The organism is uncultured Aquimarina sp., from assembly GCF_947492405.1.
Classification (GTDB): Bacteria; Bacteroidota; Bacteroidia; order Flavobacteriales; family Flavobacteriaceae; genus Aquimarina.
Genome location: NZ_CANLMP010000002.1, coordinates 865,074 through 1,218,221 on the forward strand (window position 1 = coordinate 865,074; position 353,148 = coordinate 1,218,221).

306 protein-coding genes and 1 tRNA gene (1 of these 307 cut by a window edge) are annotated in these 353,148 nt (G+C 32.9%); 93 read left to right on the forward strand and 214 right to left on the reverse strand.

The annotated features are described in order from the left end of the window. On the reverse strand, positions 1–3,083 hold the 5' portion of the coding sequence (locus tag Q0829_RS10020; RefSeq protein WP_298542034.1) for an MG2 domain-containing protein. It extends 2,446 nt beyond the left edge of the window; 3,083 of the gene's 5,529 nt are visible here — the first part of the coding sequence; the start codon lies at positions 3,081–3,083; the stop codon falls past the left edge of the window. Positions 3,084–3,315: 232 nt separating this feature from the next. On the opposite strand from Q0829_RS10020, the gene Q0829_RS10025 reads away from it, so the two are divergent. Continuing rightward, on the forward strand, positions 3,316–4,284 hold the full coding sequence (locus Q0829_RS10025) for an MBL fold metallo-hydrolase (RefSeq protein ID WP_298542036.1): 969 nt from the start codon (positions 3,316–3,318) through the stop codon (positions 4,282–4,284). A 60-nt stretch (positions 4,285–4,344) separates the two neighbouring features. Here Q0829_RS10025 and Q0829_RS10030 read toward each other — a convergent pair whose 3' ends face one another. Beyond that, entirely contained in the window at positions 4,345–5,334 is a 990-nt protein-coding gene (locus tag Q0829_RS10030; protein WP_298542037.1) for a TIR domain-containing protein, read from the reverse strand. A 127-nt stretch (positions 5,335–5,461) separates the two neighbouring features. Between Q0829_RS10030 and Q0829_RS10035 the strand changes: the two genes are divergently transcribed. Continuing rightward, positions 5,462–6,535 carry a PA0069 family radical SAM protein gene (locus tag Q0829_RS10035; RefSeq protein ID WP_298542039.1) on the forward strand — a complete coding sequence of 358 codons (1,074 nt, stop codon included), beginning with the start codon at positions 5,462–5,464 and terminating at the stop codon, positions 6,533–6,535. Between the two features lie 315 nt (positions 6,536–6,850). Here Q0829_RS10035 and Q0829_RS10040 read toward each other — a convergent pair whose 3' ends face one another. Next, positions 6,851–7,021: a hypothetical protein gene (locus Q0829_RS10040; protein ID WP_298542041.1), complete on the reverse strand. Its 171-nt coding sequence runs from the start codon at positions 7,019–7,021 to the stop codon at positions 6,851–6,853. A gap of 127 nt (positions 7,022–7,148) precedes the next feature. Then, positions 7,149–7,853 carry a hypothetical protein gene (locus tag Q0829_RS10045; RefSeq protein WP_298542043.1) on the reverse strand — a complete coding sequence of 235 codons (705 nt, stop codon included), beginning with the start codon at positions 7,851–7,853 and terminating at the stop codon, positions 7,149–7,151. Positions 7,854–8,368: 515 nt separating this feature from the next. On the opposite strand from Q0829_RS10045, the gene Q0829_RS10050 reads away from it, so the two are divergent. From Q0829_RS10050 to Q0829_RS10060, 3 genes are all read left to right on the forward strand, one after another. Continuing rightward, on the forward strand, positions 8,369–10,120 hold the full coding sequence (locus tag Q0829_RS10050; protein ID WP_298542044.1) for an AraC family transcriptional regulator: 1,752 nt from the start codon (positions 8,369–8,371) through the stop codon (positions 10,118–10,120). Between the two features lie 207 nt (positions 10,121–10,327). After that, positions 10,328–10,744 carry a hypothetical protein gene (locus Q0829_RS10055; RefSeq protein ID WP_298542045.1) on the forward strand — a complete coding sequence of 139 codons (417 nt, stop codon included), beginning with the start codon at positions 10,328–10,330 and terminating at the stop codon, positions 10,742–10,744. An 806-nt stretch (positions 10,745–11,550) separates the two neighbouring features. Continuing rightward, entirely contained in the window at positions 11,551–14,835 is a 3,285-nt protein-coding gene (locus tag Q0829_RS10060; protein ID WP_298542048.1) for a discoidin domain-containing protein, read from the forward strand. A gap of 113 nt (positions 14,836–14,948) precedes the next feature. Here the strand turns inward: Q0829_RS10060 and Q0829_RS10065 are convergent, their stop codons facing one another. The 4 genes from Q0829_RS10065 to Q0829_RS10080 all read right to left on the reverse strand — a co-directional run bounded on the left by Q0829_RS10065 (position 14,949) and on the right by Q0829_RS10080 (position 17,985). After that, a complete protein-coding gene (locus Q0829_RS10065; RefSeq protein ID WP_298542049.1) occupies positions 14,949–15,599 on the reverse strand; it encodes an HD domain-containing protein in 651 nt (216 codons plus the stop codon). A gap of 13 nt (positions 15,600–15,612) precedes the next feature. Beyond that, a complete protein-coding gene (locus tag Q0829_RS10070; RefSeq protein WP_298542050.1) occupies positions 15,613–16,614 on the reverse strand; it encodes an acyl-ACP desaturase in 1,002 nt (333 codons plus the stop codon). 10 nt (positions 16,615–16,624) lie between these two features. After that, positions 16,625–17,383 carry a lysophospholipid acyltransferase family protein gene (locus tag Q0829_RS10075; RefSeq protein ID WP_298542052.1) on the reverse strand — a complete coding sequence of 253 codons (759 nt, stop codon included), beginning with the start codon at positions 17,381–17,383 and terminating at the stop codon, positions 16,625–16,627. Between the two features lie 191 nt (positions 17,384–17,574). Beyond that, complete coding sequence (locus tag Q0829_RS10080; protein WP_298542054.1) at positions 17,575–17,985, reverse strand: BrxA/BrxB family bacilliredoxin; 411 nt, start codon at positions 17,983–17,985, stop codon at positions 17,575–17,577. A gap of 210 nt (positions 17,986–18,195) precedes the next feature. On the opposite strand from Q0829_RS10080, the gene Q0829_RS10085 reads away from it, so the two are divergent. Together Q0829_RS10085 and Q0829_RS10090 are read left to right on the forward strand one after the other, a co-directional pair. Then, positions 18,196–18,930, forward strand: a complete 735-nt coding sequence (locus Q0829_RS10085; protein WP_298542056.1) for a TerB family tellurite resistance protein — start codon at positions 18,196–18,198, stop codon at positions 18,928–18,930. 73 nt (positions 18,931–19,003) lie between these two features. Further along, positions 19,004–20,047, forward strand: a complete 1,044-nt coding sequence (locus tag Q0829_RS10090; protein ID WP_298542057.1) for a transglutaminase-like domain-containing protein — start codon at positions 19,004–19,006, stop codon at positions 20,045–20,047. 1 nt (position 20,048) lies between these two features. On the opposite strand, the gene Q0829_RS10095 is transcribed toward Q0829_RS10090, so the two are convergent. The 3 genes from Q0829_RS10095 to crtD are packed head-to-tail and all read right to left on the reverse strand — an operon-like array spanning position 20,049 to position 23,309. Continuing rightward, the gene (locus tag Q0829_RS10095; RefSeq protein ID WP_298542059.1) at positions 20,049–21,197 is read right to left on the reverse strand and encodes a lycopene cyclase family protein; all 1,149 of its coding nucleotides are present in this window, start codon (positions 21,195–21,197) and stop codon (positions 20,049–20,051) included. Further along, entirely contained in the window at positions 21,198–21,824 is a 627-nt protein-coding gene (locus Q0829_RS10100; protein ID WP_298542061.1) for a carotenoid biosynthesis protein, read from the reverse strand. A 3-nt stretch (positions 21,825–21,827) separates the two neighbouring features. Continuing rightward, positions 21,828–23,309: a 1-hydroxycarotenoid 3,4-desaturase CrtD gene (gene crtD / locus Q0829_RS10105; protein WP_298542062.1), complete on the reverse strand. Its 1,482-nt coding sequence runs from the start codon at positions 23,307–23,309 to the stop codon at positions 21,828–21,830. A 125-nt stretch (positions 23,310–23,434) separates the two neighbouring features. Between crtD and Q0829_RS10110 the strand changes: the two genes are divergently transcribed. The 3 genes from Q0829_RS10110 (at position 23,435) to Q0829_RS10120 (ending at position 25,520) form a co-directional block, all read left to right on the forward strand. Next, the gene (locus Q0829_RS10110) at positions 23,435–23,953 is read left to right on the forward strand and encodes a GNAT family protein (RefSeq protein ID WP_298542064.1); all 519 of its coding nucleotides are present in this window, start codon (positions 23,435–23,437) and stop codon (positions 23,951–23,953) included. 18 nt (positions 23,954–23,971) lie between these two features. Next, the gene (locus Q0829_RS10115; protein ID WP_298542065.1) at positions 23,972–24,388 is read left to right on the forward strand and encodes a hypothetical protein; all 417 of its coding nucleotides are present in this window, start codon (positions 23,972–23,974) and stop codon (positions 24,386–24,388) included. Positions 24,389–24,596: 208 nt separating this feature from the next. Next, complete coding sequence (locus Q0829_RS10120; protein ID WP_298542067.1) at positions 24,597–25,520, forward strand: DMT family transporter; 924 nt, start codon at positions 24,597–24,599, stop codon at positions 25,518–25,520. Between the two features lie 230 nt (positions 25,521–25,750). On the opposite strand, the gene Q0829_RS10125 is transcribed toward Q0829_RS10120, so the two are convergent. Genes Q0829_RS10125 through Q0829_RS10135 form a run of 3 tightly spaced genes read right to left on the reverse strand, consistent with a single transcriptional unit; the run spans position 25,751 to position 28,282 of the window. Continuing rightward, positions 25,751–25,903, reverse strand: a complete 153-nt coding sequence (locus Q0829_RS10125) for a hypothetical protein (protein WP_298542068.1) — start codon at positions 25,901–25,903, stop codon at positions 25,751–25,753. 40 nt (positions 25,904–25,943) lie between these two features. Next, on the reverse strand, positions 25,944–28,040 hold the full coding sequence (gene feoB, locus Q0829_RS10130) for a ferrous iron transport protein B (RefSeq protein ID WP_298542070.1): 2,097 nt from the start codon (positions 28,038–28,040) through the stop codon (positions 25,944–25,946). 14 nt (positions 28,041–28,054) lie between these two features. Then, entirely contained in the window at positions 28,055–28,282 is a 228-nt protein-coding gene (locus Q0829_RS10135; protein WP_298542072.1) for a FeoA family protein, read from the reverse strand. A gap of 331 nt (positions 28,283–28,613) precedes the next feature. On the opposite strand from Q0829_RS10135, the gene Q0829_RS10140 reads away from it, so the two are divergent. Then, positions 28,614–30,095, forward strand: coding sequence for a hypothetical protein (locus Q0829_RS10140; RefSeq protein ID WP_298542075.1), 1,482 nt, complete (start codon positions 28,614–28,616; stop codon positions 30,093–30,095). Between the two features lie 49 nt (positions 30,096–30,144). Here Q0829_RS10140 and Q0829_RS10145 read toward each other — a convergent pair whose 3' ends face one another. Beyond that, positions 30,145–30,813, reverse strand: a complete 669-nt coding sequence (locus tag Q0829_RS10145) for an SCO family protein (protein ID WP_298542077.1) — start codon at positions 30,811–30,813, stop codon at positions 30,145–30,147. Between the two features lie 156 nt (positions 30,814–30,969). Here Q0829_RS10145 and rseP point away from each other — a divergent pair, with 156 nt between their 5' ends. Together rseP and Q0829_RS10155 are read left to right on the forward strand one after the other, a co-directional pair. Further along, complete coding sequence (gene rseP, locus Q0829_RS10150) at positions 30,970–32,286, forward strand: RIP metalloprotease RseP (RefSeq protein ID WP_298542079.1); 1,317 nt, start codon at positions 30,970–30,972, stop codon at positions 32,284–32,286. Between the two features lie 92 nt (positions 32,287–32,378). Then, positions 32,379–32,452, forward strand: a tRNA-Asn gene (locus Q0829_RS10155). Between the two features lie 229 nt (positions 32,453–32,681). Here the strand turns inward: Q0829_RS10155 and Q0829_RS10160 are convergent. The 5 genes from Q0829_RS10160 to Q0829_RS10180 all read right to left on the reverse strand — a co-directional run bounded on the left by Q0829_RS10160 (position 32,682) and on the right by Q0829_RS10180 (position 46,242). Next, positions 32,682–36,266, reverse strand: a complete 3,585-nt coding sequence (locus tag Q0829_RS10160; protein ID WP_298542082.1) for a cellulase family glycosylhydrolase — start codon at positions 36,264–36,266, stop codon at positions 32,682–32,684. A 179-nt stretch (positions 36,267–36,445) separates the two neighbouring features. Then, positions 36,446–42,247 carry a glycosyl hydrolase family 18 protein gene (locus tag Q0829_RS10165; protein WP_298542084.1) on the reverse strand — a complete coding sequence of 1,934 codons (5,802 nt, stop codon included), beginning with the start codon at positions 42,245–42,247 and terminating at the stop codon, positions 36,446–36,448. A gap of 302 nt (positions 42,248–42,549) precedes the next feature. Then, positions 42,550–44,358, reverse strand: a complete 1,809-nt coding sequence (locus Q0829_RS10170) for a sodium:solute symporter family protein (RefSeq protein ID WP_298542086.1) — start codon at positions 44,356–44,358, stop codon at positions 42,550–42,552. A 97-nt stretch (positions 44,359–44,455) separates the two neighbouring features. Then, a complete protein-coding gene (locus Q0829_RS10175; RefSeq protein WP_298542089.1) occupies positions 44,456–45,184 on the reverse strand; it encodes a LytTR family DNA-binding domain-containing protein in 729 nt (242 codons plus the stop codon). Beyond that, on the reverse strand, positions 45,181–46,242 hold the full coding sequence (locus Q0829_RS10180; protein ID WP_298542091.1) for a histidine kinase: 1,062 nt from the start codon (positions 46,240–46,242) through the stop codon (positions 45,181–45,183). Before Q0829_RS10180 ends, Q0829_RS10175 begins: the two co-directional genes overlap by 4 nt. A gap of 212 nt (positions 46,243–46,454) precedes the next feature. Between Q0829_RS10180 and Q0829_RS10185 the strand changes: the two genes are divergently transcribed. The 7 genes from Q0829_RS10185 to Q0829_RS10215 all read left to right on the forward strand — a co-directional run bounded on the left by Q0829_RS10185 (position 46,455) and on the right by Q0829_RS10215 (position 58,496). Beyond that, positions 46,455–49,577 (forward strand): SusC/RagA family TonB-linked outer membrane protein, encoded by a 3,123-nt coding sequence (locus Q0829_RS10185; RefSeq protein ID WP_298542092.1) that lies wholly within the window; start codon positions 46,455–46,457, stop codon positions 49,575–49,577. Positions 49,578–49,609: 32 nt separating this feature from the next. Beyond that, complete coding sequence (locus Q0829_RS10190; RefSeq protein ID WP_298542095.1) at positions 49,610–51,145, forward strand: SusD/RagB family nutrient-binding outer membrane lipoprotein; 1,536 nt, start codon at positions 49,610–49,612, stop codon at positions 51,143–51,145. 97 nt (positions 51,146–51,242) lie between these two features. Beyond that, complete coding sequence (gene nagB / locus Q0829_RS10195; protein ID WP_298542097.1) at positions 51,243–53,153, forward strand: glucosamine-6-phosphate deaminase; 1,911 nt, start codon at positions 51,243–51,245, stop codon at positions 53,151–53,153. A 124-nt stretch (positions 53,154–53,277) separates the two neighbouring features. After that, positions 53,278–54,150, forward strand: coding sequence for a BadF/BadG/BcrA/BcrD ATPase family protein (locus Q0829_RS10200; protein WP_298542100.1), 873 nt, complete (start codon positions 53,278–53,280; stop codon positions 54,148–54,150). A 3-nt stretch (positions 54,151–54,153) separates the two neighbouring features. Beyond that, the gene (locus Q0829_RS10205) at positions 54,154–56,493 is read left to right on the forward strand and encodes a family 20 glycosylhydrolase (protein WP_298542102.1); all 2,340 of its coding nucleotides are present in this window, start codon (positions 54,154–54,156) and stop codon (positions 56,491–56,493) included. Positions 56,494–56,537: 44 nt separating this feature from the next. After that, on the forward strand, positions 56,538–58,112 hold the full coding sequence (locus Q0829_RS10210; RefSeq protein ID WP_298542105.1) for a carbohydrate-binding protein: 1,575 nt from the start codon (positions 56,538–56,540) through the stop codon (positions 58,110–58,112). Between the two features lie 225 nt (positions 58,113–58,337). After that, positions 58,338–58,496, forward strand: coding sequence for a hypothetical protein (locus Q0829_RS10215; protein WP_298542108.1), 159 nt, complete (start codon positions 58,338–58,340; stop codon positions 58,494–58,496). A 24-nt stretch (positions 58,497–58,520) separates the two neighbouring features. On the opposite strand, the gene Q0829_RS10220 is transcribed toward Q0829_RS10215, so the two are convergent. The 17 genes from Q0829_RS10220 to Q0829_RS10300 form a co-directional block, all read right to left on the reverse strand. Beyond that, positions 58,521–59,408 carry a thiopeptide-type bacteriocin biosynthesis protein gene (locus Q0829_RS10220; RefSeq protein ID WP_298542110.1) on the reverse strand — a complete coding sequence of 296 codons (888 nt, stop codon included), beginning with the start codon at positions 59,406–59,408 and terminating at the stop codon, positions 58,521–58,523. After that, on the reverse strand, positions 59,408–61,642 hold the full coding sequence (locus Q0829_RS10225; protein WP_298542112.1) for a lantibiotic dehydratase family protein: 2,235 nt from the start codon (positions 61,640–61,642) through the stop codon (positions 59,408–59,410). The genes Q0829_RS10220 and Q0829_RS10225 overlap by 1 nt, the downstream gene beginning before the upstream one ends. A gap of 20 nt (positions 61,643–61,662) precedes the next feature. Then, positions 61,663–62,877, reverse strand: a complete 1,215-nt coding sequence (locus Q0829_RS10230; RefSeq protein WP_298542115.1) for a lanthionine synthetase C family protein — start codon at positions 62,875–62,877, stop codon at positions 61,663–61,665. 372 nt (positions 62,878–63,249) lie between these two features. Further along, positions 63,250–63,435, reverse strand: a complete 186-nt coding sequence (locus Q0829_RS10235; RefSeq protein WP_118459490.1) for a hypothetical protein — start codon at positions 63,433–63,435, stop codon at positions 63,250–63,252. A 191-nt stretch (positions 63,436–63,626) separates the two neighbouring features. Then, positions 63,627–63,782 (reverse strand): hypothetical protein, encoded by a 156-nt coding sequence (locus Q0829_RS10240; RefSeq protein WP_298542117.1) that lies wholly within the window; start codon positions 63,780–63,782, stop codon positions 63,627–63,629. A gap of 151 nt (positions 63,783–63,933) precedes the next feature. Next, entirely contained in the window at positions 63,934–65,667 is a 1,734-nt protein-coding gene (locus tag Q0829_RS10245; protein WP_298542120.1) for a tetratricopeptide repeat protein, read from the reverse strand. Positions 65,668–65,844: 177 nt separating this feature from the next. Continuing rightward, positions 65,845–65,982 (reverse strand): hypothetical protein, encoded by a 138-nt coding sequence (locus tag Q0829_RS10250; RefSeq protein ID WP_298542122.1) that lies wholly within the window; start codon positions 65,980–65,982, stop codon positions 65,845–65,847. Between the two features lie 98 nt (positions 65,983–66,080). Further along, positions 66,081–66,263 carry a hypothetical protein gene (locus tag Q0829_RS10255; RefSeq protein WP_298542124.1) on the reverse strand — a complete coding sequence of 61 codons (183 nt, stop codon included), beginning with the start codon at positions 66,261–66,263 and terminating at the stop codon, positions 66,081–66,083. A gap of 180 nt (positions 66,264–66,443) precedes the next feature. After that, on the reverse strand, positions 66,444–66,626 hold the full coding sequence (locus tag Q0829_RS10260; protein WP_298542127.1) for a hypothetical protein: 183 nt from the start codon (positions 66,624–66,626) through the stop codon (positions 66,444–66,446). A 206-nt stretch (positions 66,627–66,832) separates the two neighbouring features. Then, positions 66,833–66,982 (reverse strand): class I lanthipeptide, encoded by a 150-nt coding sequence (locus Q0829_RS10265; protein WP_298542129.1) that lies wholly within the window; start codon positions 66,980–66,982, stop codon positions 66,833–66,835. A gap of 113 nt (positions 66,983–67,095) precedes the next feature. Beyond that, positions 67,096–68,811 carry an AraC family transcriptional regulator gene (locus Q0829_RS10270; protein WP_298542131.1) on the reverse strand — a complete coding sequence of 572 codons (1,716 nt, stop codon included), beginning with the start codon at positions 68,809–68,811 and terminating at the stop codon, positions 67,096–67,098. Between the two features lie 90 nt (positions 68,812–68,901). Further along, on the reverse strand, positions 68,902–69,285 hold the full coding sequence (locus tag Q0829_RS10275; RefSeq protein WP_298542133.1) for a DCC1-like thiol-disulfide oxidoreductase family protein: 384 nt from the start codon (positions 69,283–69,285) through the stop codon (positions 68,902–68,904). A gap of 27 nt (positions 69,286–69,312) precedes the next feature. Next, entirely contained in the window at positions 69,313–69,981 is a 669-nt protein-coding gene (locus Q0829_RS10280; protein ID WP_298542135.1) for an ABC transporter ATP-binding protein, read from the reverse strand. Then, on the reverse strand, positions 69,978–71,192 hold the full coding sequence (locus Q0829_RS10285) for an FtsX-like permease family protein (RefSeq protein WP_298542137.1): 1,215 nt from the start codon (positions 71,190–71,192) through the stop codon (positions 69,978–69,980). The genes Q0829_RS10280 and Q0829_RS10285 overlap by 4 nt, the downstream gene beginning before the upstream one ends. Before the next feature lie 93 nt (positions 71,193–71,285). Next, on the reverse strand, positions 71,286–71,648 hold the full coding sequence (locus Q0829_RS10290) for a TfoX/Sxy family protein (protein ID WP_298542140.1): 363 nt from the start codon (positions 71,646–71,648) through the stop codon (positions 71,286–71,288). After that, positions 71,648–72,313: a DUF2461 domain-containing protein gene (locus Q0829_RS10295; protein WP_298542143.1), complete on the reverse strand. Its 666-nt coding sequence runs from the start codon at positions 72,311–72,313 to the stop codon at positions 71,648–71,650. The genes Q0829_RS10290 and Q0829_RS10295 overlap by 1 nt, the downstream gene beginning before the upstream one ends. Positions 72,314–72,450: 137 nt before the next feature. Then, positions 72,451–72,813, reverse strand: coding sequence for a VOC family protein (locus Q0829_RS10300; protein ID WP_298542146.1), 363 nt, complete (start codon positions 72,811–72,813; stop codon positions 72,451–72,453). Positions 72,814–72,907: 94 nt separating this feature from the next. Here Q0829_RS10300 and Q0829_RS10305 point away from each other — a divergent pair, with 94 nt between their 5' ends. Next, positions 72,908–74,299 (forward strand): hypothetical protein, encoded by a 1,392-nt coding sequence (locus Q0829_RS10305; protein WP_298542148.1) that lies wholly within the window; start codon positions 72,908–72,910, stop codon positions 74,297–74,299. Here Q0829_RS10305 and Q0829_RS10310 read toward each other — a convergent pair. Next, on the reverse strand, positions 74,296–75,009 hold the full coding sequence (locus Q0829_RS10310; protein WP_298542151.1) for a LytTR family DNA-binding domain-containing protein: 714 nt from the start codon (positions 75,007–75,009) through the stop codon (positions 74,296–74,298). The genes Q0829_RS10305 and Q0829_RS10310 overlap by 4 nt on opposite strands. After that, positions 74,999–76,045, reverse strand: coding sequence for a histidine kinase (locus tag Q0829_RS10315; RefSeq protein ID WP_298542153.1), 1,047 nt, complete (start codon positions 76,043–76,045; stop codon positions 74,999–75,001). Before Q0829_RS10315 ends, Q0829_RS10310 begins: the two co-directional genes overlap by 11 nt. 258 nt (positions 76,046–76,303) lie before the next feature. Here Q0829_RS10315 and Q0829_RS10320 point away from each other — a divergent pair, with 258 nt between their 5' ends. From Q0829_RS10320 to Q0829_RS10330, 3 genes are all read left to right on the forward strand, one after another. Beyond that, positions 76,304–76,807, forward strand: coding sequence for an ankyrin repeat domain-containing protein (locus tag Q0829_RS10320; RefSeq protein ID WP_298542156.1), 504 nt, complete (start codon positions 76,304–76,306; stop codon positions 76,805–76,807). A 63-nt stretch (positions 76,808–76,870) separates the two neighbouring features. Then, entirely contained in the window at positions 76,871–77,449 is a 579-nt protein-coding gene (locus Q0829_RS10325; RefSeq protein WP_298542159.1) for a Crp/Fnr family transcriptional regulator, read from the forward strand. Positions 77,450–77,612: 163 nt separating this feature from the next. Further along, positions 77,613–77,978 carry a nuclear transport factor 2 family protein gene (locus Q0829_RS10330; RefSeq protein WP_298542161.1) on the forward strand — a complete coding sequence of 122 codons (366 nt, stop codon included), beginning with the start codon at positions 77,613–77,615 and terminating at the stop codon, positions 77,976–77,978. Positions 77,979–78,043: 65 nt separating this feature from the next. Here Q0829_RS10330 and Q0829_RS10335 read toward each other — a convergent pair whose 3' ends face one another. Genes Q0829_RS10335 through Q0829_RS10345 form a run of 3 tightly spaced genes read right to left on the reverse strand, consistent with a single transcriptional unit; the run spans position 78,044 to position 80,057 of the window. Then, positions 78,044–78,940: a hypothetical protein gene (locus Q0829_RS10335; RefSeq protein ID WP_298542164.1), complete on the reverse strand. Its 897-nt coding sequence runs from the start codon at positions 78,938–78,940 to the stop codon at positions 78,044–78,046. Between the two features lie 14 nt (positions 78,941–78,954). Next, the gene (locus Q0829_RS10340) at positions 78,955–79,425 is read right to left on the reverse strand and encodes an SRPBCC family protein (RefSeq protein WP_298542167.1); all 471 of its coding nucleotides are present in this window, start codon (positions 79,423–79,425) and stop codon (positions 78,955–78,957) included. Positions 79,426–79,475: 50 nt separating this feature from the next. Continuing rightward, the gene (locus Q0829_RS10345; protein WP_298542170.1) at positions 79,476–80,057 is read right to left on the reverse strand and encodes a TetR/AcrR family transcriptional regulator; all 582 of its coding nucleotides are present in this window, start codon (positions 80,055–80,057) and stop codon (positions 79,476–79,478) included. A 291-nt stretch (positions 80,058–80,348) separates the two neighbouring features. Here Q0829_RS10345 and Q0829_RS10350 point away from each other — a divergent pair, with 291 nt between their 5' ends. The 7 genes from Q0829_RS10350 to Q0829_RS10380 all read left to right on the forward strand — a co-directional run bounded on the left by Q0829_RS10350 (position 80,349) and on the right by Q0829_RS10380 (position 87,974). Then, a complete protein-coding gene (locus Q0829_RS10350) occupies positions 80,349–80,945 on the forward strand; it encodes a TetR/AcrR family transcriptional regulator (protein ID WP_298542173.1) in 597 nt (198 codons plus the stop codon). A 171-nt stretch (positions 80,946–81,116) separates the two neighbouring features. Then, entirely contained in the window at positions 81,117–83,498 is a 2,382-nt protein-coding gene (locus Q0829_RS10355) for an efflux RND transporter permease subunit (RefSeq protein ID WP_298542176.1), read from the forward strand. Positions 83,499–83,517: 19 nt separating this feature from the next. Continuing rightward, positions 83,518–84,291: an outer membrane lipoprotein-sorting protein gene (locus Q0829_RS10360; protein ID WP_298542177.1), complete on the forward strand. Its 774-nt coding sequence runs from the start codon at positions 83,518–83,520 to the stop codon at positions 84,289–84,291. A gap of 111 nt (positions 84,292–84,402) precedes the next feature. After that, complete coding sequence (locus Q0829_RS10365; RefSeq protein WP_298542180.1) at positions 84,403–85,605, forward strand: hypothetical protein; 1,203 nt, start codon at positions 84,403–84,405, stop codon at positions 85,603–85,605. A gap of 117 nt (positions 85,606–85,722) precedes the next feature. Next, positions 85,723–86,757, forward strand: coding sequence for a M12 family metallopeptidase (locus Q0829_RS10370; RefSeq protein WP_298542183.1), 1,035 nt, complete (start codon positions 85,723–85,725; stop codon positions 86,755–86,757). 116 nt (positions 86,758–86,873) lie between these two features. After that, positions 86,874–87,455: a hypothetical protein gene (locus Q0829_RS10375; RefSeq protein ID WP_298542185.1), complete on the forward strand. Its 582-nt coding sequence runs from the start codon at positions 86,874–86,876 to the stop codon at positions 87,453–87,455. A 6-nt stretch (positions 87,456–87,461) separates the two neighbouring features. After that, positions 87,462–87,974 carry a nuclear transport factor 2 family protein gene (locus Q0829_RS10380; RefSeq protein WP_298542187.1) on the forward strand — a complete coding sequence of 171 codons (513 nt, stop codon included), beginning with the start codon at positions 87,462–87,464 and terminating at the stop codon, positions 87,972–87,974. A gap of 2 nt (positions 87,975–87,976) precedes the next feature. Here the strand turns inward: Q0829_RS10380 and Q0829_RS10385 are convergent, their stop codons facing one another. The 6 genes from Q0829_RS10385 to Q0829_RS10410 all read right to left on the reverse strand — a co-directional run bounded on the left by Q0829_RS10385 (position 87,977) and on the right by Q0829_RS10410 (position 96,766). After that, positions 87,977–88,630: an HAD family hydrolase gene (locus tag Q0829_RS10385; RefSeq protein WP_366893111.1), complete on the reverse strand. Its 654-nt coding sequence runs from the start codon at positions 88,628–88,630 to the stop codon at positions 87,977–87,979. A 15-nt stretch (positions 88,631–88,645) separates the two neighbouring features. Then, positions 88,646–91,066: a TonB-dependent receptor gene (locus tag Q0829_RS10390; RefSeq protein ID WP_298542190.1), complete on the reverse strand. Its 2,421-nt coding sequence runs from the start codon at positions 91,064–91,066 to the stop codon at positions 88,646–88,648. Positions 91,067–91,069: 3 nt separating this feature from the next. After that, on the reverse strand, positions 91,070–91,789 hold the full coding sequence (recO, locus tag Q0829_RS10395; RefSeq protein ID WP_298542193.1) for a DNA repair protein RecO: 720 nt from the start codon (positions 91,787–91,789) through the stop codon (positions 91,070–91,072). Continuing rightward, positions 91,789–94,056 (reverse strand): two-component regulator propeller domain-containing protein, encoded by a 2,268-nt coding sequence (locus Q0829_RS10400; protein WP_298542200.1) that lies wholly within the window; start codon positions 94,054–94,056, stop codon positions 91,789–91,791. Before Q0829_RS10400 ends, recO begins: the two co-directional genes overlap by 1 nt. Positions 94,057–94,179: 123 nt before the next feature. Then, complete coding sequence (gene gdhA / locus Q0829_RS10405; RefSeq protein ID WP_298542203.1) at positions 94,180–95,523, reverse strand: NADP-specific glutamate dehydrogenase; 1,344 nt, start codon at positions 95,521–95,523, stop codon at positions 94,180–94,182. 103 nt (positions 95,524–95,626) lie between these two features. Next, the gene (locus Q0829_RS10410) at positions 95,627–96,766 is read right to left on the reverse strand and encodes a cystathionine gamma-synthase (protein ID WP_298542205.1); all 1,140 of its coding nucleotides are present in this window, start codon (positions 96,764–96,766) and stop codon (positions 95,627–95,629) included. A gap of 162 nt (positions 96,767–96,928) precedes the next feature. Between Q0829_RS10410 and Q0829_RS10415 the strand changes: the two genes are divergently transcribed. After that, positions 96,929–97,708 (forward strand): DUF3298 and DUF4163 domain-containing protein, encoded by a 780-nt coding sequence (locus Q0829_RS10415; protein WP_298542207.1) that lies wholly within the window; start codon positions 96,929–96,931, stop codon positions 97,706–97,708. Here the strand turns inward: Q0829_RS10415 and Q0829_RS10420 are convergent. Next, entirely contained in the window at positions 97,703–98,158 is a 456-nt protein-coding gene (locus Q0829_RS10420) for a DinB family protein (protein WP_298542209.1), read from the reverse strand. The two genes, Q0829_RS10415 and Q0829_RS10420, sit on opposite strands and share 6 nt — an antisense overlap. 100 nt (positions 98,159–98,258) lie before the next feature. Between Q0829_RS10420 and Q0829_RS10425 the strand changes: the two genes are divergently transcribed. Further along, a complete protein-coding gene (locus Q0829_RS10425; protein ID WP_298542211.1) occupies positions 98,259–98,612 on the forward strand; it encodes an ArsC/Spx/MgsR family protein in 354 nt (117 codons plus the stop codon). Next, positions 98,605–99,501, forward strand: a complete 897-nt coding sequence (locus tag Q0829_RS10430) for a DMT family transporter (protein ID WP_298542213.1) — start codon at positions 98,605–98,607, stop codon at positions 99,499–99,501. Before Q0829_RS10425 ends, Q0829_RS10430 begins: the two co-directional genes overlap by 8 nt. Here Q0829_RS10430 and Q0829_RS10435 read toward each other — a convergent pair. Beyond that, a complete protein-coding gene (locus Q0829_RS10435; protein WP_298542216.1) occupies positions 99,498–99,986 on the reverse strand; it encodes a thioesterase family protein in 489 nt (162 codons plus the stop codon). The genes Q0829_RS10430 and Q0829_RS10435 overlap by 4 nt on opposite strands. Positions 99,987–100,212: 226 nt before the next feature. Between Q0829_RS10435 and Q0829_RS10440 the strand changes: the two genes are divergently transcribed. From Q0829_RS10440 to Q0829_RS10460, 5 genes are all read left to right on the forward strand, one after another. Then, positions 100,213–101,214: a bestrophin family ion channel gene (locus tag Q0829_RS10440; protein WP_298542219.1), complete on the forward strand. Its 1,002-nt coding sequence runs from the start codon at positions 100,213–100,215 to the stop codon at positions 101,212–101,214. After that, positions 101,214–102,173, forward strand: a complete 960-nt coding sequence (locus tag Q0829_RS10445; RefSeq protein ID WP_298542223.1) for an alpha/beta fold hydrolase — start codon at positions 101,214–101,216, stop codon at positions 102,171–102,173. The genes Q0829_RS10440 and Q0829_RS10445 overlap by 1 nt, the downstream gene beginning before the upstream one ends. Before the next feature lie 213 nt (positions 102,174–102,386). Beyond that, the gene (locus Q0829_RS10450) at positions 102,387–106,025 is read left to right on the forward strand and encodes a S8 family serine peptidase (protein ID WP_298542226.1); all 3,639 of its coding nucleotides are present in this window, start codon (positions 102,387–102,389) and stop codon (positions 106,023–106,025) included. 105 nt (positions 106,026–106,130) lie between these two features. Continuing rightward, positions 106,131–106,640, forward strand: coding sequence for a GNAT family N-acetyltransferase (locus Q0829_RS10455; RefSeq protein ID WP_298542229.1), 510 nt, complete (start codon positions 106,131–106,133; stop codon positions 106,638–106,640). Positions 106,641–106,771: 131 nt separating this feature from the next. Further along, the gene (locus Q0829_RS10460) at positions 106,772–106,963 is read left to right on the forward strand and encodes an ATP-binding cassette domain-containing protein (RefSeq protein ID WP_298542231.1); all 192 of its coding nucleotides are present in this window, start codon (positions 106,772–106,774) and stop codon (positions 106,961–106,963) included. A 755-nt stretch (positions 106,964–107,718) separates the two neighbouring features. On the opposite strand, the gene Q0829_RS10465 is transcribed toward Q0829_RS10460, so the two are convergent. The 8 genes from Q0829_RS10465 to Q0829_RS10500 all read right to left on the reverse strand — a co-directional run bounded on the left by Q0829_RS10465 (position 107,719) and on the right by Q0829_RS10500 (position 117,509). Next, complete coding sequence (locus Q0829_RS10465; protein WP_298542233.1) at positions 107,719–108,375, reverse strand: 3-oxoacid CoA-transferase subunit B; 657 nt, start codon at positions 108,373–108,375, stop codon at positions 107,719–107,721. 27 nt (positions 108,376–108,402) lie between these two features. Beyond that, a complete protein-coding gene (locus Q0829_RS10470; protein WP_298542234.1) occupies positions 108,403–109,044 on the reverse strand; it encodes a peroxiredoxin in 642 nt (213 codons plus the stop codon). 43 nt (positions 109,045–109,087) lie between these two features. Then, entirely contained in the window at positions 109,088–109,789 is a 702-nt protein-coding gene (locus tag Q0829_RS10475; protein ID WP_298542236.1) for a CoA transferase subunit A, read from the reverse strand. Between the two features lie 99 nt (positions 109,790–109,888). Continuing rightward, positions 109,889–112,213: a transglycosylase domain-containing protein gene (locus Q0829_RS10480; protein ID WP_298542238.1), complete on the reverse strand. Its 2,325-nt coding sequence runs from the start codon at positions 112,211–112,213 to the stop codon at positions 109,889–109,891. A 21-nt stretch (positions 112,214–112,234) separates the two neighbouring features. Beyond that, positions 112,235–114,565 (reverse strand): transglycosylase domain-containing protein, encoded by a 2,331-nt coding sequence (locus Q0829_RS10485; protein WP_298542240.1) that lies wholly within the window; start codon positions 114,563–114,565, stop codon positions 112,235–112,237. Between the two features lies 1 nt (position 114,566). Continuing rightward, positions 114,567–115,061 (reverse strand): gliding motility lipoprotein GldH, encoded by a 495-nt coding sequence (locus Q0829_RS10490; RefSeq protein ID WP_298542242.1) that lies wholly within the window; start codon positions 115,059–115,061, stop codon positions 114,567–114,569. Further along, positions 115,048–116,331: a regulatory iron-sulfur-containing complex subunit RicT gene (gene ricT, locus Q0829_RS10495; protein WP_298542243.1), complete on the reverse strand. Its 1,284-nt coding sequence runs from the start codon at positions 116,329–116,331 to the stop codon at positions 115,048–115,050. Before ricT ends, Q0829_RS10490 begins: the two co-directional genes overlap by 14 nt. 146 nt (positions 116,332–116,477) lie before the next feature. Continuing rightward, positions 116,478–117,509 carry a rhodanese-related sulfurtransferase gene (locus Q0829_RS10500; protein WP_298542245.1) on the reverse strand — a complete coding sequence of 344 codons (1,032 nt, stop codon included), beginning with the start codon at positions 117,507–117,509 and terminating at the stop codon, positions 116,478–116,480. Between the two features lie 495 nt (positions 117,510–118,004). On the opposite strand from Q0829_RS10500, the gene recA reads away from it, so the two are divergent. From recA to Q0829_RS10520, 4 genes are all read left to right on the forward strand, one after another. Beyond that, positions 118,005–119,018: a recombinase RecA gene (recA, locus tag Q0829_RS10505; RefSeq protein ID WP_298542247.1), complete on the forward strand. Its 1,014-nt coding sequence runs from the start codon at positions 118,005–118,007 to the stop codon at positions 119,016–119,018. Positions 119,019–119,222: 204 nt separating this feature from the next. Next, on the forward strand, positions 119,223–119,642 hold the full coding sequence (locus Q0829_RS10510) for a hypothetical protein (protein ID WP_298542249.1): 420 nt from the start codon (positions 119,223–119,225) through the stop codon (positions 119,640–119,642). Positions 119,643–119,682: 40 nt separating this feature from the next. Then, positions 119,683–120,228, forward strand: a complete 546-nt coding sequence (locus Q0829_RS10515) for an RNA polymerase sigma factor (RefSeq protein ID WP_298542252.1) — start codon at positions 119,683–119,685, stop codon at positions 120,226–120,228. A gap of 2 nt (positions 120,229–120,230) precedes the next feature. Continuing rightward, positions 120,231–121,928 (forward strand): hypothetical protein, encoded by a 1,698-nt coding sequence (locus Q0829_RS10520; protein ID WP_298542255.1) that lies wholly within the window; start codon positions 120,231–120,233, stop codon positions 121,926–121,928. A gap of 136 nt (positions 121,929–122,064) precedes the next feature. On the opposite strand, the gene Q0829_RS10525 is transcribed toward Q0829_RS10520, so the two are convergent. Then, the gene (locus tag Q0829_RS10525; RefSeq protein ID WP_298542256.1) at positions 122,065–122,805 is read right to left on the reverse strand and encodes a lysophospholipid acyltransferase family protein; all 741 of its coding nucleotides are present in this window, start codon (positions 122,803–122,805) and stop codon (positions 122,065–122,067) included. Between the two features lie 74 nt (positions 122,806–122,879). On the opposite strand from Q0829_RS10525, the gene trpS reads away from it, so the two are divergent. After that, positions 122,880–123,848, forward strand: a complete 969-nt coding sequence (trpS, locus tag Q0829_RS10530) for a tryptophan--tRNA ligase (RefSeq protein WP_298542258.1) — start codon at positions 122,880–122,882, stop codon at positions 123,846–123,848. 89 nt (positions 123,849–123,937) lie between these two features. Here the strand turns inward: trpS and Q0829_RS10535 are convergent, their stop codons facing one another. Next, positions 123,938–124,294, reverse strand: coding sequence for a hypothetical protein (locus Q0829_RS10535; protein WP_298542260.1), 357 nt, complete (start codon positions 124,292–124,294; stop codon positions 123,938–123,940). Beyond that, a complete protein-coding gene (locus Q0829_RS10540) occupies positions 124,272–125,411 on the reverse strand; it encodes a hypothetical protein (RefSeq protein ID WP_298542262.1) in 1,140 nt (379 codons plus the stop codon). The genes Q0829_RS10535 and Q0829_RS10540 overlap by 23 nt, the downstream gene beginning before the upstream one ends. Before the next feature lie 229 nt (positions 125,412–125,640). On the opposite strand from Q0829_RS10540, the gene Q0829_RS10545 reads away from it, so the two are divergent. After that, entirely contained in the window at positions 125,641–126,003 is a 363-nt protein-coding gene (locus Q0829_RS10545; protein WP_298542265.1) for a BlaI/MecI/CopY family transcriptional regulator, read from the forward strand. 1 nt (position 126,004) lies between these two features. Further along, positions 126,005–127,435, forward strand: a complete 1,431-nt coding sequence (locus Q0829_RS10550; protein WP_298542266.1) for a M56 family metallopeptidase — start codon at positions 126,005–126,007, stop codon at positions 127,433–127,435. Between the two features lie 114 nt (positions 127,436–127,549). Here the strand turns inward: Q0829_RS10550 and Q0829_RS10555 are convergent, their stop codons facing one another. Beyond that, entirely contained in the window at positions 127,550–128,167 is a 618-nt protein-coding gene (locus tag Q0829_RS10555; RefSeq protein ID WP_298542268.1) for a hypothetical protein, read from the reverse strand. A 406-nt stretch (positions 128,168–128,573) separates the two neighbouring features. Between Q0829_RS10555 and Q0829_RS10560 the strand changes: the two genes are divergently transcribed. Further along, the gene (locus Q0829_RS10560) at positions 128,574–128,729 is read left to right on the forward strand and encodes a hypothetical protein (protein ID WP_298542271.1); all 156 of its coding nucleotides are present in this window, start codon (positions 128,574–128,576) and stop codon (positions 128,727–128,729) included. A 23-nt stretch (positions 128,730–128,752) separates the two neighbouring features. Here the strand turns inward: Q0829_RS10560 and Q0829_RS10565 are convergent, their stop codons facing one another. The 8 genes from Q0829_RS10565 to Q0829_RS10600 all read right to left on the reverse strand — a co-directional run bounded on the left by Q0829_RS10565 (position 128,753) and on the right by Q0829_RS10600 (position 136,180). After that, the gene (locus Q0829_RS10565; protein WP_298542273.1) at positions 128,753–129,226 is read right to left on the reverse strand and encodes a lipocalin family protein; all 474 of its coding nucleotides are present in this window, start codon (positions 129,224–129,226) and stop codon (positions 128,753–128,755) included. Between the two features lie 23 nt (positions 129,227–129,249). Further along, the gene (locus tag Q0829_RS10570) at positions 129,250–129,645 is read right to left on the reverse strand and encodes a hypothetical protein (protein ID WP_298542275.1); all 396 of its coding nucleotides are present in this window, start codon (positions 129,643–129,645) and stop codon (positions 129,250–129,252) included. Beyond that, the gene (gene pheS / locus Q0829_RS10575) at positions 129,646–130,665 is read right to left on the reverse strand and encodes a phenylalanine--tRNA ligase subunit alpha (protein ID WP_298542278.1); all 1,020 of its coding nucleotides are present in this window, start codon (positions 130,663–130,665) and stop codon (positions 129,646–129,648) included. Positions 130,666–130,774: 109 nt separating this feature from the next. Further along, positions 130,775–131,482, reverse strand: a complete 708-nt coding sequence (locus Q0829_RS10580; protein ID WP_298542281.1) for a ceramidase domain-containing protein — start codon at positions 131,480–131,482, stop codon at positions 130,775–130,777. Positions 131,483–132,039: 557 nt separating this feature from the next. Next, positions 132,040–132,396, reverse strand: coding sequence for a hypothetical protein (locus tag Q0829_RS10585; protein WP_298542285.1), 357 nt, complete (start codon positions 132,394–132,396; stop codon positions 132,040–132,042). 98 nt (positions 132,397–132,494) lie between these two features. Continuing rightward, positions 132,495–133,628: a hypothetical protein gene (locus tag Q0829_RS10590; RefSeq protein ID WP_298542288.1), complete on the reverse strand. Its 1,134-nt coding sequence runs from the start codon at positions 133,626–133,628 to the stop codon at positions 132,495–132,497. A 20-nt stretch (positions 133,629–133,648) separates the two neighbouring features. Next, the gene (locus Q0829_RS10595; protein ID WP_298542291.1) at positions 133,649–134,533 is read right to left on the reverse strand and encodes a sugar-transfer associated ATP-grasp domain-containing protein; all 885 of its coding nucleotides are present in this window, start codon (positions 134,531–134,533) and stop codon (positions 133,649–133,651) included. Positions 134,534–134,611: 78 nt separating this feature from the next. Then, the gene (locus Q0829_RS10600) at positions 134,612–136,180 is read right to left on the reverse strand and encodes a 7TM domain-containing protein (protein ID WP_298542293.1); all 1,569 of its coding nucleotides are present in this window, start codon (positions 136,178–136,180) and stop codon (positions 134,612–134,614) included. Positions 136,181–136,254: 74 nt separating this feature from the next. Here Q0829_RS10600 and Q0829_RS10605 point away from each other — a divergent pair, with 74 nt between their 5' ends. The 4 genes from Q0829_RS10605 to Q0829_RS10620 all read left to right on the forward strand — a co-directional run bounded on the left by Q0829_RS10605 (position 136,255) and on the right by Q0829_RS10620 (position 140,974). Continuing rightward, a complete protein-coding gene (locus Q0829_RS10605; protein WP_298542295.1) occupies positions 136,255–136,767 on the forward strand; it encodes a sigma-70 family RNA polymerase sigma factor in 513 nt (170 codons plus the stop codon). Positions 136,768–136,847: 80 nt separating this feature from the next. Next, positions 136,848–137,747 (forward strand): FecR family protein, encoded by a 900-nt coding sequence (locus Q0829_RS10610; RefSeq protein ID WP_298542298.1) that lies wholly within the window; start codon positions 136,848–136,850, stop codon positions 137,745–137,747. Positions 137,748–137,884: 137 nt separating this feature from the next. Further along, entirely contained in the window at positions 137,885–140,380 is a 2,496-nt protein-coding gene (locus Q0829_RS10615) for a TonB-dependent receptor (RefSeq protein WP_298542300.1), read from the forward strand. Positions 140,381–140,467: 87 nt separating this feature from the next. Next, positions 140,468–140,974 carry a CvpA family protein gene (locus Q0829_RS10620; protein ID WP_298542302.1) on the forward strand — a complete coding sequence of 169 codons (507 nt, stop codon included), beginning with the start codon at positions 140,468–140,470 and terminating at the stop codon, positions 140,972–140,974. A 19-nt stretch (positions 140,975–140,993) separates the two neighbouring features. On the opposite strand, the gene Q0829_RS10625 is transcribed toward Q0829_RS10620, so the two are convergent. From Q0829_RS10625 to Q0829_RS10685, 13 genes are all read right to left on the reverse strand, one after another. After that, complete coding sequence (locus tag Q0829_RS10625; RefSeq protein ID WP_298542304.1) at positions 140,994–142,856, reverse strand: SulP family inorganic anion transporter; 1,863 nt, start codon at positions 142,854–142,856, stop codon at positions 140,994–140,996. A 106-nt stretch (positions 142,857–142,962) separates the two neighbouring features. Then, on the reverse strand, positions 142,963–143,595 hold the full coding sequence (locus Q0829_RS10630; protein ID WP_298542307.1) for a carbonic anhydrase family protein: 633 nt from the start codon (positions 143,593–143,595) through the stop codon (positions 142,963–142,965). 111 nt (positions 143,596–143,706) lie between these two features. Continuing rightward, complete coding sequence (locus Q0829_RS10635; protein WP_298542309.1) at positions 143,707–145,266, reverse strand: SulP family inorganic anion transporter; 1,560 nt, start codon at positions 145,264–145,266, stop codon at positions 143,707–143,709. A gap of 119 nt (positions 145,267–145,385) precedes the next feature. Further along, on the reverse strand, positions 145,386–145,712 hold the full coding sequence (locus Q0829_RS10640) for a hypothetical protein (protein WP_298542312.1): 327 nt from the start codon (positions 145,710–145,712) through the stop codon (positions 145,386–145,388). Between the two features lie 281 nt (positions 145,713–145,993). Next, on the reverse strand, positions 145,994–146,743 hold the full coding sequence (locus Q0829_RS10645; RefSeq protein WP_298542315.1) for a tetratricopeptide repeat protein: 750 nt from the start codon (positions 146,741–146,743) through the stop codon (positions 145,994–145,996). A gap of 12 nt (positions 146,744–146,755) precedes the next feature. Further along, entirely contained in the window at positions 146,756–148,522 is a 1,767-nt protein-coding gene (locus Q0829_RS10650; protein ID WP_298542317.1) for a BatD family protein, read from the reverse strand. 149 nt (positions 148,523–148,671) lie between these two features. Continuing rightward, positions 148,672–149,550 carry a tetratricopeptide repeat protein gene (locus Q0829_RS10655; RefSeq protein ID WP_298542319.1) on the reverse strand — a complete coding sequence of 293 codons (879 nt, stop codon included), beginning with the start codon at positions 149,548–149,550 and terminating at the stop codon, positions 148,672–148,674. Positions 149,551–149,650: 100 nt separating this feature from the next. Then, positions 149,651–150,685: a VWA domain-containing protein gene (locus Q0829_RS10660; protein ID WP_298542321.1), complete on the reverse strand. Its 1,035-nt coding sequence runs from the start codon at positions 150,683–150,685 to the stop codon at positions 149,651–149,653. Positions 150,686–150,758: 73 nt separating this feature from the next. After that, entirely contained in the window at positions 150,759–151,265 is a 507-nt protein-coding gene (locus Q0829_RS10665) for an NAD(P)H-dependent oxidoreductase (protein ID WP_298542323.1), read from the reverse strand. A 58-nt stretch (positions 151,266–151,323) separates the two neighbouring features. Further along, a complete protein-coding gene (locus Q0829_RS10670; protein WP_298542326.1) occupies positions 151,324–152,328 on the reverse strand; it encodes a VWA domain-containing protein in 1,005 nt (334 codons plus the stop codon). Positions 152,329–152,330: 2 nt separating this feature from the next. Continuing rightward, a complete protein-coding gene (locus Q0829_RS10675) occupies positions 152,331–153,980 on the reverse strand; it encodes a DUF4381 domain-containing protein (RefSeq protein WP_298542328.1) in 1,650 nt (549 codons plus the stop codon). Positions 153,981–154,020: 40 nt separating this feature from the next. Then, positions 154,021–154,887, reverse strand: a complete 867-nt coding sequence (locus Q0829_RS10680; RefSeq protein ID WP_298542330.1) for a DUF58 domain-containing protein — start codon at positions 154,885–154,887, stop codon at positions 154,021–154,023. A gap of 83 nt (positions 154,888–154,970) precedes the next feature. Then, a complete protein-coding gene (locus tag Q0829_RS10685) occupies positions 154,971–155,972 on the reverse strand; it encodes a MoxR family ATPase (RefSeq protein WP_298542333.1) in 1,002 nt (333 codons plus the stop codon). 271 nt (positions 155,973–156,243) lie between these two features. On the opposite strand from Q0829_RS10685, the gene Q0829_RS10690 reads away from it, so the two are divergent. The 6 genes from Q0829_RS10690 to Q0829_RS10715 all read left to right on the forward strand — a co-directional run bounded on the left by Q0829_RS10690 (position 156,244) and on the right by Q0829_RS10715 (position 161,508). Then, complete coding sequence (locus Q0829_RS10690; RefSeq protein WP_298542810.1) at positions 156,244–156,999, forward strand: SDR family NAD(P)-dependent oxidoreductase; 756 nt, start codon at positions 156,244–156,246, stop codon at positions 156,997–156,999. An 84-nt stretch (positions 157,000–157,083) separates the two neighbouring features. Next, on the forward strand, positions 157,084–158,223 hold the full coding sequence (locus Q0829_RS10695) for an ATP-binding protein (RefSeq protein ID WP_298542335.1): 1,140 nt from the start codon (positions 157,084–157,086) through the stop codon (positions 158,221–158,223). A gap of 42 nt (positions 158,224–158,265) precedes the next feature. Continuing rightward, entirely contained in the window at positions 158,266–158,994 is a 729-nt protein-coding gene (locus Q0829_RS10700) for a metallophosphoesterase (RefSeq protein ID WP_298542336.1), read from the forward strand. Positions 158,995–159,111: 117 nt separating this feature from the next. Then, a complete protein-coding gene (locus Q0829_RS10705; protein WP_298542338.1) occupies positions 159,112–160,092 on the forward strand; it encodes a kelch repeat-containing protein in 981 nt (326 codons plus the stop codon). A gap of 26 nt (positions 160,093–160,118) precedes the next feature. Further along, positions 160,119–160,805, forward strand: a complete 687-nt coding sequence (locus Q0829_RS10710) for a hypothetical protein (RefSeq protein WP_298542340.1) — start codon at positions 160,119–160,121, stop codon at positions 160,803–160,805. 13 nt (positions 160,806–160,818) lie between these two features. Beyond that, positions 160,819–161,508, forward strand: coding sequence for a hypothetical protein (locus tag Q0829_RS10715; protein WP_298542342.1), 690 nt, complete (start codon positions 160,819–160,821; stop codon positions 161,506–161,508). A gap of 5 nt (positions 161,509–161,513) precedes the next feature. Here Q0829_RS10715 and Q0829_RS10720 read toward each other — a convergent pair whose 3' ends face one another. The 14 genes from Q0829_RS10720 to hemB all read right to left on the reverse strand — a co-directional run bounded on the left by Q0829_RS10720 (position 161,514) and on the right by hemB (position 172,644). Further along, entirely contained in the window at positions 161,514–161,720 is a 207-nt protein-coding gene (locus tag Q0829_RS10720; RefSeq protein WP_298542344.1) for a hypothetical protein, read from the reverse strand. 116 nt (positions 161,721–161,836) lie between these two features. Then, a complete protein-coding gene (locus Q0829_RS10725) occupies positions 161,837–162,088 on the reverse strand; it encodes a hypothetical protein (protein WP_298542346.1) in 252 nt (83 codons plus the stop codon). 27 nt (positions 162,089–162,115) lie between these two features. After that, positions 162,116–162,673: a hypothetical protein gene (locus tag Q0829_RS10730; protein WP_298542348.1), complete on the reverse strand. Its 558-nt coding sequence runs from the start codon at positions 162,671–162,673 to the stop codon at positions 162,116–162,118. An 11-nt stretch (positions 162,674–162,684) separates the two neighbouring features. Continuing rightward, positions 162,685–163,872 carry a hypothetical protein gene (locus Q0829_RS10735; protein ID WP_298542349.1) on the reverse strand — a complete coding sequence of 396 codons (1,188 nt, stop codon included), beginning with the start codon at positions 163,870–163,872 and terminating at the stop codon, positions 162,685–162,687. Positions 163,873–163,875: 3 nt separating this feature from the next. Continuing rightward, the gene (gene tssD / locus Q0829_RS10740; protein WP_298542351.1) at positions 163,876–164,574 is read right to left on the reverse strand and encodes a type VI secretion system tube protein TssD; all 699 of its coding nucleotides are present in this window, start codon (positions 164,572–164,574) and stop codon (positions 163,876–163,878) included. Positions 164,575–165,124: 550 nt separating this feature from the next. Then, a complete protein-coding gene (locus Q0829_RS10745; protein WP_298542354.1) occupies positions 165,125–165,838 on the reverse strand; it encodes a 3'-5' exonuclease in 714 nt (237 codons plus the stop codon). Beyond that, positions 165,828–166,982 carry a serine hydrolase gene (locus Q0829_RS10750; RefSeq protein WP_298542357.1) on the reverse strand — a complete coding sequence of 385 codons (1,155 nt, stop codon included), beginning with the start codon at positions 166,980–166,982 and terminating at the stop codon, positions 165,828–165,830. Before Q0829_RS10750 ends, Q0829_RS10745 begins: the two co-directional genes overlap by 11 nt. Before the next feature lie 214 nt (positions 166,983–167,196). Continuing rightward, the gene (locus Q0829_RS10755; RefSeq protein ID WP_298542360.1) at positions 167,197–167,676 is read right to left on the reverse strand and encodes a methylated-DNA--[protein]-cysteine S-methyltransferase; all 480 of its coding nucleotides are present in this window, start codon (positions 167,674–167,676) and stop codon (positions 167,197–167,199) included. Further along, the gene (locus Q0829_RS10760) at positions 167,673–168,791 is read right to left on the reverse strand and encodes a CNNM domain-containing protein (protein ID WP_298542362.1); all 1,119 of its coding nucleotides are present in this window, start codon (positions 168,789–168,791) and stop codon (positions 167,673–167,675) included. The genes Q0829_RS10755 and Q0829_RS10760 overlap by 4 nt, the downstream gene beginning before the upstream one ends. Before the next feature lie 224 nt (positions 168,792–169,015). Further along, on the reverse strand, positions 169,016–170,140 hold the full coding sequence (locus Q0829_RS10765) for a T9SS type A sorting domain-containing protein (RefSeq protein WP_298542365.1): 1,125 nt from the start codon (positions 170,138–170,140) through the stop codon (positions 169,016–169,018). Between the two features lie 211 nt (positions 170,141–170,351). Beyond that, positions 170,352–170,867: a DinB family protein gene (locus Q0829_RS10770; protein WP_298542368.1), complete on the reverse strand. Its 516-nt coding sequence runs from the start codon at positions 170,865–170,867 to the stop codon at positions 170,352–170,354. Further along, a complete protein-coding gene (locus Q0829_RS10775; RefSeq protein ID WP_298542371.1) occupies positions 170,867–171,262 on the reverse strand; it encodes a c-type cytochrome in 396 nt (131 codons plus the stop codon). Before Q0829_RS10775 ends, Q0829_RS10770 begins: the two co-directional genes overlap by 1 nt. A 14-nt stretch (positions 171,263–171,276) precedes the next feature. Next, positions 171,277–171,654: a TerB family tellurite resistance protein gene (locus tag Q0829_RS10780; RefSeq protein WP_298542374.1), complete on the reverse strand. Its 378-nt coding sequence runs from the start codon at positions 171,652–171,654 to the stop codon at positions 171,277–171,279. Positions 171,655–171,669: 15 nt separating this feature from the next. Further along, positions 171,670–172,644: a porphobilinogen synthase gene (hemB, locus tag Q0829_RS10785; protein WP_298542376.1), complete on the reverse strand. Its 975-nt coding sequence runs from the start codon at positions 172,642–172,644 to the stop codon at positions 171,670–171,672. Positions 172,645–172,798: 154 nt separating this feature from the next. On the opposite strand from hemB, the gene Q0829_RS10790 reads away from it, so the two are divergent. Further along, positions 172,799–173,680, forward strand: a complete 882-nt coding sequence (locus Q0829_RS10790; RefSeq protein WP_298542378.1) for an ABC transporter ATP-binding protein — start codon at positions 172,799–172,801, stop codon at positions 173,678–173,680. 2 nt (positions 173,681–173,682) lie between these two features. Next, entirely contained in the window at positions 173,683–177,282 is a 3,600-nt protein-coding gene (locus tag Q0829_RS10795; RefSeq protein ID WP_298542380.1) for a M1 family aminopeptidase, read from the forward strand. 162 nt (positions 177,283–177,444) lie between these two features. Here the strand turns inward: Q0829_RS10795 and Q0829_RS10800 are convergent, their stop codons facing one another. Next, positions 177,445–178,725 carry a T9SS type A sorting domain-containing protein gene (locus Q0829_RS10800; protein ID WP_298542382.1) on the reverse strand — a complete coding sequence of 427 codons (1,281 nt, stop codon included), beginning with the start codon at positions 178,723–178,725 and terminating at the stop codon, positions 177,445–177,447. A 700-nt stretch (positions 178,726–179,425) separates the two neighbouring features. Further along, a complete protein-coding gene (locus Q0829_RS10805) occupies positions 179,426–182,422 on the reverse strand; it encodes a carboxypeptidase-like regulatory domain-containing protein (protein WP_298542385.1) in 2,997 nt (998 codons plus the stop codon). A 429-nt stretch (positions 182,423–182,851) separates the two neighbouring features. Here Q0829_RS10805 and Q0829_RS10810 point away from each other — a divergent pair, with 429 nt between their 5' ends. The 3 genes from Q0829_RS10810 to Q0829_RS10820 all read left to right on the forward strand — a co-directional run bounded on the left by Q0829_RS10810 (position 182,852) and on the right by Q0829_RS10820 (position 186,645). Beyond that, positions 182,852–184,360 carry a carboxypeptidase-like regulatory domain-containing protein gene (locus tag Q0829_RS10810; protein ID WP_298542388.1) on the forward strand — a complete coding sequence of 503 codons (1,509 nt, stop codon included), beginning with the start codon at positions 182,852–182,854 and terminating at the stop codon, positions 184,358–184,360. Positions 184,361–184,594: 234 nt separating this feature from the next. Further along, on the forward strand, positions 184,595–186,103 hold the full coding sequence (locus Q0829_RS10815; protein WP_298542391.1) for a carboxypeptidase-like regulatory domain-containing protein: 1,509 nt from the start codon (positions 184,595–184,597) through the stop codon (positions 186,101–186,103). Positions 186,104–186,129: 26 nt separating this feature from the next. After that, positions 186,130–186,645, forward strand: coding sequence for a GNAT family N-acetyltransferase (locus tag Q0829_RS10820; protein ID WP_298542393.1), 516 nt, complete (start codon positions 186,130–186,132; stop codon positions 186,643–186,645). An 11-nt stretch (positions 186,646–186,656) separates the two neighbouring features. On the opposite strand, the gene Q0829_RS10825 is transcribed toward Q0829_RS10820, so the two are convergent. From Q0829_RS10825 to hemA, 9 genes are all read right to left on the reverse strand, one after another. Beyond that, positions 186,657–187,055, reverse strand: a complete 399-nt coding sequence (locus tag Q0829_RS10825) for a hypothetical protein (protein WP_298542395.1) — start codon at positions 187,053–187,055, stop codon at positions 186,657–186,659. 162 nt (positions 187,056–187,217) lie between these two features. Beyond that, on the reverse strand, positions 187,218–187,832 hold the full coding sequence (locus Q0829_RS10830) for a hypothetical protein (RefSeq protein ID WP_298542396.1): 615 nt from the start codon (positions 187,830–187,832) through the stop codon (positions 187,218–187,220). Between the two features lie 162 nt (positions 187,833–187,994). Beyond that, a complete protein-coding gene (gene hemF, locus Q0829_RS10835) occupies positions 187,995–188,897 on the reverse strand; it encodes an oxygen-dependent coproporphyrinogen oxidase (protein ID WP_298542399.1) in 903 nt (300 codons plus the stop codon). Positions 188,898–188,899: 2 nt separating this feature from the next. After that, entirely contained in the window at positions 188,900–189,691 is a 792-nt protein-coding gene (locus Q0829_RS10840) for an EI24 domain-containing protein (RefSeq protein ID WP_298542402.1), read from the reverse strand. Positions 189,692–189,764: 73 nt separating this feature from the next. Continuing rightward, positions 189,765–190,262: a hypothetical protein gene (locus tag Q0829_RS10845; RefSeq protein ID WP_298542405.1), complete on the reverse strand. Its 498-nt coding sequence runs from the start codon at positions 190,260–190,262 to the stop codon at positions 189,765–189,767. A 2-nt stretch (positions 190,263–190,264) separates the two neighbouring features. Continuing rightward, positions 190,265–191,290 (reverse strand): uroporphyrinogen decarboxylase, encoded by a 1,026-nt coding sequence (gene hemE, locus Q0829_RS10850; RefSeq protein ID WP_298542407.1) that lies wholly within the window; start codon positions 191,288–191,290, stop codon positions 190,265–190,267. After that, on the reverse strand, positions 191,287–191,949 hold the full coding sequence (locus tag Q0829_RS10855) for a uroporphyrinogen-III synthase (RefSeq protein WP_298542410.1): 663 nt from the start codon (positions 191,947–191,949) through the stop codon (positions 191,287–191,289). The genes hemE and Q0829_RS10855 overlap by 4 nt, the downstream gene beginning before the upstream one ends. Beyond that, positions 191,950–192,864, reverse strand: coding sequence for a hydroxymethylbilane synthase (gene hemC / locus Q0829_RS10860; RefSeq protein WP_298542413.1), 915 nt, complete (start codon positions 192,862–192,864; stop codon positions 191,950–191,952). It abuts the gene before it with no gap. Further along, positions 192,864–194,114 (reverse strand): glutamyl-tRNA reductase, encoded by a 1,251-nt coding sequence (gene hemA, locus Q0829_RS10865; RefSeq protein WP_298542416.1) that lies wholly within the window; start codon positions 194,112–194,114, stop codon positions 192,864–192,866. The genes hemC and hemA overlap by 1 nt, the downstream gene beginning before the upstream one ends. Positions 194,115–194,313: 199 nt before the next feature. Here hemA and Q0829_RS10870 point away from each other — a divergent pair, with 199 nt between their 5' ends. Further along, complete coding sequence (locus Q0829_RS10870) at positions 194,314–195,204, forward strand: AraC family transcriptional regulator (protein WP_298542419.1); 891 nt, start codon at positions 194,314–194,316, stop codon at positions 195,202–195,204. Positions 195,205–195,214: 10 nt separating this feature from the next. Here the strand turns inward: Q0829_RS10870 and Q0829_RS10875 are convergent, their stop codons facing one another. Next, entirely contained in the window at positions 195,215–195,388 is a 174-nt protein-coding gene (locus Q0829_RS10875; RefSeq protein ID WP_298542421.1) for a hypothetical protein, read from the reverse strand. Between the two features lie 241 nt (positions 195,389–195,629). Here Q0829_RS10875 and hemH point away from each other — a divergent pair, with 241 nt between their 5' ends. The 11 genes from hemH (at position 195,630) to nadD (ending at position 206,667) form a co-directional block, all read left to right on the forward strand. Next, the gene (gene hemH / locus Q0829_RS10880; RefSeq protein ID WP_298542423.1) at positions 195,630–196,667 is read left to right on the forward strand and encodes a ferrochelatase; all 1,038 of its coding nucleotides are present in this window, start codon (positions 195,630–195,632) and stop codon (positions 196,665–196,667) included. Further along, positions 196,667–198,055, forward strand: a complete 1,389-nt coding sequence (locus Q0829_RS10885; RefSeq protein WP_298542425.1) for an MATE family efflux transporter — start codon at positions 196,667–196,669, stop codon at positions 198,053–198,055. The genes hemH and Q0829_RS10885 overlap by 1 nt, the downstream gene beginning before the upstream one ends. Before the next feature lie 162 nt (positions 198,056–198,217). Continuing rightward, a complete protein-coding gene (locus Q0829_RS10890; protein WP_298542427.1) occupies positions 198,218–201,337 on the forward strand; it encodes a glycosyl hydrolase in 3,120 nt (1,039 codons plus the stop codon). A gap of 28 nt (positions 201,338–201,365) precedes the next feature. Next, positions 201,366–201,641, forward strand: coding sequence for a hypothetical protein (locus Q0829_RS10895; protein WP_298542429.1), 276 nt, complete (start codon positions 201,366–201,368; stop codon positions 201,639–201,641). Further along, complete coding sequence (locus Q0829_RS10900; protein WP_298542432.1) at positions 201,631–201,921, forward strand: type II toxin-antitoxin system RelE/ParE family toxin; 291 nt, start codon at positions 201,631–201,633, stop codon at positions 201,919–201,921. The genes Q0829_RS10895 and Q0829_RS10900 overlap by 11 nt, the downstream gene beginning before the upstream one ends. Then, the gene (locus tag Q0829_RS10905) at positions 201,921–202,472 is read left to right on the forward strand and encodes a CopD family protein (RefSeq protein ID WP_298542433.1); all 552 of its coding nucleotides are present in this window, start codon (positions 201,921–201,923) and stop codon (positions 202,470–202,472) included. Before Q0829_RS10900 ends, Q0829_RS10905 begins: the two co-directional genes overlap by 1 nt. Before the next feature lie 24 nt (positions 202,473–202,496). Beyond that, a complete protein-coding gene (locus Q0829_RS10910; RefSeq protein WP_298542436.1) occupies positions 202,497–203,051 on the forward strand; it encodes a GNAT family N-acetyltransferase in 555 nt (184 codons plus the stop codon). Between the two features lie 120 nt (positions 203,052–203,171). Beyond that, on the forward strand, positions 203,172–204,038 hold the full coding sequence (locus Q0829_RS10915; protein WP_298542438.1) for a YicC/YloC family endoribonuclease: 867 nt from the start codon (positions 203,172–203,174) through the stop codon (positions 204,036–204,038). A gap of 157 nt (positions 204,039–204,195) precedes the next feature. Further along, on the forward strand, positions 204,196–204,768 hold the full coding sequence (gene gmk, locus Q0829_RS10920) for a guanylate kinase (RefSeq protein WP_298542443.1): 573 nt from the start codon (positions 204,196–204,198) through the stop codon (positions 204,766–204,768). A gap of 125 nt (positions 204,769–204,893) precedes the next feature. Continuing rightward, a complete protein-coding gene (locus tag Q0829_RS10925; protein ID WP_298542446.1) occupies positions 204,894–206,081 on the forward strand; it encodes a Fic family protein in 1,188 nt (395 codons plus the stop codon). 4 nt (positions 206,082–206,085) lie between these two features. Next, positions 206,086–206,667 (forward strand): nicotinate (nicotinamide) nucleotide adenylyltransferase, encoded by a 582-nt coding sequence (gene nadD / locus Q0829_RS10930; protein ID WP_298542449.1) that lies wholly within the window; start codon positions 206,086–206,088, stop codon positions 206,665–206,667. Between the two features lie 60 nt (positions 206,668–206,727). Here nadD and Q0829_RS10935 read toward each other — a convergent pair whose 3' ends face one another. The 3 genes from Q0829_RS10935 to Q0829_RS10945 are packed head-to-tail and all read right to left on the reverse strand — an operon-like array spanning position 206,728 to position 209,204. Beyond that, a complete protein-coding gene (locus Q0829_RS10935) occupies positions 206,728–207,507 on the reverse strand; it encodes an enoyl-CoA hydratase-related protein (protein WP_298542452.1) in 780 nt (259 codons plus the stop codon). Between the two features lie 19 nt (positions 207,508–207,526). Beyond that, entirely contained in the window at positions 207,527–207,730 is a 204-nt protein-coding gene (locus tag Q0829_RS10940; RefSeq protein ID WP_298542454.1) for a DUF4177 domain-containing protein, read from the reverse strand. Positions 207,731–207,743: 13 nt separating this feature from the next. Then, on the reverse strand, positions 207,744–209,204 hold the full coding sequence (locus Q0829_RS10945; RefSeq protein ID WP_298542456.1) for a HAMP domain-containing sensor histidine kinase: 1,461 nt from the start codon (positions 209,202–209,204) through the stop codon (positions 207,744–207,746). Positions 209,205–209,331: 127 nt separating this feature from the next. Here Q0829_RS10945 and Q0829_RS10950 point away from each other — a divergent pair, with 127 nt between their 5' ends. From Q0829_RS10950 to Q0829_RS10965, 4 genes are all read left to right on the forward strand, one after another. Beyond that, complete coding sequence (locus Q0829_RS10950; protein WP_298542459.1) at positions 209,332–211,020, forward strand: ABC transporter ATP-binding protein; 1,689 nt, start codon at positions 209,332–209,334, stop codon at positions 211,018–211,020. Between the two features lie 193 nt (positions 211,021–211,213). Beyond that, the gene (locus Q0829_RS10955) at positions 211,214–211,729 is read left to right on the forward strand and encodes a hypothetical protein (protein WP_298542463.1); all 516 of its coding nucleotides are present in this window, start codon (positions 211,214–211,216) and stop codon (positions 211,727–211,729) included. Between the two features lie 187 nt (positions 211,730–211,916). Further along, positions 211,917–213,053 carry an SPFH domain-containing protein gene (locus Q0829_RS10960; protein WP_298542466.1) on the forward strand — a complete coding sequence of 379 codons (1,137 nt, stop codon included), beginning with the start codon at positions 211,917–211,919 and terminating at the stop codon, positions 213,051–213,053. Positions 213,054–213,178: 125 nt separating this feature from the next. Further along, a complete protein-coding gene (locus tag Q0829_RS10965; RefSeq protein ID WP_298542469.1) occupies positions 213,179–214,294 on the forward strand; it encodes a DNA helicase PriA in 1,116 nt (371 codons plus the stop codon). A 6-nt stretch (positions 214,295–214,300) separates the two neighbouring features. Here the strand turns inward: Q0829_RS10965 and Q0829_RS10970 are convergent, their stop codons facing one another. From Q0829_RS10970 to Q0829_RS11010, 9 genes are all read right to left on the reverse strand, one after another. Beyond that, positions 214,301–214,843: a hypothetical protein gene (locus Q0829_RS10970; RefSeq protein ID WP_298542472.1), complete on the reverse strand. Its 543-nt coding sequence runs from the start codon at positions 214,841–214,843 to the stop codon at positions 214,301–214,303. Positions 214,844–214,857: 14 nt separating this feature from the next. Next, a complete protein-coding gene (locus Q0829_RS10975; protein ID WP_298542475.1) occupies positions 214,858–218,568 on the reverse strand; it encodes a T9SS type A sorting domain-containing protein in 3,711 nt (1,236 codons plus the stop codon). A gap of 89 nt (positions 218,569–218,657) precedes the next feature. Then, positions 218,658–219,032: a hypothetical protein gene (locus Q0829_RS10980; protein ID WP_298542478.1), complete on the reverse strand. Its 375-nt coding sequence runs from the start codon at positions 219,030–219,032 to the stop codon at positions 218,658–218,660. A gap of 60 nt (positions 219,033–219,092) precedes the next feature. Next, complete coding sequence (locus Q0829_RS10985; protein ID WP_298542480.1) at positions 219,093–220,481, reverse strand: trehalase family glycosidase; 1,389 nt, start codon at positions 220,479–220,481, stop codon at positions 219,093–219,095. A 104-nt stretch (positions 220,482–220,585) separates the two neighbouring features. Then, a complete protein-coding gene (locus tag Q0829_RS10990) occupies positions 220,586–222,139 on the reverse strand; it encodes an aldehyde dehydrogenase family protein (RefSeq protein ID WP_298542483.1) in 1,554 nt (517 codons plus the stop codon). A gap of 255 nt (positions 222,140–222,394) precedes the next feature. Further along, a complete protein-coding gene (locus Q0829_RS10995) occupies positions 222,395–223,306 on the reverse strand; it encodes a hypothetical protein (RefSeq protein ID WP_298542486.1) in 912 nt (303 codons plus the stop codon). 7 nt (positions 223,307–223,313) lie between these two features. Then, on the reverse strand, positions 223,314–223,853 hold the full coding sequence (locus Q0829_RS11000; RefSeq protein ID WP_298542488.1) for a 3-hydroxyanthranilate 3,4-dioxygenase: 540 nt from the start codon (positions 223,851–223,853) through the stop codon (positions 223,314–223,316). Between the two features lie 208 nt (positions 223,854–224,061). Continuing rightward, the gene (locus Q0829_RS11005; RefSeq protein ID WP_298542491.1) at positions 224,062–224,271 is read right to left on the reverse strand and encodes a hypothetical protein; all 210 of its coding nucleotides are present in this window, start codon (positions 224,269–224,271) and stop codon (positions 224,062–224,064) included. Positions 224,272–224,529: 258 nt separating this feature from the next. Further along, positions 224,530–225,453 (reverse strand): nicotinic acid mononucleotide adenyltransferase, encoded by a 924-nt coding sequence (locus Q0829_RS11010; protein WP_298542493.1) that lies wholly within the window; start codon positions 225,451–225,453, stop codon positions 224,530–224,532. Between the two features lie 214 nt (positions 225,454–225,667). Here Q0829_RS11010 and Q0829_RS11015 point away from each other — a divergent pair, with 214 nt between their 5' ends. From Q0829_RS11015 to Q0829_RS11040, 6 genes are all read left to right on the forward strand, one after another. Further along, complete coding sequence (locus Q0829_RS11015) at positions 225,668–226,663, forward strand: NAD(P)H-dependent glycerol-3-phosphate dehydrogenase (protein ID WP_298542496.1); 996 nt, start codon at positions 225,668–225,670, stop codon at positions 226,661–226,663. Between the two features lie 63 nt (positions 226,664–226,726). Beyond that, positions 226,727–226,972, forward strand: a complete 246-nt coding sequence (locus Q0829_RS11020; protein WP_298542499.1) for a VF530 family protein — start codon at positions 226,727–226,729, stop codon at positions 226,970–226,972. Between the two features lie 105 nt (positions 226,973–227,077). Continuing rightward, positions 227,078–227,533 carry a nuclear transport factor 2 family protein gene (locus tag Q0829_RS11025; protein ID WP_298542502.1) on the forward strand — a complete coding sequence of 152 codons (456 nt, stop codon included), beginning with the start codon at positions 227,078–227,080 and terminating at the stop codon, positions 227,531–227,533. Positions 227,534–227,536: 3 nt separating this feature from the next. Next, positions 227,537–228,385, forward strand: coding sequence for a sulfurtransferase (locus Q0829_RS11030; protein ID WP_298542504.1), 849 nt, complete (start codon positions 227,537–227,539; stop codon positions 228,383–228,385). Positions 228,386–228,414: 29 nt separating this feature from the next. Next, positions 228,415–229,512, forward strand: coding sequence for a glycoside hydrolase family 3 N-terminal domain-containing protein (locus tag Q0829_RS11035; RefSeq protein ID WP_298542506.1), 1,098 nt, complete (start codon positions 228,415–228,417; stop codon positions 229,510–229,512). Between the two features lie 27 nt (positions 229,513–229,539). After that, positions 229,540–230,253, forward strand: a complete 714-nt coding sequence (locus Q0829_RS11040; protein ID WP_298542508.1) for an SGNH/GDSL hydrolase family protein — start codon at positions 229,540–229,542, stop codon at positions 230,251–230,253. Here the strand turns inward: Q0829_RS11040 and dprA are convergent, their stop codons facing one another. Then, on the reverse strand, positions 230,254–231,357 hold the full coding sequence (gene dprA / locus Q0829_RS11045; RefSeq protein ID WP_298542510.1) for a DNA-processing protein DprA: 1,104 nt from the start codon (positions 231,355–231,357) through the stop codon (positions 230,254–230,256). A 210-nt stretch (positions 231,358–231,567) separates the two neighbouring features. On the opposite strand from dprA, the gene Q0829_RS11050 reads away from it, so the two are divergent. Beyond that, positions 231,568–232,602 carry an SPOR domain-containing protein gene (locus Q0829_RS11050; protein ID WP_298542512.1) on the forward strand — a complete coding sequence of 345 codons (1,035 nt, stop codon included), beginning with the start codon at positions 231,568–231,570 and terminating at the stop codon, positions 232,600–232,602. A 216-nt stretch (positions 232,603–232,818) separates the two neighbouring features. Next, positions 232,819–233,328 carry an acyl-CoA thioesterase gene (locus Q0829_RS11055; RefSeq protein ID WP_298542514.1) on the forward strand — a complete coding sequence of 170 codons (510 nt, stop codon included), beginning with the start codon at positions 232,819–232,821 and terminating at the stop codon, positions 233,326–233,328. Between the two features lie 2 nt (positions 233,329–233,330). Here Q0829_RS11055 and Q0829_RS11060 read toward each other — a convergent pair whose 3' ends face one another. The 21 genes from Q0829_RS11060 to Q0829_RS11155 all read right to left on the reverse strand — a co-directional run bounded on the left by Q0829_RS11060 (position 233,331) and on the right by Q0829_RS11155 (position 253,140). Continuing rightward, complete coding sequence (locus Q0829_RS11060; RefSeq protein WP_298542516.1) at positions 233,331–234,104, reverse strand: sulfite exporter TauE/SafE family protein; 774 nt, start codon at positions 234,102–234,104, stop codon at positions 233,331–233,333. 6 nt (positions 234,105–234,110) lie between these two features. Next, the gene (locus tag Q0829_RS11065; protein ID WP_298542519.1) at positions 234,111–235,340 is read right to left on the reverse strand and encodes a peptidoglycan DD-metalloendopeptidase family protein; all 1,230 of its coding nucleotides are present in this window, start codon (positions 235,338–235,340) and stop codon (positions 234,111–234,113) included. Further along, a complete protein-coding gene (locus Q0829_RS11070; protein ID WP_298542522.1) occupies positions 235,337–236,110 on the reverse strand; it encodes a DUF4292 domain-containing protein in 774 nt (257 codons plus the stop codon). The genes Q0829_RS11065 and Q0829_RS11070 overlap by 4 nt, the downstream gene beginning before the upstream one ends. A gap of 6 nt (positions 236,111–236,116) precedes the next feature. Then, positions 236,117–237,493 carry a hypothetical protein gene (locus tag Q0829_RS11075; RefSeq protein ID WP_298542525.1) on the reverse strand — a complete coding sequence of 459 codons (1,377 nt, stop codon included), beginning with the start codon at positions 237,491–237,493 and terminating at the stop codon, positions 236,117–236,119. Between the two features lie 32 nt (positions 237,494–237,525). Next, positions 237,526–238,542 carry a sugar phosphate nucleotidyltransferase gene (locus Q0829_RS11080; protein ID WP_298542527.1) on the reverse strand — a complete coding sequence of 339 codons (1,017 nt, stop codon included), beginning with the start codon at positions 238,540–238,542 and terminating at the stop codon, positions 237,526–237,528. A 28-nt stretch (positions 238,543–238,570) separates the two neighbouring features. Continuing rightward, complete coding sequence (dut, locus tag Q0829_RS11085) at positions 238,571–239,005, reverse strand: dUTP diphosphatase (RefSeq protein WP_298542530.1); 435 nt, start codon at positions 239,003–239,005, stop codon at positions 238,571–238,573. A 49-nt stretch (positions 239,006–239,054) separates the two neighbouring features. After that, positions 239,055–240,509, reverse strand: a complete 1,455-nt coding sequence (locus Q0829_RS11090; RefSeq protein WP_298542533.1) for a polysaccharide biosynthesis C-terminal domain-containing protein — start codon at positions 240,507–240,509, stop codon at positions 239,055–239,057. A 34-nt stretch (positions 240,510–240,543) separates the two neighbouring features. Then, on the reverse strand, positions 240,544–241,059 hold the full coding sequence (locus Q0829_RS11095; protein ID WP_298542535.1) for a hypothetical protein: 516 nt from the start codon (positions 241,057–241,059) through the stop codon (positions 240,544–240,546). Next, positions 241,041–241,697 (reverse strand): hypothetical protein, encoded by a 657-nt coding sequence (locus tag Q0829_RS11100; RefSeq protein WP_298542537.1) that lies wholly within the window; start codon positions 241,695–241,697, stop codon positions 241,041–241,043. Before Q0829_RS11100 ends, Q0829_RS11095 begins: the two co-directional genes overlap by 19 nt. Positions 241,698–241,906: 209 nt before the next feature. Then, positions 241,907–243,865 carry an FG-GAP-like repeat-containing protein gene (locus tag Q0829_RS11105; protein ID WP_298542539.1) on the reverse strand — a complete coding sequence of 653 codons (1,959 nt, stop codon included), beginning with the start codon at positions 243,863–243,865 and terminating at the stop codon, positions 241,907–241,909. A gap of 137 nt (positions 243,866–244,002) precedes the next feature. Beyond that, entirely contained in the window at positions 244,003–244,863 is an 861-nt protein-coding gene (gene atpG, locus Q0829_RS11110; RefSeq protein WP_298542541.1) for an ATP synthase F1 subunit gamma, read from the reverse strand. A gap of 30 nt (positions 244,864–244,893) precedes the next feature. Next, on the reverse strand, positions 244,894–245,235 hold the full coding sequence (locus Q0829_RS11115; protein ID WP_298542544.1) for a four helix bundle protein: 342 nt from the start codon (positions 245,233–245,235) through the stop codon (positions 244,894–244,896). Between the two features lie 23 nt (positions 245,236–245,258). Next, positions 245,259–246,836, reverse strand: coding sequence for a F0F1 ATP synthase subunit alpha (gene atpA / locus Q0829_RS11120; RefSeq protein ID WP_298542547.1), 1,578 nt, complete (start codon positions 246,834–246,836; stop codon positions 245,259–245,261). A 74-nt stretch (positions 246,837–246,910) separates the two neighbouring features. Then, on the reverse strand, positions 246,911–247,438 hold the full coding sequence (atpH, locus tag Q0829_RS11125) for an ATP synthase F1 subunit delta (RefSeq protein ID WP_298542549.1): 528 nt from the start codon (positions 247,436–247,438) through the stop codon (positions 246,911–246,913). A 7-nt stretch (positions 247,439–247,445) separates the two neighbouring features. Further along, positions 247,446–247,946, reverse strand: coding sequence for a F0F1 ATP synthase subunit B (locus Q0829_RS11130; protein ID WP_298542552.1), 501 nt, complete (start codon positions 247,944–247,946; stop codon positions 247,446–247,448). 86 nt (positions 247,947–248,032) lie between these two features. Continuing rightward, on the reverse strand, positions 248,033–248,224 hold the full coding sequence (gene atpE / locus Q0829_RS11135; protein ID WP_027394417.1) for an ATP synthase F0 subunit C: 192 nt from the start codon (positions 248,222–248,224) through the stop codon (positions 248,033–248,035). Positions 248,225–248,257: 33 nt separating this feature from the next. Then, positions 248,258–249,334, reverse strand: a complete 1,077-nt coding sequence (gene atpB, locus Q0829_RS11140; protein WP_298542555.1) for a F0F1 ATP synthase subunit A — start codon at positions 249,332–249,334, stop codon at positions 248,258–248,260. A gap of 122 nt (positions 249,335–249,456) precedes the next feature. Then, entirely contained in the window at positions 249,457–249,834 is a 378-nt protein-coding gene (locus tag Q0829_RS27615) for a DUF6168 family protein (protein WP_366141994.1), read from the reverse strand. A 34-nt stretch (positions 249,835–249,868) separates the two neighbouring features. Then, positions 249,869–250,102: an AtpZ/AtpI family protein gene (locus Q0829_RS11145; RefSeq protein ID WP_298542559.1), complete on the reverse strand. Its 234-nt coding sequence runs from the start codon at positions 250,100–250,102 to the stop codon at positions 249,869–249,871. After that, entirely contained in the window at positions 250,068–250,493 is a 426-nt protein-coding gene (locus Q0829_RS11150; protein WP_298542562.1) for a polymer-forming cytoskeletal protein, read from the reverse strand. The genes Q0829_RS11145 and Q0829_RS11150 overlap by 35 nt, the downstream gene beginning before the upstream one ends. Before the next feature lie 22 nt (positions 250,494–250,515). Beyond that, the gene (locus Q0829_RS11155) at positions 250,516–253,140 is read right to left on the reverse strand and encodes a hypothetical protein (RefSeq protein ID WP_298542564.1); all 2,625 of its coding nucleotides are present in this window, start codon (positions 253,138–253,140) and stop codon (positions 250,516–250,518) included. A gap of 311 nt (positions 253,141–253,451) precedes the next feature. Here Q0829_RS11155 and Q0829_RS11160 point away from each other — a divergent pair, with 311 nt between their 5' ends. Beyond that, positions 253,452–254,114 carry a DUF3592 domain-containing protein gene (locus Q0829_RS11160; protein ID WP_298542566.1) on the forward strand — a complete coding sequence of 221 codons (663 nt, stop codon included), beginning with the start codon at positions 253,452–253,454 and terminating at the stop codon, positions 254,112–254,114. Positions 254,115–254,125: 11 nt separating this feature from the next. Here the strand turns inward: Q0829_RS11160 and Q0829_RS11165 are convergent, their stop codons facing one another. After that, positions 254,126–254,821 (reverse strand): ABC transporter ATP-binding protein, encoded by a 696-nt coding sequence (locus Q0829_RS11165; protein ID WP_298542568.1) that lies wholly within the window; start codon positions 254,819–254,821, stop codon positions 254,126–254,128. Between the two features lie 4 nt (positions 254,822–254,825). Continuing rightward, positions 254,826–256,301: a DUF5687 family protein gene (locus Q0829_RS11170; protein ID WP_298542569.1), complete on the reverse strand. Its 1,476-nt coding sequence runs from the start codon at positions 256,299–256,301 to the stop codon at positions 254,826–254,828. Between the two features lie 240 nt (positions 256,302–256,541). On the opposite strand from Q0829_RS11170, the gene Q0829_RS11175 reads away from it, so the two are divergent. Further along, positions 256,542–257,594 carry a ferredoxin--NADP reductase gene (locus tag Q0829_RS11175; RefSeq protein ID WP_298542571.1) on the forward strand — a complete coding sequence of 351 codons (1,053 nt, stop codon included), beginning with the start codon at positions 256,542–256,544 and terminating at the stop codon, positions 257,592–257,594. A gap of 100 nt (positions 257,595–257,694) precedes the next feature. Here the strand turns inward: Q0829_RS11175 and Q0829_RS11180 are convergent, their stop codons facing one another. The 8 genes from Q0829_RS11180 to Q0829_RS11215 all read right to left on the reverse strand — a co-directional run bounded on the left by Q0829_RS11180 (position 257,695) and on the right by Q0829_RS11215 (position 264,222). Beyond that, positions 257,695–258,552: a CPBP family intramembrane glutamic endopeptidase gene (locus Q0829_RS11180; RefSeq protein ID WP_298542574.1), complete on the reverse strand. Its 858-nt coding sequence runs from the start codon at positions 258,550–258,552 to the stop codon at positions 257,695–257,697. 163 nt (positions 258,553–258,715) lie between these two features. After that, positions 258,716–259,822 carry a helix-turn-helix domain-containing protein gene (locus Q0829_RS11185; RefSeq protein WP_298542577.1) on the reverse strand — a complete coding sequence of 369 codons (1,107 nt, stop codon included), beginning with the start codon at positions 259,820–259,822 and terminating at the stop codon, positions 258,716–258,718. Between the two features lie 181 nt (positions 259,823–260,003). After that, on the reverse strand, positions 260,004–261,080 hold the full coding sequence (locus Q0829_RS11190; protein ID WP_366893083.1) for a glycosyltransferase family 9 protein: 1,077 nt from the start codon (positions 261,078–261,080) through the stop codon (positions 260,004–260,006). A gap of 10 nt (positions 261,081–261,090) precedes the next feature. Further along, positions 261,091–261,699 (reverse strand): DUF4254 domain-containing protein, encoded by a 609-nt coding sequence (locus Q0829_RS11195; RefSeq protein WP_298542580.1) that lies wholly within the window; start codon positions 261,697–261,699, stop codon positions 261,091–261,093. A 5-nt stretch (positions 261,700–261,704) separates the two neighbouring features. Further along, a complete protein-coding gene (locus tag Q0829_RS11200; protein ID WP_298542582.1) occupies positions 261,705–262,700 on the reverse strand; it encodes a DNA adenine methylase in 996 nt (331 codons plus the stop codon). A gap of 21 nt (positions 262,701–262,721) precedes the next feature. Continuing rightward, complete coding sequence (locus tag Q0829_RS11205) at positions 262,722–262,952, reverse strand: hypothetical protein (RefSeq protein WP_298542584.1); 231 nt, start codon at positions 262,950–262,952, stop codon at positions 262,722–262,724. Positions 262,953–263,062: 110 nt separating this feature from the next. Beyond that, entirely contained in the window at positions 263,063–263,410 is a 348-nt protein-coding gene (locus tag Q0829_RS11210) for a hypothetical protein (protein WP_298542586.1), read from the reverse strand. Further along, on the reverse strand, positions 263,368–264,222 hold the full coding sequence (locus Q0829_RS11215; RefSeq protein ID WP_298542588.1) for a DUF6427 family protein: 855 nt from the start codon (positions 264,220–264,222) through the stop codon (positions 263,368–263,370). Before Q0829_RS11215 ends, Q0829_RS11210 begins: the two co-directional genes overlap by 43 nt. 176 nt (positions 264,223–264,398) lie before the next feature. Between Q0829_RS11215 and Q0829_RS11220 the strand changes: the two genes are divergently transcribed. Further along, positions 264,399–264,632, forward strand: a complete 234-nt coding sequence (locus Q0829_RS11220; protein WP_298542590.1) for a uracil phosphoribosyltransferase — start codon at positions 264,399–264,401, stop codon at positions 264,630–264,632. Positions 264,633–264,711: 79 nt separating this feature from the next. Here the strand turns inward: Q0829_RS11220 and purD are convergent, their stop codons facing one another. The 52 genes from purD to Q0829_RS11480 all read right to left on the reverse strand — a co-directional run bounded on the left by purD (position 264,712) and on the right by Q0829_RS11480 (position 324,898). Next, positions 264,712–265,983: a phosphoribosylamine--glycine ligase gene (gene purD / locus Q0829_RS11225; protein WP_298542592.1), complete on the reverse strand. Its 1,272-nt coding sequence runs from the start codon at positions 265,981–265,983 to the stop codon at positions 264,712–264,714. Between the two features lie 105 nt (positions 265,984–266,088). After that, complete coding sequence (locus Q0829_RS11230; RefSeq protein WP_298542594.1) at positions 266,089–267,393, reverse strand: O-antigen ligase family protein; 1,305 nt, start codon at positions 267,391–267,393, stop codon at positions 266,089–266,091. Positions 267,394–267,500: 107 nt separating this feature from the next. Further along, entirely contained in the window at positions 267,501–268,853 is a 1,353-nt protein-coding gene (locus tag Q0829_RS11235) for an exopolysaccharide biosynthesis polyprenyl glycosylphosphotransferase (RefSeq protein ID WP_298542596.1), read from the reverse strand. A 6-nt stretch (positions 268,854–268,859) separates the two neighbouring features. Further along, a complete protein-coding gene (locus tag Q0829_RS11240) occupies positions 268,860–269,840 on the reverse strand; it encodes a UDP-glucuronic acid decarboxylase family protein (protein WP_298542599.1) in 981 nt (326 codons plus the stop codon). 1 nt (position 269,841) lies between these two features. Then, positions 269,842–271,155, reverse strand: coding sequence for a UDP-glucose/GDP-mannose dehydrogenase family protein (locus Q0829_RS11245; RefSeq protein ID WP_298542600.1), 1,314 nt, complete (start codon positions 271,153–271,155; stop codon positions 269,842–269,844). Positions 271,156–271,177: 22 nt separating this feature from the next. Further along, on the reverse strand, positions 271,178–272,521 hold the full coding sequence (locus Q0829_RS11250; protein ID WP_298542602.1) for an undecaprenyl-phosphate glucose phosphotransferase: 1,344 nt from the start codon (positions 272,519–272,521) through the stop codon (positions 271,178–271,180). Further along, positions 272,514–273,707: a glycosyltransferase gene (locus Q0829_RS11255; protein WP_298542604.1), complete on the reverse strand. Its 1,194-nt coding sequence runs from the start codon at positions 273,705–273,707 to the stop codon at positions 272,514–272,516. The genes Q0829_RS11250 and Q0829_RS11255 overlap by 8 nt, the downstream gene beginning before the upstream one ends. A gap of 337 nt (positions 273,708–274,044) precedes the next feature. Further along, positions 274,045–274,947: a GDP-mannose 4,6-dehydratase gene (locus tag Q0829_RS11260; RefSeq protein ID WP_298542606.1), complete on the reverse strand. Its 903-nt coding sequence runs from the start codon at positions 274,945–274,947 to the stop codon at positions 274,045–274,047. Beyond that, the gene (gene gmd, locus Q0829_RS11265; protein WP_298542608.1) at positions 274,931–275,965 is read right to left on the reverse strand and encodes a GDP-mannose 4,6-dehydratase; all 1,035 of its coding nucleotides are present in this window, start codon (positions 275,963–275,965) and stop codon (positions 274,931–274,933) included. The genes Q0829_RS11260 and gmd overlap by 17 nt, the downstream gene beginning before the upstream one ends. 260 nt (positions 275,966–276,225) lie before the next feature. Beyond that, positions 276,226–277,284, reverse strand: a complete 1,059-nt coding sequence (locus tag Q0829_RS11270) for a glycosyltransferase family 1 protein (RefSeq protein WP_298542611.1) — start codon at positions 277,282–277,284, stop codon at positions 276,226–276,228. Positions 277,285–277,288: 4 nt separating this feature from the next. Then, positions 277,289–278,635, reverse strand: coding sequence for an O-antigen ligase family protein (locus tag Q0829_RS11275; protein ID WP_298542613.1), 1,347 nt, complete (start codon positions 278,633–278,635; stop codon positions 277,289–277,291). Next, positions 278,628–279,824 (reverse strand): hypothetical protein, encoded by a 1,197-nt coding sequence (locus tag Q0829_RS11280; protein WP_298542616.1) that lies wholly within the window; start codon positions 279,822–279,824, stop codon positions 278,628–278,630. Before Q0829_RS11280 ends, Q0829_RS11275 begins: the two co-directional genes overlap by 8 nt. 71 nt (positions 279,825–279,895) lie before the next feature. Beyond that, entirely contained in the window at positions 279,896–280,696 is an 801-nt protein-coding gene (locus Q0829_RS11285; protein WP_298542618.1) for an FkbM family methyltransferase, read from the reverse strand. Positions 280,697–280,754: 58 nt separating this feature from the next. After that, positions 280,755–281,933 carry a glycosyltransferase family 4 protein gene (locus Q0829_RS11290; protein ID WP_298542621.1) on the reverse strand — a complete coding sequence of 393 codons (1,179 nt, stop codon included), beginning with the start codon at positions 281,931–281,933 and terminating at the stop codon, positions 280,755–280,757. Further along, complete coding sequence (locus tag Q0829_RS11295) at positions 281,930–283,369, reverse strand: oligosaccharide flippase family protein (RefSeq protein ID WP_298542625.1); 1,440 nt, start codon at positions 283,367–283,369, stop codon at positions 281,930–281,932. The genes Q0829_RS11290 and Q0829_RS11295 overlap by 4 nt, the downstream gene beginning before the upstream one ends. 16 nt (positions 283,370–283,385) lie before the next feature. Beyond that, complete coding sequence (locus Q0829_RS11300; RefSeq protein WP_298542629.1) at positions 283,386–284,411, reverse strand: hypothetical protein; 1,026 nt, start codon at positions 284,409–284,411, stop codon at positions 283,386–283,388. 39 nt (positions 284,412–284,450) lie between these two features. Further along, positions 284,451–285,611: an acylneuraminate cytidylyltransferase gene (locus Q0829_RS11305; protein ID WP_298542632.1), complete on the reverse strand. Its 1,161-nt coding sequence runs from the start codon at positions 285,609–285,611 to the stop codon at positions 284,451–284,453. Continuing rightward, positions 285,608–286,480, reverse strand: a complete 873-nt coding sequence (locus Q0829_RS11310) for an N-acetylneuraminate synthase family protein (protein ID WP_298542634.1) — start codon at positions 286,478–286,480, stop codon at positions 285,608–285,610. Before Q0829_RS11310 ends, Q0829_RS11305 begins: the two co-directional genes overlap by 4 nt. 238 nt (positions 286,481–286,718) lie before the next feature. Next, positions 286,719–287,876 carry an MraY family glycosyltransferase gene (locus tag Q0829_RS11315; RefSeq protein ID WP_298542637.1) on the reverse strand — a complete coding sequence of 386 codons (1,158 nt, stop codon included), beginning with the start codon at positions 287,874–287,876 and terminating at the stop codon, positions 286,719–286,721. Between the two features lie 81 nt (positions 287,877–287,957). Beyond that, on the reverse strand, positions 287,958–289,157 hold the full coding sequence (locus tag Q0829_RS11320) for a glycosyltransferase family 4 protein (RefSeq protein WP_298542640.1): 1,200 nt from the start codon (positions 289,155–289,157) through the stop codon (positions 287,958–287,960). Further along, positions 289,154–290,074: a hypothetical protein gene (locus tag Q0829_RS11325; protein ID WP_298542643.1), complete on the reverse strand. Its 921-nt coding sequence runs from the start codon at positions 290,072–290,074 to the stop codon at positions 289,154–289,156. The genes Q0829_RS11320 and Q0829_RS11325 overlap by 4 nt, the downstream gene beginning before the upstream one ends. Continuing rightward, positions 290,067–291,755: an alginate lyase family protein gene (locus Q0829_RS11330; RefSeq protein ID WP_298542646.1), complete on the reverse strand. Its 1,689-nt coding sequence runs from the start codon at positions 291,753–291,755 to the stop codon at positions 290,067–290,069. The genes Q0829_RS11325 and Q0829_RS11330 overlap by 8 nt, the downstream gene beginning before the upstream one ends. A gap of 3 nt (positions 291,756–291,758) precedes the next feature. Further along, a complete protein-coding gene (locus Q0829_RS11335) occupies positions 291,759–292,541 on the reverse strand; it encodes a formyl transferase (RefSeq protein WP_298542649.1) in 783 nt (260 codons plus the stop codon). Next, entirely contained in the window at positions 292,541–294,664 is a 2,124-nt protein-coding gene (locus Q0829_RS11340; protein WP_298542651.1) for a bi-domain-containing oxidoreductase, read from the reverse strand. Before Q0829_RS11340 ends, Q0829_RS11335 begins: the two co-directional genes overlap by 1 nt. After that, on the reverse strand, positions 294,639–295,688 hold the full coding sequence (locus tag Q0829_RS11345) for a Gfo/Idh/MocA family oxidoreductase (protein WP_298542652.1): 1,050 nt from the start codon (positions 295,686–295,688) through the stop codon (positions 294,639–294,641). The genes Q0829_RS11340 and Q0829_RS11345 overlap by 26 nt, the downstream gene beginning before the upstream one ends. Before the next feature lie 102 nt (positions 295,689–295,790). Then, a complete protein-coding gene (locus Q0829_RS11350) occupies positions 295,791–297,059 on the reverse strand; it encodes a polysaccharide biosynthesis C-terminal domain-containing protein (RefSeq protein WP_298542654.1) in 1,269 nt (422 codons plus the stop codon). Between the two features lie 38 nt (positions 297,060–297,097). Beyond that, positions 297,098–298,204: a hypothetical protein gene (locus Q0829_RS11355; RefSeq protein ID WP_298542657.1), complete on the reverse strand. Its 1,107-nt coding sequence runs from the start codon at positions 298,202–298,204 to the stop codon at positions 297,098–297,100. Between the two features lie 8 nt (positions 298,205–298,212). Further along, positions 298,213–299,550 carry a hypothetical protein gene (locus tag Q0829_RS11360; protein ID WP_298542659.1) on the reverse strand — a complete coding sequence of 446 codons (1,338 nt, stop codon included), beginning with the start codon at positions 299,548–299,550 and terminating at the stop codon, positions 298,213–298,215. After that, on the reverse strand, positions 299,528–300,265 hold the full coding sequence (locus tag Q0829_RS11365; protein ID WP_298542661.1) for an oxidoreductase: 738 nt from the start codon (positions 300,263–300,265) through the stop codon (positions 299,528–299,530). The genes Q0829_RS11360 and Q0829_RS11365 overlap by 23 nt, the downstream gene beginning before the upstream one ends. Next, positions 300,262–301,179, reverse strand: coding sequence for a Gfo/Idh/MocA family oxidoreductase (locus Q0829_RS11370; protein WP_298542663.1), 918 nt, complete (start codon positions 301,177–301,179; stop codon positions 300,262–300,264). Before Q0829_RS11370 ends, Q0829_RS11365 begins: the two co-directional genes overlap by 4 nt. Further along, a complete protein-coding gene (locus Q0829_RS11375; protein WP_298542666.1) occupies positions 301,176–301,892 on the reverse strand; it encodes an acylneuraminate cytidylyltransferase family protein in 717 nt (238 codons plus the stop codon). Before Q0829_RS11375 ends, Q0829_RS11370 begins: the two co-directional genes overlap by 4 nt. Positions 301,893–301,894: 2 nt before the next feature. After that, positions 301,895–302,941, reverse strand: a complete 1,047-nt coding sequence (locus Q0829_RS11380) for a nucleotidyltransferase family protein (RefSeq protein WP_298542668.1) — start codon at positions 302,939–302,941, stop codon at positions 301,895–301,897. Positions 302,942–302,990: 49 nt separating this feature from the next. Further along, positions 302,991–303,662: a PIG-L family deacetylase gene (locus Q0829_RS11385; RefSeq protein ID WP_298542671.1), complete on the reverse strand. Its 672-nt coding sequence runs from the start codon at positions 303,660–303,662 to the stop codon at positions 302,991–302,993. Beyond that, positions 303,663–304,817 (reverse strand): UDP-N-acetylglucosamine 2-epimerase, encoded by a 1,155-nt coding sequence (gene neuC, locus Q0829_RS11390; protein ID WP_298542674.1) that lies wholly within the window; start codon positions 304,815–304,817, stop codon positions 303,663–303,665. Between the two features lies 1 nt (position 304,818). Continuing rightward, a complete protein-coding gene (locus Q0829_RS11395) occupies positions 304,819–305,769 on the reverse strand; it encodes a GNAT family N-acetyltransferase (protein WP_298542677.1) in 951 nt (316 codons plus the stop codon). Continuing rightward, positions 305,770–306,777: an N-acetylneuraminate synthase gene (neuB, locus tag Q0829_RS11400; RefSeq protein WP_298542680.1), complete on the reverse strand. Its 1,008-nt coding sequence runs from the start codon at positions 306,775–306,777 to the stop codon at positions 305,770–305,772. Beyond that, the gene (locus Q0829_RS11405; protein ID WP_298542682.1) at positions 306,777–307,421 is read right to left on the reverse strand and encodes an acetyltransferase; all 645 of its coding nucleotides are present in this window, start codon (positions 307,419–307,421) and stop codon (positions 306,777–306,779) included. The genes neuB and Q0829_RS11405 overlap by 1 nt, the downstream gene beginning before the upstream one ends. Before the next feature lies 1 nt (position 307,422). Beyond that, positions 307,423–308,928 (reverse strand): hypothetical protein, encoded by a 1,506-nt coding sequence (locus tag Q0829_RS11410; RefSeq protein ID WP_298542686.1) that lies wholly within the window; start codon positions 308,926–308,928, stop codon positions 307,423–307,425. A gap of 202 nt (positions 308,929–309,130) precedes the next feature. Beyond that, complete coding sequence (locus Q0829_RS11415) at positions 309,131–310,270, reverse strand: LegC family aminotransferase (RefSeq protein WP_298542688.1); 1,140 nt, start codon at positions 310,268–310,270, stop codon at positions 309,131–309,133. A gap of 4 nt (positions 310,271–310,274) precedes the next feature. Beyond that, positions 310,275–311,462 (reverse strand): UDP-N-acetylglucosamine 4,6-dehydratase, encoded by a 1,188-nt coding sequence (locus Q0829_RS11420; RefSeq protein WP_298542691.1) that lies wholly within the window; start codon positions 311,460–311,462, stop codon positions 310,275–310,277. 12 nt (positions 311,463–311,474) lie between these two features. Beyond that, positions 311,475–312,785 carry an O-antigen ligase family protein gene (locus tag Q0829_RS11425; RefSeq protein ID WP_298542694.1) on the reverse strand — a complete coding sequence of 437 codons (1,311 nt, stop codon included), beginning with the start codon at positions 312,783–312,785 and terminating at the stop codon, positions 311,475–311,477. Positions 312,786–312,862: 77 nt separating this feature from the next. After that, complete coding sequence (gene wecC / locus Q0829_RS11430) at positions 312,863–314,080, reverse strand: UDP-N-acetyl-D-mannosamine dehydrogenase (protein WP_298542697.1); 1,218 nt, start codon at positions 314,078–314,080, stop codon at positions 312,863–312,865. Then, positions 314,070–315,206 carry a UDP-N-acetylglucosamine 2-epimerase (non-hydrolyzing) gene (gene wecB / locus Q0829_RS11435; RefSeq protein ID WP_298542699.1) on the reverse strand — a complete coding sequence of 379 codons (1,137 nt, stop codon included), beginning with the start codon at positions 315,204–315,206 and terminating at the stop codon, positions 314,070–314,072. The genes wecC and wecB overlap by 11 nt, the downstream gene beginning before the upstream one ends. Beyond that, positions 315,203–316,078, reverse strand: a complete 876-nt coding sequence (gene rfbD / locus Q0829_RS11440) for a dTDP-4-dehydrorhamnose reductase (RefSeq protein WP_298542701.1) — start codon at positions 316,076–316,078, stop codon at positions 315,203–315,205. The genes wecB and rfbD overlap by 4 nt, the downstream gene beginning before the upstream one ends. A gap of 50 nt (positions 316,079–316,128) precedes the next feature. After that, entirely contained in the window at positions 316,129–317,184 is a 1,056-nt protein-coding gene (locus Q0829_RS11445) for a hypothetical protein (RefSeq protein ID WP_298542702.1), read from the reverse strand. A 72-nt stretch (positions 317,185–317,256) separates the two neighbouring features. Further along, entirely contained in the window at positions 317,257–317,802 is a 546-nt protein-coding gene (gene rfbC, locus Q0829_RS11450) for a dTDP-4-dehydrorhamnose 3,5-epimerase (protein ID WP_298542705.1), read from the reverse strand. A gap of 60 nt (positions 317,803–317,862) precedes the next feature. Beyond that, positions 317,863–318,720, reverse strand: a complete 858-nt coding sequence (rfbA, locus tag Q0829_RS11455) for a glucose-1-phosphate thymidylyltransferase RfbA (protein WP_298542707.1) — start codon at positions 318,718–318,720, stop codon at positions 317,863–317,865. Positions 318,721–318,780: 60 nt separating this feature from the next. After that, positions 318,781–319,791, reverse strand: coding sequence for a dTDP-glucose 4,6-dehydratase (rfbB, locus tag Q0829_RS11460; RefSeq protein WP_298542709.1), 1,011 nt, complete (start codon positions 319,789–319,791; stop codon positions 318,781–318,783). Between the two features lie 16 nt (positions 319,792–319,807). Then, entirely contained in the window at positions 319,808–320,797 is a 990-nt protein-coding gene (locus Q0829_RS11465; RefSeq protein WP_298542712.1) for a hypothetical protein, read from the reverse strand. A 5-nt stretch (positions 320,798–320,802) separates the two neighbouring features. After that, the gene (locus tag Q0829_RS11470; protein WP_298542714.1) at positions 320,803–322,494 is read right to left on the reverse strand and encodes a hypothetical protein; all 1,692 of its coding nucleotides are present in this window, start codon (positions 322,492–322,494) and stop codon (positions 320,803–320,805) included. Between the two features lie 25 nt (positions 322,495–322,519). Next, a complete protein-coding gene (locus Q0829_RS11475; RefSeq protein WP_298542716.1) occupies positions 322,520–324,019 on the reverse strand; it encodes a GH3 auxin-responsive promoter family protein in 1,500 nt (499 codons plus the stop codon). Between the two features lie 9 nt (positions 324,020–324,028). Beyond that, positions 324,029–324,898, reverse strand: coding sequence for a M23 family metallopeptidase (locus tag Q0829_RS11480; RefSeq protein WP_118459712.1), 870 nt, complete (start codon positions 324,896–324,898; stop codon positions 324,029–324,031). A gap of 265 nt (positions 324,899–325,163) precedes the next feature. Here Q0829_RS11480 and tatA point away from each other — a divergent pair, with 265 nt between their 5' ends. Both tatA and Q0829_RS11490 read left to right on the forward strand, forming a co-directional pair. Then, positions 325,164–325,355 carry a twin-arginine translocase TatA/TatE family subunit gene (gene tatA / locus Q0829_RS11485; RefSeq protein ID WP_027394483.1) on the forward strand — a complete coding sequence of 64 codons (192 nt, stop codon included), beginning with the start codon at positions 325,164–325,166 and terminating at the stop codon, positions 325,353–325,355. Between the two features lie 391 nt (positions 325,356–325,746). After that, positions 325,747–326,076, forward strand: coding sequence for a hypothetical protein (locus Q0829_RS11490; RefSeq protein WP_298542718.1), 330 nt, complete (start codon positions 325,747–325,749; stop codon positions 326,074–326,076). A 65-nt stretch (positions 326,077–326,141) separates the two neighbouring features. Here Q0829_RS11490 and Q0829_RS11495 read toward each other — a convergent pair whose 3' ends face one another. The 6 genes from Q0829_RS11495 to Q0829_RS11520 form a co-directional block, all read right to left on the reverse strand. Next, a complete protein-coding gene (locus Q0829_RS11495; RefSeq protein ID WP_298542721.1) occupies positions 326,142–328,268 on the reverse strand; it encodes a Tex family protein in 2,127 nt (708 codons plus the stop codon). A 268-nt stretch (positions 328,269–328,536) separates the two neighbouring features. Further along, complete coding sequence (locus tag Q0829_RS11500; RefSeq protein WP_298542724.1) at positions 328,537–329,520, reverse strand: DUF4837 family protein; 984 nt, start codon at positions 329,518–329,520, stop codon at positions 328,537–328,539. A 138-nt stretch (positions 329,521–329,658) separates the two neighbouring features. Then, positions 329,659–330,141, reverse strand: coding sequence for a hypothetical protein (locus tag Q0829_RS11505; protein ID WP_298542727.1), 483 nt, complete (start codon positions 330,139–330,141; stop codon positions 329,659–329,661). Positions 330,142–330,183: 42 nt separating this feature from the next. Then, positions 330,184–330,648, reverse strand: coding sequence for a gliding motility-associated C-terminal domain-containing protein (locus Q0829_RS11510; RefSeq protein WP_298542730.1), 465 nt, complete (start codon positions 330,646–330,648; stop codon positions 330,184–330,186). A 31-nt stretch (positions 330,649–330,679) separates the two neighbouring features. Beyond that, positions 330,680–332,308, reverse strand: a complete 1,629-nt coding sequence (locus tag Q0829_RS11515; RefSeq protein WP_298542733.1) for a LysM peptidoglycan-binding domain-containing protein — start codon at positions 332,306–332,308, stop codon at positions 330,680–330,682. Between the two features lie 291 nt (positions 332,309–332,599). Continuing rightward, a complete protein-coding gene (locus Q0829_RS11520) occupies positions 332,600–333,787 on the reverse strand; it encodes a phosphoglycerate kinase (RefSeq protein ID WP_298542816.1) in 1,188 nt (395 codons plus the stop codon). A 328-nt stretch (positions 333,788–334,115) separates the two neighbouring features. On the opposite strand from Q0829_RS11520, the gene Q0829_RS11525 reads away from it, so the two are divergent. Both Q0829_RS11525 and Q0829_RS11530 read left to right on the forward strand, forming a co-directional pair. Then, a complete protein-coding gene (locus tag Q0829_RS11525) occupies positions 334,116–335,270 on the forward strand; it encodes a DNA polymerase III subunit delta' (RefSeq protein ID WP_298542735.1) in 1,155 nt (384 codons plus the stop codon). An 80-nt stretch (positions 335,271–335,350) separates the two neighbouring features. Further along, positions 335,351–335,749 carry a DoxX family protein gene (locus tag Q0829_RS11530; protein ID WP_298542737.1) on the forward strand — a complete coding sequence of 133 codons (399 nt, stop codon included), beginning with the start codon at positions 335,351–335,353 and terminating at the stop codon, positions 335,747–335,749. Positions 335,750–335,798: 49 nt separating this feature from the next. Here Q0829_RS11530 and Q0829_RS11535 read toward each other — a convergent pair whose 3' ends face one another. From Q0829_RS11535 to Q0829_RS11545, 3 genes are all read right to left on the reverse strand, one after another. Further along, complete coding sequence (locus tag Q0829_RS11535) at positions 335,799–336,749, reverse strand: type IX secretion system membrane protein PorP/SprF (RefSeq protein ID WP_298542740.1); 951 nt, start codon at positions 336,747–336,749, stop codon at positions 335,799–335,801. 32 nt (positions 336,750–336,781) lie between these two features. Then, positions 336,782–351,829 carry a T9SS type B sorting domain-containing protein gene (locus Q0829_RS11540; protein WP_298542742.1) on the reverse strand — a complete coding sequence of 5,016 codons (15,048 nt, stop codon included), beginning with the start codon at positions 351,827–351,829 and terminating at the stop codon, positions 336,782–336,784. Positions 351,830–351,886: 57 nt separating this feature from the next. Further along, the coding region (locus Q0829_RS11545; protein ID WP_298542744.1) for a hypothetical protein at positions 351,887–353,148 on the reverse strand (1,262 nt) is incomplete at its 5' end.

Genomic DNA, 353,148 nt, shown 5'->3' on the forward strand with positions numbered 1-353,148 from the left:
GTTACCCATAATGAGGATAATACTTCAGTACCATTTTCTACGGTAACCAAAGCTCTTCCTCCTTCACTGGATGGAAATGTCACTGTTGCCGTTTCTCCAACATTGTACGTGCTTTTATCAGCAGAGAACATTAACATCGTTGCTGCAGATGGATCATTTTTATTAGCTCTACCAGCCCAACCTGGCCAATCTACATAAATTGCTTTACCGGTTGCATGACCATCATTTGGATCTACAACTCTTACCAGATATCGCCCCCATTCTGGATATTTAATTTCGAAATTAAAATTGGCTTTACCACTGTTATCAGTAGTTACTTTAGTTTTAAATACTTCATTACGATATGATCCTCGATTGTAAGAGGATAGATTATCTTCTGATGTATCCCACCACCATCTCCAGTTTACTTTATAAACATAAACTTCTAAGTCCTTAACAGATTTTGGATTCCCTTTTTTGTCCACAGAAACTACTTCAAAATTATGCTGCGTATCTGTAAGTAACATTCCTCTTGCTTTATCTCCTTTGGGAACATTTAATCCAATATAGGTTTCATAAGGTGAAAAGTCCTTCGAAATGACATCAGTACTAAAATCGCCTCCGGTTTCATACACTTTGGTTATAAATGAAGCCCTTAGCATTCCTGCTGCTTTACTTTCTAATGTTGGTTTCATAGAAAAGTTTACTTTTCCTTCTGAAGAAAGTTTACCTCTAAATACTTCTTGTTCATCTGTCCCAAATCTTCTTGATGGATCATCAAAAATATATCCTGGAAACGTTTTAAAACTGGTCCTCTTAGGGCTAAAACGAGCATTAATATCTGTTTGAAGATTTTTAGCTATTGCTCCATGTAACCACAATACCTCTAAATCGCCTGTTATACTTTTATTTGCCCCTAGTACTTCATCATCAAAATTTGCTTTAATTTTAAGACGGTTCGGTTTAATCGTTTCAATTTTTAATGATTTAGAAAAGCTTGCTCCACCAACATTTACTTTGGCCTGCCAGTTTCCGGTAGGTGCTTCATCAGAAGTTTCTACAATAAATTTATAGAAATTACCAATTCCTTCTGTCTTGGTTTCCTGGTGCACTACTTTTCCATAAGGATCCTTTAATTCAAATTTAACCGGATGTCCCTTTGGTAGTTTATTCGCATTATCATTAAGCATAAATGAAAGAAACAATGTATCTCCGGGACGCCAAACACCACGTTCTCCATAGATATATCCTTTAATTCCTTTTTGTAATCGTACTCCAGAAACATCAAATTTACTAACCGACAAAGCATTACCGTCATTCAATTTAACATAAGTTTGTTGCTTACCTGATGTAGCAATAGCAAAGAACGCGGGTTTATCTGCATCAAATCCTGACATACCCTGTGCATCTGTAGTAGCAACTCCTATTTCTTGTTGCTGATAGTTATAAAAGGCAACTTTTACATTAGGAATGGGGTTTGTAGTAAGGATATCATTAACAGTTACTATATATGAATTGTTTAATCCTTTTTTTATGACTACTCCCAGATTAGAGGCTAGTACATTTGCTGCAACCTTTTTATTTCTGTAAAATGAATTGCTACACGGATCATCTCTTTCATTCCAATCATAATCATAATACTCATCATAGTAATACTGAGAACTATCCCAGAAGCTAGATTCTTCTTCTTCCGCATCATAATTCTCCGAAAGTTCATCAATTGATGTTTCATCTGCTGCTACTCCATCACATTTATAAAGAGAATATGCTTTATTATACTTTAGTTCTACTCTATAAATAGCTCCTGGATCGGGCGAAATCAATTCTTTTAGATCTATGGCAAAAGCGTTCCATTTACTTAAATTTAGAGAGGCATTTTCCTGGAGGTTGATCAGTTTTTTAGCAACTGGTCTAGCCACGCTTCTTAAGTTATTCGATCCGTCGAGGTTGTTATTCTGTAAAAATTGCAACACATTATTCTCAAATACTTTAACAACCTGAACCTCCACTGCTCGGAGGTTTATTGCTTCGAAATTAAATTTTAGATTCTCTGAAGTTGGTAAAATCACCCCACTCTGTAATAATTTAACTTCTGGTTTGGGTTGCTGAAACGAAATATTCTCAGAATAGGTATTCTTTAGTTTGTAGTTGTCGATACTTTTAATTCCTTCAAAAACCGTTACCTCTAATGTTCCTTTTAGTTCCTGTTTTGGATATACTTTCAGGTTCTGGCCTTTTACTGTATATTTTAGATCTTTTGCTCCTGCTATGGTTACTAAACCATCAAAGTTTTGATTTTTTTTCAATGGATCCGAAAAATTGATCTCTACATATTGTCCTTGGAAGGTAGAAACAGAAACGCTTATTACAGAAAAGTTATTCTTTCCTGGCACCATCAAAACATCCTCTCCTTCTGTATCTATATCAAATGATTTTCCTGACCATTTTATGGCTACTTCCGAATCTTCTTCAAAACGCTGTATGCTGTCTATTCTAAAACTAAACTGACGGCTTTTATCAAGTGATTCTCCAAAAGTCACTGATACATCTTTACCTTTTTGGGTAGCTGTAATTAATTGTTTTGCTGTATCGAAACTTAATTGATCACTCGAAGAAATTGTTCCATTAACATATTGCCAATCCTTACTGTAGGATTGGAGATTATCTGTAATTATTGAAAATTGTTGCTTTAAGGTCTTAACGCTAAAAACAAATTCATCATCTAGGTCTTCTTTTAGATCTTTGACCAATCCTTCTAAATTCAACGTAAATGTGTATTCCGTGTCTTCTTTAAAACCTCTTTCTGGCTGAAAAGCAATAGTTTGATTATTTACAGCAAATACTCTTCCTTTTACACTAGGTGAAACTGAAAGCACTTTATCAGAAAGCTCTTGGTTATCGTCCCAACCTTCTACCGGTGTCTGCAAAACAACATACACATTATCTAGAACCGAAATTACTCCAGTAGATACATCCGAAATATACTCTTGATATTTATTAAGTTCTGAGGCATTTGCTTCTGCTATAGCTTTGGCATCTTTCTTTTTACAAGAAAAAACAAATACAATACATAAGAGAAGATACAGGATACGTGATAATCGCATATTGAATGATTTTAGTTGATCTTATAAATGTAAGACATTTTTAAACGAGGTTATCCCCTGAAAATAGTGAATTTTGGATTTTAATTAAAAAGAAGAGTTTATCTAGAGATTCATCGTTGGGTGATATGTATAATGATAAAGGAGAAATATATATGCACTTAATGTAAAAGGCGAGGTATTTTTGTTGCATAAATCAAGAATACCAACATTTACACATATAATAAAAAGCATTATGAAAAATTCAATTGCTTTCCTTACCGTTTTGATAGTAAGTTCTCTAGCCATAGCTAAAACAATAGATAGCGACTCCTTATTTAGACCAAAGCAGGGTAAGTTTAATAAAGAATTTATTAAAACCAAAGAAATATCCAATATGAAAACGACAGATCGAAATATCAGGATTCCTAATAATCAAGAAAGTACCGAAAGCATAAGGCTGCTCCGTAATGCAACTCTTGTTATAAACTTTGGTGGAAAAAAACTACTTATAGATCCTATGTTTGCTGAAAAAGGAGCATTTCCTGCATTTGATGGAGCCGGAAATGATTTCAGAAACCCAATGGTTGATTTACCAATCAGTGAAAGAGAAATTAAAAATATTGTAGATGAAACAGATGCTGTTTTTGTTACTCATACTCACCTAGATCACTGGGATCCAAAGGCACAACAATTAATACCTAAGGACAAGTTGATATTTGTTCAGCCGTCCGATGAAGAATTGATTAGGAGCCAAGGTTTTACAAACGTAAAAGTGATTCAAAAAGAAACGATCTGGGAAGAAATTACCTTATCAAGAACTGGAGGACAACACGGTTTTGGTAAAGTAGGTGAACTTATGGGAGAAGTTTCGGGTTTTGTTTTCGCTACATCAAATAAAAAAATATATGTTGCAGGAGACACCAGATGGGCAAAAGAAGTAAAATCCACAATATCGCAATATAATCCTGATATCATTGTATTAAATGCTGGTGGCGCACAATTCATTGAAGGCAATAAAAAGGGAGATCCAATTACAATGACTCCAGAAGACATCATAGAGGTTCATAAAAATGCCACTAATGCCGAGATATTAACTGTACATATGAACACATTAAACCATTGCTTCATTAAAAGAAAAGATCTTAAAAAGCAACTTATCAAAGAAGGGGTTGAGCAATTAATCCAGATACCTGAAGATGGTGAAACGTTTATAATCAATTGACAAACTTTCAATTCTTTATATCCATAGAGGCTATATGTCCTTTATGGGTATTTAATTATATTATGATTTAATCGAGCTATTTTTATAAAAATCAATTAAAGCAATTCTTCCTTGAAAAAACCTAAAGGTTAAATGCACTACATTTCCGCCATTATCTTCTAAAGATATCGCTTTATTAAGTTCAAAATCGTACGGTTGATCCTTTCCTCCTTCGATAGCAATATTATCAGCATATAAACTCAATCCTTTATCAGGTTTCAATACAGGTTCTATTTTACCGGAGATACCGGGAATATGACCTGATTTATTGATAATAACCGACCCTGAATTATTCGACTTTTCAATAGTAACTTTAATATCTTCCTTTGGATTCATACTATGGAAAATTACAGCCGGATATTCTGAATGTGCGATAAGTACAGTATATAGCTTCCTGGTTCTAATTACAAAATGTGCTAATCCATTCTCATCCGTAAACCCTTCTAAATAGGTCGAATTATTTGCTACTAGTACCACTTTAGCATGTTTGACCAATTGGTTTTTTTCATCCACCACTTTAATGGTAAAAATAAAAGGCTTGGGATTAATCATAGTAGAGAGTTTCGACCATCGGTTTCTGAAAAATGTTTGATCCTTCTTTAACTTATTTTCGATAAGAATGGCTAATTCTTCTGGAGTCTTATTTTCCAGATTGATATAACCGATCGTTTTGAGAATTCCGGGAATTTCTGTATTATCGAATCTAGCAGGTAATATATATTCTCTGCTTTCCTGAAATGCTCTTGCTTGCATCGAAACTCTCTCATGATTTGTCCATAATTTTTTATTATAAAAACTGGATACAAAAAGTACCGTATATCTTGCTTTATTTTGATAGATCTCTGACAAATATTCGTATAAGTTTTTTCCCCACAAATTAGCCTCCTCAAACAGATCATAAAACACTTTGATACCTTTTGTTTTCAAGCTATTTGCCACTTCCTCCACATATGCCCTATTCTCTCCTGCAAAAGATAAAGCAACATCATATTCATAACTTTTATTCTTCATCACTGACTATTTTTTTAACCTAAATCTGACCTATTACAAAATTACTTCCTTTATTTGGAATTATTCCATTTTTTATTGGAAATATTCCAACAAAAGTTTTACTTTTAAACCGTAAAAATTACACGTTTTGGAGCCAAAAAAACATTTAAAAGGAAGAGGGGCACAGGAAAAAGTACATAATCGTTTTTCTGTTAACAACTACGAATTAAGGGATGATTTTCTTAATTACCTTCAAAAAGAGGGAGAGTCTATACATGACTATAAAACCACTTTTATCGAGACTTTTCCTAAAACGATCGTGAACAAAGTGAGTAGTCCTGATGTTGGTATGATGTATTCTCTAAATCCATATCAAGGATGTGAACATGGATGTGTATATTGTTATGCTAGAAACTCTCACGAATATTGGGGTTATGGAGCGGGATTGGATTTTGAAAGTAAAATTTTAGTTAAAAAAAATGCTCCTGAGCTATTGGATAAAAAACTAAAAAGTAAAAACTGGAAAGCATATCCCATTGCGCTCTCAGGGAATACCGATTGTTATCAACCAGCAGAAAAAAAACTTAAAATTACTAGACAGCTTCTGGAAATATTTCTAAAGTATCGACATCCTGTCGGAATCATTACCAAAAATGCACTTATATTAAGGGATCTAGATATTCTTTCTAAACTTGCAGAAAATAATCTGGTATCTGTGTTTTTATCTATAACATCACTTAATGAAGAAACAAGAAGAATATTAGAACCCAGAACGGCTAGTATCAAAAAACGATTAGAAACCTTAGAAAAACTAAATGAATCTGGTGTACCGACTAATGTGATGATGGCTCCAATTATTCCATCTATCAATAATCATGAAATACTAAGTCTTTCTAAAGAAGTTTCAAAACGTGGAGCTAAAAGTATAGGATACACGGTTGTAAGATTAAACGGTGCTATAGGACAGATTTTTACTAAATGGCTAGAAAACACACTTCCCGATCGCAAAGACAAAATTTTACACCAAATTATGGAATGTCATCAAGGGAACCTTAATGATAGTGAATTCGGAAGAAGAATGAAAGGATCCGGAAAAATTGCTGATCAGATTCATCAGATGTTCGCTATTGCCAGAAAAAAGTACTTCACAAAAGAAAACAGAACATCCTTAAATTGCAATTTGCATCAATCTTATAAAGATGGTCAATTGAAGTTATTTTAGTAATTTGTATAAAGTCTTTTAAATAGAATTTTTAGCTCCAGATATATTGGATATTATCACCAAGAAATATAAAATAAGTTCAAAAAAATAACTAAAGAAATCAAAATACGAGTAAACTAATTCTATTAAAAAATCATCTACAAAAACTAGACTACGGAAGGATAATCTTGAAATAAACTACTGGTTTTTATTGTTCAAAAACAAGGTTAATCATACTATTGGAAAAGAGTAATTGAATTATATAACAAAACCATCCAGAATAATCATTTATATAGAGATCTGGATGATTTTGCAAAAATTTATTAGCGTTAATAATTAAACAATAAGATCTCCAAGTATCTCATAACATTTATCAATCATCCAATCATTACCATCTCTTTCGGCAGTTGCAACGCAGTCGTCAATAACATCACCGCCATTTACTTTTTTAGTTATACTTTTTGACATTTCATAACATCTAAGTTTATCTAAACTAAAATTCTTCATAAATTAAAATTTAATTTGTGATACCTACTCTTTTATTTTGGTTTTCGGCTTCCCCAAAATTAATTGTAATCGATTAACTTTTATAAATTAAATTACTAAAAGCTATTATCCATGATATGCTTATTCTTTAATTATCTAATAAATATCCGAATCCGGTATTTGAATCATATCCCCCTCTTACAGTTCTCGTTTCACTAATAGTCATATCAATACCTCCTACCTGAATTCCGTATGTTTCCGTATAGGTAATTTCAAAATAATACACGCCATCAGCATAACCTCGCTGAGACCAAGATACTTGTTCCCATTCATGACCCAACGTAAGCCCATTTAATTGACTATTTACGTTAGTTAAATTGTTATTACTATCCCAAGCTAATCCAACTTGTATACTATTATAAGGAAGATAAGATTGATCAAAAGAACCATCTCCAGAATCCGGGAATAGTGGACTGTCAATTGGAAAATTACTTTTTTGCAACAATAGATTATCTTCTAGAGATTTTCTCCTGTCGCTCTGAAAAATTAGCTCTTTCCAATCTTCTTCTTGTATGTTCTTTCCTAAAATACTTTGAATAAAAAGCTTGTCAAAACCAGTTTTGGTTTCGACATTATCAAGAAACAAGCTAGCATCCGCTACAGAAGAAAATTTAATCACGTCCAAGTCATTCTTAGCTTCATCTCTTAAAGTTAGATTATAATCCGCCATAAACTTGGAAAGCTCATCATCAATTATATTTTGGTCTTCCAACGGTTCTTGTTTTTCACAACTGATTGCTAAAGAAAATGAGAGTAATAAAAAAAGAATTCTAACTTCTTTGTTTGATTTCATGATTTTTTAATTTTTAAGTAGGTTTTAATAGTACAGAAGTGGTTTTTATTTCTTCAGAAGGTATTGAACCTAGATTTAAATCTTCTAATAATGTAGATATGTTCTAAAACCTTGGTATTTGTAATTCTCTAAAAAAACAAATAAAAAACTAATTAACAAACACTTATAACTATTAAACCTGTTATTAATATGATATAAAAATAGTTCTTTATCCTTCTTACTAACCCACCCTATTTGGGCAGTTTTGATAGAAAAACCATTTTATTGACTATATCTTATTTATAGACTAAGTATATCAATAATTATTAAGTGCTATAAAAATCATCTTAGTTCTTAACAGAATTCTATACGCTTCTCAATTATAACCCAGAGTTACCAGAAAAAAGTACTTCACAGAAGAAAACAGAACATCCTTAAATTGCAATTTGCATCAATCTTATAAAGATGGTCAATTGAAGTTATTTTGAAGCTTTTTTAGTTATTTTTGGTGCTTCACCCAAGGTTATAGCCATTTTATGAGATTTCATCGTCTACTTATCTTTTCTGCTATATTATTTTTTAACAATGTAATTGCCCAAGTCGATGATATTATAATTGCCAAAAATGTGGAAGATATTCGTCTTCAAATAGAAGCGCTGGATGAAAGTAAAATTGATGAAATTATTTCCTTAAGTAATATCCTATATAAAATAGCTTTTGACAATAAAGACCCTAAAGGTATGATAGATGCCTTAGTCCATTTAAGCGTTGCGAATCTTAATTCAGGTAATAATAGTTTAGCTATAGCGTATCTGGAAAATGGAGCATCTATTGCGGTAGATAATAAAATGGATTTTGAAAGATTGTACGTAACCAACCTGAAAGGAAATCATTATTTTGATATTGAAGAGTATGATAATGCCAGTATAGCCTACTCTAAAGCCTTGAATATAGCTCAGAAATTAGATAACAAAGGCTTCATTTCTGGAGTAAAGAGTAATCTAGCTTTTATAAAACTAAGAACTGGTGATTTTCGTACTGCATTAAAAGAGCTTAAAAACAGCGAAAAAAATCTCCTTAAAAAACCCTATAGCAGATCCGAAAAAAAAATTCAAGAAGGAGTAATGCTTTTCAATGCTCGAATCTCCGAAGCTTACATTCAATTAAATCAATTAGATTCTGCATTGTATGCAAATAATAAAGGACTAGCACTTACAAAAAAAGTAAAAGTTAATAATGTTCATATTGACCTTCTGATGCACCGAGGTATTATTTATCAGAATCAACAAGATTACACCAATGCACTTACCTTTTTAGATCAAGCGAAAAACCTTTGTTATGAAGCTAATGACATTGTATTTTTAGGAAAGATTTTGAATTTAATAGGAGCATGCAAACTAGCACAAAAAGACTATAAAGAAAGTATCAAGGTACTCTCGGAATCCTTAGTAATTCTTACCAAAAAATACAGCAATTCTGATGAAATCAGTAAATGTTATAAATTACTTGGACAAGCTTATAAGATGAATGGTGATATAGAAAAATCCAATGAATATTATGAGAAACACATTCTAAGCCTAAGCAAACTAAATAGTAAAAAATCATCTGCATCTAGAAAAGTTCAAGATATAACGCTAAGCGATTATCAAAATGAGATTTCTAATCTTGAAAGTCAAAAACAGCAACAAAAGAACAAATTAACCTATTCGCAAATTGGGCTAGTTATAGTTATGCTAGGATTAGTTTTGGTCGTCTTCTTTTTTCAAAGAGTAAAAAGGAATAATAAGACTAAGTTTGAAAACTTACTTACCAAAATAGAAAAACAAGAAAGCCAGAGCTCTTCCATTTTAACAACTAATGATACAACCACTCCGGTTATAGACACCAAAGATGCTAAATTAGAAGCACAATCGAACCAATTAGACATCAGTGATGAATTATACGAACAAATCCTACTTGGGTTAAAAAAAGTAGAATCGCAAGAGTATTATTTAAAAACAGAATGTAATCTTTACAATGTCGCAAAAAAGGTGAATACAAATACCTCATATTTATCTAAAGTAATCAATGCACATTTTAGTAAAAACTTCAACACCTACATTAATGATCTAAGAATTAATTATGCAATCCTTAGATTAAAAAACGATTCTAAGTTTAGATCATATTCAATAAAATCGATTGCGGAAGAAGTAGGTTATAAAACTGCAGATTCCTTTTCTAAATACTTCAAAATTCATACAGGTTTGCTTCCCTCTTTTTACATAAAAAAGCTAAAATCTAAAAAATAACGTCTTCTTTTTAAGATTAAAATCGGTTAAAAACACCCTGTATTTATAAATTTAGGGTTCACTTAGTTCTTTCGGAATTGAACCTATCTTTTACACACAAATATCTGTTTATCAGGTTTTTAAATACGTAAAAACAACCCGATTTTCTTTAAAACGGGTTTCACTTCCTTGTTATTACTGTTTTTTTAAAAGTACTTTGATAAGGTAATGATCAAAACAATTATTACACTAAAAGTATTAATAATGAAAAAACAAGTTGTTTTATTTTCTATTGGAATAATAGCTGGAATTTTAGCGTATTCAATATTCTACGATCATAAAGTAGAAGATAAATCCAACGCAATTCTAAAGGTCTTACAATCAAATTGTGAATGCGATCAGGTCAAGCAGTTCTTGTACGTGAAGGGTTTAGCAAATTCCGAAAAAGGAATTTCTACAGAAACCGCTGAGTATGAATTGAAAAACTGCAAGTATGCTGACCTGAATTCTGAGGCTAACAGAATAAATCAATTATTAATAAAAAAAGTTGAGGGGTATCAAGAAATTGACAGATTCACTTTAGAATTCGTACATAGATATTCATCAAAACTAGTAACAATCAATAACGGAACTATAAATCACTAATCATGATAGCACTTACAAAAATTTTAATAGACTTTATCCTTAACTATTTTCTTTTTATAGTAGAATTTACAGTTGGCATTTTTGCATAATCAAAAAACGAACAATCAAATTAAATCAAAAAACGGATCGTTAGAATACTATAATAATAGGTAGACAATTCATCACTGTTTACCTATACTTTGTCTTAGCTTTAGATGTCGGAAAAGATAAATCCATCTTTTCATTATTTAAAGTTTTATTGAGGCTAACAACTTCCCATTGTATAAAAAAAACTCCTATTGCAAAAGGATAAATTATTTTCTAAATTATTCTTTTTCACGTCTACTTCTGTTGTTTATAATAATATAAGAAAACACTAATATTTAGCTCTAATCATTCATAAACAAGCTTGGTAATTATTTAACGTTGTTTTGTTCGATTATCATAATAAAAACGTAAATTTGGTTAACCAATTTAATGATTATTAACATTACACTAACCTCAAAACTCTTACAATGCAAAACCTCACCTATCATTGCCAAAATTTATATGCTAATTTCATTTCAAGTTAGCCTATAATCATTAGGTTCTAATCCTAATTTATTACTTGAATAGGATAAAACCATTTCTAACTACATCTGAAAATCAACTTGAAGGTATGATCTGAAAAATGTTCTTTACCAACTCCTTCATTTTATAAACATTTTGATCGATTACTAGTAATCGGTCGTATTTATTATATCAATCCTTATAAACCTTTAAATACATTTTTGTGAAAAACTAAATCAATTTAAAACTAATAATACCTTAAAACCAAAACAATTATTATGTTACTCACTAAATCAAAACCAGTTCTAAAAAAAAGAAATCTATTATTCTTTATTCTAATAATCATTACAGGCTTCTTACCTATTGCGGCACAAGAATTCTTTCAAGTTATGGAAGAAGAAAGTTTCAAAATATCAAAACTAGAAAAGCTTGGCAAACGATATTTTAAAGATAAAAATACAGGAAAAGGAAGCGGTTATAAGCTTTTTATGCGAAACTTATATTGGGCAAAAAGAAATGCTGACACTAACGGTTATCTAATAAGTGATCGCAAAGTTGTAGATGAAACTGAAAAATTTCTAGAAGACTCACAAAAAAACAAAGAATCCTTAAACAAAAATGCTCAACAAAACGGTGGTTGGACCGAACTTGGACCTTTTAACTGGACACGTACCAGAAGCTGGTCACCTGGATTAGGGAGAATTACAGCAATAGCAGTAGAACCAAACCAACAAAATACTATATATGCGGGATCTCCAGGAGGAGGTATCTGGAAGTCGACTGATGCTGGTCAAAACTGGAAACCCTTAGGAGATCGAATGGCAAATATGTCTATCTGGTCAATTGCTATAGATCCAAATAACAGCAACGTTGTTTATTTAGGAAATTCTGCAGGCCAGATTATGAAATCTACTAATGGTGGGGATTCTTGGTCACAAATTTACAGGGTAAGTGGTACGCCTAGGACTATCCTTATTCACCCAAATAGTGATCTTATATTTATCGGTACTACTAAAGCTCTTTATAGGTCCACCAATGGTGGTGCCGATTTTAGCAATGTTCTAAATACACGTTCTGAAGATGTAGCATTTAAACCAGGAAACACAAATATAGTGTACGCCTGCGGAACAAGTTTTTATCGATCTACTAACAGTGGGCGCTCTTTTAACCGAGTTACCAGCGGTATTGCCAGTAGTGAACGCATGAAGATGGCTGTGACGCCAGCAAATCCAAACGCAGTATATCTTGTACAGAAAAGAGGAAGCGGTTTTGGATATCTATATAGATCCTTAAACGAAGGAACCAGTTTTAGTATTCGTGCAAGTTACACTAATATTTCCTCTGATCAGATTTATTTCACTCAGGCTTCCCGTGATATGGCTATCACCGTATCGGACACCAATGCAAATGAAGTTCATGTAGGAGGAATGAATTATTCCAGATCTTTGGACGGCGGTTCGAGTTTTACCACCTTGGCTACTTGGAGTTCTCCTGGTGATCGTTCCTATGTACATGCCGATATAGAAGTAATGCAGTATATAAAAGGTTCCATATATATAGGCTCTGACGGTGGTATTTTTAGAAGTCGAAATAGAGGAAATAACACAACCGATCTTACCCAAGGCGGATTAGCAGTAAGACAGTATTATCGTATTGGAGGCGCTAAAACGGATGCCAATATGATCGTAGGAGGTGCTCAGGATAATGGAACTAATATTATGAGCGGTTCTAATCGTCAGTTTAAAGAATGGTTAGGAGCTGATGGAATGGAATGCTTCATAGATCATAAAAACAAAAATACTGTTTATGGTACTGTTCAATTCGGATCTCTTTATAAAAGTACTGATGGTGGAAATAGTATTGGAAATATAAGTAAACCAGGGAATTTTAGTGGAGAATGGGTAACTCCCTTTATGATGGATCCAATTGATAATAAAAAAATATATGTTGGTTATGGCAACCTATATAGAAGCAATAATGGAGGAAGTAATGGAAGTTGGAGAAACATTACGGCAAACATCAATATTAGTGGTAAACTAGATGAAATAGCAATTGCAAACTCTAACAATAACTACATTTATATAGCTGAAGAAGGAAGAGTATGGAGAACCAAAAATGGGCAAAGTAACAATCCTTCTTGGACTGAAGTAAGTGATTTTAGAGGAGATGTAAACTTTATCTCGGTAGATCCTAACAATCCTGAAAGAGTAGCTATAGCAGCTACAGGATCCAGAGTATATATTTCTACAAACTCAGGAAATACTTGGACAAACATAAGAGGAAACCTACCTAATATTTCTGTTCAATGTTTAGTTTTTGATGATACCGTAGCCAACGGATTATACGTAGGAATGCAGTCTGGAGTATATTATACCAATGATACACTTGATTCCTGGATACCTTTCTCTACAAACTTACCAAGAGTACAAACCTCAGATTTAGAAATACACTATCCAACTCGAAAAATTCGTGTTGCTACTTATGGCCGTGGAATATGGGAAGCTGATCTTTTTGATGAAGGTACTGACACCGATGAAATCAATCCACCAAGTGATTTAACATCGCAAGTTAATCAAAATGATGTGACCTTAACCTGGAAAGATAATTCTAATAATGAAAATGGTTTTACTATTGAAAGAAGCAGTGGTAACTCGTTCGAAAGAATAGATTATGTAGGGACTGGTGTAACCAACTATATTGATAAAAACGTAGCAGATGGAATTTATTCATATAGGGTTAGAGCTTATGATGTAGATAGTTACTCTAATTACTCAAATTTGATACAGGTAGAAGTAGGAACTATTGTCAATCCTCCAAATATTATTGACAATTGCGAAGGTTGCGTGGTCTACGATACTAATAGTGAGGAAACAGGAAATGCTGATCATGCTAAAGAAAAAGCAGCAGATGGTAACCCAAACACTTATTGGCACTCTAATTGGTACGATGATAATACATCCCACCCTCATTTTATTGCCATTGACCTTGGTATATCAAGGGACCTAGTAGGGTTTTCTTATCAAGGAAGACAAACAGGTACTACAGGAATGGTAAAAGACTATATCCTTTTCGGTTGGGATGGGACTGCCTGGATTCAGTTATCTGCAGGAACTTTTCAGAAATCTACTTTAAAACAGACAGTAGAGTTTAACACCTTCAATTGTCGTTATCTTTATTTCAGAGCACTTTCTGAAGTAGATGACAAACGATGGGCATCTGTAGCAGAATTCACGGTTAGATATAACACATCGGAGCAAATCGTTAGAATGCCTACAGCACAAAACACCGATACTACTCCTCCATTAGTAGATCTTACCGATTTTGATGGAATCAAAGTATTTCCTATCCCTTTTACAGATAAGATAACCATAGATGGAATTACCTCTAAAAAAACAATTCGTTCCATTCAACTTATCGGATCAAATGGTGCTGTCCAGAAAACTAAAGTTTCTATCAATGGAAAACAAGCGACAATTGATACACAGAAATTAGCAAAAGGATTCTACATTTTAAAGATGCAAAAAGATGGAGTAGAGAAAAATATAAAAATTCTAAAACAATAGTAAGTTTTAAGCAATCGTCATATTTATGCTTTTTTAAGGTACAGGGTCAACGCAATTTTGCTTTTGACTCTGTACTTATTTTATAGCAAGTTTGCATGCGGTAAATACTTTTTTTACTGCCCTTCCCACTCTCTATAAAACTGATTTAAAAAGATTTCCATAAAATGATGCCTTTCTTCAGCTATTCTTTTACCAGTTGAAGTATTCATTCTATCTTTAAGCAGTAACAGTTTTTCGTAGAAATGATTAATCGTTGGAGCAGTAGAACTTTTATATTGTTCTTTTGTCATATTTAGCTTAGGTGCTATTTCTGGATTATATATCGCTCTATTTTTAAAGCCTCCGTAATTAAAACACCTAGCAATTCCAATAGCTCCGATAGCATCCAGACGATCTGCATCTTGTATAACATCTAATTCTGGAGAAGTGAAATTTTGAGTAGTATTGCCTCCTTTAAAGGAGATGTTTTCTATAATAAGAACCACATGATCTATGATGCTTTTATCAACTTCTATACTTACTAAAAAATCACTTGCTACTTTAGGTCCAATTGTTTCATCTCCATTATGAAATTTAGAATCAGCTATATCATGAAGTAATGCTCCAAGGGAAACTATCAAAAAATCAACATTCTCTTCTTTGGCTATGGTTTGTGATGTTTTAAACACTCTTTGGATATGAAACCAATCGTGTCCTCCTTCGGCGTCCTGAAGCGTATTTTTTACAAAATCTATAGTCTTACTTATGATCTGATCTTCAATCATATGTATTCACTATTTATTTAATCAATGCAGGTTGCACCCACTTAAATTCAAAAACTTCTTCTGGAATTACCAATCTTTCGCTTATGCGCTGCATTCTAGCTGGTAATTTCATCACAAAATCACGCGCTTTTTCGGCATCATCTGTAAGATCTACTAGTTTATCAATTTCCCATTTATCTATCAGACGTTGCATAATGTCTATATAATCCTGTGAAGTATACACACCTAATCGTTGAGCTGCATTAGAAAACTCTTCAAAAGCGCTACCAATAGTATTACCTGATTCTCTTAAAAACACAGCCGGCATTACGATTTTATGCTTCATCATATCACTAAATGCCACCATCATTTGGCTAGGATCTACCTCAAAAATGTTTTTTACAAATTCACTATAGGCATTAAAATGACGCATTTCATCTCCTGCAATAATCTTACACATTTTAGCAAGCGACTTGTTTGAGTATCCTCTAGCTAACTTAGCCACTCGACTATGAGAAATATTTGTAGCTAATTCCTGAAAACTAGTATATATAAAATTCTTGTATGGATCTCTATCCGTCCCAATATCAAAACCATCATTAATTAAATGTTGTGTAGTTCGCTCTACCTCTATCATATTTACTCTTCCTGATAGATACAAATATTTATTTAGAGTATCTCCATGTCGATTCTCTTCGCTTGTCCAATAACGAACCCATCTAGACCAACCATTTCCACCTTCACCTTCGTGTTGATTGACTCCCTCAACATCCATTAACCAAGATTCATAGGTAGGAAGTGCCTCTTCGGTAATAGTATCTCCTACTAAAACTACCCAAAAATCGTATGGAAGTTCTTTTGCCAGTTCTCTCAACTCTTTAACCTCATCAAAGAAAGTATCTTCGTTTTGTGAATCAGGCAAAAAATCCGTTGGTTGCCATACGCTATCTATTGGAATCAAAAATTTATCGATAAAAGACTCTATCTTCTTTTCCAACAATTGCATTACTTCTAATCTAATATTATCTATAGCCATGACTATTTATTTACGTTTTTATAGTAGAAATTACTCTCTTTTCTGTAATTTCTAGTAATTCTTCTGTGGTTATATCTGCAGTCTCCACTGGTTCTTGTACCTCTAAAGTAAGGTTTATTCCAATTCCCATTGGAAAATTACCAAATCGAACTAACTTCCAACTATTATTGATCGTCACCGGAACCACCAAAGCTTCTGGAGCATTCTTAAGCAATATTTTTAATCCGGTATGAGCAAATTGCTTTGGCTCACCATTTCTACTTCTTGTCCCTTCAGGATAAATTACAGCAGAAAATTTATTTTTAGCGATGAACTTTCCAAATTTAGAAATTTCTGGTATCGATTGTTTTGCATTCTTTCTGTCAATTAATGCGTGTCCTCCGTGTCTTAAATTAAAAGAAATACTTGGAATTCCTTTACCCAGTTCAATTTTTGAAATAAATTTTGGTTTATGGGTATGTAAATACCAAGATATTAAGGGAACATCAAACATGCTTTGATGATTCGAAACAATAATCAATGAACGATCTTTGGGTAACTTATATTGGTTTTTAAAGCTTATCCTTACTCCTAAAACATGTAAGCAGCGCAGTAAACAAAGATTCATTAAGTTTATTACACCTCTATGTCCTTTTGCCCCGCCTAATTTAACTCCTAACCACTGTAATGGATGAAAAACCAACAGTGTTAACCCAAAAAATAAATAGAAAACTATCGAAAGCGGATATGAAATTATCCTTTTTAAAGCCCCCATACCTTCTCTTAGCAATTAATAATTTTGACTTGTGTTACTATAGTGCAAGGTCTGATATTATTTTTAGTTAGCCAATTCTTTAGTCCATAAAATTACGATCACTAAAACATTAGGAAACATTTCTTAACTTATAGATAATATCAAAACAAAAACCACCTACAGTTGTAAGTGGTTTTATCTATATTTTAGAATCGACTTATAGTGGTCTAGCAATGCTCATTATAAGCATCTTTTAAATTTTCCGCTATCATATCTGCAGGTCTTCCTTCGATATGATGACGCTCTAGCATATGTACTAATTCTCCATTCTTAAACAGAGCCATTGATGGCGATGAAGGCGGAAACGGCACCATATATCCACGTGCTTTATCCGTTGCTTCACGATCAACTCCGGCAAATACAGTTACTAAATTGTCTGGTTTTTTGTTATTAGCCAAAGATGCTTTTGCTCCTGGTCTTGCATTAGCTGCGGCACAACCACAAACCGAATTCACAACGACTAAAGTAGTTCCTTCTTTTGTAATTGCAGCTTCTACATCTGCTGCTGTTTGTAATTCATCAAAACCTATATTGGTTAGATCCTCACGCATTGGTTTTACTAAATCTGCTGGATACATATTTCTTAACTATTTTTTTATTTAAAATTTTCATACAAAGATACAAATAATGTACCACATCCATATGACTGCCAAGTAGTCGGAAAAGATTTCTAATACTAACTTGTTATTATTTTTCAGTAACAAAATTCAATAGAACCTTACTAATAATATATAAATGAAATTGTGTAAATAATTGAATTATCTTTACACCTTCAAAATTGACTATGAATGATTAAATGGATTGCAGCCTTATTAGGAGGAGTATTTTTCAGGTTTCCCGGAGCTATATTAGGTTTTATACTCGGTAGCCTATTAGATGCTACAAGAAGCAGTGGAAGTGGCAGTTTTACACAAGTATTCAATCAAGAAAAACAGGTAAGCCCTGGAGATTTTGAACTGAATTTACTTTCTCTTTCATCTATTGTTATCAAAGCAGATGGTCGCGTTAATCAAACGGAACTAGATTATGTACGACAATACTTTGTAAGTGCCTACGGGAAAGAACGTGCCAATGCCACCTTCAGAACATTTAACGAAATTATAAAAAACCGAGAAATCTCTGCCCAACGAATTTGCATGTTTCTTACCCAGCGTACTCGATATGCTGCTAGACTCCAGATTCTTCATTTTCTATTCGGAATTGCCAACGCAGATGGAAGTGTTAGCAAAGCTGAAACTATAGAAATTCAAAAAATGGCCGGTTTCATGCGTGTGAATTTTAGTGATTTTGAAAGCATCAAAGCAATGTTCTTTAAAACAGGTGATCACGCTTATAAAATTCTAGAGATCGAAAAAACTGCGTCTGATTCCGAAGTCAAAAAGGCATATCGAACGATGGTCAAAAAATACCATCCAGATAAAGTACAACATATGGATCCTGTTCATATCAAAGGTGCTGAAGAAAAATTTAAGGAAGTACAAAAAGCTTACGAGCAGATCCAAAAAGAACGTGGCATAATATAACTAATAGTTCTTTTTCAGAATTAAACTATTAATTGTAACTTATTTGGTTTAATAATTGATGCTAAAATAATATATGTATAAGCTGGTATTTCTTATTTTATTTAGTCTACTATCTTTTTACCAATCCAATGGCCAAGACTTTGATAGGATTGATTCTATTGTGGATCTATATCCAAAAAAATTTAAGACTTCAAAAAAGCTTGCAGATCAAATTTCAAAAGATTTTGATTCCGAACTCGATAAAGCAAAAGCGATATTCTCCTGGATAACAAAAAACATATCGTACGACTATAAAGAATCCGGAAAATATTATGCTGATTATGCTAATTCATATAAATCGGTTAGACATAACCCTTTCCCGAGTTTTCGTTCCACTAATTATATGGATTATGACAAAACAAAATCAGGATCCAAAAAGCACTTAAAAACTGAAAAAAAATACAGAGAAAAAATTTCTAAAAGAGTAATATCAAATGGAACTGCCGTTTGCGAAGGATATACGCAGCTTTATAAGGATCTTTGTGACCATCTTGACATTACTTGTTTTTATGTATTAGGAAAAGCTAAAAATCAAATAAATCATATAGGAAAAGAATATCGGATTGATCACGCATGGAACATCATAGAAATCAATTTCAAAAAATATTTAATTGATGCTACTTGGGGAAGTACTGGTTATTATGATATTGACGCTAAAAGATTTGTAGAAAAACCAAATTATTTTTACTTCGGAACAGCTCCTGAAATATTTATAAAAGAGCACTATCCGGATTTTTATGAAAATAGTTTATTAACCGGAAGTATTGATAAAGAAACATTTTCTGAAGCTCCATTATTATATAACCACAAAAAGTCTCAAGATTTTAATTTAATTACTCCTTCTACAGGAATCCTAAGGAAAAAAGACAACACTATTCAGGAATTTATTATTGAATATACACAACCAGTATACTCCATCATATACTTAATTAACAACAAACAGTTCAATTATACTGGAGAAATAGCATACAATGAAGGAAAAATTGGGTTCGATATTGATTTAACTGCTATTCCTAATGCTAAAGAACTCATCATTGTCATAAATGAAATCCCAATGGTTGGTTTTAAAATAGAATAAATCAATTTTGTTTAAGTAATCGATTCCAGATCGTTTTTAAAAACTTTACTATTGGCATCGTCGACATAATCTTTAGATCTTCTAAAAATGATGTTTCTTCATCTAAAAACTTAAGGATCGTGGTTGTTTTATTTCTTCTGAATAACCTTGAAAATAGACTGGCTCCGTTTTGATTTTCTTTTGATAAAAGATCTAGTAACAACAAATCATAATACCAAAATTTAGTTCGCTTTTCAAACCTGGATAAGTCATTATTTCTCTTAAGAAACTTTACAAGTTTTCTTACCCTTTTCTCTGAGTTTTGAAATGTAAAACCGGTACTGGGTTTGGTCCATCCGCCAGCTGTTCCTATATGAATTATATTAGCAGAATTTTGTTTTCTAAATTCATAACAGGTCATTGGAATACAACCTTTTTCTTTTTCTGTAATTTGATATTCTTTGATTCCTTTGGACTCTAAATATGCTTTGATTTCTGTTTCGTATGCTGATTTAGAAAGAAGATCTTTAGAGAATAATGTGTATTCAAAGAGAGCCTCAGTTTCAGAAGTTGGCAAAAAATACATAAACCGTGTATTACCTTTCTGATCCACGGTAAAATCCATAAAAGTAGCTGTTTCTGTATCAAAAACAGGAGTTTCAGTTTTTATGAACCATCCTATAAAATGTTGATTTAATAGTGGATATTGTCGTTGTGTTTTATACGCGGAAGATAATAGAACACTATTGAAAACTTTATCTCCCAAGTATTTTTTTTGATCTGTTTCTACTTCTACTATCCTGCCTTCATCATTAAGACCAATTAACTTTTCTTGCACCAAAGTGACATTAGACTTTTCCTGCAAAAATGTAAAAACAAAATTGTAAAAATCCTTACTTCGAATCTGTTTGTAAGTATAAGGTGAAATATCTATTGTATCCGAAAAATCTGTACTGCCAAAGAAAATATGATTCCACTTTTTAGAAACTACAGTATCCCACACTCCTTCTTTTTTTTCCCAAAAACACCAGGTACGGTCATTTTGATTTTTTATTTCTTTATCAATTAAAAGTATCTGTTTTTGATCAAAAAAATCATCTGTCAACATATGATATACTAACATCAAACCTGATGCTCCTGTACCTGTAATGATGTAATCATATTTTTGCATCTAAAAGAATAAAAACGTGGTGAAAAAGATAAATATAGCTACGAAAGTATGAATGGATATCCCATAATGTAAGATTTTACAAATTTTTTGAAATAAAAGATGTGCTATAAATGCAGTGACCAACCACCCAACATAATTTTGTAAAGGAACTATTCCATTCTTAAACTCCCAAAAATCAAATCTTGGGGCAGAAACTTCAATAATAACATCCAGTGCAACCATTAACACCGCTCCAATAAATGAAGAAAACACTAAATTATGATGTATTTTTTTTGAAATAGCCGAAGTACAATAAACTAATAGAGCCCAATTTACTCCTATAATCCAGGGAACTCCCAAGATTTTAAATCCTAAGTTTTCACCATATTGATAATTACCAAAAATCAATCCGTGATTCACCCCCAAATATTCCGTAATCATTCCAATACTAAAAGGAATTAGTAGACCTAAAATCAAAAATTTGCTGAATTTAGAGTTCCAAATAATAAGCACTAAATACAGTAATAAATTAAGAGGTGTTAACGGTAAAAACCAATCATCATAACCGATAAGAATCCCTATAATTCCGGAAATGTTGAATAACCAAATTAGTATGATAGAAATAACTAACCTTCTTTCTGCACTCATGTTTTAGGGTTTAAAATCTTTCTGTATTAATTCGGAAACTATTTTTCCAGATAACAAGCACAATGGAATTCCCCCACCTGGATGAACACTGCCTCCGCAAAAATAAAGGTTCTTAATACTTTTTGAAAAATTAGGATGTCGTAAAAAAGCAGCATACTTATTATTACTACTAGAACCATACAAGGAACCCTGATATGATTGAGTATTAGCCTCTATACTTCTTGGGTCTAAAATCTGTTCTGTTTCTATTAAATTTTCAATATTAGTGTTCAATAATCTTGACAACTTGTCTAGAATATTTTTTCTAGACTGATTAATAATCTCATCCCAATCTTGACCTTCATTACCAGGAACATTGATCATTACAAACCAATTTTCGCATCCTTTCGGAGCATCATTTGATTCATTTTTGGATGTAATATTAATATAAACTGTCGGATCATTAAACACTTTTTTCTTTTCGAAAATATGCTGGAACTCTTCTTTATAGTTTTTTGAAAAAAAGATATTATGCAAATCCAGTTCAGGAAACTGTTTTTTTATCCCCCAATAAAAAATCAGCGCAGAACTTGATCTAGGTTGTTTCAATGTTTTATCTGGAGGTTTTTGGTCAGGAAGTAGTTTACGATAGGTTGGAACTACATCCATGTTTGATATTATGATATCGGCTTCCAAATATTTATTATTTATTATAACTCCTGTTGCTTTTTTCTTTTTTACAACAATTTGATCTACTTTGGATTCAAAATGAAAGGCGACACCAAGATCCAGTGCTAATTGATAAAGACTTTTGGTAATACTATGCATTCCACCTTTTGGAAAAAAAGTTCCATAGTACTGTTCTAAATGAGGAATCATGGACATAATTCCAGGAGTTAGATAAGGAGAAGATCCATTATATGTAGCAAATCGATCAAAAAACTGAACCAATTTTGGATCTTTAAAACTATTACTATTAAGATGATGTAAATTAGTATTAATTCCTAAACTTCCTATTCTTGTAATAGCCTTTATAGTATCAAAGGATAAGTATGTTGTTAATTTATGCAGTGATTTTTCAAGAAACAGAGAAGAAGTTAAATCATATTTAAGTTTACTATTTTTAAAATATCTAAGTACTTCTGTTTCCTCTACATTGAAAATCTTTCCTGCTTCATTTGCAAATTTTTTGGCATCGGCTAGAGCAGAAAACCTGGTTCCATCTTCATAAAAGTAATTGCAAACCACTTCTTTCTTAGAATATTCAAAATAATCTAAAACTTTTTTCTTAGAATTATCAAATAACTCAGTTACGAATTGCGGCATCGTAAATAATGAAGGACCACAATCGAAACGATAGCCATCTGCATTGATTTCGGTTAATTTACCGCCTGGATAGGTATTGGTTTCATAAACCCGTACATCAAAGTTTTGGTTTCGTAAACGAATTGCTGCCGCAAGCCCCGCAATACCAGATCCTATAATTATTACTTTCTTATTTGACATATTCTGTGCGTAAAGATATTAGTAAAAAACAGAAAGTGATTGTATTTTGAATAATTTGGCATGGTTTTTTATCTATCTTTAATTTTAAATATATCTAAATACAGTTTCTCAATAGATTTAAGAATTTGAAAGATCAACAAATTAAAATAAGAGAATTAGAATTATCTGATAAATTACAGCTTGCAAGACTTGCTAATAATAAAAATATCTGGAATAATTTAAGGGATTATATTCCAAATCCTTATCATGAAAATGATGCAGAATCTTTTATTAAATTTACAAAAACGCAAAATCCAAAACAAAGTTTTGGCATTGAATTTAAAAACGAACTTTGTGGTGTAATAAGTTTAATAATACAAGAGGATGTTTATCGGAAATCTGCCGAAATAGGATATTGGATAGGCGAACCATATTGGGGAAATGGAATTGCAACAAAGGCTGTAGCTTTAATAACCAAATATGGATTTGAAAAATTAAATTTAATTAGAATTTTTTCAGGTATATTCGAGCATAATATCGCATCCATGAGAACATTAGAAAAAAACGGATATAGTAAAGAAGGAATATTCCAAAAAGCTGTTGTTAAGAATGGTAGAATTCTAGACGAACATAGATATTTTATAATAAATAAAAATCAAGAATAAAATAAACACTTAATTATAATGAAACGATTCATCTATTTACTTTTAGTTTTTAGTCCTTTTTTTATAAAAGCTCAAAACACTACAAAAAAGGTAAAACCTCCTAAAATAATTACTAAGTTAAAAATTGGTAAGAAAGCTGATTTTGACACTAAAAGTATACAATTTGTTAAAGTAATCGAAGATTCGCGTTGCCCAACATATGTCACTTGCGTATGGGAAGGACAAGCAAAAGTCTTAATTGGAGTATACGAGAATGATACTCTTCTAGAACAAAGACAAATCATTATTGGAGCCAAAGGAAGCACTCCTGACAACAACAAAGAAATCCTAAAATCAGGAGATAAAACTATTTATGGGTATAACCTAAGTCCACATCCATCTGGTGATCAAAAAACAGATCCTTCAGATTACTATTTGGAGATGGTTGTTAAATAGATAATAATTGTCAAATATTACTTTAAGTAATTATATTTTATCACGACCTTATTAACTAAATCACCTATTCCAATAATTCTAAAAAAATCAAAATAAGATTTTTCGTAATATATAAGTTGGATTCCTTTTTTCAATGGTATTAATTTAACCAATTATTTTAAATGCGTTTTTCAAACTTTTTAAAATAGGGTTTCATTAACTTTACGGGATGATTTCTAATAAAGCCAAAGCTCATATTGCATTACTAAGTGTTAATATGATTTATGGAGCCAATTATCTTATAGCAAAAGGATTAATGCCCGACAAAATAGGGGCTTCTGCTCTGGTTTTCCTTAGAATTAGTGGAGCTGGACTCCTGTTCTTTATACTAAAGCTTTTTATCAAAGAACAAGTCCAAAAAAAAGATATACCCAGGTTACTACTATGTGGTTTATTGGGTGTTGCTACAAATCAATTCTTCTCTATGAATGGATTGAGTTTGACTTCTCCTGTAGATGCGGCAATTATTGTTACCGCGATGCCCATATTTACCGTCATTATTAGTTACTTTCTATTAAAAGAACCGTTAACACTACCACGGATAATCGGTATCTGTATTGGTGGAGGCGGTGCCGTTCTGCTCATTTATCTAGGCAACTCCGGTTTAGGTACAGGATCTTTAAAAGGAAATCTATTTATTGGGATTAATGCATTGGCATTTGCTTTCTACTTGGTTCTTGTAAAACCACTAATGGTAAAATATAAACCTATCACTGTTATTATTTGGACTTTTTTCTTTGGTTTTATCTTCATGTTTCCTTTTTGTATTGGTCAATTACTGGATACAGATTTTGGGTCCTACGAAACTTCTAATTGGATATCCTTATTTTATGTAATTGTCGGCCCTACATTTTTAGCATACTTATTAAATATGTTTGCCCTACAATTTGTAAAACCTACGGTTTCCAGTAGTTATATATATGTTCAACCTGCTGTGGCAATGCTATTAGTGGCTGGTATAGCATATTTCGTAGTTAATAGTGAGTATAAAGGAGACATTACTGTCGCAAAACTATTATGCTGTGTTTTAATTTTTGTTGGCGTATATTTAATTAGTAGTAATGGCTCCTTAAAATGGTTCAAAAGGAAATAGATTACCTTTTAGCAAAATGCTTTACCAATAAAATTATCGGAATTACAATTCCAATCGCCAAAACGGCATATAGAATTCCCATATTTAGAATGAAATATATAAAGATAAATGACAGAAGCAATAATAGTAGAAAAAACAACCCTCCTTTAAGATCAGAAACAAACTGTTTTTTGTTAGCCTTATAATCAAAATAGTATGCTATCAAAATAATTATGGTCGTCATAATTCAATTAGTGACAACCACAACCGCCTTTACCACAAGCACCCGGTGTTTTTTTATTTACAGAAGAGACCTGAGGCTTCCAAAAGAATTTTTTGATCAAAAATCCTATTGCTATTGCAAATACAATAAGTACTAATATGTTTTGGATAAGAATATTCATATTTAATCAGTCGAATAAAGATACAAAAACTAATACACTTTTATTTTAAAACTTGATATGCTACTAGTGCCACGCTATATGCTAAGATACTCATAAATATAAGTTGTACCATCGGCCATTTCCAACTATTTGTTTCTCGTTTCACAATAGCTAAAGTACTCATACACTGCATCGCAAAAGCGTAAAACAACAATAAAGAAATTCCGCTAGCCAGATTAAACAGAGGCATTCCTGTTACTGGATTTACTTCAGCAGCCATTCTGTTTTTTATAGTTTCTTCTTCATCACTACCCACACTGTAAATTGTCGCCAATGTTCCCACAAAAACTTCTCTGGCAGCAAAAGAGCTAATAATTCCGATTCCAATTTTCCAGTCATACCCAAGAGGAGCCACAACTGGTTCTATAGCCTTACCTGCATAGCCAATAAATGAATATTCTAATTTATAAGATGCTGTTTTTTGATCCAATTCTTCTTGTGAAAAATCTGGATACTTTAAGGACATTATTTCTTCTGCATTATTAAAGTTTTCATTGGGACCAAAACTTGCTAAAACCCATAAAACTATGGAGATTGCTAAAATTATTTTTCCTGCTCCAAAAACAAATGCTTTTGTTTTTTCGACCACATTAATAATTACATTTTTAAATAAAGGTATTTTATATCCTGGCATCTCAATAACAAAATAGTTTTTGCTTTTGATCTTAAGCATTTTATTCAATAACCAAGCAGACCCAACGGCTGCTCCAAAACCAATAAAATACAATAACATTAGTGTTAGGCTTTGATAACTAAATATCCAGCCTACTTTCTCATCAGGAATAACTAATGTGATAATTATTAAATATACGGGTAGTCTAGCAGAACAGGTAGTAAATGGAACGACCAAAATCGTGATAAGGCGTTCTTTCCAGTTCTCAATATTTCGGGTAGCCATAACTGCAGGAATTGCACAGGCAGTCCCCGAAACTAAAGGAACCACGCTTTTTCCGCTTAATCCAAATTTTCGCATTACCCTATCCATGAGGAAAACCACGCGACTCATATACCCACTTTCTTCCAAAATGGAGATAAAAAGAAACAAAAATGCTATTTGCGGAATAAAAATTACGATTCCTCCTAATCCTGGTATGATACCTTCTGTGATTAAATCTACAAACGGTCCAGATGGCAATGTTGATTTAGCAGCTTCGCTTAACCAGGCAAATCCTTCATCAATTAAATCCATTGGATACGAAGACCAGTCATAAATAGCCTGAAAGATTAGTAGCAATATGGCAAAGAAGATAAAATACCCCCAGAATTTATGAGTTAACACTCTATCCAACCTAGCACGCATTCCTGTTGCTGCCTTTTCATCAACGACTAGACCTTTTTTAAGAACTCCATTAATAAATTGATACCTTTTAATAGTCTCTTTTTGTTGAAATCGCTTCAGTTCACTCTCTGATTTAATCTCAAAATCCGGCGCTATTGAAGGTTCCTTCTTGTCAACTGTTCTAAAGTTCACATCTTGTGTAATAACCAACCAAAGCTTATAAAGAGATTGATTTGGAAAAGCTTTTTTAAGTCTTTCAAAATATTCTGGTGCAAAGGTTAATGCATCAACACATGGTTTAGTTGGTAGCGATGTATACGAGAGTATCAGTTTTTTAAGCTCATCTATCCCTTGGTTTTTTCTTGCACTCACCAAGGCTATTTTAGTATTTAATTCTTTTTCGAGTAGCGGAATGTCTAATGAAATACCCTTTCTATCCATACGGTCCGCCATATTGATGACTAAAATCGTAGGGATTTCTAAATCTTTTATTTGTGTAAAAAGCAGTAAATTTCTTTTCAGATTTTCTACATCACTTACCACAACAGCTACATCCGGAAAATCTTTGTCTTTTTTGTTGAGAAGGATTTCTATAACTACATTTTCATCTAATGAGGATGCATTTAAACTGTAAGTACCTGGCAAATCTAATATATGAGCTTTTACTCCACGCGGTAGTTTACAGACACCTTCTTTCTTTTCTACTGTAATTCCAGGATAATTGCCGACTTGTTGGTTTAAGCCAGTAAGCAAATTAAAAACGGAGGTTTTACCTGTATTCGGGTTCCCGATTAGAGAAACTTTAATCTGCTTGGCCATAAAAAGTAATACTATTAAATAATTTCAATCTCAATCTGTGAAGCAATTTCTTTACGTATGGCAAGATGACTGCCATTAATGGTAAGGTACATGGGGCATTGAAAAGGTGCAGTCTGTAATAACTGTACTTCATTACCTGGTAGACATCCCATTTCTAACAACTTAAGAGGGATCGAATCCGAAGTAATCTCTTTAATCAATGCACGCTGCCCTCTTTTGAGATTTGCAATAGTTATTTTCAAGTGCTTATTTAGATTAATTTTAAACAAGGCAAAAGTAGTGGAAAAATCTGTATTGAAAAAGCTATCACACGGAAAAACCAGTAACAAAAAGTTAAAAAAGAAAATGTTACTTTCCTCTTTTTCTTATTACATATATTAAAAACTACAGTTTTTAACCCCGTCGATACTAAGTTAAATCCCCCAAAATCCGTCCGAAATCTTTGAATTTCAAAATTTTCGGATATCGACCAATACTTTCACCTGTAATTTCATCATATCTAAATTTAGAGAAAGGCGGAAACTGAAAAGCCATAAACAGAGTAAGTACAGCAACTCATAAAACCTTACAATAATGAGAAATTTAAAAATAAGTATTTGGATATATTCATGTATCTTCCTTCTGGTCTCTTGCGAGAAAACAGATATCACAGAATCAAAAGACAATAATTCAGAACAGCTTTCAGAAGTTTCAAGTACAGAAGCTAAGATTACACTATCTAATGGAAATACTATTCGTTTCCACAATATTGACGACGGACAGCTTAAGGGTACTTTTATCCTAGAAGAAAGCGACTGCAATGAATGCTCTGTATTAAGCAATATTAATAAACTAGCAGGAAGAGAATTATCTGAGCAGGAAGCATTTTGGGCGCTTTCGGATCCTGGAACCAGAGTTCCTTCTTTTCTGGAAATTAATAAAAAAGACGCACTGTCTAAAAATCTTGAGCTACAACAACAGGGTTGGGCAAGAGACGCCGCCTTGGATTTACCTATTGCAGATGAGGGAATTCCTCGTAGAATAATTGCTTGTAAAAACCGTGATTTTACTAGTTCCATCGCCTATGGATTTTTAGGAACCCCGGAATTTGTTGCACTAGATAAAACGCCTAATAATTATAATGGTTTTGTAAATGACTGCGCCAGCGTTCCAGCATCATATTGTAATAAGGGACCTAGATACAGGTTACACGCTGTTATGAATAAAATCAAAAAATGGAAAGGAAAGATCTGTGCCAAATCAGTGCAAAACAGAAATAATGATCATATTGCTTCTAACATCTCTGGAGGTTTTTGTCAAAGTCCACCTTGTGACGCTTATGTGGGTCCAGAATTATACTTTGAATATTATTCAAATGGAAAATGGAGATCTATGAAAAATCCCAATGGTGCATATCCAGAAGGTTTTGAAGTTCCTGCAAACACGACCAAAGTATATTCTTATTCATGGAAAACCACAACGAATACTTCATTTCGCCTACGTGTAAAAAATGCAATGGGTCAGGATCAATTTGATTTTATGATGGATCGAGAAGATGTGGTTATTGAAGATGATGACGATGGTGGAAACGGTGGCGGAAACGGAGGAGGTAACGATGATGATACAGGTCCTATTCCGGATTATATAAGTGTATCAGGTAATAGCCCATACATGATCATTGATTTTACCTCTTTGGTTGATGATCAAATCAACCCTCAAATTAGCATTCCTTCTTCTGCATTAACAGCGTTTGAAAATAATGAAGGTGGTTATGAAATTCCTCAAGAATTTTGTGGAATCAGGATAATTGGAGCAAGTAGTTTTCAATGGATGAACAGCGGTAATGATGTTATAGAAAATGACACCTTTAATCAAGTATCTGATTTATATGATTTTCAGGGTATTAATTATACACTTGGTGGCATTCAATTCAACGGACCACTAAACAATTGTCCAGATAATCCTGTTAATTGGCATTTTCAATACCCCTTAGCCAACGGTAATCCTACCATTTTTGATGAATCATTAAAATTGTTAATTGAAGTTATAGATGGAGAAGTCATCTTTTTAGACTAAAATACACTAAACATGTTTGATTTCTTAAGAACATTAAAGCAATCCCTAGCTATTGGGATTGCTTTAGTACTTTTATATCATCCAATAAACGCTTTATTTCTTCTTCCTTTGTTCCATCATAAAAACCACGGATACGTTTCTTCTTATCAACCAATACAAAGTTTTCTGTATGGATCATATCATAAGGGCCTCCATCACCATCAGTTTTTGCCACTAAATATGATTTTCTTGCTAAATCATAAATATGCTTTTTATCACCAGTTACCATGTTCCATTTTGTATCATCTACTCCTTTCTCTATTGCATATTTTTTTAACTGAGGTACATCATCTGTTTCAGGGATAACTGTATGTGATAATAATAAAACCTCCGAATCATTTTTTAGTTCTTTCTGAATGTTTTTCATATTCCCTGTCATTATTGGACAAATCGTTTGACAGGTTGTAAAGAAAAAATCAGCAACATAAATTTTATTTTCATAGTTTGCCTGGGTTACTTTCTCTCCATTCTGATTTAACAGACTAAAATCCTTTATTTTATGATATTTTCGAACATGTTGTACTGTACTATCAACTAATTCTGTGCTCACCATATCAGGTTCATATACCCTAAGAACTCGCTTTGGTTTTAGAATAGAATAAATAATAGAAATAATAATCGCGGATAGAATAAATAAGACTATGGCAAAGAATTTGTACTTGGCAAAGAATCGAAGCATACCTATAATTTAGTGTTACAAAATTACAAGGATTATCTTTTACAGAATTACAGTTTTCCATAAAAAAATATTAAAACCTCAATCTGTAGACTAGATTTCTTTCATAAACTACTCTAAAAGGTTACTTTTGCGTGATTTAATTTTGAATAAGACCATATGAGTCCCATTATTGTAAAAGCATTACAGCTATTATTAAGTTTGTCCATTCTAATCGTTCTTCATGAATTAGGACACTTTATTCCGGCTAAATTATTTAAGACCCGAGTAGAGAAATTCTATTTGTTTTTTGACGTAAAATATTCGCTATTTAAGAAAAAAATCGGTGAAACTGTTTATGGTATCGGATGGTTACCTCTTGGTGGTTATGTAAAAATTGCCGGGATGATCGATGAGAGTATGGACAAAGAGCAAATGGCTGGCCCACCTCAACCTTGGGAGTTTAGATCTAAGCCTGCTTGGCAACGATTAATTATTATGCTTGGTGGTGTAACTGTGAATATTGTTCTTGGGTTTTTAATATATATGGTAATTATTTTTACCTGGGGAACTTCTTATGTTACGATAGAGGATGTTCCTGATGGATATGAAGTAGCCGAACTTTTTGAAGGGTATGGTTTTCAGGATGGTGATCGAATACTTAAGGTAAATGGAGAAGATTTTAAAGATGCTAGGGATATTAACATGTATCTTTTCTTAAGGGAGGTAAAAAATATTACAATACTATCCGCTGATGGAAATACAAAAACTATAGATATTCCAGAAAATATTGGTCAAACAATGTTCGAGGAAGGTGTTATGAAACCATTTGGTATTAGAACCAAAACTGTATTGGATACAGTAGTGGTTGACAGACCCGCCTATGCTGCTGGACTTAGAAATGGCGATAAAATCTCATCTGTTAACGGAAAGAATATTACTTGGTGGCACGAATTTAAAAAAGAAGTGAGTGCTAATAAAGACAAAGAAATTGATATTACTTACCTAAGAAACGGATCTGAAAATACTATTACTGTAAAAACTGATGAGGAAGGAACAATAGGAGTCTTGCCTGTTTTTTATAAAATTAACCGAGAAGAATACTCTTTTGGTCAGAGTATTAGCAAAGGATTTGATTACAGTTATTGGAAGCTTCATGACTATATAGCACAATTTAAATATGTATTCACTAAAAAAGGAGCTACACAGATTGGTGGTTTTGCCGCTATAGGTAATTTATTTCCACCTGTATGGGATTGGGCTGCTTTTTGGAGTACAACGGCTTTTATATCGATTATTTTAGCCTTTATGAACATTTTACCTATACCTGCACTGGATGGTGGACATGTGATGTTTTTATTATATGAAATAATCGCTGGTAGAAAGCCTAATGATAAGTTTATGGAGTATGCACAACTAGTTGGTTTTGTAATCTTGATTGCTTTATTGCTTTTTGCAAATGGTAATGATATCTACCGTGCAATTTTCGGAAATTGATAAAAAATTAAAAAAATCTTTTTGAGTATCAAAAATTAGTATATATTTGCACTCGCAAAAGAGAAAAACACTTCTCTATTGTAAACCAAAATTCCTCCTTAGCTCAGTTGGTTAGAGCATTTGACTGTTAATCAAAGGGTCCTTGGTTCGAGCCCAAGAGGGGGAGCTGAAAGAAGCCTTAACTTATTCAAGTTGAGGCTTTTTTGTTTTTACTACTTATTATTTTCGTTTAAACGCTGAAAAGTCAAACCAAAATTTCCCATTTGGATTGTTAACATTAAAGAAATAAGGTTTTTATCAAATATTAAAAGATATTCCTTTCGGTTTAACACAAAGAAAATCAATAAATACCCGAAGTGTATTTTCATACACTTCGAGTATGATAGTTCAAAAGCTTATTGCTTTATCAACTTCATTGTTTTTATCTCTTTACCCATCCAGAGTTTTAAAAAGTATATTCCATTTGGAATACCATCCGTATCCCATTGCAAATTGTGTTCCCCAGAGGATAGTTTTTCATTATCCTTTAATACTACTATTTTAACCCCGATCTGATTATATACAACAGCAGTGATTGGTTTGTTTTTATTCAGTTTAAAGGTAATATTCACTTCGGAAGTAACAGGATTAGGGTACATCTTAAAACTTTCTTTTTCTATTAATTCTTGCCCTGAATTTCTCCGCTGTAAACCGTCTAAATAGGCTCGAACAGGGTCGGAAAATGCAAAACTTCCAAATTGATCCCAATTTATAGACCAACTCATTACCCCTCTTAATTGTGGATATATTTGAGATAAAGAATATTGTCCCCCAAAAGAATTGCCTCTAATTATATAGTCCAAAGCATTGATTACTCCTTGTGATCCCGTGAATCCGTTTCCTGCATTAACAGTTGCAGGCACTCCTATTAATATTTGATCTGGTCTTAATCCCGGAAAAAATTTACTATTGTCTCCCGTAACAGGAAATCCTTTTAATAGCATATCAACCAAAGACACATAGAAATCTGCATTGCCCATTGCATAAAAACGATCGTCTAATGCAGTAATAGATCCTGAATTATAGTATTGAACCTGTAAAAAGGTTAGTTTATCTCTTAATGCATGGATCAATGGAAGATAGGCTCCTGCTCTGCGATCTGCTCCTGCAGAAATACCTCCGTAAAATGAATATCCTAATTGAACAAAAAAGGTTTCTGGTGCCATTGTAAGAATGAAATTATCCCCAAAATGATCACAAACACTACGTACCGCATTAATTGTATTAACAATCACTGGTGTTGTAGGATTCTTGAAATCTGTATCTCCTAAATCAAAGGACAAAGATTGTCCTTCAAAATCAATATCCATTCCGTCAAAATTATATTCTTCTATGATCGTAATCATAGAAGTAATAAACTTATCTCTTGCAGAAACAGTATTTAAACGTACTTGTCCTTCGGCTCCACCAATAGAGATAATCACCTTTTTTCCTTGACTCTGCAAAAATTGAATATCTGATTTAAAATTTGCTGTGTTATAGCTAATATCTGCAAATACCGGATCTAATTGAAACTCTATTTCTCCATCTGTAGGAGAAACTTTTGATACTGCAAAAGATACATTAATCACATCCCAATTAGAAGAAACATCTTTCAGAGGAATCAGACCTGAACCGTTCTGAAAATTATGCCAATACCCATTCAAGATTCTAGCAGGAAGTCCTGTGTCTGGTGGTGAAACATTACCTACAGAAATAGTAACGGAATTTGAATCAGTAGCTGCTCCAAGATTATCTGTTGCCTTAGCTATTATTGTCTGATTGCCTTCTTCCGCTATCCAATTAGTAACATACGGAGCTACTGTGTCTTCTCCTATCTTAACTCCATTTATAAAAAATTCTACTTTATTAATATTACCATCTTGATCTTCTGCATCAGCTGTTATAGTAATCGTTTCATCTTCTTGAAAAATAGATCCTGCAAGAGGTTGTGCAATTGAGACTATAGGTTCCTGATTATTCCCTCCCCCATTTGTACAAGTTCCTAATTCTTTCCAAGCAGAAGGCCATGCCCAATCTGCAGTTCCTCCTGGAGTATAAGGCCCACCTATAGAACACCATCCTCCAACTAAACACTCATATTTTTTATCAAAATTTTGTACTATATCTCCTGTCTGATAGTTATTCCCATCAATATATAAAGCTGCATCACAACTTTCATCTCCACCAGAAGTTTTTACAACAATAGTAACTGGAGCTGATTCTTTCGTAGCCTCTTCATTATCAAAAGCCTTAGCCTTTAAAATATATGAAACATCACTTGATATATTGGTTATTGTATATTGATATGGTGTACTTGTATCTTCTCCAAGCTTAGTAGAACCATTATAAAATTCGACTTTGGAGATTGTACCATCACTATCTGAAGCATTGGCATTTATCGTTATAGTAGTTCCTTCTACAAATTCTTGATTGTTTAAGGGAGAAGTCAGTGTACATATTGGAGATTGGTTAGGAGTTCCTGATTGATTGTTAAATATCATATGATTGATATTTAGATCATCACTATCCATAACCACTCGAATCACTTGTTTTCCTTTATTCAAAGAAACTGTAGTGGATACCGTTTGCCAGTTTTGCCATCCTCCCGTATTAGGAACGGTTATAATTCCGCTAATATTTACATTATTCGCTTCTAAATGAAATTGTCTCCCTGATGTAATTGCTGCAACTCTAAATGCAACATCATAATCTCCAGTATCGCCTACATCCACTGTATACTCTAACCATTCATTAGATTTTACCCAACCTACATTAAATCCACCTTCAGAACAGGGTTCAATATCTACTGCATAATCGCGATAGCTTTCTCCTTCATTAGAAATAGAAACATCATTGAATGCTATATTTTGTCCACCAAGATCATAATCTTCCACTTCAATCTTACCTGGAATATTCCAAGCTACGCCTCCATATGGTGACTGCTCATCTCCTTCGTTGTCATCTCCTGGAAAATCATCTGTCGGGAATTTTATTTTATCTCGTATCCAACTTCCTGCTTCTTTTAATCTATCAGTCGTCCAGGGACCTCCAGAGCAAGTTCCTGTTTGCCAGGCTGCTCCTGATCTAAAATCATCAGAATAGTTCCAACTGGTCCAACTAATCTTCTTCTGACGCATTAAATCAATAAATTGTTGTGTCATTGCAAAATCATTTGGTCCATCACCAGTAAACTCCTGACTACCAAATTCTGTTACAAACACAGGTAATCGATCTGAAGCTTGATCTAGTGTATTGAGATAAGTATCTCTATGACTATTTGCATAAAAATGGAAAGTATACATTACATTATCAAATTGTAATGGATTGTCGATAACGTCTTGTAATGTTCCCTCTCCTGATACTCCAAAAGTTGCCCAACCCTGAGTACCTACAAGAATCACTGCATTATTATCTATACTCTTAATTACAGGAATGATTTGGTCCGCGTATGTCTTGATGCGATTCCAGGTGACACCAGAACCATTAGGTTCATTACAAACATCATAGATAATATTGTTTTTATCTTTATGCTGGTTAGCAATATCTGTAAAGAATCGTTTGGCATTTTCCAAGTTTGTATTTGGATCTCCAGGGTTCAATTGGTGCCAATCTACCAGGGCATACATTCCTCTTTCTGTAGCTTCATTAATCAATCTGCTTACCTGATTGGTAAATCCAACCGGATCTGTTTCATACCCGCCTTCCTGAACGTACAATGAAATCCGTAGAATATCGGCTTCCCAATCATATGCTAATGCATCTAAGGAGTTTTCTGTCAGGCAATTTCCCCAGCCATACCATTGAATTCCGTGAGTACTCATTCCACGTAGCTGTATAGGGTTATCATACTGGTTGCATAATTGAGTTCCGCAAACTTTTAGTTGTCCGTTTTTATCTACGGGGTTTTGTGCTTGTATTTTTGCTCCGAAGAAAATAATCCATAAGAAAATATGGATCAAAATTTTATGTTTTGAAATTATAAATTGAGGTTTCATAAGCTTTCATTTAAGAGTATTAGGTGTAAGTTCTTATCTAATAAAGATGTTTGCTAAAGAAGCAGTTGTTAACAGCAAAATTCACCTCTCGTCATTTTAAAAGAAGACGAGAGGTAAATTTCAAAAAAATATTAGAGGAAATATTACTGTTTAATCAGTTTCATTGTTTTTATTTCTTTACCCATCCAGAGTTTTAAGAAATAAATCCCGCTTGGAATACCATCCGTATCCCATTGCATATTGTGATTTCCGGAAGAAAGCTTTTCATTCTCTTTCAAAACAGCGATTTTAACACCAATCTGATTATATACAACCGCAGTGATTGGTTTATTTTTATTTAAATCAAACGAGATATTAACCGTTGATGTAAAAGGATTAGGATACATCTTCAAGCTTTCTTTTTCCAGTATTTCTTCTGGAGCTCTCTGATCTAAAGCGTCTAAATAGGCTCTATGTGGATTAGAAAATCCAAAACCTGCAACGATATCCCAGTTAATAGACCAAGTCATTAATCCTCTAAAGTTAGGATAACCTGAAGGATTACGTAAGGTGTATCTCCCTCCAAAAGATTGTCCTTTTATAATATAATCTAATGCTTTATGCACTTCTGCCGGTGTGGTATATCCACTTCCTGCTGCACTTGTATTAGCTGGCAATCCTATTGCTACCTGATCTTGTCTTAGTGCAGGGAACTGATTCCCTCCGGCAGGAAAGCCTTGTAATAACATATCTACCATGGCTACGTGGAAATCCGCAGTTGCTGATGAATAACAAAGACCATCTAACCCCAGCATACATCCTGTGTTATAATGCTGTACATGGATATAATCCATCTCACTTCGTAATCCATAAATAACTGGTAGATAAGCTCCACTAGCTCCGCCATATGCACTAAATCCTCCTTGTACATACAAGGTTTCTGGAGCCATACTCAACACAAAATTATCTGCACCTACATTATTTCGTATTTGTTTAGTTGCATCGATTAAATTAACAATCTTTGGGGTTGTTGGACTTCTAAAATCGGTATCTCCAGCCGCTAAAGAAAGTGAACTTCCTTCTAAATCAATGTCTAGTCCATTAAACCCATACGTATTAATAATAGAGGTCATAGAATTTATAAACTCATTCTTTTCTGCTGATGTATTTAATTCTACCGTAGCGTTTGCTCCACCAATAGAAATCAATACTTTTTGTCCTCTTGCCTGTACGGTTGCAACATCATTTATAAACTCTGAAGCACTTCCGTAAATTTCATAAGGGTTAAAGGTCATATCAGAGCGACTACCAAATTTTGGTTCTGAAAAAGCAACACAAATAACGTCCCACTTTTCGGATACTTCTCTTAATTTTGGAGTTGAAGAACCGTTATTAAAATTATGCCAGTATCCTACTAAAATTCTTTTAGGGAGATCCCCTCCGGTTGGCGGATTGATTGAGCCTACAGAAATACTTACTTCAGACTCTCCCGCAGCACCTTCATTATCAGTTGCTTTTACCTTCAGTGTATAATTTCCTGTAGAAGCGTTGTTCCAGGTAAAACTATAAGGACTAGTAGTATCCTCTCCTATGAATGTTCCATTTCTAAAGAACTCTACTTTTGTTACATTTCCATCACTATCTGAAGCTGAAGCATTAATTGTTATGGTGCTTCCTTCCGTAAATGTCTGTCCATTTGTTGGTTGTGTAATAGACACCGTTGGAGCTTCATTTCCACCTGTACCGCTCCCGTCACATTCGCCAACTAACGTCCAGGCATCTTGCCAGTATGTACCAGTACCCGGAGCATATGCCCAAGCAGCACCGTTACACCATCCTGAATACGGATATGGCTTACATTCGTATGTATTACCATCATTTTGTACTATACTACCTGCAGCATATCCTCCGCCTTCTACATATTGTGCTTCATCACACTCGCCACCACTATCTGTATTCACAGTTATATTTATTACAGAAGATGTGGTCGATGCTCCATCATTATCCGTCGCTTTAGCAGTGAGGATATGATTACCATTTGTAGCTGTCCAATTTGCTGAATATGGAGCTGAAGTATCTTCGCTAATTATATTTCCATCCAGGTAAAAAGTTACTTTGGTTACGTTACCATCCGTATCATCTGCATTGGCTTCAATAGTGACACTATCCCCAACATTAAAAGAAGCCCCATCAGCCGGACTCGTTATATTTATCGTGGGTGAGATGTTATCATCATCGGTAACTGTAATAGAAACTACTGTAGATATCGTAACAGCGTTATCATTATCTGTTGCACGTGCGGTAATGGTATGACTCCCGTTTGTGGCTGTCCAATCTGCAGTGTATGGAGCGGATGTATCTTCATTAATCATACTTCCATCAACATAAAATGCGACTTTGGTTATAGTCCCGTCGGTATCTGAAGCATTTGCAGATATTCCAATATTGGTACCTTGTGTGAATGATGCACCTGACACAGGTGCAGTTATCGCCACTTGCGGAGCTACATTATCGGGTTCACATGGGTCACCTACCACTTGATTGATTGCTGCTAATAATGAGGTGCTAGCATCTGTAGTATCGTGTGAGAGCTCCCACATCATAATTCCACCTGCACGATCTAGAGCCATTTGTGTTTTAGCTTTGATGGTAAGAATTCCGTTATAGTTGTTTCCTTGAAAAGTATCACTATTCGGATCCGCTCCCAGTGCTAATAGCGAAGCATAGCTTTGCGCCTGAGGGCGGCTATAAAAAGGAACTCCTAATACTGCTTTATTTTTTGGCAATCCTCTTCCTAGCCAATAATCCAAACCACCTTGAGCCTGACCCATAGAACCGTGATCCGGACCATCATACGCCATGATGTTCAAGAAATCTACATCATCAAAAACTCCGTTCAAAACTCCATCAGCATTCCATCCCGAAACTACTACAGCAGCGGTCAACAATTTACCTCTACTGTGCATGGCTTGCCCTAACTCTTGCATCAATAATTCGAAGTTTTGAGGCTCGTTACCTTCACGCGGATATTCCCAATCCATATCTACTCCATCTAGATCGTATTGGTTTACAAAATTGACTAAGTTATTTATAAAAGTAGTCCTTGTTGTCGGATTTGCTGCCAAAGTGGTGAATGGAGAATCATTACCATCCATCCATCCTCCAACTGCTATAAGTACTTTCACTCCCTGCGTATGTCCTAAAGAAACGAGTTGTTGCATTTTTGAAACATTATCTAAAGGGCGTAGACTACCATCACTATTAGGTAATAAGAAAGAATAGTTGATATGCGTTAGTTTATCGTACTGAACAGCGCTGGCAGTTCCTTGCCAACTAGGCATATACCCTACTACTTTAAAATTATTGCTACCGGTACATCCACCATCAGTAGTAACGCTAATACTTATAGTTGTTGAAGTAGTAGATTGATTATCATTATCTGTTGCTTTTGCTGTAATACTATGGCTCCCCAAAGTAGCTGTCCAATTAGTTGTGTATGGTGCAGAAGTATCTTCTGCAATCATATTCCCATCTACATAAAATGCAACCTTAGAAACAGTACCATCAGCATCTGAAGCATTTGCGTTTATAGTAACCGCACTGCCTTCTACAAAAGATTGTCCTGATGTTGGAGAAGTAATAGCTACTTGTGGAGCACTTTGTCCACCACTGCAAGGGCCTATTAATTTCCATACATTCTCGCGATTCGTTACCGGGTCATTGTTTTGTGTCCACCATTTAGCTTCATATTCATTTCCTTGATAAGAAACACGATCACCACCAACATATACTTGACCATCAACATATTCAGGTGCAGTACAAGAATCTCCAGTTGTTATATTTATTGAAACTGAAGAAGATCCTTCTCCATTTTCATTATCATAAGCTTTTACGGTAATGGTATAATTCCCTTCAGATATATTAGACCAATTGTAATTATAAGGTTCACTTATGTCTTCACCAAGCAATACATTACCATTGTAAAACTCAACCCTATCTATAGTTCCATCAGTATCTATAGCATCTGCAGAAATACCAACTGTCGCACCAGCCGTAAAAGTTGCTCCTTCATCAGGCGAGGTAATGGTTACGGTTGGTAATTCATTTCCTCCAATACCTGTAACAGAGATATTTATGGTTGCAGTAGCACTAGCCCCTTTATCATCGTATGCTTTTGCGATAATTTCATGATTTCCTGCTGTACTATTGTTCCAGGTATAATTATACGGAGCAGTTGTATCTTCTCCTAACAAAGTTGTTCCTCTATAAAATTGAACTCTGGCGACGCTCCCATCAGTATCTGGATCACTAGCATCAGCTGAAATTTGAATGTTACTTCCAGCCTCGAAAATAGCACCGTCTTCGGGAGATGTAATGTTTACTGTCGGAGGTGTATTTCCTACTCCTCCACTAGCGAATACTTCGTTCAAAGTATTTACTAAAGGTGATTTTATAGTAGACCATCTTTTTAATTTTGTACCAAAAGATTGTGCTGATCCAGAAAACTCAAGATCTCCGAAAACGGTCCAAATGATGGTTCCGGCAAGGTTATTAGCATTAATAAACTTCGCTTTTTCGGTTATTGATTCTTCATCATCATAACTTAAAAAGAAATTCCCTTTTACCATGTAGGGTACTTTTGCCTGATCATCCCATTTTCTGGTCCAACCACTTCCTGATCCTGTTTTTTGTTTGATAAAAAAGTAATTAGGTGTACCATCATAGACTTCTTGTGGCCAGTTTGTATAATCAGCTGCTGTACTTACTGGACCATCAGGCTGTATCGTTACATTTCTTTTTACAGTTGGAGCATTTAAATCTGCAGTTCCATCTGTAACAACTCCTCTTCCATAAAAAGGAGCGCCAAAGTTAATCTTGTACGCGGGCACTCCCATACCTTTCATTTTATCTAATAAGGTCTGCCAATTAAAATCCGGTGCTTCTGCACCATCATATGGGTATACAGGTGCGTTATGTCCAGCTATATTAGACCACCCTCCATTAAAATCATAGGTCATCATATTAAAATAATCCATGGTATTGGCTAGTCTGGACCAATTGAATCCTTCTAATTTCTTATAATCTGCTGCCATTGCTGCAGTTATCAATTTATCGGGTCCTATAGCCTCTCTAATCTCTTCTACTAAGTTTTCGAAATTAACATAATCTGCATTTGTTCCGGTAAAATTCATTCCCGGAAAAGGCCCTGGATATTCCCAATCTAGATCAATCCCGTCAAAGCCCATATTGATAAGTTTTTTACAGTCTTCAATAAAACGAGCTCTCTTTGCCGGGTCTGCTGCCATTTCAGGAAAATGTTTACACATACTCCATCCTCCAAGAGAAGCCATTACTTTAACACCATTTGCTTTTGCTAATTCCAGTAAACCTTTTGCGTCGCTACCTTCTTTTGGAAGGGGTAATGGTAAAACACCACTAAGTCCCCATTCGGGATGAGTCCAGGTATTACCTCCTACAGTAACTTGAAATCCTAAAGCTTCTGCTCTTTGTTTTACATCTTCATTAATCCATTGTATGGGTTCTATCTCTCCAAAAAGGATATGAAAATCCCAACTACTATAGACATCACCATATAAAAGGTCGCCTGGCTGTTGTATAGCTCCTGGTTGCCAGATATCTTTGTTTCTAAGATCTCCACTATGTAAAGATCCATCCGAAGCGACACCAAAAAAGGAATAGTTAAGAATTGTATATTTTGAGTAGTCTATATTTAATTGTGTTAGTGCTCCTGCAGAAGGAACTCCAGCGCTAGCGGCTTTCCAGGCATCCCAGTTTGTTATGTATCCAATCACTTGTTTTTGATGATTGGCAGTGGTCGCACCACCTCCAGTATTCACTTGTCCCCAAGTTATACTTACGAATAAGCAACACACCAGTAATAATGGCACTTTCCAGGAGTCAAAATAAAAAGAAGACTTCTTTAATTTAGGTTTTAATAGTTTCATGATGATTTGTGTTTAAGTTTTTGAATAGTTTATGTTAAACTGGATCTTAAATTAGAAAGAACTATATAAGCCAAAAAACTAATTAGATAAATGACATCATTTTGTAGATATTATGAGGTGAAAATCCTATAACCGTAATTTTATGATGTTTTTTAAAAATCTAATTCAACTTTGAGTAGTAAACACCTATTTCTATTTTATGTAATTTTCACAGAAATTAGTAATTGTATATGTATAAAAAAATAGCATTGAAAGGTTCCAATGCTATTTATAATCATAGTTAAATATGTTTGATACTGCTGCTACACAATTAGATTTTTACCAATTTTTTTCCATACTCTGATTAATAAAACAGCCGCAATTATGGTTCCTGAACCTAAAATCAATGATTCTTGTAGATTACCATAAATGATGTGTCCTGTAGTAAATAATACTCCATAGACGACGAAACATCCTAATAACAATGCTAAAATACCCGATGGTACACTCCAACCTTCTGTAGTATTTACTATATCCACATTGTCTTGCTTTGCCTCTGTAATAACCTTGTCCCAGCCAGGTCCTCCAGGTTGTATTTTTTTATAAAAACCTTGTAAAACACTTTTGCTTTCGGGCTTTGTTAATAATGTTACGCTTATCCAAACAACGGTTGTTATAAACACAATACTTGGAAGCTTTGCCCAACCTGGCATCAATGCATCTCCACCAAATAAATTATCCCCTATTGGTGAAGCGAATAGTAATGAAACAATTCCCGAAATAAGCATTGCCGAAATCTCACTCCACGAATTGATTCGCCACCAAAACCATCTAAGAATAAAAATAAGTCCGGTACCTGCTCCAAACATGATTATAATATCAAAAAGCTGTTTTGCATTCTTAAGATATAGCGCAAACAAGGCACTTAAAACCATAAGAACAACTGTGGAGATCCTACCAACCATCACTAACTCTTTCTCTGATGCATCTTTTTTTATCTGTTGTTTGTAAAAATCATTAACGATATAAGAAGATCCCCAATTAAGGTGGGTAGAAATAGTACTCATATATGCGGCAACAAGCGAGGCAAACACTAAACCTAAAAGCCCACTTGGCAATTTTGCAAGCATGGCCGAATATGCTAAATCATGTCCTAATTTATCTTCAGATACGTTTGGAAAAGCTTCTTGAATACTAGCTATATCAGGAAATACTATAAGTGAAGCCAGTGCTACTAATATCCAAGGCCAAGGACGTAAGGCATAATGCATAATATTAAAAAAGAACGTTGCTCCTATTGCGTGGTTTTCATTTTTGGCTGCTAACATACGTTGTGCAATGTAGCCTCCTCCTCCAGGTTCTGCTCCTGGGAACCAGGAACTCCACCATTGAACGGCTAAAGGAATGATTAATAGCGTAATGAGTGCTTCTTTATCATTAAAATCAGGTAATAAAGATAGTTTATCTACCACGTTAGGGTGTGTTATTAAACTTTCTAATCCACCAACTTCGGGTATATTCACTAAATAATACGCTGCTCCTATTGCACCAATGATAGCGATAAAAAATAATAAAAAATCTGTATACACTACACCTTTAAAACCTCCTAAAGCACTAAACACTACAGTGATTGCTCCTGCATACACTATAGTCTCCCACGGTTCTAAACCAAGCATAATACTACCAATCTTAATGGCAGCAAGGGTTACACCTGCCATTGCAAAAACATTAAACACAAGACCTAGATATAAAGCTCTAAATGATCTTAAAAAAACGGCCGGAGCTCCTCCATAACGTAATTCATAAAATTCAATATCCGTGTTAACGTTAGATCTTCGCCATAGTTTAGCATAGATAAAAACGGTTAGAAGCCCTGTAATTAAAAATGCCCACCACATCCAGTTTGATGAAACTCCATCTTTTCGTACTATATCGGTTACGAAATTTGGCGTATCAGTAGAAAAGGTTGTCGCTACCATAGAAAAACCTAATAACCACCAAGGCATATTTCTGCCAGATAAAAAATATTCTGAAGTACTTTTTCCAGCTTTTTTTGATACTATCAAACCTATCAAAAGCGTGGTAAGCAGAATAGTTATAATAATTGAGTAATCGAGTGTACTTAGTTTCATGTGAATGTATTTGCGGTATTATTGATTATGCCAGTTTTGTTATAAGAGGCTATTTTATTTTTGTTATAAAAATTTGTGTATATGATCCGGATCTAATTTATTCATTCAATAGGTTCCCTTTATTTTTTAATATCTGTTTTTTAGCATGCATTGAGTAATTACGTCCTATCGGGATTCTCTTATTGTCTATTTCTACAAGATTTCCTTCTACTGATTTTACTTTATCTATGGCGATGGCATATGACTTATGTATTCTAATAAAATTTTCTGATGGTAACTCTTCACTTATACTAGCTAATGATTTATGAGAAATATAGGTTCCTTCTACACTACGCAGCTTTATATAATCTTTTAAACTTTCTATATAAAGAATATCCCTAAGAAAAATTTTGATTAGTTTTTTATCGACCTTCAAAAAAATGTGAGGAGCTTGTTCAAAATCAGCAAAAGGTTTTCCTTTATCCAGACTAATAAGTCTCGCCATTAATTTATTAATTGATTTCAAAAATCTACTAAAAGGTATTGGTTTTACTAAATAGTCGAGAACTTCTAATTCATAGCTTTCGATCGCATATTCTTTATATGCCGTAGTAATAATGATTTGCGGATATTCTTTAAGCGTTTTTAAAAACTCTAAACCATTCATTCTTGGCATATTAATGTCCAAAAAGACAACATCAACACCTCCATCTTCTAATATTGGCAAAGCTTCCAGTGGGTTTTTAAATACACCTATAACTTCAATATTTTTAAATTCTTTCAAGTATGATTCAATTATACTTATCGCCAAATGTTCATCATCAATTATGATACTCTTTATGGTCATATGGTTGGGATTTTAAGGGTAATCTTATATATATCGTTATCATTTGATATTTTCAATTTATAGTTTTTATTATATAAAAGCTGTAGTCTTCTTTCTACATTTTTAATTCCGATTCCATTTTTTGATCTAGAAGAAGCTTCTTTATCATAGCTGTTTTCAGCTATAAAAATTAATGCTTCATTATCAACTTCAAATGAAACCGATAAGCTCATCTCACCTCTATCTTTAAAACCGTGCTTAAAGGCATTTTCTACAAACGGTAAGAATAAAAGTGGGGTTACCAACACATCATCTATACATCCTACAATGTTAATTTCTGTCTTGAGTTGATTTCCATATCTGATATTCTCCAGCTCTATATAATTATCTATATATTGTATTTCCTGTATTAAAGGAACTTTTCTTTTACTGGCATCGTATATTATGTACTGCATAAATTCTGATAATTTAACAACTACCTCTGATGCCTTAGAAGATTTTTGCATGGTTAATGCATACAGATTATTTAACGTATTAAAGAAAAAGTGGGGCTGAATTTGTGCTTTGAGATATTCTAACTCTGTTTTATATTGTAATTCTGTAAGCTGCTGATTTTTATTTCTTTCCATAATAAAATCAACACTAATTTTAATCGAAAAAGTAAGTGCCAGAACGTATAACTCACCTAACACAACTGCAATGATATGATTAAGTCCAAAAGGTTCATTTTCTCCTTGAGCTTCAGGCCAGATATTTTCTGTGATTAACCAATAGTTAAGACCAGATCTTACCACATAATGAATTCCTAAACTAAAAAGTAAAAAAGCGACATAGGATATGTATTTCTTCTTTAGTAAATAATTAGGTATTAAATAATATATATTAAAATAAACGATAACCAAATGTAATGGAAACTCTACCATATTGGATTTAAATGAGTACCAATAGTCATTAAAATAACTACCCCATCTAATTACATTAAAAAGAAAGTATATCAACCAGAAATAGATATGATACCTTCTCTTAATTGTTTTCTCTACCACAGCTTTGTGGATTACATTTTCTTCAGTTTTTGACACAGAATAGTGTTAATTTTATTAAAAAACTGTGAAAAAGTATCATTAAATAAGATAAAAAGCAAGAAAAAAATTATTTCGAAAAACTTCTAATAACGGTTATCTATAGTTATATGTCGTTCATTATCAAAATGCTGTTGTTTGGATAAAAAAAAAAAAAGAAAACCTTCAAACTATTACTTTAGAACATCACAAATAATCAATAAAAGGAAAACATGAGGCAAAAAAAATTCACTTTAATTTCATTTTTATTTTTAGTAATTGGAGTTATAGCTCAGGAGAAAAAAGTATCGGGTACGGTAACAGACGCTGAAAATAATACTCCATTACCTGGAGTTAATGTGATCATAAAAGGAACTGCTACCGGAGCTCAAACCGATTTTGATGGCACATACACAATTAAGGTCTCTACTGGAGATGTTTTGGAGTTTTCATATATTGGGTTTAAGACTAAAGAAATACTTGTCGATTCATCAGACTCTATAAATGTCAGTTTAGAACAAGATGCAGAACAATTAGAAGATGTAGTTGTAACGGCTTTTGGTATACGACAAGAATCCAAAAAATTAGGATACTCAGTACAGCAACTCAAATCTGAAACCATAGTACAGACTGCAGATCCTAATGTAGGATCGGCTATCCGTGGTAAGTTAGCAGGTGTAAATATTAATTCTAATTCAGGTGGGATTGGATCCTCTGTATCTATTAATGTTAGAGGGATTAGTTCTTTAGGAACCAACAACCAACCTTTAATAGTACTAGATGGTGTTATTATAGACGATAATCAGGGAGGTCAGGGAGATTTTGCTTCCGGGCTTGATTATGGTAATACTTTATCTAATCTGAATCCTAATGATATTGAAAACATATCGTTGTTAAAAGGAGGGAATGCTACCGCGCTCTATGGATTTAGAGGTATCAATGGAGTTTTGGTAATCACCACAAAAAAAGGGCGTTCTGACAAACCTACTGTTGAAATAAATTCTGCAGTAACGGCTAGTTCATTACTAGTATCTCCTAAATTCCAAAACGAGTTTGGTCAAGGTCAATTTGACACCTCAACGAATCAATTAGTATATGATATTACGAATGGTAGTAGTTTCGGACCAAGATTAGATGGATCACAACGAGAACGTTTCGATGGGATTGGAACAGCTGCTTATGCTGCAAACGATAATAGCTTTAAAGATTTTTTTAGAACAGGATTTTCTTTCTTGAATTCTGTTGCTGTATCACAAGGAACAGAAAAATTTGATTATCGATTTAGTTATTCCAGGTTAGATGACGAATCTATCGTGCCTGGAAGTAATTTAAAAAGACAAAATTTCAGTATTAAAGCGGGAGCTTCTATCACTAATTGGTTAAAAATCCTGGGGAAAGTAGATTATATCCATCAAGATGCCAGAAACAGACCCGAACTAACAGGAGGACAAACAAATATAACCAGAGCTCTTTCTTTAAGACCCAGAAATATTTCTAACACTTTGTTAAGCAATAATTTTTTAGAGCCAGATGACACACCTAATAATTGGGCTGGAGCTTTTATTACTAATCCATATTATACCACAAACACCTTATTAAATGAGGACGAAACTGATCGCTACATAGGTCTATTAGAATTAAACATTGATATCGTGCCAGGATTAAAAGGCCTCATGAGACTTTCTCAGGATCATATCACAACCAGTCAGCAAATATTTAATCCATTTGGTGCTTTTGATATTGCTGGTAACGGTCGGTTTTCTGACACTAAATCAACGGCAAGAACCAACAATTATGATCTAATTTTTAGGTACAATACGGATATAGGTAACAATTTTAATTTGGGGGCTACACTTGGTTTTAGTCACTCTGATGTTTCTTTTGAATCTTTACAAGCTATCGGGGAAACTTTTTTACTACCTAACTTTTTCTCACTTAATAATTTCGAAAGTATCAGCGTAGTTCCTGGTAATGCTAAAAATTCATCAAATTCGATATTCGGATCTATGACAATTGGTTTCAACAATTACTTGTTTGCAGAATTTACAGCCAGAAATGACTGGAGTTCTACATTACCAATAAATGACGCTTCTTTTTTCTATCCATCTGTTGGTTTAAGTTTTGTAGTTACTGATGCTTTCCCTTCATTGCAAGATAGTCAGATATTATCAAATCTTAAACTAAGAGGTAGTTTTGCGCAAACAGGAAATGCTACAAGTGCTTTTTCCTTAGTAAATACCTACAATGTGTCTTCTAATTTATTCAATGGACAACGTTTTTTCTTTTTCGGGAATGCTGAAGAAGGAGCTGGTACAGGTCCAGAACTTAATAACCCTAACTTAGTTCCTGAAATTTCGAATGCACTGGAGTTTGGTATAGACGCACGTTTTATGGATAGTAGAATCGGATTATCTGCAACGTATTATACCATAAGAACTGAAGATCAAATATTAAGACTCACCCTTCCTCCTGCAAGTGGTGCTGCCAATCAGATCATTAATGCAGGTTTGGTTACCAATAAAGGACTTGAACTCTCTCTAAATGCTGATATTATAAAGACAGATGATTTTAGCTGGTCCACAACGTTAAACTTTACTACGAATAAAAATGAGGTAGAAGAATTAGCCCAAGGAGTAGAAAGGAATATATTGATACGACAATTTAATGACGTTGTACAAGTAGCAGCAGAAGTTGGATCCAGTGCTCAAGGATTATTTGGTACTACTTTTACCAGAGATGATAATGGCAACATAGTGTATGACACGAATGGGTTACCGGTAGTAAATACCGAAATATCCCAGATTGGTGATGTTGCTCCGGATGCCTTTTTAAACTGGGGAAACACTTTTTCTTATAAACAATTCTCCTTAAGCTTTTTATTTGATGCAAGGTTTGGTGGTGATGTATTTTCATTATCAGAAATACAAAGACATACACAAGGTACTGCTGTAGAAACACTACAAGGTAGAGAGTTCTTTTCCGGAGGACAAGGTATTACTGTTCCTCAGAATGCAACTGTAAATGGCACATTAGATCCCGATGTACAACAAAGAGGTGTAAATCCTCAGACATACTGGGGTAGAGTTGGTCAAATAGCAGAAAACTGGGTATATGATGGGAGCTTTATCAAGTTTAGAGAGTTAACATTTGGATATAACTTTCCTGAAAAAACTATTAAAGGACTTCATCTCTCTAATTTATCTATAAGCTATGTAGGAAGAAACTTAGCCATTTTACATAGTAATACGGACAACTTTGATCCAGAAACAGGATTCAACACAAGTTTTGGAGGTGTAGAATTTTTCGGAATTCCTTCAGCTAGCAGCCACGGACTTAGAGTAAATCTTACTTTTTAAAAACGAATAACGATATTAAAATATAAAGAATCATGAAAACTCAAAAACACATTCTGAAACTATTTGTTGGTTTTCTTATACTAATACTTGTGTCCATTTCTTGTACAGAGGATTTTGAAGAAATCAATACGAATCCTATTGATCCACAAACCGCAACTGTAGAAGGGATCATGGCAGGAGTACAATATTTTGAATTTGCAGAACCTCGTTTCCTTACCTGGAGAGGAAATTTAATCTATACAAGCCAATTTGCAAATCAGTTTAGTTACAATGCCGAAGGATCCTGGTTTGCTGGTGATGCTTACCAGAATAATCAAGGCTGGACCAATGCTGTATTTGATGCATCCTATCAAAAAGTCTCCTTAAATATCAGAAACTTATTAGGGACATATAATGATCTGGGAGATAGTAATGGTGCAGCAGTCACAAAAATCATGATGTCCTGGTTTTATCAAAAAATGACCGATATCTATGGAGACATTCCTTACAGTGAAGTAATCGGGGACGAATTGATTCTTGATAACCCACAACCTAAATATGATGCTCAGAAAGAAATCTACACTGGACTTCTAAATGAGTTAAAAGCACAAATGGATGAAATTGGTTCATCATCAGAAATTATTGCAGGTGCAGAAGGGGATTTTATTTATAACGGAGATCCTCAAAAATGGAAAGCATTTGCTAATACACTAAGATTAAGAATAGCGATACGATCCAGAGATGCCTTTATACAAGCTGGTGAACAATCATTTATAGATACCGTTATTAATGATTGCCTGAGCAATACTTTGATTGATAGTTCTAATGAAGCACTTATAAAAAAATCAGAATCCGCATTAATATTATCATTTCTGGATGGAAGTTTTGAAGATGTTTATTGGGGATTTGGAGGACTAGGTTCTAAATGGGTATTCTCAGATCGCTTTATGAATCTATTAAATGACAATAACGATCCAAGGCTAGTACAGATGGCAGATGCCTCTCCTAACGGAACTTACGAAGGTACTGCAATTTCTATGAGAGGGATTATACCAAGAGATAACCTTGCCATTCCTTCTCAAAAAATCATTGGAACCTCGACCACTGATGTTGCTAATATAGCGCCTACTCAAATACTAACCGCAGCTGAATCCTATTTTCTACAGGCAGAAGCAGCACTTTTAGGTTATTCAGGAAGTCCACAGGCACTTTACGAAGAAGGCATAAGAACAAGTATGAATTTCTGGGGCGTAGATGCTGGTGATATTGAAACTTTTATAGCCAATGAATCGATCGCTACTTTATCCGGTGCTACAGAACAACAATTAGAAGCTATCTGGAATCAGCGATGGTTGGCTCTTCTAATGAATGGATACGAAGCCTGGTCTCTGGTAAGAAGAACAGAACTTATTCCAACTTTTACTGATAATACCACATTTTTTGTTTCAGAACCTAATAATGGGACCGTTCCTAAAAGACTTCAATACTCAACCACAGAACTGGTATCCAATGAAGCAAATGTCAAAGAGGCTATAGATAGACAAGGGATGGACATAATGACAACCAATATTTGGTGGGATATTGAATAAATGAATTGCAAAAACTCTCTTTATTCATCTATATATCAACCCAATAACATTTGAAAAAAATAAAACTTAAATCACCTTAAAGCTTAAAAAAAGAAAAATGATTAAAGAAATTAAATTCAGGCAAGTTGGCAAATTTGAGGATACTAAATTCGAAAAAATCCATAACGAAATATTCCAGGATTCTTCTTATGCTTCTAAACTGGCTGCTTTAGAAATTGCAGATTTAATAAAACAAAAACAAAAAGAAGGTAAGCCTTGTATCTTAGGTTTAGCTACAGGATCTTCTCCAATAAAGGTATACGAAGAACTGGTAACATTGTATCGGCTGGGAGAACTCAGTTTTAATAATGTAATCACCTTTAATCTCGATGAATATTATCCGATGGATATCGATAACCAGCAGAGTTATTATCACTTTATGCATCAGCATCTTTTTGATCATGTGGATATAAACCCTGAAAATATTAATATCCCTTCGGGAAATATTAATACAGAAGAAATCGATCAGTATTGTATTGATTATGAGATGAAAATCAAAAAACTTGGAGGACTTGATTTTCAGCTTCTGGGTATCGGAAGAACAGGACATATCGGTTTTAACGAACCCGGATCTCATCGCAATTCAGGAACCAGAATTATTACCTTAGATCATATAACCAGAAGAGATGCTGCTTCAGATTTCAATGGTTTAGAAAATGTCCCTAAAAGAGCAATCACTATGGGAATTAGTACCATTATGAAAGCTAAACGTATACTTCTGCTTGCGTGGGGACATAAAAAAGCATCTGTTGTTAAAAAAACTATTGAAGGAGAAATAACCTCGCAGATTCCAGCCTCTTTCTTGCAAGAGCATAAAAATATCACAGTAGTTTTAGATAACGAAGCAGCTGCAGATCTTACCAGGATTAAAACTCCCTGGTTGGTAGATCAATGTATCTGGACACCAAAACTTAAACTAAAGGCGGTTACGTGGTTAAGTCAGGAAGTACAAAAACCTTTATTAAAATTAACTGACAAAGATTATAACGATCACGGTATGTCTAGCCTATTAACATTAGAAGGGTCAGCATATGAACTAAATATTAAAATGTTTAATCATCTACAAAACACCATTACCGGATGGCCAGGTGGAAAACCAAATGCAGATGATACCAAGCGTCCAGAAAGAGCAAACCCTTCTCAAAAAAGAGTTCTTATTTTTAGTCCCCATCCTGATGATGATGTAATCTCTATGGGAGGCACATTTTCAAGACTTATCGATCAAGGTCATGACGTACACGTTGCATATCAAACTTCTGGCAACATTGCAGTAACAGATCAAGAAGCTTTAAAATTTGGAGAAGTAGCGCAACACTTATCTAAAGATGATACTGTTTTTAAAACAATTATCGACAACATAAAATCTAAAAACACTGGGGATATTGATTCTCCCGAAGTGAGATTGACTAAAGGTCTAATTCGAAGAATGGAATCCTATGGCGCTACAAGATATCTGGGACTTCCTGATCACAAAGTTCATTTCCTGAACCTTCCTTTTTACGAAACCGGAAGGGCTAAGAAAAACCCTATTGGTAATGCCGATATTAATATCATAAAGAGCATCATAACTCATATAAAACCACATCAGATTTATGCCGCTGGAGATCTGGCAGATCCACACGGAACCCATAAACTGTGTCTTGATGCTATTCTGGAAACAGTTTCAATAGTAAAAGAGGAAGATTTTATGAATGATTGCTGGTTATGGTTATACCGAGGAGCTTGGCACGAATGGGATATTCATGACATCGAAATGGCTGTACCCCTAAGCCCTGATGAAGTAAATAGAAAGACAAATGCCATTCTTTTTCATCAATCACAGAAAGACAAAGTCATGTTTCAGGGAGAAGACTCCAGAGAATTTTGGTTAAGAGCAGAGGAACGAAATAAAAATACAGCAAAACTATATGACAATCTCGGATTAGCCGATTATGAAGCAATTGAGGCTTTTAAAAGGCATTATTTCTAAAAACCATCGTATTTCTTACTAATTCGTAAGCTCACTAACATGTTTTTAAAGCAAAATTAACTTTGAAATAAACTCCAAACTTGTAAATCCTTCGTAAAGGACTAAATAATAAAGATTAGAATGTATGATATTAATAGCTGACAGTGGTTCTACAAAGTGTGATTGGATTCTAATCGATCGATTCGGGAATATTCTATGTTCTAAAACGACCATAGGAATCAACCCATTAAATATATCACAAAACAACATTAAAGATATCATATTAGAGATTTCTGAACTATCAGAAAAAAGAAATTTAATTGACGAAATACATTTTTATGGAGCGGGTTGTGGAACAAAAACATCAAATGAAAAAATCAAATCATCCTTATACTCCATTTTTAAAAATGCAAAATTAATAAAAGTCGAAGAAGATATTATTGCTGCTGTACACGCCACTACAGAGATTCCTGGTGTTATTGCAATTCTAGGAACAGGATCGAATTGTTGCTACTTTGATGGTGAAAAAGTAATACAATATGCTCCTTCATTAGGATATTTACTTGCCGATGAAGCAAGCGGTAATTATTTTGGAAAAGAACTTTTGAAGAGCTTTTATTTACAAAACATGCCCGCTAGTCTTGCCAAAGAGTTTAAGACCAGGTTTGGGGCTGATTTAGAACAACTCTTTTATAATTTATATGACCTTAAACAACCTAATGCGTATTTAGCATCATATGCAATCTTTATCTTCCAACATAGAGATCATCCTTTTATAGAGAATTTACTGTATAACGGGATCAAGATATTCATTGATAATTATTTAATGCTTTACGCTAAAGAATTAGAAAATCACCCTATTCACTTTGTGGGTTCTATTGCATATTATTCGCAAGATATAATTAATCGAATAGTAGTAGATAGAGGTTTTACGGTAAAAAGCTTTGTTAAAAAACCCATCAATAATCTTATCAACCATATTATTTCTACCCAACATCCATTACAAAAAATAAGTTAACACATGAAGAGATCCGTTTTCTACATACTATCTATACTCATATTTTCAGTCTCTTGTCATAAAAACGAGAACCATATAGCGGTTGTAAATACAAATCCCAGAATTACACCTATGCCGTTGTCTTTATTAGAAAAAGAAGGAAGTTTCACAATAGATAAAGAAACTTCATTTTTCACAGAAGATCAAGGAGCTAAAAAAATTGCCCTATTTTTTATAGACATTATTAATCATAAAACAGGATTACACCTTAAAACATCTGATCAGAAAAAAAAGAACTCCATTCGTTTATTAATAGACCACTCACTAGAATTAAACGAAGAAGGTTATTTATTAAAAACCTATGAGAATCATGTTTCGATAATTTCGAAAACCACCAAAGGCTTATTTTATGGAGCACAGTCCTTAATACAACTGTTGCCACCTATCCCCAATGATCATTTCAAAGAAGATATACAAGTTATAATTCCTTCTGTAGCTATTAAAGATGAACCAGCTTTTATATGGAGAGGTGTATTACTTGATGTGTCAAGGCATTTTTTTACCGTAGAATTTATCAAAAAGCAATTGGATTTTTTGGCAACATTAAAAATAAACAAATTTCATTGGCACTTAACGGATGATCAGGGTTGGCGTATCGAAATAAAACAATATCCAAAACTAACGGAGATCGGTGCCAAAAGAGGCAACAAAAAAAATGATGTTTACCACGGGTTTTATACACAAGAGGATATAAAAGAAGTCGTTGCATATGCCAAGGAACGATTTATCGATGTAATTCCGGAATTTGATATGCCTGGACATGCTAAGGCAATTCTTGCTTCATATCCTGAGCTTGCCTGTGTCGAAAAGCCTTTCGAAATAAGAGAAATTTGGGGTGTAGATTATAATATTTTGTGCGCTGGAAAAGAAGAGGTATACGTTTTTATAGAGAATGTAATACGAGAAATGGCCACATTATTTCCGTATACGTATTTTCATGTGGGCGGAGACGAAGTACCAAAACGCGCTTGGAAAGAATCTGAATTATGTCAAAAATTAATAAAAAAAGAAGGTCTAAAGGACGAAAAAGAATTACAAAGTTACTTTATGGCACGTGTAGAAAAGATACTCCAGAATCATAATAAAGTAATGATAGGTTGGGATGAAATTCTGGAAGGAGGAATTACAAAAACAACTAATATTATGTCCTGGCAAGGTGAAAAAGGAGGTATAAAAGCTGCTAATGAAGGTCACGACGTAATTATGACCCCACTAGACTATGTATATCTCAACTTTTACCAAGGCAGTAAACAAGTAGAACCCATGGCCTTTGGAGGGCATACTCCACTACAAAAAACATATGATTACAACCCAATCCCCGACGCTATACAAGAAAACAAAAGACATCATATTCTTGGATTACAAGGAAATCTGTGGGCAGAACAAACAGACAATGATAACATTGCAGAATATCAACTGTATCCTAGACTAATAGCAATTGCCGAAACCGGATGGACAGCAGAAAAAAACAAAAACTTCAATAGTTTCTTAAATCGGCTCAATAATTTATATCCTATACTTGAGGATCATCAAATAAATTACCACATTCCTTTACCAGAAGGACCTTCATCTGATCATATCGCATTTCTTGATAGTATAACCTTACCGTTTCACACAACTCATCCTGTAAAAATGGTATACACTACTGATGGATCAGATCCTACTAACCACAGTGATGAATATACAAAAGCGCTTACATTTCATAAAACTACTACGCTAAAAATAGCTTCAGTACTACCTCATGGCAAAATCAGTGCAACAAGAACTATTAATATTGTTAAACAATCTTATCTCCCATCAATATCAAAATCCATGGATTTGTCTCCAGGATTGAAGATAAAAACGATAAAAGGTCACTTTTCGAGTATCGATGAAATCGAAAAAGAAATCCCAACAGAAGTATCAATTATCAAAAGTATTAAAGAAGCAAATAACACCTTCGACTGGGGACATGAGGTTAAAAAGGAAAATTTTAAAGCTGTTTTTTTAGAAGGGTACATTGATATCCCTGAAGATGGAATTTATTATTTCTCTAGTACGCAAGATCAAATATGGATCGGTGATCAACTGGTTATTGATTACAAAAAAACAATAAAAAAACACCCAGAAGAAAGCTCGATAGCTCTTAAAAAAGGGAAACATAAACTTAAAATCGTCTATCTAAACAATATTGTAAAAGGATGGGCATCAGATTGGAATACCGTCGCGTTAAAATATCGAAAAGAACTAGATAAAGAATACCTATTAGTCAATGAGAAGATGATTTTTTATCAAAACTCTCAAAAAGCGCTTTCACTAAAATAAAAGTGATTATCAATTATTTAAAATTAATGTAAACACAAACTCTTATGAACCTATTAAAAAAACTTACCGGATGTATCTTCTTGCTATTCATAGTATTTCAGTCATGCACTAATGAGAGTTTTCTCGACGAGCAAAACCTAAAAGAAACAACTCCTTTAATCAATCGGGCAGCAATTACAGAACCTATTGTTCTAGGATATTTTCCATCCTGGTCAGAAAGCTGGACCACCACAGGACAAGGATCTAAACTGCGGGATATTCCTGAACATGTTACTCATGTATTTCTTGCTTTTGCAAAACCTGACTTACGATATCAAAAAGGATCCTATGATATTACCGGAACTGGAATTCAAACTCCTTATGGCGGTCAAACGCTAAAGGAATCTGTGTCCATTCTTAAAACCAAAGGAATCAAAGTAATTCTTTCTATTGGTGGGGAAACGTATTGGGGTACGGATGCTGCCTATGATATTGACTATAACCAAATTAAAGATTTAGTTGATGATATGGGATTCGAAGGTATTGATTGGGATTTTGAACCAAATGGTGGGTTCCAAACTATAGGAGAACCTATCAATGTGCAGCGATTTATTACCTTTTTTAATGAATCAAGAGCAATCATGCCAAAAGGTCAATATGTGATTGCTTGCGCACCCGCTGGTGCAGGAGCATTAGGAGGTCTAAACAATGATGATCCTTCTTCTCCTTTTGCGCATAGCAATAGAAATACGGTTACCGGAGAATCAGATACGAATCTATTCAATGCCACGTCACCAAATCAGGCTATTAGTTTATTTGGGTTTGCTTCTACCGGACATATGATCCCGGTAATAAAAGCAGTAGGCGATAAAATTGATTTAATTGCTTATCAAGGTTATAATACAGGTGCTGCCAGTAACAGAGCTATTATGTATGACTCCTATAAATATTATGCAAATCAATACGGTTTTTCAATAGCAGCCGGAACTCATTATCCTAATGAACCTTGGGGTCCATATTATACTTATAATTACCAAAATATAGCCGACCTATCCAGTCATATTTCTTCAAAAAGCACAACAGATGGTATCATGATATGGCAAATGTTACTAGAAGAAAGCTCATCTTCTGCCTATGGATATTTATATGCATCCAGTCAGGTATTAAATGGGGTTTCTCAATCTCAGGCAATTGCCAATGCAGAAAACTATCCAGAGTCTCCCTATAATGGTGGCGATGGTGACGGTGACGGTGGCGGAGGAAATGGCTCTGGTTGTTCTGCTAGTCAGTGGAATTCAGCCACCGCTTATACCAATGGAAACGAAGTAGTTTATGAAGCTTCTTTATATAAAGCGAAATGGTGGACACAAGGAGATATCCCTGCTACCAATACTGGAAATGGAAAACCCTGGGAATTTATAGAAAACTGTAATGGTGATGGTGATGGCGGAGATGGAAACGATGGAGGAAATGGCAATTGTACCGGAAATGAATGGAACGCTGCTATTGCATATGTCGGCGGAAACGAAGTTTTCTACGAAAATGTAATATATCGGGCAAAGTGGTGGACTCAAGGCGATGTCCCTGCGACAAATACCGGAAGTGGAAAACCCTGGGAATTTGTACAAAACTGTAATTAGCCAATAATTAAAATTAAAACTATTCTCAACTGAGCACTTATTCCTTATTTAGTAGTAGAAAGACCATCTAAAAAAGTTTTAGATGGTCTTTTACATGAATTGTATCTCCTAGTAAATACTAAACGCAATTAATCACAAGTCATTTATTTTGAGCAAAATACTCAGAATCTCCTATAAATAAGCTAAACTTAATTTCTTAACTTTAAGCTTATAAAACTTATTATTATGAAAAAATTAAAAAACATGAGGGCATTAACTAGAGAAGAGTTAATAAAAATACAAGGTGGGACTCCTCAAAACGCAGGAGATTGTAGTAATTTTATTGATCTATCACCTGCAATGGCAATGCCAGAACCAGGAAGATATTGCCTTAGTGATGCATAGATACAATGAATATAGAATAAAGACCTATGACACCTTATTCTTAAACTTTCTAATTCCCCACGCTACTTTATAAGTTCTATAGAGTAGATCATAAATTACCATTTCGTGTAAGCGATTTTTGGATCTAAATAACCTATTCATAAGCATATGAATATAACTACCCATCATATCATCTAATTCGGGTTTACTCACAACGGATAAAATCTTTCTAATTAAAACTTCACTATGCTTACTCTTTTCTGCTAAAACATCAATAATAGGCGCATAATCAGCATCCGTTTCTCTTTCAAAATTTAAAAAACTCTTAATCTTATCATGCTCATTCCTGAATTTTTTATCTAGTTGCTTTTTTAGGCCTTTATTCATACCAAATTCGGCTCCAAAACCAAGTTTTAATCGTTCCATTAAAGCCATTTTTTCATCTTCTTTATACCCAAAATCCTGTAGCTGTTGATCTATTGCTCTTGTTGCAAACAACCATCTTAGTTCTTCTCCTTCATCTCCATCAATCATATCCAAAAAATCTACGATCATCTTACTGTCCAGAAAAAATAATTCTTCTGACTCGCTCATAGTTTTTACTCCATAACGCTCTATTTCTCTCTGATATGTATCTAGCTGTATTTTCCAGATCAGATCTTCGTCAGAAAACTCTTTAAGCGAAGCATATAAAGCATTAATAACTCCAGCCACATTCTCAGGATTCTCATAATGGAATCTAACTCTAATATGGTGTTTTGGGTCGTTATACCGAATGAAAAACCATTTATCAATGATATCATTTTCTAATAAATTCATTGCAGTAGGTTTAATAATATCTGTCAGAACCAAATCTGAGGTTTTAGGCCCAGTATATATTTTATAATATAACCATTCACTACCCACTATAAAAGATCTTTGTACGTCCATCATTAATTCTGCAAATTTTTTAATTTCTTTTCATTATAAAACGACATAACAATTTGATTTGTATATCCTTTTTCTCCTTCTTTTATCAAACTCTCATTGACATGCAAAAACTCTTTAAGTTTAAATCTACTTCTCTTTTTTACAGTATTCAATAACATTTTTATAGAGGTAGTATTTTTAGAGTTAATTAGCAATTCATTATCGCCATCTACCAGAAGTACAAACTGTGGTAAACTTTTAGTATCCACAAAGTTCTCCAATTCTTTATAAAATTGATTTTCATCATTCAGATTATTTAATAAAGGTTGTATTTCGGATGATGAAATATTCCAAATTGCATTAGAGAATATAATATCTTTATATTCTACTCTTGGTAAAAAATCATACTCTTCGGCAAATGGTCCCCAATCAAAGGCAATACCTCCTCTCTGGTTTTGCGTTTGCATATTCGCTAAAAACTGATAAATCGGCAGTGCGTTACTTGAATAGTTATGTGCATTGGTTAAATGTGGGATCACTTCTTTATCGAACTTTTTAGACCTCAATATCACCTTCCCGTTAGGGCTAGCCGAAATCATTAGATCATCTAATAAAAGTTGTTGTTCATCATTCAGAATAGACTTTGCCAGATATGGGATTTCATATTTTCTAAAACTGGGTCTCATCAAAATATTTCCGACTCGAGACTCTGGCAAATGCACAATTTCTGCAAGAATTTTGTCAGGATTTAACTTTGTTTCTAGATCGATTATTTCTTTTGTATAAATATCTAAATCTTTGTCTCCATGACAAAAGCGTCCTAAAAGGTTTGCGGCACTTGAGCCTCCACAGCTAGACATCGTAATTTTTTCGACTCCATCTACCTCTACCAATTCTATCATAGAAGAAATAGTATCCGGTAAATCTTCCCAATTTTCCTCGAAACCATTAAAATCTTTGTCTGTTAATACCAAAGTACTCTGCTGTTCCTTAATACAGGCTAGCAATCTTTTATTAAGTACTGCATGTATTGGAGACCATCTAACATCTCTTATAGCTGTTTTTTCTCTTTTGAATGGTAGTACAAGATCATCAATTATTTGACTTACATCTCCCGAATCTTTATCCTGCAAGAACCCAATTCCAAGTTCTACATCGAGTGCTTTTGATAAAGAGACTTCTCTACTCTCGTATCGCTCATAAAACGCTGTTTTAAATCTGGAATTAAGTGTTTCTTTTGGTGGTAATGTAAGTTTATTAAGTAATGATAATCCTTTCTTTATCTTCCTTACGGTTTCGTGACTAATTGTATTCGTTTCTAAAGAAAGGTTCATGTCTGTCTGAAACATATACTTCAATTCGAAACCGGTACCTAATTTCTTTAAAGATTCACTAAGATCGATGTATTCCTTTGCTGGGTTTCCTATATTTTTATCTATCCGCTGCAATGTTAATTGTACACTTTCTAGCTCAGAAATGATTTGTTCAGTTCCCGATAGTTTTTTAAGAACCGGTATTATCTGATCTAAAAATTCGGGCCCAGAAACAGATGGTTCTAACTCACTAATCAACAATTGACTTTCTACTAATTGATCTATAAATCCAGATGCTTCTTCATGACTAATTTCATCATCTACCAATAATTCTGCTAACTCATAGAGTTGAGATCCCTTTCTGGCTTCAGAAAGCACTTTTTGTAAATACTCAGAATCTTCTACCGCTACGATATGATGTACTCTTCTACTTTCTACATAGGTATACTCTACATATCTGAGTTGCTTACCAGCTTTATAAATACTGGTATTAGGGTAAAAAAGAAGTTGATCCCGAATCATTTTATCTTTAACAATATCCTGAGATAGCGCTACCAGATAATTCATATCCAATCGGGTATGACGATTGTTTTTTGATTTATCCAAAAGTTCAATGCTCGTAATATCCGAAAAACTTCCAACCGCTGTTCCTGCAAATAGACCAAAAGGCGTACAACGTGAGGACATTCTGCTAATGTATTTTAATACAGAATACATCATACGATCTGACGCTGCCTTTTCTCTGATATCGCCTTTCAACCACTTTTCGAATTCCTGATATAAAGAAGGTGATGCTAAAAAAATAGCTTCTTTGATAATTTTATCAGAACAGACTTGTTTTAGCTCTTCTTCTTTTAGTGTTTTATTTTGAGTAAGCTCTTTATAGAATGAAAAGGAAAATAGAGGAGTACGTAAAACGTATTTCGGGAAATTTTTATAGCCCATAGTTTTTTCGCTAGGTAAGATTAGTTAATCATTAAACATTGGTTCCATTGATTTTCTGATGGTGCTAAATAGGAAATCATGGATAAACCTATTCCAGCTATTCCTTCTAATAAATTAGCTTCATTTTTCCATTCTTCCTGATCACCTCTCCATTGTTTGTATCCTGCGTAACCGTCTTTATATGTATCCATTTTTAGTGCTTCTTCCATCCAAAAATCTGCTGTTTCTTTAAATATTAATTCTTTAGTTTCTTTATACATATAATTAAACATAGTGATGATTCCAAACACGCCATGGCATAAACCTGTATCATTTATTCTTGCCTCTTCAACATCTCTTCTTTTGGTAGAATTTTTTAACGTCTGTATAGCTAATTCTTTATATTCACCATTATCTAATGCCTTGCCTGCCTTCCAAAGTGAAATCCCCATTCCTAAATCTCCATAACACCAAGCCAATCTGCTATTGGTGTATTTTTCCATTTCGGGGTACACCCAACTAGGAAAAAAAGAACTTTGGCTTTCTCCAGGATATTTATAACTGATTATAAAATCTACTGCACCAATTAATAAATCTTTTACATACTCCTGGAAATCCTGATATTGGTACAATCTACTTAAAAAATTAATGACACTTGCCATTCCGTGTGACAAACTTAAATTAGTGCCATGAAGATTATCTTTCTTGTGTAACTCGTACTTCCAGAAAACTCCTCGTTCATTCGTATGCGAGCTCTTCCTGAGTGCTTTGATAAGCTGGAAAAGATATTCTTTATACTGATGTCTTAAGGGCTCTGATGCTGTATTTTGATATCTCTTTAAAAAATAATACCCATACCCTATTGCTCCGTGTAAAAAATCAAAATATTCATTCTTAATATCGGATTCCATGGATTCTAAAAGGTAATTATCTAAGTCGGATAAAAGTTCATCATTGTCAATATCGATAAACTCTTCTTCATTTAACAACTCTAATACCCATCCTGCCCCTGCAATACCTGTACAAAAAGTAGGAAAAGAATATCCATCATTCATACGTTGTATAGTTTCTGATATAACGGCTACCCCTATGTCTGCAATTTGTTCATCCTCTACAAAACGTGCATAATAAAACTGAAAAAGTGAGATACCAGAAATACCAGACAAAACTCCTAGATGTTCTTTATCTGCATAATTTTCTTTTAAAATATGATGTATTTCTTTTAATTTTTCTTTTAAAATTTCGGTCGTATTCATTGAAGATTAATTCATTTTATTTCATTGGTGGTCTAATGTAGCACCTAATTAGAGAAATGAAAAATTATATGACCCTATATTGGACAAAATGAGGAGAAAGCTCTTTAAAAAAGAAGTATATTATGATTATCAGATATCTTTTATTTGCATAAAAACGTTTATCGAAAACTATATCCAGAAAATTCTATATAGAGATAAACAGCATACAAAACGAATAGATGACTAAGCGAGGAATTTTTCTAAGAAATCATTTTTAATCAGATATTATAAGATGTTATTATCATTTTCAGGTTATTGGTTTTAAAATTTCCCTACGAATAGATCGTAGGGAAACAGAAATTATTTTGATTATAATATTACGGTAACTATTTCTTATTTAGCCACACATCCTATTCCTCCTTCCCAAATAGGCACTGAATTACATAATGCATTTGTAGCATTCGGTCCTCCACAACCAAAGGACATAGTACCTGTTACACTTCCTCCTTTAATATTCTTAAGATTCAGATTACTAATCGTTTGTTTGTTAAGCTCTAAATTTTTTAATGATTTTTTCATGATATGAAATTTAAAAATGCACCTACTCTATACTAAGGTTTTCGGCTTCCCCTTATCAAATCCTGATAGGACTAAAGTAGGTGACAACTTAGAAGCTTAAAAACTAAAACTCCGCAGTTTGTTCAAACTGCGGAGCTAAATTTGGTGTGTTAAAAATTTGTATTTATTGTTAGAAAATTACACTCTAATAGTTAATACGTATCACTATCATTACATTTAATATAAGTATTATCGAAATTTACAGTAGAAACACTACTGCCCCCTTGTACTTGAATCATTTCTGATGTTGTTATCCTAGCTATAGTAAGCTTTTTCAGCGTAATTGTGTTTGTTTTTTTGCTTTTCATAAGTTTAAAATTTGCGTGTTTATTATATATCTAAATGGCATGGAAAAATATCCTACCATTCATTAAACGAAATATACTCCTTATGTTTTCTTATTCATAACGAACAAACCTCAAATTGTCTAATTTGCGTCTCTTCGACAGCAAAAAAAAGTCACGTATACTCGGTTGCTAATTTTTCTATATTCTTGATATAATAGGATGGATTAAGCCCGGTTCTTGCTCTAAAATGTTTCGTAAATGAATTGTCACTTTTATAGCCAATCTCAGTGGCTATTGACGTAATCGAAAAAGATCTAAACTTTTTATCTTTTTTTAATCGTTTAAGTACATACTCAATTCTCAGATCATTGATATACTCATTAAAATTTTTCATTTTATAAGTACTAATAATCTTGGATAAATAGGTCGCATTACTTTTCACCTTTTTCGCCATTCCTCTAAGGTTGCAATCTGATTTCAAGAAATATTCCTGTTCCTCTAATCTTTCTAATTTTTGTAGTATACTATTAACTTTTTGATCATCGATATTTAATTCTTTTACCAGCATCTTGCCACTTTTCATTGTTTCTTTAGCTTCTAGCTGTTCTATTTTTTCAACTAATTGGACAAACGTATTTTTACTCTTTTGCTGCTTTTTTAAATATACACCTACCATGCCTATAAGAAGTATACAAATGATAATCAAAACACTACTTGTTACATATTTATTTCTGCTTTCTTTTATCATTTCATCTTGTAAAACACCTATCTGTGACTCTAATTCTCGAGCTTCTTTCTTATAAATTTTATTTACTGTCTTGTCCTTATTTATTTGATAATATTTGTTCAGTCTAACATATTCGTCATTCCAGAATAGTGCTTGTTCGTACTCCTTTTTCGCTCTATAACAATTGGCTAACAATAAGTGCAATTGAATTACTGGCGCTTTGTTTTTATCACTTTCTTTTATAACATCAATACTTTTACGTGCATACGTGATTGCTTGATCATACTTCTTCTGTTGATAATAACAGCTAGCCATAAAATAGTTAGTATTCACTGTTGGGTAAAATTTGCTTTCAACCTCTTCTGTCGATAAAATCTCTTCAGACTTGATTAGATACTCGAGTGCTTTAGGGTAATTCTTTTGATAATAGAAAACCATTCCTTTTTTTATGTATAAATCGAGTAGCCCTATTTTAAAGTCAATACGTTCACTGATCTCAATTCCTTTATCTGCATAATACAAGACTTCATCATACATTTCTTTAGCTAGATATACATCATTAATAGTTGTATATACGCGTACATGATTTTCGCTGTTTACAAATGAAGTACGGTGAATGGTTTTAAGCATATGATCAGATATTTCAATGGCTTTGTCTAGCTGATTCATTCTTGCTAATACTACGATAAGCCCAGATTTAGCGATCATTTCTCGATCAATATCTCCTATCATATTTGCGATATCTATAGCTGCATAATATGAATCCAATGCCTGTTGGTTATCTCCTTCTAGTAGATACATATTCCCTTTTAAACTATATGCTTTTCCTAATTCTTTTAATTGGTTTTTTGCTTTCGCGATTTGTATCGTTTTATCCAAATATTGTAAGCTTTTTGGATGCGCTGCTTTATAATAGAAAAAAAGACCTATGTCATAATATTTTTCTGCAAGATTACCATCTGAATATCGATTGGTCAAAAGTGCTTTTTCATAGATCCCGGTTTCTTCTGGATATGTTTTTTTTATTAATTCTACTAGTTCTTCGGCGGTTTTGTATCGTAAACTATCGGGAATTACTGTTGATTGTTCTTGCCCGTATGTTTTTGTTATTGAAAAAACGGATGCAAATACATAAAGAAGTACATATTTAGGTATGCATCTTTTAACAAAAGAAATCATTTGAATCAATATTATGTGATGATCCAAATGTAATAATTACTTTCTTAAAAAGAGTTTATTAGATCAATTACGGTATTTTTCGTATTGTAATCAAGACCTAACGAGATAATCACTTAAAGAAAAGACTCTCCACTTATTGAAGAATCTTTTCTAAAAAACATAAAATGTATTATGGCATTAATGCATATGTATAGGTTGGCAATCAGGACCTCCCAACCAAATGCAGTGTGGATAATTGTTTCCTCCTTTTACAGATTGTTGCTTTTTCTTATCTATAATTGAGACACTATTCATCTCTAAAATTTTATCTAACATATCTAAGTGTTTTAAGTACCTACTCTATTATAAGGTTTTCGGTTTTCCCTTATCAAAATGGATTGTCGACATTACTTTTCAGAAAATCTGAAACTCAATTAATGTCTTATGCAAACTGGCATTGTACCAGGACCTGTTCGAGCAGTATTACCACAGGCATTCATTTCTGAAGGCGTACAGGTTATTGCAGAAGTAAAACCGGCTCCTCCTCTAACTTTATTAAGATTTAAATTACTAATCGTTTGTTTTTTTAGCTCTAAATTCTTTAATGATTTTTTCATGATTTAATCGTGTGTTTTTAACTATATTATTGGAAATAAAATGGGATTAACTAAAAAGTGAAAAACATATAATCTTTCAGTCTCAATCTATCGAATACCAAATAGGAACTAATAATTAAAAAAAACATAAACTCTATTTAATAACAATAAACTACTTTTTGCGTGACCTGATTTTTCGGATTAATGTAGTATTTGATAGCACGTTCCATTTGCAGAACAAGTCCCAGTACAAGTCAAAAGACATTCAAAAAATTCTTCGCCTGGGCAAGTTGAACATCCATCTGGTCCTGCAGCAATAATAGATTGTTGCTCGCTTCTATTTAGTTTTGACACTCCTTTTAATTCTAAAATGTTATTAAGCATAATTGTATGTTTTAACTACCTACTCTATTATAAGGTTTTCGGTTTACCCTTTGATCAAAATAGACTGTCGACATCGCTTTGATTGTGACACTAAGCTAGATTGAAAAAAAGAGGATCAAAAACAAAACAACCCTGTTTTGGATAAAACAGGGTTGTAAAAAAACTCTGGAATATTGTAGGGTTTTTACTTTATCGTGTATACTTAATCAGGGATCTATCACACAAGGGTCATCATTGCTATGCATTGTGGTTGAAGGCAAACTACTTCCTCCTTTGATTTGATGCATCATATCTGCTTGAATTCTAGCAATAGTTAGCTTTTTGAGACTGATTTTGTTGTTTTGTTGTTTCTTCATAAAAAGGTAATTAAGTTAATATACTGTTTCCTTCTTAAAGATATTTTTTATTAAACAGCCATCACAATACACCTACCCTGTTTTGGACAAAAACGGGTTGCTTTTTGTACACTTTACGTAATGTGATTCTTCTGTGCTAACTTTTCTATATTCCTTATATAATAGGATGGATTCAATCCTGTTTTTGCTTTAAACCTTTTGGCAAAAGCATCGTCACTTTTATACCCTACCTCAGCAGCAATAGACTTCACAGAAAAGGCTCTGAATTTTTTATCATTTTTTAAGCGTTGTAATGCATACTCAATTCTTAAATCTGTGATGTATTCATTAAAATTCTTTCCTTTATGAGTATGGATAATCTTAGTTAAATACGTGGTATTCGTTTTCACCTTTTTGGCTGTGGTACTTAGGTTACATTCCGGTTTTAGAAAGTATTCCTGATGCTCCAACTTCTCCAAACCTTTTAATACTGCAGTAACCTTATCATCATCAATGAAAATAGATGTTTTCTTATTTTTCGTATTTTTTATTTTGTTTTCAACCTCTAAATGATTGATTTTTTCAACTAGCTTTGAAAATACAATTTTGTTAGTCTGCTGCTTTTTATAATATTTATATCCTATAAGTAATAGTCCTAAAAAAACCGCAATCATCACCATAAGCACATACGTGGTAATACTTCCTTTACTTTTAAGTTTTGCTATTTCTTCCTCATACTTTTCGGTTTCTCGCTCATAAATAGTATCTACCGTTTTATCTTTTTCTTCCTGATACCTATTATTTAATTGTACATAGAGATTTTCCCAATAATGAGCTTGTTCGTACGCTTTCTTTTTAAGATAACAATTGGCCAGTAACAAATGTGACTGGATGACAGGTAATTTCCCTAAATCTTCTTCCTTAATAAAATCCATGGTGTTGCATAAATAAGAAATTGCCTTCTCATAGTTTTGCTGTTCACAATAACAAGCTGCCATATAATAATTGACTTTTACTCTTGGAAATAAGTTATTCGCAACCTCATGATGCTCCAAAATATCTTTAGCCTTATGTAGATTATCAAAAGCCTGACTGAAATCTTTTTTGTAATAATAGACAATCCCTTTTTTAATATACAAATCCACCAAACCTTCTTTAAAATCTAGTGATCTGCTAAGTTCAATGCCTTTATTTGAATAATATAATACAGAATCATATTGCTCCTTGTCTAAATATACTTCATTGATATTGGTAAGTATAGAAACATGATCAATCCCATTTTTAAAGGATGTTTTATCAATGGCCCGTAACATTTCTTTAGAAATTTCTAAAGCTTTATCTAACCTATTCATTTTATGTAATACCAATACAAGGCCTGAATTCGCAATAATTATATTTTCAGAATTTTCTTCTTTTTTAGCAATACTTACCGCTTCGTGATAATTGTTAAATGAATTCTGATGTTTTCCTTCTCTAAGAAATGTAGCCCCATTTAGTATATAACTCCAAAATGACAGGTTTTTATCATTTAGTTCATCCCCTATTTTATAGACTTTATTTGCATATTTGATACTTCTTTTAAAATCTTCTTTTCTATAAAAATGAAACCCCAACCGAAGATAAAACTTGGCTGAGACTGAATCGTTCTTATGAAAACTCTTTAATACTTCTTCATAAACTTCTATATAATCAGCATCAGAAGAGGTAATCAAGTCTACCAACGCTTCTGGAGTTTTAGTTTTTAGACTATCAGGAATGATGAATTTAGTATCCTGCGCGTTTGTAAAAACAGGTATTGCAATACATAGTAATAGGAAAATGGGAAATATCCGTGTTTTAAAAAAAGTCATTATCATTATTGAGGAGTGTACCTCCCAAATGTAATCATTCTTTTTTGGACTTTTTTTTTAGGTAATAATCTCAAATAAAAAGGAACTTGTCTAAAAATTAATGGTACAACTCTGTGATTGGCCAAACCATTTTACTCGGTTACGAGAGGCTAATTTATAAATTCCATCCCGAATCATTCTAGGAACAAATGCTAACAAAGCCGCTACACGTTTCCATTTTGGAATTTTAGATACTATTTTTAAGAAACCATCCGAATGGGTATGTGATCCATTTTCGTCGATAAGAATTACGGTATCTAAACGTTCGGTCGGATATCTATGTTTTCTGAGTAACTCCTGTCCTTGAGGAGATTGAAAAGGAATAAAATGAAAAAGATCTTCTGGCGCAAACTTCATTAACCACCCCACAACACCGTTACATAAATTACATTCGCCGTCAAATATGATAATACTTTTGTTAAAAGAAGTTTCCATTTTATTGATTTTTAAGTTTTTACACGGTTATAGTCGTATAGAACCATCAATCATTTCAATACTACAGTGAGAATTATGATAAATTTTAGGATCATGGGTTGCGATGACCACTGCTTTATTTCTAGATCCCGTTATTTTTTTGAGTAACTCAAAAATTAATTCAGAGTTTTTTTGATCTAGATTTCCGGTAGGTTCATCAGCAATAATTAAGGCTGGATCATTAATAAGAGCTCTAGCAATAGCCACTCGCTGTTGTTGACCACCAGAAAGTTGATACGAAGGCCGTTTTGCAAAAGCTTTCATGCCTACTTCATCTAATAAACCTAAAGCGTTTTCTTTAATCTCTTCTTTACTTTTTTGAGATAATTTCATTGCTGGAAGCATTACATTCTGTAGTACACTAAACTCGGGAAGTAAATAATGAAACTGATACACAAATCCAATATGTTTATTTCTAAAATCAGTAAGAGCAGAAGGTGTCAAATTTTTAATATCCTGATTATATATATTTAAGTTTCCTTGGAAATCAGTATCTAAAGTCGATAGGATATACAATAAGGTTGATTTTCCGCTTCCGGATTCTCCAAATACTGAAACCAGTTCTCCTTCGGAAATTGACAAAGAAATATCTCTTAATACCTGATGCTTTTCTGGTTCCAAAAAATACTTATCTATATGTTGTGTTTCTAAAATCATATTCCTCTAATAATCGTTACAGGATCTACCTTGCTTGCTTTTTTTGAAGGAAAATATCCTGCAAAAATAGTTGTTAATATTCCAAAGAAAAACCCTAATATATAATATGACATCTTAAAATTAATCGGATAGGTATCTACAATTATAAAATCTGATGTATCCAATGGTGTGGTAGAAATTAAATAACTAATTATGTATCCAAAAAAACCTCCAAAAAACGCACCCAATACCCCGATAATCAGCGATTGCACAAGAAAAATGAATACAATATCATTGCTAGAATATCCAATGGTTTTTAGCACTGCAATGTCTTTTCTCTTCTGGATCACTGTAATATTAAGAATATTATAAATTCCAAATCCTGCCACTAAAAGCAATGCAAAAGAAACAGACCAGGTAAGTATGTCACGAACCTTATTCCCTATCACAATCGTCTTGTTGCTATCTTTCCAATCTTCTGTTACAATACCATTAATATTTTCTGCTAAATAGCTTTTTAGACGAACGTCATCTCTATCTTTCAGTTTTACATGAATATTCGTAATACTATTTTTTTTGCCTAATAAATTCTGTAATGTAGTTGCAGAGACATACGTTCTTACATTATCTATAGTGGTAATCCCAAAACTAAATACACCTGCAACTTTTAGTGCAGTGTTCTTACCATTAGGAAGTATCATTTTTATTTCATCTCCCGTAGAAATCTGTAATCGTTTGGCCAAACTAACTCCTAAAAGAATCGAATTTTCTTTTAACAAGCTCTGAAAACCTTCTCCTTCTATTAACCGTCTTTCTAGGTCTACCATATTACTTTCCTGAGCGGGAAAAATTCCATTGATACTCCCTGGGAACTGCTTAGATTCGCTAATCAAGATTGCGGGCGAAATAATTTGGTGAGCAAAGGATTGAACATTCTCATCAGCTTTCAGGACATCATCAACCTTATTACTATTTTCTATATAATTGGATAGTATATTAGAAGTTGTAGTAGATTGTTTTTTTGATTTTGCGCTAACTATTATATCTGGGCTTCCATTAAAAACTGCATCATCAAGAAAATCGTTTACACCTGTCATAAAATTGATCATAACAATAAAAGTTGTTACACCCAACAGAACTCCTATTGCAGCTAAAAAGCTTTGCTTCTTTCTTGCAAATAAGTATTGTAACGCTATGAATATGTTTGTTTTATTAAAAACTTGTTTAGACATATCTCATAGGTCGGCAAAATAAGGATAGAATTACAGAAGTATGTTAATAGAAAATAAGTTTTGTAATTAGAAAACCTTTATCAGTTCAAAAAGTTATTTTTTCTTTTTACTGCTTTTTGCCAAAGGATTAAAATCTAAGCATAATTGTAGCCAGTATTCCAGATCTTCATCCAGATCAAACCCATCTGCCGTTACAAAAACATATCCTTTCATTGGTCTGCCTGTAAAATCCATAGGATGACAACCTTCTCTTTTTATTGCTTCTGCATATGCTTCCTCTCCTATACGAGCCATCAAAAGATCTGTTTCCTTCTTTTTATCATAATGGATTCCACAACACATCTTATTATCCACCATAAAACAGAGACCTCCCATCATTTTTTTTGTATAGAAACTCGCTCTTTTTTCTTTTAGCGTTTGATGAATCCGATCAGCTATATATTCGCTGTATGCCATTATTGAATTGCTTTTGTTAAATATTCATTTACAGGATGCATCACTTTCCAATACGTCATAAGTTCATCTATAAGAGATTCACTAGTAATAAGAGATGGAGCTTCTTCTCCGACAAAATAAAATTGTTTGTTGGCAATCAAAGGTTCTTTTTTATAGGTTTCTTTCCATTCTTTAGGAATTCGTTTCAAAGCTCTGCCTTTGATCTCTCCAAACTTTTGAACAAAATCACTATTCTCTATTAATCTTCTAAATTCTGAAGGATCCTGGTTAATTTTGGTCCTTACATTGTATAATTGTTCTTTCGAAATACCAAAACATCCTCCCATAATTCCAACCATTTCTGGAGAAAAACGTAAAAACATCCCTGGAACACTCTTGTCCTTACGACCACCTCTGGATACAAATGCAGTATAATGTAAGTTATATGGTGATTTATCTTTAGAAAAACGAATATCATTATGAATACGAAGTATACAATCCTTAGGCATAATCTCTAACTTAGGATCATATTTTTGTATTTCCTGAATCATTTTGCCTATAAAAATCTCAAAAGGTATCTTGATGCTTGCTTCATATCTCTTTTTATGAGCGTGAAACCATTCTTTATGATTATTCTCTGATAGTTCTTCAAAAAAATCGACAAAATCATTGGTGAAATATTGCATAAACTAAATTACTATTATTTAAATATTAATCAAACTGTTAGTTAGAGTGAAATCAAAAACTGTATGCTATTGATTATGTATTATAATTTCAAAATTACTTCTTTTAGACTTCACTCTAAATAACAACTAACACTATACTAAGACATAGAGTGAAACGCTACTCGATTTCCCTCTGTATCAAGAAAAATAGCCATAAAGCCGTTTTCTCCAATAGAAGTTTTTGGCATTAAAACCTTTCCTCCTGCCTTCTCTACTCGAGCTAATGGAACAGATAAATCTTCTCCTCCATTAAGGTATGCAAATGTTCCTTCTTGAGAAGGAGTGTTTCCATTTCCGTGTGTTACGCAACCTCCTACGCCTCCAGCCTTATATGGGAAAAAGGCCATTTTAAATTCCATATCCATAGGTTGAAGCTCTGTCTCTAAAAGTTCGCTGTAAAACTTTACTGCTCTTTCAAAATTGGTACTTGGTATTTCAAACCAGCTAATTGCATTTGACATATATAATATATTGTATTGATTAAGAATATCTCAAAGGTATACGATAGAAGTCAGTAAGAAAAACATTATTTTTGAAAAAACATAGGTTTCTAAAATGAAAAAAAACGAAGAATTATTCTTTCTGATAAAGTCATTGACTAAAAGCGAAAAACGTTATTTTAAAGTAAACGCAGTAGGAAATGAAACATCAGAATACATACTATTATTTAATGCAATTGATGCTCAAAAAAAATATAACGAAGCCGAAATTAAAGAGTTATTTAAAAACAAAGCATTTACGAATCAATTAACCACAATAAAAAATTACTTAAAGCAACGTATTTTACAATCTTTAAGAAATTATCATGCTCGAATTTCTATACAAGCAGAATTAACAGACATTCTACGTAATATAGAAATTTTATTTCATAAAGGCTTATATACCGTTTGCGAAAGCGAACTAAATCGAGCAGAGAAAAAAGCGATACATTTCCAACAAGATTTATTATTATTTCAACTTCGGGATTGGAAAAGAAAAGTACATCAGGCGTTATATCCGCAGGATTTCGAAACTTTAAAAAACATTGTCTCAAAACAAAAAACTTCACTTAACTCAACCGTAGAGTATATCAATCTTTTATTAGCAAATATTGATCCCATAAATTTCTCTTTATCTCATAAAAAAACACATCGAATTCAGAACAAAACACTAAAAACCCTTCATATATATCGAAAACAGCTTGCAGCAAAAAACTATGAAAAAGCAAAACATACTATAGAAAAACTCATAAAAGAATGGGAACAGAATCCGAAACTACTAAAAGAGTATTTCACCACTTACTTCTCGGTCTACAACAACTATCTTGGGTATCTGGTATTTAAAAACTTACACAAAGAAGCTTTTGTTAGAATTTTACTATTAAAACAAAAAGCAAAAGAAATTACAACTTCTTCTGCTTCCTTAATAAAAGAAACTTTGCGGCTTTATAACATTGAACTCGAGATCCATAGAAACCTTAAAGATCTTCACAATACGCAAGAGATGATTGAGAATATTCAGGAATTCATTAGCAATAACAAAACGATGATCCCTGCTAATTACTGGCTTTCTTTCCGCTTTCAATTTGCCAACATATACTTTCAGAAAAAAGATTATAAAAAGGCATTACATTGGATCAATGATATTCTTAATTGTCAAACCAAAAAAGATCGAAAAGATTTAATTACTTATACATACTGGCTTAATCTATTAGTACATTATGAACTCCAAAATGAATTTACTTTGAGATACTTGATTGATGCTATCAAAAAACATTTAAAAAAGCAAAAAAACATAGAATCCTATGAGAAATTATTATTAAAGTTTTTATCAAAAACTGTTGAATATCCTGAAAAAGAAAAGAAAAAAGCATTTGATCAACTTTCTGAACAATTAAAGGAAGACCCGGTTCCTAAGTATATTATTGGATATCTAGATTTTAATGATTGGATTAATCATAAATATTAGCTCTTCTTTTCGTCTTTTTCTGAAAGTAGTGCGAAGAAATTATTTTTATATGTGTTTCCTATAGATAATTGTCTATCAATAATCTCGATATAGTCAGAACCATAAGCAGTTATTTTATCCAGTGCAACTATATGGGACTTATGAATACGAACAAATTGATCAAAAGGTAAGAGTTTTTCTAAATCTGTTAACTTATGATAAACGACTAATTGTTTATCTAACAAATGGATTTTTACATAATTACTCAATCCTTCAATGTAGAGAATTTCATTATAATTTACTTTAACGTTTTTTCTATCTACTTTAAAATATTCATATGATTTAGAAACAATTTTGGCATCATGATCATCTGTTCTTTTCGAACTTCCCACCTTATTTACAGCTCTTAAAAACCTTTCGAAAGAAAAAGGTTTTAATAAATAATCTAGCACGTTCAATTCATATCCTTCTAAAGCAAACTCCCTGTACGCTGTTGTTATAATTGTAGCAGGAGGATGATCTAAGGTTTTTAAAAAGCTTAGGCCCGTTATTTTAGGCATTTCTATATCCAAAAACAGAATATCTACATGATATTCTTGAAGAACCATTAAAGCTTCCATTGCATTATCACACACTTGAAGCACCTCGAGATTAGGCGTATCCTCCACAAAACCTTTTACAATATTTTGTGCAATTGGCTCATCATCAACAATAAGGCATTTAAGATTCATCTATGGTCAATTTAATTGTTAAGTTAACTATAAAAGAATTATTGGTTCTGCGTATATGCAAGTCTTTGTCTTTTCCATAGATCAGATCCAGACGCCGAGTCACGTTTTGAAGTCCAAGTCCTCCCCCTTCTTTAATATCTTCTTCTTTAAGTTTGGAAATACTGTTCTCTAAGGTAAAAAACAATTCACTTGTAGAAACCTTTATCTGAATAGTAATCCATCCTTTTTTTACTTCATTTTTTAGTCCATGCTTAAAAGCATTTTCTATAAAAGGTACCAGAATCAAGGGAGGAATTTCAACACTTTCTACATTACCTTCTACCCTATAGTTAATATCCACACGTTTTTCGTAGCGTTCTTTTTCTAATGCTATTATATTTTCTATTAAAGTAAGTTCTTTATTCAATGCTACTTTTTCAGTATTGGACTCATACAATGTATAACTCAAAATATCCGAAAGCTTTAAAATAAGAGCTGGAGTTTTTTTAGAATTTTCTAATGCCAATCCATAAATACTATTTAAGGTATTGAACAAAAAATGAGGATTAGTCTGTGATTTTAGAAACTTCAACTCAGCATTAGTTTTTTCTTGTTTTAATACTTCAGTCTCATTACGCTGTTTAAACCAATCGCTGTACAGCTTAAAACCAGTAGTAAAAGCAACTGTAGTAGCTATAAGCATTATACATTGTACTAATCTGAAGAAATTTAATGGATCTATAGGTTTTCCATCTACCCATTGAGGAAAATAGATGGGGTATCCCCAATACAGTACAAAATATCGGTGTATGATTGCGGTAATTATCAAAATTACGACTAGCAAAAAAACATATAATCCAAAGTTGTTTTTATACAAATACTTTGGAATTAAAATAAACCAATTTATGTAAACGGCAATCACTCTCGTTGGCAAATACAAAAGCTCAAAAATAACAGCATCTTTAAAAGATTGACCATGTCCCCATTCTGAAATAGCAAACAACACCATAATTGCTAACCAAAATAATAGATGATATGTAATGTGTTTTATATTCAAGATTTTCAAGATACAATGGTCTACAAAATTAATATTTAAGCCACCTGTTCATTTGCTTTTATGTAAACTAAGGCAAAACTTATGCGAAATTAGGACGCATTGTTTACATAAATCTCACGCAATTTTACGGAAAACGGATAGAGAATCAGATAAAAACTTAAATATCAGATTTTTATATTATTATTTTTAAAAAAGATTCTAATAAAAATTCATCTTAAAATCAATCTAAAAACAACAGTAACCTAAGATAGAAACATCATGAATAGAAAACAATTTTTAAAAAACAGTATGATTACTAGCAGTTTTATTGTGCTATCACCCCATATAGTATTCAGTAAGCAACAAGATGACCCACAATTAGATAAAAAAATAGTTGCAGAATTTGTAGGTGCAGGGCATGGTAAACTCGAAAAAGTAAAAGAACTTTTGGAAGAACATCCTACACTAATTAATGCTGCGCATGATTGGAAATTTGGTGATTTCGAAACAGCATTAGGAGCAGCAAGTCACGTAGGTCATAAAGAATTAGCTAAATACCTTATCGATAGAGGTGCTCAAGCTAATATATTTACCGCAGCACTTTTTGGAAGAATCGACATTATAAAATCTATGTTGGATTATTTTCCTAATACGCTTCATGCCAAAGGTCCACATGGTTTCACTCTCTTACATCATGCTCAGCGTGGTGGAGACGACGCAAAAGAAGTTGAAGAATATCTTATTTCATCGGGAGCAAAAGAAACCAAAATCAAGCTGTATTAAAAATCACTTTTAAAAAAGCTGTATTTTTATTGTGTTAACAATGGAATGTTAATCTAATAAAATATGACTGACACCGAAACTATCCTGAAGAATACTTTAGTCAACTTTCATAAACTTACTGATGCCGAATTCAATGATTTTTTGAAAATTACAAAGTTCAAAAAATTAAAAAAGAAAGAATTCCTTCTGGAAAGTGGTCACTATAACCCTGGTATACTATTCATCACTAAAGGGATTATAGGTTTATATGAAATCATTAATACAAAAGAAGTTTATACTTCTTTTTTTCTATCTTCAGATTTTGCAAGTGAAATTACAAGTCTTGCTTCTCAAAAAACTTCTACAAAAAGTATGATTGCTATTACGGATGCAGAAGGGTTTTATATCAAAAGAAGCGATCTTTTACAACTATATGATAAGTCAGCCTCTTTCGAACGGTTAGGAAGAAAGTTATTAGAGCATCTGTTAAGTGAACAACATAAATTTACTTCGATGCTCACCTCCCTGAAACCAGAAGATCGTTATAAATACATATTAAAAAACAATCCTGAACTAATTAAGCGAATTCCACTTCAATATTTAGCCTCTTATATGGGCGTCGCAAGAGAAACTCTAAGTAGAATCAGAAAAAGATCCTTATAAGTTTCATTTTGTGACGATAGTCACATTATTCCTTTACTCATATTTCTAGTTTCACATCGTATAAAACTTTAAAATTAAAACGATGAAAAACATGATAATTCTTATGGTGTGTACTTTTTGTTTAAGTACAACCAATTGTAAGTCTCAAAACTCAGAAAAGGATATGAAAAAAGAAATCACAGAAGTAATAGAAACATTTATAATTGCTGGAGAAAAAAGAGATATACCGGCCTTTGATACAATATTACATCCAGATTTTAGGGTTATAGTTAATCAATATCCTACTCCAGAAAAAACTTCGATCATTCCGGGAGCAGGATACATTGCATTAATGACACAGAAGAAAATTGGTGGTAAAAAATATGATACAGAATTTCTGCACATTAATGTTGCTAAACATTCTGCAACAGCAATTGTTCTTTTAAAAAATAAAGAAAGTAGTATGCAAGTAACTTTTCTTCTTATTAAAAATAATAATGGAGAATGGAAAATAATGTCTGATTTGGCAATTCAAAACCCAAATTCTTAATAGTAAAGCTAAAGCCCGTATTTCTATAATACGGGCTTATTAATTATTTATTGATAACGTTTTTACTAATGAGCTTCATTAGGTTTAGAATTTCCATACAATGGCAGCCCTTCTAAAGGATACAATAGATCTTTATTAAATTCATCAAATTTGTATTCCGAAAGTGTAAAATAATAAACGTAACTCTCTTCTTTTTTAGGTGAAAGTAACTGAATACTTACTTTGCTAGGTAAATATGTTCCGATACTAGTTTCTCTGCGATCAAATCTAACAGTACCATGCTGTAATCCTTTCGGCATAGTAATGAAAAAATCATTGATTGTAACTTCTGTAAGATCTATGAATCCGGTTTCTTTATTTATATAAATTAACCAACGATCATACTGGTTATTTGGTGCTTCTGACCCCCAGGTAGCATACACCAAATCGTATTGTTTATTCTCAAATTCCTTTTCTCCTGCATATCTTATTACTGTAGCTTCTAGCATCCTAAAAGGAGATTCTAATATATAATGGTATGTAGCCAAACCCCAAATATAACGGTCATGTTGGTGCTTCTTAAATCTATCCTTATCATTACTTGTTTTATACCCTTGCCATGATTGTAACCCTTGTATGATTCCTTTTTTTCTACCTTCTAGATATTCTAACTGACCGTCGAAGGTATTTGTAGCAAAACGAAACTGGAGATCGTTTTTATTATTACCAGGAAAAGCATTCATAGGCATTACAAGCCAACCTTTTTTCCAGTTAAATTGTGCAGTAACTTCATACACATCTGTGTTAGAGAATTTATCATACCCCATCTTTTTCATAGAGGTTTCTAAAAGTTCTCTTCCCTTAGTGTCGGCTTGATCTGGATTGTTTACTAAATAATCACTACGTAGATCAACAGATTTGCAGGATTGTAGAAGTAGGATTGAGATAAAAAAAAGTGATATTTTTATTAATAATTTCATCATTTTTTAGATTAAAATTAGACAGTAGTTTTCTTTTGTAAATTTTTTAAAGCTTTCTTCATCACTGACGGTAACATGATGTTTTTAGCCATCCATTTCTTAATAATATTCCCGTTAGGATCATAGTACTGCGTCCAGATAACTTCTGTCCCCTCAATTTTTTCTGTAAGTTGGAAGTATCCCAAATGGTTTTTAACAATATGCATATCAGCAATCATGTATGCATATCCATATGGTGGATCCCAGTGCACTATCTTTTCTTCTAATAAATCCGGACCGAATTGACAATTACGCTCACACCCTTCTCCCCATTCACCTTGTGAATTGGCTTTTGTAAGATCTACTTCTTTAATCATAGGCATCCAGGAAGTCATTCCTTTATGATCAGAAACCACGTCCCAAACCTTATGAATAGGCGCGTGTATAAATCTCTCTATTCGAAGTTGTTTTGGGGCGACAGTAAATTGTTTTACATCAAGTACTTCCATTTTGTTTCTATAAATTAGACCATTCTACTTATTTTAATATCAAAAAAATATTAAGCTCTTATAAATTCAAAAGTCATTTTCAACCAAGTATCCATATCTTTTCTTGACCTTTCTACTTTCATTTTAAAAAAAGTTCCATAAAAACCTGAATGCAAGTAATTTGCAATTTCCTTAGCACCGAATCTATTAGTAATTTCCTTAGCTTCTTGTCCTTTTTTAACAATCTCTGCGATCAAATCCAGCCAGTGATCAAACTGCTCTTTAGTTTCTTTGGCCAAAGAATCATACAATCTGCCTGTTTCATTTCCCATATTATTTATTAAACATCCACTACAAAAATTGTCATCTTCATTATAACCAATTAACAATTTGTAAAACGATTTTAGAGTATTAATTGGAGTTTCTGTTGATTCCTGAAAAATTCCTTTGAGCCAACTCCTATTTCCTTCTCCATAATATTGGATTACCTGTATGGCAAAATCTTCTTTCGATTCAAAAAAATTGTAAAAAGATCCTTTTGGAATACCAGCTTCTTTTAGGATTTGATTAATCCCAACATGATGGTATCCATTCTTTCGAATCACCTGGTAACCGACTTCTAAAATATCCTCTTTATTATGTTTATATCCCATTTTGAAATGGTAAATATATAAAAAAAAAAATCAAATTAGACCAAATGGTTTAGTTTTGATTCGAACTTAATTACTAGCTATATCCTAAAACTTAGGAAAAGATAAAAATAGTCCATATAGCTATTCTAATTAAAACGTTTTAACCAAAAAGAAATCAAAAATTTAAAACTAGCGAAGTATATAATTAAAGTATTGATTGTTAATTAATTAAAATGATTAAACAAAAATTTAACATAATAAAATTTGTATCCTAGACGAGTGGTCATATTTTTGTGATCCCAAAATTAGAAAATGTCAAAGACACTTAAACACGAAATAAAAGCAGATCACCTTTTAGAAAAGGGATTGGAAATTATATGGTCTAAAGGGTATAATGGCACTAGTGTTAATGATATTGTAAAAGCTGCAGAAGTTCCTAAAGGTTCTTTTTATTTTTATTTTGATAGTAAAGAAGATTTTGCGATAAAAGCATTAGACAAATATTTTACGATGCAATTCACTCCTGCATTAGAAGTTCTAAAGCATAGTGATGGATCACCCAAACAACGGTTATTAAATTTCTATGAGTTCCGAATCACGGTGCTTAAGGAGCAGCTAGAATGTAAAATGGGTTGTTTAGGATGCAATATCAGCAATGAAATGTCCGAACATAACGAAAATATTAGAAATGCCGTACTGGATAGACACAATCTAATTAAAAATGAAATTATTACAGTAGTTAAAGAAGCACAACAATTGGGTGAAATAAGTTCTTCTGTAAATGCTGAAGATCTCGTAGGGTTTATTGAAGATGCCGGAAAAGGTGCAATGACGACCATGAAAGAAATGCAGGACTCATATCCTGTCGATAATCATATACATATCGTGAAGAGTATGTTAATCAAATAATTTTTTTTTAGTTTATAAATAGACGACCGGTCAATTTTTGATTTATAAATAAAAATAAAAAGACCTGTCCTAATATATTAAATCAAAACGTCTTAATAAGTAAATAGTAACAACAAGCACTTAGTCAATCATGTAATTTTCATAATCGACTGGTCAACTAATTTCAAAAAAATGAACGCAATAAAAAAAATGAGTAATGCTACAAATGCATTTGCAAAACGATGGGCAGAGTTTGTTATAAAATTCAAATGGCCTGTTTTAATAGTTACGCTAGTTCTTGCGATGGGGCTAGGTTCTCAAGGAAATATGGAATTTGATGGGGATTATCACGTATTTTTCAGCAAATCAAATCCCGAATTAGAGGCTTTCGATGCTCTACAAGAAAAATATACCAAAGATGACAATGTAGTCATTGTTCTGACTCCATCTAATGGAGATATCTTTACCAAAGAAAACCTTACTGCGATAGAAGAGTTTACCGCAAAAGCCTGGAATACTCCTTACTCCTCTCGTGTAGATGCTGTTACTAATTTTCAGCATACTAGTGCCCAAGGAGATGATCTATATGTGGATGATTTATCCTATGAATCTTCTTCTAAAACCGAGACGGAGATTGCCATCATAAAAGAGAAAGCACTAAAAGAACCATTGCTTGTAAATCGTATCCTTAATGAAACAGGATCTGTAACTGCTATTAATGTTACGGTTCGCCTTCCCGGAGAAGATAGTGCAAAAGAAATACCTGAAGTTACCGCTTTTATTCGCAAAGCAATAGCAGATTTCAAAACAAAATATCCCAATTTCCAAGTACATTCTTCTGGGTTAGTACCCTTAAATACCGCATTCTTCGAATCTTCTATGAATGACTTGATGCTAACTATGATTATGCTAATTATAGTAATAATAACAACACTTGTTCTCACCAGAAGTATATACAGTACCATTGCCACGTTTATCGTAGTAATGTTTTCTATTATGAGCGCTGTAGGTTTTGTTGGGTTAATGGGGATAAAACTTACACCTCCTTCTTCTGTATTCCCCACAATGATATTAACCCTTGCCGTGGCAGACAGTATTCATATTCTGGTCACTATGCTACAGAAAATGCGTAAAGATGGATATACTAAAAAAGAAGCTTTAGTAGAATCCATGAGACTCAATTTTATGCCAGTATTTATAACTAGTTTAACCACAGTAATTGGATTCCTAACTATGAATTTCGGGGATGTTCCTCCATTCTGGGACTTAGGTAACATTACAGCTTTTGGGATGACCATGGCTTTCTTATTTTCCACAACTGCATTACCAGCTCTTATGGCCATTCTTCCTATTAAAGTAAAAGCAAAAACAAAAGTAGCTGCAGAAAAATCAAGTTGGTACACATCTTTAGGACATGCCGTTGCCAAGCAGCCTGTGCGATTGGCAATTATTTCTACCGTTGTAATCGGTATATTAACATTCTTAGCCACTAAAAATAGGTTTAATGATGAATTCATTAACTATTTTGATGAGTCAGTAACTTTTAGAACAGATACAGATTATATCAGTGAAAATCTAACAGGTATTTATAATGTAGAATTCTCTGTAGGCAGTGGAGAAAGCGGAGGAATTAATAGTCCGGAATACTTAAGGAAACTGAATGATTTTGAGGATTGGCTCAACCAACAACCTGAGGTAGTTCATGTAAATGCTTTTAGCGAAGTTGCCAGACGCGTGAATCGTTCAATGCATGGAGATGATGAAAATTATTATAGAATTCCTGATAGCCGAGAAGAAGCAGCACAGTATTTATTATTATACGAACTTTCGCTTCCCTTTGGATTAGATTTGAATAATCAAATCAATGTAGATAAGTCAGAAACACGAGTAACGGTTACTATTGAAAACATAAAGAGTGCTGACATGATTGCTTTTGCGGACAGAGCAGAAACCTGGTTGCAAAATAATACTCCTAAACCTATGCATGCTATTGGTGTAAGTCCTACACTCATGTTTTCCACACTTGGTTTCAGGCAAGCAGATAGTATGTTTAATGGTAATATCATTGCATTGATCCTGATTTCACTGGTACTAATGCTTGCTCTTAGAAATTTTAAATTAGGATTGTTAAGTATTATTCCAAATGTAACACCCGTTTTAGTTGGTTTTGGATTCTGGGCATTATACAAAGCTCAAATCAATACTGGGATGGTAATCGTATTTGGGATGACATTAGGAATCATAGTTGATGACACTGTTCATTTTATGAGCAAGTTTCTACGTGCACGTCGAGAATTGGGTTATGATGCTAAGGAAGCTGTAATTTATGCTTTCGAGACTGTAGGCAAAGCACTGGTTACGACAACAATAGTTCTTCTAGCAGGATTTGCTGTTCTTTCTACATCTTCTTTTGCATTAAACAGTTATATGGCTAGAATCACTCTAATTATTATTTCGTCCGCACTAATTATTGATTTTATATTACTCCCTTCATTATTGATCTTAACAAGCAAGAAGAGTGAATCAAAAGAAGACATCAAAGAGTTAAAACCTCAAATACAACTTGATAAATAATTTTAAAACATATTTTACAATGAAAAAAATAATTTTAGCAGGAGTTGCTTTATTAAGCATTTCTATAGTAACAGCACAAAGTGCAGAAGAAAGAGGATTACAAATCGCTAAAGAAGCTGACAAAGCAGATCAAGGATTTAATAGTTCTATAGTAAACCTAAAAATGACCCTAAAAAACAAAAACGGTCAGACTAGTGAACGCTTATTAGTTACAAGAACCTTGGAGCAATTAGATGATGGTGATAAATCAATGATTGTTTTTAATAGTCCAAAAGATGTAAAGGGAACCTCAACCTTAACTTTTACGCATAAAATCGGATCTGATGATCAATGGCTGTTTTTACCTTCTATAAAAAGAGTAAAAAGAATTTCTTCTAATAATAAATCAGGTCCTTTTGTAGGTAGTGAATTCGCCTATGAAGATCTTTCGTCTCAGGAAGTAGAAAAGTATGCCTATAAATTTCTAGAAGAAAAAGAAAACCTTCTTGTGGTAGAGCAAGATCCAGTTGATCCAAAATCAGGTTATACCAGACGGGTTGTTACTTATAATAAAGACAAGGCGTATCGCTTAGAAAAAGTAGAATTCTATGATCGTAAAAACTCCTTATTAAAAACACTCACATACGATGATTATAAATTGTACAAAGGAAAATTTTGGAGAGCATTGACTTTGAATATGGTAAACCATCAAAGTAATAAAGAAACACAATTAAAATTTAGCGATTATAATTTTGAATCTGAGCTTTCCGAAGACGATTTTACGCAAGTAGCGCTTAAAAGAGCCGGAAAATAATCATATAGCACAAAGCACACATAAGACACGTTTTTAATTGTACTCTTACTCGTTATCAAAAATCCTTCTAGTAATTAAAACTGTCTATGTGTGTTTCTTAAATCGTATTAAATGAGAATTAAAACCACTTTCCTTCTTCTAATTTTATTATTCCAAATAAGTTCTTACGCTCAGGAAAAAGAAAAAAAAGTCACTCACGACTTTGAATTAGAGTTAGAAGGAGAATATCGATATTTTTATGAAGATGCTCTTTTTGAAGATCAGAAGGATCATTTTCCATCACTAGGTATTACTCCCGAATATTCCTTAGAATGGAACAAAGGATATGAAAGTATCAATTTCAAAGGATTTTTTAGATTAGACGTTGATGATGAAAGAACACATTGGGATATCCGAGAACTTTATTATCAAAAAGCTAATAATAATTGGGAATTCAGTTTAGGTTTAAAAAAGGTGTATTGGGGAGTTACCGAAAGCAACCATCTTGTAGATATTATTAATCAAACGGATGCAGTAGAAACTTTTGATGGAGAGGAAAAGCTAGGACAACCAATGGCCCAGTTTACATGGAGTACAGAAAAATATGGATCTTTTGATTTTTTCTATCTTCCATATCACCGAAAACGAACTTTTTCGGGAAGAAAAGGAAGGCTTCGCTTTCCAACAGTAATTGATAAAGATGATCTAACGTATCAAAGTAGTGCAAAAGAATGGCGACAAGATTTTGCTTTCCGATGGAAACATTACTTTAGTATTTTCGATATTGGTCTTTCTCATTTCTATGGAAATGGTAGAGAGCCTCTTTTTGTATTCGACTCCGTCGGAAACATTAATGCTTTTTATCCGGTCATTAATCAGACAGGTTTAGATCTGCAAATTACTCACGATGCTTTTTTATGGAAACTGGAATCCATATATCGACATGCAGATGCGCAAGACTTCTTAGCTTTAGTAGCTGGTTTAGAATATACATTTTCGAATATTGACGGAAACGGTTTAGACATAGGAATTCTAGGAGAATATTTATATGATGAACGAGATGAATTAGCTTTAAATGCTTTGCAAAATGATGTGTTTATTGGTAGTCGTATAGCTTTTAATGATACACAAGATACCTCTATCCTGATCGGTGGAATTGTTGATTTAGAATCTAGTAGTAAAATTTTTAGCTTAGAAGCTTCCAGACGCTTTGGGAGCAGTTGGACAGCAGAAGTAGAAGCTAGAATCTTTAATAACATAGACGCTAACGAATTGATATTATCTAATTTCAGAGAAGATAGTTTTCTTAGAATTTCAATTTCAAAATACTTTTAAACTCAGTTTAACATTTTTAACTGTTTTTTCTAATCAAAAGTTAATTTGTTACAAAAAAATAATATTTAATAATCATTTGGGTTTAACATATTGTTAATAATTTAAACACAAACTCAAATGAAAATCAACAAATCAATCTTACTGTTGGGTACAGCCTTGGCCGTACTCTCGTGTTCAGAAAACGAACCAATTTCAGAATTAGAAAACCTAGAACCGGACAATCAAGTCTTTGATGGTGCAGAAAGAGCTAGTTTCAATAAAATTGGAACGACCGAAGAAGGTTTTTACGCAGGATTACCAATCAGCTATGAATTAGTAGATGGAAAAAGAATTTTTGAAGGTGACATTATCCTTCCAAAAGACGAAGTATATACGGAAGATTCTAATTTTGTATTAGAAGACGGACAAGATCCTTCGTTAAGCAGAAGTGTTGGACGTACCTCTGGCAGGTGGCCTAATAATACAGTTTACTATACCATAGCAAGTGATCTTCCTAATAAATCCAGAGTTACTAATGCAATTGCAAGCTGGGAAAACAATACCAATCTTACTTTTATCGAAAGAACTAATGAATCCAACTACATCTATTTTAGGCCTGGTAGCGGATGTTCATCAAGCGTAGGAATGGTCGGCGGAAGACAAAATATCAATTTGGCAAGTGGTTGCAGTACTGGAAACACTATTCACGAAATTGGTCATGCTGTTGGATTATGGCATGAGCAAAGTAGAGCTGATAGAGATCAATATGTTACTATTAATTTTCAAAACATACAATCTGGTAGAGATTTCAACTTCAAAACTTATGTAGAACAAGGATATGACGGAGACGAATATACTGGTACATTAGATTTTGGATCTATCATGATGTATGGTGCGTATTCATTCTCTAGAAACGGTCAACCAACAATTACCAAAAAAGATGGAAGTACATATTCTGTTCAGAGAAATGCATTATCTACAGCAGATTTAGAAGGAATTGATAAAATGTACCCTGATGGTGGGGATGGTGGTGGCGAACCAACCTACGAAAATGGGCAATACTACACAGTTTATGGACTAAGAGTATACCGATATAATGATAAATGGTACTACTACAGTTCTAGAGGATGGAGAGAGGTAGTTTATATCAATGGCGCTTGGTATTATGCTTAATCTATGATATTATATTTGATTAATTGTTTTAAGCCTTAGGTTCATAATACCTAAGGCTTTTAATTTTTAGTTGCAACGATATTCCCTATTTTTGGTCTGTTATTGAAAATCTTATGATGAGATCATTGTTATCCATATTACTAATATCAACTATCATCTGTCTTGGGTGTAAAAATGAAAATACTGTTAACACTACAGAGGAAACTGAAATTGTTCAACTTGATAGTTTATCAAAAGAAAAAGCTGACATAGACGTATTAAAACTTTCTACACAAACAGCTAAAGATTTAGAAAGCTTTGAAGATTTCCAGAATCTTAAGAATTTAATACTATCCTTAAATAAATCAAACCCTTTTCGTATCAGGAAATATGCAGATAGTGTTGATTTATTAGTACAGAATTTCAAAGAAAATTTATCTGAGGATTTAAAAGTTAACCCCATAAATTCAAGAATTGCCGTTTTAGCTACCGAATCAGGGTTATTACTCCAGCTAACGCAAAAGCAAAAGCAAGACGCTCAGAAATTAATGGATGCTAATATCAGATTACTTACAGCCTATAATAGTTTAATTATTCAGCTAAATGAGTTGTCATTAGCAATACCAGAAGATATTGAAAAGGAACTGCTGAGAGAGCGAGATATTTTAAGGGATTCTATTCTAAATCCGGAAGAAAACAATCTAGAAATTGAAGAGTAAGTTATTATGAAAAACATTATTATTTTTATTTGTCTTGTAGTTGCAATTACCTCTACAGCTCAGACAAAGGATGTTAAACTCAATGGCGAGAAACAAGAAATCAATCAGATTTTAGAGCAATGGCACAAAGCTGCTGCTGATGCTTCGTATGATTCATATTTTGGACTAATGACTGAGGACGCTATATTTATTGGAACTGATGCCACAGAAAATTGGGATTTGGTCTCTTTCAAAGCATTTTCTAAACCATATTTTGATAAAGGAAAAGCATGGAGTTTTAGTACTTTAGAAAGAAATATATTTACACAAACTACGGCGAATCTAGCTTGGTTTGATGAATTATTAGACACACAAATGGGTATCTGTCGAGGTAGCGGTGTATTAGAAAAAACAAAAGAAGGCTGGAAAGTAAAACATTATGTGCTTTCTATTGCCATACCTAATGAAAATGTAAAAGAAATCACTACACTCAAAAAAACCTTTGATAATGATTTAATAAAGAAACTAAGAAGTGAGTAGCACTAAAACAAAGTTTTTCTAAACTCTTCTATATTAGCATAGCACTTAGTTGCTCCGTTCTCTAATAGCTTTTCTTTGTTTTTGTCACCTATTCCAACAAAATCTAAGGATAGATTCTGTGCCGTTTTTAGATCCCAAAGTCCATCTCCTACGGAAACAATATTTGTAAAAAATGGTTTGCTGTAAAAAGCTTTTGCCCTTTCTATCGCATCCATAACAAAACCTTCTCTTGGTTCATGGGTCATAGAAGTAGCCAGTAACGCTTTGTCATACCAAATATCACATTGTTCTAACTTCAGCATAGCTGGTTTAGGTAATGCGCCGGTTGCAAAACAAAACGGTATTGATTTCTCTCTAAAAAGTTGTATTAAAGATTTAGCCCCTTTAATCTCTTTTACGGGATCAAACTCATGCATCTGTTTAACCAGGTCATTCTCAAAATCATCTAACAGACCCTTTGAAAACGTATCTTTAAAATTACGCTCATAATTATAACGTAATGCATAACTATCTGTATGATGCTTGTAATTATTATAATCCGTATCAATATCTTTAATTCCTAAACTCATCATAGCTTTGGTCACAGAAATAAGATACATTGCTACACTATCGGTTAAGGTACCATCAATGTCGAATATATAAAGTGTGTCTTTCAGAAGAAATGATTTTAGCTACAAAGAATATTTAAGTGATAGAATGAAATTTCTCCCAGCACCTGCTATACCAGAAGAATAAGGTCGATAACGCTGATCCGTAATATTCTCCATAGTCAACGTTGCTTGTAAACTTTTAGTAAACTGATATCTTGATCGTATATTAAGTGTATACCAAGAAGGAGAATATGGATTTCCATTTTCGTCGAGCGCATATAAAAAGTCGTTATTTTGCTGTGATGGTGCTAATTCTTCAAAATCAAATTGACCATTATATATTGCCGAGAAATCAATCATCCACTTATCTTTAGTATAGGTAAGATTCGTACTTCCGAATTGAGGAGCTACGTGTCTTGATGGTGCAATGGAACCATCATCTAGCTCTTCTTCTCCACCAGTAAATGTATATTTTGAAGAAAGATTAAAGTTTTTTATAAAATCATAACTAATACCAGCTTCGAAACCATAGACTTGCGCATTTGCCGCATTCTGAATTGCCTGAACACCCAACTCTTCTTGATCCTCTCCCTCACCTACTGTAACAGTAGGACTACCATTAAACAAAAAATCCCTTCGAACTAGTGCATTATCCAATTGCGTATAATACGTAGCTAGATCCATTTTAAAATTTTCACCCAGATTTACAGTTAAACCAATTTCACCATTATATGCGTATTCTGGTTCCAAATCTGGATTAGGCACCACGATAGAGCCTTCTTCAGAATCAAAGATTTTACCCACATCATCAATATTGGGCGCTCTAAATGCTGTTGAAAAATTGAATTTCCATTGTAGAATATCATTTGGCAGCCAACTAATTCCAGCAGTTCCTGTAAAGGCTTCTGTATCTAAATTAGCTTCTGTAAATGGAAAATCAAAAAATGCATCATCAAATTCTGAATATAAAATAATTCTGTTATAACGAATACCTCCTTGAAATCTTAATTTCTCACTTAATTTACTTTTTAAACTAGCATATGCCGCTATAGATTGCCAAGTAGATCCATCAGGGTATCTCGATTGTGCTGCAGTGACATCATTAGTAACAATATTTAATGCTGAACCTTCTGAATACACTTGATTTATAATATATTCTAAACCATAATATACAGATGTCTTATCATCAAACTTTTTTTCAAAATCAATATTCGCCGAATACGCATCTACATCTTCTTTTGTTCTAGACAATATATCACTTCCAAAATCACGATCGTTTCTACTTTCTTGAAAATTTTGATATGCTGCTGTGAATTTCGCTTTATCGTATAATCGATTTTTCCATTTATTGGTTAATTGAAGATTTCCCATTAACCATTTTTGAGGACCATAATACCATTCTGCAGATCTCAAATTTCCGTCTCTACGACGAATCAAACGATCATATCTAGGGTAATCTGATGTTTTTGTATAGATGAAACCCGCATTGATGTCCCATCTTTCATTAGGAATAAAATGTACTTTTTGCAAGAAATTTATTTGATCATATCCTGTGAACACCTGAGTTTCTGGGTCATCATTTTCTATAACAGTGTCTACGCCATCAATAGTCTCTATGTATTCATTTCGCAAATAATCATCTGGACCATGACTTCCCATCTTAAGATCGTCAAAATCCGTATAACTCACACTTGTTAAAAACGCCCATTTTTCTAAACCGATATTAAAATCAATATGACCCGTTTTCTCATTACTTGCACTGGCATATCTCATTATTGCGTTACCACTCAACTTATTTTTACCACGTATCGCTATCTTTGGTTGAGCTGTATAAAAATTCATTACACCTCCTACAGCATCACTTCCATACACTACAGATCCAGGGCCTAGTATTACCTCTGTTCTGTCTATAGTAAAAGGATCCACAGATATTACGTTTTGTACGTTTCCACCTCTAAAAATTGCATTATTCATACGTACTCCATCTACAGTAAGCAATAATCTATTTGTAGAAAATCCACGAATTATTGGACTTCCTCCTCCTAATTGACTTTTTTGTATAAATACTTGACCGCTACTTTGTAAAAGATCTGCAGAAGTTTGTGGTGTAGAAAAAGCAATCTCATCAGAAGTTATGCTAACAATCTTTTGGGTCACATCTTTTTTATCCTGTTCCCATTTTGATACAGAAATAACAACTTCGGATAATTGGTTTTCATCTACTTCAAGATATACTGTATTAGAAGATGCTGTAATTTGAGATTTAGTAGCTGTAGCAGTAATATGAGAAATATGAACAAAATATAGTGTTTCAGTTTCAGAAAAAACTGAAATATCCGCTATTCCATCAAAATCCGTTAGGGCTGTTTTCGATTTCGTTTTATTATGAATTGTAACACTAGGAATCGGCTGATTATTTGATCTACTTAGCACCGTGATACTTTGAGCAGCATTATCTGTGATAAAAAATAAAGTGAATACAACAACTAAAAATAAGCGCATTACTTAACTAAAAATTTCATTCAAAATAGAAAGCGACTTCGGTTTTTTAAAACCGTGCAAATGTAGCTCAAAATATACTAATAACATGCTAAGAATTTCATTTCTTGCCATTCTAGACATTTTAATACTCATACTTTCTTCAAATGTCGTGCCTAAAAACTTCTTCAGGATCAAAACACTATTTCCTTCTATACAATACACATTTGAACTGTTGTATTGAAAACAACCATCCTGCATATTAAAGATAGGCAAAGAGATATCTGATACATCAGGATAAAAACCTAAATACTGCGTAAGTTTTATCAAAAATGAAATATGAAAATTCCCAATATTATCATGAGAATCTAACCACAAAAATGTTGTTTCTAAATAATGAAAAAGTTCTTCGTTTACTTCTTCTTCGTGAATTGTATTTTTTAATATTTCTGAAAGAAAAAACACTAATGAACTTTTAACAAAATCTGTATGCAGCGATTGATATGGAATTAGAATTTTAGCTTCCTTAATTCTTTCTAATGTACCTTTATCTTTATGATTAGCTTCAATCTCTAAGAGTGTCAAAGGTTGAAATAAAGATGATCTTATTTTTCCTCGTTTTGATTTTAATATACCTTTTAATAGATATGAACGTAATCCGCTGGTTTTTGTTAACAAAGAGACTATTAAATCACTTTCTCCATAACGTAAAGAGTGAATTACTATAGCCGAAGTTTGCACAATCATTATCTAACAATCAAAAGCTTAGAAACAGTGGTTTCGCCCTGATCTTCTCCGGTAACTAAAATAAGATAAACTCCAGAAGCGACTTTATGTCTTCCAAAGGCTGTAGTATCCCATTGAATACTTCCTCCTTCGCTAATTTCTTCATACACTAAATTACCTTCGATATCTGTAATCTTAACATTTGCTCTGCTTGTTAATCCCTTTATGGTAACTCGCCCATTAAATCCCGGCCTTACGGGATTAGGAAATGCTGCTACGTTATCTAGATTACTTTCAGGTCCTGTTGCTGTTCCTTTAAATTCAAGCAACCCTAGTTCAGTTGCAAAATAAACGGATCCAGTGGAATCATCTACAGAAATGTCTCTAACATTATTTGTAGGTAAGGGAGAATTATCTTGTGTGAAATGTGCTAGGGTTTCCTGACCATCTGAAGAGAAATAAAACACACCTGATGATGCTGTTGCTACCCACTTGTTATTAGATCCATCTGCTTCAATATCTGTGATTGTTTGATCAAATAAAAGTTCTTGAGGAACACCTTCTTCATCCAATATAATAACCTGACTAGCTCTTGGATTATTTTGTTGGAACGCTCCAGAAGTATTAAATAGTACTCTAATTCCTCTAAAAGTACCTATCCATAGCTGATTATTTCGATCCATTTCTAAAGCCAAAACATAATTACTAGGCAAATTAGAAGCTTCTGCTTCTCCCAACAACTGAATTAGATCTCCAGTACTAGAATTATAACCTATGACTCCAGAATTCCAACCTCCCAAAAACAAATTTCCTTCTCTATCAATTACCGTATCAGAAAAACCAAGATTATCTCCGGGATTCGGTATAAATTCACTTAAATCTACATTTAAAATTTGTGATGAGCTTGGTGAAAATCTTCTTAAACCGTTATCAATTCTGGAATTATTAATCCACAAATTTCCTTCATTATCGAATACCGAACCATTTAACCTTAGAGCATCCCCAAAATCGCTATTAGTCTCATTATACAATTCAGTGACAACGTTGTTATTTACCTCTAATAAACCATCCTCATAACTACTAATAAAAACCTGATCTTCATTATTAGGGTTTATGGTGATATGAGATAAAGATGTCACTCCTAGCACCTCTTCTTTAGGAATATTAAACCATCCCCCTGATGTAAGTTTACTAATACCACACTGCTTAAGCGGTCCTAATCCAAATGGATTAAAATTCACATCATACCGACCAAAAACTACCCATAAATTATCGTTTAAAGCTTCTAAACCAAAAGCAGAATTAAGTAATGGCCCCTCGGGAGTAACCGAAGTTTTTGCATTTAAGTTATTTAAATCAATCTCTAACAACCCTCTAGTTCGAGTTCCAATGTATATATTATTATCAAAGGTTAGTGCAGAATTAAGTAAAAAAGTGTCTTCTGGAGTACTTACAACAGATGCTATCTCTTGAAAATTAGAATCAACTACCAATGCATTATTAGATGTAACTACAGTTAAACCTTCTGAGCCAACAGATACATCTATAATATTTGCAGGAGCCGTAACAACAGTGGTTAACGTAGAGCCATCTAACCTACGAACAAGGTTATTATTTTCCCAAACAAGAATTTGATCGTTAAACAGTGTAATACCATTATATCCTCCAGGAATCAAAGTAGTCCATTGGTTAAAATCTACTAGGTTCGGATTATTAACATCTGCTATCAATATACCGTTATCAGTAGTAGTTGCATATATAGAATTGTCTGATACGGCTGTTCCTGTAATATTTATTTGCGATCCTGCCGGGCCAACAAAAAAAGTATCTCCAAATTCAATTCTTTCTAAATTAAACTCTACAATTCCAAACTCTGTAGAAATTAATAATTTATCCTGATCCTCGAAAAAATGATTAATTCTTTTTTGTACTGGAGGAATTGTTGGTTTTTCTAAAATATCAATAAAGGTTCTCACCTCATCATCTATGATTAATTCCAATAATCCATTTTCATAACCAATAGCCGTAATATCATATATAGAACTGTGATAAATGGTAGAAATAACTTCTCCAGACAAACCATTTACGGTCGTAAAAGTTTCTGAAGTTCTAGTATCTGTATCATAAATAAAAACAGCGTTCTCAGAAGCCACATAAACTTTATTGTCGATAGCATATGTATCTTTAATCTGAAAATAGGAATAATGCCCAGTCCATTGATTACTGAAATCTTGAGCAAAAAGACATAATGGAAAAATTAGGAGTATTAATTGTCTGAAATATTGCATAATTTATGAGTGATATTAACCTGCCTTGATAACACGCTAAAATACTAAATATTGCTTTCAAATAATGAAAAAAGCCGTTCTAATCTAGTAAGAACGGCTTTGATAATAAATACGTATTATTATTTATATAACTCCTTGTGCTAACATAGCATCAGCAACTTTTACAAAACCTGCAATATTTGCTCCTTTTACATAATCAACATATCCATCCTCATTAGTTCCAAACTCAAGACAAGCAGAATGAATTTCTCTCATTATTTGCCTTAATTTTTCATCTACTTCTTCACGAGTCCATTTATACCTCAATGAATTTTGCGTCATTTCTAATCCAGATGTTGCAACACCACCTGCATTAGATGCTTTACCTGGTGCAAAGAAAATTTTTGCTTTATGGAAAACTTCAATTGCCTTATGCGTACTTGGCATATTTGCTCCTTCACTTACACAAATACATCCATTAGCAACTAGTTTTTCAGCATCATCACCGTGTAATTCATTTTGTGTTGCGCACGGTAATGCAATCTCACATTTTACCTCCCAAGGAGTCTTTCCTTTATGAAATTCTGCTGATGGATACTTCTCAACATACTCATTAATACGTCCTCTTTTTACATTTTTAAGTTCCATTACAAACGCTAGCTTTTCTTCATCAATACCGTCTGCATCATAAATATATCCAGATGAATCTGATAAAGTAACCACTTTTCCTCCTAGTTGTGTTGCCTTCTCTGCTGCATATTGTGCAACGTTCCCAGAGCCAGAAACAGTTATTGTTTTTCCTTCAAAAGAATCACCTTTAGTTCCCAGCATATCTTGTGCAAAATACACAGTACCATATCCTGTAGCTTCTGGACGAATCAATGATCCTCCCCAAGTAATTCCTTTTCCGGTAAGTACACCTGTAAACTCATTACGCATCTTACGGTACATACCAAATAAGAACCCTATCTCTCGACCTCCTACACCAATATCTCCTGCAGGAATATCAGTATTAGGTCCAATATGTCTATAAAGCTCACTCATAAAACTATGACAAAAACGCATAATCTCATCATCTGATTTCCCTTTAGGATCGAAATCAGATCCTCCTTTACCACCGCCCATAGGAAGCGTAGTCAAACTATTTTTAAAAACCTGTTCGAAAGCTAAAAACTTTAGAATACTTAAATTCACCGAAGGATGAAAACGAAGTCCTCCTTTATATGGACCGATTGCAGAATTCATCTGAATTCTGTATCCTCTATTTACATGTATTTCTCCTTTATCATCTACCCAAGGTACACGAAACATTATAGCTCTCTCGGGTTCTACCATTCTTAGTAAAATGTTCTTCCCATTATAAATTTCTTTTGTTGCGATATAAGGAATTACCGTTTCCGCAACTTCTTGTACTGCCTGTAGGAACTCTGGCTCATGCGCATTACGAGCTCTTACTTCTTCCATAAATGCATCTATCTTTGCTTGCATATGTTAATAGGATTAAAAGATTCTTGTTTAAAGGTTAATTCAACGTGTCAAATATATGTTATTCTCAAAAAAATACATCTATTTTTTTGAATTTAATAATGTTTTATTCAATCGCTTGTTCTAGATCCGAGATTAAGTCATCTACATCTTCTATCCCAACACTTAATCTGATCAAAGCATCAACTACTCCCGTTTTCTCACGTTCTTCTTTTGGAATTGATGCATGTGTCATACTTGCTGGATGTCCTGCTAAACTTTCTACACCTCCAAGTGATTCTGCCAAAGTAAAAATCTTTAAGTTTTCTACTATTTTAATCGCTTCATCATAATTACTACCTTTAGGAACAAAAGATATCATACCTCCATACCCATCCATTTGTTCTTTAGCAATATTGTGATTAGGATGCTCTTCAAATCCAGGCCAATATACTTTTTCAATTTTAGGATGATTTTTAAGGTATTTAGCAATTGCCTCGCCATTTTCGCAATGACGTTGCATACGGATGTGTAATGTTTTAATTCCCCTAAGTGCTAAAAAACTATCCTGAGGTCCGCAAACGGCTCCACTTGCATTCTGAATAAAATACAAACGTTTCGCAACCTCATCATCTCTAACAATTAAAGCTCCCATTACCAAATCACTATGCCCTCCTATATATTTTGTAGCACTATGCATTACAATATCAGCACCAAGATCTAAAGGCCTTTGTAGGTATGGTGTCGCAAATGTATTATCAACAGCCAATAAAATATTATGTTTTTGTGACACCTTAGCGATTGCTTTGATATCGATAATATTCATCATTGGATTCGTAGGTGTTTCTACCCAGATCAATTTGGTGTTTTTATTTATATACGCTTCAACCTTATTGGCATTGTCCATTCCAATGAATTGAAATTTAATTCCGAAATTTTCAAATATCTTAGTAAACAATCGATAAGTTCCTCCATATAAATCATTAGTAGAAACAACTTCATCTCCAGGTTTTAGCAACTTGATTACTGCATCGATAGCAGCCAATCCAGATCCAAACGCCAAACCATATTTTCCGTTTTCTATACTTGCCAAAGAATTTTCTAATGCTTTTCTAGTTGGATTATGTGTTCTACTGTATTCAAACCCTTTATGACCTCCTGGTGTTGTTTGGGCATAGGTAGAAGTTTGATATATCGGGGGCATTACTGCTCCATAAGCAAGATCAGGCTCTTGTCCTCCGTGTATTGTTTTAGTATTAAACTTCAATACTTTAAATTTTTACAATAATTCTTAATTTTTTGACATTCCTTTAGTCAACTCTAATATTTTCGAACAGAAAAAATTAACTTGTTCATTTTTATGTTAAAAAACTGAACAAATGTATGATTTAATTCGTTCTAATCATATCTCAATGAATACCTTTAGTAGATGATTAACACAAAACCTAACACCATACCTAGGATCCTTTTTTTTCTAGTAATTATAGTATGTTTTAATAGCTGTGACACCAACGAATCTTTGATCTTTAGGAAGAGAACAATAGCCATTGATGATTTTTTTGATTGTCAAACTACCAATTGTGTAATTACAGAAATTCTTCTGGTAGAATCTATTACCGAAAGTAAAGTATCAAAAAGCATCAATCGAGTAATTGAAAAAGCTGCTTGTGGTGTTTTAAATTTTGAAGACGATGCTTCTTTGGACACAATAGAGAAAGCTCTTCAAAATTTTAATACTTCTTATCAAGAAATATTAAAAGAGTTTCCCGAAGAAATCATTCCATATGAAGCTAGTATATATTCTGATGTTAGCTTTCAGAATTCAGATATACTCTCTATAGTTATAGATTCGTACTTATTTACAGGTGGTGCACACGGAAGCGGCAATACTAGATACTTAAACATGGACCTAAAAACCGGTAAACTCATTGAAAACAAAAAATTACTAAATAATTACGATGAATTTTCAAGTTTCGCTGAGAAAGCATTTAGAAAAACTTATGAAATACCTGAAGATGCATCTATAAATAGTACTGGTTTCTTTTTTGAAAACGAGACTTTTATTCTTCCTACTAACATTGGAATAACCGATGATCATCTCATCCTATGGTATAATCAGTATGAGATTGCTTCATACGCTGAAGGACCCATAGAACTAAAATTTAACAAAAAAGAAGTTTCGAATTTTTTCTCCGTAGATATTTTATAATGATTTTTTAAGAGCTAAAATATAACCAAGGTGGATTCCTTCATGAAAATTATTAAAGCTGATAGCGTCTTTCACAGATTTTAATACAAAACCGGTACTTGTTGGATACTCAGTATACTCTTTAAAAATATCAGCACTAATATCTTCTTCCGTTTTATCTAAGGTAGAAAACAATAATTCTCTAATTGTACTTACTTCTTCTTGCGAAACCGTTCGTTCTGTTTTGGTTCCCTTCTTATAAAGATTTACCAGTTCATCGTCAATAATTAGAGGCAACCCACTTAATTTATAAACAAGTAGTTGCTGTGTGACCACTACATGAGCTATATTCCAAATCAAATTATTAGAAAATCCTTCAGGAACTCTATTAAGATCCTCTAACGAATAGTTATCCATAATTTTGAGCAATAATCTCCTATTGGTTCTTGTAATTTCTAATAGATCTTTCATATTCAACTAGTAAATGTTCTTAATTTTTAGCCAAAAATATGAGTTTTCATCGTGAAATGAATTTCCTTTGTGTTGATTTTGACATTTTAAATTACCATCTGTGAAAAAAATATATCATCTATCCACTTGTGATACTTGTAAACGAATTTTAAACGGGTTAAATCCTTCTTCAGATTTTGTTTTACAAGACATTAAAGCTGAATCAATTACATCTTATCAATTAGAAGAAATGAAAGCCATTTCTGGTACTTATGAATCTCTTTTCAGTAAAAGAGCCAGACTCTACAAGGAAAGAGATTTAAAAAACAAGACTCTTGCAGAAAACGATTACAAGAACTTAATACTAGAGCATTATACTTTCTTAAAGCGTCCTGTAATTCTGTATGAAAACCAAATATTTGTTGGAAATAGTAAAAAAGTCGTAGAAGCTGCAAATACAGCTATTAATGGATAAAAGAACGGTAGCATTATTAGCCGCTTTTGGCGCCAGTTTGATTTATGCTATTAATCATACATTGGCAAAAGGAGTAATGCCTACTTATATAAAACCTTTTGGTTTTATTCTTCTTAGAGTTATTGGTGCAGCAGCTCTTTTTTGGCTTGCTTCTATCTGGGCTCCAAAACAAAAAATTGACCGGAGCGATTGGCTCAGAATCTTTGGATGCGCCATTTTTGGTATGGTGATCAATATGTTGATGTTCTTTAAAGGTCTTCAACTCTCTACGCCAATAAATAGTTCTGTAATGATTACCATATCTCCTATTTTGGTATTCGTTTTATCCGCTATTTTTTTAAGCGAAAAAATTACCTGGTTAAGAACCATCGGTATTTTACTTGGTTTTTCTGGCGCATTAGGACTTATTCTTTTTGGAGCAGAAGTGAGGCAAGATGCACCCAATATCCCTTTAGGAAATATACTTTTTATTATTAATGCTGCTTCTTATGCTATTTATCTGGTATTGGTAAAGCCATTAACAGCAAAATATCATTCTTTTACATTGATGAAATGGTTTTTCCTTATCGGTGTTATCATTAATTTCCCTATTACGATTTCAGAATTTAGTGAGGTACAATGGACTATGCTGCCATATGATGTGATATGGAAAATGGTTTTTGTAGTAATAGGAACTACTTTCTTCACCTATTTATTGAATGTATTTGCGCTAAAAACTTTGAAGGCTTCTACTATTGGTGCATTTATCTATCTACAACCCTTACTTGCGATTAGTTTTGCCATGGCAATGGGTGCTGATTCCTTAAACTTGGTTAAAATTATATCTGCTCTACTAGTATTCTTAGGCGTATATCTGGTAACTAAAAAACCGAAAAAAATTACTTCCTAAACATCAGCATCAGATAAATCTACAGAAGTTTTATCGTATTTCTTTGTATCCTTACTAGTTAAGATTCTAAAATCATTTGTCCGATCTATAGCCTCCATAAGTCCAAGCATTTCTTCAGGAAGAGGTATTAGTTTTCTTATCTTTAAATCTAACCAGGCTCCCATCATTTCGTAATGAGCAAAGTTTCTACCTTTATAATCATAAAAATTTTGTCTGAATTCAAAAAACTTTCCATCCTCGCTCATGCCAGATAATTCTAATGAAACCCTAATTGGTTTTCCATAAAAAACTTCTTTAAAATAATAGATATGTTCATAAAACACTACCGGACCAATATTAAACTTCCCCAATGATCTTTGATCAAAACCTTTTTCTGATAAAAAATTTATACGTGTGTGAGCAGCATACTCTACATATGCTTTATTTGCCAAATGACGATTTGCATCAATATCATTCCATCTAATCTCAAATTCTTTTAAATACATATCCATTAATTTTACACCACAAAAATACGAAACACTTATTATGCCCGCATAATAAACTATTACAAAATTCTTCCCTAAAATAAAGTGTATGACATCATTTCTACAAATAAGAATTTGTAGTAGTTTTTTTAAACATATTCTTACAGATTAAATCTTAAAAATAATTATCTCCTAATGAGTTTTGAAAACGTGTGAGGTCTTCTTATTTTAGAACAAAAATTAATAAATGTATATTAAACGTAATATCGGCTGGGGACTTATTCTTCGCTTCGCATGGAAAAACCTCCTTTTCTTTACCATTTATACAGCATGTATTTTTTCTCTATATCATTTTTTTGAGCTACAATTTATTGATATTCCATTCCAACCACTCTCTGTTATTGGTATCGCTGTAGCTTTTTATATTGGTTTTAAAAACAGCCAAAGTTATGATCGTTTTTGGGAAGGAAGGAAAATTTGGGGAGGTATTGTTAACTATAGTAGAACATGGGCTAATCAAGTTTTATGCTTAGTGAACGATGATCCGGAAACAAAAAAAGTACTTATCTATCGACATATTGCTTGGATTAATGCGCTGCGTATACAATTGAGACAACCTACTTCTTTTTCTTTAAAAGAAAATGCAGCTGTAGAACGTTTATTTAATAAACATGGGGAACGTAACCCAGCTTGTGATGCGACTAAAAATTTTGTATCAGAGAGCGAGTATAAGGATTTACTCCAAAGAAAAAATGCTGCGACTCATTTAGTTAAAAATCAAGGTTTGCACATTAAAGAATTATTAAATTCGGGCAAGATCACGGAATTCGACAAACAACTTTTACATGGAGTATTAGAGGAATTATATAACCTTCAGGGAAAATGTGAACGTATTAAAAACACACCATTTCCTCGTCAATATGCATATTTCAGTACTGTTTTTACTTGGATTTTTGTATTGCTATTACCGTTTGGATTGCTTAATGTTTTCGAAAATGAACTTGTAGATATGACCCACCACTTAAAACCATGGTTTATCTTTTTAATGATTCCGTTATCTGTATTGGTTTCTTGGATATTTACCACTATGGAAAAAATTGGTAGTAATAGTGAAGATCCTTTTGAAGGAAGAATTAATGATGTTCCGATGACAGCGTTATGCAGAACTATTGAGATTGATCTTAGAGATATGTTAGACGAGAAAGAGCTTCCTGAAAAAGAAAAACCAAAAGATAATATCTTGTATTAATGCCCATTGTAGAATCACAATACACGCCCCCTTATTTTTTTAGAAATGGTCATTTTTCAACCATATTCCCAAATTTACTAAGAACAGTTAAAGGCGTTAATCAACAACGTGAACGTCTTGAATTAGATGATGGTGATTTTATAGATATAGATTGGAGTTATACACTTAACTCTAAATCCATAAGAAGGGTTGCTGTATTAATTCATGGATTAGAGGGCAATGCTCAACGACAATACATCACAGGATTAGCGAGACATCTAAATGACAATCACTGGGATGTTGCAGCCGTAAATCTTCGCAATTGTAGCGGAGAAGTTAATCGGTTATACCGATCTTATAATGCTGGTGTGAGCGAAGATTTAAGTTCTATTATCACTCATATTATCGAAAAAGACTATGGTAATATTTCTATTTGTGGATTTAGCCTTGGCGGAAATATAACTTTAAAATATTTAGGGGAAAGAGCTACTCCTACACAAGTTAAATCTGCTGTTGCGGTTTCCGTTCCTTGTGATCTTTATGATTCTTTGACAGAAATCAATAAGCCTAAAAACTTTATCTATCAACAACGTTTTATCAGAAGCTTAAAAGAAAAATTAAGGGAAAGGCATGAGGTTTTTCCAGATAGCATTAGCAAATCCGACATTAGTTCGTGTAAATCTCTGATAGATATTGATGACCTATATACTAGCAAAGCACACGGATATATTGATGCTATAGATTATTATACGAAATGTAGTAGTAAGCGGTTTTTGAAAGACATAGAAGTACCTACACTTATTATTAATGCTAAAAATGACACTTTTCTTGGAGATAAATGTTATCCAATTAAAGAAGCAAAAGAAAACTCTAATTTATTTTTAGAAATACCCAATTTTGGAGGGCATGTTGGGTTTTATCTTCGTGGAGAAACGTACTACAACGAGTATAAAACCATAGCATTTTTACAGAAATGGTAAAGAAATCTAACGTTTTTACCATAGTTTGTAATAATATTCCTACAACACTAAATACGTGAAACAAATGTTAAGCCAATGTTAAGGTTTTGTGTGGTAAATTTTGGTCTCTTCATCGAAAATCTTTTTTTAATTAGGAATAATTTAAGAGTTTTGGTCGTTTCCTTGAATAATCGTTAAGGAAATCAAATTATCGCTAACTCAAACTCAATAAAAATGAAAAAAAGTTACAAAAACCTTACCGAGGTTTTTGGCTTTACGCCAAAAAGGTTTGGAAAACTACAAACGCTAGTTTTTTCTACTATGTTTCTTCTTTCGGCTACAATGCTCGCACAGAGCCCAGCTCAGAAGTCACAAATTATGCAAAACAGTAATGTTTCTAAACTTAATCAACTACAAGTTCAGAATGCTGAAAAAGCAGCCACTCAAAAAAAGGCTGCTATACAAGCAGCAAAGAAAAATGGATGGCCTATTAAGACAAGGTTAAAGGACGGAACTTTTTCCGAATTACAAAGACTTGCTTTCGATGGAAGTCCTATTTATTATACAACTTTTAACGTAGATGCCGCGGAATCTACACGAACAAATCATCTTAATATTGGTGGATCTTTAGGACTTAACTTAGATGGTCAAAACATGACAGCGCACGTATGGGATGGTGGTCATGCCAGAGCATCACATCAGGAATATGATGGCGCAGGAGGTAACAATCGTGTTACTATACAAGATGCCGCTTCAGAAGGTGGAACTCAATTAAATTTTCACGCTGCACACGTAACTGGAACCATTACTGCTTCTGGTGTTCAAGCTGCTGCAAAGGGAATGGCTCCTCAATCAAAAGTAAACGGTTATATGTGGAACGATGATATTGCCGAAGCAACTACAGCTGCTGCAAACGGAATGATTGTATCTAACCACTCTTATGGTTTTAGAAGTGATTTAGTTCCAGATCAGTATTTTGGAGCTTATATAGGTGAGTCAGAAGCTTGGGATGAAGTAATGTTTAATGCACCTTATTATCTGATGGTAGTTGCTGCCGGTAACGATGGTAACCAAAATAGTTATAATGGTGCTCCGCTTAATGGAAATTCTTCTTATGATAAACTTACAGGACATTCTACTTCTAAAAACAATTTAGTAGTAGCTAATGCACAAGACGCAAATATTGCTTCTGATGGTAGTTTAATCAGTGTTTCTATTAATAGCTCTAGTAGTGAAGGACCAACTGATGACTTCAGAATCAAGCCAGATATTACTGGTAACGGTACTGGAGTTTATTCTACTTATGAAAGCAGTAATACAGCATATGCAAGTATCACTGGTACCTCTATGGCTTCTCCAAATGTTGCAGGATCATTACTGTTATTACAGCAACATTATAATAATACAAACGGGAATCTTATGAGAGCAGCAACTCTTAAAGGTTTAGCACTTCATACAGCAGATGATGCTGGGCCTTCTGGTCCTGATGCTGTTTATGGATGGGGATTATTAAATGCTAAAAGAGCTGCGGAAACAGTTACAAATGCAGGGAATGAAACCAAAATAGAAGAGTTAACTCTAAATAACGGACAGACTTATACAATTACAGTCGATTCTGATGGAACAAGTCCTTTAATGGCATCTATCTCCTGGACAGATCGTGCAGGAACTGCAACAACTGCTACCAATTCTAATACTGCTGTTTTAGTAAATGACTTAGATATTAGAGTAACTAAAAACTCTACGACCTATAGTCCATACAGATTAACTGGAGTAACAACAAATGGAACGGGTGATAACACTGTAGATCCATATGAAAGAATTGATGTGGCTAATGCTTCAGGTTCTTATACAATTACAGTTACCAACAAAGGATCTCTAGTTGGAGGAAGTCAAAATTTCTCTCTTATCGTAACTGGATTAACAGGAACACCTGTAGTTTGTAATGCTACCGTTCCTGCAGGAGTAGGATCTTCTAGTGTAGGTTCTGATACAGCTACTATTAACTGGACTGCAGTTCCAGGAGCATCTTTTGATGTTAGATATCGTCAAACAGGTACTTCTACATGGACAACTCAAGCTGGAAGTGGAACTTCTTACGTAATTTCTGGATTAGCTGCTACTACCTCATATGAAGCACAAGTAAGAAGCACTTGTTCTGATGGAACAACTTCTTCATACAGCGCATCAACAACTTTTACTACTACTGAAGTTCAATTAAACTATTGCGCATCTAATGGTAATAGTGTGGCTGATGAATACATTGGTAATGTACAATTAGAAACAATTAATAATGCTTCTGGCGCAGGAAGTGGTGGTTACTCAGATTTCACTTCTGTTTCTACAGCTTTAGCAAAAGAAAGTGCCTATACGATTACGGTAACGCCAACCTGGACAGGAACGACTTACAGTGAAGGATATAGCGTATGGATTGACTATAACCAAAATGGTGTGTTTACAGATTCTGGAGAACAAGTATGGACTCAAGCTGCTACCCAAACTACACCTGTTAGTGGAACTTTTACAGTACCAGCGAGTGCTGCAAATGGAGACACAAGAATGCGTGTTTCTATGAAATATAATGGAGTACCTACTTCTTGTGAATCATTTCAATATGGTGAAGTAGAAGATTATACCGTTACTATAGGAGCTTCGCAAGGAGATACACAAGCACCAACAGCACCTGCTGGATTAACGGCATCTAATATTACAGAAACTACTTTGACCTTATCTTGGACTGCTGCTACTGATAATGTAGGTGTAACTGCTTATGATGTATATCAAGGAAGTACAATTTTAGGAGAAGTTACTAGTACAACAGCTAATGTTACTGGATTAACTGCAGATACTGCATATCAGTTTAGTGTAAAAGCAAAAGATGCTGCTGGTAATGAATCAGGATTTAGTAATACTGTTAATGTTACTACAACCGGTGGATCAACTGGTGGCGGATGTACATCTGGTATTTCTTCTTTCCCATATAGTGAAGGATTTGAGAATACTTTAGGAGCTTGGACACAATCTACCGCTGATGATATCAACTGGTCAGTTGATGCTAGTGGAACACCTTCAGGAAGTACAGGACCATCTTCTGCGACACAAGGTACATATTACATTTATGTGGAAGCTTCTGTTAACGGAACTGGATATCCTAACAAACAAGCAATATTAAATTCACCTTGTTTTGATTTATCAGGTCTTTCTGAAGCGAGTTTCTCATTTAGTTATCACATGTACGGAGCAGCAGATATGGGAAGTATTGCTGTAGATGCTAGTACTGATGATGGGGCAACTTGGACAAACCTATGGAGTCAATCGGGTAATCAAGGAAATTCATGGTTAGATGCTAGTATTGATCTTAATGCTTATGCTGGTGGAAGTGTTCAATTACGATTTAACAGAATTACCGGATCTACTTGGCAAGCTGATATCGCAATAGATAATGTATCATTGACCAACACATCTGGTGGTGGTGGATCTACTGATATTTGTGATGGCGTTTCAGAATGGAGTAGTTCTCAATCTTACCAAACAGGTGACAGAGTTACGTATCAAGGTAATCTATACGAAAGAACTGCTACAGGATGGACTAATCTTGGTGCTTGTGGAACTACTACATCATTTGCCGCGACTTCTGATGATCTTTTGGGACCACCAACTGCATTATTATCTGTGTACCCTAATCCATCAAAAGGAGCAATTCTTAATGTAAAAACAGGAAATTCGGGAACACAAGATTATTCAATTTACAATATGTTAGGTCAAACAGTTCTTAAAGGAACCTTTGTCAACACTATAAACGTTCAAGCGTTACAAGCTGGCATATATGTGTTAAAAGTAAACGAAGGAACAACTCGTTTTATAAGAGAATAAAAATTATAGATAGATAACCTTAATTTTTAATAAGGCCCTGAAGCAAAAATGTTTCAGGGCTTTTTGTATACTTGTTATTTATTAACATGCTCATTATCATCCGCAATGAAAAACTTCGAAACTGAAAGACTGTTATTAAATCCTGCAACCATAGAGGACGCAATTTTTTACCTTGAACTACTTAATTCTCCAAAATGGTTACAAAATATTGGAGATCGTAACGTGAAATCTATAGAAGATGCAGAGCGCTACATCACAGAAAAAATGACACCTCAACTTGAACGATTAGGGTACTCCAATTACACAGTAATTCGTAAATCAGACAAAACAAAATTAGGCTGTTGTGGTCTATATGATAGAGAAGGAATCGAGGGTGTTGATATTGGATTTGCTTTCTTGCCAGAATATGAAGGAAAAGGGTATGCCTATGAAAGTGCTTTAAAAATAAAAGAAGTTAGTATTACAGAATTTGGTATCCAAAAGATAAGTGCTATCACCATACCAGAAAATAAATCTTCACAAAAACTATTAGAAAAATTAGATTTTACCTTTATCAAAATCATCAATATCCCGAATGACGATGAAGATCTTATGTTGTATGAGTATAACATTTAGATGAAAACATTCCGGCCATAGATATTTTCCTAAACACTATAAATGCTCATTACCAGTTCATAAACGTTCGCAAAAAATAACTCCTAGCTCCTATCATATATACATTGGTAGTATCAATTAAACCTGATACTATGAATACACTTATAATAGATGGTTTGTTGTCAAAAACATATTCCAACGGAGTAAAAGCATTAAAACAAATTACCTTAACAATACCTAATAGACTATTTGGTTTATTAGATCCCAATGGTGCAGGAAAATCTTCTTTAATTCGCACACTGACTGCATTACAAGAGCCAACTCAGGGAAACGTACTTTTTTAAATAATGTTAGTCTTATTGACAATACTAAGGAAATAAGAAACAATCTAGGATATCTACCACAAGAGTTTGGAGTGTATCCTAAAATATCTGCTTACAATCTATTAGATCATATAGCTATTAAAAGGAGTTGAAAACAAAAGTATCGTCCAAAACATAAAAGAATTGATTTCTTAATTTGAAGTTCACTTTTATTTAAACAAAAAAACCTGTCAAGCTCAATAGACTAACAGGTTTATTCATCGCGACTTGGGGAGGTTGCGATTAATTAACAACAAAAAATCACATAACAAAAATTATCTTTTTTGTTAAAACAAAAATACTTTTTTTGCTAAATACATACAGTTAGAAATCAATTCGATTGTAGGCTTAACTGATTTCTGTAGACGATTTATACGCTTTTTCATAATAGGGCAATGTGTGAGGGTTAAAACTTAATTAATATTTTAAAAAGAGAACAATTAAAAAACCGTACTTCTTTATAGGGACTGCTAATATGCAAAATATTTTTGGAAAATACGTTTAAATGCCATTAAAATCGACAAAATACGCAAAATTTTAACATTTAAAGATGTTTATGCAGTGTTTGTAGGTTGAAGCAAAGGTTTAAGTAAGTAAAAACAGTAGTTAAAAAGTAGTCTTTTTCTTACTTTACGTGTGATTATTACACCTTTTTATCAATAACGTTTCCTTTTCAGATTTATTATTCGTTGTACTCTATTTAATAATCGTTTATCTTGATATAGAATTTGATTAAATCAATCTAAAATCATTTCAGGCACATTTCCATCAATAATAAGCCTTCCTTCCGTAGCATTTTTAATATCATCGATACTTACTCCAGGAGCTCTTTCTAATAACTTAAATCCATCATCGGTAATTTCTAAAACCGCCATATTAGTAACCACTTTCTTAACACATGCTACACCAGTTAATGGCAAAGAACATCTTTTAAGTAGTTTAGATGCTCCTGCCCTATTAGTATGCATCATTGCCACAATAATATTCTCTGCACTAGCAACTAGATCCATAGCACCACCCATTCCTTTTACCATTTTTCCCGGAATTTTCCAATTTGCGATATCACCATTATCTGCAACTTCCATCGCTCCCAGAATGGTTAAATCCACATGTTGTCCTCGTATCATATTAAAACTTGTAGCAGAATCAAAGAAAGAAGCGCCTGGCATAGTAGTGATTGTCTGTTTACCAGCATTAATGATATCAGCATCCTCTTCTCCTTCAAAAGGAAATGGTCCCATACCCAACACACCATTCTCACTCTGGAACTCCACTTCTATTCCTTTAGGGATATAATTTGCTACCAACGTAGGAATACCAATCCCAAGGTTAACAAAATATCCATCCTCCAGTTCTTTAGCAATACGCTTTGCTATTCCGTTTTTATCAAGCATAGTTATTTTCTTCTAATTTTATAAGGATTACTTCCCATTAGGTTGCGGAGTCATTCTTAAATAAGGTTTGATCTCCGTATGCCCTTTAGGGAACAACTCTGGTATTTGTTCATTACTTACCGAAGGAGATATTACACAATCTTCTCCTTGATTCCAATTTGCCGGAGTAGCTACCTTATGATAGGCTGTTAATTGTAACGAATCTACAACTCTTAGCAACTCATCAAAATTTCGTCCTGTGGAAGCAGGATAGGTAATTGTGAGTTTTATTGTCTTATCTGGTCCTATTACAAAAACAGAACGAACCGTCAATTGGCTATCCGCTTTAGGATGAATCATATCATACAGCTCCGACACCTTTCTATCCTCATCCGCAATAATAGGAAAATTGACAGTTGTATCTTGAGTTTCATTAATATCTTTAATCCATCCGTGATGTGATTCCAACCCATCCACACTCAATGCAGCTACCCTTACATTTCTCTTGTTAAATTCGTCCGTATACTTTGCTACAGTTCCTAGTTCTGTTGTACAGACAGGTGTATAATCTGCTGGATGTGAAAACAAAATCCCCCAACTATCTCCTAACCAATTATGAAAATTAATCTCTCCTTCTGTTGTTTGCGCTGTGAAATTTGGTGCTTCATCTCCTAATCGTAATACCGCCATGATTTATGTTTTTTTAAGTTTTAAAAGCTTTTTGTTACTATTGTTATTCTTTCTTCCGAACAGTTCGTTGTTCTATTCTTTTCTCATATCTTTCTCCTTGGAAAATCCTTTGCACAAAAATCCCCGGAATATGTACTTGATCCGGATCCAAGGTTCCTGCAGGAACTAACTCTTCTACTTCTGCAACAGTAATTTTTGCAGCTCCACACATACATGGATTAAAATTTCTGGCTGTGCCCTTAAAAATTAGATTTCCTGCTTCATCTCCTTTCCAAGCCTTTACAAAAGCAAAATCCGCTTTAAAAGCTTTTTCTAGTATATACATTTTACCATTAAACTCTCGGGTTTCTTTTCCTTCTGCTACTTCAGTACCATAACCTGCTGGTGTATAAAATGCAGGAAAGCCTCCCTGAGCTGCTTTACACCGCTCTGCTAATGTACCCTGCGGAATAAGTTCTACATCCAATTCTCCACTTAACATCTGACGTTCGAATTCATCATTCTCACCTACATAAGAAGAAACCATCTTTTTGATCTGTTTTTGCTGAAGTAACAGTCCTAACCCGAAATCATCAACACCTGCATTATTAGAGATACAGGTCAATCCTTTTATATTTTTCTTTACTAATTCTGCAATAGAATTTTCAGGTATTCCACAAAGTCCAAAACCTCCAAGCATAAAAGTCATGTTGTCTTTTACGCCCTCTGTAGCTTCAACAACTCCACCCACTGTTTTACGAATCATAGTGTTCAATTTTAGCAGATTAAAAGTACTAAAAAAATAGTACTAAAACGTTTGAACACCTATAGTTTTAGAAATATTTAATGTTATTTATATAAGAGGCTAAAAACCAAGTTCATCATCTACCTTATTCCTTTTTTCATAGCTATCACAATCTAACTCAATGGAAAGATTTTCAGGTTTTTGAAATTCGGATTTTGAAATGTTTAAATTATCATCTTCATAACACTTTTTCATGTATAATGCCCAAATTGGTAGTGCCATAGTTGCTCCCGCTCCATATGTTGTTGATTTAAAATGTGTTGATCTATTATCAGCTCCTACCCAAACTCCTGTACATAGATTTGGAACAATACCCATAAACCATCCGTCACTCTGATTTTGGGTTGTTCCGGTTTTTCCCGCAATCGGATTCGTAAATCCATATGGATGGCCAGTAACTACATTTTTATAAACATATTGATTAGAAGCTTCTGTTCTTAGTCTTTTACCAGATCCAGTTTGCGTAACTCCTTCCATCAAATTAAGCGTTACATATGCAGACTCCTTACTGATTATATCTTTTCTTTCAGGAAAATTATCATATAATAGTATTCCGTTTTTATCCGTAATATGAGAAATTATAAAAGGTTTGATATATATCCCTTCATTGGCAAAAGTACTATATGCTCCAACCATCTCGGATAATTTAAGATTTTCAGTTCCCAAAGATATGGATGCAACCGTATCTATATCCGATTGTATTCCTAACTTTTTAGCCAAATTGATAACTGGTTCAGGTCCTATCCTATCAATCAATCGTGCCGAAACCGTATTAACTGATTCAGCTAATGCATCTTTAAGAGTTACAGACCCTATATAATTTCCATCGGGATTCGTTGGAGTCCAATCTTTTCCTGACACTCCATGCTTTCCTATGGGTATCGTTATTTTTGCCCTTGGTATTTTATAGCAAGGGGAATACTTTAATTGATCTATAGCAGTGGCATATACAAATGGTTTAAATGTAGATCCTACTTGTCGTGTTCCCTGATTCACATGATCATATTTAAAATATTTGTGATTAATACCTCCTACCCAAGCTTTTACTTCTCCAGTTTGAGGATTCATAGACATCAGTCCAGTATGTAAAAATCTTTTATGATATAAAATAGAATCGCGTGGAGTCATCACTGTATCCCTAAGTCCCTTCCAAGAAAACACTTTCATCTCCGCTTTCTTATCAAAAGAAGCTTGAATTTCTTTCTCACTTTTACCTAAATCGAGCATTTTTTTTCTCCTAGAAGAAGTTACAATTGCTTTTTTTAATATATCATCAATTTGCTGATCCGAAATACCTCTAAACGGCGAAGTACTATTATTCTGTTCTTGCATATCTAATTCTCTCTGCAAATTGGCCATATGTTCTATAACTGCTTCTTCAGCATATTTCTGCATACGAGAATCGATAGTCACGTAAATTTTTAAACCATCTCCATAGATGTCATGATATTCTAATTGATCTTCCTTGTTTTTTCCTTTAGGGTTTGATTTAATCCATTGCTCAACCCAATTTTTTACTTGCTTTCTTAAATAAGTAGCACTACCTTCAGAATATCCTTCTGACCTGTAATCAAGTGTTAAGGGTATTTTTTGTAAGCTATCTTTTTCCTGAATCGTAAGATATCCATATTTAGCCATCTGGCTTATTACCGTATTTCTTCTATCAATGGAATTTTTTAATCTGGTTTTTGGATTATATATAGTTGAGCTTTTTAACATCCCAATAAGCACTGCTGCTTCTTCTATACTTAGATCTTTAGGTTTTTTATTAAAATAGATTCTTGAAGCCGACCCAATACCAATAGCTTGTCTTGCGAAATCATATTTATTTAAATACATAACTATGATTTCATCTTTTGTATATTGCCTTTCTAAACGAGCAGCAATTACCCACTCTCTGATCTTCTGAGTATATTTATCCCAATTTTTCGATCGTAGACCTATAAAAAGTAATCTTGCCAATTGCTGTGTGATTGTACTTGCACCTCCTCTTCTACCTAGTGAAGTGAAAGCTCTAAGCGTACCTCTGGCATCAACGCCTGAATGTTTATAGAAACGGACATCTTCTGTAGCGATTAAAGCGTCAATTAAGTGCGGGGGTAATTCTTTATAAGTTACCGGGGTTCTATTCTCATTAGGCATAAAAATAGTTCCTAACTGCACTCTATCAGAAGATATAATCTGAGAAGCCAAATCATTCTTAGGATTTTCTAATTGCTCGAAGGTTGGCATTTCTCCTAAAGCACCCCAGCTAGCTAAAAGAAATAAAAAGATTACAATGGTTAAAACAGCAATAAAACTAATCCAGAAATATTTAACATATCTATATGTCTTTAATTTGACTGGTTGTCTATTGCTTTTTGCTTTAAAAACCGATTGCTCCATTCTCGTTTAATGAATCATAATCTAAAGACCAAACTCATCTTCTATCGGATCCTCTATCTTTATATTTTTCTTAAACTCTTTACAATCTACTTCTATGGTAAGGTTTTCTGGTTTTTTAAACCCATCCTTTGACACTTTAAGTGTTTTGTCAGCATAACATTTTCTCATATATAGTGCCCATATTGGTAATGCCATCGTTGCTCCCTGTCCATATTTTACTGAACTAAAGTGAGTAGCACGGTCATCTCCCCCAACCCAAACACCAGTACAAAGATTAGGAACAATACCCATAAACCACCCATCACTTTGATTCTGTGTTGTTCCTGTTTTACCAGCAATTGGATTGGTAAATTGGTATGGATATCCAGTAACCACATTTTTGTAATCGTATCTATTAGAAGGTCCAGATCTAAGGCGAGCTCCAGATCCTGATTGGGTTACTCCTTCTAAAAGATTTAGAGTTACATAAGCTGCTTCTTTACTAATCACATCACGTGTTTCTGGTTCAAACTGATATAATGTTGCACCATTTTTATCCTCTACACTAGTTATCATTACCGGTTTATTATAAATTCCTTCATTAGCAAAAGTACTATATGCACCTACCATTTCTGACAACTTAAGATCTACAGATCCTAATGCTATAGAGGCAACTTCTATAACTTCTGACTCCACTCCGGATTTCTTCGCTAATCTTACAATAGGCTCTGGCCCAATCCGATCCATTAAACGTGCAGAAATAGTATTTACAGATTTTGCAAGTGCTTCTTTAAGACTCAGATACCCTGTATATTTAGCATCACTATTTTTCGGAGTCCAATCTTCCATCACACCGTGCGATCCCGCAGGGATTGTAATCTGAGACATTGGTAGTGTATCACAAGGAGATAATTTAAGTTGATCTATTGCTGTTGCATACACAAAAGGTTTAAAAGTAGAACCTACCTGACGAGCTCCTTGATATACATGATCATATTGGAAATGTTTTATATCTACACCACCAACCCAAGCTTTAACCTGGCCTGTTTGTGGCTCCATAGACATCATTCCAGATCTTAAAAATCTTTTATAATATAAAATAGAATCTCTGGGAGTCATAATAGTATCTATATACCCTTTCCAGGAAAATATTTTCATCTCAGTTTTAACATCAAAAGATTTTAGAATATCCTTTTCGCTTTTATTCTGAGATAACATTTTTTTTCTTCTTGCAGAACTTCTAATTGCTCTTTTAACTATTCCTTCAACTTCTTTTTTAGTTAAATCTCTAAAAGGCGCAGTTTTGTTTTTCTGTTCCTGTTTGTCAAACTCTTTTTGCAAGTTAGACATATGTTCTTGAACAGCTTCTTCAGCATATTTCTGCATTCTCGAATCAATTGTAACATTAATTCTTAGACCATCTCTATATATGTTATAGTATTGAGTGTTTCCATCCTCATCTTCTCCTTTCGGGTTTTTTTTCACCCAATTCCCCATCCAACTTCTTACATATTCCCTAAAATAAGTAGCAATTCCATCAGAATGACCTTCTGGTGCATAATCTAAGTTTAATGGTAACTGCTGTAAGCTATCCTTTTCTTGCTCTGTGATATACTCATATTTTGCCATCTGATATAAAACTACATCACGCCTGTTTTTTACCATTTCTGGTCTTCTTAATGGATTAAAAAGTGCAGAATTCTTTAGCATACCAACTAACACTGCCGCTTCTTCTTTCTTAAGGTCTTTTGGTGTTTTATTGAAGTAAATACGACAAGCAGAACTTATACCTATTGCCTGATTAAGGAAATCATATTTATTAAGATACATTGCCATGATCTCATCCTTGGTATATTGCCTTTCTAATCGAGTAGCAATGACCCACTCTTTAATTTTTTGGGTATATCGTTGCCATCCTTTTGATCTTGTTCCGGTAAAAAGAAGTTTTGCCAACTGCTGCGTAATTGTACTTGCACCTCCCTTTTTACCCAAAAAGGCAATAGCACGAATGGTTCCTCTGGCATCTATCCCAGAATGTTCGTAATAACGAGCGTCTTCTGTTGCTACCAAAGCATTCACCAAATCCGGAGCTAAATCTTCAAAATTAACGGGAGTTCTATTTTCTTTAAAAAAAGTTCCAATTTGTTTTCCATCAGAAGAAATGATCTGAGTGGCTAAATCGTTTTGAGGATTTTCTAATTCATCAAAACCCGGCATTTCGCCAAAATATCCCCAACTAGCAAAAAGGAATATTAGTATTACCAAAAATATTCCTGATGCGAAAGTGATCCAAAACCACTTTATGTATTTAATCACATCTAATTGAGGGGTTTTTGATGTTTTTCTTGTTGATTTGGGTGTTGCTTTAGCCATATTATTTAGGGTTTTCTGCAAATTCTATTCTAAAACCTATATCAGTAATTCCTTCTAAAGAATTTATTCCGAGCGTCTCTCCATTTTTTCTCATTGCATGTTGAAGTACCACTTTATATACTCCTTCTTCTGCAAAATTTACGTTTGCTTTATACCAAAGTTTACTTTCTTTTAGATCCGTAAAACCAACGCCTAACCATTCTCCATTTGGTTTTGCCATTTCATATTCTAAAGTATCTGTAACTATTTTGCCGTTTGGAAACTCCATCTCACTAATCAAAAACAAATTACTAAACTTATAGTCATTGGTGTTTCTTACATTGATAAACAGGTTATATACCTGTAACGAATCAAGTTCGGGTAAGGTAAAACTTATCTTTTCATCTTTTTCCCAAGAATCTGATACTGTTTTATATTCGTCAAAAACTCTTGTGTCATCACAAGAAACAATACCTATTAACAGAAAAAGTAATGTAAAAAACTTAAGATTTATCATTATTCTTGCGCTGCTGTGGTTTACGTTTTTTATTACGATTATTGCTCCTTTTCCTATTTGAGTTTTTGCTCTCAGTGTTTCCTTCTTTTGATTTTTGAGTAGTAGGCTTTTGTTTCTCTGCAGAAACTTTCTTTTTGTTTCTGTTTCGGTTTTTATTCCTCCTTCTATTGCTTCTTTTTGGTTGATCAAAGCGTGTTAGACTATCTTGTCCTACAACGTTCTCAAAATCAACTTTAGTATCTTCAATAAGTTCGGAAGCAAATTCTTCAAGACTAGCTACCTTTTCTTTCTTTTTGTTTGCGTCAATAATCTCATTTGCATGATCAGCAGAAATCTTATGCCAATTCATCCATTCTCCTTCATAAGCATACCATAAATACCCTTTGAATATATCGATTTTCTGACAAACAGCCGTACCTTTTTCTGTATGTAATTTAACCTCTGTTTTTGGGAATTCTTTTAAGGCATCAATGTAAGCATCCAGTTCATAATTAAGACAACATTTTAATTTGCCACATTGACCCGCTAATTTCTGAGGATTCAATGATAATTGCTGATATCTAGCAGCACTGGTATTTACCGATCTAAAATCGGTAAGCCAAGTAGAACAGCATAATTCTCTTCCGCAAGAACCTATCCCTCCTAATCGAGCAGCTTCCTGGCGGAAACCAATCTGGCGCATTTCTATTCTAGTACTAAATTCTTGTGCAAATTCTTTAATCAGTTGTCTAAAATCGACACGATCTTCTGCTGTATAATAAAAAGTACATTTAGAACCATCACCCTGAAACTCAATGTCTGATATTTTCATCTGTAGTTTTAGACGAATTGCTATTTCTCTAGAACGAACTTGTATTGCTTGCTCTCGATCTCTAGCTTTTTGCCAAATATCAATATCTTTTTGTGATGCTTTTCGATATACTTTTTTAACATCTTCACTATCTACAGCTACCTTTTTCTTTTTCATTTGGATACGCACCAACTCTCCAGTAAGTGTAACAATACCTACATCATGTCCTGGAGATGCTTCTGTAGCAACAATATCTCCTATACTTAATGAAAGATTTTCTGTGTTCTTGAAAAAGCTTTTACGTCCGTTTTTAAAACGAATTTCTACACAATGAAAAGGTGCTACACCGCTAGGAAGCGACATATTAGATAACCAATCAAAAACAGTTAACTTATTACAACCATCTGTACCGCACGTACCATTATTCTTACATCCTTTTGGTTGTCCGTCTTTCCCGGAGGAACAACTACTACACCCCATATTCTCTTGCTATATTGAAATTTGCCTGTGATGAAACACAGCAAATATGATTCTTATTTAGGTTAGATGTTTTACACATCCAACATCTTAATCGATAAAGATACTATGATTTCTTTTAAAACCATAGTATCTAAAACATTTTAGCATTACTGCTTATATTTTAAAACCTCTGAACGACCTTTCTTAAATATTTTATTACTATTACCCTTACCTCTCCTCAATGCCTTTTGTTCTTCATATGGCAAGCTATTAATCTCTTTACATTCTATAGAACAACAACTATCCATTGCAGTTGCACATTCCTCGCATTGAATAAAAAGGAGATGACAGGCTTCATTTTCGCAATTAACGTGCGTATCACAAGGCTTTCCACACTGGTGACAATTAGAAATTACATCCTCAGAGATTCGTTCTGATCTTCGATGATCAAAAACAAAATTCTTCCCTAGATATTTATTCTCTAATCCTTTTTCTTCTACCTGTCTGGCATATTCTATAATTCCGCCTTCTAACTGAAATACGTTTTTAAAACCTTTATGTTTATAATATGCACTTGCTTTCTCACATCGTATTCCGCCTGTACAATACATCACTAGTTTCTTATCTTCTTTATGCTCTTTTAGATTTTCCTCAATAATATCCAAAGAATCCCTAAAAGTATCTACATCAGGAGTTACCGCTCCCTTAAAATGACCAATCTCACTTTCGTAATGATTACGCATATCTACTAATACAGTATCCGGATCTTCAATCAATAGATTAAATTTTTCTGCATCTACATGAACTCCTTTATTTGTAACATCAAAAGTTTGATCATTTAAACCATCTGCAACAATTTTTTTACGAATCTTTACTTTCAACTTCAGGAAAGACTTGATATCCTGTTCTCTGGCAATATTCAATCGTACATTCTCCAGAAAGGAAATACTATCTAAATGTTTTTTGAATGCTTCAAAGTTTGGTGCCGGAACTGATAATTGACCATTGATGCCTTCATTAGCGACATAGATTCTTCCTAAAACGTCTAGTTCATCCCAATGTATAAAAAGGTGGTTTCTGAAAATTTCGGTATTACCAATGTGTGCGTACTTGTAGAAAGAGAGTGTAAGACGTTCCATACCTGCCTCATCAATAAGAGCAGCTCTCTCCTTTGCACTTAATTTATTGTACAGTTGCATGCTATACTAATTTTTAAGTTAAAAGAAATTATTTAATTGATGCAAAAGTACAAATCATAGTTTAATATGCAAGAACGGTTAAGTTTTGAATAAAAAAAATGCCTTGAAATTACATCAAGGCATTTTTTGGGCTAATTCGTTATTTAATTAATCTATTTAATCGAAACGACTAATAATTAAATAACGAAGCTAACCACCTTCAACTATACAATTACTAATACTAGTAACTGTACAGCCATCAAGATTGTGTCTTACGACTCTTTTAAGAAATTTCATCTACATCCTCCTTCCTCACAGTTTGTTCAAGTTTTGCTTTCTTTTAAGATGCAGTAAAAGAAAAAAGGTTGCGTACACTTTTAAAAAAAATTAAACAATGGCTCTATTAAGCTACAAATCATTGTTAATAAATTAGTCAGATAAGTGTAATTTTTGAAATGGGTTTGCAAAAAACTTGTAGTATTTTAGCCAAAATCAATTACAAAAGAAAGTAAACGCATGAGTACGGATAAAGAAAAAGATGCAAAATTAAAAGCGTTAAAACTAACTTTAGACAAACTGGATAAATCTTACGGAAAAGGTACCGTGATGAGAATGGGTGATTCTGCAGTTCAGGAAGTAGAAGTAATTTCTACTGGATCACTTGGATTAGATTTAGCTCTTGGTGTAGGAGGATATCCAAGAGGTAGAGTGATCGAGATTTTTGGCCCTGAATCGTCAGGTAAAACAACACTTACAATTCACGCGATTGCTCAGGCACAAAAAGCAGGAGGAATTGCTGCCTTTATAGATGCGGAACACGCATTTGATCGTTTTTATGCAGAAAAATTAGGTGTAAATATAGACGATCTTATTATTTCTCAACCTGACAATGGAGAACAAGCATTAGAAATTGCAGATAACTTAATCCGATCGGGAGCAATTGATATTATTGTTATTGACTCTGTAGCTGCATTAACTCCAAAAAGTGAGATTGAAGGCGAAATGGGAGACTCTAAAATGGGGCTTCATGCGCGATTAATGTCTCAAGCTTTAAGGAAACTAACTAGTTCTATTAGCAAAACAAATTGTACTGTTATATTCATCAACCAACTTCGTGAAAAAATCGGAGTGATGTTTGGTAATCCTGAAACTACTACTGGTGGTAATGCTCTTAAGTTTTATGCTTCTGTGCGCTTGGATATTCGAAGATCTACTCAGATTAAAGATAGCAACAGTGAAGTGCAAGGAAATAAAACGCGAGTAAAAGTTGTAAAAAACAAGGTGGCTCCACCGTTTAGAACAGCAGAGTTTGATATCATGTATGGTATGGGAATCTCTAAAACAGGAGAGATTATTGATATTGGAGTAAATTATGAAATTGTTAAAAAGAGTGGTTCTTGGTTTAGTTATCAAGACACAAAACTAGGTCAAGGAAGAGATGCTGTAAAATCATTACTTAATGACAATCCTGAACTTATGGAAGAATTGGAAGAAAAAATCAAGGAAGCTATAAAAATTGTCAACGAATAATGTAACCACATAAATTAATACTAAAATCCCGAGCTTTCGGGATTTTTTTATACCTTATATCCTAGTTCTATATATGAATTCGTATAAAGAATTTTAAAGTTGTACACTGTTGCCTAAAAATTATCTTGTACCAACGCAACCAAATACCTCTTACTACATCTATATAATACAATTTGGTATGTAGAACCCCAAAATTATTTTAGTATGAAAAGGATAGGAATAATTTTACTGATTATTTTTTCAGGTTGTTTGACCGGTTGCTTGAATGATGATGATGGAATCATTTTTTCGTATGAGAGAATTCCCATTGAACAGGTAGATATCCCAGGTCAATTTACAAGAGGTGAAACTTATAAAATCACAGTTTTTTATTTTAGACCTTCGGATTGCCATTCTTTTAGCGGATTTGATTATGACAGATTATCGAACGAACGCACAGTATCTGTACTCAATGTTGTTGTTCAGGATCGTATGTGCGAAGATCTAGAAGAAACGGATTTGATTGACACCTCAATTAACTTTTTTGTTGGGTCAGAAGATTCATACATTTTCAGATTTTGGCAAGGTGTAAATGATCAAGGTGAAAATGAATTTTTAATTATAGAAGTTCCTGTTGTAGAATAAGGCTTTGATAGTGTAGTGTTAACCAAAACAAAAACTGTTCGTGAGTCTAGAGCAACTCATAAAAAAATGTAAGAAACAAGATGCTAAGGCACAAGAACAACTATATAGATTATATGGTAGCAAACTATTCTCTATCTGTCTAAAGTATTCTAACAATTATGCAAGTGCCGAAGACACCTTGCAGGATGCCTTTATTACAATTTTTGACAAAATAGCACAGTACAAAAGTAAAGGTTCTTTTGAGGGTTGGATAAAACGAATCACTATCAATACCGCATTACAAAAATACCGAAAACAAAAAGTTTTTGAAATTATTGGTGAAGATCAAATAGAAGAGGTAGAAGTTGAAATAGATGAGGACAATGTTTCCTTAGATTATCTTCTAGAAATTATTCAGCAATTACCTGATAGATATCGGTTGGTATTTAATCTTTATGTGTTAGATGGTTATTCACATAAAGAAATTGCAGAAATGCTTACTATTTCGACAGGAACCTCCAAATCTAATTTGGCAAGAGCCAGAAATATTTTGAAAGAAAAAATAGAAACTAACCATGAACCACGCGTTCAGTCAATTGAAGGATGAAGATGAGTGATAAAAAAAACATAGATAGATTGTTTCAGGAAAAGTTCAAAAATTTTGAAGTTACACCTGATGATGCTGTCTGGAAAAAAATTCAAGATCGAAAAAATAAAGATCGTAAACGAATACTTATTTTACCATTTTGGTATCGTATTGCTGGAGTTGCTGCATTAGTAGCAGTAATTTTATCTGTTGGACCTTTTTTACTGCCTGAGGACAACACCGAAGACTCCATAGTCGTTACTAAGAACTCGGAAAATACGGATAATTTATCTACCGAAAATCAAGAGAATACTACAGCTATTCCTGATGATGGTCTTGTAAACACTCCAAAAAACAAAAATTCAAACTATAGTGATGGAGCATCCGAAAGTTCCAACGCCAATAATGAAGCTATTACGAATAATTCCTTAAAAAATGATGATCAGAAAGATACTCCATTTGATATAACTTCAGATTCTAAATCTACCATTTCAGATGCTTATAAAAACCCTTCTGCAAACAGTAATACCAATAAAGAGTCTATAACAACCTTCAACGCAACAAACAACAAAGGAATAGTTTCTAATAGAGGTGATCAGAAAAAAGACAACATCATATCGGAACAAAAAGCGGCAACATTTAATACGGTAGCTGAAACAGAAAAAACTAATACTTCTGAAATAAATAAAGAAAAAGTTGCTATTACGGGCACAACTATTACTGCTAAAAATGGGATAGCGGAAAATAATAATGCAACTAATAATCAATTGGAAAATAGTACGAAAGACGAAAATCCATATTTTCAAAACCCAAATGACAAGGAAAATACTATTAAAGAGTATATTGCTAGCAACCCAGAAGAATCTGACAGTTCCAATAAAAAAGAAGTTCCTGACCAAACTTCGGATCCAAATCCGGATAGCGGAAAAAAATCAATTTTTGAGGCTATAAAAGAAAAAGAAGAGAAGGAAAAAATTATAGCAGAAACCAAATCAGGTAAAAGATGGAATGTATCACCAAACGTTGCTCCAGTGTACTATGATTCATTTGGGGGATCGTCTATCGATCCGGAATTCTCCGATAATAATAAACAAGGACAAGTTAACCTTAGCTACGGTATCCAAGTTGCTTATTCAATTAACAAAAAGTTAAGTGTACGATCAGGAGTGAATAAAGTTGACGTAGGGTATAACACAGAAGATGTAGGGTTTGGAATTGCTTCTGTAGCTCGAGGAGACATTAACAATGGCTTTACAAATACCCAAAGTATTGTTGTCTCTGATTTTCAAGCTACACAAAGTAGCTTTACTCCTGCGCCTCCTGATATTAACGGTGAAGTTTTAGTAACATCGCAAAATCCCGGATTACTTAATCATAGTATTGGATATATAGAAGTACCATTAGAACTTAAATATTCGCTCACAAATTCCAAAATCGGAATTCATATGATCGGAGGAGTCAGCACACTGTTCTTAGAGGATGAGGAAGTATCTATCATTGCAGGTAGTTTTAGAAATGAAAACGTAGCGAGAGATGAAACTGTCAATGACATAAGCTTTAGTGGAAATATTGGTATAGGATTTGATTATAAGTTATCAGATCAATTCCAGATTAATATGGAACCTATCTTTAAATATCAATTTAATGGATTTAAAGAAAGTGCGGAAAGCTTTAGACCTTATTATTTCGGTATATATACAGGAGTAAGTTTCAAATTTTAAGACAATGAAAAAGAAAAGTAACTAAATGTGTTTTAGGTTATTTTAGTTGGTTAGGTTGAATTATTGCTCTAGGGAAGCAATGATGACAAAGCTGTTTCTGGGGAGGAACAGCTTTTGTTTTTAAAAAACCTTCTTATCACAATTGATCAGATTGTAACTTATCCAAAATGACTTTGTGTGTGTTTATATTAAGCCCTTTCTTATGCTCTTGAGTCAATCCCTCAGTTGAAATTTCTTTATGCACAAAAGCCCTCATTTTTCCTGGACTCCCACTAAAAAATGTATATGAAAATCTTTTTTTATTATCTAGGAATGTTAAAGGAACTATAGGTATCTGATGATCAATTGCTAACCTAAATGCCCCATCCTTAAAATCATCAAGCATAATAGATTCATCTTCTGGAACGCCGCCTTCTGGAAATATACAGATACTTGTCCCATCGTGTAACCTAGCTTGCGCTCGATCAAAAACTTCTTTCCTACTTTTTTGACTATTTCTATCTACAAGAATACAAGTTCTCTTATAGAAAAAACCAAAAATAGGAATCTTGGCTAGTTCTTTTTTTCCAACAAAAACAAAAGGATTCTTCACACAATACAACATTAACATAATATCTGCCATAGAAGTGTGATTGGCAACAAACATATAGCTCTTATGAGCGTCCACTTTTGCTTCTTTTTTTAGTCTGGGAACAAAACCGCTACCAAACAGCACAATTTTAGCCCAGAATCTGGCAACAACAAAAAACTGTGGGTACCACTGTTCTCTTGATGTTAATATCAGCAAAATTGGAAATAATATAATAATAGGAATTCCCATCATCATATAAAACCAAATTCGCCAAAGAAGAATCAATATGTATCTAATGATAAACATAGCCGCAAAAATACACAATTGGTTTGAGCTATCTGAACAAAAAAATTACCTTTGCCAGAAACTATAAAATTACTATGGCAAGAATTCTAACAGGAGTCCAAAGTACAGGAACACCTCATTTAGGAAACTTATTAGGAGCGATCATTCCAGCTATTCATATGGCAAATCAACCAGAGAATGATTCCTTTTTGTTTATTGCAGATATGCATTCATTAACACAGATTAAGGATGCTAAAATACTAAGAGAAAACACCTACTCTACTGCTGCAACCTGGCTGGCTTTTGGTTTAGATATAGAAAAAACTGTATTTTATCGCCAGAGTGATATTCCACAAGTTACAGAATTATCATGGTATCTTAGTTGTTTCTTTCCGTATCAAAGGTTAACTCTAGCACATTCATTTAAGGATAAAGCGGATCGATTAGAAGATGTAAATGCAGGGTTGTTTACATACCCGATGCTAATGGCCGCTGATATTTTATTGTATGATGCAGAAATTGTTCCTGTAGGAAAGGACCAGGAACAACATATAGAAATGACCAGAAATGTAGCAGAACGTATCCATAATCAGGTTGGAGAACTTTTTGTCTTACCAGAAGCACAATTTCAGAAAGAAACGATGTATGTTCCAGGAACGGATGGTGCTAAAATGAGTAAGTCTAAAGGCAATACCATTAATTTATTTTTACCAGATAAAAAACTACGTAAAAGTATTATGGGAATTCAAACCGATAGTACTCCAATGGAAGAGCCTAAAAATCCTGATACGTGTAATGTATTTGCATTATATCAATTGGTAGCATCAGAAGAGCAATTAGTAGAAATGCGTGCCAATTACTCCGGTGGCAATTACGGATACGGTCATGCCAAACAAGCGCTATATGAAGTCATAATAGACAAGTTCTCTGAAGAACGTGAACGCTATAATTATTACATGGATAATCTAGAAGAAGTGGATAAGGCACTAGCAATTGGTGCTGAAAAAGCTTCAAAAGTGGCAAATAAAGTCCTTTCTAGAGTACGTGAGAAGGTTGGATACTAGTTTACTTAATTTTATTAAAAAGTAATAGTTTCTAGGACAAATCATAAAAATGCAGATTAGTTATAACTAATCTGCATTTTTTTATAACACTACCTTATAGAATCTCCTTTATAGACTTTCATCTCCAGTAGCTCATATTCTTTTGCTAAACTACTTGGATCTTTACGCTCATCATTTTTTACATGTCTATCGAAAAAAGAAGTTACGAGTTGGGTGGTAATTTTCATCCCTAATGTAGCATCTATGGATCCCGTTCCTGCAATTGATTGTAAGGGGATCATAAATGGAATATCCATAAAGTTTGGATGTCCAGATTGAAGTAACTTACTTTCATAAAAATAATCAGTACTCTTATGTCTATAAACATGCGAATTGATATCTTCATGTTCAATAGGCCAATCTGCAGAAATATATAAGAATGGTTTATGGTAAATAGTATCCATCATTTCCCCCCCATTGAATTCCATCTAAGTTAGCTGCTGCTTTTATTCTATGATCTTTTATCATTACTTGTCCTGCAGCTCCACCACCTCTGGAGTGGCCAAATACACCAATTTTATTTAAGTCTAGTCTTTCTTTAAAAAAACCTTTATCATTCCAATTCTCTAAAAGATCAATAATATCAACCATATCATTTGACCACCTTTCTACCATATCACTTACAAAATATCCTTTTGATGCCTTTCTTAAGATTGCATGACGTTCTTCAAAAGAAATGTTAGCGCTAAAAGCATCCTTTATAGGAGTAATATGTTTCATGGATTCTTTACTTTCATTTGATTGATACTCATAATCAAAAAACTTCATTGTACCATCAGGAAAAGTAGCACCTAAACTTTCGTACGTATGAGTCATATTTATAATAACATATCCTTGACTTGCAATTTCTGTTAATAGGGCATAATATCCTGTAGATTTGGATCCATAACCGTGAGAAAAAATCAAAACAGGAAATGTTTCTTTTGCAATAGTTATATCTTCATATACATGGGTTTTCACCCTGTCCAGATAATTAATAGTAAAAGAAGGTAAAAAACCCATACTATATTTATTTATAAAACCTAAGCGATTGGCTTGATCTACGTATGGTTCTCTTTTACCAGAAACAGTAGTTGTTGATGGATACCAGATTTTGACCATTAATTCTCTTTTATCATTTGGGTCTTTTGTAATAACTTCATCTTGATCTGTTTTCACATGAATCCACTTTGTACCTACTTTATACGCTCCTGTAGGTTCTGGTAAAGAAAATACTGGAAGTAGGATTGGTAAGATCCAGCCCACAATCAATAACATTATCAAACCTAAATATCCTAAACCTCTACGAAATGTTAATTTATAAGGTTTATTTATATCTATAACATACATTCTCCATATCAATATTACCATCAATAAGTAAGCAGGAGTCATTTGCCAACGCCAACCTTCGACACTAAAATGTAAAATCATCAAAAGGCATATAGAAAGTATCCAATATTTTTTTGGAATTTTCTTAATAGATTGACGTTTTACAAATGGTAGAATTGTTACAAAAAATAATAAGATGATTTCTAAAGCTCTCATTTTTTAGAGATAAATTGTTATTCTAGTACAAGATTTCTAAAATAACGCCGATCAATATTTTTAATCGATAAACAACTCATTTAGCTTCCTTTTCTACCCTTTTAGTACTTTTCGAGTTGTATGCTCTGATAAAAATTAAAACTAAAAAATTAGTTCAAACTAAATATTTAGTTTATATTAGCATTCTCAAACTAAAATATTAGTTTGAAAACTATAAAGAAATTAACTTATGAAACAGTTGACCAAAGCTGAAGAAGATATTATGAAAATCCTATGGAATCTAGAGGAAGGTAGCGTTATTGCCATTCTGGAACAGTTACCAGAACCAAAACCAGCTTATAATACTGTTTCTACGATTGTAAGAATATTAGAAGACAAAGGTTTTGTAAACTATAGAAAAGAAGGAAGAATCCACATTTATATCCCTCTTGTTAAAAAAACAGAATACAGTAACCAGAGCATTAACAAATTGATTGATGGGTACTTTCAAGGGTCTTTTAAGAGTATGGTTTCTTTTTTTATGAAAAAAAATGACATCAGTATTGCCGAAATGGAAGCAGCAATGAGAGAAATAAATAAAGAAGAAGAATAATATGATACATTATATATTACAAATCATAGCGTTTCAACTACTTTTTTTAATAACATATGATCTATTTCTAAAAAAAGAAACATTTTTTAATTGGAATAGAGCATATCTTCTTATGACTCCTATCCTGAGTTTTTTGCTTCCTCAGGTTCAATTGGATTTTATAAGGCAAAATATTCCAACAGCATATACCATACAATTACCCGAAGTACTTATTACAAGTACTCCGATGCAGGTGCATCTTTTACCCGAAGTTATTATCGGATCTGAGAGTAATCTATCAAATTACATTTCTTTGATACCCATTTTTGGATATTTATGGTATCTGGGAGTGGTAGCAAGCTTATTTTTATTTCTTTACAAAATTTTCAAAATACTAAACCTTAGAAAATCTGGTACTAAAGTAAACACAAAAAATATTACACTTATATCATTACCTGATACAACAACAGCATTTTCTTTTTTCAATACGATCTATATTGGGACTAATCTTTCGGAAATTAAAAAAACCAATGTTTTACTTCATGAAAAAATCCACGTAAAAGAATATCATTCTATAGATCTTGTTTTTTTTGAAATGTTACGGATTTTATTTTGGTTTAATCCGTTGATCTATATATACCAAAATAGAATAGCCATGCTTCAGGAATATATTGCAGATGCTAAGGCTATAGCGGAAACTAGTAAAAAAGAATACTATCAGAATCTATTGTCTCAGGTTTTCCAAACAGAGAAAATTTCATTTATTAATACTTTTTTCAATCATTCATTAATCAAAAATCGACTTATTATGTTACAAAAATCAAAATCAAAGAAAATCTTTCAATTAAAGTATCTATTATTACTACCTGTAGTGTGTATGATGTTAGTGTACACTTCTTGTGCCGAAGATTCCCCCCAAGATGTTCCGGAAATTGCAAAACAAAATTCTATTCTTGAAAAGATTACTGCTTTAAAAAATGAAATTGAATTACAAGGAGGTTTGTCTTCAGAAGAAGAAAAACAATTAAAAGGTTTGGTGGCCAAACTAACAAATGATGTTTCAAAATCGAAATATCAGTATGTACCAGGTTCTAAAGATGTACCTTTTGTCCATTTGGACAAAACCCCCGTTTATCCTGGTTGTTCTGAAGCTTCTTTAACTGAAAGTAAAAAATGTTTTTCTCAGAATATTTCAAGATTTGTTGGATCTGAGTTTAATATTAAACTTGCAGAAGATCTTAATCTAAAAGGAATTCAAAGAATATATGTGCGATTTAAAATAGATACCAATGGTCAACTAACTGACATAAAATCAAGAGGCCCACTACCAGAATTAGAAGAAGAAGCGATTAGAGTGATCAAAAAACTTCCTAAAATGACTCCAGGAGAAAAAGATGGAAAACCTGTAAATGTTTTATATTCATTGCCCATAGTTTTTGAGATAAAGAAATAAGAATCTCATTATGAATTGTCCTGAAATAGGTTGACAGTTTTATATTAAAATGAAAGGGCTGGTTAGAAAGCTTTCTAACCAGCCCTTTTTTATGCCAACATTTGTCAACTGATATTAACGTTCAAAACCTTTCTCTACTGAAAGTATGACATTAAAAGTTCCATTTTCTTTATTAGTAATTACCGGATATTTACCCGCTTTTACCACATTACCTTGTAATCCTAGTTCTTTGGAGATTTCTGCATCAAGAATCAATGAATCTTCTACTGTAAAGACATTATCTTTGAACAAACCTTCTTCCTGATAAAACTGTAATCCTGCAATTTTTTCATTTAAGGCAAATGGTATCGAGGCTTTTCTCGGATCTATATCTACCTCCAATTTATCTCTAAAGGAAAGGAAATCTCTAGGATCTAATTTTTCGTAGATTATCCAAGGATCCCAAATATCAATCCAACAAGGTACAAACCAACATGGATCATAAAAGATAGGGATACATATTTTTTCGAAACCACATATTCCGTTAAGTGAAGAGAAACATCTCCCCTGAAACCTTAGTCCTCTTTCAAAAATATAGTAACATCGATAAGAAATCCATTTACCTTCTGCTTCTATTTGGTTATTACTTTCATTTACCTCCACAATAGAATTTGTTTCTTCTACTGTTTCTTTTTCACAAGCGTAGAATACTCCAATTGCTATTGCTACGGCTAAAAAAAATACTTTTTTCATATTATTTAGGTTTTAAGATTAAAAAAATCCCCATTACGACTGATTGTTGGCATTCCAATCGTTATAGGGATATATGGTGAAACAATTCTTTCTTTTAATAATTTAAAAGAGTTGTTTTATTAGTAAAACTTTTAAAAAGGGAAATATGGCGCTAAAGTACTATCAATTTATCTGTGTGTAATGGGGTATAAACCTGTTTTTGTCTAAGTTGTTTAACTAATAATCATCTAGATTTTAGCAGATGATTTTGTATGAATAGTTCCTGGATAATGAATGAAGAAGTCTTTCTTACTTGCATTTTCAAACCAGAATGAGATAACCTTTCGGCTTTTACTAACCCTAGTTTTATTAAAAAAGTAGTAACTTTAAGTAATCTCTATGTTGAGATTCATCTAAATATCAAAAAATGCTAAAATCAAGAACAAAACAATCAACATTGACCTCTTTTGAAACGTCAATGTCTTCTTCTATTATTTTAAAAAAGTCTCTTAGAAAAATAATGGGTGATTATGATAGAGGTGACAGCTACAAACCAAATAAGCATCTGAATCACGGTGGATAAAGAAATCAAATAGTTTTTTAGATCTAATCTATCCTTGTATAGATCAATTTATCCAATGTAGGACCTGATCCATAAGAAAATGACAAACTTAATTTGTTGTTTTCCAGCAATAAAACAACTCCTTCTGTAGCACCTTCTTCATTAATCACATCTTCAGGCTTATAACTAAAGCTAAAAACCCCACTGCTAATGAACTTCCAGGTACCTTCTCTAGTACTTTCAAGAACACACTGATTATCGGCACTAGAAGTAAAGTAACCTGTATCCACAAAAATCTCTGTATCCAATACTTCGATTATAGATAGTTTTTCACAATCAGAAAGATTGGCTTCTTCAATAGGTAAATCTTCAAAACCATCATTGGTAAAATACTCTTCTAATTGCCATTTACCGGTTATGCTTTGTGCTGTATCGGATGAATCAGAGTCATCATCACTACAAGAAAAAGACACTCCCGAAATGAGTACAACCAGCACTAAACGATACAACAAATTCATAATCTATTAATTTACTTGACAAATTATTTCACCAATACTCCTCGTTGTTCCATTACTGGGAGATCTCGAAAGGCATTTTCATTAATTGTGTTTTTTCTGAAAATATATTTCTTATCGAATAATTTACCTTCAGCAAAAAATGTAACAGAGAATTCATTATTCATTACAAACAATTCTTCTTGAATCATTTCGATTTTAGCTGATGATTTAGCATCAACTGTTCCTATGCCATGTCTTAATAAAGATGTCTTTTTTTCGGTATTATAGCCCTTTGTTACTACAAATACCATTTCGATAGGAATTTCTTGATCATTAATGATATATGAATTCCAATCATGGCCACCGAACTCATCATTCCATTCTTTGACCACGGCTATATAGACGTTTTCTACTATCGGTATTTCTATATCTTTTCTCAATTATAATGCAGACTTAAACTGTTCTAAGAAACGTACATCATTTTCACTTAACATACGGATATCAGAAATCCCATATAACAATAGCGCTATACGATCGATTCCCATACCAAAAGCAAATCCACTATATTCTTCTGGATCAATGTTACAGTTTTTCAATACGTTCGGGTCTACCATTCCACAACCCATAATCTCCAACCAACCTGTTCCTTTGGTCATTTTATAATCAGTTTCTGTTTCTAATCCCCAATATACATCTACCTCTGCACTAGGTTCTGTGAATGGGAAGTATGACGGACGCAACCTGATCTTAGATTTACCGAACATCTCTGTGGTAAAATACTGTAAAGTTTGCTTTAGATCTGCAAACGAAACATCTTTATCTATATACAATCCTTCTACTTGATGAAAGAAACAATGTGATCTAGCAGAGATTGCTTCATTACGATATACTCTACCCGGAGAAATAGTTCTGATCGGAGGTTTGTTTTCTTCCATATATCGCACCTGAACAGAAGATGTATGTGTACGCAATAAAATATCAGGATCTGTCTGGATAAAAAACGTATCCTGCATGTCACGTGCCGGATGATATTCTGGTAAGTTAAGCGCAGTAAAGTTATGCCAGTCATCTTCAATTTCTGGTCCTTCACTAACATTAAAACCAATACGAGAAAATATATCTATGATTTGATTCTTTACTAAAGAAATTGGGTGACGAGATCCTAAAGCAATCGGTTCTGCTGGACGTGTAAGATCTCCATAGGCTCCCTTTTCTTCGTCTTTAGATTCTAGTTCGTCTTTTAAAGTTCTTACTTTTTCTTCAGCAGCTACTTTTAATGCATTGATAGCCTGACCAAACTCTTTTTTCTGATCGTTGGCAATATTTCTGAATTCAGCAAAAAAGTCATTAACCAATCCTTTCTTACCCGAAAACTTTATTCTGAACGCCTCAACTTCTTCTTTGGTCCTAGCAGAGAAATCCTCAACTTCTGATATATATTCTTTAATCTTATCGATCATGATCTTTTTCTTAATAGAGGGCAAATTTAAGATTTGTAACACATAAAACCGTACATACCTTATAAAAAATGTATTATTTAGGTAATAAAATGTATTATTTCAAGAAAAATCAACTTTTAGTAAAAGCTGTGCTTTGTTTTAGATTATCTCGATAGGTATATAACATCAAAAAGAAAACCGACATTCCTCCGAATAGATGCCATAACCAATGTGTTCCCATATACAGAAAATCAGTTTCCCAGAACTTATCGGCGCTTCTAAAGCTTACGGCTATAGCAAAAAACATAAAAGCTAGTATAATCATTTCTTTATGTCTCCCTTTTGTTTTTATAAGATATAAAACAATGGGAAGCAAAACTGTAATTGCTGTAATTACGTATCCTAGTGAAATTCTAACGACCGAAGGCATTGGTAGCATTCTTACACCAAAAGAAACACCAAAAATTAAGATAAACGCCAATACTCTTTTCCACCAAATTTTATATAACTTAAAAATGAAATAAAAAACTGCAGACATACATAGTATCATAATGGGTACCCAATCCATAAACAACCATATCTGATGACTTCTGGTACCATGAAATAAGGTTCCTCCTATAAAGCCAATGGACAGAATTGGTAAACTAAATGCTAAAAACAAATGTTGTTTTGGATTTTTATATACTCTGATGGAGAAATAGATGATTACAAATAAAAATACAAGATTACTAATCGTATTAAAGGGTTCTACTGGTAATCTTCCCATCATTGTCTCCTGATAAATTGGTCCGGTATCATTGGGAACAATATTAAGGTCATTGATAAGATTTAGAAGCATATTTTCTTTTTGTATTAAAGTTAAAAAAATGACACAAACTGAGAAGTATTCGAAGTAATTAATCTCGAAAAAAACAAAAAGATAACATTCTTGTAATCAGATAACTATTGTTTTTTAAGATTCTTTAAGAAAAACAATTATCAGGTACGTTAAAGCACGTTAAAAATCTTGATAAAACTCTAAACATTAACTATATTTAGGTGTATTAAAAATAAAATTCTATTTTTTAAATAGTATAAAGTTTCGCCCTAGATTTTCTCCCAAAATAATATTTCATAACCAATACCTGCAAACAAATGGTATATGACTAAAAGTTAGTCATTATTTAATGTTTAATTTAAAAAATGTCGATATGAAAAAGTTATTTTTTGGAATTCTAATTATAGACATGAAAGGATTAAAAGAATTGATAAGTAATCTTCCTTCGGCTTCTTGGTATGCTATGAGAAGATAACTACATTATGAGTAAACTTCTTTAAGAGAAGGTTTTAATAAATCATCTATACAAAAAGATGCTCAAGTCGAGCATCTTTTTGTATATCTGTTATTTTTTAATCTTAATAAATATACTCACTTGTCAAAAAATAACTGACGATTGCTTCTTTCATTAAGACAGACTGTTCTCCTGCTTTAAGGTTAGGCAATTGCTCTTTTACAATATAATGTGGCCATCCCTGTTCATCAAAATAATCAAATTCATAATAGCCATATGGTTCTAACAATCTGCATATCGCAATGTGCATAAGGTCTAATTTTTCATCCTTCTTAAATTTGCGATGAACCTGACCCAATTCTTGTACTCCTATTAAATAGATAATTGCATCTAAATCCAACTCATCTCCATCAGCAAATTGAGCTGATAATTTCTGGACCAAAATGTCCCATCTTTCTTTTAATTTTTCGTCTCTGGCCATAACGTATCTTTACCTATACTTTCGATTTCTACATAAAAAATTAAGCGCTACAAAAGTAACGCTTAACTAAAAAAACCAACCATCATTTGTGAGAAATATTAAAATTCCCACAATACGCCAATTCCGGCATATTGATTCCGATAATTTCTAAAAGATCTTGCATCTATATCACTATAATTTGTACTGCGGACTTTTGAGAATAAAGTTGTCGTTACTGAAAATCCATTTCCAATTTTATGAGCACCATTTAATTGAAAATTAGCATATTCATATTGTAACTCTTCTCCAATAAGTCCATCAGTATTTCTGGCTTCGATATCTGTATAATTTCTTGTAATAAAAGAAAAAGTTCCTCTAATTTTTGTCTTGTCATTGTCATATTTCAGAGCAATTCCTGGGCCATATTGATTAAACCCTGATCGGTTAGTAGAATTATCAATTCTTACATAATAAATAAAATTTGGTTTTACTTCGAACTGTTTACTGAAAGGTAATCTATAATACAAGGTCCCTTTTAGATAATCCCAATCCCTTTCTCCATCTGGTTCGATATCACTAGCATTAAAAGTGTCATAACGTCGTTTTTTTGCATACGCCGTTATGCCTAATTTATGTTTCAATTTATTTACTCTAAAAGTTTGAACCGAAGAAAATTGAACTCCAAACTCATTGTATTGTAAATCTCTAACACCAAAAGCATCAAAATTTCTAAAATTATAAAATCCTTCTACCGTAAATTCATTATTTATAAGTGGAACTAACTGTAAACCTAGGCTACCTCCATAACTGGTATATCCTAAAGGATTAATTAATACATCCTGATCGCCTCCCAGTCCTTCTCTGTTCATTCTTATAAATCGAACTTCTGTAAGTAATGACGTCTTTCTATTAAATTTATAATCATATTTGACGTTCGTATGCAAGCTCCAATAACTATCATTAGAATTTTCGTAAAATATTCTTGAAAAAGGATTTGCAGAAACTCTTATCCTGTTTTTGCTCCACTTATATTTATATCTATAATTTAATTCTATGTCTTGATAAAAACTACTGGATATCAAATCGTCTTCATTTAATATAGTTCCTCCTGTTCTTATCTCTTTGGGGCTTCTAAAATAATTATATTCATACCCTGCTTGGGTTTCTGCATAGAATGTATTTTTACTCTGTGTATATGATATGATACTTGTTAATGTCAATACAATTGTTATAAAGATTTTCGTGATTTTCATATATCGTTTTTTTCCTTTTCTTACTTGTTTGTTTTTTCTTCTATTGCTTTTTTTAGACCTTGTTTATTTACTAATTGTATTCCCAGTCCTGGCCGCACATTTATTTCCATTATTTGCGGTCCTTTATTTTTATCAATTACGATATCAATTCCTAGATAATCTAAAGGGAAAACTTTTGCTGTTTCAATAGCTATTTTCAGAATTTCTTTCCAGTATGGAATGGGAACATCTTTTATTATAAATTCACTATCCGGATGATGATCAAAATAATTTTTTCCATCATATACTTCGGTCAGTGTTCCTTTATCTAAATCTACTCCAATACCCACTCCATTTTGATGAAGATTTGCTTTGCAATCGGATTTATCTGTGGGCATCCTTAACATCCCCATTAAAGGAATTCGATTAAGTGTTATAATTCTAAAATCAGGCACTCCTTGTGGATATATTTTATGAAAAAAAGGATGTGGTTCTATGCATTCCTCGACCAAAACCCTATCATGTGACCCTAGAGAAAAGAATCCCATTATGGTGGCAGCCATATGCTGAAATATCTGCCGTTCGGTAATTATTTTTCCACTGCTTGTCCAATTACCTTTTAGATCTTTCTTAATAATTTTGATTCCACCACCACCACAACCATTTGCTGGTTTTATAGCCATTGCAGTATACTTCTTACAAGTTTCCCAGGCTTTTTTTATATCACTGTTGTATTCTATTACAGCATATGTTTCTGCACAAGGAATATCATATTGATGCAAAATTTCTTTTGTTAATACTTTATCATCAGCAAGAGGATAATGCTTTTTAGCATTATTAGGATAGATTAACTTAATGTTTCTTTCGTTCAAACCGATTACGTTTGATTTTTTACGATTTCTCATTTTCAGAATTGTTGACAGCATAGTTTTAGATTTTGAAATATTCAATACCACCCCAAAGAGTAAACTAATAGGGTTGGAATACTGTTTCTTATGGATTGATTAACTAAATAATGGTTTGAAACGATAAAATTCTACCCATCTGATACCTATATATCTTCCTAGAAGTATTGCAGAAGAAATAATCAGTAGTATAATCTCAGGAAAGATTATTAGGATAGATGGTAACGCTTTCCAGGATAATAGTCCAAAACAGATTGTAGTAGCTAACAATGTTTGAAACAACTTATCGATTGCCATTTTGTAACCATCTTCAACAGTTGCTCTGGAAAATCGTTCTGCGGCTATTGTAAGAATAATAGTCGGAAAAAAAGTTAATGTCGTGAGCCACGTGATATTATATTTTAAGCCTATTGTTGTAGCGGTAATCATTAATCCGACCATAATTGTAAGAGACACCACTAGTTTAGGTGTATATAACAAGCCTATTTTATCAAAAGGATACGAAATTAATCCTACTAATAAAATCAATCCAACAAATAGTATAATTCCCGATACGAAACCAATATGTAGTAAAGAAAATGCAATCAAAACTGGCAGAAAAATCCCAAATGTCTTTACTCCTACAACGTTTCTCAAAAAAGCTACCAATAAACCTCCTAGTGGTAATAACAGTAAAAGATTTAATGATTTTTTTGGCATGATTCCTCCTTCTACAAGTCCCCAAAGAGAAACCCCGGATAGATTACGTATTTCTTCAGAATTCATCTTTAAGAAAGCAATGTGATTTACTTCTTCTATTTGATAGGTATAATCAAACTGAATTCCAGACGTATGCGTTATTAAAAACTCGTCTCCCTGATAAATCTCTAAGTAATTAGAAGGCAAATATGCAAAGTGATTATTTAAAGTATCAAAAGGTACCCAAGTCTCATTAATAAGGACTTCTGCCCAAACATGGGATGTTCTTTTATTAGAATTTTCTGCAATGATTCCTCCTTTAATTCTAGCAGGATATCCCAGATTTCTGGACAAGGCTACAAATAATCTACTCTTTCCGTTACAGGATGCCTTGTTTTGTCGGATCGTAGTTAATGCATCGGTTAATGTAATAATTGGTGCAGAAGGAATGCCAGATACGTAATCAAAAATATTTTTAATGACCTCTTTATCATCTTTCGTTTCTCGAACAAGCCGTTTAGCTAATTCACTTATTGATTCATCATTAGACTGAATATTTAATGTTGGCTCTAAATATTTTTTATACGTATCAGATGTCCTAATAAACGTTTTAGGAATGATATAGTTTTTATCTTTTCCTTCAAAAATGAATTCGTAGTTTACAGAATGGTATGTATTCTTATTCGTGGTATTCCAAATAGCCCTTATATTTTCATTTTCTTCTTCCTTTTTCTTGAAATGTAAAGTGCTATCTTTCTTGATATTCCCTTCAGAAATTCTTTGTCTGAAGTTGTTTTTAGGAATAAACGTTTTTACAAATGTGTTTTTGTCTCCAGACTTAAAAAAATAAGTATAATTTACTTTATAAACTTCATCAGGATTAAAGTTATCATAGTTATTTATAATTGGTTTCAATTTAAATCCAATTGAAGTAATAGCTATAGCAGCAATCAAGATAACCGTAATTCTAAGATTTGTTTTGGAATTCATAATGAGTTATTTTTGGCTGTATAACCGGACATAAGAAAAATACCCTACCCTGGATTGAAAAAAATATTTCGCCTATGAATATATCTCCCAAATCTGTTTGTGAACAACCAGTGTTTAATGAGTTATTCAAATCACACTCCAGGACTATTAGAAATCATATTTATTATAAATGTGGAGATCCGGATCAGGCAGAGGATATTATGCAGGAGGCTTTTATTCGATTATGGAATAATTGTAAAAAAATAATCTTCGAAAAAGCAAGAGCTTTTTTGTATAAAGCATCTACAAATCTGTTTCTAAATCAAGTAGAACATCAGAAAGTAAAACTAGCATACACTAAATTATCTCATAGAGACAGAAATCATGAATCTCCAGATTTTATTTTAGAAGAAAAAGAGTTTATGGTGAAGCTTCAGAATGCTATTGCCGATCTTTCTGAAGCACAACGAGAAGTATTTTTATTAAATCGTATCGACAAAAAAACATACAATGAAATTGCCGAAATGCTTGGTATTTCTGTAAAAGCAGTAGAAAAAAGAATGCACAATGCTCTTAAGAAATTAAGGAAAATCATAAAAAATATTTAAATAAGGTAGGGTATTTAGCAGGTAGCCGGTTATATGGCTAATAACACACCTAATTATTCGAAAAAACAACTACAAATTAAATGGCTGAGGACAAAGATCCATATTTGGCAAAATGGTTAAACGATGATTTGACTCCTCAAGAACTGGAACAATTTAGAAAGTCTGAAGAATTCGATGACTATGATAAAATTGTAAAAGGTCTTGAATATTTTGACGCACCTTCATTTGATGAAGAAGCCTCTCTTGCTGTGACTTTACAGAAATTACAGCATCAGGAAAAAGGAAAAGTCATTCGTTTAAAACCTTTTATTTATGCTATTTCCGCTGCAGCCTCAATAGTATTAATTATAGGGTTATTCTTTAATAAAGTAACATATACAGCCGATATAGGGTCTCAGATGGCCGTTACATTACCCGATGGAAGTAAAGCAGATCTTAATGCAGGCTCATCCTTATCATATAATCGTTTCTTTTGGTCACAAAACAGAAAAATTCAATTGGATGGAGAAGGTTTATTTAAAGTCAAAACCGGTAACAAATTCTCAGTAACAACGAATTCTGGAAATATTGAAGTATTGGGAACAATTTTTAATGTAAAATCAAGAAAAACAATTTTCGAAGTAGCCTGCTATGAAGGTAAAGTACGAGTCCAAACCAATACAAATCAACAACAAATAATTAAAAAAGGAGAGGCCGTCTTACTTAAAAACAACAAATTAAATAAAACAACTATTTCTGAATCAGAGCCTCTATGGAAAAAAGGAGAAAGTCTTTTTATAAGCACCCCTCTAAAAGAAGTTTTAGACGAGTTACAAAGACAATATAACATCACTTTTATAAGAACCAAGATTGATGAAAACAAGTTGTTTTCTGGAGGTTTCTTATATAACAATTTAGATCTTGCTTTAGAATCCGTACTTGTTCCTATGAATATAGAATACGTTGTTAATGGAACAAGTATAAAACTTTCTAATAAATAGTTTATAATAAGTGCCAGAAGTGACCACTACAAAAACGGAAAGAATATAAAAATTTTAATGTTACTTGTTATTTTATCTTAATGAAAAAAGCTTTTTTTCTACTATTATTTTTAACCTACTCGACGCAAGCTCAGGTAATGAAAAATTACAAAAAAGCACCTTTGCATCAGGTACTTACCGAAATTTCTGAATCCTACGGATTGATTTTTTCCTTTAGTAATGATGTTGTCAAAAACAAAGTAGTAACACTTTCTCTTAACAATACTCCTCTTGATGAAGTGTTGGTAACCTTAAGAGCTTTAACGAATCTTACATATAATAAGATATCCGATAGACAAGTAACCGTAAGTGCTCCGGACACAAAAACTTCTATATGTGGATATATATTTGATGCAAATACAAATGGCCCACTATCATATGCCTCTGTAGTAGTAAAAGAAACAAATGAAGGAGTTATTTCTGACGAAAATGGTTTTTTCCTTTTGGAAAAAATAGATAAAAACACTTCTATTACAATTCAGTATGTAGGATATTCAGAAAAAACTATTTCAGTAGCAACTTTCAAAAAGTCAGTTTGTCAACGTATAAGACTTATAACAGAAAGTACTGCACTAGAAGAAGTACTTATCATAGAGTATATTACTAAAGGGCTCGGAAAAAACATTGATGGATCTCTTGGTATTGCTAATGAAAATTTGGGAATTCTTCCTGGTCAAATTGAACCCGATATTTTTCAAAGTATGCAGCTGATTCCTGGCATTAGTAGCCCTGATGAAACTGCAACAGGCATACAGATTAGGGGCGGTTCTCCTGATCAAAACCTAATTCTTTGGGACAATATAAAAATGTATAATACAGGGCATTTTTTTGGACTCATTTCAGCTTTTAATCCATATGTTGTTTCTGACACAAAAATCTTTAAAGGAGGAGCAGATCCTAAATACGGCGATAGGGTATCTGGAGTAATTGATATTTCTAGTGATGTAAAAGTTCCTTCAACATTTAATGGCGGTATGGGATTCAATGGCACACATGCTGATCTTTTCCTGAAAACACCTATCACAAATAAAGTAGGATTAGTTATCTCTGGCAGAAGAGCATATACGGATTACTTAGAAACTCCAACATACTCTGCATATTTTGACAAAGTATTTCAAAATACTAAAATAACTGATGCGTTAAATCCAATCGATCTTGAGGACGAAGATGAAATAGAAGAAGAAGTATCTGATAATAACTTTTTTTTCTACGATACAAGTGTAAAATTAATTGCTGATATTTCTGAAAACGATAAAATTCTGGTAAGCGGAATTTATACCAAAAACGACCTTGCTTTCGAAATAAATAATGAAGAAGATCTTCTTACAGACGATCTTACTATCCAAAACGAAGGAGTCAGTTTTTCCTGGGTTGGTACCAAACTAGAACGTGTTCGGTATAATATGAAAGGGTATTATTCTAAATATGACTCTGATTATCGATTTACGGAACGACAGGAAACAGTAATCGAAGAACAATCTATTCGAAAAAACACTGTAGAAGATCTTGGTTTTGATATTGATCTAACATACGATATAAGCAAAAAACATTCAGCAACAATTGGTTATCAATTCTCTAACAATAAAGTGTTTTATAATATTACTAGAGATGGTGAATTCGAGACTCCAATTAATGAAACGGATCTTGTAAAAAACAATGCAAACTCAATCTACGCTAATTATAAGTTTTCTTCTAAAAATAAAGGGTTAATCAATCTGGGGATTCGGGCTTCTCATTATTCTGTGGTTGATCAATTCTATGCCGAGCCAAGAATAAACATTGAATATCCAATTACCAAAAACTTACGTGTAAAAGCTACTGGTGAGCTCAGATACCAACCCATCAGTCAGTTAGTAGAATTTGAAGATACTCAACTTCGGTTAGAAAACAGCCTATGGATACACTCCGATAATGAAGAAATTCCTTTATTAAAAAGCACACAATTTTCCGGAGGATTACTGTTCTCTAAAAATGATTGGAATCTTGAAATAGATGGATATTACAAAAATATTAATGGTTTAACCTCTCTTACCAATGGATTTAACAATATCAATAATGAATTTTCTACAGGTGAAAGTGACATCATAGGTTTAGATGTATTACTAAAGAAACGATTCAAAAATTTTAGAACTTGGATTGGATATACTTTTAACGATATTGACTATACGTTTCCTGAACTACATGAGTCATCATTTCCCGGAAATAATGATATTACTCATAATTTTAGATTTTCCAGCACTTTAGAAATTAAAAACTGGGAGTTTTCTTTAGGTTGGATCTGGAGATCCGGTGCTCCTTTTACCGATGCTGATCTTGTTAATGAAGACATAGAATTTAGCAATCCCAATGCTAGAAATTTACCGGAATATCATCGTTTAGATGCTTCATTAATTTATCATTTTGATATTAATAAAAATAATAAATGGAGAGGTCAGATTGGTGTATCTGTACTCAATGTTTATGACCGACAAGTACCAATTTCCATACGTTATCAAGCAGATGAAAGTGCTGATACCGGAAATATAGAACTGGATATAATCCGACAACAATCCTTGGGAATTACACCGAATGTTACTTTTAGAATCTACTTCTAAACCTTTCAATTAGTTGTTTGAGACTATTTTCTATATGCTACACAATTTTGATTTAAAACATTATATTTAGACCAAACAAAATTACCAATGAATTACATTGACATCATTTTAGGCATATTGTTGTTATGGGGGTTAATCAAGGGATTTAGTAAAGGTTTATTCGTTTCGCTAGCTTCTTTAGTTGCTTTAGTTGCCGGAATTTATATCGCTGTACATTTTTCTCACCTGGTCGGAGGGTATTTAGAGCAATATGTTGATTGGGGAGATGGGGCTATGAAACTCACTGCTTTTGCCATCACTTTTATTGTTGTGGTAATTCTGATTTCTATTGCTGGAAAACTATTGACTAAGATTGCAGATTTTGCCTCTTTAGGAATTCTTAATAAACTCCTAGGAGCGGCTTTTGGCGTATTAAAATTTGCATTTATTGCTAGTGTTATTATAATTTTTGTAGATGCCGGAAATAGATCTTTAAATATAATTAAACAAGAAACATTAGATTCGTCCATACTCTATTCTCCTGTAAAAAAGTTGGCTCCAATGGTATTACCTAATATACTAAAACAAACAAATGAAAATGAAAAGACTACCTAAAGCATAAATTCAAAGTACTTTACAAGGTATTCTTTACATTATTTTTGACATATTCCATACAAGAATTGAAATCATTGAATATACAATTCTCAGGAACTAAATCAGGAATAATATCAATATGTTCCATCATATATCTCGGTTGTTTGGGTAAGCCTACAAACAATACTTTAATACCCTTTTCTTGTAGTCCTAAAATGATTTCTTCCATGGTATATAAACCAGATTGATCCATATATTGCATTTTAGCTAACCGAACAATTACCACTTTAGAAGTATCAGGGATTTGTGCAGCTAAATTTTGAAAATCACTAGTAGAACCAAAGAATAATGGACCTTTAAGGTGTTTGATAAACACTTCTTCCTTAAGTTGATCTGGAAAATTTATCTCATCATTCCAAGCCTCTTCTTTCAATGGTTTTACATCAGAACGTGCTGCAGTTAAATCTCCAATTTTTTTCATAAACATTAAACACGCAATAACCAATCCAATACCAACTGCATATACCAAATTCCAGAATGTAGACAATACTAGTACCACTAACATTATTAATACTTCAGAACTAAGTTTAATAGGTCCTAACTTAATGTCTTTAGGCATACTTGGCACTGCTTTTAATCCTTTATAATCCATTACACCTATACCAACTGTAATTAGAATACCTGCAAGGACAGCTGCTGGTATTTTTGATGCGACAGGAGCCAATCCTAACATGACAACAAACAAAATTAATCCTGCAATCATACCAGACAATTTAGTCCTACCTCCAGCATTAATATTTACTACAGTTCTTATTGTTGCTCCTGCTCCTGGTATACCTCCAAATAAAGCCGCTATACTATTACCAATACCTTGACCAACTAATTCTTTGTTTGGTTTATGTCTAGTTTTAGTCATATTATCTGCAATAACACTAGTCAACAAAGAATCAATAGCTCCTAAAAGGGCGAGTGTAAATGCCGTAAAAAGATATGGTGTTATACTATCTAGACTAAATCCAGTGAATATTTCCCATCTTGGTATGGGTAAACCACTTGGGATTTCTTTAATTGGTCTATAATCTAAACCAAAACCATAAGCAATTCCAGACATTACAACCAAAGCAACTAATGTACTAGGAACAGCTTTAGTAATTCGTTTAAAACCATAAATTATAAAAATAGTTCCCAGTGCAATTAACAATTCCAGCCAATTAATATTTTTTAACGCCCGAGGAAGAACTTTAATAGCTCCTAAAGCTCCAGAAGCTTCTTTTCCTGCAAGTGTCTGAGATTCTTTTAAGATATCTGCTTCAGAAATTGTTTCTGCTTTAGTTATTGTTTGTTTAAAATCTTCTAAGACCAAAACACCTTTGCCAGCTTCTTCCTGGAGAATGTTTTTAAGCATTACTTCCTCCGCTTTTGGTTTAAATTGAGAAACAAATGCATCATCTTCTTTAGGATAATATCCTACGGATGGTAATATCTGAGTAAGTAATATGATAACACCAATAGCAGTCATAAAACCTGATACAACAGGATAAGGAATATATTTAATATACTTTCCTAACCCAATAGCTCCTAATAAAACCTGTATCAATCCACATAAAAGAAAAATGGTTAAAATAGCTGGTAATGCTTTTTCTACACTACCATCATTAGCAGCAATAATTCCAGCAATTACAACCATACTTACGGCTGTCATTGGCGCTGTTGGTCCAGAAATCTGAGTATTAGTACCTCCAAATAAAGCTGCAAAAAAGCTTATAAAAATAGCACCATATAATCCTGCAGTTGGTCCTAATCCAGAAGACACTCCAAAAGCTAAGGCTAATGGTAATGCGACAATACCTGAAGTTAATCCACCAAAAGCATCTCCTTTAAAATTGCTAAAAAATCCTTTCATCTTTTTAGTTTTATGAGGAACAATAATAATAAAACTATTAGAATTGAAGTAAAAAAGGCTCAAGTCATTATGACTTAAGCCTTTTTTTAAGAAATTTTTAGCATTTCTAACCTTCGAAAAAGGTTACGCTACCGTCATTAATATCATACATACCACCGATAACAAGTATTTCTTTATTGTCTTCCATTTCTTTTAGCACACTACTCTCCTTTCGAATATTATCGATTGTCATATGCACATTTTTAACAGCTACTTCATTTACAAATTCGATATTCTTAGAATTTCTTAGTGATTCATCAGATGGTTCGCTTACTGCAGCTACAGCAGGCTTTATTTTGCTTAACAAAGCTGTTAGATTACCTAATTTCGCATCATCACACGCTCCTTTCACCGCTCCGCAAGCCGTATGTCCAAGTACCAACACCAATTTAGTTCCTGCAAGTTTACAAGCAAATTCCATACTTCCTAGAATATCCTCGTTTACAAAATTACCCGCTACTCGTGCACTAAAAATATCTCCTATTCCTTGATCGAAAATCAGTTCTGATGAAACTCTGGAATCTATGCAACTAAGAATAGTTGCAAATGGAAATTGACCTGATTTTGTATCATTAACCTGATCCAGAAGATCTCTATCCGCCATATGTTTTTGCTGAAATCTTTGGTTTCCTTCTTTAAGTAATTGTAATGCTATTTGTGGCGTTATTGCTGCTTGTGTGTCTTTAGTATGTGCTTTCATCTGTTCTTTTTTTAAAATTCTTCTTTTATTATCAAATCGAATTCGCTAGTAAATATATCGGGTTGGTATGAACACGACCATTATAGCTCATTTCATAATATTTCTAATTTATTATGTAATTTTTGGTCTCAATTTAAAAAATTCAATGTAGCTCTCAGGGTTTTCTTCGATACCTCTCTGAGATATTAGCTTCACTGAAATATTTCTATTTTTAGCTTTTTCTCTAAAGTCATCTAATATTTCGATAACATCGTGATCCAAATAAGTGGTTTTTCTTACATCCAATTCCAGATAAGAATTTTCTGGTAAGCTATCCAACTCTTTTAATATAGTAGCCTTATTGAAAAAAGTAACTTCTTCTGCTAGTGTCATTTTGATTTTAGAAGTACCTTCACTTTCTTCTTTATGAAGGAAGTGAGAATTTTGATAACTATTAATAAGAGTAATGACGATACCTACCGCAAGTCCAATTCCTATTCCCCATAACAAATCTTTGAACACGATAAGTAACACAGTAATTATAAAAGGAACAAATTGTTTCCATCCAGAATTCCACATATTTTTAAAAGTAGAAGGTTTTGCTAATTTGTAACCTACTAAAAGTAAAATAGCTGCTAATACAGAAAGTGGAATTTTATTTAGCAATGTAGGAATTAACATTACTGAAATCAATAAGAAAAATCCGTGTATAATGGCAGACATTTTCGATTTTCCACCAGATTGAATATTCGCAGAACTACGTACTATTACTTGTGTAATAGGAAGACCTCCAATCAATCCAGATATCACATTTCCTGTTCCCTGCGCAATCAATTCTCTATTTGTAGGAGTTACTCTTTTTTCTGGATCTATCTTATCGGTTGCTTCTACACAAAGTAAGGTTTCTAAACTCGCAACCAACGCAATGGTAAAAGCGGTAACATAAATTTCAGTTTTTGTAATCACTTCCCAGTTTGGCATTGTGAACTGTGCTAAAAAAGAGTCTGCATCTGCAGGAACCGGTACGTTTACTAAATTTTCTGTTTGGATTCCCAAGTCACCTGAATTCCCAAAAATTACATAGTATATAATCCCTAGAACTACTGCTACTAATGGTCCTTGTACTAACTGAAATATTTTTCCTTTTTTTGATAATACATTTTGCCACAATAATAAAATCGCTAAGCCAATTATAGCAATTAGTGTATCACCTAAATTAATGTTTACTATTGAATTGTATATGGGCGTAAATAACCCTTCTCCTTTTTGTGGAATGTATCCAAAGAAATAAGGTATTTCTTTAAGAAAAATGATAATACCTATACCTGTTAACATTCCTCGTATTACTGAAGATGGAAAAAAGTATCCAATAATACCAGCTCTCAGCACACCAAATAAAATTTGAATAACTCCAGCTAATACTACAGCTACTAAAAAATCTTCAAATCCAAGAGATACAATAGCTGCAAAAACAATAGCTGCAAGACCTGCTGCGGGTCCACTTACTCCTATTTGCGAACCACTTATAGCCCCTACTATAATACCTCCTATAATACCGGCTATTAAACCTGAGAATAACGGCGCTCCACTGGCTAAGGCAATACCTAAACATAAAGGCAATGCCACAAAAAAGACAACAATACTTGCAGGTATGTCTGATTTTAAACTTTGAAATAATTTTGAATTACTCATAAAACATAGTAAATAACGAAATTGGTTTTCGTTATATTTTTTTAAAATTGAAAAAATTGATTTTCAGAGTCAAGTAATGGTTTTCTTATCCCCTATTTGATCTCTAAGTGCGGTTCAAATTACCCTAACTCTGGGGGCGGGGTGGTATATTCCAGATAGACCGATGAGTTTTCGTATATCAGATCGGGATAGTATTTTATGCTATAATGAGACACCCCAGCATGCTTGTTATCAGCAAATTGAGAAATCTTATCTTTTTCTTTCTGATCTTCTTTTTCAGATCCATCTTTCTCATTAGATTCAGACTTTTCTTCTGTATCCTCTATTATATGAGCGATTGAATCAATATTACCACTATATAAATCAAATAACTCAATTGCATAGTTTCCAATATGAAACAGAAATCCCGATATAATCAAAAATTTTGCAATCTTTATACTTAGCATAAATATTTTTTATGGAACGTAAAAATAATAGTAATACTCCTAAAATGTGTTAAATCAATCGTAAAATTATTTTAACAATTTTTTTAAAACAATTTTTTTTCACTGTTAACTTCTAAATATTAAGAGCATTTAACTTTTTAGTCATTGTATAAATAACTGCAAAACTCTAATTTTATTAATCTTAGAAAATAGTGCAACGAATAAAATGGTAATCACTGATACACCAAGAGGTTTCTCATTGGCTGATTGATTGTCTAATTCAAGTTTTTAGAAGATAAAATTTACAATTCTTTTAAATCCGTAGCCGGAATCCATCCTATTTTCCCGTCTGCAAGTTTAATTTTTTTCCAGTCATTCACTGTTTCGGTTACTTTGACTTTTGTACCTTCATGGAGTTCAAATACTTCTTCGCTACGTAAATTAGGCTCACTTTTTATCGTAGTTTCTTGAGCAAAAATAATAGCATACTGATTATTTTCTATAAAGTTATACTGCTTAAACGCAAAGAAAACTCCAAACAATCCAATAAGTAATGACACCCAAGATCCAAGAAAAAATAATCTCTTCTTAGAAGATATTCTCGCCGAATAGTATAGTATAAATAACACTACAAAGAAAATCATACAAAACACTGAAATCCAAGCCCATTTATCAAAACTAAACATATTTGTAAAACCATTAATCGTTCTAGCAATTACCCCTTCTGGTATTACATCGATAGCATCTATCGTTGCATTATTAGCAAAAGAGAGATTATTAAGAATGTCTTCATCATTTGGTGCTAATTCTAAAGCTTTTTCATAGTAGTAAATGCTAGAGCCTATATTACTCAGTTTGTAATTAGCATTTCCAAGATTATAATATAACTCTGCAGATTCCTGACCACTATCTATAATTGATTTATAAGCATCAATGGCTTCTTGATACTGCTCTTGATTATAAAAAGTATTTGCTTTTTCGAATACCTGATCATTCTGAGCTATGCTCATCATACTCATTAGAAAAACAACTATTACCACTAAATTCTTCACTACTTTCAATATTTATAATTGTTTATCAATCGCTGCTATCACTCTGGAAGCTTTATCATAATCCTGTTGCATAGCCGTAGTTGATGATGGAGTATACCTAGCGAACTCGCAACTTTCTAACAAAGCTATAAATTCTATAGAAGTGGTATCTTCAACTTCCCTTTCCTTTAGTAATCGCTGAATACGATCTTTACTCATATCACTTGTCTGAATATGAAGTTTAGCTTTAAGATAATTATGTAAAGCACGCTCCATTGCTATATAAAACTCTTTCTGATTACCTAGGTTCTTTTTGGCTTCTGAAAGATATTTCCGAGCTAGCTTGTCTGCTTTTCTAACCCTATTTCCACTCACATCACTTAATCTTTCTTCTCTCTTTTTTCCAAAAAACAAGAATAATGGAATTGCCAATAATGGCGCTGTTAATGCAATCCAATACCCTGTGGATTTAAAGAAATATTTTTTCTCTATTGGTCGAAAATTTGGGTTAAGTTTTAAGAACCTAAATTGATTACCTGTTTGCGTCACTATTTTTTTGGCAGTTCCTGAAGCTTCCGAATTATTTACTACACTCCCACTATCAGGACCGTTCTTTACATTGATTACAATTTCTTCTGATGTAATTCTCTTATATGTTTCGGTTTTTAGGTCGAAATAGGAAAATGAAACCGGTGGGATTGGATATGTTCCTTTAAATTGTGGTACCAGCGTATACGAATCGGAAATATTTCCTGCCATACCAGAGAGATTTGTCCGAACTCGTTCGTTATGTTCTGGTTCATATTGTTCTAATCCGTTTGGTACATTTAGCTTTGGCAAATCAAAAAGTTTTAGATTTCCATTACCAGAAACTGACACTTTTGTTTCTAAAGATTCTGTGGCATCAAGTTCTTTTTTATTTGGAATAACTTTAAAATCGAAAGACCCAACAGCTCCTGTAAAATCATCAGGCTTGCCTTGCTCAGGAAGGGGTTTTACATTGATCGTTCTTGTCCCAGCAGCTACCGTTTTATTTACCGTAGAGTATAATTTTCCGCCAAAAATATCTCGGCGATTCGTGGGAACATCTACTGCAATGGATAATGTAAGAGGTTCGATCTCCAGCTTTCCTGTTTTTTGTGGATATAATACAGTCTTACCACAAACTACAAAATTATAAGGTTCTCCTTTAAACTCTCCTCTTTCTACTTTTAGCTGACCAATTTTAATGGCCTGGCTCCAAAAATCACTGTATTTTGGGTTATCTATCTCCCTTAAATTGCTAATCTGTATTCTTGGGCTAACATAAAGCTTATATATTACTGTAATAGCTTCATTAAGATATGGGTTCGATTTAGAAACTTCGGCTATTAAGTGCAAATTCTCACTAGCTACATAGTCGGCATTGTTTCCATCTTTTGGTTTTTGAACTGCTGCTGTTACCTGAACTTTTACTGGTAATGTCTTATATGTCTGTCCATCAATTTCTATGGTTGCCTGTCCGATTGTAAAATTTCCTCTCTTAGTAGGAGAAAGAAAATAACTAAATGTCTTAGCATATGATCTTTTGCCATTAATCCACGAATTACTTATAGATTGATTAGGTCCTCCAACAACAGTAAATCCTTTAAAACTAGGTTGTGTAAAGTTATCACCGTCTTGATTCATCTCAAAATCGACACGTAATCTTTCATTAATACCTAACTTTTTCTTGCTCACTTTAGCTTCAAACTTAACCTGAGCTATGCTCATATGAGTTATTGCTAAAAATAATGTTAGAAAAATTAACTTTAGTTTCACACGCTTAAATTTTACTAATTATCTAATAATAAATTAATTATAAAATTGAGAACGTGTGTTACCACTTCGTTCTCTCATTAAGAATTTTAAACATTCTCTTTTATGAAGTAATGTTTAAATTTCTTAATGTTCGTTTCATCTGTTCTTTATTACCAGTCCTTCTCGGTTTTTGTTTTTGCTCCTTTTGCTTTTTTAGCATTTATCTTATCCTGCACCTTCTTTTCTTCATTATTCATGGCTTCTAATAAGCTTTTTACTTGCTGTGGAGATAACTGCCCCTGAACTTGCTGTGGCTGTTTCTTTTGTTCTTCAGGTTTTCCATCACCTTCTTTTTTATCTTCCTTCTTATCCTTTCCTTCATCTTTTGGATCTCCTTTTTCATCTTTTTTGTCTTCTCCTTTTTGATCCTCTTTATCTTCTCCTTCATCTCCCTTTTTCTCCTTGTCGTCTTCTCCTTCTTTTTTATCTTCTTTATTCTCGCCCTCTTTATTATCCTTATCCTCTTTATCTTTGTTTTCGTCTTTATTCTGGTCTTTATTATCCTTATCGCCTCCTTTATCCTCGTTTTTCTGTTTTTCTAATAGCTGTTTTGCTAATGCCAGATTATACCGAGTCTCATCATCTTTAGGGTTATTACGCAAAGCATTTTTATAAGCTTCTACAGCTTCTTTATACTTTTTTTGTTCCATATAGGTATTCCCTTGATTATGGAATGCCTTATGTTTTTCGACTTTTGATTCTGCAATTTTTACAGCTTCAGTATAGCGTTGTGTAGCTTCATCATATTTTTCGGTATTGTAATACGCATTCGCTAAATTATATTTTGCTTTAGCATCTACTGGATTCTTAGAAATTGCCTTTCTATACTCTCCTTCAGCCTTTGGAAAATTACCATCATTAACCAATACTTCGTTTCCGGTTGCTACAAATCGGTTTGCTTCAGCTATAATTTCTGCTCTATCTTCTTCTTCCTGCGAAAAACCAATTCCAAATTGGAAACATAACAATATGATTAGTAAATTCTTCATAACGTTTTCATTTTTACTCTTCGATAACACTTCGACACCTGTCCGCCTTAGGAGGAAGCTCAGTGTGACGGCTCTGTTTTACCAAATTCTATTTTTTAAACTACTGCTCATTAAACAGGTTCAGTTTTTTAACCCAAGATGTTTTTCTTTCTAACAGGAAAACGTCTAAAAACAATAATAATAAACCAGCTCCCAAGAACCACTGAAATTGGTCTTTGAAATCTGCAAATTGTTTGGCTTCGAATTCTTTCTTGTCCATGCCTTGCAATAGTTCTGTAACATTCTCTACTACCGCACTGGTACTTGTACCATCAATGTATGTGCCATTTGCTTGATTGGCAATTTCCTGTAAAATTGTCGTATTTAGTTTCGTAATTACAGTTTCGCCCTGACTATTTTTCTTATAAGCCTGTACAATTCCATTACGTTTAATCGGAATTGGGCCTCCTTTTGTTGTCCCAACACCGATAGTAAATATTTTAATACCTTCTTTAGCTGCATCTTCGGCCATAGATGCTACATTTCCTTCGTGATCCTCTCCATCACTTATAATAAACATGACTCGATTGGTTTGCTCTTCATCGTCATAATATGTTTTTGCTAATTCTATAGCTTCATTGATTGCAGTACCTTGAGAGGAAAGCATATCTGTATTCATTGACTGCAAAAACATTTTGGCAGAACCATAATCTGTTGTAATTGGTAACTGCGGAAATGCGCTTGCTGCATATGCAATAATACCAACGCGATCACTTGCTAAATTATTAATGATTTGAGTTACCAATTGCTTAGATTTCTCTAGTCGATTAGGAGCAATATCTTCTGCAAGCATACTTTTAGATACGTCAATGGCAAATACAACATCTACACCTTCTCGTTTTACCGTTTCTAATTTAGTACCAACTTTAGGATTCACCAACGCTACAATAAAACAAGCTAGAGCCAAACTAATAATGACCACTTTAAGTACCGCTTTAAAAATCGACTGGTTTGGACTTAATTTTTTTAATAATTCTTTATCCGCAAACTTTTTCTGAGTCGTTTTTTTCCAAATTAAAACACCTAGAAATAATAGGATCAGTATTGGTATCACCAATAACAACCAAAAATATATTTTTTCTTCTAGTAAGTACATTCCTTTAATTCTTAGTCTACGGTTTTATATTGTAATTAAAAACACACTTTGACAAGCTCAGTGTGACATTCGTTCAATTTTTTATTTTTAATGCTAACGCATCTATTTTCTCTTTTACTTCTAAAGAAAGTTCTTTATTATTTACCCAAGCGTGAATATCGCCAAGATACTCCATCCCTAAATACGTTGCACTCCTAGAAAATGGAAGACTAAATTCATCAACTCTATCATCATCATTACTACAACTTATCATTGCCATCTCTTTTCCTCTCAGCATCCTTCCAAAATCTTTTTCTTTATACAAATAATCAGAAATCCTATCTAAAAACACTTTCATAATCCCACTCATTGTATACCAATACACCGGAGTGGCTAAAACTATCGTTTGATAATTTTGAACCATATTCTTGAAAATTACTTCAAAATCATCTTCATTCTTGAAGTCATAATCAAAGTAGTTTATTTCTCTTTGGTTTAGATCTACTAGATCAAATCCTGTCATATTCTTTAGGTAAGAGACTACAATACTTGTATCTCCATCACTTCTAGAACTCCCCTGAATTATGATTCCTTTTTTCAAATAAATATTCTTTCTCAGACCTCACAGGTTTTAGAGACCTGTGAGGTCTCATTACGTATTATATAAAACTTCTAAATATGGTGAATCTCAATAGAAACTCAATTAACAATAGCAAACCTGCTAACAATACTAATGGTCTAAACTTTTCTTCATAATTATAGAACTTAAATTCTTCCACATCGGTTTTTTCAAGTTTGTCTATTTCTTCATATATCTCTTCTAACTTTTTATTGTTAGTTGCTCTAAAATATTTTCCTTTCGTAACCTTAGCGATTTCTTTTAAAAGCTCCTCATCAATCTCTACTTTTACATTCCCATACTGAAATGATCCATTGGGTCTTATAGCAACCGGAGCTAATGCCATACCATTGGTTCCAAGACCTATTGTATACGTTTTGATACCGTATTCTACAGCCAATTCTGATGCTATTTTAGGATCTATAAAACCTGCATTGTTAGAACCATCAGTTAGTAGAATAATTACTTTACTTTTTGCTTTACTGTCTTTTAATCTGTTGACAGAGGTAGCAAGTCCCATTCCGATAGCAGTTCCGTTTTCTAACAGATTATTATATTCAATTTCTTTCATTGCACTAAGTACAATACCCTTGTCACTTGTAATTGGCGTTTTGGTAAAACTTTCTGCAGCGTACATAACCAAACCAATCCTATCATTGGGTCTTCCTTGAATAAACTCTGCAGCTACATCTTTTAAAGCTTCTAATCGATTAGGTCTTAAATCTCTGGCCAGCATACTAGCAGATACATCTATTGCCATAACAATGTCGATTCCTCGGGTTGTTTTCGTTTTAGTCGAAACATCTACCGTTCTGGGTCTAGCCATAGCAGTAATTATAAGTGCTAAGGCAATTAACCTTACTAAAAGCAATAATGGTTTAAGTTTCGCTAACCAACTTCCGGAAACTTTAAATCCTTTGATACTAGAGATTTTCAGTTCTGCCTGTTGTTTATTTCGTTTCCAGATATAATATGCAATAGCAAATGGTAGTATTAAAAACAACCAAAAAAACTGTGGATTCTCAAATGTGAAATTTTCAAACATAGTTATTTGGCATTTTTAAGTTCTACTGAGTTAATAATGCGCTGGGCAACATCTTTAGCATATCGATCTTCTTTATCATATACTACCAAAATCTGCTGAAAACCTCCATTCTCAGCAAAATTGAGCATTAAATAATCACTTTTTTGCTCTTTCTTAGTTACTGCATTCGTTACTTCTAGGCTTCCGAATACTTTTATCCCTTTGGCTCCTGCTAATGTTTCGTATTCTTCATCCTTAACAGTAATATTCTTAGCTCCTTGTGATTCAAAATTACCTACAACACTTTCTACTACTTTGTTAAGATCTACCTCTGTTTTTTGATTATACTGTATAGTAGAGACGGTGATATAAAAGTTCCCAATCAAACTTCCATAAACAAAAGTTTCGTTTCCTTTAAGAATTTGTTTTTGTTCTTCTGTAAGTTGAAAATTATTTCTAATCAATACCTTGGGAGTAGAAATAGTAACTGGTGGAGAGCCATAAGCACTGCTAATCCATTCTGTTTCGGCCAACTCCTTAGTTGGATGTCCTAAGAGGGAATCCTTTACGACATCGTACCCTTTAACAATAATAAAAACTGTTAATGTAATTGCTATTATTCCAAAACCTGCTAAACTTCCAAATAATATCTTTTTTCTTAATTTTTTCTCGGCTACTGTTTTTCGATATTCTTCATCTGCTAATAATTCTTCCTCTGTTGGTTCGGGAATTGCATTTTTAGTCTCATTAATTACACGTTCAATAACATTCCTATCCGCCTTAGCCGTCCCAATATCTGGCTTAGATTTAGCAAACTTAGCCATGTCTGCTGTTTTTAATACAGACTTAAGCTCTTCAATTGTATGTTTATCAAGATTTAAGGATCCTGTTTTTATCTCTTCGTCAAGACGAGCAATCAATTCATCTGTGGTGCTCTCCATTGCATGATCATATACTTCTTCATCTATATATTTACGAGCAGTATCACTTAATTGAGAATAATACTCTTTATGGGAATCTTGTTCTAATAAGTGTGACTCGTCTATTCTCTGAAGCGCTAAAATTGCTCTTTCGTAAGGTGGCAATTCATTTTCTCTAGCTTCTTTTCGTTTTTTCCTTCTTAAAACTAAGAAAGCAATCAATCCGATTAATACTAAGGGGATCACTATCCACAAAATATATTTTTTCCAATTAAAAAAAGAAGCATCTACATCTACTATTGGCTTGATCTCATACATCTTCTGCTTAGTAGTATCAACCAGTACATCTCGTACTTCTACTTTTAGAGAATCAGTTAGAAAAACCTGATCTCCGATCATTATTTTTTGTCTTGGTATTGTGTAAGATCCCGAATCAAATTGGGTTAATGCATACTCCTTAATTAAACTGAATCTATTACCGCTCTTAGTAGTATCGGTTTTATAGGATTCTATTACTTCGAGTGGTAAAAAAGTTTGTCCTTCAGGAAAAATAACAATCTGAGTAGAATCGGATTCTACTTGCATTTTATACCGAATTTCTTCTCCAATCTGGATTGAGGTAGAATCGATACTTGAGGAAACTTGAGCGGATACATTTCCTGATAAAATTAGTATGAAGGATATAATCAACATCCTCCTAACCCCTTTCGAAGGGGGAATAGCTCCCAATATATTTTTAAATTTTCGTTTCATTATAATAATTTCCGATCTATGTCGGAATGGCAAAAAAGGTTTATCCTCTTCGTTTAAAATATCCTAACAACTTTTTTACATAACTTTCGTCTACACGACTACTCAAAGATCCCGCACCGCTTCTAGTAAAACTATCCCTAAAATAATCTATGCGTTCCTGATAGTATTTAGCATAGTTCATTCTCATTTTCTTAGAACCTGTGTTTACCAATAGTAATTCTCCTGTTTCTTCATCCTCCATCTGTACCATTCCTAAATTGGGAATTTCTTCCTCACGTCGATCATAGACTCTAATACCAGTAACATCGTGTTTTCCACCTACAATCTTAAGTGTTTGCTGATAATCATCAGTAATAAAGTCAGAAAGTATAAAAACGATCGCTTTTTTCTTCATTACATTCGATAAAAACTTTAATGCTTCCGTAATATTTGTCTTTTTACTCTTCGGTTCGTGTTCTAAGAGTTCTCTAATAATTCTAAGTACGTGAGATCTTCCTTTCTTTGGTGGAATAAAAAGTTCGATCTCATCTGTAAACAAGATTAATCCAATCTTATCATTATTCTGAGTAGCAGAAAAAGCCAAGGTTGCCGCAATCTCCGTTATAATTTCTTTTTTAAATTGTTGTTTGGTTCCAAACAATTGTGATCCAGAAACGTCTACCATTAACATCATTGTCAATTCACGTTCCTCTTCAAAAACTTTAATATATGGCTCGTTATAACGAGCAGTTACATTCCAATCTATATTACGAACATCATCTCCAAATTGATATTGACGCACCTCGCTAAAAGTCATACCACGACCTTTAAAGGTAGAATGATATTCTCCTCCAAATATATGATCACTCAAGCGCCGCGTCTTGATTTCAATTTTTCGAACTTTTTTTAGTAACTCTTTAGTATCCATTATTATGATTTACGATTGACGATTTAATAATTGACGATTGAGGATTGTAAGATCCAAAATCGTAATTCGAAAATCCAAAATCTCTATGGTACTTCAATCTCGTTTACAATCTTATTAATGATATCTTCTGAAGTTACATTTTCGGCTTCAGCTTCATATGTAATACCAATACGATGACGTAATACATCATGTACTACAGCACGAACATCTTCTGGAATAACATACCCTCTTCTTTTTATAAAAGCAAAACACTTAGCAGCGGTAGCCATGTTAATACTTCCTCTAGGAGAAGCACCAAAATTAATTAATGGTTTTAACTCTTCCAGACCATATTTCTCAGGAAAACGAGTAGCAAAAATGATATCAAGTATATATTTTTCAATCTTTTCATCCATATATACTTCTCTTACTGCTTTCTGAGCTTTAAGAATCTGTTCTACGGAAACTACCGGATTTACTTTTTCGAAACTACCCTTAAGATTTGCACGAACAATTAGTTGCTCTTCTTCTAATTTAGGATAATCAATCACTGTTTTTAACATAAAACGGTCTACCTGTGCTTCTGGTAAAGGATATGTTCCTTCTTGCTCTACAGGATTCTGAGTTGCCATTACTAAAAATGGTTTATCCAAAATAAAAGTCTCATCGCCAATGGTTACCTGCTTTTCCTGCATCGCTTCTAACAATGCACTCTGAACCTTTGCCGGAGCACGGTTAATCTCATCGGCAAGTACAAAATTGGCAAAAATAGGTCCTTTCTTAATCGAGAAATCATTCTCTTTCATATTAAAGATCAAGGTTCCTACAACATCTGCAGGCAATAGATCCGGTGTAAACTGGATACGACTAAAACTACCGTGAACTGCTTTTGAAAGCGTATTAATTGCTAAAGTTTTTGCTAGCCCAGGAACACCTTCTAACAAAATATGTCCTTGTCCAAGCAATCCAATTAGTAACCGTTCTACCATATGTTTCTGGCCTACGATTACCTTGTTCATTTCTAAAGTAAGTAAATCTACAAATGCAGATTCTCTTTGTATTTTCTCATTGATTGAAGCAATATCAATAGAACTATTTTCTTCCATCTATTCTTTTTTTTAAAGCCGTGAATTTACCATTCATGTTTCAGCATTGCAAATTGTTAAAATATTTTTCTTTTTGTTGTTAATTATAGGTTAAAAGTATCCCCTAGAAATACGCTTACGCCCAAATTTTACAGTATATTTAGATCTTTTTACTGATAAAAACGGACGCAACAATTTTCATCGGCTTTCGCGATGATGTTCATAAAAGACGAAAGTCTTTTTATTATGTTGCAAAAATGTGAATCTAAATCAGAAAAACAATAATTCCAAGATAATGAAAACAGCTTTAATTACCGGAGCTACCAGTGGTATCGGAAAATCTACTGCTTATGAATTCTCCAAACACAACATCAATTTAATTCTTTGCGGAAGAAGACAAGAGCGACTTGACCAATTACAAAGTGAGCTCAATAAAACTGTTAAAGTTCATACACTATGTTTTGATGTGCGCAATAAAGAAAGTGTTTTTAAGAGTATTGATACGCTTCCACAAGAATTTGCATCAATTGATATTTTGGTTAATAATGCTGGGAATGCGCACGGTCTCGATCCTATTCAAACAGGAAGCTTAGATGATTGGGATGCTATGTTAGATATTAATGTAAAAGGGTTGCTATATGTTTCTAAAGCAGTAATCCCAAAAATGATTTCTCAAAAGTCTGGTCATATTATCAATATTGGTTCTATCGCAGGAAAAGAAGTATATCCTAACGGAAATGTGTATTGTGCCAGTAAGCATGCCGTAGATGCTATTAATAAGGGAATGCAAATAGACCTTAATCAATATGGAATCCGCGTTGGGGCAATCCATCCAGGGCTGGTAGCAACAGAATTTAGCAATGTTCGATTTAAAGGCGATGATAAAAGAGCCGATACTGTTTACGATGGTTTTGACCCACTGCGACCAGAAGATATCGCAGATATTATTGCTTTTGTAGTCACTAGACCTTATCACGTAAATATTGCAGATCTGGTAGTTTTTCCGACGGCACAAGCAAATAGCACAATTGTAAATAAAAGTTTATAATTTCTTTATTCCTAACACATTGCATACCCAATAAAAATACCTAAGTTTATATGGGAAAAGAAAATATTGCTATTTGTAAAAGGAATGATTAATAAAAGACTGCTTATAAAAAATCTTTTAGCTCATAATGACGAGAATAGTTTTTATGATAAGAAGCGTAAGCTAAATATTGGCGAAAAAGAAGGAAAAGCTAAGTTTCTAAAACACATCTGCGCGCTTTCTAATTCTAACCCAAAAAACAATTCTTATATCGTGATAGGAGTTGAAGACGAAGACAATCAGATTATAGGTGTTGACTTTTTTGATGATAGTAAGATTCAAAACCTAGTGAATGCTTACCTTTCTAATCCACCGATTGTGGCTTATGAAAATATCCCATTTCCACATTTGCCAAGTGATAAAGTTGTAGGCTTGGTTTCGATACGCTCTCAAGAAGGGAAACTATGCTCTCTTCGTAAAAACATATGGAAATATTATGGAGGCACCGTTTTTTTTAGAGACGGAAGTATCAGTATGCCCAAAGTATTTGATATTGAGATCAAAGATGTGAATTCTGAAATTGTGGAATCTATAGAAAGTCATGCACAGAATAATATCGAATTGACTTTGGATGGTGTTTTCGACTTTATGAATTCTCGCAAAGACTATCATCCTACTTATAAAGTATTTAAAGAATATTTTGTGGTCTGTTGGTCTGCAAAAGAAAAGCGTGTAAAGGATGAAATATATTACTCCAGAGTAGATATAGCATTGATCAACGAGCAGGTTAAACTGTTCTATTCTCAATTTGACGAAGTTAGTATCTCTATTACCGACGAAGAATTTAGAATTGTAGAATATGTACAACTGGGTTTACAAGACACATATGATTATTACCCATTAGAAGAGGTAACTATCAAGTTTAAAAATAATGTAAGCTATGACATTGAAAGCAAAATCTTGTTTGAACCACCTCAATTTGATCGAAAAACTTTGCATCATTTGTATAATAGCAATAATGCATTAATAGATAAGTTAAAAAAGAAAATGTCTCTAACTAAAAATGAGCAAAAAGATATTTTCAACCTTCCTGTAACCTATCTTTTATGCTACTTTAATGATTTTAATGAAGCAAAAGACAAATTGGAAGAGGCCAAACCCTACTTAAAAAATTATACAGATCAAAAAGTCTATACACTGTACAAAGAAAGTATGCGAATACTTAGAAAAATACGATACAGTTAGCCATGAACTTAAAATTATCAATTGATTACCATTAAATAAGATATGAATAGAACTCTTGTAATTGGAGATATGCACGGAGCATTAAAAGCTTTGCAGCAATTAATCAAAAAAGCAAAAATCACAACCGACGACACCCTGATTTTTTTAGGAGATTATGTTGATGGGTGGAGCGACAGCGCTCCACTTGTTTCCTTTTTAATAACATTACAAAAAACTCATAATTGTATCTTTATTAGAGGTAATCACGATGAACTCTGTTATACTTGGTTAACCGAAAAAAAATACAATCCTGAATGGATGAAACATGGCGGTCAAGCAACTATTGACTCTTATGATAAATTATCAAAAGAAGAGATTGATACTCATCTCAGGTTTTATGAAGATCTTACTAATTATCACATAGACCATCATAATCGTCTGTTTTTACATGCAGGCTTTACGAACCTTCATGGACCTCATCGAGAATATTTTAGTAAACTATTTTACTGGGATCGAACATTATGGGAAACTGCACTGGCCATAGATCCAAAGCTTAAAAAAACGGATCTCACTTATCCTAAAAGGCTTTTACTTTTTGATGAAATTTATATTGGACATACTCCGGTAACCAGAATTAATAAAACCACACCTGTGAATGCTACCTGCATTTGGAATATCGATACTGGTGCTGCTTTTAAAGGTCCTCTAACAATTATGGATATCAATACCAAAGAGTTTTGGCAAAGCGACCCTGTTTATAAATTATACCCAACCGAAAAAGGAAGGAATTAACAACCAAAATTCGCTTACTTTTTAATTTTAAAATCGCTCTTTAGGCGATTTTTTTATGTTTCATGTTTACCTAATAAAAGATTATGACACCAATAGGAAACTATAAAACGTAACAAAATGAAAACCTCAAGAATTTTATTAGTCTTCCTATTTATTATCAACATTGCTTGTGATACCGACGATGATGACATTATAATAGATGATGTTTCAGAAAGTTCATTAACATTCGATCTAAAAACTTCTGAAGATCAGATGGGCGGATTTGCAGAAAACACCATGGTTGTATTTGATGGAAAAGTATGGTCCGTGGGTGGAGATAATGCATATACTGCCGATGACACCTATGGAAACGCTGTTTGGTCAAGTGATAATGGAATAAATTGGGTATCGGTTACCAGTGATCTTTTCGAAGCAAGATATCGACATACACTAACTGTATTTAATAATGAAATGTGGTTAATTGGTGGAAAAAATAACACGGGTGATTTTTTATCCGATATTTGGCGTTCCAACGATGGTATTACTTGGTCTAACGTTACTATGATAGCTCCGTTTGGTAACATGTCCGCTCATACCACAACAGTATTCAACAACAAAATGTACGTTATAGGCCCTTCTTCTACAAGAACTAATATGATTGTATGGTCTACAATAGATGGTATTAATTGGGTCGAAGAAAACACTAACGCTTTTCCGGTTAGAGGTAATCATGAAACCGTTGTTTTTAATAACTCTTTATATGTCATAGGAGGTAGAAATGAAACTAGTCGATTGAATGAAATTTGGACAAGTACTAATGGTATTAGCTGGTCATTAGTAGCTACATCCACTCCTATTTTTAGCGCTAGAGATTTATATACTGCTACTGTTTTCAATAACAAAGTGTGGATTATTAATGGTCAGTCAGAAACATCAAGAATTACAAAAGATATATGGTATTCTTCTGATATGACTAGCTGGACAAGATATGAGGAAGCTATCCCTTTTCAAAGTTCACATTCTCATTCTAGCCTTGCATACAATGATCAAATTTGGTTTTTTGGGGGATATATAGCATCAGGAACTTCTGGAGAAATCTGGACAATTGATGAAGATTAGATCAATTAGCTAAAAACAAAGAAATCATGCGAGTCAATTTAAATAATTTTTTTGTCTATACATACCTGATTTTTATCATACAATCCTGTTCATCAGCGTATGTTCCTAATACGGTAAATACACCACTATTTAGTAAAAAGGGAGAGGTTCAGGCTGCAATTCATACAGGTACTTCTGGCATCGATCCGCAAGTTTCTTATGCAATTACTAATCATATGGGCATACAAATAAATGGGAGTTTTTTTAACAATGCATCTCAAGTTTCTGGAAAACTATATGATCATCAATATATTGAACTTGCACCTGGATACTATACTAAAATAAGTGAAATCTTCAGATTTGAAACATATTTAGGTTTTGGCTTAGGAAGATTACAACCAGAGAGAGAAAATGATCTATGGGATGTAAACTCTAATATAAACATGAGTCGTGTTTTTATACAACCCTCTGTTGGATTAACTAATAATATTGTAGATGCTAGTTTTACTACCAGATTTGCAACTGTCATCTTGGATCAAGATGCCATCAATAGAACAGGATTATTTATAGAACCTGTAATCACCAGTAAAGTAGGCTATAAATATGTTAAAGCTATTTTTCAGCTGGGTTTATCTATTCCTTTAAATAATGATGATATCTATTTTATTAATAGTCAACCTTTACTGGTATCAGTAGGATTACAAATAAACGTTCATAAACTATTTAATCTTTAGAACCCATTATACCATGAAAACTCAATTTTTAATTTTTACTTTTTTTTGCATTAGCATTTCGTATGCTCAAAACAATTGTAGTCAATTTTATCCTTCGAAAGAAGGGACGACGATCACTATGCATCATTTTAATCATAAAAACAAGCTAACCTCTAAAACGAGTTACGAGGTTCTGGATATAGATTCTTCGGGATCCGATTCTAAGATTACGATGAGTATGTATTTAAGTGATGCTAAAAAGCAGAAAAAGATTACTGAAGCTCAGTTTACAGTGACCTGTAATGGAGGTATTACGACTTTAGATCCAGAATCTATAATCTCTCCTAGCTTATTTAACCAATACAAGAATATGGAATATAGTATTGAAGGAAAAGGTATTGATATTCCTAACACGCTCTCTGTAGGGCAAGAATTACCAGATGGTCAAGTCGCTATGTCTATTGATGCTGGTGTGATGAGCATAGATATGACTGTAGAACTCAAAAAGCGAAAAGTAGCATCAAAAGAGATTATTACTACTTCTGCGGGATCATTTAATTGCTATCTTATCACATACATTAATGAAACTAATATGAGTATGGGTATGAAACAAACTTCTTATGTAAAACAATGGATTGCAAAAGATGTTGGTTTGGTACAACAAGAGACCACAAAATCGAATGGGAAATTATTAAGCAGATCCGTTTTAGCTAGACTACAATAAAAGGATTATTCTTCGAACAAGAAGGGCACTTTTAATTCTCTTAAAGACTGTAGTTTTTTAGAACCAAAATTGATAGTATCTGATTTGATAATTGGATTTCTTTTTCCTTGTCTTATATTAATACCCATCGTTTTTCCTTGTAACAACTTTGTCTCAACAATAACGTATAATTCTTTCCCTAGATTACCTGTATCAGCTTTTTTAAAGGTCATTTTCTTTTTTTTTAGCGGGAACAGTACTCGGCAATATAATTTCCTGCCCTATACTCATTCATTTGATCTTTTTTAAAACAATCTCAAAAAAGTCTTTTCTTAATCTCTAATCGCTTTTAAGGATCATCAGATTTCAATTTTTTATTTACTGAAATCTTTTGAATTTCTTCCTGAAGGTTTATGGCTTTATCTCTATTATGAAGGTCAACTTTCAATTCCTCAAAAACTGCATAAGATTTATTTATAAGTAAAGAGTCATTAAGGGTAATTATTCTAGTCTCAAAGTATTTGGCTTTGTTTGTTTGGGCATTACAAGAGACAAATAACGAAACCGATACTATAAAAATTAGGTACTTAATCCTTATCAATACTTGTAAATATTTATGATACAATTATTATAAATTTAATTTATAAAAGGGAGAATAGGAATTCCTTGCTTTTACTATATACTCTTCTTTTTCAAAGATTCGAATTACATCTATCATAAAATTTGAATTTTTTATAGCTTCACATTCTTTTAACGTGTCTATTTTTAATAAATCTAAAATTATAACATAATTATCTTGAATATAAAACAAGTGTTTATGATGTAATTTATGTTCATACCATTCTATTGAATCTCTTACTTTAAATTTAGTATTCATTTTTTCTTGATTGAGAAATGGAATACATTTTTCAAAATTCAATCTTATTGGATCATTATTTTTTGAAATACTAAATTTGTGTTTTTTAAATAAGATTAATGAATCTTTTGATTTTGATTCAATAGAAACAGCTCTATCAAAAAGAGTCTTCACAATTTCTAAACCAGAAGAGTCTTTCTTCTGGTTTGAAATAATATTTTCATCGTCTTTAATTACAGCCTGTATTATGGAATCATTATTATTTTCCGTTTTGGTCTTATTGCAATTACTAAATAAAATGAGTAAAAAGAAGAATTTTATAAATTTCATTTGTTTAAATTTTACCAAGCTAAATGAACATGACTTACATTAGGGTTATCGCAAGAAACTTGCGTTGGTCCTATCTCACATATTGCATTAACTCCATTAATTTGTTCTCCTGCATTATGCAAAAAGTTCCATCTTTGTGAAGTTCTTTGACCAACTAAACTTACATCCATAGCGTGTCCAATCGTATGATTACTATTTATTAAAACACTACCTACCGCATTATTCCGTTGAGGGTTTCTATAAGAACTATTTACTGTTAAACCATTATTATTAATCCCAGCTTGTTCGCAAAAATTACCATAATTTATTAATAGTTGATCCCAAATTTCTTGAAACCTGTTCTGGCCTCTAGCAGCAATATAACCAGAATCATAAGGGTAATTGGCAGCGTCTACATTGAAATCGCCATTATTGCTATAATTACCAGTGTTCCAATCTCCATCATCTGCAAAGATTTCACTTCTTGTGGGTTGCCAATTGGTTCCATAATCTATATACTCCTGTCTTAATACACTCTTACCATCCTGTTCTAGCTCAAAAGATCTTTTTAAACCTAAAATAGTACAGTTAACAGTATATTCTATAGGTGTATTAGGTTGTCTTGATCCATTCCCTGTCTGATTAGGTCTGTTTATTGGATTAGGAATAAATTCATAAACATCCTCTTCTCCATTATTTTGTTCCGTTACAGTACCATCATCTTCAGTTACTCCTTCAACCTCCCAAACAATATCACCACAAGTGTTACCATCATTTTGTAAGTCATAATGTTCCAATTGAAAAAAAAGAATTCTAATATTATCTGTAGACACAAAAGTTTCTGCTAAATTTTCCGTAGCTGTATTACTTATTCGATTACCTTCATCATCTACTCGTCTTAATTCAAAATCAAAATCTATTTTATTAAAAATCAAAGTAGTTCTAACATCTTCTATCTCTATATCTTTAATTAAAACGCCATCACTTTGCGTGTTTATTTCAATTTCATAACTTCCTGTTTCAGTAATAAATTCACGGATATCTTTTTCATTATTAGAAACATCCGTACCAAAACCTATATTATTGGATTTGTTTGTTAGACTGAAACTTTGCACATCATCATAGACATCTATTTCTAAAAATATCGGTATTTGCGCTACACTTGGAAACTCAATACTTAAAAACTTATCCGGAAAATTATCAAAAGTTGCTCTACCCATAATTTAATCTTCTTGTTTTATAGCTTTTAATTTTAACCTAGTCTGATCTCCAGTGATACTTACATTTCTAATCACATCATTTTCCAATCGCGTGCCTTGGTACTCATAATCTAAAGATTTATCATCTAAATCTATTGTGATACGTTCTCCTTCGGCATCTTGCGTTTCTATTACTAAATAAATTTCATCATCCACGTTAATCTCATCCTTCTCTAAAACTTCTCCTCCTTTATCTTCAAAATGATATCCTAAAAATTCCGGCTCCTTTTCCTCTCGCTCCGTAATCGGTGTAGCATTCTGAAAAGGATTGCTAGGATTCCAGTTTTTTTCGAAAATCTGACCACGTACTTTTTGTATTCCCGGCGAAAGCGTTAACTGCATTTTTAAGGGATCATTCCCCTCTGCATTAAACTTTTCTTCTAAATAGATACAATGACAATTGGCAAACTCAAAATCAAACAGCTTGCTAAAGCCATCTCTTTTATAAAAACGAACATATCCATTGTACATTGTGTGGGTTGAAAACATCCAATCATAGAATAATTCATCATTCTTACTAGATTCAATCAACAAAGTGATTTTACCATCTTGTGTACTCGTTTTAGGGCGACCATTACTATCAATCAGTTGTCTGTACAAAAATGTGCTATCCAGCACATTTCGTTCCTGGTCATTTATAAATAGTTTTGCCACAAAGGCCATACGCGTGATGATTTAGAATTTAGAAAGGGAAAATATCAAAAATTACGTTCACAAACGTTCCGTCTGCTAAAAATTCGACGTAGGGATATTTTCCCGCGATAAAGAAGCTGATTATCAATATCTCAGATACCATTTCCGGTATGATACTATGTCCGCGCATTCGTTTTATACATCATCTGTAGGGTGTGTCGCTATAAAGTGCGCTGATCGTATGCATACAAATCTGGAAGTCTATCCAACCACTCGGGATTCGTGTTTTTATCCCGCGGATACCCTGATGACTAATAAGGAGCCCATCTACACCATTTGAAATACTCAAAAAAGCAATCGATATACACAAAAATATACAGAGAAAGGTAAAAATCTTCCGCGCACTTCAATCGTATCTACAGGAATATATACTACCCCTCCGCGCGGAAGGACAACTTGTCTTAGCACCTATTCCCTATCCACGGGAGTGGATATTTACTAATGGGGTAGCTGTGTTATATCCCGCGCTGCATCAAAACAGCCCTGGATACAGAAAAAAAGTATTTTAGGATGCTATTTATCATACCGAGACCACCTCATCATCATCTAATAGTTCTTCTTGTCGTAGACGCAGTAGAATCTGGGCAACGGCGACTGTATCTTTTTCGCAATAAATCACAATACGATCGATATCATTTTCTTCGTAATACACTTGTCGCACCTGACTCCCATCGATATCATCTTTTGGGGAAGGGATCCCTAAAATATTAGTTAATAGTTTTAATGATGTATAGTGTTTATAATCGCCAAATTTCCATAAATCCAAAGTGTCCAAATGCGGAACTTCCCAAGGTTTTTTACCAAATAGATTTAGTTTAAAAGGCAAACTAATATTGTGAATAATCATTCTTCTGGCGATATACGGAAAATCAAACTCTTTACCATTATGTGCACAAAGCAAATGATGTGGATTATTAAAATGTATTTCTAGCAAGTTTTTAAAATCTATAAGTAATTGCTTCTCCTCTCCATAGAAAGACGTAGTTCTAAAAGACCTTGTTTCACCTTTAAAAGCAAAATATCCAACTGAGATACAGACGATCTTTCCAAATTCTGCCCAGATACCGGCTCGCTCATAGAATTCCTCTGGAGAGAATTCTTCTTTACGTTGAAATTTAGTTTTATCCGCCCATAGATATTTCATTTCGTCTGTTAGAGCTTCAAAGCTCTCTTGCTCCGGAACTGTTTCTATATCGAGAAACAAAATGTGTTCTAAGTTAATTTTATGAAGCATTTTCTAGCATTTTATAAGCCTCTTCAATATAAATAAAGAAATCTTCACTAAAAGATCCTTGTGGTCCTCCACGATGATGTCCTAAACGGACAATAATCACATTATCCTTAGGAATGCTAATTACATATTGTCCTAAAATCCCTCTCATTACAAAAATATCTTTATCAAGATGATCAGATAACCAAAATCCATAACCGTACATATCATCATTCTCAAAACGTTTTTGAGTAGCTAGTTTTGTAAACTCTTTTGGCAATATTTGTTTCCCTCCAAACTTTCCATCATTTTTAAACAATACTCCAAAACGAGCAAAATCTCTAGCATTACTAGCGATACAGCAATATGATTTCTCCATTCCACTATCTTCACTATCCACTTGCCACAATGCATCTTGTTCCATACCCATGGGTTTCCAGAAACTCTCACTTAGGTACTCTGACAAACTTTTACCTGTTGCTTTTTCGACAACCATGCCTAAGAGCTGTGTATTACCACTTAAATATCTAAATTCTTTTCCTGGTTCATCTACAATTTCTAATCCATTCATCACTTCTCTTAATTCAGGATCATAGTATGCTCTTGCCGTTATGGAAAATGGACTTGTATAATGTTCTGTCCAATTTAATCCAGATGACATTGATGATAAATCTCCTACAGTTACTTTAGCGGCTAATCCTTCTGAGAATTTAGGGAGAAAATCTCCTATTGGTTGATCCAAACTTTTGATATGTCCATCCATAATGGCTTTTCCTAATAAGGCGGTTGTGATACTTTTCGCCATAGAAAAAGAGTTGGTTTTAGACTCAGTACCATAACCTTCAGCATACTTTTCATACCAAATGCTATCATTTTTGATAATCATAAATGCTACTGTTCCCATAGCTTCATTGACAGTATTCAATCTTTCTGTGGGAGTTGCTTTATTATATTTCTCATGTAATTGCCAAGGAATAGTATTGTTACCTTTTTCTATAATATGATTGTCAAAATATGTGTAATCATCTATATATGCAGTTTTATGCCCTGTCATATATACGACACGTACTCCTTTTAAGATATAATCATAATCAAAAATGTACAATAAAACCACACAGAGTAGAATAATACCAACTAGGCCTTTTAGAAGTTTTTTGAGAATTTTCATTTGTATTTAGAAATTTTAACGCTCTAAGGTATGAAAATAAAAGGTATGAAACCTCCGGAAAAGCTTTCGATCCGATAAAAGAAATCGACCCAAGGATAGAGGTATTCAATTACAATCCCGCTGCAAAAGCGGGATTAGTTCAACTTACAATTTTGAGTACGTCTTACAGACTTCACAAAATTGAGTTTACTAATAAATTTTCGGGATTTTATTTCTAAAACAAAGATTGCTGCTTTACTGGGCTTTCATGTTCCAATAACCATTTCTTCCTCCATAAGCCTCCTGCATATCCAGTAAGAGACCCATCACTACCAATAACGCGATGACAAGGAACAACTACCCACAATGGATTTTTACCATTAGCGGATGCAGCAGCTCGTATACATTTTGGATCACCTAGTCGCTTAGCAATATCTAGGTAACTTACCGTTTTACCAAAAGGAATTTTAGAAAGTTCTTGCCACACCTTTTTCTGAAAATCGGTGCCAGATGGATTCATTTTAATACTAAAATCGCTCCTATTTCCCTGAAAATAGTCCTGTAATTGAATTACAGCTTCCTTAAGTGTTTTCGGAATCTCTTTAGATAAATCTTTTCCTACGTCTTCTGTAATAGAAATTTTTGTAATTCCGTCTTCATCTCCTGATACAGAAGCAATACCTAAAGGAGTTTTTATGAAAACAGTTTCGATCATTCTTCTTTTTTATCATCCAGCAGTCCTATACGGCGAGCTCGGTCTTCCCAATTTTTTCGTGCTAACTCCTGCATATTAGAATCTTGATCACTTTCATCCATAATTTCTAATCCAAGTAGTGTTTCGATTACATCTTCCATGCTGACTACACCGCTTACAGAACCATATTCATCTACTACCAAAGCTATATGGTTTTTAGTTTGAACTAACTCATTAAATAAATCCGGAATTGGTAAGTTTCTGGTTGTAAATATGATAGGCCTTTTTATTTCGGCAAGAAGTTTATGACCATTTTGGTTTGCCATTTCCTTAAAAACTTCATCTTTTAATACTTGCCCTGTTATATTATCAGAATTTTCCTTGTACACAGGAATTCGGGAAAAACGTAGGTTTTGGTTTTCATTAAAAAACTCTTCTACGGTTGTATCTTCAGAAGCAGTTTTAATCACCGTTCTTGGGGTCATGATATCTTTTGCAAAAATCGCTTTAAAATTTAATAGATTCCTGATTACTGTAGATTCTGATTCTTCAAAAACACCTTCTTCTTCCGCTATATCTGCCATCGCAGTAAAATCTTCTCTACTTAATACAGATCCATGATGTCCTTTACCACCGATTAATTTAGTAGTTAATTGTAATATCCAGAGAATACCTGTCCATTTTAGTGGCCAGATCAAAACATGTAATGCTTTAGAGGTAAAATTAGCGAGCTGTTTCCAATAGGTTGCTCCGATAGTTTTAGGTATAATTTCTGAAGCTACTAATATCAAAATAGTCATAATAGAAGATACCACCCCTACCATTAGATCTTCGGTCATTTCAACTCCAAGTATTGTACGAGTAGTCGATCCATACATTTCGGCATATGCTACTTTTGCCTGTACACCTACCAATATAGCTCCTACGGTATGTGCAATCGTATTAAGTGTTAAAATAGCGATGAGTGGCCTATCCACATCTTTCTTTAGCTTTTCTAAAGAAGTTGCATATGCTTTTCTCTCTTTTTTCTTAACGTTAAGGAATGTAGGAGTAATACTCAGTAAAACCGCTTCCAGAATTGAACATAAAAACGAAAAGAAAATGGATACAACTCCGTATACAATAAGTAATGCCATGGTATAAAATTAGTTCTGCTAAAGTAATAAATAATTTCAGTAGGAATACGATTAGTAGACGCTAAGAATCAAAAATGAATATATTCTAAAGAAGAATTAATTTAGATATGAACTTTTTATCGAAATAGCACTTTAAAAATGTATTATGTAGCGTTTAATCCCACAAAAACTTAAGAAAAACTCATTATGTTTTGTGGGATTAAATAATATTTAGGCTTCTATATTTATTTTGTTTTCAGTATTTTAAAAATTTGATTGTCAATATTTAGTAAATATATATTTGGTTTTAGGTTAGATAGGTCAATTTGTTCTTTTTTAGTAGTAATATTTCCACTAGCCAAATGTTCTCCTAAGAGAGAAAATATTTCATAACTCTTAGAAATAGCAAAATCACTTTCTACAGTAACATAAGAATTTGTAGGATTTGGGTATATACTTGTGGTTAATCGTGTATTGACGTCTATTTCATCAACTGATAATGTTTGGCAAGAAACGTTTGTTTCAAATGTTGATGCAGTTGCTGGATTATCTAGTAATTGATCATTGATTAAAGAACAATAACAACTATTATTATCAAGCTTGGATTTTAGCCACGAAATAGCTAGTTTCCCTACATTTCCTTGTGCTCCCGTTGGGGAATTAGCTGCGGAATGATTTCCGTTCTTAATTTCATATAAAAGTTTATCAGTTTCATTTGGAGTTTGTTCATAATGGACATTAGCGTGCTGAGATGGTCCTGCAGTACCATCATTCTGTCCACTAAAAATTAGTACTGGAGCCGAATGATCAAGAGATGGTCTATTAAATGTTGGTAGCCAAGGACACAAAGCTACTACTGCTTTTATCTTAGAGTTCATAACTGCCGCTCGCTGTGCTCCACCTCCACCCATGGAGTGACCACTCACTGCAAATTTCTCTGTATCAATTTGTCCATTAAGAGGAGAAGAACTTCGTGTATTCTCTTCCTCTAAAGTATTAAGAGCACTTATGAGGGCATTTGCTCTAGAATCTGGAAATGCGTTTCTATCATTTGTCCCTATAACTATAGATATAATTCCATGAGATGCATAATACGGACCCCAAGGTCTTACTGATGCCGGACCAGCTGTAAATCCAGGTACAATAGCTATACTAGGATATGGTGGAGTTCCATTTGTAGGATAATATATTGTTACTTCTCTGTAATCCGGGCTATTTGGCAAACCATCGGATTCTGTATAGGTATCCACATTATAAGGTCCAGGATTTGTTATAGATTCTAATGTAACATCATTACATTGAGCATAGTTTAGGTTAGAAAGTGTTAGCATTACTACTACACTTAGCAGCAATTGTACATTTTTAATCATGAGTTTGTGTTATTTGGTTACTAATTTTTTGAATATTGGATTTAAGAATAAGCCTAGTTGAGAATTAATACATGCTTTAACTATCAATAATTAATAATAGTATACAAGCACAATAAAATATAATGGTAAATAACGATGATAACTCATCGTACATTAAAGATATAATATAACTAGTGGTTTGGACTGATATGCAATACAATAACAGTATTATTTACCACCCTACATACTTAGGTGGTTTAATCTCGTTAAGATTTAGATATACAATTAACTGTCCTCTATGGTGTGTTACATGATCCTGAAGCAGATTCAGAATCTGAAGTTTGGATTTTGGACCGGCAAAAAAGTCTACTTCGGTTTTTAGTGAATCATCTTTTGTTTTCTGAACTCGTTCATAGACAAGATCGAATGATTTTTCGAGTAACTTAATAACCTCGGTTTTAGAATCAGGAGCATTTTCTGAAAGTTTTTTACGATCAAATACTTCTTCAGAAAAGTGAGTCGTACTAAGCCATAGCATGTTTCCACAGATATGAAGTAATTGATTTTTAAAATCCATTTCACGTTTTGTAGGAGCATATGAGTATTTATTTTCAGGCATGGATTTCGCTATTTCCAGCAAATACTCTTTAGAGTTCTTCCACTTTTCCAGAAAAGCAGATTTAGGGGTTATTTGTTGAGACATTATAGGATACGATATAAAAAAAAGAAGAAATAATAGTTGTTTCATTATTTAGTAATCACTTCATTCATATATAATGCTATTGCCTTCAATTCTTCATCGGTAAATTTTTCTAAACGAGCAAAATTGGTTTTCATAACCGCATAATTTTCAGGGTCCACAATTGGATCTTTTTTCTGTCTCAGAAAGCCTACGATATCACCATTTTTCTCTTTATATATTTTCATAATCTCCGCAACACTTGGGCCTACAGATTTCTTATCCATTCGATGACAAGAATAACAGTTTCCCTTACCTTTAAATAGTTCCTTCCCTAAATCAAATTCAGGAGACGATTTTTTCTTCGAGCCAATCACAATTTTTTCTTTTTCTGGTTTCTTTTCTGATTGGCAACTAGTGGCTATAAACGTGATGCTTAAGAGTAGTAAAAAAATATTTCTCATTGTGTGTGATCTTATCAATTAAATAAATTATCAATGTCTTTTTTGAATCTTTCTAGAAGGTCTTTAGAAAAACTACTAATTACTTTTTCTTCTTTAGAACCCATACCATCCGTTGCTTCAGCTATTTTGGTCAACGCATAAATCATAAAATCATATTCTTCATCCGGACCATTATCAGAAAAAACTTCTATGACCTTTTTATATAAAGTCTCAATATCATTTTGGTTCTCATTTTCATAGTCAAAAGACCATTTAATTTCTTGTCCTTTTGGATGCGCCTTTAGGATTTCTTCTAAAGTTTTTACCTCTTCTTTCTGGATGACTCCATCACTCATGGCGATTACGTACAATAATTCTCCAAAAGTCTGATACAATCGATCTCTACTTACCATAAAAGTTAATTTAAATTATCCCAAAAGTCTAACTACATCTTTAGCAAAATAGCTAGCAATAATATGTGCTCCTGCTCTTTTAAACGCTATTAGTTGTTCCATCATAATTGCATCGTGATCTAACCAACCTTTTTCTGCTGCTGCCTTAAGCATTGCATACTCACCACTTACCTGATATACAGCTACAGGAACGTCAACAGCGTCTCTTATATCACGCAAAATATCCAGATAAGCTAATCCTGGTTTTACCATAACAATATCAGCTCCTTCATCTATATCCATCAGTGTTTCTTTAACTGCCTCATCTCGATTAGCAAAATCCATCTGATAGGTTTTTTTATCTCCAAAACCAGGTGCAGAATCTAGTGCATCTCTAAAAGGCCCATAAAAACCTGATGCATACTTAGCACTATAACTCATAATCCCTGTATTCTTATAATTTTCTGCTTCTAGAAGCTCTCTAATTGACAAAATTCTACCATCCATCATATCACTTGGCGCTACAAAATCTGCTCCCGCTCGAGCATGCGATAGCGACATCTTTGCTAATACCTCACAAGTAGGATCATTGATGATATATCCATCTTCTACAATACCATCATGTCCATAAGAAGAATAGGGATCCAATGCCACATCTGTCATTACTAACATTTCTGGAGCTATATCCTTTACGGTTTTGATAGCGAGCTGCATCAATCCTTCAGGATTTAAAGCTTCGGTTCCTTTGTTGTCTTTTAGATTGTCCGGTACTTTAACGAACAATAACACTGCTTTTAATCCCATTGCCCATAACTCTTTTACTTCATCTTTAAGTAAGTCTAAGCTATATCTGTAATATCCAGGCATCGAAGCTATTTCTTCCTTTACATTCTTACCTTCTACTACAAAGAGCGGCACTAAAAAGTCATTAGGAGTGATTGTATGTTCTCTTACCAAAGATCGAATCGATTCTGTGGTTCGTAATCTTCTATTTCTGCGTAGTTGATGCATTAATTTGCTAGTAATTTATAAGAAACGTAAATATACCAACTTATAACGTAATTACGGGTGGATCATTTTCACAAAATTAAACCAATTATGTAACAAAATCTTGGTATTACGTACTAACTATTCAATAGATAAAAATTGCTAAACCCTATTTCCTATGCTGACAATAAAAAATCTCAATAAAACATATCCTAACGGAACACAGGCGTTAAACCATGTCAATCTTATTTTAGAAAAAGGAATGTTTGGTTTGTTAGGCCCTAACGGCGCTGGCAAATCTACCTTAATGAGAACTATTGCCACGCTACAATTAGCAGACACAGGATCTATTGATTTTGATGGTATTGATGTCTTTAAACAACCTGAAGAACTTAGAAAAGTACTAGGGTATTTACCTCAGGATTTTGGTGTATACCCAAAGGTTTCTGCAGAAATGATGCTCAATCATATCGCTAAAGTAAAAGGAATTACTAATACTGCTGAGCGAAAAGGATATGTTGCCGATTTATTAAACAAGGTGAATTTATACAAGTTTAGAAGTCGCAATCTGGGAGATTTTTCTGGAGGAATGAGACAACGTTTTGGAATTGCGCAGGCACTATTAGGAAATCCAAAACTAATTATCGTAGATGAACCTACTGCTGGTTTGGATCCTTTAGAACGTAATCGCTTTCATAACCTACTAAGTGAATTAGGCGAAAATGCTGTAGTAATTTTATCTACTCATATCGTAGATGATGTAACAAATCTATGCGAACATATGGCAGTTTTTAATGAAGGTAGAATCCTTGCACAAGGAAATCCACAAGAATTATCTAGTACTTTGGATAACAAAATATTCAAAAAACATATTGAAAAGTCAGAACTGGAACATTATCAGAATGAGTACACTGTACTCTCTAATTACCTAAGAGGCGGTCAATTTTTTGTCAACATATATAGTGAAAGTGCTCCTGGAGATGGATTTGAGCAAATGAATAATGGTTTAGAAGAATTCTATTTCTATAGTATTAACCAGAAGCAAGAGCAGGAGGCATAATTATGAAGGAAATATTTTTATTCGAACTACAATATCGTCTTCGTAGACCAGCCACCTGGATATATGCCGGATTAGGACTTTTAATGGCTGGATTGCTTGCTTATTTTCAGCAATCATCTACTGCAGAATTTGTAAATAGCCCTAATAATATTGCCGGTGTTATTGCACCAGTATCCATATTCGCAATTTTCTTTTATGCTGCTATTATGGGTGTACCAATCTTTAGGGATCAGAACCATAAAACAGCACAGACCTATTTTACATTTCCGATTACACAAAAATCCTATGTTATAGGAAGGTTCTTAGGCAGTTTTACTATTGTTTCTATGTTAAATCTTTTTGTGGTAATCGGTGCCATAGCTGGTTTTACTTTGGGAATGTCCCAAGCACGACCAGATTATGGAGAGTATGATGTTTTTAACCTATCCTCTTATTTGCTACCATTTATATTTTTATTACAAGTGAATGCCTTTTTGATAGGTGCATTGTTCTTTTCGCTAATGGCGTTTTTTAGAAAAATGTCCATCATTTACCTGGGTGGAATCTGTCTTTTATTAATGTATGCCTTATCCGGTAATTTACTAGGAGATCTGGATAATCAGTGGTTGAGTATCTACTTTGATCCCTTCGGACAACGAGCATATGCTTTTGTTAAAAAATATTGGTCCATAAGTGAATTAAACACTAATCAATTACCTATATATGGTAAGTTTTTATTAAACAGGATGCTTTGGTTAGGATTAGGAGTACTGTTTTTCTTAATTACTATTTTTAAATTCGATTATAAAAAGTTTCTTGTATCAGGCGGTAAAACCAAAAAGGTAAATAATGATGAGTACGTTCCTTCATTAGTAACCTCTGTTACGCAATTGTTTAACAAAAAAACTGCAAGACAAAACTTATGGTCTTTAAGTAAGATTGAGTTTTTATCAATCATTAAGGATACCATTTTTATTATTCTTTTGATTATTGGATTCATTGTAGCAGTTATCGGTCTTTTCCTTGATAATGAAACCTATGGAACTCCTAACTTACCTCTTACGAGGTTTGTAGTAGAGCTGGTTTTTGAAGGACTTTCTCTATTCTCAATTATTATTTTGGTAATCTACTCTGGAGAAGCTGTACATAGAACACGAAAGAATAAAACCTTCGTGTTTTACGATGCCTTACCCATCAGTAATGGTAACCTATATTTTTCTAAGGTTATATCTCTAATCGGTATAGCATTGGTTTTAACTTTAGTTCAAATAGTAATTGGCGCATTGTTTCAAACATTAAACGGATATTTTGGGTACAACTTAGGGATGTATTTTATTTATAATTTTGGTATTATTTTCCCATCTTATTTAACCACAGTATTACTAGCATTCTTTATTCACGTACTCGTTAATAATAAGTTCTTAGGCTATTTTATTGTCATTCTTGTTTATATTGGGTTACCGCTGCTCATTGGTTTTGCTTTTAAAAGCAGTAATCCGATGATAAATTATGGGGCAACTACTCCTTCTTTCTTAAGTGACCTCAATGGTTTTGGGCATTATCTTGCTGGTATTAACTGGTTAAATCTATATTGGATTTTATTGACCGGAATTTTGATGCTCATTGGTAAATTATTCTGGACAAGAGGATTCTTTTCTACTGCTAAAGAGCGATTAACTTTTGCGAAAAGAAGATTTACTGGTAAAACAATAGCAGGGTTAGCAATTGCAATTCTTGCTTTTGTATCCGTAGCAGGTTATAGTTATTATAATCTCAAAGTATTAAATACTATAGAAGATGGTGATTATTACAACGAAATTGCTGCTGAAGCTGAAAAGAAATATTCTAGGTTGATCGATCAGCCACATCCACAAGTGACAGATCTTAAAGCCTATATCGATGTGTTTCCTGAAGAAAGAGATGTGAAGGCAAAAGGAGAATTTAAACTGATTAATAATTATGACACTCCTATTGACACCTTACTGCTAGAAATACAATATGGTAATGAACATACTTTGTTGAAAAACGTTACTTATAACAGTAAAGAGATCGTACCGGTAACCGTTGATTCAGTCAACCGCATGTACTTTTACAAATTACCGAAGGCAATGCAACCAAATGAAAAAGCAGAACTAACGATTACTGTTACCGCAGAAACAAAAGGGTTCGCCAATAGCAGACAGACCCAGGTACTGAATAACGGATCCTTCTTTAATAGTTCAATTTTTCCGAGGTTTCATTATGATAGAAGTCTTAGTGATAATGGAATTCGTAGAAAATACGACTTAGACAAATTGGATTATCTATTTCCTCCAAGAACGGATTCTACTGCGTTAAAGAAAAATCTATTTAATGAGGATGCTAATTACATTAATTTTGAAGCTGTGGTTAGTACCTCAACCGATCAAATTGCTATTGCACCAGGTAAATTAGTAAAAGATTGGAAAGAAGATGACAGAGCTTATTATCATTATAAGTTAGAATCGCAAACTGATCTGTTCTTTAATGTAGTTTCTGCCAGATATGATGTAGAAACATCCAGTTGGACAGCACCAAGTGGTGAAAAAGTGGATATTGAGATCTATCATTCTCCCAAACATAAGCGAAACCTGCAATATTTTATTGAAGGCACAAAAGTAGCACTGGATTATTGTTCAAAGAATTTCTATGAGTATCCGAATTCTGTTATCAGAATTGTAGAGTTTCCTGCACATTCTACCTTTGCACAATCTTTTGCAACCACCATCCCTTATTCCGAGGATTTTGGTTTTGCAGCAGATTTTGATGAAGCTGAAGATTTTAATTATGCTTTTCGGGTAACCGCTCATGAAGTTGCTCATCAATGGTGGGGACATATTGTTACACCCAGTAAAACATCTGGGGCTAACATCATTTCGGAGACCTTGGCAGAGTATTCATCATTAATGACTATGAAAAAAGAGTATGGAGAAAATGGTATTAAGAATTTCCTTAAATATTCATTGGATGCCTATTTAAGAAGCCGTGCGTTTAGTTTTAAGCCAGAGCGCTCCTTAATTAATGTAGAAACTGGTGGTTATGTTTGGTATCGTAAAGGATCTATGGTGATGTATGAATTACAGGATATTATTGGTGAAGAAAAAATCAATACAGCCTTAAAAGGATTCCTGGATGAATATAAACACTTTGAGAAAGGGGTATATCCTACTTCAGAAAATTTATATGATGCTATTTATAAGGTAGCACCGGATTCTCTTAAGTACTCAGTGGAAGATGGTTTTAAGAAGATTGTGCTCTACGAAAACAGAATCAAAGAAGCCAAAACCAAAAAACTGGATAATGGCACCTATGAAACCACCTTTACTGTAGACTCTAAAAAAATCTATTATGACGATAAAGGAAAAGAAGAACGTACGGACGATAAAACAAATTATATAGAAGTAGGTTTGTTTGGCGAAGATATCATAGATGATCAAGAAGTACCTCTTAAAAACCCATATTATCTGGAACGAAAATGGTTACTACCTGGCGAAAACACATTTACCATTATAACAGACAAAAAACCAGAAAAAGCAGGGATTGATCCCTATAATAAGTTAATAGATAGAAACTCTAATGATAATCTACGAGGAGTAGAAGAGTAAAGGTCAGAGACTCTATTTAATTACAAAAAAGCAAGATGAATAAGTAATCCTCTGTAAAAATTTAGTTAGTTAGTTAAATGCTGAAAACCACTATAGACACAATTGTTTCTATAGTGGTTTTCTTTTGTAGAATGTCAATTTTTCAATCAACCTAAAATAATGCTAATTATTTATCTGCACTTTTTTCATAAGAGAAGAACCATCTTTCATTAGTATTTGTACTATATAAAGACCTGTATTCAGATTTTTAACATCCATACTAGGGCTATTAACATCTACTAATTGTGACCTCACTCTTTTTCCTTGTAAATCAAACAATTCTAAGCTGCTAATTTCTTGATTCTTAGAACCCCTAAAATTAAGAACATCACTTGCTGGATTTGGAAACATTTTTATAATATCGGCATTAGACTTAGTTATTTCTCCATTTCCTTTTTCTAAACCAACATCACCTTCTCCAACTATAAAAATACCTCCACCACCGGGATCTTCAATAGGTCCGCCACCTCTAGAAACCCTCACGTTGATACTCTTGCTAACCGTAACCCCACAGCTAGTTCCTGTTACTCTAATCGTATAAGTACCCTCAGAACCAGGAGATTCTACAACAATTCCGGATTGATTTGTGCCACTCCAAAGATTCCATGAACTAGGTACTGTCCAATTAAAATTAGAAATTCCCAGAGAACTACAATTGTAAGTAATCAGATTATAAGGAGCAGTACTTGTTGGTCCAAAAATGTCGATACTTCTTCTACCATAAGAAATATTTCTTGTTCTAAAATTACTATTTATATCACAACCAGTCCCTGCATTGGCTCTTACACGTATTTGTCCGGATGAAATTCCAGAAGAAGGTGCTCTTAGTGTTATCGTTCTATTCGTTGTTGTTACTGAAGTCGCACTAGAATTATTAATCCTCCATCCAGAAGGTGCTTGTACCGTATAGGATACAGCTCCAGATACTGCAGAAATTGTATATGTAGCACTACTATTATTACATAAAAAATAGGCTCCTGCTAAAGATGGTGTTGATAAACGTACTCCTCCAACAACTACTGAACGAGAAGCCGTTGATGTTTGTCCCATATTTCCACAAGAAGTAGTAGCACTAATACTAGCACTACCAGGTGTAGATCCTAAATTAACCGAAATAGAACTTCTTGCTGAAAAAGTTCTTATCGAACCATTGGGTAATCTTACAGTCCAATTAGCTATTGGATCACAATCAACAGTTTGTATTGGGACGACATCTGGATCCCCAGGACCTGTGAGAACCATTTCTCTAACCGTACCTGGATTAAAGAAAAAGACAGCGTTAGAATTACAAGCTACACCAATAGGTCCTGAAATGTAACTAGGAGTTTGCGCTGTAATATTATCATAAGACAATAAAAACATAGGTAATAATAATGTCAAAAAAAGTATACGTAGTTTTTTCATTTGAATAATAATGATTTAGTGAATAGTTAAGTAAAATTTAAGTATACCGATGTTATGAAGTTACAATCTTAGGGGCCACCAAGCTATGATTGATATCAAACAAAGGATAGAGATTTTCAATGAAAATATTTTAATTCAATTCTTAGCATTCTCATCTTTTAGTTTGTCTACTAAATTTATAAATAGAGATATATGCTATCGGGTCGATTTCCTGATGATAAAACTATACAAAGTATCAAACTATTTCCCTACCCCATTTGGGTGGTTTTCTACTACATTTATAATTATACAAAGAAGTTCTTTTTTACTTTGTCTATTAAATCGCAGTTAAGCATACTTGCAACTAACAAATCTAGAATCTCAGGCAAAGACTAGTCGGATAATAAAAGTGGTGTATACGGATCTTTATTAATAAAGAAAACCTAAATAACTTATTAAATAAACTTCAGTAATTCGAAGAAAAAATTAGTGATTTTATGAATAAAAAAACAACTGTGATAATTTTTGGTAGTATCCAATTATACTTGCACGGATAACAATACTAAAGCATTGTCCTATTTGTGTTTTTCTTTTTAATTGGACAAAATTTGGACTTTAAGACTTATCCGCTTCTAGAGGAAGTTCAGCCTTATACAAAATACTTTCTATAATCTTTACTTTCTCAACTATAGTTATAACACCCTATTTTTTGTCTAAAATGTTATAAAACTATTTTATCTAGTGTTACTTTTTCTTTTTGGTTATCGAGATTAATACATTGTACTTTTTTTGTTTCATTAGGCAGACCATAATTGGTATACATTGTGTATTTCATAAATGAAGGGTTTAATGCTGAAACATCACCGAATGATTGGATATTTATAATCCATTCACCAGGTATTGCATTATCAATTATAAACTCTTTAGATGATACACCAGATTGTACTCTAGATAATAATTCTTCCTTATTTTCTCGAAACACATGTTTCCACTTAGAAAATTTCTTTTTCGGACTTACAAATTGAAGCTCAAATTCTGATTGAGGATCACTCCATTGAAAAACAAGACGCACTGGCACTCCTTTTACAGCTAAAAATTCATCAGGCACATCATTGTAAGTAAGCTCCGATCTATGAAAGTTTAGTAATCTCCTAATTTCGGACTCAGCTTGTTCTGCAATTTCTTTAAAATCCATTGCAGATTCCTTATTCCTTAATATTTTTTTATAAAGTTCAAAGGCTGGTTTATATTTTTCGATTGAAACATAAATTCGCGCCAGATCGAGATGAGATTGTGCCACATCCGGAGCTAAGTCAAAAATGCGCTCATACAAAAATGCTGCGCTATGGAATTCTTCTATTGTTTCTAACTTAAAAGCTAAGACTAATAATGCCTGTGGATTATCGAATCCAATTTCAGAAATATTAGATAAGATCTGATCAGCAAATTCAGTGTTCCATCTTCTAAAATAAGAGGCACTATAACTATAAAAAGGTATGCTTATAGGATATTTCTCTCTAAGACTATAATATATATCTTTTGCCTCTTTATAATTTGTACTATTCCACAATTCATCTAAATAAGAAGGTCTGTTGTTATTAACATCTAGTAAAAAAGTAGAAGTCGTATAATCATTTCCCTTCACTAATAAGTGATCAACTGGTTTCTCTTCTTTATTATTTGATATATCACCATATTTAGTGGTGATAATAAAAACTCCATTTCTTGCGGCTTGACCAAACCTAGCAGATGCTGATAAGCCAGTTAGTACAGATATTGATTTTATCTGTGCAGGGAATAGAAAAGTTGGTGGCTCATTAAATTGTAGACCATCTACTACAAATAAGGGCGGTGTGCTATTATCAGCAGCAAGCGAAAGCTTTGTTCGTATTTCATAAACGGCCTCATCTCCCCAACCAAAAACCTGAACTCCCGGAAACTGACCTCTTATTAAGTCAGAAAGATAAATAGCAGAGTGAAGAAAATCTTCTTCTTCTACGGTATAATAAGCGTGCCCCATTGATTTCTTATTCACATTGTTGCCATATACATCTTTTACTATTTCATCTTGTTCCTTATCTTCTTTAGTCTCTACTATGACTTCGTCTAGAGTTGTGTAATTAGAAACAAGATCTACCTTAATATTTTTTGTTGTGTCCAAAGCAATTTCCTCGGATTCCATCCCAAAAAAATCAAATCTTAACACATCCTCAAGGCTAGCATCTATAGAAAACGATCCATTAGCGTCTGTAGTCGTTTGAATCAAAGTTCCCTTTATAGAAACTTTACACCCTTGCACAGGTTTCTCACCAGAAGTGACTACGCCTTCTATCAATTCCTGAGTTTTATCGATCTGGTATACATTATTATCCTCTAACTCATAAACTATATTAGACAATGCTTGATCAACTGAGGTTTTGGTAAGATTAAGATAATATCCTTCACTTTGTACTGCAGCTTTGTGTAATAACAAATCCTCTGGATTTGGTGTATGATTAATATAAAAAACCGGAACATCATAAACCTGCTCAAAAGAACCAAAAGTGGTTCGACCATCACTAACCACTAGATATTGATCAGGTTTGTTTTCTTCCTTAAAAAGAGCGGAAAAATTAGTCGCTCCATTATAGTCCATCTTACTAAGTGATTCAATAAGTTGATTGCTTTTGCCATTTCTTATGACAAACTTTTGTTGCTCATGAATTGTATTAGAAAAGGGTATAAGCGTTACGGTAGTGTTTTCTATTTTTTTCAAATACGCTTTTAAAAATTGGTGTGTATATGTTGGATCATAATTCGCTGCAGAAAAAGAGGTGTCCCAATAAAGCACAATATCATCAGGGTTTTCTCTTTTTCTTAGTTGTCCTTCTTCGGCAGGGTATGATATATCTACATTAAATGCCATTCCTATATCCCAATGTACATCCCAATGATCCTGACTTATAGAACGCAGATATGATATACCTTCTTTAGATGCTCCAATAGAAAATTCGATGTCTTCTTCATATACTTTTATTAACTCTAAACTAATAATAACATCATCATGCACTGTGATATTATAATCCATTAAATCTATGACCTCTTCGCCTTTTTCTTTGGTAATAGTATGATAAATATTACTCGTAAGTACATTTCTATCTGGAGTCCCACTTTTTGGTTCATATACATTAACCCTTACTAATAGGCTATCTGTAATATTCTCATGTATATTAAACTTAAGTTGCAGCAACTTAGAATTCCTATGACTGATTCTAATTCTGGTGCCTATCTCACCACCTAGCGCCTTGGCATCTTTCCAATAGCCCATAAATCCACTAGAAACACTTGATCTACCCACTGTTTTTTTCATTCTCTTTTCTGCCGTTACTGTAGTTGCCTCCAATTCATAGATCGCAGACTCCATAAAAATGGTATTGTTGTTAGTCAATAGTCGAAACAATTCCTTAACAGATAATTGTATGGTTTTATATCCCAGACTAGATAGCTGAAAAATATTGCTTCTATTTATTTCCTGTTCATCATATTGTAAAAAGATATGACCATTCTGATCACTAACTGTACCAATGCCTTCATCCAAAAAACCAACATTTACAAAAGGAATAGGTTTCTGGGTATCTCGATCCAAGACATAAGCATCAATGGTAATCTCATATTGAGCAGATATGAATCCACTTATAAATAGTGTACTAATGAGTAAGAAAACTATTTTTGATTTCATAGGCATCCAATACTTTAACGTTTAAACCAAAGTTACAAATGATATGTATCTTATATAGTATAACAATCTATAAATTAGTGTTATAAAGGAATAACTTGTTACCAAAAACATTGGGTTTTTATGAAAACTATAACATAACTGTAGAATAAAAGTTTAAAAGACATATTCGGAACCTGAATATTACTTATACATTAATAATGTTTTCTCTTCTTGTAACATTTTACCTTCATATCCGTCTTCTCCGTACAGTATCGCTGTTCTGGTAAAAATTAAATAGGATACCGCTCAGGCAACCATTATAGATCTATTAGCGTCTATATAATTGTCGGCCTGAGTTTGTCGAAGACAATTCAACCCAACCATAGTTTCACTTCGATAAGATCAGTGTGACAATAATAAATACAAATCAAAAAACGAAATCATCAAATAATGAATATCAAAAAACTTACAATAGCATCCATAGCTTTTCTATCAAGTTTATCGATCTATTCACAAACCATTAGTTCTACAGTAGTCGATAAAAAAACAAACGAACCCATCCCATATGCTACCATTCAATACGCAGAAAATGGAGGTGTAATTACAAATGAAGAAGGAATGTTTAGTTTTACATTAGATCAGCGATCTGCAAAAATAGATTCTATCTATATCTCTTCTATGGGGTACGAAAAAGTTGGTATTGCATTAAACTCCATTACCGATAGTATTATTTATATAGAACCCAAAGCTATAGAACTAAGTGGTGTGTTTATCTCTAATAAAAATCTAGGTATTGATGAAATTATTGACAATGTAAAAGAGAATATAGGTCAAAACTATAGCAAGACCTTATCTCATAAAAAGCTTTTTTACAGACAATCAGACTTTAGTGATCTGCATAAAATGAATATAAAATTTAAGAAATCTACCATAAAAGAGTTTAACAAGAAGTTTATAGATAGTGTACTATCCATTATCCCTAGAAAATCTGCTTACTACACAGAAGCATTATGTGACCTTTATGGTAATTTTGACAAACAAAAGCTAAATATTATTAAAGGTGCAGAACTCTATGATAAAAGTAATGATGGCTCGATGGAAGCACTCTCTGATAAACTAGAAGAAATTTTAAAAAAGAACGTAAAGCCAAACTCATATCTAAAGATAAAATCTGGCTGGATTCTAGGGACTAAAGTACAAATGGACTCTATTTTTGATGCCAATGAAGAAGCTGCAGAGGTAAAAAGTGAATTAGAGAAACCTAATAAAAATGAGGAAAACTATTTTCTTAAATACAGAAAATCGTCATTACATGACTTACTATCTAGTATGTTTTTCCAAGAAGATTCTAAACTCAATTTTATTGATAAATCTGGAAGATACAAGTTTGAATTAATAGATTATACTACCATAGATGATAGTAGTGTGTATATCATCAATTTCGAACCTAAAAGAGGAGCAGATTTTAAGGGCACAATCTACGTAAACACACAAGATTTTGCAATAATGAGAGTTGATTATAAGAATGTAAAAAACCTTAAGAATTTTGGTTTACTTGGTGTTAGTTATCACGATACCATGTATAAAGGTAAAACGATATTTGCTAAAGGTGCAGATGGTAAATACAGTGTTCGTTATATAGAAAAGACCACAGGAAATGTTTTTGGGCTTGATCGGCCACTTAAAATTATTGAGAAAAACAAGTTTGTAAAAGGAAAACGTAAACAAAATGAGCTATCCTTAGGACTGGATATTGGTGCAGGTGAAATCAGCAAATACGAAGTTGTTGTTTTTGATTCTAAACCTATTACAGAAAGTCAGTATGAAAGTAGTAAAGAAAATAAAACCATCAAACCGCAATACCTTTCTAAATATGACCCTGACTTCTGGAAGGGATATAATATCATAGAACCCAATACTGCGATTAAACGGTTCACGGCGATTGAAGGAGGATTATAGTTCTCTTTTAGCTTTTATTACTTCTCCTAAACCTTTAGAAATATCATCAAGATGATCATAAGAATCAATTGGTTTTAAGGAAGTTTTATTCAATTTATTTGTTATAAATCAGTAAATATCTCGTCTTATTTTAAGAATATATTACCACAATTGTATTCTTTTTCGTTGTAACTATGTAATAGATATAATGGAATCTATACTTTTATCGTGTAATTTTATGAATCTACTGATGCTATGAAAATGAATAAAATTGTGTTATTAACCCTTAGTGTATGGATGATTTCTTCTTCCATAAAAGCTCAAAAAATAAGCTCTAAGGTTGTTGATAAAAAAACTAATCAACCTATACCCTACGCTACTATACAGATTGGAGAAAATCAAGGAGTAGTAACTAACGAAGAAGGAAGTTTTAGTATTACACTAGACGACATTAAATCCAAAATCGATTCTATCTATATTTCTTCTATGGGTTATTCTACAGTAGGTGTTGCCGTAACAAATATTACCGATAGCATTATATATATCCAGCCTAAAGCTATTGAATTAAAAAGTGTTTTTGTCTCTAACAAAAATCTTGATATAGATGATATCATTGATAATGTAGATGATAACATGGAAGATAATTATAGATCCAATCTTGCTAAAAGCAGGTTGTTTTTTAGAGAAACCAATACCAATTTCATTAAGAAAATGGATATTGAGTTTAAGAAATCAACTATAGAGGAGATTGACAAAAAACTAGTAGATAGCATATCGAATGTGATTCCAAGAAATTCAGTTTTTTATGCGGAGGCTTTATGTGATTTTTATGGAAATACTGATAAGCAGAAATTAAATGTAATCAAAGGAGCTCGTCTGTACGATAAAAACAATAATGGATCTATAGAAGGAGTCTTCAAGAAAATGGAGAAAATCTTTAAAGATAACGTAAAACCCAATTCATATCTAAAAATAAGATCAGGGCTTTTTAGTCAAAAAGTACAGGTAGATTCTATTCTTAATGCGAATCAAGATGCCAAGGATATCGCAGATGGAATTGATAATCCAAAAGAAAATTTCTTCTTTAAGTCCAGAAAAATGAATCTCAAAAATCTGTTTAATGAAATGTTATATCAGTCAGATACTAAATTAAATGTGATCAAAAATTCGGGCCGATATACTTTTGAACGAGTAGATTATACGATACTGGATGATGTGGGGGTATATGTAATCAAATTCACACCCAAAAGAAGAGGTGATTTTAAAGGTACTTTATACGTAAATACAGAGGATTTTGCAGTGATACGTGTAGATTATCAAAATGTAAAACGTTTACGCAGTTTTAACCTATTAGGTGTTAGTTTTGAAGAAAATGGATATAGTGGCACTACTATTTTTCAGAAAGGATCCGATGGTAAATATGGAGTTAAATTTATCGAAAAAATAACTGAAAACAAATTTGGTGTAGATCGCCCGTTAAGTATTATAGAGAAAAATAAATTCGTAAAAGGAAGAAACAAGCAAAATCAGTTATCCCTTAACCTCGATGTCATTAGTTATGCCAAAAACAAGTATGAAGTAATTGTTTTTGATGCTAAAAATATCACTGAAGCAGAATATAATAGTAGTAAAGAAAATAAGAACGTCCAATCCACTTATTTATCAAAATACAACCCGGATTTCTGGAAAGGCTATAACATTATAGAACCTAATACTGCAATCAAACAGTTTAAAGTTATTGAGGAAGATATAGAACAAGAATAAATACTTTATCCCATTTGATTAACATAATGAGTACAGAAATTATATATAGAAAAGCTACATTAAGCGATACATTACAACTTTCAATTCTGTACAAGCAAGTATATATGAAAACATATGCTGTAGATGGAATCACTACTGAATTTGCCAATTTTGTTTCCGATAAATTCTCTGTAAAGGTCATTGAAAAAACTATAAAAGAGCAAGATTCTATTATTGTGGCAACCTATAAAGATAATCCAATAGGAGTTGCAGAAATTGTTTATAAAAGTAGTTGCCCTATAAGAAATAAGATCGCTCCAGAATTAGGAAAACTATATGTGTTGGATTGGTTTTTCGGAAAAGGTATAGGTTCTGGATTACTTAATGCGGTAGAAAAAGAATTACATGATAAAGGATATACCGAACTTTGGCTTTGGGTATATATAAAAAACGAAAGAGCTATTTCCTTTTATGAGAAACAACAATTTAATTGCATCGGTAATGCTTTTTTTCAAATGGAAATGAATAATTACGAAAACAAAGTAATGCTAAAGACTATTTAATGTTAGGACTTCTAATCGAGTAATTTCAACGTTCTTAGTAAAGCTTCAAAATAATATTCTTCTTGCTTTGGAATAATAGTAGTTTTATAAGCAGTATTCTTAACTACGTAAAATGATGAAGATTCCGTATCCTTATTATCCTGATGTAAATTGACAATCTTCTGGATAAAATCATTAATTAACAGTACCTCATCGTAAGTGATTTCACGTCTTATTGTTGGCTGATCACTTTTATACACCAGATAATCATCTCTGAAACTTATAGACTTCTTTGAAGCACCGATCTGATGAAATTCAAAAGTAAAATCCTGAGAAGTAAATATCTTATTAATATTCTCTACTGTTGGCTCTACATTACGAGCACAGCTGCTAAGGAAAACAAGTGTAAAAAGTATTAAAAAAATTCTCATCCCTTTTACTTTTAAAATGTGTATTCGAATAGTAATTGGAGACAGCCAATTTTAATCAAAATATTAATTTAACTATAATAATACAAAAAAAGGTATTGATTAAATAACCAATACCTTTATAGTTTTATATGAAATACCCAATTAACATAATTGGCATCAGTATTATTTCACAGCTAATCTTTTGATAGAATTTTCAAAATCTACATTCTCAAGATTACTAATCAGTAGTCCAATACCACCTGTTCTAGAGGCAACAATATACTCTGCTTGATATTTCTTTTCCATTTTATACCCTTTAAGGTATTTTAACTTCACAATTTTAGAAGTTGGTGTAAAGAAAAATCTTCCGTGGATTCTTTTATAACGTACTTCCTGAGTATTCGCTTCATCTTTTAGTTGTCGGCTTAACGCTTCTACAACTGTAGCTGCTCTATGCTCATCTAATTGATAAAAATCACACGCATAAATAAATACATAATTTTCTACATTCTTCTCATCAACGAACAATTGAAAATCAACATTTTTATTCTCAATTTTTTTCAATTCTTCTAACGCGATCTTCTTAAATTTAGGACTGTCGGTTAATGAATCTAATCGAACCTTAAATTGCTCAGGACTTGTTTTTTCATACCCCTTGGTAAGCATTATCGTATTCTTACGAAATTCGATTGTGTTTTTTTTGGAAAAATTGGTAAACTTAGATTTCTGATTTCCATCTGTGAAATATTGACATCCAGTCAGAAGGATTACAGTTAACAATAGTAAAATTTTTTTCATAGGGTTCTGGGTGTTAATTGGTTAAAAATTTATTCAATAAGCCCCATAAGTGTGCGCAAGGTAATAAAAAAAACCACACAAACAACCTTTTATCCTAATTTTTATGCATTTAATCCGATTAAAATTGAAAGGAAACCGGTTTTTACTCTGTTTTTGGTAGGATTACACCCACTCTTTCGGCTCCTTTAAAACTTTTAGTAATCGTTCTTCTTCAGAACCTGGTATCGGATGATGATCATAGCGCCATTGTACTTGTGGCGGTAAGCTCATTAAAATACTTTCTATTCTTCCGTTTGTTTTTAACCCAAACAATGTTCCTTTATCGTGTACAAGATTAAACTCTACATATCTACCGCGACGAATCTCTTGCCAATCTTTTTGAATATCAGTGTATTTTGTATTTTTCCTTCGTTCTACAATGGGAACGTAGGCCTGTAAAAAACTATCTCCTACTTCTGTTACAAAATCATACCAATTTTGCATAGTCATCGTCTCTGTTTTCTTACAATAGTCAAAAAATAAACCTCCTACACCACGGCCTTCTTCCCGATGTGCGTTATAAAAATATTCATCACATTTCTTTTTATATAAAGGATAAAAATCAACATCATGTCTATCACAAGATGTTTTACAAACCTGATGAAAGTGTGTTGCATCCTCATCAAACAGATAATATGGTGTAAGATCCTGTCCACCACCAAACCAACTATCCACAATAGTACCTTCTTTATCGTACATCTCAAAGTACCTCCAATTAGCGTGTACTGTCGGAACCATTGGGTTTTTAGGGTGCAATACCAGTGATAATCCACAGGCAAAAAAGTCTACATCTACTACATTAAAATAGCTCTGCATCGCTTTTGGCAGTTTGCCGTGCACGCCAGAGATGTTAACACCTCCTTTTTCGAATACCATTCCATTTTCGATAACTCGTGTACGACCTCCTCCACCTTCAGGACGTTTCCAGATATCTTCTTTAAATTTGGCTTGACCATCAATCTCTTCTAGTCCTGCGGTGATCGTGTCTTGTAAATCCTGTATGTATTGGTAGAATTTTTCTTTCATGTTTATGCTTCGATTTTAGAAATCGCATCAGAACTTTTTACTTCAATTAGTCCTTTCTGATTCAAAATTTTAACTGTCTCAGCAGAAGCAGCGACTACAGATATAGGAAGTACTATAATAATTCCAATAATAGGGATTAATAACACTAACATAAATACAATTCCATTACCAATAGCAGTTCCTCTATGTTTTCTTACAAACTGAACACTTTCTTTATACTTAAAATGACGTTCCATCGTATAATCCATATTCCCAAAACCTACATAATACGCTTGTATAGCAAATATTAATATTGTAGCTACGATTCCGATTACCGGAATAAGACTTAGAACTAATAAAGGAATGATAAACAATAATTCTCTAAAGAGATTTCTTACATTGATACGAATACCACGCATCAATTGTTCTCTAAATGAAGTATTACGATGTTGGTGATCTTGATGTTGATCTCCCAAAAGATGTGCTTCTACCTTTTCTGAAACTGGACTCATAAATGGTGCTGACAATGCCATTATAATATGCTTATATAACACCAATCCTATTGCCAATATTAGTAGAATACTAAAATATTTACTAATAACAACAAATGTTTCTGATCCCCAATCCCACACCCAAGCTTTAGCTATAAAATTTCCGAGTGGATCGGATAAAAACCATGCAGAAGTCATAAAGAGGATTCCGGTTAAAAAACTAATCAGAATCGGAATTGCGAAATATTTCCATAATCCTAGTTTAGAAATTAAAGCAAAACCTCCAAAATATGCTTTGATACCATTAACGATGTTCTTGATCATAATCTTATGAAATTGGTTAACTTCTTATAAGTAGTGTTTTTAAGAATTTTGTTTCAAAATTTACCCAAATATATTAGTTATTTCCATCAGAAAGATAAATCAGATCATCGCGAAACTCCTTTATTTCTCTTATGTCTTTTATCAAATTAGCATTTGTTGTTTTTTCTTTTAAGAAAGCAACTGTTTCTTCTTCAGAAGCAGTCTTAAGGGTCTTAAAATACATTCTTCCCAATCTATTATTATGCAAATCCATTGCCTCTGCTATAGCTTTATTAGGTGCTAATTTTTCGTGTAAATCAGTGATTTTCTCAGCCCAGATAATGGATTTTTTTTCATTTTTGGATTGAATATAGGTTTTCTGACAAATCAATACATTCCATAAAGCATGTCTAAATGCATTCGCTTTTCCATTATTATGATGTGTATTGCCATATAAAGAATCACAGATGGTCATTGTCATCTTTGTAGCTCGTAAAGTAGGAATAATATATAATGGATTTTGTAGTAACAACCCAGATAATCTAAATAGCTGTCTAAAACTAAATCGCCTAATAATATTCCTGATTTTCATCGCTATACCCTGTATTCTTTTACAGCATCTACAAAAGCTCTGGCATTCTCAACAGGAATGTTTGGTAGAATTCCGTGTCCTAAATTAGCAATATACCGATCTTTACCAAACTCATCAATCATCTGTTTTACCATCTTTTTAATATCTGATGGAGGTGATAACAATCGAGAAGGGTCAAAATTACCTTGTAATGTGATATTTCCGCCGGTAAGATATCGTGCATTTCTAGCAGAACATGTCCAATCTACTCCTAATGCTGCAGCACCAGAATTTGCCATTTCATTCAATGCAAACCAACAACCTTTACCAAATACGATAACTTCTGTTTCATCTTTCAATGCATCCACAATCTGCTGAATATATTTCCAAGAGAATTCCTGATAATCGACCGGAGAAAGCATGCCTCCCCAACTATCGAATACTTGAACCGCATTTACTCCAGCAGCTACTTTCTTCTTTAAATAAGCGATAGTAGTATCTGTAATTTTCTGTAATAACTGATGTGCGACCTGCGGTTGAGAAAAACACAACGCTTTAGCCTTGTCAAAATTCTTAGAACCTTGTCCTTGTACGGCATAACATAATATCGTCCAGGGTGAACCTGCAAAACCAATTAAAGGAACTCTATTGTCTAGTTTTTCTTTAGTCATCTTGATCGCATCCATCACATATCCTAACTCTTCATCAATATCCGGAACAATAACCTGATCTACATCTGCTTGTGATCGTATAGGATTTGGTAACCAGGGGCCAATGCCATCTTTCATCTCCACTTCTATATTCATCGCCTGTGGAATCACCAAAATATCACTAAATAATATAGCAGCATCTGGACCTATAATGTCGATAGGTTGTACCGTAATTTCGGATGCTAATTCTGGTGTTCTGCATCTGGTAAAGAAGTCATACTTTTTCTTTAATGCCATAAATTCTGGCAAATATCTTCCTGCCTGACGCATCATCCATACTGGTGGACGATCAACAGTTTCTCCTTTTAAAGCTCTTAGGAATAAATCGTTTTTTATCATATCCGTTTATCAAAGTATTTAACTGCCTGAACGATCACATTCTCTACAGTTGGTTTGTTAGCAACAATAATATTATTTGTATATTTTTTAGCTTCAGAAGCGGTAGTATTTCCAATACAAAAAACCATGCTTTTATCTATAAAGTTATTAGAAACATAACTCTGGATTGCAGATGGACTGAAAAATAATATCCCATCAAAAACACGATCAAATTTCTTAGATCTTTTGTGTGTTTTATAAACTATTTCTTCCTCAAGTTCTATATTATCTTCTTTCAAAATTAAAGGCAATTCATCCCTTCTTAAGTTTCCGCAAAAGAAGTAAAATTTTCCATTTTTGTAGTTTTTTGAGATAATTTCACCCAAATCCGAGGCATTTTGAGCAGTTTCTACGACTTTTTGCCCATTTTCCTCCAAAAGTTTTTTAGTATTTTCGCCTACACAAAAACAATTCTGAATGCTAAATTTCGAATTCTGAATTGCTTTCACTGCATTCTTACTGGTAAAAATTGCATGCTTTATATCTCGATTAAAATCAACATCCAGTAATTCGATTTCTATTGCATTATATTCTACAAATCCAATTCCAGAATTTAATAGTAGCCCTTTTTGAGCTGTAGAGAGTTTTTTTGTGGATAATATGGTGGAATTAGAGTTCAATTATTTTAAACTTGCTTTAATCTTCTTCATCAATTCTTTACCTCCATTATTCAAAATTTCTTGCGCACATTCTATCCCAAAGTTTTGTCTATCTTCAAGATTTATTGTTTTGCTAACCTCTATTTTATCTTTTCCATCTAGACTAAATAAAACCCCGGTAAAATAAATTTGACCACTTTTAATTTCCGCTAAAGCTCCAATCGGTGCGGTACAACCACCTTCTAATTTTCTAAGAAATTCTCTTTCTATATGCACACATATTTTAGAGTTTGAGTGATTAAGATGAGAAAGAGCCTCTAAACAATAAGCATCTTTTTCTTTAGCAACGACCAGCATTGCTCCTTGAGCCGGAGCTGGAGTCATCCAACTAAGATCCAAATACTCTTTTGGTTTCAGATTTATTCTTTCTAATCCTGCAGCGGCAAAAATGGCTCCGTTCCAATCACTATCGTTTAGTTTTTGTATTCTGGTATTAACATTACCTCTTAAATCTACTACTTTATGAGTAGGGTATTTATGTAACCATTGTGCTTGTCTTCTTAAACTACCTGTAGCGATAATTCCTTCTCCATCTAAGAAATCTAATCCTTTGTGCAAAAGAATATCCTGTACATTAGCACGTTCTAAAATGGCTGCTTCGACAATACCTTTTGGCAAAGCCGTTGGAACATCCTTCATCGAATGTACTGCAATATCAATATCATTATTGATCATTGCGATATCAAGTGTCTTAGTAAAAATCCCTGTAATCCCCAATTCATACAAAGGTTTATCTAGTACAATATCCCCTGTAGATTTTACAGGAACTAAGGAGGTCTGATAACCGAGATTTTCTAATGAATTTTGTACGGTATGAGCCTGCCAAAGTGCTAATTCACTATCTCGAGTACCAATGCGGATGATCTTATTTTCCACTATTTATTCTGTATTTGGAATACTTTCTGAATCAATTCGATGCTTTCATCACTAGAAGTGTTTTCATCTTTTAGATGACTAGCGAAGTGATTTGTAATTTTTTGGATAATACGATCACTAATGATTGTAGCCTGCTCTTCATTAAAATCAGAAAACTTTTTTCTTTGTAGATTGATTTCTGCTTCTTTAAAAGAAGCCAGCTTATTTTTAAGCGCTTTTATAGTTGGTGCAAATTTTCTGGTTTCCATCCAACTATCAAATTCCGACCTAACCTCATCAATAATAGCTTCTGCCTTTGGTATATGAACTCTTCTACGTTGCAAAGTGTCATCCGTGATTTTGGATAAATGATCCATATGTACTAACGTGACATTTGGTAATTCTGAAACATTAGTATCTACATTCTTCGGTACGGATAAATCCAAAATGAGTAAAGGTTTATCTGTACTGATTAAGTCTTTGTTAATTGTTGGTTTTTGCGCTCCCGTTGCCACAATTAGCACATCAGAATGATTTACTTCCTCTTTAAGCGTTTCAAAATCTTTAACAACAAGGTTAAATTTTCCAGCTACTTTTTCAGCTTTATCTCTTGTCCTGTTAATTAAAACAATATGATCATTCTTAGTATGCTTTACCAAGTTTTCACAAGTATTTCTCCCTATTTTTCCCGTCCCAAAAAGCAATATATTCTTATCCGTTACATAGGGTACTCTTGCAAGAATATACTGTACTGCTGCAAAACTAACAGAGGTAGCACCGCTAGAAATCTCTGTTTCATTTTTAATACGTTTGCTTGCCTGAATAACAGCATTCGTCAATCGTTCTAAAAACGGATTGATCATTTGTATTTTCTTAGAAGCTTTGAAACCAGCTTTTATTTGACCTATGATTTCAAAATCTCCTAAAATCTGACTATCTAATCCCGTTCCGACTCTAAAAAAATGAGCTACCGCTTTACTATTCTTATGAACATATGCCACTTTTTCGAATTCTTCGACAGTACCATATGTATGTTCACACAAAAGTTTTATTAGCTGAAATGGATGTTGTGCAAAACCGTATAATTCTGTACGATTACAAGTAGACATTACTAAAAGACCTTCAATTCCTTCTTTTTTAGCTTGCGTCAAAATAGCCGTTTTTGCCTCTTCATTTATACTAAAATGTCCACGTATCTCGGCATCAGCCTTTTTATAGCTGAGCCCGATTGTATAAAAATTAGCTCCTTTCGTACGTAGATGAGACTCCATTGGGTTATTTCAATTTTTCCGTAGCAAAAATATCCTAGATCAGGTTTAAAAAATAACGCTAGGAGTTTTTTAAGTATCGAAAAGCGTTGTTTACACCTCCAAATATGCAAAATCGGGTAAAAACACCTATTTTTGTAGAAGTCCCAAAGATTGTAGTTTAAATTGTTTAGATCTATTCTAAATAAATGCTTTGATAAACATGGAAATACAACTAAAAAATAACGCTCCAGGAATTCTGGAAGAGACCATTATAGAAGAAGGGTTTTATATCCTTAAATTTCAAAACGAAACAAATGATAATCAGCGTATTATAAGAGATATCAATAGTAGTTATATTCAGTTTCACTTCTGTGTAAAGGGTGTCATGAAGTTTAGTTTTAATAACGGAAGTTATGCGATACCTTTATCAGAAAAAAAATCCCTTTTACTCTACAATCCTCAACGAGATTTACCTATGAATCTAGAAATGGAAAAAGATTCTTGGTTAGTATCCCTTTTGATTTCTATTAAAAAGTTTCACTCTTTATTTTCCAAAGAAGCAGATTATATTCCCTTTCTTGGAGAAGGTAATCGTGATAAAAAATACTATACCGATGCTGACATTTCTCCCTCAATGACAGTGGTTCTGAATCAAATATTAAGTTACAACCTACACAAATCTATTAAGTTATTATATTTTAAAGGCAAAGCCTATGAACTATTAAGTCTCTATTTTAATAAACCAGAAGATGCAGATATTGATCAGTGTCCATTTCTGGTTGATGAAGAAAATGTACTTAAAATTAAACAAGCTAAGGAAATTATCATATCCAGAATGGCAGAACCACCTACTCTTCAGGAATTATCGAAAGAAATTGGGTTGCCCTTAAGTAAACTTAAAGATGGATTTAAACAGATATATGGAGAACCTGTCTATGCTTTTTTATTTGATTATAAAATGGAAGTCGCTCGTCAATTACTTGCCACAGGAAGTCATAATGTTAACGAGGTTGGGTTAAAGGTTGGGTATAGTACAGCGAGCCACTTTATAGCTGCTTTTAAAAAGAAATTCGGCACCACACCAAAAAAATATGTGATGAACTTAAGTTAAATCAACAATCCTAAGATTCTTTAACAGGAATTCCTTCTCCTTTTTGTAGTGAAACTATAGAATCATACATTCCTCTGTCATTTTCTTCTTTATCTACTAATACGGATACAAACTCGAAATTCTCCAATAATTCTAAAATAAAGGGTAATCTGTCCTTTTCGACGTCTACAATAATACGTTTCATTTCATTGCCTTTTTTGATCTTATAAAAATAAGAAAATATTATGTGGGAACTTCTAGTTTATAATATTTTAACTTGGATAGAGAGTTTCTTCATATTTAGCAATATTCACTTGCTTAAAACCCTATTTGATATTTGATTTAACTATTAAATACATGATCCTATTATCATTAAGTCTTATTATAATTTTATGATCTATCCATAGAATAGTTTGTATTTTTACCTTTCGAAAAAGAAAAAATTTATGAGTAAAGGTGTACTTCTTGTCAACTTAGGTTCTCCCGATAGTACTAATCCAAAAGACGTAAAGAAATATCTTGGTGAATTTTTAATGGATCCTAGAGTTATTGATGTTCCATTATGGGCAAGGACGTTATTGGTAAAAGGAATTATTCTGAATACGAGGCCAAAAAAATCCGCAGCTGCCTATAAAAAAATATGGTGGGATGAAGGTTCTCCGTTAATTGTCCTTTCAGAAAGATTGCAGAAAAAAGTTGCAGAAAGAACTCCCATTCCAGTTGGTTTGGCAATGAGATATGGTTCTATGAATATCAAAAAAGGATTGCAAGAACTGAGCGAAAAAGGAGTTGATGAAGTTTTAATTATTCCATTATATCCGCAATTTGCAATGGCAACTACTGAAACCATTTTGGTACTTGCAGAAGAATTACGAAAAGAACATTTTCCTCATATGAAGTTCGCAGATATACCTGCATTTTATAACAAACCGGACTACATAGAAGTATTGTCAAAAAGTATTGCAGAGAAAATTAAAGATCTGGATTACGAACATTTATTATTTTCATATCACGGTGTTCCTGAAAGACATATTCGCAAAAGCGATATTAGCAACGGAAACTGCAAAATGGACGGAAAATGTTGCTTTAAAAAAGGATCCGTACAACACGAGTTCTGTTATCGCCATCAATGTGAGATGACTACAGTACAAGTAGCTAAAAAATTAGGTCTTAAAAACGGTACTTATTCTACCTCGTTTCAATCCAGGTTAGGATTTGATCCTTGGTTACAACCATATACAGATAGAACGATAGAAAGAATGGGGAAAGAAGGCATTAAAAAAATGGCCATTGTCACTCCTGCCTTTGTATCTGATTGTCTAGAAACCTTAGAAGAGATAGCTATGGAGGGAGAGGAAATTTTTCACGAAGTTGGAGGAAAAGAATTTACTACAATTCCTTGTCTAAATGATCGCGACGACTGGGCTGATGTAATAGGAAATTGGGTACATGAATGGGTAGAAGTTAAAACTCCTGTCCTGTAATGGCAAAAGTAAGCTCTGAAGCTTTAGGAACACAGCCTATTGGTAAACTTCTGATTCAGCAGGCAGTTCCTGCATCTATTGGAATATTAGTCATGTCGTTGAACATGATCGTGGATACGGCTTTTTTAGGAAACTGGATAGGAGGACTCGCAATTTCGGCAGTACAAGTAGTAATTCCTTTTACCTTTTTTATAGGAGCCATCGGTTTAGCAATTGGTATTGGTGGTAGTTCAGTATTGTCAAGAGCTTTAGGTTCTGGAGATCAGGATAAGGCTTTACGCGTTTTTGGAAACCAAACAACACTTACTTTTTTAATTTCTGGTTCATTAGCGCTAGTAGGATTAATTTTTCAAGACTTTTTTATTAGTTTTCTTGGGGCTGACGACTCTTTTAAAGAGTACGCTCTTATTTATTATAGAATTGTTTTGTATGGAATTGTTATGCTATCCATGTGTATGATGGGTAATAATGTTATTCGTGCAGAAGGTAAACCTAAATTCGCAATGGTAGCTATGATATTACCGGCTATTGGTAATATTTTTCTAGACTATCTTCTTATCAATGTAATGGGATATGGTATGGAAGGTGCGGCTTGGGCTACTTTTATTAGTTATGCAATTTGTTTTGGCTTTATTCTTTGGTTTTTTATTGCTAAAAGTGAACTAAGACTGAATTTAGAGTGTATTAAATTAAAAAAGAAAATTGTAAATGAAATAAGCGGTTTAAGCTTTGTTACCCTAGCAAGACAAGGTACTATTGCTGTACTTGGAATCCTTTTAAACAATGTCCTTGGTAACTATGGTGATGAACTAGATATCGCATCTTACGGAATTATAAGAACCGTACTTATGTTTGCCCTGTTTCCCGTAATAGGAGTTAATCAAGGATTTATGCCCATTGCCGGATACAATTATGGTGCTGAAAAATTTCAAAGAGTACGAGAATCTATCAATACTTCTATCACTTATGGAGGAATATTAGCAATTTTAATATTTATTATTATCATGGTGTTCCCTCAAGAATTTATTTCAATTTTTGTAAGTACGAAAGAATCACTCGCTCCCGACACGCTAGCAGATAACAAAGAAATTCTAAGACGAACTCCTTCGGCATTAAGATTAGTATTCCTGGCAACCCCAGTGATTATAGTACAACTTATAGGATCTGCTTATTTTCAATCCATAGGAAAAGTAATCCCTGCACTATTACTAAGCCTTACTAAACAGGGGTTCTTCTTAATTCCGCTAATCCTAATATTACCCCCATTTCTTGGAGTCTTAGGAGTTTGGATTGCATTTCCGATAGCAGATGTACTCTCTACAATTCTTACCGGATATTATCTAAATAGAGAAGTTAGAAAAAACTTAGCTGCTCCAAAAATCACTTAATAACTATCCTTAAAAACCAGGTTGAATAGAAAACAGAAATCAACTAAGGTTAAATTTACGTGAAAATCTTTCTCAATAGCCATTTATTCCAGATTTTAGTGGACCATCAAATCTATTTATCATGAATTTTCGTGTTAGAGCGTAAACTATAAACTCAACTAAATGTACTCAAGAATCATTAAACTCACATTACTTGCCTTTCTTTTGATTGGGAATTTTTCATCATTAAATGCACAAACTTATAATGAAGAACTATACGATGCACTCGAATATCGATTAGTTGGGCCTTTTAGAGGAGGACGAAGCGCAGCAGTAACCGGAGTTCCTGGCAAACCAAATCTATTTTATTTTGGTGCTACTGGTGGTGGTGTTTGGAAAACTACAGATGGTGGTCGTAGCTGGTCAAATATATCTGATGGGTTTTTTGGCGGATCTGTGGGTTCTATTTCAGTTTCTAAAAGTGATCCAAATGTTATTTATGTTGGTGGTGGCGAAAAAACACTTCGTGGTAATGTATCTTCTGGTTATGGAGTTTGGAAAAGTGTTGATGCAGGAAAAACATGGATCCAATCAGGTCTTCCTAAAAGTAGACATATACCAAGAATAGCAATACATCCTAGCAATCCTGATATCGTATATGCCGGAGTTCTTGGAAACATATACAAACCAACTCAAGATCGCGGGGTTTATAAAAGTATTGATGGTGGAAAAACGTGGAACAAAGTTTTATTTGCCAATCAGGATGCGGGAGCAGTTGATCTTACATTAGACCCTAATAACCCAAGAATTTTATATGCTTCTACATGGAACGCAAGAAGAACACCCTATAGCTTAAGCTCTGGAGGAGACGGTTCTGCTTTATGGAAAAGTACGGATAGTGGAAAAACATGGAAAGAAATTTCTAAGAATAAAGGATTCGCAAAAGATACCTTAGGGATTATGGGAGTAACCGTTTCTCCTGTCAATAGTGAAAGAGTTTGGGCAATTGTAGAAAATAAAGAAAAAGGCGGTGTCTATAGAAGTGATGATGGTGGTGAAACATGGAGCCAACTTAATAGCGACCGAAGTCTGCGCCAACGTGCTTGGTATTATACCCGTATTTATGCAGATCCAAAAGATAAAGATGTGGTATATGTAGTAAATGTATCCTATCATAAAAGTAAGGATGGCGGTAAAAACTTTAGCAGTTTCAGAGCACCACATGGAGATCATCACGATCTTTGGATTGCCCCGGAAAATCCGAAACGTATGATTATGGGTGATGATGGTGGCGCACAAATAACTTATGATGGTGGAGAAACCTGGAGTACCTACCATAATCAACCTACCTCTCAGTTTTATAGAGTAACAACAGATAATAGTTTCCCATATAGAATTTATGCGGCTCAACAAGATAATTCTACCATTAGAATTAATCACAGAAGTACAGGATGGTCCATTTCTGAAGATGATTGGGAATCTACAGCTGGTGGAGAATCTGCTCATATTGCTATAGATCCAAAAGATAATGATATTGTATACGGAGGTAGTTATGATGGTTTCTTAACCAGAGTAAATCATAAAACAGAAACCGTAAGATCCATTAGTGTATGGCCAGATAATCCAATGGGACACGGTGCTGAGGACATGAAATATCGCTTTCAATGGAATTTCCCGATCATGTTCTCTAAACACAACCCAAATAGACTATACACGTTTTCGAATCAGGTCCATGTAACTGAAAACGAAGGACAAAGTTGGGAAGTAATCAGTCCAGACCTAACCAGAAATGATCCAAGCAAACTAAAATCTTCTGGAGGCCCTATAACTCAAGACAATACTTCAGTTGAATATTACTGTACCATTTTTGCTGCTGCAGAAAGTCCTATTAAGGAAGGTTTATTATGGACAGGAAGTGACGATGGCTTAGTTCATATAAGTCAAGATGGAGGAAAAAACTGGACCAATGTAACCCCTAAAGGGATGCCAGAATGGATGATGATTAACAGTATAGAACCAAGCAGCTTTGATCAAGGCACTTGCTATATAGCTGGAACACGCTATAAATCTGGAGATTTTGCGCCATATCTATACAAAACCACTAATTATGGTCAATCCTGGATAAAAATCACTACAGGAATAGATAGTGAACACTTTACTCGTGTACTTCGTGCCGACCCAAAACGTAAAGGACTACTATACGCAGGTACCGAAACCGGTATGTATATTTCTTTTGATAATGGCTTAAATTGGAAGTCATTTCAATTAAACCTTCCAATCGTACCTATAACTGATCTAGTAATTAAAGACAATAATCTGGTTGTAGCAACACAAGGAAGAAGTCTTTGGATCATTGATGATCTAACGGTATTACATCAACTCAACAATAGTTCTAAAACTCAGGAAAACATCTTGTTTAAACCTAAGAATACGTATAGAATGCGTGGTGCTAGTCGAAAAGGTTCTAAAACTGAAGGAACTAATCATCCAAGTGGTGTTATTACGTATTTTAATCTTAAGAATTTTGACAAAGAAAAAGATACTATTTCACTGACTTATTTTAACACAAAAGGAGATACTATCAAATCCTTTAGCACCAGTGCAAAAGAGAAAAAAGATAAACTAGTTGATCTAAAAAAAGGTGCGAATCAGTTTAACTGGAATATGCGCGGAGATGGTGCCGAAAAACTCACAGGAATGATTTTATGGTGGGCAAACCTTGATGGTCCTAAAGCTGTTCCTGGTAATTATAAGGTGAGTTTAAATGTAAACGGAACAGCAATTTCACAACCATTTACTATTCTAGCAGATCCAAGAGCAGAAGCCACTAAACAACAAATGCAACAACAGTTTGATTTTATTACAAGTGTAAACAAAACGGTGGATAAGGCTCATCAATCCATCAAAAAAATCAGAAAAATCAATACACAACTGAAATCTTTTACAACACAGTATAAGGACGATGAAAAAACAAAGGATTTAGTGACGAAAGCAAAAGATCTACAAAAACAGTTTGGTGAAATTGAAAAAGCACTGTATCAAACTAAAAATCGTAGTGGTCAGGATCCTTTAAATTTCCCAATAAGATTGACGAATAAACTTGGACATTTAAATTCATTGGTCGGAATGGGAGACTTTGGACCTACAGCTCAGGATATTGCTGTGAAAAATGAATTAACCAAACAAATTGATGAGCAACTAATCGCTTTTGACAAATTGATTTCTGAAGAAATAAAAAACTTTAATGCAGAATTCAATACCTTGAAGTTGAATTATCTTTTTGTGGAAGAAGGAAATAAATAAGAAATCATTTATTTCTTATCTTTGATGTATGAATATGGACGCGAGAAAATTAGAGTTAATTCAACTTATTATGGATTGTTATAATCTTGAAATACTTAATAAGATCGAAAACACTTTAAATGAGATTCAGGATAATACGGTTTTGGAACCTAATCAAGTTTACAAAACAGACTCATTGGATTCCGTTTCTGAATCCCACTATATGCTTTTAGAAGAGGATCGCAGAAGACATCTCAATGGTGAAATAAAAGGTTCCACATGGGACGAAGTAGAAAAGCGGCTCAGGAAAAAATATGACCTATAAACTTATTCTAAAACCTAGAGCAGAATTAGAATTAGAAGACGCTTTGGAGTGGTACAACTCTAAGTCCAAAGGATTAGGCTTTCGGTTTTTAAATAGCGTAAGGTCGGAAATCTCATATATTCAGAAATTTCCAAAGCATTTTCAGATTTCAAAATACTCTTTTCGCCAAGCTCCAATCCCGCGATTCCCGTTTATTGTTGTCTTTGGTATTGAAAACGATACAATAATCATATACTCAATTTTTAATACGCATCAAAATCCTACGAAGAAACCTAAATAATGCAAGAATACTATAACTACATAAAAGCCCTGCACCTTATCTTTGTGATTACCTGGTTTGCAGGGCTATTTTATATCCCCAGATTGTTTATTTATCAAATTGAAGCTTCTCAAAAACCCTCTCCTGATAAAGAAATATTAGGTAGTCAACTAAAACTAATGGCTAAACGCCTTTGGTATATTATCACCTGGCCTTCGGCCATTTTAGCAACGACCTTTGCTATTTGCTTATTAGTTTTAAGACCTGTTTTGCTAGAATTACCTTGGATGCATGTGAAATTAGGGTTTATTATTTTACTTTTTATCTATCACCTAAAAAGTCACCAAATTTTCAAACAACTTCAGGTTGGGGTTGTAAAATGGACTTCTAATCAAATGAGATTATGGAATGAAGGAGCCACCATCATTCTCTTTGCTGTTATATTTTTAGTAATCGTTAGAGATGCTGTTAATTGGATTTATGGCGTTATAGGGATTCTTTTACTTGCTGTTTTGTTGATGCTAGGTATTAAATTTTACAAAAGAATTAGAGATAAAAACCCAAATGCATAATACAAACTTAGAATTTTAGAATTATTGAGCTTCTTTCCCAAAACATATACAACTAAAAATGATCAATCTATCACTATCAAACAAGCTGTATCTGATGATGCCGAAGAACTATTAAAGCTCAAACTATCATATCTAAAAAACACCAATAGCTTACCTTTGTTCGCAAGTGAATATCCCAACGATATCGATCAAGAAAAGGATATGATAGAACGGTATCAATTAGAAAAAAACAGTATTATTCTCGTAGCAATTTCCAATGATAGGATTATTGGAAACATAGATCTCACTGGAAGTTGGAGAAAAAAAATGCAACATACTGCAGTTATTGGGATGGGAATTCACACCCAATGGCAAAATCAAGGTATTGGCACTTTATTACTTCAAAATATTATAGATTGGGCAGAAGAAAATCAAATTTTGAAAACCATTTGGTTAGAAGTTTATGCTAACAATGTATCAGGAATTGCTTTATATAAAAAAATGAAGTTTCAAAAATCGGGAATTGTCCCTAATTTTTTTCTTGAAAACGAAGAATTTCTTGATAAAATTATAATGCATAGAAAAGTTTCTAAAAGCTAATACCTCTTGTAAAAACAAGTTTTAAATAAGTTTCATTGGATCCTTCTTTATTCATAATTCTGCATTCGTAATTAGTTTGTATCTTCGTGTAATTTTTTAATCGAGTACTGATACAAGCATATGATCAAATCCATGACAGGTTTTGGGAAGTCAATTCTTCAGCTTCCTACCAAGAAAATCACTATTGAGGTAAAATCCTTAAATAGTAAGAATCTAGACCTCAACGCTAGAATACCTTCTCAATACCGTGAAAAGGAATTAGAAATGCGTAAAACCATCGCCAAAACCTTAGAAAGAGGAAAAGTTGATTTCGGTTTGTACGTAGAGGTAACGGGAGAAGAAAATTCGACAAAAATCAATGAACCTATTGTAAAAGACTATATAAAACAATTAGGGTCTATATCTGCATATGCTAAGCAAGAAGAGTTAGAATTAATAAAAATGGCAGTTCGCATGCCAGATGCATTAAAAACAGAGCGTGCAGAAGTTGACAAAAAAGAATTTGAAGCTATAAAAGGAGGTCTGTCTGATGCTTTGGAGGCTATAGAAAACTATCGGTTAGACGAAGGAAAAGCCTTAGAAAAAGACTTTATTGCCCGCATTAAAAATATCGGTGATTTACTAGAAAAAGTTATTGAAATTGATCCTGAACGTATTGAAGTAGTTCGAGAACGATTACACAAAGCTGTCTCTGAATTAAAAGAGCAGGTAGATGAAAACCGTTTTGAACAAGAATTGGTATACTATCTGGAAAAATTTGACATTACAGAAGAAAAAGTAAGACTAGCGAATCATTTAGAATATTTCACAACTACCCTGAATTCTAAAGATTCTAATGGTAAAAAATTAGGTTTCATAACACAAGAAATTGGTCGCGAAATCAATACTATCGGTAGTAAATCTAATTATGCACCTATGCAACAATTGGTAGTGCAAATGAAAGACGAATTAGAAAAGATCAAAGAACAATTGCTCAATATTTTATAGCAGAAAAACTGTATGAAAAGTTAATTTTTAAATGTCAAACTGAGCCTGCTGAAGTTCTTAAACTTCTGGATGTTAATTGATCTTCAATACGCTCACCCTGACAAGTCATAATTATTTCGACTTTTTGTACAACCTAGTTGTAAAACCAGAAGATATTATGAAACAAGGAAAACTTATAGTACTGTCTGCCCCATCTGGCAGTGGGAAAACTACTTTAGTTAAATATTTATTGCACAATGAGGAATTGAACTTAGATTTCTCAATATCTGCTGCTTCCAGAGAACCACGTGGTGGCGAAATACACGGAAAGGATTATTATTTTCTTTCATTAAGGGAGTTTAAAGATAAAATCAAAGCAGATGAATTTCTGGAGTGGGAAGAAGTATATCGTGATAATTTTTATGGAACGCTAAAAACCGAAGTGCAACGGATCTGGGACAAAGGAAAACATGTAATTTTTGATATTGATGTAGTTGGAGGACTAGATATTAAAAGAATTTATCCGGACAGAACACTTGCTATTTTTGTAAAACCACCAAGTATCGAAGAACTTAAAATTCGATTAAAAAAACGCAAAACTGAGTCTGAAGATAAAATTAATATGCGAGTTGCTAAAGCCTCCACCGAGTTAGCCACTGCTCCACAATTTGATGCTATTGTTACCAATGATGATTTAGAAAAAGCCAAAGCGGAAGTTCTTCAATTAGTAAAGAAATTTATTTTACAATAGGTTAGATAAGGCTCTCTTTAATATGAAAATAATATTTGTCATTCTTCTAAAAAAGCGTAATAAATGAAAACATATTTTTTTATATTTTCAAAAAACCATAGAATTGAAAATATAAATATTTATATTTGAAATATTCAAATACAGATATTATGGATCTTTCTTCTTTTGAACCTGGCATTTTTAAACAACAATTAGAATATAAATCTTTCTCACCGAATTACATCAATCACCCTTGGGTAATCTCTTCAATAGAAATAAATAAATTATTGTCAGAAGCAAATAGATTTGTAGGTGAACTTAATGCTTTTTCTCAAATCGTGCCAAATGTAGACTTCTTTATCTACCTATACATAACAAAAGAAGCAAACAAATCAAGTAAAATTGAGGGAACTCAAACTAATTTAGAGGAAGCCTTAATGAATAAAGAAGACATTAGTCCCGAAAAAAGAGATGACTGGGAAGAAGTAAGAAACTATATTGACGCAATAAATAATTCAATCGAAAAATTAGAGGAACTACCTATTTCTAATAGACTTCTTAAACAAGCTCATAAAATTTTACTTTCAGGTGTTCGTGGTAAGCATAAATTACCTGGAGATTATCGTAAAAGTCAAAACTGGATTGGTGCAACTTTAAGAGATGCATCTTTTATTCCTCCACATCACACAGAAATAAACGAATTAATGTCGGATTTAGAAAAATTTATCCATAATACCGAATTTCAAGTTCCACATTTAATAAAAATAGCAATCATTCATTATCAGTTTGAAACTATTCACCCTTTTTTAGATGGTAATGGTAGGCTAGGTCGACTCCTTATAACACTTTACCTTGTCAGTTCTAAGGTTATAGAAAAACCCGCCTTATATTTATCTGATTTTTTTGAAAAAAACCGACACTATTATTACGACAATTTAATGTCTGTAAGATTAACCGGGAATATGGAACAATGGATAAAATTTTTTTTAGTTGGTGTTATAGAAACCGCAAAAGATGCTATTCAGGTTTTCAAGGATATTCTAAGTTTACAACAAGAAATTGAATCTGCCAGACTTCCTGTATTTGGAACTAGGGCAAAAAAGAATGCAATTAAGCTTTTAGAAAATCTTTATAAATTTCCGGTAGTACCCGATGCAAAATATGTAGATAACTTATTAGGCACATCCTCATCAACTACTAATCGTTTGATTGATAAATTCGTCGAATTAAAAATTCTCTCAGAGATTACTGGATACAAGAGAAATCGTATGTATATATTTAAACCATATTTAGATATTTTTAGTGCAACCGTTGAAAAGAAATCGGATATTTAATAAAATGAAAAAGATAGGTTTATACTTCGGAACATTTAATCCTATTCATATAGGTCATTTGGCAATAGCCAATCACATGGCTGAATATTCAGATTTAGATGAAATCTGGATGGTAGTGACTCCTCATAATCCGTTTAAAAAGAAAAGCTCTTTATTAGATAATATGCATCGTCTAGAAATGGTATATCGTGCTACAGAATCGTATCCGAAACTAAAACCCAGCGATATTGAGTTTAAACTACCGCAACCCAATTACACTGTAAATACATTAATTCATCTAGAAGAAAAACATCCGGATTATCAGTTTAATTTGATTATGGGTGAAGACAATCTAAAAAGCTTCCATAAATGGAAAAATTACGAAACAATTTTAGAAAATCATAACATCTATGTCTATCCCCGAATATCAAAAGGAATAACAGAGCATCAATTTAAGAATCATCCAAAAATTCATAGCATCAACGCTCCTATTATGGAAATATCTTCGACTTTTATTAGAAATGCTATTCCTGAGGGTAAGAATATCAGACCCATACTCCCAAAAGAGGTATGGGAATATATTGATGAAATGAATTTTTATAGATAGAAAAATAGACCTGTCAGGTTTTGGAAACCTGACAGGTCTGAATCTTATCTCAATTTTCAACTATCTTCCAGGGAAATCCGCTTTTCTTTTTTCCAAAAAAGCTGTTGTTCCTTCTTTAAAGTCTTCTGTTCCGAAACAATTACCGAATTCTTTAATTTCAGTTTTAAATCCATTAACACCATCTTCATAAGTTGCATTAATAGCATTAATAGCCGCTCCAATTGCTACCGAAGAATTTCGCATAATCTTACTAGCTAGTTTTTCTGCCAATGGCAACAACTCTTCTTGTGAAACTACGTGATTTACCAAACCGTAATTTAGCGCTTGATTAGCATCAATCATCCCGGCTGTCATAATCATTTCCATAGCTCTACCCTTACCTACTAACTGCGGTAAACGTTGCGTACCACCATAGCCTGGAATTACACCTAGAGACACTTCTGGTAATCCCATTTTAGCATTATCACTGGCTACTCTAAAATGTGCTGCCATAGCCAACTCTAATCCGCCACCTAATGCAAAACCATTAACGGCAGCAATTACTGGGGTGGACAAATTAGCTACAAAATCAAAAAGTAGCTCCTGCCCTTTCGCCGCTAGTTGACCTCCTTGATCAACAGAAAAATTAGCAAATTCACTAATATCAGCTCCAGCGACAAATGCTTTTTCTCCGCTTCCTGTTACAATAATCACCTTAGTTTTAGCATCCTTGTTTGATACATCAAAAGCTTCGTGAAGTTCCTGAATAGTCTCCTTGTTAAGCGCATTTAATTTTGAAGGACGATTTATGGTAATTGTTGTTATACCACCATTATGAGATGTGAGAATATTACTATACATTTTCTATATTGTTTGTTTATTATTTTAAATCTCGTTCGAAGTATAAATAAAAATACATTCCTGCACCAAAATCTTCAACATCCGTAGATACTAATCTCCATCCGTCTTTAGCATAAAAATCTAATTTTTCCTGAATATCTTTAGAAGAAGATTTTAAGATATGTTCTTTATCTAACGTTAGTTTGGAATAATAAATCAACGATTCTAATTTATACTCTTTCATTTTTTTCAAGTGTTTACCGTTCTTTTGGAAATTTCACCTTAAAAACGGTTCCTTTCCCCTCCTGAGATGTAAAGGTAATACTTCCGTTATAGGTTTCCACAATATTTTTTACCATACCTAGCCCTAATCCCATACCACTACTCTTGGTGGTAAATTTTGGCTCGAAAATCATTTTCTTGTTTTCTTCGGTTATCCCCACTCCATTATCTGCTACAGTAATAACAACATCTTCTTTTTCTTCAAAGACATTTACCATAATTTTAGGTGTTTGATCTTCTGATATTGCTTGTATCGCATTCTTGACCAAGTTGGTTACCACTCTTATTAATTGTGTTCTATCAAACTTGGCAATAATCTCTTCCTTTTCTGAAGGAAAAACAATATAATCCTCATTAAAAATGTCTAACGCTAAGCCCACAATTTTCACCACATTTAATGTTTCGCTTTTCTGTGCCGGCATCTGTGCAAAATTAGAAAAAGCCGATGCAATCGAACTCATAGTATCAATCTGCTGGATCAATGTGTCACTGTACTCTTTTACTTTTTGTTCGATATTGGGATCTTTAGGATCAAACTTTCGTTCGAAACTCTGAACCGTTAATCGCATCGGAGTCAGTGGATTTTTAATTTCATGTGCGACCTGTTTTGCCATTTCTCGCCAAGCCGCTTCACGCTCACTTTTAGCCAGCATCGCTGCACTTTCTTCTAACTCATCGATCATACTATTATATGCATTTACCAATGAATAAATCTCATCACTAGAATCTCCTATCCTGATTCTCTTGTTACGTTTATCTAAGCGCGTCTGATCTATAGTGTCTGAGATTGTTTTAAGAGATCGTGTAATATATTTTGATAAAAAATATGCTAATACTATAGCAATTAGCAACATCAATAAATATACTTGACCAAGTCTTTTTAAAGATTCCCACAATTCTCTGGAAAAGAAATTATCATCTTCCAGATATGGTAAGTTAAGTATCGCTAGTGGTTTTGATTTATAATCTTTAATATATGTATATGAGGATAAAAAGTGCTCTCCATTTTTCTCGGAAACTCCCAGGTATCGTTTTTCATATCCGCTACCTAAAGTATCAATAATACGTTGACTTAACTGCTTATCAGTAGTATCATTTACAAAAGTTTCCTCTGATTTAACTAGTAATTTTCCAGATAAATCATAAATATTAACCGGTAGCGTATGCTCTTGAGAAATTTGAGAAATTCTTTTTTTCTCTCTAAAAATCAAAGCAACATTTTCTTCAGTTACAGGATAAGTTGTGCTTCTTAATGCATTATTAATGGCAATTTTAATCCGCTCTTCTTTCCTTTCTAATCGCTCACGATGATAGTCTTCCGCCTCTTCTTTATATTGATACACTGTGATTGCAGCAACCAAGACAGAAGCTAACAAAACTAATACGGTCATGGAAATAAAAATCCTCGTTCTAAGGGAGAGTTTACTGAGCTTCATAGTATTCTTTGAAACGTAAATATAGCAAATATCACACCAAAACAGTCTTTAAAAGAAACCTAGAGTATACATACCCTTCTTCCTTTTATTTAGGTGGAATTGGTTAAATTTACTTAGTTTTGAATCTATGGTCAATGACGCTTTACTTTCTGTTAAAAATATAAATGTCTCTTTTTCTTCTGAGGAAAAGGAAATGCAAGTATTGTATGATATTTCATTTGATATTAATTCTGATGAAATCTTAGGTGTTGTGGGAGAATCCGGAAGTGGTAAATCGGTAACCTCCTTAGCCATTATGGGATTACTTCCATCCAATACAGCAAAAGTATCTGGGCAAATCATATATAATAATCATTCTCTGTTTGATTTGGATACTAAAACATTAAGATCTATTCGAGGTAACGAAATTGCTATGATTTTTCAGGAACCTATGAGTTCTCTTAATCCTTCTATGAAGTGTGGTAAACAGGTTATAGAGATTTTATTACAGCATACGGATTTCTCAAAGTCTGAAGCCAAGGAAGAAGTATTATCATTATTTAAGAAAGTAAAACTTCCTGACAGTATTCGCGCTTATAATTCTTATCCTCATGAACTAAGTGGTGGTCAAAAGCAACGAATCATGATTGCTATGGCAATTGCCTGTAAACCTAAACTACTTATTGCGGATGAACCTACAACAGCATTAGACGTTACCGTTCAAAAAGAAATTATTAGCCTCCTTAAAGATCTACAGAAAGAATATAAAATGAGTATTCTCTTCATTTCTCACGACTTATCCTTAGTATCGGAAATTGCAGATAAGGTTTTAGTAGTTTATCAAGGTAAAATGGTAGAATATGGAACTACATCAGAAATTTTTAATAATCCTCAAAAAGAATATACCAAAGCATTAATTTATGCTAGACCATCATTGGATGTTAGATTCAAAAACCTACCAACTATAGAAGATTATCTCACTGATCAAAAAGCTGAGAGAGCAATTGTCACCAAATCACAAAGAGAACTCCACCACAAAGAATTATACAGCAAATCTCCTTTATTAGAAGTGAGAAATGTAGAAAAAACCTTTTTTTCTAAAGTGGGGTTATTTGGTAAAAAGGAATTTAAAGCTGTAGATGGGGTAAGTTTCAAACTGTATGAAGGGGAAACCTTGGGACTAGTAGGAGAATCCGGATGTGGTAAATCTACTTTAGGAAATACAATTCTACAATTAGATAAAGCTAATAGCGGCGAAATTTTATACAAAGGTCAAGACATAACAAAAATTTCTTCTTCGGAAATTAGAAGTTTAAGAAAAGAGATTCAGTTAATATTTCAAGATCCATTTGCATCTCTTAATCCACGTTTAACAATTGGTAAAGCAATTATGGAACCCATGAAGGCTCATAATCTTTATGATAATAACGCGGAGCGAAAAGAAAGAACCATTAATCTATTAGAAAGAGTTGGATTAGATCCTTCATATTTTAATAGATATCCTCATGAATTTAGTGGAGGACAACGTCAACGAATCGGAATTGCAAGAACCATTGCACTCCAACCAAAACTAATTATCTGCGATGAATCTGTAAGCGCCTTGGACATATCTGTTCAAGCACAAGTTTTGAATTTATTGAATGAGCTAAAAGAAAAGTTCGGATTTACTTATATTTTTATATCTCATGATTTGGCTGTAGTAAAATATATGTCGGATCAGTTATTAGTTATGAATCAAGGTAAAATTGAAGAACAAGGAGATGCGGACAACATCTACGCAAACCCAAAGAAGGAATACACTAAAAAACTAATCAATGCCATCCCCAAAGGTATATAAAGTAAATCAACGTTTTATAAAACCTGTTTCTATTATTAATTCTTTTACATTTAAAGTTTCTGCCTACATAGAATTTTCTATTTAACATCTCTTTTATCAAAACCTATCTGAGCTTCATAGATGAGTTTTTTCGTTTTAATGTTTACCTCTTTCTAAAAGATTACACTAATCATAAACTTTAAAACTTAATATGATGAAAACAACAGTGAAATTTTTAACGTACATAATGATGACTTTTGCATTAGTATTAACAATCTCTTGTGATGGAGAAGATGGAATGAACGGTGCAGAAGGACCACAAGGGCCTGCAGGACAAGATGGTAATGCAAATGTTATTGTAAAAACAATTGATGAAGTAATATGGACTTCTGGAGATTATTTAGGTGCTCCGGCAAATGAATTCGTAATAACCGATACCGATATTGATCAAAACGCGTTGGACAACTCATTGATTTTAGTGTATTTTGAATTGTTCGACGATGGAATATGGCATCCAATGACGCTTAACTTCCCAGTTGCTGATGGATCTGATCAAGTGATTACCTTTTCGTATACTTTGAATGCATTAACAATATATTCTCTTTCATCTGGCGGGGAACTAAATGCCGGAATCACAAAACTGAAGTATTTTATAATTGAAGGTACTGACACCAGTTCAATTAATTTTAGTAGTTATGAAGATCTTCAATCTCACTATGGTCTTGATTAGGGGACTCTTTATATGTGTATTTCAAAAGCGACACCTAGTTAAAACCAAATCAGTTTTATAAACAAAACTCAACAGGCTCTTTGGCATAATACCAAAGAGCCTACTTTTTAGAATTAACTTCAAATTAATTTTTACACAAGCGTCCTATTTTGTAGTTTTAGAACACAAATTATAAATCAACTCACCAATGGGAATTTTTGACGAAATAAAAAAGAAGCTTAGTAATGAATTTATAGATATTGTAGAATGGTTAGACAATACAAAGGATACCATTGTACATAGATTCGAACGCTATCAAAACGAAATAAAAAATGGTGCTCAGTTAATAGTTAGAGAAGGGCAAACAGCTGTTTTTATTAATGAAGGTCAATTAGCGGATGTATTCGAACCTGGAACATATACATTAAACACTCAAAATTTACCAATTTTAACAACATTAAAAGGTTGGAAATATGGATTTAACAGCCCTTTTAAGGCAGAAATTTATTTTGTAAACACCCATTTATTTACCGATGAAAAATGGGGAACTAAAAACCCAATAACGCTTAATGATGATCGCTTTGGATTGGTAGAAATTAGAGCCTTTGGGACCTATGCCTTTAAAGTTAATGATCCCGGGAAATTTATCATTGATATTGTTGGTACAGATGCTAATTTCACAAGTTTTGAAATTAACGAACATCTTAAAAGTTTAATTTCTACTCGTTTTACAGATACTGTAGGAGAAGCTAACTTTCCTATAGAATTATATGCTGCTAATACTACTGAATTATCTGAAACTTGTAAGGAAGTAATGCAGCCAGAATTTAACTCTGTAGGTATTTCTTTAGAAAAATTCTTTATCGAAAATGTTTCAATGCCTGAAGATTTGAAAAAAGAAATTTTCGAATATAGTAGAATTGACAAGCTTGATCTTGATAAATTAACGAAGTTTAAAACAGCTAAAGCTATTGAAGCAGCAGCGGCTAATGAAGGCGGTACTGCTGGTGCAGGAATGGGAATGGGAATGGGTTTTGTACTTGCTCAACAAATGGGCGGTATGATGAATCCTATGGCTACTCAACAACAAGCACAACCTCAGCAAACTTCTCCTGTAGCTCCTCCACCAATGCCAGTTCAGGTTCAGTATTTCTATGCTTCTAATGGTCAGCAAGCTGGTCCTGTATCTTTTGATCAATTAAAAGCATTATTTGCGAATAGAACGGTCAATAAAGATTCTTTAGTCTGGAAACAAGGAATGGCAAATTGGACGGCTATTAAAGATGTAGAAGAGTTAAAATCATTCTTAGGTGGAAGTACGCCTCCTCCGTTACCTAGGGCGTAAAAAATATCGTGCTAATAAAAATAATCTCATCACTGAATTAAAAATTCAGTGCAAGCTCTAACCTTCTTCCATTTTAGATGGGAGAAGGAACTATTTTGTAAAACTTTTAGTATTATAATTCCTACATGGAAGAAGAAAAAAAAGCCTTTTCTGAACAAAAAAAATCTTGTGTTAATTGTGGTGCCGAACTAACCTATAAACCCGGAACTACTCAGATTACCTGTGATTACTGTGGTCATGAGGAAACTATTATACAGCAGGAAGATGGTTTTAAAGAATTAGAATTAAAACCGTATCTAGATGAAATGGGGTCTCTTTCTCATTCTGAAGAGATTATGATGCTCCATTGTAAGAATTGTGGCGCAAACCAGCATGTAGAAGAAAATTATAAATCACTGCACTGTGTATATTGCACAATGCCTCTTATCGTGGAAGATGCTTACAAAGAAGATTGGATTCTTCCTGGAGCTGTTTTGCCATTTCAATTTGATCAAAAAAAATCGCATCAAATATTTTCTAAATGGGTAAAAGGGTTGTGGTTTGCACCTAATAACCTTCAAAAAGCTGCTTTAGATCCGGAGCATACCAAAGGTTTATATCTGCCATATTGGACATTTGATGCACAACTATATGCAACTTATACGGGACAACGAGGAGATTATTATTATGTAAGTGTACCTTATACTACTACTGTAAACGGAAAATCCGTACAGAGGACCAGACAGGAACGAAGAACACGATGGACTCCTGCTAGTGGTAACATTAGCGGTTTTGTAGATGATACCTTAATAAAAGCGTCTCATCAGCGTAAAAATCCAATACCTTCTAAAATTGCTCATTGGAATCTTCAGGTTTTAGAACCATTCAATACTAGTTATTTGGCTGGTTTTGTTACTGAAAAATATACGATACCTTTAAAAGATGGCCATTTATCTTCTACGCAAGAAGCTGAAAGAATTGCACGCTCTTGGGCACGTCATGATATTGGTGGTGATACACAACGAGTACATTCTATTAATATGAGTTTATCAGAAGAAACCTTTAAACATATCTTACTTCCGGTTTATATCAGCGCTTATAAATATAATGGGAAAAAATACAATTTCTTTGTCAATGGGCAAACAGGAAAAATCTCTGGAAAAAGACCCTATTCTTTTTGGAAAATATTTTTCTTTAGCCTCTTTATTATTGCTATAATTGTTCTGATTATCTGGTTATCAAACACCTATGGAAATCAATAATAAAAACTAATTTCTAGATGTAAAACTAATTATTTGGTAAGCTGTCTTACTACTATTTTGACATAAAACCTCTAACACTACAAGATTAATCTCCTGATGTACATTAGTATTTTTTTGTAATGCTTCAAAATCTCTTAGCTGATTTTTAGTAAGTCCAAAAAGAGTTTCTTGTTCGGATGAGATCATATTAACAATACCTGAGCCTGCCCCAATAACTTTTTTGACTTTTACGTTGGCCGCACCCGCGAATGAAACTCCACAAACAGACTTGTTTTTATAAAAACCGACAACAGTACCAGTAAGACGTACTGTATTTGGAGCTATTTGACTATCTGCAATAACATCTAATTTAGTTATTTCATTATCTCCTATATCACCAAACTTCGGCTTCTCTACTTTTGGCTTATTCGTATTACTCTTTTCTTTTTCCTGAGCAATACTATTTGATTTACAAGAAAATAAAATTATAATTAAGCCTATGTACATTAGTTTATTCATAATATCTTTAAAATAAAAAAAGGAGTTAATTAAATCAACTCCCTTTTTCATAATTAATTGTTATTCTATCTCTTTAATAATTTAACAACAGTATTGGTGTTTGTTCCTGAGATTTTTGCGTAATATAATCCAGATGCCAAACTTGATGCATCCCAGGTAATATTAGTATTAGAATTAATATCAGCCATGGTATGTATTAAGTTACCTGTACTATTAAAGATATTGATGGTTACTCTTTTACTTGCTTTCGAAATAGCATCTCCAAGATTAAAGAAAAATTCATTACTCGATGGATTAGGATATACAGCAATATCTTTTGCAAAATCTAGTGTAGTTAATGGAACTTCTACTTCAGGACCAATAGGTTCTATATCAGAGCCAATAATATCACCAAAAATTTGGAACGTTTGATCTAAAGGTGTTCTTTCGAACACTAAAGAAGCTGTTGACCAATCTGTTGCTCCTAATCCAAAAATATTAGCTGCATCTCTGAACTGCGTTTCTTCTCCTATAACATTATCTTGTGAAGCCCAAAACCACTGGTTTGTACCAGGATTAAAAGCAAGATTTACATATATCGATATCCAATAATTACCACTCTGCAGGGTTACAATTTCTGGCAAGAGGATATTTAAATTTGAATTATCAAGCTCTGATATTGGTGTGATACCACCGCTATTATAGATTTCATCTCCTGGTAACCCCTCATCATCCGTAAAAATTACTATGGTTACACTGTCAAAAGAAGGAGTCCCTCGAAGTCCTCCAAATGCCAATACTCTATCAATATTCCAAGTATTTCCTTCGGGCACGGTAAAATCATCCGCTGATTGTGCTAATCCTCCAAAATCCAAGAAATTCTGAGATGGTAATGTTCCTATTTGAGAGTTCGTTTGCTCATAAATTGACGGTTCTGATACGGTCACTGTAAAACCTTCAGAAACTTGTTCTTCTCCAGATGTGGCAATCAACCCAATAGAAGCAGCACCAACCGCATCAGAAGCATAAGATAATGTTAGCGTATTACCAGATAACACTGCAGTTACTAATTCCTCATTAGAATTTGTCAATTCGATTTCAATAGGTAATCCCTGTGATTGAACAAACAAACCTGTAATATCTATTACTGTTTCTTCGCTATTTTCGTCTACTCCAAAATCATCTAACAAAAATGTAGTAGTTAAAGAAGATTCTGGTAATGGGTTAGCGTTTATAGGAAAACGCGCACTAAACAAACCATTTCCGTGAGCTGCAACTGCTATAAATCCATCTTTTCTAGTAACTACCTCATCAGTTACTGCATTACCTATAGCAAAATTCTCTTTTCTCCATACAGTATTTTGTCCATTTAATCTTCTAGTAGAATATAGACCTGTGCTCGTTGCGGCAAATATTCTTTGTAACCTTGAACCTGCAACTCCTACACTTCCTCCTAAGAAAGCTGTACTTCTAACAGAAGGTCCGTTACCGGTTCCATCTGCATTTTCTTCTAAATTACCACTAATATTCGTCCAAGAATCACCACCATCTTCTGTAATAAATAAGCTTGGAATTCCATAATTAGAGTATGTAACTATAACACGATCTGTATTAGACGGATCTATATTAATATCATTAACAAAACCAGTAGGTAATCCTTTTCCTGTTGATATATCTACTACCTGTTGATTATCTATATTAGCATTATCCATTCTAAATATAATTCCTGAATTTGTACCGTAGTATAATCTATTTGCTACGGGAAATCTAGAAGCTTCTAAAGCAGTTATAGTAGATCCATCTGGTGTTATAGTATTTGTAAGATTTACCCAGTTTTCTGTTGCATTTGTATTCGTAAATAAAGGCAATTCATCAAGATCGTTATTTCTCCAAATAGAACTTCCTGCCGGCATATACATAATGTTATCATTATTTGGATCAAGAATAAATGGATTAATAAAAGCAAAACCAGTAGCTCCTGCAGGCTCTACCGCAGAGAATGACTGAAAAACTCCTTCTTCATCAAAATTAAATCTGAAGACGTTTCCTCTTTGAGAAGAAACATAGCGAGTTCTTCCATTATCAGCAATTGCACTATAAGCTCCATCTCCACCAAAATCCGATTGCCAAATAGCATCAGAATCAGTAGAATTCGTAAACCACGTTCCATTATCTTGGAATCCAGCCACTAAATCATCTGTATTTGGTTCTGGATCAAATGCCACATGATAAGGCTGTGTAGTTAAATATCCATTACTTAAAGAAGTCCAAGTTACTGGTTCTCCTGGATTAACAGCTGTAATATCTTCAGTTACAGATACTCCTCCATCATGACCTGTTAACACTTTATTTGGATTAGACGGATAAAATATTAGAGCGTGTTGATCTGGATGATTATTAGTATACAAATTAAATGCTTCTGGTGTAGAAGAACTGTATCCAGCTATCCAATCTCCTGCTCCTGCTGGAGTTGTATACCCTGTTGTAGATCTATATAAGTTTGTTCCAGCTACAAAAACTAAATTAGAATCTGAAGGACTTACTTTAACCACCATATCATATCCACCTTGAATATTAAAAGTTCCACCTCTTGAACCAATATCTCCAGGAAGGTTCGCTGTAAGATCGGTCCAAGGTTCTTCTTCAGATGCATTATATCTATGTAAAAACGCTGGCGAAGCTATACCTTGAGTTTGATTTGCGGTGAAAAAATATACAATATCTTCATTTGATGGGTCTATCCCCATAACAGATCTACCATATGCCTCAGGCAAAAAATCTGGAGTAATTTCTGTCCAGGTATCTCCATCTGCAGAGGTAAAATAACCATTATTTGGGGCGCTACCGGAATCCATAGTTGCATACAACTGTCCTGTAGAAGAAATGGTCACTTCCGCAAAAGTATCAAACCCACCTGATAGTACCTCTGTAAATGTATTTCCTCCATCTTGAGATCTCTGAATACCAGTTATTGTTCCTGCATAAATATCCCCATTGGTAGGATCTACGACAATAGAACTAATCAAATCAAAAGGAGCATCCACAGAAAAAATACCAACATCTTCATTCACGGTAGCTCTAAGGAGTTCCCAGGTACGACCACCATCTCGTGATTTATATATCCCCGTTCCTTGATAAAAAGCACCACCTGCTCCTGCAGAATTACCTGAACGCTCACCTGATGCATAATACCAAGTAAAACTATGTCTAGGTCTTGGGTCTTGTACAATTGCTGTAATACTAGGACTCTGAAAAGACCTTGTCACTTTCCTCCAAGACTGTCCTCCGTTTTCAGATCTCCAAAGACCTCCAGAAACACCTCCTGCAAGAATTACATTTTCATTTGTACGATCAATAGCTAAAGCACGAGTTCTACCACCTACGTTAAATGGCCCTCTGTTTTTCCAGGAAGAAAATCCACCAATCTTTCCAGATTTTGGAACTGCTGCCAGTGATTTTTGTGAATCATCACCAACACTGATTTTATCAGAGAATTGAAGTTCTGCTTTTCTAATACCATCAGGAATTTTTCCAGTGTAAGGGTTTTTTAAACGAGCAAACTCAAACTCTGATCGTTCAATAGCATTGTCTCCTTTCTGCTCAAGGGGTGTTTTTGCATCTGTAGAACCTGTCTTACTATCAAACATTTTTGTTTGTTTGTACAAATGATGTCCTTTAACAGGTTTTGGATCAGCGCTCGTGTTTAATTGTTGTGTTTGAGAAGTCACAGAATAGGTTGTAAAAACCAATGTGCAAACACAAAAACCTCTTTGGAGGCATCGTAGAATTGTATACATATTATGAGTTGGTTTTGTGTGAACACCAAATCTAACTCATTAAATACAAAGTAGTTGTTAAAATATTATCAAAATATTATACTATTTTATTAATTAGGTTGAAGCATAATTTCTCTACTTTCAGTGATCACATGACAGATATCTTTATCTACAATGATCGGAATAGTGGAAGTAAATGTTTCATAACCGCTACCACTAACCGTTATAATATAGGTTCCTGTTCGCTCATAAGCTCCCACAAATGTATTAGAATCAGGTAGAAGCTGAAGTGTTTCTGTATAGTTATTATCTTTCGCTACGACAGTAATCCCGGTAACTAAAAACATATCGCTAGTACTATCTGTTAAAGTAATTTCTAGTCCAGGTATCGCCTCTGTCGTGCAAAAAACAGGGTCTGATGTATCTTGTTCATCTATGTTACAGGCTGAACAAATTACTAAAAGAATTAAAATTAATTTCTTCATATCTCTTTTACATATTTATAGTAAAGATGCAATTATAAGGTTGTGGTTGCGTCTTTATTTTTACGAAGATATATATTCATTAAAAATTGCTATTGGAACAAGAGCTGTCCAGCCACAAAAATCTTTTTTTGCAGGCATTCCATAAGAAACTAGATCCGGAGAATAGTTTTCCCAAAAAGTCTCGGTAGCAGCAAATACTTCTGCTACAGAACTATATGTTTTTTTTGCTAATCGTTTGGCTAATTTATGTTGTCCACATACCGTTAAACCCTTTAGAACCATATACGATGTTGGCGCCCAAACACCTCCACGCCAGTAATCGCCCCAACCTCTATAATCGGGATCATCTGCAGATAGTGCTGGTAATGGAGTTTTTCTTCCGAATTCTTTTACGTTCTCTAAATGCGATAAAAACTTTTCCATTCTACTATCTGGAACAATTTTCCCTAATAATGCCCAATACATACCTATATGTTTACGCCTTATTTGTTGTCCAAATCCCAAATCATAATAAATACCATCTTTCTCATTCCAGCAAAGTTCATTAATTGCTTTTTTAATTGCATTATGAATAGTATTATATTCTTGTATATCTCCTAATTCTCCTATTAGTTCTGCAATAGTCTTTAGTTGATCAGCTACCATAGCCATCTGACAAGAGAAATCTACTAGTCTACCTTGCTTATTCCATACTCCTTGTAACGTATTAGGATATTCCGCTATAAAAGTATTGAGTCTTTCTTCACTGGTCGCATCCATTTTTCCGAGCTTATCGCCCAATTCATGATGAGTCAGTCCATTGCCATTATTATCCCAATGCTCAGGATATCGCTGGATATTATCCATCCCCATTCCTAAAGTATCAGCATAGAATAAATGATCTTCCGTTTGGTACGTTTTTACTAAAAACTCAAAGTTTTTCTTTAGAATAGGATATACTTTTTTTAAACGTTCCTTATTTTTCGAAATTGAATAAATCTCTAGTTCAGCAAATGCCAATAAAGGTGGGTTTATCGATACGGGATGATCTTTTGACCAAAGTGGTGTACCATCATTTCGATATTCTCTGCAAATATATCCATCGTCCTCAACCCTGTTATAAAAATTATCCAAAGCCTGATATACTGGAAGCTCGTCTAAATGATATTTTGCGAAGCAAACCATAAAACAAGTATCCCAGAGAAAGATATTCTGAGAAAACGCCGCATCAATAAATGGTTTTTTGAAGAATATTTCTGTATTCCCCCCACGCACTTTAGATTTTGTAATTTCTAAAGCCTTATCATACATCCTTTTTGATAACTCCTTAGTAACCTTAAATTCAGAAGGGTAATCGGATTCTTTAACAGGATCTGGAATGATTGTTTCATCGTTACACGAATATACTCCAGCTAAGCCTATTGCTCCTGCGCTTGCTCCGAGTTTTTTTGCAAAATCCCTTCTTTTCATGGGTTCCTAATTTTCCGGAATTTACACAATTATTTTATTATTAAAAAAAGCATTCTTTTTTTGATAAAAAGAATGCTTTTCATTTTTATTTATAATATTGTAATCTATAAATCAAACTTAATCCCTTGAGCTAAAGGCAATTCAGTTGTATAGTTTATTGTATTAGTTTGTCTACGCATATATACTTTCCAAGCATCAGAACCAGATTCTCTTCCTCCACCGGTTTCTTTTTCTCCTCCAAAAGCTCCTCCGATTTCAGCACCAGAAGTTCCTATATTTACATTAGCAATTCCACAATCTGATCCAGCATGAGATAAGAATCTTTCTGCTTCCCGAAGATTATTAGTCATAATAGCAGAAGATAACCCTTGCGCTACACCATTCTGAACATCAATCGCATTTTCTACATCACCATTGTATTTTAGTAAATATAATACTGGTGCAAATGTTTCGTGTTGAACAATTTCGAATGAATTATCAGCTTCTGCTATTGCTGGTTTCACATAACATCCACTTTCATATCCTTCTCCAGATAGCACACCTCCTTCTACAACAATATTTCCGCCTTCTCCAACTACTTTTTCTAAAGCATTTTGATATCCTTTTACAGCATCTTTATCGATCAAAGGACCTACATGATTATTTTCATCTAATGGATTTCCTATACGTAATTGCTTATAGGCGTCTACCACTGCGTTCTTTACTTTATCATAAATTGATTCGTGAATAATCAATCTTCTTGTGGATGTACATCGTTGTCCTGCAGTTCCTACTGCACCAAACACAGCACCAATAACTGTCATTTTAATATCTGCATCAGGCGTTACAATGATTGCATTATTACCACCTAACTCCAGTAATGATTTACCTAATCGTTGTCCAACAGTTGCTCCAACTATTTTACCCATTCTGGTAGATCCTGTTGCAGAAATTAAGGGAATACGTTTATCAGTAGTCATCATCTCTCCTACTTTGTAATCTCCATTGATAAGACAAGAAATTCCTTCTGGAAGATCATTATCTTTTAAAACTTTAGCAATAATATTTTGACAAGCAACTCCACAAAGCGGTGTTTTTTCACTTGGCTTCCAAACACAAACATCTCCACAGATCCAGGCTAAAGCAGTATTCCATGCCCAAACTGCTACTGGAAAGTTAAATGCAGAAATGATTCCCACAATTCCAAGTGGATGATATTGTTCATACATTCTGTGTCCTGGTCTTTCAGAATGCATCGTTAATCCATGCAACTGTCTTGATAGTCCTACGGCAAAATCACAGATATCAATCATTTCCTGTACTTCTCCTAATCCTTCTTGATACGATTTACCCATTTCATAAGAAACAAGTTTACCAAGTGGCTCTTTTAAAACCCTCAATTCTTCTCCAAACTGTCTTACGATTTCTCCTCTAAGAGGTGCTGGCATTAATTTCCATGATTTAAAAGCTGATTGTGCTTTTGATATCACTTTTTCGTAATCATCTTTTGTTGTGGTAGTAACTTTTCCAATCAATTCACCATCAACAGGAGAAAAAGATGAGATTTCTTCTCCATTAGAAAACCAATCAGAACCTGTAGAAGTTCCTTTATTAAGGTTAGAAACACCTAATTGCTTTAATGCTTCCTCTATTCCAAAATCTGTTGCTATAGCTGCCATGTTTTTTAGTTATTTTTTAAGATCGTAAAGATACTGTCTTTTACAGATATATTAAATTTTGATCTATTATAAAGTTTATTTTGAATGATTTTTCAAAAAATCCCTCCTAAAAAAATCAATCTTCTAACAAAATAAGACTCTTTAGATTAAATTGATTTTTATTTATTGACGAGAAAACTACGTATTCATCAAAGTAATCTTACGTTTATATTTTTGATTATATCTATACTCATTTATTAAATAGTTTAATGAGCTTTATTTTTCGATATAATGCTTTTCGAGTTCTGCAAAAATATCTTCTAATATATGAACGTATTTTTTGTTTTCTACAAGATCTTCTTTCAACAATCCACAAATACCAGTTTCAATATTAATTACAAAAAATTGCTTAAGTGTGTCCGGAGGCAAACTTTGTTCAACTACTATGTATGAATCAAAAAGTGTTACATTTTTTATTGATTCCCATCTTAGCTTTTCTGGTCCTCCTGTAAGAGGATAGTCACTAATAAATAACCACTTATACGAATTATCTTTTTCTGCAATTACTCCGTGAGAAGTACGAGATATTGTATACAATTCGTTTTTATCTATTAAGGTTATGCTATCTCCAGATTGATTACGATAATGATTATGGGCATAGTACACTAAAAAACCTTTTGTATTTTCTTCTAACTGGTCTGACTTATTATAGAAAGGAACAAGCTTCTTTAGGGTATCTCCTTTAATTTCGATATAATAACTATCAATATTCTTATAGTTCCCAGTATTCCAAGAGACCTGGGGATCGTAAACCTGAGTAAAAAAGAGATTATCTTCTAATTTAGTATTTAAAAATGCGCCTTTAATCATCCATTCTAATGAGGGATCTGACTCATTTCTTTGTTTAGGAAGTAGTTCTTCTTTCATTACTTCCAAAAAAAGTCTATTCTCTATTTTATTTAATTCAGATGGTATAGAAACTACTTGTTTGATGTCGCAAATACATCCATAATCAGAAAGCTCATGTTTGTCCTTGGTTTTTCCGTTTATTATTTGAACATATCCTCTTCCTATTTTCAATGTGTCACTAACAGTGTCTTTATTAAAATCTTCTACTTTGATTTTTTCATCACTCAATTGACCATATGTTGAAAAAGAAAATACAATTAGAAATATTCTATATATCATATATGTACTACTCTTCTATTACAAATCGTTTATCTACTGGCATCTCTGTTCCGCACTTATTACACGTTCTTAAAGTTTTGCTGCCATAAAAGTCTTTAAAGTGTTTTAAAAAATCTTTCTCAATATCATGTAATTTAAAATATACCTCATGTAATTTATTATTACAGTTGTCACAAAACCACAATAATCCATCTTCTGCATCTAAATCAGCTCGTTTTCTTTCAATTACAAGTCCAATTGAGTCTTTGTGGCGAACTGGAGAATGAGGTACTTTTGCAGGATGCAGATACATATCTCCAGGGCCCAATTTCATAGTCTTTTTTTCACCATCTTCCTGAATGTGAACTTCGATTTCTCCTTCTAATTGATAAAATAACTCTTCGGTTTCGTTGTAGTGATAATCTTTTCTGGCGTTCGGGCCAGCGACAATCATAACTATATAATCTCCTGCTTCTTTATATAAATTTTTATTACCAACTGGTGGTTTTAATGTATCTCTATTTTCCTCAATCCATTTGTTAAGGTTGAAGGGTTTCTGGATTGCCATATCTTTTTATCTTTTGAAATATAAAATTAAGGAAATGGTAGTGAATCTTTCTAAAAACTAAAATAATCTTACTCGATAATTGAGATTTAAATGTTCCGAGGCTTGTTTCGAAATCTAAATTAATTCTCGATCTAATACCTCAGAGGCTTACCAAGAGACAGTTTACTCTAAAAAAAATAAGCGAACCGAAGTTCGCTTATTTTTAGATTCAACAACCAGTATCTTCATATTCTAGATCTCCATCTGTTGGGCATGGATCTGAACAAGATTGCGTGATGAATATTGGATACGGGCTGTTTCCAGGTCTGAAAACACAAGCACAACATTCAAAAAATGGGAAACCTCCTCCTGTTACAGATTTTTGTTCATTCTTACTTAGTTTTTTACTCTTGTCGATGTTTAAAATTTTTTTAAGCATAATGTTAAATTGATTTGTTATGGTATTAAAGATAACATTAATTCCCCATACTATTAAAAATTAAAACCTCAATATCAAGTGTTTAAACATTTTTAAGGATTCATAAATAAATTTGGAATTAGGTCGATTATGCATTTTACAAAAACAAAATACTATCTCACTAAAAAAAAGAAATCGCTCAGACAAGATTTCTCCTGTAGAGCGATTTCCAACTAAATAACCAACCAAAAAAATTTATATCGTCTAGTGCGACTTGTTTTATTTTGTAAGCTTCATAAAATCAGCTTTTTTTAATCTTTTCTTATCATTCTGCGATGGTTTTCCATTTTTAGAATTTTTAAACTGTAGGTATCCTCTACCTACAAATTCATAGATAGTTCCCGAAGCAGGATGTAATAATTCTATCTTACTATCATTTATAACGGTCAACTCGAAATATTCATTGCCCAAATAATCGTAATCAAGTGTTAAATTTTTCATATAGAAATTATTAGCAACATCTTCTACCCCATAATACCCGGTATAATCGTAGTATACATCGTTGATATTGGACACGTTAACATCTTCTGAACTTTTAAAATTATCTCCTGATCCGTAATACAAAAACTGTAAATAATTTTCGTTATCAAACTCATTTAGTGCTCCAAACTCACTAGTATATACTTTTTCCCATGTTACATATTCATGCAAGAAGTAATGAATGTTATCATAAAATACTCTATCATAATCAAATGTATTTCTTTGATATCCTATCAAATAATAACTGGTATCAGTAACCCCATCATACAATCTTATCTCATTATTCCCATATTGGATTACATCAAGACTATATGTTCCATCTATGTCATGACTAATATCTACTTCCATACCAAAAGTGTTATAAAACCCAACATCTAAACCAAAACCGTTTCCGTTACTTCCAATACCCACTAGATTATTGTTGGCATAAAAAGTTCCATTTTTAAAAGAAACAGTAAACGCTTTCTGAAGAAAAGGAATCTCTCCATTACCTTGTGTACGCTCTATATCTACGTACCATATTTCGTATGTGTTTAATAACTCATTTAAAGTAATTGAAGGTTCTTCGATAAATACATCATCTTCTACTACAACTTCTGCTACACAGGAAGTTAAAAGTATTGAACCCAAGAAAAAAGCCGAAAGTAATTTTAAAGTCTTCATAAGCTAAGTGTTTTTCAATTTTATCTGCTCCTTTTATTGTTTTTTAAGTGTCAGATAGAATTCGCCATCGAATATTTAGTTTTGCATATACATATTGTAATGGCTCATTTCGAATAATAGAAACCAAAACGCGTGCCAAAAACATATTAAATTGATTATCAGGTATTTATTTTGAGGGGTATTTTGCTTATTTTTGAACTCACAATCATTTTACATGGATAAAGAATTAAAATTTGCCGTAATCGGTGGTGGTAGTTGGGCTACAGCTATCGTAAAAATGCTTACTGAAAATCTGAATGAGGTAGGTTGGTATATGAGAAGTGTATATGCTTTAGAACACCTAAAAAGGCAACAACACAACCCAAACTATCTAAGTTCTGTAGAGTTTAAGATGGATCAACTTAAGCTTACTAATGATATCAATGAAGCCGTAGCATACGCAGATTATCTAATTTTTGCAATTCCTTCTGCATTCTTACATACTGAATTACAAAAACTTACTGCTCCTTTAAAGGATAAAGTTATTTTTTCTGCCATTAAAGGAATTGTTCCGGAAACTGGATTAATTGTTGGTGAACATTTTCATGATGTGTATAATATTCCTTTTGATAATATCGGGGTGATTACCGGTCCGTGTCATGCAGAAGAAGTAGCACTCGAACGCCTTTCTTACTTAACCATTGCTTCTAATGATGAAGCAAAAGCAGAAATTGTAGCCAAAAACCTAAGTAGTGAATATATTAAATGTAAAGTTAGTGACGATATCATTGGAACTGAATATGCAGCTGTATTAAAAAACATTTATTCCGTTGCTGCAGGAATTGCCCACGGATTAGGATATGGAGATAATTTTCAGAGTGTATTGATGAGTAATGCTATTCGTGAAATGAAACGTTTTATTAAGAAGATTCATAAAATGAAACGTAATATCAATAATTCTGCATATTTGGGAGATTTACTGGTTACTGGATATTCTATTTTTTCTCGTAATCGTATGTTTGGTAATATGATTGGTAAAGGATACACAGTAAAAAGTGCACAAATGGAAATGAATATGGTGGCTGAAGGATATTATGCTGCCAAGACGGCTTATGAATTGGATGCAACTAGTAGTACCCGTACTCCAATCATTGATGCAGTTCATGATGTATTGTATGAAAATAAGAATCCAAAGAAAGTTTTTAAAAAACTAGCGGATAAGTTAGATTAAAACATATATCCGAAAACTCTAACCAATTGAAGAAGAGGTAATATTTTAATCAATAATTCAATAATGGACAATCAAGGGAATACTAGCAAAAAACAACCAAATAATCCACTACATGGGATGAAGTTGTTAACTATATTAGAATTGTTAGTAGACCACTATGGATGGGAAGAATTGGCTAATAAAATTTCCATTAATTGTTTTAAAAATGATCCCTCGATTAAATCTAGCCTTAAGTTTTTAAGAAAAACACCATGGGCAAGAGATAAAGTGGAACACCTATATCTGGAATTTGATAAAAGAAAAGAATAGAAGTAAGTGATACAAAAAATGGGTATTATAATATCTTTAAGTAAATTTTCAGAATTATAGAAAAGGACTTCGTATAAAGCTTTATTTCTTTGTAATTTTATAAACATGAAACAACTTATTGAAACATTTTATACAGGTTTGAGTGAACGAAATGCAGAAAAAATGATTTCCTGTTATCACGAAGACATCGTTTTTGAAGATCCTGGTTTTGGAAAACTTAAAGGTGAAAGAGCTAAAAAAATGTGGCAGATGCTTTGTAAAAATGGGAAAAATCTTAAAGTAGAATTCTCTAAAATTGAAGCAGATGATCAAAAAGGGTCAGCCCATTGGGAGGCGTGGTATACTTTTAGTCAAACCGGAAGATCCGTCCATAATAGTATAGATGCAGAATTTGAGTTCAAGGATGGTAAAATCATAAAACATACGGATCATTTTAATCTTCATAGATGGGCTTCGCAAGCCATTGGTTGGAAAGGTAAATTACTTGGCGGAACTAGTTTTTTTAAGAAAAAACTACACCAACAAACTAATAGATTACTTGATAAATTTCAAGCATCATAAACAATGGCTGCATTAGAACTTCCAACACCGATAGTATCAGTAGCCTGGCTCTCAAAAAACATAAACCATCCTGATCTTATCATTTTGGATGCGAGTATAAAGAAAGTGACTTCCTCTAAAGAATCGTCAAAACAAGATCTGAAAATACCTGGTGCCAGATTTTTTGATATCAAAAAAGTCTTCTCTGATCAACAATCGGAGTTACCAAATATGCTTCCATCTGCCGATCATTTTGAAAAAAGTTGTAGAAATTTAGGAATCAATTCTAACTCTAAAATTGTTATTTATGATACAATTGATATATATTCTAGCCCAAGAGCTTGGTGGATGTTTACAATAATGAGATATGACGACGTAGCTGTGCTTGATGGTGGTCTTCCGGAATGGATCCATCAAGGCTTACCTACTGAAAACAAAGGTGATTTATCAATATTTCCAACAGGAAATTTTAAAATAAACGATCGTTCCAAACGCACTGTAAATGCTAAGGATGTTTTATTTGAAATGAACAGTTCAGACTCTCTAATTCTTGACGCCCGTTCTTATGGAAGGTATAAAGGTACTCTCTCTGAACCAAGGTCCGATTTAAAAAGTGGGCATATTCCTAATTCGATGAGTCTTCCTTACACCAAAGTTTTACAGGATGGAAAAATGCTTCCAACTAAAGAACTTGTTAAACTATTTGCTGATTTTGATATTGAAAATAAAAAACTGATCTTTAGCTGCGGTTCAGGTATTACTGCTTGCATCATTTTACTAGCAGCTAAACTTTCTGGATATACCAATCTTTGGATTTATGACGGTTCCTGGACTGAATGGGGCCAATTAGAAGGTGTTCCGATCGAATGTTAATCAATAGAAACCAACCCTAACTCTTATTTATGCGATATTTTCTTTTATTAGTCATTTCTATCTTATGTAGTCTTCCAACCAACGCGCAGTCTCAGAATTTTGGCTTACAAGATTTTTACAGGTATAATTCTGAATTAGAATTTACCGTAGATTCTATCTATCATACGCTTTCAGAAAGACAACAAGTAGCCCAGATGATCATATCATCCGCCGGAGAATTAGGAAAACCAATGGCAACTGTAAAAAAACTAGTAGAAAATGATGCTATCGGCGGGGTTGTTTTCCTTAAAGGAAGCAAAAAAACGCATACAGAAAGTATTAATATTTTAAACGAGATTTCTGCTAAAAATAAGACACTTCCATTACTTTTTAGTATGGACGCAGAACCTAGTCTATTTGCTAGTCGTATCAAAGGAGCAAAAGACGTCGGTAAAACAATAGATATTAAGACCGAAGCTCAATCGGATGCAGTTGTCAACACTATCAATACTGAACTAAGAGAAATTGGAGTTCATCATAATTATGCTCCAGTTTTAGATATCAGTGCTAGTAATGAAGCGATCAAATCCAGAAGTTATGGTAGTGATAAAGACGCTGTAATTAATCTTGCTAATCAGTTTATAAAATGCACTCAAGAAGGCGGAATTATAGCAACTGCAAAACATTTTCCTGGCCATGGTTTGGTAAAAGGTGACACCCACAAACAAAGTGTTTATATAGATGGTCCATTACAAGAAGTGGCTAATTATAAACAAATTATCGAAGATGGTGTATTATCTATTATGATTGCCCATATTACGATACAAAACAATGAAAAATATGGAACAGATGGTTTACCATCTAGTTGTTCCAGAAAAATTATCACCGGTTTGCTTAAGGAAGAAATGGGCTTTAAAGGAATTATCATTTCTGATGCCTTGAATATCATGAAAGCAGTTACCATTCTGGATAATGCTCCTTTATTAGCGTCTAAAGCTGGTTGTGATCTAATTTTAATGCCTCAGAATGAACAAGCGACTATCAATGCTATTCTTGCTGAAATGAAAACGAATCCCCAATATAAAAAGCAAGTAAAACAATCTGTTAAGAAGGTTTTGCGATTAAAGGTTTGCGGAGGGGTTATTTAAACTTTATCAAAAAGATTATATTATAAAATGATTAAGAAAATAAATGCAATTTTATGTATACTCTTCATTCTCATTTTCGGATGTGCTTCTGATGATAACCTCCCTTTAGAAACCCAAGAAGAGGAAGAACAAACTGAGGAAACCAAAATCTTTTCGTTTTTAGCATTAGGTGATTCATATACCATTGGTCAAGGAGTACCTGAAGATGAAAGCTGGCCTTTTCAATTAAAAAGTGCATTTGCCACTCCCACCAAAAAAATCGAAAAACTCACGGTAATTGCAAAAACAGGATGGACCACAAGAAACCTGATTACTGCAATAGAAGAAAACAGTCCGCAAAATCACGATTTGGTTTCTCTGCTTATAGGCGTTAATAATCAATTCCAACGAGGAGATTTTATGACGTTCCAATCAGAGTTTAACATTCTTCTAGAAAAAGCAATTTCGCTAGCAAATAACAAAAAAGACAATGTAATTGTTGTTTCTATACCGGATTATGGTGTCACTCCTTTTGGAGCTAGTAATAGCGAAACGATTGCATCAGAAATTGATGCATATAATGCTTACATAGAGCAGAAATGTATCGAGGCAGAAATAGTATTTATCGACGTCACTACCATCTCTAGAGATCTTGGTGATTCTGAAGGGTCTTTGGCTACGGATAATCTGCATCCTAGCGGATATCAATACAGTTTATGGGTGGAAAAGATCTTAGCTATAGTGAAAGAAATTTTGAAGTGATTAAATCGTCTCGAACAATTTTCCCGGTAACGGTCTGATCACTCCTTTTAATTCCATGTTTAACAACATTGACGCTACTTTAAATGTAGGGATTTCGCATTGTAATGCAATAACATCCAATAATTCCTTCCCGTTTTTATTGAGGAAGCTATAAATTTTCTTCTCGTCACTTTCTAATTCGACAAAAAGCTGTTTTTGAACAATGGGTTGTTCTTTTTCTTCTAACTCCCAATTGAGCATATAGATAAGATCCGCTGCACTGGTTAGCATATGTGCTCTTTGGGTTTTAATTAGTGTATTACAACCTGAACTAAGAGCGTCACCTACTCTTCCTGGTACAGCAAAAACTTCTCGATTATAAGAATTTGCTATTTCTGCAGTGACTAGAGAACCTCCTTTATCTGCACTCTCGATAACAATGGTGGCTTCGCTTAATCCTGCTATGATGCGATTACGACCCAAAAAATTATTTCTATCAAAAGTATCTGTACTCCAGAAGTCAGTAAAAAACCCTCCATTTTCTTCGATCTGTGGCATATACCTTTTGTGTGTCTTAGGGTATATTTGATTTAACCCATGAGCGAGGCAACCTACTGTTTGTAGGTTATTCTTTACCGCTGCTCTTTGAGCTGTGATATCAATACCATAAGCAAAACCAGATACAATAACCGGATTTAAAGGAACGAGCGTTTCAATGAGTTCTTCGCAGAATCTTACTCCATAACTTGTTACTTTTCTAGTACCTACGATACTTAACATCTTTTTCTTTTTCAGATCGATGTTTCCTCTACTAAACAACACTACAGGACTATCTATACAATACTTCAGTTTTTCTGGATACTCCGACTCGTCATAAGCCATATAATTGATATTGTTATCCAACACAAACTGTAACTCATTTTCTGCCGCATTCTGATGCTCTTTATTCTGAATTTCTTTAATCTTTACAGTTCCAATACCATCAATCTTTAATAGATTAGCTGGTTTTTCTTTTAGAACTGCTTCAGCAGAACCTACTTCTCTTATTAGTTTTTTGATAGAACTATCGCCTAGATTCGGCGCTTTTTTTAAGGTAAGTAGTGCAATTAATTTTTCTATAGTCATGTAATCTATTATAAGTCAGCACAAGAAACGAAAAAAATCAAAACTGTTAATAAAATCAAGGGGTATAGTTATTATAAGAACCAATTTTTTTTACCTTTGAATAACCAATTAACCAACCTAATTCTTCAGATTAAAACTAACAGGGCTTACAAGATCTCCTAGGTTAGTTAAAACTGAAAATATTAGATAGCATTTTTAAGAAAGGGGACGATGAATAATACGGCAAAATACATTAGTGAATTATTATATAGATATGAGTGTGTAATCTTACCGGGCTTTGGTGCTTTTCTAACAAAGCGTCAACCTGCAATGATTCAAGAATCAACACATGCTTTTTTTCCTCCTCAGAAATTAATTTCTTTTAATAGCCAACTACAAAATAATGACGGATTATTAGCAAATTATATGGCTACTGCCGAAAACATATCTTACACGGATGCGGTTGCTAAAATTCAGCGTTATGTATTGTCTCTGAATAATAAAATGGCTATTGGTCAACGAGTGGAATTAGATAGTATTGGTTCTTTTTTCACATCTGTTGAAGATACATTACAGTTTGAACCTTCTCAGGATACAAATTACCTTACTGAGGCTTTTGGTCTAAATTCTTTTATATCTCCATCTATTGTTAGAGAAGAAGAAAAAACTACTCCAAAAGTAGATATGCCTCAAGTAACTCGTGAAACTTACAAAGAAGAAGTACAGGCTATTGAAGAAACTACACCTATTGCTTTTACACCAGAAAGAAGACGTGGTCGCCCGTATCTTAAATATGCTGCAGCTGCAGCTATTCTAGTTGCAGTTGTTGGATCTATTGGATTAGATCAATTTAACAAGCAAGTAGATTTAGAAAACGATCGTATCTCTGTAAATGCAGAAAAGGAAATTGAAAATAGAATTCAGGAGGCTACTTTTGATATCACAAGTCCATTGCCTGCAATCAATCTTACTATTATAAAAGCTAAAGAAGAAACTACTACCGAAAACTCCAATGCTATAACTGTAAATACAGCTGGAAAATATCATGTGGTTGCAGGGGCTTATAGAATTAAAGCGAATGCTAACAAAAAAGTAGTTAAACTAAAAGATAAAGGATTTGATGCACGTCTTATTGGTGTAAACAAATACGGTTTACACCAAGTAGTTTATAATAGTTATGAAAATAGATTAGAGGCTTTAAAAGCTTTACAAAACATCAAAAAACAACAAGATCGTCGTGCTTGGTTACTAGTTCAAGAACAATAATTCTTATTTCTTAAAAAAATATTTTCCTTATTTAATCCTTCATAAATATTATGTTTTAATACTAATTCTTAGTATTGGAATAGATTCCTTTTTATTTTTTACAAAAACATTGAAAATACATTAATTCATCAAAAACGACTGGATATCAGTTTTCTGTCTTTGCATAGTCATTAGTTTATTATACCTGATTATCTTTGCCAAAAATTACCAAAATCTATGGAAGCCAGATATCCTTCAGAATCCAGAACTATATTAACCGATCTTGTTTTACCGGGAGAAACGAATCCGCTTAATAATCTTTTTGGAGGCGAACTATTAGCACGTATGGACCGCGCGGCTGGTATTGCGGCAGGGAGACATTCCAGAAGAATTGTGGTAACTGCTTCCGTAAATCATGTAGCATTTAGCAAAGCAATCCCTTTGGGTAGTGTTGTCACTGTCGAAGCTAAAGTCTCTCGCGCCTTTACATCCTCTATGGAGGTAGTAATTGATGTTTGGATAGAAGATAGACAAAGTGGTGATAAAACTAAAGCAAACGAAGCCATATATACCTTTGTGGCGGTAAATGAGAGTGGTGCGCCAGTATCTATCCCGCAGATTAAACCGGAAACTGAATTAGAACAACAACGTTATGACGCTGCCTTACGTCGTAAACAATTGAGCCTGGTTCTTGCAGGTAAAATGAAACCGGATGATGCTACTGAGCTAAAAGCGTTATTTACTTAATTTTACAAAAATCCTGCTCCTAAAGCAACAGAAATTAAAATCAACATAATAGCAACTACCACTTGTAGAAACTTTAAGGTAACTTTTTTTAATAATTTATTACCTATAAATGCTCCTGCTATTGCAGATAGTGTGGCACATATTACCAGTGGAAGATTATCCGTAATTCCAGATTCGGAGACATTGGTCGCATACACGCTAAGACGAGTGAAATCTACAAAAGTAGACACCACCACTGCTGTTCCGATAAAAGCTTCTTTAGAAAGTCCTGCTTTGATCAAAAAAGCCGTTCGCAAAGCTCCCTGATTTCCAGAGAGCCCTCCAAAAAAACCACTTAAAGCACCTCCAAGTGGGAGTTTCTCTTTACCAAATTTTAATTTTGTTAAATATGGAATCAAATCCATAGAGGCAAAAATTATTAGTAAAATCGAAATAATAAATTTTACTGGGAACACTTCAAAGGTTTTAGAAAATAAACTATATGTAAAAAGTGGTTTGATGTCAGGAATATTTACTAACACCCACGCTCCTGCAAAAGCAGCTATTACAGCAGGGATTCCAAACCGCAATAGAACGCTCTTATCTGCATTTTTTCCTACTAAAAGTAGTTTGAAAACATTATTAAAAAAGTGCACTACACCTGTTAATGCAATAGCAATTTCAACAGGAAAGAAAATCATCAATACAGGCGTTAGGATAGTTCCTAAGCCAAATCCAGAAAAAAAAGTGAGTATGGAAACTAAAAACGCTACCGCCGAAATAATCACTATTTCCATGATCTATTACATTTTATAAATCCAAGATTGTGGGTTTAATTTCTTAGTGTCTTTAAAGATTAAAAATTTCATAATAGCACGACCCGTAGCAGGATTTATTCGCACTTCTCCGATACTTTGTTTCGTAGAAACTTTTTGACCCTCTTTTACTGAAATATTTTCCAGATTGTAATATACTGTAATATAATTACCATGTCTTACGTGAACAAGTCTTCCCGCTCCTTTCAATTTCTGAATAGCCATTACTTCTCCTTCAAAAATGGCTCTCGCTTTCTCTCCTGGCCTTGTTTCTAACTCCACTCCACTACTATTAATCTGTATATTCGGTAATGTAGGATGCGGCTGACGCCCATATTTTCTTGTTAACTTACCTGTTCCGACTGGCCAAGGAAACTTTCCTTTATTAGATGTAAAATTATCTGCGAGTTTTTTATCCTCAGGAGTTAATGCAAAAGTTGTAGCAGAACCTTTTTTAGATGCTTTCTTTCCTGCCTTTTTATTCGCTTTTGCAATAGCTTCACGAATTAACTTATCTATAGCTTTATCGAGCGCACTGGCTTGTTCCTGTTTTTTCTTGATTTCCTTTTTATAGGTGCCTTCTTTTTTACGAATAGATGCCATTAAGGCTTGCTGCTGCTTTTTCTCTTCTTTTAATTGCTCCTGAGCTTCTCGATTCTCTTCTACAAGCAATTGCTTGTTTTTTTTCCTCTCTAGTAAACCTTTATTTAGCTTCTGAAGCTCTTCTGCACGTGTTTGTATTTGATCCGCTTGTTCTTTTCGATGCTCGTTGTACTGCTTCATATATTGAAGTCGTTTATAAGCTTGAGTAAAATCCGTAGAAGATAACAAGAACATAATCTTGCTTTGTTGTGATTTGCTTTTATAAGATTTAACAATCATTCTGGCATAATCCTCTTTTAAGACTTTTAACTCTTCACGATACGAACCCATCTTTTTAAGGTTAGTATTAATCTCTCTTGTCAACAAATTTGCTTGCTGATTCGTAATCTTTATAAGATTTTGTCTGGTACTTATTTGAGAATTTAGCGTTTCTACTTCATCGAGTACAGAACGTTGTTTAAGTTTGGTATCCGCGAGTAATGATCTCATTTGCTCAATCTGTTCTTTAAGGCGACGACGTTGCTCCTCCAACTGCTGTTGTTTTGCGCTCTGAGAAAATGATGGAATACCAATTAATAGCATTCCGAATATGTATATAATTTTTTTCAGCTTCATTCTATAGTCACTTGCACGTATCCTGGTGGTATTTTAAACGGAAAACTTACCCTGGCATTGTAATCTACACTACGATAATCTATCATTATGGTAGTTTTGGCTATTCCTTCTGAAGCTATAATACTTATTTCTTTTGGAAAATCTTGATTTCCAACTTTCTGATAACCATTATAATTAATGAGTAGATTTCTATTTTCTATAGGTTGTTTTAGCTGCTGGGAAAATATTTTAAAACTATCAGGGTTCAACACAAATAATCGTTCGAATAGTTCGAGTTCTTTTTTAGGACTAAGTCTGTATTTTTGGTTTTCTATAGATGATACATATTTTTCATCTTTAAGGTTGAATAATGACTGGCCTAGCAATAACTGTTGTACTTTTTCAAAATCCAAGTCAGTTCCGAGCCATTCACTAAGTAACTTAAAATCCCCTTCGAAATAAGTATTATTAATCTTTTCGTAATAGCTTACTTTTTCTGGTGTAATTAGTGCTTTTGCTAAGGTAATTCCTAGTAATTTGGCGCTTACCCATATTTTCTTATCTTTTTCTAAGCGTAACGTTACATTTGGGCTAAATGATTGTTTACCATCATCATATCGTACTTTTACTTTAGCATTGATCGTGGTAAAGTTAAAAGTCTTATTATAGTGATTTGCTACAATTTTTTCTGTCCTTAGTTTTTTAATTGTAACTCCAGAAATTGCCTTAGTACTTTTACAAGATTGTAGTATAACTAGCAAAAAACATAATAGATAAAATATTCTACTCATTACCTTTTATGATTTTTTTTTAAGTTGAAAGGATCTTTCTTTATATTCAGAAGCCTTTACTTCATTTCCCATTTTTAGATATGCTTGACCAATTTGATCATAGAAATCTGATTCCATCTTAAGATCATCAATGATATAATCCATACCAATACTTAAGATATCTATAGCTTCTTCATAATTATTTAGGTTAATTAAAGAAACTCCACTAACCAAATACAAAATTGGCTGAGAAGGATACATTTCTATAGCTAGTTCGCTTCCTACTTTTGCTTTTTCGTACCTCTTCAAATCGAGCTGTAGCAACAACATCTTTCTTAGAATTCCAAAATTATTGGCATTATCCTTAATTCCTCTTTCATAATAATTAAGTGCCAGCTCTTTTTTATCTTTTCCATAGAAATAATTACCTATTTCTGTAAACACTTTACTGCCACCTGAGTCTTCAGAAAATACTTTTGTTACTTCGATAAGTTGGGGTTCGTAAGTTGGATTTTCACTTACAAATGTCAAGAAGTCGTTAATGATTTTATATTTAGATTCCTCATCAATCTCATCACTTGATAACACTATCTTCATCGACTTAATAGCTTCTTTTGGCATATTATCATCCAAGTAGAATTTATACAACGCTAAATGGGCTAATTTTGATTTTGGTCTTTGTTCAAGAAGAACTTGAGCTGTTCCAAAAGCTTTTTCAACTTGATTATCTTGACTATACAAATAAATCAGATTTAGATAGTTTTGTTCTTCCTTCGGGTTTTCTGCTATTTTTTCTTGTAACTTGGTGATCTGAGAATTAGGGTTACTAATTTTTAGGGCAATTTTTTTTCTTAATTTATCCCTGTACGAATCTATACCCAGCTCTTCTATTAGTTCATCTACAATCTTAAGTGCATCATCATATCTTTCTTCCAGAAAATAGAGATTAGCTAATTGTTCTTTATACCTACTATCAAATGCTACAAGCTTTTCCACCACTGCTACAGACTCCGTATACTTTCTTTCCTTAAAATATACTTCGAATAATAGTTCTAGAACATATCTATTATTTGGTTTTTCTTCTAAAACTTTTTTAAAATTGATCGTAGCCTGATCATATTTTTTTAGATCCAAATAATTCTTCCCCAGCTCATAATATAATGCAATAGGTTTTGGGTTTACAGAAATACACTTTTCCAGCGCATCGATTGCCTTATCATAGTTAGTAATGGCCCGTTGTTTTAATGCCTCAAAGAAACTTTCTCGAAATTCATCAGACACATCACCAAGGTCATCCAAGATCTCTATTTTTTTAAGAGATTCTGGTTCCTGAGAAAAGACCATGTTTACAGCTCCTCCCATAAAGACCATAAAAATTATAATATGTCGCCAATATTTAGTCATACAATTTTTTCAAAAGCAATATAAATCACAAATTATTCCAACGTAGAATAGTCACCAATACTAATCGTCGTGTACTTTCCATCGTAATACACATGATTGCCGATCATAGCATTGTCTAAGTTAGCATTTTTTATGACAGTTTGGTTCTGTATTAAACTATTTTTAATATCACTATCCTCTATATTACAATCATCTCCAATTGACACGTTAGGTCCAACTGATCCATTCTTAATAGTCACTCCTTTTCCTATTCTACAAGGAGGGATAATGGTTGCACTTTCTAATACAACATCATCACTGATCAATTTTTCTCCATCTTTTTCTAAAAAACCTAGCATTCTAGTATTGGTCTCTACGGTTACATTTTTGTTTCCACAGTCCATCCACTCTTCTACCTGACCAGTAACAAATGTTTTACCATCTGCCATCATTCTTTTGATACCATCATTAATTTGGTATTCTCCTCCATTAATAATATTATTATCTAAAACATGTTGCAATTCATTTTTTAACACTGCAATGTCCTTAAAATAATAGATTCCTATCACTGCTAGATCAGAAACAAACTCTTTTGGTTTTTCAACTAATTCTACAATTTCCTTTTCATCATTAAGCTTTACTACTCCATAAGCTTCTGGTTGGTCAACTTGTTTTACCCAAATAACAGAATCTGCATCTTTATCTAAATTAAAATCAGCTCTAATCAACGTATCTGCATAGGCTACAACAGCTGGTCCTGATAATGAGTCTTTAGCACACATAATCGCGTGACCTGTTCCTAATGGTTGATCTTGTCTATAAATGGAAGCTTTAGCACCAAGCTCTTCTGCAAGTGCTGTTAAACTTTCTACAACATCATCCCCAAAAAATGCAGGATCTCCTAATATAAAAGCAATTTCATCTATTGGTTCTCCTAAAACTTTTGCTATATCAGAAACTAAACGATGAACAATTGGTTTTCCTGCTACAGGAATTAAAGGTTTAGGAACCGTAAGTGTATGAGGCCTTAATCGAGAACCTCTTCCTGCCATTGGTACGATGATTTTCATTCTTTATATTATTTTTTTGATTGGTTGATTATTTAACTCCTGTACTTCCGAAGCCGCCTGCTCCTCTTAAGGTTTCAGAAAGTTCCGCTACCTCTTTCCATTCGGCTCTTTCATGTTTAGCAATTACTAACTGCGCGACTCTTTCTCCATTTTCTATTACAAAATCATCATTAGAAAGATTCACTAAAATAACTCCAATTTCTCCTCTATAATCTGCATCTATAGTTCCTGGAGCATTCAATACTGTAATTCCCTTCTTAGCAGCTAATCCGCTTCGTGGGCGCACTTGTGCTTCATACCCGACTGGTAACTCAATAAACAGCCCAGTTTTAACGATTGTTCTCTCTAAAGGTTTTAGTGTTATCGATTCGCTTATATTTGCTCTTAAATCCATTCCGGCAGAAGCGATCGTTTCATAATGTGGTAATTCGTGCGACGACTTGTTAATGATATTTATCTGCATATTTTTTTATATAAATCACTATCATCTCTCGACTTGAGAAGACAGAAAATTATCTTTTTAATAGTTGTTTTAATTCCTTTTTTTCTGAAGCATACAAAATTACTAAAAACACTAGTAATAAGGGGATAGAAATCATATAATTACTATCAAATATGTAAAACGAAATGATTGAAAAACCAATCGATAATGCTAAATACATTCCTATTTTTTTCAGATCGTATGGAATTGGATAATATTTCCTTCCTAAATACCACGATAGTATCATCATAGAACCATATGCTGCCAAAGTAGCTATAGCAGAACCTACATAGGTATATTCTGGAATGAGTAGAAAGTTAAAAAGTAGTGTTATTATTCCTCCTATTAACGAAATATATGCTCCAAACTTTGTTCTATCCGTAACCTTATACCATACTGATAGATTATGATAAATCCCTAAACAGAAGTTCGCCAATAAAATAATAGGCACCACAATCATTGCTTCCCAATATTCTGGTTTCTTAATCATGAATTCCTTTAATAAATCCGAAAAGGTAATGACTCCCACCAGAATAAAAGAGCCCAAAACAACAAAATATTTAGTAATAATTGCGTACGTTTTTGGGGCATTTTTATCTTTGGCATGGCTAAAAAAGAAAGGCTCAATCCCCATTCGAAATGCAGTAGCAAATAAGGTCATAAATAAAGCCAATTTATAACATGCTGAATATGCTCCAGAATCAAACAACCCTTTCTCTTCTCCTAGCATCCATTCTAAAAGAATTTTATCAAAATGTTCATTGATAGCAAATGCAAGGCCTGAAATTAAAATAGGAGTTCCATAAAAAATCATTTTACCCCAAAGTTCTTTATCAAATTGATACTTTATTCTAAAATAAAAGGGTAACATCAAAAACAATGTAACTCCACTAGCTATAGCGTTTGCAATGAAAATATATTGAACCTGAAAATCTTCTTTATATATTGTCTGAAGCCACTCTATGTTTTCTGACCATTTTTCTAAAAAAATTAAAAAAAAGATATTAAGTAACGTATAAATTACAACATTGATAATTTTAACTACAGAATAACGAATAGGTCTCTCTTGCGCTCTTAAACTAGCAAAAGGGATAATTACTAAAGCATCTAATGCAAGAATTGAAATTACATACGTTAAAAACTCTTTTTCAATATCTAAAAAAACAGCTATTACATCTCGAAAAAGAAATGCTGTTATTAGAAATAACAATGTCGAAAACATAATTGAAATTGCGGATGTACTCGAGACTTTATTTTTAAACTTATCAATGTTTAAAAACCTGAAGAAAGCGGTCTCCATTCCATATGCCAACAACACATTAAATACGATAATCCATGAAAACAAAATTGTCACTCTACCGTATGATATCGGACCATCTAGGTATTTTGTGTGAACTATAACTAAAAGAAATGACAACATGCGTGGTAGCACTGTTGCCATTCCGTATATAAATGTTTGTTTAAAAAGTTTTTGAAAAATTCCCAACTTCTATTTGATTGTGGCTTTAAAAATACAATTTTTATTGCCTTGGACGCATTGGATATGCTTTCAATTCCTTTTCTGGTAATTTATCAAGTTTAAAATATCCTTCTTTTCCGTTCTTGGAATATACAATTACACATTCTCCTTCTTTTATTTCGAATGGTATTTTTTCTTCAATTTCCGAAGCTTTATTGCCATATTCTTCCTTTGGGTCATCACTCATAACAATATCCTTTCTAACCGTTCTTGGATCTGTATAACGCCCTACATAAACTGCTTCATTAGGCTTGCGTTTAAGCTTTACATTTTTCCCTTTGAAATATGCATTCTCTAACTGAACATCAGAAGTAGGGTCAACCGGTATATAAAGCATAAATCCTGCTCCTCCTCCTTCTATCCCAGAAACCCAATTCTGAAAATAAGGATCATTAAGTTGTACAGGAGCTGTTTTATCCATCTTTTGACTGGTTGCACATTGTGTAAAAGTGACTAAAATACTTAACAAACTAATTTTAGTAACTACTGTCCAAATATTTATTCTTTTTCTTCCCATTTTTTCTTTAAATGTTCGCGATATTTTTCTTTCATCTTCTTTATATCCCTAGTGTTAAAGACAAAGTTCATACCAAAATTAAATGCTACTCCGGAAAATAATTTAGTGTCATCGCCATTGGTAATATTTAATCCATACATATATGGAAGACCAAATTCTAATTCCAGACATTTAGCAAATTTATAATTAATTCCTGCTCCAGCTGTTAACAACAACAACCCTCCGCTATTATCTTCAATAGCAATATCGGCAGGATCATTTGCCTCATATCGAATAGCACCGATTCCGACTCCGGATTCTAAGTAGAAACTAAATTTACCACTATTAATTGCATGTTTCCTAAAAGAAGGAATAAAACCGTATGCCTGCACTTCAACGTCTCTTCCGTTTTCTTGTTCTATATCTTGAGGAAATAAAACAAAAGCCGACGTATTGATAGCAAAACGTTCGGACACATAATAGGATAAACTGGGTTTGGCTGCGATTCCACTATACCCATTACCAAAATCCATAAGCGGAACACCAGCGATCCCCATTTTTATATCACCCGCTTCATAAAGAGTTTCTGATTCTTGGGCATTTAGGTTTGATACGAAAGTTGCGATAATAAATAGCGCAAAGAGTCTAATTGTTTTCATTTTTCTTTTTTCCTTTAAAGATAGAAAACGAAAATGTGCTTTATCATAAAAAAAACAAAAAAACCTCATACATCAATGTGTATGAGGTTTATATATAATTTTGAATATATTCTTAATTATTCAACGCTTCTGCTCCGCCAACGATCTCCAGGATTTCATTAGTAATAGAAGCTTGTCTAGTAAGTAAATTAAACAGTTTTTTGCTACATTTAATTTTTAACTGTTTGCTTACCAATTATCATTATATCATCCACATTATCTCCATTAAAATCATTTATTCCAAACTGAACTACCGAGTTTGTGTTGGCTTTAATTTTAGGAACAAACACCCAAGGATTGCTAGTGTTATCGCTGTAAGCTATAAAGAATTGCCCTTCTTCAAGTCTTAATAGATCTGTTTTTCCATCTCCATTGAAATCACCTAATCCATGGATTGAATCCATTGTAATATCAGAATTGACAATTGATTCCCACTCCAATAAATCACCTGAAGTATTTCCAAAAGCAATATATATAATCTCTCCAGTTGTTCTTAATATATCAGAAATTCCATCTCCATTAAAATCCCCGATTTTAACATCATCTAACATTGCTCCTGAATTAGCTATTATTTCCCATTGGAAAGGTTTTGAAACATCACCACTATATGCTACAGAAAAATTAGTTCCATTAGCTTTTAACAAATCTGTTGTTCCATTACCATCAAAGTCTCCAAACTTTAAATTATTTTTAGTATATCCAGAGCTTACATTTAGTGAATTCCATTCAAATGGGTTTGAAACATTCGCGCTATATGCAATAAACCAATTAATACCATTTGATCTAAAAACATCTGTCATACCATCTCCATTAAAATCTCCAATAGATAAATCCTCAAAAGGTATTTGCGAGCTACTTAAAATTTCAGGGTTACTTTTTCTCCTTGATGTTCCAGAAGAGTTACGAAATTCATACATTTTCCATTTACTATCATCGTTATATAGTATAGAACTTTCTCCATTATCGCTAAATTTTCCTAAAAACATATTGTCAAATCCCAAATTAGCATCGGTACCTATTCTATACCAAGGTTCCATACCTCTCCAAGAAACATAAAAACCTTTGTTTTCTGAACCATAATGATTATTAGATGCGTAAAAATTTCCGAAATTATGTACTTGCCTAATAGCTTTTTCCTCTAGAGGGTAATCCAAAAAATTATTATGCTCAATTAAGCAAAAGTCATTCGGAATTCCCCTAACTCTTATTCCTGGTTGGGTACTACAACCAGATTCACTAGCATTTCCCTTAAAAGTATTATGATGTATATAAATTTCTCCCCCAGCAATAGTTTCTGGGTCATTATTCCCTCCTGCATGCATATCAATACCATGAGCAATTGCATTTTCCATAACAAATTCATTATTTCTAACCTCGTAACTATCGTAGTTTCCCTCTCCATCACTATTTCCTGTTCCAGCTATATGGTGTCGATTCCTATCAAACTTATTGCCCTCTATAATGGTAGATGAACCATTAGTTAAAACAACCCCGTAACCCAGATTCTCTGCTTCGTTATGATGGATCGAATTATTTGTTATTCTAGAGTTCTTCGCTTTGTTAAGTCTTATTCCTGCGTTATTCCACCCAACTATTTCACTGTTGTTTAACGTAAAGTTATCAGAATTCAGCACTTCAATACCGACTCTAAAATAATCTAAAACAGGTTCATCTGTTGCACATTTTATTGGAGGATCTGAATAAGGTCCTTCAATTTTTAAATTTTGAATTGTAACATTATCATCTATAATTTTAAAAACTATAATTTCTTCAGGGTTTTGAGTATTTGAGAATTTAAGTTTTGGAATATTATCTTCCTCAATACAAGAATCTCCAGAAATAATAACTCCTTTTGGTAATTCTATTGGTAAATTATCAGAATTTATAGAAATATCGTTTTTAATTAGTATAATTGAATTCTCAGGAATCAATTGTTCCGGATTTTGCAGATGATTAATAAAATCAATTTCGTTTTCAATAATTATTGTACTTTCTGATTCAGAAATACAGTTCTTATTCTTTTTTTCAGAAATTAAAAGTTTTTCATTCTCTAAATAACCATTTGTTTCGCAGGAAATCACCTGACAAAAGATTACTATAATTACTGTAAGCTTAAAGACCTTTTTCATAGAAAATTAATTTAATACTATATTATTTAGTGCCTTTTTTAATAAAAATGTTACCATAGAATTTTAGAAATATTTTTAACAAAAAAACCTCATACATCAATGTGTATGAGGTTTATATATAATTTTTGAATATATTCTTAGTTATTCAATGCTTCTGCTCCACCAACGATCTCCAGGATTTCATTAGTAATAGAAGCTTGTCTTGCTTTGTTATATTGTAACTTAAGAGAGTCTCTTAATTCTGTAGCATTATCAGTTGCCTTGTGCATCGCGGTCATACGGGCTCCATGCTCAGAAGCAAAAGAATCACGAATTGCTTTATACAATTGTGTTTTAAGCGACTTAGGAATTAATTGTTCTACAATCTCTTCTTTAGATGGCTCAAAAATATAATCTAAATTAGCACTTTTTTCACCTTCTACCGGCTTAATTGGTAGAAACTGCTCCGTAGTTACTATTTGAGTTGCAGCGTTTTTAAATTTGTTATATACTACGACTACTTTGTCATAAGAACCATTCGTAAATAACTCCATTAATTCTTCTGCGATATCAGCAACATTAGCAAACGTAAGATCGTCAAAGATTTCACTTTTATTAGCAATTACGGTATGTGTTTTAGAAACAATATCATTCACTTTCTTACCTATAGTAACAAAGTCTACTTGCTTACCTGCATATACATTTTCGTAAAGCTCTCTAGAACCTTTGATAATATTAGAATTAAAAGCACCAGCCAAACCACGATTAGAAGCAATTGCTACTACTAAAACTTTATTTACCTCACGTTGTTCAGAATACGAACTTGCACTATCTCCTTCCAGAGAGGCACTTAAGCTTTGTAATAACTCAGTAAGTTTATCTGCGTAAGGACGCATAGCAGTAATCGCCATCTGTGCCTTATTCAACTTTGCAGCCGATACCATTTTCATGGCACTTGTGATTTGCATCGTTGAGGATACAGAGGTGATTCTACTACGTAATTCTTTTAAATTTGCCATTTCTTATAATTATGAATTCTGAATTCAGAATTATGAATTTTTAATTATACTTACCAGAAGCTTTATTAGTTCTTCACATTTTTTGTTTAAATCATTCGGAATCTCCATTGTGGTTTCCTCAATGACATCAAGCCAAAAAGATGTTTCGTCCGCTTCTTTTAAAGCTATTCCTAATTTATTTTTGAAATCCTTGGTGCTTACTCCTCTTTGCGATTCTCTTACATTAGCTCCAATACTAGTGCCACTCCTTATAAGCTGACTAGCAATTTCATATTCATGCTTCTTTTTTAATTCCTTACAAAAATTTACAATATCACAACTGAAATAAAAACTTTTATCTACAATTACATTGTTTCTTTTTTTGTAACCCATAATTCTGAATTCCGAATTCTGAATTATTTATATTTTGCTGAAATCTCTTTACAAGCTGAAAGTAATACGTCTGTTACTTCATCTGTTAATTTTCCAGCTTTCAAAGTGTCTAAAGTATCTCTATGCTTCGCATTAAGATATTCTATAAAGTCACTTTCGAATTCTTTAATTTTATTTACAGGAACATCTCTTAGTAAGTTCTTCGATCCTGCATAGATGATCGCGATCTGATCTTCTACCGTATATGGATCATTCTGAGCTTGCTTTAAGATCTCTACGTTACGCTTACCTTTTTCGATAACATTTAAGGTAGCTGCGTCAAGGTCAGAACCAAACTTAGCAAATGCTTCTAATTCACGGAACTGCGCTTGATCAAGTTTTAGTGTACCTGCTACTTTCTTCATTGATTTAATCTGTGCTGATCCACCCACACGAGATACAGAGATACCTACGTTAATTGCTGGACGAACACCAGAGTTAAATAAATCTGAAGTTAAGAATATCTGACCATCCGTAATCGAAATTACGTTAGTTGGGATATACGCCGATACATCACCTGCTTGCGTTTCAATAATTGGTAACGCTGTTAATGATCCACCACCTTTTACTTTATCTTTTAAAGAATCAGGAAGGTCATTCATATCCTTTGCAATACTATCATCAGCAATTACTTTTGCTGCACGCTCTAATAATCTAGAGTGAAGATAGAATACATCTCCAGGATACGCCTCACGTCCTGGTGGACGACGTAATAATAATGATACCTCACGGTATGCTACTGCTTGCTTAGATAAATCATCATAGATAATTAAAGCTGGACGACCTGTATCACGGAAATACTCACCTATTGCAGCACCTGCAAATGGAGCATATACCTGCATTGGAGCAGGATCAGAAGCATTAGCAGCTACTATCGTTGTATAAGCCATTGCTCCTTTATCTTCTAATACTTTTGCGATACCTGCTACTGTAGAAGCTTTCTGTCCGATTGCAACATAAATACAGTAAACTGGCTCACCAGCATCATAAAATTCTTTTTGATTAAGAATCGTATCGATACATACAGTAGTTTTACCTGTCTGACGGTCACCAATTACCAACTCACGTTGTCCTCTACCTACTGGCACCATCGCATCGATAGATTTGATTCCGGTTTGTAATGGCTCAGTTACCGGCTGACGAAACACTACACCAGGAGCTTTACGCTCTAATGGCATTTCGAAAGTTTCACCTTCAATCGCACCTTTACCATCGATTGGGTTACCCAAGGTATCCACTACACGACCCACGATTCCTTCTCCAACATTAATGGAAGCAATTCTTTGTGTACGTTTAACCGTTACACCCTCTTTTACTTCTGTTGAAGAACCTAAAAGTACTACCCCAACATTATCTTCTTCAAGATTCAGTACGATTCCTTCTAGTCCAGATTCGAATTCTACTAATTCTCCATATTGAGCGTTAGACAATCCGTATACTCTGGCGATACCATCACCAACTTGTAATACTGTACCTACTTCTTCTAGTGAAGCCGTAGCTTCAAATCCAGATAATTGTTGTTTTAATATTGCTGATACTTCAGCAGGATTCACTTCTGCCATTTTATAATAGTTTGTAAAAACGAGCCGAAATGCTCATTCTCTTATTATTAAATTTTTATTGTTAAAGTAATTTATCAATTACTCAATTCTCTTTTTAAACTTGTTAGCTTATTAGCTATACTTGCATTGTATTGCAAATCTCCTACTCTAAGAATAAAACCACCGATGATACTCTCATCAATTACATTTTCTATAGTAGCTTCATTACCCGTTAACTCCTTTACCTTAGCTAGCACCTTAGTACTTAAAGTCTTATCTAAAGGAACTGCTGTAGTAACTTTGGCAACCTGAGTATTATTTAATTGATCAAACAAAACAATGTATTGTTTAGCAACATCATCTAACAGATCTACTCTTTTATTGGTAATTAATGTATCAAAAAGTTTTTGAGTAAGATCTCCTGTGTTTTTGAAAACCTCACGCAAAGAAGCTAGCTTTACTTCGCTTTTGATCAAAGGACTATTTAATACCATTTTAAGATCAGAGCTACTATCTACAGTAGTGATAATACTTTGCATATCTTTCTGAACATCCTCTGTAGCATTTTTATCCTGAGCTAAACTCAAAACTGCCTTAGCATAACGTATTGCTGCTCTACTCATCTTATGATTAGTTTAAAGTAACATCTCCTAACATAGACTCTACCAACTCCAGTTGTTTGTCTTTGTCAGCTAATTCTTTTCTTACAACTTTTTCAGCTATCTCTACAGAAAGACCTGCTACCTGGCTTTTAAGATCAGCAATTGCAGCTTTCTTTTCGCTTTCGATAGTAGCTTGTGCTTGTGCAACTATCTTATCCGCTTCAGTTTGTGCTTCAGATTTTGCATCAGCAATCATATTTTCTTTCAGCTGTCTTGCTTCTTTAAGCATTCCATCTCTTTCTGCACGAGCTTCATTAAGGATACGCTCATTATCAGCCTGAAGGTTTTGCATTTCTTTTTTAGCAGCTTCTGCAGATTCTAATGCATTTTTAATCCCTTCTTCACGATTATTAACCGCCTCAAGAATAGGTTTCCAAGCGAATTTTCTTAATAACAATAGTAATCCTACAAACAAAAGTATCTGCCAAAAAAACAGACCGAATGAAAAATCATTTATTAACTTATCCATAATTAATTATGTTATTTTCTTTTGATGTTTAATTTTAAAACTTAGTAATAGCTGTAACCAACCGTTACAGCTATTACTATTGTAAATTAAGCTGCGAATAATGCAGCAAATCCAATACCTTCAATAAGTGCAGCTGCAATAAGCATAGCTGTTTGGATTTTTCCTGAAGCTTCTGGTTGACGAGCAATAGCTTCCATTGCCTGACCACCGATTCTACCAATACCTAAACCAGCACCGATAACAATCAAACCAGCTCCTACATAATTTAAACCTTCCATAATAAAGAATTAAAAAAATTAAACAATTAACGTTTAGTGATGTGCCTCTTCATTGGCTGAACCAAAATAAAGTGCTGACAACATCGTAAATATATATGCTTGTAATGCTGCTACCAATAACTCTAATATTGATAACGCAAAGGCTAAACCAAATGATAGTGGACTACCTATCCAGTTCTTAAATAAGAACATCATACCAATAATACTCATAATCACTACGTGACCTGCAGTCATATTCGCATATAAACGGATCATTAATGAAAAAGGCTTGATAAAAACACCTAATAATTCTATTGGTGCTAGCACTATTTTCATAAATGTTGGAACACCTGGCATCCAAAAAATGTGTCCCCAATAATTTTTATTTGCAGTAAGATTCGTAATTAAGAATGTCAATAGTGCCAAACCAAAAGTAACAGAAATATTACCTGTAACATTCGGTGCCAATGGAGTCATCCCTAATAAATTTAACAACCAAATAAAGAAAAATGTTGTCAATAAGAAACTCATATATTTTCCATGATGCTTTTTCCCTATATTAGGAATAGCAATCTCATCTCTTACAAAAACAACTAAAGGTTCCAAGAAACGACCTAAGCCTGTTGGGATACCATTATTTTTTTTATAAGACTTTGCTAACCCTCTAAACATAAAGAACATTATTATAGCTATAAAAAGCATACTAACAACGTTTTTTGTTATTGAAAAATCCAACGGCTTCGCATTCGTAGCGTGATGAGCTTCATCATAATTGATGGTACCCTCAGCATCCGTCTTATATATTTTACTATGATATAACTTGTAATAATTACCATCAACCTCTGCAACAGTTTCTCCGTGATGGAATTTAGAAGAAGAAAAAACCTTGAGACCATTATCCCATAAAATAACCGGAAGTGGAAAACCTACATGAGTTCCCTTTTCACCATCAGACCAAAGTGTGAAATCATGTGAATCTAAAAGGTGATGATCTCTATATGCTTTCATCTCCTCTGGAGTATTAACCTGTCCTCCTTTTTCTTTGTTTTCAGTATCTTTTGCCGCCAGATTCAAAGAAGTGAGAATCAAAGCTAAAGTCATAAAAATTCTAACTACACTAATTTTTTGCATTCTAGGTCAGATTTCGGTTCCTAAATTTCGGTGCAAATGTACATAATTATGTTAGATTCTTAAACTATTTTAGGCAAATAAGTTTATTATTATTTTGAAATAAATAAAATACTGAAAATCAATTATTTAGGCGAATTGAGAATTTTAGAAACATAGTACACCTCTAAGATTAAACTAATCACATAAGGCATAAAAAAGTCAAGAAAAACACTTCTGTCTATATCAATGCTGCTTAGCTTAGTGATAGCAACAAAAACACCAAGTTTTATAAAACTACCCGCCAAAAAAATAAAACCAATCTGGTCTTTAAATCTTTTACTAAGGATTAAAATGACAATAATTAATAATACCGTATATAGAGCATTAAAAATATAAGAGAGATTAACAATAGTCGAATTACTATGAAATGAAAAATAATTTATAACCCAATTGTGAATGAAATACGTCCCTGATAATATTATAAGAAAGAGAACTAAAAAGCGAAGTAAATTTTTGATCATAAACGATTAACTACGTAACAAGATGCTAAAAGATCTATTTTTTGGGATTATTAATTCTATCTAGTTGCTTTATCACCAAGTATAATGAAGAAACTACTCCAAAAAGAACTAGTCCCATTGTAAACCAATTCTTTTCTAACTGGTAATAAGCATCTAGTCTTTTGCCCGTATATGCACAGACAAAAATAATACCTCCCATTTCGAAAGCGATACCTGTTAAAGCTAAGTACTTTTTAAGCTGATTTCCCTTGTCCTTGTTTTTGTCCATCTTGTTTACCTCCAAGAGATTTAACACCACCTTTCATCACACAAGATGCGTTAAAGGTTGCTCCTGGTTCTACAGCTAGTTTACCAACAGAAACTTCTCCTTCGATATGTGCAGTTGGTTTAAGGGATAATGTTCCGGAAATTATAAGATTACCTGAGAATTTCCCTTCGAAATCAGCATCAGAGCATTCTAAGGTTCCCTTAATAAAACCTGATTTTCCAACCACTACTTTTCCTGTAGTTTTAAAAGTTCCTTCTATGGTTCCCTCTACTCGAAAACCACCTTCGGAAATAACATCTCCTACAATTTTAGTTCCTTCTGAAATTTTGTTCTGGTTTCTGGAAAAATCCGTTAATGCTTGATCTTTTCCTTTTTTGTTGTCTGAAAACATATTACTGGGGGGATTAAAATTATTATTCTGATTTAGGTTCTAAGTACTTCTCTAGGTTCTTATGTATCTGGATGATTCTATAATTAGGTGATGCAACAATAAAAAATTCTTTATTCACCTTTTCATAGTATTTCTTTTTTCTATTCCATTTTGTAAGATCAACTCCTCGTGTATCTTCTATTTTACCAATGGTCAAAAGTTCGGCCATACCCTCTGCTCCTAATTTATCTCTTTTGGTATGGATTACTACAAATTGTTGATCTTTTGTATAGACATCCAAAGAAATTTTCATTTTATCATACCTCAGGTCTTTTATAATCGCCTCTAGTCGTTCCTTTAACTCTTGTGCCTGATTGTCTCCAAATCTAGAAAATGTATATACAAGCTTATGATTTTTTTCTTCTTCTATACCTTCTTCAAAATCGCTGTTTTGAATTTGAGGAATCGTGGTTTGATATATTAGTTGTGCTTTTTTGCCTTCTGGACTTTGAGGATAATTTAACGAAACATAGTTTAATGCCTCTTTATAGGGTTCAAATCCTTTATAGCGACCAATTGCTTGTGCTTTTAATAGCTCAAATTTCGGAACAAAATCTTCTCCTCCAAACTTAGTAATCAACTCATCACTTTCTTTAATCACTGAAGCGTATTTCTGATTTTTAAAATCTTTATATAATCTATTATACATAGATTCTGGACTGTTCTTATCGTCTTTTAATGCTTCATCAGGGTTTTGAAGAATTTTTGCGTAACGAGAATCTCCGTGTGTATTAATGATATCCTGCTTAAGTTCATTTGATTTTGTTATATCTCCTTGCAAAAGATATATCTTATACAAATTATATTTAGAAGGAACTATTAAGCGTTCTTCGGGATTACTTTTTAAAAGATTCTCGAACTTATCTATCGACAATCCATACTCCTGAAATTTCTCTTTATAAATAACACCCAGTTGATAATATGCAAAATTCCTATCGGTTTGTAAACTATCTAGAATTACCTGATCAGTTGGCAATTGTGTAATATATGTTTGTGGATCGAAAGTAGGATCAGTATCTATAGAGTATTCTTCCTGCTCTGTCTGATCAACATCAGATACAGCACTAGGGTTTGTGATACTGGAAATTCTCCAATTATCTTGTAACTCTCTATTTCCAAAAGTTCTTTTGAAAGCAGTTTTTCCATAAGCCACTGTAGTCGGATTATAAAAATAAAATGTTCCTCCTTCTTCCGGGCTCGGACCACCACTATTTCCTAATCCCGTTCTTGGTTGACTAAATCGTTGTTCATTAGGAAGCTCTCCTTTTATTCTAGCAATTTCTGCAGCCTCCTGGGCAGCAATAGCTTCTGCTTTTATTTTTTCTGTATATTCTGAATAGTATGCTATTCTTTCGTCTGGAGACATAGCTACTACAGATAGAATACTATCATTAGTCTTTGCAATTCCTTCATATAAAATTACATCATCCAGATTCACTCTTTTCTTTTTAAGAACACGATATTTTTTAGAATCAACTATCATTCGTTCCAAAGTACTATCATAATAAGCACCAGCAATAGCATATTCTTTGTCATCAAAATTAATATCACCTAAAGCTTTATAATTAAGTGATTCCAAATATTTATCTTCAGAGTTAGTTCTCAACGATTTGTTATAATTCTCCACCGCCAAGCCAATAGAATCCAACGTATTAAAATATACTGCTTTTTGATTATAAATTTTATCAAGGAAAGGCCTATTCTCTCTATTTTCTTCTAGATCTGTTAGAAGTTCCAGAAATTCTACTTTATTTCCTGTTTCATAGTTAAAATTTCGTGCTTTTGCCATATATGCATTAAGCATATATCGTCTAGGTGTTTTTCTATTAAGCTCAATAACCTGATCAAAAGCATAATTAGCACTGTCTTTATAACCTAGTTGATTAAGTAGCTGACCTTTTATATATAAATACCTGCCTTTTTCCTCATTATTCTTAGAATGAATAGCTGCTTTACTAATATACGTTACGGCAGAATCTTTTTGTTCTAAATTGATATAAGCTTGAGCGATCATAGCTACAGCATCCGAATAGTCCTGAGCTTCCATATACTCTTCTTCTACCATCTTCATTAGATCTTCGACTGCTTTTTCATTATTATCTAAACGAAGATTGGTCTTTGCTCTCCAGACCTTTGCATGATTAATGTTATTACTGGTAGGATATTTATACAATATATAATTAAAGGCTTCTAAGGCAGGAATAAAACGCTGTTCGTTATATCTGGCTTTTCCTAAAAGTAAGAAAGATTCATCAATTTTAGGGTTTCGCTCTCTATCATCAATAAGCATACTATGCTTCTGAATTGCTTTTGCAGCTTTCTCCTCGGCTTTATCAAAATTTTGATTTAGTACTTCGTTAGGCAATCTAACATCTTCACTAACAATTAACCTCTCTACGGGGAGTAGTTCCCAAAAATTATCTCTATAAGTTTGTACAATATCTTGCTTTCCTTTTTCGAAAGCTACTCTACCATTATACAAGGTATTATTTTTGGTCGTTACGTCGTGCCAAGTCCTATTAGTCCATTTGTCTTTCTTACGTGAACAACTAAACCCAACAATAATTAGGAGAAGTACAACGATGATTTGTGATAATTTTCTGCTCAAAATCTCAATAATTTATACGCTGATAACTTAAAAACTTGTGTTTTAGTGCATCAGAACGGCACAAAAATAATGTGTGAGATGTAAAAATACATTTCTTTCTGTAAAAAATAGGTTATTAACAACTTTTTCTCAAGGGGTTCTTTATTTTATTATATCTTCCGAAGTTGTTAACAATTTGCCTTTCAGAAAGAAAAACCCTTTTCAATTTGTTTATCCTATTAAATAACAAACATAAATATCACCGAATACAGTGTATTACTACAATTTAGATTTATAGATCTTAGCGATTCATTCCTAACGAAACTAAAATTATGAGAATTCTAGAAATTCCTATAGAAGATGTGCAAATCCTGAAAAACTTTTTGAATTCTAATAAAAAACTGGAAGCAATAAAATACATTATAAATACTTATGAATTGTCACTACGTGATGCAAATAGGGTTGTCAAAAAAATAATCGCCAATCCAGAATTAAATATTATCAAAGTCGAAGTAAGATCAAATATTAAAAGAGAAGTCAATACTTCATTACGTAGTAAAACATCTAAAATCTCTTCAATTATGTATTATTTATTGCTTTCTATTGGACTTTGTTTATTGATCGGGGGTATATATAATCTTGGAGAAACATTAAATTCTTTAGACGAAACTGAAAAAACAAATGCTTCTATAATCAGATATGAATCCCATGTTTCGGTTACAAATAGCGATAACAGAAAGGTTATGCAAACTATGTATACACCGGTAATGCAATTTACTTTTAGGAATAAGACTTATGAGCGCAAAACAAAAACTTCTTCATCTTCCAAGGACTTTGTCATTGACGAACAAGTTTCTGTTTACATACATAAAGATTTTCCAGCAGTTAATGAAGTCTATTTAGATGATTTCACGGAAAAATATGGACTTGCATTAGCTCTTCTTTTGTTTGGTGTATTGATTACGGGAATAGGATTTATTGTAAAAAATTTCTAAGTATTATTTTTTTATTTATTAAAATGCTCCTCTAGCTCTTTTAATGTCTCTTGTGATGTGGCAAGATCTTTGACTACTTCTCCTTTATCTAAAACTACAATACGTTCACAGACTTCTGTAACATGCATTAAATCATGACTAGAGACCAAAACTGTTACATTAGGATCCGCAGCCAAATCTTTGATAATTTTCTTTAAACGAATTTGAGTCGTAGGATCCAGATTGGCAAATGGCTCATCTAGGATAACAACCTCTGGGTTTCCAATTAACGCAGCTACTATTCCTGCTTTCTTTTGATTTCCCTTAGAGAGGTCTCTTAAGTATTTTTTTTGCCCTAAAATTTCTCCATGAAAGAAATCTTCAAACTCAGCAAGTAATGCATCCACATCCGCTTTATTCTGACCCCGAAGTTCACCGATGAAATAAAAATACTCTTCTGCAGTAAGATATCCAATCAAGAATGTTTCATCAATAAACGCAGATGTAATAGATTTCCATTCTTCGCTCTCGCTGACTTTAATACCACTGTTCTCTATATGACCTGTAGTGGGCCTAATTAAATCCAGTAAAGCACTAAATAGTGTTGTTTTCCCTGCTCCGTTGTTTCCAACCAGTCCAAAACTATCTCCCTTTGGTATTTCTAAGTGTTCGATATTCAACACTGTATTTCCCGCATAAGTCTTTGTAATATTATGTACTCCTATCATCTTCTTATTTTTTTTGTTTGTATGCCCAGATTGTTTTGTACTTCTCTGTTCTATAAATTCTTTCAATTTTATCAAAAACCATATTCCTAAATGCAAAACCAGCTATTCCTGCAAGAGCGACCAATAAGTAACCTGCATATGGACTGTATGCATAATGTCCAATTGCATATAATATCATTGGTAACGCTAATTTTGGTAACGACAGCATTAATGTTTTTAAATTGAATGCTTGCTTATCACCAAACGCTTTTTTATTACTGGTAAGATCTATAGGTGTTTTTACATAAGCACCTGCCCACAAAACCACATGAGAATTTACGCCCATATTAAATATAGCACCTACAACAACTGCTAAATATGCTTCCCATCCAAAATACAAATAACCTGATGCCAAAATAGCAGAGATAAATGTAGCCATTACCATCAACCACCATTTTGAAGAAAGATATTCTCTGTATTTAATATTTTGACTCATCATCAAAGGATAATACGAGCTATCCCAGCTTGGTACAAATTGTCCAAAACTCATCAAAAAACCTCCTGACACAAAAATCCCAGCAAATATTTTCCATACTGGACCTTCATACGCTTCTACAGCACCAGTAAAAAACAGTAAGCCATAGAAAAGAAATAAGACGCTCACTAATACCGTAGTTCTAGCTCTTTTATTTCTTTTAATCAATTTAATATCATTTTTTAGAAATACTGCAGTTTTACCAAATCGATCTAACCATTCTAAATTTTCGGTTTTTACAGTTTCTGATTTAGTGGCTAATCCAGCATCAAGGTATAAATCCGCTACAAAAGATTTAAAAGCAATGATATACAAACCTATTGCAACTATGATAGGCACTAAAAACAAAAACTGAGATTCATATAACCCTTGGAAAAATGGAGCAGTATACTGTGTTACATCAAAATATTCAAAATAATGCAGTCCTCCTAAAACCGCCATAACTCCTCCCACGGCATAAATAAGGGTGTTTTTATTGTTTAATAAAATATTCAGAAAGTTGTTAGCGTATACCAATGCGATTAACCCAACATTCCATAATAATACATTTAACACAGGAGCATTGCCTTCTGTGATTAATAGTATAGAAAATGGCACAAAAAAGAACGCATGTATGATGTTGAAAAAGGACAACATCGTTTTACCCAAAGCAAAAGAAACAATCTTATTTTTAGTAAAAGGCAAAATCAATAAAGGTGTTATATTGATTACCGGCATTTTTTGTAACGCATATCTAAAAACAAGATCAAAAGCCCACCAATAGATTAAAAATCTACTAACTACTGTTAAGGGATCTAGACATAATTCTTTATTGATATATTTATAAGCTCCCCAGCCTCCTAAGGCCATCATTCCAATAAAATATAACGCCCAAAAACCCATAAAGATCTTCATCCAAACTCCTGAAGAAGCAGATGCGGATCTCCAAAAGGATTTCCACTGTAATGAAATAAAGTGTTTAAACATAGTTGTGATAGTTTTAAAAAAAGTTTAGAAAAACTTCTTATACTATTTAGTAATCAAAAAATAGATTTTGTTACAAAATAATCTTATTTAGCTTTTAATTATCATGATTTAATCTTCTTCAAAGCGGTTAACTTTGTTATTTTTGCAAAAATTATTTATCCACAAAAAACAATTGTGTTTTAATAATTTCTTCTGAATACTTAAAAATCAAGTATTCAGTTTAAAGTTTATCACATTGCTATGTCAGATTTTCATACACTTACTATAAAAAACATTACAAGAGAAACTCCCAAAGCAGTTTCTATAGAGTTCGAAATTCCTTCTGAATTAAAGAAGGATTACTCTTTCACTGCAGGGCAGTATATAACTGTTAAAACAGAAGTTAATGGTAAAGAAATAAGAAGAGCTTATTCTATCTGTTCTGCACCAAACAGTGGATCACTTCGTGTAGCGGTAAAAGAGATTGAAGGTGGTACATTCTCAGTAATTGCCAATAATAAACTAAAAGTAGGTGATACTTTAGATGTTCATAGTCCGGAAGGAAGTTTTTTATTAAAATCAAATCCAACAGCAAACAACTCTTATGCTGCATTTGCAGCAGGAAGTGGTATTACTCCTATAATGAGTATGATCAAAACTGTACTCGAAGAAGAACCTAATAGTCGTTTTGTTTTAGTATACGGAAATCAAACCTCAGCGGAAACTATATTTCTGAACGAACTTCTTGCTTTACAATCAGTACACCCTGAAAGATTGCATATAGAGTTTTTATATAGCAGAAGTCATGAAGAAGGAGCTCGTTTTGGAAGAATAGAAAAATCTACTATTAACTATATCACTAAAAATAAATTTAAGGATATTACTTTTGAAGCCTTTTATCTTTGCGGACCAGAAGAAATGATCAATACGGTTACGAATGTTTTACTGGAAAATGGTATTTCAAAAGAAAATGTGCATTTTGAGCTTTTTACCAGTAGTACGGAAACTGGGGAAATCGAAGCAGATTTAGATGGAAAAACAAATATTACTATATTGGTTGATGATGAAGAAACTTCTTTTATCATGGACCAGAAAAAAACCATTCTTGATGCGGCACTAGAGGAAGATATCGATGCTCCATATTCTTGTCAAGGTGGTGTTTGTAGTTCTTGTATTTGTAAAATCACAGATGGTACTGCTGTAATGGAAAAAAATAGTATTCTTACTGATGGAGAACTTGCTGAAGGTTTAGTATTAGCTTGCCAGGCACATCCTACCTCATCTTCGATAAAGGTAGATTTTGATGATGTCTAAAACTCGTTGATGGTATTTAGTTAGTCGTTTTTGATGTCAATTTGATTTCATTATTGTCTTAATAAAATCATTAAAATCAACTATATTTTTAATAACATTTTCATGAATTTTTAATTGTTTTTTTCGATATTAAATAAAAGGATATCATACCTATAAGAACCCATAACCCTAATATCGAAAAATTACCTTCAAGTTTATTTTTTCCAAAATCCATCTCAAATAACAAAATCATAAAAGAATTTATAACGCCATGTGAAAATACTGCTGGCCATACACTTTTGGAATTAATAGTTAACCATCCTATAAAATAGGAAACAAAGATAACGGTTAAAGGAAAAAACAGAAAAGCTCCTAACATTGGATATTCAGGATAATTAAATCCATTAATAATTAGTGGAAAGTGCCAAAACCCCCAGAGAACTCCCAAAAATGTAAGTGATTTAAATAAATTATTTTTTTCTAGTAATTTCTTTTGAAGAAAACCTCTCCATCCAATTTCTTCACCAATAGCTAAAAAACTTGTTGGTAATGAAAATAAAATTCCGGTAACAAAAAAATTAAGAATAAAGAAAAGAATACCTTGTTGGTCACTTCCAAATATCAATGGAGTTTCTATGCTATGAACTTGTCCGTTATTTATCAGAAAAACATTATTTGATGCCAATCCTGTATGTTCAAATACTAAAATTCCAATAAGTGTAATTAGTATTGGTAGGATTAAACTAAGCAATAGATACTTGATTTTACCCATGTGCCAATCAATATACTTAAGTCCTTGTTTAGTTTTTATTAGATAGATAATTGCCGCTATTCCTGGAATAAACATGGTAAGGGCAACAAGAATTTGTGGTATAAAACTATTTTCATCAGTAATCGAAATGGCAATAATTTGAATAGTATAAGTGAATAGGAATACCAAACCGATATAGTACCAAACGTTTTTTTCTAATTTTATCATTAATAGTATTTAAATGAATTTATGGAATAGTGACTAGCAACTTTAAGAGATATAAACCAAATTTTTCAAAAGAAGTCTTGATTTAAAAAAGATGCCTTCAAATATCACTAGAAGGAAATAGATACCATAATTAAGTTAGTTCCAGATTGTCATTTGGAACTATTTAATGCAGAGAATTCAAATATTCGGAAGGGGTCATTCCTGTTTCTTTCTTAAAAATTCTGTAAAAGGAAGTCTTAGAATTAAAGCCAGCTTCTTCACTTAAACCTAAAATTGAATATTTTTCACTATCGTTGGCAATTAGTTTTTGCTTAAATGCTTCCACTCTGTAACCGTTTATAAGGTCTGTGAAGTTTGTTTGAAGTGTGTCATTTATAATTCTTGAAAGAGTATTGGTTGGCCAACCAAGGTGCGCAGCTAATTTAGATATTGTCAGTTCAGAATCCCTATAGAGCTCATCTTTGGTTAATGCGTAAAGTACCTCTTCTTTCTTTTCACTCAAATTATTTTCGGATGAGTGAATTCTTATTATGCGATTAGAATAGTCTCCAATAACCTTGAGATATTTTAATAAATATAAATACCCTAAAGAATAAATAAAGACTCCTAAAATAATCCCAAGTGGTTTATAGAAATAAAAGGAGTTCTCATCTACCTTTTTTATGAAAATTAACGCAATAGGAATAGCTAACAATAGAAAGCCAACAAGTAAACACCAAGATACAATTAGATATTTAAGCCAGGTTCTCATCGCTTTAAACTCGAGCAATAGATTTTTGATACCTACTGATTCGCGATAGATTAAGTAGGTATAGATAGCTAATTGAACTATCCCTAATAACCCCATGATCAGAGCAATTTTTTGAATTAAGATAATATTTGCGTAAGCCCAATCAAGATTTAATCTAATATATGTAAACAGCAGTATAAATAAAAGACCATCTAAAAGCAAAGAAGGTAAAAAATGAAGCAAGTCCTTCCGCCTAAAAACTCTTAAAGGGTTTTTAATATATATGACATGGAAATACGTTAAAGGGCCATAAGCTAGGCTAAATTCCATTGGAATTGGGAACTTTGAATTGAAAGCTTGAATAGACTCCTCTAATATTAAGTGCAAAAGAGAAAGAGAGAATAAAAATACAAGGATACCAAAAAACAGATTTGGCATACTATTTTTAAAACGAAATATTATAATAAAAGAAAGTATAAACCCCTGAAAAATAGCCAATAAAAAGTAAAAATTCGTAGAGTCTAAAGAGGTATCAATCATTAACTTTTCATAATTTTATTTTAACTAGTTCAATATATAAAAAAATTGAATGTTTTAACTATTGCTAAGAGTTTACAAGGAACAACTGGAAGAATACAGAAAAATGAATAATCTTGGTTGGGAATAGTAGTGATGTAAAGAACTAGAATATTCTTAAATAGAAACTAAATTCAATTTCTACTTAAAGATTATTAATCGATGTAATTATTACTTCAGGTTTGATGGTATGCATTACCTCTTCATATCCAGCTGGCACTTTATTTCCATAAATTGATGTAGGGATTTGGTCATATTTTGCCAGATTAGGTAAAATCGCATGCTCCATAGGCTGTCCGAAAGGCATAAAACCGGCAAAAGGATGTGTTACTCCCCAAAGCGTTATTGTAGGTACTCCGTACATCGCCGCCAAATGTGCATTGCCACTATCCATAGATAACATTACATCCAGATTCCCTATAAGTTTTAATTCGTCTTCAAAAGACAACTTACCTGTAACATTAATTACATTTTTGTATTTACTATCAATATTATTGAGAATATCCTTTTCTTTTTTTCCTCCTCCAAAAAGGAACATCTCGTAGGTGTCTTCTTTATCAAGTTTTTCTATCACTTCTACCATCAATTCTAATGGGTATACTTTACTCTCATATTGCGCAAAAGGTGCAATTCCGAGCCATTTTTTAGTAGAGTTCTCTGTTAGTTTAAGAATCTCTGGAGTTAATGGTGTTTTTTCCGGAAAAACATGTTTTTCTAAATCAACAGGATATCCTAACCTATTAAAAACATCCGCATATCGCTGATGTGTAGCTTTTAATTGTTTAAACTCTTTATTTTCTGATCTAGTTAATGCTTTTTTCTCAGCTCTTCCTTTGTCAATTTGTATTACTTTAATTCCCCGAAGTGCAAAAAATTTCTTAAGTATGTTAGATCGCAATACATTATGCAAATCGGCAACTGCAGTTATTCCAAGTTCTCTTAATTCTTTAGAGAGTTTTGACAATCCAAAAATCCCTTTGTGTTTTCCCTTTACATCCGCGTGATATACTTCCAGGTTTTCAATATCCGAAAATATGGGTTCAAAAAATTTTCTGGTTAGAACTGTTATCTTAACATTGGGATAAGCAGCTCTAAATGTTCTCAATACAGGTACTGTCATAGCAACATCTCCCATTGCCGATAACCGAATAACTAGAATATGAGCATCAAAGCCCTCAGAAAGGGCTTTGTTATTTTTTACTATGTTTTTGTTTTTACTCAAAAATACCTTGCTATTTTTCTCCTCGTAAAACCGGATTTAGTTCATCATCATTATACATTTTCATCTGTTTATAGACTTTCATGTATTTATCTCCCTTCTCAATATCCTTTAGTAAAGTATCTATGGCAGTAGAAAGATCTACTTGCTGCTCTAATAATACATTATATTTTTTCTGACAGGCAGCTTTATGCGTATCCGATGCTCCTTCTCTAACGGTTTCCTCATGCATATGATACACTTTTAGCGCTAATATTGATAATCGATCTACTCCCCAAGCTGGACTTTCGGTATTTATAGTTGCATCTTCTTTAGGAATAACATCCTTGTATGTTTCTAAAAAGTAACTATCTATATATTCCACCATATCAGTACGATCCTGATTGGATGCATCAATCTGTCTTTTTAGTGTTAATGCAGCTACTGGATCAATTTCTGGATCACGAATAATATCTTCATAATGCCATTGTACTGTATCGATCCAACATTTACGATATAATAAATGTTCTATCTGCTGTGATTTACTATCATATGGGTTCGAAAACTCCTGATCTACGCGATCAATCACATGATACATGTCTATAACTTCTTTAAAAATCTTGTTTGCTTTATCTGTAAACATTGCTTTTATTTTTCTAAGATGTGTAAATATTCTGTTGTTTTTGTTGCTTTATGATTTCTATTTTCGGTTTTATCTGCTTTAAATCTTTGATAGGCAGTAGTAACCAAATCATATCTTCCATAACGCTTCATAATTTGCCTTATTTCTTTCTCTGTCATTAACCCTTCATTATTATAACTAAGAAAAATATAGTTGAATTTCGCATTTCTGATTAATTCTTCAAAAACTAATGCTACTTCACCTTTTTTACAATAATTAGATCTTTCGTAAGGTCTTAAACCTGTTTTTCCGGCTGGTACAAAGGTATCATATTTTGCAATAGTATTTAGTATATGATAATTCGCTCCATATTGTCTAGCATTATATGGCGGATCGAGATATAAAATATCTCCTTCGATCTTCTTAATCAAAGTATTACTATCCTGATTATACACTTCATGTTGATTTTCAGTAATTTCGAAATCAGCAGAAATAATCTTTATTTCTTTTTGTGCAGTTTTCTTTAATTCTTTTAGATACGATCCATACACTGAAGCAGTATTAGCAACTTTATCTGCACTTTCTAATAGCGATGCTAGTAAAAAATAATAAGTATCTTCATTAATTTCACGAGATTTTTTCCAGTTTTCAATCTGCATTCTTGCCGCATCTATTTTACAGCCATTAATATTACTGAAATACATACGTTCTGATGTGCCTCCAGTACAATAATTTTTATAAACAAACCCCTCTTTTCCCTCTAGTTGATTTAACTCAGTAACATAATCTGAAGCTTCTATGGATACATAGTTACCAATATAATTTCGGTTTAAGGCATAACTATAATACTCTAAATCATTCGATATCACCTGTTTCACCAAGGCCTTAAAACTTCTTCCTATAATACCCGTTCCTGCAAAAAGATCACAAAACACTTTACTGGTTAATGCGCTGCCAACCGTTTCTTGAACAGAAGTTTTGATAAAATCAGAGAGTTTATATTTTGATCCTATATAATTCATTTCTTACATAACCATATCAAGTTATTTTATAGCCCATATTAACCCTGCTTTTGTGATTTTATAAGGTTGTAATTGTAATCTAAATAATTTTGAGTCGTCAAATGTAGCAACATATGTTGAGATAATATCTTTAAGCCAAGAAATTTGTGCTTTTAACTTCCAATGTTCTCCATTATTTGCATACATCACAACGAAGATTCTATTTTCTAGGTGATCGTGATTTCTTCGTTCTTGGCTTTGATTGTTGCACAACCAATGGACAAGTTCTTTTGGGTGATTTTGAGCCTGTTCTAATGATTTTTTAAAGCCTTTTGGAAAAATACTGATCTTATAATCAAATTTCTCTCCAAAAAGAGAAAAATCTACCAGTCCACCCTTTTATTTTTAGCTAAAATACCCCCATCCCAATCTGTGAAAATTAATTCTACTGCTAAAGCGCTCCAATAGTTATACCATCGATTGATTGTATAATAAAAGAATTCGTTTTTATCTATTTTAAACTTTGAAACAGTTTCAGAAATTCTTGTCATCAGAGCTTCCCAACTTACAGTAGTGTAGATAAAATTACTATAATTATTCCAAGTGTCATTTTGCTTTCTATACCAAACATATTTATACGATAGTCTGTATTGAAGCTCTGATTCTATTGTTTCTAAATAAGGTGTAATCAAAATAGTAAAATCATAAATGGTAATAAGAGAAATACCCAAAGATTAATTTCTTGAATAAATTTACCATGATCCATTTCTAAATAGGTAGTTCCTATAATTGCCAAAGGACCTGCTATAAAAATCATTTCTGAAGTATTTTTACCTGAAACAATAATTACCATGGTCAATGCAATTAACAATTGTGAAATAATTAGTTTTAGAACAGGTTTTGATTTTGTAGATTTTCTATTAAACTTTATCAGGTATATCGCGAAGAAAAACAATGTACAAATAGTTAAAGTTCCAGTTGAAAAAACACCTCCTTTGTATGCGTATCCTTCAAAAGAAAATGATATAGGTTTTATATAGTCTGCAACTATAAAAAATGAATCATAAAATAACAAAGTGAAGCAGTTGGATACTATATATACTACTAATAGTCCAACAATCGGAATAATCCAGTTTCTATAATTTTTTGGTTCAAAAAATAAAATTCCCAAAAACACAGTAATTATAAAACCAATACTCCAAAAATATGCCAAAGAAGCTACTCCAATGCATAGAGATGCATCTAGAATTTTTGATTTAATGTACTTACCATTTCTTAAACTCAACACACTTTTTATTCCCAAAATGACAAGCAGATTTGATAATAAAATACCAGCATTAGTTAATGAGATTGGCAATATAGTGGTCAAAAAGGCAAATAGTAATATTGTATTTGTACTTTTTTGGGTTAGATCGTTCTTTTGGGTTATTAAGTTTATTATAAGCATTGCCAAAACATACACTATAAATCCACCAAAGAACAAAAGAATAGTAAGATAATCGAGGTTAAAACCATTTTTATAATGTGCGATTGTATAAAGCACAAACATATATAAAGCAACGATTATAAAATTAATCGGTTTTGATTTACTAAAAAAGCTTGATAACACTACTATTTTTTATATTTTTGCGTCAAACAATATATCATTGTTTTTAATTATAATATAACTAATTTATAAAAAGTTAAACAAAAACTTTTTGTAATGAAAATGAAAATCATATGTGGAAAGATTTTTTTGAAGCTATTGCATCTCTATTTGTTGACGTTCTTTTTGCTCCTATGGACGCTCTTAGAGCTTTAGAGTTAGAGAATTGGGGAGCTGCCAACATTGTAAACTGGTTGTTTATGCTTATTGGTTTTGTAGCATTTTTCTATTGGATGAAAGAATTGAAGAAGTTTAATGATAATAATGAAGAAGATAGAGATCCAAAAGCTCATTCATTTTTGGATTAAATTTCTTAAAAAATACTATTTAAAAAAAGCTCAGTGTTAAATAACATTGAGCTTTTTTTAATTCTTTTTATTGATTTGGCTATAAATCAAAACCAAGATCTTTTCTATAATATATTTTATCAAAATGTAACTTCTGTATGTTATGATAAGATTTTTTTAATGCTTCTCTGAAGTCATCATCAAAGGAAGTCACTGCAATTACACGACCTCCATTAGTAACCACTTTATCTTCTTCAAGCTTAGTCCCTGCTTGGAAAACTATAGAATCCGATATTTGATCTATTCCAGTGATTTCTTTCCCTTTTTCGTATGCTTCAGGATACCCTCCTGATACTGCCATTACTGTAGTAGCACTTCTAGGATCTATTTCGATCTCTACTTGATTCAAAGTTTGATCAGATACGTGTTTAAATAATGATACCAAATCAGTTTTTACTCTTGGTAACACAGCTTCTGTTTCTGGATCTCCCATTCGCACATTGTATTCTATAACTTTAGGATCGTCTCCTACCTTTATTAATCCAATAAAAATGAAACCTTTATAATCTATGTTTTCTGTTGCAAGACCTTCTACAGTGGGTTTAATGATTTGTTCTTCAATCTTACTCATAAAAGCTTTATCTGCAAACGGAACTGGCGATATTGCTCCCATTCCTCCTGTGTTTAAACCCGTATCTCCTTCTCCAATACGTTTATAGTCTTTGGCTGTTGGAAGTGTAACATAATTCTTTCCATCAGTTAAGACAAAAACACTTAATTCGATTCCATCCAGAAACTCTTCAATAACTACTTTTTCACTAGCTGCACCGAATTTTTTGTTAGTCAGCATATTTTCAAGCTCCGTTTTGGCTTCTTGGATATCCTGAAGAATAAGCACTCCTTTTCCTGCAGCAAGACCATCTGCTTTTAATACATAAGGAGCCTTTAAAGTCTCTAGAAATTGTTTTCCTTCATTAACGGTATTTGCTGTGAAACTTTGATAAGCAGCGGTAGGAATATTATGTCTAATCAAAAATTCCTTAGCATATTCTTTACTACCTTCTAATCTTGCTCCTTCTTTTGATGGTCCTATAACTGATATACTTTTTAAGTCATTGTCTCCTGCAAAGAAATCTGTTATTCCCTGTACTAAAGGATCCTCAGGACCCACAACAACCATTTCTATTTTTTCTTTTAACACCAGTTCTTTTATAGCTGTAAAATCTGTTACTGATATTGCCACGTTAGTAGCAATATTTGCAGTTCCTGCATTTCCAGGTGCAACAAATAACTTTTCACATAAACTACTTTGAGCAATTTTATACGCGAATGTATGCTCTCTTCCTCCTGATCCTAATACTAAAATGTTCATTTTTTAATGGTTGTTTGATAGCTAACTTTTAAGCATTCAAAAATAGCTCTTTACCTCTTTTCTTACTAATAATTTTGATGTCTATTTCGCTTAAATCAATATCACTTATGATATGGAAACATTTCGTATGATTCTGCTACTTAAAATACTTCTCTTTTTAAGTAATAATGGAATGACAATAGAGAAAAACACTATACCATTAAATCGTACCAACATGGATTCGAAAATTAGTGATATAAAAAGAATTAAGAAAACCGAAAATTCATTTCTACTTCTTTTCAGGTGCATTGCCAAGAGAACAAAAATAGCAACTAGAACCCCGAATCCAATAACTCCTGTTTGAAGAAATGTCTGAAGGAATTGGTTGTGGGCATTATACTTATTTTCATAATTGTAAGTATATCCTAATTCTTTATATTTTTTTATTAATACATCATTTGCATCACCAATTCCATATCCTAATAACGGTGCTTCTTTAATCAACTCAATACTAGCATCCCATGACAACAACCTTGCTTTTTCTGAGGTAGAATTATCATACTCAATAATATTTCCGAAGTCTTTAACCTTTGAATAAAAATCAAAAACTCGAGGGTTGTTTAGAAAAACAATTAGTCCTAAAAGAAGCATAATCAACATCGTATGTTTTCTGCTCTTATCCTTAATGTTAAAGGTTAGCAATATTGCCATTATCACTAGTATCATGTAAGCAGCTATTGATGCTAATAAAAATAGATAAAGAAATAGAAGAACAACGATAAAGGTCCTTAATCTTGTATCCAATCGGTTTTTTAGGTAATAGCTTAAAACTAATAAAATATAAAGTGAAAGATAACTAGGGTTGATTAGTTTAGAAAACTCATCTCCTACAAAGTAATTCCATCCATTCGTAAGTATCTCTATGAATGAGGTAAGATCCTCCATTGAAATTTCGAATGAAAAACCTCCTTTTATAATAGACGCTGAATTATATATGTTTATTGAAAAATTTATAAAAAATGAGACTACCAATCCCAAAAGTAAAAAATCAAATAACTTCCTCACTGTGGATGCGTCTTCTTTAACAAATAGAAAAATTAAAGGAAATAAGAACAGCGATAAGGATCGCTGTAAAATATTTAATCCATCAGAAATATTATCTGTATAGAAAAGACTAAACGACATTATTATGAAATACAATGGAAACAGTAACACTATTTTATTGTCCAGGTCGAATTTTTTTCCTGATTTAAAAATATTGATCAGACCAAGAACAATGGAAACTACTAAAAATGGAGTTGGAAGGTTTATACCTAAAGGCAATAATAAAAAAGCTATATAAAGGCTATTCCAAAAAATAGTGAGTACTAAATTATCATCATGTTTATAAAACATTTCTGAAAGCTCGTTTATTTTTTTGTTTACTCTCACTATTTTAAATCTAGTTATGTGATCGGGTATTATGGTAAAAGTAACTATGTTTCAAAAGATCAACCTATTATACTTGTGGCTTGTTTAACTTAAAAGCGTTAGATCTCTTAATATGCTTTTTCCTGTCCTTTTATTAGGTTAATTATAGTATCAACTATTATTTTTGAATCTAGCAATAAAGACCAATTTTCTATATAAAAAATATCATATTTAATACGATTTACAATGTCTTCATTATTTTCCACTTCTCCTCTATACCCTTTTACCTGAGCCATTCCTGTTATTCCAGGTTTAACCGAATGACGAAAAACAAAATTATATTTATCAATTCTTTTTCCGTAATCTTTTGTGTAAGAAATCATATGCGGTCTAGGTCCTACCACGGACATATCCCCAAAAAGTACATTAAAAAATTGCGGTAATTCATCGATACTAGTTCGTCTTATGAAACGCCCTATTTTGGTAACTCTTTGGTCCTCTTTTTTAACTTGCACGAGATCTGAGAAATTCTCATCTCTCATTGATCTAAATTTATAACAAACAAACTCTTTGTAGTTAATTCCATTTCTTCTGTGACTATAAATTAATGGCCCTTTGGATTCTGATTTTATAAGGATATATAATAAAGGAATTAACCAAGATAGAACAAGAATAATAACTAACAAGGAAAAAACAATATCAAAACCTCTTTTAACCGCCCTGTTGGCTGCACTATTTAATGATACATCGGGAATTGATAAAACAGGTAAGTATTCATAGTAATCAGTTTTGAGTCGCTTTGAGAAAATACGTTGAGAATTTGGTATAAACTTAAGAACACTATAATTTTGATCAGCATATTTTACATATTCATTTACCACTTCATCCGAAATTTCATCAATCGAGCAATATATTTCATCCACATCTTCTTTCTCTAAAAAATCAAAACTATCTTGTATTTTATTAGTGAGTTCATCCGAGAAAACCTCTAGCACCTGATAACCCAAGTCTTTTCTTTTTGTAAAGAAAGTCCTGAGTTGCTGTGCGCTTTTATTGTTTCCAATAATAATCACTCTCCTATTGTTTCCGCCTAAATAAGAACGATATCTTCTAAGTGCATAATATGTAATAAACTTAACAACCCCTATAGAAGAAATTGCAATCAGAATAAAATAAAACGTATCCTTTACCGAGAAGAAATTTATTTTAAGTAACCCAAAATATGCATATAAAAGAATAAGAATTAGTAAGCCCTGACGGATTAATAAAGAAACAATTGTAATTATTTTGGTGAATCGGTATACTTCATAAAAATTTAACAAGTATGAAGATACTAACCAGACAATTGACAGAAATAGGTATAGTTGATTTGAAACAATATTAGTGAGCAAATAGTAAGAAGAAAGTAATAGAATAACCAGATCAATTACGATAAGTATTGGTCTAATTAAATATGAATATCCTCCTCTTTTATGGTGCATCCTACATCAAGAATAAGATGAAAAATCCTTATGTTCACTTCTATACAACTCTTCCTGAGAAAGACTTTTGAAATATTCTAAAGTACGTCTCATTCCTTCTGATCTATCAATTTCTGGCTGCCATTCTAAAATTTCTTTAGCTCTTGTAATATCAGGCTGCCTTTGCAAAGGGTCATTAACGGGAAGTGGTTTATAAATTACTTTTTGATCGGTACCGGTTAATTTTATAATCTCTTCAGCAAAGTCTTTAATGGTAATTTCGTTAGGATTACCAATATTCACAGGATACACATAGTCACTAAATAGTAGTCTATAAATTCCTTCTATTAAATCATCCACATAACAAAAGGAACGAGTCTGTAGACCTTCTCCAAATACGGTAAGATCCTCTCCTCGCAATGCTTGCCCTATAAAAGCAGGAACAACCCTTCCATCATTCAATCTCATTCTTGGACCATATGTATTAAAAATACGAACGATTCTGGTCTCTACTTTATGATAGGTATGATAGGCCATAGTAATAGATTCTTGGAATCGTTTTGCTTCATCATACACTCCACGTGGTCCAATAGTGTTTACATTACCATAATAATCTTCTGTTTGTGGGTGCACCAATGGATCACCATATACCTCACTAGTAGAAGCGATTAATATTCTTGATTTCTTCTCTTTTGCTAAACCTAAAAGATTGTGTGTTCCTAAGGATCCAACTTTTAATGTTTGAATTGGAATTTTAAGATAGTCTATTGGGCTAGCTGGAGAAGCAAAATGTAATATGTAATCTAAATTACCAGGGATATGAACAAATTTTGAAACATCATGATCGTAAAACTCAAAGTTTTTTAATTTAAATAGATGTTCAATATTCTTTAAGTCTCCAGTGATCAAGTTATCCATTCCGATAACGTGATACCCTTCTTTAATGAATCGATCGCAAAGGTGTGACCCCAAAAAACCTGCGGCTCCTGTAATTAGAACTTTCTTCATGTTATAATTTTATATCTTTTCTTCCTATGGAAAAATATGAGACTTTTTCTTTTTCCATATCTTTTAGATCATATAAATTTCTTCCATCAAAAATAACTGGATTTATAAGATCATTCTTTATTTTTTGAAAATCCGGTGTTCTAAAAATACTCCATTCAGTGCATATAATTAAGGCATCTGAACCATCTAAAGCTTCATACATAGAATTAGAGAACGTAATTTTACTTTCATATTTCCTTGCTACATTTTCCATTGCTTCAGGATCAAAAGCCTTTATTCTAGCTCCTTTGTTTAGTAAACCATCAATTATATCTAACGCCGGTGCTTCTCTAATATCATCGGTTTCTGGTTTAAAAGCAAGGCCCCAAATTGCAAAAGTTTTTCCTTTAAGGTCATTATTAAAGTAATCTAAAATCTTAGGAATTAATACTACTTTTTGACGTTGGTTTACTTCTATTACAGATTCTAAAATTTTAAAATCATAATTATCATCCTTCCCAGATTTATGTAATGCTTTCACATCTTTAGGAAAACAAGAACCTCCATAACCTATTCCAGGAAACAAAAAACGTTTCCCTATCCTAGAATCTGTGCCCATTCCTCTTCTTACCTTATCCACATCCGCACCAACCTTTTCGCAATAATTTGCTATTTCGTTCATAAAAGTGATCTTGGTAGCTAAAAACGAATTTGCTGCATACTTCGTTAATTCTGCGGATTTTTCATCCATTATAATAATTGGATTACCTGATCTAACAAAAGGTTTGTAAAGTCTTTCCATAAGCTCCGTTGCTTTCTTCGAAGAAGAACCTACAACAATTCTTTCTGGTTTCAGAAAATCATCTACCGCAAATCCTTCTCTTAAAAATTCAGGATTAGAGACTACATCGAAGCTACACTTTGCATTACCGGATATTGCAGCGTGTACTTTTTCTGCAGTACCCACCGGAACAGTACTCTTATCCACAATCACCTTATAATCAGAAATAATTTTACCTATTTCATCAGAAACACCTAAAACGTACGATAAATCTGCAGAACCATCCTCATCTTCAGGCGTTGGTAAGGCTAAAAATATAATTTCTCCATGATCTACACCTTCTTTAAGTGAAGTAGTAAAACGTAACCTGTTTGCCTTAATGTTTCTGTCAAATAGTACATCTAAGTGTGGCTCATAAATAGGTACTTCACCGTCCCGCATTTTTTGAACCTTTTGTTCATCTATATCAACACAAACAACTTCGTTACCTGTTTCTGCTAAACAAGTTCCTGTAACCAATCCAACATAACCCGTTCCTATTACCGATATCTTCATGTATTATTTTTCTTTCTTTTTATTAATATGCTTTGTCTTCTCCTTTAAAAATATTGACAATAGTTTGTAAAATTATATTAATATCTAAAATCAATGACCAATTTTCTACATAAAATATATCATACCGTACCCTATTTAACATATCAGAATCATTTGCTATATTACCTCTATATCCGCTTGTTTGCGCTAATCCAGTTATACCGGGTTTAACGTTGTGTCGAACCATAAACTTATTTATTTTGTCTTTATAGTCATCTGTATGACTCATTAATAAAGGCCTGGGGCCAACTACAGACATTTCGCCATATAGTACATTAAAAAATTGAGGCAATTCATCCAAACTTGTCCTTCTTATAAATTTACCAATGCGAGTAACTCTAGCATCATTTTTTGATGCCTGAACCTTATCTGATTCCTTATTAGCTGTCATTGATCTAAATTTATAACACAAAAACAAATTAAAATCAGCTCCATATCTGTATTGTTTAAAAAAAACGGGGCCTCGACTTTCTATTTTAATTAATAAAGCTATTACAGGAATTAGCCAAGATAATAAGAAGATTATAACTGAAACAGAAAAAACGATATCAAAAGTTCTTTTGATCAAATCTTTTATTGGGTCGTCTAATGGTATTTTAGATAGAGATAAGATTGGTGTTAAGTTATAATAATCTAACTCTAAATTTTTCGAAAAAAGCTCTTTATCGTCTGCAACGAATTTTATCACTTTCATATTACGCTCACAGAATTCAGTAAGCTCTTTTATCTGCTCATTAGTAAGTTCTTTTGTCGAACAATATACTTCATCAATTTTATTTTCAATTATAAAGTTATAGCTATCCTCAATTGTTCCGATTATATCTGATTCATCTTGGTTATCAAAAAAGCCTTTGAATTGGTAACCGTATTCTGGAGAATTATCAAAAAAAGATGCCAGCTTTCGTGTAGAATGGTTTAATCCTACAATAACTACATAGACATTATTACTCCCAGTAATAATCCTATATCTCTGAAAGAAAACAAACAAAAAGACTCTCCAGCTCGTAATAACAATAAGAAGCGCTACAAAGAAATTAATAATATTAGTTTTGGGGATAAACCGCCCACTTATATAATAATACGTAAAAACTAATAAAGCTAGTAATACTGTCTGTCGAAAAAATAAAGATATAATTTTTACAATTTTAGTAAAACGATAGATGGCATATATAGAAATCAAAAAGGATAATACCAACCAAAATAAAATTATAAAACTTATATCTAACACACTTTTAGTAAGAAAAAAATATGCCAAGAAACAAACCATTAATAGGTCAATACCATATAAAAGTGGTCTTATATATTTTGAATATCCACCTTTATTCATAAATAGTTCTTTCTCGGTTGTTTTGAATTTTGTTACTATCACTCATGCTCTTTCTCCAACGATCATATATCCCTTCTATTGTTTCTTTAAACTCCTTTTCGAATCGTTCTTTACTAAAAAACTCTGCGTGTTTACGTATTGTTGGTTTATCAAAAGAATGTTCATGTGTTTCAAAAAACTGAATTGCATCAAGTAGAGAATCAATAGTTTGCTCTTTAAAAAAAACCCCTGTATGTCTGTCTTCTATATTATCTGTTACAAAACAACCGTTAATTGTTTCTAAAACTCCTCCTTTAGCGTAAGCAATGACAGGTACTCCACAAGCCTGAGCTTCTATTGGTGCTATCCCAAAATCTTCCTCTGCAGCAAAAACAAAGGCTCTGGCTTTTCTTAATATTTCAATCATTTCAATTTTTCCCACATGTCCCATTAGATCAACATTTGAAGTAGCCAGTTTCTTTATTTTTCTAAAATCTGGACCGTCTCCAATCACAATAAGCTTCTTATTTGTTTTGGAAAACGCTTCTACTATCAAATTTATTTTTTTATACGGCACCATCCTAGAACACGTAACATAATAATCTTCTTTCTTCTCAGATATTGTAAAAGATTTTGTGTCTACAGGAGGATAAATTACTATCGATTCTTTATTATAAATTTTTTTTATTCTTGCTGCGATATAATGAGAAATTGCGATATAATGATTAGGCCTATTAGCAGTACTAACATCCCAAATTCTTAGTTTATGAAGAAAGTACTTTGCTATAAAACCCTTTATTCCTTTATTAAGTCCACTTTCTTTTAAATACTGAAAATATAAATCCCACGCATAACGAATTGGTGAATAAACATAACATATATGTAGTTGATCAGGTCTTGTTAATACCCCCTTTGATATGGCAGAAGATGAAGAAATAATCAAGTCATATTCATTTAGATCAAACTGTTCAATTGCCAAAGGGAATAAGGGTAAATAAGAACGGTATTTTTTCTTACCAAATGGTAGCTTTTCTATAAAAGAGGTATTTGTTTTTTTACCTTTAAGTACTTTCTCTCTCTGCTCATTAGTTAAAGTATCAACTAAAGTAAAATGATCAAAATCATCCCAAATGTTTGTAAAGCTTTCAATACATCTTTCACCACCACTATATTGTGTATACCAATCATGTACTAAAGCTTTTTTCATTTCCAACATTTATAAATTAATTATTGAATTTAAAATTTTAATAAAGAGCTGCAAAAAAATTATAATTACTAAATTAAAAACTTCTTGAAGAGCTCTAAATTAACCAAAAACAAAGTTAAAGCAATTTATCAGTATTAGATGATCTTTTAAAAGAAATGAGATACGATAAGCATTAAAGAGCTTACTTGCTCATAGTTATATGTCTTATGTATCTAAGAAATTGAAGCAAAAAAGCTCGTTACATCAAAAAGGTGTTTAAAAAATCATACTAGCTCTAAAAAGAAATCAATTTTAATACACTCTTTAATCAAGAATGAAAAGATTTCCTTAACTATCTTCAATTTTCCGAGTTAAACATTTTTGTTAATGTATTTTCTAAGCTATAATCCTTTGATAAGTCACCGATAAAACTATGCAACTTAGAAGAATCTCCTTTCAAAATTTCTATTTCATTTTTTCGAATATATTTCGAATTTACTTTGACTTCTATTATATGATCTGATAATTTTTCAAGAAATGAAAGGATTTCTTTTATCTTATTAGTCCTTCCTGTACAAATATTTACTGTTTCTGAAACAATTCCAGATATCAATAAGTTATAATAACATTTTACTATATAGTCAATATCATTAAATTCTCTATAAACATCTAAATTTCCTAGTTCAATAATTGGCTTTTTTTCCTTGAAATGAGATACAATTTTAGGAATTAGAAAATCCTGCGATTGTCCAACACCTGTGTAATTAAAAGGCCTTGTGATAATAATATCTAACTTAGAAAAATATGCCTTAATCATATTTTCCATAACCAGCTTACTGTTTCCATAATGATTGATAGGGTGAGGACATAAATCTTCTGAAAGCGTTTCCCCAATATTACCATAGACCGCAGCGCTACTTACAATGATTATTTTTTCTGGATTTATATTAGATTCAATGATAGCGTCCAAAAGGTTTAATGTACCAAAAACATTAACCTTATACATATTCTCTTTATGACTTGCTTCAACGAAAGATACTGCTGCTGTGTGTATAATGTAATTTGGCCGTAAATTTTTTATAATTTTATCAACTTCTTCTTTTTTTGTAATATCACATAAAAAATGATTTTTATTTTCAGGTGTTTGGAATGTTGTTCCAAATACCTTCCATCCTTCACTCAGAAAAAATTTCTCTAAATGTACTCCCGTAAAACCTGTAATACCAGTTATAAAAACAATTTTTTCAGAAAGATCCTCCATTAGTATTTCGTTTAATATCACTTTTTACCATCATTTTGGCAAGTTCTTCAAGAGTTGTTTTTGATTCCCATCCCAAATCTTTCTTCGCTTTAGAAGCATCTCCTATCAACAAATCCACTTCTGCCGGCCTATAAAATTTCGGGTTTACTTTTACAATTTCCCGTTGTGTTTTTAAGTCAATTCCTACTTCATGTTCATTCTTTCCCATCCATCCAATATCAACACCTACGGTTTTAAATGATAAAGTAACAAAATCCCGAACTGTGTTTGTCTGGTTTGTTGCTAACACATAAGTATCCGCTACTGGTGCTTGCAACATCATATACATCCCTTCCACATACTCTTTTGCATAACCCCAATCTCTTTTTGCATTGAGATTTCCTAGTTCTAGTACATCTTGTTTTTTTAAATGTATTTTCGCTACTGCATCTGTAATTTTTCTGGTCACAAATTCTTTACCCCTGAGTGGGGATTCGTGATTAAATAGAATACCACTAGTTGCAAATAAATCATATGATTCTTGATAATTCAATGTAGCCCAATGGGCAAAAACTTTTGCAACACCGTAAGGGCTTCTAGGGTGAAATGGAGTTTCTTCGTTTTGCGGAATTCTAGTAACTTTCCCAAACATTTCTGAAGTTGATGCCTGATAAAATTTAATTTTCGGATTTATTGTTCGAATTGCTTCTAATAAATTCATAACACCAATACCCGTAATATTAGCAGTTGCTATTGGTTGCGTAAAAGAAACACCAACAAAACTTTGAGCAGCTAAATTATAAATCTCATCGGGCTCTACTTTCGCAATTATTCTATATGCACTAGACAAATCGATCAAATCATATTCTAATAAATGAAGGTTTGGATGATTTTCTATTCCTAACTCTTCTATTCTCCAAAAATTAGTAGAGCTTGTTCTTCGATAGGTTCCATAGACTTCATAATCTTTTGACAAAAGTAACTCGGCCAAATATGCTGCATCTTGGCCCGTAATACCTGTGATTATTGCTTTTTTCATTTTAATTTTTTCAAGTTTGTATATAATAAACCACAACTATCCTAAAGTTTATGTTTTTAGGTAAACCGAGAACAGAATTTTCTAGTTTGGAAAGAAATTATAATTTAGTTAAACTTTTCCTATGGACTAAAAGTAAAGATTAGCCCTTACTTAGACAAATTATAGATTTAATTATTATTAAGGTCTTTTTATTATAAAATTACATCATATTATTGATGTTAATCTTTGGAAGATTTAACAAAAGTAAAATCCATATTGTCTTAGTTCACTTTTTCATTCATATTATTTTTAATTATCAAAATAAAATCTTCTGCTGATTTATTCCAATTATATTTTTTTACATTTAAAAAACCTTTTGATATTAACGCATTTCTCTTTTTTTGATTAGTTAAAACATCATAGATTTTATTTTTTATATCCGAAACACTTCGGGGGTTACAATACTCGGCAGAATCTTGATAAACCTCAGGCAAAGATGTTACGTTAGAAATCAAACAAGCAGTACCGCATTTTTGTGCTTCTAAAGGAGGAATACCAAAGCCTTCAAATAACGATGGATACATAAAGAGTTCTGCTTTATTATATAGTTCAACTAATTCTTCATCTTCAATATATCCTGTAAACTTTATTTTTTCTTTTTTTATTGGTTCCGGAATCTCTAAATCAGAAAAAACTGTTCCTCGGGCTCCAACTATTACTAACTTATGTGGAATACTTAATTGATCAAAAGCTTCGATTACACGTGTCATATTTTTTCTTGGATCTAAAGAAGAAACCATTAAAATCATAGCTTCTTTATTCACCTGTTTTTTCACAAATGCTGATGAAGGTGCAGCATAAACAACATTAATTTTTTCTGAAGGAAGGTTATATGTGTTAATTAAATCATTTTTCACATAATTACTGTCTGTAATTATGTGTTTTGAGTTTTTCAGGCTCATAGGTATAAACCAATTATAAGTCAATTGAAAACTTTTGGAAAACCATTCTGGATGATGTTTAAATGCAAGATCGTAAACGGTCATTATCTTATTCCTATACCATATCGGTCCTATTCCAACAAAGTTTATAAGTAAAGGGTTTCCTTTTCTTTTTAAAAATATAGGTAGATCGATCTGTTCCCATAACTGACCTTCTAGTTTTCCTATGGCAATACTATTAAACTCTTTAAAAAGAGGGTTTAATTTAGCTTTTTTAGGCGCAATGAAAGTAATTCTTTTTTCTAAAATTTCCTTTGGTAATAATTTACATATTTCAATTGCATATCTCTGAACACCTGTCACTTTTTGCGTTAAAAACCTAGCATTGACATAAATCATATTTTTATTTTGTTTTTTTAGAAGACAACAAGATAAGTGAAACATATAATCCAAAAAATAAAACTCCGTCCGAACGAGAAATTATATTCTCTGTTAGCATTACAATAGAGATAACCATAAAACCATAAAACAAAGCACTATTCCTTACTGCTATTAACTTTTTAAAAGAATAAAATAGGAAACTACAAAAAGAAAATAATGTTAAAACTCCTGAACCAATCAAAAAAAATAAATATTGATTATGCGAATTATAGCTTTGCCATTTATAAACCTTAGCTCCTATTTTTTCATCGTAGCAAGCAGATAACTCGGCTTGCATATCTCCAATACCAGTTCCAAACAACCAATTTTCTTTAACTAATATTCCATCACAATAATATATTCCACTTCTAACATTGGTAGAATTAAAATTATAAATATCATTTCCTTTCGTTGGTAAGGTAAATACATTGTCAACGATCTCAGATACTTTAGTATTGATAGGCTTTATAAAAGTATATAAAGAAAATAGTGTTATTATTGAAAATAATATTATGCTTGAAAAAGTTCTTATCGAAACTCCCTTGAACAATATCCAAGTTAAAATAATTGCAACAATAGATGCTAGTATAGGCATTCTTGCAGAGATTACAAACATCCAAAAAATTAACATCCCAACCACTAAGATCGCAGGTATTTTATATTTTAATTGCCTCCAATCAGATTTGAATTTAGAAATAAGCCAAAAAACAACAAAAGATATCCACAACCCTTGATATGTGGGGTGCGAATCAACCAATTTCAAAATAAAGTTTCTCAATCTTCTTATTTTTATTTGTTGAATCTGATCCTGACTTATTGAACTTAAATGATGTAAATTATTTCTTTTGATTTCAGAGATACTAAGATCATTAGTTATGATATCAAAATTAAAGAGTAGAAGTAGCATTTGATATAAAACAAAAATTATCACTGAGCAACAAAAAAAATTGATAATCCAATCAATTCGTTTCTTTGTGAATGCCCGTTTGTTCAAATAAAATATTATAGGAAGAATAGCAAAAGGAAGCATTCCAATTAACCTTTTACTACCTTCAGACACATCCTTAGAATACAATAAGCTGAAAATCAATAGCATAAAAGATATAACTAAAAAGATAATTATCGGCTTACTATATTTATCTTGATTGATTTGAAAACTCTTATTTTTAAGTAATGATAGAGTCCCGAAAAAAATCCAAACAATAATTATTATTGTTCGAATACCAAAAGTTAGTATAGGGAAAATGGATAATAGATAAGAACATATTATAAATATATTATTCAAACGAAATTCTGAATCTAACCCTAATAAATATTTATAGTTATTCAATTTCATAATTCTCGTTATCCATCCAATATCTAAAAACTAATCCAAGACATATACTCATAACCGGCAATTCAATAACATTAGTGGTAATTCCATAGGCAAAGACGTACACGGATAATATATAAAATAATTTTTCTACTTCTGTATTTCGTATTTGCTTATTATAAACGCCTCTAACTAAAAAAGCGTACACAATAAAAGCACCAATACCAAAAATAGCAATAAGATATACAAACAGATTATCCGCTGGATGCGATAGTTCAGGCTCAAAAATATTTTGTGGCACACCTATTCCTCCTATTCCTCTTCCGGTAATAAAGTTTCCAGACTCTGAAATCAATTTATAAGCTTCAGGCCAGGTGCGTTCTATTCTCATTTCAAAAGATCTTAGAAAATTACTACTTGTTATATCATCAATAGAAAATGACCAAGAAATTAAAGGAAGAGCTAGATTAACAAACAATATAGCTATTAACATTGTTTTTTTTGTAGAATCTGAAATATAATTCCAAAGCAATACTAGTAACGAAATAATGCCGTAGGTCATTAAAATCCCCTTAGTATCCGTAAAATATATAGCAATACCAGCCAATATCCATATAATCTGAATTTTAGACTTTTTAAGCATATATATAATCGCTAAAAAAAGAACATATGCAGCAGTTTCATAAGAAGATCTTCCCAGTCCGGAAAGTCTCCTTGTTCCTAATGAAGTCCAAAAACGATTGCCTTCAATTGTTTTTCCATAAACCTCATAATTAAAACCTTCCCAAGGAAAAATAAAAACTAGATTAAGAAGTACACCTGCAATACCAATAATCAGTATGATCTTATAAAAATGTTTATAGCTCAATATTCTTTCAAAAAAAGGATACATTACAAATCCATAAAAAAGAGGTGTTAAAATATAAACTCCCATAAATACCTGAAGAATAGTATTTGTATAAATAACACCTATAATTAGAGCCAAAAGTAGCATAATCGAAAGTGCTAAAAAGTTTCTTTTGACTTTAACTTGATTCAAAAAAGACACAAAATGTATACAAACCACAACCACCATTAGTAATTGAGAAATATAAACAATAGGAAAAAATGGGGAGTCTAAAAGATAATAACGAAAAACAGAATTAAAAATTCCTAATAGAAGTACTATATAAAAAGTGACACCTTCAAGATTAAAACTAATTTTCATTAATCATCATAATTATTAAACATATTTGTTAAATCTATGTTTTTGGGTAAATTTACATTTTTATACGATATCTAATTATTTGTAAAAGATTTTTCCCAAACTTGAAAATGTCCATCTCTCTTTATAATTCTAAAATCAAGTTGTGAAAGAATATCTTCGCACTCTTGAGCCTCTTCATTAGTTAATATGCCCGCAAACGGATGAACTTCGAAAAATATCATTTTAAATTTTGCGATTTCTTCTTTCTGATTTCTAAAAAGTTCTAATTCACCTCCTTCGATGTCCATAATCAAAGTATCGAAAATAAGATCGTACTTTTTTTGTAATGAATCAAAGGTAGCACCTGATATGCTAACTTGGTTTCCTGTTTTTCTTTTAAGACTTCCTCCTACAATCAAATCATGAATGTAAAATGGGATTTCTTTTTCTTTGGTTATCACCACATTTTCGACAGAAAAAAAACAACTATTCTCCGCTTTATTTTTTTCAATCCACGGTATCAAATTTGGATTAGCTTCTAAAACTAGGTGTTTTGTTTTGTCATTAAGTATTTTATTAGTCAAGCAAGATACAAACCCTAAACAACCACCAAGCTCAATTACCGTTGCATCCGGAGATAAATATTTTGAAAGATATTCAGCCTCTTCTTTTTCATATGTATCAAAAACAAAACGTCCTCTGAATTTAAAATTAGTAAGCGAGAAGGGTATTTTTATAGAAACTCCGTTGCTCTTATATTCTTTAATGAAGTAGGTAAAATAAAAACCTGCTAAAGTAAGCCTTGCGTTTTTAGGAAATAGTTTTATTTTTCTTAATCCAGAATAAACACTTTTGGGCAACGAATTTTTTATCTGTTTTTTAATTTTCACCATTACTTTAATTCTTTCATTGTATTTGTTTCAAACTATTCTTTTAAAAAAAGAAATGAAATCAATTTTTTAATTCCTTATATACTTTTATATATTCATCAATCATGCTTTCTAATGAAAATGACTTGTAAAGGTAATCTATATCAAAATTAAATGTATTTAACTCCTTTGGATTTTCTAATATTAATTGCAGTAAATTTTTTAACTCTTCGTTCAAAGGGTTAAAGGTAAACTTAGAATTATTACTTAATATTTCTTTGATACCACCTTTTTTACTTCCTAATACAGGAACATTGTTCAATATTCCTTCTAATACAACTCTACCAAATGGTTCTTCCCATAAAGAAGGAACTACCAAAACATTTATGGTTTTAAAAAAAGTTTCTTGTTTTACATATCCCATAAATTCTACCTTTTCTTTGGGTAAAAAACTTAATAAATAATCCTTGTATGATGAATCTACAACTCCAGCTATATATAACTTCCAATTATCATACTTAGTAAACTCTGCAATACATTTCATTAAGACTTCAATTCCTTTTGCTTTATTTACCTGTCCGATAAAGCCAAATTTTAAAAAGGTTTGTCCATTAAAATTTGCGTTTCCTGATAGCTTTTTTGTGATATCGAATCCGTTATAAATTACTTTTTTATCCGAATACTTAAAATAACCTTCTTGTATATGATCCTTTAATATAAAATCGCTAATTCCTATAACCCTATCCACAAATTGAGATTTAGTCTTCTTTACCTTAGAAAAAAGCATACATTCCGTACACTGTTTAGTACAATTATTATTCTTAAACTTATTGGTTTTAGGGCATTGTAAATAATAGTCCCTAAGCGTATGTACAACTTTAATTTTATTGGTTTTAGCAATATCCCAAATTGCTACAGAAAATCCTGTAAGATTGTTTGTGTGAATTACATCTGGATGAAAAGCACTAATTATTTCATTAACATTTTTATTATATTCTTTATTATATATATCTGTAAAATGCCATTTTAACTTTTTAATTTTCGAATATTTTACTTGATCAAAAGGCCAAAATGAATTTTTAATCTCAAGACGATAAATAGATACACTATTTATGACTGTTTTCTCAGTTTTCTCACCCAATGTCAATACAGCCACTTCTATTCCTTTTTTGCTCATACCTTCAGCAATAGCCTGAACAGAAATTTCCGCACCTCCTACTTTATATGGATGATATAATGTATTGACAATTAAAACTTTCAACTAAATATTTTCTTTTCTTTGAATAAAGTTTTGATTTTTTTCTTAAAATGTAAAAAGCATAAAACCAGAACAGCAACAAAGATGATAATTTTTATACTTAAAAAATGATACGTTTCTAAATATGATATATAACTTATCAGTGATACTATATAAAATGCCAAAGGTATGAAGATCATATAACGCACAGGATATTGTATCTCAACGAATCTATTATAAAAAAAACTTAGAGATATTGATAGTAAAAATTTACTAATCAAAGTAGCTATTGCTGCTCCCAAAATCCCGTATTGAGGAATAAATATAATATTAAGTATAACGTTTAATATCGCTGCCAATATTGTAAATATAGGTATAATGCGATTTCCTCGACCTTGAATATCATAAAATAAAGCACTCACGAAAAAATAGTAAACTCCGTGAAATACAAACGCAAATGAAATACAAGGTATTACTATCCATGACCTATGATATGCATTTGGAGTAATCAACATAATCATTTCCTTTCCAAAAAAAGATAGTCCTAAAGCAATTATACAATAAAAAACAATGAGCAACTTTGCAATTTCCGGAATAGATTTTTGGTCATTATTCTTTATTTTTTGATTAAACCAAGGAACAAAAGCCTGGTTTATCCCTGAAGCAATTAAAAAAACAATACTACCGAAGTTATTTCCGATACTATAAATTCCAACTAATGATGTATTCACTAACTTATTAATAATTATCCTGTCAATAAGCATTGTAGTGACTCCAGATAAGGTATGTGGGATTAATGGAAAAGCATATTTTAAAGATTTTTTGAGTATATCAATATCAATTCCGAAGGTTATATCCTTTCTAAACCTTGATAAGGTATATATAAAAAAAACAACATTGGTTATTGCTAAAGATCCCAAAACACCTTTGGCGCCCATATCTAATAAGATTACACTGGTTAACAACAGAATAATATTTACTAAAAAAAATATCGCATTATTTTTTCCAAAACGAACTCCTTCTTGTCTTGCTTGTAACGAGCTCTGATATATGGTATAACAGGGATTAAAAATAACAGATATTAAACCAAGGGCCATGAAAGGAAAAAAATCAACATCTTCTAAAAATGGTAGTAATAGCCACTTCCTACCTAAAAAGATAATTAATGTAATTACAAAGCTATTAAGTAAAACAAAGGTAATTATAGTTCCAAAAAGCTTTTTTATCTTTATTTGGCCATCTTTAAACTCATAATAAAACCTATTTAATGTACCAGGGAGTGACAACAAATAAAATACATTTAGAAACGCATTAATTGCAATTACGATTGCTACGACTCCATAATCATAGGTGGATAAATAAATCGTCAAAATGGGAATCAGAATAAAATTGATCCCTTTTTGAAGTAGCATTAAAATGCTATAAATCCCAGAATTTTTAAGAAGCTTTTGTTGACTCAATTCATTAGGTTTTTCATCAATAATTACTAACTAATTGAATATTTTCGGAATTTCGATTTGTTTCGAAAAGGTTTTCAATTTCCATTTTCCTATATAATAATTTATCAGATGGAATAAAAAAAGACCTAAGTTTTAATTCACTCCCAAGAATGATCGACAGCGTCTCAGCAACTGATGAGAAAAAAAGTCCAACCTCTTCTGGAAATTGTGGTGAAAATAGAAAATGTAGCTCTAAAGGAAGTTTGTTTTTTATAACTTTCCAATGAGGCATTTTTGCAATTAATTCTAAAACCTTATCGGATTCATTTCTATGAGCATAATACTCTATTATAATTCCTGGTTCATATTCCTTTCTATAGTACCTGTCAATATCTTTAAGCAAGCTAAGATAAAAATCCAGAGTAACCAATTTAGAATCCACTAGACTTTGTCCAACGAAGGCAATTTTCTTTTCAATCTTTGAACTTTTTTTTGTTTTTTGACCTTTGATATAAGAAAAAGTATTTTCTAATATATGGATATGATCTTTTACTTCCACTTTTTTAGCATAGTAAGAAAAAAAGGTGTATTCTCTAGAGATTAAATACGGTTTTACTAACAAAAAAGAATAAAGTATTTTTTTTAGTTTATAAGCTTTCGTATTGTAACCAAACGTATCTAGAAAAGAAATATCGTCTAATGTTCTTGTACCATCATCTACAAAAACATTTTTTGTGTCATATAAATTTGCATAAGTAGCTTGATATATAGATCTGAAATGTCCGATAATGATATACTCATAGTTCTCAATATTAGACTTATTTTTTTTTAAGTTTTTTAAGAACAGTATTCTTTTTAAGAAACTTGGATTTCTAGGAATTTTAATCGTTGATACAGTGGCCTTAATATTTAGTTCTTCTATTAATAATGCTATTTGTCTTTCATTAGTAATATTCCCATCACTAAAAAAAGTAATATCTATACTTTTAATTCCTAAATATTCTTTTGCTTCAATAGCATTAATTAACTGTAAAGGAGATGCTATAATAAGTTTTGCCTTCATAAAACTGTATCTAAGGAGAAGTCATTTTATCAAGCGTATCTAAAGAGTTTTTACTAAAATTTCTTCATAAAATTCTCTAACAACACCTTCGCCCCCTTTTTTAGAAAGTTGTATAATACCTGGAATATTTTTGATTTTTTCTAAAGCATTAGATGGACAAGCCGATAATCCAACTGCACTTAACAATTCTAAGCAATTAATATCATCACCTATATAAGCTACATTATCAATTTCAATTCCTTCCTTTTTACAAATTTCTAAAGCAGCTGATAGTTTTCCTCCATCACGTTTTCCTTGATATAAATAATCAACCTTCAATTTATTTGCTCTTCTTTTTACCAACTCGGTATTTTCTGATGTTATGATAGCGGTTTTCACTCCGCTCTCACGGATCAATTGAAAAGCCATTCCGTCGTGCGTATTGAATTTCTTTAACTCATCCCCATTTTCACTATAATACATTCCTGCATCAGTTAACACTCCATCAATATCAGAAATGAACAATTTTATTTCTTTCTGTGATCTGACTGGGAAGAGATATTTTTTCATTAAAATTTCTGCTCTTTGCCAATCATCCTCTTCGTCCAATTCTACATCCGTATATTCTGGCATTAAAGATATACCTATATTTCCTGAGAGTCTATTTTGATAATCTTTGATCTGTCCAACAGTGTTTATATAAAAAGCACCATTCTCCATATAAGTTCCTTCAAAATCTTGCCTTCTAGGTCGATTGTAAGGGTCATAGTTTATAGGATCGCCTTTGATATTCCAAAAAAAACGTTTGGATAGTACACAAGAGAGAACACTGTCATACTTATGTTCTTCAAACACCCTAATTCCTGCTCCTAAATCTTTTGCGGTTAATAAAGGTGATGTAGCTTGAATTAAAATAAAGGCATCATTTTCTTCTAACTTTCTTGCTTCTAAATACTCTAAAATAACACTCTCTGTTGATGAACTATCCTGAGCATTATTACTATTTCTTTTAAACACCGATACTTTATTAAAACCAAAGGAATTTACTACCGCCTCAATTTGTTCGTGATCTGTAGCAATAACAACTTCATTAATAGTATTAGTCTCTACAGCAGCTTTAATAGTCCAGTATACTAATGGCCTGCCACAAAACTGTTTAATATTCTTTAAAGGAATGGATTTACTACCTCCTCGAACGGGTATGAACGCAATTGTTTTCATTGTTTTCGATACTTGAGTTTATCTCTTTGTACCTGTTCTATTTCCAGAATTTCCGTTTGTTTATAGTTCAATGCTTTAAAGGTTGCTAATAAGTCTCTACATAACTTTCTTAAACCTGTAGGTTCTAAAGAAGCTGCATGATCAGTACCTTTCCATGTTCGATCTTTGGTGAAATGCCTTTCCACCCAAGTTGCTCCTAGCGTATAAGCTGCATTATCAATAGCAATTCCGAGATGATGTCCAGAAAATCCAATATCCTTAACTCTATGGCCATATTCATTCTTTAATCTAGAAATTTCTAATAAACATACGTCCTTAAATGGAACCGGATATCCAGAGGTGCAAGAGTATATAACTAATCTGTTTTTTGCTTGATTTGTTTCTTCAAAAAAAGAGATAATCTGCTTTTCTTCTTCCTGATTTGTCATACCAAATGACAAATGCACTTCACCAGTATATTCATCTCTTAAGACACGAAGCATATCAAAATGATTATTACAAGCAGACGGAACCTTTAACATAGCAGGATTGAATGTTATCATTTCTCTTGCCGAAGTAACGTCCCAAACGGATGTAGAATATTCTATCCCTATTTCATCACAATAAGCTTTAAGCTCTTCGTGCTGTTTTACTGTAAATTCAAGAAATTCTCGATGCGCACCGTAAGTGTCCCCATAAGAATTACTAGGATTAGGGTGTGGAGCATTATACTGTTCTTCTGTTAATAATTCTTTATTATTTCTTTTCTGGAACTTAGCAACATCAGCATTACATTCTTTTGAAAGGCGTAATAGCTCTTTAGCTATTTCCATATCACCTTTATGATTACAGCCTATCTCTGCAATTACTTTTGGTTTTTTATACTCCATATTTATGATATTTAACCTATTATCATAACAGGTTAATAATTATTATCATTCCCTATATTCTATGCTTAGAACAATATAGAGAACTACTATTAAATAAAGAGCGTAAAAATACTTAAAATATCTTATAGATTTCTTCTTATTAGAGTTTACTAACGTAGTTTATAATTAGGAATTACGATAATAGATTGGTTATTCTAATAGTGTTTGGAAAAACTTTGAAAAAAATGGTATATTGAATTTAATTCTTTTTCTTCTTTTGAATTAATTTCCCTCCTCCTTTTTTCATTTCATTTTTTATGTTATCCACTTTCTTTCGAAACAAAATTTTTCTTTTAATATTAGCAAAACTATAATCAAAACGATAAAAAAGATATGCCATTATTATGACGAATGTTATAAGAAACAGCACCAAATAAAAATTATACGAAGTACTACCTAGAATTATCATTAAAATAACAAAAATCAGGTTAAAACCACCAATAATAAAACTTGCTTGCTTGTGTGATAATTTAAAAGTGTCTAGTAAAATATGATGTGTATGGTTTCTATCTGGTGAAAACGGACTCTTTTTGTTTGCAACTCTAATAGTAAATACTCTGGCGGTATCAAATAGCGGGACAATTAATATGCTAATAGCTATTAATGGTATATTTTCTAAAAGGAATGGTAAATTGTTGTAGGATTCTGGAGATAATGCTAAAAACTTAAGAGTTAGTGTACTTATAATAAAACCAACAATTAAGGAACCTGTATCCCCCATAAAAATCTTTTTATTGGAAGATAGATTATAACTTAGAAAAGCAATTAAAGAACCATTTAGAGCCAATGATATAAGAACATAAAAATATTCTCCTGTTAAATAAAAAATAGTAGTATAAATTACTAAAATAACAATTCCAACAATAGAAGCTAAACCATCTATCCCGTCAATCAAATTGTACGCATTTATAATAGTCAACATCATAAATCCACCAACCATATAATATACATAAACAGGTATTTCATGTATTCCCAAAAATCCATTTAATGATGTTATTCTAAAACTTTCATTACTTAATATAAAAAGAATTGCTAACAATTGTGCAGCTAGTTTAGTATAAGGAGAAAGTACCAACAAATCATCTTTTAATCCAATAATAAAAAGAATAGTTAAACCTGGAATAAAATAAATTGCCTCATCATGAGTGTCCCAATTCTTAAGAAAAAAAAGAGCGAAAATTAATGTATAAAAAAAAGATACTCCCCCTAATGTGGGTGTCTTTTTTACATGAGAGCTCCTGATATTAGGATTATCCATCAAATTCTTATATTCTACAAGACCAATGATTTTAGGTATTGTAAAATACGTAAGGGTATAAGCTCCGATAAAATAAAGTAATGGATAATATACAGGCAATGCTTCTAAGTTTTTTCAAAAATAGCGAATTTAAAGATTCTAAATTAGTATTTTCGAATAATTTCAACTTAATTGTAAACGTTATCGAAGAATAAAATATGTCATTTTATTTGCTAAAGTTACTCTATCAAAATCTTTTACTATAGAATTAAATCCTTTATTATAAGAGCTTTTTTCGTTTACAATCCTATTCATCCCAGTCAGAAACTCTATTTCATTTTCGGGTTCAAATGTTTCTCCAACTTTGTAGTCTTCAATTAATTTTTTAGCCTCTCCCTCTACCCCTAATAATATTGGTTTATGCATCGCACATAATTCAAAAATTTTTGAAGGGATTACGTGCTTAAACGTATCAGATTTCTTAAGGTTAACTAGTGCTACATCTAAAATTGAAATATAATTTACAACTTCTTTTTTTTCGACAGAGGGCAACATGGTAACATTATCTAACTGAAGAGAATTTTTGAGGGTTAACAGTTCTTCTTTTTTAGCCCCATCACCTAAAAAGAGAAAGTGTATTTGTTTATTCTGAACTTTTTTAGCACATTTTAAGATGAAATCTAAAGCATGTGCCATGCCGTGTGTTCCTATATAACCAATTATTATTTTATCTTCTAGTTTTAGTTTCTTTAATAAATCAGTATTTTTTTCAATAGGTTTAAACAAGTATGAATTTACACCATTTTTAACTACTTCTATTTTTGAGTCATTAATGTTATGTTTTTCAATTAAAACTTCTCTAAATGAATCAGTTACTACCACAATCTTGTGTGCCGTTTTATACATTCTTTTTTCTAAAAACTCAAAAAATCGAATAGCCGGATTTGCCCCCATAGCGCCTACAGCTTTAATAGATTCTGGCCATAAATCCCTTACTTCCATAATCCATTTTTTGCGTTTCCAAAAGGATAACCACCTTCCAGAAATGGCTGTAAAAAATTGTGGAGACGTTGCAACAATAATATCGGTTTTTACAAATATCCCAACAATAAAGGAGCTAATCATAAAACTTATATAATCTAATATCCGCTTAACAAATCCTTTATTCGCACTAATATATGTCCAAACACGAATAACTTTTATACCGTCTACTATTTCTTTTTGGTACAATTTGTTTTTATAGCCGTCAAACACTTTGCCTTTAGGAAAATTTGGGGTACAAGTAATTACGGTTACCTCAATCCCTTCTTTAGCCCATTCTTTGCAATGTTCATAGGTTCTTGTGGCTGGAGCATTTACTTCCGGTGGAAAGTTATCTGTAATAAAAAGTAGTTTCGTCACTCTCCTATAAAATAAGTATTATAATCTTTCTCTGCGATGAAATCAACCCATTTAATAAATTCTTTGGCAAACAAGGTGTTGTGATTTATTGTTTCTACTTCGGTACTTCTTAGGATTTTGTTTATCCATTTTTCAAAAAATAAAAACTTGATATTATTCCCTAATTGGTTTTTATGGTTTTCTCTAGCTAGTCTATTATTAAACATAGAAAAACTATGAAAATTTATATTGATATAGGTCAGTTTTTCTATATACTCTTTTGTCGATTCAATAGTCAAGAAATCCGGGGATAAATTTATAATTTCTGTAACTCCTGGTTTAACGGATTTTACTTTAACAGATGTAACAGGATATTCTGTTATACCCTGTTCTGTCTGGTAAGGAGGATATTCTTGAGTGGAACCGGTAAGCAAATCAATATTAACAACATCATTGTCCTTATGCAAAATAGAACTAGTTTTAAAACCAGACTCAGACAACGCTTCATAATAACTATCATTTACATTATATCCTCCAGGTCTAAAATTGTTTACTGAAATCCCTTCTTCTTCGAAGAAATTCTTACTCCAAGCTAGAAGTTCCTTTTGTTGATTTTTATTATACTTTGAAAATTCATCTTTTAAAGTTTCAAAAGAAACAGGAAGTTTGTACGCATGTATGTGCGGTTCTATTCGGATATTGTCAAAAGATTTTAAACTATGTACTAACAGTTTAACAGAATCAATATATTCAGGAAAAGATATCTCTTTACATTTGGGAGATAAACTTATGTAGAAAGTCCCTTTTAAGTTTCTTTTTTTTAGTTCATTAGCAATAATCATCCCTCCCAGAAACACACTCGCATGATAAGTAGGATTATAGCTTAACTTGCTAACAATAGTTTCGATATCGAAAGTTAAATATACTTTTTTACTCATTAAAAACAATTTCAGTAGTTACTTCTTCATTTGGAGCAATATCACAAACGATCATGGTTTCTTTTTCTTTCCATATTCCAAATTCTGGATAAAATTCTGTACTTACAACCTCGTATGAATTGGACGTTTGAATAGTGGCTACTTTTCTATTTGTTTCTTTTTCTACAATTTTACCATTAATAAAATTAAAATCTGGAGTTAAATGAAAAAATAGTTTCGATTTTCTATCCGTACTTGCAATAAGAGTATCCTTTATTATAATAGTATTCTCTTTTTTGATCAATCTTCTTTTATGAGTAATCTCATTCGAAAAATCATATCCTTTTACAGTTCCTTCAATATCTAAATTGTCGGGCTCTAAACATTTTGTATTGTAATCAACACTGGCTTCTCTAGCCATCCTGAATGAGCTCCAAACCTCAGATTGATTAAAATCGTCATATTGTAGTACGTTATGACTTTCTGTTGCTCTTGAGTATTCTCTTCTACTACCTGAATTATATTCATAGGTTCCTGAATTGGTAAATATCTTTTCATTACCTCTAAAATATTCAAAACTTAAAGCATCACAATGGACATGGCCGGGTTGATTACCTCCAACTACTTTGGCACAATCAAAAACAAGATGTTCCTTATCTGTTTTAACTCCAATAAATCCATTTATATCAAAAACCTCTTCTTTTTGATCAAATTCTCTTTTAAAAATTTTGTAATAAAAATCGTTTAACTGATCAAATTGGATCCCATTATTATCTACGCTATCATTGAAGAACAGATATTGATTCACGTTTGACAAAAGCCTAACATTATTAAATTGTTTATGAATAAGGTTTTCCAGTTTTTCATTATTTTTCTGAAACAAAAACACTTCCATCAGGTCTTCTAAAACAATACCGGCATACATAGGAGAATATTCTTCATGCATTCCAAAATCCGAAAATTGAGGGTAAACAAATTTTTCAACACTTCTTATCTCCTTATCAAACCGTGAAGTGCTAAAAAAATGTTTACACCATATAAGCGCTTTCCAATTTTTGATCAAATGATTTCCTAAAATATCTAACTCAGGATTTTGAGACAAAAATTCGGCCTGAATCCAAAGAAGTTTCAGGAAAAAAGATTCAAATTTTTTGGTAAACTCTCTACCCACTAAGGTGTAAATTTTGATCCAACTTATCAATCTTAATGATATGGCATAAGAATTCCAGTTATCTTTTCCATAGCCTTTGGTTCCCAATGGGTTTTGAACAAACCATTCTGAAACTGTATTTTCTATATAATCAATATATTTTTGATCTTTTGTTTCTTTATACTTAAAAGCAATATCAAATAAGAATTCGTGATAATTAAGATTTAACTTCCAAAGTCGTGTTCCTTGATTAAGTTCTTCTGAATGCCAAACTATTTTTTGATCAAAATTGATTTTATGGTTTAAAAAAGAAATTTTATTTTCTAAAACCTCATTTATTTCATCCAAATAGTAGGTTCTTTCGTTTAAAACAAACTTAAGATCAGCGTTTATTTTAGTTGTTTCTTTTTTAAATTTCTTCTCTAATCTTTTAAAGAAAAAACTCCCATTTCTTTCGTAAAGATTCCGTTTCAGGATATATTTCAGTCTATAAATAACCTGAATAGGATGAAGGTTTTTTATCGTATAATAATATCTAATAGCCGAGATCATAGATTAATAAAATTGTTCTATTCTTTTATCAATAGAAACATTTTTTAAGTTTTTTCTTATTTTTATTGAACCCAGAAGATCTACAAAAAAAGTTCTATGTTTTGCAAGGTATAAATGTCCTTCTCCTGTCTGTTCCTTTCCAAGGATTTTTTCCTGGTGCTTCTTTATCCATTCAATAATACTAACCATTTCTTCTGTAGCATATTTAAACGTTTTTGAGGAAACTGTAAACTCTGTATCGTTGCCGTTTATATCAGGATAAACTTTTGAAATTATTTTTCCACTATCCACTTTTTTTACCATATAATGAAGAGTAGCTCCTGTTTTATTTAAATCTCCTTTATACAAAGGCCAGAAAATTGTATTTCCTCCTTTATATTCTGGTGAAATTCCCCCATGCAAATTTATTGCTCCAAACTTCGGGATTTCAATTACTTTATTAGAGATGATCGGAATTCCAAATGCTACTAATAAATCCGGTACAAAATCCTTCATTAACTCAATTGAACTCTTAGAATTTAAACTTTCCACTTCGATTTGTTCTTTCAGGTCAATATTACCAAAAAAAGCTATCTCTTTTTTATTCCAGTTCCTTAATTTTTGAAACAGATACTTCGAAACTCGATTAAAGAAAGTAAGAGGTGACTTAGAGATCATTTTTTTTAATCTTTTTTTTCCAAGCCTTTGATGAGTAATCATTTTACATTCGATTCCTTTTATTTCACTTATTTCTTTTGCAAAATAATTATGTCTTGGGCTTGTGCCCTTTAAAACTAACACTCTCATTATATATCTTTAAGTGTAATCCATTTTCCTTCTTTTATAGATTCTATTGCTGCAAAAGAAGCTTGAGTTGTGTTAATTATCTCGTCAAAAGGAATTATAGCTTCTCCACCATTAACATGTTGTTTGATTAACGATTCAAATTGGTTATAATGTCCTTTATCTTGTTTGGATGACACATTACCTCCTTTAAATCCGTATGTTTTCAATTTACGCCAATTGTCCATAACCAAGGTTCTTTCCTGAGAATAAACTTCAACTCGTTCTTTAGAATATGATTTACTTCCGTTGGCAAAGTAATTTATTACGGCATTGGCACCATTCTCATATTTAAGTAAAATACTTGCATTATCAGTATTCTCTTCTGGGTTTAATCCCATTGCATTCATACATACAGATTTAACCTTACTACCCGTCAGGTAAGAACACAAATCAATATAATGACAAGCTTCACCAATTATTCGACCTCCTCCGATCTCCATATCGTGCAACCACATATTGGCAGGAATAAAACCTGCATTCATAGTCGCAACAATATTGATAGGCGTATTATCACCTCCTAAAAGTTTTTTCATTTTTTGTGCTAATGGAGCAAAACGTCTGTTAAAACCTACCGATACGTTTACTTCGTGCTTATTATATTCTTCAATAATAGATTCTAATTCTAACGATGTAAGTGCCAATGGTTTTTCAACAAAAACACTTTTCTTTGCTTTTAAAGTTTCCAAGACCATAGAAGCATGCATATTGTGCTTGGTTGTTATAAACACCAAATCTACTTCGTTGTCTTGCAAAATTTCTTGATAGGAACTAGTAGAATTTGTTACTCCATATTTTTTCGCCATTATCGTTGAAGATAGTCCCCCAGAACTTGCAATGTATTTTACATTGGCATCCATTTTTTTCAAGCTCGGAAGTATCGTTGCTCCAGTAAAATTTCCTGCTCCGATAACACCTATAACTCCTTTCTTACCTTGAAATGTTTTTTGAGAGATTTTGACAGTCGACGTTGGTGGGGCTGTTGTATTATATTCTAAAATAGAGGCTATTGACTTAGAATTCGTCATGTCTCCATAAATCTTCTGGTAATCGTTTAATGGAATTCTTTCGGTTATCAGCGGTTTAACCTTAAGTATCTCTTTAGACATAGCATCTAATATGGCTTCAAAATTCCTTTTCTCTGTCCACCTCACGTATCCTATTGGATAATCGTTCCCTTTTTCTTCATACTCCTCATCGTATCTCCCTGGGCCATAAGAACAAGAAACTTGGAACGAGATTTCTTTTTCATAAAAATCGGCTCTACTTATGTCTAATCCAATAACCCCAACTAAAACAATACGTCCTCTTTTTCTGCACATGTTGGCTGATTGAGAGATAATCTCACTACTTTTATTTGAAGCCGTAATGATCACCCCATCGGCGCCAATACCATTTGTATAAGACTCTACAAATTTTACCTGATCGGTTCCTTCGGCCGGATTTATAGCTATTATCCCTTTTTCCTTTGCTATTTTTACTTTTTCTGGATCAAAATCAAAGCCAATTACATTACATCCATTTGCCAACAATAATTCTGCCGTTACCAAACCAATCAATCCTAATCCGACTACCACAATGGTTTCTCCAAAAGTTGGCCCTAACAGTCTTATTCCTTGCAAACCAATAGAACCTATTACCGTAAAAACAGCTTCCTCATCTGTTACGTTATCTGGAATTTTGGCTACAAGATTTTTAGGTACATTAACATATTCTGCATGGTTACCATTAGAGGCTACACGATCTCCTACTTTAAACTCGCTAACTCCTTTTCCAATTGCTACTACTTCACCAACATTACAATATCCCAGGGGCAATGGTTGGTTTAACTTATTGAAAACAGCATTCATAGTAGGTTTAAGCCCATCAGTTTTTACCTTATCCAATACCATCTTTACTTTATCTGGCTGCTGTCGTGCTTTTTGGATAAAATTAGCCTTACCAAACTCAACCAACATTCTCTCTGTTCCCAAGGATACAAGTGTTTTGGTGGTCTTTATTAATACATGACCAGATTTAGCCATTGGTACAGGTACTTCTTCTAATATCGTTTCTCCGTTTTTAAGGTCTTGTATGATCTGTTTCATTAATAGTAAATATAAATTCTTTTTTATTTTTCAGGACTGCTTCTTTAATATCAAGCATCAGTAAAGTAGATATTTTAACTTCGTTAAAATCCCTTGTATTTTCATTATTAAATGGTTGATATATGGCATTTTTATGCCCTACATCTTTTCTAAAATATCTTTCTTTGATAAGTTCATCCGATTTCCACAAGGTCATTCTTCTAAAATCATCAATCTTAGCAATTACCTCACCGTGTTGGAAGTTTATAGTTTCATTAATCCCTTCAAATGGCTCTGTTCTTGATGTTAATACTATCGTAATTAAATCTCCTATTTCAGAGATAAATGTAATCGTTAAGTTATCATCTACTTCTTCACTTGAACTTGCTTGTATAGAAACCTGAAGTCTTTTAGGAAGTCCAACTTTATATAAAAAATGTATCGCCAGATCTATCCAATGTCCAACGTTTCCGCAAACCCTTGTGCCTTCTTCTGGATTTCTGTACCAATTATCCTCAGGGATTTTATGTCCACTTATAAAACAATTGAGTGTAAGAGGCGTCCTTTTATCGTTATTTAAATACGATAATATGGTTTTTACTGAAGGCGAAAAAGGTCTGTTATAACCAACAAAAAGTTTATTCTGATTTACATTATAACTTTTGATCAATTTTGAAAATTGCTCATGATTAACACTAATTGGTTTTTCTAAGTAAACTGTTTTCCCTGCTTCTAATCCCTTTATAGCATACTCTGTATGAGTAAAGTGGTTTGAGGCAACATACAATACTTCAACATTGGGATTAGTTATTAACTCATTGGCATCTTCAAAAACCATACCTCCATAATAGTTTGCCAAAGAAGTGGCATTAGCTTTATCAATATCATAAACCCCATAAAAACATCTTCCTAATTTATTCCTTAAAAAAAAACCTATCGTAGCAAAAGCAAACTGACCACATCCAACTACGGCTATGTTCTTTTTATTTTTTTTAAAAACTGTTATTGGTATTTTGATGATGTTATTATAGCGTAGCCTCCCCATCGTCTTGATATAAGTTCTTGAGAAGCCATACATCGTAAAAAATCGAAAAAGTTTCTTAACTTGTTGTTTCCTATTTAATGTATTTACCGTATACATGAAAAGTTATATGAAAAATAACACCGAAAAATTCACCCCCAGTGTTAATACTATTAGCATTAATTCGACTTTAAGATATTTAAATACTCTTTTCTCTATTTTGGAACTTTCATAAATAAATAATCCCAAGTAAATTAAATATGAGGCAAAAGTAACAATTGCGGCTCCATATATCCCTATTTTTTTTACAAAAATATAGGTGCCAAGTAAATTAATTAATGCAGTAACTAAAGTTATAGAAGACACTATTTTAGATTTCCTATGATAAAACAGAATATTAACATAAAAAAAGTATATTCCTAATAAATAAATACCATTTACTAACCATACTATTATTTCTTTAACTGTTCTATCTACCTCATTCAACAATGAGATATATGGTTTTACAAAATCAATAGAAAATATTAAAACAACGGTTATCAAAATTGTGACAATACAATATAAAAATAGAATTTTAACCTTTTTGTTCCCAGACACCCAAGTTTCATAATCCTTTAAGATAAAGTTTGGGATTGTTAAAGCAAAACCGCTATTTACAATCATTAAAACCATTGCAAGAGTATATGCCAAACTATATTTACCAAGCTCCAAATCATTTAGCACATATTTGATAATAAGTCTATCTGATCCGCTCATAATCCATTGCGCCACTCCGTGAGGAATAAGTAATGCAGAAAAGATCAAGGTGCCTTTAAAAGCAATTGGGATCTTTTCATAAACGCTATAAAATAATTCTTTTACGTAAAATGGAAGAATAAACATTGCGCCCAAAACAATTTGATAAAACAACAATTGGTCTAGACTCGGTTCTGATTTTACAATAAAAATTGAAGCCATCAATGCCAATAACTTCAATAAAATTAATACAAAGTAATTAATATGTCTATCTCTAGCCCTATACCACCCTAACAGGTTATTCTGAAATGATTCTATTAATATCAATATGATTGTATACCATAACCAAGTACTTGGTAGAAAAATCAAAATAAAACCAATCACTAATGAAACAAGTAATACTAATATGGAATATCTAATAAAAGAAGAATATCCAACTTTTTCATTTTCAACACCTTCTCGAATAATTCCGGATATAGAGTTAAGAGATAAAATCGGTGCTCCTACAGAAATAACTATTTGAGATAATGTCCAAAGCCCATATTCTCCTATTCCTAAAACTGATCCTAAAAAAGGCATAGCTATTAACATCAACCCCTTATTTATAGCTGTCGAAATACCATAAAAGAGTGTTGTCGTTAAAAAACTTTTTATTCTCATTAAATCTTAATTATGTCTATAAAACTACTATAATAATGCTAAATATTATTTTTTATCCATGTATCAAACTCTTCAAAATTTTTAAAAACATTAAATATGTTAGCGTTTAAAAAATCAGATTTTGCTCCATCAAAATTTAAAAATACCGGAGTAATATTTTTTTCAAAATAATCAATCCCCAAAGTAGAATATCGAGAAATCAAATACTCTACATTTTTATGTCTTTCTCTAGTAACAAAAATTGATTTATTATTTTCAAACTTACTATAAACTGTTTCTTTTTCTAGAGGATGAGGGTAAATTAATAAATTAACTTTTTTCTCTTCTGAGATTTTAATTAATCTAGTTAGGATCTCTATATCTTTACTACTATCCGCAGGCGATGTCGCATAGGCTATATTTTTACTATACACTCCTTTTATAAAGGTTCCAAGCTTAAGGTTTGATTTTTTCTTTGGTAAATAAATCAACTCAGTAAACTCATTCACCTCAATTTGATGAGCGATATACTCTTTAGAAAAATCATACAAATAAAAGAACCTATCTGCTTTTAAATGCTTCCATTCTTCTTTTTTTCCTAAAACACCATGTTGTAACATTGATAAATGAATTTTTTTAAATTCACATATTTTAGAAATAATTAATGAGGTTCTATCATTGTAACCTGCAATTAAAACTTTTTCAGAACCATTCAAAATTCCTTTAAGAGCCAAAAACTCAACGATAAATAAAAAGCGATAAAAAATGCTGTCATTTATATAAAAAGAATAATTTTTAAGCACTCTAACGTCACTCTTCTTTACTTTAAAAAAATATTTAGATATTTCATTAAACGAAATATTTGCAAATAATTCTAGCTGTTCCATAGAAAACGAAGATCGTTCAAAAGGGATAGTTTCAAATTTCTCTGCAAGATCCTTTGATCTTTTTAAATGGAGAGGGCTCCAGCTTATAAAATTATCATTGGTATTAATCTTTTTCTTTTTTACAAACCTGCTAATTATTAATTTAAATATTAATAACATGTTTAATGCCATCAATTTTAAACTATAGGTTTTCCCTAAGCGATAATTTACATTCTTATATAAATAGTATCTATTAAAAAGATCTTGATTATATACTTCTTGAAAATTGACTTGTATCATTCAAAAAATTAAATTTTTAATTTGGCATTATTTTTCCCAGGGTTTAAGAGGAAATATGATGTTAAAAGTATAGGAAACATATAAAAATCGTAAAATTCAAATATCATTCCTCTTAAATGACTTAACATAAGAAATAATACCGAAACCGAAACATACACCATTCCTATATTCATTGTAGAAATTGCAACTCTATATAGGTACGCTACAATAACAAAAAAAATAATCAATAATGGTATCATTAAAACATACCAACCGCTTAAATACATGTCGGCTTCGATAGGAAATTGAACAGTTGTTCTTGTACCATATCCTGGAAAATAAATAGGAGTGAATTTAATACTTAAGGAATAAGGTAAATCCCTATTAAATCCATAAGGAACCAACAACTTATTAAATGCATAAAACGTTGTCTGAAATAATGATGGTGTTTCGTTTTTTACAAGTATGCTCAACGCTTCAAAAGTATCAAAATAATTCAACGTTGTTTGAATCTTCAAATATAACGTAGACATACCCTTCCCCGCTGTTCCTCTAAGCCATGATGCAATTAATGCAAAACTTACTGCTGAAAAAAAGAACGTCATAGCGTTCCTTAAATTTAATTTAGTTTTAAAAAAAGGAATTAGAAATAAAAAAATTATATAAGTAATTAATTTTCCTCTTCCAACATAAAATAGAAATGTCAAAAAACACAAACACAGATAAAATAATAATAATATTATAAATAATTTTCTATACTTGGTTAAGTAGTAACCTCCAGACACATAGGTTAACCCTGTTGCGAAAATTAGAAGAATAATTGCTGGTCCAGAACCAGATCTCTCTTGTGATGCTAGGCCTGGATTTTGCAACCAACCTAAAATACCATGTCCGCTCATTTCAGCTATTAGAACTATCGCTAAAAAAATTAATAAAATTCCTAATATATGAGCGTACCTCATAGGAATTTTTGGTCGGATAACTAAAAGTTTATACTTATGGTCTACTTTTTTTGCTATAAAATGAAAAACATGAAAGCCTATTATAAATGTTGTAATAATCATTGTATAGGACAACACAATATTTTCATCTGAAAACGAATAATCCTTATAACGAGGTGCAAACAAAATAGGTATAGTATACCACAAACCATAAAAACCAATTAAAAAGTTTTTTGGATGAAATAAATATTTAGGTACTGCACTTAAATAAATTGCTGTTATTGAAAATAAAAATAAAGAAGGAGGTGTATATTTAATTATATTAGCAATAACGTAAAGGACAACAACCATTATTGTGGTCATTATCAATACAAAATCCTGTTTCTTTACCTTTAATTTTTTATTAAATTGCTGTCCATCCACCATCTACTATAAGATTTTGGCCCGTTATATATTTTGCTTCTTCAGAAAGTAAGAAAGAAACCGATGGAGCGATATCATCTGGAGCTCCCATTCGTTTCATCGGTACTTTGTGCTCATATTGTTTTACAAATATCTCATTTTGATGATCAAATATTCCTCCCGGCGAAACACAATTGGATCTTACATTATACTTTCCGAAATATGAAGCTACATACCTACTAAAATTTATCAAACCTCCTTTTATGGCTGAATATGCAGCAGGAGATGTTAAAGATGTATTTTCATAAACCGTAAAATCATTTCCTACTACACCATAAATAGAAGCAATATGAACCAAAGAACCAAATTTTTGATTTTTCATAACTTCTAGTACCGGTTTAGAAACAGCAAAAATTCTACTTAATTGCATATCCACATTTTTACTGAAAGACTCTGTTGGTACATCCTCAAATTTACTTCCCCAATCCTTTGTTCTTGGATATGCATTGTTAACTAAACCGTCAATTTTTCCATGAGTATTTACAACCAGATCTATCATGGAATTGATTGATTTGTCATCTGTAATATCAACGTGAATATGATTAAAATCAAGGTTTGTTTCATGATTAATATCCAAATTAATTGCAATCCCTCCTTTTTCCTCTATATCTTTAATATATGCTTTTCCCAGTAACCCATTACCTCCTGTAACTAGAACAACTTTATTTTTTAATATCATAAAACACACTTTAAAATTTCAATTGCTTCGAATGCATTATTTAAGGGTACTTGTTTCTTTTCTATACAAGAAAGAAAGTACTTCATTTGTTTTTTATAGGTTGTATAAATTGAGCGTTCGTCGTCTTCAAAAATTATCTTATCTTGTGTAAGATCTTTTATTTGCCAAGAAACAAAATCCACCAACAAAGTATCATTTTCTCTGATAATCTCAAGAGTTCTCTTAGTATCTTTTCTAAAATAATTCAAACATACCTGCGCCTGAAAACTATCATATTGAAACAAATAATTTGATGTATCAAATGTATCTATTTCTAGGTTTGAAACTTTGCGATGATTACTTCTTGTTGATTTTGGCATTCCGAATAAATGAACAAGATAATCTGGTTCGTGTATTAAATCAAGATGTACTCCTCCTCCTAATTCATTTCTTGCGCTATACACCTGTCTATAGTCTGCTGAAGGTCTCCAATCTGGCAAAAATGAACCACAATAAGCATTAACTTCGTTAATTTTTGACATGTGGTTGTTTAAGTACTCTTTTATATATTCAATTAGTGGATGAAACCTGAAATTACATGCCACATATATCAACGATTGATTATTGAAAATCTGTTCGAAACGTTCAATTTGTTGTTTATTTACAAATAATGGCTTTTCTACTATCAAAGGTATATTCAAACTAAGTAATTTCTCAATATGATCCAAATGAAATATGGAAGGACTAGAAACTAATGCAAAGTGAAAATCTAAACTATCTAAATCTTCCCAGTTATATAGATTTTTTATATTTTCTTGATCAGAAGCCGGCTTTGAGGAACGTAAAGCATACAATTCAATTTCTGGAACAAGTTCATTGAGCACATGTATATGTTTTTGAGCAATTGATCCTAAACCGATAATTAACACCTTCATATTTCAAAATCTAATTTATTAGCCGTAAAAAGGTATTCCATAATATCAAAATCAATTGGCTCATCAACATCAAAACAGATATGTTCAACAAGATAAAACTTACTCTTTTCTGTAAGTGCTGACTTCAAATTTTGTTCAAAAAAAGCTCTTCTAAAAAAATAAAACGAAGCATTCATATCATAAACCTGTGGAGCAGATTGACGTGAAAGGCTATCACTATGTTTTACTAATTTACAATAGCCATCTTCTTTTAACTCAACCACATTAAAATAAGGGTTTTTATGAGGCTTAGAGACAGAAAAAACATTAAGAGTTTCCTTGTCACCCAATAGAATTTCAAAAGCATTTTTTAAGTCATCTAAATTCCTTAAGGGTGAGGTAACATCTAGATCTAGAAGAACATCATATTTTTTTTGTCGTTTTTCCTCTTCGTATCTTAATATATCTTTAAGAACATCTGCTTTTCCTATAGTGTCACTTGCTAGAAATTCTGGCCTCAAATAATCGGTCATCAGACCACAGGAAGCAGCAGTATCTTTTATTTCCTCGCTATCTGTAGACAATGCAATGTCTACATCATGTGGTAATGCTGCAAACTCTTTGGCGTGTTTTATTGAGAAATCTATTAAGGGTCTACCGTTAATTTTTTTTATATTTTTTCCGGGAACTCCTTTAGATCCCCCTCTTGCACAAATAGTGATTAAAATTTTCATCCCTAAAACTTTATTTTATTAATATCTCTTTGTGCTCTTTCAAAATCCTCATGCTTACCAACGTCTAACCAGTATCCCGTTAATGGATAAGATACTACTTTTAACCCTTCATTTATAAGTTTTTCCATTAAATCGGTTGCATTAAAAAAACTGTCATTCGGTAAAAATCGTAAAGCCGAACGTTTCATCAAATAAATTCCCCCATTGGAGTAATAGGTATATGTAGGTTTTTCTTTAAAACTTTTTACACGACCATTATCAGTCTCAAGCACTGCATAAGGGATATTTACTTGATACGGTATTGTAACAACCGACAAATCGGCTTTAAGCTCTATAAAATCTAGAAAAAAACTTTCATAATCCAAATTGGTTAAAATATCAGAATTAGTGACTAAAATATAATCATGTTCAAAGTTTTTAATTTTTGATACTGCGCCAATCGTTCCAAGTGGTTCGTCTTCCCAAACGTAATCGATTTTGGTATTCCGGGTGACCCCATTACCAAAATAATTTTCAATTTGTTCTCCAAGATATTTCACTGATACCCAAAAATCATCTATGCCATATAGCGCCAATCTGTCCAGATTATGCTCCATAATTGGCTTATCGCCGACCTTTAATAACGGTTTAGGCGTGTTCTCGGTTAATGGTCTTAATCGTGTGCCTTTACCACCAGCCATAATAACTGCATCAATTGGCAGATATGATCTTAGTTTCCTAAAGTTAATTACATTAACAACTTTGTCCTCTTGACTAAGGACTGGTATTATTTTGAAATTTCCCTCTCTATATTCAATTATTTTCTGAATATTTTCTTCTCCTTTTCGAATATACCTTGGATTTTCTTGAATGATATCATTTACTTTATCTTCAATTGTAATTCCTTTTATAAGACCTCTTCTCACATCCCCGTCTGTCAAAGAACCTATAAGCTTATCCTCTTTATCCACTATAAACAATATAGCGTCACTAGCAAGTTTATCTAATCTAACCAACGCTTGTTTTATTGTGCTTTCTGTTTCTAAAAGATGTTCTTTATAATTTCTCATTTAACTTATTGATTTGATGGATAACTTGCTAGAGGATACTAATACTAAACTATTTATCAATCCATTTCAAAACCTGAAAAGCTTCTGCATATTCAACTCCTGCAACTGTTCCTCTATATACCGCAAGTGCTTCCATATTTCTAATACTTCTAGGAAACGGATGTTCTCCCAATTCAGATTTATAGATTTTCATGATTTCATTCTTCCTCCCTTGATATATAGAAATGTCTACATAATAACTTGGTATAAAAACATTTTCTGGCAATGCAGGAGCAAATTCCGTCTCGGATATACATTCATACATCAACACTCTTTTTATAAAAGGATATCTAAACGATTTTGTACAAGCCATCGTAGCTTTAAAGGTAATCATATGGTCTGAATGAGCATCAGATCTATTAAGTACATATATAATCTCGGGTTTTGACTCATTAAAAACATCACTAATTTTTGGTATCATAGTTACCAAAGAATCATCTGTTAGGGCCATAGTTGGATAATCAAGCTTATACACCTTGTTGATTCCTAGACTATTTTTTACTTTCTCAATTTCTTCTTGTCTTGATGCGATTCTTTCTTCGCTAAAACCTTGATCAGTAAATATGTTTGTAGTTATTAGCCAGTCTATCTTATCGCCCTGTTCTTTATGTTTAATCAATGTGCCACCACAACCTAAAATTTCGTCGTCTGGATGAGCCGAGATTACAATTACATTTCTCATTTAATATGTGATGTTTTTGTAGATCAAATTATCATCAAGTTTAACCTCTTTAAAAATTTTAACTACTTTTTCTGTTGTTTTTCCATTTCCATAAGGGGAATCAGAATTCTTTACAAGTTCTAAAAACTTCTTATCTGATCTTACCTTATTGATAGCATCCTTAATTTCGGCTTTTTCATGGTCTATAAAAAGTACATTGTTGCCATGTATTCTACCACGTTGTCTACTACCAATATTAATTGCTGGCAATCCTAATGATGGAGCTTCTAATAAACCAGAACTAGAATTTCCAATTAATGATGTTGCATTTCTAAGTAGATTTACATAATTGAGTCTGTCGAGATTTTTAAACACGAAAAGAGATTCACTCTTGGCAGTATACTCATCAATAACATCTATTATTTCTCTATTTCCTGCATCAGAGTTTGGGTAATTAATTAAACATTTAATATTCGATTCAATAATAGAATCCAATATTACTTCCATTTGTCTTCTCTGATCTTTAGTCTCAGTTATTATAGGATGCTTGATTAAAACTAGATAGTCTTCATTTTCGATATCAAAACCTATGTTTTTAGATAATATTTTTCTGCTCATTGTAGGGGTAGATACAATATTATCTATTGCAGGATTACCTACTACATAAATTCTATCTTCTTCTTCTCCTAATTTCATAAGTGTCTCTTTGTGTTGTTCTAACGTCACAAAATGGAGATGAGAATATTTACTTGCAGCGTATCTTGTAGAGTTATCTATATTACCATCTTTTGCTATATCGCCTCCAAAAAAATGTGCTACTGGTATATCCATATATGCTGCTGTCATAGAAACTGATATAGCTTCTTCTCGATCACCAGCTACAATAATTAGGTCTGGTTGTTCTCTATCAAAAGTTTGTGCAAAAGAAGATATTTGATTACCTAATGAAATAACACGTCCAATTTTTTCACTGGTATCTACTAGATTATAAATACGATCTGCAATTCGATATCCTTTAGTTTCAATATTTTTTACGGTTTTACCAAAAGTATCTGATAAATGTGCTCCTGTAACAACGATACTAAAATCAAAAAAGTCATCTTCATACATTTTATCATAAAGTGTACTTAATAAATCAAATTCTGAACGAGCTCCTGTAACTGCAATTATTTTCATATTAAAATATATCAGAGTCTATAAACCTATAATGCCAGTTTTTATATTGTAGAATTGCCTCATCCTCTATTAAAGGAATAAATCCAAAATACGTATTAAATGAGTTCTCTTTAAAACCCAATTTTTCAAGAGTAATATGCTCATCACTATGCAAATTACTCCAAATATTAAGACTGGCTTTTTGTGTTTCTATAAGTTCCGAAACGCTTAATGAAATTAGATCTCGGGAGCTTTCTTTTTGATAGAAAAATTCCATAATATCTATTTCATCATTATATTTTTTATAAAAAAGCATAGATTCTATAGCATTATTGTTTCTCCCTACAAGTACCTTGTACTGGTTTTCAGGATTTTTTAATAATCGCCAAACTAAACTTTTTACATCTCTTTTTATTTGAACTTTTGAAGAGTCTGCGGTTTCAAGATTAGCAATATTCTCAATTAATTCTTCTGAAATATCTTCATAATCAAATTTAACAGAAAGGTCTTTATTTTTCAAAGGTCTAAAACTTTGCGGTTCTAGGCTCAATAAATTAAGTGCAGACAGATCCTGCCAGTTTAAATACTTTCGAAAGCCATAATGAGAATTATGATTCGCAAATCCAAATATTCCAACAAACCCATCTTCCTTTAAGTTACTAAATAAAGAGCTTGCCAATAATTTAAAATATCCTTTACCCCTATGATTAGGGTGCGTCATTGTCATGTTTGACAAAGCAATTTTATATTCTTTACCTTGATGATCCAATACCATAGGAGATACAGCATAGTATGCAGCCAATACTCCTTCTTCAAGGATATATGAAATATATACTTTCTCACTATTGGGATTACTTAAAAAACGCCAATTCCAATAGTCCTTATCAAAATCAACGTTAAACGAAGCCTCAAAAGTTTCTTTTATTAAATCTACAGAAATTGGTTTGTGGTGAAAAATTTCTACTTTACTCATTTATATAGTTATTAATTGGTCTTCTTCGAATTGCTGAATTGCCCTTTGGCCTATAATTTCATCCCATCTCATTGCTGAAATTCCAGTACCTGGTCTTTTTACAGTAATATTTTGATCAGTTAAGAGTTCTCCTTTTTCAATTTTGGTAGCCGCCACTATACTTTTTCTAGCAACAGCTTTATTTTTCATTTCACTAGGGCTTGGTTCTTTACGACCATTACCTATGGCGACTTCTATATTTCGTATTCCATCAACCATCGCTTTGAGTTCTTCTGGCTCTAAAGATGCTAAATGATCTGGCCCTTCCATACTTTTATCCAGCGTAAAGTGCTTCTCTATGACCGTGGCTCCCATTGCAACAGCTGCAATAGGTATTTCTATGCCCAAAGTATGGTCAGAATAACCAATTGGCACATCAAATTCTTTTTTGATAGTACTCATTGCCAACAAATTTACATCTTTCATTGGTGTAGGGTATTCTGTATTGCAATGCAAAATAGTAATTTGATTTTTTGGAGCTCCAGCTTTAACTACAATATCTACGGCATCTCTAATCTCATTCATATCTGCCATACCGGTTGAAATAATAATAGGTTTTCCTAGCCCACCTATTTTTCTTAAGTACGGTAAGTTAGTAATCTCACCAGAAGGAACCTTGAATAAATCTATATTTAGTTCGTATAAAAAATCTATGCTTTCGAGATCAAATCCAGTAGACAAAAACTTTATATCCTTGATTTTACAATATTCTATTAGCTCCAGATGCATTTCTTTGGACAATTCCAATTTTTGAAGCATTTTTAATTGAGACTCCTCTGCATTATTAGTGTTCTCTTTTTGATAAGAAGCTTTACTAGCATTTTTACTTACAAGTTTTTTCGCATTAAATGTTTGAAACTTCACATAGTCTACTCCTGCATTTGCTGCTGCATCTATTAGCTTTTTTGCTAAGGAAATATCTCCATTATGATTTACTCCTGCTTCGGCAATTATCAAAGTTTTTTTCATCACTTTTTTTGTTTAGCAGGAATTCCTATAAAACATGAATTATCTTTCACTGCTTTTGTCAAGACTGCTCCTGCGCCTATTTGATTTTTTGAACCAATATTTAAATACTGTAAAATAGCCGAATTGGTTCCAACTAAATTTTCATCGCCCAAATTTACGCCTCCAGAAATAACTGAGCAAGGGTTAAGCACATTATATGAACCTATTTTTGTGTCATGACCAATATGCACTCCTCTATTGATATAATTAAAATTATCTAGTGAAATATCAACAGTGAGTACGCAAAAAGAAGCTATTATATTTCCTTTTCCCAAATGTACAGAATCATCTAAGGACACATTTGGATGTATTAAATTTGGAAAATTAAAACAATTTTTTAGAGTATATTTTGATACAATTTTTTTTAAATATAACGGATCCCCTATACCAAAGGCAATAGCAGTATTTTCTTTGGTAGTCTCAAGAAAGGTTGTTTCTTCCAAAATTGGAAAAAAAGAGCTTCCAATTTTTAAAGTGTTCTCATTAGAATTTAAATCTATAAACCCTTTAAACTCGAACATTTTATTTACTGCATTTATTTCTTTAACAAGAAGAAAAATTTCTTTTGCAGCCCCTCCCGCTCCAACAATATATAAAGGTTTCATATCAAACTTTTTTTATCTCAATATTCATAATATCATCAACTTCCTGTTGGAATACCTTTTGATTAAAATAATACAACATCACCATTTCTAAGACTTTAAAATAACTTATCTTCTCTTGGGCATATGTAGCTTCTATTGCACGGTCAAAATCTTGATCTTTTATATCATAATCTTTCATATTAAACTTTATGGCATGTGCCGAAATACCAGGAAACATAGCTATTAGCCTTTTAGAATATTTATGATGCACATAGTATAAATCTTGTCTATCTAAAGTTTTCTTAAAAATTCCACTCAGTTCATAAAATGTCAATGGGTTTTCGGTAGCGTAAAGTTGACCATCAAATCCTTTTGTTATTATAATCCCGCTAGTATCAATTTCAATTTGTTTTATATCGTGTTTTACCGCTTCAATTTTTATCCAACCTCTTAAAAAATTTATATTGGAACTTATCGTATTTGTCATAAAAACAGATATGATGAAAACAAAAATTCCTTTACTTATAAATTGATGGAAAACAACTACTACAGAATACACCAAAAAAGCTAAACCAATACACAATAAAATTTGATGCCTAGTATCATATACATAATAACGTGGTAGTTTATTTACTACTATGTAAGGAAATGCACCTACAAAAAATAGTAAGATACCAAATATTGCATATTGCCAACTTTTCCTTTCTAACTCAAACTTGAATGAAATTTTTCTCAATATAAATACAGAAACAACTAAACAAAAAAGAAATATAACTATACTAAAGGTCATATCATATTCAAAAACGGATATGAATTCATTATAGATACCTATAATATTATCTTCGGCAATTTTTTTGATTTGAATTGGCCATTGAGTTAGGGAAAAATTAATTTTATTATACCCAGATGCAGCGTACAAACCTTTAACTGGGAAAATCATTTTTTTTACTCCCCAAAAAACAAAGGGTAACATAATTATTCCGCCACCCAATAAAATTTCTTTTCGACTATTCTCTTTTATTTTAAGAATCGAAAAATCATTTTTCCATAGCAAATAGAATACGGTCACGAACAGAAACATTGGTATTATAGAATTCAGAAAAAAACTAAAAAATACCAAAACAGCTCCAACTAATAATTTTTTCCAATCTTCAGAATCTGTTTGAGACGAAAAAATTAAATACAATCCAAAAGTAAACGAAAACAAAAACATTGTATGTGGCATACATATAATTAAGTTTTTTGTTTCAAAATATGGAGTCAACATTGCTAATAATGTGATTAACAAGGCAGAGGATTCCTTAAATTTAAAATGCTTCAAAATTTTAAAAACAAACACAAATACTCCAAACATAAAACCAAATGACATCCAATGGTATATTATTGGAGAGTAGAAACAATCATTCAAAAAATCATGAAAATATACCAAAAACCAAAAACCGTTTTCGCCAAACTGCTGTGATAGTCCTTCTTTTGGCATGTTCATAACGGTCCAATCATCCCAAATAATACCATTGCTGAACAACATAAAGATGTTTGTTAGCAAATAAAATATTAATAGGTGAATATAGGATTCTTTATTTTCTGTGTTGAGGTACTTCTGTAACATATTTAACAGCTGATCGTTTTAATTCATGATATACTATTAACAAGATTTGTGGAGCAACCTCTATCTTATTTTCATAAGTAAACAGGTTATTTTATTACATATTCAGGACATTTAACAGTTATTAAAGAATTGCACTACTAGGAATGTTTACTACACGTTCTTCAAACCATGTAGCATTTTCTAAGTTACCAGTTTGAGCATTTTTAAACATTGTTAATTTATTCATTAATTTCCAAATTGGTCTTGTCATCACTCCGTTTTCATTAGTTTCCTTAAGGAATTCATCTCGCTCTTGGTTATTTTCTAATAGAATTGCATTCAACCAGTAATTAGAGATTGTTTTATCTGGTTCCTCAATAAATTGCAATGACTTATCATTGAAAAACGCTTTGTACATCTCTGACAATATTCTTTTCTTTTCAAGTATTGAAGGTAACATCTCCATTTGAGCACAACCTAAAGCGGCATTGACATTTGGTAGACGATAATTATACCCTATCATATCATGCTCATAATCCCAAGGATGAGGTATTTTTGCTGTAGTAGTAATATGCTTAGTTTTTTGAGCAATTTTGTCATTGTTTGTAATGATCATTCCGCCACCTCCAGTTGTAATTGTTTTGTTCCCATTAAAACTAAAAGTTCCTATCAATCCAAAAGTTCCTGTATGCTTTCCTTTATAATAACTTCCTAATGACTCTGCTGCATCTTCTACTACCTGTATATTATAGTTATTACAAACAGAGACAATCTCATCAATTTTGGCCGGAAGACCAAATGTATGCATTGGAACAACTGCTTTTATTTTTCTCTTGGTTATTTTATTAATACATTCTCCATTTATTATTTCCGTATTATTTGATAAAAAATATTCTAATTTTTCGGGGGATAAGCCTAAAGTATCTTTATCAACATCTACAAAAATAGGGTGGGCCCCTATATAACTAAGAGCATTTAGAGTTGCAATAAATGTTAATGGTTGTGTAATTACCTCATCATTTTGATTTACTCCTGCCATCAATAATGCAATATGGAGTGCTGCAGTACCGTTTGAAGTAGCAATTGCATGTTTTGCACCTGTAAATTTTGCTACTTCTGCTTCAAATTGATCAACAAATTTACCTACACTTGAAACAAATGTAGAATCAATACATTCATTTATATATTTTTTTTCGTTCCCTTTAAAAACCGGAGCATGTAAAGGGATGAAGTCCTTTGTCTTAAAAATTTCTTGAACAAAGGATATAAATTCTTGATACATATATTTACATTTTACCGTCTAGGTATTTACCAGTTTCTTTATGTCCAAAATCAGGTATCATAGTAAAAAACAGATCAACAATATCTTTTTTCTGCCATTTCCTGTTCCTCTTCAAAGTTTGAATTTCATCAGTGAAATTTTCTAATTTTTCACTATCATAGTTCCGTTCATTTTTTATAATTCCAAGATTTTGAAACCTTTCCATATCTAATGCTTCTTTATCGGTAAAAAATTCTTCAAAATCTTTTTCTCCAGTGGTATCACTAGACGAGAATAAACAAGGCCATTTTCCTTGACTTGGCAGTGTTTTAATCATTTCTCTAGCTTCAACTTCATCTTTACATAGGTATGGTTCATATCCTAATCCTTCAAGATATTTTACGGCAATATCTGCAAAAGAAATTAAATGGAGGTTTTCACTTAATTTTGGAAAAAATATATCTCTATTATCTCCAAAAATACATGACATTAAACACAGTTCTCCAGACTCTTTAGGTATTACAAAGTATCTTTTGATATCATTTGGAGCTACCAAAGGCTGTTTCTTCTTTATTCTTTGGTCAAATCCATAAAGTAATGATCCATCTGAAAATGCTACATTAGCAAATCGAGCAGTAGAGATTTTAATATCTTTGCTTCTCCTCATCAAATACATCTCCATTATTCGCTTAGAAGCTCCCATCATATTTACGGGGTTCGCAGCTTTATCTGTAGATACACAGAAATATTTTTTAGTACCCTTAGCTATAGATTGGAGCAATGTTTTTTCGGTATTAAAAATATTTACATCGATCATTCTCATTAAAGTAAACGGGTCCTTTTCACTTCTTACATGTTTTAAAGCAGATAAGTTAAGTACATAGTCATATTTACCATCCTCCTCAATAAAAGCATCGTACTCTATAGAGCCTATATCTAATGCAAAAGTTTTAAAATCCCCATCAATATATCCAAAAGAACTTCTTATATCTCTTACCAATTCTACTAGATTATTTTCACTAATATCTACAACATGTAATTTCTTAGGAGTTCTTTTGAAGATTTCCTTAGTAACAGCCTGTCCAATTGAACCCGCTCCTCCTAATACAAGGAAAGATGAAAATGAAACTATCTTTTCTAAATCATTTTCATGATTTTTAACATCGCTATCAAACAATGCTTTTTCTCTTCCTATTAATCTAAGTTTATTCATTTTTTCACTCTCTTAAATCATTTTTTTCATCTCTCTTACTATGCAGTTTTGAGGAGTTCTTGAAATAGTCAAAAACAAACTCAAAAATAAAGCTATAAATGATATACCCATATATCTATTCATCATACTTTCGAAAAGAAAATTAAATAATATTAAACTCAAAAAACCATATCCTATTAGTTTTTGATCAGTAGAACTGTTTTTTACTTTATTTACAAAAGATATTACTACTAAAACAAATAACAATAGACCAATTACTCCAATTTCAAGAATAAATTGAAAATATTGGTTATGTGCGTTAAACTTACGTTCCAAAGGCCATCGAAATCCTGGATATTTTTCTAATTTAGATCTATAATAACTATTTAATGCTTTTTGCGAGTTTTTAATTCCATATCCCCATATAGGGTTTTTCTCAATTTCATTAATTGAAGCTATCCAAGGTCTTAGTCTTACCGCCGAGGCTGTTGGGCCATCAATTTTTAAATCACCAGAAACTATAGTTTGATACATAAACTTAGCTCTGTTGTTTAGGTTTATAACGCCTACAAAACCAATTGATGCTATCAAAATAAATAATAACTTTGATTTCAGGTTTTTAACATTCATGAAGATTGTAAAAGCTATAACTAAAAAAAGGCTTAAAATTCCTGCTAAACTCCATGTCTGAATAATTCCAACAATAAGTATGCTAATAATTAATATTCTATGAGCTAGCTTTTTTTCTTTAAATCCGTTTAAAACAATTAACAAGGCAAAACAAAAATATATCGAAAAATAGGACCTTTGAAAACCCGTAATAATAAAAGCAGTTCCTAATACTCTATTAGCATTATAATCAACAGCTTCTGTAAATTTCAATTTTTTATTTGGAATCTCCTTAATGAAATTAAATTCAACACCATCAAAAGAATTATAGAGAGCAGTAAACAAACATATTAAATAGCTAATTATACAGCCATAAACAAACAACCTTAAAACTCTCTTTTTTAATGGCCAATCAGTATTAAAAAAGATAATTGGAAAAATTAATAGAGAAGCTTTCTTCTCAAACCAGTAGCTCTCAAAACTTAAACCATCTCTTGCATATGAAATTACATAAATTATATAAAGTAAAATCATGGGTAATGTAAGCTTAAGAAAACTCAAAAAATCACTTTTCTTAAACTCAAAAACAGAAACTATTCCAGTGAGTACTAACAATATCGTTGATATTTTTTGATTAACCGGAAAAGAAATTGCCAAACAACAAATCAAAAACTCTTTTAAAGTTCTAATCTCAAAAAAGTCTTTCTTAAAAAATATCAACGCGTTATTGAACATATTTTCTGCTGAACATTATAAAAATTCAAAACTATTATTGATTTCTTTCTATTAATTTGAACATCCTTAAAACCTATCTATTTTTTAATAATTCCACAAAAATCCAATATCTCTTTTTCTTGAGGTATTTCTAGTTCTTTAAACTCTTTATGTGCTACCAAAAACACTATAATATCAGCTTTGTCAATTGCTTCCTTATAATTAGTTAACTTAAACACTGTATGAGAGTCTATATTTGGTTCTACAATATAATATTCTTCATTATTAGCATTTTGTAATACTTTTTGAACAATATATTTTGCTGGAGATTCTCTCAAATCATCAATATTAGGTTTAAATGCTAGTCCCATTAAAGCAATACTTGGTTTTCTTCCTTGCTTAAGTTCAAACTCAAGTTTAATGGTTTTCACTTTCTCGGCGCACCAAAATGATTTATAATTATTAATCTCTCTTGCTTTTCCAATAATTTGGGATTCCATAGGGTAGTCAGCTACAATGAAATAAGGATCTACAGCAATGCAATGTCCACCAACTCCGCATCCAGGCTGTAAAATATTTACTCTTGGGTGTTTGTTTGCTAATTCTATAAGCTCCCAAACATTTATTCCTGCTTTATCACAAATAAGCGATAACTCATTGGCGAATGCAATTTGTACATCTCTTGAAGAGTTCTCCACCAATTTACACATTTCAGCTGTTCTTGCATTTGTCTTATATAGGTCTCCTTTAATAAACTGACGATAAAAATTTACTGCTTTATTGGTAGATTCATCATTTACTCCTCCTATAACCCTATCATTATATACTAGTTCATGCATAACATTGCCCGGTAATACACGCTCAGGGCAATAAGCTATATGTAATTCCCCTTTCAACTCTGGACGTTCTTGATATATAAGATCCATCATCTTCTCGGTAGTTCCAATAGGAGATGTAGATTCAATAATATAAAGATCGCCTTTTTTTAATAATGGAATTATTGTTTTAGTTGCAGATTGAACAAAAGAGATGTCTGGCTCATTTTTTCCTTTAAAAGGCGTTGGTACTACAATCAGATACACATCAGCTTCTACTGGTACTATTGAAGCTCTTAAATACCCTTGTTTTACAGCATTATCAACTGCTTCATCTAGCTCAGGTTCAACAATGTGAATCTTTCCAGCATTAATAGTTTCTACAACTTTAGGATTAACATCAACCCCATGAACATGTATTTTATTCTTTGCTATTAAAGCAGAAGTTGGAAGACCAATATAGCCCAATCCGACCATTACCACACTAGATTTATTCTTCATTCTCAATATTTTGAATATACTCTACTATTCTTTGACAAGCTTTACCATCTCCATATGGATTATGTAATTTACTCATATCTTCATAAGAGTTTTTATCATTTAAAAGTTTTTCAGCTTGCAAAACTATTTTATCTTTATTTGTACCAACCAAAATTACTGTGCCTGCATCTACAGCTTCAGGTCGTTCAGTCGTATTTCTCATAACTAAAACAGGTTTTCCTAAACTAGGAGCTTCTTCCTGAACTCCACCACTATCTGTTATAATCAAATAAGATTGATTCATTAACCATACAAATGCTGGATACGAAAGTGGAGCAATTAAATTAATATTACTTATCTCATTCAATAGCTCGTATACGGGTTTTTGCACGTTAGGATTCAAATGTACAGGATAAATAATTTGAACATCTGTATTATCGGTAGCTATTTGTTTTAATGCCTCACAAATATTGATAAACCCTTGTCCATGATTTTCCCTTCTATGCCCGGTAACAAGTATTAATTTCTTATTTACATTAATTGTTTTTTTCAATTTTTCAATTTCAATATCTATAAATTGACTAGCCTCTACTTTGTGAACACTAAACTGTAATGCATCAATAACAGTATTTCCTGTTATTAGTATAGAATTGGCGGATTTATTTTCATCAATAAGATTCTGTCTAGAGGTTTTAGTTGGAGAAAAATGAATATCAGAAACTATTCCGGTCACACTTCTATTCATTTCTTCAGGAAATGGTGATTTCATATTAAAAGTTCTCAACCCTGCTTCTACATGGCAAACTTTCGCTCCAGAATAAAAAGCCGCTATACTAGATGCCATTGTAGTAGTAGTATCACCGTGAACATATACGTAATCAGGCTTAAACTTTTCTAAAACGGGCTTTAATTCTGTTATTATATCTGATGTAAGTGAATATAAGTTCTGATTTGGTTTCATCAAATCTAAATCAAAATCAGGAGTGATATCAAAAAAAGACAGCACTTGATCCAACATCTCTCTGTGTTGCGCCGTTATACAAACTTTTGTTTCAAAAGTATCAGAATGTTTCCGAAATTCTTTAACAAGTGGAGCCATTTTAATAGCCTCAGGTCTAGTTCCAAAAACAATTAGGTTTTTTTTCATCTAGTATTTGAATATAATTTTATCAATGAATCCTTCCAGTTCAAAATATTTAGACCAAATGATTTAATACCTTTCTTCTTACTTAAAACACTATATTTTGGCCTTTGTGCAAAAGTAGGGTAATTATCTGTTTTCACAAGGTCTATCAGATCTAGTTTATTGGATATCTTTATAATTTCTTTCGCAAAATCATACCAATTAGCTTCACCTGAATTACTGTAGTGATAAATCCCGTACTTTTTACTAAGGGAACTAATTAGATAGAGGATAAAGGAAGCCAGATCATTAGCGTTAGTTGGAGTTCCAAGTTCTGAAGCAGTAATCTTTAATTTTTTTTCTGTTTTTAATTTTTGTAGTATCGTTTTATAGAAATTTTTACCATATTGAGAATAGAGCCAAGAAGTTCTTATTATGAAATATTTTTTAAGTATTTCTTGAATATATTCTTCTCCTCTCAATTTAGATTTTCCATATTCATTAATAGGATTAGCTATATCTTCTTCAGAATAAGGAGTGTTTTTCTTACCATCGAAAACATAATCAGTAGATATATGAATAAGAACTATGTCCCTTTCCTGACAAATCTGTGCTAAATTTTTCGCTCCATCCGCATTTATTAAAAAAGCCTTTTGAGGTTCTTTTTCGGCTTTCTCAACATCCGTATATGCAGCACAATTAATTACATAATCAAAAGAACTTTTTTCTAAAAAAAGAACTATACTTTTTTTATCGGTAATATCCAAGTTTTTAGAGTTCGCAAAACATAAATCTAAATTAAGGAAATCTCCCTTTAATCCTTTAATCGATTTTCCTAATTGACCATCCGCACCTGTTACGAGAACTTGTATATTATGAAGCTTTTTATGAGCCACTTGTAAGGTTCTTTTGATTTTGTTTTAACAATTTTTAAGGATTATTTTTTCTAATCTTTACCAGTATTATAGTTATTCAAATATCTATTTAAAACTAAAACCACAAGAATCAAAAAGGTCAATGCGACCAGAATAATGGGTAATAACACCTTCTTCATCGTAAAGAAATCGTTTACTCGACCTCCTTTATCAGGGAAATCTGAAATTACATTAATAATGTTTTCAGTATTAGCCCTTTTTTGATTAAGAAATTGAACCTCATTATTGAGGTTTTTAGAACGATCTAGTAAAGCTATTTCTGAACGGTCCAAGTTTTTAGTATTGGAAGATAAATTTATAGTGGTTCCTGATGTACCTTCAGTCTTTTTTAATTCCAAAATCTTCAATTCCTGATAGAACATTTTCAAAGAATCTACCTGTTCTAACTGATTTTTAATGGTTATCTCGCTTAATCTTATATTAAAATCATTCGTAGTTTTCTGCGTTCTAAAATAATCATTATTTTCTATAGAGCGTACGATGGCATTTTGACATTTTTTTGCTACCTCAGGATTGGTTGATTTTAGTTCTATTCTGTGGAATTTAGCATTGATATTATTGAAATTGTTCAAATAATCTTGATAACTCAAACTTGTTTTAGAAATAGAATCTAACGTAGATAAAAAATCACTAAATTGCTTTAGTTTTTGATTCTCATCAGAAAATGCTTCAATCTCAATTTCTATTATAGTTTCTGCTTCTTTATCAGAAATTTTTAAAGAAGATGCCAAAGTTTGATATGCTCCTTCCTTTGCTAATTCATAATAAAACTCTATATTATTATATAATTGTTGTGTACTATTAAAATTAGGTTCTACAATCATAGAAGATCTATAAACAGGATCTGAAACGGAATCCCAATACCAACCAATCCCAATACCAACAATTCCCGCAATTACAAATTTTAAAAAATGCAATTGAATGAATTGAAGGAAAAGAATAATGATATGAAATATCCCTTTAAAAACTTTCCTAATAAATAAAAATAAGTTATTAAAAGCATTTCCAATTAACCTAAACAATTGGCCAAGATCTATTTCTTCAGAAGTGTTTTCTTTATTACTCATAATCAGTTAATGTTGATCCTTTAAAAGTGCCGCAAAGGTACTGTGTTTTCTAAAAATAGAAAGAACTTTGTGTTATTTATTTAATTCTTTAAAATTAGGCAAAATATTATCTTTCTCTGATAATAATAATTCTGATAATTTTAGTTTCCAATCAATTGCTAAATCTGAATCATCATATTTAATACCAGATTCTGCATCTTTGTGATAATAATTGTCACATTTATAGTCAAAAATAGCTTCGTTACTCAACACAACGAATCCGTGTGCAAAACCTCTGGGAACAAACAATTGATAATTATTTTGATCATTTAATTCTAAAGAAAAATGTTTTCCATATGTTAAAGAATCCTGTCTTAGATCTACAACCACATCTAACACACTACCCTTAGTTACTCTTACCAGTTTTGCTTGCGCATATTCTCCTGTTTGAAAATGTAAACCTCTTAATACTCCTCTTGTAGAAACTGATTGGTTATCCTGAACAAAATCAATGTTTAATCCTGTTAACTTCTTAAATGTTTTTCGATTAAAACTTTCAAAAAAATAACCTCTTTCATCTTTGAATATTCTTGGTTTTAATATGAAGCAGCCTTCTATAAATGTTCTTTCTATTTGCATACTTATTCTGTTATACCTAAGATGGATTCCAGCTTACGCTGGAATGACAAAAAATGAATATTAATCCAATTGCAATAAATATTTTCCATAACCGCTCTTAATTAAGGGTTTTGCTAATTCCTCAAGTTGATTCTTGGTTATAAAACCTTTTTTATAAGCTACTTCTTCAATTGCACCTATTTTTAATCCCTGACGTTCTTCTATTACCTGTACAAACTGAGAAGCTTGCATAAGTGAATTAAACGTTCCGGTATCTAACCAAGCTGTTCCTTTATCTAATATACTTACTTTCAGTTTTCTTTCTTTAAGATATTCATTATTTACATCTGTGATTTCTAATTCTCCTCTATCACTTGGTTTGATATTTTTAGCAATTCTAACAACTTCGTTATCATAAAAATAAATTCCCGGAACTGCATAATTAGACTTGGGGAATTGGGGTTTTTCTTCTATAGACATCGCATTTCCTTTACTATCAAAATCTACTACGCCATACCTTTCAGGGTCTTGTACATGATATGCATATATGATTCCTCCACTAGGATCATTATTACTTTCCAGTAATTCTTCTAAACCAGAACCATAAAAAATGTTGTCTCCTAAAACTAATGCAACTTTATCATCTCCAATAAAATTTTCACCAATAATAAATGCTTCTGCCAATCCATTCGGTTCTTTCTGAACTGCATATTCAAAAACACATCCATATTTCTTACCATCACCTAATAATTTTCTAAATAATGGTAAATCTAATGGAGTAGAAATGATTAGAATTTCTCTAATTCCTGCAGACATTAATGTAGAAAGCGGATAATAAATCATAGGTTTATCATACACCGGCATTAGCTGCTTACTTATTGCTAGCGTTAATGGGTGTAAACGTGTTCCTGATCCTCCAGCTAATATGATTCCTTTCATTTTAGAGATTTTAATCAATTTGTCTTAGACTTGCTCAGACTAACATACGTTTTTGAAATGTTACTTATACTTTTCTAAATACCAGATTATCGTTTTTTCAATTCCTGATTCAAAATTTTCTTCAGCATTCCAGCTTAATTCATTTTCTATTTTGGATGCATCAATTGCATATCTAAAGTCGTGGCCCGGTCTATCGGTTACAAAGGTAATCAAATCCAGATACGATTTTTGATTATGTAATGGTTTGACTCTGTCAAGAATTTTACATATTGTTCTTGCTATGTATATATTCTCTCTTTCGTTTTTACCTCCAATATTATAAGTCTCTCCCAGTTTTCCTTTTTCTAAAACTAAATCAATTCCTTTACAATGATCTAAAACATACAACCAATCTCTAATATTTTTACCATCTCCATAAATTGGGATATTTTCTTCGGTTACTGCCTTTCTTATTATAGTGGGTATTAATTTTTCATCGTGTTGCTGCGGTCCGTAGTTATTAGAACAATTAGTGGTAACCACAGGCAAGCCATAGGTATGAAAATAGCTTCTCACAAGCATATCAGAGGATGCCTTAGAAGCACTATAAGGGCTATTAGGAGCATATGATGTTTGCTCAGTAAACAATCCTGTCTCTCCAAGAGTTCCATATACTTCATCTGTGGATACATGAAGGAATTTAGAGTTCTCCATACCTCTTTTAAAAACATTAGGAGTGTCCATCCAACTTTGATAAGCAGCTTGAAGTAAATTAAAAGTGCCCACAATATTAGTATCTATAAAAGCTCCTGGATTACTTATTGAATTATCCACATGAGATTCTGCGGCAAAATGTACTACCTCGTTTATGTTAAAGTCTGAAAAAACTTTTTGAACTAGTGAAACATCACAAATGTCTCCTTTGATGAATGTATAATCGCAATCATTGGCTATTTGAATATTATCTAAGTTTGCAGCATACGTAAGTTTATCAAGATTAATTATTTTGATGTCTTGAAACTTTGATTTGTAATTCAAATAATTTGAACCTATGAATCCAGCTCCTCCTGTTACTAATATGTTTTTAGACACGATAATAGAATTTAAACTAGTGGTTAATAAAACTCTCTAATTTTCCTGTAGAATTTTTAAATAAAAATATAATAGACACAAAAAGACAAAGCAATACTGGTAATAATAAAATTAATCGTTTATGAATTCCTATTGGATATGGAACAACATTACTATATTCTACTATATCAAATAGTTTGGTATCCAATTCGACAATTCTTTCCTGAAAACTAATCGTTCTCATCAAAGATTCCTTCTTATCTAAGAGCGAAGCTACTGTAGGTATTTCTGACTCACCTCCGATAACTATAACTTCCTTATCTTGATTAAAGGGATTTTTGCTTAACTTATTCAAATATTCTTCGACAAAAACTAAAGTCTCTTTATTCTTGTCTAAATTAGATTTTGTTTGTTTTAGTGTCAAAAAGAGTTCATTACTAAAATATTCGTTAGAGCCTACATAACCTAATAGTTGTTTAGAGACTTTGGCATTATTTTTATTTTCTCCATTAAATACTAATGTCAATTTATGGTGCTTGAAAAAACTCTTGTACTTCTCGCTATTTAATGCTTCATCCTCATACCCATCCATAAATTGATTGAAAAAGTTTTGACCTTTATAAGTCCTTTGTAATTCATCCAAAACATCTTTAGATTGGATAATAGGTTCTAAGCTAATCTTCTTTAGCTCCTTTATGTCTGTTGAATCCAGCTCTATTTCTTTTAAAAATAACTTATCTTTAAATTTGATATTCAAGTTATCTACAAATTCATATATGTAAGATGTTGTATCATATTTAGGCTCTAAAATAATTTCTTGCTTATGTCTTTTATTTAGTTCAAAAGTTTTCTCCAAAAAGTAACCACCAATAGCCCCAGTAACAAACAAAATCGAAAACAAAATCCACTTCTTTTTATAAAATAACAAAGCCTTAATTAAAAGTTTTAGCAAACCTTTGAAACCTTTTATAATAGATTTAAAAAATTGTCCTAAATCAATTTCTATATTATTGGTTTTTTCACTCATACTATCTAAGCTTCATTGAATATCTGTTCTAAAATCTTCTCTGTAATCAAATATGTTGGTTTTACTCCTGTTGTTCCCAATCCTCCAGATGCTAAAGTACTGCCTGTTTCTAATGGATTATCAGAAGCATAATATGCATAGTTTACTTTTACATCCGAACTAATACTACCTCTTAGTTTAGATGCAGATTGAATTGCTTTTTGATAATGAGCTCCTTCCATTTCTAATCCAATCACATTCCAGGTAGAGTCATGAAAAAACTTTAATATGTCTCTATTTTGTAATGATGTTCCCAATACCGTTATCATCGAACCATCATAAATATCAATTCCATGTCCTTCTAAATCTTCCTTTTTCAATCCATTATCAAAAGGGTAGTTATCTGCTGTTCCTTCAAAAACATGAGCAGAAGGTATCATGATATCTCCTTTTCCTCCTTCTAGAATGCCTGCTTTTCCCATTAAAGAAACTGATTTAACATTAAGATATTTTGTTTCTTCCGGTTTTACATATGGTTTTAGCAATTCATCCATGGTTTCATACGCTTGTTCTCCAAACGCATAATCCATTACAATAATTAGCGGTTTATCTTCTTTCTTTACCTTGGAAATTAAAGAAGCATATGTCCCTTCTGTATATTTTGAGGTGTCAAATATCTGAACATCAATATTTGTCCCGCTTTGATCCTTTATATAGGTCATCCCTTTCTGGAGGGCTAATTTTTCTACTTTTGCTCTTAGTTTATCATTCTTACTTTCACTAAGCAATTCATAAATATCAAAAGTCGTCTTATTCTTTAGTTCTGTTTTTAACGCAATTGGTGCGTACAAGGTATTCATTACGCTGTGCATGTTCGCACTTATAATATGTATGGGTCTTTCTAATAAATCAAGTTGTTCCAATTTATTTTTTATGCTATTTGCCCATCGTTCTCCGTGAATATGATGTCCTAAACGTTCTCTTAAAACAGGACTAAAAGTAACAATTCTCTTATTTCCGTTAACGGATTCATCAATTGCCAGTTTGCCTAACCAATAAATTATATGAAGAAATCTCTCTTTATTCTCAGGACAAGAAAAACTACCGTAAATAGAGGTTACTTCTTGAAAAGTTCTTCCTAGTATATTAGCGGTATGGGTTAGCGCAACTTCTCGTTCTGCTTTTGTAAGTTCTTTTTTAGAAGATACTGCATTTTCTAATTTATCCCAATCTCGTGTTACGTTTCCTTCTTCATTAATCACCACTCGATTCATAATCTTATGAGATTCGATAAACAAAAAAGTAAGGTGCGTAAGAATGTCATAGATCTCTGATCTTCCACGAGTAACCTCGATATTCATTTGCTCTTGGTCGATCCTATAACAATTTCTTCTTCTTTTCGGAGGAACAATTGCCTTAAAATGTGAGTTTTTATAACCTTCCTCACTAGTAAGGTTTATATACCGACATTCTTCAATTCCGATTGGCAAACGATCGATTACATACAACAATCCATCCAACTCTACTTTTTCTTCCGCAACGGAACCATATATTTCTGGACGAAGTGTTAGTAATCCTTCTCTTAACGTATCTCCAGAAACTCCCATAGGCTTATAAAAGCCTCTATTGAATAGATGTCGCATGGTGATATACATACGTTCTATTGCACTTGAGCTTTCCTGAGATCTTGTTCTTCCTTGTAATTTCAAATTTGGCATAAATTTTTCCAAACAAATATATAACTTATTTAACTATACTGATTGTTAAGGAATCGGCAATCTTTCTATCATTAGAAAGCCTTGGTAATTTGTTTTGCCCTCCTAGTTTTCCAATAGATTTCATGTAACTATTAAAACCGCCTTTAGGAACTGTTCTGACTTTTAAAGTTGTCAGGACATTTCCCACGATCAAATCATCGTAATATGTATTCTGTTTTCGTAAAGAATGATCAATTTGCAAAGCAAACTCTTCTATGTTTTCTGGGGTTTCCTGAAATTCTACAAACCATTCGTGATACGGCAACTCTGAGTCATCTGGATTGATTTGCGGTGCTACCGTAAACTCTTTGATCATTGTTCCGGTTGTTTCTGCCGCTTCTTTTATAGATTGTTCTACCTCTTTACCAATCACATGCTCGCCAAATGCAGAAATAAAATGTTTAATTCTACCAGAAACTACTACTCTGTATGGTGCCGTACTTGTAAACATCACTGTATCACCAATATTATATGCCCACAATCCAGCATTAGAAGAAATAAGCATTACATAATTTACTCCGACCTCAACATCTTTAATTGTTAGTCTTTTCGGGTTTTCTTCAAAAAACTTATCTGCTTTTACAAATTCATAAAACATTCCGGAATCTAATTGTAAAAGCATTCCTTTTTCATGTTGTTTATCCTGAAAAGCAAAAAAACCTTCAGATGCGGGATATAATTCAATACTGGCAACTTTTCTTCCTATTAACTTTTGGAAAGTAGCTTTATACGGTTCATAGTTTACACCTCCGTAGATAAACAATTCAAAATTCTTAAAAAGCTCTCCTATTGGTTTTCCTGCCTTTTTTTGAAGTTTTTCAAAATACATTTGCACCCAAGGTGGTATTCCGCTAATGATTGTCATGTTTTCATCTACGGTTTCCTCAACAATTGCATCCACTTTTGTTTCCCAATCATCAATACAATTGGTTTCCCAACTTGGTAATCTGTTTTTCTGCAGATATTTTGGCACGTAATGCGCTACAATTCCAGAGAGTCTTCCTAAATTTATTCCGTTCTTTTCTACAAGTTCTGGGCTTCCTTGAAGAAATATCATTTTACCATCTACAAAAGCAGTTTTTCCACTTTCCGCAATATAACACAGAATAGCATTTCTTGCCGCTTGGATATGTGTTGGCATGGAATCTGAAGTTAACGGAATATATTTTACTCCGCTCGTAGTTCCGGATGTTTTAGCAAAATAAATTGGTTTTCCGGGCCATAGTACATCGCTTTCTCCTTTTACAACGCGATCTACATATGGACGCAGTTCTTCGTAATCACGGATCGGTACTTTTTTTACAAAATCTTCGTGTGTTTTTATAGTATGGAAACCATGATCTTTACCAAAAGCTGTATTTCTAGCATTTAGTATTAATTTATTAAAAACCTCTTCTTGCGTTTTTATAGGATTATTTGCCCACTTGTTTATCTTTTTACGGATATGCTTTGCAAAAATCTTTGCCCCTAATGATTTAATAGACATTATCTGTTTTTATTCAAAATCAATAAATTTTGATGGATCTGTAGGATATCCATCTCTCCATAATTCAAAATGTAAATGCGGTCCTGTCGACAGTTCACCTGTTGATCCAGCTGTCGCAATTACTTCTCCTGCTTTTACTAACTCTCCTTGTTGTTTTGTTAACGAAGCATTATGTTTATAAACGGTCAATAAACTATTTCCATGTTCTAATATAATCACATGTCCCGTTTCTGATGTCCATTCTGCAAAAATTACAGTTCCTGCTGCTGCTGCTTTAATAGGAGTGTCCTTTGGTACCGCCACATCAATTGCATAATGTTTTTCATTAACGTTATACTTGGATGTAATGCTACCTTTTACTGGTGGAAATAGTGAAAAATCCGTACTCGATTTTTCACTTTCGAACAAACTGTATTTATCTTCTCTAGAAACTTCTTCTCTAAGTTTCATGTCCTGTTCTGATGGACTTAGATCTACTTCTTCTGGATTTAACTTTTGTGATTGTAGTGCAGAATCAATATCAAACTCTACTGTCTTAACGTCTCCTATTAAAACTTTTTTGATCGATTTATAATATTCCTGATTAACGGTTAATACAGTTTCTAAAGAATCCGCAGTAGAAACTAATCTAGTTGCTTTTTGATTCAAAGATGTTGAAGAATATCCTGGAATGTATTCTCTTAATGGTGTAAAAGCAATTAGAATAGTTGTGCAAGAAACCAAAACGATCGAAGTAATCATAACTAATACAAAAACATTAAGTCTTGTTAGTTTAAATGAAATTCGTTCCTCGAAGGTATCTTCGTTAAGAATTACCAGTCGATACTTGTTTAGTAGTTTTTTGGTAATTCTTTTTTGTTCTTTTTTCTTTTTAGCCATAGATTAATCTACTATCAGGGCAATTGTGTTTGTTACGCAAATATACATATTCTGTTTAGGGATAAAAATGCTAAATTCTACAATATTACCATTTGTCATTTGAATTTACTGGAATAAAATTCAAACAATAACTAGTATAAAACGTTATTTAGGTATGAATAGTCTTATTATAAGGTGTGAATATTATCACAAAAGGAGTTTTTAGCACTTCAAAAATGTCTTTTTTATCTAAATCTTGTTAACTTTGTAATCTAATTTTAAGATCATGATGTCATTAAGTGTATTTTTAGGAATGTTAGGCCCTTGGCAAATCGCCTTGATTGTTGCTGTGGTTTTACTTTTGTTCGGAGGTAAAAAAATTCCGGAATTGATGAGGGGTTTAGGAAGCGGGATCAAAGAATTTAAAGATGCCTCAAAAGAAGAAGAAGATCCTAATAAAATAGAAGAGAAAAAATAACCTATAGTTATATAGTAGTAAAAATGCCCAGCTTATATAAGCTGGGCATTTTTTATTGAATAAATCGTTGACTACTCAAAATAAGTTATACTAAAGTAATCAAAAAACCACAGTTGTTAACGATTTGTGAAAACATAAACTACTATTTAGGAATGCATCATACATTGCTCATTTACAACGAATAAATAAAAAAATTGTTCCCAAAAAACAACCATAAAACCTTAATTTTGACACATTAAACGTTTTGTTTTTACGGTAAAACCATAAAATTTGTGTATTTCATCGAAATAAAAAACCACTTCATCTAAAAGCTATTCATATGTTTTATTACATCGTTATTTCGTGTTAATTTTGAGTCAAATAAGTAAGTAACTTCATAAAGCCCCAAACTATGAAAACTATATTTTTTACCATCGTAATTTTATTTTCTTTCTCAAGTATTAGTGCGCAAGAGATTACTAATGAGAATACAACTACTGTTAAGGCATCAAAATCAGATTTTTATAACGCTCTTATAAAGGCAAATAACTTTGATATTACGATCAAGGAAAACAAAAAAGAAGTTACTAATACTACTAAAAAGGATTTTTATAATCTTTTATTAGAAAAAAACGGTTTTAATACTGATATTAAAAAAACAACAAGATTAACAAATCTTGTAAACAAAGAAGAAAATAAAAGAATCACTCAAAAAAATGCTACTGCAAGTTTACTACCATAATTAGCTGGGGCATAAAAATATAGTAAATACTCCTTTTTATCTAAAAGGAGTATTTTTTTTTAACTTTAATCTACCAAAGAAAGCTGAATTCTCTTCCTGGGTAAATCTATACTCATTACAGTAACCATCAGATGCTGGTTTAACTGAACTACAGCATTTACATCACTGATATATTCATTCGCTAATTTTGAGATATGTATCAATCCGCTTTCTTTAATACCGATATCTACAAAACATCCAAAATTAGTAATGTTATTTACTATTCCGGGTAATTTCATTCCGGCTTTTAGATCATTGATTGTTTTCACATTGGGATCGAATTCAAAAACAGTTGCTTTCTTTCTAGGGTCAACACCTGGTTTTTCTAATTCCTTCACGATATCATTCAGCGTTGGTAACCCTACATTGTCAGATATGTAATTCTGTAACTTGATATTGGTAATCGCTGTTTTATTTCCTATTAATTCCTTTAGCGGGACACCTACATCTTTTGCCATTTTAGAAACCAACTTGTATCGTTCCGGATGTACTGCAGAATTATCTAACGGATTATTAGGATCTGTAATTCTCAAAAAAGCCGCTGCTTGTTCATAGGCTTTACCTCCCAATCGTGGAACTTTTTTTAGTTCTTCTCTAGATTGTAGCGCTCCATTTTCTGATCTATAGTTTACTATATTTTCTGCTAGCTTATCCCCTATTCCCGATACATAACTTAATAACGGTGCGCTGGCGGTATTTACATTAATCCCTACACTATTTACGCAACTCATCACCACTGTATCGAGTTCGTTTTTTAGTTTGGTTTGATCTACATCATGTTGATATTGACCAACTCCAATTGCTTTTGGGTCTATTTTTACTAATTCTGCCAAAGGATCTGCCAATCTTCTTCCGATAGATACTGCTCCACGAACCGTTACATCATAATTAGGAAACTCTGCTCTTGCTATTTTAGAAGCTGAATATACTGATGCGCCACTTTCGTTAACCATAAACACTTGAATTGGACCTTCGAATGGAATTTTTTTAATAAAAGCTTCTGTTTCTCTAGCCGCTGTTCCATTACCTATTGCAATGGCTTCAATTTTATATGCATTTACTAAAGACTTAATCTTTTTTATTCCATTAGTAGTTTCACGCTGTGGTGGATGTGGATATATATTTTCATTATGTAATAAATCTCCTTGTTCATCTAAACAAACCACTTTGCAACCAGATTTAAAACCAGGATCTAATGCCAGAATACGTTTCTGTCCCAATGGAGACGCTAGCAATAATTGTTTTAGGTTTTGAGCAAAAACTATGATTGCATTGTCATCTGCTTTTTCTTTAGCTTGATTTAGTACTTCTGTTGAAATTGCCGGAGTGAGCAATCTTTTATATGCATCTGCAATCGCTAGAAACATTTGATCTGTGCAAGCTTCGATATTAGATTTGATCATAATATCATCTATAATATCTAGTGCATCATTTTCAGGAACCGAAATTTTTACTCGGACTATCTTCTCATTTTCTGCTCTAAGAATAGCCAATAATCTGTGTGATGGGCATTTTTGCAATGGTTCTTCCCATTCAAAATATTGTTGATACTTCTGTGCCTCTTCTTCGTCTTTTTTTGTTTTTACTACTGTAGAAGATATGGCTGCTCTGCGTTGATATAATCTACGAAGTCTATTTCTTACTGTCGAATCTTCATTGATCCATTCTGCAATAATATCTCTTGCTCCCTGTAAGGCCAGTTCTTCATTGATAATTGTATCGTTAAGATATTGAGAAGCTACAAATATAATTTCCTCTTCGCGTTGTTGCATTATAATCTTAGCCAGAGGTTCTAATCCCTGTTCTTTTGCTATAGAAGCTTTGGTCTTACGCTTTTTCTTATAGGGTAGATATATATCTTCTACTTCAGACAAAGTCTGTGCAGCTTCTATACGCTTTTGCAATTCGGGTGTTAGCGCTTCTTGTTCTTTGATACTAGCAATAACACTTTCTTTTCTTTTTTGTAAAGTTTCAAAATTGGTTTTATACTTTACAATTTCGCCAATCTCTACCTCATCCAGATTACCGGTCATTTCTTTACGATATCTAGAAATAAATGGAATCGTAGCTCCATCATCTAGTAATTCGATGGTTTTAGTGATTTGCTTTTCCGAAACAGGAACCTGTTTCGCTATAAAAGAAACAATATTCATTGGTTACATTTTTTTGAACCGCTAAATATATTATAAACCTTGTCTAATATCAAAACTTATTAGGAATTCGTCTTATCCTAATCATAAACATGTTTTGGATACATTTTGCTTCCATTGCATTACAACAAATATTTAAAATGGACGCCTCTTTCTATAATAATTATCTAAACGGGCAACGGAATAAAGAGTATTATCTATAAACCCCTCACCTTAATCCTCTCCCCAAGGAGAAGAAACTCTGTTTTAGAATTGCAAAGGTTAAACTTTACTAATCGAATTTAATGGTTTTAATAATCGCTTCTAACTCGAAGATATAGTTTCTTTTTCTTACTGATGGCGCCAGGACAAAACCTTCTATAACAAACTGCCTGTTGTTAGATACATCATCAATCACATAATTTACAAAAGGGCCTGCCATATATCTGTCTTTAATTTCCCAGGTTCCTTTGGTTTCAAAAGTAAACTTGTTATCTAAAGAGGTTTCATATAAATATGGTGCATATGCTTCTTCTGTTATGAATTTTCCAGAATTGGTAGGAATTTTTAATTGACCAATAGAGTCCCTTACTTGTATGATCTTAGCAATGGTATTAGAATCTTTTGGTATTGCTCCTAAAGGAAGTTCATAAATCATAAGGTTGATGTCTCCATTCTTGATGTCTTTACGCAACCAAAAAAACTTATCTTCTTCTTTAGCAATTCTATATGCAGATGGGATTTTCAGTGTAATGCCCATTTTCTCTTGCAATTGAGGAATGTATTCTACCGATTTTTTAATTCGATATTGTTTTTCTTTGGTTTCTATTTTCTTGTATTTAGCAATAATCCCATCGGATCTTTCCTGAATCAAACGGATAATTTCGCCTTCACTGGTACCAGTAATCACATAACCCAATTGAGGAGTCGCATATTTATTTTTTGCTACATATACTTTGGATTCTTCTCCTTTTTCTATTTTAAGAAACATTCTCCTTCTTCTGGCAATCCCTGTAAATGCATCAGCGGGCAATTGTCTCATAGAAAATAATGGTTCTTCTTGTGGTAAACCTGGGACTTCTGCCCCGAAATATTTACGTATGGTATCGCCTAAACTACCTGTCCATAACTCATTATCTATTACTACAGATAATTCGTTTATTTTACCTACGGATTGAGCAAGAGAGCCGTTTATTTTTTCTGAAGTGTCTTTTTTAGTTTCTGTACAGCTTACTATACATAATACACTGATGATGGCAAGAGCTAGTTTTTTCATAATACAAATATACTTGGGATGTGCTAATATCAAAAAAAATACTATCCATATAACGGATATAGTACTCTTTATGACATCATAAACCGTTCCAATTGTATTTTAGGAGTTTAAAAATCGTAACTATGAGCTAATAATAGATTACCGAATTACCGGGTCTGGATCAGATGGATCAAAAAGACAAGAAATAGATATATTGATATTTGGGGTCTTAACTGCACAAATATACCCTGTAGCTTTAAATGTATCGCCATTATCTACCTCTAATTCATATCGATATACTCTTGTGTCAAAATCTTCATCTGATATAGTTTCACTAAAATTTTGACTATCCTCAACACTAAAACCATCCGCTTCAAGAACTAGGTTGTTATTCAGGAAAAACTTAACGGAATTGTTAGGAAAATCTTCAAGACCTATAAAATAATATGTGTCATGAAATCCATCTCTATTTGGCGTGAAATATTTTGGTGGCTCAATTTCCTTTCCTTCTGGTAAGTTGTTTACTTGAATGACATAAGAATCTTCAGAACAGCAAGTTTTCTGTTCTATTGGAGCATCATCATCATTGTTACAACTTATTATACATAGTACACTGATGATGGTAAAAACTAGTTTTTTCATAATATAAATATACTTGGGATGCGTTACTATTAAAAATTATAATTAATCAAAGAGAGGATCGCCGAGATCAAAAGCGTTACAGCTATCTATATCACCGCCAGAAGATTTTACGGCACATATTGTTCCTCTAGCTTTAAAACTATCTCCGTTATCAATTATTAACTCATAGGTAAAAACCTTTTGAGTAAAAGAATCATTTACTAAGTCAATACCAAATACTTGATTCTGGTGATAATTATTTGTCTCAAAAACTAAAATATTATTTGAAAAAACTTTTATAGAGTTATTAGGATATGCTGCAAGACCAGCTATTATAAAAGCATCATTTACACCATCTCCATTAGGAGTAATTACATTAAAAATATTTATTTGCGTATCTCCAGAAAGATTATTTGTTTCAACAACCAAAGAATCTTCTCCACAACAAGAAAGACTATTGTCATTATCGTCGCTATTACAGCTAATTAAAAAAATAAGAGATGTTACAACTAATAAAAGTTTCTGCATAGGTTTAGTTCGATTGACTAAAAAAGTATTATTAAGACTTTGTTACCTTCAACTTCATACCGGGTTTAATTCCTGTACCACTGATATTATTCCAGCTTCTAAGGTTTTCGATAGAAACTCCTTTAAACTTTTGCGAAATACTCCATAAGGTATCTCCAGATTTTACGGTATACACTTCAGAACTTCCTGGATTCGAACTTGCAACAGCTGTTTTGGTAGTTGTTTTCTTTTTTGGCCTATCCACCACTGGTCGACGTGGATATATAGTTAATCGTTGTCCGATTCTAAGATTATTACTACGTAATCCATTCCATCTTTTGATTTGACTTACACGCACTCCATATCTTCTAGCAATTTTACCCAGAAAATCACCACTTCGTACCCGATATCTAATTCTATCATTGGCTTCGATAAACTTAGGGAGCGGTTTTTCTCGTTTATTAAATTCTGTTTGTGCAAGCGTATATATTTGATCTTCGTTTGTTACAAACGTACCTATTTGATCAAGTGGTAAACGTAGCACATAGTTTTCATCTTTAATATGCGGGATAATATCTAGTTTATATGAAGGGTTTAAAAACTGCAACTCTTCCATATTGATATCCATAACTTCGGAAACCTGATCCAGCGTAATCATCTGTTTTACTTTTACAGTATCCGTTTCGAAATATGCAAATTCTGGTCGTCTAGGCTTAAACCCGTGTTCTTCTGCATATTCAAAAATATACATGGTTGCCAAAAACGCAGGTAGATATCCAGCGGTCTCTCTAGGTAGATTATGACGAATATTCCAGTAATTCTTATATCCTCCACTTCGTCTTATTGCTTTAGTTACATTTCCTGGTCCGGAATTGTATGATGCTAATGCCAGATCCCAATCACCAAATACACGATAAAGACTGGCTAAGTATTTACAAGCAGCTTGAGTTGCCATAATTGGATCCATGCGTTCATCTACATATGAACTTACTTCTAATCCGAACATTTTTCCGGTTCCGAACATAAATTGCCATAAACCTGTTGCTCCAACTCTAGATTTTGCTCTTGGTTTTAATGCAGATTCTACAATTGCTAAATATTTTATTTCTAAAGGAATATTTTGATTATCTAATTCTTGCTCGAATAGTGGAAAGTAAAATTCACTTAAAGCCATTAGTCTTTCTAAATGCTCATGACGATTCTTAAGATAATTCTTAATGACACTTTCTAGTGAAGGATTATACTCCACGTTAAAAGGAGTACGTGCATTCAATTCTATCAATCTGGCTTTTAACGTATCTGTGGGAAGGTCTACATACTCTACTGGCTCATATTCTAGTTCCGTAACCGATTTATAGATTGTATCAAATAAACTGGAATTGTATAATTCTTGTTTCCAAATGGAATCTAATTGTGCCATTTTAGGATGATCCTTCGCAGTATACATCACACTATCTTTAACACTGGTTTTTGTAAACGTAGTGGTTTTTAGCTCTCCGATTGTACTAATCACTTTGGTCGTATCAATTACCTGAACAGTATCTTTTTTTAGTGTAAGTTCTTTATCAAGTGCTAATATTCTGGACGCTTTTGTATTCGTGGATGATGGGATGGTATCCTGAGCCTGAAGTGTACTCAGACAAAAAAGAAAACTAAGATATAACCAACAATTTTTAATCATTTTCGGATATTGTTTACAATTACTCAAACTAACGGATAATTTGGGGTGATTAGTACGATCTTTCAACAAGTTATCAACAACACCGACGCGAAAATCGCAATTTTTTTCTAAAATCCAAAAAATCAACAAGTTAAAAACATAAAAAAATCAGTCTAAATGACTGATTTTTAATAACTTTTAAATATACCAAGACTTTTCTTACAGAATTTTACACCTTATGTTGATTCGTAAATAATCTTGAGGAATTAATTTATAGAGCTAGATTCTGTTGTTGAGCAGAATAGCTTCCAACTAATTTCCAATTGCTGCGATACCTGGAAGTGTTTTTCCTTCTAAGCTTTCTAACATCGCTCCACCACCGGTAGAAACATAACTTACTTTATCCCCAAAACCAAACTGTTTTACTGCTGCAACAGAATCACCGCCGCCAACAAGAGAAAATGCTCCTTTTTCGGTTGCTTCTGCAATAGAATGCCCTAGTGTTATTGTTCCATTTGCAAAGTTTTCCATCTCGAATACTCCCAATGGTCCGTTCCAAAGTATTGTTTTGGAATTTAATATCACCTGATGAAAATTCTTTAATGTTTCTGGTCCTGCATCTAAGCCTTGCCAACCATCAGGAATTGCATCAACACTCATTGCTTTAGTATTCGCATTGTTATCAAAAGCATCGGCACCAATTACATCTACTGGTAAGTGTATTTGTACTCCTTTTTCTTCTGCTTTCTTTAAAATTTCCAAAGCCAGCTCTTGTTTATCGTCTTCACAAATAGAATCTCCTATCTGACCTCCTTGCGCTTTGACAAATGTATATGTCATTCCGCCACTGATGATAAGGTGGTCTACTTTATCTAAAATATTTTCAATAATGGTAATTTTAGAAGAAACTTTAGATCCTCCTAAAACAGCAGTAATAGGTTTTTCTCCGCTTTTTAATACCTTATCGATACTTTCTATTTCCTTAGCTAATAAAATTCCGAAACATTTGCTTTCTGGGAAAAACTGTGCTACGATTGTTGTAGATGCATGTGCCCTGTGCGCAGTACCAAAAGCATCGTTTACATAAATATCACCTAATTTTGATAGCTGTTCAGCAAAACCAGTATCTCCCGCAGTTTCTTCTTTATGAAACCTTAGGTTTTCTAGTAATAAAACTTCACCAGGATTTAATTGCGCTACAGCATCTTCCGCTTCTTGACCCACACAATTGGTTACAAATTTCACTTGTACACCTATTACTTGTGATACCTCATCTACAATGTGATTTAATGAAAATTCATCCTGAACTCCTTTTGGACGACCTAAATGAGACATTAAAACGGCGCTTCCACCATCTTCGAGCACTTTAATAATAGTTGGCTTGGCAGCTTCAATTCTGGTATTGTCAGTCACCTTAAAATTCTCATCTAGAGGAACATTAAAATCTACTCGAATTAATGCTTTTTTATTTTCAAAATTGAAATCATTGATTGTCTTCATCGGATTGGATTGATTTTTCGCAAACGAAAATAATTCTATTTCCTTAAAAACATTGAAAACTAATAGAAAAAGTGGTCTATTTTTTTTACAAACTTCCACTTTTATCGATTTTTAGCAAAAAGATGCTTTTCAATGAAAAAATCACATTTTATTTGTCTCCAATTATATCTAAACCCGTCTATAGATATTGTATGCTATTATATTAAAAATTAAAATTAATTCCACGATTAGTTTTTATATCCCTCATTCATGTTTCTCCCCAAAGGAGAAATGATAAAAGGTTAGTGGAATTAATTTTTTTAACCTTTATATAAATTATATTTGCTTTATGCTTTTTTCAGAAATATTAGGACTTACACATATAAAGAGCTACCTAACTACAAGTGTAGAAAGAGGTCGTATTCCTCATGCGCAACTTTTTGTTGGTCCTAATGGGAGCGGTACCTTACCCATGGCGATCGCCTACGCTCAATATATTTTATGTCAAAATAAGGATGGCGAAAACACTGGAGGTGTCCAATCTTGTAATCTAAAATTTGATCATCTGGCACATCCCGATTTGCATTTTGCATATCCTGTTGCCACCAATGATAAGGTAAAAAAACATCCTACGGCAAATCACTTTGCAGAGGAATGGAGAACCTTTATAAATGAAAATCCTTACGGAAGCATTTTCGATTGGTATCTTTTGCTAGGAATAGAAAAAAAACAGGGTCAAATCGGTGTTGATGAAGCATTAGATGTGGTAAAAAAACTATCTTTAAAAAGTTACGAAGGTGGTTATAAAGTGATGTTGATCTGGATGGCGAATAAAATGAATATTGCCGCTTCTAATAAACTGCTCAAGTTAATCGAAGAACCTCCAGAAAAAACAGTTTTTATTCTGATCGCCGAGGATGAAGAACAATTAATACAAACCATAAGATCCAGATGCCAGGTTTTACATTTCCCTCCTTTGGGAGAACAAGTGATTAAAGACGCCATAAAAGCATCAGAAAACCTCTCTGATGCAGAAGCGCTAAAAATTGCACATCAAGCTAATGGTGATTATAGTAAGGCATTACATTTATTACATCACGATGGTGGTGATGATCAGTTTGAGGATTGGTTTATACAATGGGTACGAACAGCTTTTAGAGCAAAGGGTAATAAATCAGCTGTTAATGATTTAATTAATTGGAGTGAGTCTATAGCGGGTTCCGGAAGAGAGACACAAAAGAAATTTCTAAACTATTGTTTGGATTTTTTCAGACAAGCGCTGTTATTAAATTATGGAGCTGATGATCTTGTGTTTTTAGAACCTCAAACCAATGGATTTAAACTTCAGAATTTTGCTCCTTTTATTCACGGGGCTAACATTATGGATATTAGTAATGAGCTTCAGGATGCGATCTATCATATTGAGCGCAATGGTAATGCAAAAATCATTCTAACTGATTTATCTATTAAGTTAACTAGATTACTTCATAAAAAAGCCGTTTAGGGCTTTATTTAATATTTTTTATTCTTATTCTTTATTACGACTTTTAGAGTTTGTTATTTTTCAAAACTAAACTCGACTTCATGGATAATTTTATGACTCACATTGTCTCTATTACAATCTTACTCTTCTTACTTATTACTTTTTTACAATCTGGTATTGATAAAATCACAGATTGGAAGGGAAACCTAAGCTGGTTAAAAGGTCATTTCTCTGCTACTTTTTTAAGCAATATTGTTCCACTAATGCTGGGTATCATCCTGATCATCGAAATAATTACGGCTATATTTTGCATTATAGGTATTTATCATTTGATTATTGATAATCACACTGGTTTTGCAATTGGAGCTATGTTTTCTGCTTGTATAACGCTATTAATGCTTCTTTTTGGGCAGCGTGTTGCCAAAGACTATCAAGGAGCCTTAACTATAACCTGTTATTTTATTGTGGCTATTTTTGGACTATATGTGATAAATTCTTAAAAGACAAAAAGTAAAAAAGAGCACTAGTTTAGTGCTCTTTTGTTTATTTCTAATAGGTACATCCACATTTACTTTGTCTACACCCAAAGTCTATACCAAGGGTAATCATATGCGATCCTGCGGCATTACTTGCATCAAATACCTCATTTACATTGATTTGATATCCATAGGCTACATAAAAGTTGGACTTTTTGATACCAATCATTGGTGATACTGATAGGGGTTTGAAATCCTGATCTACTAATGATCTAAGACTTACTCCTGCCCAATAGTAATCACCTCTATGCAATTTTCTTACTTTTAGATTTAAATCCGCTGTACTCCTTCCATCACCTGCAAAATTCTGATACAACACTGAAGGCTCTATCTCTATATCACTAAAACGATCATAAAAAGTATATCCTGAATACACAAAATAATTCTGTATCGATGAAGGCTCAGTTGGAAAAAAATCATCAATCTCTTTACGCAATAAATTTACGGCATTAGCACTTAAGAAAAAACGTCCTAATCGATACAATACTCCAATATCAAAATTAGAGTTATTCACAGTTACGTTCTCTAAGGATTCACTAGGTGGTAAATTAGGATCTCCATCATTAAACTGTGAGGTATCAATACCAAACTGAGTAAACTTATAACTAATACCAAAAGATAGATATTGATTAGTATACTCGTTTAACGTTAAGTGGTGTGCAAAAGATAGCTGAACACCCTTCTGTGTAGTAGCACCGTTTTGATCATTAAACAAGATAGCACCCACTCCCGAACGATCAGAGATACGTCCATCTATAGATATCGATTGAGTCCCTGGAGCATCTGCAATATCTACCCATTGTTCAAAACCAGAAGCACGAACCTGCCAACAATCACCGACCCCAGCATAGGCACTGGAAATCAAATACGGATTATCAGCGATATATTGGTTCTGAACTGGTGCAAAAAACTCCTGAGCATAACTTCTATTTCCTACTATAGTAATTAATAAAACTATAGCCATTATCATATGTCTTGTGTACGTTCTCATACTTATTATCTATATAAAGTAAAGTGACCTGTAAACTCTCTATTATCTATGTCATTCAGGATAATTGTAAACCAATAATCTCCAGATGGCAATTCACTTCCTTGGTAAATTCCGTCCCAACCATTATTTGTACCTTGATCTCCCATAAATTCAGCTAATAATCGACCATATCTGTCGAATACCTTAACTTCCATGTTTCCGAAGAAGAATGGATCTCTGAAAGGATCTTGTCGTGGATACCAAGTATCATTAGTCCCATCTCCATCAGGAGTAAAGTAATTAGGAATTACAATATTGATAAATGTTAACTCCTGTGACGCAGTTATTGGACAATCATTAAAACTATTATCAACTACTCTAAGAGCATAAAAACTAGTTTCATCAATCGAGAAAATATTTGTGTCTAATTCCCTATAATCAGAGTCTATCAAGTCGTTCAGTGTTGATCCATTTGGAATAATTGCAACAAAATAGGTGTAATTATTATTGTATGGTTCGGTTCCTCCTATTCTAATCTCATATTCATTTGGATCCTGAGGATTATTAGTCATAACCGCAACAGGTGGAAGTAAAGGAACATACGGCTCAATAGTAATCAATCCCGCATCAAACACACATCCTGTTGGGGTATATGTCATTGTTCCTTGATATTCTCCCGGCTGAACAACAAAGGTTGGAGATAGACTATCACCAGGACTGATACCTCCATCAGTTGACACTAAGTTATAAATGATATCCGTATCTACAGAATCATCACCTAACACAAAATCTATGTAATATACTGGTGGCTGACTCACTGTACCGTCGGCATTATAAACAGGGCAATCTGCTCTAGGACTCATTATCCCATTAAGAATAGCTCCCTCTGGAATATCAACAGGTAACGTAATTGGACAATCATTAGAATCTCTAATAAAAATATTAGTAATGCCTCCTGGAAGATCCATATAGGTTAATAACCCTTCCACGAAATCTCCCGGATTATTAGTAATACTTGTAAAATAAGGAGGTGTACCACCTGTAATATCTATAGTAACTGCTCCATCGTTAGCGTCAGCACACGTCTCTGCTGTTACTGACCCCACAATATTAGCCATTAACTGATCTGGTTCTCCAATTGTTACATCGTATACTTGCCCACAACCATTAGAATCTTGTGCAAATACTTGATACACTCCAGGAACAAGGTTCGTAAATGTATGCTGATTAGGTACATTATCTGACTCATCATTAAAGAATTGACCTGGGTCAGTGCTTATAGCGAATGAGTACAATCCTGTACCTCCAGTTGCAAATACAATAATGGATCCATTATCTTCTCCAAAACATACTACATCCGTAATCTCAGGAGGGATATTCTCAAATTCTGCAGGATTTATAATATCAAAATCAACCTGAGAAACACAGTTTCTATCACTTCTTACTAAATATGTGTAGTTTCCTGGAGGTAGATTCGTGAATTCACTTTCGCTCTGTGGACCCCAAGTCTGAGCAGTTGTGTTATTTGTCAACTCAAAAATATAGTCTCCAATACCACCTGTTACCGAAGCATCTATAATTGCCGTTTCTTCATTGAAACAGTTAATATTTGCAGCGCTCAGATCTAAAGTAATTGCTATCTGATTAATTGGTATAACAGGAACTGGTGATGATAACTGAGATCTACATCCGTTTACATCTTCTACAAAGAATTGATACTCTCCAGCTCCAAGACCTGTGAAAACTCCAGATCCACCATTCGCTACTTGGTTACCATCTTGGTCTATATAATAGTATTCGGTAATTGCCACATCACTAGTTCCACTGATTGTAACATCTATAGTATTAATATCGCAGGTTACCTGTGTTACAGTATCTATATTGACAGTAACCTCATTTGGCTCATTAATCACTGCAGTTGTTGTTGCCGTACAATTAAGATTATCAGAAACCGTAATCGTATACGTTCCAGCACCTAAATTATTAAATACAGCAATAGACTGAGGTCCACTTGTGGTTACACCATCAGGGAATGTTAATGTATACAAATATGTTCCAGGTCCTTGACCTCCACTAGCAACAACAGTAATACTGCCATCTGTATCTTCAAAACAAGTTACACTGCTGTCCGCAATTGGATCTACAATAATAGCATTTGGCGCTTGTATTGTAAATTGCTCATCGTCAGTACATCCCTGGCTATCTTCTGCAGTAACAGTATATAAACCAGCAGTTAAGTTTTCAAACAGTCCAGTAGTATTCGTAATCGCTCCTGGAGTTAATGTATATGTTACTGCTCCTTGAGCTCCGGTTACAGATGCCTGGAACGATCCATCAGCACCAGGTAAACATGACTCGACAGTATTTATTGGTGATATTGCAGTGACAATTGGAGCACCTGGTCCCATTACAGCTACAGCATTAGATCGTTCAGTACATAATGGGTCAGCCGTTTCTACAATCTCTACAATATAAACTCCTTGAGGTAATAATACAGGTAATATATACGGATTAGGATCCGTTGTTGTATCTCCTGTTCCAGAGAACGCTGTTGGATTTCCGTTTTCATCTAAGATCGTAAAGTTATACGGACCTGTATATCCTGTAATTGAAATGTTTATAGTACCATCTGCATCTCCTAAACAAGATTCAGGAGTTTCTTGTGCAGCAATCAATTCAACAAAATCAAACTCATCAATTTCGTGCGTAACCGTAATAGTACACATCGTAATTTGATCTGTTATTCTGAATGTATAGATACCTAAAGGTCTTGGTAATATAAAGTTAGCAGTAAAAGTTCCTGCAGGAGTATCCACCGGAACTGGTGGATTAATCACTGTTCCTGCATTATCAATTAATTCGAATAAGAAATCACCCGAACCACCCTGAACGGATACTGTAACTTCTTCATCCACTGCACAAGTAATATCTGTAACAATAGCTACAGCAGGATTTGTCATAATTGGGAATGGTGCTACCGTCTCAATTATAGTAACATCAGGACTTGTATTACAACCATTAAAATCAGTTACTGTAAATGCATAATCACCTTCTTCATCCGCTAGAATTTCTAGTTGTATTCCATCCGCAGGATTTCCATTGGCATCGACAACATCAACAACTGTTACTGTATTCCCCGAAGGAGTAACATACGTTACTGTATATGGAGGTATACCATTTTCAATTGTAAGAGTTATCGTAGGGAAAATCTCACTATTATCTGCAGGGTTACAGCTATAATTAGTTTGAGCAAGGATTGCAGTAACTTGTGTTGCATTAGGAACCGTAACGGTATCCTGACCTGAACAATCCCTATCAGAAGTTACTATAGCAACATAATTTCCTGTTGGAAGTCCTGTAAAAACAGGATTGTCTGTTTGATCAGTACCAACTTGAGCACCAGGAACTCCTCCTCCTGTATCTACAAACAATTGATATACATAAGGGCCATCATCATCAGTAGCAGGATCAAGAGCTACCGTTACCGTACCATCCGTTGACCCGATACATGAAACCGGATTGGCAGAAGCAGATACTATTGGATCAACTGGTACCGAAAGTTCTGGTACATCTATTGTTATAGAACAAGGTGTTGTAATTGTAGGAATATTAATATCACTAATTTCTACAATATAGTCACCTGCTGGTATTAAAGTAAATATATTATTCCCTACCTGAGGACCGGCAACAATGGCATTTGTTCCTTCATCTCTTAAGGTAAATGTAAAGTTACCAGGATTAGTAGCGAAATCTGAACCACCTGTTATGGTAACTGTAATTGTTCCATTAAGATCTCTACAAGTTGGATCTACAGTGAAATCTGCAGATGCAATCAACTCTGGTAAAATTGTTATCGTTTCTGTATTTGATGGACATCCATTTTCATCATAAGCTATTACTGTATACGTACCTGGAGTAGAAACAGTAATGTTTGTGGATGTTAATCCATTATTAGCATCTTCTATTGCTCCTCCATTTAACTGAAATTGTAATGCACCTGTTCCTGGAGGTGCAGCAACATTGCTAGTTCCTGTAGCAGTAATAACGTAACTACCATCGTGCATACATACATCATCCACTGTTAATGAATTTAATACAGGTGGATCTGTTAAAATCACATCAACTGATACAGGTGTCGCAGGACAGCTATTCGTATCGGTTACAGTAATATTATAGTTAATTCCTGGAGCAGGTCCTCCTGGTAATGAGAACTCCACTGTTGTGCTACTTGTAACTACGGGAGCATTTACTCCATCATTAAAGGTATATGGTGGTGTTCCTCCTGTTACGGATACGATCACTCTACCATTTTCGTTACAATTTGCGTTAATATTATCATCTAGTGTTAAAACCAAATTTTCTGGTTGTGTAATAGTAACTTGACCAGAAACTTCATCACAGAATGGATAATCTAGTTCTTGTATAAATACTTCAAAAGTTCCAGCAGGTAGTCCATTAACCACAATTGGATTTGTAAACCCTGCTAACTCATTACCAGAAGCAACTGGAACTAGTGTTGTAGCATCGCGTACATCATAATCAAAAGAATCTGTGTATCCTGTTACTTCAAATTCTATAGAACCGCTATTATTTCCAAAACAGGTTAAGTTCGAAGAAGATGTAATATTAACATCCATAAAGTCAAACTCCGGAACATCGTATGTTGTAATGATATCGCAATTTAACCCAAGACCGTTAACATCTCCCTGATCAATTACACGGAAAGTATATGTACCAATTGCCGGTAAGTTGAAAAATTGTGCTAAACTACTTCCCGAAGGAGTATCTATAAAGTCTAATACATTTTGATCTACTGCATTATCTAATCTTTGGAATAAGAAATCTCCAGAACCACCAGCCACAGAAACCTCAACGATTTCATCACCAGCTCCTGCTGGAGGAGGTGTTTGACAATTGATAGCTTGTGTTTGAGTAACCAATAAATTAGACATTGGCGTATAAGCAGCAATATTCACATTATCTACTGCCGATGGACAATTATTAACATCAAAAATTTGAACATTATATATTCCAGGTATAGGCGCTTCTATTATAGTAGTAGGAAGCGTTAATGGAACGTTCGATATTACAGTGGCATCTGGTCTTGTTATCTCTGCTGTATAACCAGGTCCATTACCTCCCATTATATTTGTAATCTCAAAACTAGCATTAGTATTCGCATCACAATCAAATTGAGCAACTTGATTCACATCAGCACTTGGTATAGTAACGTCATCTACAGTATAATCTGCTGTGCCTGTACATACTACATCATCAGTTGCTCCAGGACCATTTTCCTGAGTTGCTGTAACTACAACAGTATAAGTTCCAGGGCCTAAATTAGGGAATATAGGACTTGCTTGTGGCGCTACAACAATTGGCGCAGTAATTTCATAAGTATATACAGCATCAGGATCGAAAGATGCTCCTAAATCAACAACAATAGTTGCATCTGCTGCTCCATTACAAGAAATACTTAGATTTGCTGCAGGAACAACCAATACTGGTATTTCTGGAGCATCTATGCTCACTGGAGCAGTAAAACTACAGAAAGGAGCCGTTCCTCTACCATCATCAGTAACTTCTACAATATATTCACCAGGAGCAACACCTGTGTAAACTCCCGTTGCATCACCAGTGTTATTTCCTATAGGTGTTCCGGTATTATCTTGTAATTCATAGGTTAATGTTCCTATGGCTGCACCTGAGTCTATACTCGTTGTTATCTCACCTGTTGGGTTTTGACAATCAGGAGCAACAGTAAATTCTGCACTAATTACTAATTCACCATACACTGTTACTGGTGTAGAAACTGAACAACCTGAATCATCCGTAATTGTTATGGTATATGTTCCTGGAGTAGAAACAATAAACTGATGATTATTGTTATCAATACTTCCATTAACAGCAGTACCTCCATCTATTTGGTATAATAAATTAGTTCCTAAGCCGGTACCATCTACATCAATTACATTACTGTTATCATAAGCACAATCATCTATAAAATTAGCCACTACAGTTGGTAATGGATTAACAACAGTATTTACAGTAACCGGACCAAAAGTACATCCATTATCATCTATAACAAAAATGTGTAACGTTTGTACTGTATTTCCTAGATCAATTACATTACTCGTTAAAGGAAAATCTGCCAATACCGTTGGTGTTGTAACAGGACTTCCAAAACCATCGTCAGCAATCAATGCATATTGATATCCATCTGCGGTTGGAGGTATTCCAAAAGGCGTTCCTCCATTAGTATCCATAATTACCTGTGCATTTGTCCCACAACTATTTGCCGGGGTCTGGTTTGTATCTATAGATATTAATGGGTCAGGAATATCAATAACAAAATCAAATCTAGAAGGGCAAAATGGTGCTGTACCTTCTCTAACAACAACATAGTATTGACCAGGTGGAAAATTAGATATGGTAACCGGCAGCGGAGCTGGACTTACCACAGGTGCCGAACCTGAGTATACAGTTGGTGCCAAACTTACATCCAAACTAACATTAGTAATCTGATCGAATACTTCCCACTCAATGGATGTAACTCCTGGATCGTATCCAGAAACCGTAAAAGTAATTTCTCCATCATTTACTGCTGGAGTTACATTACAAGAAACATCAGAAAGTGAATTCTGAGTAATTATAGGCGATGAAAGAGGTGCTAATGGAGCAACTAATTCTTGATAAATACAACCCGTTGCAAGGTCTCTTACCTCTAAAATATAAGTTCTATTAAAATCTAAAACATCAAATGCACCTGCGGTCATACCACCATAACGATGATCTCTAATTGGTGTATTTGCATCAACAGCTGTAGGTCCTAAAGGAATGTCATTTAAAGGAACAAAATCCCCGAGACCTGGAGATGGTTCCCCTACAATACGAATTTCAAATCCTGGTGGTGGATCAGCTGGTGGATTAACCCCTGCCCCTCCTAATACCTGAACATCAAAAACAACACCGCCTGGACAGGTTGCAGTTGCTGTAACAACTGATTGTAAATCACTTATCTGCGAAAACACATTAAATGGTCCAAAAGGACTAGCATCCGTACAACCGTTAGCATCCTCTACAAAAACATAATACTGTCCGAAATCAACATCACCAAAAGTAATACTAGTACTTGGTGTGTTTATAATTGGGTTACTAGGAGTAGCACCAGGAACAGCTACCAAAGGTCTTACAAATAAGTTACTTGCTTCTACCAGTGTATAGGTAAAAGGTCCAGTACCTCCTGTGATTGTAAGATCAACAGAACCTAAAATATTTCCTGATGGTCCTCCGCCTGACCCATCATCACAAGTAACGGGATTCCCCATACCTGATCCTGATATAATATCTGGTGCTATTATTTCTACCGTATCCGTTTCTAAACAACCTCTAGCGCTTCTTACAGTAAAATCATATACACCTTCCGCTAGATTAGGAAATGTTATTTGTGTTCCTGTAATAGTAACAAAAGTTCCCGTGTTTTCGAAATCTATTTCATAAGGGGCTTCTGTACCGGTAACTATAATTATAGCTGTACCTGTATCTCCGAAACAAGCTACATTAACATCGTCTGCTGTAATTGCAATTGGTGCCGGATCTGTTACGGTAAAAGGTGATGTTGTAAATGTACATCCTCTATCATCCGTTACCCTGAATTCATATGTTCCTGCTCCAGAGGTAGCAATATAATCCAGGAAAGGTGCTATTACATTAGTAACGTGATCTACAAACGCTCCACTATTAAAAGATACAGCAATATCATATGGCGCATATCCTCCATTTACAGCGAATGAGAAGGAAGCGTCTTGAGAAACACCAGCAGCATTACAAATAATATCTACCTGATTAACAACTAATTCTACGGCTGGTTCTATTATTATAGTTTCAGTTTCGGTACAACCTACGCTATCAGTAACTGTTATTATATAAGTTCCCGATTGGGTAAATGTTTCATTTATAGTAGTATTTCCAGCTCCCAAAGGAGTATTACTAACTATTTGAGTACCATTTCTCGTTACATCATAAGAGTAGTCTGGGCTTCCTGAAGTAATTTCGATTTCTACGGAAGTCAAACCATCATCCAAACACAATTCTTGTGATGTTATACTAAGTGTCACTGCAGGTAACTGTGTAATTAATAGTGTTTGTGTTCCAAAACACACACCTGTCGTATCAAAAACAGTAATTGTATATGGATCCGTAGCATCATTCAAAATACCGGTAAATGGTATTGTAGTAGCTTGTGGTCCTAAACTAGTTCCATTAGTTGGATGTGTAATCGTATATGTGTATACTGGTCCATTACCGCCTGTCTCATTAGAAACAGTAACAGTATTATCATTACAAGTCTGATCCAGTTCTGGAGTAAATGTAATTACCGTTGGCTCTGTAATAGTCACTGTCGCGGTATCAGAGCAATTAGTTGTAACAGCTCCATTCGCATCAGTTACATTTATCGTATAAGTTCCTACTGATAATCCCGTAACAGTAAGTGGGTCGGCTGGATAAGTTCCTGAAAATACTAATGTAGTAGCCGGAGACGGTCCTCTTACTTCAAAAGTAAAATTCGGGAATAATGTCGTGTCCACATTAAATGCCAATGCCCCATCATTACCTCCATTACAAGTTACTGGCTGAGATTGTGCAGCACTTGTAATTTCTATTTCGTCAATCAATGGTCGGTTAAAGTCTACAAACTCTGTACAATTACTATCACTTCTTCTTGCCGTTACACGATACGTAATTCCATTTGTAAATGTATAATTTGTTGTAGCATTAAACCCAGTAGATGATCCTCCTACGTTTGTAGCTGGATTAGGAGATACTTCAAAATCATAAACAACTGGTGCCGTCAATAATGGTGCAGCAGAAAGGGTTACTTCTATTGTTTGAGCTGTACAATCTTCTATTCCAGGTGTAACAGTTACTGACTCAACTTCTAGTAATGGATCTATAGTAATTGGAAATGTTTCCTCGCAATCATCGGTACTAAGATTTCTTACATAAAGAGTATATGAGCCATCAGCAGCAAAGTCTATTGTAAATGGTATTGCACCTACAGGTGTATAAGTAGTTCCATCTAAACTATACTCATAGCTTCCTGACCCTCCAGTTATCGCCGTAATCTGAGCCTGTGCATCCAAAGGAGCTACACAACTTAAAGCTCTAAAATCTTCATCAATTGTTGCTACAATCGGATCCGGACTTGTAAGTATAATATTATTTAATGTCGTCTCACAAGGTGGTGTTGCTCCAGAACCGTCTGTGATTACAACACTGTGAGTTCCTGGAGGAACATTATTAAAAGTTACAGAGGTATCTCCTGTAGGTCCAATAGTAGTAGTTCCATTTAATACATATGTAAATGGTCCTTCTCCAGCCGTTACATCAACAGTAATGGATCCATTTTCTCCGTTACAAGAAGGGTCTGTAGGTGTTGGAGTTGCAACAACTGCTTCATAAGCCGTAACTGTAACAGGGTTGGAGTCAGCTGAACAATTCTGAGAATCTACTACACGCACAAAATAATCTCCAGGTGTAAGTAAATTACTAGAATAAGGAGAGCTAGCATTAGCTAAAATTGAAACATCAGGTGTACCTTCTCTAAAAATTTCATAAGTATATGTTCCACTACCTCCTACAGCTACAAATGAAATTATAGCATCACCATTACAGTCGATGTCTTTATCAGGACTGGCTGTAATTGTTAATTCTTGATTTATAGTAAAACCTTCTGTATTGGTAATACACTGAGTGTTAGTATTTCTAACAAAAACAGTATAACTACCTGGAGCTAAATTGTCAATCTCAAAAGTATCATCATTTGGTGCCGGTAAAAATACAACAGCGACCGGTGTTTCTGGTCCTGAACCTCTATCAATAATATATTCAAATGGGCCCAATGGAGGATTAATTCCAGGAGCAATCGTAACCCACTGACTAGCTTGGTTGGTTCCATCATAACAAGGATCTCCACCGGTTGCTAAAGTAATAGTAGGTGAAGCAGATTCTATAATAGTTTCCGTGTTATTAATTTCACAAGCCGTTGCCGGATCATTACCATCTCTTACAAAAATAGTATAGGTGTCTGCTGCAAGACCTGTAAAGATATTACTAGTATTAGGGTAATCTACAATTACAGTACCTCCACTATTCACAAGTCTATATTGATAGTTTCCTCTACCTCCATTAGCAGTAACTGTTATGGTTCCTGTATTGGCACCACAATTAGTTTCCGTTGGGGCCGTTGTAAAAGTAAGTGGTGTTGCAGGTTCTGTAACGTCTACGGTAGCTGTATCAGAACAGTTTAATGGCGATCCCGAACCGCCAGGATTGGTATCGGTAACCGTAATTGTATAATTTCCTGCTGCTAATCCTGTTACATTTACCGGAGTAGTGGTAATACCATTTCCAGAATCAACTACTACTCCACTAGATGTTAATCTAACAACATAGTCAAAAGATGTACTATTAATAACATTAAAAGATAATGCTCCATTACTTTCTCCAACACATACTACCGGAGTAGTTTCTACTGCATTGGTTATATCTATTGGATCAATAACATCTACTCTATAATCATCACTAAATGTACATTGATCGTCACTTCTTCTAGCTGTAATGGTATACGTAATACCTTGAGCAATTGTATAGCTATTGGTTGTCAAAAAACCAGTATTGCCTGTTGCACCCGTTCCAGTTGCCGGATCAGGAGACACATCATATTCATAAACAACTCCTGCAGCTATATCAGCAGCTGATAGCGCTGGTTGTGCTTCAAAACTTACATCTGAACTTTGATTAGTACAATCACCATCGCCCGGAGCAAATGTTATCGCAGTGATTGGTATCAGTGCAGGCACATCTATAGTAAAAGGCGCTGCACAATCTCCGCTGCCTTGATTTCTAATATATATTGTATAAGATCCGTCTGTACTTACCAAAATATCAAACGGAGTGGTTGTTATATTCGTAAAAGTAACATTATCTAAACTCCACTCATATGTTCCTGAACCACCTGCAATATTATCTACCTGTATAATAGCATCTTCACTGCCCACTATACAACTTAAAGGTCTATCCAGAGTTACATCTGCAGTTATTCCTATAGGAGATGTTATTGCGAAAACGGATTCTCTAACAGGACAAATATTAGCCTCTGGTACGGGAAAAGTACAATCTGGGTTATTAATGGTTGGTGTTGTATTTGCATGCAATACAGTCACAGCATATGAATTTCCATCTGGTACGCCAGTAAAAGTTATTGTTTGGCTACCTGTAGAGGCAATTTCATTAACCAATGTCCATACAGTAGGGTCCCAAGTAGTTTGGTCAGCATTACCGCAATTTGGATCTATTGCGCAATCCCAAAGTTGATAGGTATACAACCTTCCTGCTACTGTTGGTGAAACATCTACCTGAATCTGTCCTGTATCTCCAGGACAAGGAGGTTGAGTAAGGGTTACGTTATCAATAACAATAGGCTCATATGGAGTAATATTATCAATACTTGCAGAAATAACACAAGATGGTTCTCCACTAGGAACGTTTTGATCACTAACTCTAAACGTGTATGTCATTGAAGGATCAGCTGGTGAAGGAATTTCAAAAATATTACATGGAACAAAATTTCCATCTCCATTATCAAACAAATAATTTCCTGAACCATTTAACACATTTACCTGAACAAGAGCTCCACTATCACAAGTTTCCGGTGCTAATAATACTACCTCAGCATCAAAAGCTGGTGCTGGATTGATGGTTACAGTAGCATCAAAAACGCACTCTGGTGTAGGTCTGTTTGAGATTACCTCTACCGTATATGTCCCTGCAGGTAAATTATTCTGTGTATAGTTTCCATTGTTAGCACTACTATTGGGTACAATTATTGGATCTGCTGCTCCTAATACAGGGCTTGAAATTGTATATTGATACTCAGGAATTCCTCCTGTTACACCAATTACAATTTCACCAAAACCTGTTCCATTATCATCATTCACACAACTTGGATCAACTCCTGTTACACTAAATGTTGGGTCTATAGAAGGTACATTAATTGTTTCGGAATATTCGCATCCAGGAAAAGTAGTATCAATTGCGTAAACCGTTACATCTCCTGCTGTCGAAATTGGAAAAATACCCGTGGTGTTCGTATAAGGTCCTCCTGGGTTTAAACTAAATGCAAAGTTTGTTGGCACATTTACCACACTTACACTACCATCGCTACCACATTCTATAGGATTCATGGTAAGGTCTGGCTGATAATCATTCTTAAACACACTAAAATAAAATGGTATAATACACCCTCCATCAAACTCTGCAAGAATTCTATAATCCCCAGCTTCAGAAACTGTATAGTCTGATGTATCTCCACCAGTAACTTCTACCCAATTAGCATCAGTACAATTACCATCTAATAAAGAACAAGGGTCATTAGGATCTAAAACACAAGATCCCGATGGTGTTAGTCGCTGCCATGAGATATCATCTAAACTAGATGGATCAAAATTAGTTTCCAATAATAGGGTTTGATCACCACATAATAGAATCTGCGGAATAGGAACTCCACTACAATCTTCAGTCACTACAGTTGTTCCATTAACATAATCTAAAACAGGGTTCGTAATATCTCTAAAATCTTCTACTGTAAACTCTTCTGTAAGTGACATACAACTAGGCTCAACACCATCTGTATCTTCTTTAAAAATAGTGTAGGTTCCCGTTTGGGGATTAGCGACATCAAAAACATTAGCTCCTGGACCTGTTTGCACAATTGGAGTTGCTATACCAGGGCCCGTTAATGTATATTGATTATAACCTGTACCAGCTACCAACAATAAGTCATCATTACAAAAAGTAACATCTAGTTGACACGCGGGAACATTTACCAATACATTGGAAGCCTCGCCATCCGTATTACCACAAACTCCTAATTCATTACTACTTAAGGTACTGCCAGGGGTACCGGATACTGCGCCTGTATATGTTGCTGTTGCGGTATTCTGTATAATATCCGAACAAGCATCTCGGAGATCCTCGCACGTACTAACTAATTCAGCTCTAAATCTTATAAATATAGGAACATCTCCAGGAGTTCCATCATTAGGAGTTTCTACAAGACTAGCGGGAATGTAAAATTCAACCACTCCAGGAGATACTTCTGAAAAAGTAACACCTGGAGGTAAGGTGGCAGTTTGAACATCAACTAAGTTTGTGTTAGGCGGCAGAATATCTGTAATTATTATTGTACCATCCACCAAATCTTCATTACCAATGTTTTCAATTTCCAGATCATAAAATAGTTGATCTCCTAATTCTACACTTGCTCCTGTTATCTCTGTCGTACCATCAGTATCATAAACTCTTTTTATTATTCTTAACTCAGGCTCAATTATCGTAACTGAAAACGCATTGAAAAAAACACTATATCTATCACCATCAGTAAATAGCCTGAAGGTTGCGTCACTTTGATTGTTTCCTATTAATGTATTATTATCATTATTTAAATCAAAAAGATCCGCATCAAATCCCATTGTATTTTCCGAATCTGGATTACGATCTGTTATATGCTGGTGATCAAAGGAAATCGTACTTGCAAAAAAGTTAGTTGTTGGATTAACATCATCAGTATTATTATTTCCTTGACCTAATCTTGTAAATACATTGGCAGTATTTTCTATTTGTAAACCATCTCCTGTTAACCCTCTATCACCTTCTAATCCAGCTGAACCAAACCTTACATCTACGGGTTGGTTACCTTGTAGTGTGGTAAATCCGGAAAACATATATTCCTCAGGATCTCCTGAGGCAAATATTTGTACGTATCCATCAGAAGTAGATATATACTTGGCACTTTCAAGAGGGTCTTCATAAATCACTACCAGCATCCATCCTCCACAAGCACCATCACTACTATCCGTCTGTCCATTGGTAGCGTTCATATCGGCTACAGTATATGTACCAAATGGGTTGTCTTGATCTATTAAGCTAGTTACATCAGAATAACAAACATACTGTACTTCGTCATTAGCTCTATCACTATTATTGGTAGGTGTATTTCTATATCCATCCCAAACTACATTTTCTGCAGTAATATCAACATATGAACCTCCGGGAACTTTAAATTTTACATTTCTAAAATCTGCAGGTCCGTCTTTTCTTGGATCTGTAAGAGGCAGTCCCGTTTCTTGATCATCATCTTCTGTAGATAATGTACCTAAAACTACATTGGTTTCTGCTCTTAATTCTGTAATCAAATCTCCGTTATTGATATTTGCATTATCGATATCATCATTACCAATTGAGACCGATGGGATGTTAATAGTTGGACCATCACCTGTCAATCTTGGCATTAAGCCATTATTGTCATTAACGATAACAACACCTACTGCACCGGCATTCTGTGCATTCACTACTTTTTCTCGTATAGAACAACTACCTCCATCTCTGATTACAGCAATATTTCCAGTTAGCTGAGCACCATTAGTTATACCACAGCCATTTTCAGGCTGAGCTACTACCATATACGATGTAACCGGACTAAACTGGATGTCAGAATTATCACTATCGAATTCTGAATACCTAGCAATATACTCTTGAGCAAGCCTACCATTATTAATGATTAAAACAACATTCGTATTACTACCAGAGGATATTTCATCATTACTAAAATTATTTACGCTTCTATCTCTTGCCATATAGTAATTGGCAGACCAATATAATCCTGCATATACGATTGAGCTACAGGATTCTCTGGGTAGGTTGTTGTATATTCTTAAATCAGCTTCACTAGAGCTAAAGGTAGATGGATCATTATCCACATCAATAAAGGCTGTTGTATAAGGACCATTGTTACCAGTAAAAAGATCAAAAGGAGCATTCGGATCATAGTCTACATCTTCTCTTTCTAATACTCCTACAATATCATTACCTGTCATTAAAATATTACCTCTAATGTTATCACGGGTTTCTCTAGGTGTAAAAGGAACTAATTCCTGGGCACGTATATTGCTTATGGCACTGATAACAATAATTATCATTAACAGTACAGCTTTTTTGGGTAATAGTGTTTTCATAAGCTGCTTTATTTGAGTTGTGTTGTTCATTCTAATATTTTTTTGGGGTACTCACTATTATTCTATTTTCAAAATATAAAGATCGCCATCATATGTGTTATTCACATTAGAGAACAAGCTTCCTTTAGCCTGATCTAGGCTATCAAATTTATCTAAATAGACATATATGTAATTATCCTTAGGGTTTCTGAAAAACTTAGGCTCTAGCCCTTGAGATTTAAGTCTATCCATTCCTCTTTCAAAATAATTTTCTCTCTTAAAAATATTGGTGATCAAGTAATAACCATTCTCGATATTATGACCTCCTATATATGATAAGCTCTCTGTCAATACGGTATCATCCTTCACGGTATCTTTAATCAATCGTGTTTCTTGTACTAATCTTTTCAGAGATTCTACCCTACTCTTAGCAATATGTAATATCCACATATCACCGAAATATTTATTTCCAATATTATTTAAATAATTTTCAGCAGCTTCAGTTTTATCAGCGTAATACTTAATAGATACGTACTGATATTGATTCTCAGGATTTAGAATTATCTGAGCATCATTAAAGCCAAGATCATTTAATTTATTGGTAAAACTATCCGCATATGTTCCTCCTCTAAACACATTACCTATCAAGTAATATCCTTCTGGATAGCCAGGAATAAACTTAGTAGCATATTTAGCTTCAGGTCTTGTTGCCTCCGCAAACTTGATAAACCTATTTTTAGAGGTAAGTCTCTTAGAGCTGGAAGGATCATTGGTATTCTTAACCTCTTCAGCTTCGTCATTCATATTTACCAGAGACTCTAAAAGCTTATTAAATTCTCTCTTATCAAGGTTTACAGTAGAGGTTAATAACGAATCTCTTGATGCAATCAATTTATCAGTAATTCTACTACTGTTATCTAATTCTCTTTGTATCGCATCTAAGTCTTCACCTTTTTCTTCTGTATTTGCAGCTTCCGCTTCTTGACGTTGTCTCTCTTCTTCAGCTAATCTTGTAGCTTCTGCTTCCTGACGTAATCGCTCTTCCTCAGCTAATCTTGCAGCTTCTGCTTCTTGACGTTGTCTCTCTTCTTCAGCCAATCTTGCAGCTTCTGCCTCCTGACGTTGTCTCTCTTCTTCAGCCAATCTTGCAGCTTCTGCCTCCTGACGCAATCGCTCTTCCTCAGCTAATCTTGCAGCTTCTGCCTCCTGACGTAATCGCTCTTCTTCAGCCAATCTTGCAGCTTCCGCTTCCTGACGTAATCGCTCTTCCTCAGCTAATCTTGCAGCTTCTGCTTCCTGACGTAATCGCTCTTCCTCAGCTAATCTTGCAGCTTCTGCTT

Excerpts from the sequence above, each read along its gene's own strand:
- Q0829_RS10025 (WP_298542036.1), top strand. The coding sequence starts at position 3,316 with ATGAAAAATTCAATTGCTTTCCTTACCGTTTTGATAGTAAGTTCTCTA.
- Q0829_RS10030 (WP_298542037.1), bottom strand. The coding sequence starts at position 5,334 with ATGAAGAATAAAAGTTATGAATATGATGTTGCTTTATCTTTTGCAGGA.
- Q0829_RS10040 (WP_298542041.1), bottom strand. The coding sequence starts at position 7,021 with ATGAAGAATTTTAGTTTAGATAAACTTAGATGTTATGAAATGTCAAAA.
- Q0829_RS10045 (WP_298542043.1), bottom strand. The coding sequence starts at position 7,853 with ATGAAATCAAACAAAGAAGTTAGAATTCTTTTTTTATTACTCTCATTT.
- Q0829_RS10050 (WP_298542044.1), top strand. The coding sequence starts at position 8,369 with ATGAGATTTCATCGTCTACTTATCTTTTCTGCTATATTATTTTTTAAC.
- Q0829_RS10055 (WP_298542045.1), top strand. The coding sequence starts at position 10,328 with ATGATCAAAACAATTATTACACTAAAAGTATTAATAATGAAAAAACAA.
- Q0829_RS10060 (WP_298542048.1), top strand. The coding sequence starts at position 11,551 with ATGTTACTCACTAAATCAAAACCAGTTCTAAAAAAAAGAAATCTATTA.
- Q0829_RS10065 (WP_298542049.1), bottom strand. The coding sequence starts at position 15,599 with ATGATTGAAGATCAGATCATAAGTAAGACTATAGATTTTGTAAAAAAT.
- Q0829_RS10070 (WP_298542050.1), bottom strand. The coding sequence starts at position 16,614 with ATGGCTATAGATAATATTAGATTAGAAGTAATGCAATTGTTGGAAAAG.
- Q0829_RS10080 (WP_298542054.1), bottom strand. The coding sequence starts at position 17,985 with ATGTATCCAGCAGATTTAGTAAAACCAATGCGTGAGGATCTAACCAAT.
- Q0829_RS10085 (WP_298542056.1), top strand. The coding sequence starts at position 18,196 with ATGATTAAATGGATTGCAGCCTTATTAGGAGGAGTATTTTTCAGGTTT.
- Q0829_RS10090 (WP_298542057.1), top strand. The coding sequence starts at position 19,004 with ATGTATAAGCTGGTATTTCTTATTTTATTTAGTCTACTATCTTTTTAC.
- Q0829_RS10095 (WP_298542059.1), bottom strand. The coding sequence starts at position 21,197 with ATGCAAAAATATGATTACATCATTACAGGTACAGGAGCATCAGGTTTG.
- Q0829_RS10100 (WP_298542061.1), bottom strand. The coding sequence starts at position 21,824 with ATGAGTGCAGAAAGAAGGTTAGTTATTTCTATCATACTAATTTGGTTA.
- crtD (WP_298542062.1), bottom strand. The coding sequence starts at position 23,309 with ATGTCAAATAAGAAAGTAATAATTATAGGATCTGGTATTGCGGGGCTT.
- Q0829_RS10115 (WP_298542065.1), top strand. The coding sequence starts at position 23,972 with ATGAAACGATTCATCTATTTACTTTTAGTTTTTAGTCCTTTTTTTATA.
- Q0829_RS10120 (WP_298542067.1), top strand. The coding sequence starts at position 24,597 with ATGATTTCTAATAAAGCCAAAGCTCATATTGCATTACTAAGTGTTAAT.
- Q0829_RS10125 (WP_298542068.1), bottom strand. The coding sequence starts at position 25,903 with ATGAATATTCTTATCCAAAACATATTAGTACTTATTGTATTTGCAATA.
- feoB (WP_298542070.1), bottom strand. The coding sequence starts at position 28,040 with ATGGCCAAGCAGATTAAAGTTTCTCTAATCGGGAACCCGAATACAGGT.
- Q0829_RS10140 (WP_298542075.1), top strand. The coding sequence starts at position 28,614 with ATGAGAAATTTAAAAATAAGTATTTGGATATATTCATGTATCTTCCTT.
- Q0829_RS10145 (WP_298542077.1), bottom strand. The coding sequence starts at position 30,813 with ATGCTTCGATTCTTTGCCAAGTACAAATTCTTTGCCATAGTCTTATTT.
- rseP (WP_298542079.1), top strand. The coding sequence starts at position 30,970 with ATGAGTCCCATTATTGTAAAAGCATTACAGCTATTATTAAGTTTGTCC.
- Q0829_RS10165 (WP_298542084.1), bottom strand. The coding sequence starts at position 42,247 with ATGAAACTATTAAAACCTAAATTAAAGAAGTCTTCTTTTTATTTTGAC.
- Q0829_RS10170 (WP_298542086.1), bottom strand. The coding sequence starts at position 44,358 with ATGAAACTAAGTACACTCGATTACTCAATTATTATAACTATTCTGCTT.
- Q0829_RS10175 (WP_298542089.1), bottom strand. The coding sequence starts at position 45,184 with ATGACCATAAAGAGTATCATAATTGATGATGAACATTTGGCGATAAGT.
- Q0829_RS10185 (WP_298542092.1), top strand. The coding sequence starts at position 46,455 with ATGAGGCAAAAAAAATTCACTTTAATTTCATTTTTATTTTTAGTAATT.
- Q0829_RS10190 (WP_298542095.1), top strand. The coding sequence starts at position 49,610 with ATGAAAACTCAAAAACACATTCTGAAACTATTTGTTGGTTTTCTTATA.
- nagB (WP_298542097.1), top strand. The coding sequence starts at position 51,243 with ATGATTAAAGAAATTAAATTCAGGCAAGTTGGCAAATTTGAGGATACT.
- Q0829_RS10200 (WP_298542100.1), top strand. The coding sequence starts at position 53,278 with ATGATATTAATAGCTGACAGTGGTTCTACAAAGTGTGATTGGATTCTA.
- Q0829_RS10205 (WP_298542102.1), top strand. The coding sequence starts at position 54,154 with ATGAAGAGATCCGTTTTCTACATACTATCTATACTCATATTTTCAGTC.
- Q0829_RS10210 (WP_298542105.1), top strand. The coding sequence starts at position 56,538 with ATGAACCTATTAAAAAAACTTACCGGATGTATCTTCTTGCTATTCATA.
- Q0829_RS10215 (WP_298542108.1), top strand. The coding sequence starts at position 58,338 with ATGAAAAAATTAAAAAACATGAGGGCATTAACTAGAGAAGAGTTAATA.
- Q0829_RS10220 (WP_298542110.1), bottom strand. The coding sequence starts at position 59,408 with ATGATGGACGTACAAAGATCTTTTATAGTGGGTAGTGAATGGTTATAT.
- Q0829_RS10225 (WP_298542112.1), bottom strand. The coding sequence starts at position 61,642 with ATGGGCTATAAAAATTTCCCGAAATACGTTTTACGTACTCCTCTATTT.
- Q0829_RS10230 (WP_298542115.1), bottom strand. The coding sequence starts at position 62,877 with ATGAATACGACCGAAATTTTAAAAGAAAAATTAAAAGAAATACATCAT.
- Q0829_RS10235 (WP_118459490.1), bottom strand. The coding sequence starts at position 63,435 with ATGAAAAAATCATTAAAAAATTTAGAGCTTAACAAACAAACGATTAGT.
- Q0829_RS10240 (WP_298542117.1), bottom strand. The coding sequence starts at position 63,782 with ATGAAAAGCAAAAAAACAAACACAATTACGCTGAAAAAGCTTACTATA.
- Q0829_RS10245 (WP_298542120.1), bottom strand. The coding sequence starts at position 65,667 with ATGATTTCTTTTGTTAAAAGATGCATACCTAAATATGTACTTCTTTAT.
- Q0829_RS10250 (WP_298542122.1), bottom strand. The coding sequence starts at position 65,982 with ATGTTAGATAAAATTTTAGAGATGAATAGTGTCTCAATTATAGATAAG.
- Q0829_RS10255 (WP_298542124.1), bottom strand. The coding sequence starts at position 66,263 with ATGAAAAAATCATTAAAGAATTTAGAGCTAAAAAAACAAACGATTAGT.
- Q0829_RS10260 (WP_298542127.1), bottom strand. The coding sequence starts at position 66,626 with ATGCTTAATAACATTTTAGAATTAAAAGGAGTGTCAAAACTAAATAGA.
- Q0829_RS10265 (WP_298542129.1), bottom strand. The coding sequence starts at position 66,982 with ATGAAGAAACAACAAAACAACAAAATCAGTCTCAAAAAGCTAACTATT.
- Q0829_RS10270 (WP_298542131.1), bottom strand. The coding sequence starts at position 68,811 with ATGACTTTTTTTAAAACACGGATATTTCCCATTTTCCTATTACTATGT.
- Q0829_RS10275 (WP_298542133.1), bottom strand. The coding sequence starts at position 69,285 with ATGGAAACTTCTTTTAACAAAAGTATTATCATATTTGACGGCGAATGT.
- Q0829_RS10280 (WP_298542135.1), bottom strand. The coding sequence starts at position 69,981 with ATGATTTTAGAAACACAACATATAGATAAGTATTTTTTGGAACCAGAA.
- Q0829_RS10285 (WP_298542137.1), bottom strand. The coding sequence starts at position 71,192 with ATGTCTAAACAAGTTTTTAATAAAACAAACATATTCATAGCGTTACAA.
- Q0829_RS10290 (WP_298542140.1), bottom strand. The coding sequence starts at position 71,648 with ATGGCATACAGCGAATATATAGCTGATCGGATTCATCAAACGCTAAAA.
- Q0829_RS10295 (WP_298542143.1), bottom strand. The coding sequence starts at position 72,313 with ATGCAATATTTCACCAATGATTTTGTCGATTTTTTTGAAGAACTATCA.
- Q0829_RS10300 (WP_298542146.1), bottom strand. The coding sequence starts at position 72,813 with ATGTCAAATGCAATTAGCTGGTTTGAAATACCAAGTACCAATTTTGAA.
- Q0829_RS10305 (WP_298542148.1), top strand. The coding sequence starts at position 72,908 with ATGAAAAAAAACGAAGAATTATTCTTTCTGATAAAGTCATTGACTAAA.
- Q0829_RS10310 (WP_298542151.1), bottom strand. The coding sequence starts at position 75,009 with ATGAATCTTAAATGCCTTATTGTTGATGATGAGCCAATTGCACAAAAT.
- Q0829_RS10320 (WP_298542156.1), top strand. The coding sequence starts at position 76,304 with ATGAATAGAAAACAATTTTTAAAAAACAGTATGATTACTAGCAGTTTT.
- Q0829_RS10325 (WP_298542159.1), top strand. The coding sequence starts at position 76,871 with ATGACTGACACCGAAACTATCCTGAAGAATACTTTAGTCAACTTTCAT.
- Q0829_RS10330 (WP_298542161.1), top strand. The coding sequence starts at position 77,613 with ATGAAAAAAGAAATCACAGAAGTAATAGAAACATTTATAATTGCTGGA.
- Q0829_RS10335 (WP_298542164.1), bottom strand. The coding sequence starts at position 78,940 with ATGATGAAATTATTAATAAAAATATCACTTTTTTTTATCTCAATCCTA.
- Q0829_RS10340 (WP_298542167.1), bottom strand. The coding sequence starts at position 79,425 with ATGGAAGTACTTGATGTAAAACAATTTACTGTCGCCCCAAAACAACTT.
- Q0829_RS10345 (WP_298542170.1), bottom strand. The coding sequence starts at position 80,057 with ATGGGATATAAACATAATAAAGAGGATATTTTAGAAGTCGGTTACCAG.
- Q0829_RS10350 (WP_298542173.1), top strand. The coding sequence starts at position 80,349 with ATGTCAAAGACACTTAAACACGAAATAAAAGCAGATCACCTTTTAGAA.
- Q0829_RS10355 (WP_298542176.1), top strand. The coding sequence starts at position 81,117 with ATGAACGCAATAAAAAAAATGAGTAATGCTACAAATGCATTTGCAAAA.
- Q0829_RS10360 (WP_298542177.1), top strand. The coding sequence starts at position 83,518 with ATGAAAAAAATAATTTTAGCAGGAGTTGCTTTATTAAGCATTTCTATA.
- Q0829_RS10365 (WP_298542180.1), top strand. The coding sequence starts at position 84,403 with ATGAGAATTAAAACCACTTTCCTTCTTCTAATTTTATTATTCCAAATA.
- Q0829_RS10370 (WP_298542183.1), top strand. The coding sequence starts at position 85,723 with ATGAAAATCAACAAATCAATCTTACTGTTGGGTACAGCCTTGGCCGTA.
- Q0829_RS10375 (WP_298542185.1), top strand. The coding sequence starts at position 86,874 with ATGAGATCATTGTTATCCATATTACTAATATCAACTATCATCTGTCTT.
- Q0829_RS10380 (WP_298542187.1), top strand. The coding sequence starts at position 87,462 with ATGAAAAACATTATTATTTTTATTTGTCTTGTAGTTGCAATTACCTCT.
- Q0829_RS10390 (WP_298542190.1), bottom strand. The coding sequence starts at position 91,066 with ATGCGCTTATTTTTAGTTGTTGTATTCACTTTATTTTTTATCACAGAT.
- recO (WP_298542193.1), bottom strand. The coding sequence starts at position 91,789 with ATGATTGTGCAAACTTCGGCTATAGTAATTCACTCTTTACGTTATGGA.
- Q0829_RS10400 (WP_298542200.1), bottom strand. The coding sequence starts at position 94,056 with ATGCAATATTTCAGACAATTAATACTCCTAATTTTTCCATTATGTCTT.
- gdhA (WP_298542203.1), bottom strand. The coding sequence starts at position 95,523 with ATGCAAGCAAAGATAGATGCATTTATGGAAGAAGTAAGAGCTCGTAAT.
- Q0829_RS10415 (WP_298542207.1), top strand. The coding sequence starts at position 96,929 with ATGATTAACACAAAACCTAACACCATACCTAGGATCCTTTTTTTTCTA.
- Q0829_RS10420 (WP_298542209.1), bottom strand. The coding sequence starts at position 98,158 with ATGAAAGATCTATTAGAAATTACAAGAACCAATAGGAGATTATTGCTC.
- Q0829_RS10430 (WP_298542213.1), top strand. The coding sequence starts at position 98,605 with ATGGATAAAAGAACGGTAGCATTATTAGCCGCTTTTGGCGCCAGTTTG.
- Q0829_RS10435 (WP_298542216.1), bottom strand. The coding sequence starts at position 99,986 with ATGTATTTAAAAGAATTTGAGATTAGATGGAATGATATTGATGCAAAT.
- Q0829_RS10440 (WP_298542219.1), top strand. The coding sequence starts at position 100,213 with ATGTATATTAAACGTAATATCGGCTGGGGACTTATTCTTCGCTTCGCA.
- Q0829_RS10445 (WP_298542223.1), top strand. The coding sequence starts at position 101,214 with ATGCCCATTGTAGAATCACAATACACGCCCCCTTATTTTTTTAGAAAT.
- Q0829_RS10450 (WP_298542226.1), top strand. The coding sequence starts at position 102,387 with ATGAAAAAAAGTTACAAAAACCTTACCGAGGTTTTTGGCTTTACGCCA.
- Q0829_RS10455 (WP_298542229.1), top strand. The coding sequence starts at position 106,131 with ATGAAAAACTTCGAAACTGAAAGACTGTTATTAAATCCTGCAACCATA.
- Q0829_RS10460 (WP_298542231.1), top strand. The coding sequence starts at position 106,772 with ATGAATACACTTATAATAGATGGTTTGTTGTCAAAAACATATTCCAAC.
- Q0829_RS10465 (WP_298542233.1), bottom strand. The coding sequence starts at position 108,375 with ATGCTTGATAAAAACGGAATAGCAAAGCGTATTGCTAAAGAACTGGAG.
- Q0829_RS10470 (WP_298542234.1), bottom strand. The coding sequence starts at position 109,044 with ATGGCGGTATTACGATTAGGAGATGAAGCACCAAATTTCACAGCGCAA.
- Q0829_RS10475 (WP_298542236.1), bottom strand. The coding sequence starts at position 109,789 with ATGATTCGTAAAACAGTGGGTGGAGTTGTTGAAGCTACAGAGGGCGTA.
- Q0829_RS10480 (WP_298542238.1), bottom strand. The coding sequence starts at position 112,213 with ATGGAGCAATCGGTTTTTAAAGCAAAAAGCAATAGACAACCAGTCAAA.
- Q0829_RS10485 (WP_298542240.1), bottom strand. The coding sequence starts at position 114,565 with ATGGCTAAAGCAACACCCAAATCAACAAGAAAAACATCAAAAACCCCT.
- Q0829_RS10490 (WP_298542242.1), bottom strand. The coding sequence starts at position 115,061 with ATGATAAATCTTAAGTTTTTTACATTACTTTTTCTGTTAATAGGTATT.
- ricT (WP_298542243.1), bottom strand. The coding sequence starts at position 116,331 with ATGGGGTGTAGTAGTTGTTCCTCCGGGAAAGACGGACAACCAAAAGGA.
- Q0829_RS10500 (WP_298542245.1), bottom strand. The coding sequence starts at position 117,509 with ATGCAACTGTACAATAAATTAAGTGCAAAGGAGAGAGCTGCTCTTATT.
- recA (WP_298542247.1), top strand. The coding sequence starts at position 118,005 with ATGAGTACGGATAAAGAAAAAGATGCAAAATTAAAAGCGTTAAAACTA.
- Q0829_RS10510 (WP_298542249.1), top strand. The coding sequence starts at position 119,223 with ATGAAAAGGATAGGAATAATTTTACTGATTATTTTTTCAGGTTGTTTG.
- Q0829_RS10520 (WP_298542255.1), top strand. The coding sequence starts at position 120,231 with ATGAGTGATAAAAAAAACATAGATAGATTGTTTCAGGAAAAGTTCAAA.
- Q0829_RS10525 (WP_298542256.1), bottom strand. The coding sequence starts at position 122,805 with ATGTTTATCATTAGATACATATTGATTCTTCTTTGGCGAATTTGGTTT.
- trpS (WP_298542258.1), top strand. The coding sequence starts at position 122,880 with ATGGCAAGAATTCTAACAGGAGTCCAAAGTACAGGAACACCTCATTTA.
- Q0829_RS10535 (WP_298542260.1), bottom strand. The coding sequence starts at position 124,294 with ATGATGGATACTATTTACCATAAACCATTCTTATATATTTCTGCAGAT.
- Q0829_RS10540 (WP_298542262.1), bottom strand. The coding sequence starts at position 125,411 with ATGAGAGCTTTAGAAATCATCTTATTATTTTTTGTAACAATTCTACCA.
- Q0829_RS10545 (WP_298542265.1), top strand. The coding sequence starts at position 125,641 with ATGAAACAGTTGACCAAAGCTGAAGAAGATATTATGAAAATCCTATGG.
- Q0829_RS10550 (WP_298542266.1), top strand. The coding sequence starts at position 126,005 with ATGATACATTATATATTACAAATCATAGCGTTTCAACTACTTTTTTTA.
- Q0829_RS10555 (WP_298542268.1), bottom strand. The coding sequence starts at position 128,167 with ATGAAAAAAGTATTTTTTTTAGCCGTAGCAATAGCAATTGGAGTATTC.
- Q0829_RS10560 (WP_298542271.1), top strand. The coding sequence starts at position 128,574 with ATGCTAAAATCAAGAACAAAACAATCAACATTGACCTCTTTTGAAACG.
- Q0829_RS10565 (WP_298542273.1), bottom strand. The coding sequence starts at position 129,226 with ATGAATTTGTTGTATCGTTTAGTGCTGGTTGTACTCATTTCGGGAGTG.
- pheS (WP_298542278.1), bottom strand. The coding sequence starts at position 130,665 with ATGATCGATAAGATTAAAGAATATATATCAGAAGTTGAGGATTTCTCT.
- Q0829_RS10580 (WP_298542281.1), bottom strand. The coding sequence starts at position 131,482 with ATGCTTCTAAATCTTATCAATGACCTTAATATTGTTCCCAATGATACC.
- Q0829_RS10585 (WP_298542285.1), bottom strand. The coding sequence starts at position 132,396 with ATGGCCAGAGACGAAAAATTAAAAGAAAGATGGGACATTTTGGTCCAG.
- Q0829_RS10590 (WP_298542288.1), bottom strand. The coding sequence starts at position 133,628 with ATGAAAATCACGAAAATCTTTATAACAATTGTATTGACATTAACAAGT.
- Q0829_RS10595 (WP_298542291.1), bottom strand. The coding sequence starts at position 134,533 with ATGCTGTCAACAATTCTGAAAATGAGAAATCGTAAAAAATCAAACGTA.
- Q0829_RS10600 (WP_298542293.1), bottom strand. The coding sequence starts at position 136,180 with ATGAATTCCAAAACAAATCTTAGAATTACGGTTATCTTGATTGCTGCT.
- Q0829_RS10605 (WP_298542295.1), top strand. The coding sequence starts at position 136,255 with ATGAATATATCTCCCAAATCTGTTTGTGAACAACCAGTGTTTAATGAG.
- Q0829_RS10610 (WP_298542298.1), top strand. The coding sequence starts at position 136,848 with ATGGCTGAGGACAAAGATCCATATTTGGCAAAATGGTTAAACGATGAT.
- Q0829_RS10615 (WP_298542300.1), top strand. The coding sequence starts at position 137,885 with ATGAAAAATTACAAAAAAGCACCTTTGCATCAGGTACTTACCGAAATT.
- Q0829_RS10620 (WP_298542302.1), top strand. The coding sequence starts at position 140,468 with ATGAATTACATTGACATCATTTTAGGCATATTGTTGTTATGGGGGTTA.
- Q0829_RS10625 (WP_298542304.1), bottom strand. The coding sequence starts at position 142,856 with ATGAAAGGATTTTTTAGCAATTTTAAAGGAGATGCTTTTGGTGGATTA.
- Q0829_RS10630 (WP_298542307.1), bottom strand. The coding sequence starts at position 143,595 with ATGAAAGCACATACTAAAGACACACAAGCAGCAATAACGCCACAAATA.
- Q0829_RS10635 (WP_298542309.1), bottom strand. The coding sequence starts at position 145,266 with ATGAGTAATTCAAAATTATTTCAAAGTTTAAAATCAGACATACCTGCA.
- Q0829_RS10640 (WP_298542312.1), bottom strand. The coding sequence starts at position 145,712 with ATGCTAAGTATAAAGATTGCAAAATTTTTGATTATATCGGGATTTCTG.
- Q0829_RS10655 (WP_298542319.1), bottom strand. The coding sequence starts at position 149,550 with ATGAAGAATTTACTAATCATATTGTTATGTTTCCAATTTGGAATTGGT.
- Q0829_RS10660 (WP_298542321.1), bottom strand. The coding sequence starts at position 150,685 with ATGTACTTACTAGAAGAAAAAATATATTTTTGGTTGTTATTGGTGATA.
- Q0829_RS10670 (WP_298542326.1), bottom strand. The coding sequence starts at position 152,328 with ATGTTTGAAAATTTCACATTTGAGAATCCACAGTTTTTTTGGTTGTTT.
- Q0829_RS10675 (WP_298542328.1), bottom strand. The coding sequence starts at position 153,980 with ATGAAACGAAAATTTAAAAATATATTGGGAGCTATTCCCCCTTCGAAA.
- Q0829_RS10680 (WP_298542330.1), bottom strand. The coding sequence starts at position 154,887 with ATGGATACTAAAGAGTTACTAAAAAAAGTTCGAAAAATTGAAATCAAG.
- Q0829_RS10685 (WP_298542333.1), bottom strand. The coding sequence starts at position 155,972 with ATGGAAGAAAATAGTTCTATTGATATTGCTTCAATCAATGAGAAAATA.
- Q0829_RS10695 (WP_298542335.1), top strand. The coding sequence starts at position 157,084 with ATGATTAATAAAAGACTGCTTATAAAAAATCTTTTAGCTCATAATGAC.
- Q0829_RS10700 (WP_298542336.1), top strand. The coding sequence starts at position 158,266 with ATGAATAGAACTCTTGTAATTGGAGATATGCACGGAGCATTAAAAGCT.
- Q0829_RS10705 (WP_298542338.1), top strand. The coding sequence starts at position 159,112 with ATGAAAACCTCAAGAATTTTATTAGTCTTCCTATTTATTATCAACATT.
- Q0829_RS10710 (WP_298542340.1), top strand. The coding sequence starts at position 160,119 with ATGCGAGTCAATTTAAATAATTTTTTTGTCTATACATACCTGATTTTT.
- Q0829_RS10715 (WP_298542342.1), top strand. The coding sequence starts at position 160,819 with ATGAAAACTCAATTTTTAATTTTTACTTTTTTTTGCATTAGCATTTCG.
- Q0829_RS10720 (WP_298542344.1), bottom strand. The coding sequence starts at position 161,720 with ATGACCTTTAAAAAAGCTGATACAGGTAATCTAGGGAAAGAATTATAC.
- Q0829_RS10730 (WP_298542348.1), bottom strand. The coding sequence starts at position 162,673 with ATGAAATTTATAAAATTCTTCTTTTTACTCATTTTATTTAGTAATTGC.
- Q0829_RS10735 (WP_298542349.1), bottom strand. The coding sequence starts at position 163,872 with ATGGGTAGAGCAACTTTTGATAATTTTCCGGATAAGTTTTTAAGTATT.
- tssD (WP_298542351.1), bottom strand. The coding sequence starts at position 164,574 with ATGGCCTTTGTGGCAAAACTATTTATAAATGACCAGGAACGAAATGTG.
- Q0829_RS10745 (WP_298542354.1), bottom strand. The coding sequence starts at position 165,838 with ATGCTTCATAAAATTAACTTAGAACACATTTTGTTTCTCGATATAGAA.
- Q0829_RS10750 (WP_298542357.1), bottom strand. The coding sequence starts at position 166,982 with ATGAAAATTCTCAAAAAACTTCTAAAAGGCCTAGTTGGTATTATTCTA.
- Q0829_RS10755 (WP_298542360.1), bottom strand. The coding sequence starts at position 167,676 with ATGATCGAAACTGTTTTCATAAAAACTCCTTTAGGTATTGCTTCTGTA.
- Q0829_RS10760 (WP_298542362.1), bottom strand. The coding sequence starts at position 168,791 with ATGGCATTACTTATTGTATACGGAGTTGTATCCATTTTCTTTTCGTTT.
- Q0829_RS10765 (WP_298542365.1), bottom strand. The coding sequence starts at position 170,140 with ATGATTAAAAATGTACAATTGCTGCTAAGTGTAGTAGTAATGCTAACA.
- Q0829_RS10770 (WP_298542368.1), bottom strand. The coding sequence starts at position 170,867 with ATGAAACAACTATTATTTCTTCTTTTTTTTATATCGTATCCTATAATG.
- Q0829_RS10775 (WP_298542371.1), bottom strand. The coding sequence starts at position 171,262 with ATGAGAAATATTTTTTTACTACTCTTAAGCATCACGTTTATAGCCACT.
- Q0829_RS10780 (WP_298542374.1), bottom strand. The coding sequence starts at position 171,654 with ATGGTAAGTAGAGATCGATTGTATCAGACTTTTGGAGAATTATTGTAC.
- hemB (WP_298542376.1), bottom strand. The coding sequence starts at position 172,644 with ATGCATCAACTACGCAGAAATAGAAGATTACGAACCACAGAATCGATT.
- Q0829_RS10790 (WP_298542378.1), top strand. The coding sequence starts at position 172,799 with ATGCTGACAATAAAAAATCTCAATAAAACATATCCTAACGGAACACAG.
- Q0829_RS10795 (WP_298542380.1), top strand. The coding sequence starts at position 173,683 with ATGAAGGAAATATTTTTATTCGAACTACAATATCGTCTTCGTAGACCA.
- Q0829_RS10800 (WP_298542382.1), bottom strand. The coding sequence starts at position 178,725 with ATGAAAAAACTACGTATACTTTTTTTGACATTATTATTACCTATGTTT.
- Q0829_RS10805 (WP_298542385.1), bottom strand. The coding sequence starts at position 182,422 with ATGAAATCAAAAATAGTTTTCTTACTCATTAGTACACTATTTATAAGT.
- Q0829_RS10810 (WP_298542388.1), top strand. The coding sequence starts at position 182,852 with ATGAATATCAAAAAACTTACAATAGCATCCATAGCTTTTCTATCAAGT.
- Q0829_RS10815 (WP_298542391.1), top strand. The coding sequence starts at position 184,595 with ATGAAAATGAATAAAATTGTGTTATTAACCCTTAGTGTATGGATGATT.
- Q0829_RS10820 (WP_298542393.1), top strand. The coding sequence starts at position 186,130 with ATGAGTACAGAAATTATATATAGAAAAGCTACATTAAGCGATACATTA.
- Q0829_RS10825 (WP_298542395.1), bottom strand. The coding sequence starts at position 187,055 with ATGAGAATTTTTTTAATACTTTTTACACTTGTTTTCCTTAGCAGCTGT.
- Q0829_RS10830 (WP_298542396.1), bottom strand. The coding sequence starts at position 187,832 with ATGAAAAAAATTTTACTATTGTTAACTGTAATCCTTCTGACTGGATGT.
- hemF (WP_298542399.1), bottom strand. The coding sequence starts at position 188,897 with ATGAAAGAAAAATTCTACCAATACATACAGGATTTACAAGACACGATC.
- Q0829_RS10840 (WP_298542402.1), bottom strand. The coding sequence starts at position 189,691 with ATGATCAAGAACATCGTTAATGGTATCAAAGCATATTTTGGAGGTTTT.
- Q0829_RS10845 (WP_298542405.1), bottom strand. The coding sequence starts at position 190,262 with ATGAAAATCAGGAATATTATTAGGCGATTTAGTTTTAGACAGCTATTT.
- hemE (WP_298542407.1), bottom strand. The coding sequence starts at position 191,290 with ATGATAAAAAACGATTTATTCCTAAGAGCTTTAAAAGGAGAAACTGTT.
- hemA (WP_298542416.1), bottom strand. The coding sequence starts at position 194,114 with ATGGAGTCTCATCTACGTACGAAAGGAGCTAATTTTTATACAATCGGG.
- Q0829_RS10870 (WP_298542419.1), top strand. The coding sequence starts at position 194,314 with ATGGAAATACAACTAAAAAATAACGCTCCAGGAATTCTGGAAGAGACC.
- Q0829_RS10875 (WP_298542421.1), bottom strand. The coding sequence starts at position 195,388 with ATGAAACGTATTATTGTAGACGTCGAAAAGGACAGATTACCCTTTATT.
- hemH (WP_298542423.1), top strand. The coding sequence starts at position 195,630 with ATGAGTAAAGGTGTACTTCTTGTCAACTTAGGTTCTCCCGATAGTACT.
- Q0829_RS10885 (WP_298542425.1), top strand. The coding sequence starts at position 196,667 with ATGGCAAAAGTAAGCTCTGAAGCTTTAGGAACACAGCCTATTGGTAAA.
- Q0829_RS10890 (WP_298542427.1), top strand. The coding sequence starts at position 198,218 with ATGTACTCAAGAATCATTAAACTCACATTACTTGCCTTTCTTTTGATT.
- Q0829_RS10895 (WP_298542429.1), top strand. The coding sequence starts at position 201,366 with ATGAATATGGACGCGAGAAAATTAGAGTTAATTCAACTTATTATGGAT.
- Q0829_RS10900 (WP_298542432.1), top strand. The coding sequence starts at position 201,631 with ATGACCTATAAACTTATTCTAAAACCTAGAGCAGAATTAGAATTAGAA.
- Q0829_RS10905 (WP_298542433.1), top strand. The coding sequence starts at position 201,921 with ATGCAAGAATACTATAACTACATAAAAGCCCTGCACCTTATCTTTGTG.
- Q0829_RS10915 (WP_298542438.1), top strand. The coding sequence starts at position 203,172 with ATGATCAAATCCATGACAGGTTTTGGGAAGTCAATTCTTCAGCTTCCT.
- gmk (WP_298542443.1), top strand. The coding sequence starts at position 204,196 with ATGAAACAAGGAAAACTTATAGTACTGTCTGCCCCATCTGGCAGTGGG.
- nadD (WP_298542449.1), top strand. The coding sequence starts at position 206,086 with ATGAAAAAGATAGGTTTATACTTCGGAACATTTAATCCTATTCATATA.
- Q0829_RS10935 (WP_298542452.1), bottom strand. The coding sequence starts at position 207,507 with ATGTATAGTAATATTCTCACATCTCATAATGGTGGTATAACAACAATT.
- Q0829_RS10940 (WP_298542454.1), bottom strand. The coding sequence starts at position 207,730 with ATGAAAGAGTATAAATTAGAATCGTTGATTTATTATTCCAAACTAACG.
- Q0829_RS10945 (WP_298542456.1), bottom strand. The coding sequence starts at position 209,204 with ATGAAGCTCAGTAAACTCTCCCTTAGAACGAGGATTTTTATTTCCATG.
- Q0829_RS10950 (WP_298542459.1), top strand. The coding sequence starts at position 209,332 with ATGGTCAATGACGCTTTACTTTCTGTTAAAAATATAAATGTCTCTTTT.
- Q0829_RS10955 (WP_298542463.1), top strand. The coding sequence starts at position 211,214 with ATGAAAACAACAGTGAAATTTTTAACGTACATAATGATGACTTTTGCA.
- Q0829_RS10960 (WP_298542466.1), top strand. The coding sequence starts at position 211,917 with ATGGGAATTTTTGACGAAATAAAAAAGAAGCTTAGTAATGAATTTATA.
- Q0829_RS10965 (WP_298542469.1), top strand. The coding sequence starts at position 213,179 with ATGGAAGAAGAAAAAAAAGCCTTTTCTGAACAAAAAAAATCTTGTGTT.
- Q0829_RS10970 (WP_298542472.1), bottom strand. The coding sequence starts at position 214,843 with ATGAAAAAGGGAGTTGATTTAATTAACTCCTTTTTTTATTTTAAAGAT.
- Q0829_RS10975 (WP_298542475.1), bottom strand. The coding sequence starts at position 218,568 with ATGTATACAATTCTACGATGCCTCCAAAGAGGTTTTTGTGTTTGCACA.
- Q0829_RS10980 (WP_298542478.1), bottom strand. The coding sequence starts at position 219,032 with ATGAAGAAATTAATTTTAATTCTTTTAGTAATTTGTTCAGCCTGTAAC.
- Q0829_RS10985 (WP_298542480.1), bottom strand. The coding sequence starts at position 220,481 with ATGAAAAGAAGGGATTTTGCAAAAAAACTCGGAGCAAGCGCAGGAGCA.
- Q0829_RS10990 (WP_298542483.1), bottom strand. The coding sequence starts at position 222,139 with ATGGCAGCTATAGCAACAGATTTTGGAATAGAGGAAGCATTAAAGCAA.
- Q0829_RS10995 (WP_298542486.1), bottom strand. The coding sequence starts at position 223,306 with ATGATATATAGAATATTTCTAATTGTATTTTCTTTTTCAACATATGGT.
- Q0829_RS11000 (WP_298542488.1), bottom strand. The coding sequence starts at position 223,853 with ATGGCAATCCAGAAACCCTTCAACCTTAACAAATGGATTGAGGAAAAT.
- Q0829_RS11005 (WP_298542491.1), bottom strand. The coding sequence starts at position 224,271 with ATGCTTAAAAAAATTTTAAACATCGACAAGAGTAAAAAACTAAGTAAG.
- Q0829_RS11010 (WP_298542493.1), bottom strand. The coding sequence starts at position 225,453 with ATGAAGACTTTAAAATTACTTTCGGCTTTTTTCTTGGGTTCAATACTT.
- Q0829_RS11015 (WP_298542496.1), top strand. The coding sequence starts at position 225,668 with ATGGATAAAGAATTAAAATTTGCCGTAATCGGTGGTGGTAGTTGGGCT.
- Q0829_RS11020 (WP_298542499.1), top strand. The coding sequence starts at position 226,727 with ATGGACAATCAAGGGAATACTAGCAAAAAACAACCAAATAATCCACTA.
- Q0829_RS11025 (WP_298542502.1), top strand. The coding sequence starts at position 227,078 with ATGAAACAACTTATTGAAACATTTTATACAGGTTTGAGTGAACGAAAT.
- Q0829_RS11030 (WP_298542504.1), top strand. The coding sequence starts at position 227,537 with ATGGCTGCATTAGAACTTCCAACACCGATAGTATCAGTAGCCTGGCTC.
- Q0829_RS11035 (WP_298542506.1), top strand. The coding sequence starts at position 228,415 with ATGCGATATTTTCTTTTATTAGTCATTTCTATCTTATGTAGTCTTCCA.
- Q0829_RS11040 (WP_298542508.1), top strand. The coding sequence starts at position 229,540 with ATGATTAAGAAAATAAATGCAATTTTATGTATACTCTTCATTCTCATT.
- dprA (WP_298542510.1), bottom strand. The coding sequence starts at position 231,357 with ATGACTATAGAAAAATTAATTGCACTACTTACCTTAAAAAAAGCGCCG.
- Q0829_RS11050 (WP_298542512.1), top strand. The coding sequence starts at position 231,568 with ATGAATAATACGGCAAAATACATTAGTGAATTATTATATAGATATGAG.
- Q0829_RS11055 (WP_298542514.1), top strand. The coding sequence starts at position 232,819 with ATGGAAGCCAGATATCCTTCAGAATCCAGAACTATATTAACCGATCTT.
- Q0829_RS11060 (WP_298542516.1), bottom strand. The coding sequence starts at position 234,104 with ATGGAAATAGTGATTATTTCGGCGGTAGCGTTTTTAGTTTCCATACTC.
- Q0829_RS11065 (WP_298542519.1), bottom strand. The coding sequence starts at position 235,340 with ATGAAGCTGAAAAAAATTATATACATATTCGGAATGCTATTAATTGGT.
- Q0829_RS11070 (WP_298542522.1), bottom strand. The coding sequence starts at position 236,110 with ATGAGTAGAATATTTTATCTATTATGTTTTTTGCTAGTTATACTACAA.
- Q0829_RS11075 (WP_298542525.1), bottom strand. The coding sequence starts at position 237,493 with ATGACTAAATATTGGCGACATATTATAATTTTTATGGTCTTTATGGGA.
- Q0829_RS11080 (WP_298542527.1), bottom strand. The coding sequence starts at position 238,542 with ATGAAAATCATCGTACCAATGGCAGGAAGAGGTTCTCGATTAAGGCCT.
- dut (WP_298542530.1), bottom strand. The coding sequence starts at position 239,005 with ATGCAGATAAATATCATTAACAAGTCGTCGCACGAATTACCACATTAT.
- Q0829_RS11095 (WP_298542535.1), bottom strand. The coding sequence starts at position 241,059 with ATGGGAAGAAAAAGAATAAATATTTGGACAGTAGTTACTAAAATTAGT.
- Q0829_RS11100 (WP_298542537.1), bottom strand. The coding sequence starts at position 241,697 with ATGAAAACAATTAGACTCTTTGCGCTATTTATTATCGCAACTTTCGTA.
- Q0829_RS11105 (WP_298542539.1), bottom strand. The coding sequence starts at position 243,865 with ATGAAAAAGGTCTTTAAGCTTACAGTAATTATAGTAATCTTTTGTCAG.
- atpG (WP_298542541.1), bottom strand. The coding sequence starts at position 244,863 with ATGGCAAATTTAAAAGAATTACGTAGTAGAATCACCTCTGTATCCTCA.
- Q0829_RS11115 (WP_298542544.1), bottom strand. The coding sequence starts at position 245,235 with ATGGGTTACAAAAAAAGAAACAATGTAATTGTAGATAAAAGTTTTTAT.
- atpA (WP_298542547.1), bottom strand. The coding sequence starts at position 246,836 with ATGGCAGAAGTGAATCCTGCTGAAGTATCAGCAATATTAAAACAACAA.
- atpH (WP_298542549.1), bottom strand. The coding sequence starts at position 247,438 with ATGAGTAGAGCAGCAATACGTTATGCTAAGGCAGTTTTGAGTTTAGCT.
- Q0829_RS11130 (WP_298542552.1), bottom strand. The coding sequence starts at position 247,946 with ATGGATAAGTTAATAAATGATTTTTCATTCGGTCTGTTTTTTTGGCAG.
- atpE (WP_027394417.1), bottom strand. The coding sequence starts at position 248,224 with ATGGAAGGTTTAAATTATGTAGGAGCTGGTTTGATTGTTATCGGTGCT.
- atpB (WP_298542555.1), bottom strand. The coding sequence starts at position 249,334 with ATGCAAAAAATTAGTGTAGTTAGAATTTTTATGACTTTAGCTTTGATT.
- Q0829_RS27615 (WP_366141994.1), bottom strand. The coding sequence starts at position 249,834 with ATGATCAAAAATTTACTTCGCTTTTTAGTTCTCTTTCTTATAATATTA.
- Q0829_RS11145 (WP_298542559.1), bottom strand. The coding sequence starts at position 250,102 with ATGGACAAAAACAAGGACAAGGGAAATCAGCTTAAAAAGTACTTAGCT.
- Q0829_RS11150 (WP_298542562.1), bottom strand. The coding sequence starts at position 250,493 with ATGTTTTCAGACAACAAAAAAGGAAAAGATCAAGCATTAACGGATTTT.
- Q0829_RS11160 (WP_298542566.1), top strand. The coding sequence starts at position 253,452 with ATGAGAATTCTAGAAATTCCTATAGAAGATGTGCAAATCCTGAAAAAC.
- Q0829_RS11165 (WP_298542568.1), bottom strand. The coding sequence starts at position 254,821 with ATGATAGGAGTACATAATATTACAAAGACTTATGCGGGAAATACAGTG.
- Q0829_RS11170 (WP_298542569.1), bottom strand. The coding sequence starts at position 256,301 with ATGTTTAAACACTTTATTTCATTACAGTGGAAATCCTTTTGGAGATCC.
- Q0829_RS11175 (WP_298542571.1), top strand. The coding sequence starts at position 256,542 with ATGTCAGATTTTCATACACTTACTATAAAAAACATTACAAGAGAAACT.
- Q0829_RS11180 (WP_298542574.1), bottom strand. The coding sequence starts at position 258,552 with ATGATAAAATTAGAAAAAAACGTTTGGTACTATATCGGTTTGGTATTC.
- Q0829_RS11185 (WP_298542577.1), bottom strand. The coding sequence starts at position 259,822 with ATGATTGATACCTCTTTAGACTCTACGAATTTTTACTTTTTATTGGCT.
- Q0829_RS11195 (WP_298542580.1), bottom strand. The coding sequence starts at position 261,699 with ATGTTTACAGATAAAGCAAACAAGATTTTTAAAGAAGTTATAGACATG.
- Q0829_RS11200 (WP_298542582.1), bottom strand. The coding sequence starts at position 262,700 with ATGAATTATATAGGATCAAAATATAAACTCTCTGATTTTATCAAAACT.
- Q0829_RS11220 (WP_298542590.1), top strand. The coding sequence starts at position 264,399 with ATGTGGAAAGATTTTTTTGAAGCTATTGCATCTCTATTTGTTGACGTT.
- purD (WP_298542592.1), bottom strand. The coding sequence starts at position 265,983 with ATGAACATTTTAGTATTAGGATCAGGAGGAAGAGAGCATACATTCGCG.
- Q0829_RS11235 (WP_298542596.1), bottom strand. The coding sequence starts at position 268,853 with ATGCACCATAAAAGAGGAGGATATTCATATTTAATTAGACCAATACTT.
- Q0829_RS11240 (WP_298542599.1), bottom strand. The coding sequence starts at position 269,840 with ATGAAGAAAGTTCTAATTACAGGAGCCGCAGGTTTTTTGGGGTCACAC.
- Q0829_RS11245 (WP_298542600.1), bottom strand. The coding sequence starts at position 271,155 with ATGAAGATATCGGTAATAGGAACGGGTTATGTTGGATTGGTTACAGGA.
- Q0829_RS11250 (WP_298542602.1), bottom strand. The coding sequence starts at position 272,521 with ATGAATAAAGGTGGATATTCAAAATATATAAGACCACTTTTATATGGT.
- Q0829_RS11255 (WP_298542604.1), bottom strand. The coding sequence starts at position 273,707 with ATGAAAAAAGCTTTAGTACATGATTGGTATACACAATATAGTGGTGGT.
- Q0829_RS11260 (WP_298542606.1), bottom strand. The coding sequence starts at position 274,947 with ATGGAGGATCTTTCTGAAAAAATTGTTTTTATAACTGGTATTACAGGT.
- gmd (WP_298542608.1), bottom strand. The coding sequence starts at position 275,965 with ATGAAAAAAGCAATAATCACAGGTATTACGGGCCAAGATGCAGCATAT.
- Q0829_RS11270 (WP_298542611.1), bottom strand. The coding sequence starts at position 277,284 with ATGATTTATGTCAATGCTAGGTTTTTAACGCAAAAAGTGACAGGTGTT.
- Q0829_RS11280 (WP_298542616.1), bottom strand. The coding sequence starts at position 279,824 with ATGAAAATTAGTTTTAATCTTGAAGGTGTCACTTTTTATATAGTACTT.
- Q0829_RS11285 (WP_298542618.1), bottom strand. The coding sequence starts at position 280,696 with ATGGTGAAAATTAAAAAACAGATAAAAAATTCGTTGCCCAAAAGTGTT.
- Q0829_RS11300 (WP_298542629.1), bottom strand. The coding sequence starts at position 284,411 with ATGAAGGCAAAACTTATTATAGCATCTCCTTTACAGTTAATTAATGCT.
- Q0829_RS11305 (WP_298542632.1), bottom strand. The coding sequence starts at position 285,611 with ATGAAAACAATTGCGTTCATACCCGTTCGAGGAGGTAGTAAATCCATT.
- Q0829_RS11310 (WP_298542634.1), bottom strand. The coding sequence starts at position 286,480 with ATGGAGTATAAAAAACCAAAAGTAATTGCAGAGATAGGCTGTAATCAT.
- Q0829_RS11325 (WP_298542643.1), bottom strand. The coding sequence starts at position 290,074 with ATGAGTAAAAAAGTATATTTAACTTTCGATATCGAAACTATTGTTAGC.
- Q0829_RS11330 (WP_298542646.1), bottom strand. The coding sequence starts at position 291,755 with ATGATCTCGGCTATTAGATATTATTATACGATAAAAAACCTTCATCCT.
- Q0829_RS11335 (WP_298542649.1), bottom strand. The coding sequence starts at position 292,541 with ATGAGAGTGTTAGTTTTAAAGGGCACAAGCCCAAGACATAATTATTTT.
- Q0829_RS11340 (WP_298542651.1), bottom strand. The coding sequence starts at position 294,664 with ATGAAACAGATCATACAAGACCTTAAAAACGGAGAAACGATATTAGAA.
- Q0829_RS11345 (WP_298542652.1), bottom strand. The coding sequence starts at position 295,688 with ATGGGGAGGCTACGCTATAATAACATCATCAAAATACCAATAACAGTT.
- Q0829_RS11350 (WP_298542654.1), bottom strand. The coding sequence starts at position 297,059 with ATGAGAATAAAAAGTTTTTTAACGACAACACTCTTTTATGGTATTTCG.
- Q0829_RS11355 (WP_298542657.1), bottom strand. The coding sequence starts at position 298,204 with ATGATACAAGTCAATTTTCAAGAAGTATATAATCAAGATCTTTTTAAT.
- Q0829_RS11360 (WP_298542659.1), bottom strand. The coding sequence starts at position 299,550 with ATGGTGGATGGACAGCAATTTAATAAAAAATTAAAGGTAAAGAAACAG.
- Q0829_RS11365 (WP_298542661.1), bottom strand. The coding sequence starts at position 300,265 with ATGATATTAAAAAATAAAGTTGTTCTAGTTACAGGAGGTAATGGGTTA.
- Q0829_RS11370 (WP_298542663.1), bottom strand. The coding sequence starts at position 301,179 with ATGAAGGTGTTAATTATCGGTTTAGGATCAATTGCTCAAAAACATATA.
- Q0829_RS11375 (WP_298542666.1), bottom strand. The coding sequence starts at position 301,892 with ATGAAAATTTTAATCACTATTTGTGCAAGAGGGGGATCTAAAGGAGTT.
- Q0829_RS11380 (WP_298542668.1), bottom strand. The coding sequence starts at position 302,941 with ATGAGAAATTATAAAGAACATCTTTTAGAAACAGAAAGCACAATAAAA.
- Q0829_RS11385 (WP_298542671.1), bottom strand. The coding sequence starts at position 303,662 with ATGAGAAATGTAATTGTAATCTCGGCTCATCCAGACGACGAAATTTTA.
- neuC (WP_298542674.1), bottom strand. The coding sequence starts at position 304,817 with ATGAAAATAATTGCAGTTACAGGAGCTCGTTCAGAATTTGATTTATTA.
- Q0829_RS11395 (WP_298542677.1), bottom strand. The coding sequence starts at position 305,769 with ATGAGTAAAGTAGAAATTTTTCACCACAAACCAATTTCTGTAGATTTA.
- neuB (WP_298542680.1), bottom strand. The coding sequence starts at position 306,777 with ATGAAAAAAACTTTGATAATTGCCGAAGCAGGAGTAAATCATAATGGA.
- Q0829_RS11405 (WP_298542682.1), bottom strand. The coding sequence starts at position 307,421 with ATGAAACCTTTATATATTGTTGGAGCGGGAGGGGCTGCAAAAGAAATT.
- Q0829_RS11410 (WP_298542686.1), bottom strand. The coding sequence starts at position 308,928 with ATGTTGTTCAGCAATGGTATTATTTGGGATGATTGGACCGTTATGAAC.
- Q0829_RS11415 (WP_298542688.1), bottom strand. The coding sequence starts at position 310,270 with ATGTATCAAGAATTTATATCCTTTGTTCAAGAAATTTTTAAGACAAAG.
- Q0829_RS11420 (WP_298542691.1), bottom strand. The coding sequence starts at position 311,462 with ATGAATAAACTTAGATTAATAGGAAGAGAAAAAGCATTGTTTGATAGC.
- Q0829_RS11425 (WP_298542694.1), bottom strand. The coding sequence starts at position 312,785 with ATGTTCAATAACGCGTTGATATTTTTTAAGAAAGACTTTTTTGAGATT.
- wecC (WP_298542697.1), bottom strand. The coding sequence starts at position 314,080 with ATGAAGAATAAATCTAGTGTGGTAATGGTCGGATTGGGCTATATTGGT.
- wecB (WP_298542699.1), bottom strand. The coding sequence starts at position 315,206 with ATGAAAAAAAACCTAATTGTTTTTGGAACTAGACCTGAGGCTATTAAA.
- Q0829_RS11445 (WP_298542702.1), bottom strand. The coding sequence starts at position 317,184 with ATGAGTAATAAAGAAAACACTTCTGAAGAAATAGATCTTGGCCAATTG.
- rfbC (WP_298542705.1), bottom strand. The coding sequence starts at position 317,802 with ATGCAAATAGAAAGAACATTTATAGAAGGCTGCTTCATATTAAAACCA.
- rfbA (WP_298542707.1), bottom strand. The coding sequence starts at position 318,720 with ATGAAAGGAATCATATTAGCTGGAGGATCAGGAACACGTTTACACCCA.
- Q0829_RS11465 (WP_298542712.1), bottom strand. The coding sequence starts at position 320,797 with ATGAGTGAAAAAACCAATAATATAGAAATTGATTTAGGACAATTTTTT.
- Q0829_RS11470 (WP_298542714.1), bottom strand. The coding sequence starts at position 322,494 with ATGCCAAATTTGAAATTACAAGGAAGAACAAGATCTCAGGAAAGCTCA.
- Q0829_RS11475 (WP_298542716.1), bottom strand. The coding sequence starts at position 324,019 with ATGTCTATTAAATCATTAGGGGCAAAGATTTTTGCAAAGCATATCCGT.
- Q0829_RS11480 (WP_118459712.1), bottom strand. The coding sequence starts at position 324,898 with ATGGCTAAAAAGAAAAAAGAACAAAAAAGAATTACCAAAAAACTACTA.
- tatA (WP_027394483.1), top strand. The coding sequence starts at position 325,164 with ATGATGTCATTAAGTGTATTTTTAGGAATGTTAGGCCCTTGGCAAATC.
- Q0829_RS11490 (WP_298542718.1), top strand. The coding sequence starts at position 325,747 with ATGAAAACTATATTTTTTACCATCGTAATTTTATTTTCTTTCTCAAGT.
- Q0829_RS11495 (WP_298542721.1), bottom strand. The coding sequence starts at position 328,268 with ATGAATATTGTTTCTTTTATAGCGAAACAGGTTCCTGTTTCGGAAAAG.
- Q0829_RS11500 (WP_298542724.1), bottom strand. The coding sequence starts at position 329,520 with ATGAAAAAACTAGCTCTTGCCATCATCAGTGTATTATGTATAGTAAGC.
- Q0829_RS11505 (WP_298542727.1), bottom strand. The coding sequence starts at position 330,141 with ATGAAAAAACTAGTTTTTACCATCATCAGTGTACTATGTATAATAAGT.
- Q0829_RS11510 (WP_298542730.1), bottom strand. The coding sequence starts at position 330,648 with ATGCAGAAACTTTTATTAGTTGTAACATCTCTTATTTTTTTAATTAGC.
- Q0829_RS11515 (WP_298542733.1), bottom strand. The coding sequence starts at position 332,308 with ATGATTAAAAATTGTTGGTTATATCTTAGTTTTCTTTTTTGTCTGAGT.
- Q0829_RS11520 (WP_298542816.1), bottom strand. The coding sequence starts at position 333,787 with ATGAAGACAATCAATGATTTCAATTTTGAAAATAAAAAAGCATTAATT.
- Q0829_RS11525 (WP_298542735.1), top strand. The coding sequence starts at position 334,116 with ATGCTTTTTTCAGAAATATTAGGACTTACACATATAAAGAGCTACCTA.
- Q0829_RS11530 (WP_298542737.1), top strand. The coding sequence starts at position 335,351 with ATGGATAATTTTATGACTCACATTGTCTCTATTACAATCTTACTCTTC.
- Q0829_RS11535 (WP_298542740.1), bottom strand. The coding sequence starts at position 336,749 with ATGGCTATAGTTTTATTAATTACTATAGTAGGAAATAGAAGTTATGCT.
- Q0829_RS11540 (WP_298542742.1), bottom strand. The coding sequence starts at position 351,829 with ATGAAAACACTATTACCCAAAAAAGCTGTACTGTTAATGATAATTATT.